The sequence below is a fragment of the Nostoc sp. genome (assembly GCF_036917535.1).
In the GTDB taxonomy this organism is placed as follows: domain Bacteria; phylum Cyanobacteriota; class Cyanobacteriia; order Cyanobacteriales; family Nostocaceae; genus Nostoc.
The window spans coordinates 1-351,020 of record NZ_JBALDA010000090.1; the positions used below are offsets into that span (position 1 = coordinate 1).

At 41.4% G+C, this 351,020-nt stretch carries 274 protein-coding genes, 5 tRNA genes, 1 other RNA gene and 8 pseudogenes; 137 read left to right on the forward strand and 151 right to left on the reverse strand.

Going from position 1 to position 351,020, the window contains the following annotated elements; all coding sequences use genetic code 11:
• The first annotated feature begins 438 nt into the window (after window positions 1-438).
• Entirely contained in the window at window positions 439-1,119 is a 681-nt protein-coding gene (locus tag V7K56_RS28370) for a RibD family protein (RefSeq protein WP_334915963.1), read from the forward strand.
• Between the two features lie 227 nt (window positions 1,120-1,346).
• Here V7K56_RS28370 and V7K56_RS28375 read toward each other — a convergent pair whose 3' ends face one another.
• The 5 genes from V7K56_RS28375 to V7K56_RS28395 all read right to left on the reverse strand — a co-directional run bounded on the left by V7K56_RS28375 (window position 1,347) and on the right by V7K56_RS28395 (window position 3,371).
• Complete coding sequence (locus tag V7K56_RS28375; protein ID WP_334915965.1) at window positions 1,347-1,697, reverse strand: histidine triad nucleotide-binding protein; 351 nt, start codon at window positions 1,695-1,697, stop codon at window positions 1,347-1,349.
• Between the two features lie 182 nt (window positions 1,698-1,879).
• Window positions 1,880-1,953: transfer RNA gene (locus tag V7K56_RS28380), tRNA-Pro, on the reverse strand.
• A gap of 50 nt (window positions 1,954-2,003) precedes the next feature.
• Window positions 2,004-2,369 carry a DUF1818 family protein gene (locus V7K56_RS28385; RefSeq protein ID WP_334915967.1) on the reverse strand — a complete coding sequence of 122 codons (366 nt, stop codon included), beginning with the start codon at window positions 2,367-2,369 and terminating at the stop codon, window positions 2,004-2,006.
• A gap of 42 nt (window positions 2,370-2,411) precedes the next feature.
• A complete protein-coding gene (locus V7K56_RS28390) occupies window positions 2,412-2,957 on the reverse strand; it encodes a hypothetical protein (protein ID WP_442940244.1) in 546 nt (181 codons plus the stop codon).
• 177 nt (window positions 2,958-3,134) lie between these two features.
• A complete protein-coding gene (locus V7K56_RS28395) occupies window positions 3,135-3,371 on the reverse strand; it encodes a DNA-directed RNA polymerase subunit omega (RefSeq protein ID WP_322697759.1) in 237 nt (78 codons plus the stop codon).
• Between the two features lie 149 nt (window positions 3,372-3,520).
• Here V7K56_RS28395 and V7K56_RS28400 point away from each other — a divergent pair, with 149 nt between their 5' ends.
• Window positions 3,521-3,940 carry a fasciclin domain-containing protein gene (locus tag V7K56_RS28400; protein WP_334915974.1) on the forward strand — a complete coding sequence of 140 codons (420 nt, stop codon included), beginning with the start codon at window positions 3,521-3,523 and terminating at the stop codon, window positions 3,938-3,940.
• A gap of 77 nt (window positions 3,941-4,017) precedes the next feature.
• Here V7K56_RS28400 and V7K56_RS28405 read toward each other — a convergent pair whose 3' ends face one another.
• Window positions 4,018-5,484 (reverse strand): glycoside hydrolase family 13 protein, encoded by a 1,467-nt coding sequence (locus tag V7K56_RS28405; RefSeq protein WP_334915976.1) that lies wholly within the window; start codon window positions 5,482-5,484, stop codon window positions 4,018-4,020.
• A gap of 641 nt (window positions 5,485-6,125) precedes the next feature.
• On the opposite strand from V7K56_RS28405, the gene V7K56_RS28410 reads away from it, so the two are divergent.
• Both V7K56_RS28410 and V7K56_RS28415 read left to right on the forward strand, forming a co-directional pair.
• Window positions 6,126-7,853, forward strand: coding sequence for a S8 family peptidase (locus V7K56_RS28410; protein ID WP_334915978.1), 1,728 nt, complete (start codon window positions 6,126-6,128; stop codon window positions 7,851-7,853).
• Between the two features lie 114 nt (window positions 7,854-7,967).
• The gene (locus V7K56_RS28415; protein ID WP_334915980.1) at window positions 7,968-8,267 is read left to right on the forward strand and encodes a hypothetical protein; all 300 of its coding nucleotides are present in this window, start codon (window positions 7,968-7,970) and stop codon (window positions 8,265-8,267) included.
• A 39-nt stretch (window positions 8,268-8,306) separates the two neighbouring features.
• Here V7K56_RS28415 and V7K56_RS28420 read toward each other — a convergent pair whose 3' ends face one another.
• A complete protein-coding gene (locus V7K56_RS28420) occupies window positions 8,307-8,678 on the reverse strand; it encodes a CU044_2847 family protein (RefSeq protein WP_334915982.1) in 372 nt (123 codons plus the stop codon).
• Window positions 8,679-8,825: 147 nt separating this feature from the next.
• Between V7K56_RS28420 and V7K56_RS28425 the strand changes: the two genes are divergently transcribed.
• The 5 genes from V7K56_RS28425 to V7K56_RS28445 all read left to right on the forward strand — a co-directional run bounded on the left by V7K56_RS28425 (window position 8,826) and on the right by V7K56_RS28445 (window position 16,214).
• Window positions 8,826-12,302 carry an nSTAND1 domain-containing NTPase gene (locus V7K56_RS28425; protein ID WP_334915984.1) on the forward strand — a complete coding sequence of 1,159 codons (3,477 nt, stop codon included), beginning with the start codon at window positions 8,826-8,828 and terminating at the stop codon, window positions 12,300-12,302.
• 149 nt (window positions 12,303-12,451) lie between these two features.
• A complete protein-coding gene (locus tag V7K56_RS28430; protein WP_334915987.1) occupies window positions 12,452-12,790 on the forward strand; it encodes a hypothetical protein in 339 nt (112 codons plus the stop codon).
• Window positions 12,791-13,208: 418 nt separating this feature from the next.
• A complete protein-coding gene (locus V7K56_RS28435) occupies window positions 13,209-14,498 on the forward strand; it encodes a glucose-1-phosphate adenylyltransferase (RefSeq protein ID WP_334915989.1) in 1,290 nt (429 codons plus the stop codon).
• Window positions 14,499-14,568: 70 nt separating this feature from the next.
• A complete protein-coding gene (locus V7K56_RS28440) occupies window positions 14,569-15,078 on the forward strand; it encodes an AAA family ATPase (RefSeq protein WP_334915991.1) in 510 nt (169 codons plus the stop codon).
• A 122-nt stretch (window positions 15,079-15,200) separates the two neighbouring features.
• On the forward strand, window positions 15,201-16,214 hold the full coding sequence (locus V7K56_RS28445) for a DnaJ C-terminal domain-containing protein (RefSeq protein WP_334915993.1): 1,014 nt from the start codon (window positions 15,201-15,203) through the stop codon (window positions 16,212-16,214).
• A gap of 366 nt (window positions 16,215-16,580) precedes the next feature.
• On the opposite strand, the gene V7K56_RS28450 is transcribed toward V7K56_RS28445, so the two are convergent.
• Window positions 16,581-17,117, reverse strand: a complete 537-nt coding sequence (locus tag V7K56_RS28450) for a peroxiredoxin family protein (RefSeq protein ID WP_334915996.1) — start codon at window positions 17,115-17,117, stop codon at window positions 16,581-16,583.
• Window positions 17,118-17,281: 164 nt separating this feature from the next.
• Window positions 17,282-17,893: a peroxiredoxin gene (locus tag V7K56_RS28455; protein WP_322651784.1), complete on the reverse strand. Its 612-nt coding sequence runs from the start codon at window positions 17,891-17,893 to the stop codon at window positions 17,282-17,284.
• Window positions 17,894-18,024: 131 nt separating this feature from the next.
• Between V7K56_RS28455 and V7K56_RS28460 the strand changes: the two genes are divergently transcribed.
• From V7K56_RS28460 to V7K56_RS28470, 3 genes are all read left to right on the forward strand, one after another.
• On the forward strand, window positions 18,025-20,307 hold the full coding sequence (locus V7K56_RS28460) for an amylo-alpha-1,6-glucosidase (protein WP_334916002.1): 2,283 nt from the start codon (window positions 18,025-18,027) through the stop codon (window positions 20,305-20,307).
• Between the two features lie 467 nt (window positions 20,308-20,774).
• Entirely contained in the window at window positions 20,775-22,259 is a 1,485-nt protein-coding gene (locus tag V7K56_RS28465) for a galactose oxidase-like domain-containing protein (protein WP_334916004.1), read from the forward strand.
• 61 nt (window positions 22,260-22,320) lie between these two features.
• A complete protein-coding gene (locus tag V7K56_RS28470) occupies window positions 22,321-23,256 on the forward strand; it encodes a hypothetical protein (protein WP_334916005.1) in 936 nt (311 codons plus the stop codon).
• A 298-nt stretch (window positions 23,257-23,554) separates the two neighbouring features.
• Here V7K56_RS28470 and V7K56_RS28475 read toward each other — a convergent pair whose 3' ends face one another.
• Complete coding sequence (locus V7K56_RS28475) at window positions 23,555-23,872, reverse strand: RNA recognition motif domain-containing protein (protein WP_194042424.1); 318 nt, start codon at window positions 23,870-23,872, stop codon at window positions 23,555-23,557.
• A 359-nt stretch (window positions 23,873-24,231) separates the two neighbouring features.
• Between V7K56_RS28475 and V7K56_RS28480 the strand changes: the two genes are divergently transcribed.
• A complete protein-coding gene (locus tag V7K56_RS28480) occupies window positions 24,232-25,626 on the forward strand; it encodes a TldD/PmbA family protein (RefSeq protein WP_334916007.1) in 1,395 nt (464 codons plus the stop codon).
• 524 nt (window positions 25,627-26,150) lie between these two features.
• Window positions 26,151-26,681: a pentapeptide repeat-containing protein gene (locus V7K56_RS28485; protein WP_334916009.1), complete on the forward strand. Its 531-nt coding sequence runs from the start codon at window positions 26,151-26,153 to the stop codon at window positions 26,679-26,681.
• Window positions 26,682-26,728: 47 nt separating this feature from the next.
• On the opposite strand, the gene V7K56_RS28490 is transcribed toward V7K56_RS28485, so the two are convergent.
• Window positions 26,729-27,031, reverse strand: a complete 303-nt coding sequence (locus tag V7K56_RS28490) for a hypothetical protein (RefSeq protein ID WP_334916011.1) — start codon at window positions 27,029-27,031, stop codon at window positions 26,729-26,731.
• Between the two features lie 152 nt (window positions 27,032-27,183).
• Here V7K56_RS28490 and V7K56_RS28495 point away from each other — a divergent pair, with 152 nt between their 5' ends.
• Together V7K56_RS28495 and V7K56_RS28500 are read left to right on the forward strand one after the other, a co-directional pair.
• Window positions 27,184-28,857 (forward strand): DUF1565 domain-containing protein, encoded by a 1,674-nt coding sequence (locus V7K56_RS28495; protein WP_334916013.1) that lies wholly within the window; start codon window positions 27,184-27,186, stop codon window positions 28,855-28,857.
• 131 nt (window positions 28,858-28,988) lie between these two features.
• Complete coding sequence (locus V7K56_RS28500; RefSeq protein WP_334916015.1) at window positions 28,989-29,774, forward strand: hypothetical protein; 786 nt, start codon at window positions 28,989-28,991, stop codon at window positions 29,772-29,774.
• Between the two features lie 11 nt (window positions 29,775-29,785).
• Here the strand turns inward: V7K56_RS28500 and V7K56_RS28505 are convergent, their stop codons facing one another.
• Window positions 29,786-31,855 carry a tetratricopeptide repeat protein gene (locus V7K56_RS28505; protein WP_334916498.1) on the reverse strand — a complete coding sequence of 690 codons (2,070 nt, stop codon included), beginning with the start codon at window positions 31,853-31,855 and terminating at the stop codon, window positions 29,786-29,788.
• A gap of 484 nt (window positions 31,856-32,339) precedes the next feature.
• Between V7K56_RS28505 and V7K56_RS28510 the strand changes: the two genes are divergently transcribed.
• From V7K56_RS28510 to V7K56_RS28520, 3 genes are all read left to right on the forward strand, one after another.
• Window positions 32,340-32,600: a hypothetical protein gene (locus V7K56_RS28510; RefSeq protein WP_179068682.1), complete on the forward strand. Its 261-nt coding sequence runs from the start codon at window positions 32,340-32,342 to the stop codon at window positions 32,598-32,600.
• Window positions 32,601-32,763: 163 nt separating this feature from the next.
• Entirely contained in the window at window positions 32,764-32,985 is a 222-nt protein-coding gene (locus V7K56_RS28515) for a hypothetical protein (protein ID WP_334916017.1), read from the forward strand.
• Window positions 32,986-33,662: 677 nt separating this feature from the next.
• Window positions 33,663-33,806 (forward strand): PEP-CTERM sorting domain-containing protein, encoded by a 144-nt coding sequence (locus V7K56_RS28520; RefSeq protein ID WP_334916019.1) that lies wholly within the window; start codon window positions 33,663-33,665, stop codon window positions 33,804-33,806.
• A 61-nt stretch (window positions 33,807-33,867) separates the two neighbouring features.
• Here V7K56_RS28520 and V7K56_RS28525 read toward each other — a convergent pair whose 3' ends face one another.
• Window positions 33,868-36,228 (reverse strand): PhoX family protein, encoded by a 2,361-nt coding sequence (locus V7K56_RS28525; RefSeq protein WP_334916021.1) that lies wholly within the window; start codon window positions 36,226-36,228, stop codon window positions 33,868-33,870.
• Between the two features lie 337 nt (window positions 36,229-36,565).
• Between V7K56_RS28525 and V7K56_RS28530 the strand changes: the two genes are divergently transcribed.
• Window positions 36,566-37,519 carry a glycosyltransferase family 2 protein gene (locus V7K56_RS28530; RefSeq protein ID WP_334916023.1) on the forward strand — a complete coding sequence of 318 codons (954 nt, stop codon included), beginning with the start codon at window positions 36,566-36,568 and terminating at the stop codon, window positions 37,517-37,519.
• Between the two features lie 372 nt (window positions 37,520-37,891).
• Here V7K56_RS28530 and V7K56_RS28535 read toward each other — a convergent pair whose 3' ends face one another.
• The 3 genes and pseudogenes from V7K56_RS28535 to V7K56_RS28545 all read right to left on the reverse strand — a co-directional run.
• Window positions 37,892-38,530, reverse strand: a complete 639-nt coding sequence (locus V7K56_RS28535) for a histidine phosphatase family protein (RefSeq protein ID WP_334916025.1) — start codon at window positions 38,528-38,530, stop codon at window positions 37,892-37,894.
• Window positions 38,531-38,620: 90 nt separating this feature from the next.
• Complete coding sequence (locus V7K56_RS28540) at window positions 38,621-38,782, reverse strand: hypothetical protein (protein ID WP_334916027.1); 162 nt, start codon at window positions 38,780-38,782, stop codon at window positions 38,621-38,623.
• Window positions 38,783-38,940: 158 nt separating this feature from the next.
• A pseudogene (locus V7K56_RS28545) lies at window positions 38,941-39,243 on the reverse strand (ATP-dependent DNA helicase RecG); the annotation flags it as partial.
• Between V7K56_RS28545 and V7K56_RS28550 the strand changes: the two are divergent.
• Together V7K56_RS28550 and V7K56_RS28555 are read left to right on the forward strand one after the other, a co-directional pair.
• Window positions 39,196-40,077, forward strand: coding sequence for a glycosyltransferase family 2 protein (locus tag V7K56_RS28550; RefSeq protein WP_442940207.1), 882 nt, complete (start codon window positions 39,196-39,198; stop codon window positions 40,075-40,077). The pseudogene V7K56_RS28545 and the gene V7K56_RS28550 overlap by 48 nt on opposite strands.
• A 256-nt stretch (window positions 40,078-40,333) precedes the next feature.
• Complete coding sequence (locus V7K56_RS28555) at window positions 40,334-42,424, forward strand: TIR domain-containing protein (RefSeq protein WP_334916029.1); 2,091 nt, start codon at window positions 40,334-40,336, stop codon at window positions 42,422-42,424.
• A gap of 229 nt (window positions 42,425-42,653) precedes the next feature.
• On the opposite strand, the gene recG is transcribed toward V7K56_RS28555, so the two are convergent.
• The 4 genes from recG to rpsB form a co-directional block, all read right to left on the reverse strand.
• Entirely contained in the window at window positions 42,654-45,149 is a 2,496-nt protein-coding gene (gene recG / locus V7K56_RS28560) for an ATP-dependent DNA helicase RecG (RefSeq protein WP_334916031.1), read from the reverse strand.
• A 32-nt stretch (window positions 45,150-45,181) separates the two neighbouring features.
• Window positions 45,182-46,045: a hypothetical protein gene (locus V7K56_RS28565; RefSeq protein WP_334916033.1), complete on the reverse strand. Its 864-nt coding sequence runs from the start codon at window positions 46,043-46,045 to the stop codon at window positions 45,182-45,184.
• A 218-nt stretch (window positions 46,046-46,263) separates the two neighbouring features.
• A complete protein-coding gene (gene tsf, locus V7K56_RS28570) occupies window positions 46,264-47,208 on the reverse strand; it encodes a translation elongation factor Ts (protein WP_334916035.1) in 945 nt (314 codons plus the stop codon).
• Window positions 47,209-47,543: 335 nt separating this feature from the next.
• Window positions 47,544-48,338 carry a 30S ribosomal protein S2 gene (gene rpsB / locus V7K56_RS28575; protein WP_190913288.1) on the reverse strand — a complete coding sequence of 265 codons (795 nt, stop codon included), beginning with the start codon at window positions 48,336-48,338 and terminating at the stop codon, window positions 47,544-47,546.
• Between rpsB and V7K56_RS28580 the strand changes: the two genes are divergently transcribed.
• Window positions 48,263-48,427: a hypothetical protein gene (locus V7K56_RS28580; RefSeq protein ID WP_334916521.1), complete on the forward strand. Its 165-nt coding sequence runs from the start codon at window positions 48,263-48,265 to the stop codon at window positions 48,425-48,427. The genes rpsB and V7K56_RS28580 overlap by 76 nt on opposite strands.
• Window positions 48,428-48,553: 126 nt before the next feature.
• Here the strand turns inward: V7K56_RS28580 and V7K56_RS28585 are convergent, their stop codons facing one another.
• The 3 genes from V7K56_RS28585 to V7K56_RS28595 all read right to left on the reverse strand — a co-directional run bounded on the left by V7K56_RS28585 (window position 48,554) and on the right by V7K56_RS28595 (window position 50,920).
• A complete protein-coding gene (locus V7K56_RS28585) occupies window positions 48,554-48,721 on the reverse strand; it encodes a hypothetical protein (protein WP_322699371.1) in 168 nt (55 codons plus the stop codon).
• Between the two features lie 466 nt (window positions 48,722-49,187).
• Window positions 49,188-49,970 carry a Uma2 family endonuclease gene (locus V7K56_RS28590; RefSeq protein WP_334916041.1) on the reverse strand — a complete coding sequence of 261 codons (783 nt, stop codon included), beginning with the start codon at window positions 49,968-49,970 and terminating at the stop codon, window positions 49,188-49,190.
• Between the two features lie 152 nt (window positions 49,971-50,122).
• Window positions 50,123-50,920, reverse strand: a complete 798-nt coding sequence (locus V7K56_RS28595; RefSeq protein WP_334916043.1) for an HAD family hydrolase — start codon at window positions 50,918-50,920, stop codon at window positions 50,123-50,125.
• Window positions 50,921-51,024: 104 nt separating this feature from the next.
• Here V7K56_RS28595 and V7K56_RS28600 point away from each other — a divergent pair, with 104 nt between their 5' ends.
• The gene (locus V7K56_RS28600) at window positions 51,025-51,849 is read left to right on the forward strand and encodes a hypothetical protein (RefSeq protein WP_334916045.1); all 825 of its coding nucleotides are present in this window, start codon (window positions 51,025-51,027) and stop codon (window positions 51,847-51,849) included.
• A 133-nt stretch (window positions 51,850-51,982) separates the two neighbouring features.
• Here the strand turns inward: V7K56_RS28600 and V7K56_RS28605 are convergent, their stop codons facing one another.
• The 4 genes from V7K56_RS28605 to V7K56_RS28620 form a co-directional block, all read right to left on the reverse strand.
• Complete coding sequence (locus V7K56_RS28605; protein ID WP_334916047.1) at window positions 51,983-52,687, reverse strand: DevA family ABC transporter ATP-binding protein; 705 nt, start codon at window positions 52,685-52,687, stop codon at window positions 51,983-51,985.
• Window positions 52,688-52,799: 112 nt separating this feature from the next.
• Window positions 52,800-53,954, reverse strand: a complete 1,155-nt coding sequence (gene devC, locus V7K56_RS28610) for an ABC transporter permease DevC (protein WP_334916049.1) — start codon at window positions 53,952-53,954, stop codon at window positions 52,800-52,802.
• A gap of 148 nt (window positions 53,955-54,102) precedes the next feature.
• The gene (locus tag V7K56_RS28615) at window positions 54,103-55,527 is read right to left on the reverse strand and encodes an HlyD family efflux transporter periplasmic adaptor subunit (protein ID WP_334916051.1); all 1,425 of its coding nucleotides are present in this window, start codon (window positions 55,525-55,527) and stop codon (window positions 54,103-54,105) included.
• Window positions 55,528-56,426: 899 nt separating this feature from the next.
• The gene (locus tag V7K56_RS28620; protein WP_334916053.1) at window positions 56,427-57,164 is read right to left on the reverse strand and encodes a phycocyanobilin:ferredoxin oxidoreductase; all 738 of its coding nucleotides are present in this window, start codon (window positions 57,162-57,164) and stop codon (window positions 56,427-56,429) included.
• A gap of 205 nt (window positions 57,165-57,369) precedes the next feature.
• On the opposite strand from V7K56_RS28620, the gene V7K56_RS28625 reads away from it, so the two are divergent.
• The 3 genes from V7K56_RS28625 (at window position 57,370) to V7K56_RS28635 (ending at window position 58,354) form a co-directional block, all read left to right on the forward strand.
• Window positions 57,370-57,597, forward strand: a complete 228-nt coding sequence (locus V7K56_RS28625) for a hypothetical protein (protein WP_334916055.1) — start codon at window positions 57,370-57,372, stop codon at window positions 57,595-57,597.
• Window positions 57,598-57,828: 231 nt separating this feature from the next.
• Window positions 57,829-57,954: a hypothetical protein gene (locus tag V7K56_RS28630; RefSeq protein WP_334916057.1), complete on the forward strand. Its 126-nt coding sequence runs from the start codon at window positions 57,829-57,831 to the stop codon at window positions 57,952-57,954.
• Between the two features lie 61 nt (window positions 57,955-58,015).
• Window positions 58,016-58,354, forward strand: a complete 339-nt coding sequence (locus tag V7K56_RS28635; protein WP_334916059.1) for a hypothetical protein — start codon at window positions 58,016-58,018, stop codon at window positions 58,352-58,354.
• Between the two features lie 175 nt (window positions 58,355-58,529).
• On the opposite strand, the gene V7K56_RS28640 is transcribed toward V7K56_RS28635, so the two are convergent.
• The 3 genes from V7K56_RS28640 to psbP form a co-directional block, all read right to left on the reverse strand.
• Entirely contained in the window at window positions 58,530-59,201 is a 672-nt protein-coding gene (locus V7K56_RS28640; protein WP_334916061.1) for a hypothetical protein, read from the reverse strand.
• Between the two features lie 253 nt (window positions 59,202-59,454).
• Window positions 59,455-60,048 carry a Maf family protein gene (locus V7K56_RS28645; RefSeq protein ID WP_334916063.1) on the reverse strand — a complete coding sequence of 198 codons (594 nt, stop codon included), beginning with the start codon at window positions 60,046-60,048 and terminating at the stop codon, window positions 59,455-59,457.
• A 245-nt stretch (window positions 60,049-60,293) separates the two neighbouring features.
• Window positions 60,294-60,839: a photosystem II reaction center PsbP gene (psbP, locus tag V7K56_RS28650; RefSeq protein ID WP_334916503.1), complete on the reverse strand. Its 546-nt coding sequence runs from the start codon at window positions 60,837-60,839 to the stop codon at window positions 60,294-60,296.
• A 548-nt stretch (window positions 60,840-61,387) separates the two neighbouring features.
• On the opposite strand from psbP, the gene V7K56_RS28655 reads away from it, so the two are divergent.
• The 10 genes and pseudogenes from V7K56_RS28655 to V7K56_RS28695 all read left to right on the forward strand — a co-directional run bounded on the left by V7K56_RS28655 (window position 61,388) and on the right by V7K56_RS28695 (window position 74,338).
• The gene (locus V7K56_RS28655) at window positions 61,388-64,030 is read left to right on the forward strand and encodes a TonB-dependent siderophore receptor (protein ID WP_334916065.1); all 2,643 of its coding nucleotides are present in this window, start codon (window positions 61,388-61,390) and stop codon (window positions 64,028-64,030) included.
• Window positions 64,027-64,164 (forward strand): hypothetical protein, encoded by a 138-nt coding sequence (locus tag V7K56_RS28660; RefSeq protein WP_334916067.1) that lies wholly within the window; start codon window positions 64,027-64,029, stop codon window positions 64,162-64,164. The genes V7K56_RS28655 and V7K56_RS28660 overlap by 4 nt, the downstream gene beginning before the upstream one ends.
• A 17-nt stretch (window positions 64,165-64,181) precedes the next feature.
• Entirely contained in the window at window positions 64,182-66,827 is a 2,646-nt protein-coding gene (locus tag V7K56_RS28665; protein ID WP_334916069.1) for a TonB-dependent siderophore receptor, read from the forward strand.
• Window positions 66,828-66,846: 19 nt separating this feature from the next.
• Window positions 66,847-69,465: a TonB-dependent receptor gene (locus tag V7K56_RS28670; RefSeq protein WP_334916071.1), complete on the forward strand. Its 2,619-nt coding sequence runs from the start codon at window positions 66,847-66,849 to the stop codon at window positions 69,463-69,465.
• A 91-nt stretch (window positions 69,466-69,556) separates the two neighbouring features.
• Window positions 69,557-69,703, forward strand: a complete 147-nt coding sequence (locus V7K56_RS28675) for a hypothetical protein (RefSeq protein ID WP_334916073.1) — start codon at window positions 69,557-69,559, stop codon at window positions 69,701-69,703.
• Between the two features lie 99 nt (window positions 69,704-69,802).
• Window positions 69,803-69,951: pseudogene (locus tag V7K56_RS37290) on the forward strand (TonB-dependent siderophore receptor); the annotation flags it as partial.
• 74 nt (window positions 69,952-70,025) lie between these two features.
• Window positions 70,026-70,298, forward strand: coding sequence for a hypothetical protein (locus V7K56_RS28680; RefSeq protein WP_334916075.1), 273 nt, complete (start codon window positions 70,026-70,028; stop codon window positions 70,296-70,298).
• A 22-nt stretch (window positions 70,299-70,320) separates the two neighbouring features.
• Window positions 70,321-71,095: pseudogene (locus V7K56_RS28685) on the forward strand (IS1 family transposase).
• A 34-nt stretch (window positions 71,096-71,129) separates the two neighbouring features.
• Complete coding sequence (locus V7K56_RS28690) at window positions 71,130-71,498, forward strand: helix-turn-helix transcriptional regulator (RefSeq protein WP_334916077.1); 369 nt, start codon at window positions 71,130-71,132, stop codon at window positions 71,496-71,498.
• A 131-nt stretch (window positions 71,499-71,629) separates the two neighbouring features.
• On the forward strand, window positions 71,630-74,338 hold the full coding sequence (locus tag V7K56_RS28695; protein WP_334916079.1) for a TonB-dependent siderophore receptor: 2,709 nt from the start codon (window positions 71,630-71,632) through the stop codon (window positions 74,336-74,338).
• A gap of 449 nt (window positions 74,339-74,787) precedes the next feature.
• Here V7K56_RS28695 and V7K56_RS28700 read toward each other — a convergent pair whose 3' ends face one another.
• From V7K56_RS28700 to V7K56_RS28720, 5 genes and pseudogenes are all read right to left on the reverse strand, one after another.
• Window positions 74,788-75,264 carry a hypothetical protein gene (locus V7K56_RS28700; RefSeq protein WP_334916081.1) on the reverse strand — a complete coding sequence of 159 codons (477 nt, stop codon included), beginning with the start codon at window positions 75,262-75,264 and terminating at the stop codon, window positions 74,788-74,790.
• 489 nt (window positions 75,265-75,753) lie between these two features.
• Window positions 75,754-76,188: a hypothetical protein gene (locus tag V7K56_RS28705; RefSeq protein WP_334916083.1), complete on the reverse strand. Its 435-nt coding sequence runs from the start codon at window positions 76,186-76,188 to the stop codon at window positions 75,754-75,756.
• Between the two features lie 125 nt (window positions 76,189-76,313).
• Entirely contained in the window at window positions 76,314-77,576 is a 1,263-nt protein-coding gene (locus tag V7K56_RS28710) for a sensor histidine kinase (protein ID WP_334916085.1), read from the reverse strand.
• A gap of 30 nt (window positions 77,577-77,606) precedes the next feature.
• Window positions 77,607-79,493 carry an ATP-binding protein gene (locus tag V7K56_RS28715; protein ID WP_334916087.1) on the reverse strand — a complete coding sequence of 629 codons (1,887 nt, stop codon included), beginning with the start codon at window positions 79,491-79,493 and terminating at the stop codon, window positions 77,607-77,609.
• 149 nt (window positions 79,494-79,642) lie between these two features.
• Window positions 79,643-79,888 (reverse strand): annotated as a pseudogene (locus V7K56_RS28720) (transposase); the annotation flags it as partial.
• A 781-nt stretch (window positions 79,889-80,669) separates the two neighbouring features.
• Between V7K56_RS28720 and V7K56_RS28725 the strand changes: the two are divergent.
• From V7K56_RS28725 to V7K56_RS28735, 3 genes are all read left to right on the forward strand, one after another.
• On the forward strand, window positions 80,670-81,908 hold the full coding sequence (locus V7K56_RS28725; protein WP_334916089.1) for a glycosyltransferase: 1,239 nt from the start codon (window positions 80,670-80,672) through the stop codon (window positions 81,906-81,908).
• 102 nt (window positions 81,909-82,010) lie between these two features.
• Complete coding sequence (locus tag V7K56_RS28730; RefSeq protein ID WP_442940211.1) at window positions 82,011-83,879, forward strand: glycosyltransferase family 39 protein; 1,869 nt, start codon at window positions 82,011-82,013, stop codon at window positions 83,877-83,879.
• Between the two features lie 277 nt (window positions 83,880-84,156).
• Window positions 84,157-86,685 carry a mannose-1-phosphate guanyltransferase gene (locus V7K56_RS28735; protein WP_334916091.1) on the forward strand — a complete coding sequence of 843 codons (2,529 nt, stop codon included), beginning with the start codon at window positions 84,157-84,159 and terminating at the stop codon, window positions 86,683-86,685.
• A gap of 677 nt (window positions 86,686-87,362) precedes the next feature.
• On the opposite strand, the gene ilvB is transcribed toward V7K56_RS28735, so the two are convergent.
• The 3 genes from ilvB to V7K56_RS28750 form a co-directional block, all read right to left on the reverse strand.
• Window positions 87,363-89,276, reverse strand: a complete 1,914-nt coding sequence (gene ilvB, locus V7K56_RS28740) for a biosynthetic-type acetolactate synthase large subunit (protein WP_334916094.1) — start codon at window positions 89,274-89,276, stop codon at window positions 87,363-87,365.
• 132 nt (window positions 89,277-89,408) lie between these two features.
• Entirely contained in the window at window positions 89,409-90,671 is a 1,263-nt protein-coding gene (locus V7K56_RS28745) for an MFS transporter (RefSeq protein ID WP_334916096.1), read from the reverse strand.
• A 168-nt stretch (window positions 90,672-90,839) separates the two neighbouring features.
• Complete coding sequence (locus V7K56_RS28750) at window positions 90,840-91,433, reverse strand: hypothetical protein (RefSeq protein WP_334916098.1); 594 nt, start codon at window positions 91,431-91,433, stop codon at window positions 90,840-90,842.
• Window positions 91,434-91,626: 193 nt separating this feature from the next.
• On the opposite strand from V7K56_RS28750, the gene V7K56_RS28755 reads away from it, so the two are divergent.
• The 4 genes from V7K56_RS28755 (at window position 91,627) to V7K56_RS28770 (ending at window position 95,804) form a co-directional block, all read left to right on the forward strand.
• A complete protein-coding gene (locus tag V7K56_RS28755) occupies window positions 91,627-92,184 on the forward strand; it encodes a LemA family protein (protein WP_334916100.1) in 558 nt (185 codons plus the stop codon).
• A 12-nt stretch (window positions 92,185-92,196) separates the two neighbouring features.
• Window positions 92,197-94,185 (forward strand): DUF3137 domain-containing protein, encoded by a 1,989-nt coding sequence (locus tag V7K56_RS28760; RefSeq protein ID WP_334916102.1) that lies wholly within the window; start codon window positions 92,197-92,199, stop codon window positions 94,183-94,185.
• Between the two features lie 272 nt (window positions 94,186-94,457).
• Complete coding sequence (locus V7K56_RS28765; protein ID WP_334916104.1) at window positions 94,458-95,570, forward strand: ferrochelatase; 1,113 nt, start codon at window positions 94,458-94,460, stop codon at window positions 95,568-95,570.
• Between the two features lie 105 nt (window positions 95,571-95,675).
• Window positions 95,676-95,804, forward strand: a complete 129-nt coding sequence (locus tag V7K56_RS28770; protein ID WP_334916106.1) for a hypothetical protein — start codon at window positions 95,676-95,678, stop codon at window positions 95,802-95,804.
• 20 nt (window positions 95,805-95,824) lie between these two features.
• Here the strand turns inward: V7K56_RS28770 and V7K56_RS28775 are convergent, their stop codons facing one another.
• Together V7K56_RS28775 and V7K56_RS28780 are read right to left on the reverse strand one after the other, a co-directional pair.
• The gene (locus tag V7K56_RS28775; RefSeq protein ID WP_334916108.1) at window positions 95,825-96,214 is read right to left on the reverse strand and encodes a hypothetical protein; all 390 of its coding nucleotides are present in this window, start codon (window positions 96,212-96,214) and stop codon (window positions 95,825-95,827) included.
• Between the two features lie 456 nt (window positions 96,215-96,670).
• A tRNA-Val gene (locus V7K56_RS28780) sits at window positions 96,671-96,743 on the reverse strand.
• Between the two features lie 112 nt (window positions 96,744-96,855).
• Here V7K56_RS28780 and V7K56_RS28785 point away from each other — a divergent pair.
• A complete protein-coding gene (locus V7K56_RS28785) occupies window positions 96,856-97,476 on the forward strand; it encodes a metal-binding protein (protein ID WP_334916110.1) in 621 nt (206 codons plus the stop codon).
• A 3-nt stretch (window positions 97,477-97,479) separates the two neighbouring features.
• Window positions 97,480-98,307 carry a nucleoside triphosphate pyrophosphohydrolase gene (gene mazG, locus V7K56_RS28790; protein ID WP_334916112.1) on the forward strand — a complete coding sequence of 276 codons (828 nt, stop codon included), beginning with the start codon at window positions 97,480-97,482 and terminating at the stop codon, window positions 98,305-98,307.
• A 36-nt stretch (window positions 98,308-98,343) separates the two neighbouring features.
• Here the strand turns inward: mazG and V7K56_RS28795 are convergent, their stop codons facing one another.
• On the reverse strand, window positions 98,344-98,613 hold the full coding sequence (locus tag V7K56_RS28795) for a hypothetical protein (protein ID WP_334916114.1): 270 nt from the start codon (window positions 98,611-98,613) through the stop codon (window positions 98,344-98,346).
• A 46-nt stretch (window positions 98,614-98,659) separates the two neighbouring features.
• On the reverse strand, window positions 98,660-99,850 hold the full coding sequence (locus V7K56_RS28800) for a transporter substrate-binding domain-containing protein (RefSeq protein WP_334916116.1): 1,191 nt from the start codon (window positions 99,848-99,850) through the stop codon (window positions 98,660-98,662).
• A 727-nt stretch (window positions 99,851-100,577) separates the two neighbouring features.
• Here V7K56_RS28800 and V7K56_RS28805 point away from each other — a divergent pair.
• Window positions 100,578-102,869 carry a PAS domain-containing hybrid sensor histidine kinase/response regulator gene (locus V7K56_RS28805; protein ID WP_334916118.1) on the forward strand — a complete coding sequence of 764 codons (2,292 nt, stop codon included), beginning with the start codon at window positions 100,578-100,580 and terminating at the stop codon, window positions 102,867-102,869.
• Between the two features lie 431 nt (window positions 102,870-103,300).
• Here V7K56_RS28805 and V7K56_RS28810 read toward each other — a convergent pair whose 3' ends face one another.
• Window positions 103,301-105,286 carry a zinc metalloprotease HtpX gene (locus V7K56_RS28810; protein WP_334916120.1) on the reverse strand — a complete coding sequence of 662 codons (1,986 nt, stop codon included), beginning with the start codon at window positions 105,284-105,286 and terminating at the stop codon, window positions 103,301-103,303.
• Window positions 105,287-105,695: 409 nt separating this feature from the next.
• Between V7K56_RS28810 and V7K56_RS28815 the strand changes: the two genes are divergently transcribed.
• Complete coding sequence (locus V7K56_RS28815; protein WP_334916122.1) at window positions 105,696-107,003, forward strand: glutamate-5-semialdehyde dehydrogenase; 1,308 nt, start codon at window positions 105,696-105,698, stop codon at window positions 107,001-107,003.
• A 148-nt stretch (window positions 107,004-107,151) separates the two neighbouring features.
• Window positions 107,152-108,102, forward strand: coding sequence for an L-lactate dehydrogenase (locus V7K56_RS28820; RefSeq protein WP_334916124.1), 951 nt, complete (start codon window positions 107,152-107,154; stop codon window positions 108,100-108,102).
• Between the two features lie 43 nt (window positions 108,103-108,145).
• Here V7K56_RS28820 and V7K56_RS28825 read toward each other — a convergent pair whose 3' ends face one another.
• Window positions 108,146-108,346, reverse strand: coding sequence for a hypothetical protein (locus V7K56_RS28825; RefSeq protein WP_334916126.1), 201 nt, complete (start codon window positions 108,344-108,346; stop codon window positions 108,146-108,148).
• 328 nt (window positions 108,347-108,674) lie between these two features.
• Here V7K56_RS28825 and V7K56_RS28830 point away from each other — a divergent pair, with 328 nt between their 5' ends.
• The gene (locus V7K56_RS28830) at window positions 108,675-109,670 is read left to right on the forward strand and encodes a hypothetical protein (RefSeq protein ID WP_334916128.1); all 996 of its coding nucleotides are present in this window, start codon (window positions 108,675-108,677) and stop codon (window positions 109,668-109,670) included.
• A gap of 273 nt (window positions 109,671-109,943) precedes the next feature.
• On the opposite strand, the gene V7K56_RS28835 is transcribed toward V7K56_RS28830, so the two are convergent.
• The 4 genes from V7K56_RS28835 to V7K56_RS28850 form a co-directional block, all read right to left on the reverse strand.
• On the reverse strand, window positions 109,944-110,066 hold the full coding sequence (locus tag V7K56_RS28835) for a hypothetical protein (protein WP_334916130.1): 123 nt from the start codon (window positions 110,064-110,066) through the stop codon (window positions 109,944-109,946).
• 798 nt (window positions 110,067-110,864) lie between these two features.
• Complete coding sequence (locus tag V7K56_RS28840; RefSeq protein ID WP_334916132.1) at window positions 110,865-111,290, reverse strand: hemerythrin HHE cation-binding protein; 426 nt, start codon at window positions 111,288-111,290, stop codon at window positions 110,865-110,867.
• An 888-nt stretch (window positions 111,291-112,178) separates the two neighbouring features.
• The gene (locus V7K56_RS28845) at window positions 112,179-112,262 is read right to left on the reverse strand and encodes an element excision factor XisH family protein (protein ID WP_334916508.1); all 84 of its coding nucleotides are present in this window, start codon (window positions 112,260-112,262) and stop codon (window positions 112,179-112,181) included.
• A gap of 19 nt (window positions 112,263-112,281) precedes the next feature.
• The gene (locus V7K56_RS28850; RefSeq protein ID WP_334916134.1) at window positions 112,282-113,697 is read right to left on the reverse strand and encodes an isochorismate synthase; all 1,416 of its coding nucleotides are present in this window, start codon (window positions 113,695-113,697) and stop codon (window positions 112,282-112,284) included.
• A gap of 310 nt (window positions 113,698-114,007) precedes the next feature.
• Here V7K56_RS28850 and menA point away from each other — a divergent pair, with 310 nt between their 5' ends.
• The 3 genes from menA to V7K56_RS28865 all read left to right on the forward strand — a co-directional run bounded on the left by menA (window position 114,008) and on the right by V7K56_RS28865 (window position 117,411).
• Window positions 114,008-114,904, forward strand: coding sequence for a 2-carboxy-1,4-naphthoquinone phytyltransferase (menA, locus tag V7K56_RS28855; RefSeq protein ID WP_334916137.1), 897 nt, complete (start codon window positions 114,008-114,010; stop codon window positions 114,902-114,904).
• Between the two features lie 93 nt (window positions 114,905-114,997).
• Window positions 114,998-116,032: an o-succinylbenzoate synthase gene (locus tag V7K56_RS28860; RefSeq protein WP_334916139.1), complete on the forward strand. Its 1,035-nt coding sequence runs from the start codon at window positions 114,998-115,000 to the stop codon at window positions 116,030-116,032.
• Window positions 116,017-117,411 (forward strand): 2-succinylbenzoate--CoA ligase, encoded by a 1,395-nt coding sequence (locus V7K56_RS28865; RefSeq protein ID WP_334916141.1) that lies wholly within the window; start codon window positions 116,017-116,019, stop codon window positions 117,409-117,411. The genes V7K56_RS28860 and V7K56_RS28865 overlap by 16 nt, the downstream gene beginning before the upstream one ends.
• On the opposite strand, the gene V7K56_RS28870 is transcribed toward V7K56_RS28865, so the two are convergent.
• From V7K56_RS28870 to V7K56_RS28885, 4 genes are all read right to left on the reverse strand, one after another.
• Complete coding sequence (locus V7K56_RS28870; protein WP_334916143.1) at window positions 117,404-117,850, reverse strand: acyl-CoA thioesterase; 447 nt, start codon at window positions 117,848-117,850, stop codon at window positions 117,404-117,406. The two genes, V7K56_RS28865 and V7K56_RS28870, sit on opposite strands and share 8 nt — an antisense overlap.
• 179 nt (window positions 117,851-118,029) lie before the next feature.
• Window positions 118,030-118,200 (reverse strand): hypothetical protein, encoded by a 171-nt coding sequence (locus V7K56_RS28875; RefSeq protein WP_334916145.1) that lies wholly within the window; start codon window positions 118,198-118,200, stop codon window positions 118,030-118,032.
• Complete coding sequence (locus tag V7K56_RS28880) at window positions 118,197-118,460, reverse strand: hypothetical protein (RefSeq protein WP_334916147.1); 264 nt, start codon at window positions 118,458-118,460, stop codon at window positions 118,197-118,199. Before V7K56_RS28880 ends, V7K56_RS28875 begins: the two co-directional genes overlap by 4 nt.
• 117 nt (window positions 118,461-118,577) lie before the next feature.
• Window positions 118,578-118,958 carry a hypothetical protein gene (locus V7K56_RS28885; RefSeq protein ID WP_334916149.1) on the reverse strand — a complete coding sequence of 127 codons (381 nt, stop codon included), beginning with the start codon at window positions 118,956-118,958 and terminating at the stop codon, window positions 118,578-118,580.
• A gap of 117 nt (window positions 118,959-119,075) precedes the next feature.
• Here V7K56_RS28885 and V7K56_RS28890 point away from each other — a divergent pair, with 117 nt between their 5' ends.
• Together V7K56_RS28890 and V7K56_RS28895 are read left to right on the forward strand one after the other, a co-directional pair.
• The gene (locus V7K56_RS28890) at window positions 119,076-119,285 is read left to right on the forward strand and encodes a hypothetical protein (protein ID WP_334916151.1); all 210 of its coding nucleotides are present in this window, start codon (window positions 119,076-119,078) and stop codon (window positions 119,283-119,285) included.
• Between the two features lie 299 nt (window positions 119,286-119,584).
• Complete coding sequence (locus tag V7K56_RS28895; RefSeq protein ID WP_334916153.1) at window positions 119,585-120,832, forward strand: DNA cytosine methyltransferase; 1,248 nt, start codon at window positions 119,585-119,587, stop codon at window positions 120,830-120,832.
• A gap of 42 nt (window positions 120,833-120,874) precedes the next feature.
• On the opposite strand, the gene V7K56_RS28900 is transcribed toward V7K56_RS28895, so the two are convergent.
• The 4 genes from V7K56_RS28900 to V7K56_RS28915 form a co-directional block, all read right to left on the reverse strand.
• Window positions 120,875-122,731: a DUF1998 domain-containing protein gene (locus V7K56_RS28900; RefSeq protein ID WP_334916155.1), complete on the reverse strand. Its 1,857-nt coding sequence runs from the start codon at window positions 122,729-122,731 to the stop codon at window positions 120,875-120,877.
• A gap of 3 nt (window positions 122,732-122,734) precedes the next feature.
• The gene (drmA, locus tag V7K56_RS28905) at window positions 122,735-126,730 is read right to left on the reverse strand and encodes a DISARM system helicase DrmA (RefSeq protein ID WP_334916157.1); all 3,996 of its coding nucleotides are present in this window, start codon (window positions 126,728-126,730) and stop codon (window positions 122,735-122,737) included.
• A gap of 373 nt (window positions 126,731-127,103) precedes the next feature.
• Window positions 127,104-127,188: transfer RNA gene (locus V7K56_RS28910), tRNA-Ser, on the reverse strand.
• 131 nt (window positions 127,189-127,319) lie between these two features.
• Window positions 127,320-128,237: a TIGR04168 family protein gene (locus V7K56_RS28915; protein WP_334916159.1), complete on the reverse strand. Its 918-nt coding sequence runs from the start codon at window positions 128,235-128,237 to the stop codon at window positions 127,320-127,322.
• A gap of 149 nt (window positions 128,238-128,386) precedes the next feature.
• Between V7K56_RS28915 and nadA the strand changes: the two genes are divergently transcribed.
• From nadA to V7K56_RS28930, 3 genes are all read left to right on the forward strand, one after another.
• Entirely contained in the window at window positions 128,387-129,361 is a 975-nt protein-coding gene (gene nadA, locus V7K56_RS28920) for a quinolinate synthase NadA (RefSeq protein WP_334916161.1), read from the forward strand.
• Between the two features lie 124 nt (window positions 129,362-129,485).
• Window positions 129,486-129,571, forward strand: a tRNA-Tyr gene (locus V7K56_RS28925).
• Window positions 129,572-129,658: 87 nt separating this feature from the next.
• Window positions 129,659-129,730: transfer RNA gene (locus tag V7K56_RS28930), tRNA-Thr, on the forward strand.
• A 175-nt stretch (window positions 129,731-129,905) separates the two neighbouring features.
• On the opposite strand, the gene V7K56_RS28935 is transcribed toward V7K56_RS28930, so the two are convergent.
• From V7K56_RS28935 to V7K56_RS28950, 4 genes are all read right to left on the reverse strand, one after another.
• On the reverse strand, window positions 129,906-130,169 hold the full coding sequence (locus V7K56_RS28935) for a hypothetical protein (RefSeq protein ID WP_334916163.1): 264 nt from the start codon (window positions 130,167-130,169) through the stop codon (window positions 129,906-129,908).
• Between the two features lie 525 nt (window positions 130,170-130,694).
• A complete protein-coding gene (locus V7K56_RS28940) occupies window positions 130,695-131,774 on the reverse strand; it encodes a site-specific integrase (RefSeq protein WP_334916165.1) in 1,080 nt (359 codons plus the stop codon).
• 198 nt (window positions 131,775-131,972) lie between these two features.
• Window positions 131,973-132,194, reverse strand: coding sequence for a hypothetical protein (locus V7K56_RS28945; RefSeq protein ID WP_334916167.1), 222 nt, complete (start codon window positions 132,192-132,194; stop codon window positions 131,973-131,975).
• 10 nt (window positions 132,195-132,204) lie between these two features.
• Window positions 132,205-133,671 (reverse strand): hypothetical protein, encoded by a 1,467-nt coding sequence (locus tag V7K56_RS28950; protein WP_334916169.1) that lies wholly within the window; start codon window positions 133,669-133,671, stop codon window positions 132,205-132,207.
• A gap of 76 nt (window positions 133,672-133,747) precedes the next feature.
• Between V7K56_RS28950 and V7K56_RS28955 the strand changes: the two genes are divergently transcribed.
• Window positions 133,748-133,969 carry a hypothetical protein gene (locus tag V7K56_RS28955; protein ID WP_334916171.1) on the forward strand — a complete coding sequence of 74 codons (222 nt, stop codon included), beginning with the start codon at window positions 133,748-133,750 and terminating at the stop codon, window positions 133,967-133,969.
• A gap of 108 nt (window positions 133,970-134,077) precedes the next feature.
• Window positions 134,078-134,785 carry a KilA-N domain-containing protein gene (locus V7K56_RS28960; RefSeq protein ID WP_334916173.1) on the forward strand — a complete coding sequence of 236 codons (708 nt, stop codon included), beginning with the start codon at window positions 134,078-134,080 and terminating at the stop codon, window positions 134,783-134,785.
• A gap of 54 nt (window positions 134,786-134,839) precedes the next feature.
• Here V7K56_RS28960 and V7K56_RS28965 read toward each other — a convergent pair whose 3' ends face one another.
• Window positions 134,840-136,609 carry a hypothetical protein gene (locus V7K56_RS28965; RefSeq protein ID WP_334916175.1) on the reverse strand — a complete coding sequence of 590 codons (1,770 nt, stop codon included), beginning with the start codon at window positions 136,607-136,609 and terminating at the stop codon, window positions 134,840-134,842.
• A 43-nt stretch (window positions 136,610-136,652) separates the two neighbouring features.
• Window positions 136,653-136,901, reverse strand: coding sequence for a hypothetical protein (locus V7K56_RS28970; protein ID WP_334916177.1), 249 nt, complete (start codon window positions 136,899-136,901; stop codon window positions 136,653-136,655).
• 1,001 nt (window positions 136,902-137,902) lie between these two features.
• Between V7K56_RS28970 and V7K56_RS28975 the strand changes: the two genes are divergently transcribed.
• Complete coding sequence (locus tag V7K56_RS28975) at window positions 137,903-138,343, forward strand: hypothetical protein (RefSeq protein WP_334916179.1); 441 nt, start codon at window positions 137,903-137,905, stop codon at window positions 138,341-138,343.
• Window positions 138,344-138,547: 204 nt separating this feature from the next.
• Here the strand turns inward: V7K56_RS28975 and V7K56_RS28980 are convergent, their stop codons facing one another.
• The 3 genes from V7K56_RS28980 to V7K56_RS28990 form a co-directional block, all read right to left on the reverse strand.
• On the reverse strand, window positions 138,548-141,685 hold the full coding sequence (locus V7K56_RS28980; RefSeq protein ID WP_334916181.1) for a DEAD/DEAH box helicase family protein: 3,138 nt from the start codon (window positions 141,683-141,685) through the stop codon (window positions 138,548-138,550).
• A 74-nt stretch (window positions 141,686-141,759) separates the two neighbouring features.
• Window positions 141,760-141,909: a plasmid mobilization protein gene (locus V7K56_RS28985; RefSeq protein ID WP_334916183.1), complete on the reverse strand. Its 150-nt coding sequence runs from the start codon at window positions 141,907-141,909 to the stop codon at window positions 141,760-141,762.
• Between the two features lie 240 nt (window positions 141,910-142,149).
• Entirely contained in the window at window positions 142,150-142,395 is a 246-nt protein-coding gene (locus tag V7K56_RS28990) for a CopG family transcriptional regulator (protein ID WP_334916185.1), read from the reverse strand.
• A gap of 254 nt (window positions 142,396-142,649) precedes the next feature.
• On the opposite strand from V7K56_RS28990, the gene V7K56_RS28995 reads away from it, so the two are divergent.
• The gene (locus V7K56_RS28995) at window positions 142,650-143,063 is read left to right on the forward strand and encodes a hypothetical protein (RefSeq protein WP_334916187.1); all 414 of its coding nucleotides are present in this window, start codon (window positions 142,650-142,652) and stop codon (window positions 143,061-143,063) included.
• A gap of 168 nt (window positions 143,064-143,231) precedes the next feature.
• On the opposite strand, the gene V7K56_RS29000 is transcribed toward V7K56_RS28995, so the two are convergent.
• On the reverse strand, window positions 143,232-144,347 hold the full coding sequence (locus V7K56_RS29000; RefSeq protein ID WP_334916189.1) for a tyrosine-type recombinase/integrase: 1,116 nt from the start codon (window positions 144,345-144,347) through the stop codon (window positions 143,232-143,234).
• 884 nt (window positions 144,348-145,231) lie between these two features.
• Window positions 145,232-145,921, reverse strand: coding sequence for a Crp/Fnr family transcriptional regulator (locus V7K56_RS29005; RefSeq protein ID WP_334916192.1), 690 nt, complete (start codon window positions 145,919-145,921; stop codon window positions 145,232-145,234).
• Between the two features lie 512 nt (window positions 145,922-146,433).
• Here V7K56_RS29005 and V7K56_RS29010 point away from each other — a divergent pair.
• Entirely contained in the window at window positions 146,434-147,057 is a 624-nt protein-coding gene (locus V7K56_RS29010) for a chemotaxis protein CheB (protein WP_334916194.1), read from the forward strand.
• 309 nt (window positions 147,058-147,366) lie between these two features.
• Here the strand turns inward: V7K56_RS29010 and V7K56_RS29015 are convergent, their stop codons facing one another.
• The gene (locus V7K56_RS29015) at window positions 147,367-147,807 is read right to left on the reverse strand and encodes a GNAT family N-acetyltransferase (RefSeq protein ID WP_334916196.1); all 441 of its coding nucleotides are present in this window, start codon (window positions 147,805-147,807) and stop codon (window positions 147,367-147,369) included.
• Between the two features lie 348 nt (window positions 147,808-148,155).
• Between V7K56_RS29015 and V7K56_RS29020 the strand changes: the two genes are divergently transcribed.
• Both V7K56_RS29020 and V7K56_RS29025 read left to right on the forward strand, forming a co-directional pair.
• Window positions 148,156-148,398 carry a DUF433 domain-containing protein gene (locus V7K56_RS29020; RefSeq protein ID WP_190910426.1) on the forward strand — a complete coding sequence of 81 codons (243 nt, stop codon included), beginning with the start codon at window positions 148,156-148,158 and terminating at the stop codon, window positions 148,396-148,398.
• 28 nt (window positions 148,399-148,426) lie between these two features.
• Entirely contained in the window at window positions 148,427-148,756 is a 330-nt protein-coding gene (locus tag V7K56_RS29025; RefSeq protein WP_334916199.1) for a DUF5615 family PIN-like protein, read from the forward strand.
• A gap of 450 nt (window positions 148,757-149,206) precedes the next feature.
• Here the strand turns inward: V7K56_RS29025 and V7K56_RS29030 are convergent, their stop codons facing one another.
• From V7K56_RS29030 to V7K56_RS29040, 3 genes are all read right to left on the reverse strand, one after another.
• Window positions 149,207-149,692 carry a hypothetical protein gene (locus V7K56_RS29030; protein WP_334916201.1) on the reverse strand — a complete coding sequence of 162 codons (486 nt, stop codon included), beginning with the start codon at window positions 149,690-149,692 and terminating at the stop codon, window positions 149,207-149,209.
• Between the two features lie 241 nt (window positions 149,693-149,933).
• Window positions 149,934-151,214 (reverse strand): vWA domain-containing protein, encoded by a 1,281-nt coding sequence (locus V7K56_RS29035; protein ID WP_334916203.1) that lies wholly within the window; start codon window positions 151,212-151,214, stop codon window positions 149,934-149,936.
• 12 nt (window positions 151,215-151,226) lie between these two features.
• Complete coding sequence (locus V7K56_RS29040; RefSeq protein WP_334916205.1) at window positions 151,227-152,483, reverse strand: vWA domain-containing protein; 1,257 nt, start codon at window positions 152,481-152,483, stop codon at window positions 151,227-151,229.
• A 240-nt stretch (window positions 152,484-152,723) separates the two neighbouring features.
• On the opposite strand from V7K56_RS29040, the gene V7K56_RS29045 reads away from it, so the two are divergent.
• The 4 genes from V7K56_RS29045 (at window position 152,724) to V7K56_RS29060 (ending at window position 155,114) form a co-directional block, all read left to right on the forward strand.
• Complete coding sequence (locus tag V7K56_RS29045; protein ID WP_334745929.1) at window positions 152,724-153,386, forward strand: ATP-dependent Clp protease proteolytic subunit; 663 nt, start codon at window positions 152,724-152,726, stop codon at window positions 153,384-153,386.
• 97 nt (window positions 153,387-153,483) lie between these two features.
• Complete coding sequence (locus tag V7K56_RS29050; RefSeq protein ID WP_334916208.1) at window positions 153,484-154,092, forward strand: ATP-dependent Clp protease proteolytic subunit; 609 nt, start codon at window positions 153,484-153,486, stop codon at window positions 154,090-154,092.
• Window positions 154,093-154,174: 82 nt separating this feature from the next.
• On the forward strand, window positions 154,175-154,393 hold the full coding sequence (locus V7K56_RS29055) for a hypothetical protein (RefSeq protein ID WP_334916210.1): 219 nt from the start codon (window positions 154,175-154,177) through the stop codon (window positions 154,391-154,393).
• 97 nt (window positions 154,394-154,490) lie between these two features.
• Window positions 154,491-155,114: a J domain-containing protein gene (locus V7K56_RS29060; RefSeq protein ID WP_334916212.1), complete on the forward strand. Its 624-nt coding sequence runs from the start codon at window positions 154,491-154,493 to the stop codon at window positions 155,112-155,114.
• 151 nt (window positions 155,115-155,265) lie between these two features.
• Here V7K56_RS29060 and V7K56_RS29065 read toward each other — a convergent pair whose 3' ends face one another.
• A complete protein-coding gene (locus V7K56_RS29065; protein WP_334916214.1) occupies window positions 155,266-156,465 on the reverse strand; it encodes an aminotransferase-like domain-containing protein in 1,200 nt (399 codons plus the stop codon).
• A gap of 134 nt (window positions 156,466-156,599) precedes the next feature.
• Here V7K56_RS29065 and V7K56_RS29070 point away from each other — a divergent pair, with 134 nt between their 5' ends.
• The 4 genes from V7K56_RS29070 (at window position 156,600) to V7K56_RS29085 (ending at window position 161,359) form a co-directional block, all read left to right on the forward strand.
• Entirely contained in the window at window positions 156,600-157,391 is a 792-nt protein-coding gene (locus V7K56_RS29070; RefSeq protein ID WP_334916217.1) for a basic amino acid ABC transporter substrate-binding protein, read from the forward strand.
• 33 nt (window positions 157,392-157,424) lie between these two features.
• The gene (locus tag V7K56_RS29075; RefSeq protein ID WP_334916219.1) at window positions 157,425-157,562 is read left to right on the forward strand and encodes a hypothetical protein; all 138 of its coding nucleotides are present in this window, start codon (window positions 157,425-157,427) and stop codon (window positions 157,560-157,562) included.
• 291 nt (window positions 157,563-157,853) lie between these two features.
• Entirely contained in the window at window positions 157,854-159,848 is a 1,995-nt protein-coding gene (locus tag V7K56_RS29080) for a serine/threonine phosphatase (protein ID WP_334916221.1), read from the forward strand.
• Between the two features lie 224 nt (window positions 159,849-160,072).
• Window positions 160,073-161,359: a protein kinase domain-containing protein gene (locus V7K56_RS29085; RefSeq protein ID WP_334916223.1), complete on the forward strand. Its 1,287-nt coding sequence runs from the start codon at window positions 160,073-160,075 to the stop codon at window positions 161,357-161,359.
• A gap of 80 nt (window positions 161,360-161,439) precedes the next feature.
• Here the strand turns inward: V7K56_RS29085 and V7K56_RS29090 are convergent, their stop codons facing one another.
• Window positions 161,440-161,658, reverse strand: a complete 219-nt coding sequence (locus V7K56_RS29090) for a DUF4327 family protein (RefSeq protein ID WP_012407469.1) — start codon at window positions 161,656-161,658, stop codon at window positions 161,440-161,442.
• 889 nt (window positions 161,659-162,547) lie between these two features.
• Between V7K56_RS29090 and V7K56_RS29095 the strand changes: the two genes are divergently transcribed.
• The 5 genes from V7K56_RS29095 to V7K56_RS29115 all read left to right on the forward strand — a co-directional run bounded on the left by V7K56_RS29095 (window position 162,548) and on the right by V7K56_RS29115 (window position 172,110).
• The gene (locus V7K56_RS29095; protein WP_334916226.1) at window positions 162,548-162,952 is read left to right on the forward strand and encodes a tetratricopeptide repeat protein; all 405 of its coding nucleotides are present in this window, start codon (window positions 162,548-162,550) and stop codon (window positions 162,950-162,952) included.
• A 274-nt stretch (window positions 162,953-163,226) separates the two neighbouring features.
• A complete protein-coding gene (locus V7K56_RS29100) occupies window positions 163,227-165,698 on the forward strand; it encodes a glycosyltransferase (protein ID WP_334916228.1) in 2,472 nt (823 codons plus the stop codon).
• Window positions 165,695-169,324 carry a glycosyltransferase gene (locus V7K56_RS29105; RefSeq protein ID WP_334916230.1) on the forward strand — a complete coding sequence of 1,210 codons (3,630 nt, stop codon included), beginning with the start codon at window positions 165,695-165,697 and terminating at the stop codon, window positions 169,322-169,324. Before V7K56_RS29100 ends, V7K56_RS29105 begins: the two co-directional genes overlap by 4 nt.
• A gap of 106 nt (window positions 169,325-169,430) precedes the next feature.
• Window positions 169,431-171,572 (forward strand): O-linked N-acetylglucosamine transferase, SPINDLY family protein, encoded by a 2,142-nt coding sequence (locus V7K56_RS29110; RefSeq protein ID WP_334916232.1) that lies wholly within the window; start codon window positions 169,431-169,433, stop codon window positions 171,570-171,572.
• 7 nt (window positions 171,573-171,579) lie between these two features.
• Window positions 171,580-172,110, forward strand: coding sequence for a Uma2 family endonuclease (locus tag V7K56_RS29115; protein WP_334916234.1), 531 nt, complete (start codon window positions 171,580-171,582; stop codon window positions 172,108-172,110).
• 96 nt (window positions 172,111-172,206) lie between these two features.
• Here the strand turns inward: V7K56_RS29115 and V7K56_RS37295 are convergent.
• From V7K56_RS37295 to V7K56_RS29130, 4 genes and pseudogenes are all read right to left on the reverse strand, one after another.
• Window positions 172,207-172,275, reverse strand: a pseudogene (locus V7K56_RS37295) (element excision factor XisI family protein); the annotation flags it as partial.
• 6 nt (window positions 172,276-172,281) lie between these two features.
• Entirely contained in the window at window positions 172,282-174,492 is a 2,211-nt protein-coding gene (locus V7K56_RS29120) for an O-linked N-acetylglucosamine transferase, SPINDLY family protein (RefSeq protein ID WP_334916236.1), read from the reverse strand.
• Between the two features lie 113 nt (window positions 174,493-174,605).
• Window positions 174,606-175,145 carry a type IV pilin-like G/H family protein gene (locus tag V7K56_RS29125; RefSeq protein ID WP_334916238.1) on the reverse strand — a complete coding sequence of 180 codons (540 nt, stop codon included), beginning with the start codon at window positions 175,143-175,145 and terminating at the stop codon, window positions 174,606-174,608.
• Between the two features lie 205 nt (window positions 175,146-175,350).
• Window positions 175,351-175,917 carry a Uma2 family endonuclease gene (locus V7K56_RS29130; protein WP_334916240.1) on the reverse strand — a complete coding sequence of 189 codons (567 nt, stop codon included), beginning with the start codon at window positions 175,915-175,917 and terminating at the stop codon, window positions 175,351-175,353.
• Between the two features lie 110 nt (window positions 175,918-176,027).
• Between V7K56_RS29130 and V7K56_RS29135 the strand changes: the two genes are divergently transcribed.
• The 5 genes from V7K56_RS29135 to V7K56_RS29155 all read left to right on the forward strand — a co-directional run bounded on the left by V7K56_RS29135 (window position 176,028) and on the right by V7K56_RS29155 (window position 179,443).
• Entirely contained in the window at window positions 176,028-176,237 is a 210-nt protein-coding gene (locus tag V7K56_RS29135; RefSeq protein WP_334916242.1) for a DUF2887 domain-containing protein, read from the forward strand.
• A gap of 66 nt (window positions 176,238-176,303) precedes the next feature.
• On the forward strand, window positions 176,304-176,501 hold the full coding sequence (locus V7K56_RS29140) for a helix-turn-helix domain-containing protein (protein WP_334916244.1): 198 nt from the start codon (window positions 176,304-176,306) through the stop codon (window positions 176,499-176,501).
• 133 nt (window positions 176,502-176,634) lie between these two features.
• On the forward strand, window positions 176,635-178,005 hold the full coding sequence (gene trxB / locus V7K56_RS29145) for a thioredoxin-disulfide reductase (protein WP_334916247.1): 1,371 nt from the start codon (window positions 176,635-176,637) through the stop codon (window positions 178,003-178,005).
• Between the two features lie 218 nt (window positions 178,006-178,223).
• Window positions 178,224-178,457 (forward strand): hypothetical protein, encoded by a 234-nt coding sequence (locus V7K56_RS29150; protein ID WP_334916249.1) that lies wholly within the window; start codon window positions 178,224-178,226, stop codon window positions 178,455-178,457.
• 257 nt (window positions 178,458-178,714) lie between these two features.
• Window positions 178,715-179,443, forward strand: a complete 729-nt coding sequence (locus V7K56_RS29155) for a hypothetical protein (protein ID WP_334916251.1) — start codon at window positions 178,715-178,717, stop codon at window positions 179,441-179,443.
• A 354-nt stretch (window positions 179,444-179,797) separates the two neighbouring features.
• Here the strand turns inward: V7K56_RS29155 and V7K56_RS29160 are convergent, their stop codons facing one another.
• Window positions 179,798-180,250: an Hsp20/alpha crystallin family protein gene (locus tag V7K56_RS29160; protein WP_334916253.1), complete on the reverse strand. Its 453-nt coding sequence runs from the start codon at window positions 180,248-180,250 to the stop codon at window positions 179,798-179,800.
• 780 nt (window positions 180,251-181,030) lie between these two features.
• Between V7K56_RS29160 and V7K56_RS29165 the strand changes: the two genes are divergently transcribed.
• Entirely contained in the window at window positions 181,031-181,549 is a 519-nt protein-coding gene (locus V7K56_RS29165; RefSeq protein ID WP_334916256.1) for a hypothetical protein, read from the forward strand.
• Window positions 181,550-182,201: 652 nt separating this feature from the next.
• Here the strand turns inward: V7K56_RS29165 and V7K56_RS37300 are convergent.
• Complete coding sequence (locus V7K56_RS37300; RefSeq protein ID WP_442940245.1) at window positions 182,202-182,408, reverse strand: DM9 repeat-containing protein; 207 nt, start codon at window positions 182,406-182,408, stop codon at window positions 182,202-182,204.
• A gap of 32 nt (window positions 182,409-182,440) precedes the next feature.
• Here V7K56_RS37300 and V7K56_RS29170 point away from each other — a divergent pair, with 32 nt between their 5' ends.
• Entirely contained in the window at window positions 182,441-184,027 is a 1,587-nt protein-coding gene (locus V7K56_RS29170; RefSeq protein ID WP_334916510.1) for an NCS2 family permease, read from the forward strand.
• A 378-nt stretch (window positions 184,028-184,405) separates the two neighbouring features.
• Here the strand turns inward: V7K56_RS29170 and V7K56_RS29175 are convergent, their stop codons facing one another.
• Both V7K56_RS29175 and surE read right to left on the reverse strand, forming a co-directional pair.
• The gene (locus V7K56_RS29175) at window positions 184,406-185,029 is read right to left on the reverse strand and encodes a hypothetical protein (RefSeq protein WP_334916258.1); all 624 of its coding nucleotides are present in this window, start codon (window positions 185,027-185,029) and stop codon (window positions 184,406-184,408) included.
• A gap of 182 nt (window positions 185,030-185,211) precedes the next feature.
• Window positions 185,212-185,892: a 5'/3'-nucleotidase SurE gene (gene surE / locus V7K56_RS29180; RefSeq protein WP_334916260.1), complete on the reverse strand. Its 681-nt coding sequence runs from the start codon at window positions 185,890-185,892 to the stop codon at window positions 185,212-185,214.
• A gap of 500 nt (window positions 185,893-186,392) precedes the next feature.
• On the opposite strand from surE, the gene psb32 reads away from it, so the two are divergent.
• Window positions 186,393-187,130, forward strand: coding sequence for a photosystem II repair protein Psb32 (gene psb32 / locus V7K56_RS29185; protein WP_334916262.1), 738 nt, complete (start codon window positions 186,393-186,395; stop codon window positions 187,128-187,130).
• Window positions 187,131-187,189: 59 nt separating this feature from the next.
• On the opposite strand, the gene V7K56_RS29190 is transcribed toward psb32, so the two are convergent.
• From V7K56_RS29190 to V7K56_RS29205, 4 genes are all read right to left on the reverse strand, one after another.
• A complete protein-coding gene (locus tag V7K56_RS29190) occupies window positions 187,190-187,573 on the reverse strand; it encodes a DUF4346 domain-containing protein (RefSeq protein ID WP_334916264.1) in 384 nt (127 codons plus the stop codon).
• Between the two features lie 139 nt (window positions 187,574-187,712).
• The gene (locus tag V7K56_RS29195) at window positions 187,713-188,201 is read right to left on the reverse strand and encodes a pentapeptide repeat-containing protein (RefSeq protein ID WP_334916266.1); all 489 of its coding nucleotides are present in this window, start codon (window positions 188,199-188,201) and stop codon (window positions 187,713-187,715) included.
• Window positions 188,202-188,262: 61 nt separating this feature from the next.
• Entirely contained in the window at window positions 188,263-189,444 is a 1,182-nt protein-coding gene (locus tag V7K56_RS29200; protein WP_334916268.1) for a GNAT family N-acetyltransferase, read from the reverse strand.
• A 149-nt stretch (window positions 189,445-189,593) separates the two neighbouring features.
• Window positions 189,594-190,334, reverse strand: coding sequence for a RibD family protein (locus V7K56_RS29205; protein WP_334916270.1), 741 nt, complete (start codon window positions 190,332-190,334; stop codon window positions 189,594-189,596).
• Between the two features lie 298 nt (window positions 190,335-190,632).
• On the opposite strand from V7K56_RS29205, the gene V7K56_RS29210 reads away from it, so the two are divergent.
• Entirely contained in the window at window positions 190,633-192,765 is a 2,133-nt protein-coding gene (locus tag V7K56_RS29210; protein WP_334916272.1) for an ATP-binding protein, read from the forward strand.
• Between the two features lie 157 nt (window positions 192,766-192,922).
• Here V7K56_RS29210 and V7K56_RS29215 read toward each other — a convergent pair whose 3' ends face one another.
• The 6 genes from V7K56_RS29215 to V7K56_RS29240 all read right to left on the reverse strand — a co-directional run bounded on the left by V7K56_RS29215 (window position 192,923) and on the right by V7K56_RS29240 (window position 200,255).
• Window positions 192,923-194,173, reverse strand: a complete 1,251-nt coding sequence (locus V7K56_RS29215; RefSeq protein WP_334916274.1) for a hypothetical protein — start codon at window positions 194,171-194,173, stop codon at window positions 192,923-192,925.
• Between the two features lie 3 nt (window positions 194,174-194,176).
• Window positions 194,177-194,905: a hypothetical protein gene (locus tag V7K56_RS29220; RefSeq protein WP_334916276.1), complete on the reverse strand. Its 729-nt coding sequence runs from the start codon at window positions 194,903-194,905 to the stop codon at window positions 194,177-194,179.
• Window positions 194,906-194,959: 54 nt separating this feature from the next.
• Window positions 194,960-197,419, reverse strand: a complete 2,460-nt coding sequence (locus V7K56_RS29225) for a tetratricopeptide repeat protein (RefSeq protein ID WP_334916278.1) — start codon at window positions 197,417-197,419, stop codon at window positions 194,960-194,962.
• A 457-nt stretch (window positions 197,420-197,876) separates the two neighbouring features.
• Window positions 197,877-199,010, reverse strand: coding sequence for a Gfo/Idh/MocA family protein (locus V7K56_RS29230; protein WP_334916279.1), 1,134 nt, complete (start codon window positions 199,008-199,010; stop codon window positions 197,877-197,879).
• Between the two features lie 109 nt (window positions 199,011-199,119).
• Window positions 199,120-199,839, reverse strand: a complete 720-nt coding sequence (gene rnc / locus V7K56_RS29235; protein ID WP_334916280.1) for a ribonuclease III — start codon at window positions 199,837-199,839, stop codon at window positions 199,120-199,122.
• 233 nt (window positions 199,840-200,072) lie between these two features.
• The gene (locus V7K56_RS29240; protein ID WP_099104126.1) at window positions 200,073-200,255 is read right to left on the reverse strand and encodes a hypothetical protein; all 183 of its coding nucleotides are present in this window, start codon (window positions 200,253-200,255) and stop codon (window positions 200,073-200,075) included.
• Between the two features lie 128 nt (window positions 200,256-200,383).
• On the opposite strand from V7K56_RS29240, the gene V7K56_RS29245 reads away from it, so the two are divergent.
• Window positions 200,384-200,725 (forward strand): hypothetical protein, encoded by a 342-nt coding sequence (locus V7K56_RS29245; protein WP_334916282.1) that lies wholly within the window; start codon window positions 200,384-200,386, stop codon window positions 200,723-200,725.
• 119 nt (window positions 200,726-200,844) lie between these two features.
• On the opposite strand, the gene rnpB is transcribed toward V7K56_RS29245, so the two are convergent.
• Window positions 200,845-201,262, reverse strand: an RNA gene (gene rnpB / locus V7K56_RS29250) — RNase P RNA component class A.
• Window positions 201,263-201,304: 42 nt separating this feature from the next.
• Window positions 201,305-202,003, reverse strand: coding sequence for a hypothetical protein (locus V7K56_RS29255; RefSeq protein ID WP_334916284.1), 699 nt, complete (start codon window positions 202,001-202,003; stop codon window positions 201,305-201,307).
• A 102-nt stretch (window positions 202,004-202,105) separates the two neighbouring features.
• On the opposite strand from V7K56_RS29255, the gene V7K56_RS29260 reads away from it, so the two are divergent.
• Window positions 202,106-202,480: a hypothetical protein gene (locus V7K56_RS29260; protein WP_334916286.1), complete on the forward strand. Its 375-nt coding sequence runs from the start codon at window positions 202,106-202,108 to the stop codon at window positions 202,478-202,480.
• A gap of 9 nt (window positions 202,481-202,489) precedes the next feature.
• On the opposite strand, the gene corA is transcribed toward V7K56_RS29260, so the two are convergent.
• Both corA and groL read right to left on the reverse strand, forming a co-directional pair.
• Complete coding sequence (gene corA / locus V7K56_RS29265) at window positions 202,490-203,632, reverse strand: magnesium/cobalt transporter CorA (RefSeq protein ID WP_334916288.1); 1,143 nt, start codon at window positions 203,630-203,632, stop codon at window positions 202,490-202,492.
• 672 nt (window positions 203,633-204,304) lie between these two features.
• Window positions 204,305-205,981 carry a chaperonin GroEL gene (gene groL / locus V7K56_RS29270; protein WP_334916290.1) on the reverse strand — a complete coding sequence of 559 codons (1,677 nt, stop codon included), beginning with the start codon at window positions 205,979-205,981 and terminating at the stop codon, window positions 204,305-204,307.
• Window positions 205,982-206,138: 157 nt separating this feature from the next.
• On the opposite strand from groL, the gene V7K56_RS29275 reads away from it, so the two are divergent.
• A complete protein-coding gene (locus tag V7K56_RS29275; protein ID WP_334916292.1) occupies window positions 206,139-207,221 on the forward strand; it encodes an MraY family glycosyltransferase in 1,083 nt (360 codons plus the stop codon).
• Window positions 207,222-207,720: 499 nt separating this feature from the next.
• On the opposite strand, the gene fabG is transcribed toward V7K56_RS29275, so the two are convergent.
• The gene (fabG, locus tag V7K56_RS29280) at window positions 207,721-208,467 is read right to left on the reverse strand and encodes a 3-oxoacyl-[acyl-carrier-protein] reductase (protein ID WP_334916294.1); all 747 of its coding nucleotides are present in this window, start codon (window positions 208,465-208,467) and stop codon (window positions 207,721-207,723) included.
• Between the two features lie 660 nt (window positions 208,468-209,127).
• On the opposite strand from fabG, the gene trxA reads away from it, so the two are divergent.
• Together trxA and V7K56_RS29290 are read left to right on the forward strand one after the other, a co-directional pair.
• On the forward strand, window positions 209,128-209,445 hold the full coding sequence (trxA, locus tag V7K56_RS29285) for a thioredoxin (RefSeq protein ID WP_322670357.1): 318 nt from the start codon (window positions 209,128-209,130) through the stop codon (window positions 209,443-209,445).
• A 370-nt stretch (window positions 209,446-209,815) separates the two neighbouring features.
• Entirely contained in the window at window positions 209,816-209,980 is a 165-nt protein-coding gene (locus V7K56_RS29290) for a hypothetical protein (RefSeq protein ID WP_334916297.1), read from the forward strand.
• 412 nt (window positions 209,981-210,392) lie between these two features.
• On the opposite strand, the gene V7K56_RS29295 is transcribed toward V7K56_RS29290, so the two are convergent.
• From V7K56_RS29295 to V7K56_RS29310, 4 genes are all read right to left on the reverse strand, one after another.
• Entirely contained in the window at window positions 210,393-212,312 is a 1,920-nt protein-coding gene (locus tag V7K56_RS29295; protein ID WP_334916512.1) for an iron uptake porin, read from the reverse strand.
• Between the two features lie 523 nt (window positions 212,313-212,835).
• A complete protein-coding gene (locus V7K56_RS29300) occupies window positions 212,836-213,282 on the reverse strand; it encodes a hypothetical protein (protein WP_334916299.1) in 447 nt (148 codons plus the stop codon).
• 323 nt (window positions 213,283-213,605) lie between these two features.
• Window positions 213,606-214,364: an isoprenyl transferase gene (locus tag V7K56_RS29305; RefSeq protein ID WP_334916301.1), complete on the reverse strand. Its 759-nt coding sequence runs from the start codon at window positions 214,362-214,364 to the stop codon at window positions 213,606-213,608.
• Window positions 214,361-215,311, reverse strand: coding sequence for a ferritin-like domain-containing protein (locus V7K56_RS29310; protein WP_334916303.1), 951 nt, complete (start codon window positions 215,309-215,311; stop codon window positions 214,361-214,363). The genes V7K56_RS29305 and V7K56_RS29310 overlap by 4 nt, the downstream gene beginning before the upstream one ends.
• A 251-nt stretch (window positions 215,312-215,562) precedes the next feature.
• Here V7K56_RS29310 and V7K56_RS29315 point away from each other — a divergent pair, with 251 nt between their 5' ends.
• From V7K56_RS29315 to V7K56_RS29325, 3 genes are all read left to right on the forward strand, one after another.
• Entirely contained in the window at window positions 215,563-215,802 is a 240-nt protein-coding gene (locus tag V7K56_RS29315) for a hypothetical protein (RefSeq protein WP_334916305.1), read from the forward strand.
• Entirely contained in the window at window positions 215,799-216,212 is a 414-nt protein-coding gene (locus V7K56_RS29320; protein WP_334916307.1) for a putative toxin-antitoxin system toxin component, PIN family, read from the forward strand. The genes V7K56_RS29315 and V7K56_RS29320 overlap by 4 nt, the downstream gene beginning before the upstream one ends.
• Before the next feature lie 358 nt (window positions 216,213-216,570).
• On the forward strand, window positions 216,571-216,705 hold the full coding sequence (locus tag V7K56_RS29325; RefSeq protein ID WP_334916310.1) for a hypothetical protein: 135 nt from the start codon (window positions 216,571-216,573) through the stop codon (window positions 216,703-216,705).
• Window positions 216,706-216,794: 89 nt separating this feature from the next.
• Here V7K56_RS29325 and V7K56_RS29330 read toward each other — a convergent pair whose 3' ends face one another.
• Entirely contained in the window at window positions 216,795-217,496 is a 702-nt protein-coding gene (locus tag V7K56_RS29330) for a Uma2 family endonuclease (protein ID WP_334916312.1), read from the reverse strand.
• A 43-nt stretch (window positions 217,497-217,539) separates the two neighbouring features.
• Between V7K56_RS29330 and V7K56_RS29335 the strand changes: the two genes are divergently transcribed.
• The 4 genes from V7K56_RS29335 to V7K56_RS29350 all read left to right on the forward strand — a co-directional run bounded on the left by V7K56_RS29335 (window position 217,540) and on the right by V7K56_RS29350 (window position 221,535).
• Window positions 217,540-217,866 (forward strand): hypothetical protein, encoded by a 327-nt coding sequence (locus tag V7K56_RS29335; protein ID WP_334916314.1) that lies wholly within the window; start codon window positions 217,540-217,542, stop codon window positions 217,864-217,866.
• A gap of 537 nt (window positions 217,867-218,403) precedes the next feature.
• On the forward strand, window positions 218,404-220,797 hold the full coding sequence (locus V7K56_RS29340) for a tetratricopeptide repeat protein (RefSeq protein ID WP_334916316.1): 2,394 nt from the start codon (window positions 218,404-218,406) through the stop codon (window positions 220,795-220,797).
• Window positions 220,798-220,943: 146 nt separating this feature from the next.
• Window positions 220,944-221,114: a hypothetical protein gene (locus V7K56_RS29345; protein ID WP_334916318.1), complete on the forward strand. Its 171-nt coding sequence runs from the start codon at window positions 220,944-220,946 to the stop codon at window positions 221,112-221,114.
• 115 nt (window positions 221,115-221,229) lie between these two features.
• Window positions 221,230-221,535 (forward strand): hypothetical protein, encoded by a 306-nt coding sequence (locus V7K56_RS29350; protein ID WP_334916320.1) that lies wholly within the window; start codon window positions 221,230-221,232, stop codon window positions 221,533-221,535.
• Here the strand turns inward: V7K56_RS29350 and V7K56_RS29355 are convergent.
• Together V7K56_RS29355 and V7K56_RS29360 are read right to left on the reverse strand one after the other, a co-directional pair.
• On the reverse strand, window positions 221,450-222,058 hold the full coding sequence (locus V7K56_RS29355) for an ankyrin repeat domain-containing protein (RefSeq protein WP_334916323.1): 609 nt from the start codon (window positions 222,056-222,058) through the stop codon (window positions 221,450-221,452). The genes V7K56_RS29350 and V7K56_RS29355 overlap by 86 nt on opposite strands.
• A gap of 9 nt (window positions 222,059-222,067) precedes the next feature.
• Window positions 222,068-223,969, reverse strand: coding sequence for an eCIS core domain-containing protein (locus V7K56_RS29360; RefSeq protein WP_334916325.1), 1,902 nt, complete (start codon window positions 223,967-223,969; stop codon window positions 222,068-222,070).
• 246 nt (window positions 223,970-224,215) lie between these two features.
• On the opposite strand from V7K56_RS29360, the gene V7K56_RS29365 reads away from it, so the two are divergent.
• Entirely contained in the window at window positions 224,216-224,926 is a 711-nt protein-coding gene (locus V7K56_RS29365) for a Uma2 family endonuclease (RefSeq protein WP_334916327.1), read from the forward strand.
• Window positions 224,927-225,170: 244 nt separating this feature from the next.
• On the opposite strand, the gene V7K56_RS29370 is transcribed toward V7K56_RS29365, so the two are convergent.
• The 3 genes from V7K56_RS29370 to V7K56_RS29380 form a co-directional block, all read right to left on the reverse strand.
• Window positions 225,171-227,162 carry an ATP-binding protein gene (locus V7K56_RS29370; protein ID WP_334916329.1) on the reverse strand — a complete coding sequence of 664 codons (1,992 nt, stop codon included), beginning with the start codon at window positions 227,160-227,162 and terminating at the stop codon, window positions 225,171-225,173.
• The gene (locus tag V7K56_RS29375) at window positions 227,159-228,436 is read right to left on the reverse strand and encodes a DUF4255 domain-containing protein (RefSeq protein ID WP_334916331.1); all 1,278 of its coding nucleotides are present in this window, start codon (window positions 228,434-228,436) and stop codon (window positions 227,159-227,161) included. Before V7K56_RS29375 ends, V7K56_RS29370 begins: the two co-directional genes overlap by 4 nt.
• 286 nt (window positions 228,437-228,722) lie before the next feature.
• Entirely contained in the window at window positions 228,723-229,154 is a 432-nt protein-coding gene (locus V7K56_RS29380) for an EamA family transporter (protein WP_334916333.1), read from the reverse strand.
• Window positions 229,155-229,556: 402 nt separating this feature from the next.
• Here V7K56_RS29380 and V7K56_RS29385 point away from each other — a divergent pair, with 402 nt between their 5' ends.
• The 3 genes from V7K56_RS29385 (at window position 229,557) to V7K56_RS29395 (ending at window position 235,480) form a co-directional block, all read left to right on the forward strand.
• A complete protein-coding gene (locus V7K56_RS29385; RefSeq protein ID WP_334916335.1) occupies window positions 229,557-231,467 on the forward strand; it encodes a protein kinase domain-containing protein in 1,911 nt (636 codons plus the stop codon).
• A 491-nt stretch (window positions 231,468-231,958) separates the two neighbouring features.
• Window positions 231,959-233,251, forward strand: a complete 1,293-nt coding sequence (locus V7K56_RS29390) for a hypothetical protein (RefSeq protein ID WP_334916338.1) — start codon at window positions 231,959-231,961, stop codon at window positions 233,249-233,251.
• 1,059 nt (window positions 233,252-234,310) lie between these two features.
• The gene (locus V7K56_RS29395; RefSeq protein ID WP_334916340.1) at window positions 234,311-235,480 is read left to right on the forward strand and encodes a PAS domain-containing protein; all 1,170 of its coding nucleotides are present in this window, start codon (window positions 234,311-234,313) and stop codon (window positions 235,478-235,480) included.
• Between the two features lie 29 nt (window positions 235,481-235,509).
• Here V7K56_RS29395 and V7K56_RS29400 read toward each other — a convergent pair whose 3' ends face one another.
• Window positions 235,510-236,199, reverse strand: coding sequence for a CPBP family intramembrane glutamic endopeptidase (locus V7K56_RS29400; RefSeq protein ID WP_334916342.1), 690 nt, complete (start codon window positions 236,197-236,199; stop codon window positions 235,510-235,512).
• A 223-nt stretch (window positions 236,200-236,422) separates the two neighbouring features.
• On the opposite strand from V7K56_RS29400, the gene glpK reads away from it, so the two are divergent.
• From glpK to argC, 3 genes are all read left to right on the forward strand, one after another.
• On the forward strand, window positions 236,423-237,937 hold the full coding sequence (gene glpK, locus V7K56_RS29405; protein WP_334916514.1) for a glycerol kinase GlpK: 1,515 nt from the start codon (window positions 236,423-236,425) through the stop codon (window positions 237,935-237,937).
• A 102-nt stretch (window positions 237,938-238,039) separates the two neighbouring features.
• Complete coding sequence (locus tag V7K56_RS29410; RefSeq protein WP_334916344.1) at window positions 238,040-238,642, forward strand: hypothetical protein; 603 nt, start codon at window positions 238,040-238,042, stop codon at window positions 238,640-238,642.
• A gap of 197 nt (window positions 238,643-238,839) precedes the next feature.
• On the forward strand, window positions 238,840-239,814 hold the full coding sequence (gene argC, locus V7K56_RS29415; RefSeq protein WP_334916346.1) for an N-acetyl-gamma-glutamyl-phosphate reductase: 975 nt from the start codon (window positions 238,840-238,842) through the stop codon (window positions 239,812-239,814).
• Window positions 239,815-240,062: 248 nt separating this feature from the next.
• Here the strand turns inward: argC and V7K56_RS29420 are convergent, their stop codons facing one another.
• On the reverse strand, window positions 240,063-240,404 hold the full coding sequence (locus V7K56_RS29420) for a hypothetical protein (RefSeq protein ID WP_334916349.1): 342 nt from the start codon (window positions 240,402-240,404) through the stop codon (window positions 240,063-240,065).
• Window positions 240,405-240,515: 111 nt separating this feature from the next.
• Between V7K56_RS29420 and V7K56_RS29425 the strand changes: the two genes are divergently transcribed.
• On the forward strand, window positions 240,516-240,818 hold the full coding sequence (locus V7K56_RS29425; protein ID WP_334916351.1) for a hypothetical protein: 303 nt from the start codon (window positions 240,516-240,518) through the stop codon (window positions 240,816-240,818).
• A gap of 449 nt (window positions 240,819-241,267) precedes the next feature.
• On the opposite strand, the gene V7K56_RS29430 is transcribed toward V7K56_RS29425, so the two are convergent.
• Window positions 241,268-242,287, reverse strand: a complete 1,020-nt coding sequence (locus V7K56_RS29430; protein ID WP_334916353.1) for a metal ABC transporter solute-binding protein, Zn/Mn family — start codon at window positions 242,285-242,287, stop codon at window positions 241,268-241,270.
• Between the two features lie 59 nt (window positions 242,288-242,346).
• On the opposite strand from V7K56_RS29430, the gene V7K56_RS29435 reads away from it, so the two are divergent.
• Together V7K56_RS29435 and V7K56_RS29440 are read left to right on the forward strand one after the other, a co-directional pair.
• Window positions 242,347-243,096, forward strand: a complete 750-nt coding sequence (locus V7K56_RS29435; RefSeq protein ID WP_334916355.1) for a metal ABC transporter ATP-binding protein — start codon at window positions 242,347-242,349, stop codon at window positions 243,094-243,096.
• Window positions 243,097-243,118: 22 nt separating this feature from the next.
• On the forward strand, window positions 243,119-244,003 hold the full coding sequence (locus V7K56_RS29440; protein WP_334916357.1) for a metal ABC transporter permease: 885 nt from the start codon (window positions 243,119-243,121) through the stop codon (window positions 244,001-244,003).
• Window positions 244,004-244,266: 263 nt separating this feature from the next.
• Here V7K56_RS29440 and V7K56_RS29445 read toward each other — a convergent pair whose 3' ends face one another.
• From V7K56_RS29445 to V7K56_RS29465, 5 genes are all read right to left on the reverse strand, one after another.
• Window positions 244,267-247,137 (reverse strand): hypothetical protein, encoded by a 2,871-nt coding sequence (locus V7K56_RS29445; RefSeq protein ID WP_334916360.1) that lies wholly within the window; start codon window positions 247,135-247,137, stop codon window positions 244,267-244,269.
• A gap of 198 nt (window positions 247,138-247,335) precedes the next feature.
• Window positions 247,336-251,358 carry a TonB-dependent receptor gene (locus V7K56_RS29450; protein WP_334916362.1) on the reverse strand — a complete coding sequence of 1,341 codons (4,023 nt, stop codon included), beginning with the start codon at window positions 251,356-251,358 and terminating at the stop codon, window positions 247,336-247,338.
• The gene (locus V7K56_RS29455; RefSeq protein ID WP_334916365.1) at window positions 251,355-252,896 is read right to left on the reverse strand and encodes a hypothetical protein; all 1,542 of its coding nucleotides are present in this window, start codon (window positions 252,894-252,896) and stop codon (window positions 251,355-251,357) included. Before V7K56_RS29455 ends, V7K56_RS29450 begins: the two co-directional genes overlap by 4 nt.
• A gap of 173 nt (window positions 252,897-253,069) precedes the next feature.
• Complete coding sequence (locus V7K56_RS29460; RefSeq protein ID WP_334916367.1) at window positions 253,070-253,633, reverse strand: hypothetical protein; 564 nt, start codon at window positions 253,631-253,633, stop codon at window positions 253,070-253,072.
• A gap of 290 nt (window positions 253,634-253,923) precedes the next feature.
• Window positions 253,924-256,455: a beta strand repeat-containing protein gene (locus V7K56_RS29465; protein ID WP_334916369.1), complete on the reverse strand. Its 2,532-nt coding sequence runs from the start codon at window positions 256,453-256,455 to the stop codon at window positions 253,924-253,926.
• A gap of 829 nt (window positions 256,456-257,284) precedes the next feature.
• On the opposite strand from V7K56_RS29465, the gene thrC (V7K56_RS29470) reads away from it, so the two are divergent.
• Both thrC (V7K56_RS29470) and V7K56_RS29475 read left to right on the forward strand, forming a co-directional pair.
• Window positions 257,285-258,589, forward strand: a complete 1,305-nt coding sequence (gene thrC, locus V7K56_RS29470) for a threonine synthase (RefSeq protein ID WP_334916371.1) — start codon at window positions 257,285-257,287, stop codon at window positions 258,587-258,589.
• An 80-nt stretch (window positions 258,590-258,669) separates the two neighbouring features.
• Entirely contained in the window at window positions 258,670-258,945 is a 276-nt protein-coding gene (locus V7K56_RS29475; protein WP_334916373.1) for a ubiquitin-like small modifier protein 1, read from the forward strand.
• Between the two features lie 39 nt (window positions 258,946-258,984).
• On the opposite strand, the gene V7K56_RS29480 is transcribed toward V7K56_RS29475, so the two are convergent.
• The 3 genes from V7K56_RS29480 to V7K56_RS29490 all read right to left on the reverse strand — a co-directional run bounded on the left by V7K56_RS29480 (window position 258,985) and on the right by V7K56_RS29490 (window position 264,595).
• The gene (locus V7K56_RS29480; protein ID WP_334916375.1) at window positions 258,985-259,149 is read right to left on the reverse strand and encodes a hypothetical protein; all 165 of its coding nucleotides are present in this window, start codon (window positions 259,147-259,149) and stop codon (window positions 258,985-258,987) included.
• Window positions 259,150-259,204: 55 nt separating this feature from the next.
• On the reverse strand, window positions 259,205-262,294 hold the full coding sequence (locus tag V7K56_RS29485) for a CHAT domain-containing protein (protein WP_334916377.1): 3,090 nt from the start codon (window positions 262,292-262,294) through the stop codon (window positions 259,205-259,207).
• Between the two features lie 633 nt (window positions 262,295-262,927).
• The gene (locus V7K56_RS29490) at window positions 262,928-264,595 is read right to left on the reverse strand and encodes an iron uptake porin (protein WP_334916517.1); all 1,668 of its coding nucleotides are present in this window, start codon (window positions 264,593-264,595) and stop codon (window positions 262,928-262,930) included.
• 255 nt (window positions 264,596-264,850) lie between these two features.
• Between V7K56_RS29490 and V7K56_RS29495 the strand changes: the two genes are divergently transcribed.
• The gene (locus V7K56_RS29495) at window positions 264,851-267,208 is read left to right on the forward strand and encodes a hypothetical protein (RefSeq protein ID WP_334916379.1); all 2,358 of its coding nucleotides are present in this window, start codon (window positions 264,851-264,853) and stop codon (window positions 267,206-267,208) included.
• A 79-nt stretch (window positions 267,209-267,287) separates the two neighbouring features.
• Here the strand turns inward: V7K56_RS29495 and V7K56_RS29500 are convergent, their stop codons facing one another.
• A complete protein-coding gene (locus V7K56_RS29500; protein WP_334916381.1) occupies window positions 267,288-267,482 on the reverse strand; it encodes a hypothetical protein in 195 nt (64 codons plus the stop codon).
• 934 nt (window positions 267,483-268,416) lie between these two features.
• Here V7K56_RS29500 and thrC (V7K56_RS29505) point away from each other — a divergent pair.
• The gene (gene thrC, locus V7K56_RS29505) at window positions 268,417-269,508 is read left to right on the forward strand and encodes a threonine synthase (protein WP_334916383.1); all 1,092 of its coding nucleotides are present in this window, start codon (window positions 268,417-268,419) and stop codon (window positions 269,506-269,508) included.
• Between the two features lie 151 nt (window positions 269,509-269,659).
• Here thrC (V7K56_RS29505) and V7K56_RS29510 read toward each other — a convergent pair whose 3' ends face one another.
• Complete coding sequence (locus tag V7K56_RS29510; protein WP_334916385.1) at window positions 269,660-270,121, reverse strand: hypothetical protein; 462 nt, start codon at window positions 270,119-270,121, stop codon at window positions 269,660-269,662.
• A 182-nt stretch (window positions 270,122-270,303) separates the two neighbouring features.
• Between V7K56_RS29510 and V7K56_RS29515 the strand changes: the two genes are divergently transcribed.
• The 3 genes from V7K56_RS29515 (at window position 270,304) to V7K56_RS29525 (ending at window position 272,749) form a co-directional block, all read left to right on the forward strand.
• Complete coding sequence (locus V7K56_RS29515; protein ID WP_334916388.1) at window positions 270,304-271,203, forward strand: YihY/virulence factor BrkB family protein; 900 nt, start codon at window positions 270,304-270,306, stop codon at window positions 271,201-271,203.
• Between the two features lie 87 nt (window positions 271,204-271,290).
• Window positions 271,291-271,797: a DUF4112 domain-containing protein gene (locus tag V7K56_RS29520; RefSeq protein ID WP_334916390.1), complete on the forward strand. Its 507-nt coding sequence runs from the start codon at window positions 271,291-271,293 to the stop codon at window positions 271,795-271,797.
• A gap of 19 nt (window positions 271,798-271,816) precedes the next feature.
• A complete protein-coding gene (locus V7K56_RS29525) occupies window positions 271,817-272,749 on the forward strand; it encodes an alpha/beta fold hydrolase (protein ID WP_334916392.1) in 933 nt (310 codons plus the stop codon).
• Between the two features lie 230 nt (window positions 272,750-272,979).
• Here the strand turns inward: V7K56_RS29525 and V7K56_RS29530 are convergent, their stop codons facing one another.
• Window positions 272,980-276,285 (reverse strand): TIR domain-containing protein, encoded by a 3,306-nt coding sequence (locus tag V7K56_RS29530; RefSeq protein ID WP_334916394.1) that lies wholly within the window; start codon window positions 276,283-276,285, stop codon window positions 272,980-272,982.
• A gap of 208 nt (window positions 276,286-276,493) precedes the next feature.
• On the opposite strand from V7K56_RS29530, the pseudogene V7K56_RS29535 reads away from it, so the two are divergent.
• A pseudogene (locus V7K56_RS29535) lies at window positions 276,494-276,718 on the forward strand (IS4 family transposase); the annotation flags it as partial.
• A gap of 676 nt (window positions 276,719-277,394) precedes the next feature.
• On the opposite strand, the gene V7K56_RS29540 reads toward V7K56_RS29535, so the two are convergent.
• Both V7K56_RS29540 and V7K56_RS29545 read right to left on the reverse strand, forming a co-directional pair.
• A complete protein-coding gene (locus V7K56_RS29540; protein ID WP_334916398.1) occupies window positions 277,395-278,045 on the reverse strand; it encodes a hypothetical protein in 651 nt (216 codons plus the stop codon).
• A gap of 200 nt (window positions 278,046-278,245) precedes the next feature.
• The gene (locus V7K56_RS29545) at window positions 278,246-279,346 is read right to left on the reverse strand and encodes a D-alanine--D-alanine ligase family protein (RefSeq protein ID WP_334916400.1); all 1,101 of its coding nucleotides are present in this window, start codon (window positions 279,344-279,346) and stop codon (window positions 278,246-278,248) included.
• Between the two features lie 379 nt (window positions 279,347-279,725).
• On the opposite strand from V7K56_RS29545, the gene V7K56_RS29550 reads away from it, so the two are divergent.
• Window positions 279,726-281,417 (forward strand): NAD-binding protein, encoded by a 1,692-nt coding sequence (locus V7K56_RS29550; protein ID WP_334916403.1) that lies wholly within the window; start codon window positions 279,726-279,728, stop codon window positions 281,415-281,417.
• 277 nt (window positions 281,418-281,694) lie between these two features.
• On the opposite strand, the gene def is transcribed toward V7K56_RS29550, so the two are convergent.
• Window positions 281,695-282,225: a peptide deformylase gene (gene def / locus V7K56_RS29555; RefSeq protein ID WP_322702138.1), complete on the reverse strand. Its 531-nt coding sequence runs from the start codon at window positions 282,223-282,225 to the stop codon at window positions 281,695-281,697.
• 105 nt (window positions 282,226-282,330) lie between these two features.
• Complete coding sequence (locus V7K56_RS29560; protein ID WP_334916411.1) at window positions 282,331-283,575, reverse strand: HhoA/HhoB/HtrA family serine endopeptidase; 1,245 nt, start codon at window positions 283,573-283,575, stop codon at window positions 282,331-282,333.
• A 330-nt stretch (window positions 283,576-283,905) separates the two neighbouring features.
• Here V7K56_RS29560 and dnaA point away from each other — a divergent pair, with 330 nt between their 5' ends.
• On the forward strand, window positions 283,906-285,288 hold the full coding sequence (gene dnaA / locus V7K56_RS29565; protein ID WP_334916413.1) for a chromosomal replication initiator protein DnaA: 1,383 nt from the start codon (window positions 283,906-283,908) through the stop codon (window positions 285,286-285,288).
• 444 nt (window positions 285,289-285,732) lie between these two features.
• Here the strand turns inward: dnaA and V7K56_RS29570 are convergent, their stop codons facing one another.
• The 3 genes and pseudogenes from V7K56_RS29570 to V7K56_RS29575 all read right to left on the reverse strand — a co-directional run bounded on the left by V7K56_RS29570 (window position 285,733) and on the right by V7K56_RS29575 (window position 286,593).
• On the reverse strand, window positions 285,733-285,897 hold the full coding sequence (locus V7K56_RS29570; protein WP_334916415.1) for a hypothetical protein: 165 nt from the start codon (window positions 285,895-285,897) through the stop codon (window positions 285,733-285,735).
• 165 nt (window positions 285,898-286,062) lie between these two features.
• Window positions 286,063-286,218, reverse strand: a pseudogene (locus V7K56_RS37305) (diversity-generating retroelement protein Avd); the annotation flags it as partial.
• A 153-nt stretch (window positions 286,219-286,371) separates the two neighbouring features.
• A complete protein-coding gene (locus V7K56_RS29575; RefSeq protein WP_334916417.1) occupies window positions 286,372-286,593 on the reverse strand; it encodes a hypothetical protein in 222 nt (73 codons plus the stop codon).
• Between the two features lie 1,113 nt (window positions 286,594-287,706).
• On the opposite strand from V7K56_RS29575, the gene topA reads away from it, so the two are divergent.
• From topA to V7K56_RS29600, 5 genes are all read left to right on the forward strand, one after another.
• Window positions 287,707-290,343, forward strand: a complete 2,637-nt coding sequence (gene topA, locus V7K56_RS29580) for a type I DNA topoisomerase (RefSeq protein ID WP_334916419.1) — start codon at window positions 287,707-287,709, stop codon at window positions 290,341-290,343.
• 537 nt (window positions 290,344-290,880) lie between these two features.
• Window positions 290,881-291,021, forward strand: coding sequence for a hypothetical protein (locus V7K56_RS29585; protein WP_012410890.1), 141 nt, complete (start codon window positions 290,881-290,883; stop codon window positions 291,019-291,021).
• Complete coding sequence (aroQ, locus tag V7K56_RS29590; protein ID WP_334916421.1) at window positions 290,996-291,490, forward strand: type II 3-dehydroquinate dehydratase; 495 nt, start codon at window positions 290,996-290,998, stop codon at window positions 291,488-291,490. The genes V7K56_RS29585 and aroQ overlap by 26 nt, the downstream gene beginning before the upstream one ends.
• A gap of 84 nt (window positions 291,491-291,574) precedes the next feature.
• Window positions 291,575-292,525: an ADP-ribosylglycohydrolase family protein gene (locus V7K56_RS29595; protein ID WP_334916423.1), complete on the forward strand. Its 951-nt coding sequence runs from the start codon at window positions 291,575-291,577 to the stop codon at window positions 292,523-292,525.
• Window positions 292,526-292,749: 224 nt separating this feature from the next.
• Complete coding sequence (locus V7K56_RS29600) at window positions 292,750-295,458, forward strand: HD family phosphohydrolase (protein WP_334916425.1); 2,709 nt, start codon at window positions 292,750-292,752, stop codon at window positions 295,456-295,458.
• A 462-nt stretch (window positions 295,459-295,920) separates the two neighbouring features.
• On the opposite strand, the gene V7K56_RS29605 is transcribed toward V7K56_RS29600, so the two are convergent.
• The 4 genes from V7K56_RS29605 to V7K56_RS29620 all read right to left on the reverse strand — a co-directional run bounded on the left by V7K56_RS29605 (window position 295,921) and on the right by V7K56_RS29620 (window position 305,500).
• Window positions 295,921-298,866 (reverse strand): beta strand repeat-containing protein, encoded by a 2,946-nt coding sequence (locus tag V7K56_RS29605; RefSeq protein ID WP_334916427.1) that lies wholly within the window; start codon window positions 298,864-298,866, stop codon window positions 295,921-295,923.
• Between the two features lie 170 nt (window positions 298,867-299,036).
• A complete protein-coding gene (locus tag V7K56_RS29610; RefSeq protein WP_334916429.1) occupies window positions 299,037-301,889 on the reverse strand; it encodes a hypothetical protein in 2,853 nt (950 codons plus the stop codon).
• A gap of 357 nt (window positions 301,890-302,246) precedes the next feature.
• The gene (locus tag V7K56_RS29615) at window positions 302,247-305,222 is read right to left on the reverse strand and encodes a beta strand repeat-containing protein (RefSeq protein WP_334916431.1); all 2,976 of its coding nucleotides are present in this window, start codon (window positions 305,220-305,222) and stop codon (window positions 302,247-302,249) included.
• Window positions 305,223-305,314: 92 nt separating this feature from the next.
• Complete coding sequence (locus tag V7K56_RS29620; RefSeq protein ID WP_334916433.1) at window positions 305,315-305,500, reverse strand: hypothetical protein; 186 nt, start codon at window positions 305,498-305,500, stop codon at window positions 305,315-305,317.
• A 314-nt stretch (window positions 305,501-305,814) separates the two neighbouring features.
• On the opposite strand from V7K56_RS29620, the gene V7K56_RS29625 reads away from it, so the two are divergent.
• Window positions 305,815-306,390: a Uma2 family endonuclease gene (locus V7K56_RS29625; RefSeq protein WP_334916435.1), complete on the forward strand. Its 576-nt coding sequence runs from the start codon at window positions 305,815-305,817 to the stop codon at window positions 306,388-306,390.
• Window positions 306,391-306,528: 138 nt separating this feature from the next.
• Here the strand turns inward: V7K56_RS29625 and V7K56_RS29630 are convergent, their stop codons facing one another.
• The 3 genes from V7K56_RS29630 to V7K56_RS29640 form a co-directional block, all read right to left on the reverse strand.
• Entirely contained in the window at window positions 306,529-307,764 is a 1,236-nt protein-coding gene (locus V7K56_RS29630; protein WP_334916437.1) for a DUF445 domain-containing protein, read from the reverse strand.
• Between the two features lie 165 nt (window positions 307,765-307,929).
• Complete coding sequence (gene ubiE, locus V7K56_RS29635; RefSeq protein ID WP_334916439.1) at window positions 307,930-308,634, reverse strand: bifunctional demethylmenaquinone methyltransferase/2-methoxy-6-polyprenyl-1,4-benzoquinol methylase UbiE; 705 nt, start codon at window positions 308,632-308,634, stop codon at window positions 307,930-307,932.
• Window positions 308,635-308,724: 90 nt separating this feature from the next.
• Window positions 308,725-309,681 carry a response regulator gene (locus tag V7K56_RS29640; RefSeq protein ID WP_334916441.1) on the reverse strand — a complete coding sequence of 319 codons (957 nt, stop codon included), beginning with the start codon at window positions 309,679-309,681 and terminating at the stop codon, window positions 308,725-308,727.
• Between the two features lie 304 nt (window positions 309,682-309,985).
• On the opposite strand from V7K56_RS29640, the gene V7K56_RS29645 reads away from it, so the two are divergent.
• Window positions 309,986-311,074 carry a RuBisCO accumulation factor 1 gene (locus V7K56_RS29645; protein WP_334916443.1) on the forward strand — a complete coding sequence of 363 codons (1,089 nt, stop codon included), beginning with the start codon at window positions 309,986-309,988 and terminating at the stop codon, window positions 311,072-311,074.
• Between the two features lie 474 nt (window positions 311,075-311,548).
• A complete protein-coding gene (gene aqpZ, locus V7K56_RS29650; RefSeq protein ID WP_334916445.1) occupies window positions 311,549-312,322 on the forward strand; it encodes an aquaporin Z in 774 nt (257 codons plus the stop codon).
• 404 nt (window positions 312,323-312,726) lie between these two features.
• Here the strand turns inward: aqpZ and V7K56_RS29655 are convergent, their stop codons facing one another.
• The 3 genes and pseudogenes from V7K56_RS29655 to V7K56_RS29665 form a co-directional block, all read right to left on the reverse strand.
• The gene (locus tag V7K56_RS29655) at window positions 312,727-313,407 is read right to left on the reverse strand and encodes a class I SAM-dependent methyltransferase (protein ID WP_334916447.1); all 681 of its coding nucleotides are present in this window, start codon (window positions 313,405-313,407) and stop codon (window positions 312,727-312,729) included.
• 140 nt (window positions 313,408-313,547) lie between these two features.
• Window positions 313,548-313,653: pseudogene (locus tag V7K56_RS29660) on the reverse strand (IS1 family transposase); the annotation flags it as partial.
• 527 nt (window positions 313,654-314,180) lie between these two features.
• Entirely contained in the window at window positions 314,181-315,347 is a 1,167-nt protein-coding gene (locus V7K56_RS29665; RefSeq protein WP_334916449.1) for an FAD-dependent monooxygenase, read from the reverse strand.
• 116 nt (window positions 315,348-315,463) lie between these two features.
• Between V7K56_RS29665 and V7K56_RS29670 the strand changes: the two genes are divergently transcribed.
• Both V7K56_RS29670 and V7K56_RS29675 read left to right on the forward strand, forming a co-directional pair.
• Window positions 315,464-317,893 carry an ATP-dependent helicase gene (locus tag V7K56_RS29670; protein ID WP_334916451.1) on the forward strand — a complete coding sequence of 810 codons (2,430 nt, stop codon included), beginning with the start codon at window positions 315,464-315,466 and terminating at the stop codon, window positions 317,891-317,893.
• A 275-nt stretch (window positions 317,894-318,168) separates the two neighbouring features.
• Complete coding sequence (locus V7K56_RS29675) at window positions 318,169-318,894, forward strand: hypothetical protein (protein ID WP_334916453.1); 726 nt, start codon at window positions 318,169-318,171, stop codon at window positions 318,892-318,894.
• Between the two features lie 299 nt (window positions 318,895-319,193).
• On the opposite strand, the gene V7K56_RS29680 is transcribed toward V7K56_RS29675, so the two are convergent.
• Entirely contained in the window at window positions 319,194-319,733 is a 540-nt protein-coding gene (locus tag V7K56_RS29680; RefSeq protein ID WP_334916455.1) for a GrpB family protein, read from the reverse strand.
• A 115-nt stretch (window positions 319,734-319,848) separates the two neighbouring features.
• On the opposite strand from V7K56_RS29680, the gene rpmI reads away from it, so the two are divergent.
• The 4 genes from rpmI (at window position 319,849) to V7K56_RS29700 (ending at window position 321,858) form a co-directional block, all read left to right on the forward strand.
• Entirely contained in the window at window positions 319,849-320,046 is a 198-nt protein-coding gene (rpmI, locus tag V7K56_RS29685) for a 50S ribosomal protein L35 (RefSeq protein WP_334916457.1), read from the forward strand.
• Between the two features lie 19 nt (window positions 320,047-320,065).
• Entirely contained in the window at window positions 320,066-320,422 is a 357-nt protein-coding gene (rplT, locus tag V7K56_RS29690; protein ID WP_179065135.1) for a 50S ribosomal protein L20, read from the forward strand.
• Between the two features lie 12 nt (window positions 320,423-320,434).
• Complete coding sequence (locus tag V7K56_RS29695) at window positions 320,435-321,250, forward strand: transporter substrate-binding domain-containing protein (RefSeq protein WP_334916460.1); 816 nt, start codon at window positions 320,435-320,437, stop codon at window positions 321,248-321,250.
• Window positions 321,251-321,333: 83 nt separating this feature from the next.
• Window positions 321,334-321,858, forward strand: coding sequence for a tetratricopeptide repeat protein (locus V7K56_RS29700; protein WP_334916462.1), 525 nt, complete (start codon window positions 321,334-321,336; stop codon window positions 321,856-321,858).
• 249 nt (window positions 321,859-322,107) lie between these two features.
• On the opposite strand, the gene V7K56_RS29705 is transcribed toward V7K56_RS29700, so the two are convergent.
• A complete protein-coding gene (locus tag V7K56_RS29705; protein ID WP_334916466.1) occupies window positions 322,108-322,611 on the reverse strand; it encodes an NINE protein in 504 nt (167 codons plus the stop codon).
• A gap of 192 nt (window positions 322,612-322,803) precedes the next feature.
• On the opposite strand from V7K56_RS29705, the gene V7K56_RS29710 reads away from it, so the two are divergent.
• Together V7K56_RS29710 and V7K56_RS29715 are read left to right on the forward strand one after the other, a co-directional pair.
• On the forward strand, window positions 322,804-324,783 hold the full coding sequence (locus tag V7K56_RS29710) for a primary-amine oxidase (protein ID WP_334916468.1): 1,980 nt from the start codon (window positions 322,804-322,806) through the stop codon (window positions 324,781-324,783).
• A gap of 121 nt (window positions 324,784-324,904) precedes the next feature.
• Complete coding sequence (locus V7K56_RS29715) at window positions 324,905-325,474, forward strand: peptidylprolyl isomerase (RefSeq protein WP_334916470.1); 570 nt, start codon at window positions 324,905-324,907, stop codon at window positions 325,472-325,474.
• Between the two features lie 250 nt (window positions 325,475-325,724).
• Here V7K56_RS29715 and V7K56_RS29720 read toward each other — a convergent pair whose 3' ends face one another.
• The 3 genes from V7K56_RS29720 to V7K56_RS29730 all read right to left on the reverse strand — a co-directional run bounded on the left by V7K56_RS29720 (window position 325,725) and on the right by V7K56_RS29730 (window position 331,443).
• On the reverse strand, window positions 325,725-327,854 hold the full coding sequence (locus V7K56_RS29720) for an NACHT domain-containing protein (RefSeq protein WP_334916472.1): 2,130 nt from the start codon (window positions 327,852-327,854) through the stop codon (window positions 325,725-325,727).
• Window positions 327,855-327,922: 68 nt separating this feature from the next.
• Window positions 327,923-330,565: a DNA mismatch repair protein MutS gene (mutS, locus tag V7K56_RS29725; RefSeq protein ID WP_334916519.1), complete on the reverse strand. Its 2,643-nt coding sequence runs from the start codon at window positions 330,563-330,565 to the stop codon at window positions 327,923-327,925.
• Window positions 330,566-330,981: 416 nt separating this feature from the next.
• Window positions 330,982-331,443 (reverse strand): tellurite resistance TerB family protein, encoded by a 462-nt coding sequence (locus V7K56_RS29730; protein WP_334916474.1) that lies wholly within the window; start codon window positions 331,441-331,443, stop codon window positions 330,982-330,984.
• 603 nt (window positions 331,444-332,046) lie between these two features.
• Here V7K56_RS29730 and V7K56_RS29735 point away from each other — a divergent pair.
• Complete coding sequence (locus V7K56_RS29735; RefSeq protein WP_334916476.1) at window positions 332,047-338,349, forward strand: CHAT domain-containing protein; 6,303 nt, start codon at window positions 332,047-332,049, stop codon at window positions 338,347-338,349.
• Window positions 338,350-338,488: 139 nt separating this feature from the next.
• Here the strand turns inward: V7K56_RS29735 and namA are convergent, their stop codons facing one another.
• The 8 genes from namA to V7K56_RS29775 all read right to left on the reverse strand — a co-directional run bounded on the left by namA (window position 338,489) and on the right by V7K56_RS29775 (window position 348,679).
• Window positions 338,489-339,556 carry an NADPH dehydrogenase NamA gene (namA, locus tag V7K56_RS29740; protein ID WP_334916478.1) on the reverse strand — a complete coding sequence of 356 codons (1,068 nt, stop codon included), beginning with the start codon at window positions 339,554-339,556 and terminating at the stop codon, window positions 338,489-338,491.
• A gap of 292 nt (window positions 339,557-339,848) precedes the next feature.
• Window positions 339,849-340,055 (reverse strand): hypothetical protein, encoded by a 207-nt coding sequence (locus tag V7K56_RS29745; protein WP_334916480.1) that lies wholly within the window; start codon window positions 340,053-340,055, stop codon window positions 339,849-339,851.
• A 1,054-nt stretch (window positions 340,056-341,109) separates the two neighbouring features.
• Complete coding sequence (locus tag V7K56_RS29750; protein ID WP_334916482.1) at window positions 341,110-342,288, reverse strand: hypothetical protein; 1,179 nt, start codon at window positions 342,286-342,288, stop codon at window positions 341,110-341,112.
• Window positions 342,289-342,673: 385 nt separating this feature from the next.
• The gene (locus V7K56_RS29755) at window positions 342,674-342,811 is read right to left on the reverse strand and encodes a helix-turn-helix domain-containing protein (RefSeq protein ID WP_334916484.1); all 138 of its coding nucleotides are present in this window, start codon (window positions 342,809-342,811) and stop codon (window positions 342,674-342,676) included.
• Window positions 342,812-343,731: 920 nt separating this feature from the next.
• On the reverse strand, window positions 343,732-344,196 hold the full coding sequence (locus V7K56_RS29760) for a CYTH domain-containing protein (protein ID WP_334916486.1): 465 nt from the start codon (window positions 344,194-344,196) through the stop codon (window positions 343,732-343,734).
• Between the two features lie 286 nt (window positions 344,197-344,482).
• On the reverse strand, window positions 344,483-345,169 hold the full coding sequence (locus V7K56_RS29765; RefSeq protein ID WP_334916488.1) for a DUF6875 domain-containing protein: 687 nt from the start codon (window positions 345,167-345,169) through the stop codon (window positions 344,483-344,485).
• Between the two features lie 1,344 nt (window positions 345,170-346,513).
• Window positions 346,514-348,175, reverse strand: coding sequence for an alpha/beta hydrolase (locus V7K56_RS29770; RefSeq protein WP_334916490.1), 1,662 nt, complete (start codon window positions 348,173-348,175; stop codon window positions 346,514-346,516).
• 327 nt (window positions 348,176-348,502) lie between these two features.
• Entirely contained in the window at window positions 348,503-348,679 is a 177-nt protein-coding gene (locus V7K56_RS29775) for a hypothetical protein (protein ID WP_334916492.1), read from the reverse strand.
• A 39-nt stretch (window positions 348,680-348,718) separates the two neighbouring features.
• Between V7K56_RS29775 and V7K56_RS29780 the strand changes: the two genes are divergently transcribed.
• Entirely contained in the window at window positions 348,719-349,171 is a 453-nt protein-coding gene (locus tag V7K56_RS29780) for a hypothetical protein (RefSeq protein WP_334916494.1), read from the forward strand.
• An 8-nt stretch (window positions 349,172-349,179) separates the two neighbouring features.
• Here the strand turns inward: V7K56_RS29780 and V7K56_RS29785 are convergent, their stop codons facing one another.
• Window positions 349,180-350,235, reverse strand: a complete 1,056-nt coding sequence (locus tag V7K56_RS29785) for a M28 family peptidase (RefSeq protein ID WP_334916496.1) — start codon at window positions 350,233-350,235, stop codon at window positions 349,180-349,182.
• Between the last annotated feature and the right edge of the window lie 785 nt (window positions 350,236-351,020).

Here is a 351,020-nt window from a genome sequence, read left to right on the forward strand (position 1 = left end):
CGGTGCGTCTTATTTTGTTTCTTCCATCCATAACGGAAGCGAGCGCGTCAGTAAACAGCTTCTGTCACTCTGGGAAAACTTTTGCCATTTCTGAATTCTAAAGCTTTTGTATAGCAAGCGATTGCGCTATTATTTCTTAATAACAAATACAAGAGGGATTTTTTTCTAATAGTATAGCTTGTATTGATTGCCTCATAGGGCTTCTAGCGATCGCTCTGACGGAAAGTGACAGAAGAAGGGTATAGCCGTAGTCACATAGGTTAGGACATAATGTACAAGCGTAAAAGCTAGGAATGGTAATAGTTTTACCTCCTGCCTTCTGCCTTCTGCCTCCTGCTATACATCCAATAAAAACTGGCGAAAGCCTCCCTTTGTTTACTCTAAATTATTGAGGGGATTCAAAAAGGTAAAATTATCAAGAATCGTTACAACATAATCATGTCAGCTATCCAAACAACTGTGGTTCTTGCCATGACGGCCGATGGAAAAATTAGTGCCGTAGATCTGAAAGCGCCTCGTGAACCCGATGTAGTCGATCAAGCACACTTGGAGTATCAAGCCTCTCTTGCTGATTTAATCCTGGTAGGGGCTGGGACAATTCGGGCTGAGGGGAAAACCTTTACAATTTGCGATCCCGAACTGTTGGCAGCACGTGAGGTTCGAGGTCAATCTCCCCAGCCGATTACTTGTGTTGTTTCAGGTTCCCTTGACCTATCGCCGGACTTGCCTTTTTTGAGTCAGGACATTGAGCGATGGATATTTACCACACGAGCTGCTTTGCAGCGCAGTTCTGATACAACAACTTTGCAAAAACTGGCTGAATTAATTGATTTGGGAGATACAGACCTAGACTGGGATCGGGGCTACAGCTTGATGGCAGAGCGGGGTGTTCACAAAGTCGTTGCTTTGGGAGGTGGCTCTTTAACAGCTGCTCTAGTTCAGGCAGGGCGAATTGACGATTGGTGGTTGACCATTTGGCCGGTCATTTATGGAGGAAAACAAGCCCCTAGCCCAGTGGAGGGAGAAGGTTTTGTTCCCAATGCTGCTCCTCATCTCCAACTCATAGAAACTCGTCAGGTTGGAAGTGAGTTGTTTTTACACTACCGCACGGTCAAGTGAAAACGCGCTGCCAGAATTAAGCACTATGATCGTTGATACTAGAAAGCAGGGAAGCAGGGGTGCTTTTGCCTACAATTCCACTCAGTTTGTACCTTTTACCCTACCCCCAAGATGAAGTTAAAAGTCAAAAGTTAAAGGGCAAAAGAAAACTTATGAAGTCTTAATTCTTTTCTTTTTACTTTTTACTTTTAGCTTTTGACTTACTAGCCCCTGCCTCCTGCTTCTCATCAACCAGGGGGCCAATTTAACTGTCGCCCTCCTAAAATATGCAAATGTAAATGATTGACTGTTTGACCGCCGTCATCACCAGCATTGATCACAACTCGATAACCATTTTTCAGTCCAGCCTCATCGGCAACACGTTTAGCAGTTAACAAGAGATGCCCCAACAAAGCATGATCCTCAGATTCAGTGTCAGCTAATGTAGCAATGGTTTTTTTGGGAATGATCAGGATGTGAACGGGCGCTTGGGGATGGATGTCTTTGAATGCCAGGGCTAAATTATCCTCATAAACAATATCAGCGGGAATTTCCCGACTAATGATTTTGCTGAAAATCGTTTCTGTACTTTCACTCATGCCAATCTACCTACTAATCTGCTAGAGATTTTATATTAAGTCCGCCTAATTACTTATCATTGAAAAAATTTGATTGTGCGAGTATATCTCAATTTACTGTTCGGTTAGGTTTTTTCAGGTATAAAGCTATGAAAAAACCTGCTAATCTTTTAAAAAGACTAGCAGGTATGGCTTATCATTAATCGGAGCGGCGGGATTCGAACCCACGACCTCCACTACCCCAAAGTGGCGCGCTACCAAGCTGCGCTACACCCCGGTCAGCATTTCTATTATATAGCAAAACTGTAGGATAATCAAGAGGCAATTTTAAAAAACCTTAAGCATCCCACTAGCTTGCAGTAAATTTGGAACAGCAGAAGCATTCCATTTACCTTCTACACATCGCCCTGTATTCAAGATGAAACGCAGACTGTAATTATGAGGATAGCCTTCCACTTCCATCCATAATAAATCGCTTTCGGCTTCACAAGTAATTTTTTCCTCTTCCATCAATTCAGTTGCGAGTTGCTTCATGGTATCTGCTAGCTGTGCTAGTAGACGACAAAAATCATTTAACTCGGCTTCGGTTAATTCAATTGCCCAATCATCTGTACCTACTAAACCTTTAAACTCAGGTGTATCGGGGTTCCAGCCAATACGCCAACCCGATCCGGTTTTGACAACGCGTTCCATAGTTTAGTTTTTTAAACGCAGAGGGACGCAAAGGAAAAATTATCATTTTAGTAGTTCGGCACCTCCTCGTTGTGGTGGCTGTGGGGTAGGTGATGTAGTCGGACTGGGTGCGGTATTGGGGTTAGGAGACAGGGTATTTTGAGAAGTAGGATTAAATATATTGACTAAAACTTGCACTAGGGCATCTCGCTGGCTGCGGGTGAGACTCTTGATGGCTTTGCGATCGCCTTCTATCGGATTTTCCCGTAGTGCATCATTTCCTGGATAGGTAGTATCATACATAATTTCGTTTGCACCCAGGTAATCAGCTAAAGTTAGCTTCCAATCCAAGCGATAAATTGGGGCCCGCCCTTTAGTATAAATGTGATATCTAATTAGGCGACTTGCTAAGGTGTTGTTTTCAGCAACTTTTCCATTTTCTTTGCTGATATACTTATTTTCCTTGGGAAAATCTGGCAATTGCTGATATACTTGCTGCCAAACATCGCTAGGAGTGATTCTTTGAGCATCAGCAGGTTGGATACTAAACAAATTTCTATGTATTGATTTATCCGCGCCTGAACTCAAAACAATTACACTCACTAACATTAAGGTAAGCAGTAGTGGTGTCGGCCGTAGCAAGACGTTGAGCCAGTGCTGATTTGCGAGTTTTGAGAAAATTGATTTAAACAGAAATTTTTTCTTTTTCATAGAACAATATTTTGGGCGTTGCTGAGTGAAAATATGAATTTGCCTAATTCAGAATTCAGCACTCAGCACTCAATCTTATAGTTCGCCGATAATTTCTGGTTGAGTCAATTCATCAGACATTTCGATTATTGCCCTTAGCACTGGCTTCATCATCGCATCTTCGTTAGTTTCAAAGTCTTCGTAACGCCGACGTTTAGCACGATTTGCTACCTGAACCGTAATGCGGTATCGATTTGAGGCTGCACTAATCAAATCCTCAGCACGGTGCATAATCTGAGATTGAGTTGTCTCGAACTTAGAACGCTTTAGCATAATCAGTGGTTCTTGGGGTCATTCTCCAGTGTAACAGTACTAAATCAGTCTGCTGCTGTCTGTTAAATCGCCAGCAACCTCTCCATTGATAGAGGCTAAGATATTTTAGTCACTTTATAAGTAACTTGTAGTATTAATAACGCACCTTCATGGCTGACCTTGTGGAAACTGCGATCGCAGCGGGTAATTTCAATACCCTAATAAAAGCTGCTAAAGCTGTAAATTTCATAGAGACTTTGAAAAGTCCTGGTTCTTTCACGCTCTTTGCACCGACTGACGAAGCTTTTGCTAATCTACCAGAGGGAACTTTAGACTCGCTACTACAAGATATCCCCAAGCTCCAGAAAATTGTGGCATATCATATCGCTAGTGGGGATGTCAGGTCTGATGATTTGGTACAAATTAACGAGGCAGAAACACTGGAGGGATCAATTGTAGCCATTGAATCTGCCGATGGTAAATTTAAGGTAAATAACGCCAATGTCCTGAAAACAGATATTCTAACAGACAATGGCGTGATCCATATCATTGATGCGGTGTTGATGCCTGCAATGGTGGCGGGAAGGTAATGTAATTGGGCATCGGGCATTGGGGCAGAGGGAAAAAACTTACTGCAACTTCTCCCCAGTTCCCCAGTCCCCAATACCTAATCCCCAGTCCCCAAAATGCACCCACTCCGTGCGGGAACAGTCAATGACAACTGTTGAGTTTCTCCTTTACTATTCCACTCAACTTCAGCATTACCATATAAAAGTTTGTTGGGTTGAGTACGCAAAGTGGCGACATCTGCATTCGCTGTTGCTGAACTTGTACCAGCGTTGACGATAATTATTAATTCTTCTGTCCCTAGAGTTCGTGCAAAGATATAAAGTTCTCCTTGAGCATGAAGAACTTGGTAATCACCTGTACGCAAGGCTGGGTAATTTTGGCGCAGGGCAATTAATTGACGGTGAGTATTAAAAATTTCTTGATTCCAGTTACTCTCTAAAGGAAAGCCACGGCGTGAGTCGGGGTCTATGGCACCTGGTAAACCAACTTCATCACCATAGTAGATGCTGGGGGCACCTGGAAAAGTGAGTAACAGTAGAGTTGACAATTCTATACTGGCTATATCGCCGCCTGCAATGGTCATCAATCGCGCTGTATCGTGACTTGCAAGCAAATTGAGTTGAGTTAGCTGAATTTCCCAAGGGTAAAGTTGTAGTAGTTCTTGGATTTTGGTGGCGTACTCGACGGCAAATAAGGGTGGGTAGGGTTGATAGTCGCGACTTTGGACTTGTTCTAAGACTACGCGATCGCCAGCTGCAAAGGCAATTGTTGGTCCGGCAAATAAATAATTCATCACGCCGTCAAATTGCGTCCCATCTAGCCACTCACGTGAATCTACCCAGACTTCGCCTACAATGTAAGCTTCGGGATTGATTGCCTTAATGCGATCGCGAAATTCCTGCCAAAAACCAGGAGTTCTGATTTCAAATGGTACATCTAATCGCCAACCATCTATGCCGAATTTAATCCAATATTCGGCAATTTCCATAATATATTCTCGGACTTCTGGATTATTGTGATTAAATTCTGGTAAAGCACGATTTCCCGCCCAACCCACGTAGTTAGCAGGGAAGTTTCCATCATATGCTGAAAGGGGCCAGTCTTGTATTTTGAACCAATTTACCCAAGGCGAATGGGGGCCATTTTCTAAAACGTCGTGGAAAAAGAAAAAGCCCCGGCTGGAATGGTTAAACACCCCATCCAGAACAACTTTGATATTTCGTTGATGGGCTGCATCGAGCAATTCTTTAAATGCTTCGTTGCCCCCTAACATCGGGTCAACTAGATAATAATCGTGGGTATGATAGCGATGATTGCTGGCGGATTGAAAAATGGGTGTAAAGTAAATCGCATTAATCCCTAAATTCTGGATGTAGTCTAAATCCTCCATGATGCCCCATAAATCGCCGCCTTTATAGCCTTGGAGGGTTGGCATCGCATCCCAATCTTCCCAACGGGCTTCCTGCAATAACCGTTTGCGCGGCTGTTTACTTCTGGCAAAACGATCTGGGAAGATTTGGTAGAAAACCGCGTGTTTTACCCAGTCTGGTGTTTGAATTTGCATGAATAACTTTTTGTATGTTCAAAAGCGATCGTTGCAAATATTAGCTTCTTTATGGCTCTTACTTATGATAGAAAATCTGTCATTTGTAAGTATTCATTAGTGATTTAGCCTTTTTCATGCTGTTTTATACGCAAATGTTATCAGTCTTAACTATTTTTACTACAATTTGTTTTAGTTTTTAACAAGTCAACTAGATAGATTCGTCACTGATTGCATTCTGAGTCGGAAATTTTTCTTTAAAAAATTTATTTATTACTTAATTATTCTTAATTTTCTTTTCTTCACTTTGTCCGTAATGATTTAGGCAGACAATGGATTAGTTTAATAGCTTCATAAAAATTACCTGTTACCTCAGATTTCGGTAATTCTTAGATGCAACCGATTAAATATGTCTCAGTAACCACAGAAAATCACTATGAGGAATACGTAATTCAAGAATATGAGTTATGAATTAGCAATTGTCTTAGCAATAACTCTTACCTCCTAAACTTATTTGATGTTATCTATAAAATAAATAGATAACTATAGTCGCATCAAATAATCGAAGCTAAAAAACTACATAGTCTGCGTTAATCTAAAGCGACTTATCCTGCTAGAATCACTACTTTATTGACAGCAAATAAATTGAGTTTGAGGTAAAAATGAGACACGAAAAACTTTCTCCTGGACTACTTTTGGCATTTCAAGACTATCAAAATGAAGGAGATCGAGCTTTAGTTACACACAAGCGATCGCTTGGCATCATTGCCCACAAAAGCCCGGTCAAGCCCACTAAAAGCGTCGTTTTTATTTACTGCGACCCTGATGCAGACTTAAGTTATCTATCACAATATAATATTGAAGTCAATCAAAACTCTGGAAGTGTGCGGACGGCTTTCTTACCGATAGAGAGTTTAGATGTCTTATCTGAAGAAGATGTGATTCAGCGGATTAAGCCATCACGCAAACTTCATTTGAGGATGGACACTGCAATGAAAACAGTCAAACTGCCGGAGTTCCAGAATAAAACCGGACTGACTGGTAAAGGAGTAATCATCGGCATTATAGACAGTGGTATCGATCCGAAACACCCCGCCTTTGCTGGACGAATTTTACACATTTGGGATCAAACATTGCCAGGGCCAGGAGTCACAGAGGGCGCTTATGGGGCTGAATTTACGGGAGCGCAACTGACAGTTTCTCAGGATACTGGTGGTCATGGTACTCACGTTGCGGGAATTGCTGCCGGTGCTGATGCTAGTTTTAGTGGTGTCGCACCAGAAGCGGAATTAGTTGTCGTCAGGTCTGATTTACAGGATGCCCACATTGCAGATGGTGTGCGTTATATTTTCCGAGTTGCTAGGGAGTTGGGACGCCCAGCAGTGGTAAATCTCAGCTTGGGCGGACACGCTGATGCCCATGATGGTAGCGACTCCCTATCAAAGGTCATTGACGCCGAAACTGGGCCAGGAAGAATTGTTTGCTGTGCTGCGGGTAACGAAGGAAACGACAACATTCATGGACAAGCGACGATACCCAGTGGACGCACTCGTGGTATGCGGTTTAATGTTCCTTTGAATCAAGTAGGCATAGTTTGGTTAAACGCTTGGTATGCTAAAGACAGCGAATTGGAAGTGTCTGTGCGGAGTCCTAACGGTTTTGTTACCCCCTTCCAAAAAATCATTACTGACGGTAATGCCGCCCAAGATTACCAATTACCAGATGCACGGGTGCAATTAGCGACACCAGCACCAGACCAAGCCAACGGCGACCATAACTTCTTTGTGCAAATACGCGGTATTGACCCCTCGCCAGTAATGGGAGGTGTTTGGCAGTTGCGAGTCCGCAACCCTTCTTCAACTGACACGCGTTTAGATGTGTGGACACTAGATGACAGTTCATCAGTGTTTTTTACAGGTAAAAGTGTAAAGGATGCGTTAAAAATTGGTTCACCAGGAGCTGCTAGCAGTGCAATTACAGTTGCAGCCTATACGACTAAAACTAAATACACAGATATTGATAACCAAGTGCGAGAAATGGGCTTAGAACTGGATACTATTTCGGAATTCAGTAGTGAAGGGCCTCTACGCAATGATGGACAGAAGCCTGATGTAGCAGCACCAGGAGCAATGATTGTTTCGACGCTTTCCGCCGATGCAAATTTTGCTCGCTCATCGATGATTAATTCCAAGTTTGTGGTTCAGGCTGGTACGAGTATGGCGACACCGTTTGTTAGTGGCTTAGTGGCCCTGCTGTTGCAGCGAGATTCTAAACTCGATCCGGCTGCGGTGAAAGACTTGCTACGTAAAAATAGTGCCATTCCTGGAAAACCCGCAGGTACATTTGATGACAAATGGGGTTATGGAGTGATTAACGCTTTAAATCTGTAATTAGACTGAAAAAGGTAGATATTATTTCTGCACAAGGGTAGGCGATAAAAACCTACAACTTTGATAAATTAGGGTAGGCAATTATTGCCTGCCCTGTTTACCAAGGAATTGCTGATGAATTATCAGAAACTTGATGCCGCTCTTGCTACAGCGCTGAATGATGTTCAAAATTCACAAGAAACTAGTTTGGGGGTTTTCATCCATACTGAACCAATTCTAGACTCTGCTGCAACTAGTTTTTTAGAAAGTTTAGGCGTTAGTGGTGTTACCAGTGGGAAAGATATTTTCACAGCAACACTGTCACCAAATACCATTTCTCAGTTATCAGAGCAACCTTGGGTGATGAGTCTGAAGCGATCGCAGCAATTACGTTTGGTTAATAAGAGAATAAATATAGGAAAGTTGGGTGTTTGATGGGCATTGCCCACTCTTTGTACAAATAATTTTTTGCTATTACTGTGAATCAGGTTTTGGTTTTTCTGTAAACTTACACTTCACCTCAATTTGCAGATTACTTTCAGCTGAACCTTCTGTGATGTAAGGAATACCTGCTTTGCCGCCCAACTTAATGCCAAATGTAAGTTTTACCTCTTCAATCTCAGCAGTGTTGAAGTCTTTAAAAGCACTAAGAGCATAGATAGTATAAGAGCGAATCATTTGCCGAGCTTGTTGCATTCGAGCGATCGCATCTGTTCGTACATCCTTGTATTCTATGCCATCGTCGTCCTCCTCAATTTCCGAACTTATTTCGGTGGCTGTGACGTTAATCTCAATCTGCTCAATCTCTCCATCTGCTTGGAAAAATAGTTGCTGTACTTCTGACATAAGCTACCTCGATTAAAGTTTTGTAACGTATCTGAATAAATTTCAACTTGCTTGCAGAAAACTAACAGATGGTATTGTTTCTAGTAACACAGCCATTGATTGTGTCTGTCAAGATTATCCCGCATTTACCAACCCAAGGTGTGTTAAATGGCACGATACGCGCTTGTTATTGGTATCGCTGAGTATGTCAGCCCATCATTACCGCGTTTGTCAAAGACTACAAATGATGCTGAGGCGATCGCGCAACTCCTAGAGCAATATGGTGATTTCCAGTCTGTGCAAAAATTGCCACAAGGCCGGAAGACAAAAGTTACTGAGGCTGAAATCGGTCAAGAACTCAGAAAATTGCTGCTAGAGAAAGCTAAAAATAATGAAGCGCTGATTTATTTTAGCGGACACGGTTTTATCACTTCTGATACTTTGGGACAACAAGAGGGATTTTTAGCAACTTCTGATTGTCAGGTTGAAGTTAAGGGAAACCAAATTGTGGCACAAAAATATGGTATTTCCCTCAACAAGCTTAATAAATTAATCGGAGAATCTCAATTAAGTAGTTTGATAGTGCTACTTGATTGCTGTCATAGTGGCTATTTCCTAGAAAGAGAGTTAGTAGAACAAACTCTAACCGCTTTTCGTTCCCTAAAAGATTATTACTTAATAGCAGCTTGTCGCCGTTTTGAACAAGCAGCAGCGATTCTGAGTGAAGAATATAGTATTTTCACAGGTGCGGTTATTAAGGGATTAGCATCTGAAAATGCAGGTAGTAGTGGGCGAATTAGTAGCGATCGCTTATTTGATTTTGTCAGCAACGAATTGATAGGTTCAATACAAGAACCCATTCGCATGAGTTTGGGACGGCCAATTACTTTGGTAAGTTATCCCAAATTAGATATTCTTAAAGAAGAAATTGCTTTCAATCAGGAAAATCCCTATCGGGGACTTTATGCATTTGAATCAGAGCAAGCACAATATTTTTGTGGACGAGATGAAGCAGTTCGTACACTGGTTTCACGGTTAGCAGAGAGCCGATTTTTAGCTGTAATTGGCTACTCAGGTAGTGGTAAATCTTCTTTAGTGAAAGCAGGTGTCTTACCGCAACTAAAAAGCGATCGCCTTCCTGGAAGCAGCAAATGGGCGATCGCATCTTTTACACCAGGAGAACACCCCTACGGAAAACTATTTGATATTTTAGCTCGACAACAGCAGCAAAATCAGCCACATATATTGTTTATTGATCAATTTGAAGAAATATTTACCCTTTGCCAAGACGATGAAGAACGCAAAGCTTTTATCCGCTTGGTAACAGAAGAGGTAAAAACAACTGAGAGACAAACACGCATAATTTTGACAATTCGTGGTGATTTCTTAAAACGTTGTAATGAATATTTAGAAATTATTACTCTTATTAATAGCACTCCTCCCACATCATTTCTAGTACCACCGATGTCTTTTTCCGAGTTAGAAGAAGCAATTGAAAAACCAGCAAAGTTGCATGGCGTGAATTTTGAGCATGGTTTAATGTCGCAAATTATGAATGATGTTGTCACCCGTCCGGGTGCATTACCTATATTGCAATATGCGCTTAAGGAATTGTGGCGAGTTTGCATTGAAGAACCTGAATCACCAGAACCGCTTTTGACTCGCAAAGGCTATGAAGAAATTGGTGCAGTTAAAGAAGCTTTAGACAAACAAGCAACAAATTGGTATCAAGGTTTAATGCCCCTAAATCAGGCTTTTGCACGTCGCTTGTTTATGGAATTGGTGCAATTAAGTGAAACTGGAGAAGTGACACGGCGGCGTGCTAACTGGGAAAGATTAGAATCAGTTGCAGATTCTCCACAACAATTGCAAAATGTTGTAGGAGCACTAGCGGGTTCTGAACAACGTTTAATTATCACCGATCAAAATACTGTAGAAGTTGCTCATGAAGCACTTTTATCTGAGTGGAAATTATTAAATAGTTGGATTGCTGAAAATCTAGAAAATATTCGTCTCAGTCGTTCTTTAGAAGTAGATTGTCAGGAATGGGTACAAAGATTTAATAAATCAGATGATGCACTGTTGACTGGTGCAAAATTAGCTGTAATTTCTGAGTGGGTGAATAAGACTCAGCCAAGACTTACGCCATTGGAAGAAGAGTTTTTGCATAAGAGTTTGGAAAGACGTGACAGAGAAATTCAAGATCAGTTAGAGCAGGAACGTCAACTTAGAGAACTAGCAGAGTCTCGACAAAAAGAAGCAGAAGCTAGAGCCATAGCCGAAATTGAAAAATCTATAGCAGCAGAAGATAAAGCTAAAGCCGAAGCTGCAAGAGCAAAAGAAGCAGAAACCAGTGCTAAATATCAAAAACAACGAACTAGCCTGGCGATCGCCTCAGCATGTGGACTAACATTACTGACTATTTTTATAATTGGATTTGGAATTAGGGCAGAACAGAACAAAAATAAAGCTCTTGAAGCTCTTATTTCTGAGCCTATACAGCTTTTTGAAACGAACAATCAGCTTGAAGCAATGATAGCAAGTATCAAGGTACTGAAAGAATTTAGAAAAATGAGTGTAGAAGATGATGTGTTTCTAAATAAACTAAAAGCGTCTGTAATTGATAACGTGCGAGAGCGTAATCGCTTAGAAGGGCATACTCAGGAAGTTATGGATGTCAGTTTTAGCCCTAATGGTGAAATTATTGCCTCTGCAAGTGTTGATGCAAGTATAAAGCTTTGGAACAAAAACGGTAAATTTATAAAATATTTAGAAGATCCAAATAAAAAGGACATTGAAAGCATCAGTTTTAGTCTCAAAGACCCAGTAATTACCTCTTCTTCTGCCGATAATGATGGAATGATCAGGCTTTGGAATATCAACAGCAAATCAAAACGCGAACTTAAGCCGCAAACACTCAGCCCTGATAACTATATTGTGCAAGTAAGTTTCAGTCCTGATGGCAAAATGATCGCCTCTGCCAATTGGGATAAAACTGTAAAACTTTGGCAGGTAGTAGATGGGAGGCTTTTACACACTTTCTCCAAGCATAATAATGTCGTTTGGGAAGTAAATTTTAGCCCCGATGGTAAAATAATTGCCTCGGCAAGTGAAGATAAAACTGTAAAACTTTGGCAGGTAGTAGATGGGAGACTTTTACACACGCTGAAGGGACATCTTAATGCCGTTATGGGTGTGAGTTTTAGCCCCAATGGTAAAATGATCGCTTCAGCAAGTAAAGACACAACCGTAAAACTTTGGCGGGTAGCAGATGGCAAATTGCTACACACCTTTACTGGCCATAAGAATTATGTTAACAAAGTCAGATTCAGCCCCAATGGTGAAATGATTGCTTCAGCAAGTAAAGACACAACTGTAAAACTTTGGCGGGTAGCAGATGGTAAATTACTACACACCTTCACTGGCCATAAGAATGGAGTCAATAATGTGAGCTTTAGCCCTGATGGTCAAACAATTGTATCTGCTAGTGACGATAATACTGTCAGAATATGGAGTTTGAATCCAATTGATACTCGTCCTAATGTTAATGATCTATTAATCAAAAGCTGTAATTGGCTGAAGAATTATCTCACAAATAATTCTAAACTACTTTCAGCAGAGCGCTCTATCTGTGATGATATTTAATTTTTTTAATAAGTAAATTTATTTAATTTTTTAAAGAAATTTTAGTTTGTTTATATAATATGGAAGGATTGGAAAAATAGTTATTTAACTAATTGAAAAATAAAAATTATGTTAATACAATTTTACTAAGAAAAAATAGAGGTTAAAGAATGAAAAAAGCTTTAGAAAGTTTAAGTAAAATCCAAGTTTTGTATGGTGATTTGAGTGGTGAACTAGAAACTTTAACTTCGATTCAAAATTTCATCTCTCAGATGGAAGTATCTTTGAAAGAACCTTGCTTAAATGAGCCACAATTAGAGACAGATGAATCGGAAATTATAAAATTTCAAGAGACATTCAAAAATTTTTTAGATGAAAATAAGTCTGTAAGCCAAGTTGAACTTCAAAAATTTGCTAAAGGAGTTGAGAGACCAAAGTGTAGGTGTCCACATAAACCTTGCCACCCACAGGAGACAATCAGTTTATTTCTGAAGTCTTTTGAAAGCTGAGAATTAATACTTGCATATAAATAACAAACTTATACTTTAGGACTTACGCATCGTACATAAGTACTACATGCAATTTGGGTGTTTCAGCCATGTTTAAAACCTAGCTAGTATAAAGGAAGCGCATAAATCAGGGTTATGCAAAGCGCCTGAAACTGAAAAATACCGTCGTGCATATTATGGTTAATTTGTACAGTGTGTAAATCCTAATGAAGTGAGTGTTTGTAATGGCAGTACAGCTTATACTTTCAATAAGTAAAATTTGATATTTGAATTAGTTTTTTGATTAACAGGCAGCGCTATCTATTACCAACAGCATTTTAGAAAATTCATCCTAAAGAATCAGACGATCCCCCTTACCTGTGGTGGCAGACAGTCCTAAACTGAAGATGAGAGTTGAAAGGCAGTCTGGAGAAATTTTGTGAAAAAAGTATTATCAATCATCCTTGGTGGTGGCGCGGGTACTCGGCTTTACCCACTAACCAAACTACGTGCTAAACCAGCAGTACCAGTGGCGGGGAAATACCGCTTAATCGATATCCCTGTAAGTAACTGCATAAACTCCGAAATATTCAAAATCTATGTCCTGACACAATTCAACTCAGCTTCCCTGAATCGTCACATCGCCCGTACCTATAACTTTACTGGCTTCAATGAAGGGTTTGTGGAAGTGCTAGCGGCACAACAAACACCAGAAAACCCGAACTGGTTCCAAGGTACAGCCGATGCTGTACGTCAGTACCTGTGGTTAATGGAAGAATGGGATGTAGAAGAATATCTAATTCTCTCAGGCGATCACCTCTACCGCATGGATTATCGCCAGTTTATCCACCGACATAGGGAAACGGGGGCTGATATTACTCTCTCAGTTATCCCCATTGATGAGCGCCGCGCCTCAGATTTTGGCTTGATGAAAATTGACGATTCTGGCAGAATAATCGATTTTAGCGAAAAACCCAAAGGTGAAGCGTTACTCCAAATGCAAGTTGATACAAGTGTACTGGGATTATCAAAAGAACAAGCCCAGCAACAGCCCTATATCGCTTCAATGGGGATTTATGTCTTTAAAAAAGATGTTTTGTTCAAGTTGTTGAGAGAAGGTATAGAAAGGACTGATTTCGGCAAAGAAATTATTCCTGATGCCTCTAAAGATTACAACGTTCAAGCTTACCTTTTTGATGACTACTGGGAAGATATTGGAACAATCGAAGCATTTTATCATGCAAATTTAGCCCTGACTCAGCAGCCCCAGCCACCTTTTAGTTTCTACGATGAACACGCACCAATTTATACCCGCGCTCGTTACTTACCTCCGAGTAAACTTTTAGATTGCCAGATCACAGAATCAATTATTGGCGAAGGTTGTATTTTGAAAAATTGCCGCATTCAACATTCAGTGTTGGGAGTGCGATCGCGAATTGAATCTGGTAGTGTCATTGAAGAGTCCCTACTCATGGGTGCAGATTTTTATCAAGCTTCTGTAGAACGTCAATGTAACGTAGAAAAAGGTGAAATTCCTGTAGGTATTGGTACTGACTCGATTATTCGCGGTGCCATCATTGATAAAAACGCCAGTATCGGTCACAATGTCAAAATCATCAATAAAGATAACATTCAAGAAGCTGACCGAGAAAGTCAAGGTTTCTACATTCGTAGTGGTGTCGTTGTCGTGCTAAAAAATGCTGTAATTCCTGATGGAACCATCATTTAGTCATTAGTCATTAGTCATTAGTCATTGGTTAATAGTTACAAGCAACATAAAGACAAAGGACAAAGGACTAATGACTAAACTCATCTTACTGATTGGTCTTCCAGGTAGCGGTAAGTCAACTTTGGCAAAACAATTACTGGCAGAATGCCCCCAAATGGCGCTAATTTCTACAGATGCCATTCGGGGGCAATTATTCGGTTCCCAAGCCGTTCAAGGGCCGTGGCTACTGATTTGGCGCGAAATTGAACGGCAATTTCAGCAAGCTATTTCCACAACTAATACAGCTATTTTTGATGCCACCAATACCCAGCGTCGCCATCGTCGTGAAGTGATTACTTTCGCCCGTAACCAGGGCTTTACCCACATTAGGGGAATTTGGGTAGATACACCAATTTGGCTATGTTTGGCACGGAATAAAAGGCGATCGCGCCAAGTTCCAGAAGAAATTATTTTGCGGATGCATCGTCAACTCCAAGATGCTCCCCCAAGTCGGGAAGAAGGATTAGACAGCCTGAGCCGCTTATCAGAAAAATCGGAGTACGGGAATTGCGATTTCTTGGTGAGCGAGAACCACACTTGATTTTCTATATTTTTTGTTAATTTGAAATCAGATTCTTTTTGTTTGGCACTATACCAGGCAAATTAAATATCTCTCATCTTCAAAAAAAACATAACGGGAATTTCTAATTAGGAGGCTGGTAGATGGCTGCAACCGACTTCAAGGACTATTACGCTATTTTGGGAGTCAGTAAGACTGCCAGTTCAGAAGAAATTAAACAAGCCTTTCGTAAACTAGCCCGCAAATATCACCCTGATGTCAACCCAAACAACAAACAGGCAGAAGCACGCTTCAAAGAAGTTAGCGAAGCCTACGAGGTTATATCAGATCCAGATAAACGCAAAAAATACGACCAATTCGGTCAATATTGGAAACAAGCTGGTGAAGGTTTCCCATCTGGCGGCGCTGGCCCCGATATGGGTAACTTTGACTTCAGTCAATACGGCAATTTTGATGAGTTCATTAATGAGTTGCTAGGACGCTTTGGTGGTGCTACCCCTCGTGGTGGGGCGCGGCAAAGTCATTCACGAAGTTACTCTTACCGCACTTCTCCAGGTACTTCAACTCATTTTAGCAGCAGCTTTAATGATTTTGGGTTTCAAGATGGAAGTGTGGGTAGTACCCAGGATAGTGAAGCTGCGATCGCTCTAACTTTTGCTGAAGCATTTAATGGTGTGAAAAAGCGTTTCAGTCTAGGTAATGAAACAATAGATGTCAACATCCCATCTGGGGCTAAAACTGGTACTCGGCTACGGGTGCGGGGCAAAGGTCAAATCAACCCCATGACTCAACAACGGGGAGATTTATACTTAAAAGTCGAACTTCAGCCGCACACGTTCTTCCAAATGGAAGGCGATAACTTGGTATGCGAAGTGCCAATCACACCAGATGAAGCCACTCTGGGAGCCTCTATTGATGTACCGACTCCCGATGGTTCTGTTAATGTCAAACTACCAGCAGGAGTGCGTTCTGGTCAATCTCTACGTTTACGTGGCAAAGGTTGGCCCCTCCCCAAAGGTGGACGCGGCGATCAGCTGGTGAAAGTGGCGATCGTCCCACCAAAAGACCTTAGCCAACAAGAACGGGAATATTATGAAAAAATCCGGGCTATACGTACTTATAATCCCCGTAGTCATTTGAACCAATTCAGGCTTTAACAAGCAAAAAGAGAATCCCCATAATTAAACTCTCGTCATTACCCACATTTTTGTAACAGTGAAAGTATTATGCTAAACCACATATTGTCTAGAACTTAAGTTCTACGTTTAAGAGCTACTGTTCACTCAAGTGGACTTGAATCATGTTTGGGTGAGTGTTTAATCAAACCTGAGATGAATTGTTATTAGCCTTGGAATTCTATTCCGAGGCAGAATAGCAACGAAGCTAAAGATAAAAAAGATAGCCAAGCAAAGTCGAACTCTTAAAATTTGATTAGGGTCTGAATTACCATTCAAATCTTGAGAGTTCCCAATTGTTAATTCCTAGTTTTCAGCACCAATTCAATTTATTTTAAATATTTATAATCAGTTGAATTGTTTTAACAATGTTTCAACACTAGCATTATGATCCAAAAAAGAAAATAAATGCCAGTCGCGCAATTTTCCTTCTTTATCTAATACAAACTGTGCTGGTAAAGGCGCTCCTAGTGCTTGTCCTACCTGATATGTACGAAACACTCGACAACTATGATCGCTCAATAGTGGCATTTTTAAGCCTAAATCCTTCACAACTATTTGACTCTGCCGTTCATCGGTACTAGTAATCATTAAAACTTCTATACCGCGATTTTTGAATTGCTCGTAGTTTTCATTCAAGGCTTTGATGTGAGGAAAACAAAAAATGCAATATTGCTTTTCGGTAAAGATGCGAGTAAAGGCAAGTAACACTGGTTGTTTGCCTTTATAATCAGACAATTTTACTAAAGTTCCGTTGGTAATATCTGGCAATTGAAAGTCTGGTGTTTCCACTCCCAATCTGAGTTGGTTGCTAGCTGGAACTGGTAAAAAATTGCGGAAGAATCGCTCATTTAATAAGCCACGAAAGTCAGTTGAAGTCAGCATAATTTTAACCTTGATTCTTGACTATTTAAATACTATTTTATAAAAAACCACAGATATATACGGAGGTTGACATTGTTTAATGTATATCTCTATTTATCTGTGGTTTTCATTGGTTTTGCTCTCAACTCCAAAAGGCTGGATTAGAGTTTTTTAGCTAGCGAAATTTAGACAGCAGAGAAGTAAACTTTAGACTTCACTGGGTCAGGATTCATTGTCTTGTCACCAGGTTGCCAACCAGCTGGGCAAACTTCGTCAGGGTGAGACTGAACATACTGAATTGCTTGTAATGTCCGCAGGGTTTCATCAACGCTACGACCAAAAGCTAGATTGTTAATGGTGGCGTGCTGTATGATACCATCTTTATCGATGATGAACAGACCACGTAAGGCAATGCCTGCTGCTGGGTCAAGAACGTTGTAAGCGGCGCTAATCTCTTTCTTAATGTCGGAGACTAGAGGATAATTCAGGTCGCCAACGCCACCAGACTTACGATCTGTTTGAATCCAAGCGAGGTGCGAGAATTCACTGTCAACGGAAGCCCCAAGGACTTCAGTATTGATTTTCTTAAATTCTTCGTAGCGATCGCTAAATGCTGTAATTTCAGTAGGACAAACAAAGGTAAAGTCTAGTGGGTAGAAAAACAGGATGACATACTTACCGCGATAATCGGAAAGTTTGATTGTCTTAAATTCTTGATCTACCACAGCTGTTGCTGTGAAATCGGGAGCTTGTTGACCAACGCGGAGGCTTCCTTCGGTTCCGTAAGTAAGGGACATTAACCTAATTCTCCTTTATCGGTTTAGTAGCGTTGGAATTTGGGTCAAGTAAAATTTACCCATCCACGCTCTCACAGTTTAATTACAATCTGTTACAACTATATCATACTCATAACGATTTTGAGTAGCAAATGCCTGATTTAGATACAAGAGAATGGTTGCTTACCAACGGCTTGGGAAGTTTTGCCAGCGGTACAGTTTCTGATGTTCGCACGCGCACATATCATGGTTGGCTGTTTGCCGCGACAAACCCACCTTCTGGGAGGACTCTGCTGTTTTCGCACCTAGAAGCTAGCTTGGAAATATTAGGGAGCGTTGTGGCACTGGGGACAAATTTTTGGGGTAACGATCAGATTGAGCAGACAGGCTACGAGCGACTACGTTGTTTTGATATTAACCCAGTTCCCAAATGGACTTGGGGTCAAGATAACTGGCAATTAACTAGACAATTGGTGATGCCCTATGGTTTGGTGGAGACTTGGGGACAAGGGGGACAAGGGGGACAAGGGGGACAAGGGGGGATAAGCAATGCCCCATGCCCCATGCTTAATGCCCACCTCCAATTTTGCCATCGAATTTTAATCCAGTATTGCTATGAGGGAAGTGAAACAGCGATTTTACGGTTGCGACTGTTGATAGCAGAACGTGACTTTCACCACCAGCAAACTGCTAGTCAAGAATTACAGTTTTCACAATTGCTAGGGCAACAGCAAGTTTGTCTACAAGCAATCAATTCTGGGCACTTCGGCATACCTTGGCACTTGCGCTGGACACAAGGAAATTATCAACCAGATGCAGTTTGGTATTGGGATTATAGATTGTCTGAGGAGACAAAACGGGGGTTAGGCGACAAGGAAAACCTCCACAGTCCTGGTTACTTGATAGTCACACTTCAACCGGGAGATACGGTGACTTTAGAAGCACGAGTCGGTTTTCCCGACTCAGTGCCAAGTGTTCTCACCCGGAAAACCTTCGCAGAAGCTGTGCAGGCAGAGCAAGAAAGGCTTTCACTGATTTTTGGATGGAGAGAAGGAGGTACGGGAGCAGAGGAGCAGGGGAGAAATCAATTCAAAATTCAAAATGACGCTCGCGGACTCGCTAACGCTGCGCTAACAAAATTCAAAATTGAAGATTCAATCCCCATGTCCAATGACACCAGTTGCTACCCTTCTCCTGACGGAGACGCTGCGCGAACGGGAACGCTAAGAGCGAACAAGTCGGGCATTGTCCGCCCAACGCACTGGCTCCCCAATGCCCAATTCCCAATCTGGCAACAACTACTCAAAGCAAGCGATCAATTTATCGTCTATCGAGCCTCAATTGCAGGCCCCACGGTTATTGCTGGTTATCACTGGTTTAATGACTGGGGACGTGATACATTAATCGCTTTACCGGGGTTGGCACTAGTTCCACAGCGCTTTGACCTAGCAAAAGGAGTATTGCGAACTTTTGGGCATTATTGTCGTCACGGTTTGATTGTAAATGCATTTCCTGATGTCAATGGCGAACCAATTTATAACAGTATTGATGCGGCATTGTGGTGGATTGAAACTTTAGGACTTTATTTAGAAGCTACCCAAGACTGGGATTTTTTGGCAGAGCAATTCCCTGTAGTACAGCAAATCTATAAAGCATTTGTCGGTGGTACACATTTCAATATCCAGGTCGATGCTACCGATGGGCTAGTTAGTTGGGATGCTCGTGGTGTAGCTCTCACCTGGATGGATGTGGTAATTGGGGCGGACCCTGTCACACCCCGTTACGGGAAGCCAGTGGAAATCAATGCGCTGTGGTATTCTGCTTTATGTTGGCTGAGTCAGTGGGCAGAGCGCTTGAGCCAAATGGAGTATGGCTCATCAGTACGTCTTACTAAGCAAGCACAGCGTTATGCTAACCAAGCACAACACGTGAAAACCTCACTGCAAAAGTTCTGGAATCCTCAGCTAGGTTATCTGTACGATACTATTGAGCCGGACGATCGCCGGAATTTTCAAATTCGTCCGAATGCCGTTTTGGCGCTGTCGCTACACCATTGTGGGTTTTCTGAACAGCAAGGGTGTCAGATATTAGATTTGGCAACTACCAGCTTGCTCACACCTTATGGTCTTCGCAGTCTCGATCCAGCAGACCCCGAATATAAAGGGAAATATGAGGGCAATCAACAGCAACGCGATCGCGCTTATCACCAAGGTACTGTTTGGGCTTGGCTAATTGGACCATATATTCGGGCTTGGCAACGTTTTTATCCACAACAATCACTGCCTTTTGATTGGCAACCCTTGCTAGAACACTTTTTCTTTGACGCTTGTCTTGGTTCTATTTCTGAGATTTTTGATGGCGATTCACCTCACACACCCAGAGGAGCGATCGCTCAAGCTTGGTCAGTTGCCGAAGTAATCCGCCACATTAAATAGTTGTAGGGACACAGATAGTCTTGGATAATTATTCTTGATTAATATACGTTCACAAATTAATGTTGCTAGTTTTAACCTACAAAACCCCTACTATACAAGATTTTTATTAATTTATCTGATTATCCAAAAGTGATTAGAGATTTTCGATTATTTCACAAATTGAGGCTGCAAAACCAAAAAAATTTATTTTCTTCTTTGAGAAAATATAAACATGAAAAAAGTTTTTCAAAGAGATGTAGTATTATTGATAGTTGCAATGTATTTCGGGCTTAATTTAGATGCTCTATAAGATGGATGATTGACAGCGCAATTACTATATTATGAAGCTAATTTCACATTTACTTCTTATAAAAAACATCATATCTTAACGCTAAACAAGCCCAAAGAAGTATAGATATGAATTGAGAAATAAATTAATAAAATAAAGTACAAAAAATCAAGTTCACGTAGGAAGAATTGTAAATAAAATGACTCAACCTAATAACAAGACTAACCTTCAAGAGGAAACAGATTTAGGGACTTCCATTGCTCTGGCTGCTACTACAGATAAATGGCAAGTATTGTCGTACAGTGCTCCAATCCTACCTATACATGCCGCTCTACTTCGGACTGGTAAAATATTCTTTTTCTGTGGCTCAGGTAATGATCCCAATCGGTTAAATACTCCCTATGACAGTGTGGTCTGGGATGTAAACAAGGGAACCTTTTCCCGTCAAGCGCCTCCATTGGATAGTAACAGTCAACCTATGGATTTTTTTTGCGCTGGTCACTCCTTTCGCCCTGATGGTCAGTTACTAGTTGCAGGTGGAACTTTGCGCTATGACCCATTTTATGGTTCACCCTATGCTCTGATGTTCGATCCCATTGCTGAGAAATGGGTCAAGATACTATCAATGAATAATGGTCGCTGGTATCCTACGGTGTTAACACTAGGCAGCGGTCGAATCTTAGCAGTGGCTGGTCTAGATAAAGATGGCAAGCTCAATAGACAACCAGAAATTTATTCTGCTTTCTTTCCAAATGGTTGGAACGCTTTTCCAACAACTAGTGCTTTACCGTCATACGCACATCTGTTTCTACTAAGTAGTGGAAAAGTTTTTTATTCAGGTGCTCAGATGGGTGGTAGTGGAGTGACACCAAGGATATTAACCGTGCCAGAGAAATTTACACAATCCATTACAGAAAAAGTGGTGACAGGGCTGCAAGACGCAGCTTTTGGCGATCAAGCTGCCAGTGTGCTTTTACCACCTGCACAAGATCAAAAGGTGATGATTCTCGGTGGGGGTAGTGGTAAGACAGCAACAAAGAGGGTAAATATTGTCGATTTAAAAGCTAATAATCCAACTTACGTAGCAGCAAGGCCTTTAAACTATGCCCGGATGCATCACAGCGCAGTTTTATTGCCCGATCGCACAGTGTTTGTTTGCAATGGTAGTAAAATGAATGAGGATACAAAACAATCAATGCTGCCAGCAGAAATCTACAATCCAGCTACAAATACCTGGACAGTAGTAGCTAAACAAAATGTCCCCCGCGTATATCACTCGGTGGCCTTGCTGCTACCAGATGGTAGGGTCGTCACAGCTGGAGGGAACCCTCAACGAAGGGTGAATGAACTGCGATTAGAAATCTACAGTCCTGCGTATATGTCGCGATCGCGACCAGTTATTCAGAGCGCTCCGAAAACATTGGGTTTCGGACAACAATTTACGATTCAAACACGCCAGGCTGCGAATATTAAATGGGTTAGTCTGATTAGACCAATGGCAACCACTCATTCTTGCGATACAGAACAAAGGTTAGTGGATGTGCCCATTACTTCTAGAAACGCTACTTCTCTTAAGGCCACGGTAACAAACAATCGAAACATCGCACCCCCAGGCTGGTACATGCTTTTTATTAGTGATAACAATGGAACACCCTCAGTAGCAACCTGGACGCAAATATATTAGTCTTATCTGTTTATATTCGCACTGCTACCTAATAAAAGTCATTAATTCTAGGAAGGAAAATATGAATTACAAGCTATCACGTCGACAGTTTGGACAGTTGGTACTTGCTGGAACTGTAGTATCTGGACTTAGTTATCTCACCAAGAAAGCCTTGGCAGAAACACCAAGTTTAAATATTGTAGGTATAGGTTCTAGCCCGATGGTTACTACTGACCAAACAGCTATTACAGAGGTAAACACTACTGAATTAGTAGAGAACACTCCCTTAAACAGTGTAAGCCCAGATATTAAGCCTGTAGGACTAGTTTTGCAATCCTTAGTTACAGGAAAGGCTCAGGTACTTACGGATAAAAGTACACCTCTATTAGAGTCTAATGAAATATTAAGTGGTTTTACTTCTTTAAGCGATGGCACACTTGTTATAGCTATTACTCCGGTTGCGATTAGTCAAAGACAGGCGACACCTACTCGTATTACATTTTTAGGTACATCTGTAAAAACTTTGATAGTCTCAGGACTTAAACAAAATCAACAGCTTGGGAGCTTGCTAGGTACTAACGATGGGCGACTCATTGGTTTAGTAGGTAAGAAGAACGGTACACCACCAATCAAAATGGTAGATATTAATCTTCAAACAGGAGAGATAAGTTCTATTAGTAAGATTAAATTCCTGGACGATGAGCGGGTCGACAATTTAGCTGAGTCCCCAGATGGAATACTTTATACTTCCATAGTTGGTGCGGATGGTGATACAACTCTGGTGCAGCTAGATTCAAATCAAAAAAAGCCCATTAAACTAGGACAATTGAAAGTTAATGGTCAAGCATGGAATAATGGTTTACAAAGCTTAGTTTGCTCTGCAACAGGTGAACTCCTCGCTTTTGGAGCTATGAGATATGAGACACCTAATGCTGTGTATATTGTTGATAAAAACAGTGGAAATATGACTCGGCTACAAGATTTTGATACTACTCTGATTACCCGTGCTCGTGCTTAGAAGGAATTGAGATGATATCTCTAACAAAAAAACTGCCTAGCCCTCATCTTTGCTTGAGGGCTTTTTATTAGCATTGATCGGTACAGCTTATTATTAAGAATATTTTTGACTTATTTTCTAATTAGTTACCCCTGGAAATTCTGATTGATACAGAACAGCAGTAACTCAAACAAATTTATCATTTATCATCTCCTACTTGGTACTGGGCAATTTAAGCCATCCAATAGACCGGAGCGCAAAAAGGGCAGATAATGATTCTGCCCTTTAGACGTTAAAACTTAATTTTCGATTTTAAAGTTTAGTAGCGCGATCTATTGTATCCACCGCCACCACCGCCGCGACGATCGCCACCACCGAAAGAACCACCTCTATCTTCCTTTGGTTTAGCTTTATTCACTTTCAGGTCGCGTCCCATCCACTCAGCCCCATCAAGAGCATCAATGGCAGCTGTTTCTTCAGCTTCTGTGCCCATCTCTACAAAGGCAAAACCGCGTGGACGTCCTGTTTCACGGTCAGTAGGTAACTGAACCCGCTTTACAGTACCGTGTTCGGCAAACACAGAATTAAGGTCATCTTGTGTTACCTCGTAGGATAAATTACCTACATAAATTGACATGCATTATCTCCAAAATCATAGGTGTGTAGAGATTTAGATTTCGGAGGCAAGCTTGTTAAGACCAAAAGGGAAAAGCCTGTCAATACTAAAAACAAACAATGTAACCGAATTTTATTCTCACTTGATTACCTTAGCACATCATTGAGTTCTTACCCACCGTAACTAAAGATTGGGGATTGGAGAATGAGCACAAAAGGCAGAGGTGCAAAGAGGCACAGAGGAAAAACTTACTGCAACTTTTCCCCTGTTTTTCCACTTCCTCATCTCCCCTAGTACCCAGTCTCCTCATAATATTGATTAGCAGAAATTCCCCAAATAATTGCAAAATAAATGCAGTTAGTCATTGTTACTAATTGGAAATGCCGACTACACTTGCTGATGCACAAAATTTACTTTCTGACCTGATCGCCCGCTACTGTGGGCATGTAGATTATCTGATGATTCGCCTTGAAGAAGCAGAAGGGACTGATATCTTGTTGCGTGGCGACAAAGTAGAAACCCTTAGTGAATGTCTTTCCATTGGTGGACATATTCGCGCTTGTTATAAAGGCGGATGGGGGTTGAGCTGCTTTAACCAGCTGGCAACAATCAAAGATCGCATAGAAGAAGCGATCGCAGCTGCACGGATGGTTGGTGATGAAGAAACTTTACTCGCACCCATTGACCCGGTGCAAGCAGTATGCACTCTACCCCTAAAAGGTACTGACCCCCGAAATATCCAGCTCTCGCAGAAAAAACAATTGTGTGATCGCTATGCCCAATTGCTTAAAAGCGTCGATCGCCGGATTACCACTACCTCGGTGCGTTATGGTGACATCGCCCAAAAAGTAATCATTGCGACTTCAGAAGGTACTTTAATCGAGCAATCTTGGGTGGATATGGAAATGCGCTTTGCCGCTACCGCCAGAAATGGCGAAACCGTACAAACTGGACGGGAAACTACTGGCTCTCGCAAAGCTTACGAAGATTTAACTGGTTTAGATGAACAGGTAAAAGGTGCAGCCCAAAGAGCGATCGCTGCTTTATCTCTACCACCGGTCAAAGGCAATACTTACACTGTAGTCATTGACCCAATTCTCACGGGTTTATTCGTCCATGAAGCTTTCGGACATCTTTCTGAGGCTGATATGGCTTACGAAAACCCCGATTTGCTGGAAGTTATGACCATCGGACGGCGGTTTGGCCCAGAAGAACTGCAAATTTTTGATGGTGCGGCTCCAGAGGGACATCGCGGTAGCTATTTTTACGACGATGAAGGTACACCTGCTACTACTACTCAACTAATTAAAGATGGAGTTTTAGTGGGACGTTTACATTCTCGTGAAACTGCTGGCAAATTGGAGGAAGCGCCTACGGGTAACGCCCGCTGTCTCAACTATCACTTTACTCCCATTGTGCGGATGACAAATACCTGGATTGAACGGGGTAAAACACCAGTCGCAGACTTATTCACCGATATTAAAGAAGGAGTTTATGCCCGTAATTGGTTGGGTGGAATGACGAATGGGGAAATGTTCACCTTTAGTGCTGGGGAAGCGTGGATGATTAGGAACGGCAAAATTACTGAACCTGTCCGCGATGTGACGCTTTCGGGAAATGTATTCCAAACCTTAGCGGATATTGAGGCACTTGGTGATGATTTTTACTGGGATGAATCCGGCGGTTGTGGTAAGGGAGGGCAAAATGGCTTGTCAGTAGGTTGTGGTGGCCCTAGCCTCCGAATTCGAGATGTAGTGGTTGGCGGGGAAACATGAACTATCCGCTTCAGTCATAAGAATCATAATCTGCAAAAGAATAGGAATTGGTTTTGCCATAACCTCTGCCAGACGAACATCACAATTAAGTATAGATAGCGATCGCTTTGCACTAATGTTTAACGTGAGCCTCCAACAAAGGCTCACGTTAATGCTTAAATTTTTAAGGTGAGCAACATCCCTCCCAAGTATGAAATTAACTCACAACTCTAGGTAGTAGCGCTAGTAGTTAAAAATAGCTAGTCTAGACAAAGTTGATTCAATATCAACTCTAGTTTGATTCATCACACTAATCCTCCGTGGCGCGTGCTGGGGATTTCACTGTTAGTCTGGATAGTCCAAAATTATTCACAATTGCTCGCTTGCGGACTCGCTACTACTGCGCTAACGTAATTCGTAATTAAAGACTGTTTCAGACTCTTATTTAGACTCAAACTGAAATGAAGCCACGTATATATATAAAAAAGGGCAATTACACTCAAAAATTACAAATTAGTTAAACGTTCCTTAGCACAGTGACAGATATGAAAGCAGATCAACTCCTGAAAAACTATGTCGCAGGTGTCAGAGACTTTACTGGTGTCAACTTGAGCGAGGCCAACTTAAGAGAAGCCAATCTCAGTGGCATAATTTTAGATCGAGCAATTTTAGATGGAGCTAATCTGAGTCATACTAATTTAGCCCACGCCAGTTTGATTGAAGCAGACTTAAATGGAGCAGATTTGAGCAATGCTGACCTTAGTGGTAGCAACTTAACTGGAGCTATCTTGGATGGAGCTATCTTGGATGGAGCTATCTTGGATGGAGCTAATTTGAGTCACGCTGATTTGACAGTTGCCAAACTGATTGACACTAACTTGAGTGAAGCGGATTTGCAGGAAGCAAACTTGATAGCGGCGAATCTAGATGGAGCGGATTTAAGTGGTGCAGATTTAACTGTAGCCGACTTATCCCAGGCAAATCTCACTCAAGCAGATTTGAATCAGACAAATTTGAGTGGAGCAAATTTGGATGGAGCCAATATAGAAGGAACTATTCTAGATGAGGATGTTTAATCTCGTTTCTATACAGAGCATGGGTTCTAGGTTGCTGACTCAATATATTAACCCAAACAGTACCTCGGAACAACAAGAGCAAAACTCGAAACTTTAGCTTCATACAGCAGATTGCAATAGGCGTGAGGCTCCCAAAGGGAGAGGCCAGAACCAAGGGAGAAGACTGCACTGGTTCCCTTAATTTCCTCTTTGCAGTCCCTACAGCTTACACACAAGTCTTTTGGAGTTGCAATAGCATTGTTGCGGCTGACAACACGATTGTTTTGACTGACAATGCGATTGTTTCGACTGACAATACCATTGTTGCGGCTAACAATACCATTGAGATGAGAACTTGGAATATTACACAAAAGTCTATAACTTCTGTGTACACACGATCTGCTTGCTAGAAAAAGTCAAGTGGATATATTTTCTATACACAAGGATATTACTGTGAAAAAGTTTGCTACAAGTATTGTTATTTACGATTGTCATAATTAAAACAATTGACTCTCAACTATCAATGGTGAACTCTACCCTCGTTGTCACACTCTATGTCAACCCTATGACAGGGAATGATACCAACAATACTGGTTCACGGTTGAGTCCGTTTAAAAGCCTCACCCGTGCTTTAAAAGTAACTAAAATCCTGACGATAATTCATCTGGAGTCGGGGACTTACAATATCGCTAGTGGTGAGGTATTTCCACTAATCGTCCTTGGAGGAGTGACAGTGGTGGGTGATGAAGCTAATAAAGGTGCAGGAATTGTAATTTCTGGGAGTGGTGAGTATCAAAGTCCCAGTTTTGGTATACAAAATATTACGCTGCTCTTGGTAGATAATGCCAGTCTTTTAGGTGTAACTGTCACCAATCCCTCAGCCAAAGGTACTGGTATCTGGATTGAATCGGCTGCACCTACTTTAAGTAACAATACTCTGAGCAACTGTGGGCGGGAAGGTGTGTTTACCACTGGTACTGCCAAACCCGCAATTTTAGATAACATGTTTGTGCAAAATACTGCTAGCGGGTTAGTAATGGCAGGTCATAGCCAGGGAGAAGTACTGCGGAATGTATTTCAAAAAAACCCTTTAGGCATAGCAATTAGTGACTTTGCCACTCCGACGATCGCCAATAATAAATTATCAGAAAATCGCACAGCGATCGCACTTTCTCGTAACGCCCAACCTGTGCTACGTCAAAATCTCATTGCTAAAAATACCCAAGGTGGTTTATTAGTCAATGGTAATGCAGTCCCTGATTTAGGTAATACCGAAGATCCTGGTGATAATATTTTTCGCGATCATAGGGAATTTGATTTATATAATGCCACTACACAAAAGCTAGTTTCCGTAGGTAATCAATTAAATCCGTCTCTAGTCAAGGGTTTGGTAGAATTACTCCCAATCAGTCGAGTAACATTTAACACTATTTTTTCTGATACCTCGACAGAATCCCCACCTGAAAAACTCCCCTTGCCCCCTTGTCCCCCTTCGGATTCGCCAGTCCCCCAGACGCTCGAAGACTCGCTAACGCTGCGCTATCGTGACAAAGACCGCCAAGACGGGGGCTGGTCTCACCTTGTCCCCTTGTCTCCCCCTCCCCCCCTCCCCGCCTCTGTCGAACTAAACGGACATTGGGCAGAACCATTTATTCAAGCATTAGCGAGCATGAATTTAACTCATGCTTTTGCTGATGATAGCTGCCAGCCAGATAAACCCATGACTCGCGCCCAGTATGCAGCTTTGGTGGCGATCGCTTTTAACCCATTTCCCAAAATCCTATCTCCTGATTTTACAGATGTACCCAAGGATTTTTGGGCTTATAGCGCTATCCAAATCGCGGCTAGCGGTGGCTTTGTTGGCGGATTTAGCGATCGCACTTTTCGCTCCGAGCAAAGTGTGCAGCGGCTACAGGTGATTGTCTCCTTAGTAAACGGACTGGGACTACCAGCTGTTGATTGCGATGTTTTAGAAATATATAGCGATCGTCATACTATTCCCGACTACGCCCGGACAGCTGTTGCCACTGCTACACAATGGGGAATAGTTGTCAACTATCCAGATCCGAAAATGCTTGTGCCTTTACGTTCGATAACACGCGCCGAAGTTGCAGCAATGGTTTATCAGGCATTAGTCGCCATTGGGCGAACATCTGTGATTAAATCAGTCTATGTGGGGTTGCATTTTAAAAGTTGATAAGTAGAATAGGGAACACTTGCCTATCGGCTTGGCAACTATTGGAAAAAAAACCATGTAGTTAAAAGCACGCTAGGCTAATATGCGATGGGTGACAAATTTTAGAACTATTGCCTAAAGCTAATAGCCCGATGTTAACAACACTTCCAGACACCTCTGCCAACTTGGCGATCGCCTTATTAATTAACTATAGTTTCGATCTCGGTGGGTATAGTGCCAATGAGCTAGTTGAGCGTTGGCAAACGCAATACCCCCTTAATTGGCTACACCTGGCAGTGATTGAGGCACTATATCAAGGTCGTTATAAAGCGGTTTCCGTGCAGCAAATTTTAGTATTTTGGCAGCGCCGGGATCAGGCTGCATATCATTTCAACATGGAATTTGAACGAATGATTTGTAGCAAATTTCCTCAAAGCTTAACCTCATCGGCTGCACCAGCTCTACCGCCAGCCAAGATAAAACCCACTGTAGAGCAAGTGACAAGTCCTCAATTACCACCAGCTAAGAGTCACAACGGCTATCAACACAGCAATACTGCAACTCTCCAACTGAAAAGTTCTCAACCAAAGACATCTTTGAGTGAAGAAGAGGAAAAGCAAGAAGATAGAGATGATAAAACTGTCTTAAAGTCTCCACTTTCTGGGAAATTTACCTCTTCGGCAACCCTTGAGCGATTATCTGCTGTTAGCCAAAGGCAAACTTCACAAGAAAGTCCAGCACCTTCCCCATCACCCAACCATAAACGAAAGCCAAAACTGCTCCCACCTGCTGTTATTCATGCCCCAATCGGGCAATTTACTCCCGAAAAAAGCGATCGCTCTGATTCTTTTACATCTAAACTCAAAGCCATGTCTGGGGAGCAAAGGAGCAGGGAGCAGGGAGCAGGGAGCAAGGGGAGAATAACAAATGACAAATGACAAATAACTTTTCACTCTGCAACTAACAGCTTAAAGCGCTCATCATCGGCAATATCATCAAAATCTAGGTCAGTTGCTGCGTCTTCTTTATACCTGGGATTAAGTTCAATTGCTTGTTGTAGAGTTAATAGAGATCGGTCAACTTGTCTTTGCAATGCGTAACAAGCTGCTTTATTGTAATAGGCACTGGCGTAATCTGGCTTAATTTCTAAAGCTTGGTTAAAACTAGCGATCGCTTCATCATCGCGTCCCAATCTTACCAAAGTGTAACCGCGTTTATCCCAGATTTTGGGAGAATTGGGTTGGAATTCTAGCGCTTTATCAAAGGACATGATTGCCTCTTCGTATTGTTCTAATGCTACTAGAGAAAGACCGCGATTCAACCAGGCAACGGCATCGTCAGGTTTGATTTGTGTAGCTTTGTCAAATGAGGCAAAGGCTTGCTGATGTTGTTGTAAGTTTCCAAAAGCAACGCCGCGATCGCACCAAGCTTGATGATAATCTGGCTGAATCGCAATCGCTCGATCGTAGGATGCGATCGCATCTTGGTAGCGTTTCAACCTTCCCAGAGTTAGACCACGTTTTAACCAATTCACAGGTTCATCGGGTTGGATTTTCACTGCTTGGTTGTAAGCTGCGATCGCATCTTCATAGTGTCTTTGAGAAAACAGCCCATCTCCCTGTTTTACATACTCATCAGCAGGGAATTCTGGTTGTTGCGGCTGTTCTTGTATTTCTTCTTCAACTTCCGAATTTACCACTTCTAGAATGGATTCCGGCGTAATTTCAGATAGTTCTTGAAGAATGAGATCCTTTCTTTCTTCGGCATCCAATTGTAACTCAGAGAGTTGAGAGGCAAATTCAGTTTCTAATCTTTCTAATTTCTCTAAAATGACAATCTTTTGTTGTTGAGCATTCCATTGTAATTCTGAGAATTGCGAACTAAACTCAGAACCAAATTTTTCTAAATTATCAACGATTAGCTCTTTGGATTTTTGAGCATCAACTTGTAATTCAGATAATTGAACTTTAAATTCTGACTGCAATACTTCTAAACTCTCAATAATTTTATTTTTTTGTTCTTGAGCATCTATCTGCAATTCAGCTAATTGAGATTTAAATTCTTGATCGAATATACCTAGATTATCAACTGCGCTCTCTTTTTGCTTTTGAGCATCAATCTGTAATTCGGATAACTTTTCTACAAACTCTGACTGCAATTTTGTTAAACTTTCAAAAGTTATATCTTTTTGTTTTTGAGCATCAGACTGCCATCCAGAAAGTTGAGATGTAAACTCAGACCTTGATATTTCTAAATCAGTAACAGCTAGTTCTTGCTGTTGTTGTACACCTGACTTTAACTTAGACAGTTCTTCTGCGATCGCAGATGCTAATTTTCCTAAATTATCCAGTGCTATATCTTTTTGTTGTTGAGCATCAAACTCTAACTTAAGTAACCCCGAAGCAAATTTTGACTCTAAATTTTCTATATTTTCTTGAGATTTTTTTAATTCCGCTTCTAATCTACTCAATACCTGTGCTTTAGCTAAATCTAGATCGGATATCAGAATAGATACATTTTCGTGTTCATTTTTAATTTTTTGTTGTAAAGCAGTTGTTTCCTGTTCTAATTCATAATTTATTTTTTTCGCATCTTGAATGACATTTTCAGCTTCTTGTTTAACAGTGGTTAGCTGATTTTGTAATTTTTCCATTCCCTGGACTTGTTGCATTGCCCGATCAACAATTTCCCGGATTATCACCCGTCGCAACAGCCATAACAAAGCAATGACTGCGACTGGAAAGAGACTTAATATAACTAGCCAAACATCGAGTAATATGGTTGTACGGCTAAAAGTGTTCTTAAAATCTGATTGAACTTGCTGTTGAATTCGCTTTTCTGCTCGTAGTCGTGCTAATTCTTCCCGTTCTGAATTCGATAATATCGGAGTCGGAGTTAGTGCTGGGTTGGGTGATGGTGCAGATTGTCCACTGGCAATTCCAACGGATAACAATAAGGGTAAAAATACAATCGTGCTTTTTACAATTAAAGTGAAAACAGCTTGATTTTTGCTCTGCATAACAACCATCTGAGTCTGTTGGTCAGTTTTTGAAGCGGCGTGCCTCTCTCCAATCTATAACAGAATTAAGTGGTTAAATGTTGTAGAAGCAGTGTAAAATTCTGAGCAATCTTTAACTAATCGGTTTCCTTATCCTTAGTGTACGTACAACTTTAGTCGTAGAATGCAGTTAATTTTGTGACAATTTCTGGTGCGTTACTACTATAAGATTACTACGTTGTAGTTACTGCTAAAGATGGTGAAGGTCAAGGGGTAAAAAGAATAATTTATCAACCAGTGGAAGACAAAATGCGAAAGCATCGACGCTTTCTTAGACCATGCACCAAAGAAGGTTTGGACTTTATTTTTACAGATAACAGGGCGTTGAAACTGGAAGTTCTACCTGTATGGGAAGTGTCAGATGTGATTACTTCGCATTAACATTAGATTATCTACAGTAAGTAGATTACTTATTCTCAAATTAACTTAACAAAGGCGGTAGAAAATGGGTCGCATAAATCCTTACACACTACAATTGCAAATTACCCGAATGTTTGAGCAAGGGCAATCATTTTTTGCCACAACCAAGGTACAGGAATGGTTGAAAGAACATAAGCACAATCCAGAAGACTATGACATTATTTTCCATAAAAAACCCGCACCTCCTGGTTCCAAAGAAGTGATGGTTGTGGAAATTGAATTACGCCGCAAAGATGGACAACCTGTCGATCCGTGGTTGCAGGAACAAGCAAATCTCCATGCCTGATTTTCGCAACTATAGCAGTCCTAAATTAGATGTGAAAACTTCTTTTTCTTTTTTTGAAATTTCGCAGAAAAAGTGGTTTGTTCATTTTCACAACTTAGATAGGATTGCTATATAGAGAATAGGGCTAAGATTGAGTTGTATCGTTACATTAGAGAGAATCAAGATGCTAGATGCATTAGAGTTCCAAGCAAAAATTCAAAATGGTTTTATTCAAGTTACCGATGAGTACAAACAAGAACTCGGTGAGGCAGAAGATATTCAAGTAATTGTTTTAGTAAAGAAAAAAATATCTCCAAAAAAAGACATAATTGATGAATTAAGTGAGAATCCAGTTCAAGTCAATGGGGTACTCAGCTGTGAAGAAATTTACAGTTGCTGGTTATGACGAATGGTGCATCTTTTATCGATACAAATGTTTGACTCTATCGTTTATTTGACGACCAAAGGATTGAACTAACTGAAAGAGAAAGAAAGCGCAATATTGCTATTTCAATTACGTCAAATCAAGGAATAATTATCAGTACGCAGGTAATAAATGAGGTTTGTGCTAATTTACTGAAAAAAGCGGCTTTTAATGACGAGCAAATCAAAGCTGTGATTCAGTCACTTTATCGTCGCTGCACTGTGGTAGAGTTCAACTTGACTATTTTTTAATCTGCATCGGATATCCGCAGTCGATATAATTTTTCTTTTTGGGATGGTTTAATTGTCGCTTGTGCGCTGTCAGCAGGTGCAAGTATTCTCTATTCTGAAGATATGCAGGATGGGTTAGTAGTAGCTGGTCAAATAGAGATTGTGAATCCGTTTAAATGAAAGTCTTGATTAGGCAAGGGTTATAGACGAAATAGCGGAATTTTCCATAAATCGCTGCTATACCCCATGACCCTGACTTCGATATTTTTACCAAGGTTGAAGTGACTCTAAGTATGGTAGGGACAAAGAGTTGAGTACAGTAATCGCATTTTTAGCTCCATCTGTGGTTTCATTACTAGTTCCGATGTTCATCCAGGTAATCCAAATACAGGAGGAACAAAATTTTATAGCATTTTGAGTGCGGACTTATTGTCTACAACAGAGGTGGGTACGGTAATTTACTCTAAGAGTACATCAGTACCAGAATCGATGACTCTTGGTGGTATAGCGATCGCTAGTGCTATGGCGTTGGGAATGAAACCCAAGAAAAAACTATCTGGAGTGACAAATTAATAATCCCACTTTGAAAATTAATGTAAAGACGTTAGATAATAACGTCTCTACACGCATATTTTTAAGTAAAACTACCAGTAGGATTCTTACGTTTGATACCAATTACAGATGGTTTGGGAAGACTTCTAGGTTGACCCTTTCCACCGTCAGCAGTTGGGATGTTGCTTGGCCAACTACTACCACGAGGGACAGTCCGAGCCTGTTTGAATGTAATACCATTCAAATCCAGTAGTTCAATCTCACGACTCAAAATCGTACCATCATTAATTGGGCTATCTTCGCCGGGATGCTGTACAGAAATAATCAGCGTATCTCCTACAAAAGTCGGTCCTGTCATCTCACAACGCACTGGCCCCTGAGCAAAGGGTATTAACTCTCCCGCGTGAGTACCAGTAGTAGGAATGTAGAATAGCCAGTTATTACCGAAAACTCCTGTAAAATTGGAAACATTACCACTGGCTGTGTGGTCGATGATAGTTACAGTACCAGCAGCACCGACATTAAAACCATTGTGAGTGGTGGTAGACATATCCGTTACCCCCCAAATATTTGCCTTATTGTCGAACACTAAATTATCGACGTTGGCAAAACCAGCACCAGAAATCGATCCAGCTTCTCCACCCTGAGCAAATCTTTGCCAACGGAAGGTTAGACCTGTACCATCAGCACTATCTTCAATAATCTTGTACAATCCGCCGGATTGCTGCGTTGCGTTGACGTTTGTACTTAACTTGGCAACCTGGAAAATGCGCGAATCTGGATAACCGTCGCTTCCTGGCGCACCGTCAGTATAGGAAATGAATACTTCTTTGGTGGTTGGATGCACTTCTATATCTTCTGGACGCGCTGTCGGAGTTCCGCCGGCCAAATTCGCTGCTAAAAAAGCATCACTGAGAATAGCACCTTGGGAAGTGTAGAAGTCAGATAGTTTCTTACCTTGATAAGCAGGTAGTCTCTCTGCTTCATTGGTGCGATCGACTGCGAGAGAACCGCCATCTATAGTTTCACCTGCAATACCATTACGTTTTGGTAGCGGTAAAAGACCATTTCTTTGAGCTGAACCCAAAGCAGCAAACTCCACAGAAGAAATTACTGATGGCGAAATGGGATTGGTGGGAGTGGTTAAACGTAACGGTATCCATTGACCCGTACCATTTGGATTGTAGCGGGCGGCATACAATGTACCACTTTCCCATAAACTGCTGTTGGCTTTACTGGTTGGTGAAGAAATAACACCTGTACTGATAAATTTCCAGGTGTGTCCTCCACGTCTATCATCACCCATGTAGGCGATTAATGGTTTCCTCGCTTCGGCACGGATGGCAACGTTTTCATGGCGGAAACGACCCAATGAAGTGTGCTTGCGAGGGCGGAAATTTGGATTAACAGGGTCAATTTCGACAATCCAACCGTATTTTTCACCAACTAAACCGAAGGTTTTACCAGTAGTACCATCGATGTAACCTGTTTGAGTACCATTAGGGTTGACTGGTTCTGTAACACCAACAAAACCTCCTACACTTCCTTGAAAGTTCTCTTCGCCACTTAAAATAGTTCCCCAAGGAGTTGTACCGCCAGAACAGTTATAGCTAGTGCCAATAATTTTGTTACCTAATCCATCAGAGGAGAGGTTAAATACTTGGGTTGCAGCCGGGCCAGTGGCGATGAGATAGTTTTGATCGCCTTTTTGGTAGCTGCGACTTCCCCAAGAAGTGACATTTTTATATTCATCACTTCTTTGGCTATTAATTCCCAACCCAGAAAGACCATGAAGGCGACGATTTCTCGCATCACCTTTAACCACAGCATAACGGCTACTAGAATTACGTCGGCAGAGGCGGACAATTGATCCGCCTAAGTTATATAGAACTTCGCCGTCAAATTCAATACCTCTGGTGGTAGGTAAAGCCCAGCCAATCACTGATTCAAAAGTGGTAGTCAATCCTTTAACATCAGCAGGAGCTTCTGGTGCTAGATCGGAAAATGGAAAACTGACGTATTCGTGATTAACCCACAAATAGCCGACATCGTTGGTTCTACCCAGAGGAATGAAACCCGTATAATCGTTGTTGTAACCGAAATATTCATCTTTGTTAGGAAAGACGCGATCGCCCCAGCTGATAATTACATAACGTTCATACTCTGGTGGCACTACCAGATCGTCAACTACGTTGTAGCTATTTAACTTCGCATTTGCAGATGGATTGATTACCTGTCCCTGACCGATTCCCGTTGGTAAGAAACTTTTCTGCTGTTTATAAATAGATAAAGAATGGGGTAAGCGCACTGGTGTAAAACTCAGTGGTTTGTTGCTTGCTCCGGCAATACTAGAAACACCATCTATAATTGTGTCTCCCAACACAGCCGCACCAGCACTGCCAGCAAAAAATACTAAAATTTGTCTGCGACTTAATTTAGACATTAAACTCTCCTCTCTTGTGACATCAAGAATTTCGTAAAAGCAAATCTTGATTACTGGCAGAAAAAGCCATCAATTATTTACGTAAAATGCCATATATTTTGAATGGTCAGTAACCTGTTTTTAAACAAAAGGTTGTTTGCTATTTAGGTCAGCTAACTAGACAAAAAATTTTCAGTTTGTCATATAATCTAATGACCAAAAATTAATATCAGGTTATATCTTGATTAAAGAGGATTTATTTTGTACTAAATCTCAAATTAAGAAGTTACAAATCCAGTCAGGAACAGTGTCAGCGCCCCATCTGTCCTATTCTGGAGATGGATAAATCAATAGTGTTGTGGGTGAGACTGTGTTTTTCAGCGTTGTGATACCGACTTATAATCGCCAACCGATTTTAGAAAAGTGCCTCCGCGCCTTGGAGGTGCAGGAGTTGAGTCAGCCAAGTTCGGTTACTGATTACGAGATTGTCTTAGTAGATGATGGTTCTACTGATGGCACATTGGAGTGGTTAACAGCACACAAAGAAGAGTTTCCCCATGTGCGCTGGTTTGAGCAAGATCATGCTGGTCCAGCTGCGGCTCGGAATTTGGGAGTAGAGAAGGCCCAGGGAGACACAATTATCTTTATTGATAGCGATTTAGTAGTGCTGAAGAATTTCCTGCAAGCTCATACTGATGCACTAGTGCTAGGGAAAGAGAAATTGGGGAGTGATCGCTTTTTCACTTACGGTGCAGTTATTAATACTTGTAATTTCAACAACCCAACGGCTGAATCCTACAAAGTCACAGATTTTTCAGCAGCTTTTTTTGCTACCGGAAATGTAGCAATCCCCAAACATTGGTTAGATAAAGCCGGACTTTTTGATACTAGTTTTCAACTCTATGGCTGGGAAGATTTAGAATTGGGTGTACGGTTGAAAAAACTAGGTTTGACATTAATTAAATGTCCAGAAGCCGTAGGATATCACTGGCATCCAGCATTTAACTTAGAGCAAATTCCCCGATTAATTGACCAAGAAATTCAACGCGGACGGATGGGAGTTTTATTTTATCAAAAGCATCCCACATGGGAAGTGCGAATGATGATTCAAATGACTTGGCTGCATCGCTTACTTTGGGGGATTCTTTCACTTAATGGTGCGTTAAATGAACGGACAATGGCTCCATTTTTGCAATGGCTAATTAACTTAGGTAAGCCTCAATTAGCTTTAGAAATTGCTCGAATTTTTCTCAACTGGTATAACGTGAAGGGTGTTTATGAAGCCTATGCTCAAATGCAGCAAATATTGTGATTTAAACGCCTTTGGGAAGTACCACAGTGTAATCAATCTGTTAAAACTTTGTTGGTCATATCGCGCATCTCAACTCAATACCTGATTCTCTGATGGTGAACGAACTGGCAGGATTGACTACCGTATAAACCAATACGCTTAGGTTAAGGCTAAAACTCTTTATCAAAGTCAACTTATTTAATGAACCGCAGAGATGCAGAGGAAACAGAGAGAAGAGAAAAAATGGGCGTTGCATAATGGCGGTATGAACTAGGCAGGAACTGGAACATCCCGAAATTTCAGATAGTGTAGTAATAATCGAATGGAAGATGAACTGGCGATCGCAATCTACACAAATGTGATGTTGATCTTCGGTTTTTGTTTAAGGGACTGTTATGTTCCCGGACGAGAGCGAATACAATCGGGTATATGATGGCGATCGCCTAATATTTCTAACAAAGGACCATTAACGTCAAGTTTAACCATACTTACCGACGCGACCAAAATATTCACTCTATAGCGATAGCGTCCCAAATCAATTCCTAGTAAACTGCAAAGCATAATCCGAATCGTGGCTTTATGGGAAACTACTAAAACATTACCTTGGGGATGTTTTTCTTGAATTTCAGCAATTACAGGCATAGAACGGTTAGCAACATCTACCGCAGTTTCTCCACCTAATGGTGCATTCCAAGCGGGTTCTGTCAACCATTTTACATAGTTTTGGGCGTAATTCTCTTGGGCAAAGGATTTACTCTTAGTTTCCCATTCGCCGTAACTACCTTCTCTAAGTCCGTCACGCAACTGCATATCCATACCGATAGCATTACAAAATGGCTTAGCAGTTGCAATTGTGCGCTTCATCGGGCTAACATAAACAGCTTCCCACAATAAGCTTTGATAAACATCGGCAAAACTCTCTGCCATCTGTATCCCTTCAGAGGTCAACTCCGCATCAGTTTCACCGCAGAAATTACCACTTTGACTAAAAGTAGTTTCTCCATGTCGCAGTAAATATAAATTGAGTGTCATAGCTTGTATCGCAATTGGGATCAAGGAGTTTGTGCAAAAATAAACTACCATCAATCTCGCAATCGAGTCTGTGACACCAAGACAAAGTAATCAACCAAAAAAGTCAATCAACCACAAACTTTTGATTTCATTGACAAAAGTAGCGGTAAGAGCTATTACTCTAGTTTGAGCCGGGATACGGATACCGTTGGCGAATTCTCCAAACAGCAAAACTGAACCGATTGAGAGCTTTCTGAGCAATTTTTGAACCATCGTAATAGATGGTTGTTCTCAGTAATATAAAGTTAATGACATTGTTTTTAACTCTATTGAGAATATACTTTGCTTCTTGACATAATGCGCCCGCCCTGCCCCTAGCAATCAAATTGAAGATTCATTGCTTGATGTAGGTTTCTAACTCAGATATGTTATTATGTCAAAATCGCCCCACCCATTAAGCGCTCATATCGATACTTCAACTCTTCTTTCATTAAATACCAACGCTCTAAAGTAACATCCATTTCTATTATTTTCTCCGCTGCTTGCCGCGCTAAAAGTAAAACTTCTTCATCGTCAACTAAACTGGCTAAGGTAAAATATGGCACTCCAGATTGACGAGTTCTCAGTACTTGCCCTGGGCCACGAAGACGCATATCCATCTCGGAAATAAAAAAATCATCCTGAGATTGTTCCAATACCTTCAAGCGTTGTTGAGCGTCAGGACTTCTGGAACTTACGAGATTGTCTTGGTAGATGATGGTTCTACTGATGGCGCATTGGAGTGGTTAGCAGCACACAAAGAAGAGTTTCCCCATGTGCGCTGGTTTGGGCAAGATCATGCTGGTCCAGCTGCGGCTTGGAATTTGGGAGTAGAGAAGGCGCAGGGAGACACAATTATCTTTATTAATAGTGATTTGGTAGTGTTGAAGAATTTCCTGCAAGCTCATGAGTCGGCGCTAGTGCAGGGAAAGCAGAAATTGGGAAGCGATCGCTTTTTCACTTACGGTGCAGTTATTAATACTTGCAATTTCCACAACCCAACGGCCGAACCCTACAAAATCACAGATTTTTCAGCAGCTTTTTTTGCTACTGGAAATGTAGCAATTCCCAAACATTGGTTAGATAAAGCGGGACTTTTTGATACTAGTTTTCAACTCTATGGCTGGGAAGATTTAGAATTAGGTGTGCGGCTAAAAAAACTAGGTTTGACACTAATTAAATGTCCCGAAGCCGTAGGATATCACTGGCATCCAGCATTTAACTTAGAGCAAATTCCCCGATTAATTGACCAAGAAATTCAACGCGGACGGATGGGAGTTTTATTTTATCAGAAGCATCCTACATGGGAAGTGCGAATGATGATTCAAATGACTTGGCTGCATCGCTTACTTTGGGGCATTCTTTCACTCAATAGCACACTTAATGAACGGACAATGGCTCCATTTTTGCAATGGCTAATTAACTTAGGTAAGCCTGAATTAGCTTTAGAAATTGCTAGAATTTTTCTCAACTGGTATAACGTGAAGGGTATTTATGAAGCCTATGCTCAAATGCAGCAAGCATTGTGATTAACCCGGATTTCTCATAAAGCCTGAGAAAATAGGAGTTAAAAACTGCCAAAATATTTATCGCATAAGAATTCTACGAATTTTAAGCATGATCCCTCAAAAAATAGAGTTAAATCGTCTGTTTGGTTTGGAAGCATTACAGTTCGATGGTCTCATAACAAAATAAGTTGCACATCGCCTAACCATTAGGCAAGGCAAAGCGACTAAAACACATATAATAAAACTTTAGCGACCAAAGAGAAGAGCAACACAACAGATGACGGATAACCAATTCAACTTTGATGTGTTTTTGTGCCATAACAGTGAAGACAAACCTGCTGTCATAAAAATTGCTCAAAAACTCAGAGAATTAGGTATTTTACCCTGGTTTGATCAATGGGAACTCCGTCCTGGTTTCTCTTGGCAGAAGAGTCTGGAGATGCAAATTGAGCAAATAAAAAGTGCTGCTGTGTTTGTTGGTAAAAGTGGAGTTGGCCCTTGGCAGGAAATGGAACTCAGGGCTTTTCTAGAAGAATTTGTGCATCGAGGTTTACCTGTAATACCAGTTTTGTTACCAGATGCACCTTCTTTTGTCGAGCTACCCGTATTCTTGCGTGGAATAACTTGGGTAGATTTTCGCGAAGAAGATTCTGAGGAAATTGCTTTAAGGAGGTTGATATGGGGTATTACAGGTACAAATCCGTCATCAAATCTCATAGAAATTGAATCAGTATCAAGCGATAGTTTAAAACCAGCCACATTAAATGAAGTATTTCGCACTATTGGAATACCAGATTTTACTTATGTTGAACCATCAAATTATCGAGATGTTGTAAACGATATTTTTGAACGAGGTAAACACATATTAATTTATGGCCCATCTGGATCTGGAAAAACATGCTTAATCCGTCGAATTTTCTCTGACCTTGGTTGGAAAGAGGATGATAATTATCAGTTCATCTCTTCTCTAGATGATGATGCTGATCAAATAGTAAAGAAGTTACTAAATGACTCTCTGACTGGTACGAAGACAATTCCTATAGTGATTGATGACTTTCATGTTTTGACTCAGGAAACAAGAATTTATCTAGCTAGGAAGCTTAGACAGCTTTCTGAGAAAGTGTTTAAGATAGAAGAAAAAGAATCAATATCTAAATTTATTCTAATTGGTATTTCAACTTCTCCATCTGACCTTCTTCATGGTGGCTTAGATTTGGGAAGGAGACTAGGCATTTATAAAATGCCATTCCCACGATCCAGTGATTTAAATAGCCTTATTGAGCAAGGGGAAAGGAAATTATCAATTCAGTTCTCCAATCGTGATGGTATTGTTGAGGATTCATCAAATAGCTTTTATATTTGTCAATATCTGTGCCAAAGAATATGTATTGAATCTGGGATTAAGCAAACTTTAGATTCAACAACTACACTAAATTATCCAATTGAGGATGCTAGAAGGCATCTGGTAACAGAGCTTTCTGAACGTTTTAAGCCTTTTCTTATATCTTTTGTTCAAAATTCAGGAACGTCTAGAGATGAATGGCTTCCCTTTATCGCTATCATCGCTGTCATATCAAGCTTGCCTGATTCTCAAATAGCACTAGCTCGTATAGTATCTATGTCTGGGGATTTGGGTATAGCTATAAATGCTATGAAGGAAAAAATTTTACCTTCTATTAATGCCAGTGCGGAAGACGGGGGATTTAGGAAGGTCTTTCATTATTCTGAAAGCACTAAATTGCTATCTCTTGAAGATCCAACGCTCAGATATTATTTAAATCATCTTGATATAAATGATTTTATTCATTCCGTTGGTATCTCACCTGAACAATCCCAGCAGATCCTTGATATGACTCGCAAAATAAGAAGCATAGATGGACGCATAACTGTTAATTTAGTAACAGGAATAACTATGTCAGAAACGAGGCGAGAGGAAGTTTTCATTAGTTATAGCCACGCAGATGCAGAATGGTTGCCAAAGTTACAAACACGTCTGAAGCCTATGATCCGCAACAAGTCAATCACTGTTTGGGTTGATACTCAAATTAGGGTAGGAATGTTATGGCGTAATGAAATCAGTAAAGCAATAGAACGCGCAAAAGTAGCAGTTTTACTGGTAAGTCCTGACTTTCTGGCATCAGATTTTATTGCCGAGAATGAGTTACCCCCATTGTTAGATGCTGCTCAGGCAGAAGGACTCACCATCATTTGGATACCGTTAAGTTATAGCAGCTACGAAGAAACAGAAATTGAAAAGTATCAGGCAGCGCACTCTCCCAGACAACCTATAGACAGCCTGAGCATAGCAGAACAAAATCGAGCCTTGGTGGACATCTGTAAAAAGATTAAAGCAGCATCGCTGATATGATTAAGGTAATTGCACTTTTGTCAAGATAGTGGAGGAAAAGAAGACAAATCTAGCTTAGATACTGGTTTTTATGGTGTTTTATGTTTATACGTTAAATTATCCTATTTTTGAATCTAATTTAAGGATGTATCAATTAAATTTTCTTAAATTTTGTTCAAGTTAATGATTTTTTCTCACTTGTGAGAAATCCGGGTTAAGAACCAATTAAACTTTTATTTATCCGGTCAAATTACGTTAAAATCGCCCCACCCATCAAACGCTCATATCGATACTTCAACTCTTCTTTCATTAAATACCAACGCTCTAAAGTAACATCCATCTCTATAATTTTCTCCGCTGCTTGCCGCGCTAAAAGTAAAACTTCCTCATCGTCAACCAAACTCGCTAAGGTAAAATCTGGCACTCCAGATTGACGAGTTCCCAGTACTTGCCCTGGGCCGCGAAAACGCATATCCATCTCAGAGATGAAAAAGCCATCCTGAGATTGTTCCAATACCTTCAACCGTTGTTGAGCATCAGGACTTCTAGAACTGCTCATCAATAAACAGTAGGACTGAGCCGCACCCCGACCAACACGCCCCCGCAGTTGGTGCAGTTGTGATAGCCCAAATCGCTCTGCATTTTCAATGAGCATTACTGTAGCATTAGGTACGTCTACACCAACCTCAACAACGGTAGTAGAAACCAAAATTTGCGTTTGGTTATCGCGGAATTTGGTTATAGCGTCGTCTTTTTCGGCTGAACTCATGCGACCGTGTAGCAACCCAACTTGAAAGTCAGGAAAAACGCTTTCCTGTAACTTTTGATGCTCGTCAACAGCCGATCGCAAATCTAATTTTTCTGATTCTTCCACTAAAGGCAAAACCACATAAACTTGTCTACCTTGGACAATTTCTCGGCGCATCAGGTCGTAAGCATGGTTGCGTTGCTGACCTGACAATACTGTTGTCTGAATCTTTTGCCGTCCCGGTGGTAACTCATCAATTTGGCTCACATCCAAATCTCCGTGTATCGTCAGTGCTAAGGTTCGGGGAATTGGAGTAGCTGTCATAGTTAACACATGAGGTTGATTGCCTTTTTGCTGCAAACGTGCCCGTTGTTCTACCCCGAAGCGATGCTGTTCATCTATGACTACTAATCCTAGTTGTTGGAAGTTTACAGGGTCTTGAATCAAGGCATGGGTTCCTATTAACAGAGGTAATTCACCAGTTACTAGCTGAGAATGTATTTGCCTTCGTTTCGCAGTTTTTGTAGAGCCTGTAAGTAATTCCACTGGTAAATGCAGTAGATTAAACCAGCTAACTAACTTGCGATAATGTTGTTCTGCCAAAACTTCTGTAGGAGCCATCAGCGCTGCTTGGTAGCCAGATTGAATTGCTGCAAGGATAGCCAGCACGGCGACGACTGTTTTACCAGAACCGACATCACCTTGCACCAAACGATTCATTGGCACAGGTTTTTGTAAATCGTTGAGAATGTCGTTGAGAACTCGTTGCTGTGCGCCAGTGAGTTGAAAAGGCAGTATTTCGTGAAATTTCTCTACAAGTTGACCGCGTGGGACAAGGATGGCGCTGGTTTGAATCGCTCTTGCTTGCTGCTGACGTTGCAGTAACCCAAGTTGCAGGTAGAAAAATTCGTCAAAAACTAAGCGACGACGGGCAACTTGTAGGACGGCGCTATCGCTGGGAAAATGGATATTAGCGATCGCATCTTTTAATTCCATCAAACCATACTTCTGCCGCAAACCACTTGGCAAAGGGTCTTTCAGGTTAGCCGCAGCGGGTAAAGCAGCAATTACCGCCTGTCGCACTGTATTCGCCACCACGCCTTCAGTTAGTCCATAAATTGGCACTACCCGCCCAATATTTAGCGACTCAATCGTATCTCCTGGATTTGCCAAAACCTCTAGTTCTGGATTATCCAGTGTCAATCCGTATTTGCTTTCTTTCACCAACCCACAGGCTGCTAGAATGCTACCTACTGGATAACGGCGTTTTAAACTTTCTTGCCAAGCGCGACTGCTAAAGCGCGTACCTGCGTAAAAACGACCAATTTTGATTTGACCGCTGTTATCTTTTACTACCAATTCTAAAATTGATAATTTCTGATTTTTAGGGCTAGTAAAGCAGTTGCAACGCTTCACTGTAGCCACTATTGTCACCGTCTCACCCGCTTGTAACTCGCGGATATTCACTTGACGCGCATAATCAATATGGTCACGAGGATAGTAGAAAAGCAAGTCACGGACGGTATGTAAACCAAGCCGTGCCAAATTATCAGCTTTTTTAAAACCTATTTCTGGTAAATCACTGAGTTTTTGCTCAATTTTTGGTGCAAGTCTCCGACTCACTTCAGTAACAATTGGAGATTTTGGATTTTTAATTTTGGATTTATAAATTCTCCCTTGCTCCTCTGCTCCCTTGCTCCCCTGCTCCCCCTCCTTCCGCTGCTCCTCTTGCTGTAGTTGGGAAAGATACCTACGAGTCTCTGCTACTAAATGCTGCCTTTCTTCCAGTGCTAGATGTGGATAACTAGCAAATTGCACCGCTAATCCTTGCCAACGGCGGCGTTCAATTTGAGGTAAGCCTGTTGGGAATTTGCCCAAAGTTAGGCTGAGAAATTCACTGAAACGGTATTCTCTGCCCATCAAATCTGTAAAGCCACGTTCAGCTTCTATTGCCAAGGCTTTGTGCAATCGTATCCAATCTGGTTTTTCATTAATCATTAATCATTGGTCATTTGACTCTGGACAAAGGACTAATCCTCAAACCAACTAGCGCGCCATGCAGCTTCCGCTTCAGCGATCGCCTTTTCTTTATGTCTCTTTTGATACTCTCGTCCTAGCTTATTTAGCTTAACTAAAATACTGCGGATTTGCCTGCGCTCAGAGGAAAGTGTCACATCAGCAAATTCAATTTCTCCTAGCCGCAGGTTAATAGCCATGATTTGAGTCAGTCCAGAATCTTCTGAGTGTTGCTCATTTTCAATTTCAATTACTAAGTTTAATAAATTGGGTGGCCCCGGCATTACCTCAGCAGATGCTTCTGATGCTGCCGCCGCCGCTGCTAAAATCGGTTCTGGTAATTTTTTCGGTAATACTCGAGCTTTTTGTAACAAAAGATTAGCATCGTGCGAAAGTTTTTTCAGTATCTCTTGCATGACCTCTTCTAATTTCTGTTGCCATTTTGCCAGTTCTATAGGATCGGAGGTGTTGGCAGTGAGATACTGAGAATTAGAAGTGGAAAGAAATAGTGAAGATGAAGAAGATGTTACTTCCTTATCCACCTCATCCACCTCATCCATCTCATCTCCCTCATCCACCTCATCTTCCTCTGATTCTTCACTTTTAAGATAAATGAGCAATTGTTCAGCTGCCAGTTGACCCAACTTGCGGATGGCTTGTTGCAATTGTTGGCGCTGATTCAATGACAAATGCAGAAAGTTTTCGGGATATCCTTGGGTACAGAGGTGATAACTCGCGAGAATCAACTGTTTGCGTACGGCTAGCCCCAAGGTGTTTAGATAACTAGCATAAGCGCTTTGTAGTTCGATTGCGATCGCCCGGATCGCTTCTTGGAGTGCTGCAATATCCTGCTCAATTCGCTCGATTGCTCTTGCCATATTTTTCGCTCTTGCCCATCTGAACCATTACATAGTACAAATGTACAAACTTATTTTAGGATAACTTTTTAGAGAATTTTAGATTTTAAATTAAATGCGAAATTTTCTGTCTTTACTAAATAAAATACAGGTCAAGCAAATCACCTGACCTGTTTTGTAAAGAGTTATTAGTCATTCGTCATTTATCCTTGGTAAAAACTAATGACTAATGACTAATATTACTTGGTGCCCATTTGTGCAGCGACTTCATCAGCAAAGCTCATTTCTTGCTTTTCAATGCCTTCGCCCAGTATATAACGGACAAAGCGAGTCACTTGAATCTCTTCGCCTAATTGTGCTTTCACTTGCTTTATCAAGTCTTCCACGGAAATACTCTGATCGCGAATGTAAGGCTGATCGAGCAAAGTCAATTCTTTCAAGCGTTTTTCAATCCGTCCCTGAACAATTTTTTCTTTGATGTTTTCAGGCTTGTTCGCCAAATCATCCTTGCCCATTTCAATGTCTTTTTCTTTTTGGGCAACTTCGGCGGGGATTTGGTCTACACTTACATACTCAACATTAGGACAAGCCGCAACTTGCATTGCAGTGTTCCGTGCCAAGGTTTGGAACTCTGAATTAGCAGCTACTGACTCAGTTTTGGAACCTAGTTCTACTAATACACCAACTCGACCGCCAGTGTGAATGTAGCTGTCTACTACACCTTGTGTGCCCTCTGCTATTGCAAAATTAACAAAGCGACGCACTTGGATATTTTCACCAAGGGTGGCAATGGTTTGCTTGATAAATTCTTCTACAGTCGCACTTTCATTATCAATATAGGGTTGAGCCAACAAAGACTCAACACTATCAGCAGTAGCTGCTTGCTTTGCTAGATTCTTAACTAAAGCTTTAAAAGCCTCGTTACGAGCAACAAAGTCGGTTTGGCAGTTGACTTCTATAAGTACACCCACTCGACCTCCGGGCTGAATGTAAGTGTCAACTAGACCTTCTGCCGCAATGCGATCGCTTTTTGTCCCCGCCTTAGAGATGCCCTTTTTCCGTAGCCAGTCTGCGGCTTCTTCTACGTTACCTTCAGTCTCTATCAGCGCTTTTTTGCAGTCCATCATGCCAGCACCAGTTTTTTGGCGTAGCTCTTGGACGAGTTTTGCAGATATTTCCGCCATTTTGCCTCAATTCCTAACTTGACCTTGAGTTGTAATCACTCACCTAATTTAGTACTGAGTGCTGAGTTTTGAGTGTTCAGTTATCAATTTTATTCTTCATTGACAAATCACAACTTACAACTTCAAAAATCAAGACTCAGCACTATCCAATTTGCTAAGTGTTTCTATCTTACAGAAAGTCGGCGGTAAAGCCCACTCCAACAAGAGGGATGAGATGAACCGCCGCCCGCCGACTTGAGGCATGGGGTATTGGTGGCTTTTCCCATGCCCCATACCCTATGCCCACGAAATCCCACTTCTTTTAGGGGTGGGATGAGCTTACTCAGCACTCAGCACTATTCTTCTGTTTCCTCGTCGGGAATTACGGCATCAGTATATTCGGTTTCTTCGTAGTCATCGTCATACTCACTACCGTCGTAATCTTCGTAATCATCTTCAACATCCAGCTGACCGTGACGACCTTCATAAATGGCATCTGCCAATTTTCCGACTATCAGCTTAATCGATCTAATAGCATCGTCGTTTGCTGGAATGGGGATATCTACTACATCGGGGTCACAGTTTGTATCCAGCATGGACACAATGGGAATATTCAGCTTTTGGCATTCTTGAACTGCGTTATATTCCCGGCGTTGGTCTACGATTACCACGATATCAGGCACTTTTCGCATTGTTTTAATGCCGCCCAAGTATTTCTGAAGCTTCGTCATTTCCCGACGTAGCATTGATGCTTCTTTTTTCGGCAATAAATCTAGTGCGCCAGTTTCTTCACGGCGTTCTAAATCTTTTAGACGGTCAACCCGTGTTTTGATGGTTGCCCAGTTGGTCAACATTCCACCCAACCAGCGTTGGTTAATGTAGTGGGAACCACAACGGCTAGCTTCTTGGGCAATAATTCCAGCTGCTTGGCGCTTAGTGCCGACAAAAAGAAATTTTTTCCCTTGTTCTGCGTGCGATCGCATATAGTTATAAGCATTATCCATCAACTGGGCAGTTTGCACCAAGTCGATAATATGCACACCATTGCGGGAAGTATAAATGTAAGGAGACATTTTTGGATTCCAACGCCGGGTCTGATGCCCAAAGTGAACTCCTGACTCCATCATTTGAGCCAATGAAACTACTGGCATATATTTTTCAACTCCGATTCGGGTTAAACCTCCATCCAAGTGTATTTCCCAATCGGGAAACACCCGAATTCTTAGATGTGCGAGATTAGTTAACCATACTAGGTTAACATATTCTGAAGAGTTATAGTTGCTTGACCAAGTGAGGTCAAGAAAATAGTACTGCCTACTCAACAATCGGGCAGCACTAGTAATGAAAATCTTGCTGTTTTAAATATCTACTCGCGGTCTTCTCGATCTTCGGGTTTAGGTTTTTGTCGCCGTTGTTCGATCTGATCGTCGATAGTTTCTCTCATTTTGCGATCGGCAGCGTCCATTGCAGAATACTTAAAGCGGTTGATTATACCACTAAACAAGTTGCCAAAGAATCTTTCAATTTCTTGCATAATTTTATACCTCAGTATTTAAAGTAAATTTTTGACTCTACATTAATCTTGGACTTTATAGTGAAAGTAGGAAATAAAACGCTAACGTGTCCTTGAAGTATCTGTTAATCTCTTAGCGTCTCTGGGTGCTTAGAGGGCTGGCGGTTTATTAATCCTTTGATTCAGTTTTGCTTGGGAATTACTGTATAAAACAGTCTTCTCAATTAAATTAGTATTGTTGAGACTTACTAGATTGAAATGCGCTAGAGATTCATCTATTATATTCTGTCTCAGGTAATAAATGTAGCAAAAACATAGGTAACAAATTGTCTACTTGGCAATCTTGTTTTTTTTAGCAACAAAAGTTTCTAGTTCATCAACTTGAGTTATTTCGGGAATTTCTGAATGTTCAGGTGTGTCTCTTCATGGTTGAACCGCTTTTTTAACCCACTGTATGATCGTATTATGGTTAACTCCCGTTTGCCGATTACTCAATAGTATCGGGGTCTAGATTGAGCGAGCGCAACCTTGCCTTTAACTGTTCTATCTGCAACTCTGCCTGTTCTGCTCGTTGGCGTTCCTGTTCTGCTCGTTGGCGTTCCTGTTCTGCTCGTTGGCGTTCCTGTTCTGCTCGTTGGCGTTCTTGTTCTACTAGTTCTTCTGCTTGCTGTCTTGCTAAAATTTCTTGCCTTAAAGCCTCTACCAGTTCATCAGGTATCAGTAATTTTTCCCCTGTATCCTCTCGATAAAATCCAATTAGCCTTCCCTCAACCACCAAGCGTAGTTGTAACGGTTCACTGCGTCCATCTTGTATCGGTTCGTAGATTTCTCCCCGCAGGCGATAGCCACGTAACTGTTGTTCTACCCACTCGCTTTTAGGGTCAAATAGCCAGTATTCGTTGACACCTAACTGCTCATATAGGGTCTTTTTGAAGATTTCGTCTTGTCCCTTAGTCCCAAAGGATGTCATTTCAAAAATAACTGTGGGTACTTGACCCTCTTCCCAAACTTTATAGTTGTCCCGACCACCAGGTGCAACATCAAAAATCACCATTACATCTGGGGCTACCCGCAACTTGGGAAAGCCCTGTGCATAGTAAAGAAATTGATTTCCCAATACTGTTGCCTGACGATTTGCCAGATACTGTTTGAGGACTTCTAAGGTAGTTAGTAAAGCATAAAGGTGGTCGTAGGTTTCTGCCACTGGTTGACCATCAGCACTGGGGTAGAAGATTTCTGATTCGACACTAACAGGTAAAGTAGCCGTCACGTCGCTTTGCTCCGAATTCAAAATTTAAAATTCAAAATTCAAAATTAAGAATTTCCATAAATAAGTTAACTTGCTTTGTATCCTTTTATGTTTTGGTCATGGTTGTAAAATCTAGTGCTACAAGATTATCTTAGAGCAAATTCTAATTTCCCCTAATTTGGAATTTGGAAGCTTTGCAAAATGTAACTGGATAACTCACAAAATCCATTGCCTTCGGCAGCTGCGGTTATATAAACGGGCTGATGTTGCAATTTATCTGCATATTCCAGCACATTTGCCACGCCTACAGAAACAGGAAAATAACGGTGATCGAATAAACTTTCATCATTGGGACTATCGCCTACAGTGACAATTTGTTCTGGTGAATAATCAGGCAAATATTCGCGCAATACCTGCAACAATCCCACAGCTTTATCTTGTCCTTGGGGTTTAATGTGACACTGCACGTTGCTATAGGTAAATCCCCAACCCATTTGTTGACAGAGATTATTTAGGGTTTGTAGTTGGTTTTCACGCAAACCAGCTACATCAAAAGTCCAGTCGGTGATGCGAAAGCAATTATCAGCAGATTCTTGGATTTGGGGAAATTTAGTTTGTAAATTCTCAAAAGTCGTAGCTAAGTGCTGGCGATGTTGAACTAAATCAAAAATGGGTGTTAAGACTATTGGTTTCTGATTTCCAGGTGGAAAGTACAAACCGCCATTTTCTGCCATCGCACCTGCCACTGGCATTAAACTACTCAATCCACTTACCCACCCAGCAGAACGTCCTGTGACAATTAGCACTTTAATATCAGCTGCGGCTAAATCCTCTAAAGCTTGTAGCAGTGCTGGAGTAAATTTTCCTCGTCTAGTCAGAGTGCCATCCATATCTGTGGCTATCAAACGAATCTTGCTAAAGCTTGTAGATGAAACCTCAGATAGGGGAGAGAGGCTCAAATGTCTGGACATATACGGTTTGTAAAAGGCTGTAAAAAATATTAATCATACAGCAAGATGACCTTGAAGATTTGGGCATCCTAAACATCAGGAGTCAAGTTTTTCAGTTTCCAACCATGTCCACTTCAATGTTTCTTGCCCAATCCTCTGGGAAAAAGACTACTAAAAAGGCATCCCAGGAAGTGCCAGCAAATAATCCTGAAATACCATCATTATTGTTGGTAACTTCTGGAGGACTGGCTTTAGTGGTGATTGCTTTGATTGTGTATAGTAAACTCCAGATGGATAAGCTGGAGAAAAAACTTAAGTTTGAACAATTTCGCGCGCGAGAACTAGAGAAGAAGTTTAAGCTGGCGCTGGAAACAATTCGCAAAATGGAAACTAATCCCGATTTGGTCAACTCACGGGACTTTAACCTGGATTATCTGCGAATGCGGATGTCAGAAGAGGTGTTTCATTTTGCAATCCTTAATCAAGTGAAGATTCAGATTAAAGATAAAGTTACTCAAGCGCTGCGTCCAAATCAAGCACAACTTGGATCAGTTGGAATTGCTAATAGCGCTGGACGGCAGGTAGATGAAATTTTTGATGTAGAGTATGAGACTGGTAGTCCAGGGAACTCTGCCAAGCGAGTGCTGTTTCGGATTCAAATCCGGTTAATGAAGTTACCGACGCAAGCAACTTCTGCGACTATTAGTCAAATTATTGACTGTATAGAAACTTACCTAAGCCCCATAGAAGACGAAGATAGTTGGCAACCAACAATTCAAGGTCGGATTGCTACCATGCATTGGGATCAAAAGGCTAAACCTACGCCTCTACTGGTGCTGGAACAATCGAATGAAGGGGTAAATGTGACTTTTCGCACTAGTCGCCAACCAAATGCCCCAACTCAGCCAAAGTCATCTGGAATGAAAAAATCAGGCTCGGCTAGACAATAAATTATTTATAGATGATATTTTTGTCAATGCGTAAGTCCTAGTAAGTTCAAAAATCAAAGCGGATTCCTACTGGTGATATTTATTTGCGTCACAGCTTAGTTATCAGTTGTGATTTCTCACTTTGGAATCATGACTAGATGGGTGTATTTGAGGAATTACGGGTTAAAAGACCATCTTCCATTTCTACAATGCGATCGGCTATGTCTAAAATGCGGTTGTCGTGTGTCACTAATAAGATAGTAGTTCCCTGATTTTTGGCCAGGCTCTGCATTATTTCCACGACATCGCGTCCTGATTGTTTATCTAATGCTGCTGTTGGTTCGTCTGCTAGTACCAAGGGGGGACGATTCACTAAGGCGCGGGCGATCGCAATTCTTTGCTTTTGTCCACCAGAAAGATTGTCTGGGTAATAATCAACTCGTTCTTCTAGACCAACAGACCTTAGCATAGCTTTTGATTTTGCCATTGCTTCTGTTTGAGAAATATTATCGTTCAATTCCACTGCCATTTGCACATTTTGCTTGGCTGTCAAGAACCCTAGCAAATTGTGAGCTTGGAAAATATAACCAATGTTGCGTCGCATCTGCACTAATTTGTTTTGACTGACGCCAATAAGTTCTTCACCTAAAAATTTTAAACTTCCTTGTTGTACAGACCGCAAACCACCAATTAAGCTCAGTAATGTTGTTTTACCTGAACCTGATGGCCCGGTCATAATCACAATCTCACCTGGAGAAATTTCTAGGTTAATATCAAATAATATCTGTTTTCTCAGTGCGCCTTTGCCATAGAAGTGATTGAGATTTTTAATGGCGATTACAGGTTCCTTTTCCATCATATTTTTGTTTGAGTTATAAATTAATTGTAGTTAATTTCAAAAATTAAACTTGCTTAATTATGATTATAATTTAAACTTAGTTGTTAATATCTTTTAATTAATATTGAATTAATTAAAAGATATCTGCTGGATCGGCAGAGCGTAATTTTCTAATTGCGATCGCCCCAGAAATAATGCACATAATCATAGTCAAAATCAATACCATTATCGCTCGGTCAAAACTCATAAACACTGGTAAAAGTGTTGCAGTCCTGGCACTATTATACATAAATAAGGCAAAAACTATTCCAGGGAAATAGCCTAAAGTTGCTAATAATAAAGCTTCTTGAAGAATAATTGTCAATAAATAGTTTTGTGTATAACCTATTGCCTTGAGAGTAGCGTATTCAGCTAAGTGGTCTGCAACTTCTGTATAAAGAATTTGATAAACAATCACAATCCCCACAATGAAACCCATGACAGTCCCTAATGTGAAAATAAAGCCAATAGCTGTACTCTTTGCCCAATAATTCCGCTCAAAGTCAATAAACTCTTGTTTAGTTAAAACATTTACTTCATCAGGTAAATACTTGCGTAATTCTTGAGCAACAACATTAGCATCGGCTCCTGGTTTTAATCTAATTAGCCCAATATCAATTAATCCTTGCTGACGATTGGGAAATATCCGCATAAAGTTAATATCACTCGTAATTAAATTACCATCTGCACCAAAGGATGCGCCTAATGTAAATAGCCCTTCTACTTTAACTCGCCGCCTTCGTACTTCTGCTGTTACAATCTTTCCTTGCTCATAATTAGCAGCGATCGGGCCATACTCTACCCTAGAAGAACGGTCAAATAGAACTACATCAGGTAGTTTAAGTTTATCTAAATTTTCCTGAACTCCAGGTAAGTTAAATAGGTTATTTTCTGGATTCATTCCAAAGATTAGGATACTCCGAGGTCTGCCTGTAACAGGATTTTTCCAGATTGAATAGTCCAAATATATTGGATGTACTGATTGAACTGCGGGTAATTCTAAAGCTTTATATAATCGTCGTCGAGAAAAGCTTCTCATCGCCAATATAGCGTTAGATTGACTGTTAATTAAAACAATATCGCCTTGCAAGCTGTTATGGAATCGAACGTTACTATAATACAGAGCATCTCGAAAGCCGAGTTGCATAAACATTAAAATATCTGCAAAAGCAATTCCTGCTAAAGCCACAGCTAGGCGAGTTTTTTCTCTTGTCAGTTGTAGCCATGATAGAGGTATTTTCTGATTCATTTTATAGGTATCTCAGCAAGTTTAGCGATTTGAGATTTTCCACCCATTATGGTGATACCTGTATCAGAATAATAGAATGTTTAAAAAACATATTTTTAATTCAAAATATCAAATTATCGATTGGGGTTACTGCTCACCTACAACTTAATTAATTATTAATATCAACAATAACTTTGGCGTAAGTTAAACCAGAAACTTTTAGGCTATCTTCTGGAGACAGAGCAATTTTAACTTCTACAACTCTGGCATCCACATCTGCTGCTGGATCTGTATTCAGCACATCTTTTTTACCAATTTTTCTACCAATTTCAGTGACAGTTCCCTTTAATTCGTCGCTAAATGCACCGTTATCACTGGTGATAGTAGCATTTTGACCAAGACGCACTTTACCAATGCTGTCTTCAGTAACTTCAGCAATTACAAACATTTGGTTGGTTTGGCCAATTTCTGCAATGCCATTTGCGCCGACCGCTTCACCCGATTTGGTATAAATTTTTAAAATCTCTCCAGCGATTGGTGCTTGAACGTAGCTTAACCTTAGTTCTGCTTCGGCTTTTCTGACATTTGCGATCGCATTACTAACTTGGGCTTGTGCTACTTGCACATCGGTAGGAGTAACATCTAAAATTCTGCTCAGTTTGGCCTTTTCTTCATCAATTTGTCTTTGCAAAGTTGCTAAAGTTTTGTCACGGTTAACTCTGGCTTCGATTAACTGCTGTTGCAAAGTTGCTAAATTTTGTATTTGGTTTGCTCTAGCCTCAGCAAGTTGCTGTCGTACAGTTGCTAATGTCTGCTTCAAGGTAGCTTGGCTTTCAACCACTTGCTGATTAGCAGTTATTGCACTCAAACGTCTATTATCCCGTTCTTGCTGAGAAATCGCACCTTCTTTGTATAAAAAATCATAGCGTCCAGCATCAACTTGGGCATTGCGCTGTTGGGCTTGAATACGTGTAAGCGTTGCTCTGAGAGCTTCTTTTTGACCACTGAGTTCAGCTTCTAGGCGATTTACAGTTGCTTGTTGGACAAGTTTATCACCACTTAATTGAGCTGCAATCCGGGCGATCGTTGCTTGTTGACCATTCCTTTCCCCAATTAACTGCGCTTGTAGGCGAGCAATAACTGCTCTTTGAGCTTGAATATCTCTTGGAGATCCAGCCCTGACTTGTGCTAAATTCGCACGGGCTTCTTGGACTTTTGCTTTTGCCTCTTGTAGTCCAGCTACTTGGGTATCGCGGTTGTCCAAAATTGCCACAATTTGACCTTGCTTTACTCGTTCACCCTCTTTCACCAGAAGTTGCTGAATTCGTGACGATGGTGCTAATCCTGATGATGGGGCGGACAATTTAACAACTTCGCCTCGCGGTTCCAAACGCCCTATAGCACTAATGCTGTTAGTAGATGGCATTACTGGTACAGATGTAGTTAGTTTTCTCAACTGCTCAATTTTGGCCGTACCTAATATCCCAGCAGCGATTACTATTGGTACGGCTACAGCGATACCCCACCAAATCTTAGGTTGTTCATGATTAAGTTGCTGCTCACTTGGCTTTGGCTTTTCAGTCACCCTTGACATAGTATGTTGCCCATTTACCTGAATTGTGCTGATGGAAGTAAAAATAAAAGGGTTTTTAATCAACAGCCAGCTGTTAGGACAAACAACAGTGGTTTCAAGCTGGGTATCGCTTAAAATCCATTGTGTGATGAACGTTCAACACTATGGCTTTACAAAATGGAATTTTCTATAGCCGCTCATTATCTATGCAATACATTTTGATCTCTCTCCTACAAGGAGAGAAGCTTTGAGGCTAACTAGTACAGCACGGCGTAAATAAACAGACCATTCAAGATAGCACAAAAGCCCGGAATACAATTATGCGTGACTTTTGACTTCCGTCTTGCAGTACTGTTTTAGGTCTGTATTGAAAGTGAGAAACGCTATAGTAGCTGGCTATTCAATAACTCTGAGTATTATTGAGACATGAGTGCAATGGAAGTTAGTAGAATTCACAAGCAGTATGAATCTAGATATAAAGACGCGAGATATCACGTCTCTACACAAAATCCTAAATTGGTATGATGCGGTACTTTACTGCTACATTCTACTACGGCTATAATTAGTCACAAAATTGAAAAGAAACATCAAAAATAGACTGTTGCCTTTGTTAGACACAATCTTGCTACAAAAGTTAGTCTTCCTTAGTCAATCAATGATTAACTAACTAAAAAATGTCTATCAACTTCAGCATTCTTAACATCAGAGTTTCCTTAACTTTCTGGTCAATGAGTTAGCTGTCTCTAGTTGTTTGCACCTACCAAGACAACAAACCATTTTGTAATATTCGCTTCAAAAACCTTACTATTCTTCCTGTTGCTGTTTTGGAACTCCATTAAACTCTCGTTGAATGAATTCTACATTTATCCATTAGCTGAAAACGTAACAGAGCCTACAGATGGGGGAGATGGAGGGGATGATTAAGTTGGGAGATCGAATAAAACTGTAGTCATGTAATTTTCTGCCCAAACTGGGCCAAAGGCTTTTTCTAGTACGCGGCGGGTTTTATCGTTTTGCTGCTGTTTGGTGCAGTAGTTGTGTTGTCCGGCAAGATTTTGTGTAACTTGTTCAACGGAAACTGGATGTGAGGCGATCGCTTGGATACAATGAATGTCTAAAAATTCTCGCACCCGCGACAGAAACATTGTTTCTTCTTCTGGGGAACTGGGGCGCACAAAGATACAAAAATCTGAAAAAATATTTCCCCATTCTGGTAATTCACGGGGTTGGGAAAAGTTAAGCACTGTTAGCTGTGTCAGTCGAGAAGTATAAGATTCTGGTAAGGTGCGTTCTACATGGATAGGAGAAAGGTCTGCGATCGCTGCACTAATTTGACCTCTACCCCCAACTAAATCACAACCAAACATCGGCAGGTTGTATTCTGGACGAGGAAACATGACGCAGTGCAAAATATCCAGCATATTTCCGATTTTCGCCAGTTCCAAATGCATTTTCCGAAACTGGGGCGTTTGATAGCAACGGTTTTCAATCGTCAGTTTTTCGCCTTCTAGTCTACCTTCCACATACCCCAACTCATTAGGCAAATGGTAGGGTGATAAATCCAGGTGCTGATGCCAAGCTGCCTCAATACAATCAGCTAGCTGACGAATTAGGGAATGTTGTTGCTCGCGCAGCGAGGGCATAGAAGTAAATGACATATTCTAGTTGAGAATGCGATCTAGTGGCCAGTCTACAACTTGTCGTGTCATACCTGTTGTGGTCTGCAATCAATATAAGCAAACACTTACACCCAGCCAACGTAAATTTATAAGACAGATACTTTTCACAATGATTATTTATTTTGTAGTCTAGGTTACAGAAATAATTTTAGATTAGCCCATTTATGAAGGCTAATAGAAAGCTATGAAACTAGATTCTCATAGACCAGATTTTGCTATGCAAGCAAGAAGGCACAATCTGGAAGACTTACAGAGGTTCAGAGCTTCTACTTGGGTAAACCTTTTGCAACTTCCCAACCCCTTTAGTTTTGACGAAGCACTTTTATTGTGTCCGGTTTCAGCAGATGAGTGGTTAGCCTGGATTCCAGATCATGGAGAGGCAATACTCAATATCAGGCAATTTAGTTATTGAGCATTGGGCATTGGGCACTGGGCATTGGTTATTAACTTTGGACAAAGGACAAAAGCAATAGTCAGTAGAAGCTTATCGGTACTACAGACTGATTGTCACCTCTGCCCAGCAAAGATTCAATGATTGAGGATAAGTTATTAATTTATTGTACTTAACGCTGATTTACCCCTCTTGCACGTCACGTTCAAGTGCCCACTCACGCCAAGAAAGTCTGCTGCTTCGTGTTTATTCATGGTGTTACCGCCAAATCTCGCCGTCATCCTAACATACACTGTGGCGGCATTTGACGATGTTAGTCAAGTAAGTGAGGACGATTACTTTCTACTATTACCTGACTTTTTTAGAGAAATTATTTAGCTAATAGAGGCATTCGCCTACAGGTACATGCTATTATAAAGTCAATTTTTTGGTGTTTATCGTGGATAAAAAAATAGACATTAATGCAGAAATATCTCAAATCAGAGTAGTGGCTATATTAATATTTATATTTACTTTGGGACTTATGCCTAAACGAATATGGAAACTATCAGTTGACTGGTGGTATTGTCAGTCAACTGTTGGAGAAAGAATAGATGGTAGAGGGAGAAATTTATTTAAAGATTTCGATGAATATGCCGCTTTTATGACAAGACTTGAAGCTCAAAATGGTGGAAGGTTTCCAGTAGTTGATAATTTTTGGTTTACGTTTATTGGGCGCATAGTTATTTGGTTTATATTATTCATTATTGTAAAAACAATTATAGACTTTATTAAGTAAATTCAAGCCTATCAATCAATTCAAAATTTACTTGATCATGTCGTTACTCTGTAACCGTCTTAGTCTCTATATAGAATGGTAAGAAAACTTGCTACAATCTTTGTTGTAGAGGTAAATAAAGCTTTTCAAAAATCAATTTAGGAAGGTTTTTTAGAAACTTTACTATTTTCTATCGTTATATTCTATCAATTCTCAAATGTGCCACTTCAGAAATAATTTTTTTAAACTCATCATTACTCATTAAATTGTGGCAACCATCGTAAGGATCAAAACCAAGCTCTGAAAAATTGTAAGGTGAAGATTTTGCAAAAATTACAAAAGAACCTTCCATATATCTCACTATTAGTCTTGCTGTTTCAGGTAAAGGTTTTTCTCTATTATTATCCAAATCATAATTATAATATTCATAATCCCATACAGAACGTTCTCTATAAACCCCTGGTGTTATTTCTGTAATCTCTTCATGTTTATACTTATCTTTTTTGTAAATACCACTCGGTTCTAAATAGTTTGTTTCTATCCTGAAGTAAGACCACTCATGATTACTATTAAATGAGTTAAATTTCAAATTTTTAGGTTTTATAATATATGGAATACTATTTTCACCTGAAGATATTTCAATGCAATCTTTTTCAACAGATTCTATTGCTCCTGCCATATCTATTCCACCTCCCTCTGGGCAAAACATATGATTAGCACTAGCAATGCTTCCAACAATATTAAGAACTGATAAAATTTCTTGTTTATCTTCCCAAACACAACTGTAAGGAATTGAAATAGGGAATATTTCTTTCAACATAGATTCCCACTTAAACAAGTTCTCTAATCTTTGCTTTCTAATACTCATAATTTTTACATAATAGAGACTATTGACTTCATTAAATTATAAATTATATAATTTAAAAACAGCAGGCTTATATCAACACTGAATAAAAAAACAAAGTAAAAATTGGATTTTCTTTCTGCTGCTCAGTTATACCAAAATAACGCTCCAAGGCAGCAAAAGAGCGATGACCAGTAATTGACTGAATATGCCGCAATAGAATACCCACATCACTTATTAGTATTTCGGCTTTTCCTAGAGCCATTCGGACAAATGACTATTGCCACAAATCAGTGACATCGTATCCCAATTCCTCTAGCATGTGCCGCAGCAGGGGTAAACTGAGTCCAATTACATTGCTGTGACAGCCTTCAATTTTTTCCACGAAGAAACTTCCAAAACCTTCAATGGCAAAGGCACCAGCACACTTGAGGGGTTCACCTGTAGCAACATAAGCTTTAATTGCCTTCTCGCTCATTTGAGCAAAGTAAACTCTTGTAACTTGAGACTTGACTAAAGTGCGGTTTTGGTCGGTGTCAATTAAGGCATGACCTGTGTACAAGTCGCCAAAGTTATCTTGCATTATCTGCCAACGAGCGATCGCTTCAGAGAAGTCTGCTGGTTTGCCGTAAATTTCACCATTGATGGACAAAACTGAATCACAACCCATAATCAAAGTTGATTTAAACTGTGGGGCTACAGTTTCCGCTTTATACTGGGCAAGAGTTTTGACCAATTCTGCTGGTTCACTTAATTCAATTTGCGACTCATCAAAGTCACTTGGTTTAACTATCGGTTCAATACCAACAGTTTGCAGCAAGCGGCGTCGGGCTGGGGAAGCTGAGGCAAGTACAAAAGGTGGAATTTTCATGATCTGATAAACTTAGTAATTGGGAATGGGGGAGCCACTGCAGTCTTGGGGTCTCCCCAAGTGGAGCAAGTGGCGTCATTGGGGAGCCAGTGTGTTGGGGAGACAGCGCCGTGGGCGGGCAATGCCGACAGCCAAGCAACTGGCGTCATTGGGCATTGGTTATTTCCCTTGTTCCCCTTCTGCCCCAGTCTTTTTTTTTGAATTTTGAATTTTGAATTTTGAATTTATTTCTCCCCATTTCCCAATTAATAGACAGAAAAAGAATTGACAACCTCGTCAATCATTCGTTTAACTTTCGCCCAGCGTTTTTCAGGAATTGAAGCGTTGAAGGTAAAAAGTTTACCACGGCTAACAGCAACGCTGGTGATGTTATGTCGTTCCTGTTGATTGGGGAGTTTAACCTCATACTCTAAAAGGTAGTATGTTTTACCGTCTACTTCTCGCTGTGCAGCATTGACTAATTCAGCTGAACGACCAGAGTCAGGAGGCGCAAGAGCCGCTTTTCCCAATTTATATCCTACTTCTGTTGGGGTTCCTAATTCTGACAAAGTTTTGCCTTCTGGAACTGGGCTAATCACAACTGAAACATTTTCGGACACCTCAATCAAATCGTGGAAAACCACATCTGGCCCGTTAGCAACTTTAACTGGCAGCCAGCCGTTAGGATATAAAAACTGATAGCCATCACTACTGTCTACAAAGCTTTTGAGTCCAGCCGCAGCCGCTACACCAGAATTACTCAGGCTGAAGCTCAACACCAATAGCAAAATTAATACAATTCGTTTCCACATTTTTACAGATTTATTTGGGCTGGAGACAACACTAGCCAGTTTGTCCAGAAAGCGGGGAGCGATGTAGTAACCCATGAGCTTGTTTATGAATAGTTAGCACTTCTAAAGTTAATGTTAAGTTTTTCTGGGGACAGCGATCGCTTCAAAATCGTCAAAAAATCAACATTGAATATTTGAACACCTAATCAGCACATTTATTTTTTTCTGTCAACGCGTCAATTATGGTGATAAAAATTACCTATTTAAAACAGACTTTTTATATGATAGCTTTATCAATATTTTTAGTTGTAAAACATATCCTTAATCCAAGTTTTTCTACATAAAGAAAATAAAATAACTGATTTAATTTAGCCAATAAAACTCTGATTGTGGGCATTTTGGGCAATTTTTGAACAGCCATTATCAAGAAAAATTGAGAATTTTTCCAATTAAGATGTCATTTCCTGTAGAGTTAATTCTCAGGTAGATCGGAAGACTTCTTATTGACTTGTAATAGCTATCTACGTTATTGACGACAGTCGAACAGGTGGTTTAAGTGTGGGTGAGGTATGAAATTTAATAAAAATTATAAAATCAACTGGGTGCGTTTTGCAGGCATACTAGCAGTGTGTTGGATGATGCAACCTACTGTGGGGCGAGGTCTGACGACAAGCTGTTTTGCATCTACGCAACCAGCACCAATTGCTAAAATCCCACAACTGAGTGAGATTGACCATCCGCTCACCAGTGCCGAAAAACTTGTACAGTCCCCAACTAAAGAATTAGTACAAGTTACGGGAGTGAAAGCTAATCCTACCGCTAAAGGTGTGGAGATAATTTTACAAACTTCCTTTGGGGAACAGTTGCAAGTCATAAATCGCAGTACTGGCAATAGCTTTATTGCTGATATTCCCAATGCTCAACTGCGTTTAGCTAGTGGCGACACTTTCACATTCCGCTCAGAAAAACCAGCCACAGGAATTACTGAAATAACAGTAACGAATCAAGATGCAAATACCATCCGTGTAAGCGTAACAGGTGCAACAACTTTGCCAGTTATTCAGCTGTCTGATAGTCCTAGTGAAGGGTTGATTTTTGAAGTAGCATCAGTTGCATCTTCCACACAGCCGCAACCCCAAACATCACCAACACAAAATCAGCCCACTAGCGAAACTCAACCAACTCAACCATCGGCACAAAGCGATCAGCCGATTGAATTGGTAGTAACAGGTGAACAAGATGGGTATCGCATGCCAAATGCTTCAACTGCAACCAAGACTGACACCCCCTTGCGTGATATTCCTCAGTCAATTCAGGTCATCCCTCGTCAGTTGATTGAAGACCGTCAGGCAACCAGAATCGGCGATGTTTTGAGAAATGTGAGTGGCATTCAACAACCCACAAGTGGTTCGCGTAGTGGTCATTTTGACATCTTTTTCATTCGTGGTTTCAGTAGCGCTAATGAGGGTGTTTTGCGAGATGGACTTAGAGACAGAACAAATTCACGTATCGGTTCGCCAACAATTAATCTCGAACGTATCGAAGTCCTCAAAGGTCCTGTTGCCGCCCTTTACGGTCAAGGTGGTCTGGGTGGCACGATTAATCTGGTCTCGAAACAGCCTCTTAGCGAACCCTATTACGCTATTTCTGCATCGGCAGGAAATTACGATTTTTATCGCGGGACGCTCGATTTTTCTGGGCCGCTGAATCCAGAAAAAACCTTACTTTATCGTCTGACAGCCGCAGCCGAAACCTCAGGAAGTTTTATTGATTTTGTCAACAGCCAGCAGTACTTTATCTCTCCTGTTTTGACTTGGTTGATTAGTAAGAACACAACACTTACTCTGACCACAGAGTACACAGCTGCGCCGCGCAAGGATGAGTTTGGTATCCCTGCAATTGGAACAGTAGTACCCAATCCCAACGGTCGCATTCCTCGCAATCGTTATATCGGCGAACCTGACGATGCAGATAATCGCTACGCACTGCGAGTTGGTTACAACTTCGAGCATCGCTTCAGTAACAACTGGCAATTCCGTAATGCTTTTCGAGCGGCGTTTTTCACAACATCCGCACCAGAGGTTTTTCCTTCTTCCCTAGCTTCAAATAACCGCGATCTTCAGAGAATCTTTTCTCAACCAGGTGAAATTAGTAAGACGGATGATTACAACTTAGATACATACGTCACTGGCAAGTTTGCGACGGGTAGCATCGCGCATCAACTGCTCATTGGCTTGGATTTATTTCGAGAGGTTAACCGATATGACGGTTCGACTCGCGCGATCGCACCACTCGATCTGTTTAATCCAGTCTACGGTAGTCTGCCAGGAGCAGTAATTTCTAGAACTAATAATCAACAAACGCAACAGGCTTTGGGTATTTACATTCAAGACCAGATTGCCCTAGCAGATAATCTTAAACTTTTATTGGGAGGTCGTCTTGATATCTTGAATCAAAAACAAAATGACTTTCTCGCTAGCAGTAAAACTTTTCAACAAAACGAAGGCTTTAGCCCACGCGTCGGGATTGTTTATCAGCCAATTACGCCACTTTCGCTTTATGCTAGCTACGGTCGCTCGATTACTCAGGTACTCGGAACTACATTCGATACTACTATATTTGAACCGGAACGTGGCACGCAATACGAGGTAGGTGTTAAAGCCGATTTGAACGATAAAGTTTCTGCGGTTCTAGCATTCTACGACTTGACCCGCGCTAATGTTTCAACCCCCGATCCTAGAGATACTCGGTTTTCCATTCAAACTGGCGAACAACGCTCTCGCGGGATTGAATTCGATTTATCGGGTGAGATTTCCCCAGGATGGAATATTTTTGCTAGTGCTGCTTATACTGATACTGAAATTACTTCAGACAATACCTTTAGGGTTGGCAATAGCTTGGCGAATATTCCGAAATATAGCGCCAGCTTGTGGACAACTTATGAAATTCAGAAAGGAGATTGGCGGGGTCTAGGCTTTGGTTTAGGACTTTATTATGTAGGCGATCGCCAGGGAGATTTGGCAAACTCTTTTGAGTTACCGAGTTATGTACGTACCGATGCTGCCATCTTCTACAAGCAAGGAAGATTGCGGACAGCGCTCAATTTTAAGAATTTGTTTGACATTGAATATTTTGAAAATGCTGGTAGCAGCGCCCGGGTTAATCCTGGTGAACCATTCACAGTGGTGGGAACAGTAGGGTTTGAATTTTGATTTTAGGTAATTTGGAAGCATTCACCAAAAATCAAGACGACTTTCAAACTAATTCCTGTTGTTACTGGGTTTATTATGCAGTGCGATCGCTACAAACAGAAAAATCCCAAACAGTAGACGATGTAAATAGTTGAGCGGTGGTGTAAGGAATATGAAATTAAACAAAAAAGATGGAATAAGCTGGGTGCAATTTGTAGGAATATTGGTATTGTCCTGGATGATGCAATCTGGTGTGGTGCGAGGTCTAACGACAAGCTGCTTTGCATCTACGCAACCAGCACCAATCGCTAAAATCCCGTACCTGAGTGAGATTGACCATCCGCTCACCAGTGCTCAAAAACTTGTACAGTCTCCAACATCAGAATTAGTTCAGATTACGGGAGTGAAAGCTAATCCCACCGATAAAGGTGTAGAGATTATTTTACAAACTGCTCTTGGGCAACAGTTGCGAGTTACAAATCGCAGTGCTGGTAATAATTTTATCGCTGATATTCCCAATGCCCAATTAAGTTTACCCAGTGGTGAGGCTTTTACATTCCGCTCTGAAAAGCCAATTACGGGAATTACTGAGATAATAGTCACAAACATTGATACCACTACTATCCGGGTGACAGTCATAGGTGAAGCTAGTGTACCAATAGTTGAGTTATCTGATAGTCCTACTGAAGGTTTGATTTTTGAAGTGGCATCAGTTGCATCTTCCACGCAACCATCACCAGCCGAAAATCAGCCCACGAACGAAACTCAACCAAGTCAACCATCAGCACAGGCTGATGAACCGATTGAGTTGGTGGTGACAGGTGAGCAAGATGGGTATAACGTGCCTAATGCAACAACTGCGACTAAAACTGACACGCCCATTCGCGACATTCCTGCTTCAATTCAAGTCATCCCCCGTCAAGTGCTGGAAGATCAGCGAGTGACACGAGTTCGGGAAGCGGTTCAGAACGTTAGTGGGGTGACTCCCGGAGGCAACGGTTCTCAATCTACGGTTGGTGAAACTTTCATTTTTCGAGGATTTGAAGGCAATCCTAATAGTACCTTTGTCAATGGTTTTAAGCGTTACAACACCTTGGGTCGCCAGTTAGATGTCGCTAACATTGAACAAATCGAAATTCTCAAAGGCCCAGCATCAGTCCTTTACGGTCAGGGCGAACCGGGTGGCATTCTCAATATTGCGACCAAGCAACCCCTAAGAGAGCCTTTTTATGCTGTTGAAGGAACAATTGGTAACTTTGATTTCTACCGTCCGGCACTCGATATTTCCGGCCCCTTAAATACCGACAGAACAATTCGCTATCGCTTAAATGCAGCGTATCAAAACTCTGGTAGCTTTGTTGATTTTGTGAATACCGAGCAAACATCTCTAGCGCCTGTGATTAGTATTGATTTGGGAAAGAATACAACCCTGACACTGGAAGCTGACTATCTCAATACAGCCAAAGTAGAGTATTTGGGTATCCCTGCGGTTGGTTCAGTGCTTCCAAGCCCCTTTGGACGGGTTCCCCGCTCTCGGTATATTGATGACCCAGATTTAAACATAGAACGTAGTTTTATTGGGTTAGGCTATCGCTTTCAACACAAATTTAGTAATAACTGGTCAATCCGCAATGGGTTCAGAGCCGAACTTGAAGATTATCAGGAAACTTTTGCTTTTAATTTAGGACTGCAACCAGACAATCGCACAGTGAATCGTAACGCGAGATTCGATGACGCTAGGTCACGGAATTACTTTCTGCAAACTGATGTTCTTGGAACTATCCAAACAGGAACAGTTAAGCAGGATTTACTCTTCGGCTTGGAATTAGGCCGAACTAATTACATACGAAAAACATTCAGTCCAACACCAGCTTTGCTACCCATCGATTTCTTTAATCCAAATTACGACCAACCTGCAATTCAATTTAATAGGAAAACAACAGATACAGAAAATCCTCAAAATTTAATTGGTGTCTACGCCCAGGATTTAATCTCTATTGGAGACAACCTAAAAATTTTGCTAGGTGGACGTTTCGATTTTGTAGATGCTTCCTATGAGGACACGGTACGGGGGTTTTTTAATGAACCAGAAGATAGTGCTTTTAGCCCTCGTGTAGGAGTGGTTTATCAACCGATTCAGCCAGTTTCTTTATATGCCAGTTATAGTAAATCGTTCCAAGCCACTGGTGCATTCTCCATAAACCCAGGTGAAAGACCGTTTGAGCCAACTAAAGGTGAAGCATTTGAAGTCGGGGTGAAGACAGAATTTCTAGATGGCAAACTTGCAGCAACCGTAGCAGCTTATCAAATTACTAAACAAAATATTGTCGTATCCGACCCAGCCAGACCAGGATTCAGCCTTCAGGTGGGTGAACAACGCAGCCAAGGTATTGAGTTCGATGTCGCCGGAGAAATCTTACCTGGATGGAAAATCATTGCCAACTATGCCTATATTGATGCTGAAATCACAGAAGATACCAGACCAGCTTTCAAGGGAAATGAGCCGAATAACATTCCCCGTAACAGCGCCAGTTTATGGACAACTTACGAAATTCAATCTGGAGGTTTGAAAGGGCTAGGCTTTGGCGGTGGATTATTTTTTGTGGGCGACAGACAAGGAGACTTAGCAAATACATTTACATTACCCAGCTACGTGCGAACAGATGCCGCAATTTTTTACCGTCGTGATAACTGGCGAGTCGGGCTGAATTTCAAAAACTTATTTGATGTCTACTATTTTGAAAGTGCCAGTAGTATCAACAGTGTGTATCCTGCTGCACCATTTACTGTCTTAGGAACGTTTTCTGTGAATTTTTAATTTCGTTTGTGTGATGAGTATGAAATTTAATAAAAACGATCGGCTCGGCTACCTAAAATTAGCGGGAGTATTGGCAGTATTTCTAGCAGTAGTGATGCAGCCAAATAAAGTGCGATGCTCCGAAGGGAGCCGCCAAGGGCGATCGCAACCAGTACCAATTACTAAAATCCCGTACCTGAGTGAGATTGACCATCCGCTCACCAGTGCCAAAAAACTTGTACAGTCCCCAACATCAGAATTAGTTCAGATTACGGGAGTCAAAGTTAATCCCACCGATAAAGGTGTGGAGATTATTTTACAAACTGCTCTTGGGCAACAGTTGCAAGTTACAAATCGCAGTAGTGGTAATAATTTTATTGTCGATGTATCTGGCGGGCAATTACGTTTACCGTCAGGTGATACTTATACATTTCGTTCTGAAAAACCCCTTGCGGGAATTACTGAAATCACAGTAAATAATCTTGATGCAAATACTGTGCAAGTAACGGTGGTAGGTGAGAAGGCTTTGCCCACAGTTGAGTTATTTGACGATGATGCTGGTCTAGTTTTTGGTATAAGTTCTGTTGCAACGGCGACTTCTCCACAACAGCCACCCGAAACACCTCAAACTAATCACCCACAAAACCAGACACAGCCAAGTCAACCGTCAACTAGTGGTGATGAACCGATTGAGCTGGTAGTGACAGGCGAACAAGACGGATACAGTGTGCCAGATGCTAGCACTGCCACCCGAACCGACACACCTGTGCGTGACATTCCTCAGTCGATTCAAGTAGTTCCCCAGCAAATCCTAAAGGATCAACAAGTTGTTCGAGCATCAGAAGCGTTGCGTAATGTGAGTGGTGTCCAACGAACAATAACCTTTGGTAACACTAACGACAGATATCTCATTCGTGGTTTCAATCAGTTCGTCAATCTCCGTGATGGTTTTAGAGACCCTGACCAGAACATTGTGGAAACTGCTAATTTAGAACGAATCGAGGTACTCAAAGGACCCGCTTCAGTCTTGTACGGCAATGTAGACCCTGGTGGTGCGATCAACTTTGTTACCAAACAACCACTCGAAAATCCTTTTTATGCTTTGGGATTGCAAGCTGGAAGTTTTGGGCTGGTGCGACCAACCTTAGATTTGTCAGGTCCATTAAACTCAGAGCGCACACTACTGTATCGGTTAAATGCGGTTTATGAACATGACGGGAACTTTCGAGACTTCGACCAAAAAACTGAACACTATTCCGTCTCGCCTGTATTGAGTTGGAAGATTGGCGATCGCACAAACTTGATCCTTGAGTTTGAACATTTATATGACGAGCGGGCTTTCGATCGGGGATTAATTGCCTTTGGTCGAGGAGTTGCGGATATTCCCTACAATCGAGTTTTAGGCGAACGGGACGATCGTATCATCAATACTCAGAATAGAGTAGGATACCGTTTGGAACATAATTTCAGCCAAGACTGGAAGCTCCGCAGTCGGTTTCGCTTCTCTTCAAGCGAGGTTCAAACCTCTAGAATTGAATCTGGGAGATTGGACGAGCAGACTGGGATACTGAGTAGATTCTGGGGTGATGGTCGTGGTAATACCAAACAATATCTGCTGCAAAACGATTTAGGTGGTAAGTTTTCGACTGGCTCAATCAAGCACACGCTTCTATTTGGGGTTGATTTGTCCAAGATAACAGATGAGGGCGATCTTCGCTTTGGGGCTGGCCCTAGCATTAACATCTTTAATCCTGTTTATGGAACTGCTCCTCGTCCCAATCGAGAGCTGCTGACCGATATCATTCCAAGCAAAAGTGAAACAAATTCTTTGGGCATCTTTTTACAAGATCAAGTGACGCTCACTGATAACTTAAAACTGCTGCTCGGAGGACGCTTCGATCTTGTCAATCAACAAGATTACATCGGCAACACCCAACAGCAGGATGATGCTTTGACGCCACGCATTGGGATTGTCTATCAACCGATTCAATCAATTTCCCTTTATGCTAGCTTCAGTCAATCATTCCAACCGAACTCAGGAACTCGTGTAGATGGTTCATTGCTTCCACCAGAACGCGGGACTCAGTATGAAGCTGGTATCAAAGGTGAATTTCTTGATAATCGATTGACCGCAACCCTGGCAGCATACGAAATTACCAAAAGCAATGTCGCCACAACCGATCCTAACAATACAGATTTTGTTATTCCGGTCGGAGAGCAGAGAAGTCGAGGCATTGAGTTAGATATTGCAGGTCAAATTCTTTCGGGATGGAATATCATCGCTTCCTATGCCTACACCAATGCCAAAGTCACACAAAGCAATGATGGACAACAAGGAAACCGACTTGCCAACGTGCCATTTAACTCTGCTTCCTTGTGGACAACCTATGAACTTCAAACTGGGAGTTTGCAAGGGCTAGGCTTTGGCTTGGGTTTGTTCTACGTGGGCGATCGCCAAGGGGATCTCGCTAACGACTTTGAAACAGATAGCTACTTGCGGACTGATGCCAGCATTTTTTATCGGCGAAATAACTTGAGCCTTGGCCTCAACTTCAAAAATCTTTTTAATGTTAACTACATTGAAGTTAGCCAAACCAGAGCGTTAATTAACCCTGGCGCACCATTCACAGTGCAAGGCACGATTTCGTGGGAGTTTTGACCCTGGATTTCTCACCTTTTCTCCCTAGAAAAGGTTCGGTATTAATTTGTATTGACAGTGGTGTGATGAGTATAAAAGTGAACGAAAATAATTGGTTAAACTTCCTGAGATTGGCAGCAGTACTAACACTATGCTGGATGATGCAACCTACTGCGGTGCGAGGTCTAACGACAAGCTGCTTCTCTACCAGAGCCGGGGCATTGAGTTTGATGTCGCTGGAGAAATCTTGCCAGGTTGAAAAATCATTGCCAGTTATACCCATATTAATCCTGAAATTACTGAAGATACCAGACCAGCCTACAAGGGAGATCAGCCGAATAATATTGCCCGAAACAGTTCTTCTTTATGGACAACCTATGAAATTCAAACTGGAGGTTTGAAAGGTTTGGGATTTGCAGGCGGATTGTTTTTTGTTGGCGAGATCGCCAGGGAGACTTACCCAATACGTTTACATTACCCAGCTATGTGCGAACAGATGCAGCAATCTCTCAGAAGTTCATTCTGACTTCTGGCGACTGATTCCTAACTTCTTTTTTTAAATTTTATCTCAACTGTTCGCTATGACAATCACTATTTCCGAAAAAGCCTTTGATGAACTATTTGAGGAGACGGTAGAACCTTGCCAATACCCAGATCCAGATGATGTGTTGGATGTGGTGTGCAAATTGCCGCAATGGCAAGGACAAGGTTACTGGCGGAATATTCAGTTGCGTCAAGGGTTGGTGTTGACAATTGGGAATTTCCAAATGTGCGATCGCACAATAGTAACATTCACAGAACATGAAAGCAACTGGTTAGACTATCACTTTCATTTTTCGGCGTTGCATAATTGAAGTATGAATTTGAGCGATCGCGATGAAATGTCCAAGGTGTGCATCTACTCATATCCGCAAGAATGGGAAAAAGTATGGTAAACAAAATCACATATGTGTTCATTGTGGTCGTCAGTTTATAGATTCCTATGAACAGCAGGGCTACCCTGAAGAAATAAAAAAAGAGTGTATAGAGATGTACGTGAATGGTTCAGGATTTCGTGCAATTGAGCGAGTTAAGAAAGTCCAGACGCTCACGGACTCGCTAACGCTTCGCTATCATACAACTGTAATAAATTGGGTTAGAGAGCTTGGAAATACCCTACCTAATTCACCTGAATATAATGAGATACCAGAAATTACTCAAATTGATGAGCTTGAAACTTTTGTCGGTAAAAAAAAAACAAAATTTGGTTGTGGACAGCAGTAAATAAACATGTTCCAGGAGTTATAGCCTGGGTTTTAGGAGACCGTAGTCAAGACACTTTTAAGCTTTTGTGGCAGATAATAAACTGCTGGCATTCTTATTTTTACGTCACAGATGGCTATCCAGTTTACCCTTGTTTTATTAGCAATGAGGATCATATTGTTAGTAAAACTTATATGACACTCGTGATGTGTGAAAATAGTCGTTTTAGACCGGAGGCGGAGCATCTCCGGCTCCGCATTACTTAGCTAGGCTACATCGTAAAACTTTTTGTTACTCTAAGTCTGAGGAAATGCTTAAACTCTCTATTCAATTGGTAATACATTATCTCAAGTATGGTACCGTGGCGCTGCGGGCGCTACGCGCCCGCAAGCTTGAGGCGATCGCATGATTCATACTTGGATTCAGCAACGCCGGAAATCGAGATGCGAACAGGGAAGCGCCAGATTTCTTCACTCAATGCCGATCAGTTAGATCGCATCCACCGTGTTGAAGAGATTTTGCGGTGTCAGCTGCACAACCGACCTTCATTGGAGCAGTTAGCGCGGCAGGTAGGACTGAATGAATGCACCCTAAAGCAAGGATTTCGTCAGGTGTTTGGTAAGACGGTATTTACCTATTTTCGTGACTATCAACTCGAACAAGCCCAGCAACTTCTGGTGACGGGCAATTTTAAGGTGGAAGAAGTAACGCAGATGGTGGGCTATGGCGATCGCAGCGCTTTTACCAAGGCATTTCGCCGCAAGTTTAATATTAGTCCCAGCGATTGTCGTCGATCAATCCAGTACTTCTAAAAATTCCGTTTCAACCACAAACAAATTCCGTTTCAACCACATCGCGATCGCCCAAGCATTCCTCTTTTCCAGTAAGCTTACTGAGAAAGATTTTAGTTAAAGTTTTGTGAAATGGTGTGTAAGGAATTGTTATGAAGTGTTGGCATTTGTCTGCTGGTGTTTATCTCTGGCTCGCAATGTGTTTATGGGGATGCGGTAGTGCTTTTGCCATTGAACTGATACAAAATCGGGAAAATTTAGCTGTTAATCTAGCTCAAAGGGTACCCTCTCCAATCGCTCGCGAATCTCTAAAAAAAGGAGTGAATCAGAACAAAGCTCCCCTTGAAAAAGCAGGATCGGGGGAGCAAACCCAAAGCAGGATTCGACAGCTAAGTGAGATAGAACTGACTCACACCAGCGCCAGAATGTTTGTACAGTCGCCAGCACAACAAACTCTCCCCGTGCCAGAAGTTGTGCAAGTGACATCCGTGAAAGCTAATCCCACTAATAAGGGTGTAGAAGTAATTTTACAAACTAAACGCGGACAACAGTTACAACTGGTTAATCGTAGTGCTAAGAATAATTTTATTGTTGATATTCCCAATGCTCAACTACATCTACCAAGTGGGGATGCATTCACATTCCGCTCCGATAAACCAATAACGGGAATTACCCAAATAACAGTAATAAATATTGATGCCAATACGATTCGGGTGACAGTCACAGGGGAAGCGAGTTTACCAATTGTCGAGTTATATGACAGTGCCAATGAGGGTATAATCTTCTCTGTTGCCAGTATTTCACTCTCCACCTCACCTCAAACACAACCAAGTCAACCATCGGCATCAGGTGATGAGCCAATTGAGTTAGTGGTGACGGGTGAGCAAGATGGGTATCGCGCGACAGATGCTTCAACTGCTACCAAAATCGACACCCCCCTGCGCGACATACCCCAATCGATTCAAGTAGTACCTCGGCAAGTGCTAGAAGACCAGCAGACGAGAACCCTCGCAGAGGTGCTAAGAAATGTACCCGGTATAGCCCAAGCAGGATCAAGCCGTGATACCTATGAGTTACCTTTGATCCGAGGCTTTTTCGCTGGCTTGGATATCAAAAGAAACGGATTAAGAAACATAAGTAATCTATATCAGGGTTTTGATAGGGCTGGTATCGACCGAGTTGAAGTGCTCAAAGGGCCTGCCTCTGTTCTCTACGGTCAAGGTTCATTGGGAGGGGTAATTAACAACATCACCAAACAACCCCTGAGTGACCCTTACTATGCACTGGAAACCTCTGCTGGCAGCTTCAATTTCTATCGTGGTGCTGTTGACCTGACTGGTCCGCTCAATCCCAGCAAGACGGTGTTGTATCGCCTCAACCTCGCGGCTCAGACAACCGAAAGTTTTGTTGACTTTTACGAGCAACAGAGATATTTTGTAGCACCTGTTGTTTCTTGGCAACTGGGCGATCGCACCAAGATTACTTTCTCAGGCGAATATCAGGTGCGACCCGAAAAGAATGGTGCTACGGGTATTCCTGTTGAAGGAAGTGTCCTACTCAATCCGAATGGCAAAATCCCGCGCAATCGTAGCACAGCAGAGCCATTTAATACGACCGATACAAGTGCGCTTCGCGTTGGCTACGATCTCGAACATCGCTTTAGCTCTAACTGGCAAATCCGTAGCGCCTTTGAATATTCGTCGTTTCAACGGTATAAAAATGATCCCTTTAATATCGCCTTAGCTGAGGATGAGCGTACTTTAAGTAGAGACTACAGCAGGGGTGTGAATGATGAAAGAAATTATGGTATTGAGACGTATGTGGTGGGTAAGTTTGCCACAGGCAGCATTAGGCATCAACTTGTCACAGGTTTTAATTTCACCAAGCATACTGATAATACGACTAATAATAACGGCGAACTTGCTGCCCTTGACCTGTTTAACCCGGTATACGGTAGGCAGCAAAGTCCTGTTACCGATAGGACTAACTATTTTTCCTTCACAGATATACTTGGTATTTATGTTCAAGATCAGGTCACGTTAACTTCTAATCTGAAGTTGCTATTAGGTTTGGAGTTTGATACCTTCAACCAGACCTCCGGGGAGCGGTTTGGCAATACCGAACAAAAGGACTCTAGCGATGCTTTTAGTCCGCGTGTCGGGATTGTCTATCAGCCGATTAAGGCAATTTCGCTGTATGCTAACTATAGTCGTTCCTTTAACCCAAATACTGGAAGAGCCTTTGACGAGAGTGCATTTGAACCGGAACGTGGCACTTCCTATGAAGTGGGCATCAAAGGAGATGTTAGCAATCGACTGTCCGCGACCCTTGCCTTCTACGACCTGACACGCTCCAATGTTTTGGTTACTGACACTAGACCGGGCGTACCACCAGGCTTCTCCATCATAACCGGAGAGCAGCGCAGTAAGGGGATTGAATTCAGCATTGCTGGTGAAATTTTACCAGGATGGAACATCATTGGAGGCTACGCTTACACGAATGCAGAAGTTACCAATGACACTAATTTTAGTCTGGTAGGCAACTTGCTGAATAATGTTCCCAAACACAGCTTTAACTTATGGACATCCTACGAAATTCAATCCGGTTGCTTCAGAGGTTTGGGCTTTGGTTTGGGATTATTCTACGTTGGAGAACGTCAAGGAGATTTAGATAATACCTTCACTTTGCCTAGTTATTTCCTGACTAACGCGGCTATCTTCTATAAGCAAGACAGATTCCAGGCATCACTTAACTTCAAGAATTTGTTTGACGTTAACTATTTTGAATCTGCCGATAGCAGGGTAAATGTTTTTTATGGCGATCCGTTTACGGTACAAGCAACGATTTCGTGGGAGTTTTAAGGTCAGTTCAGGGAATGGATGGTGATGTTCGTCAACTGAACAACTCAGCGTCTACACACAATAAAACTATTACAGCCATATTATGAAGCGATGCGGCGATCGCACTCTCAACAAACTGAAAATGGGTATTTGTGATCATTCAAAATCTCTGGCGTTAAGCCGCTTTGTGCGGCTCGTGTGCAAATTTCATCCATTGTCTGCCCCAATACTTTTCGGGTTTTGGAGAAAGGGAAAAGGTTTGAATTTACCTTTTCCCCAAGCCCATTAACCTTTCCCCAGACCAAAAGAGAGATTATTGGGTTTATCCGAAAAATATTGCCTCCGCACCTCTGCCTATTGTGCCCAATGCCCTTTGCTGAGTAAAGAAGTGAGGAATCTCACTTCTTTACTCAGCACTCGGAACTCGAAACTCGGAACTGTTTTGCCCCATGCCCAATGCCCTAGATAGATTATTCTGGCTCGCTACAATACTTATTCATCTGATTCACTAATGTATCTGACTGTTTGCCAAGAGCTGTAGCTGTTGTCAGTGCTGAATCAATTTCGGCTCTCGCCTTTTGAATTTTTTCTCTCCCAGATTCCGAGGCTTCTGCTGTCTTGGTTGCACCAAGCGCCTTACCTGCTTTAGCGATCGCTTGACTAAGATTTTGAAAAATCTTCACAAAACTGCTTTGAAATTCTTTCAGCTTCGGATCTGTTAGCTTCAGTTCTGCAATGGATTTAGTCACAAAGTCTAAATCTTTAGATAGCTGTATGCTAGTTATCACTTGCGTTCCTTTATTTTTATCAATTAGAGAAGTTCCAGCATTCACAACTCGAATCAGTCGTTGGCACTGGGAAACTTTATTGTCGCTGCAACTAGTAACGCATAAAGCAATACTTAGGCTCACAGGAGCAAGAACAGTATATTTATATGAAATAGACATTAACACCCCAACAGCAATCAAACCCACAATATAGTATCCAATATTACGAGTAAAACAGGTATTTGGGCGAATGGCAGGAAGTTAAAATACAGCCTTTGCCTTGACTGGTTCCCAGCCTGGGAGGCTTTGCCTCTAGTGGCTTGACCAGAGGCAGAGCCTCTCAGAATACATTCCTAGTGGGACTTAAACATTTTTGAGGAATAAATAAGCCTCAAACCCTTGCGGGGTAAGGGAAATACACCAAATGCCCGAAAACGCCTGAAACCCAGATATATTAACAAACCAAGCAAAACAATGTCAAAACCCTTTGAGATATACGTTTGAGGTCATTTTATCGGTGTTTTTTGCCTAAGTCCCACTAGTCTTCAGACTGGGAACGAGGATTTATTAAACTACAGAACTGTGATGTTTGCAGTAGCTTTGCTTTTTTCATTTATTTAAACCACAATCTCCTGTATAGGCTTACAGGTAGCTGTAAGACACAGGAATTTAGATTGATGAAAAAGTTTTAACCCAACGCAATTGAATAGCGATATCAAGAGCGATTGCAGCCAGCGCAAACCATAATAAACTTTCTGCCGCCAACACCAAAAAAGGCCAAATTGTGCTGTGAGAATTCCACCCAAATTCTATCTGAGTTAATCCGCGCACCAAGCCAAAGGCTAACACACCACCAGCTTTGAGTTGAGGATTTTGATCTGAGCGGATAATATAGCGGTAGGTGACACCAAATAATAAGCCAGTAAAACTTGCAACTACACTACTCACCCACCAATGCCAGTTAAGATCAATTTGCAGACTTGCGAAGATCTGAAAATACTTTGCTAGTACAAAAATATTCAAGAGACTGGCAAGCACGAAAGCAAAACATACAGATAAACCTCCAATTATTCCAGCTTTGAGAGATTCTATGCGTTCTGCCATTAATTGAGGCTCTAAGGTTGAATTCACTCTATATAGAAATTAGGGATGGGTATTGGGAAAATTCTTCCCCAGTCTTCAATATGATAAATGCTAGAGCAGTTTTGTAATTAATTAAATTGTTGTTCTCAGATGGGAATTTTGATGATAAATTCGGTTCCCATACCTGGTTGAGAATTCACGTCTAATACACCGTTGTGTTTCTCTACAACTATTTCGTATGCTATCGACAAGCCAAGTCCAGTGCCTTTACCAACGGTTTTTGTAGTAAACAACGGCTCAAATAAGCGTTTTTTAAGCCGTTCAGGAATACCAATGCCATTGTCAGCAATCCGAATTACAACCAATTGTTCAGAATCTATTTCTGTTGCAATTTGAATCTGAGGAATTAGATTGCTCATTTTGCCATATATTATAGCTTCGTCAAGAGCATCAATTGCATTTGCCAGAATGTTCATAAATACTTGATTCATCTGCCCAATATAGCAGTTTACCTCTGGTAATACTCCATAACTTTTGATAACTTCAATGGTGGGATGATCGCCATTAGCCTTGAGGCGGTGTTGCAAAATCATTAGTGTACTATCTAGTCCTTGGTGCAAATCAGCAGATATTTTGGCATCCCTATCAGAGCGACAGAAGTTGCGGAGTGAATTAGAAAGGTTCCGAATTCGTTCACTTCCTAGCTGGAGTGAATTCAAAATTTTTCCCATATCTTCGAGAACAAAGTTTAGATCCAAGTCCTCAATAGCAATGGTAATTTTGGCTGTTGGGTTTGGATACTCTTGTTCATACAGTAGGAGCAACTCGGTTACTCCTGCAATGTATCCTTGCAAGGGTGAAATATTGCTGGAAATAAAGTTGATAGGGTTGTTGATTTCATGTCCAATACCAGAGATTAACTCTCCAAGTGTTGATAGCTTCTCTTGCTGCACCAGCTTGACTTGGGCTTTTTGCAAAGCCTTGGTGCGATCGCTGACTTGTTGTTCCAAAGATTCAGTCAATTGTTTGAGTTGTAAATGCACGCGCACTCTGGCAATAACTTCCTCTTGTGCAAACGGTTTGGGAATATAGTCTACTGCACCAAGGGAAAATCCCTTCGTTTTGCTTTCCGTATCCGCTAAGGCAGTGGTGAAAATAATTGGAATGTTTTGGGTAACAGGATTGGCTTTCAGGCGACAACAAGTTTCAAATCCGTCAATACCCGGCATTTGTACATCCAGCAAAATCAACTCTGGTTGATTGCGTTCGGCTTGGGCGATCGCACTTTCTCCATCGACTGCAACACGGAAACGAAAACCCTGACTATTGAGCGCTTCACACAGGAGAGATAAATTTGTGGGATTATCATCCACAATCAAAATAAATCCGTTATTTTGAGTTTTGCTCATGATGAATTAAAAATTAAAATTTCACTCAAGTTAATTAATGTATTGCTGAATAAAAGTTTCCAAACGTTTGAGTTGGAAATTACTAGCAAGCTGGACAATTTGCTGGACAAAAACTCTTAGGCGATCGTCCGATGCAGAAAGTTGTTCAGTCAGTTCTAAAATTTTTTGAATATCGCCATCTTGTACGAGTTCAAGCAACTGTTGTAAAACCTCGTTGGCAGGAGAAATAATCTCATTTTCTTGATCCAAACCACCTGCCTGGTTTTTTTGAATTGCATCTACCTTGCCGTCAAAAATCCATTCTAGGTGCAAAAATTGTCGTAGCATTTCTAGTAGTGTTTCAGCTTCTACAGGCTTTGGTAGAAATGCATCTGCACCTACATCAATACTTTTGTGCTGGTCGGCTGCAAACACACTGGCTGACGAAGCGATGACAGGAATTTCTTTAAATGGTCCAGACTGACGCAAACGATTGATCAACTCAAATCCATCCAATATAGGCATCACTAAGTCAGTGATAATCATGTCTGGTTTCTTGGCTAGAAACTGTACCCATGCCTCCTGACCATTACTAGCTTCTACAACAGTAAACCCAACTGGTTCTAATAAATTTACAATTACCGATCGGTTTTCCCATTTGTCATCCGCAATCAAAATAGTACGCCTTTGTCCTTGATAACCAATAACGGTTCCTTGCTCAACCACTCTAGAAACTTTTGCCCAGTCTTTAGATTCTGGCAATTTTGCCTCAAACCAAAAAGTGCTACCTTTGCCAAATTCACTTTGCACCTGAATTTGACCACCCATCAACAAAATAATTTTTTGGCTGATTGCTAATCCTAAACCTGTACCTTCAGATTGTCGTTTCTGACTTCCTACTTGCTCAAAGGGCTGAAAGATTTTATCGGCTTGTTCAGGGGTTATACCCGTGCCAGTATCTATTACCTGAAAACGAATTTTGTAGTTAGTTTTTCCATTGTCATTTGATTCTTGACCAATCACTTCAACTTTGAAGGTGACACTGCCTTGATGAGTAAATTTCATGGCATTACTAAGCAAGTTAATCAGTACTTGCCGTAAGCGTTTTTCATCAGCATGAATACCCGTTGGTAAATCAGGATCGAGCTCAATATGAAATGCGATGACTTTTTGTTCTGCCTTGATGCGGCAAATTTCGGTCACGCTATCTATAAAGGCAGGCAAGTAGAAATCAACAGGATACAATTCCAACTTCCGAGCTTCTATCTTGGAAAGATCGAGGACATCATTAATTAGAGTTAAAAGATGAGAAGCACATTGATAAATAATGCTGAGTCCTTTGCGTCCTTTTTCACTCAAAGATTCTGTGCGTTGGAGAATTTGTGTATAGCCCAGGATACCGTTAAGAGGTGTGCGTAGTTCATGACTCATATTGGCGAGAAACTCACTCTTGGCTTGGCTGGAGTTTTGAGCGATTTCCTCTGCAATGCGTAGTTCTTTCTCGATGCGCTTGCGCTCGACAATTTCAGTTGAAAGTACTCGATTAATAGCTTCTAACTGGGCAGGGCTAGGTAGTGTGAGAGCTTGAGGCATGAGGTAAAATAACGCAAATGCCGTATATATCGAAATAATGGCAGTTAGAGCTTTTAAACTACCTGCAATCCAATAGTCTGGATGCCAAAGCGTCCAAATATCCATCAAGTGTCCAGTACCGCAGGCAATGATAAAAGCACCAAATAACACAAAGACTCCATTGAAAGGAACGTCTTTACGCTTGGAAATAAAGTAAATCAGTAGGAAGGGAATAGAATAATAGGCTAGAGCGATCGTGGCATCAGAAATAATGTGGAGCGAAACTAATCCAGTTTGCCAGAGATAACAATGTCCGTGGGGAACAAAACCGTTAGAGTGGAAAGGATAGTTGAAAAATGTCGGCATGATACTAGGGGTTGCTAGATTTGAAAGATATATCCAGAACTCTAGTATTCCCAAACAATCAAGTAGAAAAGCGCGATCGCTACTTTTTTATATTAGTTTTCATTATTATGTAGATTACTAGCGTACTAATAAAACGTGAGTTCGACGAATTAAAAAACAGCAGGAGGTAGCGCAGGCAAGTCTTTTGGATAAATATCAAGTGAGGGTTTTTTAGGAAGATAAGTATAAGCAGCCAAACCCGCTATCAAATTGACCAAGAAGTTAAATACACGTTGCGTTGGCGAGAATGTTCTATCTGGCACAGGTTTTTGAGATGGTCATTAACCGACTTGGCGGACTGCACGTTTGCGTAAAAGAATTTTATCAATCAATTTTACCAAACGATTTTTCATGTTCTTATCTACCTACTTAGTATACTTATTTATTAACTTCTTAATTTTTTTTAAGCTTATTTTTTATTTTGCTAAATATTGACAAGTCTTGAAAAATGGGACTGTAGAGATATAGTCTTATTATTTGTTTCATGAAATTACTTTTAAAAACAGATAATAGCGAAATATTAATTGCTTCTTACCTTATGGATTAGTTCGTTTTTTCAAAAATCAAATAGGAATCTATAGCTGTTCTTAACAGTTTAGAAATAGTTATAACTATTTCTAAAAAAATTATTTGGATTTTTCTTTGTTTTGTAGTGTTTAATTAATTCAAGACTTATTGCATCAACAATTAAATTTTTACGGGTATAACAAACTTATGTAATCAGCATTAGCACTTTATTCTTACTTTTTTGTAACAAGAATAATGTATAAGTATATTACCAAAATTTTCGATACTCCATATTAAATTAATGTTTCCCAGAGTATTAAAAAATTATAAAGATATGCTTAGTAAACTATATATTTGCCGACTTAGTTTAACTAAAACTATAGGATATTTCCATAAAAACACGTAGTTTTCCATATAATATCATAAAAACAAAGAGTGAAATGTAAAATTTAGATGAAATTTGGGAAAATACTGTGAATCGAAGTGCGGGAATTACTAAACTTTCAGGGCATTTAACTGTAACAAAAGTATTCCTCAAGTTTTGAGTAACTAGGTTCAGTCAATAAAGTCAGCAGATGTTTGCCTCTATTTTCCACAGACTTTACACATCTTCGTTCTGCAATTTGGAATATGAAAACAAACTCATCTAACTCGCTGTTAATAGTATCAACTGGCCCACTAAAGATTTCAGAGTTGCCTCCCAACTCCGTGGGTACAGGTGATGAATCTATTCATCTTTCTCTAGTAATTCCTACTTATAAAGAGCGTGAAAACATCAAGAATATAGTCAGCATATTGAGTCAATTACTGGATGAATCTATTGCAGGAAACTATGAACTAATAGTGGTAGATGATGATAGCCCAGACCGAACCTGGGAGATAGCACAATCTTTGACGACAGAATACCCTCAGTTGCGGGTAATGCGACGCCAACAGGAACGGGGGCTGTCTTCAGCGGTGATTCGTGGGTGGCAAGCAGCTACAGGGAATGTGTTGGGGGTGATTGATGGAGATTTACAACATCCACCAGAGATACTCATACAACTGTTGCGTAGTATTGAGCAAGGAGCAGATTTGGCAGTAGCTAGCCGTCATGTGGAAGGAGGCGGTGTTAGTAGCTGGAGTGTTGTTAGGCGTTTCTTGTCTCGTGGCGCTCAGTTGTTAGGCTTGGTAATCTTACCGGAAGTACTGGGTAGAGTTTCTGACCCGATGAGTGGTTATTTTATGGTGCGCCGGAGTGCGATCGCAGGTGCAACACTCAATCCAGTCGGATATAAAATTCTCCTAGAAGTAATTGGTCGAGGAAAAGTAGACCAAGTTGCCGAGGTTGGGTATGTATTTTGCGAACGCAAAGAGGGCGAGAGTAAGGTGACATGGAAGCAGTATATAGATTACATCCACCACTTACTGCGATTGCGGCTTTCCACAGGGAAAGTAGGACGATTGCGTAGAAAAGTCAATTTCCCCATCGGTCGATTTGTGCGTTTTGGGTTTGTTGGCTTTAGTGGTGTGTTTGTGGATTTAACGGTGTTTCACTTGCTGCGTACTGTAATTCATTTAGGTTTAACCCGCAGTACGATTCTTTCGGCCGGAGTGGCAATCGTAAATAATTTTCTATGGAATGATATATGGACTTTTAGTGATGTTTCTCAGGGGCAACGTGCTTTGCATCAACGTTTCAAGCGATTCTTGAAGTTCAGTGCGGTCTGTTTGGCAGGAGTTATATTACAAGCTCTAATAATTAATTTTCTCTATAATATCTTGGAAATAAATCAGTATTTAGCTAAGTTGATAGCGATCGCAGTTGCTACCATCTGGAATTTCTGGGTTAACTTGAAACTTAGCTGGCGCGTCACAGACGTGAAATAATCACAACGAGGGATTTGAGATTTAGATTTTTGTTTTTAGATTTTAGAACGAACTTAAATCTCAAACGTCAAATCTACAAATCCATGAGTGTGAGGCCCAGTAATGAGAGTTCTTTTCCAAGGTGCATTTTATTTTTACAAACAAATTATCTCGTTGCTACCTGCATCTGCTATACATTTCCTGCCTCTGGCAGATAAAAACTCCAGTTCACAACGCAAGCATTGGCATAATTGGCAGACTCGTCTTCCTCCTTCCTGGGTTCATCTCTTGCCGATCTTAATGTGGTTGATCGTCGGCATCAGCTTGCGCCTAGTCAACTTGACTGCAAAGCCTCCTTGGACTGATGAGTTTGCCACATTAGTGTTTAGCTTGGGGAATACTTTTTTATCAGTTCCCTTAGATCAAGCGATCACACCTGATATCTTATTACAACCACTGCAACCAAACCCAGCGGCTAGTATTGGTGATGTTATTCATAACTTAGCTACACAAGATAGTCATCCACCACTGTATTTTGTGCTGGCTTACCTGTGGATGAAATTATTTCCTAGCGATGGAGGATTGGTATCGCTGTTTGGTGCGCGATCGCTACCAGCTATATTTGGTGCTGCCTCCATTCCGTGTGTTTACGTATTAAGTAGGGTAGCGTTTCGTTCGTCATTAGTGGGACACTTGACTGCTGCCATGATGGCAGTATCACCTTATGGCGTATTTTTAGCACAAGAAGCGCGTCATTACACTTTGGCAGTCTTATGGGTAATTGGTTCCCTCACCTGCTTAGTAATTGCCACACGCCATATTCAAAACCGCACACCTTTACCTATATGGGTAGCACTTTTATGGATAGGAATTAATGCTTTAGGTATTGCTACTCATTATTTTTTCACCCTCACTCTTTGCACAGAAGTCGTAGTTTTGATTTTTCTTGCTTGGCTTCAATTGCAAACTAGCAGCAAATTTTCTCTCCTCTTCTCTCCTCTCTGGCAGCGCATCTATGCCGTTGCTATAGGTACTTGTGTGGCGGGTTTAATTTGGATACCAACCTTGTTAGAGAACGAAAATCGTGGTGCTTTGACCGAGTGGATTCGAGGTTCGCGCGTTGGACTAGATTGGTTCAGCCCAATTTTTCAAGCTTTAGGAACATTGATTGCAATGATTTCCTTATTACCAGTTGAATCTTCTCAAGCTTTGGTTGTGATTCCTTCTGGATTGGTGATGTTGACTTTCTTTATTTGGGCAGTGCCAATTTTGCTGCGTGGGATCAAAATTCAATTACAGCACCCAGAAAACCGGATTATGATTCAGGTGCTTGCTGGAGTAGTTATCAGTGCGATCGCTTTATTCTTTATCTTTACGTACTTTTTGAGTATTGACCTCACCAGGGGTGCTAGATATAACTTTGTTTACTTTCCCGCGATCGTTGTTTTACTAGGTGCAAGTCTCGCAGTTTGTTGGCATCCTCCTCAGGAATGGATGGAAACAGAGCCAGGGAAAAATGGGATAACAAGCATAGGTAAATGGGGAATAAACGGGAAAAAAGCCGTAATATTAATTTGGTTAATGGGATTTTTCAGTGCAGTTACAGTAATTTGCAATCTCGGCTATCAAAAATATTATCGTCCTGACCTGTTTGTGCAACTAATTCAACAAACATCCCCAACACCAGTACTGATTGCTACCACCCACAAAACTTATGTACACACTGGGGAAATGATGGGAGTTGCCAGGGAGATAAAACTTGCAAATTCACTTCAAAATCCTCTGTTTCTCCTTGCTCATCAAGATCGAGATCCGAATGCTTCTACCATTGCTCTGGAAAATACTTTAAAAAAACTACCACGACCTTTTGACTTGTGGCTGGTAAACTTTCACGCACCCATAGCAGAAACGGTGAAAACATGTGTCATGTCTAATACTCAATCTTTGCCAACCGTAGACGGCTACGAATATGAACTTTATCATTGTCAATAAGCTGGGTAGTGGGGAGTGGGGAGACAAGGGGACAAAAGTAGAACTTGCAATAACTCTTTCCCTTCTCCTTGTTCCCAAGTCCTCTTTCCAATGCCCTGCAAAAGCCTTGTACAAAACTTTTGACTTTTGACTTTTAACTTTTAACTTCCGCCTTGCGGTAATGCATCTTGTGGAAGTTCCTCAAATATCAATATCCATAGCAGACTAGAGAAAGAAAAACAAAATATATCTGACAGGTTTTCAAGTAGCGAAAGCTATAACTAGCTAAGGAGGATTTATGCGTGCAGTATTGATGGCAGGGGGTTCGGGAACGCGGCTTCGCCCGTTAACTTGCGATCTGCCGAAACCGATGGTGCCGATTCTAAATCGGCCAATTGCCGAACATATTATCAATCTCCTTAAACGACATCAAATTACAGAAGTTATTGCGACATTGCATTATTTACCTGATGTCTTGCGAGATTATTTTCAAGATGGCAGCGATTTTGGTGTCCAGATGACCTATGCTGTCGAAGAAGATCAGCCTTTGGGTACAGCTGGCTGTGTGAAAAACATTGCCGAACTTCTTGATGAAACTTTTTTAGTTATTAGCGGTGATAGCATAACAGATTTTGACTTGACGGCAGCGATCGCATATCACAAACAAAAAAAGTCAAAAGCTACTTTGATTTTAACCAGGGTTCCCAATCCGATTGAATTTGGAGTAGTAATTACCGATGAGGAGACACGGATTCGGCGATTTTTAGAAAAACCCTCTAGTAGTGAAATTTTTTCTGATACCGTCAACACTGGTACTTATATTCTCGAACCAGAAGTTTTGGAATATCTGCCAGCAAACGTTGAAACTGACTTTTCCAAAGACTTATTTCCCTTATTACTAGAAAAAGATGAGCCAATGTATGGTTACATTGCTCAAGGTTATTGGTGTGATGTTGGTCACTTAGATGCTTATCGCGAGGCTCAGTATGACGCGTTAGATCGAAAAGTGCAACTAGATTATGCCTACAAAGAAGTTTCTCATGATTTATGGGTAGGCCAAAATACTTATATCGATCATACGGCTGTAATTGAAACTCCAGCAGTGATTGGTGATAATTGCCGCATCGGGGCAAGAGTACAAATTGAGGCAGGAACCGTAATTGGGGATAATGTCACTATTGGCGCTGATGCTAATCTTAAACGTCCCATAGTCTGGAATGGGGCATTCATTGGCGATGAAGCAGCTCTTTCTGCCTGTGTGATTTGCCGTGGCGCTCGTGTAGATCGCCGCGCTCAAGTATTAGAAGCTGCGGTTGTAGGTTCACTTTCTACGGTGGGAGAAGAAGCCCAAATTAGCCCTAGTGTGCGTGTTTGGCCCAGTAAAAAGATTGAGTCAGGGGCAGTTTTAAACATTAACTTGATTTGGGGGAACATCGCTCAACGCAATTTATTTGGGCAACGTGGTGTCCAAGGATTAGCTAATATCGACATCACCCCTGAATTCGCTGTGAAATTGGGATCTGCTTATGGTTCTACTTTAAAACCTGGTTCTAAAGTAACGGTTTCCCGCGACCAGCGTAATATTTCTCGGATGGTGACGCGATCGCTGATTGCTGGTTTAATGTCAGTAGGTGTTGACATTCAAAACCTTGATGCTACAGCTATCCCCATCACCCGCACAGTTATACCCACAATGTCGGTAGCTGGTGGTATCCACGTCCGGGTACACCCTGATCGCCCTGACTACATTCTGATTGAATTTATGGATGCCAAGGGCATTAATATCACCAAAGCCGTGGAAAAGAAAATTGAAGGGGCTTACTTTAAGGAGGATATGCGGCGGGCGCTAATTCATGAAATTGGCGATGTGTCTTACCCCAGCCAAGTGATTGACCGCTACTGCACTGCTTTTGAGAAACTGTTGCATGTTCATACACTCCGCAACAGCCGCGCAAAAGTGGTGATTGACTATGTTTATGCTGTATCGGGGGCAGTTTTACCCCAAATGCTGGATAAATTTGGCGCTGATGCGGTGGTGCTGAACGCCAGTGTCAATAAAACGGCGATGTCGGTAACTGACCGCGAAGGACTGCTGACTCAGTTAGGTCATGTAGTGGAGGCACTGAAAGCTAACTTTGGCGTGCAAGTATCGGCCAATGGAGAACAGCTAATTTTAGTTGATGAATCAGGCTACCCAATTCGTGGGGAAATGTTAACAGCACTGATGGTAGACATGATGTTAACTGCTAACCCCAGAGGAACAGTAGTTGTACCAGTTCATGCTTCCAGTGCTATTGAACAAGTTGCCCGTCGCCATGATGGCAGAGTGATTCGCACTAAAGCCAACCCTACAGCTTTAATGGAAGCTTGCCAGAAGAATCCAAATGTGGTATTAGGAGGTAGTGGAGAGACTGGTTTTATTTTCCCGCAACTGCATCCGGGATTTGATTCCATGTTCTGCATTGCGAAGATAATTGAAATGTTGACCATACAAGAGCGTTCGCTTGCTGCTGCGCGATCAGAATTGCCTCGTGTAATTCACAAAACTTATACAGTCCGTTGCCCGTGGACAGCCAAGGGTGCTTTGATGCGTTACTTAGTCGAAACTCACCCAGCCCAAAACCTAGAACTCATAGATGGAGTGAAAATTTGTCAACCCTACGATGACAGTTGGCTGTTAGTTTTACCAGATGCCAGTGAACCACTGGTGCATTTGTATGCAAATAGCAACGATCGCGAATGGGTAGATGAGACTGTGAGAAACTACCGCACCCGTGTTCAGTCGTTTGTGGAAAGACAACAAGAATATCAACCAGCCGAAGTTTAATTCGTAATTTGTAATTCGTAATTGAATTAATTAATTACGAATTACGAATTATGTTGATAAGGTTCTAAATTATCATTGAGAACATTCTGGTAAATTTTTCTTGGCGTAATTGCAATCAAAATAAATTAAAGCTTCTCTTGTAGAAGCGAATTCTGGAGTTGTCCTATATGGGCTACTTGTTGGACTTGCTTCATATAGTGCTCGCCTCCTTTCACTCTCCTCCACACACGATTATCATTTTCAATAAAACTATTTTAAGTATTTTATAGCCGTAGTCACACAGGCTAGGACATAAGGATGGGGTGAATGCTAGAGTTAGCAATAGTTTTACCTCCTGCCTCCTGCCTCCTGCCCTCTGCCTCCTGCCCTCCTGCCCTCTGCCTCCTGCCTCCTGCCCTCTGCCTCCTGCCTCCTGCTTCCTGCTTCCTGCTATAACTGATTGACAAAATGCGTTTTATTTGAAACTCTCACAGATGATCCTCCTCTGGCTTTTTATTATTTTTCAGCAAGCCCTACTTAGGAAATATCTTTTTACTTCAACCTAATCAGGAAGATTAAGCGATGTCTACGCAAGAGGAAAGGGGGCAAGAATTAGGGAGAATTCCTGCATCTTTCTCCCCTTCTCCTTGATCCCCTACCTCTCTAGTCTGAATTATCAAAAGAATTATCAAAAAGCGTTACAGCTTTGTCCCACACTCAGCACAAAAATTGTGAGTAGGAGCATTCTTAGCATTGCAATGGCTACAATACACTGGCTCGGCTGCCGCTTTCGGTGCTTGCTTCTGTAAGCCGACCATTTGAGCGTTGCTCTTACCAGGAGCTACCATTGGATAGCAGTTTTCGTCTCTGGTGACATGGACATTTAAGATTACTGGCCCTTTGTGTGCCAGCATTTCGGCGATCGCATCTTTTAATTGACTGCGATCGCTGATTATCATGCCCTTAATGCCATAAGCTTTTGCCAATAACTCCACGTCTGGCATCCCTACTTCCATGTCGGAGCATGAGTAACGCTCACCATAGAAGGCTTGCTGCCACTGGCGCACCATCCCTTGCCAGCCGTTGTTGATAATTATTGTCTTGACATTTATTCCATACTGTGCAACTGTTCCTAGTTCCTGTAAACACATTTGGAAACTAGCATCACCACTAATACAGATGACTTCTTCATCAGGAAACGCCACTTTCGCGCCAATTGCCGCAGGTAAGCCAAAACCCATCGTTCCCAAACCAGCGCTAGAAATCCAGCGCCTTGGGCCATTCTTGAGGAATTGTGCTGCCCACATTTGATGTTGTCCGACATCTGTTGTGTAGAAAGCGTGGGGTGCTTGGCTATTAACTTCTACAATTACTTCTTGGGGTGAAATGCTGTCGGAATGCTGCGGCACTATTAGAGGATATTCATCGCGCCAACGGTTAACTAGATTCAGCCATTCTTGGTTTTGATTAGGTGTAGCCTTAATCCCTATTTCTTTACAGCGGCGCAACAAGTCTACTAACACATTCCGCACATCGCCGACGATGGGCACTTCGGGAATACGGTTTTTGCCGACTTCTGCCGGATCGATGTCGATGTGAATAACTTTGGCGCGGGAGGCAAATTCGTCTAACTTGCCTGTAACGCGATCATCAAATCTAGCGCCGACGCAAATCAACAAGTCACAATCACTAACAGCGAAGTTAGCGTAAGCAGTGCCGTGCATCCCCAACATTCCCAAAGCGAGGGGATGATGTTCATCAAAAGCACCGATCCCCATTAAGGTTGTGGTGACAGGGATATCGAATAATTCAGCTAGTTGTTTGACTTCTTCATGGGCACTAGCTGCGATCGCACCACCACCTACATACAATAGCGGACGGCGACTTTCAGTAATCAACTGGATCGCAGCATGAATTTGGCGGGGATTTCCCTTCACCGTGGGACGATAACCGCGTAATTTCACTGAACCTGGTTTTACAGGTACATAGTCAAATTCTTCTAATGCTACATCTTTGGGGACATCAATCAAAACTGGCCCCGGACGCCCAGTACTAGCGATGTGGAAGGCTTCGGCGACAATTCGCGCCATATCTTTGGGATCGCGCACCACATAAGAGTGCTTGACGATTGGTAGGGTAATCCCGTAAATATCAGTTTCTTGAAACGCATCTGTACCAATTGACGGACGTGCTACCTGTCCTGTAACCACAATCATCGGGATTGAATCCATGTAGGCTGTGGCGATGCCTGTCACCAAATTAGTTGCTCCTGGCCCAGAAGTACCAAAGCATACTCCTACTTTACCTGTAGCACGGGCATATCCATCAGCGGCGTGGGCTGCACCTTGCTCGTGTCTCACGAGAATGTGCTTCATAGCACCAGTTGCTTCCACCTTATACAGGTCGTCATAAATTGGTAGAATTGCCCCACCCGGATAACCAAAAATATAATCAACTCCGTGGCGATGAAGGCTGTCAAGCAGAGCAAAACCGCCAGATGCACGTTTGGGTACGACTGGCAAGCTAGAAGTACGAGACTGTTTGTGATTCTCGGTTTGTGGGAGACTAATTTGGGAAAGCGATTCTCCTACGGAGACACTTAGTGAACGCACGGCCAAACCTCAGACTATAGCTAAAATTAATGCTGAATTCTGTAGTTAAGATTTCATTTTAATTGAAAAGTCCAATTAAATTTCAAGAATTTTATATATTAAATATAAAGCTAGATTATTAGCCTACATTAATTAAATTACGTCTTGCAAGACTTTGCGGGTATTTTGCCAAGCCCAAACACCGACAACTACGACAACAACACTCATTGCTACAAGCACAATTCGCAAGCCGAGAGCATCAGTTAAGGGCCCAGTAATGGCCAGAGGTAACGCCAGAGCGATATTAACGGCATGATTTTGAAAGCCAAATACTTTACCGTGCATGGTAGGTGGTGTTTGCTGTTGAATTAAAGTTTGCATAGGGACACCAATTAAGGCAGCACCTACACCTAAAAATGCACAGAGTCCTAGCGCCAGCAACAAGTTGTGCGTAAAAGTGAACACCCCTAAAACTAGTGCCATCATCAAAAATCCAATTAAAGGTAGGGGCTTGCGATGCAATTTCTCACCCCAGTTACCTAAAATTGCCGCACCAAATACCATACCCACCCCTGCTGCTGCCAAGAAAAAGCCAAACTGTTTTTCTTTTAGACCAAACTCCTCGGCTAATCGAATCGTCAGCACCGTTAAGGCTGCAAACACGCAATATAAAGTTGTCAGTTGCAGCATGGCGTTCAATATCAAAGGATTTTTCTTGAGATAGCGCAGGCTCTCAGTGAATTCAGACCAAAGGTGATTTGATACCCGATGTTCCTTTGGTTGTTTGGGTTCTTTAAACTTTATCGGCTGCATAATTGCAGCTGATAATATGTATAGTCCACCAACCACAAACTCTTGGCCGTATTCTTCTCCCATAAAGCTTTTTGCCAAACTTAAAATCGGCTCTCCTATTGCAAAGCCAACAATTAAAGCTCCCATCATCGTGCTGCTAAACAGCGCATTGGCTGCCAACAAATTCTCTCGCTTCACCAATAAGGGAATGGCTGCTTGCTCGGCTGGTGCAAAAAACTGCGTCACTGTGGAAATGCCAAAAGTCAGGATTAACAAAATTAGGAACTGTCGTGGCAATAAGGGAAGACACAGCGTCAATATTCCCCGCACAATATCTGAGCCAACCATAATCAGCTTTTTTGGCAAGCGGTCAACGAAGATACCACCGGCAGAGCCGAACAAAATTGCTGGGATCGTAAACGACAGCATCAAGGTTGAGTACATCGAGTTTCGTGCCAACCCTGGAAGCGGTGGGTAGTTCTCCAGTAGAGCAATCAGCAAAACGAAGAAGACCTTATCTGCTAACTGGGACAGCAGTTGCCCAATCCACAGGAGCATAAAACCACGGTTTTTTAGTAGTGCGCCAAAGCCGTTATTAACAGCAGCAGGTTCAGTTGGAAACATTAGATACTTTCTTTAGGTAGATGGGGCATGAGGTATGGGGCATGGGGCATAGGGCATGGGGCATGGGGGATAATTTTTCTTGACTATCTCCTGTCACCTGTAACCTTTTGCCTTCATCACTCCTAACTCCTCACTTTTAACTCCCGTTTACTTACTTCATTGTCCGGATTAATTTGCTTCATAGCGTTTTAACAGCATAAGCAAAAATTCAGCTGCTGTCAGACGACCTTTGGGTGGAATAATCTCAATGGACGAATCTACCCAACAGCCTTGTACAGTTTGGGGAGATTTCCAAATGGACAAATGATCCACTGCTGGCTCTGCATAAAAGTTATTTTGCCCACTACCTAGCAAACATGAACTCCAATGGGTGAAATAATCATGACTCATCCGATGAATAGGAAAATTTCCCTGTAGTGGTACTCCCCATCCATCTATAGCAATAAACGCTTTCACACGACCACCTAAGAGTTGCCACAAATGTGCTGCCCCTATTGCCCCAACTACGCCAGCACTAAAGCTAATGAATATAATTGGTGATTCTAGAGAGTCGATTAAGCGATACCTGCAATGAGCTACGCTAAGGCGCAAAAACTGCAAAATATGCAAGGCTGATAAAACTAAAACATCTCTTCCCGGATAAACCAGTATATTTGCGGTATTAGGAGCGATCGCGCTATTACCGACTAAATCTAACAATTCTACTCTAAAGCTTTCAGTTAACTCTGGCTGATGAATTCCAGGGCAAACAATTATATTCATTTCTAACATTACCTTTGATTTTTTTACTCTTCCGATATACAGAGCTTTTTCAAAAATCAAGTAATAATCTTATATATTACCTTATTTTTACTGAAAAGATTATAGCCTTTTCACAGCTTTTTCCGAAAGAATACTATTTAAAAAAATAATAATTTAGATTATAAATAATCTTAAGATTAACTTAATCAGTCAAATGTTTATTTTTATCATTAGCTTTGTAATTTTAGTCTTAATTATTTTTGTTCTTATATATAATAGTTTAATCCAAAAAAAGAATCAAGTTAGTAATGCATTTTCTACTGTTGATGTAATTCTGCAAAAAAGAAGTGATTTAATACCTAGACTTGTTACCTTAGCTCAAATATATATGCAATTTGAGCAAAAAACATTGATAGAAATTAGCAGACTTAGAAGTAAAGCAACCTCAAAGAGTTTAAGCGACAATAGCCGAGTTGCTGTAGAAGACCAAATTTCGAGAATATTAAGCCAAATTATAATAGTATTTGAAGCATATCCTGAATTAAAAACAAACGACCATTTTATCAAATTACAATATTCCTTAAGTGAAGTAGAAGAACAACTTTCTGCCGCTAGAAGATTTTATAACTCTGCCGTAACTGAATATAATAACGCTGTAGAAATGTTTCCAACAAATATTATAGCTTCGTGGATGAAATATCAATTAAAATTACAGTTTCAAGCTAATTTACAAGCAAAAAACAACGTAAATATTAAAATAAATCATAAGTAAACTTAAAAAAATATGTCAAAATCAAATTCTGCACAAAATCAGGAATTATTAAATGGAATAGCTAAACTATTAGAATACAAAAATTACAATTTAGCACTTCAGGGCTTAGAAAAGTTTTTTCAAAATAATACAGAACATAATACAAAAGAGTATTTATACGCACAAGTATTACTTTTAGACGCATATCTCTACAATGGACGCTTTGATAAAGCAACTAACTTATGCCAAGAATTGAGCAACAGTAAACATCAAACAACTCAGATATTGGCACAATATTATTTTGCCGAAATATTTCCAGAAGCTAAACCTACAGCACAAAAATCATCAATAAATTCAACTAAAAGTTCACTTACTCCTGCACAAGCAACTGAACTGATAAACACTGGATATGAAGCTATTACTAAAAAACGTTATCAAAAAGCAATCCAAGCATTAAAGATTTTTTGTCAAGCTGCTTCTCCAGCTACGAAACACTATTTGCTAGCACATAAATGGCTGGTAAAAGCATATCAAGAAAACGGGCAAATTAATCAAGCGATCGCTCTTTGTCAGCAACTCCTGATTAATGAAGACGAAGCAACGAGAAAATGGGCAAAGCAACTTTTATTTACAGACCTATTTACAAATAATATTGATGTATCTGCAACTTCCCAAAACCCCATTGCATCAGAAGTTAAGCTACAACCACCAAGCGAAACCTTGTCAGAAGAACCCGAACCAGCTATTGAAAAATTTACACCAAAAACATTAAAAGAATTCAAAGTATTTTGTCAAAAGAATTTGTTGAACGAATTAAAAGTATTTGAATCTCGTAGGAAACAAGTTTTATTATCTATTTTTACTGCTCATTTAGTTTTTTTATTTGTTGCAATTGTCTTAGTTAGGCTGTTTCCAGTTATATCTTATCTTCTTAAAGTTTCTAATGAAAATAGTTTGTTTTTTGAAGTTAAATCTAAAACAATAATAGCAATACCATTTCTATTTATATTTTTCTTCTTTAGCTATTTGTTAGGTTTTTTATTCATTTTTTGGATTTGGATAACTTTTTATAGCGCAGCATTTGAAACATTTTCTAGCCCATATAAATTAAAAATACCCGAAAAAATATTTACTTTTATTGATGAAAAACGAAGATTAAAGTATATATATCATTCTTCAGTCAGAGATATCAAAAATATTACAGATAGCTTTAATCACAGCCAGTTGTTTCAAGGAATCATAAAATCAAATAATATTATACAAAATGATTATATTTATGGCAGAGTTCATGGTGTTGATATCCACTTTTCTAATATTCGCGCAGAATCAGAATTGAAACACTCTCGGACAAATCCTTTAGATATTCCATCAGTTACTATTTTGCAAAAAGACACAATTTACTTAAATTGGTATAGGTTGTATCATCTTACTATTATTCCACCATTTATATCTTATTCATTTTTTTTAGTTATTAGATTATTAAAGATAATTCCATATATATTTGGTAGTGTTTTGCAAGGTAAAAATGTTGAATATGAAAAATTTGAAGGTGAAGTTTTTAAAAATCAATTTACCCGTGCAAGTGTAGTATTTAAAGGATTATTTTTTAAAGCTAAGTTTCACAAAAGTCTGCAAACTGTTACAATTGTTCAACCAAAAGTTATCAACGCTAATATTCATGCTCTTAATCATGCTAAAAAACAGCTAATTAAATTAGAAGATCCAGAATTTGCTAAATTTTTCACTATTTATGGTGATGACCAAATAGAAGCACGCTATGTCTTATCTACTAGTTTAATGGATAAAATAGTTAACTTTCGCAAGAAAACCAATAGAAATATTTATATTTCCTTTGTTGATGACATGATATACATAGCCATTGAAGAAGCAATAGAAAATAATATATTTGACCCTAATCTATATAAAAGTGTGTTAAGCTTTGCGCCTTTAAGAGAATATTTTGAGACTCTCAACTTGATGTTGGGAATTGTTGAAGACTTAAATCTGGATAAACGCATTTGACAAAAACCTGCACCAAATTAATTTCACTGAAAACGCGGCTTTTTGGCATCTTAAACACTTTCGCTATTCCAGCAATATAGCAGATGCCGCATTGGTTCAATGCCTAATGCCCAATGCCCTACGTAAGTTTTGTATGTCTTTTGATGTATTATCTTGATTTCCCCACCTATCCTATCCCCCTGGATGGGATAATAAGTTACTAGTGGGGAAATGTACAAACTATTCCCTGACTTTATATTTCTCTGCACTCTGGTTATATTGAGGAACTAATTGTGGTTGCCACGCCGGAAAAAGTACAACACACCCACGAGCATCTATCAGGTAAAGACCGTGTAGCCGTATTGCTTATGGGCTACGGCGAAGTCGAAAGCTACGAAGATTTCGCCAACTATAACGAACAGGCTTTAAATCTACTGACAGCAAAATTCGCACCAGTACCAACCTGGATTTATCCCCCTTTGGCAAAGCTTTTGGCGCTATTTGACCGCCACGAGTGGGGACACACACATCACGATTTTATTTCCCCACACAACGCCATTTTTGAGCAGCAACGGGCTGGGATTGAGAAGAATTTACAAGAAAAATGGGGCGAGAATGTCCAAGTTTTCAAGGCTTTTAACTTCTGCGCTCCTTTTCTACCTAATCAAGTCTTGGCAGAAATCAAAAACCAAGGCTTCGAGAAGCTGCTAATTTATCCACTGCTAGTTGTTGATTCTATCTTTACTAGTGGGATTGCGATCGAGCAAGTTAACAATGCTCTGGTTGAATTGACTGATGGTGGAGAACACTGGGTTAAAGCACAGCGCTACATTCCTTCTTTCTTCAACGAACCAGCGTATATCGATTTAATGGCTCATCTGGTTGAAGAAAAAATTACTGCTGATTTAGCCGCAGCTTACCTACCTTCTCAAATCGGCATTGTGCTAATGAATCACGGCTGTCCCCACAAAGCGAAAGGATTTACTTCTGGGATTACCGAAAGTCAAGCGCTGTACGATTTGGTTCGGGATAAGTTGATTAACCGCTTTCCCTTAATCTCCGTGGGTTGGCTCAATCATGATACGCCCTTAATTGATTGGACACAGCCAAACGCCGAGCAAGCCGCAAATAACCTGATTCAATTAGGTGCAAAAGTGGTAATTTTTATGCCAATTGGCTTTGCCACAGAAAACCACGAAACTTTATTGGATGTACACCATATCATCCATGCTTTGGAAAAACAGCATCCTGGTACGAACTACGTGCAAATGGCTTGTGTCAACGACCATCCAGAATTTTTGGCTATGGCAGCCCAATGGGCTGATAGTCATATTGCACAGCTGTTGTCAGACCAAACTTTGGCAGTTAATCCTCAACTAGCTGGGCATCATCACCACCATCATTAAGTTTTGTAGAGTAGGCAAAGCTTTGCCCACCTTACATTTATGGTGTATTCAGTTGATTAAACTCAGCGAGACTGTCACCAATCCTGCTGGTCTTCAAAACCGTGCTTGAACTTTTCAGTTCACACGGCTCCTCAACATCTTGGTACTTGTCATGTATACCCTACAAAACCGCAGACTGGTAATCGTTTGCGGTTTTTATATAGTGGCAGTGCCGATGAAGAAGCTGGAGGTTGATGTACGACAAAAACCTTTGTTCACATTGCGATGATTCGTCTGATGCTCAAACAACTTGCGTGATTAAAATCACCCATTAAAAACTTTTCAGACATCCTCTGAGGTGAAGTAGAAGAAATTTTACAAAAAAATATTTCATGGTCACGAAGTCCGTAGGTTGCCATTATCCCATAAGCCCATTGCCATGAGAGGGAGTTATCGAAAAGCGATCGCACTTGGATTATCTGCTCATCGCTTGGGATATTTCGTGGCTTAGTTTGGGAGTTACCATAGTTGCCAATGTAAGGCTTGAGATTGACCTTTATTCCTGCAAGTTCAGCCAATAGCTGTAATTTTTCGCAAGTCCGTTTGCGGCTGCGACTATTAGCAGGAGTTGATGTGGCAGGGGCGATGAGTGAAGTACTAGTCATACCAATTTGAAAAAAGAATGCGACAAATACATACGGACATACCTTTGTTCTGTCTGGCTTTCTTAATGCATGAATTTTGTTAGCGCAGCGTTAGCGAGTCCGCGTTCGCTTTTAGCGTCTCGTAGAGAGCGTCATTTTGAATTTTGAATTGGTATCACTTCCCCCTTGAGGTTTTTGAAGGTCGCATCATAATCATTTCTCCAAGTAAATTGGGTAGTCGGTGTGTCGCCCTTCTGAGCAAAGTAATTAGCACGGAGTTTCTCTATCCACTCTCCCCAATCCCCACTTGCCCTGAGCGCAGTCGTTCGCGTAGTGTCCCGCAGGGAAGGGATACCCAATTTTTCTTGTTCTGGAGCAAGATATCGGCTCCAATCAGACTATTAATATTACCCTATATCGTGGTGGCAAGATTATGCTGCCAACTAAAAAAGCCGCCAAGTAGCGACTTTTGGTGAATGGGCAGTACCAGACTCGAACTGATGACATCCTGCTTGTAAGGCAGGCGCTCTACCAACTGAGCTAACCGCCCGTTTGACTAATTCTTAATTAATATAGCAAAACATTTCGCATTGCGCCAAAAGTTTTAAGAAAATCTTTTTTTCTCTTATACTGACTCAGTATTCAGTTACTCACAATTTAGGATGCCCTCTGGTCGGACGCACGATCGCATTACTATGTATGCTCTGCCGTTCGTGGCGGGCGTTACTTTCTGGCAGACTCGCAGTAGCAATGCGACTTTGTTGGTTGCAGGCGGGTTTCTGTTTGGCGGACTGATGTTTGGCCCTGATTTGGATATTTACTCTGTGCAATTCCAACGCTGGGGTTTCTTGCGCTGGATTTGGCTACCTTATCAAAAAAGTCTCCGCCATCGTTCTTTTTTATCCCACGGGCCGATTATCGGCACGATTCTGCGGATACTTTATCTGGGGTGTTTGCTTGCAATTTTGGCAATTTTCGTTTTGGTAATTGCCCAAAGGTTGTGGAATCTGAGTTTTAGTTGGCAGGATTTGGGTGGAACTGTGGGGCGATCGCTCATGCAATACGATACTGAATATATCGCTCTGTTTTTGGGGTTGGAACTCGGTGCAATGAGTCATTCTCTCAGCGATTGGGGCGGTTCGGCATACAAGCGCTTTCAAAAACAGGGAGTTCGAGGGTTGCTTCCTAGTGGCAAAATTAAGAAGCGGAAAGTTACAAATCGCGGTAATCGTCGAGCTACAGTTACCAGAAAGAGCAACGGTAGAACGACAAAGGACAAATGACAAATGACAAATGACAAAGTTGAGACTTTGGGGGCGTTGCAAGAATTAATTGAGGTGGTGGCGAAGTTGCGATCGCCTGATGGTGGTTGTCCTTGGGATTTGGCTCAAACTGCCGAAACGCTGACTCCATTCGTGATTGAGGAAGCTTATGAGGTGGTGGACGCGATAAAGAGTGGGGATAAGAGTGCGATCGCCGAGGAGTTAGGCGATTTATTATTACAAGTAGTATTACAAGCCCAAATCGCTAGTGAATCTGGGCAATTTTCTCTCAAAGAAATCACTCAGGGGATTTCCCAAAAGTTGATTCGCCGTCATCCTCATGTGTTTGGTGATGTGTCAGTGACCAGTGTGGATGAGGTGCGGCAAAATTGGGAACAAATCAAAGCTGCGGAAAAGGGCGAAGCATCTCCAGACGTGCAAAAATTTAGTGCTAAACTCGCTCGTTATGGACGTACTCTTCCCCCACTGACGGCGGCAATGAAGATTTCTCAAAAGGCTGCGGCAATTGGTTTTGAATGGGAAAATATTCAGGGTGTCTGGGATAAGTTTCATGAGGAGTTGGGAGAGTTTCAGCAGGCTTTAGCTGAGGAAACACCCGAACGACAACAAGCAGAATTAGGCGATTTACTATTTGCAGTTATTCAGCTAGCGCGTTGGCATAATCTTGACCCCAGCACCGCTTTGCAAGGCACAAATCAGCGCTTTGTCCGGCGATTAGAAAAAATGGAGGCAGTTGTTGACCGTCCTCTTTCTGATTACAGTTTGAATGAGCTAGAAACTCTCTGGCAACAGGCAAAAGCTCAACTTGCTCAAGAAGGGAGTGGGGAGTAGAGAGTAGGAAGTGGGGCTTCAAATTGGTATTATAACTTAAAGCTTCAGGCTCAAAGATGCAACTTTCAGGCTTAAAGGTGCAACCTTCAGGCTCAAAGATGCAACTTTCAGGCTTAAAGGTGCAACCTTCAGGTTCAAAGGCTCAACCTTCAGGTTCAAAGGTGCAATCTTCAGGCTCAAAGGCTCAACCTTCAGGCTCAAAGGTGCAACTTTCAGGTTCAAAGGCTCGACCTTCAGGTTCAAAGGCTCAACCTTCAGGTTCAAAGGTGCAACCTTCAGGTTCAAAGGCTCAACCTTCAGGTTCAAAGGCTCAAGCTCCCCAATTTCTACTCCTCATTATCCATTCCCTTCTTCAAGATTTTTTAGCATCAAACCACTTATCATATAGCGATTGATAAGTGCCATTTTCTTTGAGACTCAGCAGAGCTTTATTAATTGGTTTGCGGTAGGGACTGTTATTGGGCAGGATGATGCCGTAGCTTTCTTCACGCAAGATACTGCCAACAATCTCTACCTTCCCTTTGCCTTCATTGGCAGCATAGAAGAGGAGTACAGGCGCATCAAACACCACAGCATCAGCTTTTTTTGTTTGCAGAGCATTGTAAGCTTGCTCAATATTGGGGACTTCTAGAATTGAAATCTTATGTTCTCGCAAGTATGTGGCGGCTGTGCTACCCGCAGTTGTAGCCACTATCTTGCCGGGTAAATCGTCTATGCTCCTGATATCACCTTGAAGTTGTTGCACTGTTAATGAGGTAGTCACGCTGGCTGTAAAGTAAGCAACAAAAAGTACTCCAATGAACATCCAGATAATACCTACTAAGCGTCCCATTACTCCCTTGGGCATTTCGTCAGCTTGGGTTGCTAATGTGGCTGCTGCCCACCAACAGGCTTTAAAAATTCCAGGAAAGTATGATTTAGGAATCATCCCATTTTTGTGATGACGTTCAGATAACCAAATAATATGGGCTGCTACCACAATTAGTAGCAGAGCAATGCCTATTACCTGCAAAAGACTAGTAGAGAAAAATAATTGTAAAAGATTTGGGAAGGCATTTTTGGTGTTCTCTGCGTTTCTCACCATAATTTGCAGCCCCCCAGCAAAAATAGGTAATGAAAAATCAAAATTCTGTTCGCGTTCGGCTGTAATCGAGATAGCTGCAATTCCCAAGTTGGCTTTGCTTTCCTTAATAGCAGAAAGCAGTTGCGGCACAGAGGAATATTCAATAAATTTAAACTCTACACTTATTTGGTTAGCGATGCTGCGCCAGAGGTCGATACTGAATCCCGATAGCTCACCTTTGTCTGGTATCACAAAGGGCGGTATAACTCGTGTAGCTACTAATAACGGTTGTTGGAATTGTGGTTTTTGCGCTATTCCTGGGGACGCGATTAATAACAATACCAGAATTCCACTTACTAATCCTATGCAGGTATACAGTGCTAAGGAACGCTTGATTTTGTTTTTTGAGTCATATCTGCCAATCGGGCTTTTTCTCTCAGCCATCAGCTGGCAAAATCTACTAGCGATCGCATTTATCATCAGAATTTTCTTAGGGTTGTGTGCATAATCTATTTATCATGCCTACGTTGTATCAAATATCATGTTGGTTATCCTCATCAAACCAATTTTTTTCAGATTTTAGGAGGACTGAGAACTAGAAAGATAGATTACCTCGCCTGTAGTAGAGTTGATTGTTTCAAATTGGCGTAGGCGTAGCCCTTCGTAGACATCGCTTACACTACTTACCCACTCATTCTTAATCAGCAACTTGGTTGTACCAATTTTGACTTATTCTTCTGGTACTGCTGTTGTAACCATCAGATGCTCCTTAAGCTATAAAAATATTTGCTTAAATCTATTTATATGTTTATTGCTATACAATACTCTAGGTGGATTTCTTGATGAATTCTTTATTTTTAAAATATAGAGTGTCAGAGGTCGAGATGACTATATTATGTTCTAATTCACTTTGTAGAACTCAGGTTGTCAAGGCAAAGCTCTATTTTTTGAGCAATAGTTTTGAGATGGGCCTTTGAGGTACATTTGGTTTATATAGCATTTTGCATCTATCTAAATGAAGGAAGTTCATCCTTTACCCCCCTTAATCCCCCCTTGTAAAGGGGGGAGACCGGAAATCTAGTTCCCTCCCCTTTGCAAGGGGAGGGTTAGGGAGGGGTATTTTTGTACTTGATTAACTTGCAATCTGCTGTAATTGGCGATACTTTATCTAACATACACTTTTTAATCTTTGCAAAGTGTGAGCAACATGGATGTAGACGATTTCAGTCAACAAATAGAGATATTGCGCTCACGCCTAACGGGATTAGTGCAAAAGAGTGCAAGTGAGCCTCCTTCACAGCAAGAGCTGACATCAGAAGCTTTTGAAGAACTTCAAATCACTTTAGAAGAACTAGAAATTGCCTTTGAGGAACTACAAGCAACACGAATCGCAGTAGAGAAGGAGCGCCAGCGCTACCAAGAATTATTTGATTTTGCACCTGATGGTTACTTGGTAACTGATACATCCGGCATTATCCTGGAAGCTAATCGTGCTGCTAGCATACATCTCAATGTTTTACAGCGATTTTTGGTTGGTAAACCGCTGCTTACTTTCATCGCTCAGTCAGATCATCAAGCTTTTTTTAATTACCTAACTCAGTTGCAGCAGCTCGACCGAGGCGGGGAATGGGAAGTGTGTTTACAACCACGAGAAAAAATCTGTTTTGATGTAGCTTTGACAGTAGTTACCGTCCGTAACGAAAAAAATCAGCCAGTTGCTCTGCGCTGGCTAATGCGTGACATTAGCCAGCGTAAGCATTTGGAGTTGCAGCGCCAGCAGTTATTTGACATTGAGCAAGCCGCCCGAATTGCAGCCGAAACAGCAGAGAAGCGCTCTAATTTTTTAGCTGAAGCAAGTCGTGTATTGGCATCTTCCTTGGATTATCGCACTACCCTAAAAAGCGTCGCGCAATTAGCAGTGCCTACTCTTGCCGATTGGTGTATTGTGGATGTGATCGAAAATAATTTGGCAGTCTTCACTAACCCAGTTATTGCCGCATCAGAACCAGCAAAGGAAGCACTGATCCGAGAACTCCAAGAACGCTATCCAATTCCTGTTGATGCTGATTATGGCCCAGCGAAAGTTTTACGGACTGGTAAGCCGGAACTGGTTACAAACATTCTTGAATCTTCATTACAGAAAAATTCCTCGTCCAAGGAACACTTCAGTCTGCTGCGCCGACTCGAAGTTAAGTCTCAGATGGTAGTCCCACTGTCAGTACGCGAACACAAGCTGGGGACAATTTTATTTGCGTCTGCACAACCAGAACGCTATTACATTGCTGTAGACCTAGAAATGGCTAAAGAACTTGCTCAACGAGCAGCATTCGCCATTGAAAATGCCCAGCTTTATCAGCAAGCCCAAGAAGCTAACCGCATCAAGGAAGAGTTTTTAGCGATCGTTTCCCACGAACTTCGTACACCCCTCAATTCTATACTGGGTTGGATTCAACTAATACGTACTCGAAAATTGGACGAAGCAAATACTTCTAAGGCATTGGAGACAATCGACCGGAATGCCAAACTTCAAAGAAAACTGATTGAAGATATCCTGGATATCTCGCGGATTGTACAAAGTCAAATTCGCCTAAATATTCGTAAAATTGACCTTGTGCCTATAATTCAGGCGGCAATTGAAGCTGTACATCCCACCTCTGAAATTAAGAATATTCAAGTTGAATATCATCTTGATTCCTCAGTTGGTCAAGTTATGGGTGATGCAGAACGCCTGCAACAAGTAGTCTGGAATTTGCTCTCTAATGCCGTCAAGTTCACACCTAACGGAGGGCGAGTTCAAGTATATTTAGAACAGGTAAACTCAAATGTTCAGATAACCGTCTCTGACACAGGTAAGGGAATTAGTGCTGACTTTCTACCTTATGTCTTTGAACGCTTCCGTCAAGCTGATAGCACAACTACTAGAACAGACAATGGTTTGGGGTTGGGGCTAGCAATTGTCTATCACTTAGTAGAAATGCACTCAGGTACAGTCTATGCAGTTAGCGAAGGGGAAGGACAGGGAGCAACATTTACAGTGTTGTTACCTCTAGTAGAACCGCAACCAGAGCTTTTAATTAAAAAGAGTGAAGTAAAAGTCGATAAATCAATACTCAACGGCTTGCAAATACTCGTTGTCGATGACAATACCGATACGCAGGAGTTAATTAGCTTTGTTCTTGAAGAGTCGGGAGCGCAGGTGACAGCGGTTAGCTCAGTAGGTAAAGCCTTAGAATCGCTCGAACGATTAAAACCAGATGTTCTAGTCAGTGATATTGGAATGCCAGGTGAGGATGGTTATTCTCTGATTCGGAAAGTGCGAGCGCAGGAAGCAGAGCAAGAGAAGAAGATTCTAGCTGTAGCACTAACGGCATTTGCTAGAGATGAAGAACACAGGCTCGCTCTGCAAGCTGGATTCCAAGTTCATGTATCCAAGCCAATTGAGCCAGAAGAGTTGGTGAATGTGGTAGCGAACCTTACCAAAGGTAGCAAACAAGTTTAATACCCAATTAAGCTTTTGGTAGCAAATGCGTTGGCGTAGCCCACCGCAGGCATCGCCGATATACAGTATGATTGCAAGTTAATAAAGTACAAAAATACCCCTCCCTAACCCTCCTACGGTGTACACACAAGTCTGAAATAGCTGATTAACCAAGGTTTTACCCCACCCTAACCCTCCCCTTGTAAAGGGGAGAGAACCGGAAATCTCATTTCCCCCCAATACATCAGGGGGATTAAGGGGGGTAAGGATGTACTTCATTTAGATGCAAAATGCTATAACAAATGCGTACCCCGAAATAACAAATGCGTACGCCAAAACATGTCCTGTTCCCTACCTCCTTAATAAAAAACGGAGGCAGCTACTAACCACCTCCTGACAAATTAAAGCTTGGATGGACTGAGAAATGCTTTGACAGCAGCCTAGAAACTCAGCTAGCTACGGCTCAAAAACATAGTCAAGACCACTCCCAGGATAATCGATCCACCGCCAAGGATGAATGACCAGAAGCGATAGTAACTGTTAACAATAGTGCCATTTTCACTCTGAAGTTGAATCAAATCCATCCAAGGCGCAACACCTCGACGGAACCAACCCACAGCGCCAACTTGTTCGCCAATCAAGCTTTGGACTCGCTTCATCCCAAACAGGAAATTGCCGATAGGGCCAAAGCGTGAGGCGTAATGCAGATAAAGCATTCCGCTACGATCTTGAATTTTTAAATCGGAACCAAATTTATAACCAGCGTCGCCACGACCAATAAGTTGACCTTGCAGTTTTGCAGGTTGTCCGCGTAACGGACTGGCATAAGGGTCTGACATCAAGGTGAGAATATCGGTTTCTGGTGCTTGCTTGTAATCAGGAAACATCACCAAGGCTTTGATAAGAATTCCGATCCCTAAGCCAATTAGTGGCGCACCCAATACTAAACCTGTGTTTGGAGAACTCGACCACAGAATTACACCCATTACCAAACCAACAAAGAAACCAATTGTTTCAGCGCCGTACAATACAACATCTAAAAAGAAGTTGCCGTAAAGTCTACTTTTATTAAGACTTTTACCTTCTCCAATAACTCGCCCCATATCAAACTCGGTTGGTAAACCCAATTGTTCGGCGTATGTGCTTAATGCACGAACTCGTTTACCTGTCAAGGGGTGAGTGGAATTTAACTCCATCCACCAACCCCAAGGATTAAACATATCCCAAAGAAAGACACGACCAACTTTTTGAGTATCAGATGCAATGCGGTAGGCGGTTCCTGTGGAAGCGGCGGCTTTATGGTCATAGATACCCAAGGCACGAGTTCCTTCAATTAAACGGCTGGGTTCTTGTGTGCGCGAACCTTCTTCTAATATTCCATAAGCAATCTTCACCAAAGCGCGGGATAATCCATTGGGATTACCCGTACTTTCAGCTGCAAAGTGGTCAGCAAAGTATTCTCGTGTGCGAGAGAGGTACAGCAATAGATAAGTACCGATGATATAAAACACGTAGGCAACTAGGGCAGCAGTTTGCATCGCATCTTTAATTTTGCTATCACCACCGCCGCGCCCAAATCTTCTAGCTGTGCTGTAAATCAAGTAACAAATTTGCACTAAGGTAGAAGCTACTGTCATCACTGCAAAGTCCCAGTGGACTATGTGCCCCAATTCGTGAGCGTAAACGGTAGCAATTTCATCGTCATCGAGGTATGTGAAAAGTCCCTGACTGACGACTAGACGGGCGCTGTTCGGCAATGAGCCATAAGTAAAAGCTGTGGGGTTTTGGTCGTTAATAATTCCCAAACGGGGCGTTTTCAGCTTTTTTTGTTCACAGACTTGGCGAATAATTTTAGCTGTCTCTGGACTGAGGGTTTCAACTTCTGCCAACTCTACCCAACGAGTTTGGTAAAGCCAGCTTTGAGTTAAGTCCATGAGAAATGGAGACAAGAAAAAGGCGGCGATATTAAAAATTAGGGTAATACTAATAGCGATCGCTAGTCCTTGGAATGGATTATCGCTACCCAAAATAAATACTAAGCTCAAACCTAAAGCCAACACCATACCAAACAACAAGGTGATGGTGACACCAGAAGCTAACGCCAAACTACCACCCACTCCCCCCATCGCTAATTTCATCTCAGTCGTAGCCGCACGACCAGCTTTTTGGCTAACGTTAGATGGTTGACGGAAGGATTGACTAGCTTGTTCTGCCCAACTGCAAGCCTGTGGATTGTCACTCATGATTAACTTTTGACACAGGGCCTTGGCTTTTTCGATTTCACCTGTGGCTTGATAGGCTTTCATCAGCCACATCTGTGCTGAAAGATAATCTGAAGAATTGTGTTCAGCGCAATCGCGGCAGAATTGTTCGAGTAATTCGACCGCATCTTGATAACGTTTTTGGTTTAAGGCATCTAATGCAGATTGCAATGACATAGGATCTCCCTAGTGAAGGAGTGGTATTTGATCTATCAATACTCAATAGATTCAGCGATCGTCACTGCAATTTCGGAAAAATTTAAATAATGACAGTATAAAATGCTTACTTAAGTAAAAGACTAGAGAAACATATATTACTATGTCTCTCTAGCCTGGGGAACGCATAAATCATTTTTAGGATTTTCAAATAAAAACGGTAATAATACTTATAATATTTTTGTCGTTGTCAACTTACTGCCTCTTTGTCCTATGTTTGATGTTTAGAGAATAAATGTTTTGAATCCAGTCTTACTTCACCCAATCAGAGTAATTATTGATTACCCAAATGGTTCACCCGATTGGAGGAAGACGAATGATGAACATAACCTGAGATTGATAAGATGAAGAGAAAGTAAAGATTTGTACTATGACTATTCTTAATATTGCCTCTCCCTTAATTACGATCGCAGGACAAACCCGCCAAGCTGCAAGTAAGCTAGCAATTCTTTCCACTGAGGCAAAAAATCAAGCACTTGTGGCGATCGCTCAAGCTTTAGAATCAGCTAAAGATGAAATTTTACAAGCAAATGTTGCTGATTGTAAAGCTGCTGCCGCCGAAGGGATTCCCCAACCACTTTATAAGCGCTTGCAGTTGGATGAACATAAATTAAGAGATGCGATCGCAGGGGTACGAGATGTTGGTAAGCTAGCCGATCCAATTGGTAAAGTCCAGATTCACCGCGAACTTGACACTGGCTTAGTTCTGAAGCGCATCACCTGTCCTTTAGGTGTTTTGGGGATTATTTTTGAAGCCCGTCCAGAGGCGGCGATTCAAATTGTTTCTTTAGCAATCAAATCAGGAAATGGTGTAATCCTCAAATGTGGAAAGGAAGCAGTGCGTTCTTGTGAAGCAATAGTTAAGGCAATTAAACAAGGATTATCTCAAACTGCTGTTAACCCAGATGCGGTACAGTTACTAACAACTAGAGAAGAAACTCTAGAACTTTTGAAATTAGATAGATATGTAGATTTAATTATTCCTAGAGGTTCTAATTCCTTTGTCAGATTTGTACAGGAGAATACGCGCATTCCGGTACTAGGTCATGCTGACGGGATTTGTCATCTTTATATAGACAAAGCCGCTGATATTTCTAAAGCAGTTCCAATTACCGTCGATGCGAAAGCGCAATATGCGGCTGTTTGTAATGCAATTGAAACTTTGCTAGTTCACCAATCAATTGCTACAGAATTTTTACCAAAAGTTGCTGAAGCTTTGCAAGAACGCCATGTGGAATTAAGAGGTGATCAACGCACCTTAGAAATTTTACCTAATATCAAAACTGCAACAGAAATAGACTGGGAAACCGAATACAGCGATTTGATTTTGTCGATCAAGATTGTAGACTCTATAGAAGATGCGATCGCTCATATTAACGAATATGGTTCTCGTCATACCGATGCCATTATCTCTGAAGATCTAGCATCTGTTGAAAATTTTTTTGGACTAGTAAATTCAGCAAATATATTTCACAATTGTTCTACGCGATTTGCTGATGGTTTCCGCTATGGTTTCGGCGCAGAAGTAGGGATTAGTACACAACAAATGCCTCCTCGCGGCCCCGTTGGGTTAGAAGGATTGGTGACATACAAATATCAAATGACTGGCGATGGTCATATTGTAGCTACTTACACCGGGGCAAATGCTAAAGCTTTTACTCATCAGGATTTAGTGTAAAGTATTCTCACATATAGGACTCATGTCTGATTTCTGAACAAGAGTTAAAATAAAACCCCGATAAAACGGGCTTTTCAAGTCTCAATATGTTTTCAAAAATTAAATCAAAGTCCTATAGTCGGGCCAGTTACAAAAAAGTAGATTTCGCATGAGTAACAAAATATCCAAGATCGGTATTATTGGTGCGGGGAATGTAGGTGCAGACGTAGCAAATGCTTTAGTGCTACTCGGTAAATGTGTAACAGTCGTGCTTTTTGACCGAACTTTATCAAAAGCTGAGGGGCAAGCATGGGATATTGAAGACAGCATTCCCCTACTTAAAGACATGGAGATTTTACCATCAAATCAGTATGAAGATTTAGTGGATTCTGATATCATTGTTGTGACTGTTGGGGTGCCGCAGAAACCTGGACAGACCCGATTAGATACGTTGAGCGACAATGCACAGATCATGCGTTCGACGATGAAAGAATTGGATCGAGTTGCACCGAATTCAATTGTACTTATCGTTAGCAATCCAGTGGATGTATTAACACGGATTGCGATTGCCAATTCTACAAGAGCAGAAAACCTAATTTTTGGTTCGGGAACCGTTCTTGATACTGCTAGACTGAGATATCAACTTGGTAAGCAACTGAACGTTAGTAAACAAGACGTTCATGTTTATGTGATTGGAGAGCATGGAGACAGTGAATTTGTCGTTTGGTCTAGTGCATTTATTGGGGGAATTCCATTAGCTGAATTTCCTATACCACAAGGAACAATACTAGAACAAATTCAGGAAGAGTATGCAGAGTTAACCCGTAAGCGAGGCTATAACATTTTTGAACGTAAAGGAAATACTAGCTATGGTATCTCAATAGTAGTTTGTCAGTTAGTTGATACCATCCTGCGAGATGAAAAGCAAATGTTTCCAGTATCGGTAAGAGCAGATTCTAACTATGGAATTGGCAGTGAAGTTGTTCTGGGACTTCCATGTATCATTAGTTCCCAAGGTATTGAGCGCAAACTGGTGTTACCAAGAAATGCTCATGAACAACGTTTATTAGAAGAGTCAGCCACCAAACTGAATGAAGCCTACAATTCTTTGGATAATTAAAATCAACTCAAATAGTCTGTTTAAAAACGTCCTTTTTTGAATGTTAAACTAAGGCTTTCAGTAAAGCTTGGAGTTTCAGCAGCACCTTTGCAAACTCCTGGTCAAAATCGGAGCTAGCCACGATACCAGTGCCAGTATACAATCTCGCGCGATCGCCATTGTCTCGTTCCCAGTCGCAGACTGAGAATGCCTGATGGTGGGCTGCTGCCTCTTGACTTGCGGCAAGCAGGCTAATGAAAAGCATTTTCAGTCAGAGGCTGGAAACGAGGTTTTAAAACTACACAACAACTACAAGCGCCATCGCTCTTTTTTAGTCTAAAGTCCAGTTAGCTGCCATTGCCTTTTTGCTTTAAATCCTGCAAAAGCTTTATATAGGTTACTTCTCAAGAAAGATGAACACATGTAAAGCCCTTAATAACATGAAGCTCAGGTATCTCTAGCTAGACGGACTATGCAAATCTAAAGCTTTGCATCAATAAAGAAACTCGTCAATCAGACAGCGTTCGTTGACATGAGAACGAGTGCTGTAGGACTGATGTTAACCAATAATGACAGTACTTAAGGAGATTCAAATGATGAACAAGACGGAACAGCAAATCGTGAAGCCGATTGAGCACAAGCAAACAGATACAGACTTTGCCAATGCCGAGCAGGCGATGCCTAAACCTCTAGTAATAGCAGGAACATCTGATGGCTTGCTGTTTATTGACTCCAAACAGTATGTAGAACTTGAAGGTTGTTCCATCACTGCTCTTGCCTTGAGCCAGGATGGACTGTGGGCGATCGCCGATCGCAATTCAATATGGCATCGCGACCCTAACGGCGAGTGGCATCAAGTTGCTGTGATAAATGATTTGCGATTGAACTGCATCTTGCCAATCGAGGATGCGGTTCTGGTAGGAACGTCGCAAGCTCATCTCCTCCGCATTACTAACGATGGAAGCACGAATCGGATCAATTGCTTTGAGGCGGCTGAAGGACGTTCCCAATGGTATACACCGTGGGGAGGACCTCCAGATGTTCGTTCGATGGCAGTAGGTCAATCCGGCGAACTTTATGTAAATGTGCATGTCGGAGGCATTCTGCGCTCTGACGACCAAGGACAGTCATGGCAACCCACCATTGACTTTCATGCAGATGTTCACGAGGTACGAACCATTCCGGCTCGTCGGGATCTCGTGTTGGCAGCTACAGCTGAGGGGCTAGCAATTAGTCAAGATAGAGGAAACTCTTGGAGCTTTGATCGCACAAATCTACATGCTGATTACTCACGAGCTGTGGCAGTGTGTGGTGAGACAATTTTGATGACCGTTTCTATGGGGCCATCAGGTAGCAAGGCAGCCATCTATCGCCGTCTACTTGATGAGCCAGGCACATTTGAGAAGTGTGAGCCAGGGCTACCGGAGTGGTTAAAAGACAATATCAATACAGGAACCCTTGCCACTTTCAGGAATATAGCTGCTTTCGGAACTTGTGATGGTCAAATCTTCCTCTCGAATGATGCTGGCTTGACGTGGAAGCAGATAGCAGCTTCTTTGCCTAAAATCTTGTGTGTAAATCTGATGTGATCCACTATTTACAGCTGAAGAAATACTGTTTTTAAAATTTAACAAAATATAAGCACATAAGTATTTCAGCAACTAATTAGGGGTCTAGCAGTTTACTCAGCATCAAATCAGGGCAAACGTATCATGTCAACAAGACCCTCTAATTATCAACAAACTCAAAAAAAGTCGCATTAGTCGATGCTTATTGACAAGGATTTAGGCGTAGGCAAATAAATCAAACGATAAATGCTGATTTTTCGTTGATTCTTAACCTCCGTTGTGAGCAAGTATAATTTATTCTTGCACAATCAAACAAACAATTTGGTACTCCAAAGCTTTGCCTACTTTTTTCGATGCATTGGCTTTAGTTAGGCGATTTTTATGAGCTAGCACTTTTTCCACATCTTCCGAAACCACTCAAATGATAAAAGTCCCTCGTCTTTTATTTGAGCGTTTCAGGGATATTGCTGTTTACGCTGCCTGAGTAAATCAAAAATGGATAAAGTCAGCCTTGCAATTTATTCTATAGCAAGGGATTAGGAACTGCTGGGAGCTGAATAGTTTTCCCAATCCCCCGGCAACGTCAAGGACGAACGCGCAATTCTGCCAGTGCTTTACCTGCCTCAAAAAATGCCCTCTCTACAAAGCGTTCGAGGTTGAGGCGATCGCTTTGTTCTTTTTGCGTCAACTCCTCCACTTGAGCAGCGCTAACCGTAATCGTTGCTGTAGCAGGATTTTCTGGATCGAAGGTATCCTCCGCAGAACTATAAACCGAAGAAGTTGAGGAAGTTACAGGCTATAGCAAAACATGTATATACGCACTGGTATAGCGAATTTGGTGTTGAAGGATTAAGCGATCGCCGAAATGAAAATCAAGGAGCGACTCCCTTAATAGATGACATCCACTAAGCGCATCTATGGCACGCTTTGCAGTCAAACATCCCAGATGGGGGATTCTAGAATGGGGGAAAAGTTGCGGAATGGTTGAGTGAAGTCATGGGGAAAAAGATTAGTAGATACAGGGGATGGGAGATATTACGGCTTCGGACTTTTAAGCTACGAGTACCTTGCCCATCTCACGCAGAAAGCGACCATTTTGAGCAAGAAGCTTTGAGTTAGAGATGATTCACTCTTGAAAAGTATGCTTCAATGTAGCATAAATCATCTGAATCTATTACGCTCCATGAATGACGCGCCCTCTGTCACTCATTGCTACTAGCTTACCGCGCTACTTACAGCACCCTTAAGGGCTGCAATTCCCTGTTCAATGCTAGCCCACAGACCCATGTCAGGTTCCTTACCAGCTATCTCTCGCGTTCCGACGAAGTAAAGAACGCCTTTAAGAATCTCTTGGTGAGCACGATTTTCAAAATTAACTCGGTTGAGCGGTTCCATCAAATTTTGAAGGTCATCATTCAAGGACTGGGCAACCTTGTGTAGAACCAGCCCGGTCATTGTCTGTTGATGCTTTAGCAACTCAAGCTGTAAGTACTTGTCATACAGAGTTAGCTCGGAGCCGCTCATCATTTGGTTTACCTTCTGGGCATGTTGTTGAGTAATGTCGCGAGGTTCTGCTGCGTTGCCGTATTTAGAAATAACTGCTTCGATGGTGCCGAGATTTTCGCGATCGCTGCTTATCATTTTTTCGAGCCGCTCGCAAATCGTATTGTCCTCCGTCTGTGCTATTAACTTTTGCTCACTTTCCAACAGAACATTCTGAAAAAGCTTTAGATCAGCAAGCTTAGTAGCTATATTTGTCACATCGGCCATTATTATTAACTCCAGACTACAGGTTTTATTGGTTATGACAAGCTCTCCTCACTTTTTCCATATTCTCGTGAGATTTGAGTAAGTCCGTCCCTCCTCAGAAAGATTTATATCAAGTTTGGTAAGTATGTTTAGTATAAATAGTAGTGATGTATAACTGTATCAATTTCTGTCGCTGTGGTCTGCAATCTTAATAATGCTTCCCTGCGGGACGCTACGCGAACGTAGATACTTGGCCATTTACGTCTAAATACTGGTGATAGCGATAAATCTGCCAAACTATAAGCGTTACGAGTTAGCAATATTGCATCCGTCAATTCAAAAGTTACGTCATGCGCTCTACCTAAAAGGCTGTACGCCGCACGGGCGTAATTCTTCTAGTAAGGCACGTTTCATATTAGCAGATGAGAGTTGGTCGTTCTTCTGTGAGTTTCTGCTTACAGGGGGACTGTGTTCAATCACACCCCCTATTTTTTGCCTTGCAATTGGCTCTCGTAGTCTAAACTCCAGTTAAAAGGGTTGGGGCTTAAGTTGACACCAATGGCAAGATGCCCACCCCACAAGAGATTTATTTTTTGGAGGATGCAAATTAAAATATTTTTAGCTTATCATACATAATACTAATTCAAAATTCAAAATGACGCTCTCTACGAGACGCTAAAAGCGAACGCGGACTCGCTAACGCTGCGCTAACAAAATTCATGCATTAAGAAAGCCAGACAGAACAAAGGTATGTCCGTATATATCTGTCGCATTCTTTTTTCAAAATGGATTGTTGGTAATATGCCAACTCTCTTTTTCAAGAGCGTTTCTAACAAAATTGTGGTAAATATCTTTAGCTGGCATACAAGATTAGTAATTAACTTTAAACTAAGGCTTTCAGTAACGCCTGAAGTTTCAGCTGCACCTCTGCAAACTCTTTATCAGGATCAGATCCAGCCACGATACCAGCACCAGCATATAATCTGGCGCGATCGCCATTAATTAATGCTGAACGAATTCCTACAATAAACTCACAGTTACCTTGAGAATCTATCCAACCTAAAGGTGCAGCATATAAACCCCTTTCAAAGTTTTCATAACGACGAATTTCGGCACAAGCTACATCTTGTGCTGCACCTGCAACGGCTGGTGTAGGATGCAATTGTCCAACAATCTTTAATGGGTGTATGTCAGCAGGAACCATAGCACTGATTGGTGTCCATAAATGCTGGATATTCGATAATTGTCGCAGCCGTGGTGCTAATATTTGCGGTAATAAACCTAACTGGGATAGGCGTTGTGTAATGAAATCAAGCACTAGGGAATGTTCGTGCTTTTCTTTTTCACTATTTAGTAAGCGATTGGCATTAGCTGCATCTTCAGCAGGGGTTTTACCTCGTGGTGCAGAACCAGCTAAAGCATCAGTGATTAACTGTTGATTATTAATACTAATTAATCTTTCTGGACTTGCACCAATAAAGTTTTGTCCTTTGCCATTACTTGTAGAAAAAATATAACAATTAGGATGGTTTTGTCTAAGATTATTTAATGATTTAACTAAGTCAAAGTAGTTGCTTGACTTGACATCTAATATATCTGCTAAGACAATTTTGCTTAAATGACTAGACCGAATCTTTTCTAAAGCAGATACTACTGAACGTTTAAAATGAGCAGCATTCGTAACGGATTTTTTGTAGAAGTTTGCTGAGAAACAATCAATATTAGCAGAGTAATATTCTAAAGATTGGATAAATTCAATTTTATTTTGCACATTCTCCAATAATCTTTCAATATTTACATTTGCATTGATAATTATATTTGTTACTAATATACAACGCTGATTTTTTACAGCTACTTGCCAACGTGGAAGAAAAATGGTAGCAGATGGAAATGGATAATCGACTTGGGCATTTTTATCAAAAAAGCTGAAATAACAAAAAAAGTGAGGCCCAGAAAAAGGTTTGTTCGCGTTACCAAAATTAATTATATTTTTTAGACAAGATTTGATAAAATATTCTGTTTGATTAAAACGATTTGAGCCATCAATCTGTAATTTTGCTACAGCATCAATTGCTGCGATCGCTTCTCCTTTACCTCTATCCTCAAAGTAAAAATTTATTTCATTTACTTGTGTAAGTTTATCCAATACAAGTAGAGGGTCAACTAAATCAATTTCTTGGGAGACACTGACAATTTGTCTGCAATTATTTTTGACGCACTTTTCTTGCACTGTTACCAGAAACTGATATAAATCTTTGTGCTTTACAAAGAAGTTGCTCCGACATGGTAAAACTGTCATGGATTTAACGATAGTAAATTTTTTTTAAGTTAACTTCCTAAAGTGTAATTAATCGTGGTCGTATTTTTACAGGTAACATATTAAGTTGCTATTTCACCAGCGTAGGGTTTGGCTTATTTGTGGTGTTCTCAGACTATGATAAGACAGTTTAAGCCTGAGACTGCAACGTGAGGGTGAGTGTTAACAACACAAAGTTAACAAGCCATAGTAAAAGTGACAGTTGTTTGTATATCACCCATATCTAGCGTCTCTTTAAATCATAAAATCTCAAGTGTGAGTAATATTCCGGTAATTTAATTAATCACAACTAATGACTACCAACCAAATTTTATATCCCAACACTAAGTTATGGATGGCAGCGATTAAACCGCCAATGTATAGCGTTGCGATTATGCCCATTTGGGTAGGAACAGCAGTAGCATTTTCCGAAACTAAAATTTTCAATGGTGTAGTATTTTCTACTTTTGTAGTTGCGGCAATCTTAATTCTTGCTTGGGAAAATATCAGTAATGATGTGTTTGATTCCGAAACTGGTATTGACCAAAATAAGCACCATTCTCTGGTGAATTTAACAGGCAATAAACCATTAATATTTTGGATAGGAAATTTGTGCTTAGGTTTGGGGTTACTGGGCATACTAGCGATCGCCTTTTGGCAACAAGACCTAACTGTTATCGGTATAATACTGCTGTGCTGCGGTTTAGGCTACACGTACCAAGGGCCTCCCTTTCGCTTAGGATATCAAGGTTTAGGCGAGATTATTTGTTTTTTTGCCTTTGGCCCCTTAGCAGTGGAGGCAGCATATTATAGCCAAACCCAAACTTGGTCAATGACAAGTCTAGCAGCCTCAGTGATTGTTGGGATTGCCACAACCTTAATTTTGTTTTGCTCGCACTTTCACCAAGTTAAAGATGACATAGCGGCAGGCAAGCGATCGCCTATTGTCCGTCTCGGAACCCAAAAAGGTGCTCAACTCCTAGTTTGGTTTACTGGTAGTATTTATCCTCTCACTTTGCTATTTGTGCTATTGGGAATTTCTCCGGCTTGGACATTACTAAGTTGGGTGAGTTTACCCTTTGCTTTCAAATTATGCCGCCACGTCCAAGAAAATCACAACCAACCGGACAAAGTTAGTAATTGTAAATTTATTGCCGTAGCAGTGCATTTCTGGGCTTGCTTGTTGTTCGGCTTGGGATTTATGATTTAGGGCATTAGACATGGGGGAGCCACTGCGGTCTTGGGGTCTCCCCAAGTGGAGCAAGTGGCGTCATTGAAATAGAGAGAAAATGACTAATGACCAATGACTAATGACTACAGATTTGAATTTCGTCCTTATCAGCGAAGATTTTTGCGATCGCTTACCACTAATCACGGAAATTGGAATATTCGTGAAGGTATTATTCTCCGTCTTACCGATGAATCAGGTAAACTTGGCTGGGGAGAAATCGCCCCCATTAGCTGGTTCGGTTCCGAAACCCTAGAACAAGCCTTAGATTTTTGTCGCCAACTCCCAGACAAAATTACAGACGAGATAATTTTCTCCATTCCAGATAAGTTACCAGCTTGTCAATTTGGCTTTGAGTCAGCGTGGGAGAGTGAATTCTTTTCCATGCCCTATGACGCCAGTTCTCTCAAGTCGGCAAAGCCGCCCACAAGACTGGCTCCCCCATGCCCAATGCCCCATGCCCAATTTTATAGTGGCTTATTGCCAGCCGGGGAAGCAGCTTTAAATCAATGGGAAACGTTGTGGCAGCAAGGATATCGCACGTTTAAGTGGAAAATTGGTGTATATACGATCGCTGATGAACTAAAAATTTTTGAGTCACTGATACACACCTTACCAGCCTTTACCAAACTGCGATTAGACGCAAACGGTGGACTCAGCTATGAGGAAGCTAACTTATGGCTGTGGACTTGCGACAATCTCAAGGCAAATGGAGAACTACCCCTAGAAATCGAATTTATTGAACAACCGCTACCTGTTGAACAATTTCAGCAGATGTTGGAATTGAGTACGAGTTATAAAACTGCGATCGCTTTAGATGAATCTGTCGCCACACTTGGGCAACTTGCTGCTTGTCATCAACAAGGTTGGCGAGGAATTTTTGTGATCAAGCCTGGGATAGTGGGATCACCATCTCGTCTGAGAAAGTTTTGCCATCAACATAAAATTGATACTGTATTTTCATCAGTATTTGAAACTGCGATCGCAAGACAAGCAGCACTCAAACTAGCAGCCGAATTATACCAAAACAACAGAGCAATTGGTTTTGGTATCGACCATTTTTTTGAACAAGAAGAAACGTGGTTTCAAAGTTTATGGAACGACCTTTAGACTGTCTTAATAACCTGAATCGGGATGATTGGCTTATTGGTTATAACAGCCGTCAATTTAATCAAATAGCTCAAGAATTATATTTAGAACTAACACAACTATCAGCGTGTGGAACACCACCAAAAATTATCTTAGCCGAACGCGAACCATTACGATTTTTAGCAAGTTTTATTGCCGCTTGTGCAGCGAATTGTCCAATTTTTCTTTGTAACCCCGACTGGGGAACACAAGAATGGCAACAAGTCTTTGATTTAGTAAAACCAGATATTATTTGGGGAATAGGAAATCAAAAATCGGGAATAAAGAATGAAAATAATTACCAATGCCCAATGCCCAATGCCCTATTCCCAAAAATTATGATTCCCACAGGTGGCTCATCAGGGCAGATTAAATTTGCCATCCATACATGGGAAACTCTCACAGCATCAGTACAAGGATTTACAGAATACTTTCAACTAAAGCAAGTCAATTCATTTTGCATATTGCCGTTGTATCACGTTAGCGGTTTAATGCAATTTATGCGCTCATTCCTTACCGCAGGTCAACTATGTATTCAACCATTTAAAGCTGTAGAATCAGGTCAAATCTTAAATATTAAACAATCAGAGTTTTTTATATCTTTAGTACCAACACAGTTACAACGCCTTTTGCTAAATTTAGAATTAACTGAATGGCTATCCCAATTTAATACTGTACTTTTGGGAGGTGCGCCAGCATGGAACGAACTCCTAGAAAAAGCCAGATTTCATTGCATTCGGTTAGCACCTACCTATGGTATGACAGAAACCGCCTCTCAAATTGCTACCCTCAAACCGGATGATTTTCTTAACGGTAAAATTAGCAGTGGTCAAATTCTTCCCCATGCAAAAATAACTATTCGCAATCAGCAAGGCGAGATTTTAAATTCCAATCAAATCGGAAATATCACCATTTATGCTCAATCTTTAGCCCTTGGTTACTATCCGATAATCCGAGAAAATCAAACTGATTTCCAAGTAGATGATTTAGGCTTTTTAGACAAACAAGGTCATTTAAATATAGTCGGACGTAACAGCGATAAAATTATTACAGGTGGAGAAAACATTTACCCCGCAGAGATTGAATCAGCTATACAAGCAACTCAAATGGTTACTGATATTTGTATCATTGGCATCCCAGATAAACACTGGGGACAAGCTTTAACAGCGATTTACATTCCCAAACAATCAGATACCTCTGCTTTAAAAATCCAAACTCTACTCAAAGACAAACTTAGCAAATTTAAAATTCCTAAATATTGGATTTCCCAACAAAACTTGCCCCGCAACTCCCAAGGAAAAATTAACCGCCAACAGTTACAGCAAATCGCCACAGAATTCCTCCAAAATCCCATTACATAATCTCTCTCGACTTTATTCTCTCTGCACCTTCTGCGTCTCTGCGGTTCATTTCCAACCATTGGATAATCTCTTCAGGCAATTCCTGCTTACTTCTACTACTCGCATCAATACAAACATGCCTAGTAATAGCCTTAGCAACTACCACCTCAGCCACCGCAATTTCGTAAGTAATTTCAAACTTATCAACACCTATTTTTTGCGGAATTAAACTAATCAGCAACTTATCCCCTACAAACATAGGGCGCAAAAAATCCACACTAGTATGAACAATGGGAAAAGCCACAGATGGATTAATAAAAAAATCTTTGAGATTAATACTTGACGCTTCTAAAGATTCTTCATAAGCTTCATGGCAAATACTCAAAACGTTAGCAAAATAAACTACCCCAGCAGCATCAGTATCTTGAAAGCGAACCGTGCGGTTATAAGTAAAAGGCATTTTTGACAATTAAATATTAAAAAACAGTAGATTTATCTCCTACTTGACAAACTAATTTTATTGCAACTAAGTAAGTTAGTGATAAAAATTTAATTTCCCCAATTCTGAATTTATATCTAAAAGTTTAGTCTTATTCAATGCTTTGGGGTTGAATATATGGTGAGGAAAGGCGATCGCTTCTATATTAACGGCAATGTTGGTACATCGAAATCATTAAACGAGCAGATATTGTAAGACGAAGCTGCTAGAGCTTTCACCAGCTTACTGTCGAGAGTCAGCAAAGTAGCACCTACCTGAAAATGCTTAATGCACACACTGGTATCTACCACGCTTCTAAGAGGATTGCTCATCTATCACGGTCTTCTCGAATTAGTTCAGTACTATTAGGTAATCCAAAGTCTGCTGGATTTAAGCGGCGGCGACTAATTTCCTCTAGGAGTTTTGGGACATTTTTTCGCCTTTCCTCTTCCGTAGGATGCGTTTTTACCTGCAAAGCGTTCTGCAAGATTGTAATAACTTGAGTATCAATTGAGTTATTTTCAGCTTTAGCTAACTCTTGCAGTTGTTGGTATAACTCATCGGGTATGTTTAGCGTATGAAGGGTAGCCATTGATTGACCTCCCAAAAGAATTTATTGGTAATCGTAGCATGATGTAAACAAGAAGGGACTTCATGGAGAAAACCCCTCTCACAGGAGAGGAGTACAGTAGGTGTTATGGTTTAGATGCTATTTATTGAGTGTTTCAATTGCTTCTTGAATCAATTGCTTAGTCTTGTGAAGATTTATCAGTCTAGTTTGGTCGTAGCGTTCAGGGAGTGGAAGTAACTTACCCTCTAGCGTTGCCCTAATTAGCGCAGCTTGTTCATCAGTAGGTTCTCCAATTTCACAAAGCATCGTGCCAAGGGCTTCAGAACTTCTCCAACTAGGATTTCTTAAACCTGTTTTGTGGTCTTTGAACTGCCCAATAGCTTGCATTGGAAAAGCCAATAACGGAGTAATCCAGCTTATTTTATACCCTGGGTTTCCTGCTGCCTTGATTCCGTACCGTGCAGCTAAATCTTTCAATTCTTTAAGGGTTTTGCTTTCAAGTTCAGAACGTGTAAACATAGAAATGCCTAATTTTCTAATTGGGTTTGGCAGCTATCCCAACTTGCGAGGCTTGGCTAGCTGCCAATTAAATTATCGCACGACTTCACGCGATATAATTGTGTTTTAAAATTTTTTATGCCTAATTACGAAGAAAAACCTTATTTAAAAAAGCATCAATTTACCACTGATAGAGAAGAACCATTAACCGCAAAAATAACTCTCAGACTTTCCCCATCCATCCTGGAAAAATTAAAAAGTTTAGATAACTACCCTGAATTTATCAGGCAAGCAATTTCCGATGCACTGAATAAGCTTGAAAATTCAAACGATACTACAGAAGATTGATACTAATTCGTAATTTGTAGAAAAGTTGTTGGCTTTGGCTAAAGCTTTTAGTCTTGCATAATATAAGTATCAGGTATATGCAAATAAAGGGTAGCAATTGCTTTATTTCCTACGAAATTTTATGGTAAAGGGAGAGAAAGGGCTATCACTATAAGGATATCCCAAATCCTTAGAAGTTTTTAATAATTCAGTTTGACAAATAAATTAGAGATATTTTACACTTTGATAGTTATTTGATGACCTTTGTGAGTAAAATTTATCATAGCTTGCTATATAATTACAGATATGTTTGGAGGTAAATGAATAGAATAGAAAATAAACCAACTGTACTAGATTTATTCTGTGGTGCTGGAGGAATGAGCTTAGGATTTCAAAATGCTGGTTGTGAAATTATAGGAGGGATTGATAAAAATCCGCACGCAATTAAAACCCATCATAAAAACTTCCCCAAATCTAGACTTAAGCTAGCAGCAAAAGAAATTGAATATATAACTGATTTAAATCAATTGGGAATCCAACCAGGCGAAGTAGATATTTTAATTGGGGGGCCACCATGCCAAGTATTTTCAGTAGTTGGTATTGGTAAAATGAAGTCTTTAGAAAAGGATCTTGCAAAAGATCCTAGAAATTTTATGTATAAATATTTTATTAAATTTATCAACTACTACCAACCTTTATTTTTTGTAATGGAGAATGTAGATAATTTACAAAATAAAGTTATATTTAACCAAATTATTACGGAATTAAAATTAGGTCTTCCTGAGCATAAAAATACCTATCCTGGTTACAGAATATATCCTGAGGTTTTGCTGGCTTCTGATTATGGAGTTCCTCAGTCTAGAAAACGTCTTTTTATAGTTGGTGTGCGTCAGAGTTTATTAAATACAAGCTTTGATTTTTCTGTGGTTCAAAAGTCTAAATCTGTCTCAGTAGGTGAAGCTATTAGCGACTTGATACCACTAAAACCGTTAACTAGATATACACCACTTATATCTTTATATATACGATATTTATCTTTAGGAGAAAGGATGATTGGTTTTGCAGGGGAAAAGCAAAGAGATATTAGAAAATCTTACCTTTGCGATCCTGAATCTGAATACCAGAAAAAAATGAGAAAAGGTTTAACAGTGGAAGAACAACTAGAGGGTGTGTGGAATCATATATGCCGCTCTCATAATCCAGTAGATATAGTTTCTTTTGCCATGATTCAACCAGGAGGAAAGTATACAGATTTACCTGAATCTTTAAGACGTTATCGCTGGGACATTTTTGACGATAAATATAAGCGTTTACCTTGGGATAAACCTTCTTGGACATTAACTGCTCATATGCAAAAAGATTGCCTTGCTTACATTCATCCTAAGCAAAATCGTACAATCTCTGTTAGAGAAGCTGCTAGACTACAAAGTTTTCCAGATAACTTTATTTTTGATGCACCTATGACTAGGATGTTTGAGCTAGTTGGCAATTCTGTTCCGCCTCTTTTAGCAGAAGCGATCGCCAAACCAATTGTTGAGCAAATAAAAGCCTACAAAGCAAGTCTTTAGGTCAACTTAGCTTTGTCTATATAGGTGATACTGTTTTAACTTTTATGGCATATTTTCCAATAGCAAACGTCTGTCTAAAAGAGTATTTCTGTGTTCACAAGAAGTTTCTGATATGAGCTGACATGCATAGCAAGCAGAACCATTTACTTTATCTTCTCCAAACTCTTCTTCAATACAAATGGGGTCATTAGAGCAAGCATCTATATTGCGAAGAGCTGATTGAAGAATACGGTCAAAGTGGGGAACTAAACCAATCAAACCTCCCAGTGTACCATCACCACCTGACTGTGCTGTGTAAAGTAACAAGCCTCCTACTGTTTTATTGTTAATTGTGCAAGTATACACTCGTTCTCTAATTGCGGCAGAAGAATAACCAGAGTCAACTGATAGAGCTGTGATTAAACGGTGAGACAGTGTATGCCACCAAACAAAGACAGGATTTAAATAGTCTAAACGATGTAAATCTTCATCCTTATTTGCTAACATAGCTTTGATTTTTTGATAGCTACTTGGTGAGTTGTGGGCAGCTAGCCAACGACTATAAGCTTCACCTTGTAAAGGAAAATGCTCTGAAATACCCTTTGGCTCCGTATCAGATACAAAATCTAGAAAAATACCCTCGCCAAATAGTTCTACACCAGGATGCCAAGCTGTACTCTCATTAGGTGGCATATACTCAACTGGGATAATTATCGGTGAGTTCTCCTGACTATCGTTTTGATTTGTATCAATGGGCCGTGTATAGCCAATTTGTACCATTACTACCCTCAATCTGCTCAGAGGTGTTACTCTCAAAATTCGACCTGAACCTAACCTAAAGGTTGTTACATTCTCTTTGTAAACTTCAAACTGATTTGGTCCTCCTGGTTTATCTGAGCGCTGGGGTGGGGCACCATCACAAGCTGCATTATGTAGGCTCAGAAACTCGTCTTGTCTAAGTGTTGCTTCTGTAGACTTTTTGGGATTTGTTATTTCACTTAATATGTCATAAATAACCCCAAGTATCTCAACCTCTTCGTACTGCTTTATAGTTGCAGATATTAATGGATCTAATCGATTTCCTTTAACGAGATTGTCTAAAAGTTGAACTAGCAAATTTTTAGAATTGACAGGTATAGCAACAAGAACATCTAAGACTGCACGACTTTGAAGCAAACGATGTAACTGCGTATCTAATGGAGGAATTGTTAGTGCAGTTTTAATTTCAGAAACTCGTAAGTTAGCAGCACCGCGTTGAATTATCTTAGCTGGTCTATTACAATCTACCCGCCGATTATTTTCTTCTGGAAAACGTCCAGAACAGGAGAAATTTCTAGAATAAACCTCCCCAAAGTTAGCATTTTCACGACATTCAGGACATTCTATTCTAATATTACGTAATGCGCCCCCTCCACCTTGCCAGCGCAAATATTCAGGTTTACTACATCCTTTCTTATGTTTGATTAGTAAACTCCAAGACACTTCATCTAGATGTCCGTGAGAGCAAGCCAAAACAAAGCGTACCGCTTCTTCACGAGACTTAGCCCACACTTTTCCCCATTTACTAGCAGTTTTGCATCGAGGACAGCCAATTAAAGACTGAGGTTTATATCTGTAGAGAATGCCATGCGTAGGGCAGAGTGACCACCTTGGGAAATAATAAGCGTGATATACCAGTCTGTTTTCTTTTACTCCTAATTCAGCGTTAGAGGGAATACGAAATATTTTTTTGTTATTCAACAGAGTTTGTGAAAGTCGTAGGTCTTGAATTTCATATGCTTCTGGATGAATATTTTCAAACAGTGTTGAGTGGCTGGGAGCAGCGATAACAACAGGCCCATCTGGTGTTTCTAAAACGCTACTTGGTCCAAAAGTTGTAATGTATTGTGAAGGACGTAGAGATTGACCATTAGCTGCCATAATTTAACTTTGTTGATTTCCTTGGTTTTGATCGTTAGAGCGAATACTACCGAAGCGTGTCATTCCTTCCACTTCACGCAAAGACTGCGGAGCATTTCGATAAACAACTGTAAAGTTTCGTTCTTGATGTTGTTCATCTCCCAAAACAACAGGCAGCGTTGGATCTTTATCAATGGCATACTCTTCATATACAAGATTACTCTGCTGGTCTGCTACTATTTGCCAACGATCAAATCCTCCTCGTACCTCTCGATCAACTTGATCTTCTGGTGGACGACGAATTTCGAGTTGAATTTGCGATCGCCTATTAATAACCTGATTAATTATCTGTAACTCATTAGCAGAGCTACGAACGTTTTGCATATAAGGAGCATTCTTTTTTGCTGCCCATTGTGCTGAAATTGGTACACCTTGAATTTCGCTAGATTGTCGCAGTAATGTAACGGCTACTGGCCCCATACCTCGCTCTCTTGCTCTAGCTGCAAATGGCGTAACTGTAATTGGCTCAACATAGCGATAAATTGCTCTATGATAACCAGTGAAAAATTCATAATGATCTAAGTCTCGTGGACGACTAGCCCTGAAGAAAGTAATCACTAGCCCTCCCTGTCTGCGACCCACTCGGCCTGTAGCCTGAATGTAGGCTGAAGTTGTTTTGGGTTGACCATTGACGATCATTAACCCCAAGCGATCAATATCAACCCCTGTACCAAACATTGATGTACTTAAAACAACGTCTTTAGCTTCAGGTAATTCTTGTTCTAAGCTAGTTAACAATCCAGGTAGTTCAGTAGAATCCATCCGACTCGAAAGTTCAATTTCTTCACCTAGCTCTCTTTCATTAAATGCCCCAAGTTTAGCAACATATCTTAATCTTTCAGGAATATCTTGACGATAAAGAGTTCTCGCACCAGCTAACTCTCGAATCGCATTGAAATAACCTACTAGTGTCCAGAATGGATCGCAATCGCGATCGCTGTAGCCGCCTTGCTTGAGTTGCCAAATGTTTTGGAGCATTGATGAATAAAGCCGGACAATAGGAGTTTGAGCGCCTTTACCGGGAGCGCAAATAGCAACATATAGACGGCCTCCGGGATGCTGACCGTTTGCGTTTGTATCTATTGGGTGAACATTTGCTGGTGTTCTAGCAAAGAAAGTATCTGCTGCTGTTAAGCTAAGAGGCGGGAACTGAAAAACATGACGGTCAAATAAACATTGCACTTGCGATTGTGACTGGCGAACTGTTGCGGTAGAAGCAATATATTTAGGGCTAATAGTTTGACCCTGATACATTCGCTCAGATAATGTATCGACTGCCGTTTCATAAAGCCCAACCATACTACCAAGAGGTCCTTCGATTAAATGAAGTTCATCTTGCAAAATTAAATCAGGTGGTAAAAGTATATTCACACCTTTTTTTTGTTTCTGAGGAGATTTTGGCTCAACTCCTGCATTTTCACGATAGTACCCTTCTCTACTACAATAGCGATTTACGTTGCCAAAAATAGCCCCTGCTCTAGGCTCAAAGGCTAGGCGAGCAAATTTATCAACTGTAGCAACTAGAAGGCAAGGTATTCGGGAGTATATTTGGTCATCAACTGTAAATGCCGAAATAGGTATTCTTAAGGAAAAGATTCCTTGCTTAAATGCTTCAGTTACATTTTCCCAAGTAAAATTATTTGGTTGATCGAGTAACGAACCTATAGATTGATTATTAAACTTTATCGGAACTTTTTCATTCCATTTATTTCCTGTATTTAGTTCACAGTCTGGATTAGGACAGTAAATTTCAAAATCTTCAATATTTTCTGCTCCCTTACTTCCTATATAAGCTTTTTTAAAATATCCTGGTCTGCTGATTCTAAAGGAAAGTAGTCTGGCATAAATTAAGTAAGGGATTACCTGATTTCTCCACCAATCATCTAATTTTTCCGATAAAATTCTCGTACCTTCTTTTAGAGTAAAAGTAATTGATAGCGTTTTGTAGCCTTGAGCAAGGCTCTTATCAGATTTATCAAAAACTAGAGTTGATTCCATTTCCTCTAATGGAATAACTTGGCTAGAAAGAAATGTTGGGTTCATATCGCCTTTCATCACCAAATGAATAGTATGTCCTCCTTTCTTAGTTACCAATCCATCTTTAGGAAGTGCCAAAATTGCTCCGCAACAAGGACAATTAATAATCTGAGCAGGTTCTCCCTCGACTCCTCTTTGACCTTGCAAAGCTGAAATAGCACCACGCAAAGAAGTATTTGGAGGCACAAACTTATCTTTCAGCGCATTAGGTGTAACATTTCCTCCAACCCACAAACCAACAGAGAAGCGAGAACTTCCCCAAACATTACTATCACTTAATTTGCAGTCTTTCGGTCGCCAGCCAACAGGACGACCAGTTCCTAAATTTTCCACTCGCAAGACTTCACAAGCAACTATTAAGCCCAAGGCACGACGAAACTGTTGAATAGTTAATAGTCTGAGTGTGTATCGAGAAATTACACTAACACCATGACCTGTGCGATCGCCGTTAGTATCTTTCTCAGACCGAAACCTTCTCAATCCCATTGTGAAAGCGGCTAGGCCCAAATATGCTTCTGTTTTGCCACCACCTGTAGCAAAAGCTAGTAAATCACAAGTTCGACGATCTGCATGTAAAGGGTTTGCGATCGCCGGAATATTCATCAAGACAAACGCTAGCTGGAAAGGTCGCCATTTAAACTCTTGTCCTCGTCTTCTCCAAGATGCCTGTAAATCAATTGCTTTATTCGCAAAGCAGAAAGCAAGCCTAACTTCTTTATCCTGAACAATTAAATCAATGGCTTCCTGCATTCGTTGCTGTGCTTGATGACAGATTGCTATATGTCGATTAGCTGCTCGATGATATTTAAGCTCCAATTCATTAACTTTTTGTTTATTGATCCAGCCTTCATAGCCATCTACAAGCGGTTGTAATGTTTCTTGCATTGCAGTTGTATTCCAAATTTGTGCAAGTTTAGCAGTACTAAGTTCAGGAGTCTGTCCCATTTCTTGTAAATCCCAATCAATTTCAGGAGATTGAATTGGGTAACAAGGTACATATTCTGTTCTACAGTTTGGCAAGATAAACTTTTGTCGTTGCTGTTGTCCTAATTTAGCTTCAACAATATCTCCATCAATCCACTGCAATGGATTTTCTCCTTGACAAGAGCGCTCAGGATCTATTTCCTTCCAAACAGCAGAGCATAAATGACCCCGCGCATATGCTTGATACTCTCGATATATAAGTGCTAATGACTCATCTTCCTCCTCAAGACTTCCTGGTTTTGGCTTTTGAGAAGAAGGCTCGAAACTATCAAAAGGTAAAAGTTCTGTATTTTCCCCACAAACAACCCGAATTTGAGGTTGAAAGATTATATCTCTGGTTGCAACTCGTTTTTTTCCAGCTTCATTCTGTTCACCACTGGGAGCAGTTTCATTGATAATATATATCGATACTTTATGGGAATTTTCAGCAGGACGATACACGCACCGCACGCTGATTTTAATTCTCTCTATTTCAGCTATGACTAAGTTTTTAGTGTTCTCAGTAATGGCAATTGTTTCAGATGTAATATAGCAACTGGGAACTCGCTTGAAGACTTGCTTGCCTTGTGGATCTCTTTGGTCAATATACCGCGCCCAAGTTGCACAAATAGCTATACATGGCTCAATTGCATTTGTGGCTCGGACGATAAAGGAAATTCCCACAGAACGTGGCTGGGACTTTGGATCAAGAACTGGAGCAGCTGCGGCAACTGGCACTTCTTCATCAGAATCATCGTCACTATATTCGTCTATTCCAGTACCCAAGGTTTCTGCTTCACCCTCAATCTCCTTCTCATCATTGGCATCTTTGGGAATCAGCACACCTGTAATGAACTCGTTTCGTGGATCTTCTTCTTGTGGCAGAACCTCATAACAAGACTGTTTGGGACCAAGAACTTCCTGTTTGAGACTTAGTAGCAGCTCTGTTCTTACTGACACTATGCACCTGATTTCGAGAATTTTTAGGTTGTTTTTATATCTTTTATTGTCCCCAAATTGCAGTATCAAATAACACTAAATTAGAAAAATTTACGATTATTTTACTCAATAGACATCTCCAGAAATTAATTCTGCGTTGCCTGAAACCCCTGTATAGACGTAGCATTACTACGTTTATACATTCATTTTCGGAGATGTCTAATCCACTTTTGAGTTACCACAGCGATAGATGGAATGGCAAAAGCCTAATTAGGCTTAAGTATAATGGCTTTCACGCCACATCCTCAGCTTTTTAACAAGTGTCTAGTAAGTGTATACTAGTATTCCAAGTCAAATATCAATCCTGGAATACTTTATTCAAAAATTTTTTCAACGGAGAAGGGGAGATTCGAACTCCCGGAGGTTTTAGCCTCATCCGATTTCAAGTCGGACGCAATCGACCACTCTGCCACCTCTCCAGTAAATCTGTCAAACTTGTGTTTACCCTAATTTAAGACGCTATTCAGGCGCTTTTGTTGGTTAGCACTAAAGCTGACAGATCATACTATACCTTATCATCTACGCAGATTGCACTACTGAATGCGAATGTCTACGACACAATACGCGATCGCTCATACAAAATCTCCTCTGATGCCACCTGAAAGTCATTCCCCACCCAAACTAGGGAAACTTGCGAAACCACACCCCCCTCTAGGGTGACAATGGAAAAGTTACGCAACTTCTCGCTGTCATTTTCCACAATCCTGGGGACACTAGCCGCATTTAAGTAAATTGTCCCTTCTGGACTTCTAAAGATAGATTTCCGCAGCACCTTAGTATGTCTTAGAGTATGGTGCATGTGACCAAACGTCACTAGGGGAATGGTTTTACCAGCAGTCAAGGCTTGAGAAATCGCCTCGCCCAAATCTGGATCGCCAAAGTCACCGCCAATTGGATGCCAGTCTTTGCCGCAGGGGTCTTCGGGGCGATCGCCTAATCCACTAGGGCCGTTGTGACCTAAAAATATAATTGTTTCATAAGCAGCGCTTTTAACTGCTTTGAAGATGCGATCGGCAGATTCTTCCAAACTCGTCACACCGTAACGTTCTTTACAGATTTCCGCGAATTTCCACTCCGGGCCACCCCAGGTAAAGGGACGACCCCCCACTACAGTTAAATTCCAAGCGGGAAAATCCAACTTACCGTAACCGACATGGGACGGGCCTAATAAATCGAGTTGTTCTTGTACCCAGTCTTCCTTAGAGCGGTCATAAGGAGCTTTTTTGCGTCCCCACTCTGTAGCGGTGTACCAAGCATCGTGGTTGCCCATTACGGCTGCTTTGGGAATATCGAGAGAGGCGATCGCTCTGACCACTTCCACTGACTCGTTGCCAAAATCCCCGACAAACAGCACTAAGTCAACACCCAAATGCTTGAGTGCAACGCCATCTTCCACTTCCCATTGGTCGTGAATATCTCCAACTACAGCAATTTTGAGGTTTATCGATTGAGTTTTCTGACTGGTCATGCCACTTTCCTTGCCGTCTATCTCCAGGATATGAAACTCAGCCCGATTTGGACACAACCCGAAAATATCAACCGTCCACTATTTTTGGTAAAAACTACTATAATTGAATCCACAGGACATAAATTTGCAACATAAAGCACCCCTAAACTGTGTTTACCACTGCATTAGCTCAACGAGAAAACACCCAACTGGGTGAACTACCACTAGATTTGTTTGCGGCGATTGAGAGTCTCAAAAAAGAACTCAACGCAGTTATCCTGGCACATTATTATCAAGAGCCAGATATTCAGGATATTGCCGACTTTATTGGGGATTCATTACAACTGGCAAGAGCCGCCGAAAAAACCAATGCAGATACGATCATCTTTGCTGGTGTTCACTTCATGGCAGAAACAGCAAAGATACTTAATCCCGATAAATTAGTACTTTTACCAGATTTGGATGCTGGTTGTTCTTTAGCAGACAGTTGTCCACCAGACGAATTTGCAGCTTTTAAAGCAGCGCATCCAGATCATCTAGTGGTATCTTACATCAACTGCTCTGCTGATATCAAGGCGATGAGCGATATTATTTGCACCAGTTCCAACGCTGTGAAAATTGTGCAGCAGATACCAAAGGAACAGCCGATTATTTTTGCTCCAGATCGGAATTTGGGGCGGTATGTGATGGAACAGACTGGACGAGATTTGGTACTGTGGCAAGGTAGCTGTGTTGTCCATGAAACCTTTTCGGAAAAGAAAATTGTCCAGTTAAAAATTGCCTATCCCGAAGCAGAGGCGATCGCGCATCCAGAATGTGAAAGTAGTGTATTGCGCCACGCCAGCTTTATTGGCTCCACAGCCGCTTTACTCAAGTATTGTCAAAACAGCCCTACCAAGGAATTTATCGTTGCTACGGAGCCAGGAATCATTCATCAAATGCAAAAATTAGCTCCTGACAAGCATTTTATTCCTGCACCGCCGATGAATAATTGCGCTTGTAACGAATGTCCGTTTATGCGGTTAAACACCCTAGAAAAACTCTACTGGGCAATGAAAAATCGTACTCCCGAAATTACCATGTCAGAGGATATTCGCCTTGCTGCACTGCGACCAATGCAACGAATGCTGGAGATGAGCGTGTAACCAGTATTTTTTATACAGATGGTAGAGACGCGGTTTTGTTGCGATCTCTACCTACAAGTTATTTTTTCTAACTTCTTGCAATTTATAAAACATGATGCTAATATTTTAAATTGTGAGACAAATCGGGTCGGTGTCCGAGTGGTTAATGGAGACGGACTGTAAATCCGTTGGCTAGCGCCTACGCTGGTTCAAATCCAGCCCGGCCCACCACTTATGAAGCTATAAGTTACAATGACTGGGTAAGCATCAAAACTCCTAGCATTTTAACCTCTAGCTGAAAAATTAGAATCAAACTTCGCCCGTGTGGCTCAGTGGTAGAGCACACCCTTGGTAAGGGTGAGGTCACGAGTTCAATCCTCGTCACGGGCTTTCGCCTGAGAGATTTAGAAGTCCTAAACTGACTTAAACTGCCTTAAACCTGCCTTAAGCTTAGGACAGTTTAAGCCGCTTGGCAATCAACGATTAAGGGTAGACTGAGTTTTACCAAAGTCTACCCAGAAGCCATCAGATACCTAGTAGGGCGATCGCCAAGGACTAAGGGCGGTTAGATGGAATAAATGTACCTAACGCCTATTGTTTTAACGTTCTTCCTTTTAGGAGTTAACTGACTCCAGTACCGACTTCCGATTTGGCGATGAAAATCATCGATCTTATTAAGGGTATAGTCCGATTCCCAGCCAAACTTTTTCATTTCCTCTAGGATTCTATCGAAAACTTTTTCGACTACATGGACGTAAACACAAGTCTCATTGTTAGCTACTTGTCTTTCTAGAGAGCCTAATTGAGTTTCTAGTGCAATCTGTGTCATAATAAAGATTCCTTTGGTTTTGTCGTTATTACTGAGGGATTCCTAGCGCTTCCTGATGACCGTCAGGAGAGCGCTTGTTATTTTTCGGTATTTTTGGCGTTAGGCACGAGTACCTTCATAACCATGTATTGGTTCAGAGATATTAACTGTCCGATTTGCTGACAGTAATCGAAATGCTCTTTTTTGAGTGTTTCGTAATCTTCATCTGAGAACCTAACCGAAATCGATTTAGCCATAACCCCTCGCTTTTCATATATCTAATATATCCGATGAATACACTGGATGCATCAGTGAATCTAAGAATATTTTCGTATATTTAGTTACTAAGAACTAACTAAATACCATACATGGCGGCAATCAGAAATCGATGTTAAAAACACTAGAATCCTTATCAGGTAAAGTTTACACGACGGTTTTAGCTGACAAAAAATCCCTGAAAGTGATCTAAGTAGCATTTTAGTAGTCATAGGAAAATCCCCCAGGATTCCTGAGAGATTAAGTGGATATTCAATGGTTATATTTTTACTAGATAGGCATATCCGGTAAATCTGGTCTATTAATCATGTGCCCGTAAGTCTTCATTACCATTGTTGTATCTGTATGCCCCAGTAGGTAGGCTAGCCCGGTTAAGGATATATGCTGCTCTATGGCATGAGACGCCATCGTATGTCTAGTAGTATACGGTTGCCTATAGGATATCCCCTGAGCTTCTAATACTGAAGCCCAATAACGCTCACGAAAGTTATCAGCGTCTATTGTACCACCTCTAGGCCCAGTAAAAACTAAGGTATTTAAGGTGTCCCCAGGCTTCTTAAGGCATAACAAAAGTACCCTAAGTCCCTCAGACATATTAAGATATCTTATATTTCCTGTTTTTGTCCCTTTACGTATCCGGGTGTAGCCGTTACCTAAAAGGTCTTTTGATAAGCTATCCTTAATCACGATTTCATTTCTAATGAAGTCTATGTGTTTCCACTGAAGCCCTATAGCCTCGGATATCCTAACCCCTGTAGCTAACAGAAATCTCACAAATGGGCCATAATGCGGATAAAGGCTATCAAAACCGTCTAAGATTTTCCTAATCTCTTCATTATTAAAGGGTCGGATTTCCTTGGCGTTCTTCTTAGGTGGCTTAATGCCGTAGTAGGGATTAGTCGCCAAATAGCCGTTAGCTACTCCCCAGTTACAGCAGAGTCTAATCATCCCCAAACGATCACGGTGTGTTCTAGGGGCTAAGTCCCATTTTTTAATCCATTTAGTATCAAGCACTTTAGGGTTGACCTTGGCTATCATCTGGCGCACGTAGCGATAATGGTTAGCCAATGTACGATCTGGAAGAACTAAAGAGTCTACCCAAAGATCCCATAGCTCTAATAAGTATGCTTCCTGAACTTTCAGGGTTAGTCGGTAGCTGTTTAAGGTTTTATCAAAATGACCGGCCAGGATATCCTTTCCTATTCGGGCGGCGATCGCCTGGGCTGTTTTATAATCTTGGTTGTTCTCGTAATCACCCCCAGGAATAGGGTTGAAACTATAGCGTTTCCCTGCGACTGTGAACCTTAGCTGAATACTACCATTATTGTTTATGGGCTTAATGTCCCTCATAATCTGGAGTCCTAAGAGCGTCTTAGGAAGCTATTAGCACATTCTGTAACCCCTGTCTATCCTAGATAACTACGTTGTTCTGCTGCGATCACACCAAAAAGACCCCAGATTTTATCTAAGGTCTTTGAGTAGTTAGTATTGCCAGGGGTGCTTAGGTTGGCTGGATGATATCTAACAAGCGCTCGTAGGTGGTGGCGTCTAGTCTGGGTCAACGGCTTGCCATAAAATAGTTCTGGCATTACCATCTGACTCTACATAATCGACTTCGTAAGTATTACCGTCTATTAAGGTTACTTCAAATACCTCTGCGTCCCTGTAATCATCATCGTCTAAGGGCCGTACCTCAGTAATCTGTTCTAGAGACTCTATTTCTACTTTGGAGCCGTCAGTTAGTATAAAAGTTATGTCTAGCGTTTTCATAAAGTTAACCTTAGCTTTTCTGGCTCTTACTATATTGTACCCTGAACTGATTAGCCTTGTCCACCTTGTCTAATCCATCCCTGAACAGCCTTTGGGCTTCCTGATGGGTCAGTTCCCCCTTGGCTACTCTACGGTTTAGTTCACCCAGAAGTACATAGGATTCCCTACGGTATATTTCCACCCACGAGCCAGGTCTGAATGTATCAGAATGCCACCGTCTACCTGAATCACCAAACTCAGGTAGCCTGTAACTCCTCAACTTAAACTCCGTAGCATCTACATCAATACCCGTAGGGTGATTAGCTAGATACATTTTCCGGTTACTGATGTCGTGTAATGCTCCTGGTAGCACTACAAAGGCCCTGTGTTCTTTATCTGCGGGAGTTAACACCCAATCCTCAACCGTTCTACCGGATTTAGTCTTCTTGGTTTCTCGGCTGAGAATAGCCTGTGTCCGCGCCTTAGCCTCATCTAGGGTTATTTTACCTGACTCGTAATCTTTAACGATGGTATCCAAAGGTACTTTAGCCCACTGATGAATATGGTGTTGCTGCATTTTGCCATAGCCTTTAGTCACCAGGGACTTGTCTACCTTACCGTGATATGTGGGTAGCCAGTCCGGCACAGTACTATCGTTAGTCTCTACTTTGGTCATGTACTTAGCTAATCCATCAGCTAGCTGTACAGGTGTCATAGCAGCGAGTCTGGGGGTTAATGACGGCATCCCATATATGCGATCGCCCATGTACTCGTGCATATTGGTATTTCGGTTGAGAACCGCCTGTTTACCATCTACCTCTACTGAGTACTCATAACCCTTAACTTTTCTGGTCTTAAACCCGCCTTGGGCTTTGGCTAGCTCTGGCTTACCGTCCCAGATGGTTAACCTGTTATCCTTAACACTCAAGTGGTCAGGATTAGCCGCTAAATACTTCCCAGTACTACTGTTAGTCTGCGATCGCTGGAGTCCCTTAGCTTCCTTCCGTGCCCTTAAGACCTCCTGTAGTCGCCTACGCTGGTCATGATTTAAACCTTGTATAAACTCCAGACGTGCTTGATATATCCGTGCAGCATCTTGAGTACTACGGAGCACCCTAGACTGTTTGATGACCTCAGTCTGCGTTAGGGATTTTTTAGACTCTTTTGGAGGTGATTCTAGGGCTACAGTAGCTTCTGACTGTGCCCTCTTAGCCTTTAAGACTTCTAAAAACCTTTTTCTCTGCTCAGGATTAAGACCTCGGTAGAACTCTAGCCTTTTCCTTTGCTGATCATTGAGGCTCTGGTGAACCTTTAGGCGTTCTTGGTGAATCTCAGCAGCCTTTTTAGATGATTTGAGTACCCTTGACTGCCTCCGAACATCCCCACGGGTAACTTTAGGTGCATCAGGAGTTTCTGTAAATCTACCGTGTGATCCTCTGGGGTGCTTATCGGGATTGAAGTTAGTTGTTTTGCCTGACTTTAGAATCTTCTTAGCCATCTAGGGAAACATTGAGTTTCCTAGATTTAGTCAACTCAGAGTTGACTATTTAGTTAATAGAGCAAGGGGGTTACTTATGGCTAAACTAAAACAAGCGAGTATCAGGTTTGACCTACAGACTTATAAGTGGTTAGAGTCTGAGGCTGAGAAGACAAGTACGCCGATTAGTGCCCTGGTTAGAGAGGGTGTAGTTCTTCTGAGGGCTGAGAAAGCGCTAATGGCTCAAATGAGGTCACAGATAGAAGCCCAAGGGGTTACTTACCCGTCGATGAAGCGACCGAAGTTATCAGAGAAGTGATTGTTACTTACCCGAACTTACAGATATAGGCACATTAACCCCTAGATAGCAAACAAGGGATGTAGCGCCAACTACAACCCTTACCAAGATATTTTTAAGTAAAACAAAATGAACTATAGTTTGATTCTAACACAGAATACCCGCCATGACGACTACGTAAATGCTACGGAACTTTGTGAGAAGTTTAGTAAAACCTATTCATCTTTCTGGAAGTCACCTGACATTAGGGCTTTTGCAAAGGCTTTAGATCATAAGTTAAAAAGTTCCGAATCTGCCGAACTGGCTCAGAATATACATCCTAGCTTTGAGTCTCCTGGGCGCGGTCGAAAAGGTAGCACCTGGGTTTACCCCCTACTTGCTATCAAGTTAGCTGAGTGGCTATCCCCAGACTTTGATGTATACGTTAAGGAAACTTTTAAACGATACTTAGAGAATGATGTCACTCTAGCTGATGAGATTATCCAGCGAGAGGATGACCCAGAAAAACTAAAGTGGATTGCAGTTAGGACTAACAGTAAGATAACTCGTCGGGCTTTCACTGATGCTCTACAAGCTAGGGGAGTAACTAAGTTTGGCTATGGAGCTAATACAAACGCTATTTACCAATCTATCTTCGGTAAATCTGCTAAGGAACTTCAGATAGTATTAGATAACTCAAACCCCAGAGACGGAATGAACATGCTGGAGTTAACCGCAGTATCCTTTGCTGAACAGCTAGCCATTCAAAAGATGACCTTAGCATCTGCTAAAGGAAATAATGAGACTAAACGCTATTCTCAAGAGGCTGGTTTACAGGTAGCTGGCTTGCTAAAATAACACACACACTTTAGGTATACCTCTATGCACAACAATGCTTTAGAGGTATTTATATTAGGCTAATGAGTTCTGCTTAAACTTCCCGTATTCAGCATTGATTGCATTCATGACAGCGCTGGCAATATCTTGAGGGTTTTGCATCTGAGCGCCGTTGACATTTACGGTCGGCGCAAAGGCTTGCCTGTTGACATCCGAGGTCTTAGGAATACTCAAAGGCGTCCCAACATTCCAAGATGCATTAGGGTCGTTCAAGCCTGGTATGCTCTTATTTAACCATTCGGAAGCCTGGGGGATTCTCAGGACATCTCCCATAGAACCAAACAAATCATTCTGTTTACCTACTTGGGGTAGGTTTTGGTTATATTCTGCCTTGGGGTCATTTTGAGACTGGTTAGACTCGTATATTTTCCTAGAGATCTCGCCGCTTGTTATGGTCTTCGGAATATCAGAAATAATCTGAGCGATCGCCGTACCTAGAGACATTATTGAACCCGATATTAACGAGGTAAAAGTAGATGCTAACGATACCCAGTCAAAAGTAAATACCTTGGTTAGACCCCATTCAAAGGTCGTTGCTAAACCTTTCCCGATTAGAATCCAATCTATTTTATCTACTGATTTAGCTAAGTTTTTCATCATGGCATTACCAAAATCGAACGAGCTGTCAAAAACTTTAAATATTGATTTAGGGTCTTCGCCATTTAAGACCCCGTTGACCGTTCCAGCAAAATCGGAGAACCAGTCAAAAGTACGGATAACTCCTTCCATAGGATCAAAGTTTAACCCGTAGCGATTATTTAATGAACCAAGGGATTCCAGTAAACTCTTAAAAGACATCATGGAACCCTGAACCGCATCCATAGCTGACCGATCTTGCATACCTGGAAGCTTTTTTAAAAACCCAAACATACCTCGGCGTTCGTCAAAAAGACCTGCTTTAGCTTCGGCGATCATGGAGTCTACCGTACCTGAAAAAGAGTCTACTGTGTCATTAGTTACCGCTCCTTTAGCCCCATTAAGTAGTATTTTCTCTCTGGTTTCATTAGTGAGCTTCATCCAATCCTCAGTACCTTTACCCATTGCCTTCAGTTGGTCAGTAATGTTTTTCTGAAGTAAAGGAAACTTCTGGAAAATATCAATCTGGAATACTTCACGTAATCCCATAGTCCCGGCCAATGCCCTGTTAATAGCCGAGCCAGATTGGTTGGCATCTAAACCCCTTATTGAGGACAGGATACCAAATCTCTTGGTTAGCTCCATCGATTCTTCTTTGAACTTACTTATATCCCCCTTAGCATTTCCTGCGACTGTAGCGGATATCTGATTAAAAATGGCGTTGTAGTCCTTGTTTTCTCCAGGTAACTGCTCTGCCATTTTGGATATTTCATCGGCAGTTTCCGCGACCAATCCTTTAGCTTTGGTAAAGTTTACCCCTAACTGACTTGCCAAATCCCCCGCTAGTGCTAAGTCGTTTATTTGGGTTCTAGCAGCAGTCTGGATACTACCGATCGCTGCCTGGATACCACTACCTACCATTTGGATACCCTGGACGATCGCAGAAGCCCCTAGCTGACCAAACAGTGCAGCCCCAAAGAATCCTTGGGAGCCACCTAGCTGACTTAGATTAGCTCCTACGTCTCTAAAGGAATCTATCTGTGACCTAAGTCGGGTTAGGTCGGTTTGACCGAGGTTACGGATGTCGTTCAAGCCTAATCTGATATTGGCTTTAGCCCCTAATGATTCTATGGTATTTTTTATCTGACCTAGCTGAGGGGACAGGAGGTCACGGGCGGTTAAAGTTACTTGAATACGATTGTCGGTCATAAGATGTTAAATATTCGTAGTGTTTTAAAAATAACCAGATGCATTAGGCTGACTCTTGAGACTCGATGGCGGTCTTGAGTAGTTGTCTAACCAGATAGCTGGTAGAGACACCAAGGGAGCTAGCAAAGTTATGGGCTGCCTCTAGTTCCTCATGGCTAATAGGGATCATCAGGCGCTTGTCCTTCTGTAGCCTTGGTTGGTCATTGATGATACTGATAATGTTAGTTGCGGGTCTGCATTTACCCTTGGTGTAACCGCCAGCCTCTCTGGCCATTTGTATTAGATTAGACATCTCAGTTATAGAAGTAAGTTCTATAAGTAATCAGTCAGATGTCTGTAGTCGCTTCAATGAACCCCGGAAGCCATTTCTACACTATCGAGGCTGACAAATAACCTAGATTCTCAGTTCACTTCTAGGGTACCAAAACAGCTAGAATCCTTACAGGGTAGCGTTTATTCCAATAAGTTAGCCAGCATGACTAATAATCTGGGGAAACCCACTAGGATTATTAACGCCAAAGCAGCAGCTAGGATTATTAGGTATTATGCTTATGAGTCCGTGTCAGCTTACTAATGACGGAAGATTTCAAATCCGTGATATTTACTGCTTTGGAATATCAGGGTTAATCTTGTTATCCCTAGCGTCAAAGCTTTACCAGCAAAGGCTTGTAGGGATTTTGAGGCTATCTTTTCCCTATCTGAATCCCTATTTACCCGCATTGGGTGCTGCGTGGTCTAAGTCTTACCCTGTAAGCATCCTGGGGATTTTTAAGGTCTATTTAGTTGCTATTTAGCCTTATTGGAAGTCTAAATACTTCTAGTTGCCTCTAGTTCGGTAGGGTAGCCTGTTCTGGCTAAGTGTTCTAGTCATTTCTTAGCCCCCCATGTTCGCTACTAAGCTAACTAGGAGCCAATATTGCCGCCAGTTGACTAGCTGTGGTCTATAGGGCCGATTCAGGTAGGAAAAAACTAGCCTCAAAATCGCTGAAAGCCTTTGTGGGTAAGGATATCCAGGTTGGAAAACAGGGATAATCCCATATTATAACTGGAAGTTTCCGGGTGTCACCACCTAAACCCTTATCAGGTAAGTATTTGACCTACTTGGTGTCACCATGACACCCTTGGCGATCGCAAAGCCATAAGGGGAATATGCACCTTCAGAGGATTATTGGTTATGTGATAAGGCTTTCTTATATTCCCTATGTGGACACAAGTGGGTTAACCTGGCTAATATTAAGTATGGTTTAGTCAAATAAAATACTTAATAAATGCTAGTAAGAGGGAGCTAATCACGTGTCTGTCTACCTGAACATATTGCCGTCTATTGAAGGAGATGAAACCCCTAATGAGGTAATAGCGCTTGATTCCCTCACCCGTAGAGACATTTTAGACTGGCTTGATACTGCTATGAAAGAACCACAGACATACTCTCTAGCTGTTGCGGATGCTCTAAAAAAGGTTAAAAGTCCTGAAGAACGAGCTAAAACTTTGACGCTATCAGAATACTTAGAAAGAAACAATATCGTAGTATCTGACGGGGATTTTCACTTACTAGCCACACGTGTGTCTAAAGAATATGTGAGAGCATACGGAGAAAAGCCCGAAATAGTACATAGGGAATCACCTGTGACAGGTAAAAGAAACAATAAAGCCTATGCCTACGCTCCGGGTGAGGTTCACATAATCAACGAAGTACTCAAAACAATACCTCACGTAGTAAATCTGAGAAAATAAATCTTAGGGGTATCTGGCTTGACCTTTGAGTACACCTATTCCTTAGTGACGGTGCTAAGGAACTCTAGGGATTTATTGTGTTTCCTTTAGCTCCATGCGATCGCCACGGCTAATGATTGTGTAAGGTGATACTGATTTGTAAACTAAACCCCTCTGCGGTAATCTAAGGACTACCAGAGGGGGCTAGGTGGTTATTGGCTAGGATTAACCATCATCAAGGCTGTTGAGGTATTCAGGGTCATCTGTTAACTCAAATGTGACTATGGGGGCTAATGAGTAGTTGAATAAGTATTTATACTCACCGGGGGTTATTGTGTAGAGGTAGGTTTGTTCTAGGTTGCTAGTATCTTTTAAACTTTTCTTAAAAGAAGACTGAGATACTAGCAAGTTACTGCTAACCCTCTTTTTCTCCACTTCATAGCCCATCAACCCCAGGATGCCATTAGCGACTACAGTAGGCTTGGTCATATCAACTTTTATGCCGAGTCTTCTGATTGCTACCGTGCCCAAAGAGATCATAGCTGCCTCAAAGTCCGCCAAATCAGACTTACTAAACTGTCCTTTCTCGATCACTGGGACTAAAGCAGCAACCAGACTATCCATTGTTTTCTTGTCTTGCTGGATGAACTTGGCATCATAGTTACTCAGTTTTCCATAGTCCTGATAATCTAGCGACCATGCGAGTTTTTTGTCCATTGTTGCAAGCCTATGAACCCTTAGAGCATTCTTGCCGACCTTACCATACCAAAGGATATCCTCAACGGTTAGGTCTTCTTTATTCATCCCCTTGGCAATAAAGAATCGATCCAAAGCTGCCTTATCTGTCTTAGTAAGTGAGGTGGTGCTAAAAGCGGTCAGTCTGCTAGCTTCCTCATCATCCAGCAAGGGGGCATCTGCTATCAACTGCGCTTCATTTTGCCTAATCTCTTCTTTAGCTACTACTAAATCAGCCTTAGTAATGGTTTTCTCTAATGCGTCCTTAGCCTCTTCAGTGACAATATGTCCCGCATCAGCTACCATCTGCCAGAACTTTGTACCTCGGTAGATTTTACCTTCCAGTTGTTTTTCTAAGTAGACGGCTTGAAACTTAGTAGCAGCTTCCATGTCAGGGTGATTCGGAACCTCGACCCTAATATCATCATCCCCCTCACAGCAGTTAATACGGGGTAAAAGTATCCATTCAGTGCTTAATGTATTATCCCCTAAACTGATAATCTTATCCTCAACAGCGCGGGTATAATCACTAGTCGGTAGCTTGTCATTGATGTAGGCATAAACGTTACCTAGAGGGTATCTAACCCGTCCAGTTGCTTGTAGACAATCCGCAGCGCCTAAATCCTGGGGGTTATTAAAGATGCCAACTACGTCATGGAAGTATTTGGAGTTTATATCAGTCCCAGTGCCTAATGTCGGACTGGTGATAACTACTTGGTACTTTTGCACTAAAGAGTTAATATCGCTCTGGTCGTATTGGGACTTATTAGCGGCAGTGAAGAGTGCTATGTTAACTTGAGGATATCTGGCATTCAGACGGCCATGCAAAGCCTCAGCATCACTAGCAGAGTCTAGAGGCACATAAACTGTTTTACCTTCATCAATAGAAGCGCAAATGCGACTGTATGCGGCATTAGCATCGGGTAGTTTTACAAAGCGTTTCTGATATGGTTTATGCTCATTTATGAATACTTGGCAACTATCTGACTTTGTTAAGTACTTCAGTACCTCAGCTTCGGTATTGGTCACTGTGGCACTAGTGGCGATGATGCTGGTAGCCAACTGAGACAGGATTTTCAGCACATCAAAGGTTTCAGTTCTGACTTTGGCAATAGTGGTTTCAGTTGCAGTCAGAAAATAGCTAAATGCCTGGTCTACTTCATCTAGAATCAGGATTCTGGGTTTTTTCGTCCTCACCTTCCATTTTCCCCCTCTGTATAGGAAGCGATCAAGTGAATCGTATGTGGTGATATAGCGCTTAACTTCTGAGGCATGAGTATAGCCTGCCATTGCTTCCTTGTTGTCATAGGCAATAAAACCAAACTCAGCTAAATCATGTTCCCACTGACGTACTAGTTGTACTCGGTGGCATACGACTTGAATCTGAGTATCTGGAGTAACAGCTAAGATGTCTCTGATAGTGTCTACTAACGCTCTGGTCTTACCTGTACCGATCGCTGATTTGATAATGGTCAATAGCTCCTTCTGATAGTCGATACCCATCTCTGAGACGTACCGTGAGTTTTTAATGATGCCAGTAGGTAAATCAGCAAGTTTCTGAAAGTTCTTGTGAGCATCAATAGCGTCCTGGACGTAATAAGATAACCCTCTGGTAATATGATGTCCCTTAGCTTCTGACTCATTCCAGGGGGTTCCATCTGCTTTTACCTCAGCGCCGTATTGCCCCTTTGCTGCTTCAAATATCAACTCAACTAACTTTGAGGGAGTCATAGTACCAGTGGTCAACAATGCGCCCATTGTCTGACCTAACTTGAACATTGTATTAGATGCAGTCCCCTCAGACCTTGATGAAGCCTTAAGGGCCTTAGTCATCTGCGCCCTTTTGTTGGCAACTTGGCGATCGCTTAATGGAACGGGTGCGATCAGGCTTCTATACTCAGCAACTAGCGTCTCTAGGGACTCAATAGAACCATCGACATTTACTGTGGTTCCCTTTGAAACTTTGGCTTTTTTAACGGAGTCAGGCGATGGGGTAGGAAAGTCAGCTAAGGTATAGCGGCGATCGCCGTGTAACTCTAGTAGCTCAACCATAAAAGGTGAGCTAGGGTCTTTCATGTGGTAGAAGCCAGGCAGTCTTAGAACTCTCGGTAAATCCTTAATCACTGGATCGCCCCCTGTCATTTCAGCCAACATGGACTGATAAGGGGTAAATAGCTTGATGTCTTGACCTGGGTTTAAGAACCAGTAAATATGCTTACCATTCTTAGACTGTACTATCGCGCTTGCTGGCGGTAACTTGTCCAGGTTCTGTGGCTCTACTCCATCCAAATCTATAAATAGAGCATTAATGCCGATAATATTACTTGCTGTTCTACCCACACCATCAGTCTGGTTAACTGTATAGTAAACACCCGCGCCCTTACTGTTCAGTGCGGCTATGCGATTCATGGTTGATCTGTCTGCTGAACCATGCCAGTTACCGACTAGGGACTTATTACCACTTTTGGAATCATCAAAAGTCTGAAAACAGATGTCATTATCTTCATGTATGGCCTCTAAAAGTCTGATTACATCTTGATACTGGCTTTCACTTGACTTAGTAGTAGAAGCAGTATTATTATGGTTAATAACTGAGGTAGAACTAATCGCTACGGTTTCGGTAGTCATTGTTTTTTGTCCTTGGTGTGTATTTTTTGAACTAAATATTGAACTTTAGGACGACTAGCTGCTAACTGGTTGTCCTATTTGGTTTTTGTGGGTTGCACTGGGAACCCTAGCGCGGCTAAACGGATGTACTCAGACTGGGAATATCCAGCGATCGCCGCCAGATGTTTAATCCTTGCCACTTCCTGCTCATTAGCGCGAAAGTTAACCTTTAGTGTTCTAGTCATCTCTGTATTCCCCATTGACCTTACTACTAATAAAACAGTCAACCTTTTCCGTTAACGGTATAGTCGGGGTTCTAGGCTCTGGTAACTCAGAAGTAACTCTATGAAACCTTAAGAAAATCTAAAGATATTGAAATATCCTTATGATTCCAGGGGGTGGATAAGGGTGCAACGAAGTACGCCTATGATTCCTTTACAGTCATAGGCGCGGACAGTTGGATTTATAAAGGTAGTCGGGTTAACTTAAAAAGTTCCCCACGGATATCCTGCGTGTTCAGCTAAGATTTTTACCTTTTTTTGTAGCTGATAAACCTGATCCTGAAGCTCTTTGATATCGTTCTGGGTTTGTTCTTGATCTTCCAGAGACATTCCTGATTTTTCTCTCAGTATGCTCAGTATTAACTGATGCTTGCTAACGCCCTTGTCCTGTAGCTGTGCCTTAAGCTGAGAATCTAGGTCATCAGGTAATCTCAGGGTCATATTAGCCATTACAGTATCTGTCTTATTTCTTAGCTGGTAATGTACTAATGATACCACGTATGGTATCCTGTTGTCATCTATAACTGGCACATTTTAGTCATAAACTGGCACGTTAGGGTTAACCCTTTTACAATCATTCTGGTATTTTAGGCTGACTTTAAAATACCTGGGTCAGCCTCAGAAACTTCGGGGGTAACTAGTAACGAATATGGTAGTCTTAAGTAACAGTGTTATCATAGAGACTGCAAGTACTTAAACTATTTATGATAACCAAGATTATCTCTGGGCTGCTAGGGGTGTCCATAGTGCTGTCCAGTTCCTCTGTTCTAGCCGAACCTGTCTACATGGGGCGGACTAATGACGGGCGATCGCTATTTTATAATGCTGATTACAATCCAACAATGACAGAAGATTTTCTATTGGTCTTCGAGTACATCTTGAAAGGTGAACGAGGTGCTGTTAAACGCGTTGCTGTTACTCCCTGGTGTACTGGGGGCGACGTTAGGTTACACCCAATAGCTAAGTTGAAAACTCAGACTCCTGGTTGGTATACCAAAACTGCTGATGGGGCTTTTCTATATGTCGAGGCAAACAGCCCAGGATCTAAGAAAATGCTTAAGTTTGCCTGTGAAGTTGTGGAGTTTAAGCACGCCGAGGCGACTGCTGATGATGATTAAGGGATTAGCTGCGATCACATTAGTTAGTTGTAAATGAAAATAGTTGCCCTGTAAGCTTTCTAGCCATTTCGGAGCTTCGTAAGCTGTATCTGTAAGGAGCCTACATTCGGGATAAAACAAGTTTTACCTTAGAACTCTGGTAGCACAGTATTTCTACTGACGCCTATTTTAGCCAATAGGTATATCCGGTAACTTGGGGCGGTTGACCAGATGAGCGTAAGTTTGCATAACCATTCGGGTATCTTTATGCCCCAGTAAATATGCCACTCCGGTTACTGGAGTGCCTTGGTTTATGGCATGGCTAGCAGTTGTGTGCCGAGTAGTATAAGGTCTTCGGTAATCCACGCCGACTTTAGTTAATATTTTAACCCAGTATCTCTCTCGGAAGTTCCCGTCGTCTATGGGCTTTCCTTTGACTGTAGTAAACACTAGGGAATCCTGGTCGGTTTTGGAGGGTCTGAGTGACCACAATAGCAGCCGTAGTTCCTCAGACATTTCTAGCTGTCTGCTGCTACCTGTTTTAGTCTCTTTTCTAACCCTTTGATATCCGTTACCTGCCCAGTCCCTAGATAGACTTTCTTGGATGGTTACAAACCCTTGGTCAAAGTCTATATGACGCCAACGCAATCCAATGGCTTCAGATGTCCTAACACCTGTAGCCAGTAAAAACTTAACAAAGGGCGCGTAGTGCATGGCGAACTCTTCAAAGCCCTGGATAATCACTTTAATCTCTCTGGAAGTAAAGGGTTTGATTGGACTAGCGTAAGCTTTACGGTTTTTTAGTTCGTCATAAGGGTTACTAGTTACCAGTTTTATTGGTACTGCCCATCGATAGCACCTTTTCAAATAACCCAGGCGTTGATTAAAAGTTGAGGCTCCTAAGTTGGACTGGGTTAACCATGTGGTATCCATCAAATCAGGGTTAGCCTTAATAATCTGCTGCCTAATAGCTTTGTAATGGTGTTCCTGGGTAGCTACAGGAAGGTCAAGACTGGCTACCCAGTAATCCCATAAGCTTAATAGGGATTTAGGACTTTGATGTTGGGTATCAGCGTTAGCTAACCTCGGCTTAGGGGCTAATCGGTAGCGGTCTAATGTGGGGTCGAAGTTCTTAGCTAGAATATCATTCTGTATTGTAGTGGCGATCGCCTGGGCTGTATTTAAATCTCTCTTGTTGTCAAATCTACCACCAGGGACAGGATTAAACCCATAACGTTTACTATTAACACTAAATCTTAACTGAATACTTCCTTGGTTATTCCTGGATGGCTCTATTTTTCTCACTTACCTTAAACCTGACTTAAGTTTCACGTTTAAGGCTTGTTAAGTCTTATCTAGGCTACATTATCAGCCGTTAGGCTACACCCTTGGTAAGGGTGAGGTCACGAGTTCAATCCTCGTCACGGGCTTTTAGTATTTACAAAGCAGTCAACGACGTAAAATTAATGACCATAAGTTTTTGGCTAAGGGTGTTTGTAGCACAAAATCAGATTCGTGAAGTGTTGTTTATGACTCAGGTTTAAGTAGTTCAACAAACTCCAAAACTTTTTGTTGCTTTTGGGGTGTCAGTTCTCGCCAGTGTTCAAGTAGTTGAACTTCATTACCCATAAATACTTCGCTATTGAATGATTTTTCTATTTTAGTGGCAGAAGCCTTATTTCCTGTTCCCTGCTAGAAAATTTTGCTTGGAGTACAATCGTCTACCATAAACACAAATTTAACTTAAATTTATATTTAATCAGCAAAAAGGCTTATTGCTTTTTCAAAACTTCATATTCAATAAGCAAAAAGGCATATTGCTTACTCAAAATGCTTGATTACTTTCTCAAACCCCAGTTTGCTTTCTCATTTCAGTAGATTCAGCAAGTAAAAAGAGATATTGCTTTCTCAAACCCCAGTTTGCTTTCTCAAACCCCAGTTTGCTTTCTCATTTCGGTAGATTTAGCAAGCAAAAAGAGATATTGCTTTCTCAAACCCGTAGCTAAAGGCGGGCTGTCCGGCCCACTCCACAAGATTAGATAATTTATTTGTTGGAAGTCCCAAAGATGGAGCCAATAAGCTTAATTAAGTAGAACGGTGTGGAAAAACAAAACTATAGTTAAGAAAAATTAAATACACTCAAGCCCTCTTACCTCCTGCTTCATCCAACGATAAATATTTACGCCGACCTACTTACCGTTAAGCAAACGCTTAAACTCCGCATTGACGACTTGGTAACACTCGCACGTGATATCTTCTAGACCTAAGCGGTCAAGGATAGTTATTTGCCCGCGAGTATAGTTAATTAGCCCCGCCCTTTGAAGAATAGAGGCATTGAGGCTAACAGTGGAGCGATTTACACCTAGCATTGTGCTGAGAAATTCTTGAGTCAGTGAAAAAGTGTCTGTCTCTACTCGGTCGAGAGTCATCAGCAGCCAACGGCACATTCGCTGTTCTATTGAGTGCAGGCGGTTACACGCAGCTGATTGGGCAATTTGATTAAACAGCGCTTGCGTGTATCGTTGTAGTAGATTGTACAACTGAGTATCTGCGGTGACATGAGTTTTAAATGCATCTACTTCCATCCTTAAGCCAGAGCCAGCAACTTGCATAAAACCCTCGCCCGGAATCCTATCGGCTCCCAGAAATACTGGAAGACCCACCATTCCTTCATTGCCCACCGTAGCCACTTCGATTGCCAAACCGTCCGTCATCACTGTGAGCAAAGAGGCTACGCCATAGTTGAGAAAATAGACGTGCTCAATTGGTTGGTTACGTAAATAAAGTTCTTGCCTGAACTCTAGAGAGACAACCTCCATATAAGGAGCAAGACGAGAGTATTCCTCAGAGGGTAGGGCAGCTAAAAGTTGGTTTTCCACAAGTGCAGAATGCTTGAAACACAGATAGCAAAAGGCTGTTTAAGCCAGTCTTATACCAATTCAAAATTCAAAATGACGCTCTCTACGAGACGCTAAAAGCGAACGCGGACTCGCTCTAAGCGTTCGCGTAGCGTCTCTAAGAGTTGCCATGCCGTTGGCGTTCGCGTTAGCGTCTCTGAAAGAGAAGCCTCTCGTTCGCTGTCTTCGTCTCTGAAAGAGAAGAGAAGGCTTTACGCTGCGCTAACAAAATTCATGCATTAAGAAAGCCAGACAGAACAAAGGTATGTCCGTATGTATTTGTCGCATTCTTTTTTCAAATTGGTATTATCTGTATTAAATAAACGGTAGCAATCAAGAACCTCTGACAAAAGATTTATCTTTTGTAAATATTTTATGTTGCCTAAACAACATATAACCATTATATGTTAGTTATATAACATAGCAGTGTAACTTACGAAGCTGCTTCAATACTGATTAAAAGATAACTACTAAATGCCAAATATTACCAAAAAATGGGGTTACAAAAATCACATCGAATTTTGTCACACTTCCCCAATATTGCTTACAATATAGTGGCGATCGGAGCTTCTACGGGCGGGCAAAAGCCAATCATCCAAATTTTGTCGGCTTTACCAGTAGATTTCCCAGCAGCGATTATTGTAGTTCAGCACATGAATCCTCTCTACCATAGTCGTCTGGCACATATCCTCAGAGGCTACACAGCGTTGCCCGTAGAGCAGGCAAAATCAGGGCAAATAATGCGTCCAGGGACAGTTTACACTTATCTTCAAGATCGGCACCTAGTAGTTGATGCTAACGGTAGTCTGTCTCTATTAGAGTCGCCAAAGATCAACTTTGTTCGTCCTTCAGTGGATAAACTATTCATGTCGGTAGGACTTAATTACGGAATACGAGGGATTGGTATTGTCCTAAGTGGGTGTGGCAGAGATGGTGCTTTAGGAGTGATCGCAATGAAAAAGTATGGCTGCATGACAATTGCTCAAGATGAAACTACTTCGGAGTACTTTAATATGCCCTCAGCTGCTATTGACACCGGGAAAGTAGATTTTGTTCTGACTCCAGAGAGGATTGCCAAGAGTTTGTCCAGCATGGTAATGACGGAATTAATAGCATAAAGGGTAATTATATTACAGCTATTTTCAGGTAAATAGACCACGCGGTAGGGGCGCAAGGCCTTGCGCCCCTACAACAGATGTGGTTCAAATACATGAAAACTGCTGTAATTAAATTGTTCCCAATTACCCAACAGATGACCTGACGGCGGTCAGTATGCATTGAGGTTGTTATATCAAGTCCGGCTAATTAGTTATAATTCCCTTTCTCTATGCAGAAAACCCAAAATCCCTCCCCTCTGCTGCTAACCATGATAAGTCTTTAACAGTACAAGATATTATCCCCTCGCCACCTTCGACTTGGCAGGTTTTCTAACGATTCCGCCACTCCATTAAAAATCGATTTTCATCACCATCAACCACTTTAAATCCAAGACGCTCATAAAGGGCTTTGGCTGGGTTCACTCGCATCACATCTAATTTAACCAAAATTCCCCTGACTGCTGCTTGTTCTAATAATTTATTTAATATCTGAGTACCAAGACCCTTGCTTTGATGAAGAGGCAGAATAGCAATATAGTTTAAGAATAATGCGTCTTGTTGCTCGATTACAGAAATAACTCCAATATCTATTCCTTCGTGACAAACGATTTCAAACAGTAAGCTGTCAAAGTCTTCCCTCATCCCATTAAGTTGAATTTCTTCTTTCCAACCCCATGTCTGTTCAACGTATGAATAGAACGTTTGTCGATGCAAGTTGTAGATAAAATCAAAGTCGGAAGCTGTTGTTTTTCGGGTTTGAAGGGAACTCATGATATTTTGTATGAATATATCCCACTATTCTAAAAATCCCTACTTCTTTTCGTAAAATGTGCTGGAAAACCTTGATTTTTCGTTTTTAGTTCTCAGTCAGCTTAAGCTTTGTAGAACAATTAGTGGGATAGGTTCATCGTTTAAGTAGGACGATCGCATCATTGAACTACCTAACCCCGATGAAACTGAACTAGTTGCAGGCATTCTTTAATGTCCGAATCGTAATCATAGTCAGAAATTTATTTACCTTTCTCTGAAACTTTTAGTTTTTAGTATTATTCTGCTAAGTTTCCTTGTTGGTGGGTGTAAGAAGGACGATAATTTTCGTAAGGAGCTAGGGTTACTGCCATGAAATTAGATCGCATCACCAGCAATCCCAATCGGATGAATGGACAACCTTCTATTCGTAATCTTCGCCTTACCGTTCGTCGGGTGATTGAGTTATTAGCTACCTACCCTAATCGTGAAGAACTGCGCCAAGAGTTTCCCGAATTAGAAGATGAAGATATTCAGCAAGCCTTAATTTTTGCATCGTCCTACTTGGACGATCGCATTATTGAACTACCTAACCGCTATGAAACTGTTGCTTGATCAGGGATTACCACTCTCTGCAGCAGCATTGCTACGTGATACAGGTATCGACACTATCCATGTGGGCGAAATTGAGATGTCTGAAGCTGAAGATACAGAAATCATCCAGAAAGCTAGAGAAGAGAGACGTGTTGTTGCTACACTTGATGCAGATTTTCATACATTGCTGGCGCTTGATGAAGCAACTACTCCTTCAGTCATTCGCATTCGTATTGAAAGGTTACGTGCTCAAGCATTAGCGAATTTGTTGCTGATGGTAATTGCTGAGTGTGAAGAGGATTTGGAACAAGGAGCAGCTGTTACGGTTGAGCCAAGCCGTATTCGTATTCGTCGTTTACCGTTGTTGCCTGATGTCTAACTTTTCGCATATTTAACTAAAATTTATATTTAATCAGCAAAAAGGCTTATTGCTTTCTCAAAACTTCATATTCAATAAGCAAAAAGGCATATTGCTTACTCAAAATGACATTTTACTTTCTCAAACCCCAGTTTGCTTTCTCATTTCGGTGTTTTCCGCAAGCAAAAAGAGCTTTTACTTTCTCAAACCCCAGTTTGCTTTCTCATTTCGGTGTTTTCCGCAAGCAAAATCAGCTTTTACTTTCTCAAACCCCAGTTTGCTTGTTTATTTAAGTAATTTACGCATTCATTTTGGTATATAGTTAAGCCGTTAGCTTGCGCTTGCTTCATTCAGCAAATATTTTTCAGGCTAAGCAAGTGAAACTGATAAGCATTGTCTGTCAAAGCAATAAATTTGGGTGTGTACCCTCTCGACCACAATACATTTAATTGCTATGAAACTGTTGCTCGATTAAGGATTACCACTCTCTGCGAGAGTATACTTGTGCCAAATAGCTTCGATTTCATACCCATTAGGCTTTGGTGACTGCATTTTCCTTTCCATGACTTCTGCCATTCCTAGCATCATGCAAGTAAGGCTTGGCCATTTCATAGAAATTACTAAATCTTCCCATAAAAAGAGTATTGGTGATGTTTCCTGTTGTTTTTCATTACCAACTATAACGTATAAGCCATTCTCCGAGCTGGAAATGGGAAACAAGCGTGAAGAAAAATTTTTGCTATTCAGAAGAGAAGATAGAACTTTGTGCTGGTTATTCTTTGTGTTTATTGATAGCTGTAATTTCTGTTCGTCCTTCTTTAACCAAGAGGCTATAGAGCAATATTTATTAATTGCTTCTCCTAACGGGAAAAAAACGTCATCGTCCAATGGAAATTCAAATTCAAAATAACTGTCGAAGGAATCCCAATTTTTGTTGGGGTTGACACCAATAGGCAAACAACTATTACCCCTTTGGTATAGTTCGCAAACTTCTAATGGTAAATGAAATGGATAATTCTGAGTAATTTCCTGGATCTGCTCAACACTTAATCTTGGAAGATAATCTGTATTATAACCGCCGCAAACACTCCAGTATTCAAGACAGCCTATATAACCACTCTATTCTGCAAGGATTGCAATCCTATCAATAACAGAGTTTATTGTTGACATTCTACACCTCCAAAAAAGTCAATTTTTACTATTCCTGTAAAACGGTCTTTGACACAATCCTAGTTTTCTTCAGGTCTGCTTCCGAAAGTTCTTCCCCGGCTTGCAGGCGAGTAGCAGAAGTTTGCAATACTGTCGCCGCCCCTTTATCTCCAATTTGTAAAGCGGTTTTAGCTGCTGTTTGCAGCATCGTGGCTGCACCAGTGCGATCGCCTTGTTGCAATTTCGCCTCGGCTAACTGGGTTTGGCGATACTTCGCTAATGCTAAAATAGACTGTTGTACCTGGGGATTAGAATCTGGTTGATACGCTCGCATTACATCTGCATACACTGGCACCAGGGGCGAAAGTAAACCTTGTTCGTTAACCAACGGGTCATCATAACGGATTTGTAGATGCGCGATCGCTTGCTTACCTTCTGGCAATTGTCCCAGATAAATGTTCGCCAAAACTACCCGTTCTACATCCTGCATCAAATCTCCCAAACGGACAGCAAAGCTACCATCAGCTTCAGTTTCCACTGGTAACTCAATTGTGTCTGGGGCAACTTGGGCAATGGGTTTCAATTCTGCTAGTCTGACATTGGGCACTAGAGATAACAGCAAGTAGGCATTAGTTAGCCCAATAGATTGAATCCGTCCAAACAGTCGGCTAAATTGCTCCACAGCTTGTTCGGGACGTTCAATATGAGCTAAAGTCCCACCACCGACATCGGCAATGTTTTCTAGCAAATCCTGATTCCAGCTATTGCCAAATCCGAAAGTGTTGATAGTTAGGTTTAGCTTGGCAGCCTTTTGCGCCAGTTTAAGACAGCGTTTATGATCATCTCGCCCAATATCCCACTTCCAAATTCGTAAACTGCTTTCACCATGTCCATCCGTCAGCAGAAACGCTTGGGAAACAGCGCCCCTTGTACCCTTCATCAGTTCTGTAATTCCCAATTCCAAACCATCAGTGATCGCAGTACCGCCGCTAGCAGTCAGTTTGCTTTTTATTTGAGATTTGATGCTTTCGGGGTCTTCGATTGCTTGGTTGGGGATAATGACTTCCGCAGAACCGGAAAAAGCCACAACTGAGATGCGATCGCCTACTTTCAACCGATCGATTAATCCTTCCACAGCCTGAATCACCGTTTTAATTGGTTGTCCATGCATGGAACCACTTCTATCCAAAATCAAGCAGAGATTAAGGGGCAGATTTTGATCAGACTCACCAGCGATAGCAAAAATCGTTATTGCTAGTTGACGTTGGCTACTTGTTTGAGCCAGATCAACATTATTGTCATTTAACGCCGAGAGCAATTTAACTTTCATCTAAACCTGAGTTTACTGGGGAGGGGTATCTTGCAAAACTGTTTTCGAGACAATTCTGGTTTTCTTGCGATCGCTTTCGGATAAATCTCCACCAGATTGTAGCTGGGTGGCAGAAGTTTGCAACACCGTCGCTGCACCAGTATCCCCCATTTGCAAGGCAGTTTTCGCAGCCGTTTGTAACATCGTCGCCGCACCAGTGCGATCGCCCTGTTGCAATTTCGTTTCCGCTAGCTGGGTTTGGCGATACTTAGCTAATGCCAAAATAGAATGCTGCACCTGGGGATTCAAGTCTGCTTGATAATTTTTGACTACATGGGCATAAACTGGGATATTTGGTGTAACTAAACCTACTTTGTTGGCGGCTGGATCGTCGTAGCGGACTTGCACATTAGCGATCGCTTGTTCACCTGTTGGCAATTGTCCCAAATAAATATTAGCTAAGATTACCCGTTCTGCATCTTTCATTAAATCTCCCAACCGCACAGCAAAACGTCCATCAGTTTCTTGTTGCAGTGGTAACTCAATTGTGTCGGGGGAAACTTGGGCAACGGGTTTGAGTTCCGCTAGCCGGACATTGGGCATCAAAGAAAATAATAGATAAGCATTAGTCAATCCCACCGTTTGAACGCGGCTGAACAGGCGATTAAACTCTTCGGCTGCCTGTTCGGGTTTTTGAATATAAGATAAAGTACCTAAGCCAGCATCTGCAATTTTTTCTAAAACATCTTGGTTCCAGTTGTCACCAAATCCCAAAGTATTTAAAGTTAAATTATAGCTAGCAGCCAATTGAGCAAATTTCAAACAGCGATTGTTATCACCGTGTTCATTTTCCCCGTCAGTTAACAAAAAGGCTTGAGAAACAGTATCTTTTCTCCCCTTCGCTAACTCCTCAATTCCTAAACGCAGTCCTTCATCAATCGCAGTTCCACCATCGGCACTTAGGCGGTTAATTTGCTGTTTGATTTTCTCTGGATTTTCGATACTTTGACTGGGTACTAAGACTTTGGCACGGTGATCGAAAACTACTACACTGAGGCGATCGCCACTTTTGAGCCTATCTACTAGACGATTTGCTGCTTTTTTCACCGTTTCTAGCGATCGCCCATTCATCGAACCACTATGATCGAGAATTAAGCATAAATTCAGGGGTACATGGCGGTCTTGATTTTCCGCGATCGCCGAAATTGAAATTCCCAACTGACGTTGACTGTTCAGTTGATTTGCGTCCAAATTACCATCATTCAAGGCAGGCTGCAAACTAACCTTCATAACTTCAAGTCCCTATTCAGGATATACATATTAATAAATAACTTCAAAGCACTACTTTAGCTCTACGGGAAACTTATTATCCAACTAAATACACTAATATAATCAGAATATCTTAGAAGCCAAGCATTGGCAGATGCGAAGCCGCCTTCAGCATTAGGGAGAAATCCGCACCTTGAGGGAAGCGTGCATCGCGCTAGGATGTATTACAGTTAACGGCATAGTTTCAGGCGATCAGTTGCTATGGACATTTCCCCAATTAAGGCTGTTCAAGCCCCATATTACGGCGATAACTTTTACCGGACACCACCGCCAGATTTACCTTCCCTCTTATTGAAGGAGCGAATTGTCTATATTGGGATGCCACTGGTACCTGCTGTCACGGAATTAATCGTAGCCGAATTGCTGTTTTTGCAATCCGACGACCCCGAAAAACCGATTAAAATCTATATCAACTCCACCGGCACTTCCGGTTACAGTGGCGACCCCATTGGCTTTGAAACCGAAGCCTTTGCCATCTATGACACCATGAGATATATCAAGCCTCCTATCCATACCATCTGCGTCGGTTCCGCGATGGGTATGTCAGCGATGCTCCTCAGTGCTGGTACAAAAGGTTGCCGTGCTAGTTTACCTCACTCCTCGATTATCCTGCATCAGCCTAAGAGCTACGCCCAAGGTCAAGCAACAGATATTCAAATTCGCGCCAGGGAAGTTTTGGTAAATAAAGGGGCATTAGTTGATATCTTACATAACACCACTGGACAGCCCCCAGAAAAAATTACTAAAGACATGGATCGGCTGTTATATCTAACACCTTATGAAGCAAAGGAATACGGACTGATTGACCGAGTTTTTGAGAAAGAAGAACTTGCAAATCCCCCACTCCCTGCCAGTGTCCTTTAGTGAGTGCTGAGTGCTCAGTAGTGAGTTATTAAGTTAGGAGTTATGAGTTATTCCTAACTATGCTATTGTCCGCAAATTATTAAAAACGGAGTAAATTATGCCTATAGGTGTTCCAAAAGTTCCTTACCGGATGCCCGGTGGACAATATACAGATTGGATTAGCATTTATGATCGCCTTTACCGGGAACGGATTATATTCTTAGGGCGAGATATTGATGATGAAATTGCTAATCAAATTATCGCTGTAATGCTGTATCTGGACTCAGACGATCCAGGTAAAGATATTTATTTATACATCAATTCTCCTGGTGGGATGGTTACATCTGGCATGGCTATTTTTGACACCATGCAACATATCAAATCAGATGTGGTGACTATTTGCGTGGGTTTAGCTGCTTCAATGGGGTCTTTCCTGCTGGCAGCTGGCACCAAAGGCAAACGGTTAGCATTGCCTCACTCACGGATTATGATTCACCAGCCTTCAGGTGGAACCCGTGGACAAGCAACCGATATCGAAATTGAAGCTAGAGAAATTCTGCGAATTCGTCACCAGCTCAATGGGATATATGCCGATAAAACAGGTCAGACCATAGAAAAGATTGAAAAAGATATGGATCGGGACTTTTTCATGTCTGCCGAAGAGGCAAAACAATACGGTTTAATTGACCGTGTGATTGAAGAACGAACCTCGGTAGTAGCTGGTTAGTAAAAAGGTAGGGAGCAGGGGAGAAATCAATTCAAAATTCAAAATTCAAAATTCAAAATTGAAGATTCAATCCCCATGCTCAATGCCCGATGACGCCAGTTGCTACCCTGCGGGAACGCCAAGGGCGAACAAGTCGGCAAAGCCGACGACAGTCGCCTTAAGTCGGGAAACCCTTTCGGCAGTTCCTCCTGGGGGGAACCCCCAAGACCGGACTGCCTCACCACGGCGTTGTCTCCCCAACGCACTGGCTTCTCAATGCCCAATGCCCTTTTATGAACAAACTGTCAACATTGAACTTTAAAATAGAAAATTAGCCTTTATCATTAATAGTCCGGGCTTGAAGCTGATATTGACAGATAATAGCCAATAGCTAAATATTCGATAGCTGATAGCTCAAGATGGATCTTGGAGATTGCTACCGTTTACTAGGTTTAAGATCGGGAGCTTCTTTTGCTGATATCAAAGCGTCTTACCGACGACTGGCGCAGCAATATCATCCCGATATCAACCCAGATGACAACAAAGCCAAAGATAAGTTTATTGCCTTGACAGAGGCCTACAAACTCCTGCTGACGGTAGTACTACCAGAGGAAATTGGCGCACATTCAAGTCAGGTGTCAACGTCTGGACGTGAGGACGCCAAGGCAACGCAACGGCAGAAAACACCAGTAACAACGGTGACATGTCAAGAATCAGGGAAACCAAAGCCACCGAATCTATTGGAAATAGAAGAACGGCTGAAGTGGAAGACTTATGAGCAATTGCAGCGATTTTTGCAAGAAAAACGATTTCCGCAAGCGATCGCTCTGGCGGAAGCTTTAGCGGATCGTTTGTCAACAGATGCAGAAGTTCGTCAATGGCTAGCGATCGCCTATCAAATTTGGGGACGGGCGCTAATTTCTGAAAAACAACTGCTCAAAGCCAGAATTTATCTCAAAAAAGCTTTGAAGACAGATCCTCATAATAAAAGTCTCTGGTATGAAGTGCAGCGCGATTTCCAACGATTAGAGCAAATTTTTTAAAGATTTACAAAATTTATTGAAAACCAAAATCTTGTTTCCAGGTTTTAAAAAGGAAATGGTCTTCATTGGGCTGCTACCACTGAGACGGGAGGTGGGAGCCTTTCAAAGAGCATTCCCAGTCTGAGACTGGGAACGAATTACGAATTACGAATTACCGCCATCCGCGCAGCACTGCTCCCAAGGTAGCGATTCCCTCGACAATCTTCTTAGTGGGTTGAAAGCTAAAAGCTAACCTGATGGCATCATCTCCCTGTCCATTGGCGTAGCAGCGAGTTCCTGGGAGAAAGCTGATGCCATGTTCATTGGCAGCAGTTAGGAGTGCTTTGGCGCTGATGTCTGGCGGCAATTTACACCAAACGAAAAAGCCACCACCTGGTCGCAAAGCAACTACATCACTGGGAAACTCTTGAGCGATCGCTTCTAACAGCAAATTACATTTATGCTTGTACCAGGCGATTAGCTCTTGAATGTGATAATCTAGTTTGCCTGTAGCACAGTAGCGGGCGACCACATGGCTGACAAATGGCCCCACAGGCCCTTCACTTTTAAACATTGCCAACCGCTCAATAATTGCTGGATCGCCACAAGCCCAGCCTAGTCTGATACCAGGCGCAATGATTTTCGAGAAAGTATTCACATATAACACCCACCCCTCCCGATCAAGGCTTGCCAAGGATGGCACAGCTTCGCCTTGGAAGCGCAAATCACTATAAGCATCGTCTTCCACGACCAACACGCCATATTCAGCCGCTAACGCTACCAGTTTTTCGCGGCGAAATAAGGGCATAGTAGCGCCTGTGGGATTATGAAAAGTGGGTATGGTGTAAATAAATCGGGGTCGAATGTTCTGTTTCTTCAAGTCGCTCAAAATTTCTTCTAGGGCATCCACATCCATTCCCAATTCGTCTACAGGAATGGTAATTAGGCGTGCGCCAGCCTGGACAAATCTACTAACTACTCCCAAAAAGGTTGGCCCTTCCACAATTACGACATCACCAGGTTCAACAAACACATCTGGTAGCAAACCCAAAATCTGACTAGAACCATAGCCAACAATCAGGCGATCGCGATCGGCAGAGATTCCTTGAGCTTGCAAGCGGAGGATAATTTGTTCGTAAAGTTGGGCAGAAGGTGGTCCGTAATTGAGAGCGATCGGAGCCTCTTGTGCCAGTACAGCAGCACTTGCAGCAGCCAAGTCCGCGTGGGGAAAGAGAATTGGGTCAGCTAGACCATAGGCAAAGCTAACGGTGATGATTTTGGTTAACTCAGTGCCGTAAGTTGGTGGTGTCAGATTTCTAGCTCTTTCGGCGAACAAATCAGCAATTTGGTAAGCAGAAGTGGTAGAAGTCATAAGCAATTCAAAATTGGAAGTCAGAATATAGAACACACAAAAAGGCAATTAGCGAAAAGTCATACGTATGTATTCTTTCTTATAACATCATGACAAGTATCGTAAATATTGATTACTAGAACAAAATTACTATAGTGAAATTAATTAACTCCAAGTGGCAGCAGCTAATTCTAAGCTTAGGCTGCCTACTACTAATTATTGCCTGTCAGAGTTTATATCCCACTACTAACCCAGAGGCTAAACCTCTCAAGGTGGCCACAGACCCCACTTTTGTTCCTTTTGAATTTCAAACAGCTAGCGGGAACTTGGAAGGCTTTGATATTGATTTGATGAATGCGATTGCTAAAGTAGCAGGTTTTGCAGTTCAGTTTGAAAGTCTGCCCTTTGATGGCACGATCTCGACCTTGCAAGCTAAAAGAGTTGATGCAGCAATTAGTGGAATCACAATTACCGCAGAACGCCTGAAAACAATTGCTTTTTCACGACCTTATTTTAAAGCCGGACTTGCGATCGCTGTCCGCGAAGACAATCAAAATATTAAAGACTTCAATAATCTCCAAGGTAAAAAAATTGCCGTCCAAATAGGTTCCACTGGGGCAGATTTTGCCAAAACCATCCCCAACGCCAAAATTAGTACTTTTAATTCTGGGCCAGAGTTTTTTCAAGACTTACTCAATGGCAACGTTGATGCTGTGATTAGCGATGCTTTCGCGACTTTGTATGCGATTAAAAATGGCAAACTCAAAGGCATCAAAGTTGTTGCAGATTTACTCACTGAAGAATATTACGGGATTGCTATGCCTAAGAATTCTCCCCATTTGGATGCAATTAACAAAGGTATAGCGACTTTGTTATCCAATGGCAATTACAAGCAAATTTATCAAAAATGGTTTGACGCTGAACCTCCACAATTACCAGACTCTTGAGGATTGGGCATTGGGCATTGAGAAGCCAGTGCGTTGGGGAGACAGCGCCGTGGTGAGGCAGTCCGGTCTTGGGGGTTCCCCCCAGGAGTAACTGCCGAAAGGGTTTCCCGACTTGAGGCGACTGTCGTCGGCTTTGCCGACTTGTTCGCCCTTGGCGTTCCCGCAGGGTAGCAACTGGCGTCATCGGGCATTGAGCATAGGGATTGAATCTTCAATTTTGAATTTTGAATTTTGAATTTTGAATTGATTTCTCCCCTGCTCCTCTGCTTCTTCCCCATGCCCTATGTCCCATGCCCTATTCCCCATTTATAAGGAATTACCTGCCAATATATGAAATATTTATCTAATATGCGTCACAATTAATACTGCCACCAAAATTCATTGATAAACTACAATCTACTGTAGTCAGGGACAGCCAAATTCTGGCACCTTGGAACGAACGGGAATAAAGGAACTTCCACTATGCTGATTTGCCCTCAGTGTAAATTTGAAAACCCCAATAGCAATAAATTCTGTCAAAACTGTGGCACGTCCCTGACTCACAAGGTCTGTCCTGAATGCAGTACCGATGATGTACCTGTGAATGCACTACGTTGTCATAACTGTGACACAGAATGTGGAACAGTGTTTTGGGCAATTATTGCTAAAGAAACGACTGGGGAAGCTTTGAGAGTAGAAGGGGATATAGGAGATGTGGAAGGTGAGAGAGATAAGCAAGCAACACCTTCCTCATCTCCTCTATCGTCTACTTCTCAAATTACATTAGGCTCCTATTTAGACTCCCAAGAGCGCTATCAATTGTTAGATATGCCACTTGCCCAGACAGAAACTGCCATTATTACTGATGTAGGTGTGAGAGTTCTAGATTGCCAGCCGTATCAAATATCACCCATTGAGGCAATACTAGAAAGTCAGGAATCAGATTTGCTAATGCCACCAGTGGAAGCGAGTGAGATTCCTCGCCTAGCTAAACTTTATATTGTTTTACAATCCCAAGGTGAGCGGGGGATACCGCCGATTCACGATGCATGGCAGCAAGGTGATATACAGGTATTAATAATTGAAAACCGCTCGGATTGGCAGCATTTACTCGACCTGTGGCAAGAAGAAACAACCAGTTCGTTAAAAATTTTACACTGGTGTTATGAAATGACCCAACTTTGGGCAGTATTAGAACCAGTAAATTGTCGTCAAAGCCTTTTAGATTTGTCGAATTTGCGATTGGATGAAGACCAAACGTTGGCACTACAAAGGTTGTATGTGGAATCATCGAATTCTCAGCCCGCCACTGAGTTGCCAGAAGATGCCCAAACCCAAACATCTACCATTCTAGAGGAGCCATTAACTATCCAAGCTTTAGGACGGGTTTGGCAAGCACTATTTAGACAGTCTCAAAGAACTCAATTTGGCTCCGTAGTCCAGATGTTGGGGGATTTAGAGGTAGGTAAGATTCAGACGATCGCACAATTGCGATCGCGTTTGGAGGAAATCTCTGTTGAACTAGAAGCACTAGGAAGCGCAACTTTGCCCCCAACAAAGGAGAAAAATACTGCTGTGTCCATCATCCCGCAATTAGATGAGTTAGAAGATATCATTAGCAAAACTGATGATATGCCAACTGTTGTGCTGGCGATGCAGTTAAGTAGCTTAGAAGATGCAGGGCGCACAGATGTAGGGCGTCAACGTCATCATAACGAAGACTACTTTGGCATTGAAACCAAAATTCATAAACTGGAGTTCCCCAAAAGTCGAATCTTAGAAGGGCATGGTTTGTATATTCTTTGTGATGGTATGGGTGGACACGCTGGCGGCGAGATAGCCAGTGAGTTAGCAGTCAACACCCTACAGCAATACTTTCAAGAACACTGGATTGCCAACCAACTGCCAACAGAAGATAGCATTCGTGAGGCAGTGTATTTAGCTAATGAGGCGATTTACAAGCTCAATCAACAAGATGCCCGTTCTGGAGTTGGGCGTATGGGTACAACTTTAGTAATGCTTTTAATTCAAGATACTCAAGCAGCAGTCGCTCATGTGGGAGATAGCCGTCTCTATCGCCTGACGCGCAAGCAGGGACTAGAACAAGTCACAGTAGATCATGAAGTTGGGCAACGGGAGATTAACCGAGGAGTAGAAGCGAGCATAGCTTACGCCCGTCCAGATGCCTACCAACTCACCCAAGCCTTGGGGCCTCGTGATGAAAACTCGATTAATCCCGACGTCGGCTTTTTCGACATCAATGAAGATACTCTTTTGCTATTGGCATCGGATGGTCTATCAGATAATGATTTACTAGAAACCCATTGGCAGACTCACTTAGAACCCTTACTTAGTTCTGGTGTTAATTTAGAACGGGGCGTTACAGATTTAATTGATTTGGCAAATCAACACAATGGTCACGACAATATTACTGGTATACTCGTTCGGGCAAAAGTACGCCCAAATCTAGAAAGTTAATCACAAATGGGCATAGGTAATGGGGCATAGGGCATGGGCATGGATAATAAGAAGAAATAACAATCACCAATTCTCAATAGACACATAGGCAAATTAACTTCGACGCCTTATAAATCAAGGGTTAAAGCCTAATTTTTGGATAAGTTTAATACTCAATAGCCCAATGCCCAATAGCCCAATGCCCAATACCCAATCCCTAATCCATTTACCTTGTAGGTTGTATTGTGGTTAGTCTGACCCTGTTAGAACCGCAACAGAAAACGCCCCTTCAGCAGTGGTGCTTTGAGAACTCCTCCATAATTCGGATTGGTCGAGCGGCAGATAATCACGTTGTTTTAAATAATAGTTTAGTTTCGCGGCATCATCTAGAACTCAGAAAAGTCGGTGACGCTAGCAATGGCAATGCTTGGCAGTTGATTAGTCAGGGTACAAATGGGACTTTTCTCAACGGTATCCTTGTACTTCAGAGTCCGTTACCAGATAATTCCCTTTTGCAATTGGCACAGGGAGGCCCAATACTGCAATTCCAAATTCAGGAGGTAACAGTACTGGAAACTGGTTTGCGATCGCAACAACAAATACAAGGGACAGAAGAAAACGCCGCCGAGACGCTTTACTCAGCAAAAAATCTGGCAAATTTCTCTTCCACTTGCACGCACGAAGGCAACTCTCCAAAAAATCTGTTTTGTATCCACTGCGGTCAACCTCTTTCAGTCCAACAGAAAATTCGCCATTATCAGGTGTTGCGAACTCTCGGACAAGGAGGTATGGGTACTACCTATCTCGCTTGGGATGAGGCTGGTGTAATTGCAGGTATGCCACAACTGCTGGTGTTGAAGCAAATGAATGCTGATATGCTGAAAATTGTCAAAGCTCAAGAGTTATTTGAGAGAGAGGCGTACACTCTCAAATCCCTTAACCATCCTGGAATTCCCAAGTATTATGACTTCTTTGTAGAAGGCGGAAAAAAATACTTGGCAATGGAATTAATCCACGGACAAGATTTGGAGAAACGTGTCTATACCACTGGCCCAGTGACACCAAACCAAGCGATCGCTTGGATGATCCAAACCTGCGATATTTTAGACTATCTTCATAGCCAAGAGCCTCCACTGATTCACCGCGATATTAAACCCGCCAATTTAATGGTGCGAAGTTCAGGAAATCGCATAGTGGTACTAGATTTTGGCGCAGTTAAGGAAATTGGCACGGCGCCTGGTACTCGAATTGGTGCAGAAGGTTACTGCGCTCCTGAACAAGAACGAGGACAACCTTTAACCCAATCTGATTTATATGCAATTGGCCCAACGCTGATTTTTCTGCTCACAAGCGAAAACCCTTTCAAGTATTACCGCCAACGAGGGCGAAACTTCAGGTTTGATGTGGCAAAAGTTCCCACCATTAGTTCCCAATTAAGAGATGTCATTGATCGCGTTACAGAACCATTGCCACGCGATCGCTATCAAAATGCAAAGGAATTAGCTGCGGCTTTAGCTGCCTGCAAAGTTTAGAGAGTGGGCAGTAGAGACGCGATTAATCGCGTCTAGGGAGTGGTGAATATTAAAAATTCCTATCCCCTATTTCCTATTCCCTACTCTTCATCCCAGGTTTCTACAGCTAGCAATTCACTAACTGGGTCTTGCATACTAAAGCCAAAGTCAAGCAGTTCTTGTTTCCAATGCTGCCATTCATTACCATAAAGCAGAGCGATTTTCCAGATGCTATCGCTTGGCTTGATAATATTAGATTCTATGAGTGATTGCACATTGCGCTGCAATTTCACCATTGGGTGAATCACTTGCTGAGTCATAACCTCGATTGAATTCAGATATTGTTGGTAAATGCTTAATTAAAACTGCTTTCCATTCTGCAATTGTTGCCGACCCGTAGAGTGGTGTAATTTGGTAAAGCTAGTCTTAACTTTTTAACTATACCATAACAAACTCAACGAAGTTACTGGTAAATTCGGTTCTGTACGGTAATTACCACCAGAAAACCTGAATTTTACCAAGCAGTCCTTAAACTTTTTGCAAAAGCCAGGCAAAAATTTTGAGAGAAGGGATAAGGGATGTTTATGTTTACCCTTTTTCCTTTAATCTTTGCCCCTTTTGTTTTTCCTCTATATCTCTACCTTTTTTCTGCAAGAGTGCAACACTACCTTTCGTAAGATATCTATTGTAGACGCCGAGCAGAATAATTAGTCCTCAAGGAAGTTCCACTAAGTAGTGTGACTTAGGACTACTGTGAAAATTCTGTTTGTTTAAATTAGGGAAAATATGCTTGCTTGTTGAAGAAGCTATAGGATATGAGCTAGTTTGAGAGTTTTTGACTGACAGGGAAATTTGCAATTGAGTAAAAATATCTACTCTTTGTGTTGATTTAAATGTTGTTTATAATATCGCAAACATCTGGCTTTAGGCAAAATAATTGCAAATCTTTATAAAATTTTAATGTTTTACTCAGAGAATAGGGTCTGTTAGGGCACAGGGTGGGTTTTGCTTTGAGGTATAGGAGCGATCGCATGGCAAAATGTCGGTATAGCATGGGCTTACCATAAAGTTCCCTTGTCTTCAAAGTCAGCATTTGAAGTTTGTGTAAAAAATTTTTAGCGAAGATGTTAGTTTCTATTGAGCAGATGGGTATCCTCAAAACGGAGGCTTGCTGATACCTAAGTATTTACCGCAGCAAGTATGTGAGGCATGGCTGGTTCGGGGGAAGAATACGTAATTACTCGTAAAAAGCAAATTGAGCGGCGACAAAAGATTTTAACGATAGTGTCGATAGTGTCGTTTCTTGGTTCTACGATGTTTGGAGTAATTTCGGCAGTACAACAGGGTAGTCAACCTAAGCCAGCAACTGCATCTCCTTCTGCTGAGTCAGTATTACAGCAACACGCGCGCGGCTATGAGTTGGTTTTACAACGAGAACCAGAAAACCCAACAGCGCTGGAGGGATTGGTTAATGTGCGGCTAAAGTTGAAAGATACTGAGGGTGCTATTCAACCTTTGGAAAAGTTGGTGAAGTTACGCCCTGACAGACCAAATTACAAAGTTCTTTTAGAGCAGATTAAGAAACAACAAACTAAGAGTAACAAAAAGCTTTGATTGCAACTTATAACTTAAACATTGATTTAAATATAATAAATTTTGGTTCTTCAGTACCTGTTATACCAAATTATTAGTTAAACATCAAAAATAGGCTCAGAAATAAAGGTCAAAAGCCCAAATCATTGCCAAAAGCCTAAAATGTTAGTAAATAATATTCATTGTTTTTGCATAATAAGGGTTTCATGGCTTTTGAAAGGTAATTTAGCATAATGAAGAGCCTAAATTTTTAAATTACCAAAATTGAGATAAACAAGTTAAAAGGAGTATAAAAATGTATAAACATCAACCTGGCAAACTTAGTAAAGGCGCTGTTCTTGATGTAGGGTTAAAGTGCGCTCATTCATGCAAATTCTGTTACTACAGTTACTTAGACAAAACTGATGATCAATTCAGGGGCATGAGAAAAGCTAAATTTAGAAGTTTTGAAGAATGTAAAGAAATATTAAATTTACTTAAAACAAATGGTTTTATTAATTTTGATGTGACTGGAGGCGAACCAACTCTTCATCCCCACATTATTGAATTGATGAGATATGCTCATCAGGAGTTAGGGTTACATGGCAGAATAATAACATTGGGACAATTTTTAATGAAAAAAATGCCCAATTGTCAGCACGAAAAACTTATTGATGATTTACTAAAAGTAGGATTAGAAAATTTCTTATTTTCTTTGCACGCTGTGAATGAAGAACTTTTTCAGCAGATAACTGGAGAAAGTTTTGATAAATTGCAAAGAGCGATGTATTATTTGGATAATCAAGGGTTTCAATATACATCTAACACTGTGGTTTTTGAGTGGAATTATAAACATTTACCACAAGTGGCTCATGAAATATTAAAGCATGAAATTTATTTGCATAATTTTATTATAATGAATGCTTATTATGAATGGAATAATAATGGCAAGGCTTTTGGGGTGCAAGCTAAATATTCAGATATTTATCCTTATTTAAAAGAAGCTGTTGAAATTCTTGAATCAAATAATCGTGCAGTTAATATTAGATATGCTCCACTTTGTGCATTTAAAGGATTAGAAAAGAATTTAGTAGGAATGGTTGGCGTTAGATACGATCCTTATGAATGGATGAACATGGCAGGTCATATGGGCGGTACGCCAGATTTATGTGCACATATAATTCCCATTCAAGAGGGAGAAATAGAAAATCATCTCATGTACAGAGAGATAGAATTAATACATGAAAATGGCGTTAAGGTAACAGGTAGTAGAGGCAGTAATCTAAAACATTTTAGTGAAGTATGTACAAAATGCAGCGCTAAAGATGTTTGTGATGGGATAGATCCAAATTATTTGAAACTATATGGAGATCAAGAATTCATTCCATATATAGAAAAGACTGGCAAAGCACCTCTTCAAAATGCGAGATTTAGCTATACAGCTCCCTTCATTGTCAAGACTAGTCAGCAAGAAGATATGAAGAGAGCAGTCAAAGAGGAATTCAGTAAGAATAAGCTGAATATTATAAACAAAGAAGATCAGAAGTTATTACCAACAATTTCTGTAGTTATTCCTTGTTATAACAGTGAAAAATATATTACTGAAACTATTACCAGCGTTTTAAATCAAACCTGTCAGGATTTTGAGATTATTGTCGTTAATGATGGCAGTACTGATAATTCTCAATTTGTAGTGGAGAAACTAATTAAAAGTTACACTAATCACCAGATAAGTTTGATTAATCAATCTAATTCTGGTCAGCCAGCTATTGCACGCAATCGTGGGATAGCAGAAGCAAGAGGGAAATATATTCTTCCCTTAGATGCTGATGATGTAATTACGCCAACAATGCTAGAGGAGTGTCTAAATTTATTAGAAACAGACCAATCTAGTGCGATTGCATATACAGATCGACAAGACTTTGGTGCTACTAATGAACTTATTTTAGCAGGCAATTATGATTTTTCACGATTACGTCATGCCAACCATATATCTTACTGTGCGCTTTTTCGTAAAGATATCTGGGGAAAGGTCGGTGGTTATCGTACAAATGTTAGAGGCTGTGAAGATTGGGATTTTTGGATTGCAGCAGGAGCCATAGGGTATTTTGGTCGTCGTATTCCAAAGCCTCTATTTAAATATCGTAGAAATACAACTGGAGTTTATCAAGATGTCCTTCAAAATTTTGATATTAAAGTTGCACAAATAATCCTAAACAACTGTGAAGTTTACGAGCCAAAAGAGATTATTGCAGCAACTGAATTTTTGTATCAAGGTTTAGCTAATGATTCCAAAGCTAAGATGAATATTTGGCAAGATGAAACTATGCCAGAGAACAAGATATACAAAGAGCTGATATTAAGTGAAATTCCTGAAAATAATTATAAGAATGTTCTGCATATCGGTTGTGGACATGGCTTTATTACAAAGGACTTAGCTGGGGAAAAAGTACTGGGAGTGGATATTTTATCTAATGCCATCAATAAAGCAAAAGCAGATGAAAACAATGGGCTTGAATTTATCCAATCTTGTCTTTTAGAGCTTGTCCATAAAACTCAAGGAAATTATGACTTAATAGTTATAACAGGTGTTTTATATTCTCAGTATATTGGAAAATCACATAATTTTATTTATTCACTTTTGGATAAACTAATTATAGATAATGGTATCCTCATTTGTTGCCACATTGATGAGTGGTATAAAGCTCGTTTTCCTTATCTAATGCTTGATTACTCTTTATTTCAATATAGACAACATACTCAGAGATTGGAGGTTTACGTAAAATGACTATTCACCAAGATAACAACAATAATTTCTCTTTTTTAAATTCTGCATCTATAACGAATGAAATAAAATTAACAACAGGTACTATAGCAGTTATCATCTCAGCATATAATCAAGAATCTTTCATTATAGAGGCGATAGAGTCAGTCTTACGTCAGATAAGATTGCCTGATGAAATTTTAATATCAGATGATGCTTCTGACGATAACACATATGAAATAGCTGATTTTTATCGTGTCCAATATCCCCATTTAATCAAAATTAACAGAAATGTAGAAAATTTAGGTATAGTAAAAAACTTTAACAAAGCTGTAAGCTTAACAAATTCTGAATATATTTCTATTTTGAACGCAGATGATAGATATCGTAGTGATTTTATTGAAAAAACTTCACTTGTGCTTGACCAATATCCTGATGTAGGTATAGCTTACTCTGATTTTGCTTTATTTGGGACAAGAGCTAAAACAACTTACAATTCTTCGTCTCTAGATAGACGTGGTTTAATAAAAGCCAATAAATTTTTCATTATTAACTTTCCTGATTTTAATGAAAAAACCAAAGAAGAATTATTGACTAAAGGTAATTTTATACATGGTGCTTCCTTATTTAGAAGGCAAGCATTTGAAGAAGTGGAAGGATATATCTATCAAGAAACTATACCTGAAGATTACTATCTTTTTTCTCAAATGGTAAGGCATGGATGGAGTGCCAGAAGAGTTCCATTACCTCTTTTAGAGTATAGGCAATATTCTAAATCTCAAACAAATACTCGTCTGGCAACTTTTGCACAATTACAGTTTTACAAACGCACTGCTGAAACTTTATATAGTGAAGTACAAAAATTAAAATGGCAAATACAAGTAAATAAAACAGAAATACCAGAAGTTTCTAATTTATATTTATCTTCAATAAATGATAAATCAAGTAAAAGTTATAACGCTGAAAATAAAGAACATAATTTTAATTTTGAATTTGATTTAACTGATATTAACCTTATTGCTTTTCCTGACTGGGAGCAATCAGAAGAACTTTTATATAAAGATTTAGTAATTCTTATTAAAAGTATTATTAGTCATCCAGAAAAAGATAAAATTACCTTGTTGATAGATAACAGTGGTATTTCTGAAGAAGATGCCAATTACATCATCTCAGATGTGGTTTTAAACCTACTCCAGCAAGAAGATTTTGAGGTTGCTGAAGAAGCAAATATTACACTCATTGGCAACCTTAACACAAAAGAGTGGAAAGCGCTGTTATCTCAAACTACTGCTCGAATCTCATTAAGAATAGAAAATAAATCAGCGATCGCAAAATCAACAGCCCAAAACATTCCAGTATGCTCATTAGCTAATATCAGTGATATCCAATTGGGTAGTTTTAATTCAGGCAAATCCAAATCTGATTTTATAAGTAGGTTATTTAGCCTTGTAGATAAATATCAGAGAGAATCGTTTGAACCATTACTGCTGACAGAGTTACGCCAAATGAGAAAACAAATGGCTGAATTTTGGCTGTCTACAGAAACAATCTGGCTTGGCAGAGTATACATGAGCAAAGTAGGTGAGGCACATCAAGTACTATTAAATCATAGCATTCAGCATGAATTATTAACTGAGACTGAACAAAGCTTTGTGAATGAGATATTAGCACATATTGCAAAAGGTTTTGGAGAACCGAAAGCTATTCAGTATTTGCTGGTAGCAATGCTTTATTGCCGTTCTTACCATTTACCATTGTCTTATGAAATTTCATTCATCCCTGATTGGTTACTAAACGACTATGTAAAATATCTATTTGATTCTCAATTTATCTTTCAAAAATCTGGAGAAGCAGATAGTTACTATCGTTATATACAGGGTTGGGTCAATTATTTACATACATCTATCTTGCGCGTTCATGATTCCATTGTCTGGAATGATTTTGCAGAATATTTTGTGACCATTGCTAATTTTATTCACTTATACTTTAATGAGACTAATCTAAAAGATATTTATGTAAAACGTGCAGAAATAATAGAATATTCTCTAAAACTCAATGGATGTGAAGTTGATTATGAGTTTGCAGATAGACCTGTAAACAGAAAGAAAATCAGGCTTGGTATCCTAGCATCACATTTCACACCTTCAGCCGAAACATTTGCCTACCTTCCTGTTTATGAATATCTCAGTCGAGATTTTGAAGTCATCTTGTACTCTCTTAATAAGACTGGTCATCCATTAGAGCAATATTGTCAACTTTCTGCAAACTCTTTTAAACTGCTACCACAGAAATTATTAGAACAGGTTAATACTATTCGTGATGATGACCTTGACATACTATTTATTGCCACCAATGTAACTGCGGCAACTCATCAAATCTGCCTGTTAGCAATCCATAGATTAGCAAGAATACAAGTTACTAGCGGTGGTTCAGTTGTCACAACTGGAATGAGAAATATAGATTATTATATTTCCGGTACATTAACTGATCCATCTCCAATAGCACAAGACTACTATCAAGAAAAGTTAGTCAAACTAGAAGGAAGTGCCCACTGTTTTAGTTACGGTACTGAAGAAGGAAAATTAACAACTCCAGTTGAGCGAGATAGTTTAGGAATTCCTGAAGATGGTGTTGTTTTTATTTCTGGAGCTAACTACTTCAAAACAGTTCCAGAACTGATTGAAACATGGGCAAAAATCATTTTTCAAGTAGCCAATTCAGTTTTAGTACTTTTACCATTTGGGCCCAATTGGTCAAATAACTATCCAAAAGTAGAATTTATCAATTACTTAAATTCCATATTTTATAAGTATGGATTAGGGACTGAACGCTTAATAGTCTTAGATCCTCAACCCGTCCCAGATCGGGACGATATGAAAGAGTACTATAAAATTGCCGATATATATCTGGATTCTTACCCATTTGCGGGAACAACTTCTCTGATAGAACCACTACAGGTTAATTTGCCAGTGATAGCTAGACAGGGAACTACCTTTCGCTCTGCAATGGGAGCCGCAATGGTGCAAGCACTGGATGTCCCTGATTTAGTTGCGGATACTGAAGAGTCTTATATACAATTAGCGATCGCACTTGGTAATGATCCTAAATTACGTCAACAAAAGAGCGTCCAAATTAAGGAAAAAATGCAGGGTAATCCTAGTTTTCTTGATAGTCGTTCTTACTCAGCTAAAATAGGTAGCTTATTTCAAGAACTTTTAAGTAAATATTTTGCAGATACTCTGAGTCAAAATTTGCAACTAAGAGATATTAACCTAATTATATTCCCTGACTGGTCACAGCCAGAAGAATCTCTTGGTTTTGTTTTAGAACAAGTGATTAAAACATTAGCAACTCATGTTGACAGTGAGAAAATTACTCTGATTATCAACACGAGTAATATTGCTACAAAAGATGCAGAGATATTTTTATCTAGTATTTCTATGAATTTGCTGATGCAAGGACATTTAGATATTAATCAGGGATTAGAAATTACTCTGTTAGGAAACTTTTCAGAGAATGAGTGGCAAGCTTTGTTACCTCGCATTCATGCTAGACTTATTTTGGAATATGAAGATCAGGAAGCTTTAGCAAAAGTACCAATCAAAAATCTAGTATGTTATGAATTAGATAACTACATTGATCAATTTTAGGCTATTGATTAAACAAAATTTACACAACTAAAGTTTGCAGTTAGTCTTTTAGGACTAACTGCAAATTTTCAAAATAATTTAAAATTACGTAAATAGAAATAAGAAAGTGGAAGTAACTAACTTAAGAGAGCAAAATGATGAATATATATCTGAATTATTGGCGGTCAGTGAAAGGGATATAAATATTATAATCTTTCCTGATTGGTCGCAACCAGAAGAAGCACTAATTTTAGAATTAGAACAAGTAATTAAAGCAGTAATAAATCATCCTAGTAATTATCAGATGGTGTTACTTATAGATACTGATGGCATTATTGAAGATGATGCTAACTTGATTTTATCTGCTGTGGCTATGAATCTACTCATAGCACAAAATTTTGATGTCAGCTTAGAATGTGAAATTTCTTTACTAGGAAATTTAGATGATATTGAATATGAATCTCTAGCCTCTGATATCCATGCTCGAATTGTTCTAGAAAATGAAAATTCCAAAAAATTATCATTATTGTCTTTAGCAAATATTCCAGTCTATGAAATAAAAGCTTTCACTAATACACATTTGGTACAGTTAGTTTTTGATTTAAGCAATAGATTATTTTTAGAGGGAAGATGGGAAGCAGCAATTACCCAATATCAAAGACTTCTAAAAATACATTCAGTGGAAGCAGAACTTTACTGGCGCTTAAGTCAGTGCTATAGAAATTTAGACTTACTAGATAAATATTTTCTTACTCTCTATAAAGGGATTGAACTTTATCCTACAGAAGCTAGACTGCCTTTTTCATTGATTATTGATTTAAAGCGTCATGGACGAATTCAAGAAGCAATCTATGTTACTGAAAAGACTTGTCAGCTATTACCAGATGATTACACTTTTCAACTTCTCAAATATTTAACAGTGCCGACAATCTATGATACTCAAGAAGAAATCATATTTTATCGTCAACGTTACACCCAAGGGCTGCAAGATTTAATTCGGCAAACATCTCTTACAACTCCACAAGAAATAAATAATGCTTTAGCAGGTATAGGTAGACTAACTAACTTTTATCTTTCCTATCAAGCCCAAAATGATGTAGATTTACAACGTCAATATGGCAAGTTAGTATATAAAATTATGGCTGCTAACTTTCCTCAATGGTGTGTACCTCTACTGATGCCTAAACTTCAGCATCAAGAAAAAATTCGGATTGGTTACGCTTCACATTATCTAGATTCTTATAGTGGAACACTTTGGTTAACAGGTTGGTTGCGTCAGAGCAATCATGAAAGCTTTGAAATCTACTGTTATTACACAGGAAATGAACCAGATCCAATTACCCAACAATTTCAAGAACATAGTGATGTTTTCTACCATATTCCTCATAATTTATCGGCAGCCTGTGAACAGATAATTTCTGATAAGCTGCACATTTTAGTTTTTCCTGAAATTGGAATGAATCCGCAAACTATGCAAATGGCAGGTTTGCGGCTGGCGCCTGTGCAATGTACAGCTTGGGGACATCCAGTAACAACTGGCTTACCCACAATTGATTACTTTTTATCCAGCGAGTTAATGGAACCGGAAAATGCTCAAGAGCATTATTCAGAAAAATTAATTCGCTTGCCTAATATTGGCGTTTCTTATCCTAAACCATATATTCCACCAGTTATCAAAGCTCGCTCAGACTTTAAGCTACCAGATGATGCAGTCATTTATTTATGCTGCCAAGCTCCTTTCAAGTATCTACCGCAATATGATTTTATTTTTGTAGAAATTGCTCATCGCGTTCCGCAAGCTAAATTTGTATTTTTGCGTGGTACTTTACTTCAGCCACGCCTGAAGCGGGCTTTTGCTGCTATCGGTTTGAACAGCGAGGATTATTGTGTATTTCTCAGTATTCCAGAGCGACTGGACTATCTGATGATTAACTTACTTTCAGATGTTTATCTAGATACATTCACCTGGTCTGGTGGTAATACTACCTTAGAAGCGATCGCTTGTAATCTCCCCATCATCACTTGTCCCGGAGAATTTATGCGCGGTCGTCACTCTGACAGTTTTTTGAAAATGCTAGGAGTGACAGACACCATAGCTAAAAACGAAGCAGAATATATCGAGATTGCTGTTAAATTAGGACTAGACCCAGCTTGGCGACGCAGCATTGCAGAGCGAATGAGCCAAAATCATGACCGTCTCTTTGACGATAAAGCCTGTGTTGCAGGTTTAGAAGCCTTTTATAAACAAGTTGTGCAAACAAGTTCGTGAGATTGCCATGACTGCAATTACGATTAACTTTAACAATATTGTCAAATTAAGTGACGACCAATTTTACCAATTGTGTCGAGATAATCCCGATATCAAATTTGAGCGCAACGCTAACGGAGAATTGATAGTAATGTCACCTACGGGAGGAGAAACTGGAAAACGTAACGCCAAACTTACTGCAAGATTTGTCTTATGGAACGAACAAACACAATTGGGTGAAGTCTTCGACTCCTCCACTTGCTTTAAACTTCCCAATGCTCCCGATCGCTCTCCAGATGTTTCCTGGATACAATTTACCAGATGGAACGCCCTTTCAGCAGAACAACGCGAAAAGTTTCCACCTATCGCTCCCGATTTTGTTTTAGAGCTAATGTCCCCATCTGATAGCTTGAGCGAAATACAAGCCAAAATGCAAGAATATATGAACGCGGGAGTAAAGTTAGGTTGGCTTATCGACCGAAAAACCTGCTGTGTGGAAATTTATCGACAAGGACAACCAAAAGAAGTATTAGAGTCTCCTACAAGTTTATCTGGATAGGATATATTACCAGGTTTTATTTTAGACTTGCAAATAATATGGAATTAACTCTAAATTAAATCAAATAAATTCTAAAGGTGCTTTTCAAGAAATACCTTAACCCACTGCATATTCTGTAAACTTCCTCATGAAAGGAGACTGAAACCCTAGCACAATATTTTCTTTAGGAACTTATTTTTTCTCAATATAATTCTGCCACATCTGCTGGTAAGCCTTCTCCATCTCACGAGTAAACTGCTTGCCATTCCACAGTGGCGCTGTTTGCTTTGATTGTCGTAGCTTCCAAGCAATTTGTTGTCTTAAAACCGCATCTTTACCTAAACGCACACCCCACTCTAAATACTCTTCATCAGTCCAGGCGATACCTTCTGTAATACCAGCATTCATCATCATGGTGTAGCTGTTACGCGCTGCAAATTGCTGTCCAACTCTGGTTACTAAGGGGACACCCATCCAGAGCGTTTCTAAGGTTGTTGTAGCTCCGTTGTAGGGAAAAGTATCTAATACAACATCAGCAATAGTTAAATTTGCTCTATGGACAGCTTCAGAGGAATCTTGGGGCAAAAATCGCAGGCGATTGCATTCTACACCCTCTTCTTCTGCTAGTTGCATAAAAAATTTCTGCACAGCTTCAGAGTCTGCTAGTCCTTTAATTAAGAAATAGCTATTGGGAACTTCTTTAATAATTTTCATTTGTAACCGTGCTGTGTCAGGATGACGCTTAAATCCTCTCTGAGCGCTGAGATAAACTACAGCATCATTAGGAATATCTAAAGAATCCCGGCGTAGAGTTGGTATACCCACTTCAAAACCATCTACTGCTATATAAGTTTGGGGCAATCTCCAAATTTTCTCTGTATAATACTCTTGAGCAGATTCTGACAAAACATAGGGATCAGCAATAAAGTAATCAACTGCTGGTATTCCTGAAGCATCCCAACCTAACCATGTTCCTTGCACAGGTGCAGGTTTTAGCGCCATAATTTCACAAGTTACATCTAGAGTGATGCTATCCAAATCGATTAAAATATCAATTTCATCTTGGTAAATTTTTTCAGCGATGTCGTCGCTATAAATTCCACCTTTATAGGCTTGATCTACATTCTGTATATACCATTCTTGTAGGGGATCATTTACCTGTTTGTAGTTAATAAAATAAGCATAAATATTAAATGCTTCATGGTTATGATGCTGAATTAACCACCGCGCCAGCAAGCCAACTGAATGACGAGATAGGCAATAGGATAAGTAGCCAATTTTGAGCTTGCTAGTTTTACCTTTTAAAGTTCGCCGTTGATATCGCTGTACTTCTTCGCTAGCATAATTTTGTACATTAAGTTGGCAAAGATGAGCAATTTTATTTTGAATATCTCTATTTATTTGAGGATTATCTTGTAAATATGGGGCAAAATAGTTGGAATTAAATAGATATAAAGCCTGATCGGAACGCAAATTTTTAGGTTGTTCTTCTAATAGTAAATTTATTAAACTTTGCTGTTTTTGGAAAACTTCACAGGCTTCTTCCCAATACGCAGGACAATCCATTAATCCTCGATGTAGCAAATGTATTGCAAACACTTGATCAATTAATGTATTTGATACCGAATAGCATAGCTTCGCTACCTCTATTCCCTTAGAATAATCATAATTTTTTAGATAAAAAGCAGCCAAATGGCGCAAAATTGCTAGATTTTCAGGTTCTAGACGTAAATATAGCTCAAGGAGTAATGCCGCAAGTTTTGGTTGCCGCATTGAGTGGGCAATTTTAACTGTAGCTGGAAGCAAAATATTAAGCAAGGATTCAGGCTCACGAACATGAGCTAGACAAGCCTCTGTAAATTCTAGAAGTGCAGGATGCAAAGGAGCATAATTGAGAATACTCTCCAACACTTGCAACAATAACTGAATATCTACAGATGGTTCTGACTGAATTAATTCAATTACCCCTAGAGAAGTTAATTCATCATCAATAAGCGTTTCCTGTTTTATAGCTAAGTCAATTAAATACAACAGATTGTTAACATCTGTAGGATTTATTTCCCGCATATGCTGGCGAATTGCCCAAGCAACTTTATAGTCTGCTAGCATCTCCCTGCGTTCAGCTTCGGTTTGCAGAACCTCTAGCAATTCAACTGTCCACTGCTCAACTTGTTGAACTTCTTCCTCACCCATACCCAGCAGCCAAGTCATCTGTGCTTCTGTCTCTTGTCCCTGCAATAGCAAAATTAATCCTAAGTTCCAGTAGTGAGATTTCACTTCTGGTTCAGTTTCAATAGCTTGTTCATAGCAGCTAGCAGCTTGACTGTAGTTGCCTTTCATGAAATATTGTTGAGCTTGCTGCTCTAAGGAGGTGAGATCAGTATGAAGTTGCACAGGAGTCATAGCTAAGAATTTTTAAGAGAGTACTATTGCAAGAATTTAAAACAAAATCAAAGTGGGTAGTATATACTACCCACTTCATGAATGTTTCAATCAATTTGATAGGGCTAAGGATTCTATTTAGACTTTAGGGGCGAGAAGTTACTTGGACAAGTAGGTTCTAGTGGAGTGTTAGCAAAGCTTGGAGCTACACTTGCTGTAAGCGCGCCAACGTTATTAGACTCACACAAAACTGCCAAAGTGGTTGCTTCACTAGTACCTGATTGTATAGACAAAGCCACAACACCTACATAGGATTTCAGCGGTGCTTTCAGAGAGTAACCATTGTTACCAACGCCAGTCCCAGTTCCATTAATTGCGTATATGTAGTTCTCAGTTTGGCTTCTAATACCCATTCCTAATGAATTCAGGTCGGTAGTGAATGAACCATTTTCTAGGAAATATGCCTGTTGAGCGCGGTTCATAGAACCAGAGTACTGTTTAGCTTCTGACTGCTTACCTTTGTTAGCTTGGTTCAAGAAAGAAGGTAGAGCGATCGCAGACAAAATCCCGATAATAATAATTACTACTAGTAGTTCAATGAGTGTAAAACCCTCATCTCCCTTCTTTTTGTCGAGGATGTGTTGGAGAAACTTGGCTTTTAATTCGGTTTTCATAAGTGTTTACCCTGGGGTAGGAAGTGCTTAGGTGTTCTAGATGTAACTTACCCAGATGCGATCGCTTTCCTATCACCTTGAGAAAAAAAGTTTGAGGAGATACAGTTACACAATCCAGAATCCTTGTATCATAAATGGCACAAACATCACTGAGCCAATGGTGTTGCTCAAAGGCTAGATTATCAACTTCGATTGTGGAAGTGCCTTATTCAAACTCAGGTGGCCATAGTTCTGATACCGCCAGTTCCCAACCTGGTAGTAAATCTGGCAATATGAGCGTGTTGCCATTTTCCAATACCACTGGAGTTTGATTTATTCGATAAACCGTTACTGTAAATTTGTCAGGGTCAATCAGTATGCCGACTACAGACCCAAGTTGCAAGAATAGCTGAATCTTCTCTTCAAGCGGTTTGATTCTGTCACTTTTAGATTTAATCTCAACCATCAAGTCTGGAACTAACTCTACAAAGTCGCGCTTGGTCTTCTTCAATCGGTCAGCCCGAACAAAAGACACATCAGGGGCACGCAGGCTTCTTTTTTCCGAGTCGTCTTCTTCTATTCTAGGTAATATGAAACCTGCGCTAGAGCCAGTCACTCGCCCTAGTTTGCGCGACATGACCCAGATATTCAAGAAGGTACTCAACCGAGTGCCAATTTCCTCTGACTCGTAATCTGATGGCCCCATAACTATAATTTTCCCTTCTACCAGCTCCATCTGCCATTCTGGATGCTCGGTTTGTAGCTCCTCTAAGTCTGTAATGGTGAGAGACATAATATTACAGAAAATACTCTTATATATATCATAAGTACCGCACTCTAAGAAAGCTACAATGTATTGTATTTAAAGAAAAACGGCTTTCTAGTTTGCCATTAGTAGCATCAATGAAAACAGATGTAATTTTTTATGAACTTATCAAGGAACTACCACAAATATTTTTTGAACTTATTGATAAACCTGAGATTAATCCCTATATCTACACATTTATTGCACCTGAAATCAAACAACAATCATTTCGTCTAGATAGCTTAGTTGCTACTATCAAGGGATTTGAAGAGAAGACTTCCCTGATGAAAATCTTCAAAAGAAAGTGATAGCATTTATCCAAGCCATTATATTTTATAAGTTTCCAAATCTTTGCTTTAGAGGAAATTGAAGCTATGCTTGATTTAGATGCATTCAAAAATACTCCATTGTACGAGAGTATCGTGGCAAAGACAAAGCCGAAAAAAGAACTAGAAACAAAATTAAAATTAATCCCAAGATGTGTTGATAAAGGTATGAGCATTCAAGAAATAGCAGAGTTTTTAGAACTAAATGTTGAAACTATCAGGAAATATCTGCAAGAACAGCCTTAGAAGTTAGGAGGATGTTTGGCAAGTGTTGAGCGCATAGTGATGTAGGCATTTGGCGATCGCTCTCTACCTGACGTAGCCAATGATAATTTTTTATGCTATATTAAGCGTAGTCGTTATGAGTTCGGATATTTTCATGACTAACCCTACAGTAGAAAACTTAGTAATTATCGGTTCTGGCCCAGCAGGGTACACATCTGCCATTTATGCCGGACGCGCTAACCTGAAACCCATTGTATTTGAAGGTTTCCAAGCCGGGGGTTTACCTGGTGGGCAATTAATGACAACAACAGAAGTTGAGAACTTTCCGGGATTTCCTAAAGGAATTACCGGACCGGAACTAATGGATCAGATGAAGGCGCAGGCGGAGCGCTGGGGAGCTGAACTATATACTGAAGATGTTATATCAGTTGACTTGAGTCAGCGTCCATTTACAGTGCGATCGCAAGAAAGGGAAATAAAAACCAACAGCATCGTCATTGCTACGGGTGCAACAGCAAAGCGTTTGGGTTTACCCAACGAACATGAATTTTGGAGTCGGGGTATCTCCGCTTGTGCAATTTGCGATGGTGCAACACCGATTTTTCACGGCGCAGAATTGGCTGTAATTGGTGCTGGCGACTCAGCGGCGGAAGAGTCAATTTACCTTACCAAATACGGTTCTAAGGTAAATATGTTGGTACGCACCGATAAAATGCGGGCTTCTAAAGCCATGCAAGACCGCGTTTTGAGCAACCCAAAAATCCAAGTCCATTGGAACACAGAAGCCGTGGATATCTATGGTAATGGTTACATGGAAGGGGTGAAAGTCCGCAATACCAAAACTGGTGAAGAGAGCCAACTGCACGCTAAAGGTTTATTCTACGCGGTTGGTCATACTCCCAATACCTCTTTATTTAAAGGTCAGCTAGAACTGGACGAGGTAGGTTACGTTGTCACTAAGCCTGGTTCTGTAGAAACCAGTGTCGAAGGCGTTTTTGCTGCTGGTGACGTACAAGATCATGAGTTTCGACAAGCAATTACGGCTGCGGGTACTGGGTGTATGGCGGCGATGTTGGCAGAACGTTGGTTGTCATCCACTGGCTTGATTCAAGAATTCCATCAACAGCCAGAAGCAGCAGACAATGAATTAGAACATCAGCAAGCCAAAAAGACTGAAGCTGAGGAAGAAGCTGGATTTAATTTGGATAGGACACGCCATGAAGGAGGTTATGCTTTACGGAAATTGTTCCATGAAAGCGATCGCTTACTCCTTGTTAAATACGTTTCTCCTGGTTGCGGCCCTTGTCATACCCTGAAGCCAATTTTAAATAAAGTGGTGGATGAATTTGACAGCAAAATTCACTTTGTAGAAATTGACATTGACAAAGACCGAGATATTGCTGAAAATGCTGGAGTGACAGGAACGCCAACGGTTCAATTGTTCAAAAATAAGGAACTTGTGAAGGAAGTCAAAGGCGTGAAGCAAAAGAGTGAATACCGCCAGTTGATTGAAAGTAATTTTTGAAATCAGCTAATCGGCATTTAAGTTGCATAAAAGCAGGGCTGTTCGCGAAGTGTTCCCGTAGGGTAGCCCTTACTACGAGCTAATCATTCTGGAAAAATGAATGACGATTAGCTTAGTAACCCAAGTTGCTAGTTACTTGATTCAGGCGATGTCTACGACGGGCTACGCCTACGCTTTGTGCAATAAAATCCCCTCCAGATGTGAAAAACGGAGGGAATATGCTAAACGAAATAATTACCGTCTATGCTATCATCGATGACCTGTTAAAGGCGATGCGGCATAGTGAAGCGGGGTGGTCTTTTAACTCAGCACGGGCTAAACGCCCCGCTACCGCTAACAGCACTCGTAACTCAGCACTCTTTATTGAAGGTGCAAGCATTCATTTTTTCTTTTACTCTCCAGCAAGCTTTTATTTAACGAGTCACTTATATAACTTAAAATCATTTAAGTAGTTGAATACTCAGAGAAAGTCTAAGGCGCGGTGGCGCTACACGCCACCGCCACTTTCTTGTAAGCGATCGCATAAATTGAGGAGTCACAAACGCATATTAGTTGATAACCCGCAACTTATCAAACTTTTAGAAAAAAGGGACGAGTCATAAATTATGTACTGTTCTATCAAATTAACGTTGTTAAGTTACTCAGCAGGTGTAGTTTTCACCTCCAAGCGGTGTTAGATATTGTGACGCGAAACAGGAGTACAGATACGTTGCTAAAGCTTTCTCCAGAATCTCCTCTATTTATTGTGTTAATCATTATTAGTTTTTTAGTAGTAACCTTGTCAACTTGGTTATCATCTAAACCATTTGTTTTAAAACCATTTGGAGTTAATGATATTGTCCAGTTACTCACATTAGAATTATTTATTTCTTTGTTGTTAGAGCGTTCTTTAGAAGTTTTTATAACTACTTGGCGTGGCCCATTCGTCGAACAATTAGATATTAGTATTCAGCAAGAGAAAGCTCTAATATCTGAAAAAATAAAACTTATGGAAGTACAACAAAACCAATTCCCTTCTTTGAAATCAAATCAAATCAGTGGACTTCCACCAGAAGGAATGAGTTTAGAACAGCAAATCATCCAAAACTTTACACAAAACCAACAAGAAGCATTAAAAATATTCAACCCACAAATGGATGATATAAATGAAAAAGAGCGCCAAAAAACAGCCTATAAATCTGATACACGAACAATTGCTCTATGGACATCTCTTTTATTTGGTCTTTTAATGAGCGCAATAGGTATTCGCTCAATCGAACCACTTGTAGTTATTGATTTAGATAATCCCATACAAGTAATTATTTTCCGTTGTTTAGATGCATTGCTGACAGGAGGTTTAATTGCAGGAGGTAGCGAGGGAATTCATAAGCTCATAAAAGTTTTTATCGATTTTATGGAAGCTACATCTAAACAAATCAAAAATCAGGGATCGTCTTGATGAAACTCTCAATGCAAGATAAGATTGCAAATATTATGAAAATTATAGTAATATCTATTCTGTTTATTTATAACTACTTTTCCACTTGAAATTTTGATAATAAAATTGACTTAGATATATAAAAATGGTTGCAAAGTCACAGGGAATTTCAAGCAAAGGATAGAAATTGTATTAATGTAAATTCAGTAATAGTACAGCGTAGTTTACCGCCGTAGGCATCGCCCCAATTCTTAGAGCAAAAGAGAGCGACACCGAGCAGCCCCTTAAAGTAGAGATCGCATAAAAAAAAGCCCAGTCATCTCTAACTGGGCTTTTAGCTATCTCAATCAAATATTAAAGGTGAGTAGTTTCGCACTATGCAGCAGGTTGTTCAAGATTAACCTTGACAACTTTGTTCTTTTCTTGCTCGGTTTTAGGCAGTGTCAAATTCAAAATACCGTCTTTATAATCTGCGATGACATTGGTATTTTGAACCCTAGCAGAAAGAGGAATTACACGCTGGAACTTACCGTAGTAAAATTCACTCTTGGTAATACCCTTGTCTTGGGTTTTAGTTTCAGACTTGCGCTCACCGCTAATGTGAACAGCGTCTTGGGTGACTTGAATATCTAAGTCTTTAGCTTCCAATCCTGGCAGTTCTAGCTTGAGATGAATTGCATCATCAGTTTCATGTAATTCAGCAGCCGGAACTCTGATAAAACCTTTTTCCAACCGTGCAGATGGGACTTTGGTATCTCCAAATAAGCCGTTGATATGACGTTCTAAAGCATTCAATTCTTGCCAGGGGTTGTAACGAACTAGTACCATAACTCTTTCTCGGAAAATTCAGCTATTGTTTAATCGTTTTTGCACTTGGTTTTGTGCTTATGTATTCATAATAAGTATGGTTCAAACTTGTGTATATTCGGTTATCATCACTTAATAAAAGGATGATTACCGCACTTAATTAGACCTAAAAAAAGATTACGGTTTACTCTAATTTTTTAGTTCGGTAAACCAGAATAAGAACTATTAAGACCAATAATAATCAACTATCTAATCTGCTCTTGAAGGGGATAGTGGACTTATATCATGTCCGGTTAAAGACTTATCATTAGGGCAGCAGAGGAGAAGGAAGGGTTTTTGGGTTTCTGCATAGATTAGGGAATCATAGCTAATTGGCCGGACTTGATATTAGAGACGATCGCTTATATTTCCAAAAAAATAACATCCAAGCTCTACTCGCTTCACCATCACACTATTCAATAAACATTTCGATTTAGTCATCGGTAAACTACTAAGATGAAATACTTTCTACATCTTTGCGACTGCATTGAATACAAGTAATATCAAATGCTGAATCCATCCACTCATAACTGCAAGTACGACAATGACAGAAAATATTATTGCGATTAGAGTGTGGTCATTGTGCGGGAACTCGCCGGAGAATAAATAAACTATTGCGCCGTGGTATTCCTAAAACTTTAGGCTAGAATTCCTTAGCCTAAAGGCAGGCATGTTAATAGGGAATCTATGATTTTTGGCTCATGTCACCTGATAATTCAGGTTTTATAATTAAAGTTAAAGGGCTTAGAGCATTAAGCATAAATGAGGTTAAAAGCTGTGAAGAAAATAGTTGTTGCTGCTTTATTCAGCTTAATCGCTGGCTCAACGTCTTTACTTTTTCCCCAAGCCGCTAAAGCTGATAGGGTAGTTTACTGTCATCCTGTTACTGACAATAGGGTACTTAAAGAATCGGCGGCAGACCACCCCAATGCTTATACAAATGGTTTTCGAGAAGGACAACAAAGCGCTCGGAACAGAGAAGCTTATAAACCTCGGACTGTGGGAGGTGAATTCGCTCGTGGTTTTCAGGATGGTTATTTGAATCTACCTTATGCTGGGCAAGAGAATGTTGTACCTAGAACAATTGTGCAACATACTACTCAGGTTTGTAGTGATGATGGTTATTACACCGTAGCGCCTTCTCCTGCTTACATCTACAACCCTTATCCCATCTATGTGTCGCCCTATCCTACTTATGGCATCAACTTCGGATTTGGAAGAGGGTTCCACTTCGGATTTGGAGGAGGGTTCCACGGATGGGGTCACCATCGAAGATGGTAGGGGTGGGGAATTTCGTCAAAGAAAGTTTCTGGGCTGGAGGATACTTTGTATTCACCCTCGAAAGTGACGAGGGAAAATTCGAGAGTGTATCTGAAATCAGAAAAAAGAAGATATTTGGATAGACCAGATGAAAGTATTTCTTGCTTTTTTGCTGGATAACCATATTTGTGCAGCAGGCGCGGTTGTTTTCCAAGGTTATCGCTGGGAGTTACAAACCAGTAGATTATCCAAGAGAACTGAAAGGCAATACACTTCGGTAGCTAACTGTTGGACATAAAATCGTAAATCTTCAGGTTGTTGTTCAAACATAATAAACCTATCACTGACACTAATAACTTGAGGTAACTGCTATAGTATCGCGTAATAATTTATGAACGCGATCGCCCTGAGTGAAAACCCGTAAAATTTGTTCTTCTGATACCTTTGTAGATTTTTCTAAAACAGTGAATTTTTCTTCAGAAAATTGAATTACTTTATTTAACACTGGAAAACACTAAATACATATTATTGACTTTGAATATGAGCGAGTGCAACAAAAACACTTCACTCTTTGTAATACTAAAAATTATCCTAAGTTAGTACACAATGAGTAACCCTCAACCCTTGTATCAAATGGTATATAAAGAGGTCTAGATATTTGCTAAGAACCAGTTTAGTTTGCAAATAGAATCTGGAAATTGCTCTTGTATATGTATTCTTGTCCACCCCAAGGAATGTAACAGGTTTTATTTGGTGGATAGTATTTCTCTGGTGTATACTCTCCATCAACCTTGGCTCGGCAAAAATATAATGTGTTCTTACCATTATTCTTCAGTGCTACCAGCAACATTTGCTGGTATTCTAAAAGCGGCAAGACCATTGCCAGATAATTGGCAAAGCAAAAGTAAAACAATGGAAATCGCTACAACCAGAGTACCGCGTTGGTTCGTTCGCAGAGACATTGATGGTTTATTTGGGCTGGCGCTTGATAATTTTATTCAAATTTTATTGATTGTGAATTTGTGCCAAGGAGTGCTTGGCTTTCCTGAGTCGTTAGTTTATGGGCGGATTTTGCCAGGAGTTGCAATCAGTTTGATTGTTGGTAATTTCTATTACGCAAGGCTAGCCAAAGAGCAAGGCAAACGTGAGCAGAGGGACGATATTACTGCTTTGCCTTATGGGATTAACACCGTCAGCCTTTTTGCTTATATTTTTCTGGTGATGCTGCCTGTAAAATTGGCGGCAATTTCAAGTGGTGCATCTGGCGAACAAGCTGCTGAATTGGCTTGGCAAGCAGGATTAGTGGCTTGCTTTGGTTCTGGTTTGATAGAATTTGTCGGGGCTTGGGGAGGAGAAGCACTCCGCCGCCTCGCCCCCCGTGCAGCATTACTTTCCACTTTGGGCGGTATTGCAATCACTTTTATTGCCATTGGTTTTCTATTTCGTACTTATGCCAATCCCGTAGTCGGCTTAGTGCCTCTTGGTGTAATTCTGTTGACTTATTTTGGGCGAGTGCGATTTGCCATACCTGGCGGCTTGTTGGCTGTTCTGTTGGGAATTGCCCTTGCTTGGGGAACAGGTTTAGCTAGTTGGGATCATGCCAAGTTTATTGCTACCCTGCAACCAATTAGGCTTTATCTCCCTTCTTTGTGGCTGGGAGAATTGTGGAGCAGTCGTTGGGTCTTGGTTGAATATTTCAGTATTATTCTACCAATGGGATTATTTAATCTTGTTGGCAGTCTCCAAAATTTAGAAAGTGCCTCAGCTGCGGGTGATACTTATCCTGTGGCTCCCTGTCTGAGGGTAAATGGTATTGGTACATTGGTTGCTGCTATTTGTGGTTCCTGTTTCCCGACTACTATTTATATTGGTCATCCTGGCTGGAAAGCTATGGGAGCAAGAGTTGGTTACTCTATACTCAATGGTATAAGTATGAGCTTGCTTTGCCTAAGTGGAACCGTGGCAATGTTGGCTTACTTTGTGCCGATTGAAGCTGGAATGGCAATTGTATTGTGGATTGGGATTGTGATTGTCGCTCAAAGCTTTACAGCCACTCCGTCACACCATGCACCTGCTGTAGTTGTTGGTCTATTACCCGGCATTGCTGGTTGGGGTGCGCTAATTGCGAAAAATGCACTTCGGGCAGCAGGTTTGGGCACACCGGAAAAACCTTTCACACCAGCCTTGATTGAGCAGTTTAAGTTAAGCGATACGTATATTGATGGGGCTTTTGCTCTTGAGCAAGGGTTTATTTTTTCCGCCATGATTTTAGCTGGCATCACAGTTTATATTATTGAGCGCAAGTTTCGCCAAGCTGCCTATTGGTCTATAGTCGCTGCTGTCATTTCCTGGGTTGGGTTGATGCACAGTTATCGTTGGACTGTTGCAGATACAGTTGTTAATTTCGGCACTGGAACTGGTACGTCTTGGACTATTGGCTATATAATGCTTGCAATTCTCTTTTTCTATGTTGATTGGCAAGAAAGGCGTAAGGCTTGATGCCATCGCTCCCCAGTCCCTAGCCGCAAGGATACGAATAATATTTATACTCTTGGCGCATCGCGATTACTGAATAGAGTTTAACGGATCTAAGTAGGTATATATCTTATCGTACATTCAAGGGTTTAAGACCCCTCTCTTACAAAGTCTGATCCGAGGAAACCTCGGATCAGACTTTGCGCTACGTCTTGTCGTAGCATATTTTGAGTCGGGGTTTAAATCCTTAACTCAAAATGTCTTGAATTTTGAATTTTGTTAGCGCAGTGTTAGCGAGTCCGCGTTTGCTTTTAGCGTCTCGTAGAGAGCGTCATTTTGAATTTTGAATTGTTAATTAATCCTCATTCCTTACTGTATAAAAGTTGAATTATCTAGATGAGATTAGTCAATAAGTTGTGGGGTGGGAATTTGCGTATCGATATCTGCTTGGGAATAAGTGGGGAGCAACCAGCTACTTTCACCCGCCTTGAATACTTTGGCAGGTTCAACATTCAATTCAATTGCACCAGTGGCTGGATTAGTTCTAGCAAGAGACTGTGTACCATCGACAAACTTAACGGCGATTGGTTGAATCAGTTCTTGTGGTTGAGCATTTGGGCCTAGAATCACTTGAGAACCTGCGGGTAAGTAAATGCCATCGCAATCCCAATCATCATCCGTGATTGTTCCTGCGCCCAGAAAATAGAGTTGGGTTGGAGATTTTTTTGGTTTATTGGCATAAACAGCCAAAGTCTTTCCAGTTTCATTGCGACACTGCGCCCGTTTTCTAGCTGTTTCTATGACATTTTTCTGAAACTGCAATTGTGCCAGTCGCTGCTGGAACTGCTCAGGTGTATAGCCAGCTTGCTCAGGTGTATTTTTTACAGTTAGAAGTTGATTGAGTGCTTGAGTTACCTCAGCATAGTCAGCCCCCTTAGTGAAATCCTTACCTGCCCAAGAGGGTTGAGCAATTAGCAGGTTCACCATTAACACCAGAGCAACAAGAACAATTTTGAGAAACTGCATATATTTATCCTTTTTTTGAAATTAGTGTTCAGTACCACTGAAACTTAACCAGATTTCAAATCCTTGAAAATTTTGCTCGCGATCGCACCAACAATAGCCATAAGATTAATTAATAGCCCTACAAGCTCTCCTTAATATCCACTAAAAGGTGGTAGCAGTTAACTAGTAACTGATGGCTGATGTCAAACTCTTAACTGGGTAACGGCAATATTGCCGGAAAAACATACATCCACATCGCTGCCAGGAGTGCGATCGCGTTTGCTATATTCTCCTACATAATAAAAATTATCGCCTTCAATTCGATAGTTCACGGGCAAAGGTTTGGTACAGGCTTGGCAAAACACCATCTCAGGATGTGGTTCTCCTGCTTGCAAATGCGGCAGATTCACATTCCAGAAGCTTCCTGGTTCTAAGGGACGCTTGAGTAAATCCGCTAAAACTTCAGCTGTGAATTTGGCAGCCAGATCCCAATTAAAATTCTGCTTGGCTTTACGATAGTGGGAAATGGCAACTCCGGGAATACCGTGCATCGCGGCTTCCCGCACGGCGGCCACTGTGCCAGAAATGTAGGCATCGACTCCCAAGTTTCCCCCAGCATTGATACCTGAAAGTACAAATTTGACATTCGCGTGAATTTGTGTTATTGCAATTCTCACACAATCAGCGGGAGTACCTGCGATCGCATACTCAGTCTCAGAACGTCGCTGGAGGTTAATAGCACGAGTTGTAGTAACTTGATGTCCACAGCCAGACTGATGATTGGCAGGAGCAGCGATAATAGAATTTCTGCCGTTTACAGCTTTGAGCAGCGCTTGGATACCAGGGGCATCAATGCCATCGTCGTTAGTTAAAAGTATAGTCATGTATATATGATATTGATTTAGCTAAAATATCAGAAAAATGCAGAGATCAACCATCACATAGACATCTGTTATAAATTAAGTATGCATTATCCAGAACTCTTGTAAAGACGTTGCAGGGCAACGTCTTTACAATCTTTTATCTCAGATATCTAATGAGTACAGCAGGAAAAGCTACTTGCATATATGAAAGAAAAAATATGCTTTATTCTGCAAAAAATATCGCTCGTGCGATATAATTTCTAGATGGTTTGCAAATTCCGCCCTAAGCATTTGGGTTAATTCCCAAAATGGGCGGTATTTCTTGTCACTAGTAGGGAAGTTAGCGTTAGGTTAATGCTTGCAACCGCCTTCAGAACAAGTTTGTGTAATCAAAAATCCCGTACAATATACATATTTGCTGGGAATATCAGAAATTTTACACTGGAGAAAATCGAGAACGAGGTGATTTTTGCAGTGGTTCTGTAGTATTTTTGGTGCAAGTCTGTCTTAGGGATCACACGATGAAACAGCTCCTCAAACAAGTTTTTAGCAGTCAAAAACACCTCATCCGGCTAATTTTACCTTTGCTGACGGTTATTTTCGTAGCTTCACTGTTTGCTACACCTGCTTTAGCCACAGGTGTGTATCAAATACCCAGCCTGACAGCAGGGAATGACACCTGGGTTTTGGATCAGGGTGAAGTTATCAGCCGTCTGAATGAAGGCAAGATTAGCAGCGCTTTTGAGGATTTGGCAAAGCAAACAGATAATGAAGTAAGAATTGTTACTATTCGCCGCCTCGACTACGGTGAAACACCAGAAAGCTTTAGTAAAGAACTTTTTGAAAAATGGTTTCCGACAAAAGCAGCCCAAGCTAATCAAACTTTATTAGTTCTTGATACAGTTACCAATGGTACTGCTATTATTACTGGGGATAAAGTCAAGCCAATGCTTACTGACTCTATTGCCGAGAGTGTAGCTACTGAAACAGTAAGTGTGCCGTTACGCAATGGTGACAAATACAATCAGGCATTTCTCGATGCAAGCGATCGCCTTGTTGCCGTTCTCTCTGGCAAAGCCGATCCAGGGCCACCCCAAATAACTGACAATGTACAAGTAGAAGGCACTTTCAAGAAAGCAGAAGAAACCAACCAAGGCAACGCTACTGCTTGGGTAGTAGGATTGTTAATTGCTGCCACCGTTATCCCAATGGCAACTTACTATATCTATCAGATAAATCAGCCTTCATCTAATGGGTAATGGCAGAGTTAGGAGTTAGGAGTTATAAATTTCTAACTTTTAACTCCTCACTGCTAACTTTAATCTTGAACATACTCTTGCCCTGTAACTAAAGCTACCTCAGCCCGGACAAATTCTCGACCCAGATAAGCTGCATGATCTAATTGAGTTACAGGAGGGGACTGAGTTTCTTCAAAAATTTTCACGCAAAGTTCTTTCGCCGTCCTGGCGCTAAAAACTGTTGTATGAGTTCGTTCTACCTTTTCTCGCGCTGGAATAACCTTTCCCGTTTCAGGATCGACAGCTAAACCGCGATCGTCAATCACATTTGTAAAATGCTTGGCATAAATTAACCCTGCGTCTCGATCCAAGTAAATAATGAAATATCCACCGGGATCGAGGTCAATATGACGCTGGGAAAGCTTATCATCAATCGCGGCTAAATCTTCAACTATTAAATCCATAAGCATTATAAAAAGGAAATTTCTTTCTTCAGGGTTTTTACACTCTATATCAAGTGTAATTCCTATCCTCCTTAGTCTTCTTGATATCTTTCAGATATTTTTGATTCCTTTTACTTAAAAGAAAATTAGAGAATTAGACTCAACTATTCCGAATAGTGCCATCTGGCATTATGGTGTTACGAAAAGTAGTGCGACGCAGACTAGATCCTTCCAAATTAGCTTCAGTCAAATCAGCTTCCCAGAAGTCGCATCCCCCCAAATCAGTTCCGCTCAAGTTAGCCTCTATCAAATTAGCCTTATAGAAGCTAGTGTTGTGAAATCTCGCTCCTCTAAGGTTAGCGTTGGTCATGTTAGTAACTCTGAGGTTCGCGTAAGACAATCTAGCACCTCTGAAATCGGCTTCGGTCAAATCCGCAGCATCGAAACAGGATTGAGCCAATTGGGTATTGACGAAACTGGCACGCTTCAATATAGTACGCTCAAAATAGAACTCGTCCATCTTATTTCCAGTGAAGTCAGCACCACTCAGGTCAATCCCCGACAAATCTACGTCCAACTTGACTCCAGAAAAGTTTCTTTCCCCAGCAGCATATCTTCTAATCAATTCATCACGATTCACACGCTCCATAAATACTTTCCTGAACTTATTAGGACTTACGCAGTGATGTTACGAAAGTAGTTCATTTTCCTCAAGCATTTTTCTCACTAAATGGCAACTCTGCATTAATTGCCTCAATCTGCTGTTGTTCGAGTTGATTCACTTCCTTAATATAGGGACGGATAATTTGTCCTAAACGATTATTATAAAAGCGATGCAAACTGTGATTAGGCATAGCAGGGAAACCGCGCCGTTTTTTGTGTCGCCCACCCGCGCCAGGGTCAAAAATTTGGATGCCGTTAGCGATCGCCCACTCAATCGGTGCATAATAACAAGCATCAAAATGTAAGCAATCTATTTCTTGAAAACTTCCCCAATAGCGTCCATAAAGTTTGTCACCTTTAAATAAACAAAAGGACATTCCTAAAGGATGAGAGTTATCTTCTTCGCTATATGCGGCAACAAACAAGACTCGATGGCGATAATCGGAGTGTAGCTGCTCAAAAAACCTGCGTGTGAGATACTTGCTACCCCACCAGCCAAACTTATCACAGGTGTCAGCATAGAATTGGTGCATCAAGGGAAACAAAGACTGAGGAATTTGAACGCCAGCTAGTGGTTGCAATCGTAAACCTGCTTTTTCCACAGCTTTGCGTTCCCGCTTGATATTGCGGCGCTGATTGGCATTGAAAACTTTCAAGTAATCATCAAAAGTTTTAAAGCCAGCATTTTCCCAGATATAGCTGTGGTGCAGCCAAGTTGTAAAACCATGCCGTTCTAACATCGGACGCCATTGGGGATCGACGTAGAGAAAATGACATCCAGAAATCCGATTTTTGGAGCAAAAAGTGTCAATTTCATGCACCATCAGCGCTGTGATTTCATCCTCGTCTTCTCCTGGGGCGATTAAAAACCGATAACCTTCCGCTGGAGTAAATGGCGTCATTCCTAGTAATTTTGGGTAATATTGGACTCCGATGCGATCGGCTAACTCTGCCCATTGGTGATCGAATACAAATTCACCAGAGCTATGTCCTTTGAGATAAAGTGGCGCAGCAGCAATCAGCGCTTTATCTCGCCACAGTGTCAAGTGATTTGGCAACCAACCAGTTTTAGCCGTAGCACTTTGGGAGGTTTCGAGATTGTTCAACCATTCCCATTCTAAAAATGGCGTTTTGAGTGGCATTGCCAAAGCATTCCAGGCATTTTGGGGTACTTCAGCGATTTTATTCGTCCAAACGACAGAATAGCGAGGCTTAAGTTGTTCCACCATCTTAGGGAAGTAGGGAGTAGGGAGTGGGGAGACAAGGAAGTCAAAAGGTAAAAGGCAAAAGTAAAAAGAAAAGAATCTTTTGCCTTTTTACTTTTTACTTTTTACTTTTCAATGTCCAATGCCCAATAAATAACTTAACTTAGCGTAATCTAATCTGCTGGTCGTTGCAGGCGATAGTGCAAAAACACTTCTTGCTCAACTGTATGAACTTCTATGAGTTCTAACTTGGGAGCTAAATCAGGTAAAAATCCTTTCCCATCTACGGGTGTGGGTGCAGTATTACCACCTAAAATCAGTGGACAGACAGTTAGCCATAATTCATCAATTAAATCTAGTTCCAACAAGGAAGCTACTAATTCACCTCCACCCAAAACCGCCAAGCGTGTTATATGTAGAGTGGCTAGTTGCTTCAAGGCTGCGAGAATATCAATTTCTCGCGTTGGTGTTTCAAAAACCAGAACCTGCTCAAATTCTGGAGGATACTCTTGTACTCCGATTCCTAGAGTTGAGGAAAGCGTCTGTAAGCGTTCTTTCCACGAAATTTCTCCTGCTGTTGTGGTGAGTAGCCAGCGTCTAACTGGTTGCTTAAAAAAGTGAATTTCCGGATTAAGGTTTGCAGAGTTTGTAATCACTATATGAACTGGTTGCCGAGGCTTCCCTCCTTGCGCCCGAAGTTCCACTAGAGTTGGATCGGTTACAGTAAGTGTTGTTCCATAAGCGTCCAGAGTCCCAGCACCGAACAAAACGGCATCAGAGGCAGCAATTTGTTTTTCTAAGTGTGCTTTATCAACCCTTGAGCCAAACCGAGCAGGCGATCGCTTAAAATCTGCTATCTTGCCATCTGCACTCATTGCTAAAACAACTGTAGTATGAAGACGATGTTGCAACATTAAATTGATTTGATAGTTTTAATATTTTCTTTAGTCGAATGTAGATTCTCAAACAAAATCATACCTGCAAGCTACTGTTTTATAATTCACCACTGTACTATATTGATATGCAACACAAATCGCTTTTACATCTAACATATACGAATTTTGGTATACCACGTTTCTTTTTGAATTATAGCAATTTGTTATTTTTAAACATTGAAAATAAAATTCTGATCATTTAATAAAATGTCTCATCTAGCTGGTCTAATTGCATATCTTTGGTGTTGTAGATTGCAGGTGCAAAGTGAGACAGTCGATGACTAATTCCCGTCAATCTTCCTTTCGTCGAATTTTAGTAACGAGAATATTGCTGCTGTTTGTTCCAGTTTTACTAGTAGGCGAAATTGTTGCCTTGAATAAGGCACGTTCTAGTATATTGGGAACGGCACGGCAAAATTTAACAGAAAGCGCCATCAGTAAAGGGGAGAGAATTGATGATGCGATCGCAATCTTAAAAGCTAATTTGCAGAGTGTAAGCAAAACAACGGTTATTCCGTCGGATTTGCCTATACAAGAGCAAGAAATTCTCACGCAGTTAAGGGAACAACTTCCAGCCAGTATTGAGTGCATCCAATTAACAAATCTCCAAAGCCACAAGGTAATTGCTAGTAGCTGTGAGGATCGAGAAATTGGAGATTTGAGATTACCTTTGCCTATTGAGGGAATTGATGTCAAAGCAATCTTCCCGTCAAAAACAGGAATGACTGGAAAAAGAAACACACAAAATCAGCAACTGCAAGTAGTTTTATCTGCACCAGTCTTTGATAGCCGAAGAAATTCAGTTTACAGCTTAAGTATTCAATCTGCATTGTACCAACAAACCAAAAATCCGCCGGGATCGCTCACAGGCGCTATGGTAGTGATTGCTGAAGATGGCACAATTTTGGCACACCCATTCACAGATTGGGTGGGAACTAATATCAATCAGCACCCTCATGCTTCCCAAATCAAGAGCATAATTAAAAATGCAATTACGGGAAAAAACGATTCGATAAATTTCTCTTTTACCGAAGGAAAAGAATTAGTCGCCGGCTATACAGCAATTTCAAATCCACTTACTCAACAGCAGCAGCAAAAATGGATAGTTTTAGCTGTTACTAGCGTCGATAATGCACTTTTTGGTTTAGAGGAAATCAAATTAATTCTTATCGTTTTGACAGTTGGTTTGATTGGTGCAAGTTTGTTAGCATCCCTATATTTAGCTCCTTACTTAGCCCGTCCTGTAGAAGAGTTGCGAGACTACGCTCTCAATATTCACTCTCACCATGCTGCACAACCAGTTCCGCACAATTTTCAAATTCGGGAATTCAATCAACTGGCTCAAGCATTAGATCAAATGGTAAAACGGCTGAAAGCTGGATCGGAAGAATTAGAAATAGCTTGGAAAGAAGCAAAAAGCGCTAACCAAATAAAAAGCCAGTTTTTAGCTACGACTTCCCATGAATTGAGAAACCCATTAAATATTATTATTAACTGTATTCGCCTGGTTGAAGAGGGCTTATGTGATGACCGAGAAGAAGAAATGGAGTTTCTCAAACGTGCCGATGAAACAACGATTCACTTGTTAGGTATTATTAATGATTTACTCGACATTTCTAAAATCGAAGCAGGTAAGCTTTCGGTCGTCTCTACACCTATTGACCTCCGACAACTATTGTTAGAGGTAATTAATTTACAATCAGTTAATGTTCAACAAAAGGGCTTGCAATTGAAATGTGAGTTAGCTCCCCAAGCAATCCCAATTAAGGCAGACGCGGGAAAACTCAAGCAGGTGCTGATTAATGTTATCGGCAACGCCACCAAGTTCACTGACACCGGAAGCATCACCATTGCTACAGAAATTCAATCTAGTAGTGGTAAATCTCAGGTGGTAGTAGCTGTCAAAGATACAGGTATAGGCATCGATCCAACTCAACAGCACAAACTATTTCGCCCCTTTGTGATGGTGAATGGCACTACAACACGCCAGTTTGAAGGTACTGGACTGGGACTAGCGATTTCACGAAACTTAATCGAACTTATGGGAGGCAGTATTACTCTTGAGAGTGCGGGACTTCATCAAGGTACGACACTGAAAATTACCTTACCTTTGATTGATATCTCGCTGTTAGCTGTTCCAAATAAAGAAGCAAATGTTGGGGATCTGGGATTTTCCTCTGGGAATGAAGCGGTAAAAGCAAGCCGCTATCCTAGCCTACAGGAGTCTGGGGTAAGTTCCTTTTTGGGGATCAACAAGTCTGTGAAAATAGAAATAGACAAAGAAAAGTTCCCGAAGTCCCAGTTGCTATTTGGAAATGAGACTTGCGAGATTCGTCTTTCGCCTCTGCAAACTATTTTGGTAAGTCTTCCAAAAGGAGGAGTTTGTGCAAATGGGACTTTCAAGAGGTAATTGAGTCAAAAGTCCATTTATACCATATTCTCTGGCTAATTGGGCGAGAATACGATGCCTACGCGGGTTGCGCCTACGCTCACCAACACCGAATGAATTACTGCAACATACTCTTTTTGGCGATCGCTTCATCCCAAATTATTCATCAACGCGATCGCTATGCTTTTGGTGCTGATTTAGAAGCGTTGCTAAATAACCAAGATAAAAGATTAGCAACCGTAGCAGCCCCAAAAGAGAACAGCGCAATAATTGCATCACGAGGTAAAACACCATCTAACCAGCTACCCTGTATTCTCGAAACTGGAAAATCTGGATCTAAACCGATTTGAATCTCTTTAGTTTCTCCATAAAACCGGGCTTCTATGCCTTTTTTGGGGACAATTTGCAGATGGCGTATTTCTTGAATATTTAGAGGAATCTTAGGGTTTTCTCCCATGAGAAACTGATTTTGTTTAATATCTCGTTCCTGTTCTGCCATGCGGATTTTTCCTTCCACAATAGTAGAAATTTTTAAATCATCTCTGACATCTTTACCAGTTCTATCTACATCTATAAATTGCAGATTTTCAGTTTTTATCTTTCCTCTAAACCATTGTTCTGATTCATATTTGGGAGTTTTAGCTACAGTAATATCAATACTGGTTTTTTGCATTATCTCTAAGTTAATTTTTTTATTATTTGGGTTGACAATAAACTCTAATGGTACTTGGGTGTCTGGCTGATTTGGTAATTTAAAATCTAGTAATTCGTAACCTTCTAGTATAACTTTGATTGGTTGTTCACTTAAATCTAGATCTAACGTATTTGGGTTAATTTTTTGGTTTAAATTAGAGTTAGGTTGCAGAGAAAAAGCCAGTTGATTACGATAAAAGTCATAACTGAGTCCAGTTACTTTTGTATTTGGTTGTAGCCGTAGTTCATCAAGGCTGATTTCACTGGTATCTTGAGGATTAGCCGACGCCATAATCCATCTACTCTCGCCGTCTTTAAGTTGGATTTTTAAAGAGTTTAATTTATTAATTTCTGGCCAAGTTTCACTTTGAAAATTTCCTGTGAAAGTTAGGGTTTGTCTGCCTTGATTTTCTAGTTTATTGATGCCGCGAATATCTTGAAGAAAGAGTTTGGATTCTTCTCCGTTATAGACAAAACTCATTTCTTGAGCAATAATATTACCTTCAAATATATGAGTGCCTGGTACAATAGCGGCAAAGGTGAGGAAAGTAAAAAATAAAAGTAACAGTAGTGCCAAAAATGAATTTTGATGGGTTGAAATTGCCTGTAGTAAGCGCTTTAGCCTGGAAGTACTGACTACAAACAAAGCAGTTAAATTTCTTTTTATAAAATTCAACCATTGGCGAATCTTGATGAAGTTGGGAAAATTTTGTTTGGCTTTTTGCCGAGATGCCATGATTTATTTCAACCAATTTGGGTTATGTTCAAATACAATTCGCCTTTCGATGCGATCGCTAGGTTCATCTCTTCGATCAATAAAAGCAACGTAGTGCAGTTCATAGCGTCCAGATGGAGCATTGCGACCATCCCAGGTAAAAATAGTTTCACCTTTTTTCGGGTTAGGGCGGGAAGTGCTATAGATTGCTGGTTGACCTTTGGAGAGGATTTCAAAGTTGGTAAATTTTACTCGATCCTCGGAATAAAAAACAAATTCATACTTACCAGAAGTTTGCCCCAGAATGACTGGAACATACACAGGTTGGGAATCCAGGCTATAGGATGCTAGAGCGCGGAGTTTGTTTGCTGGTATTTTTGCTTGTCTGAGAACGTAAGTATCCCAGCTAAAGCTGAAACGTGAACCATTGTTAGTCAATAACAAGTCATCCAATTGATAGTGATATTTATCATCTAATGATTGCACTTTTACTTGAGGGTTTTTTCCACCATTTATTTGCGGAATTTGTAGGGTGAGAGTTTTATTGAAACTGGCAAGGTTGTGGGTAGCAATGGAAATTAGGCTTAAGGTATTGCCGCTTAGGGGTTCTTCTATGATACCTTCGCAACGGTTGGGTGGTTTGCGGTGGATATAATCGGTAGATTGGGGATTGCCTTCTGGGCAAGAAGCAGCAGCTGGAAGATGGCTGAGGCTGAGAATTAATAGGCTGGTAAGAATAATTTTATAATTCATGGCTTGTTGAAAATAAAGAAGTACAGATGCGATTAATCGCGTCTGTACAAAGGGCTATTTAATGTTCCAAGTGGACAGTTGTTTTTGAATCTTAGATATGGGATAAGCAAAATCTCGGTCTTCACTTTTTCTGCGTGTAACGACGATGCCTAAAAGCCGATTTTGCGAGTCAAGTACAGGACTGCCAGAATAACCAGGTTGGAGTGCAGCTTGAGATATTTCTAATCGCTGGTTTTGATAGCTGATTTGTCCTGATTCCATAGACCAAGATTTATCTTCTCCTCTTTGAGCAGAATGACCAATAACCCGAATGGGCATTTTCGGAGTAATTGCAGTTGAGGAGATGAGTAAGGGTTGAATATCTTCTGGCAGTTTACCAATAACTTCCAAAATAGCTAAATCGAGTTGTCCGTCTATGGAAGTCATTTTGAACAGCTTGGCATCTCGTCGCATTCGCACTCGGTTTGACGGCGGTGAACTGAAAAATTCAACCTGAATATTTTTTCCCTGGTCATAGCCATCAAAAATGACATGACGATTAGTGAGGATTAATGTTCGGTTCTTTTCTCGCTTAATTACTACACCAGTTCCACTCTCAGTTCCCTGGCGTTCAATACTTACAGGAAAATTCGCAGTGATGCGTACCACAGAACGCTTAATGGGTACAGTAGGATCATCTTTAGGCAACCATTGGCGATCGTCTTCTACACTACCTAATTTATTCTCTTGCTCCGTCAATGACCGTCTTGCTTCTATATTGTTGTTACTGGCATAGACATAATTACGGTCAATTGCTTCTGCGTTGTTAAACTGTTCAATGGCTTCTTTTAGTTTTCCTTGCTGTCGGAACGTTAAACCCAAGCCAGTATTAGCGAGAGTATGAACGCTGGCTAAGGTTCCAGAATTGTCTTCTGGCAATGTTAGGGCTTTTTGGTAGGCGGCAACTGCTGCATCTAATTTCTTCTGCTCACTCAGGGCAATGCCGAGATTGTGGTAAGCATAAGCATAGTTGGGGTTGAGTTGAATTGCTTTTTGGTAGGCAGCAACTGCTGCATCTAATTTCTTCTGTTCTCTAAGGGCATTGCCAAGATTGTTGTAAGCATAAGCATAGTTGGGGTTGAGTTGAATTGCTTTTTGGTAGGCGGCAACTGCTGCATCTAATTTCTTCTGTTCTCTGAGTGCAATGCCGAGATTGTTGTAAGCAAGAGCTAAGTTGGGGTTGAGTTGAATTGCTTTTTGGTAGGCAGCAACTGCTGCATCTAATTTCTTCTGCTCACTCAAGACATTGCCGAGATTGTTGTAAGCAAGAGCTAAGTTGGGGTTGAGTTGAATTGCTTTTTGGTAGACGGCAACTGCTGCATCTAATTTCTTCTGCTCACTCAAGACATTGCCGAGATTGTAGTAAGCAGTAGCATAGTTGGGGTTGAGTTGAATTGTTTTTTGGTAGGCGGCAACTGCTGCATCTAATTTCTTCTGCTCACTCAGGGCAATGCCGAGATTGTAGTAAGCAGTAGCATAGTTGGGGTTGAGTTGAATTGCTTTTTGGAAGGCGGCAACTGCTGCATCTAATTTCTTCTGCTCACTCAGGGCATTGCCGAGATTGTTGTAAGCATAAGCATAGTTGGGGTTGAGTTGAATTACTTTTTGGAAGGCGGCAACTGCTGCATCTAATTTCTTCTGCTCACTCAGGGCAATGCCGAGATTGTTGTAAGCATAAGCATAGTTGGGGTTGAGTTGAATTACTTTTTGGAAGGCGGCAACTGCTGCATCTAATTTCTTCTGTTTCTTAAAAATGTAGCCAATAAGGTTATGAGTTTTTGCATCTTGTGAGTTTAGTTGAACGGATTTTTGACAAGCTGTTATTGCTTCATCAAGTTTTTTCTGATCGTCCAACACATCACACAGCTTGTAGTAAGCAAGAGCATAGTTGGGATTAAGTTGAATTACTTTCTGTAATGCTGCAACTGCTGCATCTAATTTATTCTGCTCTCTCAGGGCAATGCTGAGATTGTAGTAAGCAAAAGTATATTTGGGATCTAGCTTAATTGCTTTTTGATATGCTGCAACTGCTGCATCTAATTTCTCCTGGTTACTGAGCACATTGCCTAGACCGTTGTAAGCAGTAGCCAAGTTGGGGTTGAGTTGCAAGGCTTTCTTGTGAGATGCTAATGCCTTCTCTAGTTTCCCTTGAGCATTTAGCACATTCCCTATACCAACATAAGCTTCGGCATCATTAGGATTGAGTTGTAATGCTTTCTGGTGAGCTGCTAATGCTTCCTCTAGTTTCCCCTGTCGCCGTAAAGCATTTCCCAAATTGTTATAAGCTTTGCCATTATTGGGTTCAAGTTGCAAAACTTGACGCCAAATTGTCTCTGCTTGGGAGTTATTACCCACTGTTTCGGCAGCGTCGCCTTGTTGAAATAGCTGTTCAATATTGTTTTGAGCAACTACAAACTGAGGTGTGATAGCCAGAGATAGAGTTAAAAATAAAATAGTAAATATACGGTTGTGCATAATCATGCCAATACGTTCTCAGATTTTATCAAGACTCACGAAAAACTCGCCAAAAACCTGATGAATCTTTGAGACATACTCGTGAACGAGTCTTTGAACTCCATTAATGAGCCTTTGAACTGCATTAATGAGTCTTTGATACTCGCGGACGAGTCTTTAATACTCGTGGACGAGTCTTTAATACTCGTGGACGAGTCTTTGATACTCGTGGATGAGTCTTTGATACTCGTGGATGAGTCTTTGATACTCGTGGATGAGTCTTTGATACTCGTGGACGAGTCTTTGATACTCGCGGACAAGTTTTTGATACTCGCGGACGAGTCTTTGATACTCGCGGACGAGTCTTTGATACTCGCGGACGAGTCTTTGAACTCCGTTGATGAATCTCAGAGCTTCGTGGATTATAGTATAAAGGTCTAATTTGGAAAACTTTGGATAAGTTTTATTTAACGGAAAATTACAGTTGAGAGCAGTTGTTAAGAAAAACAGGTTTGCCGCCTTGCTCAAGAGATACTGTTAGTGCAGCAAGAATTTCTACTAACTGTGTGCCTACCCAGCCAGACGAAATCTCTGAAAGAGTATTGTTGAGAATAAAGACAACAAAGCAAGAGCAAACCCGCGCCAATGGTTCACCTGGCTCTAATTCCAGCACCACCTGCCTCTGATTTACTGGAATAAATTGATTGCCCTGCTGTTGAAACTCTCCATGTAGTAGGGTAAGAGGTGATGATTGCGACATTTCATCAAAAATCAAACTACCAAGGCTCCCCACAATCCCCAGCCGTCGCTGTTTATCAGGATTCAGCCAGCACAAATGAATATAAGCTTGAAAGCCATCTGGGTATGTCAGTGTTACCCATACTAAATCAGCCAAACCTTGAGGCAGAGGAGAATTTGTATTTTTCTTCCCCTCTGCTTCCCTGCTCCCCTGGTTACTGAGCGCAGTCGTTGGCGCAGCCTCTCGTAGAGAAGTATGCTCCCCTGCTCCCTGTAGCCACACCGTACCCGTTGCTTGTACTTTTATAGGAATTTGACCCAGCCAAGCGTTAAAAATAGCAATATCGTGAATCGCTAAGTCCCACAGCGCATCAACATCTTGCCGAACAGGCCCTAAATGGGTGCGGGTGGCGTAGCCATAGCGTAAATCACCTAATTTACCCGCTTGTACTACAGTTTTTCCTCGCTCAACTGCTGGGTGAAATAAATAAGTATGATCAACCATCAGTATTAAATGACGCTGCTCTGCCAACTGGCAAAGTTCCCGACATTCTGCTAGATCGAGAGTTAGGGGTTTTTCAGCTAAAACATGGTATCCCTGTTGGAGAGCGTCTTTAATTAAAGCATAGTGAGTGGTAGCTGGAGTTGCGATCGCCACCCCGATCAACCCCGGCACTTTCTTCAAATCTTGCCACTGGGTTGTCAATACTACATTTTCATCTAAATTAAACTGCTGCTTTACTGCCGCTAATCGTTCTGGATGGGGATCTACTACAGCAACTACATTTACTTGGGGATGTGCTAAGAAATTCCGCAGCAAATGCACTCCCCAACGCCCAACTCCGATGACAGCAATATTAATTTTATTTGTCATTTGTCATTTGTTATTTGTTATTTATCATTTGTCATTTGTATACAAAGGATGAGGGACAAATGATCACTGACAATCAACTGATTATCGACTAATCGCCCTTCTTTTAAGCTCAGGGTATTTGCGGTTTAGGAATTGCTAAAAAAGCTACCTTAGCTGCGGCTTGTTCAGCAGTTTTGATTGATCGTCCTTTACCTTCTCCGAGTTTGTTTCCGTGCAGCCACACTTCAGCCATAAAACGTTCTTGATTGCGATGCGGTTGAGTGACTTCTACAACCCGATACTCTGGTAAAACTTTAAATTGCGCCTGAGTCCATTCTTGGAGAGCAGCTTTGTAATTTAGTCTGGCAGGATCGAGGCGAATTTCTGTTGCTAGTTGGTGAAAGTGCGGATCTAGCCAAGAGCGAATCAATTCCAGATTTTGAGTACTTAAGTAAAGGGCACCCAAAACTGCTTCAAAGGCATCTGCCAGTCGTGACTCTAGACCAACTTTATCAGCGGTAGCACTGCCAGCGACTAGTAAGTATAACTCCAAACCATAAACTCTGGCCAATTGGGCAAGGATGCGATCGCTCACCAATACTGAACGAATTGCCGCAAAATCCCCTACTGGACAATCGGGATAATTTTCCCATAACACAACAGCCGATACCAGCCGTACCACTGCATCGCCAACAAACTCCAGTTGTTCATAATTTGCCGAATCAGAGACAGTCGGATGAGTTAGCGCTAAATCCAGCAGTTCCCACTTTATAGGTGCTTCTAGCGACAAACCAAATTTTTGGACTAAACTTTCGAGTTGCCGTTGACGGCGTGGATAGACAAGGGGCATTACGTGACAAGGGGCAGGGGGCAGGGGAGCAGGGGGAGCAGGGGAAGCAAGGGGAGCAGGGGAAGGCAACTAGTACGCTACGGCGTAAATAGAGCAATCATTTAAAATCCCTAAAAAGCCCATTCCATAATACTTTTGACTTTTGACTTTTGACTTTTGACTTCCGTCTTGCGGTACTAGTTATCTATCTTATATCCCTAAAGTTCTTGGACTATTAATCTAGCAACTTTTCGCTACTTCTCTCTATCTAGCTTTTCTTGGATAGCTTGACGGCAAAATTCAGGAGGATCATCTTTAGCTTTTACCTCTTCCTTCATTTCTTTGGTGACACGTAAATGTAAATATTCAGTTAATGGTCGCTCTCTGTCTGTGGTGAATGGCTTTAAGTTATCTGGATTACCTTTATTTTTAGACATTGTATAGAAATACAAATAAAGTTATTCTCCACGTGTATATCAGTAGAGAATGTTAAATCGATGGGCATCTTAGCCTGAGAAACTTGTTGCCCACCGATTCCCACTTTTACAAGAGGTAACTCTATTTTATGTTTACGCGCACAGAATTAGAAGTTAAAAGCTTGAGAGCGTTACGCGATTTATGCCTGATACAGTACGGCATCCAAGCAATAGGAAACCCTGCTGATAAAGCATCTTACATTAACGCACTCCTGACTTTTCCTGTTGTAGCCTGCAAGCAAGTGTCAGAAAATAAAGGATTAAAGTCTCCCATATTCTCTCAAGTAGAAGCGCTAGAAGCGACACTAGAAGCTATGGGAACACCGACACCAGAGCAGTCAGCATTACTCAAGGTGACGATGGAGGGAAGGAAACTAGAGTACCCAGCCACGGTACAGTCAAGAGAAACTCTTTGGACTCTATCGCGTTAAATGGCATCTGGATACAGCATTAGAGATCCTGGGAATGCTTTAAATGATGAATTAGCGATCGCACAAAATCTGTACAAAAATGGAGTACAAACTGTCAAAGGTTTATACTCCATTGCAGGGGAGAGAGCAGGACATAAGCCGGGTTCTGTTCTCTTGCGAGGGCAGTTATCTATCTGGGACGCCTGTTACCAAACGCCTCTAGCGGCTCTCATTGAGCGGAACTGGTAAAAGACCAACCGTAGTTCCTATCGCCTTGCTCCCAACCGGGGTTTACCGAGCCAGCACCTCTCGATACTGCTGGTGCGCTCTTACCGCACCTTTGCACCCTTACCAAATTTAATTCAAAATTCTTGGTTCAAAATCCTTAATTTTGAATTTTGAATTTTGAATTTTGAATTGTTTTGGCGGTATCTTTCTGTGGCACTATCCTCACGATCGCTCGCACTGGACGTTATCCAGCAAGTTTGGTCTTTCGGGAGTCCGGACTTTCCTCAAACCAGTGACTATGACTGATCTGCAACCGCCTGCGCCTACTCTCTCCTTAGATCCAGTGTACCCGTTGACAGAAAGGGTTGACGGTTATTGCTTTTTTTTATTCCAAGGTAAAGCGTAAGTCCAAGGTAATTTTCTGACTGTGAAAGGACAATTGATAATACTAATGGGAGGAAAATCACGACCTGGAGATAGACCTAAACGCACTTCAGATATCCTAAGCACTAATTGCAGGGAAAAATCCAACTCTTTTTTTCTGTTAAGAAAGTCGTTGTACAACTTTTTTTGCCCTTTTTTTAGCCCATTGATATCAATTAGTGGTTTTTTTGCTAAATAGGTTCCAGCTACTTGATCGCGCTCGAAAACATCTTCTGCTGTCACTGTTTCAGTAAGTGTTTTCTTGGGAGCAATCAGGCTAGGACTTTGGGGTACTGCTAAGTCGCGGGTTAAGTCTGGTGATTTTCGAATTACGCGGCGCGATTGTTTACTATGTTCAACAACTAAAGAACTGTTATCCCAGTCAACGTATAGGGCAACATTATCGGATTTATTTTCAATACTAATTCCTAAATCTTTCAAATCGTCAATTGGATATGAGGGTTTGAGTTTAAAGGAAATTCCAATTTTATCATCGAGATTTTGTTCTTTGAGTTGCTCGTCAACAATTCCTTTCTTAAACTCAAATTTAACTTGGTCATCGATAGATTCAATCATGCGGTTGAAAACATAAGAAACACCGATAATATAAATCGTCAAAATTACTAAATTCTGGTCGCTACTCCTCATAATTCAAAATCTTAACTCCTGGTGCTAATGAATCAATACGGTTCAGTTAAGCATCTTCTTTTCACTGGGACAAGAGGGACAAGAGGGACAAGAGGGACAAGGATGAGAAGCACAAGAAGAAATTTCCCTTTTGTCTGCCCCCTCTCCCTTAACCCAAACGTATTGGCTAATGAATGTATATTTGACTTGTCGCTAATCTACAATTTTTTAGGACTTACGCACACTCTACAAATTCTCGGCGACGGACACTTTCCTCAAGTCGGGAAACCCGTCCACGGAAGTGTCCTCCTCTTGGCACGGCAGTTGCTTCAAGTCGGCAGAGCCGACTACAGTCGCCTCAAGTCGGGAAACCCTTTCGGCAGCTCCTCCTGGGGGAAACCCCCTTTGAGCGACTGCCTCGCCACGGCGCTGTCTCCCCAACGCACTGCCTCGTCTTGGCGGTTCAAGAAATTAAGCTTTTTAGCAATTTTTGCGTAAGTCCTATTTTTAATTGTGCTTAATTTCTACAGAATTTTTCAGCCAACCTCGTCGCCAAAAAAAGAATAGCAAACCAAATGCGATCGCTAACATTAGTGCCCAGCAAAGTGGGTAGCCCCAATACCAATTTAATTCAGGCATATTATATGGCGATTTTTCAGTATTGAAATTCATACCATATATTCCGGCCACAAAAGTCAGTGGGATAAAGATTGTTGAAACTATCGTTAGCACCTTCATGATTTCATTCATTTTATTACTCACTGCCGAAAGGTACACATCCATTAATCCAGACGCTAGTTCTCGATAAGTTTCTACCATATCCATCACTTGCACTGTATGGTCATAACAATCTCGCAGGTAGATTCGCACTTCTTCACAAATCAAATCAGGATCGTCTCGAATTAAGGAATTAATTGCATCTCGCTGAGGCCAGATAGCACGACGTAGTTGCAATAATTCTCGCCTAATTTGATAAATATGTTGTAGTGTTTGTGGAGTAGGTCTGACTACTACCTCTTCTTCTAACTCTTCAATTCGCTCACCATAAAGCTCCAGCACTGGGAAAAAGCCATCAATAATTGCATCTAACAGGGCGTAAGCTAAATAATCCGCTCCTTGTTTACGGATGATACCTTTATTTTTTTCAATTCGCGATCGCACCCCTTCAAAGCAATCATGTTCTGGTTCCTCTTGTACTGTCAGTAAATAATTTTTTCCCAATATCAAACTTACTTGCTCGCTATAAAAACCACATGTTTTTTCCTTTGCTACTACCATCCGGGCAATAAAAAGCAATTGCTCATCATAATCCTCTGTTTTGGGACGCTCTGATACATTAACTACATCTTCTAAAACTAGAGGATGTAACTTAAAAACATTACCCAATCGTTGTAATATGTCTTGACTACCTAAACCTTGTACGTCTACCCAAGAAATCGATTCTGCCTCCAGATATGGAACACATTCCTCTGGGGTTGCTATTTGTTCGTGGATGAAATTGGTTTGGTTATAGTCAATCAAGAAAATTATCGGTGGTGGAGCATCTGCATCAATAAAAATGGTTCCAGGTATAGTCCCTGGTTGGTGATAGAACTCATCTTCATGTAGCTTATTTACTATTTTGGGAAGGCGACGCCGTTTTCGTGCCATGCAATATTACCTAATAGTTATTAGTCATTTATTATTAGTCATTAGCAAAAATAATTGACTCGCGGCAACTGACAATTTACATGTAATTTTACAAAAATTAATGCAAAGACGGCAATTTCTAGATTAAGCAATTTTTTAGGTTGCTAATTTGGTCATCAACATTTTGTTAGTAGTAAGTTGTACTCACAGGACTTAAAAGTTTTTGAGGCATTAACAAGACTCAAACCTATACAGAGTAAGGAAAATACACCAAATGCTCAAAAATGCTTGAAACCCAAATATATTAGGACTTACGCAACTGACACAATTGTCTCGGTGCATTTGTCAGATTTTCAATAAAGTATCTTTTGTCAATCAGTTAAAATACTCAAAATCACTTCAATAAAAATGATAATCGTTCATGATAGAAGGAGCAGGAGAGTGTTGCTCGCCTGCTTCCCCTCTATTTGATTATCATTATTTAGTACACTGTAGTGTAAATAACCCAAGTTGCGTTATTGGGGTAACTACACTCGCTTGTGACACTTGCGTAAGTCCTTAATAATATAAAATGGCGATCGCACTCAGTTGCGTAAGTCCTGATTGCTTCTGAATCAGCAATGGTAGGTATAAAAAAACAGTTTGCCTTGGCAAGACAAACTGTTTAAAAATATTTATCTGGGTTAGCAAAAATTAGAACATGCCGCCCATACCGCCCATACCGCCCATGCCACCCATGCCACCCATACCGCCCATGCCGCCCATATCAGGGGCAGGAGCAGCAGATTTCTTCTCTGGCTTTTCAACAACGATCGCTTCGGTGGTTAAGACCAAACCAGCAATGGAACCAGCGTTTTGCAAAGCTGAACGCACAACTTTGGCAGGGTCGATAATACCAGCAGCAATCAAGTCTTCAAATTCGCCGTTAGCGGCGTTGTAGCCAATATTGAAGTCGCTATCCCGGACTTTCGAGACGATTACAGAACCTTCAGCACCAGCGTTGTCTGCTATTTGGCGCAAAGGGGCTTCTAGCGCTCGTTCAACAATATCAGCCCCAATTCTTTCTTCGTCATTTTGTAGGGTGTTTTTAATCGCTTCTACCGCCTTAGCTAAGTGAATTAGGGTTGTTCCACCACCAGGAACAATACCTTCTTCCACAGCAGCTTTAGTAGCATTCAGCGCGTCTTCAATCCGCAGTTTACGGTCTTTGAGTTCGGTTTCGGTTGCCGCACCCACTTTAATCACTGCCACGCCGCCAGCAAGCTTGGCGATGCGTTCTTGGAGTTTTTCTTTATCGTACTCAGAATCAGTTTCTTCCAGCTGTCTGCGAATTTGACCAATCCGCTTTTGTACTTCTGGCTTAGTGACACTGCCAGCGACAATTGTGGTGCTTTCTTTGTCAATGGTGATTTTGCGGGCAGTTCCCAGCGCTTCTAGAGCAGCGGTATCCAAGCTTAAGCCGATTTCTTCAGAAATCAACTGTCCATCGGTGAGAATAGCAATATCTTCTAACAAAGCTTTGCGGCGATCGCCAAACCCAGGTGCTTTAATCCCAGCCACGGCAAGTACACCCCGCGCTTTGTTCACCACTAGAGTTGCCAAAGCATCGCCTTCGACATCTTCAGCAATAATTAGCAAAGGCTGACCAGAACGGGCAACTTTTTCTAAAATCGGCACTAAATCTTGGATGCTGCTGATTTTTTTATCTGTCACTAAGATTTTGGCGTTTTCAAATTCGACGATTTGCCGTTCGTTGTTGGTGACGAAGTAGGGAGAAATATAACCCCTGTCAATCTGCATCCCTTCAACTACTTCTAGTTCAGTAGTCAGGGATTTAGATTCTTCAACGGTAATTACACCATCTTTGGTGACTTTTTCCATTGCTTGAGCTAACATTTGACCAACTTCTTCATCGTTACCAGCAGAGACAGTGGCAACTTGAGCGATCGCACTTCCTTCTATCGGCTTGGCTACCCTGGCAACTTCTTGCACCAGTGCCTCAATAGTTTTGTCGATCCCGCGTCTCAAGCTAACAGGGTTACTACCCGCCGCAACGTTCTTCAAACCTTCTCGAATCAAGGCTTGTGCTAATACTGTGGCGGTGGTTGTACCATCCCCAGCGACATCTTTAGTTTTTGAGGCCACTTCCTGGATGAGTCTTGCACCAGTATTTTCCAAAGGATCTTCTAATTCAATTTCCTTGGCAACAGTGATACCATCGTTGACAATTTGAGGTGCGCCAAATTTTTTCTCTAAAAGGACATTACGACCTTTGGGCCCCAAGGTGATTTTTACGGCATCCGCAAGGGCGTTAACACCCCTTTCTAGAGATCGCCGCGATTCCTCGTCAAATGCAATAATTTTCGCCATGTTTTATTTCTCCAGCGCTTCCATTAGACAATTTAGCACTCACAGCGCCAGAGTGCTAATCTCTCAAGCGGCTCAAGTTACAAATGGAAATAAAAAAATTGATTAATATACAGGTGATGCTCATATTAAATACTGGCAGTAATGCTTGAATTGGGAGATGAATTTAGACAACTCCCTTAAGTCCCTTGGTATTGCCGACCCTAGCGGCACCGGCTGGTTGGCAGTAGTATTTACGTTCCTCTTGGCTTGGCTTGTAACTTGGCGTTTAATTCCGACAGTACGCAAATTCGCCCTGCGGGTAGGTTGGGCTGACCAACCCAACGCCCGGCGACTCAACCGAGAACCTTTACCCAATGCCGGAGGGCTGGCTATCTACGCGGGTGTGATTGCCGCGCTGGTATTAGCTAGCCTTTTACGACCGATCGAACTCCAAAATGTATTGGCTCAGGTGCTCACTATTCTGTTGGGGGGTTCGATATTAGTCCTTGTGGGCTTTATCGACGATCAGTTCGGCTTACCGCCCTCTGTGCGATTGTGGGCACAAATTGTCACGGCGCTGTTGCTCGTAGCTAATGGCATCAGCGTCAAAGTCCTGTTTGGCACTCCCATCGACTCGCTTCTGTCCATGTTGCTAACAGTACTATGGGTAGTAGGGATTACCAACGCCATCAACTTGATGGATGGTATGGATGGCTTGGCAGGAGGAATCAGCTTTATTACCGCCATGAGTTTGTTGGGTGTTGGTGCCCAATTTAACAATCGTGCAGCGGCAATTTTAGTACTGGCAGCATTGGGAGGTGCTGCGCTGGGATTTTTGCGCCATAATTTCCATCCGTCACGAATTATTATGGGTGATGCCGGAGCATACTTTTTTGGCTATGTGCTGGCAGCAACTAGTATTTTAGGCAAACTGCAACAAAACACAGTTTATGCACTAATTCCCACGGTTTTATTTTTGTTGTTACCGGTGCTAGACACCACTCAAGTATTTGTGCGGCGGTTACTAGCAGGAAATAACCCTCTGAGTACTCCTGGCAAAGACCATCTGCATCACCGCTTACTTGCTTGGGGACTCTCCCAGCGCCATGCTGCCTTTACCCTTTGGTCAATTACCTTAGTTTTCAACTTGCTAGCGATGAGAATACAAGGTATGAGTTTGGCTGTGATGCTGACAACCGCCAGTAGCATTATCCTGCTTTTGGGCTTTACAGTCTGGCAAAGGATACGCCAACAGCCCTAGTTGTTTGTAGGGTGAGCATTGCAGTGCTAGCCCTACGATGGTTTATTCTCCGTATGGAAGCTATCTCTACAAAGGTCTGTGACGCTCTTAGACTCGCTAACGCTTATCTACGAAATGCTACGTTTAGCTTATTACCATTCTGGAATAATTTCTTCTTTAGAAGTCCTTAATTAATCTGATCTCGGGATAAGCTAAAACCTTGATTATGTCGTTAGTTTTGATAGTGTGAAAGCGTTATTCTCTCGTTCAAGTAATTAAATTAGAAGGGCATTTTAGGGGTGTTTGATACGCCTGTGGAGAATTTGTAAGACAAGAGAGTAATTCAGACAAAGATCGTTGATTTGAAACTTACGCAACTTCGAGTCGTGTGAGGTTCAAATCAAAATTAGCTGAAGATTTCTTGGAAATCTCGCAATCGGCGATCGCCAGATAAAATTGGTGCGTTAGCCTACGGCGTAACACACCCTACAAAAATCACTAACTCCTAACTCAGGACTATTTACGCCATGACCATACCCCCATCGACATTAAAAACTTGTCCAGTAACGTAGGCGGCGGCGGGATCGGCGGCGAGGAAGCGTACCATGCCAGCGACTTCTTCCGGCTGACCGAAGCGACCGAGTGGGATGTATTTGAGAATATCTTCGGGGTTATTAAGATCATTAGTCATGTCGGTGGTGATGAATCCAGGGGCAACAGCGTTAACAGTGATACCGCGAGTAGCGAGTTCTTTGGCGACGGTTTTGGTAAAGCCGATTACACCTGCTTTGGCGGCGCTGTAATTTGCCTGACCGGGATTGCCGATTTGTCCAGCAACGGAGGTAATGTTGATAATCCGCCCCGATCGCTGTTTCAGCATAATTTTACTGGCGGCGCGTGTACATAAGAAAACACCAGTTAAATTTAGGTCTATGACAGCTTGCCAATCTTCTGGCTTCAAACGCAAAAGCAGGGTGTCACGAGTAATACCTGCGTTGTTGACTAAAATATCCACGCGACTGAACTTTTCGATGACGGCGTTAACTAGTGCGTCTACTTGATCGCTTTTAGAAACGTCAGCTTGGATCGCGATCGCCTGACCTCCTGCATCTGTAATTTCTGTAACAACTGCCTCGGCAGCTGCACTCGAACTAGCATAATTGACAACTGCGATCGCTCCTTGGGTGGCTAATTCAATTGCGATCGCGCGGCCAATTCCTCTTGATGCACCTGTGACAATTGCGACTTTATCTTGTAATAGTGTCATTTAATGTTCCTCAATCTTAGAAATACCGCGCTAATTATCTTATGGCGATTTCGGGAACAATCTGAATATTGTCTGGATAAAATCTAACTCTTGCGGGATGATAATCTTGCTGTCATACTGCAAGCTAGATAGCTAATATGATAAAGTTATACGTCGTATTTACCTAAATATAGCTATGCTAAATCAAACACGCAAAAATCAAGATCCCCGACTTCATAAAAGTTATCGAGAATCTGCGGTTTGCAATTCTCACAAATCAAATAAGATTTCTATATAACTCGAATAACAATAATTAACGTTTTACTCTAATTAAATATCTATAATTACTTCTCTATAAATAGATGAATAACTATAAGTAATATATTTGCCTGACTAGATAGACTAGAAAGTGTTGCATCTACAGCCTTTGTAGACATCACTCTTGTGAAAGCCTTTATAATGATTTTGTCAATCGTGATAGGTTGAAATACGTATTTAATCTAGATGCATAAACTAACATAATATATGTATTTTATTATAATTATTTAAGATTTTTGGTTAGCAAATCATCCTAATATTAACTAATCTAATCTTTTACTAACAAAAACCTATGAACCTATACCGATTTTATTTTTTAAGAACTACTATTGAAACAAACAATTGAAAATCGGTGTGTGTCACATGGCAACGAAAAAGCAATTTAACAGTTTTGAAGATATGCTGTCTGCTTCTGATGTACCTGTATTAGTAGATTTTTACGCTGACTGGTGTGGCCCCTGTCAAATGATGGTGCCAATTTTAGAGCAAGTCAATGCCCAACTTAAGGATCGCTTACGGATTGTCAAAATCGACACAGAAAAATACACAGATTTGGCTACTGAGTATAAAATTGCTTCTCTCCCAACCTTAGTACTGTTTAAGCAGGGTCAGCCTGTGGAGCGGATAGAGGGAGTGATGCAAGCACCGCAGTTGGTGCAATATCTACAAACAAAGATTTAAGCTAACACTTAGAATTTTGATTTTGGTTCTTAGAGGCGCGAAATATCGCGTCTCTTTCAATAGATAGATAATAATATGCGCCCATATTAATCAAATCATTGTTTGGTTGAACTTCTAGGAGCTATAGGACTCCTATTTGATTGCGTGAAAAAACTCTGTATAACTAAGGCTGATTCCCTACTCTCCGCCTTTGGCGCTTGTGCTGTACTTTGAGTCCCACGCAAATAAGTTTAAAAATAAAATCGGATTGCGATAAAACCTTAAGTAAATGTTAAGCATATTTACTTATATATCTAGAGAAAGTAGTTTAAAAATTGAGAAGACTACATTGTATAGATATAACAAAATATATTGACAAGTAAAACCATATATGAAAGGAAAGCAGCAAAGACCTGAGAAAGCCTATATTTGGGCAAATATTGATTTTGATAAGGTTAAAAATAGAATAGATGCGGTGACTTGCCAGATTGAGCGGGTTATACAAAAGCACCACCTTTCAAATCAAACTGCTAAATCAGGTAAAAGAAATAATTAGGTTATCTGTGGGGCGATATCTACGATGAGTTACACCTATATAATTTATTTTTAATGTAGCCCGCACTTTGACCATTCGGTAAGCTCAGTCATCACAATAGACATCGCACTAATTTTGCACAAGAAATTTTAGGCAATGGGACTATATTTTTGTCAAAAACCAAACAATATTAATTAATAAACATCTACAGAGTTTCTACGTATTTATTAGTCATTATTTTATCTTCAACACTCATTTTAAAGATCTGACTAATGGATAGCCAAAGCATCGGGGAGGTGAACGTTTACTTTACTCAAATGCGGGGTGGGGTTCTTTATTGTTGATTTATGCAAGAGGTCTACTGTAAACTTTGTTATCCAATCTCAAAATCCCCCAAGAAATTGGGGGATTTTGACTGCCTACTCCCAATCTCTTAAAACGTAAAAGTAGTCCGAAGTACACCTACAGTCGTAGTATCATTGTTGCTGTTACCTTCTGGGTTAAAGAGAACAAACGCACCAGGGGTAATGCTGATATTATCGTTAACTTGAAGGCGGTAATAAGCTTCTAAATGGTAAGGAGTCGCTCGATTATCACCTGCGGGCGTAAGTTGAGCAGCACCACCAGTATCACTACGGAAAAGCGGCTGACCAAAAAGAATTCCGGCAGTGTTTCCTGACTTGAATAAATCTTTAAAGTGAACTCCCGCCATCCAACTTGTAAAGGTGGTGGAAGCATCCACGGCATTGGAAGCAGCATCAACAAATATTGCTGCACCGTAGCCAGATAATGCTATTTTGGGAGACAATCGCCATGTTACCGTACCGCCAACAGAGTTGAGTGTGAGTGGTGTTCCAACTGCAACCCCTGATAAAGCACCGATATCACTACTAACTAATCCTGTAGCCAAAATATTGATTTCGTGATAACTGTGGGCATAGTTTAAACCAATATCAAAAGCAGGACTTGGCTTGAAGGTTAACTGTGTGGCAATAATACTACTACCACTAAATAAACCTGCTCCCAAAGGTGTAGTAGAAACTCCTGGTACTGCTTCATTAGCAGATTTTTCGGGTAAATTGGCATTTACACTACCGTATAAAGCTCTTAAATCAAAATTTGGCGAAATGTTAAAAATAAATCCCGCCGCCGATGCTAAACCAGTACCCGAAGTACCACCAGAAACCCGTAGCACAGGATTCAAGTTGCCAAAACGAGAAATTGACTCTTGTCCTTCACCATAAAAAGGCGTAATTACTGGGAAAGCATCTGATGTCTCTGCCGCAGTTCCCGCAAATAAGGTTAATTTATTAGCGACGGGAAAGACATACAGCAATTTGTAAACCTGAATACTGTTTGCGCCAACACCCGACAAAGTATTGACATTTAACCCCGGAAATTGCGGCTCAAAACTGGTACGAGCGCTACTTGCACTTAAAAGTGGCGAAGCTAATCCTAAACTTTGTTGCAGGCTACCCTGTCCATCAGCTCCACCCAAAAAGTTATAGGCTTGCAATCCAGTAATTAATGAATCTTTACCAGTAAAGCTAGTGGTGAGATTTAACCGCACTCTATTGACTAGGATGATGTTCGGGTCATCTTGATTAGGAGCGCCACCAGTAGCACCAATACCAGCAATAATTGCCTCTCCAGTGAGTTTGGTTGTAGTAGAAAACCGATTTGCTTCTAGTTCTGCTGTGCGAGCTTCTACAGCATCTACTCGACCCCGCAATGTTGCCAATTCCGCCGCAAATTGTTCTTGTAGTTTCTGCAACGTCGCTAAATCTTGTTTATTGACCAAATCACCAGTTGCAGTCGCAATCAGTTCGTTGATTCTGTCTAAACAAGCATTTAAGCCAGCAGCAAATTCATAGCGAGTCATCGCCCGATTACCGCGATAGGTTTGATTGGGATAACCTGCGATACAACCATAGCGCTCGACTAAAGATTGGAGTGCCTGAAAAGCCCAATCAGTCGGCTGTACATCAGACAATTGCGATACGGATGTTACTTGTGCAAGTTTGTATGAGGATATAGATGAACTTGCAGGTTGTGGTATGATTGGCTGCCGCAAGTTAACAGCAGAATCTACTCCTATATCTTGAATTTTTTGCTGTTGATTGACTGAGGGTAAGTTTTTTTGAGTTTCATTAGCTATCAGCAATTTACTAGAGATATTATTTGTTAAATCGCTTTGATGAGAATGATTCTTTTCATAGCTGCCGTCATTTTGATTAACAGCTACGTTTTTATTTGCAATTTTTAAACTAGGAAGGGCTTGCACAGGTGATAACCCGACAATTAAACATAAAAATCCCATCCCACTAGCAAAAGCTAGTAGATATTTTGCCATCATGACTCCCAACACCTATAAAATAGTGGAAAAATTCATTGCGATTTTAAAATGGATTGATAAGTAAATTTAAAGTAGATTTAGCAAGAGAGTCTTGTTAACTTTAAATTTTGGATATCAGGATTTTTTCTGAATTAACTTATCAAAACGTCAGCTTATATCGCAGGTATTAAATTCTAGTAAATACTATTTTTGGAAAGAATTAACAATACATCATATTGATAGTTTCTATAATCACGATAGCAATCCTAAATGGTTTTTGAACAATGGATTGCGTAAAATGCTTGATTCATAAGCCTTCCAAATTTTCTCTGTTCAAATATAAAAAATAATTGCTATATTGACAAAAAAATAATTTACATAAGTCTGATTTTGTGATAATGAATATAGGTATTGAGCCGAAATCCTCGGCTTAATACCTAACAAGAAATAATTTACTCAAAAAAATTAAGAGACTGCGATCGCTGCTCAATTTGGGTGCAGGTAAGATCAAGAAAAAACGGTGGAAATAACTTTCAAGTATTTAATCCCACCAATAGGCAACAACCACCGCATCACAATCCTGCTGAACATCCTCACCCCATAGCGCTCCTTCCAATCTAGTTCTCAGTCGGCGCTTCAGACGCAAACCATAATCTTCATTCGTACCATCACTTACCTCTACTGAATCAGCTCGCCATTTTTTGCCCAAGTCCAAAAGCTCAGACACTTTTGTATCTTGGTTCTCTGCAAGGATGTATAGTGTATCGGCAGGATAGGCAATGAAATGGATGATGCTGGTTTTAGGCATGGGACGATAGTTTGCCATTGCAAGTAGGGTATCGACCATACCACCAAAGCTTAAACCGTTTTCATCTGGTGCAAAGATTGGTTTTGTGAACAGAAAGCTTGCCCATAAATTTCTATGGTTGGAAAGGTCAGTAATTACTTCTTCGCCATCAAACTCATTAAACCGACGCTGCCAAACCAAAGCAGCGAAGAGTTCTTGGGGAGAATATAATTTCGCAATCGTTTAGATTTTGCCTAAATCAAGCATCACGTTTCCGGTAAGTAATATTTTTAACAAAACATTTGTAACTACCCTTGCAGTTTATTTACCCAGTGCCTGCTATGCTTATAGTTACTTCGGTCTGTCATAGCAGATAGATTATCCTCGATAATGTTTTATTTGTAAGCGCTCATATACCATCCTGGTAATGTGGGTGCTTTTACTTTATCAAGAAAGGCAGAAGGCAGAAGGAATATTGCCCTCTGCCTCCTGCCTTCTTCACACGATGTCTGGTGTTTGGTACACTAAGCTGATAATGAAGCTTTGACTTGACCAAAACGGCGATCGCGATTTTGGTAACTCAACAAAGCTTGATAAAATGCTTCTCGATTAAAATCTGGCCAAAGAGTATCGGTGAAATACATCTCTGTATACGCCATTTGCCACAAGAGGAAATTACTCAATCGCATCTCACCACTGGTACGAATCAGTAAATCGGGTTCTGGAGTATCTGCCGTATAGAGATGTTGTTCTACAAGACTTTCATTCACTTCTTGGGCGCTGAGTTCGCCCTGTTGTACGAGTTGAGCTACTTGACGACAAACTCTGGTAATTTCGTTGCGGCTACCATAGTTAACTGCAATAGTAAAGTGGATTGCTTGATTATTTAACGTCTCTGTCATTGAACGTTCCATTTCTGTCTGTAGAGACTTGGGTAAAGCCGATAAATCTCCAATAAACGAGATGCGTACTGCTTCTTGATGCATTTGAGCTAACTCGCGGCGTAGTAATCGCTCAAACAAATGCATCAGAAAATCCACTTCTTCAACGGGACGCTGCCAATTTTCTGTTGAGAAAGCATAGGCTGTCAACGCTTTAATTCCCCAATCTTTGCAGCAACGCAATAGTTCTTTGAGCGTCTTTGCTCCTTGGCGATGTCCAGCAATGCGTGGTAATCCTCGACTGGTTGCCCATCGTCCGTTACCATCCATGATCACAGCGATATGTTGGGGGATTTTTTGGGGGTTTAAATCAGTGGGTAATTTTGATTTGTTATTTGTCATTTATCATTTGTCCTTTTAGTTTCAAATAAATTTTGCAGATAGTCTGGTGTGAGGCTATTGTTCCAACTCCACAAGCGATGCATTGTATAAATGAACGTGAAGAGGAGAGTTATTTTGTTGGTTAATGACCAAGCATTCCAGTTGAGAGTACCCATCATGCGGCGTAAAGTACGCATGAAGTTGTTACGCTGATAATTTTGCGATCGCGTTTTGATTAGCGTGCGTCCAATCCGCATCAACCCAGTATCAGGGAAAGCCCAGACTCCAAACCCCCAGAATTTGGTCATGTGGTTAATTTCATCCTGTGCTAGTTCCTCTAGAACATCCTGGAGTGCGCCAGTGGTGTGAGCCATCAACCAAATATAAAGACAGGTAGCACCGTATTCTGTGGCGATACGGTGTAAGCCGTGGCGATATAAGTCTTCTTTGGCGTCATCTGTGGGAAGATAACTTCTAACTGTCCGAAGTTTTGGGGTAATTTTCTCGCCTGTTAATTGGGTGTAGATTTTGATTAATGCGGGTGTGTGCTGACGTTCTTCTTTTTCCCATAAACCAAGTTCCAGGAGTTCGCCATCTTTACCAACTGTTCCACCAACAAACCGAGCCATCTGAGGATGCAATTTTTCCAAATACTGGCGACTGGTTTGGGTATAGCCGCGAATGGGAGCTTCTGTGTCGATTGCACCGATCAATATAGATAAAAATACCTCTGCGTCTAAGCCGATAATTTGATTACGGTTAATTGTTTGCCAGTCGATGAGTTTCCAGGGACGCGGTTGGGGATTGGCAAACTGTAACGGTAAATCTTGCAGACGCTCGTGTAGTTTTTCGACTGCAATATCTTTATCTATGAGGGAACGAATGCGGCGCTGTGTTTGCAAGTAATCAGGAATAGAATAGCTTTTACCTGCTAAGTCTTCTGCAATTGGGCTAAGGGTATTAAGCATATTTTTATACTTAAGTTTTTATCTCTATGCCCAATAGCCTAAGCGATCGCACTTTGTTTTGTCAGTCGGCTGAAGTCGGCAGTTTTATGTGATAGGGTTGCAAAAGTCGGGGAAAAAGTTGGTTATAGAAAATTTGGGTTTCAAACCTCGCCCTTTTAAGACGACTTTACAAAGTTAGAAGAGAGAATTGCAGAGAATGTAGTGAAATTGTTAGAACAAGGGTAGATAAAAGTTGAGTAACAGTATAAATCATGAACGCTTATAAAACATATATTACTATTGAAGATCCAAAGCAGTTAGTATTATCTGATTTACCATTTAAAGCAGGACAGAGAGTTGAGGTGATTATTTTAACAGACGATAATCAAAAGGTTACTTTAGCAGAAGAATTAAAAAATTTATTCAAAGAAATACAAGGAATACACGCAGATAATCCCTTGACTGATGAAGAAATAGCAGCAGAAATTGAAGCTTATAGACGGGGAGAATGAAAGTTATTCTTGATACTAGTATTTTAGTTTCTGCTGCTATAGCTGATAAAAATCCAGAAGCAGTGATTTTATTTGTGATTGCTAATTCTGCTTTTGAGTGGGTTGTATCGGCAGATATTATCGCAGAGTATAAGGACGTTTTAAAGCGTCCTCGTTTAAAGTTAACTGAGGCACAATACCAAAGATGGGTTTATTTAATTGATTCAGTGACAACACTAATTAATGTGGACGTGGATGTTGATTTCCCCAGAGATAGGAAAGATGCAAAGTTTTTAGCTTGTGCTATTGCAGCAGGAGCAGATTTTTTTATTACGGGTGATGCTGATTTTAATGAAGCACAAACTTTGTTAAACACAACTATTATTTCTCTGTCTTTATTTAAAAGGTTAGTTTGTGATGTAAGGGAATAAGCTTCAATCTGGTAGGATGCATAAGATAGCGGCATAACACACCGTACAAAACTAAGCGATCGCACTTGCTTTTGTCAGTCGGCTGAAGTCGGCAGTTTTATCTGATGCAGTTGCAAGAGTCGTCAAAAAAGCCGGATTTTAATTGTGCTGATTTGATATTGAGGATTGGCTAATCAGATCAAAACCAATATTTAAGTATAAAAAATAACAATAAATTATTTAGGCTTTTAACACATATTCATCTTATCTTTACGAGTTATTTAGAAAAATTAGAATTTTTGCTGAGGTGGTTTTCCGTTTCCGAGTTCAGGATAGATAAAGAGTCTTAAAAGCTATTTATTTAGAGGGAAACAAGAAAATGTCTAAAACACCAAAGCTACCAAAACCACCCAAGGCATTTAAAACACCTAAAGTAAAAGCTGTTAAAGGCTACATTAAGAAAGATGGAACTTTTGTCAACCCTTACTTTAAAGGAATGCCTAAATTTAAATAGTTCTCTTTATTTCAGCTATATCAGCCCTCATCCTAAATTTCTAGGTGAGGGCTAACTATTGTTAATAACAAATATCAGCAATCGCTCCCTTACGCTTCTGGTAGTTCCCCAAATTGCTGACGATAACGCTCAAGTTGTTGTTGCGCTAATTCAAGCTGCTGGCGAGTTTGCTGTTCAGCTTCTTCTGGAGTTTGATAGCGCTTTCCTTGTTGGTCATACCAATACAAAACCTGACGCTGGATATTACCAGATACGTATTGCCCTCTACCGATTCCCAAACCAATTTCTGGCATCCAAAAGGGTTCACCAATTTGCAACTGATAGCTACCATCTACTAAGCGATAAACTTCAAAAGGTTGGTGGCGATCGCGTTGCCAATACTCTGGATTGTAAATAATGTAGTACAGTACCCCTAACTTGGCATAAGAGTCTAATTTTTTGTCGTATTCTCCACCCGGAGTTAAAGAGACAATTTCTAAAGCCAGGATAGGTACAATGTTATCTTCTTCCCAAAGAACATAACTCTTACGTGATTTACCTGCTTTGCGGCGTTCTACACCTAAGCTCAAAAATCCGTCTGGTACAATTGGCACAAGTGGACTAACCCCTGTGGTATGGTAAACGCCCATATCCACACTGAAAAACCAGTCATTACGGTTTGCCCAAATATATTGCAGTAAGAAGAGAAGCAGGTTGGGAATAAAGTTCTGATCTTCGTTATCCACAGGGGTATCGTCTGAACAAGGAAGTTCAGCACTGCTAGGCAATTGACGAGGGTCTGATTTCACCATAAGTAATGATGGTGCTGATGTTACCTAATGATTTTTATTCTAGATGATTCGACGCGGACGATATACTCTAGGTAAACGTTCCAAGTTAGTGGCGATGAAGAATTTTGATATTCAGCTAGATGAAGAATATGCTCAAAAGCTTGCCTATATTCAACAGGAGGCTGACCAAGATACAGTAGAGGCAATTAAATCTTCAATTGAGCTGCGCTATCAACAACTTCAGCAACAAAAAACAGATCCGTTAGCGAAACTCAAGCAAAGTAAATTTATCGGCTGTTTCAAAGGGGAAACTGACTTAGCTGCTAATTCCGAAGCCATTGTGCGTAAGCGTACCCCTACGGGGAAGCAAGCTACGCGCAGCATCTCGTAGAGAAGCTCGTTGTAGACATTAGACCTCTTGCAAAAATCCTTGAATCACCCCTCCCCAACCCTCCCCTTGTGAACTATGCATTAGTCACATCTTTCTTTACAATCTTGAAACCCTGGTTTTATAAGCATCTTGGATACTGATGTCTTAGGCATACTTGACAAATGTACCCTTGTTATTCTCGATAAAACTACGTTTTTATTGAGAATTAACGACGAAATCATAAGGGTTAGAAAAAACGTGAGTGAATACTCTCACAAATGTTGAGAAAGATCCAGGTAATGGATAGCCTTGTGAAGGAGAGGGGGCAAGATTTCAAGTTTCTCCCCTTTATTAAGCTACGGTGTACACACAAGTGCTTTGGTTCATAACACAAGTGCTTTCGTTCACAACACAAGTCTTTTCCTGAATTTTGAATAAAGTTTGCAAAAGTCGGGAAAAAAGTCGGATTTACGGAATCTTATCCGAAAACTCCAGCAGCATAACTGTAAAGTAATTTATAGTTGTCCCTAAAATCTGAACTCCCCTTGTCGTTACACAATGGACGCCCAAGCAGCATTAGCATGGTTAGACGCTATAATTCCCCCTCAGACTGGGGAACGGTTGAGCGATTTGCAAAAAGTGATTCTTGTGCAAGTTTGGTTGGGTAGGAAATACTTGGATATCGCTCATTCTTATGGTTGTACGGAAGGACACGCCAAGGATGCTGGTTCTCAGTTATGGAAATTGCTTTCTAAAGTACTGCGCCAAAAGATTACCAAAAGTAATTGTCGCGCTACTTTAGAGCGAGTTCTGAGAAAAACTACTGCAATATCCAGTCTGATTGATTACTCGCGATCGCCTCAACCTACCTCAAAATTAGAGGATACCAATTTTATTGGACGAACAGAAGCGATCGTTCACCTGAATACTTTGGTAAATCAAGGCTCGAAAGTGATTGTCATCCAAGGTGAGGGAGGTTTAGGCAAAACCACTCTAGCACAGCAATATCTCCAAACTCAGGGGTTTGACTTGGTTTTGGAACTGCTGATGGCGAAGGAAACGCAAAATATCACCCCCGCCGAACGAGTAGTAGAGGAATGGCTGAAACAAGATTTCGATCAAGAACCTGGGGTAGAATTTGGGGTTACATTGGGACGACTCAAGCGCGAACTCCACAATCGCCGGATTGGGGTGTTAATTGACAATCTCGAACCTGCATTAGATCGACAAGGTGGGTTGATTGCTTCTCACCGCAACTATGTAGAACTATTACGGGTATTAACTGATGCTAGAGTGCAATCTGTTACCTTGATTACTAGTCGCGATCGCCTTTGTGAACCTGGGCTAAATGTGAATCACTATCGGCTTCCTGGGTTAGATGAAAGCGCATGGCAACAGTTTTTTAGCAACTGGGGATTAGCCATCAACTCACCAACTTTGCAAATCATGCATCGCACTTATGGCGGTAATGCTAAAGCAATGGGAATTCTCTGTGGTTCGATTCTGGAGGATTTTGATGGTGATATGGTTCTTTATTGGCAAGAAAATCATGCCGATCCGTTAGCAGCAACAGACTTAAAAAATTTAGCGGTTAGTCAAATCAATCGTCTGCAAGCCCTCGATCCCCAAGCTTATCGCCTACTTTGCCGTTTGGGATGTTATCGTTACCAAGATATACCTAGCATTTCATCACCAGGGTTATTTTGTTTACTTTGGGATGTCCCACCTGAGCAACATCGCCAAATCATCGCCTCGTTGAGAAATCGATCTTTAGTGGAGTGCAATAAAGGTGAATACTGGCTACATCCAGTGATTCGTAAAGAAGCGATCGCACGTTTACGCCCCAGCAATGAATGGGAAATTGCCAACCACAAAGCCGCAGAATTTTGGACAGCAAGTGTTAAACAAATTGAAACCTTTAAGGATGCTTTGCAAGCTTTAGAAGCATATTATCACTACATAGATATTAATGAATTTGAGTTAGCAGGTAAAGTCATTTTAAAAAGCCGAAATAATCAATGGCAGCAGTTTTTACCTCTTGGGAGTACATTGTATCGGATGGGTTTAATTCAACCGATACTTGCGGCAATTGAGCGAGTTGTTAACAATCTGGAAGATGACCAAAATCTCAGCGAACTTTACAATATATTGGGGGATCTATATTGGATAACAGGTAAAATTAGTCAAGCGATCGCTTGTCAAGAAAAGACTATTACTTTAGCAACGCAAGCACTTAAATCACTTGTACCTCAGCCAAAAAATAGACATACAGTTTACTATCTAAGGATGCTAGAGGTAGATTCTTTATTAAGTATTGGTCTTTACAAGATAGATTTGTGGGAACTAGAGACAGCCGTAAAGCTATTTCAACAAGTGATTTATCTAGCTCAAAATACCGAGCATCATCGCTGGGCAGAAAAAGCTTCAGTCTGTCTAGCTTTAGTATATTCTTATTTAGGTTTGTGTAATGCCTCTTCTGCATTAGCAGATGTAGCTTATCAAAATATTTTGAATGAAAAACTGGTAGAACAAACGGGAAGATTTGTCTATTTTATGCAAATTTTGGGTCAAACCTATGTCAATTTAGGCGAATTTTCCCAAGCAAATCAGATATTCCATCAAGCTTTGATTTTTGCTGAAGAAAGTCACTATATACAGGTAAAAGCAAAAACACTCAATGGTTTAGCAGAAATCCATCGACAACAAACAGATTTTACATTAGCTCTTGTTAATCAGACAGAAGCAATCGAACTTTTGGATAAAATAGGTGCTAAATGCGATCTGGCTGAAGCTTATTTTCAATTGGGTTTAACTTATCAAAAGATGGCAACACTTGATGAAAGTCAAATAAATTTTAATCGAGCGATTCAGCTATTTACTGAAATAAAAGCTCCGAAGCAAGTTGAAAAAGTTTCCAAGTTGCGGTGCTCAAATTTTTGTCACAGTAATTGAGTGACTTAGTACAACGCCAATTTATTCATGGCGAGTGTAAGAATCCTCAAATTGGGTTTTGAGTCTCTAAGCCATAACTCAATACGGTTCAGTTAAGCCTCAAAGTCAGGTAAATTAAGGATTATTCCCAAGCCTGGAAATTGACTGTGGTACATCTCAAAGATTTTTCACTGTTGTCTTCAACGATACAAAGTAGCGATTTGCTAAAAGCGATTGAGATAGCTATACCTGCAACAGCAATTGAAAAAGTGATGCCTACGGCAGGCTACGCCTACGTAATAAGCAAAGCTAGTGAAGAAAGAAATGCTCCATTTTAGCCAATCATCAAACAGTTTTCTGACTTGCGATCGCCAATTGAACAAACGTTGATTTCTCGGATTTCTCTTCTTGTGCAGCTTTATATTCTTTACTTGGTTGACTCACGTACCTTTGATGAAAAATATCGCAACCGCACAAACTGCTGATATTAGCCAACAGGTAGAACAGGGTGTTAAAAATTATAAAGCAGGAGATATTCGAGGTGCTATAGAGACTTGGCAGAAAGCTTTGAATGCTTATAAAAAAGATAACAATGCCAAGAATGCAGCAATTGTCAGCGAAAATCTTGCTAGGGCTTATCGGCAATTAAATGATACAAAAGAGGCGATCGCAGTCAACGCATTAGCAGTGCCTCTGCTGCAACCCACACAGCATCGTCTTTTGCTTCGTTCCGTGGCGGCAACCGTCGATATGCAGTAAACTTATCAGCATCATAAACTTCTAGATCTGCTCCTGCTTGTAAGAGAAGTTCAATCATTTTTAAATCAAGCCGTTTTGCGGCTTGCCCAAGTGCTGTCATTCCACTACTACCGCCAGCATCATTGAGCGTTTTGGTTGCTCCACAACGAAGTAACATTGCTGCTGTGTTGTAGTCCCCTTGTTCAACGCACCAGCGTAATGGTGAGTCACCCTCGCTACCAACAACGTTTGGATCTGCACCAGCAGCCAGCAACAAGCGAACAGCTTCTATTTGCCCACGGAAAAGTGCCATCAGCAGTGGTGTAGAATCATGGTCAGCATCCCAAGTATCAACGGATGCATTATGCCGAAGTAACAGAACTAAGGATTCGATCTCACCACCATCTTCAAGTTGCTCAATTGCTTCATGTAGCAGTGTCCATCGTGGAAATTCTGGGCGAAGACTGTTTGGATCAGCTCCGTGTGACAGTAATTCTGCGATGCAGTCTAGATTCTGATTTTCGATCGCTTGAAAGAGATCCATTAACATAATTCAAAGATTTGCCATTGGATGACCTGGTGCACAGTTGACCTTTTCAAGATTCAAGCAATGTTGAAGTCCACTTTTAAGTTGTTCAATAGCATCCTTATGCGCTTGATCGGGTTGACCACCAAAACACTTATCCTGGATATTTTCTCTGAGACGCATACATTCCTGCACTGCCTGAATGCGTTGACGAATCTCTGAGCAGGGTCGCCGCGCTAGCTTCTTTGGACTTACTTTGCTGGGGCTACAACTCTCACCCCCAATCTTATCGCAAAAAGCGTGCATCTCTTGTTGCAATGTATCAAGCACCGAATCCTCACACGTCTGGTTTGGATAACGTCGAGGTATAGGCACTGGTACTGGCAAAGGTTGTGGAACTGGTTTAGCTTCCGGTTCTGGAGTTGCTGGGGTATCAGTATCAGAAGAGATAGCAATACCAACGCCAATAATGACTACAGCAGCAACAGCAATACCTAATCCGATAGCCCAACCGGGAGGGCCTGTTGCTACTTCGACGGGTGCAGCTTCGGCATCTGCTACAAGTAACCCAGTTCCCAAAGCAATGAGTTCTTCTCCTCCTGCAAAGCGATTAATTTTCCCCTCTGGAGAACGTTGACTGACTGCAACTGATTTGCCAGAAGTTACTGCTTTTGCAACTTGATCTGCTTCGATTTCTGTGGCATTCTGCTGTGAACTAATTGTTAGAGATTTGGTGGCAATACCGACTGGCGCACGCTGTATACTGGCAGTCGAACTTGACTCCAAAGATGACCCAGAAGCTGTTTGGACTCGATTTGATGCCTCTGTCTGCGCTGTTTGCATAGCAGATGGGGTAAACGCTGCAAGAACCCGCTGCTTCAAGGTTTCGTCATCACTGCGGGCAGCTGCTCGTAGTTGCTGTAAACCATTAGACAAAGTATTCAAATGCTGCTGACCTTCTTTTTGCAAAGGCGGATTGTCGGTAGACTCTGTACTTGCTGCCTGCGACTCTATTTGTTTGTCCGAATGAGTATGCAGTTGTTCTAAACGGGCAATCAAATCTAGAAGTTTGGCAGTGCTGTTGGAGGACTGTGATGTATCACCATTGGAAGAAGTATCAGGTAAGATTTCCTCATCTTCTTTTCTTCTAACTTGATTATCTTCTTCCTGGCAGGTAGTGCATTTTCTTTCTAAAGCTCCTGATTGCTGCACTATATGGGTCAATTCATGGGCAGTCAACTCATTATTACCTGGATACTTTCCGGCTCCAAAGTAAACATCACTACCATGTGTAAACGCCTGTGCACCCAACTCCTGGTTCATCTGGACTGCTTCATCACCAGTATGCACCCGCACCTGACTAAAATCATAACCAAAGCGGGGTTCCATAAAGGAGCGCACGTCATCTGGTAAAGTAGTACCGCCTCCTTTACTACTATTCAACCGACTTTCAATATTATCCCCAGCCTGCAAGCTGCCATCAGTATAACGTTGCAGCGATCGCTTGGTTTGCAGTTCTTCTTGTTCCTGCTCACAGGCTGCACATTTTCGCTGTAAGGAATCTTGAATAGGCTGTAGGCTAGGAACCATTTGCATCACTTGATTGGCCATCCAATCTGCTTCCTGTTCATACTGGTCGTGCGGTTCTCCAACTGTGAGTTTTGCCTGGAGACGATGCAAGGATATGCGACTAATGTCGTGAGTTTGGGGCTTTTCTTTGATGACTTCTGGTTCCAATAATTGCTCTTGGGCAGATTGGACTTCTTGAAAGTCTGGTGCTACCTCAGTTACTGTTTGAGGCGGGACAGTATTGATTTGTGAGCCAAAGCCGCGTATTGGATTCGCCAGTGTGGGAATACCTGGGGAGGCAAGTGATGGATTCGTAAAAGTTGATGCGGCTGATTTGTTGCGCCCAATTCGCTCGCTCATCTCACATCTTCAAGCATATTTTGAATTAAATTATACAATTTGTTTAGTGGCGATCGCTATCGACTTAAGTAGAAATTATTTTGTGCCAGCAGTAACTCTGTATGAGCGAGATTTATAATCGTAGAAAGCTGAAATGAAAAATTGAGGCGTTCGCTCTTGGCAATAGCCTTTTGTAGAGAAGCCATCGCTTTTGAAGGTGAATGAATTGGGTTAAGTTAGATTTATCTTGTCAAAAGAGAAATTATTATGTCTTCTGCTCAAGATTTAGGAATAATTTTAGAAGACACACCTGAGGATATTATATTTCCTCCTGGTGATTTATACAGTGATGAACCACCTTTGGAAACAGAACTTCACTTGCGGCAAATACTGCTGTTGATTCAGTGTTTGGAATGGTTGTGGCAAGAGCGTCAAGATTTCTACGCTTGCGGTAACATGACGATTTATTATAGTCCGCGTCAACGCAAATTTGAGCAATTTAGAGGCCCCGACTTCTTTGTAGTTTTAAATACCCAACGCAAAATACGCAAAAGCTGGGTAGTTTGGGAAGAAGATGGCAAATACCCAAATGTGATTGTAGAGATTCTTTCTGATAAAACAGCTGCTACTGATAGAGGGTTGAAAAAGGAAATCTATCAAGATATTTGGCGGACTCCTGATTATTTTTGGTTTGATCCAGTAAGTTTAGAATTTAAAGGATTTCATTTATTAGATGGTCGTTATCAAGAACTGCAAGCAAATGAAGCAGGTTGGTTATGGAGTCAGCAATTACAGTTATATTTGGGAGTTTATCAATCGAAGTTGCGTTTTTTCACTCCCGATGGACAACTGACACCCACGCCAGAAGAAGTAGCACACCAAGAACAGCAACAGCGTCAACAAGCCGAGCAGCAACTTGCTCAAATGGAGTCCATGCTTGCTCGCTATCGGGAAAGATTTGGTGAATTAACAGAGTAATACTAATTCAAAATTCAAAATGACGCTCGCGGACTCGCTAACGCTGCGCTAACAAAATTCAAAATTAAGAAAGCCAGATATTACAAGGGTTTAGGCGTGTGTATCTGTCGCGTTCTTTTCTCAAATTGGTGTAATTTTGTTTGCTATGGTAGTTGAGGTAGATACAGCCCGTCCTAGACTTTGCTCACAAATTTTATAACCTATCTTGCTAGCAGCATTTTCTGCTAAGGTCAAAATTGTCAAATCACATCCATCCTCCAACTTCCGCATCAGTCAAGGGTTTCTCTAACTTACTGTACTCTGTTTGAGCCGCCCGCAATACGTGTTTCATCTGCACTGGTTCCCCAGCATCGGCTGCCAAAAAAGCTGCATTTAAGGCGATGTTACGGATATTACCTCCAGCGACATTGAGCCGTGCTAGTTGCAGAGCATCTAAATCTGCGGTTGGGGTTTCGGCTGGAAAGACGCGCCGCCAAATCTCAGCTCGTTGTATTGTATCGGGGAAGGGGAACTGCACCACAAAGCGAATCCGCCGCAGGAAGGCTGTATCAATTGAACTCTTCAGGTTGGTAGTCAAGACTGCTAGACCTGGGTAGCTTTCCATACGTTGCAATAGATAGCTAACTTCTATATTGGCATAGCGATCGCGCGCATCTTTAACTTCACTCCGTTTACCAAATAAAGCGTCGGCTTCATCAAATAACAAAATCACTCCACCTTGTTCTGCGGCATCAAATACCCGACGCAAATTCTTCTCTGTCTCGCCAATATATTTGCTAACTACTGATGATAGGTCAATACGATAAAGGTCAAGGCGTAATTTATGAGCCAGTACTTCTGCCCCCAAGGTTTTACCAGTGCCGCTACTACCTGCAAATAGAGCGCTGATTCCCAATCCCCGCGCACTCTTGCCCCCAAAACCCCAATTATTATATACAGTACTACGTTGGCGCACATGAGCCGCAATTTCCCGGAGAACTTGTTTTTGTGCTTCTGGTAATACTAAGTCCTCCCAATCACCAGATGGCTCAATCCGTTGGGCAAGTTCATCTAAGCGCGGACGTGCTTGCACGCGGCAGGCATCCCATAAAATGTTAGTAATATCGGTTTCTGGTGTTTGTGCTAACTGTCCTGCGGCTTCTGCACAAGCAGCACGAATGGTTGCGGCACTAAGGTTAAACTGATCCACTAAGGTTTTGACTTGCCCATTCATTTGCGATGCACTTGCTCCTAGTGCGTCTTGCCAAACTGCACTTTGTTCTTTGCTAGTTGGTTGATGTACATCAAAATTAACTACTAGGCGTTGTGATAAGCCGATCCGTTCTTGACTTGTAACTATTAAAAAGCCCTTTGTGCGTTCGATGAAACGAGCGATCGCATTCAGCCGCGCTGTATCATTAGTATCCAATTCGTTGCAGTCTATGAGTAAGGCACTCTTACTTAAAATCGTCTCGCGAGTCCACAGACGGATGAGATTATCTAATTCGCCAGGTGCTAAAGGAATGACTTGTGCAGGCATTACCCACAAGCTTAAACCATGAAGTTGACAAATTGTAGCGGCAATGGCACGTTTACTAGCAGTTTCACCACTAGATAACTGGATAATTGGTAAGCTATTAACCTTGTAAGCTGACGACCAAACTGCTGCGATTCGCTCTGCTAAATCTTGGTGCGAGGGTACTAAATCGCTAACTTCTGGTAATGGCTCAATGATACCAGCTAGCCGTTCGTCAAGATATTGAATCCCCGTGAGATAATGTAAAATCCGCTCGTCAATTCTCAAGGGACTGAGAGTCAGGGAATGACCATCACCAATTTGAATTAACCGCCAATAACGTAAGGGAGCATTTGGAGCGATCGCATCCCAGTGGACGTTAGGTAAAGCTGCCAAAGCTAAACCCAAAGTTGGGTAAGCTCGTTGTGAATCGTCGTGAACTATAGCACACAATTTGGCAAAATCTCCATTTAATTCCATACCTGCACACAACAGCAACAAATCACGTTCAAAGGATGAGAGGCGAAACATTTTGCATATTCTCTCCAATGCTGATGGTGCAGGCATAGCAGCAGCCGTTTCCTCTAACGCTTGCTGTAAACGCTCTTGATTATTCTCTAACGGTTGGTTTTGCTCTTTTGCCGTGTGATTTTCTAAAATACCACGCACCACGGCTAGAGCTGCTGATAGGTAGCGGTAGTTTGCCTCATCCCAATTGTGATTAATTATCGTCGCATTCATAAAATTGTCACCTGTGGCGAATCATATTCCCCAAACTGATTCTTTTGCAGTGGACTTTCGGCCCCATCTACCCGCACCTGCACAATATAAGTTCCTGGCTTGACGTTTTTCACCGGAATCATGATTGCATCAGTGTCTTGAGTCGGTGGTGCAACCAAGAAAGAGTAAGCTACCGGACTATCATCTGATACCTCATTGAGTAGCAAAACTACCCGCTGTGCCTTACCTACTTTGGGCTGGAATTTAACGGTAATTTCTGCCGTGCGTAAATTCTCGCCACTATTTTCTACTTGAGTGACGAATGCTGTAATTGTTGGATGTAAAACAAAAGCTGCAACATTTGATTCAACTAGATGATTCGTTTGCTCTGCATTATTGCCCATTGTTAGATGTACAACTTGGACACCCTGAACGCTTGCGTATAAATCTGGCGGCACTAACAAACTGATTTGCGTTTCTTTTACTTCTTGAGGTACTAGTAATGTTTCCGTATTACCAAAACGAACTCGTGTGATTTCACCGCGTAACCGTTCACCACGAATTACTAATTTTGTACCTGCAACAATCATTTGTTCAGTTTTTGTCGAAGCTATAACTTGCTCTATATTCGGTTGAGACAAGGGCATCATGTAGAAACCTTCTTCTTTGTCAGATTTACTACTTTCAATCAATACCATTGATGCTAAATAGGTAGCTGAAGGTCGATAGTGTGTTTGTAAAACAGACCATAACTTAGAAGTTTCTTCCATGTTAAAAAACTCTGGAGTCAGTTTTATCTGCCCAATTTGTTCAGCTAACTCGGATACAGACACACTTGCTACAGCTTGGGAAAAAGCACTAGAAGTATTAGTTGTAGATGCATTTATCAAAGTATTTTCAATAATATCAGATGTGATAGCTGGTGTTTTGTGTAATAAATGCATTGCATAGCCCAGTAGAAGCTCTGCCTGAAAATCCTTGGCTCCGTAGGCTGTCAATAAGTAGTGAAGGTCAAGAGCTAGTGGTGGAGTCGCAGAGCGCGAGTTTCCATTAATACGTGAATGCCTGCTCCGAAATTCTTGAGATACCCAATCGACATTGCGATTTTGCGTCACTTGATAGAGAAAAAGGTTGATTTGGGCGCGCTCGTCAGCTTCAACTGAAATTCGATCGGGCGGTAGAGCAGTTACAATCACATCACCAACACTAGCAGCGATCGGATCGCTGACTAAACCATTTTCCAGCAAGACTTTTAGTACTGCTGTCACTGCGGCTATAGAGAGCACATTACTCATCCTGATTCCTCATGGCAATAGCACATATTAATCATGTACGCCAGAGTACATTAATAGAATATATTTTGCAAAACTTTAAGTCTTGTTGTAACAAAGACTATCAGCACGGCAGACAAAAGCGCATTGTCAACTATTAGTACAGTACGACATAAATCCACCTACTATCTTAATTAAAAAGACTCGGTAATGGTCAAAACTCCCTTATTAAAAGTAGGTAAATTTCCACTTCAAGCTACCTGATGTACATGAACAATAAGACTTTTAAAATATCCTCTTAATTAAGATTTTAAATAATTACAACTAAAGTACCTATGACTACTAACCCAGTTCCTAAAATGATCTTCCAATTTAATGTTTCTCCCAAAAAAATGACTGAAAACAATAAAACTAATACCAAGCTTGATTTATCAATTGGTGCAACAAGGGAAGCTTTTCCGGCTTGTAAGGCTTGGAAGTAAAAAATCCATGATAAGCCTGTAGATACTCCAGATAATAATAAGAAAATTATGGTTTTTTGGGATATAGCTAAGATATTAACTACATTTCCCTGAAAAAATACAATCCCCCAAGCAACTACTAAAATGACAACAGTTCGGATTGCTGTTGCTAAATTAGCATTCACATTTTCTATCCCAATTTTGGCAAAGATAGTTGTCAATGCTGCAAAGCCAGCTGACAATAATGCATATATCCACCATGCTGTGGTGTTGCTTTCCATCTTAGCCTCCTGATTCATTAGTCAAAATTAGCAGTGTAATTTAAGTTAGTGTTAAATTTAATTACTTGTCTGTAAAGTTTGACATACTAGGTTCGTAGTTTGAGCTTTCTCGTTTCACTATCATTAGTCACTCAGTACTACTGAAGCAGACGATTATTGTCGAACTTGCGCTAACTTAATATCAGGAACAAATTTCAACTGCTAAAGGTCTTAAGTTTAAACATTTTATCAACTTTATTGCATTACTTAAGTAACTAATATGTTAAGCTGAGTATAATTAGATAATTACTAGTAGCATATATTACTAATATTCATCTAAGTTATGAAGCAATCATATTTGTAATACTAGTATTATCTCTAAATAAAGTTAACACTTAAAGTAACTAGGATGGGCTGCGCCAGATGAAATCCCCACCTTCTTCAAATTCTTGGAATGGTCGCTTCGTAGGTGATAACCAGCGATACCGTTTAGATAAACGGTTAGGCGGGGGTGGCATGGGAGAAGTTTTCCTAGCAACGGATACCCGTGTCGGTCAGCAGGTAGCGTTAAAGTTGCTCAAAGATACGCTAGTGGCATCACTCGAAATGAGAAAGCGTTTTGAGCGGGAGGTGGCAGTTTGTGCTGCTTTGCAAAGCGACCACATTGTTAAGATTAGTGACTGTGGTGTAACCCCGGAAGGTTTTCCATTTTATGTCATGGAATATTTGCGGGGGCAAACCCTTGGGCAATTACTGCTGCGCCAAAAGCGGCTGTCTGTTGAGCGGACGGTGAAGATTATGGCGCAAGTTTGTAAAGGTTTACAGCTTGCTCATCAAGGAGTGACTCTCCAACGGGATGGCGGCAAAACCACTGAACATATTCAAGTAGTTCATCGCGACCTGAAACCAGATAATATATTTTTGATGCCGACAGATTTGGGAGAGTGGGTCAAGGTTTTGGATTTTGGTGTTGCCAAAATTCGTGGTGAATCTTCGGAAAATTCCAATATTACAAATATAACTAGTACATTTATTGGTACATTTCGTTACGCACCTCCAGAACAAATCCAAAGCGATCAAAACCTGGACGCTAGAGGTGATATTTACAGTTTAGGGATTATCCTTTATGAAATGCTGAGTGCAGCCGATCCTTTTGGAATCAGCATTAAGGGTAGTCATGTTAGTGAGGCTTCTTGGGTATTAGCTCATGCTTATGAGCCACCAAAACCACTGCGATCGCAACCAGGGTGTGAGAATTTACCCGTACAATTGGAAGCGGTGGTGATGAAATGCCTCCAAAAGAACCCAGCTAACCGATTTGCAACGGTAGAAGAACTGAATCAAGCTTTGCAAGCTGCGGCAAAATTTGCCACAGATAATATTAGTGTACCCGGACAGATGACTGGGCGATCGCAACCTTCTTCTAATCAAGGTTCAAATCACGAAACTGTTCCTAGACAAGACGACACGATTGTGCGTCCTCCATCTACACCCAATCAAGGCTCAAATCACGAAACTGTTCCCAGACAATCGAACGACGACACGATTTTGCGTCCTCCATCTGCATCCAATCAAGGTTCAAATCACGAAACTGTTCCCAGACAATCAAACGACGACACGATTCTGCGTCCTCCATCTACATCCAATCAAGGCTCAAATCACGAAACTGTTCCCAGACCATTTAACCCGATTAAGCAAAACCAATCTGAGCAAACCGTTCCTCCCATTCAGGCTGGACAGAACCAAGGTTCAAATCACGAAACCGTTCCCAGACCATTTAACCCAGTTGAGCAAAATCAACAGAGTCCTGTGAATAATCCGAACGCCAGCAAACCTGATGTGACGTTATATCAACCACGACCAGGATCTAATCAAGGCGGTCAACAAGTACCACCAGACAAAACGTTGTTTCAACCACGACCAGGATCTAATCAAAGCGGTCAACAAATACCACCAGATAAGACGTTGTTTCAACCACGACCAGGATCTAATCAAAGCGGTCAACAAGTACCACCAGATAAGACGTTGTATCAACCACGTCCAGCATCTAATCAAAGTAGACCACCAGTGCAACCAGATGTGACATTGTATCAGCCACGACCTGCTTCTAATCAAAGCAGACCACAAACACGAACGGATGATACTATTTACCAACCAAGGCTAAGTGAGCAACTAACTCCAAGAATTACTCCCAATTTCTTGCGAATTGTAGGGGTGGTATTGGCTATTGGGCTGACTTTAGCAGTAGTAACCTATATATATACTCAATTTCGATCTGATAAACAGCCAAGCAACCAGCAAAATTTACCTAATACTAATAGCGATCACATTTAGAACTAATCAGCTATGTCTGGTTAAAAACTTATCAAGACCGCAAAAGGGAAGGATTTTTGGGCTTTCTGCATAGATTCGGGAATTATAATAACATAATTAGCCGAACATAATATTATTGCGGCACGAGCATTGCTCATTAGTGTCAACTTAAGAAGATAAAGCCCAAATTTGTTAGGCGTAAGTGTCAATCTCAAGGGTGACACTTACGCCTAGTTTTAACTAATCCAAACAGCTTTTGACGTTCTACAAGATAATTGACAACATCACTAGCATCCCCACTTAGAACAGCTTGAGAGAAAATGTTGAAAGTGTCAACCAAATTCTGTCTGTTCGTTATTACCAAAACCGGATGCTCCCCACTCACACCATTTCACGAAAAATATGATACAGAATCAAACCCTGAAATATATGCTAGGTTTCACTTTCTTAATTTTGAATTTTGAATTTTGAATTTTGAATTGATATTACATCCCCGATTTTTCTGAAAATATATGAAATTTAGAACTTTCAAATATCCTTTCGCACTCATTCTAGTCAGCTTCGGTTTTTTGCAGATAGCTGATGCTCAAACTCCTGTAGCTGAAATATCTAACCTATCTCAGGAAGTTTCTGTACTTCGGAAACAGGGCCCAAGAGGGTTACAAGTATTTCTTAAATCTCATGCTAATACGTTAAATACCGCTTCTTCAGGAGCAGTTCTACCTTCCCCTGCACTTCGGGTAGCTTTAGACGAACTTTGTCAACAACGGGACTGTTACGCCTCTGGTTTGTACTGGTACACTGATATAGAACAAGCCAAAGCTGCTGCTAGAACCAGTGGTAAACCGATTCTATCTCTGCGGTTATTGGGTAGGCTAGATCAAGATTTGAGTTGTGCCAATAGTAGGTTCTTCAGGGTTGCACTGTATCCAAATGTTAAAATTTCTAAACTGCTTCAAGACCGCTTCATTTTGCATTGGCAATCAGTGCGGCCTGTACCCAAAGTAACTATTGATTTTGGTGACGGACGCAAGTTGGAGCGAACGATTACAGGCAATAGCATTCATTATATATTGGATGCATCAGGTCGTCCAATTGATGCTATTCCAGGGTTATATAGTCCCAAGGCATTTTTGCGTCAGCTACAGCAGGCTGAATTAGCAGTAAAAAATTACAGTAAACTTACACCAAGCGATCGCGAGTCTTATTTAAGAAAATACCACAGCGATCGCTTAAATTCTATCCAAACCCAATGGGTTGCAGATTTATCCCGCCTGGGTATCCAGTCTCCCCCTAAGTTGGTAGAAATTCCCAGCAATCCCAGTCAAGCACCTACAGCAGAAATAGCAAGCTCTCTAGCAGTTTCTAAAATGAGAGTTGAAACCCCAATGCTAACTGCTCTCCAGTCTAATGCTGAACGGTATCAAAACGCCTTAGCTGAAATTACTGACGAGAAAGTTTGGAACCAAATCGCTCAACTCTATGCCGCTGATGTCAAGCTAGATCAAAACAGCATCTCTCTAATTAAAGCTAAAAAGTCTCAATCTGCCAATACTCAAAAAGATAATTTGCCGATAATAGTGAAAAAATTTGAAGCCACAATGGCTTTAGATACAGTCAGAAATGAATATATGCTGCACAGCCAAATTCATCAATGGTTTATGCAGGGTAAGCAAACAAGGAGTGTGGAAGCGCTCAATGAACAAGTATACGCCCAACTATTTTTAACTCCTAGTTCTGACCCTTGGTTGGGGCTTTTCCCCAGCGACAGCTATAGCGCCATTGATAATGATGGCATTCGTTAAGCTAATAAATTGATTTAAGTAAAAAGGAGTAACGAGATTTTATAGCATTGACACCTCACTCATCACTCCTTATAACTTGTGCGTTGATTAGCTGTTACGCATTGTTAAATTACACCAGCTTACTACTTCATTTATCCTCTAACTAAAGAGGCGGATAATTATTAAGTTGATATGTGATTGTCTATACAAATATTTTTAACTTATTAATATTTATTTGTGCAATTCTAGATATAATAGTTCGACTATTGCTTGTTCTGAGTAGTTTTACTTTTACCCGTACCAGATAGTTTCATAATGAATTTGAAAATGGGAAGGCTCAGATTCCCAACTTATTTAAAGACATTAGGAAGGTCTACACTAAAGGAGAAATACCTAATGTGTGGGTTGCAATGCCAGTGGAAATCATAACTAAACTAATTACCCAGATATAATATAAAACCTAATCTCTACAAAGAAGTAATATCCCTGTTTTGTCACTCTCGGAAAACAATAATCGAATCTAAATTCTGAGACTTGGAATTAATCAAGCTTTGAGGCTTTATTTTCTAACAGTAACTAAAATTTCTAGGTAAAAAGCGGAAATTAAAGTGCCAAAAGGGTTTCAGCGATTAAGTTTTCCCACTCTGACAAAAGAGGGTTAGAGTGAAGTCTCTGATTCGTAAGGGTTTCAGGAATTTAAGCCATAAGAGCGTTTATTCTCTGAAAGTCCTGCCCAGCAATGAATTGAATATGCTTAAGATTTTTTTTACGAATCAGCTCTAAAACATCTTCTTAAAGAAGTTAGGAGTTTTTTTGTGAATTTAATTAATAGGCAACGTATTCAGAATCACAAACAAACTTAACTTAAATTATATGTCTTTAGTAGTAGTTGTATAATTCTTATGATGGAAGTTAGGGAAACTTTTATCAGTTACTCTTAGTAAAAATGGAAACAATTATCTATTCGCACTAAATTATTTATGAGGAAATGAAAAAGCGGGTTTAACAATCATAATAGTCAAAAATTAAGGCTGAGATGTAGAGTGCTCAACTTCTGCAAGCAAGTAGCGGTTATTTAAGGTGAACATAGAAAAATTTATCCAACGCACAGAAATATTGCACAAGCGTTTAGCAGATTTATACCAAACTGCTAGTATACTACCTTGGATTTCTCCCGATCTGTTGCCGGAAGCTTTTAAGGAACTCTATAACACCTCAAAAATAGCACAGTTAGCGGCGGAGGAACTTTATCAGCAAAACGAGGAACTAGTAAAAACACGGAATTGGCTAGAAGCAGAACGCTACTACTACCAAGATTTATTTGAGTTGGCGCCAGACGGCTATTTAGTAACTAATACAGAAGGAACTATCCAAGAAGCTAACCTCACCGCAGCTAAGTTGTTGAATGTTTCAAAGCATTTTTTAGTGGGAAAACCAATAGTTAACTTTATCCCTCTAGAAGAACGTCAGCAAGTTCGTTACGAACTGATACAGCTATCGCAATCAGACAGAGTTAGAGAGTTATTGGTACGTTTTTACCAACGTCATGGCGATTTCTTTGATGCAGCATTGACTGTGGCAGTCGTCCGTAATAACCAAGGTAAGGCAATCTCTCTGCGCTGGCTACTGCGTAATATTACTGAGCGTCAGCACTTAGAATCAGCGATAGTTAAGAACGACAGTGACATCTTCAACAATCGCCCCATACATAAATATGCTAAAGGAGAAACTATTACCCTCAATCCATTAGTAATCTCGTATGTTTCTCAGGGTTTGGTCAAACTCAGTACCTACTGTGAAACGGGTGAAGAAGTACTGATAGGATTGGCAACAGCAGGAATGGTTTTTGGTTCTAGTTTGACATCTTTAAGCATTTACCAAGCAACAGCCCTCGCTGATGTTGATTTAGTGTCAATTTACGCGAAAGAGATAGCAGCTTCTCCAACACTTAGCCATAGGCTTTTACCAAAAATTAATCAGCGCTTACAGCAAACAGAATCTTTTTTAGCCCTTAGTGGAAGACGGCGAGTACAAGATCGCTTACACCATCTATTACAACTTTTGAAACGAGAAGTGGGTGAAACTGTACCACAAGGAACTCGCCTAAGTGTTCGCTTTACTCACGAAGATATTGCTAGTGCCTGCTGTACCACCAGAGTAACAATTACACGATTGATAGGTAAATTACAAGAAGAAGGTATAATCAGTTTCGACTTAAAAAAACACATCATCTTGAGAGATTTTGATTAATTAGTTGGCTAGAGACGATTACATTTTTGTTAAGCAAAGATAAGTTGCCAGCCAATCAGAAAAATTGCTATATCTGCAAAAATATGGCTGATGTATCCAGGCCAAATTGAGCAATAATTTAAGTAGCACCATGACCAAACCGCCCCTGCTAGAAACACTCCCAATGAGCATAATGTTGTTGCACGCCAGTCGAAGTAAGCTGCCAAACCAATAACGTGATGAATCGTAAAAAACAGTGCAGACAATACTACAGCTAAAGGACTTGATACCAAAATTTCACATTTACGATAGACAAACCAACGCCAGACAAATTCCTCAAGCAAAGAATTGACAAATATCCAATATCCTGAACCTACTAAGTAAATCATAAAACTGTTCAATCCAATTTGCGTTGCTCGATCGCGAACATATTCAACATCTATCCATTTTGCGCCCAGCAGCCAATAAACAATCAAGATGATGCCTAGCATTAATAGCCCTAATCCAACTCCAGCTAATAAATCGCGTCTTTTAGGATATTCAACTTTTAAATTCTCTTTATCGATAAATAACAACCAAATAATGGGTAATACCAACAACCAGATTTTAGATAATAAAGCTACTAAATATCCTTGGAAGCCAGGAAGTATATATAGTTGAGTTGCAATACCAATGCTTGGAACTGGCACAAGTAACAACAGAGCTAGTAGTGCATTTTGATTTTGGTTAGGTTTGAACATGGGAAAGTTTTGTTGTATTTCGATGGTTTTACAAGGTATTGCCAAATTGAATTCGCTATGAATTAATGAAATGCTGTACGAAGTATAGCTTTGCGTCAAATCCTAATGTTATACAAACAAGGAATTCCAAATATACGTAAAATAATGTATATCTGATTGAACGCGTATTCCTAAAATCGCGATACCTATGGCGGACTACGCCTACGCAGCATTAAAAGCGGCTATGCACACACTTGGCAAAAAAACTCCATCATCGGGCTACATCTTAGCACTAGATTTAGGTACGACAGGCAACCGCGCCTTTGTATTTAACGCAGATGGCAAGATTGTTGGACAGGCATATAAAGAACTAACTCAGTATTATCCTCAGCCAGGATGGTTAGAACACGATCCTCAAGAAATCTGGCAGGATACCTTTTGGGTGATGCAAACCGCAATTAAAAATGCCCAAATTACGCCATCAGCGATTGCAGCCTTGGGACTAACTGTACAGCGCGAAACCTGTTTGATTTGGGACAAAACTACTGGTAAACCACTCCATAAAGCGATCGTTTGGCAAGATCGCCGCACTGCTCCCCTTTGCCATCAATTACAAGAACAAGGCTACGCTGAAGAAATTTACGATCGCACCGGATTAATCATCGATGCCTATTTTTCTGCTACTAAGCTCAGATGGCTATTAGACAATTTTACTAATATTGACCTGAACAATGTCTTAGCAGGTACTATTGATAGCTGGGTGTTGTGGAACCTTACAGCTAGGAAAATCCATGCTACCGACCACAGCAACGCCAGCCGTACAATGATAATGAATCTCAAAACCTGTGAATGGGATGAGATTTTGCTGGATCTGTTTCAGATTCCGGTTCATATTTTGCCCCAGATTCAGCCGAGTTTAGGAGTATTTGGAGTCACTGATGCGACTTTGTTGGGTGCTGAAATACCCATTACAGCCATCTTGGGAGATCAGCAAGCGGCTCTATTTGGTCATGGCTGCGATCGCCCTGGCTTGATGAAATGTACTTACGGTACTGGTAGCTTTTTAGTTGCTCATACAAGCGATCAAATTGTGCGTTCGCACCATCAACTCCTTTCTACGGTGGCATGGACACAAGCAAATCCAAAGGATACTTTAGATGTCGGCTATGCTTTAGAAGGCAGTATGTTTACTAGTGGTGCTTGTATTCAATGGTTACGCGATCGCCTGAAGTTGATTAAAACTGCTGCTGAAACTGAAGCGATGGCCAATCAGGTAAAAGATAATGGCGGAGTCTATTTTGTACCTGCATTTAGTGGACTGGGCGCACCCTACTGGGATATGAGCGCCAGGGGAGCTTTTTTCGGTATTACCGCCAGTGTACAACCACAGCATCTAGTTCGCGCCGTATTGGAAGCGATCGCTTATCAAGTTCTGGAGGTAGTGCAGGCGATAAATGCATCTAGCAGTACTCCAGTTGGGCGATTAACTGTAGATGGTGGTGCTTGCGAGAATAATTTTTTGATGCAGTTTCAAGCTGATGTTTTAGGTATTCCAGTTGAACGTCCGATAATGCGCGATACGACCGTTCAGGGTGCAGCATTTGCGGCGGGTTTAGCTGTAGGATTTTGGGAGAGTTATAAAGCACTGGTGGAACAACGGCAAATTGAGCGTGTGTTTGAGCCAAAGAGTGATTTCCCCTTGTCCAACTTTGGTACTTGGCAAAAGGCAGTGAAACGTACTCTGGCTTGGGACGAGTAGCCGAGCCAAAAACGAGTTAAAGCAAAAATTCATATCCTGAAAGGAGAAGTGAAGAAACAAATACTATTACAATCAAGCAAATTGATGGAGTATTGATTTATCATGCCCTACAGTCAATTTAACATTGACCGAGTAAAACAAGATTTTCACCTGAATACTGTGGAAGGAGTCCGCTTTTTCCCAGACTCGATTGAACCCATTACTCCAAGTTTCAGACTGCAAGGTATTTTAGAAGATTTACCGTGGGCGATCGCAGTAGATACAGAAAAAGCTCGTTCAGAAGTGATAATTAATCCTATATTGCTGGAAGTGCGACGCATCTTCAATTCCACAATTAGCGTGTTTTCAGGGGAAGAGTTTAACGTTGATGTGAGTATTGGACTCAACGGTGTATGTGACTTCCTACTTTGCCGTTCACCTGAACAATTAACGGTGGAAGCACCTGCAATTATCATTGTTGAAGCGAAAAAATCAGATTTAAAATCTGGGTTGGGACAATGCATTGCAGAAATGGTAGCTGCACAGCGATTCAATCAAGCTAGAGAACAACCCTTAACAGCAGTTTACGGTACTGTCAGCAGTGGAACCCAATGGCGATTTCTGAAACTAGAGGGGCAAACAGTCACAGTTGATTTAATGGATTATTCTCTTCCTCCTATCGAACTAATTCTGAGCTTTTTGGTGTGGATGGTGAAAGCAGGTTAATTTCATTCCAAAATCGATCGTTAAAATAACTCTTACTTTTATAATTCATTAGACATCTAGTGAAAAAATAGAGACATAGCACTGCTACAGCTCTATAAGGGTTTTGGATAACAGATATTTAATTTCTGGATATATCTATTTAGTAGAAGTCAAGTAAGTATTAATCAGTCAAAATATCACTCACATATAAGAAGCGCATGACTACTAAACCAAAGATTTTCATTGATGGGGAATCTGGAACCACAGGCTTACAAATTTACTCACGCCTGAATCATCGGGATGACATCGAGTTAGTTAGCATTGAAGCATCTAAACGTAAAGATGCAACTGAGCGAACCAAACTACTCAATGCTGTTGATGTTATCATTCTCTGCCTGCCTGATGATGCGGCGCGAGAAGCTGTTAGCTTAGTCAGTAATATTGGGGTTAAGATCCTTGATGCTAGTACTGCCCATCGCACGGCTAAGGACTGGGTATATGGTTTCCCTGAACTAAATCCAGGACAGCGAGAGAAAATCGCTAGCGCCCAATTTGTCAGCAATCCAGGCTGTTATCCCACAGGATTTTTAGCTTGTATCCGTCCGTTGATTGCTAAAGGACTCTTGAATAGTAACTTTCCCATCACCGTTAATGCAGTGTCAGGTTACTCTGGTGGCGGAAAGAATCTGATTAAACAGTATCATACCTTCCACGAACAGCAAGCTGGGGCAGAATCACTCCACCCTTATGGTATCTACGGTTTGCAGTTTGGGCATAAGCACGTCAAGGAAATGCATCAGTATTCAGGGTTAGCATCACCGCCGCTGTTCATACCAGCCGTGGGAGATTTTGAACAAGGAATGCTGGTACAGATACCTTTACCACTGGGGACTTTGGATAATCCACCATCAGGTAAGATTATTCATCAAGCGATCGCTGATTACTACCAAAGTGAAAAGTTCGTGCAGGTTGCTCCATTCCAAGATTCAACTCTACTGAGAGACGGAACATTTCTGGATGCGGTCACACTGAACAATACTAATATTGTTCAAGTTTTTGTATTCGCCAATGACACTACTAAAGAAGTCTTACTAGTTGCTCGTCTTGACAATCTGGGTAAAGGCGCATCAGGAGCCGCAGTTCAAAACCTAAATATCATGCTCGGTTTTCCAGAAGAGTTGGGATTGTTATGAGAGAGAGTTAGGGAGTGAGGAGCAGGGGAGCAGGAGATAAGGGGGACAAGTTAAGCATCTCAAGATTCCAATGATTTGCTAAAACCTTGAGTTGAGCATAGCTAACACAACCAGTTAGCAGGGATTACTCTTTGTTATCATTTAGTCAATCAATCAGCTTTTGTCTTTTTACCCCAAAAACTGTATTGTAAACTACTATTTTTTAGCGTTCGCAAAACTTTTTGGTCTACTGTCTGTGAATATTACGATCAAAGAGTCAACTGACCAGTTTGCAGCATCCTTAACGCTAAAGCACGACAACTAGAGCAGTCACAACCAAACTTAGCGATCGCTATATCCCCAACAGTATCACTATTGGGGTCTAGAGAAAAAACTCGTGGATTTACTTGCACGCTAACTGCTGTACCAATGGTTTGTGTAGCAGAAGTATTTGTTGGTGAAACAACAGTGCCAATTTGTTGGTTTTGTGGCGTACTGTAGGTCAGAGTTGGAGTTGTTCTTGTTTCTGCAACAGCAGTATGACTCATCAAGACTAACAAAGACATCACCCAAGAAGTACTAAGCAGTGTCAATGTTGTTTTATTCATCATAAAAATTAGCTTGTAGTTTATCAAGTGAAAGTTTAACATTGTATAAACCATGTTATTACTCAACAGTAAACTATTAAGTAATAGCTGTAAACAACTAAAAAATACGTGATTATGAACAAGAATGTTTTAACACTGCTTGGTTCCTCTAGTTCTGTGGCTACATTACTCCTTGCTTCTCACTCTGCTCAAGCCCTGATGCCAAACAAAATGCCAGGAGTTGTACCTGTTCCAACAGTGAATGTCACTCACACTGACTCACAATTAGATTTTCCTCAACAATCTCAAATTTTAGACAGTATGGTTAAACAGTATGCTCAGACAAAGTTTGGCTGTACCTGTATCAATTGTATGAACTTAGCACGTCAAATACTCCAGCAAAACGGCTCTACTGGGACTAGTCCTTTGGGATTTTAAATTACTCAAAATATCAACAAATTTTGGGAACTTTATTTTGGTCTTCATCAGTGATTCATGAGTAGAAAATCATTGATGAAGACTCGGCATTTGATGATTTGTGATTACAGATAATGTTGCTGTAATAAGATATTTGCTGTTAAGCTTAGATTTCTAAAAGTTGGGGGATGTGACAAAGCGATAACTTTGATATTAAGCTAACAGTTGCACACTGGTTTGATAAAGACATGACAAATCTATGACAAAAATGTGACTATATTAATTGCTGAGGTAGGATTTGTATATTTATTACTTTCTCCAGAGAAAAACCAACAATCCTTAATAGGTTAGCGATCAGATAACTTGAGTTTTTCAAAAGCTGATTTTCTTGTGACTCATTTTCATAAGTCTAACCCTGTTTTGTTGGCTCTTCCGTAGGTGTTATGCTAAATTTCAAATTAAAACTACAATTATTTAGGCTGGAACTCCGTATATTTACCTCCTAAACCTTCAACAATCGTGCGTGTATTGGCAATCAGCATTCCCTGATAAGTCTCACCCTCTGTTCCTTTTTCGCCCAAACCATCAGCAAACAATTCTCGGTCTGAAACTTTTACTTTTGCCTCTTTTGCTACCGCCTGTATGAGTTTCGGGTTTATCGTTGTCTCTGCAAAAATCGTCGGTACACCCTCTTTTTTAATATCCTTCGCTAATGTACCTACCCGTGCAGGTGTTGGTGCTTCTTCCGTACTAATGCCCCCTATCGCCTCATCAAGAGGAATTCCATAAGCTTTGGAATAATAACCAAAAGCATCATGAGTTGTGACTAATTTGTGTTGCTTAGGTGGAATTGTGGCAATCTCTGATTTAATCCATGTGTCTATTTGGCTGATTTCATTTGTTAATTTTTGGGTGTTGCTTGCGTAGATTGCAGCATTATTTGGAGCTACCTTTGCCAATTCTTGAGAAATCGTTTGAACTATAGCTATCCCATTTTTGGCATTGTGCCATACATGGGGGTCGGTAACAGTTTTTCCATCTTCGTCAAACTGCTGGGGTTTAGGTACTGCAACTTCATCTACAGCCACCTTAGGAGCAGGATTTGAGGTAGCTTTAATTAGCTTGATTAAACCAGGTTCAAAATTGTAACCACCGTAGAGAATTAATTTAGCCTGCTCAATTGCTTTACTATCATCTGGCTTGGGTTGGTAGACGTGCGGATCTGAACCGGGATCAATTAAGCATTTGAGGTCAATAGTATCGCCTGCAATTTCTTTGGTTAAACCACAAGTAACAGTGCTAGTGGCGACTACTAACGGGCCTTTCTCACTAGCTAATGGTGCAGGTGAAGTGCCTGTTTGGGGAGCCGCCACATTATTCGCAGGTGCGGGAGTCGGTTGGCTGGTTTGTGATGTCGGACTACATCCAAGTACTCCGCATGTTAAGGCAAGAGCCGCTAAGACTTTGAATCGTAAATTGTGAGATATCATAAATCTGATTACTTCAGTTATAGTGATTATCATTATCATATAAATGGTGAAAATTATATATGCTAGAGGTTAAAGATTTAGCTGTAAACTATCGGGGAGTCACGGCGGTTGAGGATGTGACTTTTAACTCCTTGCCAGGACAAATCGTCGGTGTAATTGGCCCCAATGGTGCTGGTAAAAGCACGATGGTGAAGGCGATTTTGGGTTTAGTACCTACCACAAGTGGAGTTGTGAAGTTTCGAGACCGCGCTTTGAAACAACAATTAAGTTTTGTTGCCTATGTACCACAGCGATCGCAGATTGACTGGGATTATCCGATAACAGTCCAGAATGTGGTGCTGATGGCGCGGACTGTGCATACAGGCTGGTTTCGCACACCTTCACGACCATCTCGAGAAATAGTTAAAGATGCTCTAGCAAGGGTGGGGATGTTAGAGTTGCGAACGCGTCAAATTGGAGAGTTATCAGGGGGACAACAGCAGCGAGTATTTTTAGCGCGAGCTTTAGCACAACAAGCTGAATTATTATTTTTTGATGAGCCATTTATGGGAGTTGATAAAAAGACAGAAGCCATCATTTTTGATGTCTTTGAAGAACTAAAATCTCAAGGTAAGATTTTATTAATGGTTACTCATGATTTGGGAACAGCTTTGACTAAATGCGACCAATTACTGTTATTAAATAAACAAATAATTGCTAATGGTTCGTTGAGAGAAGTAATGACAGCAGATAATATTCAACGTGCTTATGGAGATAATATTATAATGAACTTTAAATTTAAAAACAATAAAAAAATCTCAAATTGTTAGTAAATTAGGAAGACTTTTACTGATGTCAAACTTAATTTTAGAACCCTTAAGTTTTGAATTCATGCGTGAGGCACTTGCGACAGCGATTCTATTAGGCATTCTGTGCGCCGTTGTGGGTAATTATCTTATTGTTCAACGCATGGGAATACTGGGAGATGTAATTGCTCATGCAGTTTTACCGGGACTAGCTATAGCCTTTTTCTTAGGTGTCGATATTTTCTTAGGTGCATTTATCTGCGGAACTCTCAGCACCTTTATTGTTTCTTGGATTCAATCTCAATCCCGTATTAAAGTTGATGTAGCAATGGCGTTAGTTTTTTCTGGTTTTTTAGCTTTGGGTATCATGCTGATTACGCTATTGAAAAGCAAACTAGACCTGCATGAATTTTTATTTGGCGATATTTTGAGCGTAACTACAGATGATGTGAAGCGGACTGTGATTATCACAGTTTTTGTATTGATTTTAGTAAAAGTTTTTTACAAAGAATTGTTATTTTATACCTTTGATCCGCTTGGCGCTCAAGCGAGTGGTTTACCGATTAATTTGATTCATTTTGCCTTAAATGGTGCTATTACTTTGACAATTGTTGCCAGTATGCAAACTGTGGGTGTAGTATTAGTTGTTTCGCTACTGATTGGGCCAGGAATTACAGCTTATTTATTAGTGAAAGAGTTATATCAAATGATGCATTTAGGTGCTGTGATTGGTGTGATTAGCAGTGTGACCGGAATGTATATTAGTTACTATTTAAATGTCCCGTCGGGTGCAGCAATTGTTTTAGTTGTTTCCGTACTATTTTTATTAGCATTATTTTTGAGTCCTACCCAAGGAATTTTGACTAGACCAGAAATTGGTCATCGAAGAGCTAGGCTTCTTAGCCAGTTCAAATCTCAAAATCCGAAGTGAGCCAGTAGCATCCTATTGCCTTTGAATGTAGAGCAACCTAACTGTAAGAAACTGGTTTAAATCTCAGTTTTAGATTCATATTTACCATGACTTATTTGTAGGTATATGCTGAATCTCCAAACTGAAATTGCTGCTTTTTGGATTCTTCAAAAGATATTTTTATAAAACTGAAATACTTTGGCGAACAAGCTGCGATCGCCTGGTTACCGAACAGCCTAAACTCTTATAATGGCATTAATTCCATTATTTAGCGGTGGTTAAAACTATTTCACCTTAGCGCGGAAGCGGACAAAACCATAAGAATTAGCTGGTGTGCCAGCTCCAGTGGCTGCGGGTAGATTGGGAAAACTTGGGACTGTAATATTGACCACTACTGCTCCATTGGTGTTAGTACCGCAGTAGGATGGTGTGGCTGAGTCGTTAGCTGTATAAAAACGCCCGCGATCGCTATCTGCTACATTAGTGAGATAAACCGTAGGTGTAGTAGAACCAATAGCCAAAGCAATACCTTGATCCGCTCCTGGTAAGCCACCATCACTAGGAGTCATACCATTAAAAGCAGTAGGAATAAAATTAACATTAGTCGGAACCAAGTCACAGAATTTCACATTAGTTGCATTACCAAGACCATTGGAAAGAAAATATATTGTGTATTCCAATTCATCTCCCGGTTTGACAGTGCCAGCATTAATTAATCCTCGCAAGTAACCAACAGACCATTTAGGATCGCTATCATTAGTAGCATAAGGTTCTGGTACATAGTTGCTGGCATTAGTAGCAACGTCACTGCGACCATCCACAATATCAGTTAAATCTTGGTTATTGAGGCGGGTGATGCGTTTAATTAACAACAACTTAGGATTAGAACTAACAGTATTTAATACTGTAAATAAAGTGGGGTCATCATCTGCCGTACTGGTAGGATTATTACCGATATTTACACCATTATCAGTAATTTGTAAGAACGAATTACCAAGAGTAGGTGGATTATTGGTAGCACCAGCAGAGTCTGCATCTGTGAACACTGTACCAACAGTTCCTGTAGGATTATCAGGTGTGTTAAAAGTAGCATTGGCTTGGTTACTAATTGGATTACCGCCATTGGCATTATTAATTGTGGCAGTAATTTTAATGGTAATCGTATCACCTACACGCAGAATTCCAGAATTTGTCAAAGCAACAACACCAGCACCGTTATAACTAGAATTGAGTGTGATGTTATTCCCTGAAGTCGCAGCAGTAATTGCTGCACTTACAAAGGTTAACTGGGAAGGTAATGAGTCGTTAATGACAAAGTTAATTGCATTGCTATTACCTGGATTTAGGTTGGAATAAGTGATGGTATATTCGATGCGATCGCCTACAGTCACTGTTCCACTACTATCATTGTCTGCGAGGAAGCGAACAGATTTGGTTCCTATGACATTTGCTTGAGTGTTAGTAGTAATTACTAAGGGAGTAGTGATTCCTTGACTTGGAAAATATGTCCAAGTATCTATTCCCTTAAAGTCACCATAATTACTACTAAATTCATGTTCTCCTAACACACTATTAATTCCTCTAGCAGCATTACGTGGGCTAGTAGCTCCCGTACCATCTAAGTTAATCGTCGTACCATTAGCGGTAGTATAATTGTTGTCGTTGTAATAAACGGTCGTCGCTCCAATCTGCTGGCCATTTTGATCTACAAGGTTAGGAAAAGCAGCAGGAGGGTTTTCCATCGTGATTTTAAACCCCAGCGGATTATTTTCGGCATCCAACATGGGAAAGTGATATTCTCCCGAACGTGTTGTGATTATGGCATTGTATGCTGCATTTCCTGGTAGAGGTTGGAGATTTGTCCCACTTGCATCCTTTCCATTCCAAAGCACCACATTTGAGCCGACAGACAGCACATTTTGTAGTACTCTATCGCTACTAGGATCAAAAATGCCATCATTGTTAGTATCAATAATTATTTGATAGCTACCAGTTGAGGATGCATTGAAGCTAAAATTACCTCCCACACCCACAGAAGTTTGATTCCCACTACCTCCATTACCCCCAGTAAATTTGAACGAAGTCGGTACTATCGGAATATTTGCTGCAATAGGAATACTCAAAGCATTGAGGGTTGTAGTGTCTGGTCGATTGAAGAAAACTAGGTGGGTAATGTCTGTTAATGTATCAGTGACATTCGGATCTTGGACTCGCACATTGCCGCTAAAGTTCAAATTATTGTCAGTAGCACCGCCAGCAGAATGGTAAACAGTGCTGTTATTTGTTCTATCAAGATATCCCCGGCTATTAGCAAAAAAGATAAAGCCAAAGGGATCGACTCCATTCATGTCAGTTTCGTATCGATACCCATCTTTAGTTTGAATATAAAGCTTAGAGTTGAGTGCTATTGGAGTGCTACCATTGGCATTTGCACCCATATTCATAGCAATATATTTAGTAAAAACTCGCCCTTTTTTGGCAACGCCGTTACTATCTCGAACTGTAATATCCCAAGCAGCTACCCCTGAAAGTTGAGTAGCATCTGTAGGAAATGCCGCTGTCGTGGTTCTTGGGGGCGGATTGCTTGCACCAGTTGTATTCGGAGAACGAAATTCAACTTCGTAAATACCAGTTTCTGTAGCCACGAAACTACAAGGAGTATAGCCACCACTATTAGGTAAAGGGCCAGCCGTTTCTTTGGCAACAGTGTTAATGAAACCAAAACCAGTAGCCAGAACATCACAAGAGGCATTTTGACCACCAAAGGGACTGCGGTAAACGATATCTTGTGGGTTTGAGAAACTACTAGTCACACTAGAGCCAAGATTAACTGTTTCTCCTTGTTGAACATAAACTTTGAGTATGGTTTTCCGAATAATACCTGCTGCTGTTAGATCTGACCATTCCAGGTAAGGTCTGTATCCGCCATCAGAAACTAACTCTTTGCTGCCTTCAGCCAAGCTAGGTTGGATACTATTGCCGAAAATACATAAAAAAAAGCCCAGGCTACTTAGCCATAGTTTTTGGCAGCTAATTGTTAATGGCTTTTCTATAGTTTTTTTGACTGGGTTGCTCACAGTCGGAGAAAAGTTATCATTTTTATCAATATTTACTGTGGCAATCGCTCTTAATTTCTTAAATAAAGATTTCATCATTTAGTTCCAATAAAAATACATAATATGTAAGTAATAATATTGAGTTTATAAATATACAAATACCTGAGTGAAAATTCAAAAGTTTTTACACTAGATTCAAAGCGGATAAAAAATCGTTACGACAATAGTATTCCCACGAGGAAAGGTTAAATTCGTACATAGAGGTTGCAATGGACATCTCTACATCAAATAACCGTTTTATATTTCACGCCTTTGTATTTCCCTTGTTGCGGCCTTGAGTTTACCCACCAAAGTTTTCATCGCCGATTCCTGCGGCTGGCGCGCTACAGGTTTTTGTTGTCCAAAGCCGTCAAACAATTCATTGAGCTTAACCGTAAAGCCTAAATACGCGCCTCCCGCAGAACGTGTTCCTGAGAAATCCCGGTCATCAACTTTACCAAAGACGTAACCAGCAGAAACGCGCAGATTAGGCGTGAGGTAGTAGCCTGTTTCAAGAACAAAGCCTGTCTCACTGTAGCTAGACTGACTAATTACACGAGCTTCGCCCACTAAATCCCAGCTATATCCCAAACGATAGGTAGCGCGTACTTGGGCCAGATTTACTGTGCTAGTACCGGCTAAATCGCTAGCTATGTAAGAGGTACTGTTACGCAACGCATACTTCCCGTAGAATTCCCATTGCCAGTTAGGAGCATAGATCGCTTCTAAAGCAAAGGTATGGTCTTGGGAACCCGTACCACTTCCTAACAGGATGGTATCAGGGATGGTTGATGGATTTTGGCGATATTCATAACGTAATAAAGCATTAAATTTATCGTTATTGGGATCGCGGTAGGCTAAACCCAGTTTTAGGTTAGCAGTATCTCCCAATCCTGAAAGCTTTTGATTGGAAGAACCAGCTTGTTGATAACGTACCAAAGCTGTGAGAGCCGGAGAAATTTTACCCGCAGCACCTGCGGTAATTACTGTATTAGCACCACCAGAAGAGGAACGATGTTCGTAACGGACGCTAGCTTGAAATTGCGGATTATCACTGTATTCCAGACCCACACTGTAGCTATCACCCCCATCAAATCCGATCGCAGATGCAGCTTGACCAAAGGCGTAGGGTTGAGCATATTGTTGACCCGCCAAAGTGCGTCCGAAGAAGTTGCCAAATACGTGTTCGTAAGCAACGTTCAGCCGCAATCCAGAAGCAATAGTCCAACGGTTATTTATACCAATTGCTCCTTGGGTAGTCATTTCGTTAGCACCACCCAAAATTGAGTAACGACCAGTCAAGGTAGTATCCGAGCCGAGTTTGTGTTCGCCGTTGACACTCAAGCTAGTGATGGAATTACCCGAATATTGACCGCTAGTGTAAAACTGTTGGGCCAGACTAACGCTGACACCAGGAATTACCGCCCAATTCAACCCCAAAATGCTACGGTCTGGGTAAATAGCATTTTTTTGGGAAGATAAGCTGAGTTCATTTTGGGCTTGGAATGTCAGGTTTTTCGCGAGAGGAACTGAAAAACGCGATCGCAGTTGATCGGAATTACTACTTAGGGTACTGTCGGGGATGCGGTCTTCCAGACGACGATGAATCCAATCCAGATCGATAGTGGCGCTACCCAGACGTTGTTGAATCCCAGCAGAAATCGTCGTTAGCGAATTATCAACCTTGCTACCAGGTATCGCCTCATAACGCGGTGCAAACAGTTCTTCAAAGGTGTCTAGGGGTTGGGGAGCAATCCCAAAATTGTCTTCGTGGTCGTATTGCGCTCTGACGTTGGTAGCTGAAGTGAGTTTAGCTGTAACCTGTGCTCCATAACGGGTTTGTCCTGGGACAAAGCTGATAGTAGCATTATTGGCAAAACCCGTATCGGCAAAGCGATAATAGGCACGACCTTGAATCCCATTAGCAATCTTTCCTTCAGCTTCTAAACGGTAGGCATCACCTCTGACCTTTCCTATAACGTCAGAATCATTAGTGGAATGGGCGTATTCTGCAATTAACTTACCGTTGTCACCCAAAGCAATCAGGGCATCTGCACCATAGAGTTGAAAGTCGCGCACCCCATGATTTTCTTGAACGTAACTTGCTCCTATCCAACTTTCGGAGTTAAGTTTGCGGGAAAGATTATATTGCAAACGACCAGCATAAATATTCCCATCAGAGTCTTCACTGTCATATTGATAGCTAACAACAATCCGACGTACTAATACTTGTCCGGTTTGATCGATATCGGTGCGTAGAATCGGTTCGCGGAATAATAAAGTACCGCGATCATAGTCGATTTCGTAGTCTGGGCCTCGGTTAAGTTGTTTCCGTTCTAATACAGTCCCAGGACGATTGAGTTCTTCTAACTCGATAAAGACATTTTCACTACCTGCTTGTAATAGTCTGCGAGAGAGGAAGTAATAACCACTAGTACCATCAGGAGCAATAGTATCCCGTTGAAACCCCTCTAAGTGGTCGCCATAGAAACCTGTAATTTGTAGGTTTCCTAAGTTGTAGTTAGCTTTAAAACCGTGGAGTTGACGAGTGATAGAAGTAAATTGCTGCGATCGCCGGGCAAATTCTTCTGTGTTATAGTCACCCCACATAGCATAATCAGGCTCGGAGCCGGGGGTACGAGCTGAACGCTCAAAACGCAAAAATACACTGTCAATGGAAGGAGCGACTACATCAACTTTCGAGCTATCGCCGTAGACAGGATAGTTTTGCTCGCTGAATTGGTAAGTTCTAAACAGGCGATTATCGCAGTTGCAATCTTCATTGAGGCTACGAGAACTGTTGTATGCACCTGTAAACAACCATTCACCGATCGCACCAGTGGCAAATATCGCTGAATGGAAATCTAATTGCGTTCCGTTGTTTTTGTCAGGCGGGAGGAAATCACGGAAACTACCGTAATAATTTGTACCTCTAGCGCCCAAACGTAAATCTATTACCCCTGTCACCAAACTCGGACGCAGTGCGGTTTCAAATTGGAGTTGCGTAAAGGCTTCTAAATCATTTGCGATCGCGCGAATTGTCACAGTTTCGGCCTTCAATTGCGATCGTAACGTCGCTGCAAATTGCCCTGCTTTCGCCTCCACTTGAAATCCCGGTTCATCGGGTTTGAAGTCTTTACCAACCAACTCCCCAGCAGAGGGTATCAAGGTGACAACAGCATCACGATTCGAGCGATTGCCGTTTGCATCGATGAGTTGACCCCTGATTGTAGCTGTAGAACGTCCATCTGCTGGGATACGAGACTCAACTGTTTCTAAAGTTAATTGCTGCGGCGTTCCCCGCACTGCAACTTGCACTGTTACAGGAGGTTCTGTTCCTCCAACAATATGTGCAGAGATGGTGTTTGCACCTTCTTTTAACGAGACACCATACCATGTCTGCTTTACCAAGTTGGTGGTAGCATCAGTTTCTGTCCGTCCTACTAAAGAAGGGTCTACCAACACCCCATTTACCCGCAATTCCACTTGACTACCAGCAGGAAACTGCACAATCACAGTGCTAGCTTGTACATCTACAACACTATCAGCCGTTGGAGTCAGGATTTTGATTGTTGTAGAGATAGGGACAATGGGGGACACAGGAAGATTTTCATTTACCCCTTTTCCCCTTATCCCTGCGTCCTCTACTCCTGCAATTTTGCGTAATCCTCTAGGTAAACCTACAGAAGTTGCTGGTTGAAATGGTTGTATTTCTTTTGTAGAAGCATGAAACAGTGTCTCAGTATCTTTGCGTCCGTGGTTCTTCTCCTCTGTTCCGACTATTTTGCGTGAGTCTCTGAGCAAATCAACAGAAGTTGCAGGTTGAAATGGGTGTATATTCGTTTCACTTGGCTGGACATCTGGAATTTCAGGAGCCGATGCTTTATAAGTTGAGGTAAATTCAAGAGGTGGAGAATGCTGCTCGGAACTTCTCAAGAGATCAGGAGAATTTGAATCCTTATTCCGATCCGCTGGATCTTCGACCTGACTTTTTACGTCATCTGCAAAAACCAAAGCGAAACCTAACCCCTTTCTGCTTAGAAGAGAACGGGAAGTATTCAAAGCTTTTCCCCTTTTAGGGGAGAGATTTTCCAAATCCCGTGATAAGTCAGAATCTGTAGCACCCTTATCTGCTTGCGAAGGTGAATCAGGGAAATAGAGTTTTTCACTAGTGATTTCTGCTTTGACAATTGTAGGATACAAAATAAAGCAGAGAGCTAGTGGCATCGCCCCCATCAACTTCAGGTTGAATGTAGTTACACAGTGCAGTCTGGGTTTCATTTCTTGACTGGCTCCTGAAATGTGGGGGTGACAGCGAAGTTCATGCGTACTAAGCCACCAGGCTCTAAATGCACCAAACGAGATTGGCTATTTCGTTCGCGGAATTTTTCGTTACGAGCTAAGGTGTAACCAGCTACACTGCTGAGGTCTAGTACACCTGTGTGGTATCCAGGTAAGACATTAGCTAAGGAGAACAAACCATTAGGATCTGTAGTGATACGGTTTCCATCCTCTAGAAAAATCACTGCATTGGGTACTCCAGGCTCACCAGCCTGTTGTTCGCCGTCAAAGTTTTTATCAACAAACACGCGACCGATAATCGTGCCACAGTCAGAAACGATTCCTGGACGAATTTTTAATTGATGCGTTGCTGGGCCATCCTTAGTGCCAAAACGGTTATCAGCTCGTTGGGCATTAACGATCGCAGTGTTGCGACCACTACCACGCAATGCATCGGCTGTTAGTTGAGCAGCGTAGGCAATATTCAAGACTTTCTCTGTGGGAATTGTGACGTCTGTGCGGAATGTCACTGTGTTACCATTGCGTTCTGAGGCGATCGTGACTAGTTGACCATCCAACTCTCCCCGCACAGATTTCGGCAAAAACTGAAATCCTAAAGGTAGGTTGTCGGTGACAAATATATTATTCAAACCAGCATCAGCAAGATTTTTTACCGACAGGCGGTAGATTACCGTATCTCCAGGTTCAGCAGTAGCGCGATCGCCAGTTTTGATAATCTGCAACTGATTAGCTTGACACATATTTGTGGTGAATTCAAAGGCTAATAAGTCCAGTCCATTTACTTCTGCATTGGGAACTAAAACAACTGTTTGCTCTACCCTGGTTTCACCTGTGATATTGATTGGTTGACCATCTAGAGAACTAGCGACATATCGCACGATATTATTACCTTGTATGCCAGTACTACCAAGGATTTCAATCTTGATCCGTCGCTGTTTGTAGATAGAATTTGGTGGTGGATTAACTACAAATATGTAGGTTCTACCTGGATCGGTTTGACCCTTATTCGGATCGAGTAGGAAATTGTAGACACCCGCAGGGTTATTCGTCACAAAGTAGGGGTTACTATTTTCAGTATTTGGAGATTTACCACCAGGAACATTGTTATTAGAAATATCTGGCAACTCTGTTCTAGTCAGAGAAACTAAGCTGTCCAATTCTGTCCCTGTTGGATCGTTAGAATTCGGTTGGTATACCCCAACTGAAAAACCTGTATAGTCAGGTAAAATTGTGCCAGCGCAACCTAAGATCCGTCCTAATGGATCGAGTAATGGGCTAGGACTAACATTGATTTGACTAGAATTTCCTTGATATTGATAATTACTAGCAGAATCTGTATAAGTATAAGTAGCTTGATTTATTAATGGCACAGACGCAACCTGATTGTTAGTCTGTTGCGCGATCGCTGGTATAGAAATAGTAGTATGCAAAAAACTTCCCAGAAGAACAGTAGCTGTTAACCGTCGCCACCAGCTACTGCTAGAAGTAATTTGCTTTTGGTTTTGAGGAAGGCTCACTTAACACATCTCCTCTGAAATGTCAAGCCTGTTGTTAATAAAAGCATCTATTTATTTAGGGAATCCAGTTAAGATAAAACCCTTTAAAAATCTCGTTTTCAGGTTCCATCTGGAAATATTGTTGATTACAGCTCTTTTTCGAGTCAGGAAGGCAGCGCGTCCTTGCATCTCAATCAGCGTACTTGGGTTTGATAAGTCACCTTGACTGTCGTCTTAGCTGCAAGTGACGGAATCTGCAAACGGATATGAGTGTAAGCAGTGGCTGGGGCTGGTTTTGTTTCCACTTTGCCGCCAGGAAGAGTAACTTTAACAGTGGGATTTTCGACAAAGCTACGCCCGCCATCAATGCTGTAAATAACTTTGGCATTGTTGGCGACATTGGTAGAATTCAGCACGTAGACCATTCCTTTCGGAATAGGTTGATTCAAAGTTAAATTCTTCACTGGGCGATCGCTCTTATTTTCACCGCTCAAGGTATATCGCAATACATCTCCTGGTCGCACCACAACTTGACCTTTCAAAGGTTCCCATTTCTTACTTTGCTTACCTTGTTGATCCTGTGCCACCACTTGCTTTTCTGCTTCTAAACGCAATTGAATTTGCCCTTGAGTTTTGATATTCTGAGCAACAGCACTTTCTGAATGCCATACATTTGCGATTCCCGGAATTTGACCGACAAATGGAACTGTAGCAATGAGAGCGAATGCTCCTAAACCTGCAAGAGAAACACGCTTCATATAAATAACCTCAAAAAAATTCCAGAATGTGAGTTGTTGACTTATCTTTCCCAGCTTTTGCTTAGAAAAAGTCACTCCCCTATTTGCTTGATGTTTAGGGACTTCCAGAAAATAAATTATCCAATTTAATCAGGTGATATTTTCTATCTCCCCCCTGCTCCCTGCTCCCCTGCCTACCCCATCGATGGAATATTTTTTTAATTGGAAGTCCCTTAGGGGTTGGGGAGTGAGGTAAACTGGTTCGCAAACTTAAAGAGTATGCGAACTTCAAAGTCTCCAATCTGAACGAATTAGTTCACCTTGCGTTGGAAAGTAAACGTTCTTTGAATACCCGGTGCGATCGTGCCTGTGACAGTATCTATGTACTTAGCAACATCAGTGTTTGCCGTAGTTCCAGTTTGGTCGATACCAGAGTTATTAGCTGGATTACCACTAAAGAATTGGATGGTTGCACTGCCGGAATCCTTAGCTGAACCAACAATGTTGCTAGTATCAATTTGACCGCTAGCATCGTTGTCTAATGCCCAGTTATTGGGGCTTTTCGTACCATCTTCACTAATCACAACTTTGTTAGCATTCAAAATCACATTCCCGGTTCCAGATTGAGGATCGGAAATATTTGTGTATTGAATTTGGTACTCAATAATGTTTCCTGGTGCAGGCTTCTTCGGATCGATACTGAATGTGCCATCATTCCCCTGGACTACAGGCCCAGTTCCTTGTAAAACTCGCGACATTTTCAGTAGTTTCAGGAAACCAGTGTAGACGCGATCGATAGTAATGTTGGATGAATCAAAGGTGTTATCGTTCCCACTATCCTTAATTCCATCACCGTTAGTATCCGTCGTGTAATTGTCAATCGAAGCAGTGATGGGTACTGGGAAGCCTTTGCCAATATCAGTAGATAATTGCGTACCCGGAGGTAAATCAACTTCTACACCATAGTTGATACTTGCACCAGGAACAACGTTGGGAATTGTGATTGCTGTACCAGGTGTTGTAAACGTTCCCGTTGTACTGTTGTAGGTATAGACAGCAGACTGACTATTATAGGTAATAGTTACCTTCGTACCATTTGGTAAATCTCCTATAATTGTCGGTGGAGTTGGCTCTATCTTCAAGACACCTGAGTCAGTACCACTATTCTTAACAGTGTTGGTGAAACCAACCGATTGGGGATCGAGTGTACTATTAGGTGTTGTACCAGCAGGAACAAGAGAAGATTTATTAGTGAAGTCATCGTTGGTCAAACCTGATGGGCCAGTGGCATCCGGGGCATTTTGCGGCCCGTTGAGTAACGCTGAAGCAACTGGTGCTTGCACCGTGAAGACGTTTGCCTCACCACCTGGGCCAGTACCACTGTTGTTATTACCCGTGTCAGTTCCAGTTTCTGGAGATGCTGGAGTGTTAATATAGCCATCATCAACGCTGGTGGGTGGTAGAGTATCGGGAAGACCATCACCATTGGTATCTGTACCTGGAGGAGGCGTCATACTGCCTGGAGAGCCATCGTAGTTGCTGGGATTTTGGTCGCCAGAATCGTCGTATACTGGTAAATTGCTGCTGGGTGTTTGACCAAACAATTGAGCGATATTAGCGACCGTTAAGGGTGAAGATGCTGTTGATTTAACAGCTAGCTGAATCGAGAAGCCATTCACCGTTGTCCCAGGAGCGATGGAAGTAATAGTCGCTGGATTATTGATAAAACCAACGCGAGTAACTGAGGACAAAGTTGGTGCTGTTGTAGTCCAACTAGCTGTATTAGCATTAGTTGTAACTGGAGTAGTCGTATAAACAGTTCGCCAACCAGGAGGTGCAGTTGGTGCTACTGCCAAATCTGTACCCGCAGGAATCGCATCAGAAACCAAGATATAGTTGCCAGCAACACCATCAACATTGATGCTCGTACCCGTCAAAGCTGCTGGTGTAATTCCCTGTCCTGTGGGATCGTTGGACTCAACTCGCAAGCTCAAATCGTAGGTCAACTTGTCATCTGTAATCGCAGTTGTGCCAGCATTGTTATAGCCACTACGAGTCTTGAGAATGGTGGCTAAAGCGTAAGTCTTCACCGTTAAACCAACCTTAATTTGCTCGGTGGCGCTAGCTTCCCGCGTACCATTAACTGGCGCGCCAGGTACTTCACCAGTAACACCAGTATCAGGGTTATCTACAGTGAATATGTCACCACCATCAGGACTCCGCAGTTGGTTTTGAGCATTACCAGGAGTGTTACCAAGGGTAACGGTAATGATGTCGTTGGTTTGAGCACCATTTTGGACGGTAACTGGTACGCGCACTAACACAGTACCACCAACTGGAACTGAGGGTGTATCTACACCGCCTTGGGGGATGTTTGTCCAAGTTTGACCGCCATCGGTGCTATATTGCAGGCTATTAGCTGTACCACCATTTGGTAATGTGCCAGAAACTGTACCCGGCCCAGTTGTTGTCGCTTGGTTGGGAATGTGGAATTTAGTGGGGTCATTACCTACGTTAGTCAAAGTGTAGGTATAGATTAGTAAGTCGCCAACTGCAACATTACCGCCATTGCTATCTGTAACTCCAGACGCTGAGACGGTAATCCCAGCAACCTCTGCTACAGTGACAACGACTGTATTAGAAGTGGCATTGATTGTTGTCCCTGGATTGTTAGGATCTTCGTAGGTTGCTGTCGCAGTGTTACTAATAGATGTACCCGCAGTAGTTCCGTCAGCTAATACTGGTGCAAGAAATTGGAAAAAGCTACCAGTTAATAATGCTGTTGCTACTAGAAATTGGTAAAGTTTACGCTGCTTATTTACAGATTGATTTCGATTTCCCATATAAGTACTTTATTTGCTGAACTTGTATCTCGGATTTTGAGACAGGATAAAGTTTGGCAATTCCCTTTTAGGAGTTACCGATTATGGCTGCCCAAAACTTCAATGTTTTGGGAATGCATATTTAAGGAGTTAAATTATTGACACTCCTTAAAAACTGTATTGAGACAATAACCAGAAATAACTTGTCTACTTGTTTTATGTTTACCCTTGAGAATCAAAACTGGTAGATGCAAGAATGTGTAATTTGTTACTCTAATTTCTTTATTCAGAGATTTAAATAAGAATGTAGCTTTTAAAGCAAAAAAAATCTTCCGTAGAAATAAGTAACTTCTCTAACCCTGAATGAGTGCATCAAAACTGAAAAATTAACTTTATTTTGGCAATACACACAGCATTTTTAGTGGTTTAATCATCAGATGCTAAAAATACTAAAATTTATATATATAGAGGTTTTTGAGTCTTTACTGTCAGAAATGTATACTGCTTTGTAGAGTTATTTATATAAAAAAGTTGAAAATTAACTAAGCAATCTAAATCGCTTAAATAGGATATTAATTTTTTTAAATGCAATTTTATCATTAAAATATGCATTTTAATCATAAATTTATTAAATATTGATACTTAATAAATTAAATTATTTTATTTTTTTATAACATTCAATACGTCTGTGTAAATACTAAAAATAGAGACTACTAGTATTAAAGTTTTACAAAAACTATTCCTCTCAACACCAAGCATACCCGACTAAAAATATCGGGTATGTTTGACTGGCATTTTTGCTCGTGTTACTATCAGGCGACAGTGACAGACAAACAGGGAAAGCTAGTTTATGACTCAGGCAATCAAAACCCAAACCCAAAGCAGCACCGCCTACTTTCAAGCCTTGAAGTGTAAGGAATGTGGTGCGGAATATGAACTCAAAGCTAGTAATGTTTGTGAGTCATGTTTTGGCCCGTTAGAAGTTAAATATGATTACAACGCCCTACGTCTGACTGTCACTCGTGAAACAATTCAAGCTGGCCCCAATTCAATTTGGCGCTACCGTCCCTTTTTGCCTGTCGCAACTGACAATGTAATAGATGTGGGAACTGGCATGACTCCGTTGGTTCGTTCCCACCGTCTTGCTCGTCGTCTGGGTCTAAATAAACTTTATATAAAAAATGATGCCGTGAATATGCCCACCCTGAGCTTTAAGGATCGGGTGGTGTCAGTCGCTTTATCCAGAGCGCGAGAGTTAGGTTTCACTACTGTTTCTTGCGCTAGCACTGGTAATTTGGCAAATTCTACAGCTGCGATCGCAGCTCATGCTGGTTTAGACTGCTGTGTGTTCATCCCCGCAGATTTAGAAGCCGGTAAGATTCTCGGTAGCTTGATCTACAGTCCTACCCTCATGGCCGTCAAGGGCAACTACGATCAAGTCAATCGTCTCTGTTCGGAAGTTGCTAATACACACGGTTGGGGTTTTGTCAATATTAATCTGCGTCCTTACTATTCTGAAGGTTCCAAGACGCTAGGTTTTGAAGTTGCAGAACAACTAGGTTGGGAACTACCAGATCATGTTGTTGCTCCTTTAGCATCTGGTTCGCTCTTTACAAAAATTTATAAAGGGTTCCAAGAATTTGTCGAAGTTGGTTTAGTAGAAAATAAGAGCGTTCGTTTCAGTGGTGCTCAAGCTGAAGGTTGCTCACCCATCGCTCAAGCTTTCAAAGAAGGACGCGACTTTATTAAGCCAGTAAAACCGAATACAATTGCGAAATCACTAGCGATCGGCAATCCAGCAGACGGTATTTATGCTGTGGAGCTAGCTCAGAAGACTGGTGGTAACATTGAATCAGTCAATGATGCCGAAATTATTGATGGTATCAAGCTGCTAGCAGAAACTGAAGGTATTTTCACAGAAACGGCTGGTGGTACAACCGTAGCTGTGCTGAAAAAACTGGTAGAAGCTGGCAAAATTGATCCAGATGAAACTACCGTGATTTACATCACTGGCAATGGTTTGAAAACCCAAGAAGCAATCCAAGGCTACATTGGTGAACCCTTGACTATTGATGCTAAATTGGATAGTTTTGAACGCGCCTTGGAGCGATCGCGTACTCTTGATCGCTTGGAATGGCAACAAGTTCTCGTTTAATTAGGAGTTATGAGTTATAAGTTTTTTATTCATAACTCCTAACTCTTAACTGTATTGCTAACTCTTCACTTTGTACTTCTATGGCTGTAACAGTTTTAGTTCCTACAACTCTTCAGAATTTGACTAATAATCAAGCTAGTCTAGAATCTAACGGTAGCACCATTGCTGAACTGTTGGACTCCTTAGAACAAAGCTTTCCTGGTATTAAATCCCGGTTGTGCGATGAACAAGGTAAGCTACGTCGATTTGTAAATTTTTACGTCGATAGTGAAGATATTCGCTATTTAGATGGTATTAACACAGCCTTGAAAGATGGCGATGAAGTAAGTATTGTCCCTGCTGTTGCTGGTGGTTAATCGTAGGAAAATCTACTTAAATTTAGCAAATGAATACATTTAGGCTTGCCGCTGTTGTAGCTTGATCCTTCCCCATCCTTGCTCATTATCAGCCCAAGGTTTAGACGATGGATGAGCAAAGCCTATATAGGTGTTCCAGATTGCATTTTCATGCTTGGCGGTGAAACTTGTTTCATCAGGACTGCCTTGTTTCTTGAAAGTCACCAGGATCTTTTTTCCATTCGCAGTAACGTGGTTGTTCATCTGCCGCCGAAACTGCCTAAGTATCTACTCCTTCTTTTTTACTAGCCCATCTCTTGCCAAGCACTCGCAATAACGCTTTTAGTCCAAGAATGAAGGGTGGTTCCAAGCGGACAGAATTGGAATCACTCCTAAATTCCAAAAGCAAATTTGAAAGCTCTCTGTAAGTGTTGCGCCATAGCTCTTTGTTAGCTGTAGTAGCAGGATTTAAGATATATCCTTTTAATGGTTGAATTCCCTCAATTCGTAAATCTCGTAATGCTGTATGAAAATCGTAAAGGAACTTTGATAATTCTGATAATTCAGGAATTTTAAAATTAGATATATTATCTCCTATATATCTATCTTCCAAACGTTCTTCTGCTGCAATTATATGTTCGTTGACTTCACACGTTTCTCCAGCAATCAAATCTGGAATTTTACTGTCTATTCCTCTAAGTCTGCTCATATTAAGAACAAGTCCACAGGCAACCTCATCTCCAGGCATCCTACTGAGCCATGTCATAGCATGGGTGTCAGGAAACCCTGAACCTAAACTCAATATTCTGCTAAGTAATTCATTGATTTCAGAATACTGATCAAACTGTCCTGTTAAATCTAACCAGTTTAAAAGTTGAGAACCTCGACCACCTAAATAAACAGGAGTAATTTCTGCTCGTCGATATTTACCCTCCTGACTAAGGACTTTTAAGAGAAATCCTGTGTAATAATAAATTCCAGCCAATCCGATATTAGTAAGTTGAATAAACTCCTGAAAATCAGGATCATCTATTAACTGAGGTTTTATCTGGATTAACCAATCCTCACTAGCAAACCTTAGAAAACTGTCTAAAACAACAGAAACTCCTCTCTTTTTATCAATATAAACTCGATTGTTGATAAATTTTTCTTTAAAAAAAGTAGGATTTAATTCAAGAAATTGAGCAAATAAATCTTGACGTGCTAATCGTAGCGAGCATTGATAAATAAGGTTGTTTTCTTCCCAAATCGAAATAGATGTAGTTAAATCTTCTATGCCAATACAGGTACTATAAGTTAAGTTATGCTGTTCCAAGTCAGCAAAGTATTGAGCAATTGCTAAACTATCAGTACGCAAGAACTCTGTATTATTAAGTTCTGGACAATTATATTGAATTCCCGTTTTTTTACCTAATTCTTCGCTTAAGATTTGCCATGTTCTCACATACTGTCTTTTGTCTTCTCGCGAATAATATGAAGGAAATGATAGTGACCATTGAATTTGTCTAATCCCATTCCTAACTGCTGAAGCAGAAATATGTAGAGCTAATTGTGCCAAAAAAAGCCTACTTTCTTTAACATTTCTCCATTTTAGATTTGTTTCAATCCAACTCTCGTCCGGGCGAAATCTACTTACATTGGGTATGTAAATACGACCATCAAGGATAGCTTTAGGAGATAAGTTATTGCCAAAATTTCGACGGCCTCGCATTGTTACTATATTGGCAATGGGCAGGGACTGACTTATAGGAATAAAGTATTCATACAGAACAGGAATACGAGTATCATTGCTTGAATCAGTCACTTTATGATGCAGATTCAGCATTTCAAAAGATTGAGGTGTACCATGCTCACTACTGACATAAACATTGGTGAAAGAAGTACCTAAATCTACACCAACAGTCCAATCATTTGAAGGTTTAATATCAATAGGAGATTTTAAGAGAATGAGACCAGTAATTATAGTATTATTCTGAAATCTCATACATTGAATAAACGATGGGAAGTTTTCTAAGCGAACAATTTGGTATACTCCCCCAGCTTTATCTTTGAACGAGTTATTGTCTTTGATTGCAGGAAAACTTACTTGAAACGTCTCTTCTCCACATTCCGCATCATAATAAAAGCCATAATATTCTTTCCAATTCTTAATACGAAAATTAGGCCATATTTCTAGAACAGGGATATTGATTAAAACATTTTCGGGTTTCAGTAAATATTCCTTAGAGATAACCAATATTCTTGGTGGATTTCCGTTTTCTGGCCCTGCCAGCGGTAACTCCAAAGTGATTTTTACAAAATAAGCTTCTTCTTTAATAAGAGGGCACAGTTGAATTTTGCTAGCTAAATCTTCCGAATTAAAATAGTTAAGCAAAATAGAATTTATCGGTAGCAATGGAGTAATGCGATTTCCTTGAAATATTAGAGGTTGTATCTCTTTTGGTAAGAGCGCGCCAGGGAGAGCATCCTCAAAGTCGATAAACGTCAATTCAGGTAAAAATAGATCACTCGCTTGAATCCATAGAATTTTATCCCAGACAATCTTGCGTGTTTGTAAGTCTTCAATTGTTATTGAAGCTAGAGTTATATCTTGATATATATAAATATCTTGAGGGGGTAGATTCCATGCTTGAGCAATCACCTGATCAATAATTAGTAGCTCTGATGTTTCTGTTTTGTCTTCACTAGCAATTAAGCGCACATAGGAAGATTTATGTAGTTTTTTTTCAAAAAAATGCTCTGAAATTATTGGCTTTATTGGTTCAATATCTTCCTCTTTTAAACATAAATTCTTACGATTATAAACTTTCTTTAAAATAGGAGTTGAAAACTCGCAAATTCCAGCCATACGAATAGCATTACAGCCAAATTTATAGGCAAATTCAATTGATTTTCCTGCTCCCAAAGCATCATAGAAACCAACTGAAAACTCCAAAGCAGCTTGATCGCCAATTGATTGATTCATTCCAATAACATAAGTAATGTGTTTGGAAATTGCTTCTGCTTGAACTTCTGAGTAACAGGCATTGAGCATTACACATTCAATTTCCTCTGAAAAAAGCTCAAACAAGCCTTTTAATGCCTCTGCTGTTACAAACTTAACTTGTCCTGTATCATCTTCTAAAGCAAGTCCTTCATCTTTAGTACCATGACCAGAAAAATGGACAATATTTGGATTAATTTCTAAGATTGCCCGTTGCATATCTCTAGGACGAGTTGCCCATTTCTGTATAAGCTCAAATTTGTCACGCATTTTTGCACGAGTTAGCCCAGCTTCAATTTCCCTAACTTCTTCATCTAAGCGAAGCCGACTGGTGTTTTTGGGATTGGCTGTAAGAATAAGAATTCGTTTAACTGGGCTATCACTCATGATGTAAATGAAAATTAAAGTGCGATACCTTTAACAATTTTATTAGCCTTACTAAAATCTCCCAAATATTTTACTAATAATTTTTACAAAAGAATAAGTTTTAAAAATACTCAACGAACTGTCCCACTTATCAAGACTCTTTAAGTGATCGCTTAACCCTGTTTTGTCACTTTAGGCAGAGAAAAAGTAGAAATCAGGATGAGTCAGGAAAATAAAAATTGAACTGGTGAGGTTATAAATAATAGATTGAAGTTTAGAAAAACCCAAGGACAATTGTGGAATAGGAAAAACTGTTAATACCAATTCTCCATGAAGATGCACTAAATTAGTAGAAGGGGAAACAGGGTGTAAGAGTATGGTAAATAAGCTTCCAAGTTGAAGTATCTGAGAGTCAAGAAGAATTACAACACCGATTGCGCCATGCAGTAACAGCAACAATCAAAGAAAGACTACAGAACCTTTTTTATATCTATTGAAAATATAACATTGGGCATTAAAAAAGATATGTTGATTATTTATACCAACTTTCTAAAATTTTCCAATAAATTAATCTCCGCGTCTCCCAAAATTATGAGCGCTGGCTTGCCGCTCATTCTGCGGGAAGCCGCAGAAGCTTATTATGTAAAACTACAACTAAAAACTAAAAGTACTCCGCAGAATGCCGATAGTAACTGAGTCATTATCTGGTGTATTACCAGGTTGTATAAGATGAATTATCCCTGGTGTAATACTGATATTATCTGTTAGCTGTAAACGATAAAATGCCTCAATTTGAGTGGTCGTACCTGGTTGTCCACCTGCACGTCCTAAACCTGTATTGATAAAATCAGGGACATTATTTCCTACAGGTAAATCGCTACTAGTAATTTTAGGAGGTTGACCAACATAAATTCCTCCTAAATTTCCTTTAGCAAATAAATCAGGGAAATTTAGAAACACCATATAATTTGTCGTTTCTACACTTCCAGATTGCCCAGGAATATAAGATTTAGTATAACCACCCCACGCACCTGCGCTAATGCGGGGAGAAATTTGCCAAGTTAGAGTCGCACCCACAGCGTTAGTTTGTAGCGGTGCTGATTTTCCGGTAGTAGTGTTAACAGTAGTTAAGCATTCATCGCCAACAAAGGTTAGTAAACAACCATCTGAAGCGTAATTGTTAACGTAATATAAACTTAAATCTAGAGTATCGGTTGGTGTCAGCAGTAATTGCACACCTGTAGTGGTGTTTCCATCAAATAAACCACTACCTTTACCGGGATTTCCTGGTTGATAACTAGTATAAATTGCCTGCAAACTAGCACGTTTAGCAAATTGCCAATCGATAGCTATACCACCGTGACCGTATCCCATATTTAAAATTGGGTTTCTTTGGGCAAAATAAGATAATGGCCCAGTTGCAGCACTTTCTACCCGATTGGGGCCTCGGAAAGCATATGGCATACTTACGCCTTCTGTTCCTACCATTACTGCTAATTTATCTGTCACCAGCCAATGAAAATTTAGGTCACTTACAATCAAGTTATCTGTAGGAAATTCGTAGCCAAGTAAAACATCATTCCGAGAAACACTATTAGTAAATCTAGGCGCAGTTGTTCCGTTACCATCTAAAAGACCTGTAAACAAGTAACTACTGGGAGTGATTTGACTAGTTAAATACAACTGCGCTAGGGATATAAGATTAATATTTGTCCCTGCATCATCTGTATCTTTTTGTCCATCTCTAGGATTAACATCACCACGATTTTTAGTTCGTCCTTGAATGCCAACTATCAGTAGTCCACTGAGTTTGGTTGTTGTTGAGAATTGGTTGGCTTCGATTTCGGCAGTTTTGGCTTCTAAATTATCGACGCGACCCTGCAAAGTTGCTAATTCAGGGGCAAATTCTGATTGTAATTTTTGTAATTTTGCTAAATCTTCGCGAGTGACTAAATTGCTGGTGGCTGTAGTGATTAATTCGTTTACTCTATCTAAACAAGCGTTTACACCCGCAGCAAATTCATACCGACTTAAGGCGCGATTACCGCGATAGCTGCTATCTGGATAGCCAGCTATACAACCATAGCGTTCCACCAAAGACTGCAAGGCTTGGAATGCCCAATCGTTAGGTTGCACGTCTTTAAGTTGAGATACCGATGTAACTTGGGCCATCGGTTCTTCTGGGGAGAGGGAGGAAGATGAGGGAATAATATTATCGTCCTTAACTCCTATCTCCTGAGTAGTTTCTGTATTTATGTACTCTTGTGCTAATGCTTTTTGTGCAACTCCATTTACTCCCGCAATTAGTAACCATGCGAGCATCCAGGTTTGGCGATGACTACGGCTAATAAATTTACCTTTCAATTTTTTATACTCTGCTCACATACTTAAGTGAAGAGTGTATTCGCGATCGTCTAGCGTTCACATGGGGACATTTACGGATTTTGTCCCAAATTAGACTTAATGCTTCTAGGCAACTTTTGAAAGGGCGAGTATAACAGGGTATTGGATATTAGGGACTGGGGACTAGGAAAGAGTTTCTCAATCCCTAATCCTCAATTCTTTAATTCCGAATCTATGGCAAATCGTTCACGTAAGCTGAAGCCAAAAGCCTCTAAACCGAATCAACCTTGTACTGGTGCGATGAAACGCGTCGTTAAAAAACCCCAGAAGAAGCTAAAACGAGGAAGTTGGTTGTCATCAATATTAGCGATCGCAATTATCTTAAGTAGTGCTAGTCTAATTATGGCTTTTGCTTGGATTAGTGTTCTCTTCATCTTCAATCCAGACGAGGTAAGCTGGCTAAATAAAATTTTACCTGCATGGGCACAAATCCCCCTTGGTAAACACGAACGCCCCCAAACTCTCAAACAAATTCAACTCGATTTGAGTAAAAAAAACCAAATATTTGGGGAAACTCTACCTTTACATCAAGATGTGAAAACCTCATTTTTACTACCAGTTTTTCAGCAACGTGCTAATTGTCAATCTGATTGTGAAGAACTGGTAGAACTCAGGGTTTACGAGCGCTCAGAAGAGTTAGAGTTTAAATCTCAGTCAGAAAATTACTACTATCTAACGACTCAATTATCTATAACTGGCCCAGATGAATCCTTTGTGATTTCTTCTTTGCTTGATGGAACATCAGAACCCCAGGATATCAGTATTCCCCTACCTTTAACTGAAGTGCAACGCTTTGAAGGTAAGACACCATCATCAGGGGTTTGGTTTGATTTGCGGGGTAAACGCCAACAAGCAGCTGGTTCTATCGGCTACGGTTACGTCGTATACTACAATCCAGAACGCACGAATTTACTACAAATGTTGTCTTGGACTAGTCCTAATGGACAATTGCCCAAATGGCAACAGGTAACTGGTGATAGTACAAAAGAGTTAGTTGTCGATCAAACAGTAGGTTTAGAACCGCACTTACAGGTTTACCAAGTCAAGCCTCTAAAGTTATTCCTCAAACCAATTCAATTGGAGGCAATTACCCTCAAATCATCAACCTTCAAGGATTCTGGATACCAAAACGCCTTGTCGATTGCCCGTAACGGATTGTGGACACCAGCTTTTGAATGGTTGAAATTCATCAATAAACAGCGCAAAGGAGTTTTACCAGAAGCGGTGCAAGCACAAATGGATTTGATTCGCTTGCATTCCCAACTTACTAAAATTCAAGCCCAGAAAATTTGGGCCAGTCCTAGTCAAGAAGTGCTGGCAGATTTGATTGATGGTCGCTGGGAGAAAGCTTTACACGTGTTTGAAGCATCGCCACATAATGCCCAAGAAATTGCGACTCTACTCAAAGCTGATGAAAAACGGTTGTGGAATCGCACAGTGGCGGCGTTGCAGGTAAACCCAAATAGACGAGAGGTGCAAGCTTGGTTTGCGTTGATTTTAGCAGTTCACAGAGGAAAAGAACACGCTAATTCTTGGTTAAAGACGCAACCAAAAATTACAAAAGAGAATCTTGCCTATATTCAAGGTTTGTTGGCAAGACTCAATGGTAAGGGGACATCGCAAATATCCTCTACTCATTTTAGTCAAATTGTTGGTACGGTGCAACCAATCACTCAAGTTACAAACACCGAATGGCTGCAACCAAATTCCTTAGCAGATTTGAAACTTACGGATAATCAAGTTTGGTATCAGGTGGAGATAAGTGCATTTAATGACGGGAAACGCTGGCTAAATTTCCCCTTTGAGAATTTCAACCCACCGAAAACTGACGCCGCCAAATTTTTCTGGAAAACTTTGGGAATTACTTCTGACCCAGAAATCCAGATTGTAGTCTGGTTGCCAAATGGAGAGCAAAAAATTACTATAGCCGCTATCAAAGCGGTGCAACTACGGGGTAAAGTTTTACGCCTATTAGCTGCTGGTCCAAAAATTCCAGAGAATCAAAATGATGTTCTCCAGCCCAAACCTTTAGCCTTGACAAATGCAGCACTGGAATGGGTACAACCATCTCCAATTACTTTACAAGAGCTGCATCAACAAAATCCCCAAGGGGTGAAGGTAATACTATCGAGTTTGTGGCAATCTTTACAAAAATCTGGCGAAGTTCCTGCTGGTGCTATTCCTAGCTTTGAACAGATGCAAGAAAAATTAGGTGATTGGCCCGTTCAAGTGATTGATTTAACAAATAACGCTCAACCAGAAATAATACTGACTATCTCACCAGAAGCAATAGCATCCTTGAATCAGCCGACACCTAAAACTCAGAGAAAAAACACAGAACAAGGCCGTGACCGGACTATAATTTTCTCTGATGGAAATAAAATCATTTACACTGATTTTACAGGAAATTACTTACAAAGACTCTCTGCGATCGCCAAGCTTTCAGGGGTGCAATCCTTAGCTTTACTGGTAGAAAATACTTCTAACTACAGTTTAAGGCGCTGGTCAGAAAAAAATCAGCGCTTTGAATAGCACACCCCTGACTCAAATTTCCTCTTTACTCAAATTTAGATTAAACAGAGGAAAAGCGATCGCTATCGACAAGACTGACTTATTCTTCTTTTTGGTTGGTTTCGGCTTGACGTTGGTGCTTCAGGTTTTCCAATTGCTGCAACAGAGAGTCTACCTCTGCTTGTAAATGCATCAATTTAGCTTGCTGATCGTCTTGATAATAAGACTTGGTTAACTTACTGACCCAGGCAGTCTGGGACTCGCGATCAGAAACACTAGATAAATAAGTAGGCATCGCTAATAAAATCCACAATTTAACTCACACCATTAGAGATATTATAATAATGCTCTTTTAAGCTTTATTAAATTATTGTATATTTTCAATCAATTACTCTAATGGATTTTGGGTTCGATCATAAAAGACGGTGATTATAATGGCTCTGTTCCAAAAAAAACACTGACCCAAGTGTGTAAAGCTTGCTTCCACTGGACGGTACTTAGGAATAGTTAATTTATACTCTGTCAGTTATGGTTGTACAAACAATTATCGCCGTTTTTGAGGAATTTACGCAAGAAATTATATATAGACTATATCAAGAATTATGCTAAATCATGAAAAAACGTAGGGCGAAGCACTTGCCCTTGGTGTAGTCTCTCGTAAAAAGGTAGGTAGAAGGCTATCATCAAAAAAAGACAGTCTATTAAGTATTTTCCTATCCTCACTGAAGCGAATAGGGTGGGAAAATACATAGATGGACTTGACTAAAATAATTCACTAAAAGCGACTTTAACCACGGTTAAATAAGAGTTTCAGAGATTTATGAGGTAAGTCTGATATGGGAATTTGGTTTGATTACTGAATTTACTTGTATGGACAGAGAACAGAGAATAGGGAATAGGATAGATGCATACTGAGTTTTGTTCAAAAGTTAAACAAGAGTCCTAATAGATTTGCAGATGATTTTTCACCTCGTCAGTCTCCTCTAAGCTAGTTTATTGAACCAGGTCGCCGTGGCGGTTTATGATAAATTAACGTTCTAAATAAAAATAGCAAGTGAAACGCCTGCACTATACAAAATAATATTCTTAACAAGATTCTTTTGGATTAGGGAACTTCTAAACAGGCAACTGGTAACGAAAAATCTACTTTCTTCCTGTTTCCTATTTTGCACTTCCCGATCCCACCCTTTCTAAATATCCAATCCTTACACTAAGAAGTTTTAAATCCTGTGACTTTGAGCCTGTCTGTTGCTACATCTCATCGCCAACCCTGGCCCGGACTGATAGAAGCCTATCGCGAATACTTGCCTGTCAGCGAAAAAACACCAATTGTCACTCTGTTGGAGGGCAACACACCTCTAATACCAGTGCCAGCGATCGCAGAACGCATTGGCAGACAAGTACGGGTTTTTGTAAAATATGACGGTTTGAATCCCACGGGCAGCTTCAAAGACCGGGGGATGACTATGGCAATTTCCAAGGCTAAGGAAGCAGGAGCAAAAGCAGTAATTTGTGCTAGCACGGGCAATACCTCAGCCGCCGCCGCCGCTTATGCCAGACGTGGAGGCATGAATGCCTTTGTACTAATTCCCGACGGTTATGTGGCACTGGGCAAGTTAGCTCAAGCATTACTGTATGGCGCAGAAGTATTGGCAATTAAAGGTAATTTCGACCAAGCTTTAGAAATTGTCCGCGAGATGTCCGAAAGCTATCCGATTACTTTGGTAAATTCGGTCAATCCTTACAGGCTAGAAGGACAGAAAACAGGAGCCTTTGAAATTGTCGATGCATTGGGTGATGCACCAGACTGGTTGTGTATTCCCGTGGGAAATGCCGGAAATATCACAGCATATTGGATGGGCTTTTGTCAATATCATCAAGCCAGAAAGTGCGATCGCTTACCCCGGATGATGGGATTCCAAGCCGCAGGAGCAGCCCCTTTAGTCCACGGTCAGCCAGTGGCGCATCCCGAAACTCTAGCGACAGCAATTCGCATCGGCAACCCTGCAAGTTGGGAATTAGCGATCGCGGCACAAACCGCCAGCCAGGGAAATTTCCACGCCGTTACCGATACAGAAATTCTCGATGCTTATCGACTTTTGGCAGCATCAGAAGGTATCTTCTGCGAACCTGCTAGCGCCGCTTCTGTAGCTGGGTTGTTACAGGTGAAAGACCAAATTCCCACAGGAGCGACAGTAGTTTGTGTCCTCACAGGCAATGGTCTAAAAGACCCAGATACAGCCATTAAACACAATCACAGTCAATTTCAACAGGGTATTACGGCGGAACTCGGCGCAGTAGCCAAGGCAATGGGATTTTAGGGCATTGGGCATTGGGCATTGGCCAAACAGGGCATGAAGAAGAGACAAGGTAGACAAGGAAGAGGGGGAGACTTGGGAGAGACTTGTTCAATAATTCTCCCTTGTCCCCCTTGTCCTCACTGTCCCTGTGCTCCTCTGCTCCCCTGCTCCCCTACTCCCCCTTTTTCCCTGCCCCAGCTCGTTCGCGTGTCAAGCTATCAATAGCATCACCCAAGGCAGTAGTCAGGCTATTACGAGTTTGGGCATGATTGTTCTGCTCAGTTTTCAAAGCTTGTAAGAGGCGATCGCGTTCTTTGATCGCGGTGATGAGTTTAGCTTGCAAATCTTCTACAGATTTTAGCTGTTCTATTTCTTGTTGAATCGCTACTGGTGTCCCAGCAGCGAGTGTCTCTATTTCAAAACCTTGAAGTTTATGTAGTTCTGCCTTGAGGGAGGCGATCACCTGTTGAGACAGTTGGGTATCTGTGCGGCGTTGTTCTGCTTCTGTGTTGTAAAGCTGACGCCATTTTTGGGCACTTTCCCAAGCCGTATCGCGATCGTGTTGCAGTTGTGCCATCTGCTCTTTAATTACCTGGATTTCTGTCAACCACTGTTGTGTTAAATCTTGATTCATAGATTAATAGTCATTAGTCAATGGTCAGTACAGACGCGATTAATCGCGTCTGTACAATAGTCATTATTTAGAAACTCTGCCCCACTCCCCACTCGGTATTCTTGCGGTAGAAAGATAGATGCGATCGCTACGCAAAATTTAGCACAGTAGTTAATCAACCCAACCAGTTTTAACTCTAAATCATGCCAAAGCCTCGTTTTATCCGCTTCTTTCGTCACCTCAATTGGCGCACGCTCAAAAAAACTTTTTCCAGGACTATCGAAAGGCGACTTTTGGGACTTGCCTCAGAAATCGCCTTTAATGCCATGCTATCGCTGTTTCCAGCAATTCTGGCTATCCTCACAGCCATTGGCTTATTGGCAGAGTCTTTACAAAACACCTTTAAACAATTAGCGGCACAACTAAGTCAAGTCCTACCTGAACAAGCCCTGGATCTGATTAGTAATTTTGCCACCACAGAAATTACCAACTCCAAAAATAGCGGCTTATTTTCTCTAAGCTTTGTATTAGCAATTTGGACTGCTTCTGGGGCGGTGAGTACTGCGATGACAGCCCTCGATCAAATTCATCAAATTCCTTCAGAAAACATCCGCCCCTTTTGGAAAGCCAAACTTGTCTCTCTGGGATTAACAGTTGGTACTATGTTGCTTTTAATATTGGCTTCTTTCTCAGTGTTTACCAGCGATTGGCTATTAAGAATGGTAGCGCGCGAAAATAGTTCTTTAATCTTTTTGTTGCATCTTTGGCTGCTGTTACGCTGGCCTTTAACTTTAAGTATTGTTGCTATTGCCTTTAGCTTTGTCTATCGCTATGGTCCAAGCGAGTGGAACTCAGGCACACCAATGATGCCTGGAGCAATTTTAGCAGCTGTTTTTTGGGCAATGTTGTCTGCCCTATTTCGGCTGTATGTGGCGAATTTTGGCAATTATAATAAAGTATATGGTGCTGTAGGAGCTGTGATAGTTTTAATGCTTTGGCTGTCAATGAGTGCTGCTGTTCTGTTAATCGGCGATCAGTTGAACGTGACTGTCGGCGAAGATATGCGCTTAAAAGCCCAGCCGCAATCGCAAAAGAAATATTAATTCGTAAATCCTTGAGAAAATTATTGCAAAAGCTCAGTAGGGGAGTAAAATATCTAACGATTCAATCCAAAATTAGCGATCGCCTCTATGTCTGATTCTCCTCCTCGATTTTCGATGATTGAACCTGATGCCAAAGCACCCACTTTGAAGCGCCTGCGTCAGTTAAGTCGGCTGTTGGATAATGCTATTACCATTCCTGGCACAAAGATTGGTTTTGGTATAGATCCAATTTTAGGACTCATACCAATTGGTGGTGATTTTTTGGGAATAATGTTTTCTAGCTACATCATTCTAGAAGCAGCGCGGCTAGGCGTATCTAGAGCCACTCTAGGTAAAATGATTTTGAACGTAATCATTGATGGCCTAGTAGGCGCTGTCCCAGTTTTGGGAGACTTTTTTGATTTTGCCTGGAGAGCTAACACTAATAATGTCAAGCTCTTGGAAGAACACTTAAAGTTTCCCAGCGAGCAAAAGAGTGCAGACAGGTGGTTTATCTTTGCCGTTTTGGCTGGATTATTGCTCATCTCCATTGTCTTAGTAGCATTGCCCGTGATCCTAATTAGAATCCTGTGGAACGCCTTTACAGGCGGTTAAATTGTTTATTGATAAAAGAATGAAAGATTGGTGGCAAGCTACTTTTCCCAAAGGGCGGCAAAGTCTAATTATTAGTGATGCTAAAGGATATCCTATACAAATTGCTTATGGCGAAAGAGGTAGAGGTAAACCGTTAATTTTATTACATGGTATGGGGAGTTGGAGCTACAATTGGCGCCACAGCGTAGCACCATTATCTAAATATTACCGAGTAATTTGTTTTGATGCCAAAGGTTTTGGTTTTTCCGAAAAACCATTGTTGCGTAAAGAACACAACGGTCATCAAGTTATTGAGTTTCAAAGAATTATTCAGGCATTATGTGATGAACCCGCAGTGATTGTAGCCGAATCTTTGGGGGGATTAGTTGCCCTTGCCCTTGCTCAAGAAAATCCGCAGTTAATCGGACGGCTTATAGTAGTAAACGTACCTGTTTTTGCCGAACAGCTACCCCATTGGGCTATGTGGTTGCTTGCCCAAACGCCTCTAGAAGTAATACAAACAATTGACTCTTTACGTCTGGCATATCTATTTGCACCTCTATTTAGAGAAGTTATGGCAATAGAAAGACGTGGGGTATTATTCGATCCTTCAATTTTGACGCAGGAAGATATCTATTGGATAACTTACCCGTTTACTGAATTGCCTGGTACAATCGCAAAAGTTGCTGAAGAGTTACAAATAGCCGCGCGAGAAATTGAGAATTGGCAAGCAAATAAGCCAAATATGCTTACTAAAATTCAAAATAACCTGAGTGCAATTAAGTGTCCTACACTAGTTTTATGGGGTGAGCAAGATAGTTGGTTTCCTGCTAGTCATGGTAAAAAATTACATCAACATATCCCCAATTCCAAATTACAGATTTTATCTAACTGCTGTCATGATGCTTCAAGTGGGGCTTCTGAGGTGTTGAATAAAACGATTCTTGAGTTTTTACAAGATACTAACTTCTAAAGAAGAATTCAGAAGCCAGAATTCAGAATTCAGTAATCTTCAAATAGGGGTTTTAAATCCCGTGATTCAGACGTTCTCTACGTTCGCGCCGCGTGTTGCAGATAGACGATGCGCGTAGCTTGCTTCTGTGCAGGAGTGCTACTGTTGCACTATATACCAGTTGCACAAAGTTCATTCTAACTCCTGAATCTTAGTGGTGCAGATACAAATACTGAAGTTAAAACAACAGCCTAAGCCAACAAACGATTACGTTGATTCACCAGATTCAAAGCCGTAAATGGTTCACCATCAAATTCAATTTGCCTTTTTCGTTTGCCGTGCTTTGCTAGATAGTCAGATACATTCATCCAACGGATTTGTTGATCCGAAGTACGGATGACAAGCATCACCGGATAATTTTGGCTGTCGGGATACCAGTATTGAGCGTAGCTTGGTTTAGAGAAAATCTCTTTACCGTCTCTTTTGCGCTTATATAGATACGAGTCTCCAGACTTAAGGTGCAGATAAACTCGCTTGCCACTGGGTTTTCCTTGGTCGTTTTTGAACTCGATCTCACCATCAATGCCGCAGTTAGAGTTTGAGATTTGGCGAAAGATTTGTCCTGCCTCCCCAGCAATCGCATAGGCATGTCCCATCAAAATCAGTTCTCTGCTTTGGTTATCAATCCCGGCTTGGGATTGAGCTTCTAGTTTACGGACTCGCTCTTGGAACTCCGGTGAGGCAAATTTTTCCTCAATTAAGTCCCGAAGGGGAACTCGCTCCTCACAATAGACACAGGGAATGTCTTTTCTGCCTTCTTCTAAGCGTCTCTGAACCGCTTTGAAATTTTCGACAGGGGTGCTACAGTCGAGGCAAACATAGTGGCGATCGCGATGCACGTCCGTACCTTTTTGGAATAGGTGCTCATGGACGTATCGAATAAATGTAACTTTAGTGTCGATGGGAATTTGAGGGTCACAGTAGACCATTAACTCTGCCGAGCCTTCCCGCTTCTTTGTCAATTTAAAGCCAATTTGCTGATCTGCAGGACTTTTGAAGTCTGCGGCAAATTTCCAGAGACGGTCATTGTCAAAGGCTGACGTATGATGCAGGCGCACCACTAGGGTTGCATAAATCTCTTCAATCCCTCCCTTAAACCGATAGCTCACTATCGGGGCGGGATGATCTTCCAGGTCAGGACGTTCGCGTTTGAAGAATGACGGCAATACGAGTTGCGTTCCCTGTTCGGTTTCTTCTCTTAAGCAGATGCCATAATTTACTAGGGTTTGATGCATTGCCCGCAGTACAATGGCTTCGTCGTCAGGGGGTAGCCGCTTCATGTCTTGAAAATCCAAATTGGCGTCGAGGATATCTTGCTCCAGGATGCAGCCAATTTCTTCGGGGTGTTCGCGAACCTTACGCACCAAGGCTGAGGCATAAGCGTTGATGCGTTCGGGCTGAAGCAGCACAAAATCGCCAAACTCAAGCTTCCAAACTAATCCTGGCCCAGCCAGCAGACCGACAACCGCCCGTAGCTCTTGAATTGTGAAGGATTGATTCGGCAGACGGAGTTCAAACTGCTGCTTGAGTTCCGCCATCCGGAGCAGAACCTTATCTTCGTCCCTCAGCTTGATGATTTCCTCTTTGAGGGTTTTGAACGTTTGGGTGGTCGCTGTCCAGGGGATAGAATCCCAATCGATGTTTTCGATAATGGCCTGGAGCAGGTCGTCGCAACCAGCACCCGTTTGAGCACTGGTTTCCAGGTAAGTGGCAAAGCCTCGCTCTTTTTGAAATTCCTCAATGCCATTTTTGCTGACCATCAAGCCGCCTCGGTCACAGCGACCCGCAACCAGCAGCTTTTTGAAAGCGCGACGAGACGCTTTTTCTAAGTCGCTGTCCCACTGTCCTAGCCCTTCAAAGGGATTGTCTTGCTGGGGATTAAACACCAGTACCGCAAGCTGGGTTTCATCCATAAATAGCTGATGGATAAGGCGATAGTCTGGCTGTCCGGCAAAGTCCCATAGCCAAATCTCGCGGGCGGTATTTGAGGTGTTGGTGTCTTGGGATAGCTTGAACTGAGAAGCCCAGTGAGCATCAGTGGAGATTGTCGGTTCAAAGGTCTTACGGGTGAGGCGCAGAGCTAGCCCAGATTTGCCGACGCCGGTATCCCCCGCAAAAATGACTTTGGCATTGGTGTAGCGCGTTCCGAGAGTGGCTTCGCTCCAACTATCAGGCTCAGGTAGTTGCCAAATCCTCAGCGTTTTTGCCGAACTCGATATAACGGTTTTGCCATCGGGAGTAATCGCAACTCCGTACACCACATCCGTGTGGCCTGCAAACGTGGCCCGGCATTGTCCAGTAGCTAAATCCCAAACCTTGAGGGTAGCATCCCCAGACCCCGAGACAACGGTTTTGCCATCGGGAGTAATCGCAACTACGTGCACACTATACGTGTGGCCTTCAAACGTGGCTCGGCATTGTCCAATAGCTAAATCCCAAACTTTGAGGGTCTCATCGCTAGACCCCGATACAACGGTCTTGCCATCGGGAGTAATCGCAACTGCGAGCACAGCATCCGTGTGACCTGCAAACGTGGCTCGGCTTTGTCCAGTAGCTAAATCCCAAGCCTTGAGGGTAGCATCCTCAGACCCCGATACAACTGTCTTGCCATCGGCAGTAATAGCAACTCCGAACACAGTATCCGTGTGGCCTGCAAACGTGGCTCGGCATTTTCCAGTAGCTAAATCCCAAACTTTGAGGGTATCATCCATAGACCCCGATACAACGGTCTTGCCATCGGGAGTAATCGCAACTCCGAACACAGTATCCGTGTGGTCTGCAAACGTGGCTCGGCATTCTCCAGTAGCTAAATCCCAAGCCTTGAGGGTAGCATCCTCAGACCCCGATACAACTGTCTTGCCATCGGCAGTAATAGCAACTCCCAACACATCATCCATGTGCTCTGCAAACGTGGCTCGGCATTCTCCACTAGCTAAATCCCAAACCTTGAGGGTAGCATCCCCAGACCCGGAGATAACGGTCTTGCCATCGGGAGTAATGGCTATGTATAGAATATGACTATCTTGTTTAAGAACTATTGACTCCTGGATAATAGAGTCCATTGACGGAGCAGATTCTGATGGTTCAACTTCTCGCCCTCGGCATGTAGCTAAAAGCTTGTCGTAAGTCTCATCCGATGTATTGCGCCAGTCGATGTAGAGAAACTGGGCAATAATGTTGGGCGGTTCACAATCAGCAATCAAAATGGGAATGAAGCGACGTTGGGTATTGGTAGGATCGCGAAATAAAAGTGATAGGTGTTCTAGCTTGCCCCACTCAGATTTAAAGTAGTTAGGCGACATGCACATCAGCAGTGTGCGTGACTGCTCTACTCCCTGCTGAATCTTGAGCGGTATTGAGTCTCCCGGTTCAATCACCCAGGCATCAAGCCATACCCGGACAGCATCGTTCTTTAGCCTTTTTGCCAAGTCATGAACAATAACCTTGTCTTTTGTGCTGTAGCTCAGGAAAACATCAAATGCAAACTGATTATTCATGGCTCAATTGGGCAGCTTGATAGAACTATCATCATGATGTTTGTTCTTTTACCAATCACAAAGCTGGTTCAGCATTTCTACTCTCCAGTGCTAAAGCACGATTTTTACCAACCCAAAGATACGGCTCCTGCTTAAACTGCATAAACAAGACCTTATAGCAATAGCAAAGTTCCAAGAAAAACTTGCTCAATATTTAACAATAGCACGAGTGGCTGCTGCCACCCTGATTGCCATTGCCGTTGCTCTGGTTGTCGTGCGTGAATCTCGACGCAAAATGCTCGACTGGCATAGTCTGCGGGGATTAAGTTTTTTACAATTAGGATTACGCGAAATTGAACGTTTATGTTATCAACGCCTCCCAATTCCCCTATTAGCGACCTTACCTCGAAAGAGTCCTCAACCTGCCACTGCTTCACTAAAAAAACGAACGTAGATAGAGCAACAAATTAAGTTCTCCCATGCTATTGTGTTCTCAACTAGAGACTCCGGAAACTTTTCTGCACCACTAAGCTCCTAAATTTTGAATTCTGGCTCCCGACTCCTGAATTCTGTTTCAATAAAAAGAGAGTGGGAGGAAGCATATCAGTCAGCTTTCAAACTCCCACTCTACCATTTGCTGCTGAAGCGAACAGGAATGTATACAGACGTTACCCGCTACTTGGGGGCTAATGCGTAGTTCAACAACAACGCCTGCACGCATTTAATATTCCTGTTGCAGCAAATGCCAAACCTATTTATTAATTTATTTACTGAGATAAATACTCTGCAAATAATTGTTAGAGATAGCTTTTTATTTTTGTAAATCACTTAATAAATAGTGTTTTACAAAAGGAATTTGCTTAGGTAGTAGTCCCTGATAATCAAACCCTTGAAGTCGTTTATCTTCATATAATTTAACTTGAATAATCAAAAGCTGGTTGCCATTTTGGCAAGTTTTTAAATATTCCTAATTGCTCATATCTAACTTTTTAAAAGCAGTTAGACTGCTATATAGCAAATAAATTATTAGTACATAACAAGATTCCCGACTTCTTAGAGAAAGTCGGGAATCTAAGCCAAGCTAATTGGCAAAAAGTGTTAATTTAACGGAGTTTTACTTTACAGTAGTATTAATACTGACGTAAAATAGCAGACAATGAACTATTTTTACGAAGATCCATCAAGTCTGCTAAAGGTTCTGTGCGCGTATCTAGGTGGTGCTTGTGTTCTGCTGGTAGAACAGTTACTAGATGCTTTGGTTTAGGTTGCATCTGCATAAGAGGCATTAGTTGTGGCTGTGGCACAAAAATTGGCTGATTCTTGGGAAGTGGTGGTTCCAATTTTTGGTAATGCTTCTGTGCCAAGCGTACCTGATGGCGATTAACCTGTTTTTGAACTTTTTGCGGTTGCTTTGTGCGGTTAAGTACTCGGAAAATCAGCAAGGAACCACCACCACAACTGAGAACGATCGCAGCCACCATCCATAAAGGTGTAGGATTGCTATTCTCAGAGAGCGGACTAATTGGTTCTTCAACTATAACTGGGATTTTTTCTGGTTCTTCTTGTGGCACGGGCCCAGCATTACCTAAACTATATAAAGCAAAGGCACTACCTCCCATAAACATGGCTAAACACCCGGTTAACAATAGCCAAGGATGATGTGCAACCAGATATATCAGAACATTCGAGCTGTTTTTTAGTCTCGATTTCCTATTTGTCAGCTCTGGAGTAGCCCTTTTTAATTGGGTTCGCTCGCGCTGTACACTCTGACTTTTTTCCATGATTACTTTCAGATTTGTACCCCTCTAGTCAATAAATTGTACTTGAGGAGTCAAGCATCAGGTATCCGTAACAAAATTTAGATTTAAGTAACTTTTTTGTAAAACATAAGCTACAAAATCTGGCTAAATTTTGCCAAAGTTCTGTATTTATGATGACTTTTTGCCGTAATAATCTGAAATCAGTTCGCTTATTTCTGCTCTCAGCTAGGAGAATGCCTTTCAAGAGCAAGTTGAATTAACCGATCAACTAATTCTGGAAAAGAAACTCCACTATGTGCCCAGAGTCGAGGATACATACTTGTCGCAGTAAAGCCTGGTAAGGTATTGATTTCGTTAATCAAAACTTCTTGTGTCGCTTCCACGTAGAAAAAATCTACCCTTGCCAACCCCGCAGCGTCAACAGCGGCAAAAGCTTGCAAAGCCATATCTTGGATTTGACGAGCGATCGCATCTGGAAGCTGTGCAGGTATCAGTAAATATGCTAGTCCTTCGGTATATTTAGTTTCATAGTCATAAAAATCACTGTCATATACAATCTCTCCAATGACAGAGGCTTGGGGTCGGTCGTTACCTAAAACGGCACACTCGACTTCTCTTGCGACGACACCAGCTTCTACAACTAGTCGGCGATCGTAACTGGCAGCACTATCTAAAGCGGCTTCTAATTCTGGGCGCGATCGCACTTTGGCAATACCCACTGATGAACCCAAATTCGCAGGCTTGACAAAAGCAGGATAACCTAATGTTGCCTCAATTTCATCACACAGTTTCGGAAATACGCAAGGATTAGACCAAACCTGCGCTCTAGTTACCGCCTTGTATTTTACCTGTGCTAGTCCCGCTTGCTCAAAAGCCATTTTCATAGCAATTTTATCCATTCCCATTGCCGAACCTAACACCCCAGAACCGACAAACGGGACTTGCATCAAAGTGAGTAACCCTTGAATTGTCCCATCTTCACCATTAGGGCCGTGGAGAATGGGAAACCAAACATCCACTTGAGAAACTTGAGAGGGAGATTGCCAATTGCTCAGGGTTTGGGCTTGAGGGTTGGATATCAGATTTACCTCAGAAGTTAATTCTGCCGATTCCAGCGGCGAACTGCCGCTTTCTAAAACCTTTTGGGGTGCTTCTCCCGCCAGCCAGCGTCCATCTTTTTGGATGTAAAAAGGCAGTATTTCGTACTTACTAGCATTTTGCTCTGCACTCAAGGCTTTAGCGATCGCCCGTGCTGAGTTGATCGAAACTTCATGTTCTCCTGAACGACCGCCAAACAGTAACCCCACCCGCATCTTAGTCATTTTCGGCTCCTTCACACTCCTCAAGCAGATAGCGTATCACAACCTACAAAAGTTGCCATATTTTTCTAAATTATTTTATTGAGAAAGGCAGAAGGCAGAAGGTAGGAGGCAGGGGGAAAACTGCCCTCTGTCTCCTGCCGCGACCAATCAGGGTGAATAGTTTAAGACCCTGACTCAACTCTCGTTTAGTGGCTCCAAATCATCCGGGGTCAAATCAAGAGATGATTTGCTTTTTTTGCCTCCTGCCCTCTGCCTCCTGCCCCCCGCCCCCAATTGAAGCAATCGTGTTGTCAGTTACAGTTATATTCCAGGAAAGTGGGCAAAATTATTAATAACTAACTAGAAATGCAGCCCTACCTGTAAAAGATGCTGCCGTTTCATGAAACCCAGAATTATTGTTTGTGGCTTAGGACTTACCGGATATAAAATCTTTCGTCTGCTGAGACACCAGGGAGCCTTCGTTGTTGGCATTCATCACCAATCTATCCCTGGTGAAACCGCAGGAGATGTGATTGTTGGAGATTTACAAGCAGCTTCTACCTTGACAGCAGCAGGAATTCAACAGGCACACACTTTAGTAATCGCTGGATCTAAAGATGCTCTGAATTTGTCTATTATGATGCAAGCGCGGGTGCTGAATCCCCAGATTCGGATTATCAACCGTTTTTATAATACAAACTTAGGAGAGCGCCTAGATCAAAGTTTGCCAGACCATTTGAGTATGAGTGTTGTGGGATTAGCAGCACCCGTATTCACCTTTGCAGCACTGGGAAACCGAGCGATTGGACAAATCAAATTATTTGAGCAAACTTGGCCGATTCACGAAGAATACATCGATGAAAACCACTTCTGGAAGGGTCGAAAGCTGAGTGAACTGTGGGAAGACCGATCGCGGATGTTGATTTATTACTTGCCAGTAAAAGGTGAGATGGATTTAGTGTCAGCTGTGATATCTGGACAAGAGATAAGAGTGGGCGATCGCTTAATTATTGGTACACAACCCCGCATCCGTTCTCCTCGGAGATCGTTGATTAAAAAACTGCTAAAAGTTCTGACTAATCTAAGGCTGTTTCAGCAACACGGGCGATCGGTACTGGTGGGTGCTATTGTACTATTGGCGGTTATTCTGATTGCTACATTCACCTATATGTCGACTGAGTTGAGTTTGTCTCCTGTCGATGCTCTATATTTTTCTGTCGGCATGATTACTGGAGCAGGTGGTAATGACAAAGTAGTAGAAAATGCTCCTAACAGTCTTAAGTTATTTACCGTTGTGATGATGCTGATTGGAGCAGTGGTGATTGGTATTTGGTATGCAATGCTCACAGATTTCGTCTTGGGAAGCCGCTTTAAGCAATTTTGGGATGCAGCCCGAATTCCCCAGCGATATCACTACATTGTCTGTGGCTTGAGTGGTATTGGGGTGAGAATTGTCCAGCAACTCCACGCCAACGGATATGAAGTTGTAGTAGTTGAACCCGACTCCAACAACAAATATATCAATACCGCCCGCGAACTAGGTATTCCCGTCATTCAAGGCGATGCCAGCTTCCGCACAATACTCAAAGCTAGCAATATAGAGTCTGCCACCGCAGTGCTTGCTGTTACTAACAATGATGCTACCAATCTGGAAATTGCCCTTAAAGCCAAAGGTTTAACACCCAGCATTCCAGTGATTGTTAATTATGCCGATCCTGATTTTGCTGGCATAGCACAACAGCTATTTGGCTTCGAGGCCGTATTGAGTCCGGCTGAACTAGCAGCTCCAGCTTTTGCTGCTGCTGCACTAGGGGGACGCATCCTCGGCAATGGCATCACAGCCGATAGTCTTTGGGTGGCTTTTGCAACTGTAATTACAGCTTCACATGCCTTTTGCGGTCAGTGGGTAAAAGATGTAGCCATGTCTACTGATTGTGTACCTTTGTACGTAGAAATAAACCACCAAAGTTTTCATGGGTGGGATTTATTAGAAACTAAACTCAATGTCGGTGATGTTTTATATATGACAATGCCAACAACACGGCTATATCAATTATGGCGGGGCGAGCAAGTTTGTGAATCACACGCTTAAATAATTAGTAATGACGCTCCTGCGGACGCTCGAGTACTCGCTAGCGCTTCTCTACAAGACGCTGTGCGTAGCTTGCTTCCCCGGAGGGGTACGCTAACGCTAACGCTGCACTAAGGTAATTTGTAATTCGTAATTAATACACTATGGCCGTAGCCACATAGGTTAGGACAGTGATGATTGCTCAAAGCTTTGAAGCAACTGGGTTTTTATTCAGCACGGGCTAAACGCCCCGCTGACGCTAACAGCACTTTGCTATACTTCCCACTCGCCACTCCATTTATTTGTTAACTACTCGTTGTTGATATTCTTGCTCAGTAATCATATCGAGAGTATTCTCTAGGCGATCAACAAATACGATACCGTCGAGATGGTCATATTCGTGTTGAAAAATCCGAGCGATAAAATCGGTTAATTCTTGCTTTTGTAAGTTGCCTTGAGAGTCAGTGTATTCCACTTCAATAGCTTGATACCGAGGAACTAACCCCCTAATTCCTGGAACACTTAAACAACCTTCCCAATCTTTGACAACTTCAGTTGAATGAGCAATGATTTTGGGATTAATCATCGCAGTAGGTTCCATTTCCGGGGCGTTGGGATACCTGGCATTAGGACGGGAAGCCACAATAAATAAACGATAGGATTGTGCTACTTGAGGCGCAGCAATTCCCACGCCGTTAGCCTTGGCAACAGTGGCGATTAAGTCTTCAATTAATTTTTGGATTTGCTCATCTTGAATATTTTCAACCCAAGCAGCTTTTTGGCGCAATGTTGGATTGCCTAATTGAATTATTGGGGCTAATTCAGTCATGATAAAACTCCTTTTAGGAATGGGTAATTGGGCATGGGGCATTGGAGGAGTGGAGTATGTCAGTTGTTTTTCAAATGACCAATGAAAAATGACAAATGACAAACATCATCCTTCACGTCTCACAGGCAAAGGAGCAGGTTGAACTCCTAATTGGACAGTTTGCCCATTGCGTTCCACTTCTATTGGTAATTTAGTACCGATTTTGCTCTGTTCTACTAGCTTTTGTACTTCTTCAATTTTAGTAACAGGCTGGCTGTTAATACTTTTAATCACATCACCGACTCGTAAACCAGCTACAGATGCAGGCGATCGCGGTACAATCTCAACCAGCAAAACGCCGTCATCTGCTGTAATATTTAAGCGATCGCCAACGACATTTTTGATTCTTTCTTTATTTTCTGGTGTCAATGTCACCATTTGAACACCCAAATAAGGATGATCCACCTTGCCTGTAGCAATTAATTCTTGGGCAATTCTTTGCACAGTGTTAATGGGTATAGCAAATCCTAAACCTTGAGCGCCTCGGATAATAGCTGTATTCATTGCAACTACTTGACCACGAGCATTGAGCAATGGCCCACCGGAATTACCAGGGTTAATTGCAGCATCTGTTTGGATGTAATCAACCCGCTTGTCACTAGCACCGATATCGCTACTAGAACGCCCTGTAGCACTAATAATTCCGGAAGTGACGGTATTATTCAAGCCTAATGGATTACCAATGGCAATTACAGCCTCTCCTGGTTGCAAGGCATCGGAGTTACCTACAGATAGAGTTGGCAGATTGTTGGCATTAATTTTGATCGTTGCCACATCCGTTACTGGATCTTCACCCAAAACTTTCCCATCAAAAGTCCGGCCATCTTTGAGTATAACAGTTACTCTATCAGCACCATCTACCACATGAGAATTCGTCACAATTTGACCAGAAGAATTAATGATAAATCCAGAGCCACTACCCCGCTCTATACGTTGTCTAGGCTGTGGGGTTCCCTCTCCAAAAAACCGCCGGAAAAATGGATCGTTGTTAAATTCATCTGGTACGCGAGAAGTGATTGTTCGGGAAGAATCAATGCGAACTACCGCAGGCCCCACCTGTTGCACTACTTTCACCACAAAATTAGGATCTCCAGACGAAGAAAAAATCTGCGGGGGGACAATTACCGGATTTGATTCTGTTGTTTTTTGGGCTTGAGTATCACCTTGCTGAGTATCAAAGGTCTTAGCAGGTAGAAGAGAGCAGCTCCCCAGGAACATCACTGCTACCCCGTATGAGAGCATCCACAACCTATGAGGTAAGCTTCTGGTTTCAATCTTTTTGGGTGCTGAGTGATGGTTTGTTATCTTCATCTGTCGTTGCTTCTCCGTGTCAATGAGAGTGCTGAGTTAATAGTGCTGAGTACTGAGTTAAAAGACCGCTCATAATAAGGGACGAGGCATATACTGAGTACTAAAGCTCTGATAAATTTTTGCTTTACTTAGCACTCAGTACTTAGCACGAGCTAAACGCCCCGCTTTCGCTAACAGCACTCGGTTTGGTCAGTGGGTGTTAGAATCTTGCCTACTGGGTATGTCCCAAAATGATTACAACTTAAAAGCTTATTTTAGGTCTAGCGTGTCTCAATGCTAAATTAGTGCTTTCTCTTCTATTGTGACGATTAGCAGCAAAGGTGGTGGATAATGGAAATTCCCATAGAAAGTCTGTGGAGTCAGGTACTAGAGCGCCTAAAGCTTGAACTATCCCGACCTACCTTTGAAACTTGGATCAAAACTGCTAGTGCAGAGCGATTAGAAAATAATTGCTTGGTTATCTGCACTCCTAACCCATTTGCTCGTAATTGGTTACAGAAGTATTACATCAATACCATTGCTCATGTAGTACAAGACATTCTCGGTCATCCTGTAGGAATTTACATCACGGTTGCTCAAGGTGATGAAGTTTCTCATTTTAGTGAATCAGAGGTTGCTTGGGAATCACCAAATTCCAGCAGTATTTCTGAAGCTGTTGCTAATCACAATCATAAAACTACTGACTTAAACTCTAAATATGTCTTTTCGCGGTTTGTAGTTGGTGCTAACAATCGCATGGCTCACGCTGCTTCTTTGGCAGTTGCAGAATCTCCAGGGAAAGAGTTTAATCCTTTATTTTTATGCGGTGGTGTAGGCTTGGGTAAAACTCATCTTATGCAAGCTATTGGTCATTATCGCTATGCAATTTTTCCTAATTGTAAAATATTTTATGTTTCTACTGAGCAGTTTACGAATGATTTAATTACAGCCATCCGTAAGGATAGTATGCAAAGTTTTCGAGAGCATTACCGAGCTGCTGATGTTTTATTAGTGGATGATATTCAGTTTCTGGAAGGGAAGGAATATACCCAAGAGGAATTTTTTTATACTTTTAATACTCTACATGAAGCTGGTAAACAAGTTGTCATTGCTTCCGACCGTCCGCCTAACCAAATTCCTAGCTTGCAAGAACGTCTTTGTTCTCGATTTTCTATGGGCTTAATTGCCGATATCCAAAAGCCGGATTTAGAAACGAGAATGGCAATTTTGCAGAAAAAAGCTGAGGATGAAAATATTTGTCTTCCTCGCGATGTGATTGAGTATATTGCTTCTAACTATACTTCTAATATTCGAGAATTAGAAGGAGCTTTAATTCGGGCGGTGGCTTATATTTCTATTTGGGGTTTACCGATGACGGTGGAAAATATCACACCAGTTTTAGAACCGCCTAATGAAAAAATGGCAGCTACTCCAGAAGCAATTTTAAAGGTGGTGGCGGATAATTTTGATGTTTCAATAGACGACCTCAAAGGTAACTCGCGACGAAGAGAGATTAGCTGGGCGCGTCAATTAGGAATGTATCTTATGCGCCAACACACGGCTTTGAGTTTACCGAGAATTGGTGAGGAGTTTGGTGGTAAAGACCATACAACGGTAATCTATAGTTGCGATAAAATTACTCAACTTCAAGAGAGCGATCGCACCTTAGTACAAACTCTACGGGAATTGAGCGATCGTATTAATATGAACAGCCGTTCTCAAAAACCATCCTGAAGATGTTTTTTAAGTTTTCCACAACCAGCAGTCTAAATTATGAGCTTTGACTGCTAAAGAATTAGTCAAGAATATTAAGTAACGTCTAAAAATTGATTAAATTTAACTTAGATTGTGGAAAAAACTGGGGAAAACTTGATACTCTACCGAGAAAACTTAATTAAGTATAATTACCTTGTGGAAAAGTACAAGAGTTTTTCCACAAGTTTTCCACAAGGTAAACTTGCCTAACCATGTATGATTTCAACAAAAATTGTTGCAAGTTTTCCGCTATTTACTGACATCGCTATAGCAATCCTAAATCATTAATCTTTTCTAAAATTGCAAATACTCTGCTCACTCCACCGACAACTCACCCACCACCAAAACCCTCAACTCCATCACCCGCTTCAAAGCTGTATCATTGGTCAAAAAACGTCTGACAACCAGCCATTAAAGCTGCCGCTATCTGCAATGCATCAGGTAACTAAAGATTATAACGCACCCGAATTCTTGCAGCTTCTCGCGCAAACTAGCATTAATCTCCACAAAAACTACTTGTTCTTGTTGCAACACATCGATAAAAGCCTGCTCTAAATCAACTAACCCCAGACGTATATTAGGACTCATATCTGATTTTTGAACAAGATTTTAGATAAAACCCTGAAAAAACAGGCTTTTCAGGCTCAGTATGTTTTTATAAATCAAATCGGAGTCCTATAGCACCCACCAAACACTCTGATAACGTTATTCCTGACGCTACTGCTGTAATGTCAGTGCTAATTTTTATTTTATATACCCTGCTACAATTAAACCATCTAATAAGTCATATAATTCTGCAATTATCCGATTTTTTAGTATAAACTTGTGATCTCTTGGCAGACAATTTAAAATTAGTACATACCACTTGATTAAATCATAAGTTTTCTGTATTTTTGGTAAATCACTTATTCAAAAACTGCTAAAAAAATTTGATCGCCCAAAGCGCGAGAGAAATAAAGAAGGGAAAAGAAAAAAGCGAAAAGTGCAAAAGGGCAAGAGTGTAAACGACTAATTAACTCCTGATGGGAGCAGCAACCACAACTCGAAAACCCAAGCGGTCGTTCACAACCAGACGCGGCCACTTATCCCGAAACGCTGAACGGCAGATAGCGAATTTAGCAGACGACGGGCGGGTATGGTAAACTTGCCACGATTGTTGCGGCGTTCGACTTCCTTGCGATACTTCAGCTTGGGGTCATCTTTAGGCAACTTTGCCAATAGAATCTTATGCCCTTCTTTAACTGGGTAGAACTTGGGAGTCATTGCTGGGGAAGCTTCTTGCACCTTTGTACTAGCGTATTCATGCAGTTCATCAATAGAAATCCAGCCATCTGTATCTTTATCGGCTGCACCTGTTTCAGTGGATGAAAATCATGTTGATTCTCAAAGTCTTGCCGCAAATCATATATTTCGTCGATTAATGTATAGCCAGACGGTATATCTAAATTGATTCACACATTTTATTGCCCCATAAAGATTATCTATAAAAATAATTTCAGGATCTTCTTTGCCCATAGCTGCATAGACTAATTTGACCGCTTCCGCCGCTTTTTACGATCAATTCTCTCAGTTGAAAGCGCGATCGCTCTCCACTTTTCTCGATAAACTGGAATCAAAACTCTCTTGCTCAGGCGTTAACTTTTCAATCAGCAACATAACGCCAACCTTTAGGCTTGTATTCTCGCTGAATTTTCACCATCCAGTCACCTTGGGAAATAGAAATAGCTTTATGCTCCTCATGAGCTAGCAATGCCGACTATGAAATAACACGTAATTAGAGTGTGCCATATTCTCAGACAATTTTTCTTTGCCCTCAGTAATTTAATGTTTATGACCCGTAACTTCGTCTTCTACCAAAGTTAAATGAGGTATTTTTTGTCCTTGAACCTGCTGCACAGGTAGTAAAATAACATCACCCTGACGAACTGGTTGCATGGTTTTGCTTTCCTGACATGGGTACAAATCTCACTTCGCTTTTGCTCTCAAATTTGATTTAATTTTGGCACAAGCTCTATTAGGGTGGGGCATTGGGTATTGGTTGGGTATAAGAGGCAGAGGGAAAAAACTGATTGCAACTTACTTCTTTTGTGCTCCCCACTCTCCATTCCCCATTCCCCATGCTCAATTCCCCGATTAAAGGATATTTTGAAAACTGTAGTCGCCAATTATGCGTTAGATAAGTTAAAGATTGAAATAGCTGGAAATTCAGAGCCAGCGTATCCTCATTTATCCTCTGGGACAGACTGGGCATTAAGTTCAGCGGATTTTCTCTCAAGTAGGCAGTTTATGTGAGGATTAAATCACCGCCCTGAGCGTGACCATTTATCTTGACAATTCGCAAAAGTTACCTCAATTTGACTGTTTAGCTTAGTAGCTCTTCTTTTTATTGAAATTTCCATGTCAACTCTCGTCATCGTCGAATCTCCAACCAAAGCTCGTACCATTCGCAACTACCTGCCATCAGGCTATCGGGTGGAGGCGTCTATGGGTCATGTGCGTGACCTACCCCAGTCGGCTAGTGAAATTCCCGCTGCCGTCAAAGGGGAATCATGGGCGCAGCTAGGGGTAAATGTGGACGCCGACTTTGAACCGGTATATGTTGTCCCAAAAGACAAAAAGAAAATTGTTACCCAACTCAAAGATGCCCTCAAGGATGTAGATGAACTGATTCTGGCAACGGACGAAGACCGGGAAGGTGAAAGCATTAGTTGGCATTTATACCAATTGCTGAAGCCGAAAATTCCGACTAAGCGGATGGTATTTCACGAAATTACCCAAGACGCGATTAAAAAAGCTCTGAAAAACTGCCGCAATATTGATGAGCAGTTGGTTCGTGCTCAAGAAACCCGGCGGATTTTAGATCGACTAGTGGGCTATACCCTATCTCCACTGCTATGGAAAAAAATCGCCTGGGGACTATCTGCTGGGCGAGTGCAATCCGTAGCCGTGCGGCTTTTAGTCACTAGGGAACGCCAACGCCGCGCCTTCCATGAGGGTACGTATTGGGATTTGAAAGCTAGTTTGTCCAAGGAAAAAATCCCCTTTGCTGCCCAGTTGGTAACACTAGGAGGAACCAAAATTGCTAACGGCAGCGATTTTGACGCTGCAACCGGACAAATTATCGCAGGTCGTAATGTCTTGTTGCTCAACGAAGAACAAGCGGTAGCGCTCAAAGAACGCCTGACTGGTAAAACCTGGAATGTTAACGACATCGAGGAACGCCCAGTGACGCGCAAACCGTCGCCACCGTTCACTACCTCGACATTGCAACAAGAATCTAACCGGAAACTGCGCCTCTCAGCCCGCGACACCATGCGGGTTGCCCAGAATTTGTACGAGCAGGGGTATATTACCTATATGCGGACAGATTCGGTACATTTGTCAGATCAAGCGATCGCAGCTGCTCGGAGTTGTGTAGAAAAGCTTTACGGTCAACAATACCTCAGTCCCCAACCCCGGCAATACACTACCAAATCCAAAGGCGCACAAGAGGCACACGAAGCAATTCGTCCAGCAGGTAGCAGCTTCCGCACTCCCCAAGAAACTGGTTTGGGCGGTCGGGAACTTGCCGTTTACGATTTGATTTGGAAGCGGACTGTCGCCTGTCAAATGGCTGATTCCCGCCAAACTCAAATTACCGTGCAATTGCAAGTCGAAGACGCTGGATTTCGTTCTTCTGGCAAACGAATTGAATTTCCTGGATACTTACGTGCCTACGTTGAAGGTTCAGACGACCCGGAAGCAGCACTGGAAGACCAGGAAGTAATTTTGCCGAATCTGAAAGTAGGCGATCATCCGAATTGTACAGAACTAGAAGCAGTTGGGCACGAAACCCAACCGCCAGCTAGGTACACCGAAGCTTCTTTGGTGAAAACCTTAGAAAGCGAGGGTATTGGTCGTCCCAGTACCTATGCCAGCATCATTGGCACAATCATCGACAAGGGTTATGCCCATTTAGTAACTAACGCTCTCATTCCCACCTTCACCGCTTTTGCCGTCACCGACTTGCTGGAGAAACATTTCCCGGACGTTGTTGATCCCAGTTTCACCTCGAAGATGGAGCAAACCCTTGATGATATTGCCACAGGTGAAGCGAAATGGCTACCCTACTTGCAGCACTTCTATTTGGGAGACAAAGGGCTGGAAACACTGGTAAAAGAGCAGGAAAGTCAAATTGATGCCACCAAAGCTAGGACTGTAGAACTGGAAAATCTAGATGCCAAAGTCCGCATTGGCAAATATGGCCCCTATATTGAAGTCGAAAATGGTGAGGGAGTTATTACCGCCTCAATTCCCAAAGACCTGACGCCAGCTGACCTCGACCCCAAACAGGTAGAAGTATTGCTGCGGCAAAAAACAACTGGTCCTGACCAAGTGGGTCGCCATCCCGAAACTGGCGAACCAATTTATGTGAAAATTGGTGCTTACGGGCCTTATGTGCAATTGGGTGACAAAACCGACGAAAACCCCAAACCGAAACAAGCCTCCCTACTCAAAGGTGTCACCCCAGAAACCGTTACCCTAGAAATGGCTGTTGGTCTGTTGGCACTACCCCGGACGTTAGGGGTTCATCCAGTTACTGGCGGCAAGATCCAAGCAAGTTTGGGACGCTTTGGCCCTTATGTGGTTCATGACCAAGGTAAGGAGGGGAAAGACTACCGCTCTCTAAAAGCTACTGACAATGTGTTGACAATTAGCTTAGAACGTGCATTGGAGTTGTTATCCGAGCCAAAAAAAGGACGCAGTTCTACCAACAGCAAGTCCAAAGCAGCCTTACGCGAATTGGGTACGCATCCAGAGGACGGGCAAACAATTAACATCTACGATGGTCCCTATGGCCCTTACATCAAACATGGCAAAACTAATGTCAGTATCCCAGAAGGTCAAACGGTAGAAGATGTAACTCTAGCGGCGGCGCTGAACTTGTTGGCAGCTAAGACATCGACTGGGAAATCGACTCGCAAAACGAGTAAATCAACGAGTTCCAAATCTAAATCAACAACCGCTGCAAAGAAAAAGGGCACAGAAGGCTAGTACCGCAAGGCGGAATTCAAAATTCAAAATGAATACAGCGTAAGCGTTTCATTGATTTGGAATCGTCTGTTTATTTCCGCCGTGTTGTACTAGTGGGAAGTCAAACAAATTTGAATTTTAGATTTACGATCGCGTAGCGTTAGCGACGTTCGCGTAAGCGTCTCCCCTGGCAGAAGGAGCGTATTTGAGATTTTAGATTTATTTCGCCCATGATCGGCGAGGTATGAACCCTAAAATTCTCTTAATCCAAAATCTAAAATCTAAAATTCCTACTCATTCGTACTCAATAGTCTATCTAAAGTCCGATTTTTAACTCTTGACCCTTAATATCTATCCTTGATAGGATACAGTTCAGTAAGTTCAAGTGTGATACTCTAAAAAGTAAGGGAAAACACAACGCTAAATTTTAGAAATGGCTTATGTCCAAAATATGGGATTGTGTATCAACCCAATTGGAAGCCAGAGGTGCGAAAGTATTTCATTTTCTGCGTATCTGTTAATCAAAAATTGAGGTAGTATCTCAGGAGCGGTCAGTTCATGGATTATATAGAAAAGGTGCTGGAAAAGCTTAAGGAATTAGCTCGTAGGCTAATCGAAAGCCTATTAGGGCCAGAGGCTGAACCGGAACCGGAACTGATTCCGATTCCTGTGAATGATCGCTCGCGCCGTCGCCACTAACTTCACAGTGGTAAACCTGACCTTGCAACCCTTAAGTATTCTGGCACTGCATGGGCCTAACTTAAATTTGCTAGGACAGCGAGAACCAGGAATTTATGGTTCGTTGACTCTAGCTGAAATTAACCGCCTGTTAGAAGAAGAAGCATTCAAATTACAGGCGAAATTTTTTTCTTTGCAGTCAAATCATGAAGGAATTTTGGTAGATGCTATTCATGGCGCTTTAGGGCAACATCAGGGAATTCTGATTAATGCAGGAGCTTATACCCACACAAGCGTGGCCTTGCGGGATGCGATCGCTGCTGTTAACTTGCCCACTGTGGAAGTACATCTGAGTAACATTTACCGCCGGGAAGAATTTCGCCATCATTCGTACATCGCCCCAGTTGTGATCGGGCAAATAAGTGGTTTTGGCGTTCAAAGTTACTTATTGGGCTTACAAGCGTTAGTGAATCACTTAAGAAGCATATAAGCATGATAAATGAATTGATTTTAGAGTTTAAATTTTGGATTAAAGAATTTAATCCGAAATCTAAAATCTAAAATCCTAAATTGTATGCGTTACTCTCCTATAAGTCGGTTTAAAGGAACTTTACTCGGAGCGTTCCTGGGAGGAAATTTAGTCTCTGGTGGTAAAGTACAGTTTGAGAGTTACCTAGATTTAGGCAGAATGGCGGTTCTGGGTATCGAGAGTTTGATTGCGTTGAATAGATTAGATTTAGATGATTGGATAAAGCGTCAGCAAGAAGAGTCTCCTCATTTAGTAGCAACTGATGACATCTCGATAAAAATAATTATTGCCACATTACCAGTTGCACTCTTTTTTCACGAAAATCCGATTAAGCTCCGACAAAACTTGCTGCATGTGCTGAAAATCTGGGAGGATGACCCAGTAATCAGGGATGGAACGCTAGCAGTAGGATATGCGATCGCTCTTGCCCTAACTGAAAAACTTCACCCTCTAACTCTTATCCCACAAATAATTTCTTTTATCGGAGAAACACCGACATCAATACCAAAAAAATTATTAAGAGTCCAGAATTTATTAGAGCAAGGTGCAGGATTATCAACGACGCAAGCTGAGTTTGCTAAGGAAGAAAAACTCAGTAATACTATTGCTATGGCATTTTACTGCTTTTTGAGTACCTTAGAAGACTTTCGCCTAACACTTTTACAGGCTACTCACAATGACAATTCTCAAGTGCAAAATGCTACGCTTCTAAGCTCACAGGCTACAGGTGCAATTGCTGGTGCTTTGTCGGGAGCATATAACGGGACAGGCGGAATTCCCGTAAATTGGCAAGTCCTGCTCTTGCAGAGGAATTCCCCAGTATGGGGACTAACTAGCCTTTCCCAAATGTTAGAATTGAGCGATACATTTGTGGCGGTGTGGTCAGGAGTGTATAATCTTACCTTAAACCCAAAAGAGTTAACAGAGGAGGGATGTGAGGCGGCTTTGCTTTCAGTTTACGCAGCTCCTCGCGTTATTCGGTCGCCCTTATCTTAATTAACTAGATAAGGGGTTAAAGGTAGGCAAACTTCTGCGACAGTCTATTAATCTCATATACGAAAATTTTTCAGTATACCCTCGGACTGATTCTGTAGCTAGCTATTGTGGCAAATCAGCAATAAAAAAGCCCCTGCCACCGAGTTGCAGCAGCCGCAGATCAAACTTTCCTGATCGATTGTCTTTTTTTGAACTATCAAAGTCGGCAATTGCAGGTAGAGATAATGAAAATGCATAAATTTTTGCAGTTCTTGAACCAGCAATTGGCTCACTGGCGGCGACAGTACAAAACACTACGCCGTAAAGGAAAGTTAATGAGAAGTCCCAAAGGTAAAATCCATAGAAGGGAACTTCTAAGGACTATGCTCAAGAATGTATTCCTGTTTTTAGCAAAAACCAATGAGAAAAGCGAACGCCGAAAACAAGAAAGAGCGCTAAGGTCAAAGGCAAAATCTGTCAAAATTAAAAGTAGCATTTATGTAGTCGCTTTAAATTGGGCATATAAACAGCGTTACTCGGTGATTTTGGCGATCGCTATAGCGTCTCTCACAGGTATTATTGGGTATAAATTATACAATCAAACTCAACTCCAAGTCGGACATCCCGCGCCCCAAACGATTACAGCGCCTTACACAGCTAGTATCGAAGATCAGAAAAAAACAGAAGCCGAGCGCAAAGCTGTCAGTACAAACTCCTTACAAGTGCTGATGATTGATGCGCGAATGAATGAAAAAATCAACGAAAATTTGCAACAACTTCTAGATGATGGCAACGAAATTCGCGCTGTTGCTGGAGCTTTTCCTTTTTTTGATCCTGTAATTTTATCCATCTCCACCCAACGTTACCTCCGCTCTTGTCCTGAGGTGGAATGGCAAGCACTGATATCGGTTGTAGAAAAGAGTAAAAATCAGCACAAGAAAGGAACTGCCGCTTCATCCCGTCCATTATCCATAGCTGCACCTAATCAGAAAGGCCAGCCGCGCATAACATCCAAATCTGATTCCCAGAGTTTAGAAAAGACAGAGCTAGTAGATTTTTCTCAAAACACTGATTTTACTCAAGGAGTAGCAGAACTAGAATCTTACCGTCTCACAACTTCTGAGAAAAACTTGTCTTTGCTAATTGCCCAAATTTCTCAAACACGCCAAAGATACACCCAAGCTACTGCCAAATTTTTACAGTTAGAGACTGTTAGCCCAGAAGCAGTATATGAGGAATCTCTACTTTTGGATTTGTCAGATGTGGAATGGCAAAAAACACAAATCGGAATCCATCAGAGTATAGAGCGGATTCTCACCCAAGGCATCCCACAGGGACTGCCAAAAAGTATCTTAGAAGATGCGGTGAGTTTACAATTACAGACCTTTGTACCAGAATCCGCTGAAACATTGGCAAAGAACCTGTTGTTAGCTGTACTCAAGCCGAATCTGCAAAAAGATGAAGAACAAACCAGACAAAACGCTCAAAAGGCTGCGGCTGATGTACCACGTGTGATGGTGCAGGTACGGCATGGTGAGGTAATTGTCAAAAAAGGAGAGCAGATTACTGCATGGAACTTTCAGGTACTGGAGTATTATCACCTGATTCGTCGGGAGATAAAGTGGCAGGAGTTGGTGAAGTTAGGAGGCGTTATCGCGATCGCTATTAGCATTTTTGTCTGGGTAGAACGCCATATTGATTACGAATTGCGACAACGCGATCGTTTATTAGTGTTATTGCTAACTCTGAGTGTGCCAGGAGTAATTGTAATCGGATTGCCCTATACCACTTGGAGCGCCCTTGGTTTATTGTTGGGAAGCTTTTACGGCCCGACTTTGGGGTTGACAGTTGTCGGCCTGCTGTGGCCGATATTAGCCATTAGCTTGGATATGAGCAAGGCTGCGCTTTTAGCTGGTGTAGGAGGAGCAATATTAGGTAGTTACATTGCCCAACGATTGCGATCGCGTGAAGAGTTGGCATTATTAGGCGTTGCGATCGCCTTAACTCAAGGTGGCATTTACCTGATTGTTAAAATCTTAATTGGTCAAGTATTTGGTTCAACCTGGTATATTGTCTTCCAAGAAGCGGGATTATTTGCTTTATCCGGCTTAGGCTGGAGTGTTATCGCCTTGGGTTTGAGTCCTTATTTAGAAAAAGTTTTTGATTTAGTTACTCCAATTCGCCTAGCAGAACTGGCAAACCCTAACCGCCCTTTATTAAAACGACTCGCTACTGAAACTCCGGGAACTTTTCAACATACCTTACTTGTGGCTACTCTGGCTGAAGCTGCTGCCAAAGAATTAGGATGCAATGTTGAACTAGTCAGGGCTGGCACATTATATCATGATATTGGCAAAATGCACGACCCTCTTGGCTTTATTGAAAATCAAATGGGGGGGCCAAATAAACACGATACAGAGATTAAAGATCCTTGGAAGAGTGCAGAAATTATTAAAAAGCACGTAACTGAAGGGTTGGTAATGGCGCGCAAACACCTTTTACCTACGGCAATTCAAGCTTTTATTCCCGAACATCAAGGAACAATGCTAATTGCCTATTTCCATCACCAAGCCCAGCAAATGGCTCAGTCAGATCCAAGTTTAACTGTAGACGATGCAGATTTTCGCTACGATGGCCCCATTCCTCAATCACGGGAAACTGGAATTGTCATGTTAGCAGATTCTTGCGAAGCAGCGCTGCGATCGCTGCAAGTATCGGCTAAATCTGTGGGAGAGAAGCGATCGCTCAAAGATGTCTCCACTGAACAAGCTTTAGCAATGCTCAATAATATTCTGCGTGCCAAGTGGCAAGAAAATCAACTCATAGATTCAGGACTAACAAGAGAAGAAATGTCACAAATTGCCCAGATATTTGTGGATGTTTGGCAGCAATTTCATCACAAACGCATTGCTTATCCCAAGTTGAAGACTAGTGGTGCTGTACGGAATTTATAATCAAGAAACTTAAATTTAATCGCGGACATGATATGAAACTTTTATTTCTTTGTGACGGCAGTCCTACAATGGGGAGAAAATACGCGGCGCTACCTTTTTTTTGCACTCTTCTGGTGCGTCTTCTGCGCGAATGTGGTTCGTTTTTCTTAATTTTGGGTAAGTTAAGAAATTTAAATATAGTAGGGTGCGTTGTGCTGCGCGACAACGCACCATCAACAATTCAAGGTGCTCCCACCTACGGCATAACACACCCTACTTCCTACTGACTATCAGGGTTTGTGTGAAATGGTATTAAACTTTGGTGTTCCAAGCTTGGAGTTTGATGTTTGGAACTCGAAGTTTGGTGTTCCAAGCTTGGAGTTTGGTGTGCTGAACTCGAAGTTTGGTCTTTAGAACTCAAAATTTAATGTTCCGAACTCAAAGTTTGCTGTTTGGAACTCAAAGTTTGCTGTTCTAAGCCAACTACGCTTGGATAATAAAATCAGATGCCTTGAGAATTGGCGCACCAGTTAGAGTCACAAATAGCCCACCGCTGCCGAAACCAGCCGTACTGCCATTTTCGTTGTAGAACAACTGCCCACTCACAGGATCGTAGACAATTTTCGCTGTGCTAGTCCCCGCTGTAGAAGTGATTTCAAAATCACTCTCGTTACTAAAACCTATTCCCGGAACAGAAGTAATTGTATTAAAGGTAGTTTTATCCAATACAATCTTGTCACTTTGTGTAGTGGTTGCAAAAAATACACCGTAGAACCCACTAATACTATCTAGACCAACATCAGTGCTGTCAAAAGCAGCATTGGTGTTGTAAAGGAATCTGTCAATACCCTCACCACCTGTGAGTACGTCATTGCCAGCACCGCCAACCAGAGTATCATCGCCAGCACCACCGATGAGGATATCATTACCAGTTCCACCCCGCAAGAAATCATTGCCACCCTTGCCGTCGATGCTGTCATCACCTCCCTGACCATTAATCACATCGTCGGAGTCCTTAAAACCCGTAATGTTATTGTTAAGGTCATTGAGGAATGTAACGGTGTTTCGGTTAAACAAGTCAGTTTGAGTGGAGTTGGCATCAAAAACATCAAAACTGTCAACGATGCCCCTCTGGTTATCAAACAAAATATTGCCAATAGCTGGGCTGGTATCAGATGCTGGTAAATTATTCAAGTTTTCTAATTTGAAGTTTTGCAGAATGACTTTGGTATTGCTTGTATCTTCAAAAGTGAATTCTAGATTATTGCCATTTTGATTTAATTGCAGATTTTTAGCAGTCAATCCTAATTTAGTAAAATCCAAGGTATCAACTTCAGCAATTACCGCCGCTGATGGATTTGAATCAATACCTATGCCGCCAAAGTCGGTTATGGTGTCGATACCATCGCCTTTTGAGAAGATGAATTTGTCTCGACCACCATTACCTGTGAGCTTGTCGTTACCAGCTTTGCCCTCGATGATATTATTGTTGCGTGTGCCGATGAGGATATCTGCACTACTTGTGCCCGTGATCAATTTTTGGACAAAACCCAAAGTGGTGGTTGCCACTGCACTGGTGTTGCTAAAACCTTGCCCGTCATCGACGACAAACTCAATTGTGCTATTAACAGTGGTAGCTGTAGTGTTGTAGGTAACGCTGCTGAGGACTTGTCGATAATTGGCAATGGTATCCGTGCCGCTAAGAGTGAGAGTGCCTGTGGTGGGGTTGTAGGTAGTAGTGATGTTACCGATGGCAGTGGCATTGAGAGTTTCGGCAGCGCCATCTAAGAGATTGGTAATGGTGATAGTAACACCAGCTAAGGTAGTGTCGTTGTCGCTGAGGGTAAAGTTGGGATCGACAATGGAGACGGGAGTGCCGCTAAAGGTGGTGCTAAAATCAATACCCTGTGAGTTGCCGTTGAGGTCGAGAACGGGGGCGCGGTTGCCAAACACCACGTAGCTCTGTCCTGAGCTGATGATGTCGTTGGGGTCAGCAAAGGGTGCCCCGATAATCAAATCGTCAATACCGTCGCCATTGATATCTCCGGCACTGCCAAGAGAGTAGCCTGAACGGTCATCTGGATTGATGCCGTTGATGGCAAAGCCATTTGTGCCGTTGAGGGTGGAGAGGTCGAATTGGGCACCAAAACCGGACTTGCTGCCAAACACCACATAGCTTTGTCCTGAATTGGTGCCGTTGAGATCAGCAAGGGGTGCCCCGATAATCAGGTCGTCAATACCGTCGCCGTTGATGTCTCCGGCACTGCCAAGAGAGTAGCCTGAACGATCATCTGGATTGATGCCGTTGATGGCAAAGCCATTTGTGCCGTTGAGGGTGGAGAGGTTGAGTTTGGCACCAAAACCCTCCTTGCTGCCAAACACTACGTAGCTTTGCCCTGAACTGGTGCCGTTGGGGTCGGCATATTCTGCCCCGATAATCAGGTCGTCAATACCATCGCCGTTGATGTCTCCGCTACTGCTAACAGAGTAGCCTGAACGATCATCTGGATTGATGCCGTTGATGGCAAAGCCATTTGTGCCGTTGAGGGTGGAGAGGTTAAATTGGTCACCAAAACTTTTTTTGCTGCCAAACACCACGTAGGTTTGCCCTGAAGGGTCGCCATTGGGAGAGGCACCATCTGCCCCGATAATTAGGTCGTCAATACCATCGCCGTTGATGTCTCCCGCACTGCTAACAGAATTGCCTAAGGAGTCATCTTCATTAATGCCGTTGATGGCAAAGCCATTTGTGCCGTTGAGGGTGGAGACGTCGAATTGGGCACCAAAACTTTTCTTACTGCCAAACACCACGTAGGTTTGCCCTGAGCTGATGTCGTTGGGATCAGCAAAGGGTGCCCCGATAATCAGATCGTCAATGCCGTCGCCGTTGATGTCTCCGGCACTGCTAACAGAGTTGCCTAAGGAGTCATATATATTGAAGCCGTTAATGGTGAAACCATTAGTGCCGTTGACAGTGGAAAGGTTAAATTGGGCACCAAAACTTTTCTTGCTGCCAAACACCACGTAGGTTTGCCCTGAGGTGATGCCGTTGGGGGAGGCACTATCTGCCCCGATAATCAGGTCGTCTAGACCGTCGCCATTGATGTCTCCGGCACTGCTAACAGAGTTGCCTGATAAGTCATCTGGCTTGATACCGTTGATGGCAAAGCCCGACGTGCCGTTGAGGGTGGAGAGGTAGAATTGGGCACCAAAACTTTTCTTGCTGCCAAACACCACGTAGGTTTGCCCTGAGGAGTCGCCGTTGGGGTCGGCACCATCTGCCCCGATAATCAGGTCGTCTAGACCGTCGCCATTGATGTCTCCGGCACTGCTAACAGGGTTGCCTGAATGGTCATCTGGATTGATGCCGTTGATGGCAAAGCCATTTGTGCTGTTAAGGTTAGATAAGTTGAAAACTGAACTTACCATGAGTGCGTCCTTTTATTTCTACTACTAAAAATCTAAACAATTGAAGAAGTCAGAATAACTGTTGAGTGTGAACACAATGAAATATATACAACTTTTATGTGGAACAGCTAATGAACGGGGGTTGCCACAGTGGTACAAATCTCTTCTCGAAGTTTGCTGTTCCAAGCGAGTTACGCTTGAATAATAAAGTCAGATATCGAGAGATTTGGCGCACCAACCAGAGTCGCAAATTGACCGCCATTGCCGAAACCCTCCGCACTGCCATTTTGGTTGTAGAACAATTGCCCAGTCACAGGGTTGTAGACAATTCTCGCTGTGCTGGCTTGACCTAAATTAGTGACTTGAAAATCACTCTTGTTACTGAAACCTGTTCCGGGAGTAGAAGCGATCGCACTAAAAATAGTCTTATCCAATACAATTTTGTCACCTTCAGAACTGTTGAAGTCACTAATGGTATCTATATCAGGGCTGTAAAAAGTAGGAATGGTGTTGAAAAGAAATCTATCAGCACCTGCACCGCCAACGAGAGTATCATCGCCAAAATTACCGATGAGGGTATCATTACCAGTACCACCGCGCAGCAAATCATTGCCATCCTTACCGTCGATGATGTCATCACCTCCCTGACCATTAATCACATCATTTGAGTTGTCAAAACTCGTGATGTTATTGTTAAGGTCATTGAGGAAAGTTACCGTGTTCTTGTTAAACAAGTTAGTTTGAGTGGAGTTAGCATCGAAGACATCAAAACTGTCAGTGATGCTGATCTTTTGATCAAACAGGATATTGCCAATAGCTGGTCTGGTATCAGATGCTGGTAAATCATCCAGGTTTTCTAATTTGAAGTTTTGCAGAATGACTTTGGTGTTAGCGACATCTTCAAAAGTTACTTCTAGATTGTTGCCATTTTGAGTTAATTGCAGATTTTTAGCAGTCAATCCACTATCTGTAAAATCCAACGTGTCAACTTGAGAAATCACCCCTGCTGAAGGTTTTGAATCTTTACCGATGCCGCCAAAGTCGGTGATGATGTCGATGCCATCGCCTCTTAAGAAGATGAATTTGTCTCGACCACCGTTACCAGTGAGCTTGTCGTTACCAGCTTTGCCCTCGATGATATTATTGTTGCGTGTGCCTGTGAGAATATCTGCACTCTTGGTTCCCGTGATGAATTTCTGGATAGAACCCAAGGTAGTAGTTGCCACTACACTGGTGTTAAGAGGAGCCTCTCCGTCATCGACGACAAACTCAATTGTGGTGTTAATAGTGGTAGCTGTACTGTTGTAGGTAAGGCTGTTGAGGACTTGTCGGTAATTGGCAATGGTATCCGTGCCGCTAAGGGTGAGAGTGCCTGTGGTGGGGTTGTAGGTAGCCGTGATATTACCAACAGTAGTGGCATTGAGAGTTTCGGTAGCATCTTTCAAGAGATTGGTAATGGTGATAGTGGCACCTGCTAGGGTAGTTTTGTTGTCGCTCAGGGTAAAGTCGTGATCAATGATGGAGACGGGAGTACCGCTAAAGGTGGTGCTAAAATCAATACCCTGTGAGTTACCGTTGAGGTCGAGGACGGGAGCGCGGTTGCCAAACACCACATAGCTCTGCCCTGAGACGTGCTCTGAGATGAAGCCGTCGCCCCAGAGACCTCCTGCCGCGATAATCAGGTCGTCAAGACCGTCGCCGTTGAAGTCTCCCACACTGCTGACAGAAAAGCCTGAATGGTCATCTGGATTGATGCCGTTAATGGCAAAGCCATTAGTGCCGTTGAGCGTGGAGAGGTTGAATTGGGCACCAAAACTTTCCTTGCTGCCAAATACCACGTAGCTCTGCCCTGATTTGGTGCCGTTGGGGGAGGCAAGTGGTGCCCCGATAATCAGGTCGTCAAGACCGTCGCCGTTGAAGTCTCCCGCACTGCTGACAGATGAACCCTCATTTGCATTGATGACGTTGATGGCAAAGCCATTAGTGCCATTGAGGGTGGAGAGGTTGAATTGGGCACCAAAACTTTCCTTGCTGCCAAACACCACGTAGCTTTGCTTAGAACTGTTGAAGTCCCTACCGTTGATAATCAGATCGTCAAGACCGTCGCCGTTGATGTCTCCTGCACTGCTAACAGAAATGCCTGAAGCGTCACTTGGATTGATGCCGTTAATGGCAAAGCCATTAATACCGTTAAGGGTGGAGAGGTTAAATTGGGCACTAAAACCAGACTTGCTGCCAAATACCACGTAGCTCTGCCCTGAATAAGAACCATTGGGGTCGGCACCTGGTGCCCCGATAATCAGGTCGTCGATGCCGTCGCCGTTGATGTCTCCCGCACTGCTGACAGAAGTACCTAAAATGTCACCTGGATTGATGGCTTTAATGACAAAGCCATTTGTGCCGTTGAGGGTAGAGACGTTGAATTGGGCACCAAAACTTTTCTTGCTGCCAAACACCACGTACCCCCGCCCTGACGCTGATTTAAAGGGGTTGGAACCAAAAGTTGGTGCCCCGAAAAGCAGGTCGTCAAGACCGTCGCCGTTGATGTCTCCCGCACTGCTAACAGTTATTATTGTGTTGTCAAACTTATTGATGGCAAAGCCCGACGCACCGTTGAGGGTGGAAGCGTCAATGCTGGCATCAAAATCTCCTTTGCTGCCAAACACCACGTAGTTCTGCCTGTTACCTGCTGCGTTGATAATCAGGTCGTCAAGACCGTCGCCGTTGATATCTCCCGCACTGCTAAGAGAGTAGCTTAATTGGGTATAATAGTTACCGTTGATGGCAAAGCCATTTGTACCGTTGAGGGTGGAGAGGTTGAATTGGGCACCAAAACTTTTCTGGCTGCCAAATACTACGTAGGTTTGCCCTGAATAAGCACCATTGGGGTCGGCATTCCTTGCCCCGATAATCAAGTCGTCAAAACCGTCGCCGTTGATGTCTCCCGCATTGCTAACGATGCCTGAACTGTCAAATCTATCGATATTAATGGCAAAGCCGTTAATACCGTTGAGGTTAGATAAGTTGAAAACTGAATTTGCCATGAGTTCGTCCTTTTGTTTCTACTACTAAAAATTTAAACAATTGAAGAAGTCAGAATGACTGTTGAGTGTGAACACAATGAAATATACAACTTTTATGTGGAACAGCTAATGAACGGGGGTTGCCACAGTGGTACAAATCCGAACTCGAAGTTTGGTGTTTGGAACTCGAAGTTTTGTGTTTAAAACTCAAAGTTTAATGTTTTGAACTCGAAGTTTGATGTTCTCTTCTTGAAGTTTGGTGTTCTGAGCTAGTAGTTTAGTGTTCTCTTCTCGAAGTTTGGTGTTCTCAACTCGAAGTTTGATGTTCGGGACTGGAAATTTGCTATTCAGAACTCGAAGTTTAGTGTTCCAAGGGAATTACGCTTGGATAATAAAGTCAGATGCCGAGAGATTTGGCGCACCAACCAGAGTCGCAAATTGACCGCCACTGCCGAAACCAGGCGCATTGCCATTTTCGTTGTAGAACAACTGCCCATTTACCGCATCGTAGATAATCTTGGCGCTGCTAATCCCCTCTACAATTGTCAATTGTGACAGGTCTAAACCAATACTTTGAAAATCACTCTCGTTACTAAAACCTATTCCCGGAACAGAAGTAACTGCATTAAAGGTAGTCTTACTCAGTACAATCTTGTCACTTTCAGAACTGTCAGAACTGTCAGAACTGTTGAAGTCACTAATGGTATCTAGACCAACATCAGTGCGGTTAAAAGCAGCACTGGTGTTGTAAACGAATCTGTCATCATCAGCACCACCTGTGAGTACGTCATTACCAGCACCGCCAACGAGAGTATCAGAGCCAAAGTTATAATAGTTACTATAACCAGAATCTCCGATGAGGGTATCATTACCAGTACCACCGCGCAGCAAATCATCGCCACCCAAGCCGTTGATGATGTCATCACCTCCCTGACCATTAATCACATCATTTGAGTTGTAAAAACCCGTGATGTTATTGTTAAGGTCATTGAGAAAAGTCACCGTGTTCTTGTTAAACAAGTTAGTTTGAGTGGAGTTGGCATCAAAGACATCAAAACTGTCAGTGATGATCGTCTGGTTATTAAATAGGATATTGCTGATCGCTGATCTGGTATCAGATGCTGGTAAATTATCCAAGTTTTCTAATTGAAAGTTTCGCAGAATGACTTTGGTATTAGCAACATCCTCAAAAGTTACTTCTAGATTGTTACCATTTTGAGTTAATTGCATATTTTTAGCAGTCAATTCCGATCCTGTAAAATCCAAGGTATCAACTTCAGCAATCACCCCTGCTGAAGGATTTGTGCCTTTACCGATGCCGCCAAAGTCGGTGATGATGTCGATGCCATCGCCAGGACGGAAGATGAATTTGTCTCGACCACCGTTACCAGTGAGCTTGTCGTTACCAGCTTTGCCCTCGATGATATTATTGTTGCGTGTGCCTGTGAGGATATCTGCACTCTTGGTTCCCGTGATCAATTTCTGGACAAAACCTAAGGTGGTGGTTGCAACTGCACTGGTGTTAAGAGGAGCCTCTCCGTCATCGACGACAAACTCAATTGTGGTGTTAACAGTGGTAGCTGTACTGTTGTAGGTAAGGCTGTTGAGGACTTGTCGGTAATTGGCAATGGTATCCGTGCCGCTAAGGGTGAGAGTGCCTGTGGTGGGGTTGTAGGTAGCCGTGATATTACCAACAGTAGTGGCATTGAGAGTTTCGGTAGCGCCTTTCAAGAGATTGGTAATGGTGATGGTGGCACCTACTAGGGTAGTGTTGTTGTCGCTGAGGGTAAAGTCGTGATCAATGATGGAGACGAGAGTGCCGCTAAAGGTGGTGCTAAAATCAATACCCTGTGAGTTACCGTTGAGGTCGAGAACGGGGGCGCGGTTGCCAAACACCACATAGCTCTGCCCTGAGCCGTTGAGGTCCGCTTGGGTGACACCATGTGTCCCGAAAATCAGGTCGTCAACACCGTCACCGTTGATGTCTCCCGCACTGCTGATAGACATGCCTGAAAAGTCACCTGGATAGATGTCGTTGATGGCAAAGCCGTTATTGCCGTTGAGGGTGGAGAGGTTGAGTTGGGCACCAAAACTGCCCTTACTGCCAAACACCACATAGCTTTGCCCTGAACTGGTGCCGTTGGGGGAGGCAGCTGGTGCCGCGATAATCAGGTCGTCAATACCATCGCTGTTGAAGTCTCCCGCACTGCTAACAGAGTAGCCTGAAAAGTCACCTGGATTGATGCCGTTGATGGCAAAGCCATTAGTACCGTTGAGGGTGGAGAGATTGAATTGGGCATCAAAACCCCCGTCGTTGCCAAACACCACGTAGCTTTGCCCAGACAGGGTGCCGTTGGGGGAAGCATATTGTGCCCCGATAATCAGGTCGTCAATACCGTCGCCGTTGATGTCTCCCGCACTGCTGACAGACCTGCCTGAACGGTCACCTGGATTGATGCCGTTAATGGCAAAGCCATTAGTACCGTTGAGAGTGGAGAGGTTGAATTGGGCAGCAAAACCGGACTTCCTGCCAAACACCACGTAGCTCTGCCCAGAATCGTTGCCGTTGGGCTCGGCACCATCTGCCCCGATAATTAGGTCGTCAATACCGTCGCCGTTGATGTCTCCCGCACTGCTGACAGACCTGCCTGAAGTGTCACTTGGATTGATGCCGTTGATGGTAAAGCCATTATTGCCGTTGAGGGTGGAGAGGTCAAAGTTTGCATCAAAACCTTTTTTGCTGCCAAACACCACGTAGCTCTGCCCTGAGGCATAGCCGTTGGAGGAGGCACTATATGCTCCGATAATCAGGTCGTTAATACCGTCGCCGTTGATGTCTCCCGCACTGCTGACAGAGTTGCCTGAACGGTCACCTGGATTGATGCCGTTGATGGTAAAGCCATTAGTACCGTTGAGGGTGGAGAGGTCGAATTGGGCACCAAAACCGGACTTGCTACCAAACACCACGTAGCTCTGCCCAGATGGGGTGTCGTTGGGCTCGGCACCATCTGCCCCGATAATTAGGTCGTCAATACCGTCGCCGTTGATGTCTCCCGCACTGCTGACAGACCTGCCTGAAGTGTCACTTGGATTGATGCCGTTGATGGTAAAGCCATTAGTACCGTTGAGGGTGGAGAGGTTGAATTGGGCAGCAAAACCGGACTTCCTGCCAAACACCACGTAGCTCTGCCCTGAGTAGTCGGCGGCACTAGATGCCCCAATAATCAGGTCGTCAATACCGTCGCTGTTGATGTCTCCCGCACTGCTGACAGAGTTGTCGAAACGGCCGATGTTGTTGATGGTGAAGCCCGACGTGCCGTTAAGGTTAGATAAGTTGAAAACTGAATTTGCCATGAGTTCGTCCTTTTATTTCTACAACTAAAAATTTAAACAATTGAAGAAATCAGAATGACTGTTGAGTGTGAACACAATAAAATATACAACTTTTATGTGGAACGGCTGATGAACGGGGGTTGCCACAGTGGTACAAATCCGAACTCGAAGTTTGGTGTTCTCAACTCGAAGTTTGATGTTCTCTTCTTGGAATTTAGTGTCTTGAACTCGGAACTTGGTGTTCTCAACTTGATGTTTGCAGCTTCATAGGCGATCGCTTCTTTGACTAGCAGTTTCAAAACTTCTTCTGGTGGTAACCGATCCAGATTTAGCTGCCCTAACCCTTCGTCAGAAAAAGTTGCTGAAGAAGTATATTTTCTGAATAAGTCTAACAGACTAACAGGGGTTATTAACTGGCTAAATAAAGAAGAAGGTAGAGGTTTTATTTAACCTGACAAACCTTTAAAAATCAAGATAAAAATTTGCTATTTTTTCAGCAATGTTTAGAGTAAATTACAATCGAAAATCTTTCTAAAGAAGATAAATTAAAGTTTGTATTTCAAACTAGGTTGAACAAGTGCTACGCTACAGTTAGCAAGATTAAAAGGCAATTATGACTGCCCTGATTCTGAACCTCAGCCCCGCCATTGAACTAACAGATGAGCAGTTCTTCCAACTGTGTCAAAATAATCAAGATTTGCGACTTGAGCGCACGGCAGAGGGAGAATTAATTATCATGCCACCAACTGGATGGGAAAGCGGAAATCGAAATAGTAGACTTACACAGCGCTTAGGTAATTGGGCTGACGCTGATGGCACAGGTTTGGCTTTTGACTCCTCAACAGGTTTCAAACTTCCTAATGGTGCAAATCGCTCTCCCGATGCATCTTGGGTCAGCCGAGAGCGATTAGAAGCCCTAAATCCAGACCCCGACAAATTTCTACCGATCACTCCAGATTTTGCGGTAGAATTACGCTCTGCTTCAGACAGTTTAAAGACTGTGCAACAAAAAATGCAGGAGTACATTGACAACGGTGTGCGTTTAGGATGGCTGATTGATCCGCAAAACCAACAGGTAGAAATTTACCGCTCAGGACAGGATGTTGAGGTTTTGCAATCGCCTACTAGCTTATCAGGAGAGGATGTATTACCTGGGTTTGTGCTAGATTTAGCACAGATTTTGAGTTAGATGATCGCTTTTTACTCATATCTCTTCTCAAAAGGCGTAGGCGTAGCCCGTCGTAGACATCGCTCAATTCCACTCACTCCATAGTTTGACGAAATTGCAACTATAATTTGATCAAATTTTACAAATAAAAACAAAAAATTAATATTGACTTAATATTAAAAATACCGTCTGCAATAACCCAATAACAAAACCTAAAACACCACCTAAAGTTACAATCGCCTGCAATTCATTTTTGACAATTCCCTCAATTGCAGCTTCTAAATCAGCCGGTGAAGTTGATTTTACACGGTCAACTATCACTTCATCTATCGACAAAATTGGAATAGCCTGCGCCACAATTGCTTCTAAATCTTTTTCCAAATACTTCTCTAAAATTAGAGCCAACTCTTGACTCATGACTTCTAAAGAAGTACTGACAACGGGTGAAGTACTAAGACGATTCAGCAGCACTACAGCAATATTTTGCCAATCAACAGAATCAGTTAATCCTTGTAAAAAATCACTGCCACTGTTTTGCAGGTAATGGCGGACACTTTCGCGGGTGGTCTTTCGTAGTTGACGCACCGTCCCCATTGGCAAGTTTTGTAATGATAAATTTTGCAGTAATTTACGAATGCGATCGCGCATCTGTAAATCTTGAGTCAATTCCTGCAAGCGAGTATTAGCAGCCTCTTTTTCATCCAAACAAAAAGTTCGTAGCCGTGTAAGAGTATTACGTAAGCCAAACAAATTTGCTACTACCCAATAAGTTCCACTGGTTTTTTCGCGGAAGCCTTCATCAATAATTTGAATGGTGCGATCGGTCAAAAAATCAACTATCGTTTGGCGCAGCACATCCGGCGGTAAAACTACTTGCAACAACCAATCAGCAAGCCGCGTAGCTTGTTCTTCACTCAGTTGAAATTCCAGCAATATCTGGTCAAAAATTTGATTGATCTGCACTTCCAAAAAGTCTTCACGCCGCGCTAAAACCTTGAGCAATCGTGGCAAGGATTCCCCTAGTAAATCCCGCAAAATTCCGGCTACAATTTTGGCACTTTTCTCATTTTTATCTGTTTTTATTTGTTCAATTGCCAAGCGCAACAACCAGAGAATTGCTGCTTGCACGCGTTCTGTTTGCAACAAACGCCGCGCCAGATTTTGCAATTCTTGTGGTGTCAACAGTGACCCCATGATTGTATTGGAAATGTTTTTAGCCAGACGCTCCTGATTGCGGGGGATCAATCCAGGTGTGAAGGGTACTCTTTGTCCAGCGATATAAATTGCTCGGTAAGGACGGAACAACATTTTGATGGCTATATCATTTGTGAAATAGCCAATAATTCCACCCAGTACCGGGGGAGACACATAAAGCCAAAGATGAGACCAGTCCAAGGGAAGAATTAAAAAAGTTAGGAGCTAGCATTAGAGACACGATTAATCGCGTCTGTACAAGAGGTTAGGAGTAGAAACACGATTAATCGCGTCTGTACAAGAGTTAGGAGTTAAGAATGATAAATTTTAAATGACAATTTATCTACTACTTATAATTCATAACTTTTAACTAATAACTCCTAACTTACTAAGCACTAGCACTCCCATCATACCGTTCGCAATGGGATAGTGTGTGGCAACTGCAAAACCAACTTGATGAGCTAACTCTATTTGCTCTTTACCGATGGGAAAGCGATCTAAGCTGGGACTGATGTAAGCGTATTCTTCTTTTAAGCCTAAATAATTGGCAACTGGTACCACCAAACTGTCCAGATACAACTGTTGAAAAGCGCGTAGCTGAGGATTACTCGGTCGATGAAAGTCTAAAATTGCGGCTTTAGCTCCCGGCTTCAAAACACGGTATAACTCTTGGAGACTCCGGGGAATATCTTTAACATTTCTTAAACCATAGCCCATTGTTGCGGCATCAAATTGGTTGTCGTCAAAGGGTAAATCGAGGACATCAGCTTCTACCCAGATGATAGTAGGTTGGGGGTACTGCCTTTGGGAGCGTTCTTTAGCGTTTTCTAGCAGGTTTTGGGAAAAATCCACTCCATACACCTGTCCTGTTGCTCCTATACGCCGTGCTAAACGTAAAGCTAAATCACCACTACCGCAACACAAATCTAATGCAGTATCTCCTGGTTTAGCTGCACTCCATTTTACTGCCATTTCCTTCCAGATTCGATGTTGTCCCAGACTCAACCAATCGTTCAACTGGTCATAAACTGGAGCAATACGGTTAAAAATGGACTGAATTTTGTTAGTCATTGGGCATTGGGCATGGGGCATTGGGCATGGGGCATTGGGCATTAGTCATTGGTATTTGACAAAGGACAAATGACTAATGACTAATGACAACTACACAATGGTTTGATGGCAGCCACTACTAGTAAGAGCGATCGCCACTAGTTGTGCTGATAAATTAATTAGCACTAATTCATCTTCTCGCAAAGTGCAGGGTTGTTTCCACTGTAGCGACAATACACCTAAAAGTTGATTACGATAGCTAATTGGGATCACTAAATGTGCTTGCACACCCGTATTTTTGTAGTGAATCGTATCAACTAATTTAGTGTCTTTCAGTACATTTAAGGAAACTTGCATTTGTCCCGTGGCCATCGCTTCGGTAGTTAGTGGGTCTTGAGATAGCCAATTTTCTATTGTACCTGTATCGCTGTAAGTTCCTTGAGTCGCAACCAGGGTATTTCCATCTGTAAGTTGTAAAATACAGCCGTCTGCCCCAAAAGTTTCACTCACAGCTCTAGCAATGGGAGCAAGAGTTTCTTCTAAGCTAGAAGCGGCTTGAGTTAACTGTACCAAAACACTTAGCAGCGCCATTTGAGCATGAGCACGGCGTAATTCTTCTGTACGTTGCTTGAGCAAGTCGTAGGTTTCTGCTGCTCTTTGCACCACCGCCTTCAGTTCCCCTGGGTCCCAAGGCTTGGTGATATATTTATAGACTTGTCCGGCATTAATCGCTTCTACCAAGTCTTCAATATCAGTAAATCCAGTGAGAATTATTCTCACTGTATCGGGGAACTGAGGTACAGTCTTGCTGAGAAACTCAGTCCCTTTCATTTCTGGCATCCGTTGATCGGAGATAATCACCGCTACCTCACCTTCTGCTGCCAAAACTTGTAGGGCGTTCACCCCACTATCAGCTTTGAGAACATTAAAGTCGCGTCGAAATGTGCGATAAAGTAAATCGAGATTATCTGGCTCATCGTCAACTACCAAGATTTTCAGCTTTTTTGGTCGTTCGAGAGTCATAACTTGAGATTGGACTTTATCAATTTCGAGATTAGGTTTATCCATAAGATTTTCCTTTAAATATTCACTCTCTTGTTATATTCCATACCAGTTTAGTTGAGAATAGCCGAAAATTGCCAAGGGTTTATACGGAGTTATTTTGCATATTTGAGAACGCTAATAGTGAGCGCTACAGAGGAAATTTGTCTAAATATCTAAATTAAAAAATGCTGCCCTATAAAAACCAACTAAATTAGCGAAACTATGGCAGTTTTGATCGTGGATGAGGTGTAGGTCTGGGTATAGATTAGAATAAGACTTGCTCATGAGGTGTTGATTAACCTCTCAAGTTGAAGCTCGCACTCCGATTATGACTGATTTACCACCCAACACTCAGAATCCCGAAGATAATACTACCAACGATGTAGCACAAGAGTTACTGCGAAGGCTGAGGCAAAAACAAGGCAACTGGGTGGAATGGGGAACCGCGATCGCCTCTTTGCTAAAAATCGGTTACAACCCTCAAGAAATTTTTGAGGCGACTGGATTTGAGCCGATTCAACAAAACCAGGTGGTTGTTGGTTCTCAAGTTTACAATTCTTTGGAAAAGTTTGGAGTATCGCCAGAAACGCGATCGCACTATGCTACACGTGGCAGCGATGTTTTATACGAGCTACGTTTACTTACTCAAGAAGAACGCGCCGCCGCCGCCGAATTGATTTTTGTCCACAAACTTAACGCTGATGAAGTAAAAGAAGTGGCAAAAGCAATTAAAGAATTCTCCTATTTCCGTACTTTACCAGAAGGGTTTTCTGCTCATCCTGGGGATGCTGTTGCTCACCAAGTTTGGAAACTGGCACGCCAAAATGCAGATTTACAACAGCGATCGCGCCTAATCGCCAAAGGTTTGCGTTTTGCTCATACGCCAGGTGCAAGGCAAAAAATCGAACAGCTGCTGACTGATTTTACTACCGTTCCCCAGCGTCCAGCGCCTATTTTTCCCTTTTACCGTCTGGAATTTGAGGAACAGTTACCCCGTATTTTACCTGTGGTAGGCGAGTTGCCATTATCGCGGCAAGACTTGCAAGCTGTACCCATACTGACAGAAATGGAACCATTTCGGATGGTCAAGTTTTCTGGAGAGCAAGCTTGGGTGCCCTTACCAGGTTGGCAAGTGCTACTGGCGGCAGAAGATCCAGTAGTGATTTTAGCAAATAGCGATCGCTTCCCCATCCAAACCCAAAGCCAAACGGAGCCAGTCTTAGTTGTGGTAGATCGTGCCCAACGAGAATGGGATGCCTCTAGCTACTTTGTCGTTGAAAATGGTGGTGAATTAGATTTTCAGTGGTTTGAAACTGAGCCAGAAATTCCTCTACTAGGACAAATTATTATCATCGTGCGTCCTAAGAAAATTCTGGATGAAGAATTAACTAAGGATTCATGGCAGATTGACGAATAAATTCAATTTTAGACGAGCTAACTGCGTAACATTCCCATACTTTCTGGTGTGGGAGTGTTGAAGATTAAACTATTAAAGCAAAAATTTCAACACAGTTGAGTGAATGAAAATCGGAAGTTGGTTTGAAGAATTAAGCCCAACATTTTTGGTGATTTGTTGGGTCTGCCTTCATACCATTACTAGATAAGCAAGCTACGCAATTTAAGGTTTTTAAAGCTAAGACCAACGGATTGCAACAAATTTATTATGAGAGCAAAATTATTAAGAAATTAAGTATTTTTTCTGTTATTTTAGCTTTTGCTGTATTTTCATATTTTATCATCCTTAATTAACTATTGAGAAAAAAATTCCTATTTTTTTTGATTTAGTTTCATAACGTAACAAAGGCAATAGATTTTCTGTTGACACGAATAACTTAAACATTGTGTAACGTAACTATCACTCATTTGTAGCGAAACAAGGAATTTTCCAAAAATGTCTCTCACAAAACGTTGTTTGGCAGAATTTATCGGCACATTTTGGCTTGTTTTAGGTGGCTGTGGTAGTGCTGTTCTAGCCGCAGCCTATACAGCAGATGCTGCAAAAATCAGCGAGAATACTTCTTTTCCATTGGGTATTGGATTAGTAGGTGTATCTTTGGCATTCGGGCTTACTGTCCTCACAGGGGCTTATGCTCTTGGTCATATTTCTGGTGGTCATTTCAATCCAGCTGTTTCCTTTGGACTGTGGGCAGGTAAGCGCTTTCCGGGATCTGACTTACTACCTTATATCGTCTCTCAAGTAATCGGTGCAGTTGTTGCTGCGGGCATTATCTACCTGATTGCTAGCGGCAAAACTGGATTTACCCTGACTGGCTCCAATCCACTGGCTACCAACGGTTACGGTACTCATTCTCCAGGTAGTTACACGCTGTTTGCTTGCTTCATTAGTGAAGTTGTGATGACTTTCATGTTTCTACTGATTATTCTGGGTGTGACTGATAGGCGTGCTCCTAAAGGATTTGCACCACTGGCAATTGGTTTTGGACTCACTTTAATTCACCTGATTAGTATTCCTGTAACCAATACTTCGGTTAATCCTGCCCGTAGTACTGGAGTTGCTCTATTTGCAGGTGTAGAACTTTTTTCCCAAGTCTGGCTGTTCTGGATAGCTCCGATTTTTGGGGCTATTTTAGCAGGATGGTTGTACGTAGCTGTTTTTAGTGAATCAACTGCGGACGAACGGCAAAATGTCAAAGAGCTAGTCTAAAAATCATTTTCAACTGTACGAGTTGACCCGTTTTTCTGGTTTTTATAGCAGTTCATTAAAACGGGCAATAGTTGGATCTGCATTGTTGCTATAATCAATCTCTAGATGAAGCTGCGTAGGCGCACCCCAACATAGGCATCGTTTGAGATTTCGTTTTTGGACTTCTTAACAATCCCCTAAGTGAACAAATTAGCCAAGCATTATTTGTTCACTTAGGGGATTAACACAATGTTTAATTGATCGTCCAGAAATTGCTACTCAATGCCAGGATATTCTTGTGGCTTTCTCACTGACGAAGACACTAATTAGTATTGTGTGTTGCGTGAACCGCAAGAATAACCGTAGTCCGGCGCGATCGCTAGCCAATTACTCTTGCTTACAACCAACTTATTGACAGTAACAAATCATGTTATTTTTTGATATTCAATCCGCACTTTCTTAACGTCAATTTGCTCAGACTCTAGGTATATAATCTTTTCTACTTGCTGTAATCCCAAACTTTCAAACTGGGCTAGTTCCGAGTCTGATAATGCCCAAGGTGGGCCAAAAGGTTCAGCTTCTGTATCCCGAACACGAGTAATCACTAGAAGTGTGCCACCGGGAGCCACAAGGGAGGCAACTGAAGAAATAACACTATAACGTAGATTTAACGGCAAAGCTTGAATATTGCGACATTCAAACACAAAATCAAAGGCTTGATGCCATTGTGAGGGAATTGCAAATAAATCTGCAACTAGATAGTTAACAGTCGAATCTGGAAATCGCTGTTGACACCAAGCGATCGCACTTGGAGAAATATCAAAAGCAGTTACCTCAAACCCCAGATGAGCTAAAGCTTCGGCGTCATCTCCTAAACCACAACCAATAACTAGGGTTTTTTGTCCAGTTTTCAATTGTTCATGATTGGTCAACCAATCTTGCAAATAAGGATGAGGAGCTGACTTAGCCCAAGGAATTTGTGCTGCATTACCTTTAGCTTTGGCATATAAAACTTCAAACCACACTGATGGTTGTGAGTTTCGCAAAGCTTGAGTAACTAATTGATTAATATCAAATTGTAAATCTTCTTTTTCTGGTTCCAACATAAAAACTATAACCACTCCTTTAGATGAAAGAGTTTCAATCGCTTACCAAATGCTCCCTGAAATCAGATGATTTCAATGATAATAGTGTATAAATAGGGCGTTGCTGAATGAAGGGATGAATTGGTTTATGTGGGTACAATTTAATACTTTAAGTAATAAAGTAATAATTTAATAGAGCAACGAGCGCATTTGTTCTGACTTAGAATAGCATAAAGTTTTTCGGTGAACTCGTGCAAGATAATGACGATTCTTGTTTTAGCTTCTCTGAGTATTCTTTTGGCGGATCGTATACGTCAACCCCTTCTCTGCAAGACGCTACGCGTAGCTTGCTTCCCCGCAGGGGTACGGGGAATTCAAAATTCACGCATTCAAAATTAATAATTCCTATAAATAAATTTAAGGACACAAAGAAAGAATGAAGTTAAAAGGATTTGGCGCAGCCTCACAAAGAAATGGTATCAAGAGCGTGAGAGATTTATGTATTGTGAAAAATGACTAATTTTTAAGTGTTGGGAGTATTTAGTTTAACTGTTACCGCAACTACCCCAGTTTTAACTGATACTGGCGGTAGTTATGGTTTAGTTTTTTTCTCCGCTTTGCTTTTCCCGTTACCTATGCCTCTGGATTCATCTAAAATTTCTCAGACAAATACAAGAGTGATGGAAGCTGTTTACGGACGCGCTCGTTTCCGTTATGGATGGAAGAAACAAGTCAAATCCTTTTCCCTTCTGCCAACTGAGCCTCCTGCCTTGTTTCTTGAAAGAGCGCTAAAATCAGTATTTATCGAGTTTCAAGCTAACTCTGTAAGCATGAATAGCTCTATAGTCATTGTCAAACTGTTGTGACAACAACTTCATTAATGTATTTCTTACTGCCACAACAAAAGAATTCTCTAATTGAGCAACTTTTCCTATTAATAAAGATTGTTCAACAATCTTTTTGGTGCGAACCAGCCGCAGCGATTCGTATTGGCGCAAAGCTTCTGCGGGGTCTGAATGTTCTAGCAAACACTGGGTAACGACTAGCGCATCTTCAATTGCCATGCACGCCCCTTGTCCCATCGTTGGTAGAGTTGGGTGTGCGGCATCACCAAGTAACGTGATGTTTGAAAAGCTCCATTTGGGAATCGGTACACGGTCATAGAGATCAGTCTTCAGAATACTGGTTTCATCGGTTGCAGCAATGAGTTCAGGAATGGGGGTAGGCCAATCTTGAAAAATTTCCTGAAGTTCTTGCTTGCGACCTACAGGTGCGTCAGATTGTCCTTCTGCGGCTTTAGATGCTACATACCAATACATTCGCCCTTTACCAATCGTCACAAATCCGAAGGCTTTGCCAGAACCCAAAAATTCACAGATGTATCCACGTTTATAAGTGTTAGGTATGTAATTCGTCAGACCTCGGTACGATGTCATCCCACGATAAATCGGTTTTACTTGACCAAACAGTTGCGATCGCACTTTTGATCTGAGTCCATCAGCTCCAATCAACACATCGCCGATTTCTGCTAAACCATCAGTAAAATAGGCAAGAACTTTGTTTCCAACTGGCTCGAAACGCTCAAATGTCTGACCCAAAACAAAATGCTCACTCGACAGTTTCCGCCAGAGCAGCGCCTGCAAATCAGCACGATGGATGGCTACAGCTGGCACTTCAAAATGATTGATGCAGAGGTTCATTAATTCTTTACCCATTTGGGAAAAGAACTGATAATTGGTAATTGGATCGCTCTCGCGTAACACATCGTCCAACACCCCTAACTCTTTTAGGACATGGGTAGCGTTCGCCCAAAGCGCGACTCCTGCCCCAACTTCGCGTAATGTTGTCGTGCGCTCGTAAACAATGGGTTCAAATCCAGCCCGGTAAAGAGCAAGCGCAGTTGCAGTGCCACCGATGCCACCGCCAACCAAAATAATTTTCTTTGTTGTTAATATCTTCATATAGCTATTAGCTAATTGGTTTGTAATTAAATATTTGTCACCACAGATAAACAGCAATAATTTTTCATATCTGCGGTTTTGGATTAAATCCTAAATTTAAAATATAAAATTTTATAATGTCAGACACTAATTTTACTGCTGCTTTACCTCCAGAATCACTCCACCCAGAATTGTCTGGGCTTCTGCCTGTGTCATCCCTACGGGCAGAAGCCATAGCACGCATCCGCAACAATTTACGTCCTGGACAACAACAAATGGCTGACTGGCAATCTGGCCCTTTGGCTATTTCAGCGGTTCCTGGTGCAGGCAAATCTACTGGGATGGCGGCGGCAGCAGCGATCGCAATTGCACGTCAATATGAGCGTTCATCCTCCCGCCGTCAGTTAGTAGTTGTTACTTTTACTCGCTCTGCTGCTGCCAATATTAAAGCGAAGATTCGCAAATTCTTACGAGATGATTTATCTCTACCTCAAACGGGATTTTTTGTTTATACCCTACATGGTCTAGCGTTGAACATTGCTAACCGCCATTCTGATTTGTCGGGTTTGCAGTTAGAAAATGTGATATTAATTACCCCAACCCAAAGTCACCGCTTTATCCGAACGGCTGTAGAACAATGGATTGTAAATAATCCCGATGTATATTTGCGATTATTACAAGGTCATCAATTTGACGGAGAAGAGACAGAAAGGTTGCGTCGTCAATCAGTGCTGCGAACAGAAGTATTGCCGGAATTGGCTAATACGGTAATTCATGAAGCAAAAAGTTCTGGAATATCGCCAGAAAAATTGCGGGAGTGGAGTAAACAAACCACAGACGAATATGCAATTTTGAGTGTAGCGGCGGGATTGTACGAGCAATATCAAAACTTGATGCGATCGCGTGATTTCATAGATTACGACGATATGATTTTAGCTGCGCTGCGCGTTTTAGAAAACGACAGTGCCCGTCACATCGAGCAAAACCAAATATTCGCCGTCTTTGAAGACGAAGCCCAAGATTCTAGCCCTCTTCAGACGCAGCTATTAGAAATTTTGGCTAGTAATGGGGAATATGAGGGGATGAATACAGATGCGAACAATCGCGTCTCTTGGCACTCCCCACTCAATTTAGTCCGAGTTGGCGACCCTAACCAGGCGATTAACTCTACCTTTACTCCAGCTGATCCGATTTATTTCCGGCAATTTTGCGAAGAGTGCGATCGCATCGAACGATTGGCAACGATGGATCGAGCTGGTCGCAGTACTAGAATTATCATTGAAGCCGCTAACTTTGCCCTGAAATGGATTAATAATCAGTGGTTAGCAACAACCAAAACCAACAACAAACAACAGACTCCTGACAATCGACAAGTACCATTTCGTTTGCAGACAATTCGCCCTGTGGAAGTTGGCGATCCGCAAGCTAACGCCAACCCCGCACGTGTAGGACGAGGATTAGAACTTTATACACCGCGCGATATTCATCACACCGTCGAATTGTTATCCCAAAGGGTAATTGAGTTATTTGCTGAAGACCCAACAAAAAATAGTGCCGCGATTTTAGTCCGAGAAAATCGTCAAGGACGCTGGTTAGCAGAGGCTCTGACACCTATGTGCAAAGAGCATAAAATTACACTTTACGATGTCGGAGAACGCGATCGCCGTTCCCATGTCCCCCAAGAAATTTTGGCATTATTGCAATTTTGCGATCGCCCCCACTCCCCCGATTACCTCAAAGCCGCTCTAGAAGCATTAGTACAGCGCCAATTAATTCCTACCCAAGACCTCAACGCCCTTGTTAGTCTGCCAGAAGAGTTTTTGTATCCTGGTCCCCTAGCAATACCCCAGCCAGAAACAGAACAAAAAGCTGCCCGCTTGTGTCGCAGTTTACTTCGCGCTCGCTTAGAACTACCCTTATACCAGCTAATTTCTTTTCTCGCCTTGACCTTAAATTATGACCAGGCAGAATTGGCAACTGCTGATAAACTCGCAGAACGTGTAAACCAGCAGATAGCTGGCAATAATTCGATGGGGGGAATGCTTTCAGCTTTAAGTGAAATCGTTAGTTCCGAACGGTTTGAACCAGTGGAAACCGAGGATTCGGAAGAACGTTATACCCGTCGCGGTCAACTGACGATTATCACTATGCACAAAGCTAAAGGGCTAGATTGGGACTATGTATTTCTTCCTTTTCTGCACGAAAATTTGATTCCTGGTAGATTTTGGGTTCCTCCTCAAAGCCAATTTTTAGGTGACTTTACCTTATCAGAAGTAGCCCGCGCCCAAATTCGCGCTACTCTCCATGAAGAATCTATCATACCGGATGTAAGTCAGGCATGGGAGGTGGCAAAGAATTTGAAAACATCTGAAGAATATCGTTTACTCTATGTTGCCATGACACGAGCAAAGCTTCTGCTGTGGATGTCTGCGGCGCAGAAAGCTCCCTTTACTTGGAGTAAACCGGATAATTTACAAGAACAAGCGCCTTGTCCAGTTTTTCCAGCATTAAAACGCCAATTCCCTGAATGTGTGGTGAATTTAGCGGCAATCAGCAAACAAGTATAAGGGATGGGGCATTGGGCATTGGGCATGGGGCATTGGGCATGGGGCATTGGGCATGAAGAAGAGACAAGGTAGACAAGGAAGAGGGGGGAGACTTGGGAGAGACTTGTTCAATAATTCCCCCTTGTCCTCACTGTCCCTGTGCCCCTCTGCTCCCCTGCTTTCCTCTCCCCCACTCCTTATAAGGAAACTGAATTGAGAGTACAACGTCAAACAAATTATGATTGGAATTGCGATATTATCCGTTCAATTTTTAACAATCAATACATATATATGATATGAAAAAATCAATCATCCAAGCATCTGCCGTAATTAAAAGCACCTTTGAGTCACCCAGAGGAATTTTCTTGACACTGGTGTTGACAAGCTTGCTATCCTATGGATTCGGACTCATTGAAAACAATTCTGCTGGAGCTATACCTCTGGCTGATAGCACTCAATTATCCCAATCACAAATAAACGAATTGCCGAAAGCGATCGCTAATAAAATTTTAGGAGATGCATCCTTCCGTTCCGGCCTACCTAAACGGGAATTAGAGATTACCCAAGTCACATCGAAAACCTTTAGTAATCCCTGTGAGTTTAAATTTGGAGAAGTTTGTACCAGGGAATACAACCCCATTGAAGGCTGGGAAGTAGTTGTCAAAGTCCGCCAAGATTCGTGGACTTACCATGTAGATAAATCTAAAAAGCAAATCCTTTTAGATCCGAAAGTGATTGCTTTACAAACATTGCCCAAAGCGATCGCAGATGCAATTTTGAGCGATGCCTCAAGCCGTTCTGGGGTGGGAGTTACTGATTTAAAAATTACTAAAACTACACCAAAAACCTTTGGTAATCTCTGTCAATTCAACTTTGGCGAAGTCTGCACCCAGCAGTATGACCCCGTGGAAGGTTGGGAAGTGATTGTCAAGGTTAAAGAGCAATCTTGGACTTACCATGTGAATAAATCCACTTCGCAAATAATTTTAGATCCCAAAGTCAACACCACTAAAAAAAGTTAAGGGACTTCCAACTAAAAAAATATCCTATCGCTGTGGAGGCAGGGGGGCAGGGAGCAGGGAGCAGGGGGAGAAAGAAAAATATTATCTGAGTAAATTGGATAATTTATTTTCTGGAAGTCCCTAAATGAAAATCTTCATGCCACTTGCGGGATGGAGTTTTTGGGCATGGGGAATGGGCCAAACAGGGCAATGGGGAAGATGTTACCAATGCCCTGTTTGGCCAATGCCCTTATAAAAGCGGGGCGGCTGTCCCTCTCCACGCCACTTGCTCTCTGGAGTTTCCCACCGCTTTCAATAAATCAATGGCTTTGGCTTTTTCCCACATCCTCATTCCGTGCTTTGACCATCAAAGCACGGATATAGTCATTTTTACTATTCGTATAAGCTTCGCGATCGCTCCGAAAACTTGCCGCCAAATCGCGTTTTAGAACTTCGTAACGTTTCGCCTCTTCAGGATGCTTTCTCAAATAGTCGCAAAATAGCTTGCGTTCCCAAAATTCGCTGTCAATCTCGACTATGTGAATATGATGAGTACGTTGCTTTCCGTATGGTGGCATTCCTTTAACAAAAAACATCCGTCCAGGACGCGGATCTTCACGCCAAAAAACGTATCCCAAAGATTCTAAAGCCAAAATAGCAGATTTTGCATCTACCAAGGAACGCACTCCCACCATGATGTCAATAACTGGTTTAGCTGCCATTCCTGGTACTGCGGTACTACCAATATGTTCAATTTCTACAACTAAGTCATTGCCTAGTGCCTGCCAAATCCGCTCGGCTTCTTCTATGAACAAAGTCTGCCAACGTGGGTCATATTCGACTACATTGACCTCATCCATAGGTGAAATTAATTTGATCTAGAGCGATCGCGGTTGCTTAAATCCTTTATTTAATTGCAGTTATCGCAATTTTAATAGTATATAATAATGGATCGTGTCGAATCAAAGCTAGACCATGCCTAAACTAAAGACTCGTAAAGCTGCGGCAAAGCGATTCCGTGCCACCGGTACGGGCAAAATCGTCCGTCGTAAAGCGTTCAAAAATCACCTTTTAGAGCACAAATCTTCTGACAAAAAGCGTAATATGCGTAAAAGTACCCTTGTACACGAACGCGATGAACCTAACGTGCGGTTGATGATGCCATATTTGTAAGTATTTTAGGAAATAAATTATGACTCGGGTAAAACGCGGTAATGTAGCTCGCAAACGCCGCAATAAAATTCTCAAACTAGCTAAAGGTTTTCGCGGTTCCCATTCAACTCTGTTTAGAACTGCCAACCAACAAGTGATGAAGGCGCTACGCAGTGCCTACCGCGATCGCAAAAAGAAAAAGCGCGATTTTCGCCGCCTCTGGATCACCCGCATCAATGCTGCTTCCAGGCAACACGGCTTGAGTTATAGCCAGTTGATCGGTAACTTGAAAAAAGCTGATATCCAACTAAATCGCAAGATGTTGGCACAATTGGCAGTCCTCGATCCAGCTAGTTTCGGCAAAGTTGCTGAATTAGCAATTCAAGCTAAAGGATAAAGGTGGTGAGGGATGTATAACAGATGTAACAGACGGCAAGCAATTACTTGGTTACATCTGGTATTATCCGCCACTATTTTTTGGATTTTTTGCTTTTCTCTATTGGGGACGGGATTAACTGCATCTGCTGCCGAAATGTCAGAAGTTCAGCAGCGAGGCCATTTAAATATTGCCGTGAAAGATAACTTGCGTCCCTTGGGATTTAAAGATGCTAACGGTAATTTGCAAGGCTTAGAAATTGACTTAGCAAAGCATTTGGCAGTTGACTTGATTGGTAAAGCCGAAGCTGTAAAATTTCAACCTGTAGCGAATCGCGATCGCCTGTCTGTAGTCTTAGACAAGAAAGTTGATTTTGCGATTGCTAGAGTCACAGCAACCGAGTCACGCGCCCGCATAGTTAGTTTCAGTGTTCCCTACTATTTGGATAGCACTGTATTAGTTACAAAAGATGCCTCTGTGCAGCAATTGAATGATCTATCAAAACAAAAAATTGCCGTACTCAATAACTCCAGTACCGTAGCTAAAGTGCGGTACTATCTGCCAAACGCCAAGTTAGTAGGAGTAGATTCCTATAAAGAAGCACGAGAGAGAATAGAAAATAATGCCGCCATAGCTTTTGCCGCAGATGCTAGTGTTCTAAGCGGTTGGGTGCAACAATATCCTCAATATCGGTTACTGCCAACTAAGTTATCAACTGAACCCTTGTCTGTAGTAATGCCCAAGGGATTGCAGTACGATGAATTAAGACGAAATGTGAATCAAGCGATCGCTGGTTATTTAGAAAAAGGTTGGCTCCAGCAACGCTCTCAATATTGGGGTTTACCGTAAATTGGTCATTAGTCATTAGTAATTAACGAATAACAAATGACAAATGACAAATAACAAACTTTATAATATTTGTATTTGCAGCAATGGATAACAGTCTAGCCGTTGTTTATCTCTCAATTTTGGTGGTTCTACTCACACTTGCAGCCGTGGGTGTTTTTCGCCAGATTTTCAAAACTCGCAAGATTGAAGGCTCTTTTGCAAGGTTGCGAAAGAAATTAGAGAAAGAAAAAGGTACGACTCAAGAATATTATGAGTTAGCCAGTATTTATTCAGAAAAAAAAATGTATTCTCTAGCGATCACGCTATTTCAAAAAGCTCTCAAAGCTGCTCAAGAAGAGGAAGAAGAAAATATCGCCCCCATTTACAACGGATTGGGCTATGTTTATTTTAGCCAAGAGCAATATGACTTAGCAATTCGTCAGTACAAAGAAGCCTTAAAAGCTAAACCAGACTACGTAACAGGATTGAATAATCTCGGTCATGCTTACGAGAAGAAAAAATTAACTACTCAGGCGTTACAAGCTTACGAAGAAGCACTCAAATTAGCTCCAAATAACTCTATTGCTAAACGTCGTGCTGAATCTTTACGCCGTTTGGTTTCTGCTTAATTGCTAACGGATCATAATTGATCAGTTATGAACAGAGGATTATAGCCCAATACGGTTCAGTCAAGGCTAAAACTCTTTACGAACTGCAAAGGACGCAGAGGACGCAAAGAGAAGGAAGAAATGCTTAACTGAACTGTATTGAATTATAGTCTTGATTTTCTGTAAGGGCAATTCATGAATTGCCCCCGCATTTCGTACTTGATGCGTAAGTCCTAAATATAAAAATATATGAATATTTACTCTTAAACCTTACACATCAAAGTGATAACGGATAGCTCCAGTATTTGGATCATTGTTGACCTCAGCGTAACCTATCTTCGTTGCTTCTTGAAGCAACTCTTTGAGATGCTCTGATTCTAGCTCAGTATACATAGCCGCTTGGGCGATGGAAAGTTGCCCATTATGTTCCTTTGCAGCTTTGAGCAGTTTCTGCATTGGACTACCTGTAGATATTGGTGGCTGTATGGCTTGTAGCTGTTGAAGTTGGGGAATCTCACTAATGTTCAACGTAATTGATTGATTGATACTGGGGGTTCCATTACCATGTAACCCACGCAGATAAATATTTCGCTTGTCAACCATACCAGGAATGAGAGCCAAATCAATTAGTTGACCAATCCCAAAAAAACCAATTGTGAAGAAATATATCAAACCACTACCAATCTGTCCGGTGTAGAATCTTTGCCCACCACAGATACCAAAGAAGCACAAACACCAAAGAATGTATGCGATGCCTGAATTTGCTTGCTGCATGACAGTGTACTCCAATTTACCATGAATACCTGTATACAGTATTCCCAGGTTTGAATGTAAAGCTAACAATTGATTAGACTAATGGATTTGATAATTACAGATACCGTTAGCAAATTAATTTCTTAATCTATCGGTTTCTGAGCGATTGCTTAGAAATAAATAACTATAGGTTTTTTCAAAGAATGTAAAGGGATGATTAAGAGGCTACGTTTTTTGGGGATAGTTATTACTATCACTATCGTCATTTTTATCTCACTGGGATTAATGGAAACATTGACGGCTCAACAAGCTTCGATTTCCCATCCTCTAACTTCATTAACCGAGGCAGAAATTAGCACAGCTGTTTCGATTATCAAAAGAGAAAAAACTTTGAGTGAAATGGCAGCTTTTCCACTTATTGCTTTACAAGAACCAGATAAAGAAGAAGTCATAAATTTTACACATGGTAAAATCTTTGGGCGAAAAGTTTTTTTGGTAATCTATGAGCGCTCGCAAAACAAAACCTTTGAAGGAATTGTTGACATCAGAAGCAAAACCTTAAGTTATTGGAAAGAAAGAGCGTCTGTTCAACCTGCGATCGTTAATTCAGAATATGAACTAGCAACTCAGGTGGTTAAAGCCGATCCTCGATGGCAAAAAGCAATGCAAAGGCGGGGAATTACTGATTTTGAGCAAGTCAAAATTAGTTGGTGGGCACCAGGAATTCTAAGCGAACAGGAAGAAGCAACAGGTAATCGTCTTTGTCGCGGCTTATCTTACTACAAAGGAAAAGGCTGGAACTATTACGGTAGTCCGATTGAAGGAGTCTTAGCAACGGTCAATTTGAACACGGGTAAAATTGCCAGTTTTGTTGATAAAGGAAACATACCTTTCTCTCAAGAAAACTGGAATTACGATGTCAAATCTTTGGGTAAATTACTGTCACCACTTAAAGTATTGAAAATCCTCCAAGCTAATGGTAGAAGTTTCCAGATAAAAGACAATGAAATTAGCTGGCAAGGTTGGAAATTTCGCTATTCAATGCATCCTCGGAATGGATTAATGCTCTACCAAGTGACGTACAAAGACGGGGAAAATATTCGACCAGTTTTATACCGCGCTAGCCTCTCAGAAATGGTAGTACCTTATGGCAATCCTAAGCCTACTTGGTCGTTCAGAAATGCCTTTGATGTTGGAGAATATAACTTAGGTTTACTAGCAAATACGATGGAATTAGGTAAGGAAATTCCCGAAAATGGCTTGTTACTAAATGCTGTATTTGCTAATGAACAGGGAGAACCTTATCAAATGCCAGGGGTTATCGGCATCTACGAGCGCGATAACGGAATGCTGTGGAAACACTATGAGTATAATACTCAGCGTAATGATGTCCGTCGCAGTCGAGAATTAGTGATGAAGATGACGGTAGCAATTGACAACTATGATTACAGCATCAATTGGATCTTTCACCAGGATGGGACTTTAGAAGTCCAAAATGAATTAACAGGTATTATACTGGCGCAAGGAACAGCTGCCCAAAAGCAATCTGAGGATGATTCTTATGGTCGATTAATTGCTAAGAATATCTTTGGAGTAAATCACCAGCATTTTTTCAACTATCGCCTAGATTTCGATGTTGATGGTCAGGCGAATTCTGTGATGGAAATGAATGTGAATGCTTTGCCGATGAATGAGAAAAATCCTTTAGGAAATGCGATCGCAGTTGCAGAAACTCCACTAGCCAATGAAACGGCTGCTGTGCGCGATTTGGACATGAAAAGCAGTCGAGAATGGATAATTGTTAGTGCAGACAAAAAGAATGTTTTAGGGGATGCACCTGGATATATGCTGATGCCTGGTGGAAATTCCATATTTTTCCCTGTGGAAGGCTCAAAAATCCGGGAAAGGGCAGAATTTGCGACTCATCACCTCTGGGTAACAAAATATAAACCTACTGAACTTTATGCTGGAGGCGATTATCCGAACCAAACGAAACCCGGACAAGGTTTACCAAAATATATCTCAGACAATGAGTCTTTGCTGGGTGAAGATATCGTACTGTGGTACACAATGGGCGTAACTCATATTCCGCGATCGGAAGATTGGCCTGTGATGCCTGTTCACCGAGTTGGCTTTAAGTTAGTCCCTAGAGGATTCTTCAGCCGTAATCCAGCGATAAATTTGCCAGAGTAAAATATTCGTTTTCTAAAGTTTCCCTTGGTTCAGTTTTTTTGTAATCTGTAAACCTGTAACTTGAATTGCTGATAAGCTTATCGTAGGTCAAACACTGGCAATTTTCAAAATAGGATACCTCATGAATTTTCCAGAAATTAATATTTCCGGTGATGGAACACTGCACGCTCGTTTAATTACTTCCTTGGGTGAAATTGTAGTTCGTTTGGAAGAAGAGCGAACCCCCAACACTGTCAAAAATTTTGTCGGTCTAGCAACTGGAACAATCGACTGGAAAGACCCTAAGACTGGTCAATCTGGTAAGGGAACTCCAGCTTACGATGGCGTTCGCTTTCACCGGGTCATCCCTGATTTTATGATTCAGTGTGGCGATCCTCTAAGTCGTTATTTAGATACAGCCAATCGATGGGGTACTGGTGGCCCAGGATATCAATTTGAGGATGAGTTTCATCCTGAATTGAGACACACTCGTGCAGGTATCCTGTCGATGGCTAATGCCGGACGCGGTACTAATGGTTCGCAATGGTTCATTACAGAAGCACCAACGCCTCACCTTGACAACAATCACAGTGTTTTTGGTGAAGTTGTCGAAGGTCTAGATGTAGTTAGCAAAATTGCGAATGTGCCTACAACTAGAGATCGTCCAAATCAAGAAGTGGTGTTAAAAAAAGTAGAAATTTTTCGGAAGTAATTAATATCGTGTCCGGTTAAAAACTTATCATTAAGACCGCAGAGAACCAGAGGAGATGGTTTTTTGGGCTTTCTGCATAGAAAAAGGGAATTATAACTAATTAGCCGGACATGATATAACGCTCTTTCATCATAGTAGCGCCTAAAGTAAGCATCTGAGAGTGTACAGCAATTGTCAAAATCGACCAACACGCCAAGGCTAAAGTTCTCTTGTTAACGGTTAACACTACCACTTGCTACTGTTGCAGTATCTAACCAGTTCCAACTGGTAAAAATAAGGTATTTTCGATTTCTTCTCGCACACTCCGGCTGACGTAGCAATCACTATTCAAACATACTACTAATAACAAATTGGCATAGTAGTATTGATCTAGTAACTTCTTCTGCTTCTGACTAAAATTATCGAAATGCCAAGTTTCGCCTAAGCTTCGATATCGAACTATAGTATCTCTTAAAAGATCTCCCCAAGCTTGACCTTTTTCTTCCCACCAGCTTTCTAATATTTCCTTACTACTGTTTGCTTCAGGTAATTCTTGTTTAAGTTTTTTTAACGATTTTACTACTTTGGGTTCAACCCCCATACTCTCAAGAGAATTGATAGCAACAACTCGCTCAAAAGCGATAGCAAGAGATGGTTCAAGAGCGCGAGAGTCTCTCAAATCATCAATTAAAGTAATATCAGGAAACGCCTCAACAACTTCACGACCTGTGACACGAGATACAAGACTAGTACAGGTAAAAGCACGAGTAAAGGGAAAATCAAGAAGACAAGCAAGTGTGCGATCGCGATCTAGTGCTATGTCAAAATCAAAATAACAAGCTCGAACAGCCGCAGGCTTATAATCTCCAAATGACAGGGATTTTGATTTTTCATTTGCCCAGTGCAAAAACTGCTGTAATTTTTCATCTCCTGCCAATAACAGATTGATATGGTGCTTCATTAAACGCAACAAACAATCTGAGGTTGTTAACATTCCAATTGTCAATAAAAAAACTTCCCGCCAACGTTTTTCAGTTAGATGATTTACTAATATGTTGAGCATTTCATCTTCCATTGACTTTGGATTGCAATTTTCAACTATCTGTCTGGCTGTAAAATATTCATGAAATGTTAGATGGGAGAATGAATAAATCCCTTTTGCCCTCTCGACAAATAGACCATGTTGTGCTTCGATTGATTTTAATACTGCTTCGCTGTCCAGTTCCAGCTTCTTTTGGTCAGTATTAGCATCAAGTAAATTTTGAATGTATTCGGTAATCTGTCTTTCAAGTTCTTTTTGTTTAAAAAAGTAATTGCCAGCTTCAAAGTTAGAATAAGCTATTTGACTTAATAAATCCTCCTTACGTTGTAATGAAAGCTTTTTATAAGCTTGATCTCGCTCAATGTTTCGCGTCACATCCCAACGTTTGAGTAACACATCTAAACCACCCTTATATAACTCTGAACGATTAGATGGAAAGCTTCCTGTGTCTTCAAATACTAGGCATAGTAATGTCAGTAAAATTGGGCTTGTTGCCAACTCTTTTATAGGTTGTTCTTTTTTAAGCTTATCTAAAAATTTTTTAGCTTTAATTGGGTCATTCTTACACCAGAACCACTTCTCAGTAAAATTAGTAATTTGCTGTTCGTCAAAGTCTGCTATTTCCAATTCTGTGAAGTTCTCAAAGGTATATTCCTTTGCAGCTATACGACAGGTAATTATAAACTGATTACTGTGAAATCTATCAACAAAATTCCGAATTTGTTGAAAAATACGACTGTTATCAGCATCTTTTACTTCATCTAATCCATCTAACAAAACAAATACTTTACCTGCTCGTAAAATCTTCACTAGCCATGAAATATCTTCTGTTATTTTTGAAGGTAAATCAACTAATTGAGTAATATAGTTTAACAAATCTATCTGTTGGTGACTTTCTGCAAAATCCTTGAGAGTGATGAAAACCGGAACCCGATTTTCCTGCTCACAAATACACTGCATTGCTAAATGTTTGAGGAATGTTGTTTTTCCTGCTCCTGGTTTACCTAAAATCATTAATTTTGAAAATTTTTGCACCGCTTCTAACCCTGGCACTCGCTCTTCTCGAACATTGCCTAGATTGAATCGGTCAAATTCTTTAGATGAAACATCCTGCAGCAGTTGGTCTAACTCCCATCGCAAAGTTCCAGTGATTTTCTCTACAATATTGACACTGATATAAATATCATCTAAACCAATTGGTTGAGACATGTCTAGCACTCGCATAGTATCGCAACGCTGCTGGATGTAAGGCTGGATATGGTAGCGCACTTCTTGGACAAGTTTATCAATTTCTAAGTCTTGATTTTGTTTAGGTGAAGACAGCCCAGCAACCTGTTGCCAGTCAAGCTCGTCGCTCATGGGGGAAACCCCCTTGGCGCTATCCTCTCCCTTTGGGAGAAGACCGCGCTAACTCACTACGAACTTGCTTACCCATCAAGATTTTGTAGCCCCATCGCAATCTTACTGTGTTTTTCAATTTGCCCCATAACTTGTTTTGCGCGTTGAATAACCACGGCTGGTAAACCCGCCAGTCTTCCTGCTTCAATTCCATAAGACTTATCAGCACCTCCTGGTTGAACTTGGTGCAAAAAGATAATTTGGTCGGGTAATTCTTTCACCGTCACCTGATAATTAGCCACATTCGGTATAATGCTAGCCAGTTCATTTAATTCGTGGTAATGCGTGGCAAAAATTGTCCGCGACCGAATATCCACTGCTATATATTCTGCTACCGCCCAAGCTATGGAAAGACCATCAAATGTTGCTGTCCCGCGACCAATTTCATCTAATAGTACCAGCGACCTAGATGTGGCATGGTTGAGAATATTTGCGGTTTCATTCATCTCCACCATAAACGTAGATTGACCAGTTGCTAAATCATCTACTGCACCGACACGGGTGAAAATGCGATCGCATATTCCCAATCTGGCAAACCTAGCTGGTACAAAACTACCAACCTGCGCCATTAACTGAATCAATCCCACCTGACGCAAATAACAACTTTTGCCACTGGCGTTTGGCCCAGTGAGGATGATTAAATCGGGACTGTCATTTGTCCTTTGTCCTACCCTGCGGGAAGCCGCTGGCGCGTCTATGTCATTTGTGATTTGTTCTTGGTCATCTGCTAACGACTCTTGACCCAATTGCGTTGAATTCGGCACAAAGAACCCCGCAGGTAAAGACTGTTCTACTACCGGATGACGACCATCAACAATGTTTATCTCCCTTCCTGGCAACATTTCGGGACGACAGTAACCTTGATGTACGGCCAACTCAGCCAAACCACACAACACATCTGCCGCCGCCACTGCACGAGATAAATTGCGAATGACTTCGGCCTCTTGTGCTACCTCTTCCCGCAAGGCCGTAAAAATCTCATATTCCAACTGATTTAAATCATCTCGCGCCGTCAGAATCCGGGCTTCTCGTTCCTTTAAATCAGGGGTGATGTAACGCTCCTCATTAGTCAAGGTTTGCTTACGGATATAATTAGCAGGTACTTGGTCAGCTTTGGTGCGGGAAATACTAATGTAATAACCAAAAGTTTTGTTAAATCCTACCTTCAGTGTCGAAATTCCTGTTTTAGCTCTCTCATCAACTTCCAAGTTGGCAATCCATAGCTGGTCTGCTTCTACAGTCGCCTTCCTTTCATCCAATAGGGGATTTACACTGGGGCGAATTAATCCGCCTTCTTTAATTAGTATGGGTGGCGACTCTACAAGATGTGCGTGTAACTTTTGTGCCAATTCTTCCAATACACTTGGGACTTTCTGTAAAGCTTTCAGGAAGGGAGAACGCGTCTCAACGACTAAGTTGGATAATTCCGGTAAGCGTAAGAGGGAATCTGCCAAAGCTACTAAATCTCTAGCATTAGCTGTACCAGAACCCGCTCTTCCTGTGAGTCGTTCCAAATCATAAATTTGCCTTAACAACTGGCGTAAATCTTGACGCAAGGGCGTATTTTCCATTAATTCTTGGATAGTATCTTGTCGCGCCCGAATGCCTTTAATATCGACTAGGGGTTGCAACAACCACCGCCGCAAAGCCCGCCCACCCATTGCTGTACTAGTTTTATCTAATGCCCAAAGCAGGGAACCGTGAAAAGTACCATCTCGAACGGTTTGGGTAATTTCCAAGTTACGGCGGGTTTGATTGTCAACAATTAGGTAGTCAGTAACAGTGTAGCTGCGGAGTCTTTGGAGGGTGACAGGGTTTTCTTTTTGAGTATCTTCCAGGTATTCCAGAAGACCGCCAGCCGCACGAACAGCGAGGGGAAGACGATCGCAACCAAGTCCTTCAAGCGATCGCACCTTAAATTTCTGCAATAATCTTGGTCTAGCTTCTCCTTGAGAAAAGGGAAGTTGCGATCGCAAACTATAACAAAATGATGATGGCAAACACTCCGGCAGATGTGGCGAAGTTTCTCCCGGACGCAGCAAACTACCCAAATCGGGCGCATTTGTCGGAACTAACACCTCTGAAGGTTGCAAGCGCATTAATTCTTGTGTCAAATGTTCTAGATCGCTACCTTGAGTGGTAAGAAATTCACCTGTAGAGATGTCTGCATAAGCTAAACCCCAATGATTTGCGGCAATTACTACTGCTGCAAGGTAATTATTGCGACTTGATTTAAGCATTCCTTCTTCTAGCAAAGTCCCAGGAGTCAGGATGCGCGTTACCTCTCGCCGCACCAATCTCCCAGCAGCTTCAGAAGCATCTTCTACTTGGTCACAAATTACTACTGCGTAGCCTTTTTCTACTAGCATCGTCGCATAGCGTTCCCAAGCATGATGCGGAACACCAGACATCGCCACCCGTCCCTGTTCCCCAGCTTGCTTACTAGTAAGAACTAATTCCAATTCTTGCGCTAGTTTTACAGCATCTTGAAAATAGCATTCAAAGAAATCTCCTACCCGATACAGCAATACCGCGTGAGGATATTTATCCTTTGTCTCGACATAATGCAAGTACATTTGACTTAGCTTACTGCGATCCACCTGTTGATGGTCAGAAATAAAAGTACTTGCATCGGGCTTGGTAGATGGAGTTTCAGAGTGAGAGGCGGTCATAGATGCTATCGAGTTACGCACGGAAATTCCACAATATCTGATGATAAAGTGATGTGAAAGTTGAATGGCGATGCCTGCGGCGGGCTACGCCTACGCTCAAGGATTATTTTACCTTTATCTGAAAAATGGTGGTGCGTTGTTTAGGCATCTCCGAAAAATAGAGATTTAGCAGTGTTACATCTCTACAAGGGTTCTGGATAACTCTACAAATTGATAAATTCAACTTTTTGGTGATTTTTGTCTAATTTCTAATTATTAATGCTTTATCAGATTAATTTTGATAAAATGCAAAATTCCCAACTTCTTCATGAAGCCGGGAATCCGAACAACTTAACTCAAACAAAATTATTTCATATTCTAAATTTAGCAACCCCAAATTAAAGTGGTAGATGACTGAGGTTGCAAGTCAAAAAAGATTATTCTTCTTCCTCTTCCTCTTCTTCTGCAAATATTGCGTCTATAAGTTCTTGTGCGCGTTCGTCTGAAATATCTAAGGCTTCTTGAAGCTCAGAGATATAATCTTGTTCGCTTTCGGGTACTTCTTCGTCAATCCCTACTACTAAGATAGCTGTGATGTATGCAGCTTCGCGATAATTTCTATTGGGTAAGGATTCGATGGACTGGGCGATTAAATCTTCTGGTTCTTCTTCTTCAATCAAGCTGACGACTTTTTTGGTCAATTCTTCAAAGTCTTCTTCAGAGTAGTCTTCAAATAAGTCAACCTGACCGAGAAATTCACTCAAAGCATATTCTTCTGTGGAAGAAATACCTTCACCATCAGCAGCTGCGGAAAACAACCCAAGGATTGCGATCGCAACTTCTGGTTCTAGAGCAACTGAACTAACACTACGGCCTTTGGGCAACTTGCGTTTAGACATAATTATCCTCTAAAAGTTACGTGATGTTTCAGGAAGTAATACCTTGTGGTCTATAATGCTTCCTCGATTTATGATTCCCAAAAGAATGCAGAAATATACATTGAAATGAATCTTTTTTCATCAAAAATACGCAGAAAATATATTCATCTGCGTATAAAAACGGTTAAGTTACCTTAAGCGATCAAGGTTTTTAGTACTTGTGTATGCTAAGTAGCGTAAAAGGCTACGGTGTAAACACATCTTGGTAATGAAGCCCAAAGTCTGGATTTACCCAGATTTTCGCCACGCTTACTTCTTTAGGACGGATTCATACCGTTTCCACAGACTTCGGCCCCTTGTAAATTAGCTAAGGTATTGTATAGAAAACATCTTTCCCTCATTCCACTCACTGGTAACGATTTTCTCGCTCTAGTTACGGTTTGTGGGAATTTTCTTTTCCATTGTTCATCTAGCTGCCTTGTGTAACGAAACAATAAGTTGCACATCGTGTTAAGTTCCTTATCTTAAAAGATATAAGTTAATCATCTAACCTGCTGATGCATAATTTTGACAAAAATGCAACTAAAAAGATTTTTGCTCATAGCGGTTACAACTTCATTACTGGTGGTTCTGCAGATTTGGATACCTAATTTTTTAGTAATATTTGCTACATCACGAGTGTTGGCACAAACAACTCTTGACCGTAACTTAGAAAGAAATATCGCCGAATCTCCCCAGCCTATAGGAAACTTTATTGATTACCTTCCTGAGGAAACTTTACTTAAAGGACATGCAGGCAGCGTTCACAGCGCCAGTTTTAGCCCCGATGGACAACGTATAGTTACCGCCGGGTATGATGGTACTGCTCGTATATGGGATTTGTTAGGCAAGCAACTGGTGAAGCTACACGGGCATCAAGGCAGTGTCAGAAGTGCGAGTTTTAGCCATGATGGACAACACATTGTCACCGCATCTTTTGACGGTACTGCTCGTGTATGGGATAATTTGGGCAAACAGCTAGTAGAACTGAAACGGCATCAGGGGTATGTCTACAGTGCTAATTTTAGCCCCAATGGCAAGCAGATTGTGACAGCAGGCGCTGATAAAATCGTTCGGGTGTGGGATACTACTGGAAGATTGCTCTTGGAAATCAAAGGACATTTGGGCAATGTCTACAGTGCTAATTTTAGCCCGGATGGCAAGCGTATCCTCAGTGCTGGTGCTGACAAAACTGCCCGTGTATGGGATTCATCTGGCAAACAGCTAGCCATCCTCAAAGGGCATACGGGTACTGTATGGAGTGCTAGTTTTAGCCCAGATGGTAAGCGTATAGTTACCGCATCGGATGACAAAACTGCTCGTGTATGGGATTTATCTGGCAACCAATTGGCGGAACTAAAAGGACATCAAGACAGTGTACTGAGTGCTAATTTTAGCAGTAATGGACGGCGGATTGTTACGGCATCAGTTGACAGAACTGCCTTCGTGTGGGATGTGTCGGGTATAGAGACGCGACATGTCGCGTCTTTACAAAGGCATGAGGGCAGTGTGAACAGTGCCAGGTTTAGTCCAGATGGACAACACATTGTCACCGCATCTTCTGATGGTACTGCCCGGATGTGGGATACGGCAGGTAAGTTGTTAACTGAATTACATCATGGAGGAGTCAAAAGTGCTAATTTTAGCCCAGATGGAAAGTTAATTGTCACTACATCCATTGACTGCACCGTCCGTGTGTGGAACTTGCCACGCAAGCAAGTAGTTGAACTCAAAGGGCATCAGGGCAATATCAACAGTGCCAGTTTTAGCCCGGATGGAAAATTAATTGTCACTGCATCCAATAACGACACCAACCGTGTGTGTGACTTACTACACAAGAACGTAGTCGAACGCGAAAGTGGCAGTTTTAGCCCGTATGGAATGTTAATTTTGACAGGACCTACAGGCGGCACTGCCCGTGTGTGGGATACGAGTGGCAAGCTACTGGTAGAACTCAAAGGACATCAGCAGTCTGTCACTAGTGCCAAATTTAGCCCAGATGGCAAGCATATAGTCACCGTATCAAAGGACGGTATCGCCCGTATGTGGGACATGTCTGGTAAACAGCTAGTGGAGCTAAAAGGGCATCAGGGCAGTGTCAGAAGTACCAGTTTTAGCCCAGATGGCAAGCTGAGCGTTACCACATCAGAGGACGGTACCGCTCGTATGTGGGATACGAATGGCAAACAGCTAGCAGAACTTAAAGAGCATCCCGGCAGTGTCAGAAGTGCCAGTATTAGCCGAGATGGAAAGTTAATTGTCACCGCGTCTGGCTGGTTCGCTTATGTATGGGATACGAATGGCAAGCAGCTAGCAGAACTTAAAGGACATCAAGGCGATGTTACCAGTGCGAGTTTTAGTCCGGATGGACAACGCATTGTTACCGCATCTGGCTACGAATCTGGGGACGGTATCGCTCGTGTGTGGGATACGAATGGCAAGCAGCTAGCAGAACTTAAAGGGCATCAAAGCGATGTTACCAGTGCGAGTTTTAGTCCGGATGGACAGCAGATTGTTACCACATCTAAGGACGGTACAGTCGGTGTGTGGAATACTTCAGATAAGCTGCTAGCCCAACTCAGGTTTCCTGAAACTCCTTCCTATAAAGCGGAACAAGAAAAACAGCTCGTCATAGAAGCTAAAACAGCCAATGGGATTGACTTTATAACCAGTGCGAGTTTTAGCCCGGATGGACAGCGGATTGTTACCACATCCTTTAATATCGCCTGTGTGTGGGATACGAATGGTAAGCTGATCGCGGAGCTAAAAGGGCATCAAGACTATATCACCAGTGCCAGATTTAGCCCTAATGGACAGCGCATTGTCACTGCATCTATGGACAAAACCGCTCGAGTATGGAACTTATCAGGCAACTTACTAGCAGAACTTAAAGGGCATCGGGACTATATCACTAGTGCCAATTTTAGCCCGGATGGAAAGTTAATTGTCACTGCATCAGCGGACGCTACTGCTCGTGTGTGGGATTTGTCTGGTGTAAAGACGCACTTGCGGACGTCTCTACAAGGGCATCAGGAAACTGTCAGAAGTGCGAGTTTTAGCCCGGATGGACAGCGGATTATTACCACATCTTTTGACGGTACCGCCCGTGTTTGGAATACGAATGGCAAGCTGTTGGTGAAACTCAAAGGGCAGACAAGGATTATAAGTGCGAGTTTTAGCCCGGATGGACAGCGAATTATTACTGCGTCAAAGAACGGCACTGCTTGTGTGTGGGATGCTTTTGGCAAACAGCTAGCAGAACTTAAAGGGGATCAAAAAAGACATTATAATAATATTCACTGGGATAATGATGCAAGTGCGAGTTTTAGTCCGGATGGACAGCATATTGTCATCGTGTCTGAGGATGGCACTGCCCGGGTATGGGATACGAATGGCAAGCTGTTAGCAGAACTTGAATATGCCTTTATCAACAGTGCGAGTTTTAGCCCGGATGGACAGCGGATTATCACTGCATCTGAAGTTGGTAACGGCCGTGTATGGGATATTTCTGGCAAGCTGCTTATGGAACTCGAAGGGCATCAAGGCATTATCATCAGTCCAAGTTTTAGCCCGGATGGGCAGCACATTGTCGCCACATCTTTTGACCATACTGCCCACGTATGGGATTCTTCTGGCAAACAATTAGCAGAACTTAAGCGATATCACGGTATGGTCACTAGTGCCAGTTTTAGCCCTAATGGACAGCGGGTTATTACCGCATCTGAGGACGGTAGTGTCTATGTGTGGGAGGCTTCTGGCAAGCTGCTGGCAGAACTTAAAGGAGATCAAAAAAGAGATTATATTCACGGATTTACTATTGCAAGTTTTAGTCCGGATGGACAGCGGGTTGTTACCGCACCTGCTGGAGACAGTACTGCCCGCGTGTGGGATACGAGTGGCAAGCTGCTCGTGGAGCTAAAAGGGCATCAAGGCATTATCAGTAGTGCCAATTTTAGCCCAGATGGACAGCGGATTGTCACCGCATCTGGGGACGATACCGCTCGTGTGTGGAACACGAGTGGCAAGCTGCTCATGGAGCTAAAAGGAAAAGGGCATCGGGACAATGTCTATCGTGCGAGTTTTAGCCCAGATGGACAGCGGATTGTTACCGCATCTTTTGACGGTATCGTCCGTGTGTGGGGTACGAATGGCAAACAGCTATCAGAATTTAAAGGGCATCGGGGGCTTGGGCTTGGCACCAATGCTTTTAGCCCGGATGGACAGCGGATTGTTACCACCGCCGCTAGGGACGGTACTGCCCAGGTATGGGATACGAGTGGCAAGCTGTTAGCAGAACTTGAATATGGCGTAATCAACAGTGCAAGTTTTAGCCCGGACGGAAAGTTAATTGTCACTGCATCTAATGGCAGTACCGCTTGTGTTTGGGATACTAATGGTAAGCTGCTCGTGGAGCTAAAAGGGCATCAGGGCGTTGTTAGCAGTGCGAGTTTTAGCCTGGATGGACAACGAATTGTCACTGCATCCTCTGACGGCATCGCTCGTGTGTGGGATGTTTCTGGCAAGCTGCTTATGGAACTCAAAGGACATCGGGGCAGTGTCACCAGTGCCAGTTTTAGCTCAGATGGACAGCGGATTGTTACTGCATCCTTTGACGGCACTGCTCGTATGTGGGATACGAATGGCAGGCTGCTAGCTATCTTGATTTTACCCCAACCCCCTACTTCCTTAAAAGTGCAAGCAGACCGACTGCGAGATTTAGAGTTTTATGCTCCAAATTGTGCAGCAGCTTTACCCTTTTGGCAAAAAGCACTTTTACTTTATCAAGAAATAGCAGACCACGAAAATGAGGCTTTCATTCTCGAAAAACTGGGAAGTGCTTACTACTGCCTGGGCAATTATACTCAAGCTGTAGAGTCATACTTACAGGCATTGGAAATTACCCAGAAATTTCATAACCTAGAAAAGCAGGTGAAGAACCTCTTGAATCTGGGCAGTGTTTACAGTACCTTGGGTAACTATGACAAAGCTATTCAGTATTACAATGATGCACTAAAAACTTTAGAGCAATATGAAAATTTTCAACTGGAAGCAGCGGTTCTCCGAGGTCGAGGTAATGCTTACAATTCCCAAGAGAAATCTGATGAGGCGATTAAGAACTACTTGCAAGCATTAGCGATCGACGAGCAACAGAAAAATGGTTCTGGCGTAGCTCAAGATAAAGTCACTTTAGCAAGTATTTACAATACCTTGGGTGACTATGCACTCGCCATTCAATATTATAAAGAGGTAGTAGACTTTAGCCCCAGTAAAGCTTTAGGAGGCTTGGGAAATACTTACCTTGCCCTTGGCGAGAATAAGAAAGCAATTGAATACCACCAGCAGAGTTTAGCGAAAGCACGGCAAGAAAATCCGGAAGCTGAGGGAAATACTCTTAACAATTTAGCCAATGCTTTCTATCAATCCGGTAATCTCATAGCAGCAGAGACAACTTTATTTGATGCAATTAAGGTTTGGGAATCTCTACGTATTAAATTAGATGACGCTAATAAAGTGTCAATATTTGAAAAGCAAGCTCGCACTTACCAAATGTTACAAAAAGTTTTAATTACGCAAAATAAAACAGATGCAGCACTGGAAATTGCTGAACGAGGAAGGGCGCGTGCTTTTGTTGATTTACTGTTTAAGCGATTATTTCCTAACCAAACAGAACAAGTATCTAACCGCCAAGAACAAAAAGAACAATTTCCTGTTAATCCACCTAATATTGAGCAAATTAAACAAATTGCTAAGGCTGAAAATGCCACCATAGTTCAATACTCACTTATTGATGATAATTTTCAGAGCGAAGGTAAAGCAAAATCTCCTCCATCAGAACTTTATATTTGGGTAATCAAACCCATAGGTCAAGTTATCTTTCGCTCCTATGATTTGAAAACACAATCGCAGCCACAAAATGTTTCACTCGCTAACCTTGTTGACAACACCCGCGATTCTATTGAGCAATCTCGTGGGATTTTTGACATTCAAATTCAGAATCACGTTGAAGAAAATTACCAAACAGAACGCTTACAACAACTCCATCAACTCTTAATTCAACCCATTGCTGACTTCCTACCTTCTAACCCTAACGATCGCATCATTTTTGTACCTCAAGGCGAGCTGTTCCTAGTTCCTTTTTCAGCACTAATGGACAAGAACGGCAAATACCTGATTGAAAAACACACTAGTTTAACTACACCATCAATTCAGGTATTAGAACTAACTCGCTTTTCAAAGGAACGGATAGAAAAATTGCCGATAACGTCTCGACAAGATGCAATCGTAGTAGGGAATCCTACGATGCCCAGCATACCGCCTAAAATAGGAGATAAACCACAAAAGTTACCAAATTTACCGGGAGCAGGGATTGAAGCACAAGCGATCGCATCCCTACTAAATACCAGAGCAATGACTGGCAATGAAGCAACCATTGCCGCTGTTTTAGCGCGACTGCCAAACGCCCGAATCGTCCATTTAGCAACGCATGGCATACTTGATGATACCCAAGGTTTGAATAGTGCGATCGCACTCGCCCCTACCAACAACAATAACGGCTTACTCACCGCCGAAAAAATTCTCGAACTAAAACTGAATGCCGAATTGGTCGTTCTAAGTGCCTGTGACACCGGTAGAGGTCGCATCACTGGCGATGGTGTCATTGGGCTATCCCGTTCCTTATTTATCGCGGGTACTCCCAGCGTAATTGTTTCCCTCTGGTCAGTTCCAGATGCACCTACAAAGGAGTTGATGACGGAGTTTTATCGTCAGCTAAAGCAAATCGGCGACAAAGCCCAATCCTTGCGAATTGCTATGCTTAAGCTGAAGCAACAATACCCTAACATTCCCAAAAAGTGGGCGGCTTTCACCCTTATCGGCGAGGCGGAGTAAGCTCCACTCAATTAAAAATTAAAACTTCCGTTCATTGCTAGCATTGCCATGATGATCTGGTTGAACTGGCGCATCATCGTAGCGTTTATTTGCGGTAGCAGACATTGTAGTAGTGTTAGGATGTCGAACAGAAGAAAGCCTACAGCCAAGCTCGGTCGTATTGAACAGGCCAGAGTTTATCGTGTCCAAGTTGTTTAGCTGCTAGATGTGACCAGTAAGGATTGCGGAGTAGTTCACGTCCTAACAGCACTATATCAGCTACTTCTGTACGAATAATCTCGTCAGCTTGTTCAGGAGATGTAATTAAGCCCACGGCTCCTGTATAAATATTAGCTTCGCGGCGGATGCGTTCGGCAAACTGAGTCTGATAACCAGGTTTAATTGGGATATTAACGCCCGGTATGATACCGCCTGATGAATTGTCGATCAGATCCACTCCTAAAGACTTGAGTTTGTCGCTTAAAGCAATACTTTGCTCAATGTCCCAGCCATTGTCTACCCAATCGGTGGCGGAGATGCGTACCCAGAGTGGATGTGTTTTAGGCCAAACCTCTCGGACTGCTTGAACTAATTCTCTGAGCAGACGAGTCCGATTTTCAAAGCTACCACCATAATCATCTTGACGGTGGTTAGAAAGAGGCGAGAGAAATTGGTGCAGTAGATAACCGTGAGCAGCATGGATTTCCACTACCTTGAAACCAGCTTTTAAAGAACGTTTGGCAGCTTGAGCAAAGGCGTCAATAATTTCTTGAATTCCCTCAAGGCTAAGGGCTTCTGGAACTGGGCTATTTTGGCTAAAAGCGATCGCACTACTCGAAACCAAGGGACGCCAACCTTCCTGAGATTCATCCAGCACTTTCCCTCCTTTACTCGGTTTAGCAGTGCTGGCCTTTCTACCTGCATGAGCAAGTTGAATACCTGCAACAGCGCCAAAGTTATGAATTAATGCCACAGTCTTGGCTAAAATTTCTATGTGTGAATCTGACCAAATTCCCAAATCTTGCGGGCTAATGCGTCCACGCGGTTCCACAGCTGCTGCTTCTGTGAACACTATACCTGCACCGCCAACTGCGCGAGAAGCTAGATGAATAACGTGCCAATCATTAGCATATCCATTTGTACTGGAATATTGACACATCGGTGAAACGGCGATACGGTTGCGAAAAACAACTTCACGAATCTTGAATGGTTCAAATAGATGTGCCATTAATCTTGATTCCTTCTCTTGCTAGGTAAAAGAAATTGGAGAGGGATTTGCAGCATGAATTCGACTTTGCATTATTTTGCATTAATTAAATAGAGAAGTCAAAATTCAGAATGCAATCAGTGGGGAATTTAGACCCACCACTTTATAATAGTCTCCCAGCAAATTCAAAATTTGCTGAGAGACTTAAACTCTTACTCTCAGCGCCTAATTTACCGCCGTAGGTATCACAGTAGTTCTTGCGTAGGGCAGTATTTCTTTGGCCTCTTGCCTTACGCAAGAACTACCTTTTTTGTTAAATATTTGTTGAATGACTAGAGTCATCATAGAGATTTGGATAAATAGGCTGCTCCTCAGGCTTTTGAAACTGCAATTCCCAAATATCGCGTTTTCCTAGTTCTTGATCCACTAATAACTGTAGATGATCTGGTAATTTAGTTGTTTGCCAAATTGACCAAATTTCTTCACCAAATAATTCTTTTTCAATTTTTCCAGAAAACATGATTTGACCTCCACGAATGTTCAATTTTAAGTTTAGTAACTCCTAATTTAGGAAAGACGAAGTAACAAAATTATCATTCTTCATTCTTTCGCTATCTTTAAAATACAGGTACTATTCGCTCTTAATATTGGTTGTTAATAAAATCTCTAGCTTGTGCATCGTTAAGTAACTTTTTATTATGGATATTGTCGATAGGATCGCGTCCTGTGAGGCAATAATCCGTTGAAAAAAGGCGATCGCATGAGCATCATCACCAATTTGTCTACTCAAAATTAAATGTAAATCAGGCTCTACTCGTACCGTAGTAGCCTTTATCTACAAGTACCACTCTTACCCCTTGAGCAGCAGCATTCCAAGCTGCCCAAGTTGCTGATGGGCCACGACTTATGACTAGAGCATCAGTCTCTAAATTCAGCTGCGAAGTTGAACTATTGCTGACTCAGATTTATATGTACTCACGATTACATCTCCTAAAAAGTTTACTTGGCACTAAATTTTGACTTTATTGGCTAACCCACCTGACTTTCTGACAAAATACGATAAGTCGATCGATTTATCGTATTATATAGTTATGAGACTTACATAGATTGTGCTAAAAAACAAGAGGTTATTAAAATTTATTGATATTACTCTTTTATAAAATACAGTCTGTGGCGAAAACTTTCTCAAAAAAGTAAAGGACAAGAACTATACTTGTCCTCAATGATTAAAATAAGAGGTTCTGCGTCGAATAGGAGTTAGATGAGACAGGGCAAAACTTTTAGCTTAACAAGCCTGCTATACATATTATAGTTATGTAAAGTACGTATTAGACTTTGGACAAAAAAGTAACTTGTTCGCGTATAGTTTACGCAAATAAAACTAATAATTAATCTTGCTTATAGTTCAATAAGCCTGGGTTAAGGGTTATTGGTGTAGATAATTAATCTTTCAAGACGCGATAATTCGCATCTCTACATCTGGGTTTTGAGCTTATCTGAACTGTATTGACTTATAGTTTTCTGCACAAAAGGATTGAGCAACGAGATTGCAGACAATCTCTTTGGTTGCTCGATTAAAACTTAACGAAATAAGTATTTGTTGGTAGTTTTTGGGCAGTTCCTATATTTGTAGCCAAGTCATTTATATTACCTGTTTTGATGACTGCAAACTTATCAGTAAATAGCAATACTTCACCATTTCCTGGTGTTACCCAAGCGTGGCGAGTCTTTAGGTTGTTGGAGACAACTAAAAGAGACGCATCTCCCCGGTAAGCCGAGATGGGTTTACCCATAAAGGTTTGATTATCTCTATTGGCGATCGCATAGGCAGCAGAGGAACCCACAAAAATTTTACTGCCATCTGAGTAAATAGTTTTAGGGAAATTGCTACTGCCGTCTCCCATCCCCGCAGTTGTAGGCCTTCTTGGAACACTTAGCTGCCCACGCTCGACAGTAAAATTAGTCAGATTAACAGTTCCTATATATACCTTTGTTTCATCACGGGTTTGTGCAGCATTAGTATAGCTGTCTGTGGTGATCAAAGTCTTTGTTAATAAGTCTTTGCCATTCCACCTATAGATTGAGTTACCCCCATAAACTGAACCGAGGACATAAAGCTTGTCTTCTAAAATATGTAATTGGTTAAGTCTTGTGTCTGCCATGTCGTTAGCAAGATCGGCAGAATTGTAGCCCCAAAGCTTGCCTTGGTTATTTCCTGCTAAATTTGCCAAAGCAAATATTTTTGCTCCGTCGAAAACCATCCGATAAAGAAAAGCTATCTGGACGGGAATACCTAACCTCTTTTGTTGTTGGTAGCCACTAGTGTAGAGATACCCGTTTTTATACTCAAAATCCATTACCTCAGTTACGCCATAACTCTGTTTGGCTTTAAAATTGAGGTTTTTGTCATAAATGGATAAAGTATTTGCAGACTGGTAAATAATCCAATTTTGCAAAAATTTCACCCGTGTCTTTGAATTAGCTGTGTTGCTAACTATTTTTTGCCTAGTTCCGTCAGTTTTTATTTTTACTAGTCCCGTTGGAACAGCTAAGACATAAGTTTTGCCGTCAATTGCTACAATGTCACGAGCATCGTAATTAGAGTTTGGAATTAGTTTTTTAGTCCCATTACTTTCTACTTCCCATACACCTTCAGTATTAATGACCGCAACTTTGCTGCCGTTAGTGCAAGCTGCTCTTGGCGAAGAAATATTAAGATATGTAGCTAAAGCGGGGGTAGAATAATCAAACATTGTACAGTTCAGATAAAGTTGACTGAAAAATATTGGCGCTCAATTAAGAAAGAAACTTTGGGAGTTTTTGCGCGTTTTTAACCTAAATTCGTCTTCAAAAGTGAAGAAAATATCGGCTACGGTAAACTCAAACTCAAAGGTTGAGTAATCTGCAAAATATGCATATCTGCAAACATCGGTAAAATTAGAATTGAATTGTTTGTGGTTATGTCGTAGCGATAACCTATTAATTGGGGGAAAGTAACTTCAATTAATTTGCCTTTGAGCCTGCTTTCTAATTCGACAAATACTTCACCGACACTTTCTGTCCCAGATCACCCATCTCCTCTAACGTCCCCTTCATCTTTTGCATAGCTAAAGATGAAGGCTTAGCATGTCATTTCTCTCAACGGTTTACCGTCGAATAAGTTATACCTAAAGATGTTGCAAACTGTTCTTGGGTAAGACCAGTTATGCCACGAAGTTTACGGATGAGCTTTCCAATTTCCGGTTGCTTGATTAGCAAAGGTTTCTTAATAGTCATTTAGCTCAGAACGCACCTGTTAATCTGGCGAGTAATATGTATTCTGCTACATCCTATTGGGGCTAATGCTGAATTGATAGGCGAAAATATACTTGAATTTTTATACTTTTATTAATTGATTTACTAAGTAATCACACGTCCGTAGATAAAATATTTCCTAATGAGACTTCCAAGGAATAAATTACGCAATGAAATAAGCATCCTGTTGTCAAGAAACAGTTAAAATCAATATCTAATAAATAAAAAGCCGCGTAAATGTTCTGAGACTTTAGGTATTAAACTCAGATTGAAAAATAACTAAGATAATTTACAGCATATTTTATCTGAGTGAGGTACACAAGGGCGGGCAATATGCCCACCCCACAAGAGTTTTAGCATTTATATCTGTACTTCATTTATCTGCAATCTGCTGTATAATGCCTAAATTTTTAGTTCGCGAATAATTTACACGAACACTTTTTTGTCCAAAGTTTAATACGTAAGGAAACCCAAAAAATAAATTATCATTATCCCAATTTATGGACTCAACACGACTGTTCCTCCCCTCTGCTCCCTGCCCTAAATACGATGGGATATTTTTTAGTTGGAAGTTCTTAAGTCAAACAAAATTAAATATAGCGGTTTTCGCTTACGTAAGTCTTCAACGAAGGCGCACCTACACCTTGTGATATAACGTTGTACCACATCTGAATGGGAAATTTTGTTTTCGGAGAGTGACAGAAACTGTTTACGGACGTGCTCGCTTCCGTTATGGATGGAAGAAACAAGTCAAATCCTCTTCCCTTCTGCCAACTGAGCCTCCTGCCTTGTTTCTTATGAGCGAGATATCCTGCACAAAAGCTTGGTCTACGTTTATGTAGCTGCAAATTCTGTGAGTTAGGTATTTTCGCAAAATTGGGATGTTCTTAATATTTCAGCTATTACCATTGTGAAAAAGGGTATTTTACTAAATTGCTGTTGAAATATCTGGAGTCATCAGAAATTTCTTGTCCAATCCAGCTTGGTAATTCAATTTGCTGATTTTCATCACTGAGTTCAACTTCTGCTAATATCAGTCCTTTATTAACACCATCAAACTCATCTATTTCCCAAATCAAACCAGCCGACTCTATTTTATATCTGATTTTTTCTATAAAGGGACGTTCACATAATGTCTCAAGTATTTCTTGAGCATCTTTAACAGGAATAGGATACTCAAACTCTAATCTTGAATATTTAATATTGGGGCCTTTAATGGTCAAATAACTTTTTTCCCCTACTATACGTATACGTACAGTCGCTTTGTCTTGTGTAGCAATGTATCCTTGACGATATACACTACCTTCAGCTAATCCTCTCCAGCTATCTCCTCTCACTAAATATTTCCGCTCTATTTCTTTCGCCATTTTATTTACCAAATTATTTGCTTTTTTATATCATAAATAATATAGCAATCCTAAATCTATTCATAAAAATGTGTGCAATTATTGCAAATTGATAATTAGCGATCGCTGCTACTGAAATCCGATAAATTTCATTATGACGACGATTTGATACTATCTGCACTAAGCGATTACAACTAGTAGTAAATTCGTAATTTTTATCCCACTCATTTCAAGGTGCAGAGAACTGGAAAAACTTTTAATAATCAATATCCTCTGCTCAATTACTAGCCATGAATTCAAACATTTGTTATATGCAAGAACTCACCAAATTTCCTTGTTTAATTTGTTCTTTTGCTAAAGCCAATGCTTGACGAGCAATTTTAAACTTTGTTTCATCTGTAAATTTACAATCAAAATGCTTTAAGTAAGCTTCCAAATACCGAATACGTAAGTGGGGATCGGTAGGATTTTGAAGAAAGGGGAGGTCAGCTTCAACCATGAACCGGATAGCTAATAAGGGGATAGGACTACGAAGTGGGCGAAAATTTGGATTGTGCAGACCAGGACTTTCATTCCGTTTATGAAATTCTCCTATCATTAATCCTGACTCAACAAACAAAGGTTTAAGTTTTTGCTGAACACTATCTATTACTTTCGGAGCATCTTCTATATGAATGTCAGGAAAGATAAGTAAAAAAGCTTTATTAATTGCTATTTTTCGCTCTTCAACATCTATTTGCAGAAATATATCTCGATAGCCTCCAACAACCTCTTCTAATTGTTCTGGATATAAATCTTTTGTGTGAATAACTGCTAGACGAATACTGTTTGATTTGAGAGAGTAAGGTACAAAAGGGCAAACTACGCCGGGTCTACCCAAGTCAGGATGAGACCTTCCTAAAAAGTTTTTTATCCACTCCATAATTTCAATTAAGGAAGGAAGGTCTTCGTGTTCTTGGAGTTGTTCGATTTCACGAGTTGTATAGAGTTGCATAAGTTTGAGTTAAATGGAATAATTGTTTAATTTTGAATCCAAAATTATTTTTCTAATACACATATAGGTAAAACTAATTATTTAAGTAAACAAAACAATCCTTTAGTTATTTATTTTTGGTTAATTTGTGGCTTGTAGGAGATAACAACGATCTATCATTTTTTTGTAAGCTTAAAATAATTTACGTTAATACATACACAATAGTATTTCGGATAAAATAACTTGTTTTCATTTGTTTTAAAATTAGTTTGTAATATATTAGCTACAGGACTAATATTTAAATCTTGAAACACATATAAGGCGTGCTACACTCTGCTAACACACCCTACAATGATTGACAAGTTTTTTCAAAAACAATTTACGATTTCAATATAATACGTATGTATTATCATGATTCGGCATCTGCTCCTAGTTGTTTACACTCTTAAGCTTCTATTATTTTTATGAATACATTATAAATTTTATGTCTAAATAGTTATTTTTACTGTAAAAATTTGGTATAGATTTAACAGCAACTTTGAGGCTGATATCAAGGTAATAAACTTTTATCCAATAAAAAGTTTACACAGAATTGGTATAAGGCCAATTTATAAGCTGTATATTACTTACAGCGGATTGTAAGTTAATAAAGTACACTCTCTCCAATACTTAGGGACTTCCAGAAATTAAATTATTCAATGAAAGTAAGCGAAGATGATCGTTAGATTCTTGCTCCCCTACTTCAAGAGCGCAAGAACAGCTTCCCCTGCTCACCAAAGCGATGGGTATTTTTTTAGTTGGAAGTCTCTTAGGTGGATGCCTTATAGGGCGGGTGGAGTAGTTACTCCACTTAGATGAAAAGTACTGTATTTTCGATTGTTTGATCCTCAACGTGAGGTATAGCCGTAGTCACATAGGTTAGGACAGTGTTGATCGCTCAAAGCCTTGACAAAACTGGATTTTACTCAGACCGGAGCTTCGGAGTCTCCGGCTCCGCTCAGCACGGGCTAAACGCCCCCCTGATGCTAACAGCACTTTGCTATATTTGCAGCGAATATTGCTAGTTTAAGCTTTATTTAGTCTAAAAAAATCGTTGGCGAAGGCAAAATGAGCGGCGACTTCTACCGTTTTCCGTATCCCCGCTCTTAAGTAAGCTACTCACAAAATTAAATATTTTAGGACTTACGCACTATACAAATTAACCATAAAATGCATTATGTAAAATTTATATTTCCGGTGCTGACTGCAACCATGATTTTGTCGCATATTTACTATTTTGGGTGTTAGACATGGCTCAAAAGCCCAAATTTAGTATAGTCAATACGTATGATACGTAAGCCCTATATTTATTTAATTGGAAGTCCCTTATTTATCAACAAATTCTTTCACCACTGCCATAGCATCAGGAGGAATCTGCGTAATTAGGCGAAATGGAAATGCCGCAGTTGAAGCAAACTGAGCATAATCTGGTGTTAGAAAGATAGCATAGTTTTTAGCTTCTGGAGTCATCTGTGCAGCAAAGGCCAAAGCTATAGCTTTAACATACTTGCGAACATCTGCTGCTTGTTCACCGACAACTTCACCGCCACTAATCGGTGTATTTGGTTGTCCGATCTGATCTAATGTGGTACTGGGGTCTTTTACACTTAGATGAGTACCCCCAATTATACCAACTAGCGATTTTGGGGATGGGATTTTTTCAAATCCTACAATCTGTTCAGTTAAAGCTGGGGTAGTTTTATCGGCGGAACCTGCTAACACTATGGTGGGAACTTGTATCTTTGTTAACCCAGTTTCGCCAAAAATTAGAGAAGTTGTCGGATTGAGAGCGATCGCCTGTTTGATTCTGGTATCTCGTAGTTGATAGCTATTTTCTGGTAATTCTTGAGCGATACACTGCAAATTTTCTCCCAAACTCAAGATACTCAAGTTCTTTTTACAGCGTTGTTTGAGATGTTCTAGTTGTAACTCGGCTCCAGCAAGTGCTAAAGCTGTACCACCACCAAAAGAATAGCCAACAACCATCGCGTTCGTGGTTGCAAGTTTCCCTTGTAGGGGATGATTAGCCGTTTGGTTGAGCTTTTCTAATTCGTCGAGGACAAAACTAATATCTTGAGGACGATACAAAAACTCCTGAGGCTTCATGACTCTGGTTTTGCCTTGTAATGTTAAGTTAACATTTGCCTGATTACTACCGGGATGTTCTAAAGCTGCTACTACATAACCGTGGGATGCTAAATGTTCTGCTAGGTAACGCAAGTCTGTGCGGACTGACCCGAAGCCGTGAGAAAAGACAATAAGGGGTTTGTCGAGAGTTGCAGCAGTTGACCAGTAAATATCAACTGGAATTTTGCGGTCGCGCTTTTGATCGTTTAAGCTTAAATTGAGTATTTTTACTTGGGCGCTTCCTGGTTGGCTGGGATCAGAAGGGAAAGCAATCTGCGGTGTTCCTGGCTGTGCTGTTATCGGGTTGAGTTGGGGAGCGATCGCTAACATAAATTGCTGGGTGCGCCAAAAAGATGTATTTAAGTTTTTTGCAACAACCCAAGCCTTTGGCAAATTAATTTCTAAGCGTTTACTGGGATAAGCAGCAATAAAACTTAGTATAGAAAGACCTTGTGGTGTAGTAGAACCTAATACCAATCCGGCTCTCAGTGCTTGTACTCCAGCTTTATCCTTCCGGGCTAAGGCTGTAGCAAAATCATTGAGAATAGTTGTACCAATCTGAGTATTAATTAACTTATCAAGTGTGACAACATTCATGGGTATATTCATGCCCAGTGCTCCCAAGAAGAAGCGGCGTTGTTCTTGGGATAATCCTTTAGTGTAAGACTGTAAACTCCCAGGCAATTCCCCAGTTTTTACAGCCTTTTGCAACTCAGCAAGGGAGATGGATTCTGTAAATAAACCCAAACGCACAACAATCGTGTCAGCAGCAATGGCCGAAGTATTAGCCCCGAACTGTGAAAGTGCAATGGCGCTAAATAAACTCGCAACTGTCTTAAGACTTCTCCAACTTTTTCCCATAAACTTTTATACCAATTCTTACTTACGGGAATATAACGGATATTTGTGTATTTGACTACCCCATTAATTGCTTAGAAATAAAAGTAAATTTTTTCTTAACTTGATAGCGATATCTACGACGGGCTATGACGCTCCTGCGGACGCTCGAGTACTCGCTACCGCTACGCTATTGATGACGCTGCAATCTCCTCAAAGCATCTACTAATGCAAACACAGCCATATTACAAGCATAACAAAAGCAACGAATTGTAGAATTCATCATAGCTAAAAATTTGAGCATAAATCAGTGTTAACAGCCACAAAAGCTTAATGGTTTCTCAGCTAGGTTTAATACTGTAACGGAGCTACTAAAACAAGGTAAGCGATCGCATCTACAATCTGCAATTTTTTTTGACAATAAAATTTAACTGACTGCTTAATGTTTTGTCTTTGCCCTTTAAAACGTTTTGCAGATGTGTTGCAGGTGAATAGTCTGACTGCTGTAGCTGCACTATCATTACTCATCAAATTTTATCAGCCGCATCAACAACTTTTCTTAGCTTTATGCGTTGCAGACTCCCATATATCTTAATTTTGCTGCTTTCCCTAAGTATTATTACGCTATGGTGGCCTGTGAATGATTCTGATTGCAATTTCAAGGCTTTTTTTGCATCAAAAACTCCAAAATTCCAAGTACACGCTACTAAGGTTATTGTTCAGCCGTGGCGCGGTCGTCACCATGTATATGGAATCTTTATAATTCCTGATAAATACAAACAAGCTCCATTTTTTGTGTTAACAGTCCAAGGTGCTGGCAGTTACTGTTCAAAACAATTTGGTTATAAACAAAACTTTGATGATATCTTTGCTCAACCAGGAACTTATCTGGTAAAGAAGGCTATTAGAACTCGAAAAACTCTCCGGCTGATTCTCCAAGGTTTGTATTCTCAAGTCAATAATAAAAATAATTGGACGTTGACTTTCCCTAACCCAAAAGCTAGTCAAGATAATTCATAATTCATAAGTTAGCTTGGTGCTTGAGTTTCCAAAACCTGGTTTTTCTCTAACAAAGCACTAGTAGTATTAACTACAATTTGTGCTGCTCCTGTGAAGAACGATCGCTCGATAGTCGCTGGCACATCGCTAGGTTTATGATAGTGCGGAGTACGTAAATTTGCGGTATCTGTCACCAGCACAGCGCCTACACCCTGGTACCAAAACGGGGCATGGTCGCTGCGTAGGGTGTCTGGTGTCAGTAAACCTTTAAAAGGAATTGGTAGTGTTAGGACTGCTGGCAGATTTGCTTGCTGTTTATTCAGAGCAATTGAGGGGATGTTGTGTGAATTTTGAAAGGCATTCAGCAAAGGCAAATGTTCTGTATCACCAACTACTGCCAAAAAGTCGCCCTTGTCGCTAGGTGGTGTAACAGGCAATCCGGCAGGGTATTTCTGACAGCCAGTAGTGTAACAAGCGTAACCTACCATATCCATAATGATCGCTCCGCCTAAATTTTGCAAGTGTGCTGTCTTACTCACAAAAGCTTGACTACCCAAAAGTCCTGCTTCCTCTCGATCAAAAAAAGCTAGCTGTAATGTCCGTGGCGTAGGACGGGAACCGAGCAATCGGGCTATTTCCAGCACTACGGCTATACCACTGGCGTTATCATCGGCACCAGGGGATAAGGCAACAGTATCGTAATGCGCTGCTACGAGAATTGCTTTAGCTGCTTTGTTAGTTCCTGGGCGTTCGGCAAAAATATTTACACCGTCAAAGAACTTTTCTAATTTAGGTTTCCAGCCTAATTTTTTCAGTTCAGTTGTAATATAAGTGCGAGTAAGCGATCGCTCTTTTGTGGTGTAGCGCTGAAAATTTAACTTTTGGATATGGGTTAGCAGCTTGTCAGGAGACACTTGCAAGGTAATGTCAACTTCCTTTGACTCTAGCTGTGCTTCGGGTGTTTTTACTGGAATGCTCTTAACAATTGTCAGTGAGGGATGCTGTTCAAAAAACGTACTACCTCTGCTACCCACAACAGTAACTGCCATCAGCACCAACAGCATCAGCCAAATCCATTTTCTCATCTGATTTATCCTTGGCTTCCTGACTTAGGGTAGCGCAAATTCCCAAGCATCACTTTCCAGGATCGCTAGGAAGGGTTTCAATAGACCTCTTGCAAAAATCCTTGAATCACCCCTCCCCAACCCTCCCCTTGTAAACTATGCATTATAAAGGGGGAAATAAAAAATCTTGTTCCCTCCCCTTGGAAACTATGCATTAGTCACATCTTTCTTAATAATCTTGAAACCCTGGTTTGATAAGCATCTTGGATACTGATGTCTTAGGTATCCTTGACAAATGTACCCTTATTATTATCGCTAAAATTACGTTTTTATTGAGAATTAACGACGAAATCATAAGGGTTAGAAAAAACATGAGTGAATACTCTCACAAATGTTGAGAAAGATCCGGGTAATGGATAGCCTTGGAAAGAGGAGGGTTAGGGTGGGGTAAAACTGACGCAAAAAACCAGGTGAGTAAGCTATTTCAGACTTGTGTATACACCGTAGCTTTTATAACTGGGGTTTAGACTAGTTTTCGGTGCGAAACTAAATTTCCAAAAAATAAGGATACGGATTTAAGATGTTTCCAGGAACTAAAACCAAGGTTTTTAGGCTTTATAGAACCCATTTGACATCTTAGGAAGGGACTGCAAGCCTTTTAATCATTAACCTGATGAAGCAGAGGTTGAGTTTGGCAGTGGCACCAGCGATGGTTGGTTCAAAGTTCTTAACCAGAATTTGACAACGCTCCATCCAAGCATTGGAGCGTTCGATCACCCATCTGGCTATTGCCGGAACAAATCCAG

Bases quoted from the DNA above. Each gene is read 5' to 3' on its own strand.
- V7K56_RS28370 (WP_334915963.1), top strand. From the start codon at position 439: ATGTCAGCTATCCAAACAACTGTGGTTCTTGCCATGACGGCCGATGGA.
- V7K56_RS28375 (WP_334915965.1), bottom strand. From the start codon at position 1,697: ATGAGTGAAAGTACAGAAACGATTTTCAGCAAAATCATTAGTCGGGAA.
- V7K56_RS28385 (WP_334915967.1), bottom strand. From the start codon at position 2,369: ATGGAACGCGTTGTCAAAACCGGATCGGGTTGGCGTATTGGCTGGAAC.
- V7K56_RS28390 (WP_442940244.1), bottom strand. From the start codon at position 2,957: ATGTTAGTGAGTGTAATTGTTTTGAGTTCAGGCGCGGATAAATCAATA.
- V7K56_RS28395 (WP_322697759.1), bottom strand. From the start codon at position 3,371: ATGCTAAAGCGTTCTAAGTTCGAGACAACTCAATCTCAGATTATGCAC.
- V7K56_RS28400 (WP_334915974.1), top strand. From the start codon at position 3,521: ATGGCTGACCTTGTGGAAACTGCGATCGCAGCGGGTAATTTCAATACC.
- V7K56_RS28405 (WP_334915976.1), bottom strand. From the start codon at position 5,484: ATGCAAATTCAAACACCAGACTGGGTAAAACACGCGGTTTTCTACCAA.
- V7K56_RS28410 (WP_334915978.1), top strand. From the start codon at position 6,126: ATGAGACACGAAAAACTTTCTCCTGGACTACTTTTGGCATTTCAAGAC.
- V7K56_RS28415 (WP_334915980.1), top strand. From the start codon at position 7,968: ATGAATTATCAGAAACTTGATGCCGCTCTTGCTACAGCGCTGAATGAT.
- V7K56_RS28420 (WP_334915982.1), bottom strand. From the start codon at position 8,678: ATGTCAGAAGTACAGCAACTATTTTTCCAAGCAGATGGAGAGATTGAG.
- V7K56_RS28425 (WP_334915984.1), top strand. From the start codon at position 8,826: ATGGCACGATACGCGCTTGTTATTGGTATCGCTGAGTATGTCAGCCCA.
- V7K56_RS28430 (WP_334915987.1), top strand. From the start codon at position 12,452: ATGAAAAAAGCTTTAGAAAGTTTAAGTAAAATCCAAGTTTTGTATGGT.
- V7K56_RS28440 (WP_334915991.1), top strand. From the start codon at position 14,569: ATGACTAAACTCATCTTACTGATTGGTCTTCCAGGTAGCGGTAAGTCA.
- V7K56_RS28445 (WP_334915993.1), top strand. From the start codon at position 15,201: ATGGCTGCAACCGACTTCAAGGACTATTACGCTATTTTGGGAGTCAGT.
- V7K56_RS28450 (WP_334915996.1), bottom strand. From the start codon at position 17,117: ATGCTGACTTCAACTGACTTTCGTGGCTTATTAAATGAGCGATTCTTC.
- V7K56_RS28455 (WP_322651784.1), bottom strand. From the start codon at position 17,893: ATGTCCCTTACTTACGGAACCGAAGGAAGCCTCCGCGTTGGTCAACAA.
- V7K56_RS28460 (WP_334916002.1), top strand. From the start codon at position 18,025: ATGCCTGATTTAGATACAAGAGAATGGTTGCTTACCAACGGCTTGGGA.
- V7K56_RS28465 (WP_334916004.1), top strand. From the start codon at position 20,775: ATGACTCAACCTAATAACAAGACTAACCTTCAAGAGGAAACAGATTTA.
- V7K56_RS28470 (WP_334916005.1), top strand. From the start codon at position 22,321: ATGAATTACAAGCTATCACGTCGACAGTTTGGACAGTTGGTACTTGCT.
- V7K56_RS28475 (WP_194042424.1), bottom strand. From the start codon at position 23,872: ATGTCAATTTATGTAGGTAATTTATCCTACGAGGTAACACAAGATGAC.
- V7K56_RS28480 (WP_334916007.1), top strand. From the start codon at position 24,232: ATGCCGACTACACTTGCTGATGCACAAAATTTACTTTCTGACCTGATC.
- V7K56_RS28485 (WP_334916009.1), top strand. From the start codon at position 26,151: ATGAAAGCAGATCAACTCCTGAAAAACTATGTCGCAGGTGTCAGAGAC.
- V7K56_RS28495 (WP_334916013.1), top strand. From the start codon at position 27,184: ATGGTGAACTCTACCCTCGTTGTCACACTCTATGTCAACCCTATGACA.
- V7K56_RS28500 (WP_334916015.1), top strand. From the start codon at position 28,989: ATGTTAACAACACTTCCAGACACCTCTGCCAACTTGGCGATCGCCTTA.
- V7K56_RS28505 (WP_334916498.1), bottom strand. From the start codon at position 31,855: ATGCAGAGCAAAAATCAAGCTGTTTTCACTTTAATTGTAAAAAGCACG.
- V7K56_RS28510 (WP_179068682.1), top strand. From the start codon at position 32,340: ATGGGTCGCATAAATCCTTACACACTACAATTGCAAATTACCCGAATG.
- V7K56_RS28515 (WP_334916017.1), top strand. From the start codon at position 32,764: ATGCTAGATGCATTAGAGTTCCAAGCAAAAATTCAAAATGGTTTTATT.
- V7K56_RS28525 (WP_334916021.1), bottom strand. From the start codon at position 36,228: ATGTCTAAATTAAGTCGCAGACAAATTTTAGTATTTTTTGCTGGCAGT.
- V7K56_RS28535 (WP_334916025.1), bottom strand. From the start codon at position 38,530: ATGACACTCAATTTATATTTACTGCGACATGGAGAAACTACTTTTAGT.
- V7K56_RS28540 (WP_334916027.1), bottom strand. From the start codon at position 38,782: ATGGTTCAAAAATTGCTCAGAAAGCTCTCAATCGGTTCAGTTTTGCTG.
- V7K56_RS28555 (WP_334916029.1), top strand. From the start codon at position 40,334: ATGACGGATAACCAATTCAACTTTGATGTGTTTTTGTGCCATAACAGT.
- recG (WP_334916031.1), bottom strand. From the start codon at position 45,149: ATGATTAATGAAAAACCAGATTGGATACGATTGCACAAAGCCTTGGCA.
- V7K56_RS28565 (WP_334916033.1), bottom strand. From the start codon at position 46,045: ATGGCAAGAGCAATCGAGCGAATTGAGCAGGATATTGCAGCACTCCAA.
- tsf (WP_334916035.1), bottom strand. From the start codon at position 47,208: ATGGCGGAAATATCTGCAAAACTCGTCCAAGAGCTACGCCAAAAAACT.
- rpsB (WP_190913288.1), bottom strand. From the start codon at position 48,338: ATGCCAGTAGTTTCATTGGCTCAAATGATGGAGTCAGGAGTTCACTTT.
- V7K56_RS28585 (WP_322699371.1), bottom strand. From the start codon at position 48,721: ATGCAAGAAATTGAAAGATTCTTTGGCAACTTGTTTAGTGGTATAATC.
- V7K56_RS28595 (WP_334916043.1), bottom strand. From the start codon at position 50,920: ATGTCCAGACATTTGAGCCTCTCTCCCCTATCTGAGGTTTCATCTACA.
- V7K56_RS28600 (WP_334916045.1), top strand. From the start codon at position 51,025: ATGTCCACTTCAATGTTTCTTGCCCAATCCTCTGGGAAAAAGACTACT.
- V7K56_RS28605 (WP_334916047.1), bottom strand. From the start codon at position 52,687: ATGATGGAAAAGGAACCTGTAATCGCCATTAAAAATCTCAATCACTTC.
- devC (WP_334916049.1), bottom strand. From the start codon at position 53,954: ATGAATCAGAAAATACCTCTATCATGGCTACAACTGACAAGAGAAAAA.
- V7K56_RS28615 (WP_334916051.1), bottom strand. From the start codon at position 55,527: ATGTCAAGGGTGACTGAAAAGCCAAAGCCAAGTGAGCAGCAACTTAAT.
- V7K56_RS28620 (WP_334916053.1), bottom strand. From the start codon at position 57,164: ATGTCATTTACTTCTATGCCCTCGCTGCGCGAGCAACAACATTCCCTA.
- V7K56_RS28625 (WP_334916055.1), top strand. From the start codon at position 57,370: ATGAAACTAGATTCTCATAGACCAGATTTTGCTATGCAAGCAAGAAGG.
- V7K56_RS28630 (WP_334916057.1), top strand. From the start codon at position 57,829: ATGGTGTTACCGCCAAATCTCGCCGTCATCCTAACATACACTGTGGCG.
- V7K56_RS28640 (WP_334916061.1), bottom strand. From the start codon at position 59,201: ATGAGTATTAGAAAGCAAAGATTAGAGAACTTGTTTAAGTGGGAATCT.
- V7K56_RS28645 (WP_334916063.1), bottom strand. From the start codon at position 60,048: ATGAAAATTCCACCTTTTGTACTTGCCTCAGCTTCCCCAGCCCGACGC.
- psbP (WP_334916503.1), bottom strand. From the start codon at position 60,839: ATGTGGAAACGAATTGTATTAATTTTGCTATTGGTGTTGAGCTTCAGC.
- V7K56_RS28655 (WP_334916065.1), top strand. From the start codon at position 61,388: ATGAAATTTAATAAAAATTATAAAATCAACTGGGTGCGTTTTGCAGGC.
- V7K56_RS28665 (WP_334916069.1), top strand. From the start codon at position 64,182: ATGAAATTAAACAAAAAAGATGGAATAAGCTGGGTGCAATTTGTAGGA.
- V7K56_RS28670 (WP_334916071.1), top strand. From the start codon at position 66,847: ATGAAATTTAATAAAAACGATCGGCTCGGCTACCTAAAATTAGCGGGA.
- V7K56_RS28680 (WP_334916075.1), top strand. From the start codon at position 70,026: ATGACAATCACTATTTCCGAAAAAGCCTTTGATGAACTATTTGAGGAG.
- V7K56_RS28690 (WP_334916077.1), top strand. From the start codon at position 71,130: ATGCGAACAGGGAAGCGCCAGATTTCTTCACTCAATGCCGATCAGTTA.
- V7K56_RS28695 (WP_334916079.1), top strand. From the start codon at position 71,630: ATGAAGTGTTGGCATTTGTCTGCTGGTGTTTATCTCTGGCTCGCAATG.
- V7K56_RS28700 (WP_334916081.1), bottom strand. From the start codon at position 75,264: ATGTCTATTTCATATAAATATACTGTTCTTGCTCCTGTGAGCCTAAGT.
- V7K56_RS28705 (WP_334916083.1), bottom strand. From the start codon at position 76,188: ATGGCAGAACGCATAGAATCTCTCAAAGCTGGAATAATTGGAGGTTTA.
- V7K56_RS28710 (WP_334916085.1), bottom strand. From the start codon at position 77,576: ATGAGCAAAACTCAAAATAACGGATTTATTTTGATTGTGGATGATAAT.
- V7K56_RS28715 (WP_334916087.1), bottom strand. From the start codon at position 79,493: ATGCCGACATTTTTCAACTATCCTTTCCACTCTAACGGTTTTGTTCCC.
- V7K56_RS28725 (WP_334916089.1), top strand. From the start codon at position 80,670: ATGAAAACAAACTCATCTAACTCGCTGTTAATAGTATCAACTGGCCCA.
- V7K56_RS28730 (WP_442940211.1), top strand. From the start codon at position 82,011: ATGAGAGTTCTTTTCCAAGGTGCATTTTATTTTTACAAACAAATTATC.
- V7K56_RS28735 (WP_334916091.1), top strand. From the start codon at position 84,157: ATGCGTGCAGTATTGATGGCAGGGGGTTCGGGAACGCGGCTTCGCCCG.
- V7K56_RS28745 (WP_334916096.1), bottom strand. From the start codon at position 90,671: ATGTTTCCAACTGAACCTGCTGCTGTTAATAACGGCTTTGGCGCACTA.
- V7K56_RS28750 (WP_334916098.1), bottom strand. From the start codon at position 91,433: ATGAATATAATTGTTTGCCCTGGAATTCATCAGCCAGAGTTAACTGAA.
- V7K56_RS28755 (WP_334916100.1), top strand. From the start codon at position 91,627: ATGTTTATTTTTATCATTAGCTTTGTAATTTTAGTCTTAATTATTTTT.
- V7K56_RS28760 (WP_334916102.1), top strand. From the start codon at position 92,197: ATGTCAAAATCAAATTCTGCACAAAATCAGGAATTATTAAATGGAATA.
- V7K56_RS28775 (WP_334916108.1), bottom strand. From the start codon at position 96,214: ATGACTAGTACTTCACTCATCGCCCCTGCCACATCAACTCCTGCTAAT.
- V7K56_RS28785 (WP_334916110.1), top strand. From the start codon at position 96,856: ATGCCCTCTGGTCGGACGCACGATCGCATTACTATGTATGCTCTGCCG.
- mazG (WP_334916112.1), top strand. From the start codon at position 97,480: ATGACAAATGACAAAGTTGAGACTTTGGGGGCGTTGCAAGAATTAATT.
- V7K56_RS28800 (WP_334916116.1), bottom strand. From the start codon at position 99,850: ATGATAAATGCGATCGCTAGTAGATTTTGCCAGCTGATGGCTGAGAGA.
- V7K56_RS28805 (WP_334916118.1), top strand. From the start codon at position 100,578: ATGGATGTAGACGATTTCAGTCAACAAATAGAGATATTGCGCTCACGC.
- V7K56_RS28810 (WP_334916120.1), bottom strand. From the start codon at position 105,286: ATGTCATTGCAATCTGCATTAGATGCCTTAAACCAAAAACGTTATCAA.
- V7K56_RS28815 (WP_334916122.1), top strand. From the start codon at position 105,696: ATGACTATTCTTAATATTGCCTCTCCCTTAATTACGATCGCAGGACAA.
- V7K56_RS28820 (WP_334916124.1), top strand. From the start codon at position 107,152: ATGAGTAACAAAATATCCAAGATCGGTATTATTGGTGCGGGGAATGTA.
- V7K56_RS28825 (WP_334916126.1), bottom strand. From the start codon at position 108,346: ATGCTTTTCATTAGCCTGCTTGCCGCAAGTCAAGAGGCAGCAGCCCAC.
- V7K56_RS28830 (WP_334916128.1), top strand. From the start codon at position 108,675: ATGATGAACAAGACGGAACAGCAAATCGTGAAGCCGATTGAGCACAAG.
- V7K56_RS28840 (WP_334916132.1), bottom strand. From the start codon at position 111,290: ATGATAAGCAGCGATCGCGAAAATCTCGGCACCATCGAAGCAGTTATT.
- V7K56_RS28845 (WP_334916508.1), bottom strand. From the start codon at position 112,262: ATGCCAGCTAAAGATATTTACCACAATTTTGTTAGAAACGCTCTTGAA.
- V7K56_RS28850 (WP_334916134.1), bottom strand. From the start codon at position 113,697: ATGACAGTTTTACCATGTCGGAGCAACTTCTTTGTAAAGCACAAAGAT.
- menA (WP_334916137.1), top strand. From the start codon at position 114,008: ATGACTACCAACCAAATTTTATATCCCAACACTAAGTTATGGATGGCA.
- V7K56_RS28860 (WP_334916139.1), top strand. From the start codon at position 114,998: ATGACTAATGACTACAGATTTGAATTTCGTCCTTATCAGCGAAGATTT.
- V7K56_RS28865 (WP_334916141.1), top strand. From the start codon at position 116,017: ATGGAACGACCTTTAGACTGTCTTAATAACCTGAATCGGGATGATTGG.
- V7K56_RS28870 (WP_334916143.1), bottom strand. From the start codon at position 117,850: ATGCCTTTTACTTATAACCGCACGGTTCGCTTTCAAGATACTGATGCT.
- V7K56_RS28875 (WP_334916145.1), bottom strand. From the start codon at position 118,200: ATGAGCAATCCTCTTAGAAGCGTGGTAGATACCAGTGTGTGCATTAAG.
- V7K56_RS28880 (WP_334916147.1), bottom strand. From the start codon at position 118,460: ATGGCTACCCTTCATACGCTAAACATACCCGATGAGTTATACCAACAA.
- V7K56_RS28885 (WP_334916149.1), bottom strand. From the start codon at position 118,958: ATGTTTACACGTTCTGAACTTGAAAGCAAAACCCTTAAAGAATTGAAA.
- V7K56_RS28890 (WP_334916151.1), top strand. From the start codon at position 119,076: ATGCCTAATTACGAAGAAAAACCTTATTTAAAAAAGCATCAATTTACC.
- V7K56_RS28895 (WP_334916153.1), top strand. From the start codon at position 119,585: ATGAATAGAATAGAAAATAAACCAACTGTACTAGATTTATTCTGTGGT.
- V7K56_RS28900 (WP_334916155.1), bottom strand. From the start codon at position 122,731: ATGGCAGCTAATGGTCAATCTCTACGTCCTTCACAATACATTACAACT.
- V7K56_RS28915 (WP_334916159.1), bottom strand. From the start codon at position 128,237: ATGACCAGTCAGAAAACTCAATCGATAAACCTCAAAATTGCTGTAGTT.
- V7K56_RS28935 (WP_334916163.1), bottom strand. From the start codon at position 130,169: ATGACACAGATTGCACTAGAAACTCAATTAGGCTCTCTAGAAAGACAA.
- V7K56_RS28940 (WP_334916165.1), bottom strand. From the start codon at position 131,774: ATGAGGGACATTAAGCCCATAAACAATAATGGTAGTATTCAGCTAAGG.
- V7K56_RS28945 (WP_334916167.1), bottom strand. From the start codon at position 132,194: ATGAAAACGCTAGACATAACTTTTATACTAACTGACGGCTCCAAAGTA.
- V7K56_RS28950 (WP_334916169.1), bottom strand. From the start codon at position 133,671: ATGGCTAAGAAGATTCTAAAGTCAGGCAAAACAACTAACTTCAATCCC.
- V7K56_RS28955 (WP_334916171.1), top strand. From the start codon at position 133,748: ATGGCTAAACTAAAACAAGCGAGTATCAGGTTTGACCTACAGACTTAT.
- V7K56_RS28960 (WP_334916173.1), top strand. From the start codon at position 134,078: ATGAACTATAGTTTGATTCTAACACAGAATACCCGCCATGACGACTAC.
- V7K56_RS28965 (WP_334916175.1), bottom strand. From the start codon at position 136,609: ATGACCGACAATCGTATTCAAGTAACTTTAACCGCCCGTGACCTCCTG.
- V7K56_RS28970 (WP_334916177.1), bottom strand. From the start codon at position 136,901: ATGTCTAATCTAATACAAATGGCCAGAGAGGCTGGCGGTTACACCAAG.
- V7K56_RS28980 (WP_334916181.1), bottom strand. From the start codon at position 141,685: ATGACTACCGAAACCGTAGCGATTAGTTCTACCTCAGTTATTAACCAT.
- V7K56_RS28985 (WP_334916183.1), bottom strand. From the start codon at position 141,909: ATGACTAGAACACTAAAGGTTAACTTTCGCGCTAATGAGCAGGAAGTG.
- V7K56_RS28990 (WP_334916185.1), bottom strand. From the start codon at position 142,395: ATGGCTAATATGACCCTGAGATTACCTGATGACCTAGATTCTCAGCTT.
- V7K56_RS28995 (WP_334916187.1), top strand. From the start codon at position 142,650: ATGATAACCAAGATTATCTCTGGGCTGCTAGGGGTGTCCATAGTGCTG.
- V7K56_RS29010 (WP_334916194.1), top strand. From the start codon at position 146,434: ATGGGGTTACAAAAATCACATCGAATTTTGTCACACTTCCCCAATATT.
- V7K56_RS29015 (WP_334916196.1), bottom strand. From the start codon at position 147,807: ATGAGTTCCCTTCAAACCCGAAAAACAACAGCTTCCGACTTTGATTTT.
- V7K56_RS29020 (WP_190910426.1), top strand. From the start codon at position 148,156: ATGAAATTAGATCGCATCACCAGCAATCCCAATCGGATGAATGGACAA.
- V7K56_RS29035 (WP_334916203.1), bottom strand. From the start codon at position 151,214: ATGAAAGTTAAATTGCTCTCGGCGTTAAATGACAATAATGTTGATCTG.
- V7K56_RS29040 (WP_334916205.1), bottom strand. From the start codon at position 152,483: ATGAAGGTTAGTTTGCAGCCTGCCTTGAATGATGGTAATTTGGACGCA.
- V7K56_RS29045 (WP_334745929.1), top strand. From the start codon at position 152,724: ATGGACATTTCCCCAATTAAGGCTGTTCAAGCCCCATATTACGGCGAT.
- V7K56_RS29050 (WP_334916208.1), top strand. From the start codon at position 153,484: ATGCCTATAGGTGTTCCAAAAGTTCCTTACCGGATGCCCGGTGGACAA.
- V7K56_RS29055 (WP_334916210.1), top strand. From the start codon at position 154,175: ATGCCCGATGACGCCAGTTGCTACCCTGCGGGAACGCCAAGGGCGAAC.
- V7K56_RS29060 (WP_334916212.1), top strand. From the start codon at position 154,491: ATGGATCTTGGAGATTGCTACCGTTTACTAGGTTTAAGATCGGGAGCT.
- V7K56_RS29065 (WP_334916214.1), bottom strand. From the start codon at position 156,465: ATGACTTCTACCACTTCTGCTTACCAAATTGCTGATTTGTTCGCCGAA.
- V7K56_RS29080 (WP_334916221.1), top strand. From the start codon at position 157,854: ATGCTGATTTGCCCTCAGTGTAAATTTGAAAACCCCAATAGCAATAAA.
- V7K56_RS29090 (WP_012407469.1), bottom strand. From the start codon at position 161,658: ATGACTCAGCAAGTGATTCACCCAATGGTGAAATTGCAGCGCAATGTG.
- V7K56_RS29095 (WP_334916226.1), top strand. From the start codon at position 162,548: ATGGCTGGTTCGGGGGAAGAATACGTAATTACTCGTAAAAAGCAAATT.
- V7K56_RS29100 (WP_334916228.1), top strand. From the start codon at position 163,227: ATGTATAAACATCAACCTGGCAAACTTAGTAAAGGCGCTGTTCTTGAT.
- V7K56_RS29105 (WP_334916230.1), top strand. From the start codon at position 165,695: ATGACTATTCACCAAGATAACAACAATAATTTCTCTTTTTTAAATTCT.
- V7K56_RS29115 (WP_334916234.1), top strand. From the start codon at position 171,580: ATGACTGCAATTACGATTAACTTTAACAATATTGTCAAATTAAGTGAC.
- V7K56_RS29120 (WP_334916236.1), bottom strand. From the start codon at position 174,492: ATGACTCCTGTGCAACTTCATACTGATCTCACCTCCTTAGAGCAGCAA.
- V7K56_RS29125 (WP_334916238.1), bottom strand. From the start codon at position 175,145: ATGAAAACCGAATTAAAAGCCAAGTTTCTCCAACACATCCTCGACAAA.
- V7K56_RS29130 (WP_334916240.1), bottom strand. From the start codon at position 175,917: ATGTCTCTCACCATTACAGACTTAGAGGAGCTACAAACCGAGCATCCA.
- V7K56_RS29135 (WP_334916242.1), top strand. From the start codon at position 176,028: ATGAAAACAGATGTAATTTTTTATGAACTTATCAAGGAACTACCACAA.
- V7K56_RS29140 (WP_334916244.1), top strand. From the start codon at position 176,304: ATGCTTGATTTAGATGCATTCAAAAATACTCCATTGTACGAGAGTATC.
- trxB (WP_334916247.1), top strand. From the start codon at position 176,635: ATGACTAACCCTACAGTAGAAAACTTAGTAATTATCGGTTCTGGCCCA.
- V7K56_RS29150 (WP_334916249.1), top strand. From the start codon at position 178,224: ATGCTAAACGAAATAATTACCGTCTATGCTATCATCGATGACCTGTTA.
- V7K56_RS29160 (WP_334916253.1), bottom strand. From the start codon at position 180,250: ATGGTACTAGTTCGTTACAACCCCTGGCAAGAATTGAATGCTTTAGAA.
- V7K56_RS29165 (WP_334916256.1), top strand. From the start codon at position 181,031: ATGAGGTTAAAAGCTGTGAAGAAAATAGTTGTTGCTGCTTTATTCAGC.
- V7K56_RS37300 (WP_442940245.1), bottom strand. From the start codon at position 182,408: ATGGTCTTGCCGCTTTTAGAATACCAGCAAATGTTGCTGGTAGCACTG.
- V7K56_RS29170 (WP_334916510.1), top strand. From the start codon at position 182,441: ATGGAAATCGCTACAACCAGAGTACCGCGTTGGTTCGTTCGCAGAGAC.
- V7K56_RS29175 (WP_334916258.1), bottom strand. From the start codon at position 185,029: ATGCAGTTTCTCAAAATTGTTCTTGTTGCTCTGGTGTTAATGGTGAAC.
- surE (WP_334916260.1), bottom strand. From the start codon at position 185,892: ATGACTATACTTTTAACTAACGACGATGGCATTGATGCCCCTGGTATC.
- psb32 (WP_334916262.1), top strand. From the start codon at position 186,393: ATGAAACAGCTCCTCAAACAAGTTTTTAGCAGTCAAAAACACCTCATC.
- V7K56_RS29190 (WP_334916264.1), bottom strand. From the start codon at position 187,573: ATGGATTTAATAGTTGAAGATTTAGCCGCGATTGATGATAAGCTTTCC.
- V7K56_RS29195 (WP_334916266.1), bottom strand. From the start codon at position 188,201: ATGGAGCGTGTGAATCGTGATGAATTGATTAGAAGATATGCTGCTGGG.
- V7K56_RS29200 (WP_334916268.1), bottom strand. From the start codon at position 189,444: ATGGTGGAACAACTTAAGCCTCGCTATTCTGTCGTTTGGACGAATAAA.
- V7K56_RS29205 (WP_334916270.1), bottom strand. From the start codon at position 190,334: ATGTTGCAACATCGTCTTCATACTACAGTTGTTTTAGCAATGAGTGCA.
- V7K56_RS29210 (WP_334916272.1), top strand. From the start codon at position 190,633: ATGACTAATTCCCGTCAATCTTCCTTTCGTCGAATTTTAGTAACGAGA.
- V7K56_RS29215 (WP_334916274.1), bottom strand. From the start codon at position 194,173: ATGGCATCTCGGCAAAAAGCCAAACAAAATTTTCCCAACTTCATCAAG.
- V7K56_RS29220 (WP_334916276.1), bottom strand. From the start codon at position 194,905: ATGAATTATAAAATTATTCTTACCAGCCTATTAATTCTCAGCCTCAGC.
- V7K56_RS29225 (WP_334916278.1), bottom strand. From the start codon at position 197,419: ATGCACAACCGTATATTTACTATTTTATTTTTAACTCTATCTCTGGCT.
- V7K56_RS29230 (WP_334916279.1), bottom strand. From the start codon at position 199,010: ATGACAAATAAAATTAATATTGCTGTCATCGGAGTTGGGCGTTGGGGA.
- rnc (WP_334916280.1), bottom strand. From the start codon at position 199,839: ATGCCCCTTGTCTATCCACGCCGTCAACGGCAACTCGAAAGTTTAGTC.
- V7K56_RS29240 (WP_099104126.1), bottom strand. From the start codon at position 200,255: ATGTCTAAAAATAAAGGTAATCCAGATAACTTAAAGCCATTCACCACA.
- V7K56_RS29245 (WP_334916282.1), top strand. From the start codon at position 200,384: ATGTTTACGCGCACAGAATTAGAAGTTAAAAGCTTGAGAGCGTTACGC.
- V7K56_RS29255 (WP_334916284.1), bottom strand. From the start codon at position 202,003: ATGAGGAGTAGCGACCAGAATTTAGTAATTTTGACGATTTATATTATC.
- V7K56_RS29260 (WP_334916286.1), top strand. From the start codon at position 202,106: ATGAGAAGCACAAGAAGAAATTTCCCTTTTGTCTGCCCCCTCTCCCTT.
- corA (WP_334916288.1), bottom strand. From the start codon at position 203,632: ATGGCACGAAAACGGCGTCGCCTTCCCAAAATAGTAAATAAGCTACAT.
- groL (WP_334916290.1), bottom strand. From the start codon at position 205,981: ATGGCGAAAATTATTGCATTTGACGAGGAATCGCGGCGATCTCTAGAA.
- V7K56_RS29275 (WP_334916292.1), top strand. From the start codon at position 206,139: ATGAATTTAGACAACTCCCTTAAGTCCCTTGGTATTGCCGACCCTAGC.
- fabG (WP_334916294.1), bottom strand. From the start codon at position 208,467: ATGACACTATTACAAGATAAAGTCGCAATTGTCACAGGTGCATCAAGA.
- trxA (WP_322670357.1), top strand. From the start codon at position 209,128: ATGGCAACGAAAAAGCAATTTAACAGTTTTGAAGATATGCTGTCTGCT.
- V7K56_RS29290 (WP_334916297.1), top strand. From the start codon at position 209,816: ATGAAAGGAAAGCAGCAAAGACCTGAGAAAGCCTATATTTGGGCAAAT.
- V7K56_RS29295 (WP_334916512.1), bottom strand. From the start codon at position 212,312: ATGGCAAAATATCTACTAGCTTTTGCTAGTGGGATGGGATTTTTATGT.
- V7K56_RS29305 (WP_334916301.1), bottom strand. From the start codon at position 214,364: ATGACAAATAACAAATCAAAATTACCCACTGATTTAAACCCCCAAAAA.
- V7K56_RS29310 (WP_334916303.1), bottom strand. From the start codon at position 215,311: ATGCTTAATACCCTTAGCCCAATTGCAGAAGACTTAGCAGGTAAAAGC.
- V7K56_RS29315 (WP_334916305.1), top strand. From the start codon at position 215,563: ATGAACGCTTATAAAACATATATTACTATTGAAGATCCAAAGCAGTTA.
- V7K56_RS29320 (WP_334916307.1), top strand. From the start codon at position 215,799: ATGAAAGTTATTCTTGATACTAGTATTTTAGTTTCTGCTGCTATAGCT.
- V7K56_RS29325 (WP_334916310.1), top strand. From the start codon at position 216,571: ATGTCTAAAACACCAAAGCTACCAAAACCACCCAAGGCATTTAAAACA.
- V7K56_RS29330 (WP_334916312.1), bottom strand. From the start codon at position 217,496: ATGGTGAAATCAGACCCTCGTCAATTGCCTAGCAGTGCTGAACTTCCT.
- V7K56_RS29335 (WP_334916314.1), top strand. From the start codon at position 217,540: ATGATTCGACGCGGACGATATACTCTAGGTAAACGTTCCAAGTTAGTG.
- V7K56_RS29340 (WP_334916316.1), top strand. From the start codon at position 218,404: ATGGACGCCCAAGCAGCATTAGCATGGTTAGACGCTATAATTCCCCCT.
- V7K56_RS29350 (WP_334916320.1), top strand. From the start codon at position 221,230: ATGAAAAATATCGCAACCGCACAAACTGCTGATATTAGCCAACAGGTA.
- V7K56_RS29355 (WP_334916323.1), bottom strand. From the start codon at position 222,058: ATGGATCTCTTTCAAGCGATCGAAAATCAGAATCTAGACTGCATCGCA.
- V7K56_RS29360 (WP_334916325.1), bottom strand. From the start codon at position 223,969: ATGAGCGAGCGAATTGGGCGCAACAAATCAGCCGCATCAACTTTTACG.
- V7K56_RS29365 (WP_334916327.1), top strand. From the start codon at position 224,216: ATGTCTTCTGCTCAAGATTTAGGAATAATTTTAGAAGACACACCTGAG.
- V7K56_RS29370 (WP_334916329.1), bottom strand. From the start codon at position 227,162: ATGAATGCGACGATAATTAATCACAATTGGGATGAGGCAAACTACCGC.
- V7K56_RS29375 (WP_334916331.1), bottom strand. From the start codon at position 228,436: ATGAGTAATGTGCTCTCTATAGCCGCAGTGACAGCAGTACTAAAAGTC.
- V7K56_RS29380 (WP_334916333.1), bottom strand. From the start codon at position 229,154: ATGGAAAGCAACACCACAGCATGGTGGATATATGCATTATTGTCAGCT.
- V7K56_RS29385 (WP_334916335.1), top strand. From the start codon at position 229,557: ATGAAATCCCCACCTTCTTCAAATTCTTGGAATGGTCGCTTCGTAGGT.
- V7K56_RS29390 (WP_334916338.1), top strand. From the start codon at position 231,959: ATGAAATTTAGAACTTTCAAATATCCTTTCGCACTCATTCTAGTCAGC.
- V7K56_RS29400 (WP_334916342.1), bottom strand. From the start codon at position 236,199: ATGTTCAAACCTAACCAAAATCAAAATGCACTACTAGCTCTGTTGTTA.
- glpK (WP_334916514.1), top strand. From the start codon at position 236,423: ATGCACACACTTGGCAAAAAAACTCCATCATCGGGCTACATCTTAGCA.
- V7K56_RS29410 (WP_334916344.1), top strand. From the start codon at position 238,040: ATGCCCTACAGTCAATTTAACATTGACCGAGTAAAACAAGATTTTCAC.
- argC (WP_334916346.1), top strand. From the start codon at position 238,840: ATGACTACTAAACCAAAGATTTTCATTGATGGGGAATCTGGAACCACA.
- V7K56_RS29420 (WP_334916349.1), bottom strand. From the start codon at position 240,404: ATGATGAATAAAACAACATTGACACTGCTTAGTACTTCTTGGGTGATG.
- V7K56_RS29425 (WP_334916351.1), top strand. From the start codon at position 240,516: ATGAACAAGAATGTTTTAACACTGCTTGGTTCCTCTAGTTCTGTGGCT.
- V7K56_RS29430 (WP_334916353.1), bottom strand. From the start codon at position 242,287: ATGATATCTCACAATTTACGATTCAAAGTCTTAGCGGCTCTTGCCTTA.
- V7K56_RS29435 (WP_334916355.1), top strand. From the start codon at position 242,347: ATGCTAGAGGTTAAAGATTTAGCTGTAAACTATCGGGGAGTCACGGCG.
- V7K56_RS29440 (WP_334916357.1), top strand. From the start codon at position 243,119: ATGTCAAACTTAATTTTAGAACCCTTAAGTTTTGAATTCATGCGTGAG.
- V7K56_RS29445 (WP_334916360.1), bottom strand. From the start codon at position 247,137: ATGATGAAATCTTTATTTAAGAAATTAAGAGCGATTGCCACAGTAAAT.
- V7K56_RS29450 (WP_334916362.1), bottom strand. From the start codon at position 251,358: ATGAAACCCAGACTGCACTGTGTAACTACATTCAACCTGAAGTTGATG.
- V7K56_RS29460 (WP_334916367.1), bottom strand. From the start codon at position 253,633: ATGAAGCGTGTTTCTCTTGCAGGTTTAGGAGCATTCGCTCTCATTGCT.
- V7K56_RS29465 (WP_334916369.1), bottom strand. From the start codon at position 256,455: ATGGGAAATCGAAATCAATCTGTAAATAAGCAGCGTAAACTTTACCAA.
- thrC (WP_334916371.1), top strand. From the start codon at position 257,285: ATGACTCAGGCAATCAAAACCCAAACCCAAAGCAGCACCGCCTACTTT.
- V7K56_RS29475 (WP_334916373.1), top strand. From the start codon at position 258,670: ATGGCTGTAACAGTTTTAGTTCCTACAACTCTTCAGAATTTGACTAAT.
- V7K56_RS29485 (WP_334916377.1), bottom strand. From the start codon at position 262,294: ATGAGTGATAGCCCAGTTAAACGAATTCTTATTCTTACAGCCAATCCC.
- V7K56_RS29490 (WP_334916517.1), bottom strand. From the start codon at position 264,595: ATGCTCGCATGGTTACTAATTGCGGGAGTAAATGGAGTTGCACAAAAA.
- V7K56_RS29495 (WP_334916379.1), top strand. From the start codon at position 264,851: ATGGCAAATCGTTCACGTAAGCTGAAGCCAAAAGCCTCTAAACCGAAT.
- V7K56_RS29500 (WP_334916381.1), bottom strand. From the start codon at position 267,482: ATGCCTACTTATTTATCTAGTGTTTCTGATCGCGAGTCCCAGACTGCC.
- V7K56_RS29510 (WP_334916385.1), bottom strand. From the start codon at position 270,121: ATGAATCAAGATTTAACACAACAGTGGTTGACAGAAATCCAGGTAATT.
- V7K56_RS29515 (WP_334916388.1), top strand. From the start codon at position 270,304: ATGCCAAAGCCTCGTTTTATCCGCTTCTTTCGTCACCTCAATTGGCGC.
- V7K56_RS29520 (WP_334916390.1), top strand. From the start codon at position 271,291: ATGTCTGATTCTCCTCCTCGATTTTCGATGATTGAACCTGATGCCAAA.
- V7K56_RS29525 (WP_334916392.1), top strand. From the start codon at position 271,817: ATGAAAGATTGGTGGCAAGCTACTTTTCCCAAAGGGCGGCAAAGTCTA.
- V7K56_RS29530 (WP_334916394.1), bottom strand. From the start codon at position 276,285: ATGAATAATCAGTTTGCATTTGATGTTTTCCTGAGCTACAGCACAAAA.
- V7K56_RS29540 (WP_334916398.1), bottom strand. From the start codon at position 278,045: ATGGAAAAAAGTCAGAGTGTACAGCGCGAGCGAACCCAATTAAAAAGG.
- V7K56_RS29545 (WP_334916400.1), bottom strand. From the start codon at position 279,346: ATGACTAAGATGCGGGTGGGGTTACTGTTTGGCGGTCGTTCAGGAGAA.
- V7K56_RS29550 (WP_334916403.1), top strand. From the start codon at position 279,726: ATGAAACCCAGAATTATTGTTTGTGGCTTAGGACTTACCGGATATAAA.
- def (WP_322702138.1), bottom strand. From the start codon at position 282,225: ATGACTGAATTAGCCCCAATAATTCAATTAGGCAATCCAACATTGCGC.
- V7K56_RS29560 (WP_334916411.1), bottom strand. From the start codon at position 283,575: ATGAAGATAACAAACCATCACTCAGCACCCAAAAAGATTGAAACCAGA.
- dnaA (WP_334916413.1), top strand. From the start codon at position 283,906: ATGGAAATTCCCATAGAAAGTCTGTGGAGTCAGGTACTAGAGCGCCTA.
- V7K56_RS29570 (WP_334916415.1), bottom strand. From the start codon at position 285,897: ATGAGTCCTAATATACGTCTGGGGTTAGTTGATTTAGAGCAGGCTTTT.
- topA (WP_334916419.1), top strand. From the start codon at position 287,707: ATGTCAACTCTCGTCATCGTCGAATCTCCAACCAAAGCTCGTACCATT.
- V7K56_RS29585 (WP_012410890.1), top strand. From the start codon at position 290,881: ATGGATTATATAGAAAAGGTGCTGGAAAAGCTTAAGGAATTAGCTCGT.
- aroQ (WP_334916421.1), top strand. From the start codon at position 290,996: ATGATCGCTCGCGCCGTCGCCACTAACTTCACAGTGGTAAACCTGACC.
- V7K56_RS29595 (WP_334916423.1), top strand. From the start codon at position 291,575: ATGCGTTACTCTCCTATAAGTCGGTTTAAAGGAACTTTACTCGGAGCG.
- V7K56_RS29600 (WP_334916425.1), top strand. From the start codon at position 292,750: ATGAAAATGCATAAATTTTTGCAGTTCTTGAACCAGCAATTGGCTCAC.
- V7K56_RS29605 (WP_334916427.1), bottom strand. From the start codon at position 298,866: ATGGTAAGTTCAGTTTTCAACTTATCTAACCTTAACAGCACAAATGGC.
- V7K56_RS29610 (WP_334916429.1), bottom strand. From the start codon at position 301,889: ATGGCAAATTCAGTTTTCAACTTATCTAACCTCAACGGTATTAACGGC.
- V7K56_RS29615 (WP_334916431.1), bottom strand. From the start codon at position 305,222: ATGGCAAATTCAGTTTTCAACTTATCTAACCTTAACGGCACGTCGGGC.
- V7K56_RS29625 (WP_334916435.1), top strand. From the start codon at position 305,815: ATGACTGCCCTGATTCTGAACCTCAGCCCCGCCATTGAACTAACAGAT.
- ubiE (WP_334916439.1), bottom strand. From the start codon at position 308,634: ATGACTAACAAAATTCAGTCCATTTTTAACCGTATTGCTCCAGTTTAT.
- V7K56_RS29640 (WP_334916441.1), bottom strand. From the start codon at position 309,681: ATGGATAAACCTAATCTCGAAATTGATAAAGTCCAATCTCAAGTTATG.
- V7K56_RS29645 (WP_334916443.1), top strand. From the start codon at position 309,986: ATGACTGATTTACCACCCAACACTCAGAATCCCGAAGATAATACTACC.
- aqpZ (WP_334916445.1), top strand. From the start codon at position 311,549: ATGTCTCTCACAAAACGTTGTTTGGCAGAATTTATCGGCACATTTTGG.
- V7K56_RS29655 (WP_334916447.1), bottom strand. From the start codon at position 313,407: ATGTTGGAACCAGAAAAAGAAGATTTACAATTTGATATTAATCAATTA.
- V7K56_RS29665 (WP_334916449.1), bottom strand. From the start codon at position 315,347: ATGAAGATATTAACAACAAAGAAAATTATTTTGGTTGGCGGTGGCATC.
- V7K56_RS29670 (WP_334916451.1), top strand. From the start codon at position 315,464: ATGTCAGACACTAATTTTACTGCTGCTTTACCTCCAGAATCACTCCAC.
- V7K56_RS29675 (WP_334916453.1), top strand. From the start codon at position 318,169: ATGAAAAAATCAATCATCCAAGCATCTGCCGTAATTAAAAGCACCTTT.
- V7K56_RS29680 (WP_334916455.1), bottom strand. From the start codon at position 319,733: ATGGATGAGGTCAATGTAGTCGAATATGACCCACGTTGGCAGACTTTG.
- rpmI (WP_334916457.1), top strand. From the start codon at position 319,849: ATGCCTAAACTAAAGACTCGTAAAGCTGCGGCAAAGCGATTCCGTGCC.
- rplT (WP_179065135.1), top strand. From the start codon at position 320,066: ATGACTCGGGTAAAACGCGGTAATGTAGCTCGCAAACGCCGCAATAAA.
- V7K56_RS29695 (WP_334916460.1), top strand. From the start codon at position 320,435: ATGTATAACAGATGTAACAGACGGCAAGCAATTACTTGGTTACATCTG.
- V7K56_RS29700 (WP_334916462.1), top strand. From the start codon at position 321,334: ATGGATAACAGTCTAGCCGTTGTTTATCTCTCAATTTTGGTGGTTCTA.
- V7K56_RS29705 (WP_334916466.1), bottom strand. From the start codon at position 322,611: ATGCAGCAAGCAAATTCAGGCATCGCATACATTCTTTGGTGTTTGTGC.
- V7K56_RS29710 (WP_334916468.1), top strand. From the start codon at position 322,804: ATGATTAAGAGGCTACGTTTTTTGGGGATAGTTATTACTATCACTATC.
- V7K56_RS29715 (WP_334916470.1), top strand. From the start codon at position 324,905: ATGAATTTTCCAGAAATTAATATTTCCGGTGATGGAACACTGCACGCT.
- V7K56_RS29720 (WP_334916472.1), bottom strand. From the start codon at position 327,854: ATGAGCGACGAGCTTGACTGGCAACAGGTTGCTGGGCTGTCTTCACCT.
- mutS (WP_334916519.1), bottom strand. From the start codon at position 330,565: ATGACCGCCTCTCACTCTGAAACTCCATCTACCAAGCCCGATGCAAGT.
- V7K56_RS29730 (WP_334916474.1), bottom strand. From the start codon at position 331,443: ATGTCTAAACGCAAGTTGCCCAAAGGCCGTAGTGTTAGTTCAGTTGCT.
- namA (WP_334916478.1), bottom strand. From the start codon at position 339,556: ATGGCACATCTATTTGAACCATTCAAGATTCGTGAAGTTGTTTTTCGC.
- V7K56_RS29745 (WP_334916480.1), bottom strand. From the start codon at position 340,055: ATGTTTTCTGGAAAAATTGAAAAAGAATTATTTGGTGAAGAAATTTGG.
- V7K56_RS29750 (WP_334916482.1), bottom strand. From the start codon at position 342,288: ATGTTTGATTATTCTACCCCCGCTTTAGCTACATATCTTAATATTTCT.
- V7K56_RS29755 (WP_334916484.1), bottom strand. From the start codon at position 342,811: ATGACTATTAAGAAACCTTTGCTAATCAAGCAACCGGAAATTGGAAAG.
- V7K56_RS29760 (WP_334916486.1), bottom strand. From the start codon at position 344,196: ATGGCGAAAGAAATAGAGCGGAAATATTTAGTGAGAGGAGATAGCTGG.
- V7K56_RS29765 (WP_334916488.1), bottom strand. From the start codon at position 345,169: ATGCAACTCTATACAACTCGTGAAATCGAACAACTCCAAGAACACGAA.
- V7K56_RS29770 (WP_334916490.1), bottom strand. From the start codon at position 348,175: ATGGGAAAAAGTTGGAGAAGTCTTAAGACAGTTGCGAGTTTATTTAGC.
- V7K56_RS29775 (WP_334916492.1), bottom strand. From the start codon at position 348,679: ATGAGTAATGATAGTGCAGCTACAGCAGTCAGACTATTCACCTGCAAC.
- V7K56_RS29780 (WP_334916494.1), top strand. From the start codon at position 348,719: ATGCGTTGCAGACTCCCATATATCTTAATTTTGCTGCTTTCCCTAAGT.
- V7K56_RS29785 (WP_334916496.1), bottom strand. From the start codon at position 350,235: ATGAGAAAATGGATTTGGCTGATGCTGTTGGTGCTGATGGCAGTTACT.